At 55.5% G+C, this 461,373-nt stretch carries 413 protein-coding genes, 2 tRNA genes, 3 rRNA genes, 1 other RNA gene, 21 pseudogenes and 1 riboswitch (2 of these 441 only partly in view); of the genes and pseudogenes, 247 read left to right on the plus strand and 193 right to left on the minus strand.

Translation table 11 applies throughout. The features are described from left to right. From pyrH to GTU79_RS05185, 16 genes and pseudogenes are all read left to right on the plus strand, one after another. Window positions 1–398, plus strand: the 3' portion of a protein-coding gene (gene pyrH / locus GTU79_RS05110; protein ID WP_132923230.1) for a UMP kinase. The gene continues 328 nt to the left of window position 1, outside the view; only the last 398 of its 726 coding nucleotides appear in the window; its start codon lies off the left edge, out of view; its stop codon occupies window positions 396–398. Between the two features lie 250 nt (window positions 399–648). Next, a complete protein-coding gene (gene frr / locus GTU79_RS05115) occupies window positions 649–1,206 on the plus strand; it encodes a ribosome recycling factor (protein ID WP_132923229.1) in 558 nt (185 codons plus the stop codon). Between the two features lie 153 nt (window positions 1,207–1,359). Beyond that, window positions 1,360–2,556, plus strand: coding sequence for a 1-deoxy-D-xylulose-5-phosphate reductoisomerase (ispC, locus tag GTU79_RS05120; protein ID WP_203522668.1), 1,197 nt, complete (start codon window positions 1,360–1,362; stop codon window positions 2,554–2,556). Between the two features lie 263 nt (window positions 2,557–2,819). Then, on the plus strand, window positions 2,820–3,581 hold the full coding sequence (gene ispU / locus GTU79_RS05125) for a (2E,6E)-farnesyl-diphosphate-specific ditrans,polycis-undecaprenyl-diphosphate synthase (RefSeq protein ID WP_203522667.1): 762 nt from the start codon (window positions 2,820–2,822) through the stop codon (window positions 3,579–3,581). A gap of 9 nt (window positions 3,582–3,590) precedes the next feature. Further along, complete coding sequence (gene cdsA / locus GTU79_RS05130; protein ID WP_132923226.1) at window positions 3,591–4,448, plus strand: phosphatidate cytidylyltransferase; 858 nt, start codon at window positions 3,591–3,593, stop codon at window positions 4,446–4,448. Between the two features lie 20 nt (window positions 4,449–4,468). Continuing rightward, window positions 4,469–5,824, plus strand: a complete 1,356-nt coding sequence (gene rseP, locus GTU79_RS05135; RefSeq protein ID WP_203522666.1) for a sigma E protease regulator RseP — start codon at window positions 4,469–4,471, stop codon at window positions 5,822–5,824. A 36-nt stretch (window positions 5,825–5,860) separates the two neighbouring features. Continuing rightward, a complete protein-coding gene (gene bamA / locus GTU79_RS05140; protein WP_203522665.1) occupies window positions 5,861–8,287 on the plus strand; it encodes an outer membrane protein assembly factor BamA in 2,427 nt (808 codons plus the stop codon). Between the two features lie 55 nt (window positions 8,288–8,342). Then, window positions 8,343–8,840 (plus strand): molecular chaperone Skp, encoded by a 498-nt coding sequence (gene skp / locus GTU79_RS05145; protein WP_132923223.1) that lies wholly within the window; start codon window positions 8,343–8,345, stop codon window positions 8,838–8,840. 3 nt (window positions 8,841–8,843) lie between these two features. Further along, entirely contained in the window at window positions 8,844–9,866 is a 1,023-nt protein-coding gene (gene lpxD / locus GTU79_RS05150) for a UDP-3-O-(3-hydroxymyristoyl)glucosamine N-acyltransferase (RefSeq protein WP_132923222.1), read from the plus strand. 148 nt (window positions 9,867–10,014) lie between these two features. Next, window positions 10,015–10,470: a 3-hydroxyacyl-ACP dehydratase FabZ gene (fabZ, locus tag GTU79_RS05155; protein WP_132923221.1), complete on the plus strand. Its 456-nt coding sequence runs from the start codon at window positions 10,015–10,017 to the stop codon at window positions 10,468–10,470. Between the two features lie 4 nt (window positions 10,471–10,474). Further along, a complete protein-coding gene (lpxA, locus tag GTU79_RS05160) occupies window positions 10,475–11,263 on the plus strand; it encodes an acyl-ACP--UDP-N-acetylglucosamine O-acyltransferase (RefSeq protein ID WP_203522664.1) in 789 nt (262 codons plus the stop codon). 2 nt (window positions 11,264–11,265) lie between these two features. Continuing rightward, on the plus strand, window positions 11,266–12,414 hold the full coding sequence (gene lpxB / locus GTU79_RS05165) for a lipid-A-disaccharide synthase (protein ID WP_203522663.1): 1,149 nt from the start codon (window positions 11,266–11,268) through the stop codon (window positions 12,412–12,414). Continuing rightward, window positions 12,411–13,005, plus strand: a pseudogene (rnhB, locus tag GTU79_RS05170) (ribonuclease HII). The gene lpxB and the pseudogene rnhB overlap by 4 nt, the downstream one beginning before the upstream one ends. A 131-nt stretch (window positions 13,006–13,136) precedes the next feature. Continuing rightward, window positions 13,137–16,619 (plus strand): DNA polymerase III subunit alpha, encoded by a 3,483-nt coding sequence (gene dnaE / locus GTU79_RS05175; RefSeq protein WP_203522662.1) that lies wholly within the window; start codon window positions 13,137–13,139, stop codon window positions 16,617–16,619. A 12-nt stretch (window positions 16,620–16,631) separates the two neighbouring features. Further along, complete coding sequence (gene accA / locus GTU79_RS05180; protein WP_203522661.1) at window positions 16,632–17,591, plus strand: acetyl-CoA carboxylase carboxyl transferase subunit alpha; 960 nt, start codon at window positions 16,632–16,634, stop codon at window positions 17,589–17,591. A 357-nt stretch (window positions 17,592–17,948) separates the two neighbouring features. After that, a complete protein-coding gene (locus tag GTU79_RS05185; protein WP_214513737.1) occupies window positions 17,949–20,111 on the plus strand; it encodes a lysine decarboxylase LdcC in 2,163 nt (720 codons plus the stop codon). Here the strand turns inward: GTU79_RS05185 and GTU79_RS05190 are convergent. Together GTU79_RS05190 and GTU79_RS05195 are read right to left on the minus strand one after the other, a co-directional pair. After that, window positions 20,108–20,446: a type III secretion system chaperone family protein gene (locus tag GTU79_RS05190; RefSeq protein WP_165934163.1), complete on the minus strand. Its 339-nt coding sequence runs from the start codon at window positions 20,444–20,446 to the stop codon at window positions 20,108–20,110. The two genes, GTU79_RS05185 and GTU79_RS05190, sit on opposite strands and share 4 nt — an antisense overlap. 9 nt (window positions 20,447–20,455) lie before the next feature. Continuing rightward, the gene (locus GTU79_RS05195) at window positions 20,456–22,027 is read right to left on the minus strand and encodes an inositol phosphate phosphatase SopB (RefSeq protein ID WP_214513738.1); all 1,572 of its coding nucleotides are present in this window, start codon (window positions 22,025–22,027) and stop codon (window positions 20,456–20,458) included. Window positions 22,028–22,342: 315 nt separating this feature from the next. On the opposite strand from GTU79_RS05195, the gene GTU79_RS05200 reads away from it, so the two are divergent. Both GTU79_RS05200 and tilS read left to right on the plus strand, forming a co-directional pair. Beyond that, on the plus strand, window positions 22,343–22,732 hold the full coding sequence (locus GTU79_RS05200) for a VOC family protein (RefSeq protein ID WP_132927865.1): 390 nt from the start codon (window positions 22,343–22,345) through the stop codon (window positions 22,730–22,732). Next, a complete protein-coding gene (gene tilS / locus GTU79_RS05205; RefSeq protein ID WP_203522658.1) occupies window positions 22,722–24,227 on the plus strand; it encodes a tRNA lysidine(34) synthetase TilS in 1,506 nt (501 codons plus the stop codon). Before GTU79_RS05200 ends, tilS begins: the two co-directional genes overlap by 11 nt. A gap of 43 nt (window positions 24,228–24,270) precedes the next feature. Here tilS and rof read toward each other — a convergent pair whose 3' ends face one another. After that, window positions 24,271–24,528: a Rho-binding antiterminator gene (gene rof, locus GTU79_RS05210; protein ID WP_203522657.1), complete on the minus strand. Its 258-nt coding sequence runs from the start codon at window positions 24,526–24,528 to the stop codon at window positions 24,271–24,273. Between the two features lie 248 nt (window positions 24,529–24,776). Between rof and GTU79_RS05215 the strand changes: the two genes are divergently transcribed. The 7 genes from GTU79_RS05215 to GTU79_RS05245 all read left to right on the plus strand — a co-directional run bounded on the left by GTU79_RS05215 (window position 24,777) and on the right by GTU79_RS05245 (window position 31,183). After that, complete coding sequence (locus GTU79_RS05215; RefSeq protein ID WP_203522656.1) at window positions 24,777–25,325, plus strand: YaeQ family protein; 549 nt, start codon at window positions 24,777–24,779, stop codon at window positions 25,323–25,325. 296 nt (window positions 25,326–25,621) lie between these two features. Further along, the gene (locus GTU79_RS05220; protein WP_214513739.1) at window positions 25,622–27,100 is read left to right on the plus strand and encodes a hypothetical protein; all 1,479 of its coding nucleotides are present in this window, start codon (window positions 25,622–25,624) and stop codon (window positions 27,098–27,100) included. A gap of 50 nt (window positions 27,101–27,150) precedes the next feature. Next, entirely contained in the window at window positions 27,151–27,963 is an 813-nt protein-coding gene (locus GTU79_RS05225; RefSeq protein WP_214513740.1) for a hypothetical protein, read from the plus strand. 38 nt (window positions 27,964–28,001) lie between these two features. Continuing rightward, a complete protein-coding gene (locus GTU79_RS05230) occupies window positions 28,002–28,922 on the plus strand; it encodes a hypothetical protein (RefSeq protein WP_214513741.1) in 921 nt (306 codons plus the stop codon). A gap of 32 nt (window positions 28,923–28,954) precedes the next feature. Next, window positions 28,955–29,449, plus strand: coding sequence for a hypothetical protein (locus tag GTU79_RS05235; RefSeq protein WP_214513742.1), 495 nt, complete (start codon window positions 28,955–28,957; stop codon window positions 29,447–29,449). Between the two features lie 206 nt (window positions 29,450–29,655). After that, on the plus strand, window positions 29,656–30,489 hold the full coding sequence (locus GTU79_RS05240) for a hypothetical protein (protein WP_214513743.1): 834 nt from the start codon (window positions 29,656–29,658) through the stop codon (window positions 30,487–30,489). A 358-nt stretch (window positions 30,490–30,847) separates the two neighbouring features. Next, a complete protein-coding gene (locus GTU79_RS05245) occupies window positions 30,848–31,183 on the plus strand; it encodes a hypothetical protein (protein WP_214513744.1) in 336 nt (111 codons plus the stop codon). Between the two features lie 199 nt (window positions 31,184–31,382). Here GTU79_RS05245 and proS read toward each other — a convergent pair whose 3' ends face one another. The 6 genes from proS to metN form a co-directional block, all read right to left on the minus strand. Continuing rightward, window positions 31,383–33,110 carry a proline--tRNA ligase gene (gene proS / locus GTU79_RS05250; protein ID WP_132923209.1) on the minus strand — a complete coding sequence of 576 codons (1,728 nt, stop codon included), beginning with the start codon at window positions 33,108–33,110 and terminating at the stop codon, window positions 31,383–31,385. Window positions 33,111–33,310: 200 nt separating this feature from the next. Next, window positions 33,311–34,051: a tRNA (N6-threonylcarbamoyladenosine(37)-N6)-methyltransferase TrmO gene (tsaA, locus tag GTU79_RS05255; RefSeq protein WP_203522652.1), complete on the minus strand. Its 741-nt coding sequence runs from the start codon at window positions 34,049–34,051 to the stop codon at window positions 33,311–33,313. Further along, the gene (rcsF, locus tag GTU79_RS05260; protein WP_132923207.1) at window positions 34,048–34,458 is read right to left on the minus strand and encodes an Rcs stress response system protein RcsF; all 411 of its coding nucleotides are present in this window, start codon (window positions 34,456–34,458) and stop codon (window positions 34,048–34,050) included. The genes tsaA and rcsF overlap by 4 nt, the downstream gene beginning before the upstream one ends. 119 nt (window positions 34,459–34,577) lie before the next feature. Further along, window positions 34,578–35,393, minus strand: a complete 816-nt coding sequence (locus GTU79_RS05265; RefSeq protein ID WP_203522651.1) for a MetQ/NlpA family lipoprotein — start codon at window positions 35,391–35,393, stop codon at window positions 34,578–34,580. A gap of 77 nt (window positions 35,394–35,470) precedes the next feature. Further along, entirely contained in the window at window positions 35,471–36,124 is a 654-nt protein-coding gene (locus GTU79_RS05270; RefSeq protein WP_132923205.1) for a methionine ABC transporter permease MetI, read from the minus strand. Further along, window positions 36,117–37,148: a methionine ABC transporter ATP-binding protein MetN gene (gene metN / locus GTU79_RS05275; RefSeq protein ID WP_132923204.1), complete on the minus strand. Its 1,032-nt coding sequence runs from the start codon at window positions 37,146–37,148 to the stop codon at window positions 36,117–36,119. Before metN ends, GTU79_RS05270 begins: the two co-directional genes overlap by 8 nt. Window positions 37,149–37,330: 182 nt before the next feature. Here metN and gmhB point away from each other — a divergent pair, with 182 nt between their 5' ends. From gmhB to rrf, 5 genes are all read left to right on the plus strand, one after another. Beyond that, complete coding sequence (gene gmhB, locus GTU79_RS05280) at window positions 37,331–37,903, plus strand: D-glycero-beta-D-manno-heptose 1,7-bisphosphate 7-phosphatase (protein ID WP_132923203.1); 573 nt, start codon at window positions 37,331–37,333, stop codon at window positions 37,901–37,903. 344 nt (window positions 37,904–38,247) lie between these two features. Continuing rightward, window positions 38,248–39,790, plus strand: a 16S ribosomal RNA gene (locus GTU79_RS05285). Between the two features lie 305 nt (window positions 39,791–40,095). Further along, window positions 40,096–40,171: transfer RNA gene (locus tag GTU79_RS05290), tRNA-Glu, on the plus strand. A 321-nt stretch (window positions 40,172–40,492) separates the two neighbouring features. Beyond that, window positions 40,493–43,400, plus strand: a 23S ribosomal RNA gene (locus GTU79_RS05295). A gap of 125 nt (window positions 43,401–43,525) precedes the next feature. Beyond that, window positions 43,526–43,641: ribosomal RNA gene (rrf, locus tag GTU79_RS05300) — 5S ribosomal RNA — on the plus strand. Together the 16S, 23S and 5S rRNA genes with 1 tRNA gene alongside form the textbook arrangement of a ribosomal RNA operon. Before the next feature lie 96 nt (window positions 43,642–43,737). On the opposite strand, the gene GTU79_RS05305 is transcribed toward rrf, so the two are convergent. Further along, window positions 43,738–44,655 (minus strand): AraC family transcriptional regulator, encoded by a 918-nt coding sequence (locus GTU79_RS05305; protein ID WP_203522650.1) that lies wholly within the window; start codon window positions 44,653–44,655, stop codon window positions 43,738–43,740. Window positions 44,656–44,844: 189 nt separating this feature from the next. On the opposite strand from GTU79_RS05305, the gene GTU79_RS05310 reads away from it, so the two are divergent. Continuing rightward, a complete protein-coding gene (locus tag GTU79_RS05310; RefSeq protein WP_203522649.1) occupies window positions 44,845–45,600 on the plus strand; it encodes an SDR family NAD(P)-dependent oxidoreductase in 756 nt (251 codons plus the stop codon). Window positions 45,601–45,703: 103 nt separating this feature from the next. Here the strand turns inward: GTU79_RS05310 and GTU79_RS05315 are convergent, their stop codons facing one another. The 6 genes and pseudogenes from GTU79_RS05315 to trxC form a co-directional block, all read right to left on the minus strand. Next, window positions 45,704–46,507 carry an SDR family oxidoreductase gene (locus GTU79_RS05315; protein ID WP_132923200.1) on the minus strand — a complete coding sequence of 268 codons (804 nt, stop codon included), beginning with the start codon at window positions 46,505–46,507 and terminating at the stop codon, window positions 45,704–45,706. A gap of 216 nt (window positions 46,508–46,723) precedes the next feature. Next, the gene (locus tag GTU79_RS05320; RefSeq protein ID WP_420854166.1) at window positions 46,724–46,993 is read right to left on the minus strand and encodes a YfiM family lipoprotein; all 270 of its coding nucleotides are present in this window, start codon (window positions 46,991–46,993) and stop codon (window positions 46,724–46,726) included. A 168-nt stretch (window positions 46,994–47,161) separates the two neighbouring features. Next, a pseudogene (gene pssA, locus GTU79_RS05325) lies at window positions 47,162–48,516 on the minus strand (CDP-diacylglycerol--serine O-phosphatidyltransferase). 88 nt (window positions 48,517–48,604) lie between these two features. Further along, window positions 48,605–51,331 (minus strand): bifunctional acetate--CoA ligase family protein/GNAT family N-acetyltransferase, encoded by a 2,727-nt coding sequence (locus GTU79_RS05330; RefSeq protein ID WP_203522646.1) that lies wholly within the window; start codon window positions 51,329–51,331, stop codon window positions 48,605–48,607. A 40-nt stretch (window positions 51,332–51,371) separates the two neighbouring features. Continuing rightward, window positions 51,372–52,079 carry a tRNA-uridine aminocarboxypropyltransferase gene (locus tag GTU79_RS05335; protein WP_203522645.1) on the minus strand — a complete coding sequence of 236 codons (708 nt, stop codon included), beginning with the start codon at window positions 52,077–52,079 and terminating at the stop codon, window positions 51,372–51,374. Between the two features lie 125 nt (window positions 52,080–52,204). Beyond that, window positions 52,205–52,642 (minus strand): thioredoxin TrxC, encoded by a 438-nt coding sequence (gene trxC, locus GTU79_RS05340; RefSeq protein WP_203522644.1) that lies wholly within the window; start codon window positions 52,640–52,642, stop codon window positions 52,205–52,207. Window positions 52,643–52,833: 191 nt separating this feature from the next. Between trxC and GTU79_RS05345 the strand changes: the two genes are divergently transcribed. Next, window positions 52,834–53,889 carry a tRNA/rRNA methyltransferase gene (locus tag GTU79_RS05345; protein WP_203522643.1) on the plus strand — a complete coding sequence of 352 codons (1,056 nt, stop codon included), beginning with the start codon at window positions 52,834–52,836 and terminating at the stop codon, window positions 53,887–53,889. A 16-nt stretch (window positions 53,890–53,905) separates the two neighbouring features. On the opposite strand, the gene mprA is transcribed toward GTU79_RS05345, so the two are convergent. The 10 genes and pseudogenes from mprA to nrdH all read right to left on the minus strand — a co-directional run bounded on the left by mprA (window position 53,906) and on the right by nrdH (window position 63,583). Further along, entirely contained in the window at window positions 53,906–54,424 is a 519-nt protein-coding gene (gene mprA, locus GTU79_RS05350; RefSeq protein WP_132923193.1) for a transcriptional repressor MprA, read from the minus strand. A gap of 102 nt (window positions 54,425–54,526) precedes the next feature. Next, window positions 54,527–54,865, minus strand: coding sequence for an L-valine transporter subunit YgaH (gene ygaH / locus GTU79_RS05355; protein ID WP_132923192.1), 339 nt, complete (start codon window positions 54,863–54,865; stop codon window positions 54,527–54,529). After that, window positions 54,862–55,599 carry an AzlC family ABC transporter permease gene (locus tag GTU79_RS05360; protein ID WP_203522642.1) on the minus strand — a complete coding sequence of 246 codons (738 nt, stop codon included), beginning with the start codon at window positions 55,597–55,599 and terminating at the stop codon, window positions 54,862–54,864. The genes ygaH and GTU79_RS05360 overlap by 4 nt, the downstream gene beginning before the upstream one ends. Before the next feature lie 205 nt (window positions 55,600–55,804). Then, window positions 55,805–56,799 (minus strand): annotated as a pseudogene (gene proX, locus GTU79_RS05365) (glycine betaine/L-proline ABC transporter substrate-binding protein ProX). A 157-nt stretch (window positions 56,800–56,956) separates the two neighbouring features. After that, window positions 56,957–58,162, minus strand: a complete 1,206-nt coding sequence (gene proW, locus GTU79_RS05370) for a glycine betaine/L-proline ABC transporter permease ProW (RefSeq protein WP_203522640.1) — start codon at window positions 58,160–58,162, stop codon at window positions 56,957–56,959. After that, complete coding sequence (proV, locus tag GTU79_RS05375) at window positions 58,155–59,357, minus strand: glycine betaine/L-proline ABC transporter ATP-binding protein ProV (protein WP_203522639.1); 1,203 nt, start codon at window positions 59,355–59,357, stop codon at window positions 58,155–58,157. Before proV ends, proW begins: the two co-directional genes overlap by 8 nt. 456 nt (window positions 59,358–59,813) lie before the next feature. After that, a complete protein-coding gene (nrdF, locus tag GTU79_RS05380) occupies window positions 59,814–60,785 on the minus strand; it encodes a class 1b ribonucleoside-diphosphate reductase subunit beta (protein ID WP_203522638.1) in 972 nt (323 codons plus the stop codon). Window positions 60,786–60,803: 18 nt separating this feature from the next. Next, a complete protein-coding gene (gene nrdE / locus GTU79_RS05385; RefSeq protein ID WP_203522637.1) occupies window positions 60,804–62,954 on the minus strand; it encodes a class 1b ribonucleoside-diphosphate reductase subunit alpha in 2,151 nt (716 codons plus the stop codon). Continuing rightward, the gene (gene nrdI / locus GTU79_RS05390) at window positions 62,936–63,337 is read right to left on the minus strand and encodes a class Ib ribonucleoside-diphosphate reductase assembly flavoprotein NrdI (protein WP_203522636.1); all 402 of its coding nucleotides are present in this window, start codon (window positions 63,335–63,337) and stop codon (window positions 62,936–62,938) included. Before nrdI ends, nrdE begins: the two co-directional genes overlap by 19 nt. Window positions 63,338–63,343: 6 nt before the next feature. Continuing rightward, on the minus strand, window positions 63,344–63,583 hold the full coding sequence (nrdH, locus tag GTU79_RS05395; protein ID WP_132923183.1) for a glutaredoxin-like protein NrdH: 240 nt from the start codon (window positions 63,581–63,583) through the stop codon (window positions 63,344–63,346). Here nrdH and GTU79_RS31285 point away from each other — a divergent pair. Beyond that, window positions 63,582–63,707 carry a cyclic lactone autoinducer peptide gene (locus tag GTU79_RS31285; RefSeq protein ID WP_165934161.1) on the plus strand — a complete coding sequence of 42 codons (126 nt, stop codon included), beginning with the start codon at window positions 63,582–63,584 and terminating at the stop codon, window positions 63,705–63,707. The genes nrdH and GTU79_RS31285 overlap by 2 nt on opposite strands. 293 nt (window positions 63,708–64,000) lie before the next feature. Here the strand turns inward: GTU79_RS31285 and GTU79_RS05405 are convergent, their stop codons facing one another. Beyond that, window positions 64,001–64,315, minus strand: a complete 315-nt coding sequence (locus GTU79_RS05405; protein ID WP_132923181.1) for an ElaB/YgaM/YqjD family protein — start codon at window positions 64,313–64,315, stop codon at window positions 64,001–64,003. A 304-nt stretch (window positions 64,316–64,619) separates the two neighbouring features. On the opposite strand from GTU79_RS05405, the gene GTU79_RS05410 reads away from it, so the two are divergent. After that, a complete protein-coding gene (locus tag GTU79_RS05410; protein ID WP_132923180.1) occupies window positions 64,620–64,955 on the plus strand; it encodes a DUF2002 family protein in 336 nt (111 codons plus the stop codon). On the opposite strand, the gene GTU79_RS05415 is transcribed toward GTU79_RS05410, so the two are convergent. Continuing rightward, window positions 64,948–66,114, minus strand: a complete 1,167-nt coding sequence (locus tag GTU79_RS05415) for a C48 family peptidase (protein ID WP_203522635.1) — start codon at window positions 66,112–66,114, stop codon at window positions 64,948–64,950. The genes GTU79_RS05410 and GTU79_RS05415 overlap by 8 nt on opposite strands. Before the next feature lie 376 nt (window positions 66,115–66,490). On the opposite strand from GTU79_RS05415, the gene GTU79_RS05420 reads away from it, so the two are divergent. The 11 genes from GTU79_RS05420 to GTU79_RS05470 all read left to right on the plus strand — a co-directional run bounded on the left by GTU79_RS05420 (window position 66,491) and on the right by GTU79_RS05470 (window position 78,017). Continuing rightward, window positions 66,491–67,384, plus strand: a complete 894-nt coding sequence (locus GTU79_RS05420; protein WP_243701463.1) for an ABC transporter substrate-binding protein — start codon at window positions 66,491–66,493, stop codon at window positions 67,382–67,384. A gap of 19 nt (window positions 67,385–67,403) precedes the next feature. After that, window positions 67,404–69,086 (plus strand): FAD-dependent oxidoreductase, encoded by a 1,683-nt coding sequence (locus GTU79_RS05425; RefSeq protein WP_203522634.1) that lies wholly within the window; start codon window positions 67,404–67,406, stop codon window positions 69,084–69,086. Between the two features lie 5 nt (window positions 69,087–69,091). Continuing rightward, entirely contained in the window at window positions 69,092–69,862 is a 771-nt protein-coding gene (locus GTU79_RS05430) for an SDR family NAD(P)-dependent oxidoreductase (protein WP_253073490.1), read from the plus strand. A gap of 42 nt (window positions 69,863–69,904) precedes the next feature. Then, window positions 69,905–70,684 (plus strand): amino acid ABC transporter ATP-binding protein, encoded by a 780-nt coding sequence (locus tag GTU79_RS05435; protein WP_132923177.1) that lies wholly within the window; start codon window positions 69,905–69,907, stop codon window positions 70,682–70,684. Window positions 70,685–70,855: 171 nt separating this feature from the next. After that, the gene (locus GTU79_RS05440; protein WP_420854152.1) at window positions 70,856–71,812 is read left to right on the plus strand and encodes an amino acid ABC transporter permease; all 957 of its coding nucleotides are present in this window, start codon (window positions 70,856–70,858) and stop codon (window positions 71,810–71,812) included. Then, entirely contained in the window at window positions 71,793–72,851 is a 1,059-nt protein-coding gene (locus tag GTU79_RS05445; RefSeq protein ID WP_203522633.1) for an LLM class flavin-dependent oxidoreductase, read from the plus strand. Before GTU79_RS05440 ends, GTU79_RS05445 begins: the two co-directional genes overlap by 20 nt. A gap of 56 nt (window positions 72,852–72,907) precedes the next feature. After that, window positions 72,908–74,071, plus strand: coding sequence for an aromatic ring-hydroxylating oxygenase subunit alpha (locus tag GTU79_RS05450; RefSeq protein ID WP_203522632.1), 1,164 nt, complete (start codon window positions 72,908–72,910; stop codon window positions 74,069–74,071). A gap of 40 nt (window positions 74,072–74,111) precedes the next feature. Beyond that, the gene (locus GTU79_RS05455; RefSeq protein ID WP_203522631.1) at window positions 74,112–75,098 is read left to right on the plus strand and encodes an aldo/keto reductase; all 987 of its coding nucleotides are present in this window, start codon (window positions 74,112–74,114) and stop codon (window positions 75,096–75,098) included. Window positions 75,099–75,134: 36 nt separating this feature from the next. Then, entirely contained in the window at window positions 75,135–76,493 is a 1,359-nt protein-coding gene (gene glnT, locus GTU79_RS05460) for a type III glutamate--ammonia ligase (protein WP_203522630.1), read from the plus strand. Then, the gene (locus GTU79_RS05465; protein ID WP_203522629.1) at window positions 76,493–77,569 is read left to right on the plus strand and encodes a PDR/VanB family oxidoreductase; all 1,077 of its coding nucleotides are present in this window, start codon (window positions 76,493–76,495) and stop codon (window positions 77,567–77,569) included. The genes glnT and GTU79_RS05465 overlap by 1 nt, the downstream gene beginning before the upstream one ends. A 22-nt stretch (window positions 77,570–77,591) precedes the next feature. Then, a complete protein-coding gene (locus GTU79_RS05470) occupies window positions 77,592–78,017 on the plus strand; it encodes a VOC family protein (protein ID WP_132923171.1) in 426 nt (141 codons plus the stop codon). Window positions 78,018–79,088: 1,071 nt separating this feature from the next. Here the strand turns inward: GTU79_RS05470 and GTU79_RS30085 are convergent. Both GTU79_RS30085 and GTU79_RS30090 read right to left on the minus strand, forming a co-directional pair. Further along, window positions 79,089–79,295 (minus strand): hypothetical protein, encoded by a 207-nt coding sequence (locus GTU79_RS30085; RefSeq protein ID WP_253073491.1) that lies wholly within the window; start codon window positions 79,293–79,295, stop codon window positions 79,089–79,091. 30 nt (window positions 79,296–79,325) lie between these two features. Then, entirely contained in the window at window positions 79,326–79,724 is a 399-nt protein-coding gene (locus GTU79_RS30090; protein ID WP_253073492.1) for a TetR/AcrR family transcriptional regulator, read from the minus strand. 153 nt (window positions 79,725–79,877) lie between these two features. Here GTU79_RS30090 and GTU79_RS05480 point away from each other — a divergent pair, with 153 nt between their 5' ends. After that, complete coding sequence (locus GTU79_RS05480; protein WP_203522628.1) at window positions 79,878–80,891, plus strand: alpha/beta fold hydrolase; 1,014 nt, start codon at window positions 79,878–79,880, stop codon at window positions 80,889–80,891. A 36-nt stretch (window positions 80,892–80,927) separates the two neighbouring features. Here GTU79_RS05480 and GTU79_RS05485 read toward each other — a convergent pair whose 3' ends face one another. The 3 genes from GTU79_RS05485 to GTU79_RS05495 all read right to left on the minus strand — a co-directional run bounded on the left by GTU79_RS05485 (window position 80,928) and on the right by GTU79_RS05495 (window position 83,067). Beyond that, a complete protein-coding gene (locus tag GTU79_RS05485) occupies window positions 80,928–81,353 on the minus strand; it encodes a hypothetical protein (protein ID WP_132923168.1) in 426 nt (141 codons plus the stop codon). A gap of 42 nt (window positions 81,354–81,395) precedes the next feature. Next, window positions 81,396–81,872, minus strand: coding sequence for a cucumopine synthase-related protein (locus GTU79_RS05490; protein ID WP_132923167.1), 477 nt, complete (start codon window positions 81,870–81,872; stop codon window positions 81,396–81,398). Window positions 81,873–82,254: 382 nt separating this feature from the next. Further along, entirely contained in the window at window positions 82,255–83,067 is an 813-nt protein-coding gene (locus tag GTU79_RS05495) for a shikimate 5-dehydrogenase (protein WP_203522627.1), read from the minus strand. A 554-nt stretch (window positions 83,068–83,621) separates the two neighbouring features. Here GTU79_RS05495 and glgX point away from each other — a divergent pair. After that, a complete protein-coding gene (gene glgX / locus GTU79_RS05500; protein WP_420854167.1) occupies window positions 83,622–85,763 on the plus strand; it encodes a glycogen debranching protein GlgX in 2,142 nt (713 codons plus the stop codon). Between the two features lie 186 nt (window positions 85,764–85,949). Here glgX and speG read toward each other — a convergent pair whose 3' ends face one another. Both speG and GTU79_RS05510 read right to left on the minus strand, forming a co-directional pair. Further along, window positions 85,950–86,504 carry a spermidine N1-acetyltransferase gene (speG, locus tag GTU79_RS05505; RefSeq protein ID WP_203522626.1) on the minus strand — a complete coding sequence of 185 codons (555 nt, stop codon included), beginning with the start codon at window positions 86,502–86,504 and terminating at the stop codon, window positions 85,950–85,952. A 57-nt stretch (window positions 86,505–86,561) separates the two neighbouring features. Further along, entirely contained in the window at window positions 86,562–86,891 is a 330-nt protein-coding gene (locus GTU79_RS05510; RefSeq protein ID WP_132923163.1) for a DMT family transporter, read from the minus strand. A gap of 431 nt (window positions 86,892–87,322) precedes the next feature. Here GTU79_RS05510 and GTU79_RS05515 point away from each other — a divergent pair, with 431 nt between their 5' ends. Further along, window positions 87,323–88,879 (plus strand): methyl-accepting chemotaxis protein, encoded by a 1,557-nt coding sequence (locus GTU79_RS05515; RefSeq protein WP_203522625.1) that lies wholly within the window; start codon window positions 87,323–87,325, stop codon window positions 88,877–88,879. A 42-nt stretch (window positions 88,880–88,921) separates the two neighbouring features. Beyond that, window positions 88,922–89,581, plus strand: a complete 660-nt coding sequence (locus GTU79_RS05520; protein ID WP_203522624.1) for a C39 family peptidase — start codon at window positions 88,922–88,924, stop codon at window positions 89,579–89,581. A gap of 96 nt (window positions 89,582–89,677) precedes the next feature. Here GTU79_RS05520 and GTU79_RS05525 read toward each other — a convergent pair whose 3' ends face one another. Both GTU79_RS05525 and yedA read right to left on the minus strand, forming a co-directional pair. Then, window positions 89,678–91,084: an MFS transporter gene (locus GTU79_RS05525; RefSeq protein ID WP_243701587.1), complete on the minus strand. Its 1,407-nt coding sequence runs from the start codon at window positions 91,082–91,084 to the stop codon at window positions 89,678–89,680. Between the two features lie 309 nt (window positions 91,085–91,393). Then, on the minus strand, window positions 91,394–92,344 hold the full coding sequence (yedA, locus tag GTU79_RS05530; protein WP_203522623.1) for a drug/metabolite exporter YedA: 951 nt from the start codon (window positions 92,342–92,344) through the stop codon (window positions 91,394–91,396). Between the two features lie 151 nt (window positions 92,345–92,495). Between yedA and GTU79_RS05535 the strand changes: the two genes are divergently transcribed. Continuing rightward, window positions 92,496–92,933: an Lrp/AsnC family transcriptional regulator gene (locus GTU79_RS05535; protein WP_132923158.1), complete on the plus strand. Its 438-nt coding sequence runs from the start codon at window positions 92,496–92,498 to the stop codon at window positions 92,931–92,933. 231 nt (window positions 92,934–93,164) lie between these two features. Here GTU79_RS05535 and cho read toward each other — a convergent pair whose 3' ends face one another. The 8 genes and pseudogenes from cho to GTU79_RS05575 all read right to left on the minus strand — a co-directional run bounded on the left by cho (window position 93,165) and on the right by GTU79_RS05575 (window position 101,648). Then, complete coding sequence (gene cho, locus GTU79_RS05540; protein WP_132923157.1) at window positions 93,165–94,028, minus strand: excinuclease Cho; 864 nt, start codon at window positions 94,026–94,028, stop codon at window positions 93,165–93,167. A gap of 188 nt (window positions 94,029–94,216) precedes the next feature. Then, window positions 94,217–94,690, minus strand: coding sequence for a nickel-responsive transcriptional regulator NikR (gene nikR, locus GTU79_RS05545; RefSeq protein ID WP_203522622.1), 474 nt, complete (start codon window positions 94,688–94,690; stop codon window positions 94,217–94,219). A gap of 70 nt (window positions 94,691–94,760) precedes the next feature. Next, a complete protein-coding gene (gene urtE / locus GTU79_RS05550) occupies window positions 94,761–95,459 on the minus strand; it encodes an urea ABC transporter ATP-binding subunit UrtE (RefSeq protein ID WP_132923155.1) in 699 nt (232 codons plus the stop codon). A gap of 57 nt (window positions 95,460–95,516) precedes the next feature. Then, window positions 95,517–96,308, minus strand: a complete 792-nt coding sequence (gene urtD / locus GTU79_RS05555) for an urea ABC transporter ATP-binding protein UrtD (RefSeq protein WP_132923154.1) — start codon at window positions 96,306–96,308, stop codon at window positions 95,517–95,519. Continuing rightward, window positions 96,305–97,381, minus strand: a complete 1,077-nt coding sequence (urtC, locus tag GTU79_RS05560; RefSeq protein ID WP_203522621.1) for an urea ABC transporter permease subunit UrtC — start codon at window positions 97,379–97,381, stop codon at window positions 96,305–96,307. The genes urtD and urtC overlap by 4 nt, the downstream gene beginning before the upstream one ends. Next, a complete protein-coding gene (urtB, locus tag GTU79_RS05565; RefSeq protein WP_420854168.1) occupies window positions 97,381–98,850 on the minus strand; it encodes an urea ABC transporter permease subunit UrtB in 1,470 nt (489 codons plus the stop codon). The genes urtC and urtB overlap by 1 nt, the downstream gene beginning before the upstream one ends. Before the next feature lie 193 nt (window positions 98,851–99,043). Beyond that, entirely contained in the window at window positions 99,044–100,312 is a 1,269-nt protein-coding gene (gene urtA / locus GTU79_RS05570) for an urea ABC transporter substrate-binding protein (RefSeq protein WP_132923151.1), read from the minus strand. A gap of 848 nt (window positions 100,313–101,160) precedes the next feature. Then, window positions 101,161–101,648: pseudogene (locus GTU79_RS05575) on the minus strand (YciE/YciF ferroxidase family protein). Between the two features lie 614 nt (window positions 101,649–102,262). On the opposite strand from GTU79_RS05575, the gene GTU79_RS05580 reads away from it, so the two are divergent. Then, a complete protein-coding gene (locus tag GTU79_RS05580) occupies window positions 102,263–102,583 on the plus strand; it encodes a PTS transporter subunit EIIB (RefSeq protein ID WP_132923149.1) in 321 nt (106 codons plus the stop codon). Between the two features lie 36 nt (window positions 102,584–102,619). Here the strand turns inward: GTU79_RS05580 and GTU79_RS31290 are convergent, their stop codons facing one another. The 3 genes from GTU79_RS31290 to GTU79_RS05595 form a co-directional block, all read right to left on the minus strand. Further along, complete coding sequence (locus GTU79_RS31290; protein ID WP_203522618.1) at window positions 102,620–102,913, minus strand: hypothetical protein; 294 nt, start codon at window positions 102,911–102,913, stop codon at window positions 102,620–102,622. Window positions 102,914–103,094: 181 nt separating this feature from the next. Continuing rightward, on the minus strand, window positions 103,095–103,349 hold the full coding sequence (locus tag GTU79_RS05590) for a hypothetical protein (protein ID WP_214513746.1): 255 nt from the start codon (window positions 103,347–103,349) through the stop codon (window positions 103,095–103,097). Between the two features lie 595 nt (window positions 103,350–103,944). Beyond that, the gene (locus GTU79_RS05595) at window positions 103,945–105,012 is read right to left on the minus strand and encodes a LacI family DNA-binding transcriptional regulator (protein ID WP_132923147.1); all 1,068 of its coding nucleotides are present in this window, start codon (window positions 105,010–105,012) and stop codon (window positions 103,945–103,947) included. A gap of 372 nt (window positions 105,013–105,384) precedes the next feature. Here GTU79_RS05595 and GTU79_RS05600 point away from each other — a divergent pair, with 372 nt between their 5' ends. From GTU79_RS05600 to GTU79_RS05610, 3 genes are all read left to right on the plus strand, one after another. Further along, on the plus strand, window positions 105,385–105,570 hold the full coding sequence (locus tag GTU79_RS05600; RefSeq protein ID WP_203522616.1) for a hypothetical protein: 186 nt from the start codon (window positions 105,385–105,387) through the stop codon (window positions 105,568–105,570). An 813-nt stretch (window positions 105,571–106,383) separates the two neighbouring features. Beyond that, window positions 106,384–108,072 carry an alpha,alpha-trehalase TreA gene (gene treA / locus GTU79_RS05605; protein ID WP_132923144.1) on the plus strand — a complete coding sequence of 563 codons (1,689 nt, stop codon included), beginning with the start codon at window positions 106,384–106,386 and terminating at the stop codon, window positions 108,070–108,072. Between the two features lie 272 nt (window positions 108,073–108,344). Then, the gene (locus GTU79_RS05610) at window positions 108,345–110,501 is read left to right on the plus strand and encodes a putative bifunctional diguanylate cyclase/phosphodiesterase (protein WP_203522615.1); all 2,157 of its coding nucleotides are present in this window, start codon (window positions 108,345–108,347) and stop codon (window positions 110,499–110,501) included. A 50-nt stretch (window positions 110,502–110,551) separates the two neighbouring features. On the opposite strand, the gene GTU79_RS05615 is transcribed toward GTU79_RS05610, so the two are convergent. Further along, complete coding sequence (locus GTU79_RS05615) at window positions 110,552–111,361, minus strand: hypothetical protein (protein WP_203522614.1); 810 nt, start codon at window positions 111,359–111,361, stop codon at window positions 110,552–110,554. Between the two features lie 425 nt (window positions 111,362–111,786). Between GTU79_RS05615 and gatZ the strand changes: the two are divergent. The 12 genes and pseudogenes from gatZ to GTU79_RS05675 all read left to right on the plus strand — a co-directional run bounded on the left by gatZ (window position 111,787) and on the right by GTU79_RS05675 (window position 122,710). Continuing rightward, a pseudogene (gene gatZ, locus GTU79_RS05620) lies at window positions 111,787–113,069 on the plus strand (tagatose-bisphosphate aldolase subunit GatZ). Window positions 113,070–113,129: 60 nt separating this feature from the next. Then, a complete protein-coding gene (locus tag GTU79_RS05625) occupies window positions 113,130–114,179 on the plus strand; it encodes a zinc-binding dehydrogenase (RefSeq protein WP_253073494.1) in 1,050 nt (349 codons plus the stop codon). Then, entirely contained in the window at window positions 114,176–115,033 is an 858-nt protein-coding gene (gatY, locus tag GTU79_RS05630; protein WP_203522611.1) for a tagatose-bisphosphate aldolase subunit GatY, read from the plus strand. Before GTU79_RS05625 ends, gatY begins: the two co-directional genes overlap by 4 nt. Window positions 115,034–115,081: 48 nt before the next feature. Next, window positions 115,082–115,510 carry an L-fucose mutarotase gene (fucU, locus tag GTU79_RS05635; protein WP_203522610.1) on the plus strand — a complete coding sequence of 143 codons (429 nt, stop codon included), beginning with the start codon at window positions 115,082–115,084 and terminating at the stop codon, window positions 115,508–115,510. Window positions 115,511–115,542: 32 nt separating this feature from the next. Further along, entirely contained in the window at window positions 115,543–116,352 is an 810-nt protein-coding gene (locus GTU79_RS05640) for an ATP-binding cassette domain-containing protein (RefSeq protein WP_214513748.1), read from the plus strand. Beyond that, window positions 116,315–116,797 carry an ATP-binding cassette domain-containing protein gene (locus GTU79_RS05645; RefSeq protein ID WP_214513749.1) on the plus strand — a complete coding sequence of 161 codons (483 nt, stop codon included), beginning with the start codon at window positions 116,315–116,317 and terminating at the stop codon, window positions 116,795–116,797. Before GTU79_RS05640 ends, GTU79_RS05645 begins: the two co-directional genes overlap by 38 nt. After that, on the plus strand, window positions 116,794–116,952 hold the full coding sequence (locus GTU79_RS05650) for a hypothetical protein (protein ID WP_214513750.1): 159 nt from the start codon (window positions 116,794–116,796) through the stop codon (window positions 116,950–116,952). The genes GTU79_RS05645 and GTU79_RS05650 overlap by 4 nt, the downstream gene beginning before the upstream one ends. Before the next feature lie 111 nt (window positions 116,953–117,063). Further along, a pseudogene (locus GTU79_RS31295) lies at window positions 117,064–118,038 on the plus strand (ABC transporter permease); the annotation flags it as partial. An 84-nt stretch (window positions 118,039–118,122) separates the two neighbouring features. Further along, window positions 118,123–119,049 (plus strand): ABC transporter substrate-binding protein, encoded by a 927-nt coding sequence (locus GTU79_RS31300; RefSeq protein WP_420854169.1) that lies wholly within the window; start codon window positions 118,123–118,125, stop codon window positions 119,047–119,049. A 178-nt stretch (window positions 119,050–119,227) separates the two neighbouring features. Beyond that, window positions 119,228–120,157 carry an aldo/keto reductase family protein gene (locus GTU79_RS05665; RefSeq protein ID WP_214513751.1) on the plus strand — a complete coding sequence of 310 codons (930 nt, stop codon included), beginning with the start codon at window positions 119,228–119,230 and terminating at the stop codon, window positions 120,155–120,157. Between the two features lie 136 nt (window positions 120,158–120,293). Then, a complete protein-coding gene (xylB, locus tag GTU79_RS05670; RefSeq protein WP_203522607.1) occupies window positions 120,294–121,793 on the plus strand; it encodes a xylulokinase in 1,500 nt (499 codons plus the stop codon). Between the two features lie 113 nt (window positions 121,794–121,906). Beyond that, window positions 121,907–122,710, plus strand: a complete 804-nt coding sequence (locus GTU79_RS05675) for a DeoR/GlpR family DNA-binding transcription regulator (RefSeq protein WP_203522606.1) — start codon at window positions 121,907–121,909, stop codon at window positions 122,708–122,710. Window positions 122,711–122,739: 29 nt separating this feature from the next. On the opposite strand, the gene GTU79_RS05680 is transcribed toward GTU79_RS05675, so the two are convergent. Beyond that, window positions 122,740–123,507 carry a glutamine amidotransferase gene (locus tag GTU79_RS05680; RefSeq protein ID WP_203522605.1) on the minus strand — a complete coding sequence of 256 codons (768 nt, stop codon included), beginning with the start codon at window positions 123,505–123,507 and terminating at the stop codon, window positions 122,740–122,742. Window positions 123,508–123,804: 297 nt separating this feature from the next. Between GTU79_RS05680 and GTU79_RS05685 the strand changes: the two genes are divergently transcribed. From GTU79_RS05685 to GTU79_RS05695, 3 genes are read left to right on the plus strand one after another with little or no spacing between them, the layout of a single operon-like run. Then, window positions 123,805–124,593 carry an ABC transporter ATP-binding protein gene (locus GTU79_RS05685; protein WP_203522604.1) on the plus strand — a complete coding sequence of 263 codons (789 nt, stop codon included), beginning with the start codon at window positions 123,805–123,807 and terminating at the stop codon, window positions 124,591–124,593. After that, window positions 124,577–125,386 (plus strand): ABC transporter permease, encoded by an 810-nt coding sequence (locus GTU79_RS05690; protein ID WP_243701459.1) that lies wholly within the window; start codon window positions 124,577–124,579, stop codon window positions 125,384–125,386. The genes GTU79_RS05685 and GTU79_RS05690 overlap by 17 nt, the downstream gene beginning before the upstream one ends. Before the next feature lie 21 nt (window positions 125,387–125,407). Next, complete coding sequence (locus tag GTU79_RS05695; protein ID WP_203522603.1) at window positions 125,408–126,490, plus strand: LacI family DNA-binding transcriptional regulator; 1,083 nt, start codon at window positions 125,408–125,410, stop codon at window positions 126,488–126,490. 20 nt (window positions 126,491–126,510) lie between these two features. Here the strand turns inward: GTU79_RS05695 and GTU79_RS05700 are convergent, their stop codons facing one another. Then, complete coding sequence (locus GTU79_RS05700; RefSeq protein ID WP_214513752.1) at window positions 126,511–128,865, minus strand: phosphoketolase family protein; 2,355 nt, start codon at window positions 128,863–128,865, stop codon at window positions 126,511–126,513. A 159-nt stretch (window positions 128,866–129,024) separates the two neighbouring features. Beyond that, a complete protein-coding gene (locus tag GTU79_RS05705) occupies window positions 129,025–129,969 on the minus strand; it encodes a LacI family DNA-binding transcriptional regulator (protein WP_214513753.1) in 945 nt (314 codons plus the stop codon). 854 nt (window positions 129,970–130,823) lie between these two features. On the opposite strand from GTU79_RS05705, the gene GTU79_RS05710 reads away from it, so the two are divergent. The 15 genes and pseudogenes from GTU79_RS05710 (at window position 130,824) to GTU79_RS05780 (ending at window position 143,030) form a co-directional block, all read left to right on the plus strand. Further along, window positions 130,824–131,195: a phosphoheptose isomerase family protein gene (locus GTU79_RS05710; RefSeq protein WP_214513754.1), complete on the plus strand. Its 372-nt coding sequence runs from the start codon at window positions 130,824–130,826 to the stop codon at window positions 131,193–131,195. Further along, the gene (locus GTU79_RS05715) at window positions 131,147–131,395 is read left to right on the plus strand and encodes a phosphoheptose isomerase family protein (protein ID WP_214513755.1); all 249 of its coding nucleotides are present in this window, start codon (window positions 131,147–131,149) and stop codon (window positions 131,393–131,395) included. Before GTU79_RS05710 ends, GTU79_RS05715 begins: the two co-directional genes overlap by 49 nt. Window positions 131,396–131,426: 31 nt before the next feature. Next, on the plus strand, window positions 131,427–131,900 hold the full coding sequence (locus GTU79_RS05720) for a VOC family protein (protein WP_132923126.1): 474 nt from the start codon (window positions 131,427–131,429) through the stop codon (window positions 131,898–131,900). 67 nt (window positions 131,901–131,967) lie between these two features. Beyond that, the gene (locus tag GTU79_RS05725) at window positions 131,968–132,183 is read left to right on the plus strand and encodes a hypothetical protein (protein WP_214513756.1); all 216 of its coding nucleotides are present in this window, start codon (window positions 131,968–131,970) and stop codon (window positions 132,181–132,183) included. A gap of 1 nt (window position 132,184) precedes the next feature. Beyond that, window positions 132,185–132,958, plus strand: a pseudogene (locus GTU79_RS05730) (substrate-binding domain-containing protein); the annotation flags it as partial. A 61-nt stretch (window positions 132,959–133,019) separates the two neighbouring features. Further along, window positions 133,020–134,501 (plus strand): sugar ABC transporter ATP-binding protein, encoded by a 1,482-nt coding sequence (locus GTU79_RS05735; RefSeq protein ID WP_203522596.1) that lies wholly within the window; start codon window positions 133,020–133,022, stop codon window positions 134,499–134,501. A 38-nt stretch (window positions 134,502–134,539) separates the two neighbouring features. Further along, a complete protein-coding gene (locus GTU79_RS05740) occupies window positions 134,540–135,559 on the plus strand; it encodes an ABC transporter permease (protein ID WP_203522594.1) in 1,020 nt (339 codons plus the stop codon). Then, the gene (locus GTU79_RS05745; RefSeq protein ID WP_203522593.1) at window positions 135,556–136,590 is read left to right on the plus strand and encodes an ABC transporter permease; all 1,035 of its coding nucleotides are present in this window, start codon (window positions 135,556–135,558) and stop codon (window positions 136,588–136,590) included. Before GTU79_RS05740 ends, GTU79_RS05745 begins: the two co-directional genes overlap by 4 nt. An 83-nt stretch (window positions 136,591–136,673) precedes the next feature. Next, on the plus strand, window positions 136,674–137,585 hold the full coding sequence (gene mak / locus GTU79_RS05750; RefSeq protein ID WP_203522591.1) for a fructokinase: 912 nt from the start codon (window positions 136,674–136,676) through the stop codon (window positions 137,583–137,585). Between the two features lie 107 nt (window positions 137,586–137,692). Continuing rightward, window positions 137,693–137,905 carry a hypothetical protein gene (locus GTU79_RS05755; RefSeq protein ID WP_203523184.1) on the plus strand — a complete coding sequence of 71 codons (213 nt, stop codon included), beginning with the start codon at window positions 137,693–137,695 and terminating at the stop codon, window positions 137,903–137,905. 387 nt (window positions 137,906–138,292) lie between these two features. Continuing rightward, the gene (locus tag GTU79_RS05760; protein ID WP_203522590.1) at window positions 138,293–139,453 is read left to right on the plus strand and encodes a mandelate racemase/muconate lactonizing enzyme family protein; all 1,161 of its coding nucleotides are present in this window, start codon (window positions 138,293–138,295) and stop codon (window positions 139,451–139,453) included. After that, window positions 139,447–140,748: an MFS transporter gene (locus GTU79_RS05765; protein WP_132923118.1), complete on the plus strand. Its 1,302-nt coding sequence runs from the start codon at window positions 139,447–139,449 to the stop codon at window positions 140,746–140,748. Before GTU79_RS05760 ends, GTU79_RS05765 begins: the two co-directional genes overlap by 7 nt. Before the next feature lie 335 nt (window positions 140,749–141,083). Further along, window positions 141,084–141,319 (plus strand): annotated as a pseudogene (locus GTU79_RS05770) (TA system antitoxin ParD family protein). Beyond that, window positions 141,273–141,617, plus strand: a complete 345-nt coding sequence (locus GTU79_RS05775) for a type II toxin-antitoxin system RelE/ParE family toxin (RefSeq protein WP_338091489.1) — start codon at window positions 141,273–141,275, stop codon at window positions 141,615–141,617. Before GTU79_RS05770 ends, GTU79_RS05775 begins: the two are co-directional and overlap by 47 nt. Window positions 141,618–141,749: 132 nt before the next feature. Further along, on the plus strand, window positions 141,750–143,030 hold the full coding sequence (locus GTU79_RS05780) for a type II restriction endonuclease (protein ID WP_203522586.1): 1,281 nt from the start codon (window positions 141,750–141,752) through the stop codon (window positions 143,028–143,030). 120 nt (window positions 143,031–143,150) lie between these two features. Here the strand turns inward: GTU79_RS05780 and GTU79_RS05785 are convergent, their stop codons facing one another. From GTU79_RS05785 to GTU79_RS05795, 3 genes are all read right to left on the minus strand, one after another. Next, on the minus strand, window positions 143,151–144,407 hold the full coding sequence (locus tag GTU79_RS05785; protein ID WP_214513757.1) for a nickel pincer cofactor-dependent isomerase, group 22: 1,257 nt from the start codon (window positions 144,405–144,407) through the stop codon (window positions 143,151–143,153). Window positions 144,408–144,463: 56 nt separating this feature from the next. After that, the gene (locus tag GTU79_RS05790; protein ID WP_214513758.1) at window positions 144,464–145,783 is read right to left on the minus strand and encodes an MFS transporter; all 1,320 of its coding nucleotides are present in this window, start codon (window positions 145,781–145,783) and stop codon (window positions 144,464–144,466) included. Window positions 145,784–146,123: 340 nt separating this feature from the next. Beyond that, window positions 146,124–146,294 (minus strand): hypothetical protein, encoded by a 171-nt coding sequence (locus tag GTU79_RS05795; RefSeq protein WP_214513759.1) that lies wholly within the window; start codon window positions 146,292–146,294, stop codon window positions 146,124–146,126. Between the two features lie 143 nt (window positions 146,295–146,437). On the opposite strand from GTU79_RS05795, the gene larB reads away from it, so the two are divergent. The 3 genes from larB to larE are packed head-to-tail and all read left to right on the plus strand — an operon-like array spanning window position 146,438 to window position 148,902. Next, entirely contained in the window at window positions 146,438–146,851 is a 414-nt protein-coding gene (gene larB / locus GTU79_RS05800) for a nickel pincer cofactor biosynthesis protein LarB (protein ID WP_214513760.1), read from the plus strand. After that, the gene (larC, locus tag GTU79_RS05805; RefSeq protein ID WP_203522578.1) at window positions 146,832–148,094 is read left to right on the plus strand and encodes a nickel pincer cofactor biosynthesis protein LarC; all 1,263 of its coding nucleotides are present in this window, start codon (window positions 146,832–146,834) and stop codon (window positions 148,092–148,094) included. Before larB ends, larC begins: the two co-directional genes overlap by 20 nt. Further along, window positions 148,075–148,902, plus strand: coding sequence for an ATP-dependent sacrificial sulfur transferase LarE (gene larE / locus GTU79_RS05810; RefSeq protein ID WP_203522576.1), 828 nt, complete (start codon window positions 148,075–148,077; stop codon window positions 148,900–148,902). The genes larC and larE overlap by 20 nt, the downstream gene beginning before the upstream one ends. 145 nt (window positions 148,903–149,047) lie before the next feature. Here the strand turns inward: larE and GTU79_RS05815 are convergent, their stop codons facing one another. Both GTU79_RS05815 and GTU79_RS05820 read right to left on the minus strand, forming a co-directional pair. Further along, complete coding sequence (locus GTU79_RS05815; protein ID WP_203522574.1) at window positions 149,048–150,361, minus strand: Fic family protein; 1,314 nt, start codon at window positions 150,359–150,361, stop codon at window positions 149,048–149,050. Between the two features lie 196 nt (window positions 150,362–150,557). Beyond that, the gene (locus GTU79_RS05820; protein WP_203522572.1) at window positions 150,558–151,298 is read right to left on the minus strand and encodes a FadR/GntR family transcriptional regulator; all 741 of its coding nucleotides are present in this window, start codon (window positions 151,296–151,298) and stop codon (window positions 150,558–150,560) included. A gap of 430 nt (window positions 151,299–151,728) precedes the next feature. On the opposite strand from GTU79_RS05820, the gene GTU79_RS05825 reads away from it, so the two are divergent. The 5 genes from GTU79_RS05825 (at window position 151,729) to GTU79_RS05845 (ending at window position 156,085) form a co-directional block, all read left to right on the plus strand. Beyond that, on the plus strand, window positions 151,729–152,415 hold the full coding sequence (locus GTU79_RS05825) for an RraA family protein (RefSeq protein WP_203522570.1): 687 nt from the start codon (window positions 151,729–151,731) through the stop codon (window positions 152,413–152,415). Between the two features lie 82 nt (window positions 152,416–152,497). Beyond that, entirely contained in the window at window positions 152,498–153,790 is a 1,293-nt protein-coding gene (locus GTU79_RS05830) for an MFS transporter (protein WP_132923107.1), read from the plus strand. Further along, window positions 153,777–154,541 carry an SDR family NAD(P)-dependent oxidoreductase gene (locus tag GTU79_RS05835; protein ID WP_203522569.1) on the plus strand — a complete coding sequence of 255 codons (765 nt, stop codon included), beginning with the start codon at window positions 153,777–153,779 and terminating at the stop codon, window positions 154,539–154,541. The genes GTU79_RS05830 and GTU79_RS05835 overlap by 14 nt, the downstream gene beginning before the upstream one ends. 42 nt (window positions 154,542–154,583) lie before the next feature. Then, entirely contained in the window at window positions 154,584–154,898 is a 315-nt protein-coding gene (locus tag GTU79_RS05840) for a UxaA family hydrolase (RefSeq protein WP_132923105.1), read from the plus strand. Beyond that, window positions 154,898–156,085, plus strand: a complete 1,188-nt coding sequence (locus GTU79_RS05845) for a UxaA family hydrolase (protein WP_203522567.1) — start codon at window positions 154,898–154,900, stop codon at window positions 156,083–156,085. The genes GTU79_RS05840 and GTU79_RS05845 overlap by 1 nt, the downstream gene beginning before the upstream one ends. A gap of 279 nt (window positions 156,086–156,364) precedes the next feature. Here the strand turns inward: GTU79_RS05845 and focA are convergent, their stop codons facing one another. Continuing rightward, the gene (focA, locus tag GTU79_RS05850; protein WP_214513761.1) at window positions 156,365–157,222 is read right to left on the minus strand and encodes a formate transporter FocA; all 858 of its coding nucleotides are present in this window, start codon (window positions 157,220–157,222) and stop codon (window positions 156,365–156,367) included. 404 nt (window positions 157,223–157,626) lie between these two features. Here focA and GTU79_RS05855 point away from each other — a divergent pair, with 404 nt between their 5' ends. After that, the gene (locus GTU79_RS05855) at window positions 157,627–159,633 is read left to right on the plus strand and encodes a sigma 54-interacting transcriptional regulator (protein WP_203522564.1); all 2,007 of its coding nucleotides are present in this window, start codon (window positions 157,627–157,629) and stop codon (window positions 159,631–159,633) included. A gap of 135 nt (window positions 159,634–159,768) precedes the next feature. On the opposite strand, the gene fdhF is transcribed toward GTU79_RS05855, so the two are convergent. The 13 genes from fdhF to GTU79_RS05920 form a co-directional block, all read right to left on the minus strand. Beyond that, window positions 159,769–161,940 (minus strand): formate dehydrogenase subunit alpha, encoded by a 2,172-nt coding sequence (gene fdhF / locus GTU79_RS05860; RefSeq protein WP_203522562.1) that lies wholly within the window; start codon window positions 161,938–161,940, stop codon window positions 159,769–159,771. Between the two features lie 61 nt (window positions 161,941–162,001). Beyond that, window positions 162,002–162,541 (minus strand): 4Fe-4S dicluster domain-containing protein, encoded by a 540-nt coding sequence (locus GTU79_RS05865; protein ID WP_132923100.1) that lies wholly within the window; start codon window positions 162,539–162,541, stop codon window positions 162,002–162,004. A 315-nt stretch (window positions 162,542–162,856) separates the two neighbouring features. After that, window positions 162,857–163,360, minus strand: coding sequence for a hydrogenase maturation peptidase HycI (hycI, locus tag GTU79_RS05870; protein WP_214513762.1), 504 nt, complete (start codon window positions 163,358–163,360; stop codon window positions 162,857–162,859). Window positions 163,361–163,710: 350 nt separating this feature from the next. Further along, complete coding sequence (locus GTU79_RS05875) at window positions 163,711–164,109, minus strand: formate hydrogenlyase maturation HycH family protein (RefSeq protein ID WP_203522558.1); 399 nt, start codon at window positions 164,107–164,109, stop codon at window positions 163,711–163,713. After that, window positions 164,102–164,881, minus strand: a complete 780-nt coding sequence (locus tag GTU79_RS05880; RefSeq protein ID WP_203522556.1) for an NADH-quinone oxidoreductase subunit B family protein — start codon at window positions 164,879–164,881, stop codon at window positions 164,102–164,104. The genes GTU79_RS05875 and GTU79_RS05880 overlap by 8 nt, the downstream gene beginning before the upstream one ends. Further along, entirely contained in the window at window positions 164,878–165,429 is a 552-nt protein-coding gene (gene hyfH / locus GTU79_RS05885; RefSeq protein WP_203522555.1) for a hydrogenase 4 subunit H, read from the minus strand. The genes GTU79_RS05880 and hyfH overlap by 4 nt, the downstream gene beginning before the upstream one ends. A gap of 11 nt (window positions 165,430–165,440) precedes the next feature. Continuing rightward, window positions 165,441–167,126: a hydrogenase large subunit gene (locus GTU79_RS05890; RefSeq protein WP_253073626.1), complete on the minus strand. Its 1,686-nt coding sequence runs from the start codon at window positions 167,124–167,126 to the stop codon at window positions 165,441–165,443. A 65-nt stretch (window positions 167,127–167,191) separates the two neighbouring features. Next, window positions 167,192–168,766, minus strand: coding sequence for a hydrogenase 4 subunit F (locus GTU79_RS05895; RefSeq protein ID WP_203522552.1), 1,575 nt, complete (start codon window positions 168,764–168,766; stop codon window positions 167,192–167,194). Between the two features lie 4 nt (window positions 168,767–168,770). Next, window positions 168,771–169,421, minus strand: a complete 651-nt coding sequence (gene hyfE / locus GTU79_RS05900) for a hydrogenase 4 membrane subunit (protein ID WP_132923094.1) — start codon at window positions 169,419–169,421, stop codon at window positions 168,771–168,773. 11 nt (window positions 169,422–169,432) lie between these two features. Next, window positions 169,433–170,872 carry a hydrogenase 4 subunit D gene (locus tag GTU79_RS05905; RefSeq protein ID WP_203522550.1) on the minus strand — a complete coding sequence of 480 codons (1,440 nt, stop codon included), beginning with the start codon at window positions 170,870–170,872 and terminating at the stop codon, window positions 169,433–169,435. Between the two features lie 18 nt (window positions 170,873–170,890). Beyond that, window positions 170,891–171,841, minus strand: coding sequence for a respiratory chain complex I subunit 1 family protein (locus tag GTU79_RS05910; RefSeq protein ID WP_132923092.1), 951 nt, complete (start codon window positions 171,839–171,841; stop codon window positions 170,891–170,893). 11 nt (window positions 171,842–171,852) lie between these two features. Next, on the minus strand, window positions 171,853–173,868 hold the full coding sequence (gene hyfB, locus GTU79_RS05915) for a hydrogenase 4 subunit B (RefSeq protein WP_203522548.1): 2,016 nt from the start codon (window positions 173,866–173,868) through the stop codon (window positions 171,853–171,855). Between the two features lie 2 nt (window positions 173,869–173,870). Then, window positions 173,871–174,491 (minus strand): 4Fe-4S dicluster domain-containing protein, encoded by a 621-nt coding sequence (locus tag GTU79_RS05920; protein WP_203522547.1) that lies wholly within the window; start codon window positions 174,489–174,491, stop codon window positions 173,871–173,873. A 397-nt stretch (window positions 174,492–174,888) separates the two neighbouring features. Here GTU79_RS05920 and hypA point away from each other — a divergent pair, with 397 nt between their 5' ends. The 9 genes from hypA (at window position 174,889) to GTU79_RS05965 (ending at window position 183,627) form a co-directional block, all read left to right on the plus strand. Further along, on the plus strand, window positions 174,889–175,233 hold the full coding sequence (gene hypA / locus GTU79_RS05925; protein ID WP_132923089.1) for a hydrogenase maturation nickel metallochaperone HypA: 345 nt from the start codon (window positions 174,889–174,891) through the stop codon (window positions 175,231–175,233). A gap of 62 nt (window positions 175,234–175,295) precedes the next feature. Continuing rightward, on the plus strand, window positions 175,296–176,486 hold the full coding sequence (gene hypB / locus GTU79_RS05930) for a hydrogenase nickel incorporation protein HypB (protein WP_203522545.1): 1,191 nt from the start codon (window positions 175,296–175,298) through the stop codon (window positions 176,484–176,486). Window positions 176,487–176,531: 45 nt separating this feature from the next. Continuing rightward, window positions 176,532–176,825, plus strand: coding sequence for a HypC/HybG/HupF family hydrogenase formation chaperone (gene hypC / locus GTU79_RS05935; protein WP_132923087.1), 294 nt, complete (start codon window positions 176,532–176,534; stop codon window positions 176,823–176,825). Between the two features lie 72 nt (window positions 176,826–176,897). Next, the gene (gene hypD / locus GTU79_RS05940; RefSeq protein ID WP_132923086.1) at window positions 176,898–178,013 is read left to right on the plus strand and encodes a hydrogenase formation protein HypD; all 1,116 of its coding nucleotides are present in this window, start codon (window positions 176,898–176,900) and stop codon (window positions 178,011–178,013) included. Continuing rightward, window positions 178,010–179,023, plus strand: a complete 1,014-nt coding sequence (gene hypE / locus GTU79_RS05945; RefSeq protein ID WP_132923085.1) for a hydrogenase expression/formation protein HypE — start codon at window positions 178,010–178,012, stop codon at window positions 179,021–179,023. Before hypD ends, hypE begins: the two co-directional genes overlap by 4 nt. A 122-nt stretch (window positions 179,024–179,145) precedes the next feature. Then, on the plus strand, window positions 179,146–181,566 hold the full coding sequence (locus tag GTU79_RS05950) for a carbamoyltransferase HypF (RefSeq protein WP_203522543.1): 2,421 nt from the start codon (window positions 179,146–179,148) through the stop codon (window positions 181,564–181,566). A gap of 592 nt (window positions 181,567–182,158) precedes the next feature. Next, complete coding sequence (locus tag GTU79_RS05955; protein ID WP_214513763.1) at window positions 182,159–182,494, plus strand: hypothetical protein; 336 nt, start codon at window positions 182,159–182,161, stop codon at window positions 182,492–182,494. 168 nt (window positions 182,495–182,662) lie between these two features. Then, window positions 182,663–182,977 carry a radical SAM protein gene (locus tag GTU79_RS05960; RefSeq protein ID WP_214513764.1) on the plus strand — a complete coding sequence of 105 codons (315 nt, stop codon included), beginning with the start codon at window positions 182,663–182,665 and terminating at the stop codon, window positions 182,975–182,977. Further along, on the plus strand, window positions 182,977–183,627 hold the full coding sequence (locus GTU79_RS05965) for an SPASM domain-containing protein (protein WP_214513765.1): 651 nt from the start codon (window positions 182,977–182,979) through the stop codon (window positions 183,625–183,627). The genes GTU79_RS05960 and GTU79_RS05965 overlap by 1 nt, the downstream gene beginning before the upstream one ends. Window positions 183,628–183,860: 233 nt before the next feature. On the opposite strand, the gene GTU79_RS05970 is transcribed toward GTU79_RS05965, so the two are convergent. Further along, window positions 183,861–184,784 carry a LysR family transcriptional regulator gene (locus GTU79_RS05970; RefSeq protein WP_203522541.1) on the minus strand — a complete coding sequence of 308 codons (924 nt, stop codon included), beginning with the start codon at window positions 184,782–184,784 and terminating at the stop codon, window positions 183,861–183,863. A 395-nt stretch (window positions 184,785–185,179) separates the two neighbouring features. Between GTU79_RS05970 and GTU79_RS05975 the strand changes: the two genes are divergently transcribed. After that, window positions 185,180–186,409, plus strand: coding sequence for an MFS transporter (locus GTU79_RS05975; RefSeq protein WP_203522540.1), 1,230 nt, complete (start codon window positions 185,180–185,182; stop codon window positions 186,407–186,409). A gap of 7 nt (window positions 186,410–186,416) precedes the next feature. Here GTU79_RS05975 and GTU79_RS05980 read toward each other — a convergent pair whose 3' ends face one another. The 4 genes from GTU79_RS05980 to hlyD are packed head-to-tail and all read right to left on the minus strand — an operon-like array spanning window position 186,417 to window position 191,401. Beyond that, window positions 186,417–187,523, minus strand: a complete 1,107-nt coding sequence (locus GTU79_RS05980; RefSeq protein ID WP_203522538.1) for an ABC transporter permease — start codon at window positions 187,521–187,523, stop codon at window positions 186,417–186,419. 9 nt (window positions 187,524–187,532) lie between these two features. Further along, a complete protein-coding gene (locus tag GTU79_RS05985) occupies window positions 187,533–188,675 on the minus strand; it encodes an ABC transporter permease (RefSeq protein WP_203522536.1) in 1,143 nt (380 codons plus the stop codon). Further along, on the minus strand, window positions 188,662–190,404 hold the full coding sequence (locus tag GTU79_RS05990) for an ATP-binding cassette domain-containing protein (protein ID WP_203522534.1): 1,743 nt from the start codon (window positions 190,402–190,404) through the stop codon (window positions 188,662–188,664). Before GTU79_RS05990 ends, GTU79_RS05985 begins: the two co-directional genes overlap by 14 nt. After that, the gene (gene hlyD, locus GTU79_RS05995; RefSeq protein ID WP_203522532.1) at window positions 190,394–191,401 is read right to left on the minus strand and encodes a secretion protein HlyD; all 1,008 of its coding nucleotides are present in this window, start codon (window positions 191,399–191,401) and stop codon (window positions 190,394–190,396) included. The genes GTU79_RS05990 and hlyD overlap by 11 nt, the downstream gene beginning before the upstream one ends. Window positions 191,402–191,695: 294 nt before the next feature. On the opposite strand from hlyD, the gene bhsA reads away from it, so the two are divergent. Beyond that, window positions 191,696–191,953, plus strand: coding sequence for a multiple stress resistance protein BhsA (bhsA, locus tag GTU79_RS06000; protein WP_214513766.1), 258 nt, complete (start codon window positions 191,696–191,698; stop codon window positions 191,951–191,953). Window positions 191,954–192,072: 119 nt separating this feature from the next. On the opposite strand, the gene GTU79_RS06005 is transcribed toward bhsA, so the two are convergent. The 5 genes from GTU79_RS06005 to GTU79_RS06025 all read right to left on the minus strand — a co-directional run bounded on the left by GTU79_RS06005 (window position 192,073) and on the right by GTU79_RS06025 (window position 197,325). Next, window positions 192,073–193,152: a porin gene (locus GTU79_RS06005; protein ID WP_275956921.1), complete on the minus strand. Its 1,080-nt coding sequence runs from the start codon at window positions 193,150–193,152 to the stop codon at window positions 192,073–192,075. A 745-nt stretch (window positions 193,153–193,897) separates the two neighbouring features. Then, a complete protein-coding gene (locus tag GTU79_RS06010) occupies window positions 193,898–194,254 on the minus strand; it encodes a hypothetical protein (protein ID WP_203522530.1) in 357 nt (118 codons plus the stop codon). A gap of 307 nt (window positions 194,255–194,561) precedes the next feature. Then, window positions 194,562–195,401 carry an ABC transporter permease gene (locus GTU79_RS06015; protein WP_203522528.1) on the minus strand — a complete coding sequence of 280 codons (840 nt, stop codon included), beginning with the start codon at window positions 195,399–195,401 and terminating at the stop codon, window positions 194,562–194,564. Further along, window positions 195,385–196,278, minus strand: a complete 894-nt coding sequence (locus GTU79_RS06020) for an ATP-binding cassette domain-containing protein (RefSeq protein WP_203522526.1) — start codon at window positions 196,276–196,278, stop codon at window positions 195,385–195,387. The genes GTU79_RS06015 and GTU79_RS06020 overlap by 17 nt, the downstream gene beginning before the upstream one ends. 99 nt (window positions 196,279–196,377) lie before the next feature. Then, window positions 196,378–197,325, minus strand: a complete 948-nt coding sequence (locus tag GTU79_RS06025) for a choline sulfate utilization transcriptional regulator (protein WP_203522524.1) — start codon at window positions 197,323–197,325, stop codon at window positions 196,378–196,380. A 107-nt stretch (window positions 197,326–197,432) separates the two neighbouring features. Between GTU79_RS06025 and betC the strand changes: the two genes are divergently transcribed. From betC to GTU79_RS06045, 4 genes are all read left to right on the plus strand, one after another. Continuing rightward, complete coding sequence (gene betC / locus GTU79_RS06030; protein WP_203522522.1) at window positions 197,433–198,977, plus strand: choline-sulfatase; 1,545 nt, start codon at window positions 197,433–197,435, stop codon at window positions 198,975–198,977. A 20-nt stretch (window positions 198,978–198,997) separates the two neighbouring features. Continuing rightward, on the plus strand, window positions 198,998–199,942 hold the full coding sequence (gene choX / locus GTU79_RS06035; RefSeq protein ID WP_203522520.1) for a choline ABC transporter substrate-binding protein: 945 nt from the start codon (window positions 198,998–199,000) through the stop codon (window positions 199,940–199,942). A gap of 894 nt (window positions 199,943–200,836) precedes the next feature. Further along, the gene (locus GTU79_RS06040; RefSeq protein WP_203522518.1) at window positions 200,837–201,196 is read left to right on the plus strand and encodes a type II toxin-antitoxin system RelE/ParE family toxin; all 360 of its coding nucleotides are present in this window, start codon (window positions 200,837–200,839) and stop codon (window positions 201,194–201,196) included. 2 nt (window positions 201,197–201,198) lie between these two features. Beyond that, the gene (locus GTU79_RS06045; RefSeq protein ID WP_132923068.1) at window positions 201,199–201,519 is read left to right on the plus strand and encodes a helix-turn-helix domain-containing protein; all 321 of its coding nucleotides are present in this window, start codon (window positions 201,199–201,201) and stop codon (window positions 201,517–201,519) included. A gap of 209 nt (window positions 201,520–201,728) precedes the next feature. Here GTU79_RS06045 and GTU79_RS06050 read toward each other — a convergent pair whose 3' ends face one another. The 10 genes from GTU79_RS06050 to GTU79_RS06095 form a co-directional block, all read right to left on the minus strand. After that, window positions 201,729–201,929 carry a hypothetical protein gene (locus GTU79_RS06050; RefSeq protein ID WP_132923067.1) on the minus strand — a complete coding sequence of 67 codons (201 nt, stop codon included), beginning with the start codon at window positions 201,927–201,929 and terminating at the stop codon, window positions 201,729–201,731. Next, on the minus strand, window positions 201,929–202,585 hold the full coding sequence (locus GTU79_RS06055; protein WP_214513767.1) for a putative sulfate exporter family transporter: 657 nt from the start codon (window positions 202,583–202,585) through the stop codon (window positions 201,929–201,931). The genes GTU79_RS06050 and GTU79_RS06055 overlap by 1 nt, the downstream gene beginning before the upstream one ends. Further along, on the minus strand, window positions 202,582–203,337 hold the full coding sequence (locus tag GTU79_RS06060) for a putative sulfate exporter family transporter (protein WP_214513768.1): 756 nt from the start codon (window positions 203,335–203,337) through the stop codon (window positions 202,582–202,584). Before GTU79_RS06060 ends, GTU79_RS06055 begins: the two co-directional genes overlap by 4 nt. A gap of 220 nt (window positions 203,338–203,557) precedes the next feature. Then, complete coding sequence (locus tag GTU79_RS06065; protein ID WP_203522516.1) at window positions 203,558–203,782, minus strand: hypothetical protein; 225 nt, start codon at window positions 203,780–203,782, stop codon at window positions 203,558–203,560. Further along, window positions 203,772–204,884 (minus strand): alkylhydroperoxidase domain protein, encoded by a 1,113-nt coding sequence (locus tag GTU79_RS06070; protein ID WP_203522515.1) that lies wholly within the window; start codon window positions 204,882–204,884, stop codon window positions 203,772–203,774. Before GTU79_RS06070 ends, GTU79_RS06065 begins: the two co-directional genes overlap by 11 nt. Then, complete coding sequence (locus GTU79_RS06075; protein WP_203522513.1) at window positions 204,881–205,939, minus strand: putative FMN-dependent luciferase-like monooxygenase; 1,059 nt, start codon at window positions 205,937–205,939, stop codon at window positions 204,881–204,883. The genes GTU79_RS06070 and GTU79_RS06075 overlap by 4 nt, the downstream gene beginning before the upstream one ends. After that, window positions 205,936–207,612: a dipeptide ABC transporter ATP-binding protein gene (locus GTU79_RS06080; protein ID WP_203522511.1), complete on the minus strand. Its 1,677-nt coding sequence runs from the start codon at window positions 207,610–207,612 to the stop codon at window positions 205,936–205,938. The genes GTU79_RS06075 and GTU79_RS06080 overlap by 4 nt, the downstream gene beginning before the upstream one ends. Beyond that, window positions 207,609–208,502, minus strand: coding sequence for an ABC transporter permease (locus GTU79_RS06085; RefSeq protein WP_203522510.1), 894 nt, complete (start codon window positions 208,500–208,502; stop codon window positions 207,609–207,611). The genes GTU79_RS06080 and GTU79_RS06085 overlap by 4 nt, the downstream gene beginning before the upstream one ends. Next, the gene (locus tag GTU79_RS06090; RefSeq protein ID WP_203522508.1) at window positions 208,499–209,443 is read right to left on the minus strand and encodes an ABC transporter permease; all 945 of its coding nucleotides are present in this window, start codon (window positions 209,441–209,443) and stop codon (window positions 208,499–208,501) included. The genes GTU79_RS06085 and GTU79_RS06090 overlap by 4 nt, the downstream gene beginning before the upstream one ends. Window positions 209,444–209,455: 12 nt before the next feature. Further along, window positions 209,456–211,027 (minus strand): TIGR04028 family ABC transporter substrate-binding protein, encoded by a 1,572-nt coding sequence (locus GTU79_RS06095; RefSeq protein ID WP_420854170.1) that lies wholly within the window; start codon window positions 211,025–211,027, stop codon window positions 209,456–209,458. 366 nt (window positions 211,028–211,393) lie between these two features. Here GTU79_RS06095 and GTU79_RS06100 point away from each other — a divergent pair, with 366 nt between their 5' ends. From GTU79_RS06100 to GTU79_RS06110, 3 genes are read left to right on the plus strand one after another with little or no spacing between them, the layout of a single operon-like run. After that, the gene (locus tag GTU79_RS06100; protein ID WP_132923059.1) at window positions 211,394–212,419 is read left to right on the plus strand and encodes a methionine ABC transporter ATP-binding protein; all 1,026 of its coding nucleotides are present in this window, start codon (window positions 211,394–211,396) and stop codon (window positions 212,417–212,419) included. Then, the gene (locus GTU79_RS06105; protein ID WP_203522505.1) at window positions 212,412–213,080 is read left to right on the plus strand and encodes a methionine ABC transporter permease; all 669 of its coding nucleotides are present in this window, start codon (window positions 212,412–212,414) and stop codon (window positions 213,078–213,080) included. The genes GTU79_RS06100 and GTU79_RS06105 overlap by 8 nt, the downstream gene beginning before the upstream one ends. Window positions 213,081–213,097: 17 nt before the next feature. Beyond that, a complete protein-coding gene (locus GTU79_RS06110; RefSeq protein WP_132923057.1) occupies window positions 213,098–213,916 on the plus strand; it encodes a MetQ/NlpA family ABC transporter substrate-binding protein in 819 nt (272 codons plus the stop codon). A 353-nt stretch (window positions 213,917–214,269) separates the two neighbouring features. Here the strand turns inward: GTU79_RS06110 and metQ are convergent, their stop codons facing one another. Then, window positions 214,270–215,085: a methionine ABC transporter substrate-binding lipoprotein MetQ gene (gene metQ / locus GTU79_RS06115; protein WP_203522503.1), complete on the minus strand. Its 816-nt coding sequence runs from the start codon at window positions 215,083–215,085 to the stop codon at window positions 214,270–214,272. A gap of 414 nt (window positions 215,086–215,499) precedes the next feature. Here metQ and GTU79_RS06120 point away from each other — a divergent pair, with 414 nt between their 5' ends. Next, complete coding sequence (locus GTU79_RS06120; protein WP_132923055.1) at window positions 215,500–216,474, plus strand: AMP-binding protein; 975 nt, start codon at window positions 215,500–215,502, stop codon at window positions 216,472–216,474. 27 nt (window positions 216,475–216,501) lie between these two features. Here the strand turns inward: GTU79_RS06120 and GTU79_RS06125 are convergent, their stop codons facing one another. The 5 genes and pseudogenes from GTU79_RS06125 to GTU79_RS06145 all read right to left on the minus strand — a co-directional run bounded on the left by GTU79_RS06125 (window position 216,502) and on the right by GTU79_RS06145 (window position 221,157). Beyond that, entirely contained in the window at window positions 216,502–217,233 is a 732-nt protein-coding gene (locus GTU79_RS06125) for an SDR family oxidoreductase (RefSeq protein ID WP_203522501.1), read from the minus strand. Between the two features lie 12 nt (window positions 217,234–217,245). Next, window positions 217,246–218,043, minus strand: coding sequence for an AEC family transporter (locus GTU79_RS06130; RefSeq protein ID WP_253073497.1), 798 nt, complete (start codon window positions 218,041–218,043; stop codon window positions 217,246–217,248). 59 nt (window positions 218,044–218,102) lie between these two features. Next, window positions 218,103–219,310, minus strand: a pseudogene (locus GTU79_RS06135) (IS256 family transposase). 288 nt (window positions 219,311–219,598) lie between these two features. Beyond that, window positions 219,599–220,282, minus strand: coding sequence for an NAD(P)H-binding protein (locus tag GTU79_RS06140; RefSeq protein ID WP_132923052.1), 684 nt, complete (start codon window positions 220,280–220,282; stop codon window positions 219,599–219,601). Window positions 220,283–220,407: 125 nt separating this feature from the next. Further along, entirely contained in the window at window positions 220,408–221,157 is a 750-nt protein-coding gene (locus tag GTU79_RS06145; protein ID WP_203522498.1) for an SDR family NAD(P)-dependent oxidoreductase, read from the minus strand. A 113-nt stretch (window positions 221,158–221,270) separates the two neighbouring features. On the opposite strand from GTU79_RS06145, the gene GTU79_RS06150 reads away from it, so the two are divergent. From GTU79_RS06150 to GTU79_RS06170, 5 genes are all read left to right on the plus strand, one after another. Next, window positions 221,271–221,678 (plus strand): ArsR/SmtB family transcription factor, encoded by a 408-nt coding sequence (locus GTU79_RS06150; protein ID WP_214513769.1) that lies wholly within the window; start codon window positions 221,271–221,273, stop codon window positions 221,676–221,678. Between the two features lie 199 nt (window positions 221,679–221,877). After that, window positions 221,878–222,483, plus strand: coding sequence for a hypothetical protein (locus GTU79_RS06155; protein WP_214513770.1), 606 nt, complete (start codon window positions 221,878–221,880; stop codon window positions 222,481–222,483). Between the two features lie 449 nt (window positions 222,484–222,932). After that, window positions 222,933–223,475 (plus strand): DUF1003 domain-containing protein, encoded by a 543-nt coding sequence (locus GTU79_RS06160; RefSeq protein ID WP_203522494.1) that lies wholly within the window; start codon window positions 222,933–222,935, stop codon window positions 223,473–223,475. A gap of 270 nt (window positions 223,476–223,745) precedes the next feature. Next, a complete protein-coding gene (locus tag GTU79_RS06165; RefSeq protein ID WP_214513771.1) occupies window positions 223,746–225,281 on the plus strand; it encodes a pentapeptide repeat-containing protein in 1,536 nt (511 codons plus the stop codon). Window positions 225,282–225,346: 65 nt separating this feature from the next. Next, window positions 225,347–225,805, plus strand: coding sequence for a hypothetical protein (locus GTU79_RS06170; protein WP_253073498.1), 459 nt, complete (start codon window positions 225,347–225,349; stop codon window positions 225,803–225,805). A 114-nt stretch (window positions 225,806–225,919) separates the two neighbouring features. Here the strand turns inward: GTU79_RS06170 and GTU79_RS06175 are convergent, their stop codons facing one another. The 4 genes from GTU79_RS06175 to aldA form a co-directional block, all read right to left on the minus strand. Further along, window positions 225,920–226,480 carry an LUD domain-containing protein gene (locus GTU79_RS06175; RefSeq protein WP_214513773.1) on the minus strand — a complete coding sequence of 187 codons (561 nt, stop codon included), beginning with the start codon at window positions 226,478–226,480 and terminating at the stop codon, window positions 225,920–225,922. Further along, complete coding sequence (locus GTU79_RS06180; protein WP_132923045.1) at window positions 226,477–227,871, minus strand: lactate utilization protein B; 1,395 nt, start codon at window positions 227,869–227,871, stop codon at window positions 226,477–226,479. The genes GTU79_RS06175 and GTU79_RS06180 overlap by 4 nt, the downstream gene beginning before the upstream one ends. A 20-nt stretch (window positions 227,872–227,891) precedes the next feature. Beyond that, window positions 227,892–228,635, minus strand: a complete 744-nt coding sequence (locus tag GTU79_RS06185; protein WP_132923044.1) for a (Fe-S)-binding protein — start codon at window positions 228,633–228,635, stop codon at window positions 227,892–227,894. A 113-nt stretch (window positions 228,636–228,748) separates the two neighbouring features. Continuing rightward, window positions 228,749–230,191 carry an aldehyde dehydrogenase gene (gene aldA, locus GTU79_RS06190; RefSeq protein ID WP_132923043.1) on the minus strand — a complete coding sequence of 481 codons (1,443 nt, stop codon included), beginning with the start codon at window positions 230,189–230,191 and terminating at the stop codon, window positions 228,749–228,751. A gap of 665 nt (window positions 230,192–230,856) precedes the next feature. Here aldA and GTU79_RS06195 point away from each other — a divergent pair. After that, the gene (locus GTU79_RS06195) at window positions 230,857–232,395 is read left to right on the plus strand and encodes a sensor domain-containing diguanylate cyclase (protein ID WP_253073627.1); all 1,539 of its coding nucleotides are present in this window, start codon (window positions 230,857–230,859) and stop codon (window positions 232,393–232,395) included. A gap of 87 nt (window positions 232,396–232,482) precedes the next feature. Here the strand turns inward: GTU79_RS06195 and GTU79_RS06200 are convergent, their stop codons facing one another. After that, window positions 232,483–232,689, minus strand: a complete 207-nt coding sequence (locus tag GTU79_RS06200) for a YciI family protein (protein ID WP_420854153.1) — start codon at window positions 232,687–232,689, stop codon at window positions 232,483–232,485. 360 nt (window positions 232,690–233,049) lie between these two features. Here GTU79_RS06200 and GTU79_RS06205 point away from each other — a divergent pair, with 360 nt between their 5' ends. After that, entirely contained in the window at window positions 233,050–234,444 is a 1,395-nt protein-coding gene (locus GTU79_RS06205) for a sensor domain-containing diguanylate cyclase (RefSeq protein WP_338091460.1), read from the plus strand. A 256-nt stretch (window positions 234,445–234,700) separates the two neighbouring features. Here GTU79_RS06205 and GTU79_RS06210 read toward each other — a convergent pair whose 3' ends face one another. Then, window positions 234,701–235,819: a hypothetical protein gene (locus GTU79_RS06210; RefSeq protein WP_203522485.1), complete on the minus strand. Its 1,119-nt coding sequence runs from the start codon at window positions 235,817–235,819 to the stop codon at window positions 234,701–234,703. Window positions 235,820–236,017: 198 nt separating this feature from the next. Beyond that, window positions 236,018–237,048: pseudogene (locus tag GTU79_RS06215) on the minus strand (IS630 family transposase). Between the two features lie 83 nt (window positions 237,049–237,131). Between GTU79_RS06215 and GTU79_RS06220 the strand changes: the two are divergent. Both GTU79_RS06220 and GTU79_RS06225 read left to right on the plus strand, forming a co-directional pair. Continuing rightward, entirely contained in the window at window positions 237,132–237,692 is a 561-nt protein-coding gene (locus GTU79_RS06220; RefSeq protein WP_203523141.1) for an isochorismatase family protein, read from the plus strand. Window positions 237,693–237,760: 68 nt separating this feature from the next. Continuing rightward, complete coding sequence (locus tag GTU79_RS06225; RefSeq protein ID WP_203522484.1) at window positions 237,761–239,077, plus strand: MFS transporter; 1,317 nt, start codon at window positions 237,761–237,763, stop codon at window positions 239,075–239,077. A 15-nt stretch (window positions 239,078–239,092) separates the two neighbouring features. Here GTU79_RS06225 and GTU79_RS06230 read toward each other — a convergent pair whose 3' ends face one another. The 16 genes from GTU79_RS06230 to GTU79_RS06300 all read right to left on the minus strand — a co-directional run bounded on the left by GTU79_RS06230 (window position 239,093) and on the right by GTU79_RS06300 (window position 259,118). Further along, window positions 239,093–239,314: a hypothetical protein gene (locus GTU79_RS06230; protein WP_132923037.1), complete on the minus strand. Its 222-nt coding sequence runs from the start codon at window positions 239,312–239,314 to the stop codon at window positions 239,093–239,095. A 1,232-nt stretch (window positions 239,315–240,546) separates the two neighbouring features. Next, window positions 240,547–240,843: a hypothetical protein gene (locus GTU79_RS30105; protein ID WP_253073499.1), complete on the minus strand. Its 297-nt coding sequence runs from the start codon at window positions 240,841–240,843 to the stop codon at window positions 240,547–240,549. A gap of 26 nt (window positions 240,844–240,869) precedes the next feature. After that, entirely contained in the window at window positions 240,870–241,226 is a 357-nt protein-coding gene (locus GTU79_RS30110) for a TetR/AcrR family transcriptional regulator (protein WP_253073500.1), read from the minus strand. 1,424 nt (window positions 241,227–242,650) lie between these two features. Next, complete coding sequence (locus GTU79_RS06240) at window positions 242,651–243,118, minus strand: MaoC/PaaZ C-terminal domain-containing protein (protein ID WP_203522482.1); 468 nt, start codon at window positions 243,116–243,118, stop codon at window positions 242,651–242,653. After that, window positions 243,115–244,500 carry a glycoside hydrolase family protein gene (locus GTU79_RS06245; protein WP_132923035.1) on the minus strand — a complete coding sequence of 462 codons (1,386 nt, stop codon included), beginning with the start codon at window positions 244,498–244,500 and terminating at the stop codon, window positions 243,115–243,117. The genes GTU79_RS06240 and GTU79_RS06245 overlap by 4 nt, the downstream gene beginning before the upstream one ends. Window positions 244,501–244,564: 64 nt before the next feature. Continuing rightward, window positions 244,565–245,377: a shikimate dehydrogenase family protein gene (locus GTU79_RS06250; RefSeq protein WP_132923034.1), complete on the minus strand. Its 813-nt coding sequence runs from the start codon at window positions 245,375–245,377 to the stop codon at window positions 244,565–244,567. After that, window positions 245,377–246,981, minus strand: a complete 1,605-nt coding sequence (locus GTU79_RS06255; RefSeq protein ID WP_203522480.1) for an acyl CoA:acetate/3-ketoacid CoA transferase — start codon at window positions 246,979–246,981, stop codon at window positions 245,377–245,379. The genes GTU79_RS06250 and GTU79_RS06255 overlap by 1 nt, the downstream gene beginning before the upstream one ends. Before the next feature lie 51 nt (window positions 246,982–247,032). Further along, the gene (locus tag GTU79_RS06260; protein ID WP_203522478.1) at window positions 247,033–248,352 is read right to left on the minus strand and encodes an MFS transporter; all 1,320 of its coding nucleotides are present in this window, start codon (window positions 248,350–248,352) and stop codon (window positions 247,033–247,035) included. A gap of 347 nt (window positions 248,353–248,699) precedes the next feature. Continuing rightward, window positions 248,700–249,470: an enoyl-CoA hydratase/isomerase family protein gene (locus GTU79_RS06265; RefSeq protein ID WP_203522476.1), complete on the minus strand. Its 771-nt coding sequence runs from the start codon at window positions 249,468–249,470 to the stop codon at window positions 248,700–248,702. Between the two features lie 572 nt (window positions 249,471–250,042). Continuing rightward, window positions 250,043–251,686: a S10 family peptidase gene (locus GTU79_RS06270; protein WP_203522474.1), complete on the minus strand. Its 1,644-nt coding sequence runs from the start codon at window positions 251,684–251,686 to the stop codon at window positions 250,043–250,045. 22 nt (window positions 251,687–251,708) lie between these two features. Continuing rightward, window positions 251,709–253,301 carry a S53 family peptidase gene (locus GTU79_RS06275; protein WP_203522472.1) on the minus strand — a complete coding sequence of 531 codons (1,593 nt, stop codon included), beginning with the start codon at window positions 253,299–253,301 and terminating at the stop codon, window positions 251,709–251,711. A gap of 861 nt (window positions 253,302–254,162) precedes the next feature. After that, on the minus strand, window positions 254,163–254,408 hold the full coding sequence (locus GTU79_RS06280) for a helix-turn-helix transcriptional regulator (protein ID WP_214513774.1): 246 nt from the start codon (window positions 254,406–254,408) through the stop codon (window positions 254,163–254,165). Window positions 254,409–254,817: 409 nt separating this feature from the next. Next, the gene (locus GTU79_RS06285; RefSeq protein WP_203522468.1) at window positions 254,818–255,924 is read right to left on the minus strand and encodes a phosphoserine transaminase; all 1,107 of its coding nucleotides are present in this window, start codon (window positions 255,922–255,924) and stop codon (window positions 254,818–254,820) included. A gap of 19 nt (window positions 255,925–255,943) precedes the next feature. Beyond that, a complete protein-coding gene (locus tag GTU79_RS06290; RefSeq protein WP_253073501.1) occupies window positions 255,944–257,116 on the minus strand; it encodes an ATP-grasp domain-containing protein in 1,173 nt (390 codons plus the stop codon). Window positions 257,117–257,548: 432 nt separating this feature from the next. Then, entirely contained in the window at window positions 257,549–257,824 is a 276-nt protein-coding gene (locus GTU79_RS06295) for a hypothetical protein (RefSeq protein WP_420854154.1), read from the minus strand. A 94-nt stretch (window positions 257,825–257,918) separates the two neighbouring features. Beyond that, complete coding sequence (locus GTU79_RS06300; protein ID WP_132923026.1) at window positions 257,919–259,118, minus strand: MFS transporter; 1,200 nt, start codon at window positions 259,116–259,118, stop codon at window positions 257,919–257,921. Window positions 259,119–259,470: 352 nt separating this feature from the next. On the opposite strand from GTU79_RS06300, the gene GTU79_RS06305 reads away from it, so the two are divergent. Continuing rightward, complete coding sequence (locus GTU79_RS06305) at window positions 259,471–260,046, plus strand: RBBP9/YdeN family alpha/beta hydrolase (RefSeq protein ID WP_203522466.1); 576 nt, start codon at window positions 259,471–259,473, stop codon at window positions 260,044–260,046. Here the strand turns inward: GTU79_RS06305 and GTU79_RS06310 are convergent. Together GTU79_RS06310 and GTU79_RS06315 are read right to left on the minus strand one after the other, a co-directional pair. Next, entirely contained in the window at window positions 260,025–260,279 is a 255-nt protein-coding gene (locus tag GTU79_RS06310; protein ID WP_203522464.1) for an ANR family transcriptional regulator, read from the minus strand. The genes GTU79_RS06305 and GTU79_RS06310 overlap by 22 nt on opposite strands. Window positions 260,280–260,461: 182 nt before the next feature. Continuing rightward, window positions 260,462–261,085 (minus strand): LexA family protein, encoded by a 624-nt coding sequence (locus tag GTU79_RS06315; protein WP_214513775.1) that lies wholly within the window; start codon window positions 261,083–261,085, stop codon window positions 260,462–260,464. A gap of 154 nt (window positions 261,086–261,239) precedes the next feature. Between GTU79_RS06315 and GTU79_RS06320 the strand changes: the two genes are divergently transcribed. The 26 genes from GTU79_RS06320 (at window position 261,240) to GTU79_RS06440 (ending at window position 279,839) form a co-directional block, all read left to right on the plus strand. Next, entirely contained in the window at window positions 261,240–261,671 is a 432-nt protein-coding gene (locus GTU79_RS06320; protein WP_132923022.1) for an antiterminator Q family protein, read from the plus strand. A gap of 384 nt (window positions 261,672–262,055) precedes the next feature. Further along, the gene (locus GTU79_RS06325; protein ID WP_203522462.1) at window positions 262,056–262,382 is read left to right on the plus strand and encodes a hypothetical protein; all 327 of its coding nucleotides are present in this window, start codon (window positions 262,056–262,058) and stop codon (window positions 262,380–262,382) included. 1 nt (window position 262,383) lies between these two features. Continuing rightward, window positions 262,384–262,878 (plus strand): lysozyme, encoded by a 495-nt coding sequence (locus tag GTU79_RS06330; RefSeq protein ID WP_275956922.1) that lies wholly within the window; start codon window positions 262,384–262,386, stop codon window positions 262,876–262,878. An 83-nt stretch (window positions 262,879–262,961) separates the two neighbouring features. Continuing rightward, window positions 262,962–263,381, plus strand: coding sequence for a hypothetical protein (locus GTU79_RS06335; RefSeq protein ID WP_203522460.1), 420 nt, complete (start codon window positions 262,962–262,964; stop codon window positions 263,379–263,381). Then, window positions 263,326–263,496: an Rz1-like lysis system protein LysC gene (gene lysC / locus GTU79_RS31305; protein ID WP_420854155.1), complete on the plus strand. Its 171-nt coding sequence runs from the start codon at window positions 263,326–263,328 to the stop codon at window positions 263,494–263,496. The genes GTU79_RS06335 and lysC overlap by 56 nt, the downstream gene beginning before the upstream one ends. Window positions 263,497–263,541: 45 nt before the next feature. Beyond that, complete coding sequence (locus GTU79_RS06340) at window positions 263,542–264,090, plus strand: phage neck terminator protein (RefSeq protein WP_203522459.1); 549 nt, start codon at window positions 263,542–263,544, stop codon at window positions 264,088–264,090. 3 nt (window positions 264,091–264,093) lie between these two features. Then, a complete protein-coding gene (locus GTU79_RS06345) occupies window positions 264,094–265,239 on the plus strand; it encodes a DUF3383 family protein (protein ID WP_203522457.1) in 1,146 nt (381 codons plus the stop codon). Window positions 265,240–265,249: 10 nt separating this feature from the next. Next, window positions 265,250–265,690, plus strand: coding sequence for a phage structural protein (locus GTU79_RS06350; protein ID WP_203522455.1), 441 nt, complete (start codon window positions 265,250–265,252; stop codon window positions 265,688–265,690). A gap of 3 nt (window positions 265,691–265,693) precedes the next feature. Then, on the plus strand, window positions 265,694–266,098 hold the full coding sequence (locus tag GTU79_RS06355; RefSeq protein WP_203522453.1) for a phage tail assembly chaperone: 405 nt from the start codon (window positions 265,694–265,696) through the stop codon (window positions 266,096–266,098). Window positions 266,099–266,163: 65 nt separating this feature from the next. Next, window positions 266,164–266,286 (plus strand): DUF6889 family protein, encoded by a 123-nt coding sequence (locus tag GTU79_RS06360; protein ID WP_338091461.1) that lies wholly within the window; start codon window positions 266,164–266,166, stop codon window positions 266,284–266,286. Continuing rightward, window positions 266,276–267,841 (plus strand): hypothetical protein, encoded by a 1,566-nt coding sequence (locus GTU79_RS06365; protein ID WP_203522451.1) that lies wholly within the window; start codon window positions 266,276–266,278, stop codon window positions 267,839–267,841. The genes GTU79_RS06360 and GTU79_RS06365 overlap by 11 nt, the downstream gene beginning before the upstream one ends. Continuing rightward, window positions 267,842–268,441 carry a phage baseplate protein gene (locus GTU79_RS06370; RefSeq protein ID WP_203522449.1) on the plus strand — a complete coding sequence of 200 codons (600 nt, stop codon included), beginning with the start codon at window positions 267,842–267,844 and terminating at the stop codon, window positions 268,439–268,441. Between the two features lie 42 nt (window positions 268,442–268,483). Beyond that, complete coding sequence (locus GTU79_RS06375; protein WP_203522447.1) at window positions 268,484–268,798, plus strand: phage baseplate plug family protein; 315 nt, start codon at window positions 268,484–268,486, stop codon at window positions 268,796–268,798. Between the two features lie 147 nt (window positions 268,799–268,945). After that, on the plus strand, window positions 268,946–269,851 hold the full coding sequence (locus GTU79_RS06380; RefSeq protein WP_203522446.1) for a hypothetical protein: 906 nt from the start codon (window positions 268,946–268,948) through the stop codon (window positions 269,849–269,851). Beyond that, entirely contained in the window at window positions 269,851–270,507 is a 657-nt protein-coding gene (locus tag GTU79_RS06385; protein WP_203522445.1) for a Gp138 family membrane-puncturing spike protein, read from the plus strand. The genes GTU79_RS06380 and GTU79_RS06385 overlap by 1 nt, the downstream gene beginning before the upstream one ends. Next, complete coding sequence (locus GTU79_RS06390) at window positions 270,504–270,857, plus strand: contractile injection system sheath initiator (RefSeq protein ID WP_203522444.1); 354 nt, start codon at window positions 270,504–270,506, stop codon at window positions 270,855–270,857. The genes GTU79_RS06385 and GTU79_RS06390 overlap by 4 nt, the downstream gene beginning before the upstream one ends. After that, window positions 270,857–272,056, plus strand: coding sequence for a baseplate J/gp47 family protein (locus tag GTU79_RS06395; protein WP_203522443.1), 1,200 nt, complete (start codon window positions 270,857–270,859; stop codon window positions 272,054–272,056). Before GTU79_RS06390 ends, GTU79_RS06395 begins: the two co-directional genes overlap by 1 nt. Beyond that, window positions 272,053–272,718: a baseplate wedge 1 family protein gene (locus tag GTU79_RS06400; protein WP_203522442.1), complete on the plus strand. Its 666-nt coding sequence runs from the start codon at window positions 272,053–272,055 to the stop codon at window positions 272,716–272,718. The genes GTU79_RS06395 and GTU79_RS06400 overlap by 4 nt, the downstream gene beginning before the upstream one ends. After that, entirely contained in the window at window positions 272,718–273,581 is an 864-nt protein-coding gene (locus tag GTU79_RS06405; RefSeq protein ID WP_203522441.1) for a tail fiber protein, read from the plus strand. The genes GTU79_RS06400 and GTU79_RS06405 overlap by 1 nt, the downstream gene beginning before the upstream one ends. Next, window positions 273,578–274,183 (plus strand): tail fiber assembly protein, encoded by a 606-nt coding sequence (locus GTU79_RS06410; protein ID WP_338091462.1) that lies wholly within the window; start codon window positions 273,578–273,580, stop codon window positions 274,181–274,183. Before GTU79_RS06405 ends, GTU79_RS06410 begins: the two co-directional genes overlap by 4 nt. A 105-nt stretch (window positions 274,184–274,288) precedes the next feature. Further along, a complete protein-coding gene (locus tag GTU79_RS06415; RefSeq protein WP_214513776.1) occupies window positions 274,289–275,239 on the plus strand; it encodes a hypothetical protein in 951 nt (316 codons plus the stop codon). 72 nt (window positions 275,240–275,311) lie between these two features. Next, window positions 275,312–275,497 carry a hypothetical protein gene (locus GTU79_RS06420; protein WP_214513777.1) on the plus strand — a complete coding sequence of 62 codons (186 nt, stop codon included), beginning with the start codon at window positions 275,312–275,314 and terminating at the stop codon, window positions 275,495–275,497. Between the two features lie 1,214 nt (window positions 275,498–276,711). Beyond that, window positions 276,712–276,928, plus strand: a riboswitch (cobalamin riboswitch). A 266-nt stretch (window positions 276,929–277,194) separates the two neighbouring features. After that, window positions 277,195–277,860: an energy-coupling factor ABC transporter permease gene (locus GTU79_RS06425; RefSeq protein ID WP_132923003.1), complete on the plus strand. Its 666-nt coding sequence runs from the start codon at window positions 277,195–277,197 to the stop codon at window positions 277,858–277,860. A gap of 1 nt (window position 277,861) precedes the next feature. Beyond that, complete coding sequence (locus GTU79_RS06430) at window positions 277,862–278,215, plus strand: hypothetical protein (protein ID WP_203522438.1); 354 nt, start codon at window positions 277,862–277,864, stop codon at window positions 278,213–278,215. Then, window positions 278,212–278,988: a cobalt ECF transporter T component CbiQ gene (gene cbiQ, locus GTU79_RS06435; RefSeq protein WP_132923001.1), complete on the plus strand. Its 777-nt coding sequence runs from the start codon at window positions 278,212–278,214 to the stop codon at window positions 278,986–278,988. The genes GTU79_RS06430 and cbiQ overlap by 4 nt, the downstream gene beginning before the upstream one ends. Before the next feature lie 11 nt (window positions 278,989–278,999). Beyond that, window positions 279,000–279,839, plus strand: a complete 840-nt coding sequence (locus tag GTU79_RS06440; RefSeq protein WP_203522437.1) for an energy-coupling factor ABC transporter ATP-binding protein — start codon at window positions 279,000–279,002, stop codon at window positions 279,837–279,839. 255 nt (window positions 279,840–280,094) lie between these two features. Here the strand turns inward: GTU79_RS06440 and rlmF are convergent, their stop codons facing one another. Next, the gene (rlmF, locus tag GTU79_RS06445) at window positions 280,095–281,069 is read right to left on the minus strand and encodes a 23S rRNA (adenine(1618)-N(6))-methyltransferase RlmF (RefSeq protein ID WP_203522436.1); all 975 of its coding nucleotides are present in this window, start codon (window positions 281,067–281,069) and stop codon (window positions 280,095–280,097) included. Window positions 281,070–281,284: 215 nt separating this feature from the next. On the opposite strand from rlmF, the gene GTU79_RS06450 reads away from it, so the two are divergent. Further along, the gene (locus tag GTU79_RS06450; RefSeq protein WP_203522435.1) at window positions 281,285–282,139 is read left to right on the plus strand and encodes a hypothetical protein; all 855 of its coding nucleotides are present in this window, start codon (window positions 281,285–281,287) and stop codon (window positions 282,137–282,139) included. 43 nt (window positions 282,140–282,182) lie between these two features. Here the strand turns inward: GTU79_RS06450 and GTU79_RS06455 are convergent, their stop codons facing one another. From GTU79_RS06455 to pdxR, 4 genes are all read right to left on the minus strand, one after another. Next, on the minus strand, window positions 282,183–282,977 hold the full coding sequence (locus tag GTU79_RS06455) for an SDR family NAD(P)-dependent oxidoreductase (protein ID WP_203522434.1): 795 nt from the start codon (window positions 282,975–282,977) through the stop codon (window positions 282,183–282,185). A gap of 174 nt (window positions 282,978–283,151) precedes the next feature. Next, window positions 283,152–283,724: a hypothetical protein gene (locus GTU79_RS06460; protein ID WP_214513778.1), complete on the minus strand. Its 573-nt coding sequence runs from the start codon at window positions 283,722–283,724 to the stop codon at window positions 283,152–283,154. Window positions 283,725–283,747: 23 nt separating this feature from the next. Next, window positions 283,748–284,575 (minus strand): P-loop NTPase family protein, encoded by an 828-nt coding sequence (locus GTU79_RS06465; protein ID WP_203522432.1) that lies wholly within the window; start codon window positions 284,573–284,575, stop codon window positions 283,748–283,750. 594 nt (window positions 284,576–285,169) lie between these two features. Next, the gene (pdxR, locus tag GTU79_RS06470) at window positions 285,170–286,594 is read right to left on the minus strand and encodes a MocR-like pyridoxine biosynthesis transcription factor PdxR (RefSeq protein WP_203522431.1); all 1,425 of its coding nucleotides are present in this window, start codon (window positions 286,592–286,594) and stop codon (window positions 285,170–285,172) included. Window positions 286,595–286,750: 156 nt separating this feature from the next. On the opposite strand from pdxR, the pseudogene GTU79_RS06475 reads away from it, so the two are divergent. After that, window positions 286,751–287,183 (plus strand): annotated as a pseudogene (locus tag GTU79_RS06475) (carboxymuconolactone decarboxylase family protein). Window positions 287,184–287,416: 233 nt separating this feature from the next. Here GTU79_RS06475 and GTU79_RS06480 read toward each other — a convergent pair. Beyond that, complete coding sequence (locus tag GTU79_RS06480) at window positions 287,417–288,430, minus strand: oxidoreductase (protein WP_203522430.1); 1,014 nt, start codon at window positions 288,428–288,430, stop codon at window positions 287,417–287,419. Window positions 288,431–288,541: 111 nt separating this feature from the next. Between GTU79_RS06480 and GTU79_RS06485 the strand changes: the two genes are divergently transcribed. From GTU79_RS06485 to fusA, 3 genes are all read left to right on the plus strand, one after another. Continuing rightward, window positions 288,542–289,561, plus strand: a complete 1,020-nt coding sequence (locus GTU79_RS06485; protein WP_253073502.1) for an AraC family transcriptional regulator — start codon at window positions 288,542–288,544, stop codon at window positions 289,559–289,561. Between the two features lie 55 nt (window positions 289,562–289,616). Next, window positions 289,617–290,315 (plus strand): extensin-like domain-containing protein, encoded by a 699-nt coding sequence (locus GTU79_RS06490; protein WP_214513779.1) that lies wholly within the window; start codon window positions 289,617–289,619, stop codon window positions 290,313–290,315. A gap of 225 nt (window positions 290,316–290,540) precedes the next feature. Then, window positions 290,541–292,640, plus strand: a complete 2,100-nt coding sequence (gene fusA, locus GTU79_RS06495) for an elongation factor G (RefSeq protein ID WP_203522428.1) — start codon at window positions 290,541–290,543, stop codon at window positions 292,638–292,640. A 378-nt stretch (window positions 292,641–293,018) separates the two neighbouring features. Here the strand turns inward: fusA and GTU79_RS06500 are convergent, their stop codons facing one another. The 4 genes and pseudogenes from GTU79_RS06500 to GTU79_RS30115 form a co-directional block, all read right to left on the minus strand. After that, window positions 293,019–293,993 (minus strand): autotransporter outer membrane beta-barrel domain-containing protein, encoded by a 975-nt coding sequence (locus GTU79_RS06500; RefSeq protein ID WP_214513780.1) that lies wholly within the window; start codon window positions 293,991–293,993, stop codon window positions 293,019–293,021. After that, on the minus strand, window positions 293,890–294,648 hold the full coding sequence (locus tag GTU79_RS06505; RefSeq protein ID WP_214513781.1) for an autotransporter outer membrane beta-barrel domain-containing protein: 759 nt from the start codon (window positions 294,646–294,648) through the stop codon (window positions 293,890–293,892). Before GTU79_RS06505 ends, GTU79_RS06500 begins: the two co-directional genes overlap by 104 nt. Continuing rightward, a complete protein-coding gene (locus tag GTU79_RS06510; RefSeq protein ID WP_214513782.1) occupies window positions 294,618–295,472 on the minus strand; it encodes a hypothetical protein in 855 nt (284 codons plus the stop codon). The genes GTU79_RS06505 and GTU79_RS06510 overlap by 31 nt, the downstream gene beginning before the upstream one ends. A gap of 551 nt (window positions 295,473–296,023) precedes the next feature. Next, window positions 296,024–297,652, minus strand: a pseudogene (locus tag GTU79_RS30115) (autotransporter outer membrane beta-barrel domain-containing protein); the annotation flags it as partial. Between the two features lie 547 nt (window positions 297,653–298,199). Between GTU79_RS30115 and GTU79_RS30125 the strand changes: the two are divergent. Then, window positions 298,200–298,679, plus strand: a complete 480-nt coding sequence (locus GTU79_RS30125; protein WP_253073503.1) for a hypothetical protein — start codon at window positions 298,200–298,202, stop codon at window positions 298,677–298,679. 59 nt (window positions 298,680–298,738) lie between these two features. Here the strand turns inward: GTU79_RS30125 and GTU79_RS06520 are convergent, their stop codons facing one another. The 3 genes from GTU79_RS06520 to GTU79_RS06530 all read right to left on the minus strand — a co-directional run bounded on the left by GTU79_RS06520 (window position 298,739) and on the right by GTU79_RS06530 (window position 302,754). After that, complete coding sequence (locus GTU79_RS06520) at window positions 298,739–300,496, minus strand: autotransporter outer membrane beta-barrel domain-containing protein (RefSeq protein ID WP_253073504.1); 1,758 nt, start codon at window positions 300,494–300,496, stop codon at window positions 298,739–298,741. Window positions 300,497–300,499: 3 nt separating this feature from the next. Continuing rightward, entirely contained in the window at window positions 300,500–301,288 is a 789-nt protein-coding gene (locus GTU79_RS06525; RefSeq protein WP_214513784.1) for a hypothetical protein, read from the minus strand. 581 nt (window positions 301,289–301,869) lie between these two features. Next, window positions 301,870–302,754 (minus strand): DUF2076 domain-containing protein, encoded by an 885-nt coding sequence (locus GTU79_RS06530; protein ID WP_214513785.1) that lies wholly within the window; start codon window positions 302,752–302,754, stop codon window positions 301,870–301,872. Window positions 302,755–303,044: 290 nt separating this feature from the next. Here GTU79_RS06530 and ydfZ point away from each other — a divergent pair, with 290 nt between their 5' ends. The 8 genes and pseudogenes from ydfZ to ppnP all read left to right on the plus strand — a co-directional run bounded on the left by ydfZ (window position 303,045) and on the right by ppnP (window position 310,236). Continuing rightward, on the plus strand, window positions 303,045–303,245 hold the full coding sequence (gene ydfZ / locus GTU79_RS06535; RefSeq protein WP_132922984.1) for a putative selenium delivery protein YdfZ: 201 nt from the start codon (window positions 303,045–303,047) through the stop codon (window positions 303,243–303,245). 287 nt (window positions 303,246–303,532) lie between these two features. After that, window positions 303,533–304,189, plus strand: a complete 657-nt coding sequence (locus GTU79_RS06540) for an epoxyqueuosine reductase QueH (protein ID WP_203522423.1) — start codon at window positions 303,533–303,535, stop codon at window positions 304,187–304,189. Between the two features lie 398 nt (window positions 304,190–304,587). Next, window positions 304,588–305,796 (plus strand): L-lactate MFS transporter, encoded by a 1,209-nt coding sequence (locus tag GTU79_RS06545; protein WP_203522422.1) that lies wholly within the window; start codon window positions 304,588–304,590, stop codon window positions 305,794–305,796. Between the two features lie 209 nt (window positions 305,797–306,005). Next, the gene (locus GTU79_RS06550) at window positions 306,006–307,547 is read left to right on the plus strand and encodes an FAD-dependent oxidoreductase (RefSeq protein ID WP_203522421.1); all 1,542 of its coding nucleotides are present in this window, start codon (window positions 306,006–306,008) and stop codon (window positions 307,545–307,547) included. A gap of 258 nt (window positions 307,548–307,805) precedes the next feature. Then, window positions 307,806–308,336 carry a shikimate kinase AroL gene (gene aroL, locus GTU79_RS06555; RefSeq protein WP_214514124.1) on the plus strand — a complete coding sequence of 177 codons (531 nt, stop codon included), beginning with the start codon at window positions 307,806–307,808 and terminating at the stop codon, window positions 308,334–308,336. Between the two features lie 120 nt (window positions 308,337–308,456). Beyond that, a pseudogene (locus GTU79_RS06560) lies at window positions 308,457–308,594 on the plus strand (YaiA family protein); the annotation flags it as partial. Between the two features lie 474 nt (window positions 308,595–309,068). Further along, window positions 309,069–309,839 (plus strand): IclR family transcriptional regulator, encoded by a 771-nt coding sequence (locus tag GTU79_RS06565; protein WP_203522420.1) that lies wholly within the window; start codon window positions 309,069–309,071, stop codon window positions 309,837–309,839. A gap of 106 nt (window positions 309,840–309,945) precedes the next feature. Continuing rightward, on the plus strand, window positions 309,946–310,236 hold the full coding sequence (ppnP, locus tag GTU79_RS06570) for a pyrimidine/purine nucleoside phosphorylase (RefSeq protein ID WP_132922978.1): 291 nt from the start codon (window positions 309,946–309,948) through the stop codon (window positions 310,234–310,236). A gap of 56 nt (window positions 310,237–310,292) precedes the next feature. Here ppnP and rdgC read toward each other — a convergent pair whose 3' ends face one another. Further along, window positions 310,293–311,204: a recombination-associated protein RdgC gene (rdgC, locus tag GTU79_RS06575; protein WP_132922977.1), complete on the minus strand. Its 912-nt coding sequence runs from the start codon at window positions 311,202–311,204 to the stop codon at window positions 310,293–310,295. Window positions 311,205–311,522: 318 nt separating this feature from the next. Between rdgC and GTU79_RS06580 the strand changes: the two genes are divergently transcribed. Together GTU79_RS06580 and GTU79_RS06585 are read left to right on the plus strand one after the other, a co-directional pair. Further along, window positions 311,523–311,780 carry a hypothetical protein gene (locus GTU79_RS06580; protein ID WP_214513787.1) on the plus strand — a complete coding sequence of 86 codons (258 nt, stop codon included), beginning with the start codon at window positions 311,523–311,525 and terminating at the stop codon, window positions 311,778–311,780. 27 nt (window positions 311,781–311,807) lie between these two features. Then, the gene (locus GTU79_RS06585) at window positions 311,808–312,554 is read left to right on the plus strand and encodes a hypothetical protein (RefSeq protein ID WP_214513788.1); all 747 of its coding nucleotides are present in this window, start codon (window positions 311,808–311,810) and stop codon (window positions 312,552–312,554) included. Between the two features lie 13 nt (window positions 312,555–312,567). On the opposite strand, the gene GTU79_RS06590 is transcribed toward GTU79_RS06585, so the two are convergent. Both GTU79_RS06590 and sbcD read right to left on the minus strand, forming a co-directional pair. Continuing rightward, on the minus strand, window positions 312,568–316,248 hold the full coding sequence (locus tag GTU79_RS06590) for an AAA family ATPase (RefSeq protein ID WP_203522418.1): 3,681 nt from the start codon (window positions 316,246–316,248) through the stop codon (window positions 312,568–312,570). Beyond that, on the minus strand, window positions 316,245–317,477 hold the full coding sequence (gene sbcD / locus GTU79_RS06595) for an exonuclease subunit SbcD (protein ID WP_203522417.1): 1,233 nt from the start codon (window positions 317,475–317,477) through the stop codon (window positions 316,245–316,247). Before sbcD ends, GTU79_RS06590 begins: the two co-directional genes overlap by 4 nt. Window positions 317,478–317,746: 269 nt before the next feature. On the opposite strand from sbcD, the gene phoB reads away from it, so the two are divergent. The 5 genes from phoB to proY all read left to right on the plus strand — a co-directional run bounded on the left by phoB (window position 317,747) and on the right by proY (window position 323,807). Then, window positions 317,747–318,436, plus strand: coding sequence for a phosphate response regulator transcription factor PhoB (phoB, locus tag GTU79_RS06600; protein ID WP_132922973.1), 690 nt, complete (start codon window positions 317,747–317,749; stop codon window positions 318,434–318,436). 24 nt (window positions 318,437–318,460) lie between these two features. Continuing rightward, entirely contained in the window at window positions 318,461–319,795 is a 1,335-nt protein-coding gene (gene phoR / locus GTU79_RS06605) for a phosphate regulon sensor histidine kinase PhoR (RefSeq protein WP_203522416.1), read from the plus strand. Further along, on the plus strand, window positions 319,792–320,730 hold the full coding sequence (locus GTU79_RS06610) for a PstS family phosphate ABC transporter substrate-binding protein (protein WP_420854156.1): 939 nt from the start codon (window positions 319,792–319,794) through the stop codon (window positions 320,728–320,730). Before phoR ends, GTU79_RS06610 begins: the two co-directional genes overlap by 4 nt. 258 nt (window positions 320,731–320,988) lie before the next feature. After that, on the plus strand, window positions 320,989–322,308 hold the full coding sequence (gene brnQ, locus GTU79_RS06615) for a branched-chain amino acid transport system II carrier protein (RefSeq protein WP_132922970.1): 1,320 nt from the start codon (window positions 320,989–320,991) through the stop codon (window positions 322,306–322,308). A gap of 74 nt (window positions 322,309–322,382) precedes the next feature. Then, a complete protein-coding gene (proY, locus tag GTU79_RS06620; protein ID WP_214513789.1) occupies window positions 322,383–323,807 on the plus strand; it encodes a proline-specific permease ProY in 1,425 nt (474 codons plus the stop codon). Window positions 323,808–323,818: 11 nt separating this feature from the next. Here the strand turns inward: proY and GTU79_RS06625 are convergent. Together GTU79_RS06625 and GTU79_RS06630 are read right to left on the minus strand one after the other, a co-directional pair. Continuing rightward, window positions 323,819–324,420: pseudogene (locus tag GTU79_RS06625) on the minus strand (peroxiredoxin C). A 233-nt stretch (window positions 324,421–324,653) separates the two neighbouring features. Next, on the minus strand, window positions 324,654–325,241 hold the full coding sequence (locus GTU79_RS06630; RefSeq protein ID WP_203522413.1) for an acyl carrier protein phosphodiesterase: 588 nt from the start codon (window positions 325,239–325,241) through the stop codon (window positions 324,654–324,656). 105 nt (window positions 325,242–325,346) lie between these two features. Here GTU79_RS06630 and queA point away from each other — a divergent pair, with 105 nt between their 5' ends. From queA to secF, 5 genes are all read left to right on the plus strand, one after another. Then, window positions 325,347–326,420: a tRNA preQ1(34) S-adenosylmethionine ribosyltransferase-isomerase QueA gene (queA, locus tag GTU79_RS06635; protein WP_203522412.1), complete on the plus strand. Its 1,074-nt coding sequence runs from the start codon at window positions 325,347–325,349 to the stop codon at window positions 326,418–326,420. A gap of 102 nt (window positions 326,421–326,522) precedes the next feature. Then, window positions 326,523–327,671, plus strand: coding sequence for a tRNA guanosine(34) transglycosylase Tgt (tgt, locus tag GTU79_RS06640; protein WP_132922966.1), 1,149 nt, complete (start codon window positions 326,523–326,525; stop codon window positions 327,669–327,671). Next, window positions 327,672–328,004: a preprotein translocase subunit YajC gene (yajC, locus tag GTU79_RS06645; RefSeq protein WP_132922965.1), complete on the plus strand. Its 333-nt coding sequence runs from the start codon at window positions 327,672–327,674 to the stop codon at window positions 328,002–328,004. A gap of 27 nt (window positions 328,005–328,031) precedes the next feature. Further along, entirely contained in the window at window positions 328,032–329,879 is a 1,848-nt protein-coding gene (gene secD / locus GTU79_RS06650) for a protein translocase subunit SecD (RefSeq protein WP_214513790.1), read from the plus strand. 9 nt (window positions 329,880–329,888) lie between these two features. Next, window positions 329,889–330,857, plus strand: coding sequence for a protein translocase subunit SecF (gene secF / locus GTU79_RS06655; protein ID WP_214513791.1), 969 nt, complete (start codon window positions 329,889–329,891; stop codon window positions 330,855–330,857). Between the two features lie 237 nt (window positions 330,858–331,094). Here the strand turns inward: secF and GTU79_RS06660 are convergent, their stop codons facing one another. Beyond that, entirely contained in the window at window positions 331,095–331,685 is a 591-nt protein-coding gene (locus tag GTU79_RS06660; protein WP_214513792.1) for a SadB/YajI family lipoprotein, read from the minus strand. A gap of 176 nt (window positions 331,686–331,861) precedes the next feature. Here GTU79_RS06660 and nrdR point away from each other — a divergent pair, with 176 nt between their 5' ends. From nrdR to pgpA, 6 genes are all read left to right on the plus strand, one after another. Continuing rightward, window positions 331,862–332,311 (plus strand): transcriptional regulator NrdR, encoded by a 450-nt coding sequence (gene nrdR, locus GTU79_RS06665; protein WP_132922961.1) that lies wholly within the window; start codon window positions 331,862–331,864, stop codon window positions 332,309–332,311. Between the two features lie 9 nt (window positions 332,312–332,320). Beyond that, window positions 332,321–333,445, plus strand: coding sequence for a bifunctional diaminohydroxyphosphoribosylaminopyrimidine deaminase/5-amino-6-(5-phosphoribosylamino)uracil reductase RibD (gene ribD, locus GTU79_RS06670; protein WP_214513793.1), 1,125 nt, complete (start codon window positions 332,321–332,323; stop codon window positions 333,443–333,445). 85 nt (window positions 333,446–333,530) lie between these two features. Further along, complete coding sequence (gene ribH / locus GTU79_RS06675; protein ID WP_132922959.1) at window positions 333,531–334,001, plus strand: 6,7-dimethyl-8-ribityllumazine synthase; 471 nt, start codon at window positions 333,531–333,533, stop codon at window positions 333,999–334,001. A gap of 15 nt (window positions 334,002–334,016) precedes the next feature. Further along, window positions 334,017–334,436 (plus strand): transcription antitermination factor NusB, encoded by a 420-nt coding sequence (nusB, locus tag GTU79_RS06680; protein ID WP_132922958.1) that lies wholly within the window; start codon window positions 334,017–334,019, stop codon window positions 334,434–334,436. A 67-nt stretch (window positions 334,437–334,503) separates the two neighbouring features. Next, window positions 334,504–335,481 (plus strand): thiamine-phosphate kinase, encoded by a 978-nt coding sequence (gene thiL / locus GTU79_RS06685; protein ID WP_132922957.1) that lies wholly within the window; start codon window positions 334,504–334,506, stop codon window positions 335,479–335,481. Between the two features lie 4 nt (window positions 335,482–335,485). Next, the gene (gene pgpA / locus GTU79_RS06690) at window positions 335,486–335,986 is read left to right on the plus strand and encodes a phosphatidylglycerophosphatase A (RefSeq protein WP_132922956.1); all 501 of its coding nucleotides are present in this window, start codon (window positions 335,486–335,488) and stop codon (window positions 335,984–335,986) included. Window positions 335,987–336,181: 195 nt separating this feature from the next. Here the strand turns inward: pgpA and GTU79_RS06695 are convergent, their stop codons facing one another. Then, entirely contained in the window at window positions 336,182–337,156 is a 975-nt protein-coding gene (locus tag GTU79_RS06695) for an aldo/keto reductase (RefSeq protein ID WP_203522408.1), read from the minus strand. A gap of 235 nt (window positions 337,157–337,391) precedes the next feature. Between GTU79_RS06695 and GTU79_RS06700 the strand changes: the two genes are divergently transcribed. Beyond that, a complete protein-coding gene (locus GTU79_RS06700; RefSeq protein WP_132922954.1) occupies window positions 337,392–338,648 on the plus strand; it encodes a dicarboxylate/amino acid:cation symporter in 1,257 nt (418 codons plus the stop codon). A 97-nt stretch (window positions 338,649–338,745) separates the two neighbouring features. On the opposite strand, the gene GTU79_RS06705 is transcribed toward GTU79_RS06700, so the two are convergent. After that, window positions 338,746–339,696, minus strand: a complete 951-nt coding sequence (locus GTU79_RS06705) for an AraC family transcriptional regulator (protein ID WP_243701450.1) — start codon at window positions 339,694–339,696, stop codon at window positions 338,746–338,748. 161 nt (window positions 339,697–339,857) lie between these two features. Between GTU79_RS06705 and GTU79_RS06710 the strand changes: the two genes are divergently transcribed. Both GTU79_RS06710 and GTU79_RS06715 read left to right on the plus strand, forming a co-directional pair. Then, the gene (locus GTU79_RS06710; protein WP_132922953.1) at window positions 339,858–340,748 is read left to right on the plus strand and encodes an oxidoreductase; all 891 of its coding nucleotides are present in this window, start codon (window positions 339,858–339,860) and stop codon (window positions 340,746–340,748) included. A gap of 639 nt (window positions 340,749–341,387) precedes the next feature. Continuing rightward, window positions 341,388–342,242, plus strand: coding sequence for an inverse autotransporter beta domain-containing protein (locus GTU79_RS06715; RefSeq protein WP_203522407.1), 855 nt, complete (start codon window positions 341,388–341,390; stop codon window positions 342,240–342,242). A 46-nt stretch (window positions 342,243–342,288) separates the two neighbouring features. Here the strand turns inward: GTU79_RS06715 and dxs are convergent, their stop codons facing one another. Genes dxs through xseB form a run of 3 tightly spaced genes read right to left on the minus strand, consistent with a single transcriptional unit; the run spans window position 342,289 to window position 345,335 of the window. After that, window positions 342,289–344,151 carry a 1-deoxy-D-xylulose-5-phosphate synthase gene (dxs, locus tag GTU79_RS06720; protein WP_203522406.1) on the minus strand — a complete coding sequence of 621 codons (1,863 nt, stop codon included), beginning with the start codon at window positions 344,149–344,151 and terminating at the stop codon, window positions 342,289–342,291. 37 nt (window positions 344,152–344,188) lie between these two features. Next, the gene (ispA, locus tag GTU79_RS06725) at window positions 344,189–345,088 is read right to left on the minus strand and encodes a (2E,6E)-farnesyl diphosphate synthase (RefSeq protein ID WP_420854157.1); all 900 of its coding nucleotides are present in this window, start codon (window positions 345,086–345,088) and stop codon (window positions 344,189–344,191) included. A 4-nt stretch (window positions 345,089–345,092) separates the two neighbouring features. Next, window positions 345,093–345,335, minus strand: a complete 243-nt coding sequence (xseB, locus tag GTU79_RS06730; protein WP_132922949.1) for an exodeoxyribonuclease VII small subunit — start codon at window positions 345,333–345,335, stop codon at window positions 345,093–345,095. A 226-nt stretch (window positions 345,336–345,561) separates the two neighbouring features. On the opposite strand from xseB, the pseudogene thiI reads away from it, so the two are divergent. Beyond that, window positions 345,562–347,009, plus strand: a pseudogene (thiI, locus tag GTU79_RS06735) (tRNA uracil 4-sulfurtransferase ThiI). A gap of 77 nt (window positions 347,010–347,086) precedes the next feature. Here the strand turns inward: thiI and yajL are convergent. Together yajL and panE are read right to left on the minus strand one after the other, a co-directional pair. Continuing rightward, the gene (gene yajL / locus GTU79_RS06740; RefSeq protein ID WP_203522403.1) at window positions 347,087–347,677 is read right to left on the minus strand and encodes a protein deglycase YajL; all 591 of its coding nucleotides are present in this window, start codon (window positions 347,675–347,677) and stop codon (window positions 347,087–347,089) included. Then, the gene (gene panE, locus GTU79_RS06745; RefSeq protein WP_132922946.1) at window positions 347,637–348,554 is read right to left on the minus strand and encodes a 2-dehydropantoate 2-reductase; all 918 of its coding nucleotides are present in this window, start codon (window positions 348,552–348,554) and stop codon (window positions 347,637–347,639) included. Before panE ends, yajL begins: the two co-directional genes overlap by 41 nt. Window positions 348,555–348,747: 193 nt before the next feature. Between panE and GTU79_RS06750 the strand changes: the two genes are divergently transcribed. Continuing rightward, window positions 348,748–349,239 (plus strand): YajQ family cyclic di-GMP-binding protein, encoded by a 492-nt coding sequence (locus GTU79_RS06750; protein WP_132922945.1) that lies wholly within the window; start codon window positions 348,748–348,750, stop codon window positions 349,237–349,239. Between the two features lie 1,349 nt (window positions 349,240–350,588). On the opposite strand, the gene GTU79_RS06755 is transcribed toward GTU79_RS06750, so the two are convergent. Further along, on the minus strand, window positions 350,589–350,831 hold the full coding sequence (locus GTU79_RS06755; protein WP_214513794.1) for a hypothetical protein: 243 nt from the start codon (window positions 350,829–350,831) through the stop codon (window positions 350,589–350,591). 779 nt (window positions 350,832–351,610) lie between these two features. Here GTU79_RS06755 and GTU79_RS06760 point away from each other — a divergent pair. Further along, the gene (locus tag GTU79_RS06760) at window positions 351,611–353,278 is read left to right on the plus strand and encodes a hypothetical protein (RefSeq protein WP_214513795.1); all 1,668 of its coding nucleotides are present in this window, start codon (window positions 351,611–351,613) and stop codon (window positions 353,276–353,278) included. A 76-nt stretch (window positions 353,279–353,354) separates the two neighbouring features. Here GTU79_RS06760 and GTU79_RS06765 read toward each other — a convergent pair whose 3' ends face one another. The 8 genes from GTU79_RS06765 to GTU79_RS06800 all read right to left on the minus strand — a co-directional run bounded on the left by GTU79_RS06765 (window position 353,355) and on the right by GTU79_RS06800 (window position 362,307). Next, complete coding sequence (locus GTU79_RS06765) at window positions 353,355–354,719, minus strand: MFS transporter (RefSeq protein ID WP_203522401.1); 1,365 nt, start codon at window positions 354,717–354,719, stop codon at window positions 353,355–353,357. A gap of 202 nt (window positions 354,720–354,921) precedes the next feature. Continuing rightward, window positions 354,922–355,812, minus strand: a complete 891-nt coding sequence (gene cyoE, locus GTU79_RS06770) for a heme o synthase (protein WP_132922942.1) — start codon at window positions 355,810–355,812, stop codon at window positions 354,922–354,924. 15 nt (window positions 355,813–355,827) lie between these two features. Beyond that, entirely contained in the window at window positions 355,828–356,160 is a 333-nt protein-coding gene (locus GTU79_RS06775; RefSeq protein ID WP_132922941.1) for a cytochrome o ubiquinol oxidase subunit IV, read from the minus strand. Beyond that, entirely contained in the window at window positions 356,157–356,774 is a 618-nt protein-coding gene (locus GTU79_RS06780; protein ID WP_132922940.1) for a cytochrome o ubiquinol oxidase subunit III, read from the minus strand. The genes GTU79_RS06775 and GTU79_RS06780 overlap by 4 nt, the downstream gene beginning before the upstream one ends. After that, window positions 356,764–358,758, minus strand: coding sequence for a cytochrome o ubiquinol oxidase subunit I (gene cyoB / locus GTU79_RS06785; protein WP_203522400.1), 1,995 nt, complete (start codon window positions 358,756–358,758; stop codon window positions 356,764–356,766). The genes GTU79_RS06780 and cyoB overlap by 11 nt, the downstream gene beginning before the upstream one ends. 4 nt (window positions 358,759–358,762) lie before the next feature. Continuing rightward, complete coding sequence (gene cyoA / locus GTU79_RS06790; RefSeq protein WP_132922938.1) at window positions 358,763–359,695, minus strand: cytochrome o ubiquinol oxidase subunit II; 933 nt, start codon at window positions 359,693–359,695, stop codon at window positions 358,763–358,765. A gap of 454 nt (window positions 359,696–360,149) precedes the next feature. Then, window positions 360,150–361,637: a muropeptide MFS transporter AmpG gene (ampG, locus tag GTU79_RS06795; protein ID WP_132922937.1), complete on the minus strand. Its 1,488-nt coding sequence runs from the start codon at window positions 361,635–361,637 to the stop codon at window positions 360,150–360,152. Window positions 361,638–361,728: 91 nt separating this feature from the next. Continuing rightward, complete coding sequence (locus GTU79_RS06800; protein WP_132922936.1) at window positions 361,729–362,307, minus strand: lipoprotein; 579 nt, start codon at window positions 362,305–362,307, stop codon at window positions 361,729–361,731. A gap of 302 nt (window positions 362,308–362,609) precedes the next feature. On the opposite strand from GTU79_RS06800, the gene bolA reads away from it, so the two are divergent. The 9 genes from bolA (at window position 362,610) to GTU79_RS06845 (ending at window position 373,541) form a co-directional block, all read left to right on the plus strand. Beyond that, the gene (gene bolA, locus GTU79_RS06805) at window positions 362,610–362,927 is read left to right on the plus strand and encodes a transcriptional regulator BolA (RefSeq protein WP_203523136.1); all 318 of its coding nucleotides are present in this window, start codon (window positions 362,610–362,612) and stop codon (window positions 362,925–362,927) included. Window positions 362,928–363,262: 335 nt separating this feature from the next. Next, window positions 363,263–364,567, plus strand: coding sequence for a trigger factor (gene tig / locus GTU79_RS06810; protein ID WP_132922934.1), 1,305 nt, complete (start codon window positions 363,263–363,265; stop codon window positions 364,565–364,567). A gap of 428 nt (window positions 364,568–364,995) precedes the next feature. Beyond that, entirely contained in the window at window positions 364,996–365,619 is a 624-nt protein-coding gene (gene clpP / locus GTU79_RS06815) for an ATP-dependent Clp endopeptidase proteolytic subunit ClpP (protein ID WP_132922933.1), read from the plus strand. Window positions 365,620–365,765: 146 nt separating this feature from the next. Beyond that, on the plus strand, window positions 365,766–367,040 hold the full coding sequence (clpX, locus tag GTU79_RS06820; protein ID WP_132922932.1) for an ATP-dependent protease ATP-binding subunit ClpX: 1,275 nt from the start codon (window positions 365,766–365,768) through the stop codon (window positions 367,038–367,040). Window positions 367,041–367,238: 198 nt separating this feature from the next. Further along, window positions 367,239–369,599: an endopeptidase La gene (lon, locus tag GTU79_RS06825; RefSeq protein WP_165934156.1), complete on the plus strand. Its 2,361-nt coding sequence runs from the start codon at window positions 367,239–367,241 to the stop codon at window positions 369,597–369,599. Window positions 369,600–369,811: 212 nt separating this feature from the next. Continuing rightward, complete coding sequence (hupB, locus tag GTU79_RS06830; RefSeq protein WP_132922930.1) at window positions 369,812–370,084, plus strand: nucleoid-associated protein HU-beta; 273 nt, start codon at window positions 369,812–369,814, stop codon at window positions 370,082–370,084. Between the two features lie 297 nt (window positions 370,085–370,381). After that, window positions 370,382–372,262, plus strand: a complete 1,881-nt coding sequence (ppiD, locus tag GTU79_RS06835; protein WP_203522399.1) for a peptidylprolyl isomerase — start codon at window positions 370,382–370,384, stop codon at window positions 372,260–372,262. A gap of 139 nt (window positions 372,263–372,401) precedes the next feature. Next, complete coding sequence (locus GTU79_RS06840) at window positions 372,402–373,040, plus strand: ComEA family DNA-binding protein (RefSeq protein ID WP_203522398.1); 639 nt, start codon at window positions 372,402–372,404, stop codon at window positions 373,038–373,040. Window positions 373,041–373,295: 255 nt separating this feature from the next. After that, entirely contained in the window at window positions 373,296–373,541 is a 246-nt protein-coding gene (locus GTU79_RS06845) for an Arc family DNA-binding protein (protein WP_253073505.1), read from the plus strand. 169 nt (window positions 373,542–373,710) lie between these two features. On the opposite strand, the gene queC is transcribed toward GTU79_RS06845, so the two are convergent. Both queC and GTU79_RS06855 read right to left on the minus strand, forming a co-directional pair. After that, the gene (gene queC, locus GTU79_RS06850) at window positions 373,711–374,412 is read right to left on the minus strand and encodes a 7-cyano-7-deazaguanine synthase QueC (protein WP_203522396.1); all 702 of its coding nucleotides are present in this window, start codon (window positions 374,410–374,412) and stop codon (window positions 373,711–373,713) included. A gap of 96 nt (window positions 374,413–374,508) precedes the next feature. Continuing rightward, entirely contained in the window at window positions 374,509–375,549 is a 1,041-nt protein-coding gene (locus GTU79_RS06855; RefSeq protein WP_203522395.1) for a PLP-dependent cysteine synthase family protein, read from the minus strand. Between the two features lie 113 nt (window positions 375,550–375,662). On the opposite strand from GTU79_RS06855, the pseudogene GTU79_RS06860 reads away from it, so the two are divergent. The 5 genes and pseudogenes from GTU79_RS06860 (at window position 375,663) to amtB (ending at window position 381,739) form a co-directional block, all read left to right on the plus strand. Continuing rightward, window positions 375,663–376,117: pseudogene (locus GTU79_RS06860) on the plus strand (Lrp/AsnC family transcriptional regulator). Window positions 376,118–376,186: 69 nt separating this feature from the next. After that, window positions 376,187–377,956 (plus strand): SmdA family multidrug ABC transporter permease/ATP-binding protein, encoded by a 1,770-nt coding sequence (locus GTU79_RS06865; RefSeq protein ID WP_132922924.1) that lies wholly within the window; start codon window positions 376,187–376,189, stop codon window positions 377,954–377,956. Beyond that, a complete protein-coding gene (locus GTU79_RS06870) occupies window positions 377,949–379,736 on the plus strand; it encodes a SmdB family multidrug efflux ABC transporter permease/ATP-binding protein (RefSeq protein WP_203522393.1) in 1,788 nt (595 codons plus the stop codon). Before GTU79_RS06865 ends, GTU79_RS06870 begins: the two co-directional genes overlap by 8 nt. A 340-nt stretch (window positions 379,737–380,076) precedes the next feature. Next, window positions 380,077–380,415, plus strand: a complete 339-nt coding sequence (glnK, locus tag GTU79_RS06875; RefSeq protein ID WP_009639071.1) for a P-II family nitrogen regulator — start codon at window positions 380,077–380,079, stop codon at window positions 380,413–380,415. A gap of 37 nt (window positions 380,416–380,452) precedes the next feature. After that, window positions 380,453–381,739, plus strand: a complete 1,287-nt coding sequence (amtB, locus tag GTU79_RS06880) for an ammonium transporter AmtB (protein ID WP_165934155.1) — start codon at window positions 380,453–380,455, stop codon at window positions 381,737–381,739. A 393-nt stretch (window positions 381,740–382,132) separates the two neighbouring features. Here amtB and tesB read toward each other — a convergent pair whose 3' ends face one another. Next, a complete protein-coding gene (gene tesB, locus GTU79_RS06885) occupies window positions 382,133–383,002 on the minus strand; it encodes an acyl-CoA thioesterase II (protein ID WP_203522392.1) in 870 nt (289 codons plus the stop codon). 250 nt (window positions 383,003–383,252) lie between these two features. On the opposite strand from tesB, the gene GTU79_RS06890 reads away from it, so the two are divergent. Beyond that, window positions 383,253–383,819 carry a YbaY family lipoprotein gene (locus GTU79_RS06890; RefSeq protein ID WP_132922920.1) on the plus strand — a complete coding sequence of 189 codons (567 nt, stop codon included), beginning with the start codon at window positions 383,253–383,255 and terminating at the stop codon, window positions 383,817–383,819. A 64-nt stretch (window positions 383,820–383,883) separates the two neighbouring features. Here the strand turns inward: GTU79_RS06890 and GTU79_RS06895 are convergent, their stop codons facing one another. Next, entirely contained in the window at window positions 383,884–384,198 is a 315-nt protein-coding gene (locus GTU79_RS06895; protein ID WP_203522391.1) for an MGMT family protein, read from the minus strand. 198 nt (window positions 384,199–384,396) lie between these two features. Here GTU79_RS06895 and ffs point away from each other — a divergent pair. Beyond that, window positions 384,397–384,493: signal recognition particle sRNA small type (gene ffs, locus GTU79_RS06900), an RNA gene on the plus strand. Window positions 384,494–385,066: 573 nt separating this feature from the next. Here the strand turns inward: ffs and hha are convergent. The 6 genes from hha to GTU79_RS06930 all read right to left on the minus strand — a co-directional run bounded on the left by hha (window position 385,067) and on the right by GTU79_RS06930 (window position 391,471). After that, entirely contained in the window at window positions 385,067–385,249 is a 183-nt protein-coding gene (gene hha / locus GTU79_RS06905; RefSeq protein ID WP_214513796.1) for a hemolysin expression modulator Hha, read from the minus strand. 66 nt (window positions 385,250–385,315) lie between these two features. Continuing rightward, the gene (tomB, locus tag GTU79_RS06910; protein ID WP_132922917.1) at window positions 385,316–385,675 is read right to left on the minus strand and encodes an Hha toxicity modulator TomB; all 360 of its coding nucleotides are present in this window, start codon (window positions 385,673–385,675) and stop codon (window positions 385,316–385,318) included. 642 nt (window positions 385,676–386,317) lie between these two features. Continuing rightward, the gene (gene ykgO / locus GTU79_RS06915; protein ID WP_132922916.1) at window positions 386,318–386,458 is read right to left on the minus strand and encodes a type B 50S ribosomal protein L36; all 141 of its coding nucleotides are present in this window, start codon (window positions 386,456–386,458) and stop codon (window positions 386,318–386,320) included. After that, on the minus strand, window positions 386,446–386,733 hold the full coding sequence (locus GTU79_RS06920; RefSeq protein WP_214513797.1) for a type B 50S ribosomal protein L31: 288 nt from the start codon (window positions 386,731–386,733) through the stop codon (window positions 386,446–386,448). The genes ykgO and GTU79_RS06920 overlap by 13 nt, the downstream gene beginning before the upstream one ends. A 382-nt stretch (window positions 386,734–387,115) precedes the next feature. Next, window positions 387,116–390,256: an efflux RND transporter permease subunit gene (locus GTU79_RS06925; protein ID WP_203522389.1), complete on the minus strand. Its 3,141-nt coding sequence runs from the start codon at window positions 390,254–390,256 to the stop codon at window positions 387,116–387,118. Window positions 390,257–390,274: 18 nt separating this feature from the next. After that, window positions 390,275–391,471: an efflux RND transporter periplasmic adaptor subunit gene (locus GTU79_RS06930; RefSeq protein WP_132922913.1), complete on the minus strand. Its 1,197-nt coding sequence runs from the start codon at window positions 391,469–391,471 to the stop codon at window positions 390,275–390,277. A gap of 150 nt (window positions 391,472–391,621) precedes the next feature. Between GTU79_RS06930 and acrR the strand changes: the two genes are divergently transcribed. Beyond that, on the plus strand, window positions 391,622–392,269 hold the full coding sequence (acrR, locus tag GTU79_RS06935) for a multidrug efflux transporter transcriptional repressor AcrR (RefSeq protein ID WP_203522388.1): 648 nt from the start codon (window positions 391,622–391,624) through the stop codon (window positions 392,267–392,269). On the opposite strand, the gene rsmS is transcribed toward acrR, so the two are convergent. After that, the gene (rsmS, locus tag GTU79_RS06940) at window positions 392,261–392,425 is read right to left on the minus strand and encodes a pleiotropic regulatory protein RsmS (RefSeq protein WP_132922911.1); all 165 of its coding nucleotides are present in this window, start codon (window positions 392,423–392,425) and stop codon (window positions 392,261–392,263) included. The two genes, acrR and rsmS, sit on opposite strands and share 9 nt — an antisense overlap. Before the next feature lie 122 nt (window positions 392,426–392,547). Next, the gene (priC, locus tag GTU79_RS06945) at window positions 392,548–393,090 is read right to left on the minus strand and encodes a primosomal replication protein PriC (RefSeq protein WP_203522387.1); all 543 of its coding nucleotides are present in this window, start codon (window positions 393,088–393,090) and stop codon (window positions 392,548–392,550) included. A gap of 359 nt (window positions 393,091–393,449) precedes the next feature. On the opposite strand from priC, the pseudogene apt reads away from it, so the two are divergent. The 7 genes and pseudogenes from apt to hemH all read left to right on the plus strand — a co-directional run bounded on the left by apt (window position 393,450) and on the right by hemH (window position 401,483). Then, a pseudogene (gene apt, locus GTU79_RS06950) lies at window positions 393,450–394,000 on the plus strand (adenine phosphoribosyltransferase). Between the two features lie 131 nt (window positions 394,001–394,131). Beyond that, the gene (gene dnaX, locus GTU79_RS06955) at window positions 394,132–396,351 is read left to right on the plus strand and encodes a DNA polymerase III subunit gamma/tau (protein WP_203522385.1); all 2,220 of its coding nucleotides are present in this window, start codon (window positions 394,132–394,134) and stop codon (window positions 396,349–396,351) included. 57 nt (window positions 396,352–396,408) lie between these two features. Next, window positions 396,409–396,738 (plus strand): YbaB/EbfC family nucleoid-associated protein, encoded by a 330-nt coding sequence (locus tag GTU79_RS06960; protein WP_132922907.1) that lies wholly within the window; start codon window positions 396,409–396,411, stop codon window positions 396,736–396,738. Then, on the plus strand, window positions 396,738–397,343 hold the full coding sequence (gene recR / locus GTU79_RS06965) for a recombination mediator RecR (RefSeq protein ID WP_132922906.1): 606 nt from the start codon (window positions 396,738–396,740) through the stop codon (window positions 397,341–397,343). Before GTU79_RS06960 ends, recR begins: the two co-directional genes overlap by 1 nt. Before the next feature lie 168 nt (window positions 397,344–397,511). Beyond that, entirely contained in the window at window positions 397,512–399,434 is a 1,923-nt protein-coding gene (htpG, locus tag GTU79_RS06970) for a molecular chaperone HtpG (RefSeq protein WP_203522384.1), read from the plus strand. Window positions 399,435–399,684: 250 nt separating this feature from the next. After that, window positions 399,685–400,329, plus strand: a complete 645-nt coding sequence (gene adk, locus GTU79_RS06975) for an adenylate kinase (RefSeq protein ID WP_214513799.1) — start codon at window positions 399,685–399,687, stop codon at window positions 400,327–400,329. Window positions 400,330–400,514: 185 nt separating this feature from the next. After that, on the plus strand, window positions 400,515–401,483 hold the full coding sequence (hemH, locus tag GTU79_RS06980; protein ID WP_203522382.1) for a ferrochelatase: 969 nt from the start codon (window positions 400,515–400,517) through the stop codon (window positions 401,481–401,483). Window positions 401,484–401,505: 22 nt separating this feature from the next. On the opposite strand, the gene ybaL is transcribed toward hemH, so the two are convergent. The 5 genes and pseudogenes from ybaL to copA all read right to left on the minus strand — a co-directional run bounded on the left by ybaL (window position 401,506) and on the right by copA (window position 408,946). Next, complete coding sequence (gene ybaL / locus GTU79_RS06985) at window positions 401,506–403,215, minus strand: YbaL family putative K(+) efflux transporter (RefSeq protein ID WP_203522381.1); 1,710 nt, start codon at window positions 403,213–403,215, stop codon at window positions 401,506–401,508. A 223-nt stretch (window positions 403,216–403,438) separates the two neighbouring features. After that, window positions 403,439–404,644, minus strand: a complete 1,206-nt coding sequence (locus GTU79_RS06990) for an MFS transporter (RefSeq protein WP_203522380.1) — start codon at window positions 404,642–404,644, stop codon at window positions 403,439–403,441. Beyond that, window positions 404,641–405,147: a Cys-tRNA(Pro)/Cys-tRNA(Cys) deacylase YbaK gene (gene ybaK, locus GTU79_RS06995; protein WP_132922900.1), complete on the minus strand. Its 507-nt coding sequence runs from the start codon at window positions 405,145–405,147 to the stop codon at window positions 404,641–404,643. The genes GTU79_RS06990 and ybaK overlap by 4 nt, the downstream gene beginning before the upstream one ends. A gap of 89 nt (window positions 405,148–405,236) precedes the next feature. Continuing rightward, window positions 405,237–406,035: pseudogene (locus tag GTU79_RS07000) on the minus strand (TraB/GumN family protein). A 115-nt stretch (window positions 406,036–406,150) separates the two neighbouring features. Further along, complete coding sequence (gene copA, locus GTU79_RS07005; protein WP_203522378.1) at window positions 406,151–408,946, minus strand: copper-exporting P-type ATPase CopA; 2,796 nt, start codon at window positions 408,944–408,946, stop codon at window positions 406,151–406,153. Window positions 408,947–409,057: 111 nt separating this feature from the next. On the opposite strand from copA, the gene cueR reads away from it, so the two are divergent. After that, window positions 409,058–409,459, plus strand: a complete 402-nt coding sequence (cueR, locus tag GTU79_RS07010; RefSeq protein ID WP_132922897.1) for a Cu(I)-responsive transcriptional regulator — start codon at window positions 409,058–409,060, stop codon at window positions 409,457–409,459. Here cueR and GTU79_RS07015 read toward each other — a convergent pair. The 5 genes from GTU79_RS07015 to tesA all read right to left on the minus strand — a co-directional run bounded on the left by GTU79_RS07015 (window position 409,422) and on the right by tesA (window position 413,463). Further along, a complete protein-coding gene (locus GTU79_RS07015; protein WP_203522377.1) occupies window positions 409,422–409,901 on the minus strand; it encodes an NfeD family protein in 480 nt (159 codons plus the stop codon). The two genes, cueR and GTU79_RS07015, sit on opposite strands and share 38 nt — an antisense overlap. A gap of 2 nt (window positions 409,902–409,903) precedes the next feature. Further along, window positions 409,904–410,818: an SPFH domain-containing protein gene (locus GTU79_RS07020; protein ID WP_132922895.1), complete on the minus strand. Its 915-nt coding sequence runs from the start codon at window positions 410,816–410,818 to the stop codon at window positions 409,904–409,906. A gap of 295 nt (window positions 410,819–411,113) precedes the next feature. Beyond that, on the minus strand, window positions 411,114–411,971 hold the full coding sequence (locus tag GTU79_RS07025; RefSeq protein ID WP_203522376.1) for a thioredoxin family protein: 858 nt from the start codon (window positions 411,969–411,971) through the stop codon (window positions 411,114–411,116). Between the two features lie 51 nt (window positions 411,972–412,022). After that, window positions 412,023–412,799, minus strand: a complete 777-nt coding sequence (locus GTU79_RS07030; protein WP_132927847.1) for an SDR family oxidoreductase — start codon at window positions 412,797–412,799, stop codon at window positions 412,023–412,025. Between the two features lie 4 nt (window positions 412,800–412,803). After that, entirely contained in the window at window positions 412,804–413,463 is a 660-nt protein-coding gene (gene tesA / locus GTU79_RS07035) for a multifunctional acyl-CoA thioesterase I/protease I/lysophospholipase L1 (RefSeq protein ID WP_203523135.1), read from the minus strand. Here tesA and ybbA point away from each other — a divergent pair. The 9 genes and pseudogenes from ybbA (at window position 413,434) to GTU79_RS07080 (ending at window position 422,498) form a co-directional block, all read left to right on the plus strand. Continuing rightward, entirely contained in the window at window positions 413,434–414,120 is a 687-nt protein-coding gene (ybbA, locus tag GTU79_RS07040) for a putative ABC transporter ATP-binding protein YbbA (protein WP_132922892.1), read from the plus strand. The genes tesA and ybbA overlap by 30 nt on opposite strands. Beyond that, window positions 414,117–416,549, plus strand: coding sequence for a putative ABC transporter permease subunit YbbP (ybbP, locus tag GTU79_RS07045; RefSeq protein ID WP_203522375.1), 2,433 nt, complete (start codon window positions 414,117–414,119; stop codon window positions 416,547–416,549). The genes ybbA and ybbP overlap by 4 nt, the downstream gene beginning before the upstream one ends. 134 nt (window positions 416,550–416,683) lie before the next feature. Next, entirely contained in the window at window positions 416,684–418,915 is a 2,232-nt protein-coding gene (locus GTU79_RS07050) for an NADP-dependent isocitrate dehydrogenase (RefSeq protein ID WP_203522374.1), read from the plus strand. 738 nt (window positions 418,916–419,653) lie between these two features. Beyond that, window positions 419,654–420,226, plus strand: a complete 573-nt coding sequence (locus tag GTU79_RS07055) for a hypothetical protein (protein WP_214513800.1) — start codon at window positions 419,654–419,656, stop codon at window positions 420,224–420,226. A gap of 37 nt (window positions 420,227–420,263) precedes the next feature. After that, window positions 420,264–420,509, plus strand: a complete 246-nt coding sequence (locus GTU79_RS07060) for a hypothetical protein (RefSeq protein WP_214513801.1) — start codon at window positions 420,264–420,266, stop codon at window positions 420,507–420,509. Between the two features lie 523 nt (window positions 420,510–421,032). Continuing rightward, the gene (locus GTU79_RS31310; protein ID WP_214513802.1) at window positions 421,033–421,296 is read left to right on the plus strand and encodes an ankyrin repeat domain-containing protein; all 264 of its coding nucleotides are present in this window, start codon (window positions 421,033–421,035) and stop codon (window positions 421,294–421,296) included. Next, window positions 421,206–421,406: pseudogene (locus GTU79_RS31315) on the plus strand (ankyrin repeat domain-containing protein); the annotation flags it as partial. The gene GTU79_RS31310 and the pseudogene GTU79_RS31315, both read left to right, overlap by 91 nt. A gap of 64 nt (window positions 421,407–421,470) precedes the next feature. Then, window positions 421,471–421,674 (plus strand): ankyrin repeat domain-containing protein, encoded by a 204-nt coding sequence (locus GTU79_RS31320; protein WP_214513803.1) that lies wholly within the window; start codon window positions 421,471–421,473, stop codon window positions 421,672–421,674. Beyond that, a complete protein-coding gene (locus GTU79_RS07080) occupies window positions 421,671–422,498 on the plus strand; it encodes an ankyrin repeat domain-containing protein (protein ID WP_338091490.1) in 828 nt (275 codons plus the stop codon). The genes GTU79_RS31320 and GTU79_RS07080 overlap by 4 nt, the downstream gene beginning before the upstream one ends. 222 nt (window positions 422,499–422,720) lie before the next feature. Here GTU79_RS07080 and purK read toward each other — a convergent pair whose 3' ends face one another. From purK to ppiB, 4 genes are all read right to left on the minus strand, one after another. Beyond that, complete coding sequence (gene purK, locus GTU79_RS07085) at window positions 422,721–423,797, minus strand: 5-(carboxyamino)imidazole ribonucleotide synthase (protein WP_203522370.1); 1,077 nt, start codon at window positions 423,795–423,797, stop codon at window positions 422,721–422,723. Then, a complete protein-coding gene (gene purE / locus GTU79_RS07090) occupies window positions 423,794–424,303 on the minus strand; it encodes a 5-(carboxyamino)imidazole ribonucleotide mutase (protein WP_203522369.1) in 510 nt (169 codons plus the stop codon). Before purE ends, purK begins: the two co-directional genes overlap by 4 nt. 239 nt (window positions 424,304–424,542) lie before the next feature. Further along, window positions 424,543–425,271: a UDP-2,3-diacylglucosamine diphosphatase gene (locus tag GTU79_RS07095; RefSeq protein WP_203522368.1), complete on the minus strand. Its 729-nt coding sequence runs from the start codon at window positions 425,269–425,271 to the stop codon at window positions 424,543–424,545. An 11-nt stretch (window positions 425,272–425,282) separates the two neighbouring features. Beyond that, window positions 425,283–425,777: a peptidylprolyl isomerase B gene (gene ppiB, locus GTU79_RS07100; protein WP_132922886.1), complete on the minus strand. Its 495-nt coding sequence runs from the start codon at window positions 425,775–425,777 to the stop codon at window positions 425,283–425,285. A 358-nt stretch (window positions 425,778–426,135) separates the two neighbouring features. Here ppiB and cysS point away from each other — a divergent pair. After that, a pseudogene (cysS, locus tag GTU79_RS07105) lies at window positions 426,136–427,529 on the plus strand (cysteine--tRNA ligase). Window positions 427,530–427,797: 268 nt separating this feature from the next. On the opposite strand, the gene ybcJ reads toward cysS, so the two are convergent. Both ybcJ and folD read right to left on the minus strand, forming a co-directional pair. Then, entirely contained in the window at window positions 427,798–428,010 is a 213-nt protein-coding gene (gene ybcJ / locus GTU79_RS07110; protein ID WP_203522366.1) for a ribosome-associated protein YbcJ, read from the minus strand. Window positions 428,011–428,022: 12 nt separating this feature from the next. After that, on the minus strand, window positions 428,023–428,886 hold the full coding sequence (gene folD / locus GTU79_RS07115; RefSeq protein WP_203522365.1) for a bifunctional methylenetetrahydrofolate dehydrogenase/methenyltetrahydrofolate cyclohydrolase FolD: 864 nt from the start codon (window positions 428,884–428,886) through the stop codon (window positions 428,023–428,025). A 183-nt stretch (window positions 428,887–429,069) separates the two neighbouring features. On the opposite strand from folD, the gene GTU79_RS07120 reads away from it, so the two are divergent. Further along, window positions 429,070–429,146, plus strand: a tRNA-Arg gene (locus tag GTU79_RS07120). A 1,120-nt stretch (window positions 429,147–430,266) separates the two neighbouring features. Continuing rightward, a complete protein-coding gene (locus GTU79_RS07125) occupies window positions 430,267–430,653 on the plus strand; it encodes a hypothetical protein (RefSeq protein WP_214513805.1) in 387 nt (128 codons plus the stop codon). A gap of 136 nt (window positions 430,654–430,789) precedes the next feature. On the opposite strand, the gene GTU79_RS07130 is transcribed toward GTU79_RS07125, so the two are convergent. Next, entirely contained in the window at window positions 430,790–431,128 is a 339-nt protein-coding gene (locus GTU79_RS07130; protein ID WP_214513806.1) for a hypothetical protein, read from the minus strand. Between the two features lie 47 nt (window positions 431,129–431,175). Between GTU79_RS07130 and GTU79_RS07135 the strand changes: the two genes are divergently transcribed. Genes GTU79_RS07135 through GTU79_RS07210 form a run of 16 tightly spaced genes read left to right on the plus strand, consistent with a single transcriptional unit; the run spans window position 431,176 to window position 444,730 of the window. After that, a complete protein-coding gene (locus GTU79_RS07135) occupies window positions 431,176–431,904 on the plus strand; it encodes a beta-ketoacyl synthase chain length factor (RefSeq protein WP_203522362.1) in 729 nt (242 codons plus the stop codon). Then, window positions 431,894–432,694: a lysophospholipid acyltransferase family protein gene (locus GTU79_RS07140; RefSeq protein ID WP_203522361.1), complete on the plus strand. Its 801-nt coding sequence runs from the start codon at window positions 431,894–431,896 to the stop codon at window positions 432,692–432,694. The genes GTU79_RS07135 and GTU79_RS07140 overlap by 11 nt, the downstream gene beginning before the upstream one ends. A gap of 19 nt (window positions 432,695–432,713) precedes the next feature. After that, window positions 432,714–432,980 carry a phosphopantetheine-binding protein gene (locus tag GTU79_RS07145; RefSeq protein ID WP_132922875.1) on the plus strand — a complete coding sequence of 89 codons (267 nt, stop codon included), beginning with the start codon at window positions 432,714–432,716 and terminating at the stop codon, window positions 432,978–432,980. Window positions 432,981–433,000: 20 nt separating this feature from the next. Further along, on the plus strand, window positions 433,001–433,249 hold the full coding sequence (locus GTU79_RS07150) for an acyl carrier protein (RefSeq protein ID WP_203522360.1): 249 nt from the start codon (window positions 433,001–433,003) through the stop codon (window positions 433,247–433,249). Beyond that, entirely contained in the window at window positions 433,250–433,843 is a 594-nt protein-coding gene (locus tag GTU79_RS07155; RefSeq protein WP_203522359.1) for a COG4648 family protein, read from the plus strand. Then, window positions 433,840–435,225 carry a class I adenylate-forming enzyme family protein gene (locus GTU79_RS07160; protein ID WP_203522358.1) on the plus strand — a complete coding sequence of 462 codons (1,386 nt, stop codon included), beginning with the start codon at window positions 433,840–433,842 and terminating at the stop codon, window positions 435,223–435,225. Before GTU79_RS07155 ends, GTU79_RS07160 begins: the two co-directional genes overlap by 4 nt. Next, window positions 435,212–435,562, plus strand: coding sequence for a 3-hydroxyacyl-ACP dehydratase FabZ family protein (locus tag GTU79_RS07165; RefSeq protein WP_203522357.1), 351 nt, complete (start codon window positions 435,212–435,214; stop codon window positions 435,560–435,562). Before GTU79_RS07160 ends, GTU79_RS07165 begins: the two co-directional genes overlap by 14 nt. Next, a complete protein-coding gene (locus tag GTU79_RS07170) occupies window positions 435,553–437,256 on the plus strand; it encodes a glycosyltransferase family 2 protein (protein ID WP_203522356.1) in 1,704 nt (567 codons plus the stop codon). The genes GTU79_RS07165 and GTU79_RS07170 overlap by 10 nt, the downstream gene beginning before the upstream one ends. Window positions 437,257–437,258: 2 nt before the next feature. Then, a complete protein-coding gene (locus tag GTU79_RS07175; protein ID WP_132922869.1) occupies window positions 437,259–437,684 on the plus strand; it encodes an acyl-CoA thioesterase in 426 nt (141 codons plus the stop codon). Between the two features lie 2 nt (window positions 437,685–437,686). Further along, window positions 437,687–438,283, plus strand: coding sequence for a LolA family protein (locus tag GTU79_RS07180; protein ID WP_413726897.1), 597 nt, complete (start codon window positions 437,687–437,689; stop codon window positions 438,281–438,283). Continuing rightward, window positions 438,255–440,567: an MMPL family transporter gene (locus GTU79_RS07185; RefSeq protein WP_203522354.1), complete on the plus strand. Its 2,313-nt coding sequence runs from the start codon at window positions 438,255–438,257 to the stop codon at window positions 440,565–440,567. Before GTU79_RS07180 ends, GTU79_RS07185 begins: the two co-directional genes overlap by 29 nt. A gap of 5 nt (window positions 440,568–440,572) precedes the next feature. Further along, window positions 440,573–441,145 carry a DUF3261 domain-containing protein gene (locus GTU79_RS07190; protein WP_203522353.1) on the plus strand — a complete coding sequence of 191 codons (573 nt, stop codon included), beginning with the start codon at window positions 440,573–440,575 and terminating at the stop codon, window positions 441,143–441,145. A 1-nt stretch (window position 441,146) separates the two neighbouring features. Next, entirely contained in the window at window positions 441,147–442,304 is a 1,158-nt protein-coding gene (locus GTU79_RS07195) for a beta-ketoacyl-[acyl-carrier-protein] synthase family protein (protein WP_203522352.1), read from the plus strand. Beyond that, window positions 442,297–442,770: a hotdog family protein gene (locus GTU79_RS07200; protein ID WP_203522351.1), complete on the plus strand. Its 474-nt coding sequence runs from the start codon at window positions 442,297–442,299 to the stop codon at window positions 442,768–442,770. The genes GTU79_RS07195 and GTU79_RS07200 overlap by 8 nt, the downstream gene beginning before the upstream one ends. Next, window positions 442,770–443,501: a 3-ketoacyl-ACP reductase FabG2 gene (locus GTU79_RS07205; protein WP_203522350.1), complete on the plus strand. Its 732-nt coding sequence runs from the start codon at window positions 442,770–442,772 to the stop codon at window positions 443,499–443,501. The genes GTU79_RS07200 and GTU79_RS07205 overlap by 1 nt, the downstream gene beginning before the upstream one ends. Next, window positions 443,498–444,730, plus strand: coding sequence for a beta-ketoacyl-ACP synthase (locus tag GTU79_RS07210; protein ID WP_203522349.1), 1,233 nt, complete (start codon window positions 443,498–443,500; stop codon window positions 444,728–444,730). Before GTU79_RS07205 ends, GTU79_RS07210 begins: the two co-directional genes overlap by 4 nt. 127 nt (window positions 444,731–444,857) lie before the next feature. Here GTU79_RS07210 and GTU79_RS07215 read toward each other — a convergent pair whose 3' ends face one another. The 5 genes from GTU79_RS07215 to GTU79_RS07235 form a co-directional block, all read right to left on the minus strand. Next, entirely contained in the window at window positions 444,858–445,049 is a 192-nt protein-coding gene (locus GTU79_RS07215; protein WP_338091463.1) for a GhoT/OrtT family toxin, read from the minus strand. A 457-nt stretch (window positions 445,050–445,506) separates the two neighbouring features. Then, window positions 445,507–448,599, minus strand: a complete 3,093-nt coding sequence (locus GTU79_RS07220) for an efflux RND transporter permease subunit (protein WP_203522348.1) — start codon at window positions 448,597–448,599, stop codon at window positions 445,507–445,509. Window positions 448,600–448,610: 11 nt separating this feature from the next. Then, window positions 448,611–449,774, minus strand: a complete 1,164-nt coding sequence (locus GTU79_RS07225) for an efflux RND transporter periplasmic adaptor subunit (protein WP_203522347.1) — start codon at window positions 449,772–449,774, stop codon at window positions 448,611–448,613. An 8-nt stretch (window positions 449,775–449,782) separates the two neighbouring features. Next, window positions 449,783–451,237 carry an alpha/beta hydrolase gene (locus GTU79_RS07230; protein WP_203522346.1) on the minus strand — a complete coding sequence of 485 codons (1,455 nt, stop codon included), beginning with the start codon at window positions 451,235–451,237 and terminating at the stop codon, window positions 449,783–449,785. Between the two features lie 14 nt (window positions 451,238–451,251). Further along, on the minus strand, window positions 451,252–451,719 hold the full coding sequence (locus GTU79_RS07235; protein ID WP_214513807.1) for an outer membrane lipoprotein: 468 nt from the start codon (window positions 451,717–451,719) through the stop codon (window positions 451,252–451,254). A 458-nt stretch (window positions 451,720–452,177) separates the two neighbouring features. Between GTU79_RS07235 and GTU79_RS07240 the strand changes: the two genes are divergently transcribed. Then, window positions 452,178–452,795 (plus strand): TetR/AcrR family transcriptional regulator, encoded by a 618-nt coding sequence (locus GTU79_RS07240; RefSeq protein ID WP_203522345.1) that lies wholly within the window; start codon window positions 452,178–452,180, stop codon window positions 452,793–452,795. Window positions 452,796–452,810: 15 nt separating this feature from the next. Here the strand turns inward: GTU79_RS07240 and GTU79_RS07245 are convergent, their stop codons facing one another. After that, a complete protein-coding gene (locus tag GTU79_RS07245) occupies window positions 452,811–453,560 on the minus strand; it encodes an SDR family oxidoreductase (RefSeq protein ID WP_203522344.1) in 750 nt (249 codons plus the stop codon). 345 nt (window positions 453,561–453,905) lie between these two features. Then, on the minus strand, window positions 453,906–454,490 hold the full coding sequence (locus GTU79_RS07250; protein ID WP_203522343.1) for a trypsin-like peptidase domain-containing protein: 585 nt from the start codon (window positions 454,488–454,490) through the stop codon (window positions 453,906–453,908). 581 nt (window positions 454,491–455,071) lie between these two features. Here GTU79_RS07250 and GTU79_RS07255 point away from each other — a divergent pair. From GTU79_RS07255 to GTU79_RS07285, 7 genes and pseudogenes are all read left to right on the plus strand, one after another. Next, entirely contained in the window at window positions 455,072–455,899 is an 828-nt protein-coding gene (locus GTU79_RS07255; protein ID WP_203522342.1) for an N-acetylmuramoyl-L-alanine amidase, read from the plus strand. Between the two features lie 262 nt (window positions 455,900–456,161). Next, entirely contained in the window at window positions 456,162–456,461 is a 300-nt protein-coding gene (locus GTU79_RS07260; RefSeq protein ID WP_132922853.1) for a hypothetical protein, read from the plus strand. Between the two features lie 481 nt (window positions 456,462–456,942). Continuing rightward, window positions 456,943–457,155 carry a transcription antiterminator/RNA stability regulator CspE gene (gene cspE / locus GTU79_RS07265; RefSeq protein WP_132922852.1) on the plus strand — a complete coding sequence of 71 codons (213 nt, stop codon included), beginning with the start codon at window positions 456,943–456,945 and terminating at the stop codon, window positions 457,153–457,155. A 271-nt stretch (window positions 457,156–457,426) separates the two neighbouring features. After that, window positions 457,427–457,810 (plus strand): annotated as a pseudogene (gene yedD / locus GTU79_RS07270) (lipoprotein YedD); the annotation flags it as partial. Window positions 457,811–458,131: 321 nt separating this feature from the next. Further along, window positions 458,132–459,286 carry an FAD-dependent urate hydroxylase HpxO gene (gene hpxO / locus GTU79_RS07275; protein ID WP_203522340.1) on the plus strand — a complete coding sequence of 385 codons (1,155 nt, stop codon included), beginning with the start codon at window positions 458,132–458,134 and terminating at the stop codon, window positions 459,284–459,286. A 274-nt stretch (window positions 459,287–459,560) separates the two neighbouring features. Further along, window positions 459,561–460,484 carry a kdo(2)-lipid IV(A) palmitoleoyltransferase gene (gene lpxP, locus GTU79_RS07280; protein WP_214513808.1) on the plus strand — a complete coding sequence of 308 codons (924 nt, stop codon included), beginning with the start codon at window positions 459,561–459,563 and terminating at the stop codon, window positions 460,482–460,484. Window positions 460,485–461,280: 796 nt separating this feature from the next. Further along, a protein-coding gene (locus GTU79_RS07285; RefSeq protein ID WP_132922848.1) for a DUF481 domain-containing protein crosses the window boundary here: on the plus strand, window positions 461,281–461,373 show its 5' portion. Its footprint extends 672 nt past the window's final position; 93 of the gene's 765 nt are visible here — the first part of the coding sequence; the start codon lies at window positions 461,281–461,283; its stop codon lies off the right edge, out of view.

The following is a 461,373-nucleotide window of genomic DNA, read 5'->3' on the forward strand; positions in this document are numbered from 1 at the left end:
TGAACGGCGTTTGCGATAACTACAGCTGGGCTGAAGCCATCAGCCTGCTGCGAAACAATCGGGTAGTGATTTTCGCCGCCGGTACCGGCAATCCTTTTTTTACCACGGATTCAGCCGCCTGCCTGCGCGGTATCGAAATCGAAGCCGATGTCGTGCTGAAAGCCACCAAGGTGGATGGCGTTTTTTCCGCCGATCCGGTGAAAAATCCCGATGCTACACTGTATGAACAGCTCAGCTACCAGGATGTTCTGGAGCAGGAGCTCAAGGTGATGGATTTGGCGGCCTTTACCCTGGCCCGTGATCATAATATCCCTATCAGGGTATTTAATATGAACAAGCCGGGTGCGCTTCGGCGTGTCGTGATGGGCGAAAAGGAAGGTACGCTCATCTGCAAATAGCGGCATGTACTCCATAGATTTGCACATCGAAAGATGAAAGCTGTAGCGGTAAAAAAACAGTATTATGCTGTATACCTTAAATACGTCGAGCTGCTGGAAAGCCAACGCGCCTGCAACTTGAAGTATGACGGGTATAGATAGGAGAGGGCGAAATGCCTAATGTCAGAACCTGCCGCCGCGGGTGTTGACTATCATGGGCTTGGCATACGCTTAAGCCCGCCCGGATAACTCGTTTCCAAGGGTTCGCAACGTGATTAATGAAATTCGCAAAGATGCCGAAATGCGTATGGAAAAATGCGTCGAGGCATTCAAAAACCACATTAGCAAAATCCGTACCGGCCGCGCCTCCCCGGGCCTGCTTGATGGCATTCACGTTGAGTATTACGGTACGGCGACACCGTTGCGCCAGTTGGCTAACGTGGTAGCCGAAGACTCCCGCACGCTGGCCATAACGGTATTCGACCGCTCGCTGGCCCCCGCGGTGGAAAAAGCGATCATGGCGTCCGATCTGGGATTGAATCCTTCGTCCGCCGGTACCGTGATCCGTGTTCCGCTGCCGGCTCTGACCGAGGAACGCCGCCGCGACCTGATCAAGGTTGTCCGGTCCGAAGCAGAGCAGGGCAGGGTCTCGGTGCGCAACGTGCGCCGCGACGCCAATGAAAAAGTGAAGGCTATGCTGAAGGATAAAGTCATCAGCGAAGACGAGGATCGGCGTTCGCAGGACGATATCCAGAAGCTTACCGATGCGTTTATCAAAAAAGTCGACAGCGCGCTGGCCGAGAAAGAAGCCGAATTAATGGAAATTTAACCTACCGGCGCTAAGCTCGGCCGTAGCGGCAGATCCCGCGGGATCTGCCGCTACGGTTTTTTTTTGTCGGTAACGTCATAGACAAATGTTGCGCAACGTTTCAGACTACTGTGCTTCCATCATTCCTTTGACTTGCGGTTTTCAGAGTACCTCATGAGGCATTTGACGATTCTTGGTTCTACCGGTTCCGTTGGCACCAATACGCTGGCCGTAATTAAACAAAATCCCGATAAATTTACCGTCCGCGCGCTGGTGGCCGGCAAAAATGTCGACATAATGACCGAACAATGCCTGGCCTTTCGTCCCGCCTATGCCTGCATGGCCGACGAGGCGTCGGCGCGGGAGTTAAAACGGCGCCTGCACGACGCCGGGGCAACCACGGAAGTGATGGCGGGCGCCGATGCCGCCTGCGAACTGGCGAAGCTGGACGGGGTGGATCAGGTGATGGCGGCCATCGTCGGCGCCGCCGGTTTAATGCCGACCCTGGCGGCGCTGCGCGCCGGGAAGAGCGTATTGTTGGCAAACAAAGAGGCGCTGGTGACCTGCGGTCGGCTATTCATGAACGAAGCGCGCCGCAGCAATGCGCAGCTTTTGCCGGTGGACAGCGAACATAACGCGATTTTTCAGAGTTTACCTGAACCAATCCAGCGCCAGTTAGGTTACTCTTCACTGGAAGATCATGGCGTCTCCCGCATCATCCTTACCGGTTCCGGCGGTCCTTTCAGAGAAACCCCGCTGGCGGATTTGGCGGCCAAAACGCCGGATCAGGCCTGTGCTCATCCTAACTGGTCAATGGGACGCAAAATCTCGGTGGACTCGGCGACGATGATGAACAAAGGACTGGAATATATTGAAGCACGCTGGTTGTTCAACGCCTCGGCGGAGCAAATGGAAGTGATAGTGCATCCGCAATCGGTAATTCATTCCATGGTTCGTTATCGCGACGGCAGCGTGCTGGCACAGCTGGGCTCGCCGGATATGCGTACGCCCATAGCCCATGCCATGGCTTATCCCCAGCGGGTGGTCGCCGGGGTGGAAGCCCTTGATTTCCACCGCATCGGCCAATTGACATTCGACCGCCCGGACTACGCGCGCTACCCTTGTTTGCAGCTGGCAATCCTTGCGTCCGATCTCGGCCAGGCGGCCACCACGGCGCTGAATGCCGCCAATGAAGTGGCGGTCGCGGCTTTTTTGCAGGGCGGCATCGGATTTACCGATATCGCGGCATTAAACCGTAACGTGCTGGAAGGCACGGCTCTGACCGAGCCCCACAGCATCGAAGACGTATTGGCCATCGATCTGGAGGCGCGCAGCAACGCGGAGCGTGAAATCAGGATGTTAATGCATTGACGTGTTTTCCCCGGAGCGCTTGCCTGATTTGTTCCGCCGCTGTCGAAATGTTATAGTCAGCGCCACCTCTCTCCTGGGATGACGGCTGGCTGGCTAAAGGTCAGGAGCGATCCGTGTAAGCGCACGGTTTTTTTGCATATTCGGGGCCTTTTGTTCCGGAAAGACGGGTGAATACCCAAAAGAATTCGAATTGCGGAAAGGTCAACGCACCGGCAATTTGAAGTATGGCGGGTATATTCTTATTGAGGAAATACGTAAGCGTTATGTCGTCCGAAAATCAGCAAGAGGCTACTGTTCCGCTACCATCCGTTCCACGGCACGTGGCCATCATTATGGATGGCAATGGTCGCTGGGCGAAAAAGCGCGGAAAATTACGTGTCTTCGGCCATAAAGCGGGACTGAAATCGGTCCGGCGCGCAGTCAGCTTCGCTGTCAGCCATCATTTCAATGCGCTGACGCTCTATGCGTTCAGCAGCGAGAATTGGAATCGGCCGATGCAGGAAGTCTCCGCTCTGATGGAATTGTTTGTCAGGGCGTTGGACAGCGAAGTGAAAAGCCTGCATAAGCATAACGTACGCTTACGTATTATCGGCGATACCAGCCGTTTCGGCCTTCGTCTGCAGGAGCGGATTCGTCGCTCCGAGGCGCTAACGCGCAATAACGATGGGCTGACGTTAAATATTGCCGCGAATTATGGCGGCCGTTGGGATATCATTCAGAGCGTGAAAAAGCTGGCTGAAAAAGTGCAGGAAGGAATTTTGCGTCCGGACCAGATTGATGAGGATGCGCTGTGCCAGTACGTCTGCTTAAACGAACTGTCGCCGGTGGATCTGGTGATCCGTACCGGCGGCGAACACCGCATCAGTAATTTTCTGTTATGGCAGATAGCCTATGCCGAACTCTATTTTACCGATGTGCTGTGGCCGGATTTTGATGAAAACGTTTTTGAAGGTGCGCTGAATGAATTTGCTCAACGCGAGCGGCGTTTCGGGAGAACAACACCTAATGATGCCGACGCGTCCTAGGGGGGATTTTTGCTGAAGTCTCGCTTGATTACCGCCTTTATTTTGATTCCGATTGTTATTGCCGCGCTCTTTTTGCTGCCTCCGGTGGGATTTGCGCTGGTTACCCTGGCGGTATGCATGCTGGCCGCTTGGGAGTGGGGGCAGTTCGCGGGTTTGGCGACCCGCAGCCAGCGGATCTGGCTGGCAATCTTGTGCGGCTTGCTGCTGGCGCTGATGATGCTGACCATTCCCGATTACCATCCCTTTACTTCGGCCTGGCAGGTGGAATACGCGTTGAGCGCCTCGCTGGTCTGGTGGCTGGCCGCCCTGGTGCTGGTATTGTGCTATCCGCAATCCGCGGCTTTGTGGCGCCGCTCAAGCACCCTGCGGCTGTTATTCGGTATTCTGACCATCGTGCCTTTTTTCTGGGGCATGCTGGCGCTGCGCCAGCATCAGTATACGCTTAATCATTTTATCGGCGCCTGGTGGCTGCTCTATGTCATGCTGCTGGTTTGGGGCGCTGATTCCGGCGCCTACCTGTTCGGCCGGGCGTTGGGCAAGCATAAGCTGGCGCCCAGGGTTTCCCCCGGCAAAACCTGGGAGGGTCTGGCGGGCGGCCTGCTGACCTCGGCGGTGCTGTCCTGGCTGTTCGGCAAGTACGCGCCGCTGGAAGCCGCTCCGCTGAGCCTGCTGCTGTGCTCGGTCATCGCCGTGCTGGCCTCGGTGCTGGGGGATTTGACGGAAAGCATGTTCAAACGTGAAGCAGGCATCAAGGACAGCGGCCAATTGATTCCGGGGCACGGCGGCATTTTGGATCGCATCGATAGCCTGACCGCCGCGGTGCCGGTTTTCGCCTGTTTGATGCTGCTGATTTTCAGAGCTATTTAATCGAGGGGCCAGGAGTTATCATGTTGCATTTTCTCTGGAGTCTCGCTGCATTTATCATTGCACTGGGCATATTGATTACGGTGCATGAGTTCGGCCATTTCTGGGTGGCGCGCCGGTGCGGCGTCACGGTGGAGCGCTTCTCCATCGGTTTTGGCCGCGCCCTGTGGCGATGGACGGATCGCCGTGGCACCGAGTATGTTATTGCGGCCATCCCCCTGGGGGGATATGTAAAAATGCTCGACGAACGGGTGGATACCGTGCCCCCGGAACGCCGCCATGAGGCCTTCAACCATAAAAAGGTGTGGCAGCGCGCCGCCATTATCAGCGCGGGACCCATCGCCAATTTTATTTTTGCGGTGTTTGCCTATTGGCTGGTGTTTATTATCGGTGTGCCGAGTTTTCGTCCGGTTATCGGCGAAGTCACCCCTGATTCCATCGTCGCGCAGGCGGAAATTTCACCGGGCATGGAACTAAAGTCGGTTGACGGCATCGAAACGCCTGACTGGGATTCGGTTCGTTTAGAATTGATTGGTAAAATAGGCGATAGCCAGGCCACGGTGGGCGTTGCCCCGTTCGGTTCCTCCCAGGTGGAGAGAAAAACGCTCGATTTGCGTGACTGGAAATTCGAGCCGGATAAGCAGGATCCGATTATCGCGCTGGGGATTATTCCCCGCGGTCCGCGCATAGAACCGGTGCTGGCGGAAGTCCAAAAAGCGTCCGCGGCGGAAAAAGCCGGTTTGCAAGCAGGCGACAGGATCGTTAAAGTCGATAGTCGTCCGCTGGTGCGCTGGCAGGATTTTGTCATGCAGGTGCGCGACAAACCCGGCCAGCCGCTGCTGCTGGAAGTAGAAAGGCGGGGAGAAACGTTGCCGATTACCCTGATTCCCGATGAAAAAACGGTGGGTAGAGGCGAGGTGGAAGGTTTTGCGGGCGTGGTGCCACAGGTGATACCGCTGCCCGAGGAGTATAAAACGATACGCCAGTACGGCCTGATTCCCGCGGTTTATCAGGCTGGCGACAAAACCTGGCAACTGATGAAGTTGACCGTCGGAATGCTGGGTAAACTGGTGACGGGGGATGTGAAGCTGAATAACCTGAGCGGGCCGATTTCCATAGCCCAGGGCGCGGGGATGTCGGCGGAATATGGTTTGGTGTACTACCTGATGTTCCTGGCGCTGATAAGCGTCAACCTGGGTATCATTAATCTTTTCCCGTTACCGGTGTTAGATGGTGGTCACTTGCTCTTCCTGGCGATTGAAAAGCTTAAGGGTGGGCCGGTTTCCGAGCGAGTGCAGGATTTCAGTTACCGCATCGGTTCGATTTTGCTGGTGTTGTTAATGGGACTTGCCCTTTTCAATGATTTCTCCCGGCTCTAGCGCCGGGGATTATGTTAGGAAGAACGCATAACCACGATGGCGATGAAAAAGTTGCTCATAGCGTCGCTGCTTCTTAGCAGCGCCACCGTATACGGTGCAGACGGGTTCGTAGTGAAGGACATTCATTTCGAAGGACTGCAACGAGTCGCCGTCGGTGCGGCGTTACTCAGTATGCCGGTACGTGTCGGAGACACGGCCAGTGATGAAGATATCGGCAATACTATCCGCGCCTTATTCGCCACCGGAAACTTTGAGGATGTCCGGGTGCTGCGTGATGGAGATACGCTGGTTGTTCAGGTCAAGGAGCGCCCCTCCATTGCCAGTATCACCTTTTCCGGCAATAAAGCGGTGAAAGAAGAACAGCTCAAGCAGAATCTTGACGCCCAAGGGGTCCGCGTCGGCGAAGCGCTGGATCGCACCACCATCTCCAATATCGAGAAGGGGCTTGAGGATTTCTATTACAGCGTCGGTAAGTACAGCGCGACGGTGAAAGCCGTGGTGACGCCGTTGCCTCGAAACCGGGTGGACTTGAAGTTTGTCTTTACCGAAGGCCTGTCGGCCAAAATCCAGCAGATCAATATTGTCGGCAACCATGCCTTCACTACCGATGAGCTGGTATCCCGGTTCCAACTGCGGGACGAAGTGCCGTGGTGGAACGTGGTGGGGGATCGCAAATACGAGAAGCAAAAGCTGGCGGGCGACCTTGAAACCCTGCGCAGTTTCTACCTGGATCGCGGCTATGCGCGCTTTAGTATCGATTCCACCCAGGTCAGCCTGACGCCGGACAAAAAAGGTATCTACATCACCCTGAACATTACCGAAGGCGCGCAGTATACGCTGGCCGGTACGGTGGTGAACGGCAATCTGGCCGGCCATTCCGCTGAAATCGACGCCATTGCCACGGTTAAACCCGGCGATTTATACAGCGGCGCCAAAGTCACCAAAATGGAAAGCGACATCAAGCAGCTGCTGGGTCGCTACGGCTATGCCTATCCCCGCGTGGTGACGCAGCCCGAGATAGACGACGCCGCCAAGACCGTGAAGCTCCATATCAACGTCGACGCGGGTAACCGCTACTACGTCCGGCGCATACGGTTCGAAGGCAACGACATCACCAAGGACGAAGTCTTGCGCCGTCAGATGCGCCAGATGGAAGGCGCCTGGCTGGGCAGCAACCTGGTGGATCAGGGCAAGGAGCGTTTGAACCGGCTCGGCTATTTTGAAACCGTCGATGTGGACACCCAGCGGGTGCCGGGCACCGATGACCAGGTTGACGTGGTTTACAAAGTCAAAGAGCGTAACACCGGCAGCATCAACTTCGGTATCGGTTTCGGCACCGAGAGCGGCGTCAGCTTCCAGTTCGGCATACAGCAGGACAACTGGCTGGGTACCGGTAATTCGGTGGGCATCAGCGGTACCAAGAACGACTATCAGACCTATGCCGAGCTTTCCCTTACCGATCCGTTCTTCACCGTCGACGGCGTGAGCCTGGGCGGTCGTATTTTCTATAACGACTTTAAGGCGGATGACGCCGATCTGTCGGATTATACCAATAAGAGCTACGGTATCGGCTCTACGCTGGGCTTCCCCATCAGCGACACCAATTCACTGAACGTGGGCGTCAATTATGTCCACAATGACCTGTCGAACATGGAACCCCAGATAGCCATGTGGCGTTATCTGAATTCCAACGGCATTCACCCTCCAATCGTAGTGGGGGAAAATGAAACCAGCGACTCCGATTTCAGCACCGACGACTTCTTCTTCAACACCGGGTGGAGCTTCAACAACCTCGACCGGGGATACTTCCCGACGTCCGGTACCACCGCCAGCCTGAACGGCAAAATTACCGTTCCGGGTTCCGACAACAAATATTATAAAGTGACCTTCGACACCACCAGCTACCTGCCGCTCACCGATTCCGGCAGCTGGGTGCTGATGGGCCGGGGCCGCGCCGGTTATGCCGATGGCCTGGGCGGCATGGAAGTGCCGTTCTACGATAACTTCTTCGCCGGCGGTTCCACCACGGTGCGTGGTTTCCGGTCCAATACCATCGGGCCGAAAGCCATTTATTATAATTGCGCCGCCGGGGCCACCTCCTACAGCACCTGCCCGTTGGATAAATCCAGCGACGCGGTGGGTGGCAACGCCATGGCGCTGTTAAGCGCGGAACTGATCGTGCCGACGCCGTTCGTCAGCGCGAAATACGCCAACTCCATCCGTACCTCGTTCTTCGTGGACAGCGGCACGGTATGGGATACCGCCTGGCAGAATACCGCGCAGACCCGCGCCGCCGGCGTGCCGGACTACAGCGATCCGGGCAATATCCGCGTATCCAGCGGTTTTGCCCTGCAGTGGATGTCCCCGCTGGGGCCGCTGGTATTCTCCTATGCCCAGCCGGTTAAAAAGCAAGAAGGCGACAAAGCCGAGCAGTTCCAGTTTAATATTGGTAAAACGTGGTAGTATTGCGTCGATTTGAAATGATTTTAAACATACATGTAGGGTTAAGGAGTTTATAGTGAAAAAGTGGTTGTATGCCGCGGGCCTCGGATTAGCATTGGCTGCCTCAGCCAGCGTGCAAGCTGCTGATAAAATTGCTGTCGTCAATATTGCGAGTATTTTTCAGCAATTGCCTCAGCGCGCTACTGTAGCTGCGCAGCTTGAAAATGAGTTCAAGGGCCGCGCTGCGGATCTGCAAGCTCAGGAAAAGGACCTGCAAAGTAAAATGCAACGTCTGCAACGTGACGGTTCTACCATGAAGGCCAGCGATCGCAGCCGGATGGAAAAAGACGTCATGGCGCAGCGTGAAGATTTCTCCGCCAAAGCCCAGGCTTTTGAGCAGGATAACCGCCGCCGTCAGGCAGAAGAACGCAATAAAATCCTGAGCCGTATTCAGGATGCGGTGAAAACCGTTGCCAGCAAACAAGGCTATGATATCGTTATCGATACCAACGCCGTGGCGTATGCCGGCGCTTCGCAAGACATTACTGCCGACGTGTTGAAACAGGTCAAATAAGTCATGCCTTCAATTCGACTTGCTGATTTAGCGCAGCAGTTGGATGCACAATTGCACGGTGATGGCGATATCGTCATCACCGGCATTGCTTCCATGGATTCCGCCACCGCCGGCCAAATCACTTTTCTGGCCGACAGCCGCTTTCGCGAAAAACTTTCCACCTCCCAGGCCTCGGCCGTAGTGCTTTCCGCCGACGATCTGCCGTATTGCCAATGCGCCGCGCTGGTAGTGAAAAATCCCTACCTGACCTATGCCCGCATGGCGCAACTGATGGATACCACGCCGGCTCCGGCACAAGATATCGCCGCCAGCGCGGTCATATCCCCCGACGCGCGATTGGGCAAACAGGTAGCCGTCGGCGCTAATGCGGTTATTGAATCCGGCGTCATCCTTGGGGATAACGTGGTTATCGGCCCGGGCTGCTTTATTGGTAAAAATAGCAAAATCGGGACAGGCACAAGGTTATGGGCCAATGTCACCGTATATCATGAAGTCCGTATCGGCGAACGCTGCCTGATACAGTCCGGGACGGTTATCGGCGCCGATGGTTTCGGTTATGCCAACGATCGCGGTACCTGGATCAAAATTCCCCAGTTGGGTACGGTTGTCGTGGGCGACAGGGTTGAAATCGGTGCCTGTACCACCATCGATCGCGGCGCCCTGGATGATACCGTTATAGGTAATGGCGTCATCATCGATAATCAGTGCCAGATCGCACATAACGTTGTTATCGGCGACAATACGGCGGTAGCCGGCGGTGTTATCATGGCCGGCAGCCTGACAATCGGTCGTTATTGCATGATTGGCGGCGCCAGCGTCATTAACGGCCATATGGAAATTTGTGACAAGGTGACCATCACCGGTATGGGAATGGTGATGAGACCTATCACCGAACCCGGCGTATACTCTTCGGGGATTCCATTGCAGCCTAATAAAGTTTGGCGAAAGACCGCAGCGCTGGTCATGAATATCAGCGAGATGAGCAAGCGATTAAAAGCTATCGAGCGAAAATCAGCAAAAGACTAACCGCCTTCGCCAACTGAGCTGATAATGTGCGTTCAGGCCTTAGGCCTGACGAAAACATTTTTTATTTGCGGCCTGCTAACGTACCCTTAATCGGGTTATTGCAGGCCGTGTTGTTACTGCCATCGTTTTTTCAGACAGGAAGAGTATTTTGACTACTGACACACATACTCTTGAAATAGAAGAGATATTGGAATTATTGCCCCACCGCTTTCCATTTCTGCTCGTGGATCGCGTTCTGGATTTTGAAAAAGGGAAATTTTTGCGCGCGGTAAAAAATGTCTCATACAATGAGCCGTTTTTTCAGGGGCATTTCCCCGGTAAGCCTATTTTCCCCGGCGTGCTGATTCTCGAGGCGATGGCTCAGGCTACGGGAATACTGGCATTCAAGAGCGTCGGTAAATTGGAGCCCGGTGAACTATACTATTTTGCAGCAGTGGATAACGCTCGTTTCAAACGTCCGGTTCAGCCCGGCGATCAGATGATCCTCGAGGTTGAATTTATCAAAGAGCGCCGCGGAGTTGCTCGTTTTCAGGGAGTTGCCAAAGTAGACGGCGAAATTGCCTGCGAAGCGTCAATGATGTGCGCCCGACGTCGGGAGTCCTGATAACGTGATTGATCAATCCGCCTTTATCCATCCCAGCTCCATCGTTGAAGACGGTGCCACAATTCATGCCGGCGTTCACATAGGTCCCTTCTGTGTTGTCGGTCCGCAAGTGGAAATCGGTGCCGGTACGGTGCTGAAATCCCATGTGGTCATCAACGGCATCACCCGGATCGGTGAAGAAAACCAGATCTATCAGTTCGCCACCCTCGGAGAGGTGAATCAGGACCTGAAATACGCCGGTGAACCCACCCGGGTGGAAATCGGCAACCGCAATCGGATCCGCGAAAGCGTGACTATCCATCGCGGTACCGTGCAAGGCGGTGAAGTGACTCGGGTCGGCGATGATAATCTGCTGATGGTCAATACCCACATCGCCCATGACTGCCGCGTGGCCAATCACTGTATTCTGGCGAACAACGCCACCCTCGGGGGCCATGTCTCCATTGATGATTACGCCATTATCGGCGGCATGACCGCGGTGCATCAGTTCTGCTCCATCGGCGCCCATGTGATGGTGGGGGGATGTTCCGGCGTCGCCCAGGACGTCCCGCCCTATTTGATAGCCCAGGGCAACCATGCCACGCCGTTCGGCCTTAATATCGAAGGGCTCAAGCGACGCGGTTTCGACAAAGAAGCGCTGCAAGCCATTCGGGCCGCCTACAAACTGATATACCGCAGCGGCAAGACCTTGGAAGAAATCAAGCCGGAACTCGAGGCGATGGCGGCAGAGCATCCGTCGGTAGGCGCATTTACCGAATTCCTTGCCCGTTCACAGCGGGGCATCATCCGCTGATTATGCCCGCGCCTTCCGTGGTTATCGGCCTGGTGGCCGGAGAGGCGTCAGGGGATACCCTCGGCGCGGGATTGATTCGTGCCCTCCGGCGGCACTTGCCCGACGCCCGTTTTGTCGGCGTGGCCGGGCCGCGCATGCTGGCCGAGGGGTGCGAGGCCTGGTATGAAATGGAAGAGCTGGCGGTGATGGGTGTGGTGGAAGTGGTGGAACGCTTGCCGCGTTTGCTGAAGATCCGCCGTGACCTGACCCGGCGTTTCAGCGCGTTGATGCCGGATGTGTTTGTCGGCATTGACGCCCCCGATTTTAATATCACCCTGGAAGGCCGCTTGAAGCGGCGCGGCATTCATACCATTCATTACGTCAGCCCCTCGGTGTGGGCCTGGCGCCAGAAGCGGGTATTCAAAATCGGCCGCGCTACCGACAATGTGCTGGCGTTTTTGCCTTTTGAGAAAGCTTTCTACGATCGTTTCAACGTCCCCTGCCAGTTTATCGGCCACACCCTGGCGGACGCCATGCCCCTGGTGCCCGACAAAGCCGCGGCGCGGCAGAGCCTGGATATTCCCGTTGCGGCCCGCTGTCTGGCGCTGCTGCCGGGCAGCCGCAGCGCCGAGGTGGAGATGCTCAGCGCCGACTTCCTGCATACCGCCCAATTGCTCAGCCGCCATTTCCCCGATCTTGAAATTCTGGTGCCGCTGGTAAACGCCCGCCGACGCGAACAGTTCGAAAAAATCAAAGCGCGGGTCGCCCCGGATCTTAGGGTACATTTACTGGACGGCCTGGCGCGGGAAGCTATGATAGCCGCCGACGCCGCGTTACTGGCTTCGGGCACCGCCGCCCTGGAGTGCATGTTGGCCAAATGCCCGATGGTGGTGGGTTATCGCATGAAACCGCTGACCTTCTGGCTGGCCCGCCGGCTGGTGAAAACGCCCTACGTTTCCCTGCCCAATCTGTTGGCCGGCCGGGAATTGGTGACAGAACTGCTCCAGGAAGAGTGCGTGCCGGACAAGCTGGCGGCGGCGCTGCTGCCGCTGTTGAACAACGACGCCCGCAGCCGGGAGCTGAAAGAAACCTTTTTGGCGCTGCATCAGAGTATTCGCTGCAATGCCGACGAACAGGCCGCCCAGGCGGTGATGAAATTCATAAAACGATGACCGAATTGTTTATATACCCCATAGCCAGCTGCATCGCCGGGCGTCGATGAAGTGGGACGCGGCCCGCTGGTGGGGGCGGTGGTGACCGCCGCGGTGATCCTTGATCCCGCCCGTCCTATTCGCGGACTGGCGGATTCAAAAAAACTCAGTGAGAAACGCCGCCTGGCGCTTTACGATGAAATCAGCGACAAGGCCCTGGCCTGGAGCCTGGGCCGCGCCGAAGCGGTGGAAATCGATCGGCTGAACATCTTTCACGCTACGCTGCTGGCCATGCAGCGGGCGATACAGGGGTTGCCGCTGACGCCGGATTATGTCCTGATCGACGGCAATCGTTGTCCGCTGTTGCCCATGCCGTCCCTGGCGGTGGTGAAAGGGGATAACCTGGTGGCGGAAATCAGCGCCGCATCGATTATGGCCAAAGTGTCGCGAGACCGTGAAATGGCGGAATTGGATCTGGAGTTTCCCGAATACGGTTTTGCTCAACATAAAGGCTACCCTACCGCGTATCATCTGGAAAAACTGGCGCTGCTGGGAGCGACGGCGCATCATCGGCGAAGTTTCGGCCCGGTGAAGCGGGTGCTGGGACTGTGATGAAATTTCACTATGCCGTGCGGTTTGTAGGCCCATAAATTAAAATACCCCCAATAATTCAAGGTGCAGGAAAGCCAACGCACCTGCAACCTGAAGTATGACGGGTATAATCAACCTTTGGTGGCAGGATAATGACCGAACCCCGTTTCATTCACCTGCGGGTGCACAGCGATTACTCCATGATAGACGGGTTGGCGAAAGTCGGCCCGTTGGTTAAAAAAGCCGCGGCCCTCAACATGCCCGCGCTGGCCATCACCGATTTCACCAACCTGTGCGGGCTGGTGAAATTTTATGGCAGCGCCCACGGTGCGGGTATCAAACCCATCGTCGGCGCGGATGTTCTGGTGCAAAGCGACATGCTGGGGGAAGAGCTGGCGGAACTGACCATTCTGGCCACCGACAACGCCGGCTATCAAAACCTGACGCTGCTGGTTTCCGAAGCCTATCAGCGGGGCTATGGGCCCGCCGGTCCGGTTATCGACCGGGATTGGCTGATGAACCGGAACGAGGGGCTGCTATTGCTCTCAGGAGCCCGCAAAGGCGACGTGGGCAAGTTCCTGCTGCGCGGCAACAAACCGCAGGTGGAGCAGTGCCTGGAATTCTATCAGCAGTATTTTCCCAATCGATACTATCTTGAACTGATACGTACCGGCCGCCCTGATGAAGAGACCTATCTGCACGCCGCGGTGGCCGTCGCCATTGAACATAAATTGCCGGTGGTGGCCACCAATGACGTGCGTTTCATCGCCGAGGAGGATTTCGATGCTCATGAAATCCGCGTGGCGATCCATGACGGCTTTACTTTGGACGACCCCAAACGGCCGCGTCATTACAGCGCCCAGCAGTTTATGCGCAGCGAAGAGCAAATGTGCGAGCTGTTCGCCGACCTGCCGGAAGCGCTGGAAAACAGCGTTGAAATCGCCAAGCGCTGTAACGTCACTATCCGTCTGGGGGAATATTTTCTGCCGCAGTTCCCCACCGGCGATATGTCCACCGAAGACTTTCTGGTGGCCCGCGCTCACGAAGGGCTTGAAGAGCGGCTGGCGTTTCTGTTCCCCGATCCGCAGGAGCGCCTGGAAAAACGGACGCCTTATGACGAGCGGCTGGAGCGGGAACTGCAGGTTATCAACCAGATGGGGTTCCCCGGCTACTTCCTGATTGTGATGGAGTTTATCCAGTGGTCCAAGGATAACGGCGTGCCGGTCGGTCCGGGACGCGGCTCGGGCGCCGGATCGGTGGTGGCCTATTCGCTGAAAATCACCGATCTGGATCCCCTGGCGTTCGATTTGCTGTTTGAACGGTTCCTGAATCCCGAACGTGTCTCCATGCCTGACTTCGATGTGGATTTTTGCATGGAGAAGCGGGATCTGGTGATAGATCACGTGGCGGAAACCTACGGGCGGGACGCGGTTTCCCAGATTATCACCTTCGGCACCATGGCGGCCAAGGCGGTTATCCGCGACGTCGGCCGGGTGCTGGGCCATCCTTACGGTTTTGTGGACCGCATCTCTAAACTGGTGCCTCCCGATCCGGGCATGACGCTGGAAAAGGCTTTTGTCGCCGAGCCGCAGCTGCAGGCCATTTATGACGCCGACGAAGAGGTCAAGGCGCTCATCGATATGGCGCGCAAGCTGGAGGGGGTCACCCGCAACGCCGGTAAACATGCCGGCGGCGTGGTGATCTCCCCCACCAAGATTACCGATTTCGCGCCGCTTTATTGCGATGCCGAGGGCAATCATCCGGTCACCCAGTTTGATAAAAACGATGTGGAATATACCGGGCTGGTGAAGTTTGACTTCCTGGGCCTGCGTACCCTGACCATCATCAACTGGGCGTTAGAGATGATCAACGCCCGGCGCGGCAAGCAGGGCATGCCGCCGGTGGATATCGCCGCCATTCCGCTGGATGATAAAAAAAGCTTCGACATGCTGCAGCGTTCGGAAACCACCGCGGTATTCCAACTGGAATCCCGCGGCATGAAGGATCTTATCAAGCGCCTGCAGCCTGACTGCTTTGAAGACATGATAGCCCTGGTGGCGTTGTTCCGTCCCGGACCGCTGCAGTCCGGCATGGTGGATAACTTTATCGACCGTAAGCACGGCCGCGAAGCGCTCTCCTATCCGGATATAGAATGGCAGCACGAATCCCTGCGCCCGGTACTGGAGCCCACCTACGGCATTATCCTGTACCAGGAACAGGTGATGCAGATCGCCCAAGTGCTGGCGGGATATACCCTTGGGGGAGCGGATATGCTGCGCCGGGCCATGGGTAAAAAGAAACCGGAGGAGATGGCCAAGCAGCGATCGGTGTTCAAGGCCGGGGCGGAAAGTATCGGCGTCGACGGCGAACTGGCGATGCATATCTTCGATCTGGTGGAAAAGTTCGCCGGTTATGGTTTTAACAAATCCCACTCCGCCGCCTATGCGCTGGTTTCCTACCAGACGCTATGGCTAAAGGCGCACTATCCGGCCGAGTTCATGGCGGCGGTCATGACCGCCGATATGGACAATACGGAAAAGGTGGTGGGACTGGTGGACGAATGCTGGCGCATGGGACTCAAGGTATTGCCGCCGGACATCAACAGCGGGCTGTACCATTTCCACGTCAACGACGAAGGGGAAATCGTCTATGGCATCGGCGCCATCAAAGGGGTGGGGGAAGGGCCGATCGAGGCCATTATCGACGCCCGCAACCAGGACGGCCATTTCAAAGAGCTGTTTGATCTGTGCGCCCGCACCGACATTAAAAAGCTTAACCGCCGGATGTTGGAGAAACTCATCATGTCCGGCGCCTTCGACCGGCTTGGTCCCCATCGCGCGGCATTGATGAATTCCCTGGGGGATGCCCTGAAAGCAGCCGAGCAGCACTCCAAAGCCGAAGCCATCGGGCAGGGGGATATGTTCGGCGTATTGGCTGAGGCGCCGGAAGCGGTGGAAGCGTCCTACAGTACAGTACCGCCCTGGCCGGAACATGTGGTGCTGGACGGTGAACGGGAGACCCTGGGGCTTTACCTCACCGGCCATCCCATCACACGCTATCTGAAGGAAATCGAGCGCTATGGCGGCGGCCTGCGCCTGAAGGATATGCATCCCACCGACCGTGGTAAAATGGTCACTGCGGTGGGACTGGTGCTGTCGGCCCGTGTCATGGTGACCAAACGGGGCAACCGCATCGGCGTTTGTACCCTGGACGACCGTTCCGGGCGTTTGGATGTCATGCTGTTCACCGATGCCTTGGAAAAATATCAGCATTTGCTGGAAAAAGACCGTATCCTGATAGCTCAGGGACAGGTCAGCTTTGACGACTTTAACGGCGGCCTTAAAATGACTGCCCGCGAACTGATGGATATCAGCGAAGCGCGTGAAAAATATGCCCGCGGGCTTGCTATATCGCTGACCGACAGGCAAATTGATGACCAGCTTTTAAACCGTCTCCGCCTATCGTTGGAACCGCATCGATCGGGGACGATTCCAGTGCATCTTTATTACCAACGTGAAGATGCTCGTGCCAGGTTAAGGTTTGGCGCGACATGGCGTGTCACGCCGACCGACCGATTGCTGAATGATTTGCGTACTCTGGTGGGCAACGAGCAGGTGGAACTGGAATTTGACTAATATAGGAATAATATGAGTCTGAATTTTCTTGATTTTGAACAGCCGATTGCAGAGCTGGAAGCGAAAATTGACTCGCTGACCGCAGTCAGCCGTCAAGACGAAAAATTAGATATTAATCTGGATGAGGAAGTCCAGAGACTGCGTGAGAAAAGCGTAGAGCTGACCCGCAAGATCTTTTCCGATCTGGGCGCCTGGCAAATTGCCCAGTTGGCCCGTCACCCCCGCCGGCCGTATACGCTGGATTACATCCAGCACGTCTTCAGCGATTTTGATGAACTCGCAGGGGATCGCGCTTATGCCGACGATAAGGCCATTGTCGGCGGTACGGCTCGTCTCGACGGGCGGCCGGTGATGATTATCGGTCACCAGAAGGGGCGTGAAACCAAAGAGAAAATTCGCCGCAATTTCGGCATGCCGGCGCCGGAAGGCTACCGCAAGGCCCTGCGCCTGATGGAAATGGCGGACCGGTTCAAGATGCCGCTGCTTACCTTTATCGATACCCCCGGTGCGTATCCGGGGGTCGGTGCGGAAGAGCGCGGACAGTCGGAAGCCATTGCCCATAACCTGCGTGAAATGTCGGGTTTGCGAATTCCGGTTATTTGCACCGTTATCGGTGAGGGGGGGTCCGGCGGCGCGTTGGCTATCGGCGTGGGGGATAAGGTCAACATGCTGCAATACAGCACCTATTCGGTGATTTCGCCGGAAGGCTGCGCCTCCATATTATGGAAGAGTGCGGATAAGGCGCCCGTTGCCGCCGAGGCTATGGGCATCATTGCTTCGCGTCTGAAGGAGCTGGAGCTGATTGACAGTATTGTCCCGGAGCCTCTGGGCGGCGCCCATCGGGATGTGCCGGCTATTGCCGCGTCGCTGAAAGCGCAGCTGCTGTCGGATCTGGGGGAACTGGATACCTTTAGTGAAGAAGAGTTATTGAATCGCCGTTACCAGCGGTTGATGAATTACGGTTATTGCTGATCGGTCTCCCTTCAACGCGCTCGTTGCACGATCGGTGATAGCGGGCCTAGCGCGTCATGGGGCGCTCCGGCGGGCGGTAAGGCCACGCCCGCTTCGACCCCATCAGCACGCTCTCCCTTTAACAGGGTCGTTGCACGATCGATGATAGCGGGCCTAGCGCGTCATGGGGCGCTCGGTCGGGCGGCAGAACCACGCCCGATTCGACCCCATCAGCACGGTCTCCCTTTAACACGATCGTTGCACGCTCGGTGATCGCGTGTCTGCCACGCCAAACGTGGTGTATTCTTACCTATCATTAATTTTAATATTTTCTGAAAGATTTTCAGCGAAGCAGCCCGAAATATAAGGATTGGCTGAATGAATATCATTGCAATTTTGAGTCCGGAACAGGTGTTTTATAAACATGAACCGATCCGGGAATTGGATGAAGCGCTGAAAGCACAGGGGTTTCAGCTAGTCTATCCTAACGGCAGCGAGGATTTGCTAAAGCTTATTGAGCAAAATCCTCGGATATGCGGCGTGGTTTTCGACTGGGATCAGCACAGTATGGATCTCTGCACCGAAATCAACGAGTTGAACGAGTATCTGCCGCTTTACGCTTTTATCAATACGCAGTCCTCTCTGGATGTGAGCCTGAACGAGATGCGGATGGTGCTGTATTTTTTTGAATACGGACTCGGCGCGGCGGACGATATCAGCACCCGGATACGGCAATATACCGACGAATATATCGACACCATTATTCCGCCTTTCACTAAAGCCCTGTTCAATTACGTTAAAGAGGGTAAATACACGTTTTGCACTCCCGGACATATGGCGGGTACGGCGTATCAGAAAAGCCCGGTGGGCAGCCTGTTTTATGATTTTTTTGGTGCCAATACCCTGAAATCCGATGTCTCCATCTCGGTAACGGAACTAGGATCCTTACTTGATCATTCCGGGCCGCATCTGGAGGCGGAGGAGTTTATCACCCGGGTATTTGGCGCCGAGCAGAGTTATATGGTGACCAACGGCACCTCCACCGCCAATAAAATGGTGGGTATGTATGCCGCGCCGGCGGGAGGGACGGTGCTGATCGATCGTAATTGCCATAAGTCCCTGACCCATTTGCTGATGATGAGCGACGTGGTACCCATCTACCTGTGTCCGATTCGCAACGCCTACGGTATTCTGGGGGGCATCCCGAAAAGCCAGTTCCAGCGGGAGAGCATCGCCGCGAAGGTAGCGGATACCCCCCGTGCCAGCTGGCCGGTGTATGCGGCTATCACCAACTCCACCTATGACGGCTTGCTTTATAACACCCGCTATATCAAAGAAACCCTGGATGTGCCGGCGATCCACTTCGATTCCGCCTGGGTGCCCTATACCCATTTTCACCCTATCTACCAGGGCAAAAGCGGTATGAGCGGCGAACGCACTCCTGGCAAAGTCATCTTCGAAACACAGTCCACCCATAAGCTCCTGGCGGCGTTCTCTCAAGCATCACTGATTCATATTAAAGGTGATTATGACGAACGTACCTTCAACGAAGCCTATATGATGCACACAACTACCTCACCCAATTACGGGATTGTGGCGTCCATCGAGACGGCGGCGGCGATGGTACGCGGCAAATCGGGACGGCGGCTTATTTTGCGATCCATCGAGAGGGCGCTGCATTTTCGCAAAGAGGTACAGCGGCTGCGGGAGGAATCCGAAGGGTGGTTCTTCGATATCTGGCAGCCGGAAATTATCGATGAGGCGGTATGCTGGCCCATTGAACCCGGCGCCCCTTGGCATGGTTTCAAGGGTGCCGATGCAGATCATATGTATCTTGATCCCATTAAGGTCACGATACTGACGCCCGGCATGGATGAATCCGGCGCCATGGCCGATGAGGGCATACCGGCGGCGCTGGTGGCCAAGTTCCTGGACGAGCGCGGCGTGGTGGTGGAAAAAACCGGACCCTATAATTTATTGTTCCTGTTCAGCATCGGCATCGATAAAACCAAAGCCATGAGCCTGCTGCGGGGATTGACCGAATTCAAACGCTCCTTTGATCTCAATTTACGCATCAAAAATATGCTGCCGGACCTCTACGCGGAAGATCCGGATTTCTACCGCAACATGCGTATACAGGATTTGGCCCGCGGCATACACAGCCTTATCCGCCGGCATCGTCTGCCGCAGCTGATGCTTACCGCCTTCGATGTTTTGCCCGAAATGAAAATGACGCCTCATGACGCATTCCAGCAACAGGTACGCGGCAACGTTGAAACCGTGGAACTGCCGGCGTTAATCGGCCGGATTTCCGCCAATATGCTGCTGCCTTATCCGCCGGGAGTGCCGGTGGTGATGCCCGGCGAGATGATCACCGAGCAAAGCCGCGGAGTATTGGATTTTCTGATCATGCTTTGCAGCATCGGCATTCAGTACCCGGGATTTGAAACCGATATCCACGGTGCGCAGCTGACGGAGGACGGCCGATACCTGGTGCGGGTATTGAAAACCGATCCCGCCGGCGGCGAAAGCCCGATTTAGCCCGGGACGAAAAATTTTTTGGCGGAAAAAATATCACCGATGAATGCGTTAAAATGCTGCGCCATATCGACGGCGGATGCTTCGGTGTCCACCACCCGTCGGGCCACCACGATACCCTCCTCCGCGCCGTAGATGGTGTCGCCCTGGCAGTTGAGCGCCAGCAACGCCATTAGCGAATGCTGCTCGTGAGGCACGGGAAAACAGGGGCAAAGCAGGGTGATGACGTCGCTCTGTTCGCCAAGATAGATAAACGTGTCTTCATCGACATTGAAGACGTTGTCTTCATCGGGAAGCAGCTCGAAATGGTCATAAACCGATTGAATAAACCTCTCCAATTGAACCACCTATACATAGCCGGATAAGCCTTTAGCTCTATCCGCGATATCATTATTTCCAAGACGCTCTCGCAGCATTAAGCCGCCGACAAACGCATTGACCAGTTTATTGTTTTTAAGGGTTTTATTTCCCTCGGCCCCGGTATTATATTTTTGTATTTCCTGATTGCCGCTATTAAGCATGACTGTTTGCATCAGGCGCTGTCCCTCTTTATCCAACATCCCGATTGCGCCGCCGGCCAGACCCAGATGGACCGCCGCCGCCTCACGCTTCATTTCCACGTCCAGCATACCGGTGCGATCCTTGCCGCTCTTACAGTTCCAGCAAGGTACAATGCCGATTTCATGAGACAGCAATCCGATACGCATCGCGGCCTTATAGGGCTCGCCGCCGTCGTGATGATGGGCTTTGTCTGCAATAATGGTTTTTAATTGCTTCGCCAGCATGGACACCCGCTCGGCATTTTTCGGATTGTTGGCGAGGTATTGCCCTACCCATCCGCCGGGAGCGGCATCCGGTGAGAGATTCTTGCCCAGCAATTTACGCAATGCGTCCTGATTAATGTTATCAGATATGCCGTGCCCCAATTTCAATGAGCCCAATGCCAGTTCATTAACGCCGAAGTTAAATGCGGCCACATCAACCGTGATCTTGACCGGCACTAACTCACCGCGGGAATTTCTGATCTTCAAATACAATGGCTTGGCGCTTATGGCGGCCCATGCCGCTACCTGATCGTTTAATTGGGACTTTTCCGTCAAAGGACCGATGTCAACGGGGGTCAATAAGCTGGTGGAGGTTAACGCCAGCTCAACTTCGTTGACCTCCAGGGCCCGCTTCATTTTTTCCGGTTGCTGGTAGAGGGCGGCGACAACGACTTCCCGGGCCCTGGCCAGCGCCCCCCGGCTGCGTTCTTCGCTATCAGCCTTGAGGTCGTAGGGACTGAGCACCCCATGGCGTATGCCTTCAAACAGGGTGTGCCGGGAATCCCCCTGCGCTACGGAAAACGTCGAGGACCACAGGTTTACCGCATGGACGGTTTCGTCACTGGACTTACTGCAGATCCCTTTATTGTTATAGCCGGCGGCATGAATATCATCGGCGCCCAATTTCATTTGTCCGGCGGGAACCAAGGTGCTGAAAAATATTTTATCCTTATAGTTGAACTGGTTTTCAACGGTCTTCCAACAGGCATCATTCAGCAGCTCTTTAATACTTTGCTCAAACTGATTTTTAGCCTCTCGTTTTGCTTCATTGCCGTTACAACCGTTTTTATTCTTCACAAAGGCGGCCAAGTTGGCAATTTGGTCTTTTTTAAACGCCAGCATGGCTGAAACGTCTTTTTTCCCGACCGGGGCCATATCGTATTCAACATTATCCTCATTATCAACCGCTGCCTCACTCTGTTCCCCTTGTGCCGTACCTCTCCCCTGGCGTAGCGCGCGCAAGCCCGCTTGACGATACAATTTCTGCAATGAATGTATCTGGCCGCGTACGACGGCGGGCTGTCCCTTTACCGGGGAAATTTTCACCGGGGCAGAGGGTAGGGCCTGATTGATCCGTTGTACAATGCCACGCATAATTTGTGCCATGCGCTGACCCGTGGCCTCCCCGGTTTTTTGCTCCGAGGCTAATCGTAAGTGTCTGTACAGAGGATGAAGAGGAATCTGCATAATTATCCCAGGGTTGAAATATTAAAATAGATACTGTCATTACCCCGGATAATAAGGCATGTTTGTTTTATTGACTATTTAACATATAGAATATAAGCGTTTTATGTATCTTCCAGATAGCGGAAACGCTGATAATGAGATATGAAGAGGGAATTGGCGATCTTGGTTAACTACGGGTTGAATAAGCTATTTTATTTGAAATAATCAGGAAGTGAAATGCCGATGCTTAAACTTAACAATGTTCATCATATCGCCATTATCGCGGCGGATTATGAGGTGAGTAAGCGTTTTTATTGCGATGTTTTGGGCTTCCAACTGCAAAGCGAGACGTACCGCGCCGAGCGTGCTTCTTGGAAAGGCGATCTGGCGCTGAACGGCGTTTATCTCATCGAGCTGTTCTCTTTTCCAGACGCGCCCGACCGCCTCAGCCGCCCCGAAGCCCTGGGATTGCGTCATTTGGCGTTCAGCGTCGACAATCTGGCGGATGCCGTGACGTCGCTGACAAACGCGGGCGTGGAGGTGGAGCCCATCCGCCGGGATGCCCTGACGGAAAAACAGTTTACCTTTTTCAGCGATCCCGATGGATTGCCGCTGGAACTCTATGAAGCCTGAGCACTCGACCCGGTTCGCCGCCGTTCATGGTTCCGTTGCGGCCGATGATGGACTCGTACCGGCCGATGATGGACTCGTACCGGCCGATAATGGACTCGTACCGGCCGATGATGACTCCGCTCCGGCCGATGATGAACGCTCCAGCGGCCCTTCGGTTTGTGACCCCGCCGTGACGCTTTTCGGGCATCTTGCCGAAACGCTGGGGTCTCGCAGAAAGCTGCTGGTGGCCTTTAGCGGAGGTTTGGACTCCACCGTATTATTGGATGCCCTGGTCTTTCTGCGGCAGCGGCAATGGCCTGATTTAACGATTCGCGCAGTCTATATTCATCACGGCCTGAGCGTTCACGCCGATGACTGGGCCGCCCATTGCCTTGCCCAGTGCCATAGCCGCGACGTGGGGTTTCAATCCATACCGGTGCTGGTCAACCCCGCATCGGCCGGCCTGGAAGGGGCGGCGCGCGAAGCGCGCTATCTGGCGCTGCAGCAGGCGCTGCTACCTGGAGAGACACTGGTTACCGCCCAGCATCTGGATGACCAAAGCGAGACCTTCCTGTTGGCGTTAAAACGGGGCAGCGGTCCGACGGGACTGTCGGCTATGGCGGCTTCCACGCCCTTTCACGGCCATGAGCTTTTGCGGCCCCTGCTGGACTGGAGCCGGGGACAGTTGCAGGAATACGCTTTACAGCGTGAGCTGCGCTGGATTGAAGACGACAGCAACCGAGACGAGCGCTTCGACAGGAATTTTCTTCGCCGGCAAATCCTGCCCCTGCTGACCCGGCGCTGGCCGCATTTCACTCAGGCGGTGGCGCGCAGCGCCCGCCTTTGCGCCGAACAGGAAGCTTTGCTGGATGAATTGCTGCAGGAAACCCTGGGCCTGTTGACGTCCCCCGACGGTTCGCTTGACCTGGCGCCCATGATGGCCATGAGTGCTTCCCGGCGGGGGGCGCTATTGCGCCGCTGGCTGGCCGGCGCCGGGGCGCGGATGCCTGCCAAGGACCAGTTGGAGCGCCTTTGGACCGAGGTGGCGCTAAGCCGGTCGGACGCGGAGCCCCGCTTCCAGCTGGCGGATCGGCAGGTGCGGCGCTTTCGCCAGCGGCTCTATATTTTGCCGTTATGGCCTTCCCTTAAAGAGCTTATCATCCCCTGGACGGAAACCAGCCGCCCCTTGACGCTGCCCAATGGCCTGGGCTGTTTGCAGCGGGCCCCGTCGGGCGCGGCAGTACGGGCCGCCGGCGAAGATGAAAAGATTACGGTGAGATTTGCCGCCGCCGGCACGCTGCATATTGTCGGTCGCCGGCATGGACGGCAAATCAAAAAGCTGTGGCAGGAACTGGGCATTGCCCCCTGGCTGCGGGAGCGAACGCCCATGCTGTTTTATAATGAGGTGTTAATTGCCGCGCCGGGCATATTCACTACCCGCGAAGGGCAGGCACAGGATGACAAAAGGGTATGGCATATAGAATGGCTGGGCGATAAAAACGGCAACGGGCAGTAAATCACTGCCCGTCATAGTACGTATTACGTATGGCGCAAGGCTGTTAAACGCTTACCACCACCGTGCCGAGTTCCGGATGAGTGAAGCTGGCTATGTGATCCAATCGCAGTTCGTTACTGGTACCCGCATTATCAATAACCAGATACTCCACATGCTTTCTTGAGATCATATCACGCGCTACGCCGGTCACGGCATCTCCATTCCGAAGCGTCAGGCTAAGGACCCAATGGCGCTGACAGGCGAGCTCAAGATTATCGTAATCATCGCAATTAATGGGTTGATATTCTTCATTCGTTGACATAATAGCTCACCTACATGTTACGGCGGCCTAGTACCGCCTATTCCCTGAGGGCGGAACAAGGGCTCTGCTAAAGAGGTCCCGATCCCGCCACCATCGTTCAACAGTAATTTCCTTATGAGACTATAGCACAGAGCATCCATTTCTCTGTGATTAAAGGGGCGGCTGAATGCCCCTTTTTGTTGCTTTCCTGGCGATGCCCGGGCATTGTCGGTTACACTGCCGGCCCGGACTCACCCCATGAGGATATAATGGCATTAAAAGCAACCATTCATAAAGCGGCGGTTAATATTGCCGATATGGATCGAAATTATTTCTCGGATGTTAACCTTGTTTTAGCACAACATCCTTCAGAAACGCCGCAACGCATGATGTTGCGCTTGTTGGCCTGGGTCTATCATGCCGATGACCGCCTGGAGTTTACCAAAGGACTCAGCGCGGAAGATGAACCGGCGTTATGGCTGCGTAGCGATAGCGGCGAACTGGAATTATGGATTGAATTAGGACTGCCTGATGAAAAAAGGCTGCGCAAAGCCAGCCATCTGGCGCGCCAGGTAGTGTTGTATGCCTATAACGAACGGGCGGCACGGGTTTGGTGGCAGCAGGCGGAACCCAACCTGTCCCAGCACGGCAATCTCTGCGTACGGTTTGTCGACGACGGGCAGATGGCACAGCTGGCGGCGCTGGCGGCACGCAATATGTCCCTCCAGGCAACGCTGCAAGACGGGCTGCTGTGGCTCTCAGACCAGCAGACCAATCTGGAAATCCAATTGCAGACCTGGAAAAGCGCGGCGGAATAATGGCAGGTCATCGCGCCGAAGTCCCGATCGTCAGCAAGACCGGGGCCGGTGCGTCAAGCACATATCATGGCCGGATTAATGACGCAATGACGGTCTAAGCATATGCCGCATGCCTGAGTGCTTATATGATTAAATATTGATTAACTTAAGGTGGCGTTGACGCACGGCAATGGCAAAAGTTACTGTTCGCTAGCAGATACAATTAAACGGCATTCTCTTTTAAAGGGTAATACCTGGGGTATTTACTCCTCAGAAAACGTTTATTAAAAACCATACTGGATAAGGATGCCATATTTATGCTTACCGCGGATAAGACTCAATCACCTGCATTAATTTCTGTAAGTAATGATAGTAAAGAAATTAATGCTAGGTTGCCATTTTTAGAAAAAATAAATTCTATAAAAAATATATCAAATAGCAAAATAATTGCTAATGACACTGCCGTCGACCTCCCCTTTGACAATGAAGCAACAGCCGGAACCGGTGAAAATACTGCTTCATTCGATAACTCTCCTTCCGCGGGGAGCGCTGGTTCTGGTGGAACACGAGGGTTCTCATGGGGAGTAAAAATATTCTCTTTATTGACGGCTATTTTCGGCGGGGGGAAGTTTATCCATTATATGCGCAGTGGCGATGGGAAGCCGCACGGTAAAAAATGGTTTTCCGAATTGCCCCCTGAAGAGTATATGAAGGCGAAAAAAATTAATGCTATTGTTAGAAATAATTCAATAGGTTTGCCGATTTATTCCACGCCGCGTAATATGAATATTTCCGAAGCGTTATTAAGGACCCTTATCTCTATCAGGTTTTCGCCGGATATTTACGGCCAAGCGTCGATATTTCCCACGGGGATGGGTCATGCCGGACAGGCTATGGGACTTGAAAAAAATAATGATGGCTATGCCTTTGAAGATCCCCGCCTTGATGCACATGCGCTTCGCAAGCAGCCCCTGGGTCCGGAGGCCGCGATTGAGGGTGGATATTGGATAATGATCAAAAGGACGACAGCAATCAAACCGCTATTGCGTCATTCCAAGCGGAACAAAAGAGAGGTTATGCAAAATTTTTCGAAATTCAATCTTCCTGCTTGCGTCATTGACAACCATTTCCGAGAATATTGGGTCGATTTATTGACCAATATTGAAAAATATTATGGTCTTAACCAAATGCTCACCAAAACAGCCGGAAATCGGGAGCGTTTACAACCCTCTAATCTATTACCCGATGGTGAGATATCTACCGATACATCATTGGATGGATATCAAAAAAGTGAAAGGAGCCGATGGCTGCATACTTTCGGTATATCCAATGAGTACTTGTCTGCAAATGCTAATCTGACTATTAATTTTATAGATATAATGTTAAGCGATATTATACAGAGAGATTACGGCCTCTCCCTAACTTCACATGATCTTGATAAACTATTAACTATGGATATTATCTATACTAAAAAAGTTGGGGAATTAGAACCCCATAAATATATTGCTCATGGTGAGTATTCGCTCAGGAAAATCCTTTTACGAGAACCATTTAAAGTTTTATTAAAGCCAAATGAATCAGAATATACGCACCTTACTATACTCAGAACTAATATCAAAGAATCTGATAAGAAAGATTTCATATCTTATCTGGAATTTATAGTAAATGGCGAACCCTCCAACATAACTGCTGAAATCGAAAGGTTGTTAACTTTTTTTCCTCGGCGGCACTCAAAAATTTTATCGCCGGTCACCTTTCGCTACAGCATAAGGCCTGGCTGGAATCCGTCATCCTGACACCGAAAATAGATATGAAGGCATGTGCTATAAAACCTCCGCTCCTCTTGATGGACGCAAAAGATCTTTGGGCCGATTTAAAAGCTCTTGAGATTGAAAAGCTGGAGGAACATCTGAGCTATCATCACCTCTTTAGTACTGGTCCCGAAAAATCTGTTCCTGCGGAGCAGGCGTCACAGCGTTTGCTGGCCTCCGGCAACGCTTTATCGCTGCTGGCCTTTTTTTTTACCGGCGGGACATCCGCAGGTTGTGCCGCCATGATGTTAAGCAACGTCGTGACGGGAACCGGTAGCGCATTATATCTCTACCAAGCGGTTAACGCGCAGGACCTGCAAAAACGCAAGGAGGCATGGAAATCGGCAATGCTAGGCATCATGATCATCGGCTTGTCCGGTACGACCGATATCTATAGTTTAATAAAAGCCTCAGGCTACAACGGATACAAGCTAATGCATGAGGCGGCGACCCAGTTGCGAGATGTACTAACGTTATCTGATTCCAACAGTGTCGCTAAGGCTTTTGTCAAAGGGGGGGCTCGCGAGCGGGCAATCATGTTGGTGGAAGCCCTGATTAAGGAAAACGTCGGTCAGCTGGAAATATTGGGTCAAAACAGCGTCGGGGTAATGTCGAAGGTTTTGCAGATTTGTGGCCGTATAGATGCCCACCAATCCCGGCTATTGAGTGAAAAATCTTTTATTGCCGAAATTTTCAGTCAAATAAGAAGTATACATGATAAGGCTTCATTGGCCTCTATCCCAGCCGGCTATGAGCTGATTATGCTTGATAACGAAACTAATAAATCAAGCTTGATGCTGCTTTCTCTTGGCAATGACAGATTTGCGGGATTTGATATAAAAGCCTGACTCAACCAGCAATATTTTCTTCTCATAAAGGGTGGCAAGTGGTCAGTAGTGATGATTTTATTTTTGACAAAAACAGCGTTATGTTAAACGACGGCAGCACTGCAACTCTATATGCTGAAGATTTGCATGGTGCGTCATTGGCAACTCTCGGTGATGATATGACTCGTCATGAAAGTGAACTGGCCACAAAATTACGGCGTTATTGTAATAGATTCAAATTTGACGGAAATACAATAAACATGTTTAGCGGGGTCGAACGCTTTGCTTATAACAATGGATTTTATAATATACGCTATCGCGCCTTATTTATTTTCGATCCTGTTATGGAAAGTCAGACAGACCGACATTATGTTCTGGTAGCTACGCATGCGGAGGTAACGTACATCATAGAACCCAATGCTGAAAAAATTCGTTATATCAATATTCCCGATATTGAGGATGTAATGATTTTAACAGAAGATAGATGGAGAAAGTGTTTTGAAAAATCAAGATCTAGAGCCTTGATTACTTATAAGGATTTCCTCACGGAACAAAGTGCCAGAGATTATTATCACAACTTTAATATTAAGGAGGGCTCTGAAAATATATTGCTGTCACCGGCAGGTTTTGTTGAGTTGGAAGAATCGTCTGCCCCTGTCACGTTTCCATTGTTTTTATCATATTATGAAGGCATGGGGCAACAATTATTGCTGCAGAAGAAAATTCGTAACAGTATTATCAAAGATAGGAAATCAAGAAGCAGTTACGAATTCATAATGTCGCTATTAAAAGCAACCGGCACGGTTTCGGCCGGCCGTAAAGACGATTTAGTAAACTTCTACCATGAGCATCCGCAGGAAGCGTTGCTCGAGGTTATAGACAGTCCCAAACAAATAAGAACATTTCGCGATATGCTATGTGTGGAACCGGGCAAACTGGTTCGCTTTACCAATTTGAATGACAGTTCAGTTTTCATTTGATGATAAGCCTTGGTAACGGCAGGTTTGCCGGTATGAACAATGATTTACTGGATTCGACCTTGAGTAGCGAAAAGCGCATTCTTATCGCAGAACAGCTAGGATTATTCCGGGATGATGTTTTATGTTCATTTGATAAACGTAATTCTTTCATCATTGAAAAGGGTGATTTGCCGCGTTCATCACCACCACGGAAATGTTTGATGGATATCGCCACAGAAACTATTCATGAGACCATTAGTGAGAAAAGCAGTACTCATTTTGCTCTGGAATTTTTAGTCGCCGCCCAACAATTGGTTCCTCAGCAGGCTGATGCATTGGAACGATTGGTTATGTTGATAACCGGAAAATTAGATGGTGAGAAGATATCAATAATAAAATTGAATAAATTTTTAATTATCGATAAATTTATAGATAACAATGCTGAGTTGGAAAATATTGCTGAATGTAAACTCGTGGTTTTTATACGGAAGATAAACATTTTCATACGATGGTCAGCCTTGGTGACAATCAATTTTAGGAATAAATAACCATATAATTAATAATGAAATTAATAGAAATCAAAAGATAATTTCCTCTCAAGAAATAGGGAAATTATCGCCGGCAAGAGATTCAACAATCAAAATGTCTTCAAGGTCATAGTGGGTGATGTTAATTTAGAAAAACAAGAATCTCAGCTTTGTTAGGTCCGGATGGGCGCATCGAGTATGTTCGTCATGGGTTAAATGATCTGCAAATGGAAATCAAGGCACATGGTGCTTTGGCCAGCATCAATCACTATGACGCGATAGAACTTGCGGATATTATTGCTGGCATACACCGTTCAATGTACCCGGAGCAATCCCTCAAGCGTCTCGAACTTATATCATGCTTCGGAGCGTTGGGAGGCAGGCGATCGTCCGCTCAAATCATTTCCGATCGCCTGGGCGCCAACGTTTTAAGCTATAAAGGCATTGTTACTGACAGTAAATCCCGCAATCGAGGATCGGGGGTTATGTTTGAGCCGCATGTGGGTTTCGGCATTGAAAGATTGCGGGAAGATGAACGTTGGCATCGGAGAATTCATAATTTTATTGAAAATGTGTTAGGTCTGTTCGGCCATCTGCCGTTTAGGCGCCACGGCAGGGCGATCGGTGAAAATATTCCCTTCGCCATGGTGGTCATTGATGTCCTGCATTTCCTGCGCAAGGAGATTAGCGCCGAAACGCTTATGCGCCTATATCCCGGCCTGATGTCTGAGAAGTCACTGAGCGAGGCCGGTTTGCTGGCTAACCCCGTTAGTCAGGAAGAAGCGCTGATAGCCGCCTTGTTGACCATTTTTTATGGTAACAGCAATATCACCAATGCCATGGATGCCTATATTTTGGCCGGCGAATATCAAAATCAGTCTTCAGGGTCGGTGGTGAGGTACGGTGAAAATTTACTTCAACCGCTATATTGGGAAGATATCGTACCCGCGCTGGCGACATTCCGGCAATTACCGGCCGTGATTGTTGAAAATGATTTGTTAGGCGGAAGCAATATTTATATTTCCATGAAAATGATGATGATAATCTGCAGGAATATATGATCCGCGTCGGTAGCAAATGCAATAATAGAAAACTATGGCCACTTTTACTCGCGAATTTTTTCAGTGAACAGCCGGGTTCTTTCCCGGTTATGGCCGGCCTGAAGGAGCAGGATATCTTGAGCATGGGATTCGATTTTACCCATTTTCATTTTACCTGAATTCGTGGTTCAGGAATGATTTCAGCCTGCAGATAGATATGCCCCCTGAGATAAGCCCCGAATCCTGCCGGCCGGCCGACTATGTCCATTTCAGCGGAAGGGGACGAAAGACAGATACCCGGGAAGATATCGGGTTGGGCCATTCTTTGCTTTTGGAGCAGGATGGGAGGCTGGCATTGCAGCTGAAGGATACATTGTCCGTGGAACGTCCGGCCGGCCTCGGTGATAGCGGCCAACCGCCGGCTAATGCCTCCCCATTGCTGTCCATGCCGAGGGTGGTGGTGACCTTGGTGGAAAATGACGAAAGATTGATCATGCTGCAGAGAAATATTCCCACGGAAATTTTATCAAATAACGGGGCAATCGCTTTTTTTATTGCCGGGGAAATTAATAAATATACCCGAAGCATTAAAGTAGGCGTCAAAAATAGTGAGAATATCCTACCCACAAAATCAAACGTAGCAAACTCTGTCTATAGCGATCCCGTGGCTCTGCAAAAAAGCTGGATATTGGTCAATTTGATTCATAACGATTAGCTTATACCCGTCATACTTTAAGTGGCAGGTGTGTTGGCAATATTCGGCTCATCCATGGGCCTCGCCCCTTCGGGGCCGCTGCAAGCAGCGCTCCCGCAACTCGAATGATTTAGGGTAAATAGTGATTGCTCACTCGACCAGGCTGCAAAAAAATACCCGGCCGCGACGGGCCGGGTAGTCGGGATCAATGCGAAGGGGATTAACGCTGTGCCTTGCTGATTTCACCTGCCAGATAGTCGACGATATCGCTGATTTTTATCATTTGTTTCTCACCGGCGCCGCGGTGTTTATATTCAACCTCTTCGCTGTCGAGGTTGCGATCGCCGATGACAACAGTATGCGGAATTCCAATCAGCTCCATATCGGCGAACATGACACCCGGCCGTTCCTTGCGGTCGTCCAGCAGCACCTCGATGCCTTTGGCGCGCAGCTTCTCGTACAGCCCCTCGGCCGCATCCTTGACCCGGAAGGATTTATGCATGTTCATCGGCAGGATGGCGACATGAAACGGCGCAATGGCTTCAGGCCATAAAATACCGCGCTCATCATGGTTTTGCTCAATGGCGGCGGCCACCACGCGGGTCACCCCGATACCGTAACAACCCATGGTTAGCGTTTGGTTGCGTCCGTCTTCTCCCTGTACCGTGGCTTTCATCGCGTCGGAATACTTGGTGCCGAGCTGGAAAATATGCCCAACTTCAATACCGCGTTTAATGAGCAGCGTGCCCTTGCCGTCCGGGCTGGCATCTCCCTCCGCCACTTTCCGCAAATCGGCAACCTGGGGCAGCGGAAGATCCCGCTGCCAGTTGATGCCGAAATAGTGCTTGCCGTCGATGTTGGCGCCGGCGCCGAAATCACTCATGGCCGCTACGCTGCGATCGATGACCAGCGGCAACGGCAAATTCACCGGCCCCAGGGAACCGGGACCGGCGCCAATGGCGGCGCGGATCTCTTCTTCAGTGGCGAATTCCAGCGGACTGGCCACCAGGGGATGTTTCTCAGCCTTGATTTCATTGAGCTGATGATCGCCCCGCACCAGCAGCGCAACCAGTGGATAACCGGAATCTTCCCGGCCATGGACAATCAGGGTCTTGACGGTTTTTTCCACGGGTAAAGCGAACTGCTCCACCAGCTGCGCGATGGTTTTGGCGTCGGGCGTGTCAACCAGGCGCAATTCCTCGGCGGCTTCGCCACGAGGGGTAGCCGGCGCCACGGCTTCCGCCAGTTCGATATTGGCGGCGTAGTCAGAACCGCTGGAAAAGACGATATCGTCCTCGCCGCTGTCCGCCAGCACCTGAAACTCATGGGAGGCGCTGCCGCCAATGGAACCGGTATCTGCCTGTACCGCGCGGAAGTTCAGGCCCATGCGGGTGAATATCGCGCTGTAGGCTTGATACATCGCATCATAGGTGGCCTGCAGGGATTCCTGCGTGGTATGGAACGAATAGGCATCCTTCATCACAAATTCCCGTGAGCGCATCACGCCGAAACGCGGGCGGACTTCGTCGCGGAATTTGGTCTGGATCTGATAAAAGTTCAGCGGCAGCTGTTTATAGGAGCTGATTTCATTGCGGACCAGATCGGTGATAACCTCTTCATGGGTCGGGCCGAGCACGAACGGCCGCTCGCCGCGATCGTTGAAGCGCAGCAGCTCGGGGCCGTACTGCATCCAGCGACCGCTTTCCTGCCAGAGGTCCGCCGGCTGGACCACCGGCATGGATATCTCAATGGCCCCGGCTCTGTCCATCTCCTCGCGCACAATGTTTTCAACCTTGCGCAAAACCCGCAGCCCGGTGGGTAACCAGGTATAAAGGCCCGAGGCCAGCTTGCGGATCATGCCGGCGCGCAGCATCAATTGATGGCTAATGACTTCAGCGTCGGCGGGAGTCTCCTTAAGGGTGGAGAGTAGATATTGGCTAGTACGCATAATAATCAGGTTCCAAAAGGACGGCTAAACGCCATGGCTGCATCACGGCAGCGAAATATAAAAGTGGCTTAGTTTACCAGTGCCGGCGGGCGGTCAAAAGAGACAGGACAAAAAATTAACCAAAAGCGTCTATTTTTTATTGAAGTTGTTTTGCTTTGAGGTATCGGCCAAGGAGCGTGACGCCGTACGTAAGTGACCCTTCAGCCGACCGCGGGCGGAGGGGAATTCATGGCGGCGGCATCTTCAATGGCAATGACCTCGGCGATGTTGCCGGTGACGCGCCAGCGGATATTGAATTCCATAAGCCGTACCGCATAGGTCTGCTCGCCGCCGTGAGTTTTACGATAGGCCGGGCGGGGATCCTGCGCCAGTACATCGCTGATGAAACGCCGCAAATGCGGATAACGGGGGGCAAGAGCCTCTATCCGTGCGGCCGCGCCGAGGGAAAAGTCCACCCCCATGTCAGCGGCGGGAATCTGTTGGGCAAAGCCCGCCCGAGCCGACGGGATGCTCTCCGCGTAGGGTAAATAGGGTTTGATGTCCACTACCGGGGTACCGTCCACCAGGTCCAGGCTGCCCAGTTCAAGCACCACTTCGGCTTTGAAAATGCGCACGGCGTTTAAGGCCACCAGGGACATGCCGATGGCATTGGGCCGGAAGGTGGAACGGGTCGCGAAGACGCCGATCCGGCTGTTGCCGCCCAGGCGCGGCGGGCGCACAGTGGGATGCCAGCCTTGCCCCATGGTTTGGTTAAAGATAAACAGCAACCAGATATGGCTGAACGCATCCAGGCCGCGTACCGCTTCCGGCTGATTATAAGGCGCCAGTAAATGCAGCTCGCCGGTGCCGTCCGGCACCAGACCCGGCTGCCGGGGTACCGCGAATTTTTCTTTATAAGGCGAGCGAATTACGCCGATTTGGCTAAGGCCGAACTCGCTCATTGCGTCACTTTAAGCGCCGTACCCTGGCAGACCGCTTGCGCGTAGCATCCGGCCACCGACCTGACCATTTCGCATTGGTGCAACAGCACGGCGTTGCCCTTCATACGGGCTGCCCGGACCTGCATGTCCTTGCGAGCCGCGGCGATACTCGGCGGCGGATCCTGCAGATTGACCTGGCAGGTGGAACCATAGACTTCCCCTAAATCACGGAAGGGCTTGCCCACCAATTCTTCCGCGGATTTATATAATTTTGCCGGCAGCGGGCGCACTGCGGGTTTATGGCTCGTCAAGGGACTACTAAACGGCGTGATGGCGGTATGTTGATTTGCGGTTGATGACGCGGGCGAATGTATCCATGAACATCCTGTCAGCGAGAGCACCAAGATACATCCTGGTAAGGCACGCATACGTTTTCCTCGGATTGGAGTTGTTATTTAACTGGCGCTATTGAATCAATGTACGGCCAAAATAACAAGGCGGGCCGAAGCCCGTCTTGATAAAAGCGCACTAAAGTGACAAAAAAATTTTACCAGCCTTTCACCGCACCGCCATTAAAGATTTTATTGGCCGCGTCGTTAACTTCATCGGACTCATAGGCCTGAACGAATTTTTTGACGTTTTCCGCGTTTTTATTATCTTCCCGGGCCACGATCAGATTGACATAGGGAGACTCTTTATCTTCCACAAACAGCCCGTCCTTGGCGGGGGTCAGGCCGATCTGGCTGGCATAAGTAGTATTAATGATGGCCAGGGCGATCTGCTGGTCGTCAAGGGAACGAGGCAACTGCGGCGCTTCCAATTCCACCAGCTTCAGGTTTTTCGGATTTCCCACGACATCCAATACGGTGGGTTGCAGGCCGGTGCCGTCTTTCAATGTAATAAGCCCGACTTTTTGCAGCAGCAGCAAGGAACGGCCCAGGTTGGTGGGATCGTTAGGCAGCGCTACCTGTGAGCCGTCCTTCAATTCACTAAGGGATTTTATCTGTTTTGAATAGCCGGCGATGGGGTAGACAAAGGTATTACCTACCGGAACCAGCTTATAGCCGCGATCCTTGATTTGCTGATCGAGATAAGGTTTATGCTGGAAAGCATTGGCATCGATATCCCCTTTGCTCAGCGCCTCGTTGGGCAACACGTAATCATTGAAGGTCACCAGTTCCACGTCGAGGCCGTATTTCTCTTTAGCGACTTTCTGCGCGACTTCCGCCACCTGCTGTTCCGCGCCGACGATGACCCCGACCTTGATATGGTTCGGATCTTTCTTGTCCTGCCCGCAAGCAGTCAACGCCAATGCGCCTACCAAAGCGCCAACGGTTGCCAGGGTCCTGAAATTAAAAGACATATCCCTTTCCTCTTATGGGTTGATTATTATTTCATTGAAGCGCCGGCATGGCGGCTTCATTTTTTTAAGACTATCAGTTACTTATGAGTAACCGCTTTAACGATTTTATCGCCGCTGATTTGTATCAAAAACACCAGGACAACCAGTAAAATCAGTACGGTATTCATCACCGTGGCGTTATAACCGATATAGCCGTATTGGATACCGATTTGCCCAAGTCCGCCTGCGCCCACGGCGCCGCCCATGGCAGAATAGCCCACCAGGGTAATCAGCGTAATGGTGGCGGCGTTAACCAGCCCGGGCAGGGCCTCGGGTAATAAAACCTTGCGGATGATTTGCATCGGCGTCGCGCCCATGGCGCGGGAGGCTTCAATAAGCCCGGTGGGTATTTCCAGCAGCGCATTTTCCACCATACGGGCAATAAAAGGCGCGGCGCCGACGGTTAACGGCACGATGGCCGCCTGCAGTCCGATGGACGTGCCGACGATCATGCGGGTAAAGGGGATCATCCAGACCAGTAAAATAATAAACGGAATAGACCGGAAGATATTCACTATCGCGGAAGTGGTTCGATAAAGCCTGGGATTTTCGATGATCTGCCCGGGGCGGCTGGTATAAAGTAAAACGCCGATGGGCAATCCCACCACAAAACCAAAGAAACCGGAAACAAAGGTCATCGCCAGCGTCTCCCAGATCCCTTTGGCAAACAGCCCTAACATGGCTTCAGACATACCCTAATACCTCCACCTTAACGTGCTGTTCCTGCAAAAAAGCGATGGCGGCACGGGAGTTTTCCGCATCACCCGCCATCTCCGCCAGCATAATGCCGAATTTAACCCCGCCGGCGTAATCCATCTGGGCGCTGATGATATTGTTATTGACATTGAAGCGCCTGGCGGCTTCGGACAACAGCGGCGCATCCACCGACTGGCCGGTAAACTCCAACTGCAGGATGGGAATTTTCCCCTCGGCGGGCTGGGGCGACATCCGCTGCAAATAGTCCTCCGGAATATCGAGGTGCAGGGTAGAGCGGATAAACTGCTGCGCCAGCGGCGTTTTCGGATGGGAAAACATTTCGCTCACCGTATCTTGTTCTATAAGTTCTCCCTGGCTGATGACCGCGACCTGATCACAGATGCGTTTCACCACGTCCATCTCGTGAGTAATTAATAAAATGGTCAATCCCAGCCGGCGATTAATATCCTTTAATAATGCCAAAATCGAACGGGTGGTAGCCGGATCCAATGCGCTGGTGGCTTCGTCGCATAGCAGGACTTTGGGATTACTGGCCAGGGCGCGGGCGATGGCTACCCGCTGCTTCTGGCCGCCGGACAGATTAGCGGGATAGGCATCGGCTTTATCTTCCAGTCCCACCAAGGCCAACAGCTCCGCAACACGTTTTTTGATGTCGTTTTTCGGCAGGTTGTCCAACTCCAGCGGCAGGGCGATATTGCCCGAAACCGTACGGGAAGAAAGCAGATTGAAATGTTGAAAAATCATGCCCATTTGCCGGCGGGCAATGATGAGCTGCCGCTCCGACAGGGTGGTCAGATCCTGTCCGTCCACCAATACCGAACCGCTGGTGGGACGTTCCAACAGGTTTACGCAGCGGATCAAGGTACTTTTGCCGGCGCCGGATGCGCCGATAACCCCGTATATCTGGCCGGCGGTCACGTGCAGGCTGACATCAGACAATGCGGCTATGGTCTGCGTTCCCTGGATAAAGTGCTTAGTAATATGAGAGAGTTTAATCATATTTTTTATTGTAAACAGTTACCTGTGGCAAGGATGAAATTATGTTATTAACGCCAACGGGTGCTAATGGGGTGGATGTTAGGGCGTCTAGACGTCTAAGTCAACCAGGATTCATTTTCTAGGTTTTCCACTGTCTAAAACGTGCGATACTACCCGCTGTTTATATCCTCAGGAGCCAATCAGTGGCACAGCTTGTTCCCGCAATATTTTTAGACCGCGACGGTACCATTAATGTCGATCACGGTTACGTATTTGAGATTGATGATTTTCAGTTTATTGATGGCGCTATCGAAGCCATGCAGGAACTGAAAAAAATGGGTTTTGCCCTGGTGGTGGTGACTAACCAGGCCGGCATCGCCCGCGGCAAATTCACCGAAGACCAATTTATGCGCTTGACCGAATGGATGGATTGGTCGCTGGCGGATCGCGAAGTGGAATTGGACGGTATCTATTTTTGCCCGCACCATCCGGACGTTGGTGAAGGCGAATATCGTCAGGATTGCGACTGCCGCAAACCCAAACCCGGGATGTTGCTGGATGCGCAAAAATTTCTGCACATCGACATGGCTGCTTCTTATATGGTGGGCGACTCAGCCAAGGATATGCTGGCTGGCCGGGCGGCGGGCGTCGGCACCACTGTCTTGGTGCGTACCGGCAAGCCGCTTGATGAAGAGGGCCAAAAGCTGGCGGATTGGGTCATTGACAGCCTGGCGCAACTACCGGACGCGATAAAACGGCAGTCGGCAAGGGCATAACGGGCAAATTTTGACCGATCAAAAAAAATTTGACGATATTCGCTTGCCATTTCACAGCACCCCCCTATAATGCGCCTCCATCGACCGGGACTGTGAGCAGCTTCACAAGGACCGAAAACGAGTCAGAAGCAAGCCTGACGGGCTTGACACTGATAGGGGAAAGCGTAATATACGCCACCTCGCGCCAGACTGAATCATAGCGGCGCATGCTCTTTAACAATTTATCAGACAATCTGTGTGGGCACTCACAAGACCGTATCGAAACACAACAATACAAGTCTTGAAGAGTGACAAACAGTTAATTCAAAAGATTAACCAGATGAAATCTTTGAGCATCAAGCTTTTAATTGAAGAGTTTGATCATGGCTCAGATTGAACGCTGGCGGCAGGCCTAACACATGCAAGTCGAGCGGCAGCGGGAAGTAGCTTGCTACTTTGCCGGCGAGCGGCGGACGGGTGAGTAATGTCTGGGGATCTGCCCGATGGAGGGGGATAACTACTGGAAACGGTAGCTAATACCGCATAACGTCGCAAGACCAAAGTGGGGGACCTTAGGGCCTCACACCATCGGATGAACCCAGATGGGATTAGCTAGTAGGTGGGGTAACGGCTCACCTAGGCGACGATCCCTAGCTGGTCTGAGAGGATGACCAGCCACACTGGAACTGAGACACGGTCCAGACTCCTACGGGAGGCAGCAGTGGGGAATATTGCACAATGGGCGCAAGCCTGATGCAGCCATGCCGCGTGTGTGAAGAAGGCCTTCGGGTTGTAAAGCACTTTCAGCGGGGAGGAAGGGGTTGGGTTGAATAGATTCAATCATTGACGTTACCCGCAGAAGAAGCACCGGCTAACTCCGTGCCAGCAGCCGCGGTAATACGGAGGGTGCGAGCGTTAATCGGAATTACTGGGCGTAAAGCGTACGCAGGCGGTTTGTTAAGTCAGATGTGAAATCCCCGAGCTTAACTCGGGAACTGCATTTGAAACTGGCAGGCTAGAGTCTCGTAGAGGGGGGTAGAATTCCAGGTGTAGCGGTGAAATGCGTAGAGATCTGGAGGAATACCGGTGGCGAAGGCGGCCCCCTGGACGAAGACTGACGCTCAGGTACGAAAGCGTGGGGAGCAAACAGGATTAGATACCCTGGTAGTCCACGCTGTAAACGATGTCGATTTGAAGGTTGTGGCCTTGAGCCGTGGCTTTCGGAGCTAACGCGTTAAATCGACCGCCTGGGGAGTACGGCCGCAAGGTTAAAACTCAAATGAATTGACGGGGGCCCGCACAAGCGGTGGAGCATGTGGTTTAATTCGATGCAACGCGAAGAACCTTACCTACTCTTGACATCCAGAGAAGACTTCAGAGATGGAGTTGTGCCTTCGGGAACTCTGAGACAGGTGCTGCATGGCTGTCGTCAGCTCGTGTTGTGAAATGTTGGGTTAAGTCCCGCAACGAGCGCAACCCTTATCCTTTGTTGCCAGCACGTAATGGTGGGAACTCAAAGGAGACTGCCGGTGACAAACCGGAGGAAGGTGGGGATGACGTCAAGTCATCATGGCCCTTACGAGTAGGGCTACACACGTGCTACAATGGCGCATACAAAGAGAAGCGAACTCGCGAGAGTAAGCGGACCTCACAAAGTGCGTCGTAGTCCGGATTGGAGTCTGCAACTCGACTCCATGAAGTCGGAATCGCTAGTAATCGTGGATCAGAATGCCACGGTGAATACGTTCCCGGGCCTTGTACACACCGCCCGTCACACCATGGGAGTGGGTTGCAAAAGAAGTAGGTAGCTTAACCTTCGGGAGGGCGCTTACCACTTTGTGATTCATGACTGGGGTGAAGTCGTAACAAGGTAACCGTAGGGGAACCTGCGGTTGGATCACCTCCTTACCGAAAGATGCGCGTCGAGTGACGTGTCCACACAGATTGTCTGATAGAAGTGATGAGCAAACAGCTCGTATGGTTTACACGTGAAGCCCGGCTTCGCACGTGCAAGGCATCGTCCGAAGATAGGAGAGCAACGCGATGCGTTGTTCGACTAGAAAGAGGTCGCTTACTTTCATTAATGAAAGTTTCGCCTTACACGGAAAAGCAACGGGGTAGGTTGCAAGCGTATGGTAGAGGTCGCTCACTTTCATTAATGAAAGTTTCGCCTTACAAAAATACGCGAAGCAGCGCTTCGCAAGCGTATTTTTGTCCCCTTCGTCTAGTGGCCTAGGACACTGCCCTTTCACGGCGGTAACAGGGGTTCGAACCCCCTAGGGGACGCCAAACAGCCTACGTGTCTGATAAATTTCAGAGCGCATTTGAAAGAGTGCGCTGCGAAATACTGCTCTTTAACAATCCGGAACAAGCTGAAAATTTGAAAAAAACATGCTGAGCAAAATCAGTATGCGAGTCTCTCAAAGCAAGCAAACCTAAACAGGTCATCGCGTCAATGATGCCCCTGTTGAGGGATGAGCGAGAAAGCCCCGGCCAAGGCGCCCGGCGCGCAGCCAGCGGAGTGGACTAGATGTCCATGAGCATGGCGAGCACCGCGCAACACCGGCAGGGGCCTTTCGCAGCCATTCCGCAGACACTTTAGGGTTGTGAGGTTAAGTGACTAAGCGTACACGGTGGATGCCTAGGCAGTCAGAGGCGATGAAGGACGTGCTAATCTGCGAAAAGCGTCGGTAAGCTGATATGAAGCGTTATTAGCCGGCGATGTCCGAATGGGGAAACCCAGTGCAATTCGTTGCACTATCATTGCGTGAATCCATAGCGCAATGAGGCGAACCGGGGGAACTGAAACATCTCAGTACCCCGAGGAAAAGAAATCAACCGAGATTCCCCCAGTAGCGGCGAGCGAACGGGGAACAGCCCAGAACCACCATCAGCTTTTGCATCAGGAGAACGGTCTGGAAAGTCCGGCGACAGAGGGTGATAGCCCCGTATCCGAAGGTGCAGGAGTTGTGGGTTCGATGAGTAGGGCGGGACACGTGATATCCTGTCTGAAGATGGGGGGACCATCCTCCAAGGCTAAATACTCCTGACTGACCGATAGTGAACCAGTACCGTGAGGGAAAGGCGAAAAGAACCCCGGCGAGGGGAGTGAAACAGAACCTGAAACCGTGTACGTACAAGCAGTGGGAGCCTTGAGAAATCGGGGTGACTGCGTACCTTTTGTATAATGGGTCAGCGACTTATATTCTGTAGCAAGGTTAACCGCATAGGGAGCCGTAGGGAAACCGAGTCTTAACTGGGCGTGTAGTTGCAGGGTATAGACCCGAAACCCGGTGATCAGCCATGGGCAGGTTGAAGGTTGGGTAACACTAACTGGAGGACCGAACCGACTAATGTTGAAAAATTAGCGGATGACTTGTGGCTGGGGTGAAAGGCCAATCAAACCGGGAGATAGCTGGTTCTCCCCGAAAGCTATTTAGGTAGCGCCTCGTGAATTCATCTTCGGGGTAGAGCACTGTTTCGGCTAGGGTCCACCCCGGATTACCAACCCGATGCAAACTGCGAATACCGAAGAATGTTATCACGGGAGACACACGGCGGGTGCTAACGTCCGTCGTGAAGAGGGAAACAACCCAGACCGCCGGCTAAGGTCCCAAAGTCATGGTTAAGTGGGAAACGATGTGGGAAGGCATAGACAGCCAGGATGTTGGCTTAGAAGCAGCCATCATTTAAAGAAAGCGTAATAGCTCACTGGTCGAGTCGGCCTGCGCGGAAGATGTAACGGGGCTAAACCATGCACCGAAGCCGCGGCAGCGATACCTTCGGGTATTGTTGGGTAGGGGAGCGTTCTGTAAGCCTGAGAAGGTGGCCTGTGAGGGTTGCTGGAGGTATCAGAAGTGCGAATGCTGACATAAGTAACGATAAAGCGGGTGAAAAGCCCGCTCGCCGGAAGACCAAGGGTTCCTGTTCAACGTTAATCGGAGCAGGGTGAGTCGACCCCTAAGGCGAGGCCGAAAGGCGTAGTCGATGGGAAACAGGTTAATATTCCTGTACTGGGTGTGACTGCGAAGGGGGGACGGAGAAAGCTAGACCGGCCGGGCGACGGTTGTCCCGGTTCAAGCGTGCAGGTGGAGAGGACAGGAAAATCCGTTCTCTTATCAACACTGAGGCGTGATGACGAGCCACTACGGTGGTGAAGGGGTTGATGCTACGCTTCCAGGAAAAGCCTCTAAGCACCAGGTCACATCGAATCGTACCCCAAACCGACACAGGTGGTCAGGTAGAGAATACCGAGGCGCTTGAGAGAACTCGGGTGAAGGAACTAGGCAAAATGGTGCCGTAACTTCGGGAGAAGGCACGCTGGCATTAGGTGGAGGGACTTGCTCCCCGAGCTGAAGCCAGTCGCAGATACCAGCTGGCTGCAACTGTTTATTAAAAACACAGCACTGTGCAAACACGAAAGTGGACGTATACGGTGTGACGCCTGCCCGGTGCCGGAAGGTTAATTGATGGGGTTATCCGTAAGGAGAAGCTCTTGATCGAAGCCCCGGTAAACGGCGGCCGTAACTATAACGGTCCTAAGGTAGCGAAATTCCTTGTCGGGTAAGTTCCGACCTGCACGAATGGCGTAATGATGGCCAGGCTGTCTCCACCCGAGACTCAGTGAAATTGAACTCGCTGTGAAGATGCAGTGTACCCGCGGCAAGACGGAAAGACCCCGTGAACCTTTACTATAGCTTGACACTGAACATTGAGCCTTGATGTGTAGGATAGGTGGGAGGCTTTGAAGTAGGGACGCCAGTCCTTATGGAGCCAACCTTGAAATACCACCCTTTAATGTTTGATGTTCTAACTCCGGCCCCTAATCGGGGTCGAGGACAGTGTCTGGTGGGTAGTTTGACTGGGGCGGTCTCCTCCTAAAGAGTAACGGAGGAGCACGAAGGTTAGCTAATCACGGTCGGACATCGTGAGGTTAGTGCAAAGGCATAAGCTAGCTTGACTGCGAGAGTGACGGCTCGAGCAGGTGCGAAAGCAGGTCTTAGTGATCCGGTGGTTCTGAATGGAAGGGCCATCGCTCAACGGATAAAAGGTACTCCGGGGATAACAGGCTGATACCGCCCAAGAGTTCATATCGACGGCGGTGTTTGGCACCTCGATGTCGGCTCATCACATCCTGGGGCTGAAGTAGGTCCCAAGGGTATGGCTGTTCGCCATTTAAAGTGGTACGCGAGCTGGGTTTAGAACGTCGTGAGACAGTTCGGTCCCTATCTGCCGTGGGCGTTGGAAGATTGAGAGGGGCTGCTCCTAGTACGAGAGGACCGGAGTGGACGCACCACTGGTGTTCGGGTTGTCATGCCAATGGCATTGCCCGGTAGCTACGTGCGGAAGAGATAACCGCTGAAAGCATCTAAGCGGGAAACTTGCCTCGAGATGAGTCTTCCCTGTGGCTTTAAGCCACCTGAAGGGACGTTAAAGACGATGACGTTGATAGGTCGGGTGTGTAAGCGCAGCGATGCGTTGAGCTAACCGATACTAATGACCCGTGAGACTTAACCTTACAACACCTAAGGTGTTTGAGCTGTGAGAGCGTTGTCCGCAAGGGCGATGAGAGAATTTTCAGCGACTGTTCCGGATAAAGGCCGACGGTCATCAGTAAAAGATGACGGTTGGATAACGAATTTGCCTGGCGGCACTAGCGCGGTGGTCCCACCTGACCCCATGCCGAACTCAGCAGTGAAACGCCGTAGCGCCGATGGTAGTGTGGGGTCTCCCCATGCGAGAGTAGGGAACTGCCAGGCATCCAATTGAACGAAGCCCTCTGTGAAAACAGAGGGCTTTTTCATATGCGTCAAACTGGCAGTTCACTACTCAAGGGCTTTTTAATGTCTATCATATCAATCAATACGGTGTTGGGCTGGGGCTGACATTATCGTCAGCCGGTCTCGAACCTGTCTGATGTCTCTTACCGGGGGGGCACCGAACATGCGGCTATACTCCCGTGTGAATTGCGGCACGCTTTCATAACCCACTTCATAAGCCACATGGCTAGGAAGTTTTCCGTCGGCCAGCATGATCCTGCGCGCCTCGATCAGCCGCAGCTGCTTTTGGAACTGGAGGGGAGACAAGGAGGTTACGGTTCGAAAATGTTGATGAAAACTGGAAATGCTCATACCGGCCGCTTGCGCCAGGCGTTCTACCCGAAGGGGGTGTGAGAACTCCTCACGAATGATAGCCACGGCTTTGCTTATCCGTTGAGCATGGCTTTGCGCGACGCCAAGCGCCCGTATAGATGCCCCGTGATGTCCCACTAACAGCCAATAATGCATTTCACGTATTAACTGCGACTGAAGGAGAGGCAGGGCCTCAGGGCGTTCAAGTAATCGCATCAGACGCAGCGCCGCATCGGCGACTTCATTTTCTGTCGCGGCGACTCTGACCGGAAAGTTCTTACTGTCGCGGGCAGCGTTCATCTCCATGGCCAGCGTCTCAATCACCGCCGGATCAAATTCAAGTACCAGTGAATAGTAAGGCACACCAAGGCTCGCCTTGGTGATCTGGCTTATCGTGGGTACATGGGCGGCGATGACTAATGAATCCCCTTCACCGAAACTGAATGATCGGCTTCCCGTTGTGACACGTTTTCCGCCTTGCAGCACCAGTGCCGCCAATGGGCGGGAGATTGCGTATTGCAGTTCGCTGGGCATAGTTGCGCGTATAACGCTCAGGCCCGGAATCGGCGTACGGGCCACGCCGCTTGAATCTGCATGGGTATCCGCATATCGCCCTACAGCGCTCAGCAAAGAATGGTTCATGCTTTCCACAAGACTAAACCAAAAGGAGGAATCATCCCAACATACCCAGAATGAAGCCGCTTGCAAACTATTTGGAGAATCAGGCAAGTATAAACACGATTCTGGCAACCACGCGCAACCAATCCGGGCCAACATGTTCTCTGTTGTCAGCGCAACCTTCCCATTAAGCGTTTAAACGAGGAAATAACGATGAGTAAAATCACAATCGTAACCGGCGCCAGCCGCGGGATTGGCCGTAATACAGCCCTTGGCATCGCCCGGAACGGCGGCGACGTTGTGCTCACTTACCGGAGCCGCCGGGCAGAGGCCATGGCTGTGGTGGCTGAAATCCGGGCCTTGGGCCGCCAGGCCGTTGCTTTACAGCTTGATGTCGGCAATGTATCCACCTTCCCGGCATTCGTTGAGCAACTGCGCGCGGTACTCAGCGAAACCTGGCGGCGCGAAAGTTTCGACCATCTGGTCAACAACGCCGGACATGGTGATATGGCCCTGATTGCCGAGATGGACGAAGATTCATTCGACAAACTGGTGAATGTCCACTTTAAAGGTGTGTTTTTCCTTACCCAGAAACTCCTGCCGCTTATCGGCGACGGCGGCCGCATCGTGAATATTTCTTCCGGACTGACTCGCGTGTCCGCCGAAGGCTGGTCGGCATATGCCGCCGTCAAGGGAGCCATTGAAGTTCTTACCGTCTATATGGCGAAGGAACTGGGCAGTCGCCGCATCGCAGTCAATACCGTGGCGCCGGGAGCGATTGAGACGGATTTTTTGGGCGGCGCCGTCCGGGATACGCCGGAGTACAACCGGTTCTTTGCCGGCATGACCGCGCTTGGCCGCGTTGGGGTGGCGGACGATATCGGCCCGATGATCGCCGGGCTGCTGGGTGAGGATAATCGCTGGATCAATGCTCAACGCATTGAAGTATCCGGTGGCCAGGGTATTTGAAGCGCAAGGGATAGGGGAGGTAATATCAAGGAAGGAATCGGAACATGCCATCCCTGGCTTGAGACAGTGAACCAAAAAGCGTCCAAAGACGTTTCAACGTTGTTCAAATTTGGTTGTCCCAGGCGGCGAGCTGATGCGCTTTAAGCATATCCTCCACCGCCTGGGGCACGACGTTGCGAAACTTGCCCGTATCGGCGGGGACGATTTCAATCATGCGATCAATCATCTCCTGGGCGTCGAAGTGGCCGAAGGGCGACGCCAGCTCTTCATCGAACTGCGTGCGCAGATCGGCGCGTTTGGTGATATTTTTCCCGTCGTCGAGCCAGCGGAATGCCGTGTCGGCCATGGTCTCGTTAAAGCCGGTATAAAAAGCGCCGGGATTGATGGTTTGAACCTTGATGCCATGACCGGCCAATTCCTGCTGCATGGCTTCGGCAACCGATTCCAGCGCATGCTTGGTGGCGGCGTACACGCCCCATTTGGCCGGGGAAAACAGCCCGCTCATCGATGAGGTAAAGACCACCTTTCCCTGTTTATTCTGCTCGATCCACTTTTTGACGAAAGCCTGCGTCAGGGTGAGCGGAAGAAAAACGTTGATTTCGAAGTTCCGGCGAACGAGATCGAGCGGGATCTCGAAAACCGGTCCGCCTTCTCCCATGCCGGCATTGTTCCAAAGCACGTCGATATCCCAGCGCTGGGCAAAAGCCATGTCATATGGATCGCACAGATCAAGCTTCTCGACCCGCAGGTTCGGAAGCCCGAGGGCCTTGGCCTTCTCCCGCAGCGGTGTGACCTGCGGCGAAAGCTGCGCAGTGGCGATGACATTATGCCCGTTGCGGGCCAGGCCGATGGCGGCCGCTTCGCCGAAACCCGAGCCGGCGCCGGTGATAAGGATGGTCTTGATCATGCTAGTACTCCCTAAAGATATGGATGAGATCATGGGCGGGGCCATAACGTTGATCGGCTAGAATGCCATATCCAACATTTGTTTGTTTAAAAGCTAACATATGTTGGATTTTGATGCAAGAGCCTTTAAACGAAAATTTTTTCGCAACAATGACCATATCGGGAGACGCATAAGGTGGGGAAAGCCGTCGGTAAACCAGGAATGGGGGACGGGAAATTAATCGCTAAGATAATAAAGCGTATAGCCGGTAGCTGCGCCGGCCACATCCCAGGCAAAATCTTTCCAGCTCCATCCGGTGCCGGCGGCGCGGCTGTCGAAGCCCTCTTTGGCGGCGCCAAGAGAGATGGAAAAAGCAAAACCGATATTACGGCTACGGGCCGGTGAAGCGTTTTGATGTTCCGCTACGGCGCTGCCCGCCATGGCGAGCGCGGCGGAGGCGGCAAAATGCACCGTTTTATCCTGCCCGGTCCAAGTATCCTGCGCCATATGGGCGCAGGCGGTGCACCCTATCAACGGCAACAACACCGAGAATTTCCACGCATTGCCGATACGCGTTTGCAGCATTATTTCCTCATAAGCTATCGGCATCAGCCGGCTGAACAGCGAGATCCCGACGGCCGCGTTAAGGGGTGTCCACTTTTGGGAGATGGCATGTCACAGGATTCGGCTGATGAGACGATCGATACGGATGCGGCGTAAACGACGAATCAGCTTACGCACTTTTATCGGGTAATCGCCGATTCTATCCAGTTCGGTAAAATGCTTTATGACCTGGGTATGGGTACGGATCAGATGGAGTTCATGCTCCCGTTGCTCCCGCAATGATTGCAGGGGATCATGGATCAGCAGCGCATTCTCCAAATCCAGCCGCCAGGCGCGGGGATTGAGGTTATTGCCGGTGAGCAATTGCCATTCATCATCGACCCACATCCCTTTCAGATGATAGCTGTTGTCACCGTCTTTCCATAAGCGCACCACTAACTGGCCATTATCCACATAGCGCTGCAGGCGTCCAAGGAAGCGGCGCAAATTGATTTCGTACAGATAAGGCAACGCGCCGATAATCTTGAAGGGCTGATCTTCCGGGATATAAAAATCATTGGCGGTTTTATCGCCGACAATGATTTCCACCTGTTTGTTCTGGCGCAGCAGAGAGATAATGTTCCTGACCAATAAGGCGGGCATATTGAAATAGGGCGTACACATTATGAGCTTGCTGTCGGTACAAGACATCAAATGGTGGATGGTCTTGTTCAGCGGGCTTCTCTTGCCGAGCCCTACCAGCGGGGTCACGGCCAGCTGCCGGTCAGAGGCCGTGCCGGGATAGGAGTAGGCCGCATCCCGCAGGGATTGACGAAACAGCCGGGTATCGTTGCGAATTTCTATGCTTTTGGGCCGATCGGGATTATCCAGCCGATTTACTGCGGGGCGGTTAACAGCCGCTGCTTGAGATAATCCAGCATGCTATCGGCCAGAACCGGGTTGTTGATAATCTGATAGCGATCGTAGCGGTACTTGTCCAACTGGTGCAGGTAAACGTCATTAAGGCTGGCGCCGCTGTAGATAACGGTATCGTCGATGATAAAGCCTTTTAAATGCAGCACGCCCAGGGCTTCACGGGTATTCACCGGTACGCCGAATATCGGTACCGAAATATCGGGGTGTTCTTTCGCCAGGCGGCAGTACCAATCGGCATTGGTATTCGCCGCCGCGACGCCGATGCGCCCGCGCTGTGCCCGATGCCAATCCACCAGTACGCAGACCTCCAACTCCGGATATTGCTGCCTGGCCCGGTACAGGGCCGAGAGAACGGCATCGCCGCCTTCATCTTGTTCAAGGTAGAGCGCCACCAGATAAATACGCCGCCGGGCTCCCTTAATGGCATTCAACAGGGCGATACGGAATTCTTCTGGACTGGATAACGTTTTTACATCTTCAACCGTCTGGGGAATTTTTGGCAGTTGTGCAAGGTGTTGTTGGTGTTTGGTACGTCTAAAGTTTGACAACATCACAGTGCGCTTCTTCTCTTGTCATCGTATGGTGGAATGACCATATGCAAAACATAATTATGCGGAATCGGCCATAATAACATTACTTTCAGCCGTTGTGGCCTTGTTTCGCCTCAGGTTGATTAGCCCTTGAGGTAATTTTGTCCGTCGCGGCAGGAGATTCGGCTGTTAGCCTCAGCGATAAAGCGACGATGCCGTCCTCTAACTGCAGCTTGACGGTAAACCCCAGCTTTTTCGCCAGCGCTATCATGCCCTGGTTGCTGGGCATGGTAATGGCGGTTAAACGATCAAGTCCGTGTTCCCGGGCATAGCCGATCATTTTTTCCAGCAGCAAGCGCCCCAGACCCAGTTTTTTCAGATCGGATCTCACCAGCACCGCGAATTCAGCGTCGATATTGTCAGGATCGGCAATGACCCGGGTAACGCCGACGATGGTTGATTCGAGACCGTGACGTCTTACCGCGACAAAAGCCATTTCACGATCGTAGTCGATTTGGGTCATGTAAGCCAAATCTTCATGGGTAAATTCAGTGATCTCGCTGAAATAGCGATAGTAGAGATCTTCCGGCGTGACCTGGCCGATGAACTGTTTGAGCATGGGTTCGTCTTCCGGCAGGATGGGCCTGAGCAGGCAGCGTTCGCCGTTTTTCAGCAAAATCTCGGATTCAAGCTTTTGCGGATAGGGGCGGATGGCCAGGCGCGCTTCCGGATCGCCGCGGCATTCCGCCAACGTCAGGCTGACATCCAGCAGGGTCATATCGTCGCCGCAGGCCAGCAGGGGATGGATATCGAGATGGACTATCTCGGGACAGTCCAGCAGGAGCGTGGATATCTTCACCAGCAGCTGGCTTAATGCGGCGACGTCCAGCGGGTAAAGCGGGCGCCGGTCGCGGATTGCGCCCTTTTTCAGCCCCTGCAATACCATATTATGCGCCAAGGCCATGTTCAGGGGCGGCAGCCCAACAGCCATCTGATCCGCCTGGCGCCACTCGCTTTCGCTTTCCCCCATCAGGATCAGCGGGCCGAACACCGGATCCTCCTCCACCAGGATCCGGAGTTCCAGCGTGCCGGCGCGGTTGGCCATGCTTTGTACCAGCATACCGTCGATTCGCGCCTGGGGATAGGCCTGCGCGACCCGTTCAATCATGGCGTTGGCCGCCTGTTCTACCTCCCGGGCGTTGCGCAGGGAGAGCATGACGCCCTGTACGTCGGACTTGTGTGGGATATCCGGCGATCGCAGTTTAAGCGCCACCGGATAACCTATCTTATCGGCGATGGCAACCGCCTCGGCGCTGTCGCCGGCAATCCAGGTGGGCAGGGTAGCGATGCCGTAGGCCTCGACGATCGGCCTGATTTCATGGGTGGCCAGCTGAAAAACCCCTTCATCCAGCGCCTGGCGGATGAGCTCATGGGCCTGTGCGGTATCCGCCGCCAGGCTGACCGGCAATGCCGGCGTCTCCATAAGCTGCTTTTGGTTGCGGCGGTATTCCGCCATATGCATAAATGCGGTAACCGAACCTTCCGGCGTACGGTACGTGGGGAGCCCCGCCTCGGTAAAATGGCGCCTGGCGTCGCGGGAGGAGAATTCGCCGCTCCAGTTGGTCAGCACGGTAACCTGTTTGCCGCGGGGGTGCTGCTTGAACAGCTCGATAACCTGCAGCGCGGTTTCACTGCTGGGGGAGACGGCGCTGGGGGCGTGGAGGATCAGTACCGCGTCATAATCCCGGCTGTCCAGCAGGCACGATAGCGCCGCCCGGTAGCGGGCCGGATCGGCGTCGTCCCCTAAATCCAGCGGATTGGCGGTCGCGATTTGCGCCGGCAATACGCTTTGCAGCGCCTGGCGGCTGGCGGGACTCAATGTGGCCAGCTTGCCGTGCCGGCTGAGGAGCTCATCAAGCGCCAACGCCGCCGGCGCGATGCCGTTGCTGACTATCATCAGACGCTCGCCGCGCAGCGGACGCATGTGACTCAAGGTTTCCACCGCCGAGAACAGCTCATGGGTGTCCCGTACCCGCAGCATTCCGGCGCGCTGGATGGCGGCGTCATAGGCGGCGTCCCGGCCCTGGGGGTAATTCAGCAGCCGCTGCGCCTGCGGCGTACGGCCGCTCTTGATCACCAGAATGGGTTTATTGCGCGCCGCGCCGCGGGCGGCTGATAAGAAGCGCCGCGCGTCGCTCAGATGTTCAAGATGCAGCAATATCGCGCTGGTTTTGCCGTCCCGGGCCAGAAAGTCAAGCACATCGTCCACGTCGATATCGATGCTGTCCCCCAGGGCGATAAAATAGGAAAAGCCGATTTCCCGCTGCTGAGCCCAATCCATGATGGTGTTGGCCACTGCGGCGGATTGGGAAATAAAGGCCAGCTTGCCTTTGTGGATATGGATGGGCACCGGAGAGAAGCTGGCGTTAAGCCCTTGCCAGGGCGAAACCAGGCCCAGGCTGTTGGGACCGAGCAGGCGCATGCCGTAACGCTGGGCACAGGCTTTTAATTCGGCGAATTGTGCCAAAGGCGAGGAAAGGATAATCACGGTTTTGCAGCCGTGCCGCCCCAGCTCATCCAGCAGTCCTGGGTTACGGCGGGCGTGGGTGCAAATCACCGCCAGGTCCGGTATTAGCGGCAGGCTGGCGACGTCGGGGTAGCTCAATACACCGCAGACCGCCGAATATCGCGGCGTAACCGGCAGCACCGGGCCGCCGAATCCGCCGGCCAGTAAATTACGCATCATCAGGTAGCCGGCGCGTCCCGGCGTATCCGACGCGCCCAGAACGGCAATGGATTTAGGCCTGAGCAGCGCGTCCAATCCTCGTTGACTCATTCGTTTCCCCTCCTGGCGCACTGGCTAAGTGTATGCGTTTTTAGGGAACAGGTGTTGTGATGGCGCGAGGAATTTGCAGTGTATTGTGGTGTGATTTACCCGCCAGGTATCGGTTGCGAAACAGGGCGAAGTGATCTGCCAGGCCCTTCGCCGCCGCGTTATCGCCGGCCTGGTACAGCAGGGTGGCGGCCACTTCGGCGGTGCAGTGATGCCCGTCGCCGTGGGATTCCCGCAGCCGGTAGGAGGATAGAGTGTGCAAATCCAGGGATAACACCGGAAAATCAGCCAGATAAGGACTCTTGCGGAACATCTTTCCCGCTTCCGGCCAGGTGCCGTCCAGCAAAATGAACAGCGGCGGCAACGCCTGCGGTCTGATTTCATTGAGCACCCGCCGGCCGGCCGGGACATTCTGTGCCGGGAATACCACGTAGGGCTGCCGTCCGCTGTCGTTCACCGCTGCCAGCAGCGCCGGCGCCGGTTCGGTGCGGGACCAGAGAAACGCCTGGGTGTCCGGCAGGATATCCGCAATCAGCCGCCCGGTATTGCTGGGTTTCAACGGTTCCGAATCAAACATGATCAGACAAAACCGGCTCAGGGCCTGGCGGGGCGTGATATGATCGCACAGGCAAACGGGAAGCGGCAGCAGGCAGCCTTCACAGCGTTTGACCCGGCAACCGCGGGCGCGAAAAGGCCTGGTGGCGAGTGCAAGGCGGTATTGACGCAAGGCCAGCACGGCATTTTGTGTCATAGGTTGCTCGAGTAAAAGAGAGAGTTTACCGGACCTATGGCAAGAAAAGGTAATTTTTTTCAGTGGGCGAGGCTTTGCAGCCGTGGCGGGAGTCTCTCCCCGGCACGGCTGCGGATAGCGACGACTCAGGAGGCTTTTTGGATGGAGAGCCCTTCGTCAAGCCACTCTTCAAACGGCCCCTTGGGCATGGCGCCGTGCAGTGAATCCACCATTTGGCCCTGTTTAAAGACCATGATGGTGGGAATGCTGCGGATCTTGAAGCGGGCGGCCAGCTGCGGTTCGGCCTCGGTGTTGACCTTGAGGAACCGCACCTTGCCGCGGCGTTCGCCGGCCACGGCTTCATAAACCGGTGCAAAACCGACGCAGGGACCGCACCAGGGCGCCCAGAAGTCGATTACCACCGGCAGGTCGTCCTGCAGCAGCTTGTCCAGGGTCTGGGCAGTGGCGTGGGTGACTTTACCGTCCAACAGCGCCTCGCCGCAGCGGCCGCACTTGGCGCCGTCGCTGACTCTTCCGTCCGGCAGGCGGTTGGTGGCCTGGCATGATGGGCATACCGTATTCATATAATAACCTCGCGGAGCGGCGAGCGGCCGCTCTTTATCTGAGCAATGATCTCAAGTATGGTGAAAGACCGGGCGGGTGACAAAATGATTTACCCGATGGCTTTGATAGTTGCCGGCTTTAACGCCGGTGCGGTAGCTAAAAAGAGCAAGATCGGGTAATCTTCGCGCCCAGCACTCGGGTGGAGAAACAAATGAGCGATTCGCTGAAGGGTAAAAACAATAAAGTCCGCGTCATGTACGTGCGTAAAGATGAAGAGGAAGCGCCCCGTCGTCCCGCGCGTTCTGCGCCGCAAGGCCGCGACAGCGCCAATAAGCGCGGGGAAGCGCCGCGCCGCGGCGAGGGGCGTCCCCGCCGTGACCGACCGGACGACGGGGCCGGCCGCCGGGATAAACCCGCCGCCATGCCGGATTCGCCGTGGAAAACCCATTATCAGAGCGAGGATGAACCGCTGGCGGCCGATCACGGCGGCATCAGCGGCAAAAGTTTTATCGACCCCGAGCAGCTGCGCCGTCAGCGTGCGGAAGAGACCCGCGTCTACGGTGAGAATGCCTGTCAGGCATTATATAAAAGCCGCCCCGACTCTATTGTCCGCGCCTGGTTCGTGCAATCCGTCACGCCCCGTTTCCGCGATGCGCTGCGCTGGATGGCCGCCAATCGTAAAGCCTATCATGTGGTTGATGATGAAGAGCTGGCCAAGGCTTCCGGCACCGAACATCATGGCGGCGTCTGTTTTTTGATTAAAAAACGTACCGGCCTGGACGCTGAATCCTACCTGCAACAGACGGTGGCGGTGGAAAAGGACTGCGTTATGGCGCTGGAAGACGTGTCCAATCCCCATAACCTCGGCGCCATATTGCGCAGTTGCGCGCATTTCGGCGTCAAAGGGGTGATGGTGGATGATAGCGCGGCGCTGGAATCCGGCGCCGCCATACGCACCGCCGAAGGCGGCGCTGAGCATATCAGCGCGATCCAGACCGATAATTTGCCGGAGGATCTTGAACGCTTCCGCCAGGCGGGATATACGGTGGTGATTAATTCCGGCCGGCAGGGCAAGCCGCTGGCCTCGGTGACGATGCCGGCAAAGATGGTGCTGGTGCTGGGCCAGGAAGGCAATGGACAATCGGATGTGATGGCCGGAACCGGGGATCTGTCGGTGTCTATCGGCGGTACCGGCCGGGTCGCCGGCCTGAACGTATCGGTGGCGGCCGGGATTTTGCTGGCGGAGTGGTGGCGGCAGCATCTTTAAATTGTCAACCCGCCTATCAGGCGGGGTTATTTTCAACCAGCAATTCATCCAGCTTATCCAGCAGCTTGCGGGTCACCGCTTCAAGCTGCTGTTTCTCTTCAGACGTCAACGTCGACCATAACGCCATTAGACTTTTATGCTGCGGCGGCAGCAGGCTGTTCAGGAATGCTTCCCCGGCGTCGGTGAGATGCAGATGCAGGCAGCGGCGATCGCTTTCGCTCTCCTTGCGCTCAATCCAACCGCGTTTTTCCAGCTCGTCGGCGATACGGGTGGCATTGGTACGGGAGGATCCCAGCGCAGAGCTGAGTTCCGAAGGTTGTATGCTGAAATTGTCCTGGGACTCCAGAGTGAGCAGCGCCATAAACAGCGTTTCGTTTATTCCCTGGGCTTTCAGCATGCGATTGCGGTTTTCCAGCAGTTTTCCCTGCATATGCATGCACAGGCGGGTCAGCAAGATTTCCTGGAAAGGAAAACCGGCCCGCCGCTGGGCGCGCTGGGTCAACATATGCTCTATGGGCGTAAAGGAACTTTCCATAATGATTATCACCTCATTAGTTACTGGAGGTATAGTAACTAATGTAATCACTGGTGTATATATTTTCTACATAAAAAAATAAGCAGCCTATGTATAGCGCCATCAGAACGGCAGAAATTTAAATACCAGTCCGTAACACAGCGCTCCGGCCAGGGTGGCGATTATGATGCTGCGGGTTCGATAAAACAGCGCTATCAGCACCGTGAATCCGGCCAGGGTGGGCACCAGCTTATGCGTGTCGCGCAGGACGTCCGGTACGCTTGAAACCACCAGCAGGGCGCAAATGGAGGCGATGCCGATACCGTCCAATATCCGGCCTATCCAGCGGCCTGGATAATGTTCGCCTTTGCCGGCGCCCGACCCCAGACGCAGGGGAAGATAGCGGAACAGATAATTGGCCAGGCCGACCACCAAACCGATAATGATGACGGTGTGACTCATCCGCGCTCCTTGGCGGCTGTTTTACCCGGAACGGCCAGGGCGGCCAGGCAGCCGCCGCCGATGCCCGCCAGTATCGCCATGGGGATCGACAGCAGCAGCAGGCCCGCCAGCGCTCCCGTCAAGGCGGCCGCCAGTACCGGCGCCTGGCGGCGCTGGAACGCCGCCAGCAGGAAACCGAGGAATAACGCCGGCAGCATAAAGGTCAATGCCGCTTCCAGCGCCGGGTAGGCATTCAGCGGACCGTTGCCGCACAGCGCGCCGGCGGCGGTGCCCAGCACCCAGGACCCCCACGAGCATGCCGCGACGCTTAGCATCCAGTTTTCCGACCAGCGCCGGTTGTCCTTGATTAATTTGGCGATGGCCGCGGCGAATACCTCGTCGGTCAGGCCAAAGGCCCATACGGCGGTTTTACGCGGCGACAGGCCGCCCCGTATATGATGGCGCAGCGCCGGGCCATACAGCAGATGCCGCACATCCATGGCCATTACCGTTAACGCCGCGACCCAGATGGATATGCCGGCGCTCAGCAGGGTGGTGATCACGAACTGGCTGGCGCCGGCGTAGATAATGCAGGAGAGGAAAATGCCTTCCAGCGGGGTGAAACCCAGTTTGACGGCGTTCATTCCAAAAGCGAACGCCACCGGCACATAACCGATAACGATGGGCAGGCTGTCAAAAACGCCCTCGCCGAATGTCGCCTTCGGCAGCGGCAGGGTGTCATGGGGATATTCCATATACGCGGTCCTCTCCGTGCTTTATCCGCATCCCGGCGTGAGATTCACGGGAAAATCCGGATAGAAAATGGAAAAGATTATTCCCGATCCGCGGCGAAAATACGAGGGGCGAACGTGCTGCCTGTCCGCCGGCCCACCCGCTATGGCATCGTCCATGCGCGCCTTCCAGCTCCTTGCCGTCGCTCAGGCTCTTAACCGGGTTTCGCTATTTTGCCGCGGCGGCGGTGCTTATCCAGCTGTCAAACAGTTCTTGATGAGCAGCAATCCAGCCATTGGCGTGCCGTTCGATATCTGCCGACGAAGCCTGTCCTTCGTGCATGCGAAGATTCTGTGCATTCACATCGGCGATGGGCAGCTTCATGATAGCAAACAGTTTCGCCGCGGCCGGATTGGCCTGCGCCCACTGCTTGTTGGCGACGATGCGCATACTGTTGACCGGAAAGCCGTAATCGGCGCCATTGGGAAGTTTGGTGCTGAGGGTTTTCTGCGGACCGGGCAGCGAAGAGAACGGCACCTGTAACCAGACCACGTCCCGGCCGGGCACCAACACATCGCTCACCCAGTATGGCGTCCAGGTATAATAAAGAATCGGTTTTCCTTCTTTGAATCGGGCAATGGTGTCGGCGATGATCGCCGCATAATTTCCCTGGTTATGTTCGACCGTATCGCCCAGTCCATAGGCTTTGATTTGATGGTTAATCACCGTCTCACAGCCCCAGCCCGGCGTGCAGCCGGCCAAATCGGCCTTGCCGTCGCCATTGGCATCAAACAGCGCGGCCAGTTTGGGATCTTTTAACTGGTCGATGGAGACAATGTGGTATTTGTCAGCGGTTTTTTTATCGATTAAATAGCCTTGGGCGGCGCCTTGCACATACTGGCCCTGGCGATAAAATTTATCCCCGCCCCCGGCGGCCTGGTATTGATGGGCAGGGGGCGGATCCCAGTCCACCGCCATAAAGGTGGCGTCGCCGGCGGCAATAGACGTGTAAGCCACGTTATAATCCACCTCGCGTATGGGCTTGATATCGTAGCCCAGTTTTTCCAGGGCTTTATCCACCAGCAGGGTCTGAAACGTCTCTTCGGTCAGGGTACTTTGCAGCGGTTGCACCGCGATGCCTTTACCGGGCTGGCCGGCGGCAAAGAAGTCTGTGCGGCCATGGCCGCGGTGAACGTCAGTGCCCAAATCGTTTTATTTCCCATGGGTAGTCCTTATCAAATAGTCAATAGGTGCAGCGAAATGCGCGGCATTCCGGCCCGGCATCGAAGCGGGAACGGGTCCGGAAGATCATCGCGATTTTATAACCTGCCCGGTGAGGGCAGGCCGTTAACAGAACGAGGCTATGCCATCCGCCGGTGCTTAAAGCGTCGGTTTTTTGATGAAGGGCCGGGTGAGCAGACCTAACGGGCCGCCGGCATACCAACGGCCATGCACGCGGTTTCGGCTATCCCGCCCCATGGATTGCGTCAGCCGATCGAGGATAATGGCCAGGATCACGATGCCGGCGCCGCCGATGGTCGCCAGGCCCATGTCCAGCCGGCCGATGCCGCGCAGTACCATCTGGCCCAGTCCCCCTACCGCAATCATGGAGGCGATGACCACCATGGAGAGCGCCAGCATCAGCGTCTGGTTGATGCCGGCCATAATCGTGGGCAGCGCCAGCGGCAGCTGTACCTTGAACAGCAGCTGGCCTGGGCTGGCGCCGAAAGATCCGGCGGCCTCCAGTAAATCCGCCGGCACCTGTTTGATACCCAGTATCGTCATGCGCACCACCGGCGGCAGCGCGAAGATAATGGTTACCACCACCCCCGGCACATTGCCGATGCCGAACAACATGACTATGGGTACCAGATAGACAAACGCCGGCGTGGTCTGCATAGCATCCAGCAAGGGCCGGATATAGCGGGCGGCCCTTTGGCTGCGGGCCAGCCAGATGCCCAAAGGCAGGCCTAAAACGATACAGAACAGCAGCGAGGTCAGCACCAGCGCCAGGGTGACCATGGCCTGTCCCCAGGCGCCGATGGCACCGATAATCGTCAGCGACGCCAGGGTGGCGACGCCCATGGCCGGGGTCGCTATCTGCCAGGCCAGCAGGGCGAACAGCACGATGGCGATAGGCGCCGGCAGCGCCAGCAAAACATGCTGGAAGCCGCTCAGAATGAAATCCACCGGTACACGGATGCCCTGGAAGAACGGGCGAAAATGCAGCACCAGCCAGTTAATACCAAAGGTTACCCAGCTATCCAAAGGGATGAGCGTATGGTGAAACGGATCCAGCAGCGTGAAATGCTCCGGCGCCGCGGCCGGTCCGCTGTTCAGCCAGTCGGCGCCCGGTTGGGCCAGAGGGTGGCCGGCCGCGGCGGAGTGGCCGGAGGCGGCGTTGTTCCATGCATCGGCGGGGGCATTCGCCCCGCCGGCCTGGGCGCTTTGCGCCGCCGTGTCCCCTTGGGGCAACGGCGCGCTGTTCCACGGATCGGCGGCAGGGGAAGGGGATGCGGCGCTCTGGACGCCGGTGGCGTTGGCCGATGAGGCGCCGGCCTCTGATGGGCTTGGTAATTTATTCATTGGTCGCTCCTTCCCGATCTAATGCTTGCAGCAACATGCCTTTGGAGATCACGCCGATATAGCGGTTTTCCTCACCTACCACCGGTACGGCACAGGGCGCCTGAGCCACGGTGGAGATCATCTCGTTTAACGGCGTATCGGCGGGTACCGGGATCGGACTGTCGAGCAAGGCCTGTTCCAGCGGCAGATTAGCGGCCAGGGCGGCCTTCAGTGAATCCACCGACACCACGCCGATGAACTTTTGCCCGCGTTCCAACAGATAACCGAAGTCGCGATCCTCATCCTGCAAAAGCTTCAAGGCGGAGCGCGGGCCGAAGCCAGGGGTTTTGCGGATCAAGGTGACCGGGCGCCGCAAGGCGATATCCCGGGCATTAAAAACATGGCTGACATCCACGCCGCGAAAGAAGGTGCGGACATAGTCATTGGCCGGGTTCTTCAGAATGTCCTCCGGCGTGCCCACCTGTACCACTTCGCCGCCCTGCATAATGGCAATGCGATCGCCGATGCGCATGGCTTCGTCGAGATCGTGGGAGATAAATACGATGGTGCGCTGGTGGCGGGCCTGCAGATTGATGAGCTCATCTTGCATCTCGGCCCGGATCAAGGGGTCAAGGGCCGAAAAGGCTTCGTCCATCAGCAGGATATCGGGGTTATTGGCCAGCGCCCGCGCCAGACCCACACGCTGGCGCATGCCGCCGGAGAGCTGGTCCGGCCAGGAAAACGCCTGCATCTCCAATCCCACCTGGGCCAATGCCTCTACGGCCTTGGTCCGGCGTTCGCCTGCGGATATGCCGGCCAGCATCATGCCGAAGGCGGTATTGTCCACCACGTTGAGGTGGGGCATCAGGGCGAAGGATTGGAATACCATGCTGATTTTCTTGCGCCGCACCTCGCGCATGGCTTTATCCGAGATCTTGGCGATATCGACGCCGTCAATCAGGACTTCGCCCCGGGTCGGTTCTATCAGACGATTGAGAAGGCGTACCAACGTGGATTTGCCGGAACCGGATAATCCCATGATGACGAATATCTCGCCTTCTTCAATGGCCAGAGAGGCATTTTTCACGCCCACCGTCAGACCGGTTTTTTCGAATATTTTATCTTTGTCGAGTCCCGTTTTCAGAAGCTTAAGCGCCCGTTCGGGATGGTCGCCGAATATTTTATACAGATTCTTAACTTCAAGTTTAACAGCCATGCAATTATTATTTCCCTGTGTTGCTTATACTATTTTGATTAGCTCTGGTGCATATAAAAAGGTTGTATACCCTAACATACTGAGCTCATTAGACAACCCCTAATCGACCCTTGCATGCCATATTCTACCGGCGGGGAAAACGCATTTCCTGCGATTTATCCAGCTATGACAGGCGTTTGATGGACTATTTCCGCCCTTGGATTCATTGCTGCCGTTTATGGCGCAAGAGGGCTTATTTTGTCCTGGATGTTGAAAATAGCCCGTATGGTCAAGCTGATTTCTGCTTCAGGAAGAATGTTCAATGCGATTATTTTTTATAAAATTTTTAATGAAAAATAGGTATTTTAAGAAGAGGGTATATTGTTTTAGATCTATCGGAATTCACTATTTATTAAATGACCGTAGAAAAGGGATATTACCACCGTTACCAGGGTAATATCCCGCAGGGTATATATATTAAAATGCCCAGTCCTCGTCTTCGGTATTCACCGCCCGGCCCATGACATACGAGGAGCCGGAGCCGGAGAAAAAGTCATGATTTTCATCTGCATTGGGCGACAGGGCGGATAAAATCGCCGGATTGACTGCGGTCATGGCCGCCGGGAACAGCGCCTCATAACCCAGATTCATCAGCGCCTTATTGGCGTTGTAATGAAGAAAAGCCTTTACATCCTCGGTCCAGCCGACGCCGTCATATAATTCCGCGCTGTAGATCAGTTCATTCTCATACAAATCCTGCAACAGGTCATAGGCGAAACTCTTGACGGATTCCCGCCGCGCCGCCGTGCAGTGTTCCAGCCCGCGCTGGAACTTATAGCCGATATAGTAGCCATGCACCGCTTCATCACGAATAATCAGACGGATAAGGTCGGCGGTATTGGTGAGTTTCGCCCGGCTGGAATAATACATGGGCAGGTAGAAGCCGGAATAAAACAGGAAAGATTCCAAAAAGACGCTGGCGATTTTTTTCGTCAGCGGATCTTCCTCGCGGTAATATTTTTCGATAATGGCCGCTTTATTTTGCAGCGCGCCGTTCTGCTCGCTCCAGCGGTATGCGGCATCTACGTCCGCCATCGAACACAGCGTGGAAAATATCGAACTGTAGGACCGCGCATGCACCGCTTCCATAAAGCTGATATTAGAAAAAACCGCTTCTTCATGAGGCGTGGCCGCATCCGCCATCAGGGCCGGCGCGCCGACGGTATTTTGCACCGTGTCCAACAACGTCAGGCCGGTAAATACCCTGATGGTCAGCTGTTGTTCCCGGTGGGAAAGTGTCCCCCAGGAGGTCACATCATTGGACAGGGGTATTTTTTCCGGCAGCCAGAAATTGGCGGTGAGGCGATTCCAGACCTCCAGATCCTTATCGTCTTCCAGGCGATTCCAGTTGACCGCCTTGATGGTACGCAGCGTGCGAGCTGTTGTCATGGCCGTGGGTTCCTTGGTTTACAGTGCGCAGGAGACGCAGCCGGCGACTTCCGTCCCCTCCAGCGCCAACTGACGGATGCGGATGTAATACAGCGTCTTGATGCCTTTTTTCCAGGCATAGATCTGCGCCTTGTTGATATCCCGAGTGGTGGCGGTATCACGGAAAAACAGCGTCAGCGACAGGCCCTGATCCACATGCCGCGTGGCGGCGGCGTAGGTGTCGATAATTTTTTCCGGCCCGATCTCATAGGCGTCCTGGAAATACTGCAGATTGTCGTTATCCATATAGGGGGCCGGATAATAGACCCGTCCGGTCTTGCCCTCCTTGCGGATCTCGATGGGAGACACGATGGGATGGATGCTGGAGGTGGAATGATTAATGTAAGAGATAGAGCCGGTGGGAGGCACCGCCTGCAAGTTTTGGTTATACAACCCGTGCGCCATCACCGAGTCACGCAGGGCCAGCCACTCCTCGCGGCCCGGCAGGGCGATGCCGGCGCCGGCGAATAAACTTCTCACCCGTTCCGTTTGCGGTTGCCAAACCTGCTCCAGGTAAGGACGAAAGTACTCGCCGGAAGCATAACGGGAATCGCCGAAGCCGCTGAACGCCTTCCCCCGTTCAATGGCCAGCCGGTTGGAGGCCCGCAGGGCATGATAGGTCACGGTATAAAAATAGATATTGGTAAAATCCACCCCTTCTTCGGAACCGTAGTAAATATGTTCCCGCGCCAGGTAGCCGTGCAGATTCATTTGCCCCAAACCGATGGCATGGGATTCGTCATTGCCTTTGACAATGGAGGGAACGGAAGCGATCCGGCTCATGTCCGACACTGCGGTTAAGCCGCGCACGGCGGTTTCCACCGTATTGCTGAAATCCGGCGAATCCATGGTGCGGGCGATATTCAGCGAACCGAGGTTACAGGAAATATCCTTGCCCACCTCGCGGTAGCTTAAATCCTCATTGTAAAGCGTGGCGCTGTTCACCTGCAGGATCTCCGAACAGAGGTTGCTCATATTGATCCGGCCGGCGATGGGGTTGGCGCGGTTAACCGTATCCTCGAAAACCATATAAGGATAACCGGATTCGAACTGGATCTCCGCCAGGGTCTGGAAAAACTGCCGGGCGTTGACGGCGGTTTTGCGGATGCGGCTGTCCGCCGCCATCTCATGGTATTTCTCGCTGATATTGAGCTGGGAAAATGGCGCGCCATAGACCCGTTCCACGTCATAGGGAGAAAACAGATACATCGGGCGGTTGTCACGCGCCAGTTCAAATGTGATATCGGGGATGACCACGCCCAGGGACAGGGTTTTGATGCGGATTTTTTCATCGGCGTTTTCCCGCTTGGTATCGAGAAAGCGCATGATATCGGGGTGGTGGGCATGGAGATAGACCGCGCCGGCGCCCTGGCGCGCCCCCAGCTGATTGGCATAGGAAAAGGCGTCTTCCAGCATTTTCATCACCGGGATCACTCCGGAAGACTGGTTTTCAATGCGTTTGATGGGCGCCCCCGCTTCCCGCAGGTTGGTGAGCATAAACGCCACGCCGCCGCCGCGTTTCGACAGCTGCAGCGCCGCATTGACCGAGCGGCCGATGGATTCCATATTGTCTTCGATGCGCAGCAGGAAACAGGAGACATATTCCCCGCGCTGCTGTTTGCCGCAGTTGAGAAAGGTCGGCGTGGCGGGCTGGAAGCGGCCGGTCATCATCTCTTCCATCAAGCGGACGGCCAGGGCGCCGTCGCCGGCGGCCAGGGTCAGCGCCACCATGCAGACCCGGTCTTCATAACGTTCGAGATAGTGCCGGCCGTCAAAGGTTTTCAGGGCATAACCGGTGTAGAACTTCAGGGCTCCCATAAAGGTCTGGAAACGGAAATGGTGCGCATCCGCCCGTTGGTACAGCTCGGCGATAAATCCAGCGGAGTAGGGCGCCAGTACTCCCGCTTCGTAATAACCTTCCGCCACCAGGGCGTCCAACCTGGCCGCGGGCGACGGAAACCGCCGGCTGTTGGGGATGACATGCTGCTGTAGGTAGCAGTCTATGGCCTGGCGATCTTTATGGAATTGTATCTTGCCTTCCGAGTCATACAGATTCAGCATGGCGTTTAAAGCATGATAATCCGCCAGTTCCGGACCGGGGCGGGTGATGTTCAGTTCTGTCGTTGCCAAAATTCGGTCACTCCCTCACGTACCTGCCGCACGTCTTCCGCTGTTCCCAGTAATTCGAAACGATAAAGAAAGGGAACCTGGCACTTTTTGGCGATGATGTCGCCCGCCAGACAGAACGCCGCGCCAAAATTCCGGTTACCGGCGCCGATGACGCCGCGCAGCCAGGAACGATTCGTTGCATCATTGAGAAAACGGATCACTTGGGGCGGTACCGCCCCGTGCCGGCTGCCGCCGCCATAGCTGGGAGTAATTAGGATATAGGGGCTATCCATCTGCAGCCGCTGCGACGTCGCCAGGGGAATCCGCACGCTGGGCAGGGAGACCTTGCCGACAAAGCGGTGCGTATTCTCCGAGCTGCTGGAAAAATAAACCAGGGTGGCCATAGCGGTTTACGACGCCATGGCCGCGGCGGCCAGACCGCTTATCTTGTCCGGCCTGAAGCCGCTCCAGCTGTCGCCGGCGGTTTCCACCACCGGCACCTGCTGGTAGCCCAGGGAACGGACATAATCCAGCGCCTGCCTATCCTGCAGAATATCTACTTTCCGATATAGAAGGCCTTTGCTGTCCAAGGCGCGACAGGTGGCGTGACATTGAACGCAATCCGGTTTAGTGTAAATAGTAATGCTCATGATTCGTATTTACCTCTTAAGTAACAATCCCAAGTGGAGTTGTGCGGCACGGGTAGTGGTGGAATCTGTCGTTAATACTATATGTAGATATTATTTTTATCAACCACGCAATATATGGTGTTAATGCAGGGGGAGGCAAAGCGGCGACATAAAAAAACCGCTCTTTGGCAAGAGCGGTGAGCTTATTGACAAAGTGCCCGGTCGGAACAGGCTGCCAGATCGTAAACACGCCGTGAATACATCCTTGTAGGCTCGATCCGCGCCATCCATGGCGCGGACGGTTTACTCTTCTGGCAGCCTGTCCCGCCTTATTGACTCCGAGTGCGTTTGTCAGCAGTCTGACCGCTCTTTGGCAAGAGCGGTCAATATTGCCTGGTCAGGAGGGGCAGCGGCCGGACACCCGGCCGGGCAGTAATTTTAACGGCGGGATAATAGCACGCCGAGGACTATGCCTACCGCGGTGGTGATGCCCAGGCTCTGCCAGGGTTTTTCAACAACATAATTTTTGGTCTGAATAGCGGTATCGCGCGCATACTGGCCCAGACGGCTGGTGCCGTTCACGCGGGCACGGGCATCTTTCAATACGCCTTTGGCTTTGCTGCGCAACGCGTCCAGCTGTTCTTGCGTTGTTTTTTCGGAAGTGTTGAGCAATTCATCCAAAGTGTCGGCTAACAGAGAAACATCGTCTTTGATATCCCGTTGGATCCCGTCTTTTTCAGTATTCGTAAACATGTGTTTCTCCCTTTCGGTTATTGAGTGATTTAACTTTAGTTCATTCAGGGGCTTCTTGCTGGCATGCCGGCGGTTTCGGGCTGGATTACACGATATAAAAACAAAATTCCAGCAGGGGACACGCAGGGGCCGGGATAGGCGAAACGGGCGGCCGGTCAAGCCTTTACAGGCGAAGCGGGGGAAAGGGAAAGGAAAAGTTTTCCGATTTTTGGAATATTCCGAAAAAGCGCCGGCCGACTACAGGCGAGCCCCTTTACTGATTACATTACTGTGAAACTTCACCCGGACTAAAAGAGGACGAACCATGTATTTAAGACCCGATGAAGTCGCTCGCGTACTGGAAAACGCCGGTTTTGAAAGAGATTATATCACTCAACAATGCTACGGTTACCGCAAAGGTCATCATTATGTCTACGTTAACCGGGAAGCCAAAATGGGACGGACCGCCCTGGTGGTGCATCCTTCCCTGCGGGATAAAAGCAGCCTGTTTGCCGCACCGACCTCGCCGGTACGCTCCAGCGACAGCTACCGCGCTTTCCCCGCCGACCCTCAAGGGACGCCGGACAGCCATTACGGAATACCCCACGGCTTCAGTTCCCGCGCGTCGCTGCACCATTATTTGAAAAAGATGTTCAATTGAGCGACTCATTAAGGGACCGCGCCATTATGGCATACAGCTCGGCGCGCCCATGGCGATTGAACAGGCGCTGCTCTTCAACGCTGTCGAGGTGGGTTGCGGAGAATTGTCCGGCAAAGCTTCTGAGCGTTTCCTTGGGGTAGGCTTTCCCAACCCGCGAAAGTGAATCTCCGGCAAGACTTTCCATAGCTTTAGCAACAAAAAGACCACAGGCGTTGGGTGCGTTTTCTTGTAAATTATCGTCGATAAATGTCACCTCTTGCTGCTGTCCGACCCCGCAGCGATGGGCAAGATCAACCAGGTAATTTTTCTCGTCGTTATTCAAATAATGCGAGCTGTCCAGGACGATCGCTTCTTTTTGCTCATCTGCGTTGATAAACCAGCCGAACAGAATCCAGTGGTCACGGAAAAGCAACGGAATAAAGCCGGCCGCGGGTTCCGAGGCGGATATGCCGTCGGAAGCATTATAGGCTCCGCCAAACGACATGCGCCGGGAGTCGGCATCAGGGGATTCCAGCGATAAGAGCACCCGTCTGTGGTTCCCATCAGTAACCTCACTCTGGGAAACGTTGGCGGCGGGATAGAATGTGAGGGTGCTATCGACCTCAAGCGCGTTGGCAAAAACGTCTATTTCGGCTGAGGAAATGAATCGATTGGTTGCCAAAGCCGATTCAGCGGTATTCTCTTCCAATTCACTGACATAGTGTAAGAATATTGATGTATTCTGTAATTTACCAAAGAGTTCAGCCTGCTGTTCCGACCCGCTTTGGGCTTCGAAAGCGGCCATAAGCAACAATGAGGCAGGCAATTCCCATATGTCGGTGCTTTCACGCCGCGTGTTTTGGTTTCTTTGCTGAACCAGGGTAAAAAGCCGCAGGCTGTCTTTGCCTATCTGCTCTCTTAGCCGGGTATCGTCGGGTCCCTTGCCGCGATATAAATCGAAAAGACAATCTTCAGCCTCGGCCCCCCTCTCACTGGCTTCGCAGGCCAGGGTGAAGAGGTATTCAATACTTGCGGTATCGTTTCGTGTGGCCCGCTCCTTAAGTTCGTCAAGCAAACGGCGGTCTTCCGTGGGCCACCGATCGCAAAAGGAATTTTTTTCCGGATAATCAGACGGTATGCCCTTAGTATTTACCGGCGATGGTTGAATATCGAAGGCCATTTTTTTCCCTTTAATAAGCAAGTTAGTTCAATTCTATAATTTGTATTTCCTCTTGGCTTTCATATATCGCCATTAGCGATTCGCTGCTTGGCTTTGCTGTGTAGCAGCGGAAACGCCTGCACTTTTTTGATGAAAAAATGCAACATTTGCACTCTTAACGCTCATTTATTATACGCCCAGGGACGCTGGCGCCGGCAGCAAACCTAATGATTACATAATTAATCAGTTAATTAATTGATTAGTTAATTGATGGCACGCTAGTTGCTAATTTAAAGGGTAACGCCAGGTCACGGCCACGGGCGTTAGGACACATTTTTGGCTGATCCGCCCTGATTATCGGGTTAACCGGGTAAAGACGTTTCAGGAGTTCCGAGGAATGAGAAAACTATTTATGCTGCCCCATACGCTGTTGCTGTGCGCAGGTTTGGCTCTGGGAAGTATGGTTTACGCAGCGGACGGCACGCCTATCGCCATGGATAAAACCTTGCACGATATGCTGCCGGAAAACATCAAGAACCACGGCTATATCAATCTGGTTACCGATGCCCACTATCCTCCCTGCGAAGTCTTCGCCGAGGATAACAAAACCATGCTGGGGTTCGAACCCGATTTGTGGGATGCCCTGGGCAAGGTGCTAGGGGTGGCGGTAAAGCCGGTATCCATTGATTTCGACGGTTTGATTCCCGGCGTGAAAAGCGGCCGTTACGATATGGCCATGGAGTGCATCTCCGACAGCCTGGAGCGGGAAAAACAGGTTACGTTCGTGAATTACGCCTATGCCACCAATGAAGTCTATACCCTGGCGGGCAACAAAAGCATCGTCAGCGATCCGTTGTCCCTCTGCGGCCTGAAGGTGGGCGTACAGTCCGGCACTGATTTCCAGCATGCCGTGACGGAAATTTTCAGCCCCAACTGCGTTAAGAACGGTAAGCCGGCGATTAACGTCACCACGCTGCCTTCGGCGGATGCCGTACTGCTGGCCCTCTATTCCGGGCGTATCGATTTTGTCCTGAATGACGCCGCCGCGGCGGCAGCCATTAAAAAAGCGGCGCCACGTCCGATACGCACCGTCACCATGCCCCTGATGCCGAGGTATTATCTGGGCATCGTGGTGAAGCCGGATAACCAGCAGCTGGCCCAGGCCTTGCTGGGGGCGTTAAAGGTGCTGTGGGACAACGGCGAGTATGACCGCATCATGAAAAAGTGGGATTTGGATCCGGTGAAGCTGGAGCAGCCGGGCATCAATCTCTTCACCACCCGTCCCATGTAATCCGGCGGTGGCGGGCAATATGCAATCGGTAAGTCCGGCGCGGGGAGCAGGCCCGCTTGTCGCCGACGTCACCATGGCGTGCGACGTGCTGGTGGTGGGGTCGGGAAGCGCGGCCCTCAGCGCGGCACTCGCCGCGTCCGTGGCGGGGCTGTCGGTATTGGTGATGGAAAAGGCCGAAAGCCTGGGAGGGACCTCTGCCATGTCCGGCGGCGCGGTGTGGGTGCCGGCCAATCATCACGCCCTGGCGCAGGGGGTGGCGGACAGCCCGGAAGAAGCGTTGACCTATTTACGCGCCACCGCCCCGGACGGATGGCGGGAGACGGAGGACCCTCTTTGGCAGCAGTTTTGCCGCTGCGCGCCGGAGATGCTGGCCTTTTTGGAAAAACACACCCCGCTGCGCTTTGAGCTGACGCCGGAATCCGATCCCCTCATGGCCTTTGACGGGGCCAAAGCCTTCGGCAGGATGGTAACCCCCGCGCCTTTGCGGGCGGCGGTGCTGGGCTCCCGCCCCTGGCCCATCAGGACGTCGCCGCTGCCGCAGGTGTACACCTATCAGGAAGTGATCCGCGAAGACATTTATCATCATCCGTTCCGGGTGGCGGCCAAACTGGCGCCGCGCCTGGTCTGGCGGCGGCTTACTTCTACCCGGACCAAAGGCGCGGCGCTGATTACCGGGCTGCTGGCGGGGTGTCTGGCCAACGGCTGCCGGGTGAAGACGGCGGCGCGGGTGCTGGAACTGATTACCGATGGGGAACAGGGGGTCACCGGGGCATGGGTCGCCCGGCACGGCCGCCTGATCAAGGTGACGGCGGCCCGGGGCGTAGTGTTGGCCAGCGGGGGATTCGAATGGGACGCCCGGCGCCGGGCCGTCCATTTTCCCGGTCCTTTCGATGCCATTTCCAGCCCGCGGACCAACGAAGGCGACGGGCATCGCATGGCGGAGGCGGCGGGCGCGCAGCTGGCCCATATGGATCAGGCCAACATCAGCGGATCCCTGCCCACCCGCTATGAAGGCCGGCCTTACGGTTTGTCGGTGTTTTTTCAATATGAACCGAACATCATTCTGGTGAACCGCCACGGCCGGCGGTTTACCAACGAATTCCAGTTCAATCTCGGCGAGGCGCTGGACGAGCGCTGTGAACAAAGCGGCCTGCCGCTGCATCTTCCCGCGTGGCTTATCGCCGACAGCCGGCTGCTGTGGCGGGCGCCGCTATTGTCGGTCTGTGCCCTGCGCAACAAAGGCTGGCTGCGCCGCGAGGCGACCTTGGGCGGGCTGGCGGCCCTGCTGGGGCTGCCGCCTGGCGCGCTGGAGGAGACGGTGGCGCGCTTCAACGCCTGTTGCGAACGGGGCGTGGACGAGGATTTTCAGCGCCATCTGGCCACCGGCCATGGGGCGGGAGATCGCCGTTTTCACGGCGGGTTAATGAAAATAGCGCGCGGTCCGTTTATCGCGATACCGTTCAACCGAAGCTTCCTGGCCACTAAAGGCGGCCCGCGTACGGATGAATTCGGCCGGGTGATACACCGCGACGGCACGGTTATCCGCGGCCTGTATTGCGCCGGCGTCGCCATGGCCAATCCCATTGGCACCCGCGGCGTGGGCGCCGGCACCACCCTGGGACCGAATCTGACCTGGGGTTATATCTGCGGACGCGCCCTGGCGCATGGCGGCGATTCCGCTTCCTCTTCACCGGAGAAATAAAAGTAATGGAAAATACGCTGATGGCGGGGAAAACCGCGCTTATCACCGGCGGATCAAAAGGCATCGGCCGGGCTATTGCCCTGCGGCTGGCACAGGCTGGCGCCAATATTGCATTACTCCTCAGGCAGGATCGGGCCGCCGGAGAGAGCCTGATGGCGGAAATCCGCGCCCTGGGCGGCCGGGGAGCGGCCTATTATGGCGATATTACCGAGCGGGAGCAGGTAAGGGAGCACATTGCGGCCATCACCGCCGGCTTCGGCGGTATCCATATGCTGGTGAACAACGCCGGCGCCGTCGCCCAATGCGCCTTATTGACCCTGGATGACCAGCAATGGCGGCAGGTGATTGCCACCAACCTCACCGGCTGTTTTGTGGTGGCCACCGAGGCGGCGAAACAGATGCGCGCCCAGGGCGGCGGCGGCATCGTCAATATCGCCGGCGCCTCGGCGCACCGTTGCTATCCCGGCGCCGGCGCTTTCGGCGCCAGTAAAGCGGCGGTAGTCAACCTGACCCGGCAAATGGCCGTTGAATGGGCGGATTACGGCATCCGGGTTAATGGAGTCAGCCCGGGGCCCATCCGGGACGCCGACGATGACTGGCAGCCACGGGAGCCGCAGCTGGCGGCGGAAGTGGCCCGCTTGCCGCTGCGCCGCGCAGGTTTGCCGGAGGAAGTGGCGTCGGCGGTGTTCTATCTGCTCAGCGACGCCGCCTATACCACCGGCCATATGCTGGCGGTGGACGGCGGTGGCCTTTGCACCTGGTATATGACCCGATGAATAGCCAGGCTTTTCATTCTTATTCATAAAGAGGAACCCAACATGCCCGACACCACGACGCCGGCGGTTGCCGCATACCAAGTGGTAAAACAATTCCACGGCAATGAGATCCTCAAAGGCGTGGACATCCGGATCCGGCGGGGGGAGGTTGCGTGCCTCATCGGCCCTTCCGGCTCCGGTAAGTCCACCTTTTTACGCTGCATTAACCATCTGGAGAAAATCGACGGCGGGGCGCTGTATGTGGAAGGTGAGCTGATGGGCTACCGTCAGGTGGGGGATAAGCTTTATGAGCTCAAGGAAGCGGAGATCGCCCGAAAACGCGCCGGAATCGGCATGGTCTTTCAGCGCTTCAATCTTTTCGGCCATATGACCGCCCTGGAGAATGTCATCGAGGCGCCGCAGCGGGTACGCAAAATACCGCGAGCCGAGGCGCTGGAGCAGGGCAAGGCGCTGCTGGCTCGGGTGGGATTGTCCCATAGGTTTGACGCCTACCCTTCGCAGCTTTCCGGCGGCCAGCAGCAGCGGGTGGCCATTGCCCGCGCGCTGGCGATGAAGCCTACCCTGATGCTGTTTGACGAGCCCACCAGCGCGCTGGATCCGGAATTGGTGGGAGAAGTGCTGGACGTGATGCGGGATTTGGCAAAAGAGGGAATGACCATGGTGGTGGTAACCCATGAAATGGCGTTTGCCCGGGAAGTGGGGGACAGCGTCGCGTTTATGGATAACGGCGCGATCATTGAGAAGAGCTCGCCGGAGGAACTGTTCCAGCGGCCGCAGCACCCGCGAACCCGCTCGTTTTTGGCTAAATATCTTTCACAGTGATGGAATATGTTTAATATGTTGTTTTTAAAGTATTTATTGTTAATTGAAAAATTAAATTCAGCGCTGGATTTTCATTGACAGTAAGAGAATGCAAGTGCATATTATTAATTAACTGATTAATTAAATGTGTGGCTGCCATTGCGCTATCCTTCTGCGGTTAAGAGAGATGAGATGACAGACAATCAGCAATACCGTGCCATGCGGCAGCGACAAATAGACGCCGCGCACGAAAAAGCGTTTCCCCATGATGCCCTGGTGGTCATACCCACCCGTTACCCCGGGCGCTGGATTTCAGTGGCGGTGTGCGTTTTGCTGCTGATCCTGCTTATCCGGTCCATGGTGATGAATGAGAATTTCGGCTGGTCCATTGTGGGGCACTACCTGTTTTCTCCCATTATCCTGTCGGGATTATGGGTAACGGTATGGCTGACGGCGGTGATTATGGCCTTGGCGATCGTGCTCAGTGTTTTTATCGCCACGCTGCGGTTATCCGCCAACCCGCTGTTGTCGCGTTTCAGTTCCGGCTATATCTGGTTCTTTCGCGGTACGCCGGTGCTGGTGCAGTTGATTTTCTGGTATAACCTGGCCGCGCTTTATCCAGAGGTCTATATCGGCATACCCCACGTGTTTACGCTGTACCAGGGCAGTATGAACGATCTGATTACCCCCTATACCGCCGCCATATTGGGATTGGGATTGAACGAGGCGGCCTACATGGCGGAGATCATCCGGGCGGGCATGTCATCGGTGGATACCGGTCAGCAGGAGGCGGCTCGCGCGCTGGGCATGAATAAAGGATTGTGGTTGCGACGCATTATTTTGCCGCAGGCGATACCCTTTATTATCCCTCCCACCGGGAACCAGGTGATAGGGATGTTGAAAACCACCTCGTTGGTCAGCGTGATTTCGTTATCGGATTTGTTGTATTCGGCACAATCTATTTATTCTCGGACGTTTGAAAATATTCCGTTACTGATTGTTGCCTGTATTTGGTATTTATTTGCCACCACGATATTGAGCTGGATACAGGGCGGATTGAAAACATATTCCGTAAAGGTCAAACCGCCGATAGATTCGCTCGGAATTAAAGGTTGGACGGGAGCAGGCAATGAAATTGGGATTGTTTAATTTAATGTCATACCAGGATAATCCGCATGGAATCCAGGGCGTCATTAATGATATGCGCAGCATGGTCGGCCTGGCGGAAGAAATAGGGTTTGAAACCGCCTGGTTTGCCGAACACCATTTCAGCAATTATTCCATCAGCGTATCGCCGCTGTTAATGGCCGCGCATATGGCGGGATACTGCCGGCGGATCAAACTCGGTACCGCGGTTATTGTTTTGCCGCTGTATGAACCCATGCGCCTGGCGCAGGAAATCGCCCTCGTGGACCGGTTGACCGACGGCCGCCTGGTGTTGGGCATCGGCAGCGGCTACCAGGCCTACGAATTTGACCGCTATGGCATGGACGTGGCGCGGCGCAACGATATCCTGCTGGATAAGTGGGCATTTATCGAGTCGGCGCTGGTGGACGGACAGACCGAGACGCTGTCATGGCAAGGGCAGCACATTAAAACGGACTTTTTGCTCAGGCCGCTGCAGCAGCCCCTGCCGCCGGTGTTTATCACCACCGCCCAGCCGGCGCTGTTGCAGCGATTCAGCCGTTGGCGGCCCACCGCCTTCATGACCGCCGGCTGGCGCGGTTCGCCGCGGCTGAAAACCATGGTGGACGACGCCCGGCGGGAATGGCATGAGGCCGGCCTGCCGGCGGATACGCCGGTGGCGGTACAGCAGTATATCCATGTCACCGACAGCAAAAAAGCCGCCCTGGAAGCCGCCGAGCGGGCGCTGTTCGTGGCCCGGATGATTGCGGCGCTGCACGGCAAGGAGATGAGTACCGAAGGCGCTTTTATCCACGCCCCCAAATTCCCTGATGAACCGGATGCCTCGGTGATTCGGGATAATCTGATTATCGGCGATGCCCAGCATGTGGCCGAACGTATTATCCAGGAAGTCAAGGATTTGAATCCGTCCCATTACAACTGTTTTTTCCAATTTGGCGATATGCCCATTGCCGCCGCCAGGCAATCATTGGAAAAATTCGGCCTGGAGGTGATTCCATTATTGGAACGGGCCTTGGGTAAAGTCACGGTGGATATTCGTTAAGTCTTATTACGTTAAATGTATTACCCAATATGCTTTGTTATTAAAGGGGAGAGTCCATGCCTGAATATTCACAGCGAATACCTGTTGCCGGTGACGATTGCGGGATGATAATCGAAAAGATTAAACGGCAGCAGTCCGATAATTCCGCCCTGGCCGAGACGTTACCGCCGGAAGCCTATAATAGCGATGCATTTTTTTCTCATGAAATGGAAAAAATATTTCGCGGCGATTGGGTATTCGTCGGCCATATATCGCAAATTCCGGCGCTGGGGGATTATTTCACGCTGGATATCGTTAATGAGCCGCTGGTGGTGGTGCGCAACGCCGAGGGCGTCAGCGTCATGTCCGCCGTTTGCCTGCACCGCTGGGCTCCGGTGGTTAGCGGCCAGGGCAACTGCAAGGCGTTTGTCTGCCCGTTCCATAACTGGACCTACGATATTACGGGCAACCTCATCGGCACGCCCTATATGAATCAGGCGGCGGATTTCGACCGCAAGCAGTGCCGTCTGCCGGTCATTCGCAGTGAAATCGTTCACGGCATGATTTTCATTACCTTTTCAGAGCAGGTGGAATCCATTGCCCAGCGGTTAAAGCCCCTCAACGCCCTGTTGGATAAATACCAGGTGGCTGAACTGGACACCGCCTATACCCTGGACTACGACTGCCCGTTCAACTGGAAAATGGCGGTGGAGACCTTTATGGAGTGCTATCACCACTCCGCGGTGCACCGTACCACCCTGGAAGACAGTTTTCCCGGCCGGCTGAGTTATATCGGCGAAGACGGCCCCGGCTGGACCCTGTGCCATCAGCCGCTGCGCAAAAACGGCGAACTGTCCGAAGTGCTGACGGAAGGGCTGATTCCTTTAACCGGCTTTAGCGAAGAGGATATGCGGCAAATCCATCTGATGCTGATTTATCCCGGCTGCCTGATAGGCCTCAATCCGGATCGGCTCAGTATCAGTACCCTGCTGCCCATCAATAAGCACATGACCGTCTGGCATCGTCTGGTGCTGGTGTCCAAGGCCTCCAGCGCGCAGCCCTCTTTTGCACAGACCGCCGCCGATATGAAAGCATCCAGCCTCTCCATCATCGATGAGGATCTGATGATTAATTCGGCCCAGCAACGGGGCAGCGCATCGCAGCTGGCCGGGCCGGGACGCCTGGGACATTTGGAAACCACGGTCTGGCATTTGGCGAACTATATACGTACTCGCATCTGACGCGCGGGCTCACGCCGGCAGGATAAAAAAGGTAATCGGCATGAAAATGAAAAAACTCGGACGGTCCGGGCTGGACGTCTCCGCGCTGTGTTTAGGCTGCATGACCTATGGCGCGCCGGACAAAAGCGGCTATAGCTGGACCCTGGATGAACGGCAAAGCCGCACGTTTATTCAAAAAGCGCTGGAGCTGGGCATCAATTTTTTTGATACCGCCAACGCCTATTCCAAGGGGCACAGCGAAGAAATCCTCGGCCGCGCACTGCGGGATTTCGCCCGTCGCGACGAGGTGGTGATCACCAGCAAAGTGTTTAATCCCATGCATCCGGGGCCGAACGGCAAGGGTCTGTCCCGCAAGGCCATTATGACGGAAATAGATGCCAGCCTGACGCGGCTGAACACCGATTACATAGATTTATACCAGATTCATCGCTGGGACTACGAGACGCCCCTTGAAGAGACGCTGGAAGCGCTGCACGACCTGGTGAAGATGGGCAAGGTGCGTTATCTCGGCGCGTCGTCCATGTATGCCTGGCAGTTCTGCAAGGCGCTTCATGTGGCGCGGGAAAACGGCTGGACGCCGTTTATCGCCATGCAAAACCATCTCAATCTGCTGTATCGGGAAGAGGAGCGGGAAATGATGGGGCTGTGCCGGGCCGAGGGCATCGGCGTCACCCCGTGGAGTCCGCTGGCGCGGGGACGGCTCAGCCGGCCGTGGCAGCAGAGCGCCGCCACCGATCGCGGCGCCGACGATGCCTACGCACGCTTTCTTTATACCGCCACCGAACAGGCGGACCGGGAAGTCATCCAGGCGGTAACGGATGTCGCCGCCCGGCGCGGGGTGTGCCAAGCCCAGGTGGCGCTGGCCTGGCTGTTCACCAAGCCGTCGGTGACGGCGCCCATTATCGGCGCCACCGCGTTCAGCCACCTCACCGATGCCGTCGCGGCGACGGAGCTGGTGCTGACGGAGCAAGAAATAGCCGCCCTTGAGGCGCCCTACATTCCCCATCAGGTGGTTGAACATACCTGAGCCGGTGTTTTTTATCTTTCTTATACAGAGCCTATTATGAAAAAAAGTCATCAGCAGATAGCGGACATCGCGGAACAGTTGAAGCAAAAAGGGGTGGAGTATTGCATGGGCGCCTATGTGGATATCCACGGCGTACCCAAGGGCAAAGTGGTCCCCCTCAGCCATTTCAGCCAGATGGCGGCCGGTTCGGAGCGCTATACCGGCTATGCCCTGGACGGTCTGGGCCAGCTTCCCAATGAGGACGAACTCACCTCGGTGCCGGACCTGGATCATATTATCCAGCTGCCCTGGGAACCGAAAATCGCCTGGATGCCGGCGGATAATGCCTTTAAAGGCGAGCCCTATGCGTTAAACACCCGGGTGGCGCTGAAAAACGTCTTGGCGCAGGCCAACAAGATGGGCTTTGGGTTCAATCTCGGCATCGAATGTGAAATCTATCTGTTGAAACGGGATGAAAACGGTGGGTTATCAGTACCGGACGCGGATAATAAATTAAACAAGCCATGCTATGACCTGCAGGGATTTGTCGATCAGTTCGACTGGCTGGATACCATGTCCCGCACCATTAACGATCTGGGCTGGGATCTCTATTCGCTGGATCATGAAGACGGCAATTCCCAGTTTGAGTTCGATTTTAACTATGCCGATGCGTTGACCAGCTGCGACCGTTTTATTTTCTTCCGTTTCATGGCGAAACATTACGCCAAGGAACGGGGATTGGTGGCCACCATGATGCCGAAGCCCTTCGCCAATAAAACCGGTACCGGCGCGCATTTCAATATGTCTTTATATGATATCGCCAGCGGCGAGAATATCTTTGCTTCCCGGGATGACCCGCGCGGCCTGGGCCTGTCCGACACCGGCTACTATTTTATCGGCGGCTTGCTCAAGCACGGCCGGGCGCTGTGCGCGGCATTCGCGCCCACCGTCAACAGCTACAAACGTCTGGTGCGCCAGGGGGCCATGAGCTACTTCTCCTGGGCGCCGGTATTCAATTCCTACGGCTCCAATAACCGCACCAACTCGGTTCGGGTCCCGGCCGGGGGCGGCCGCTGCGAATCCCGCAATGCCGACGGCGCGGTGAATCCCTACCTGGCCGCCACCCTGGCATTGGCCGCCGGGCTGGAAGGCATTCGCGAGAAAATCGATCCGCGGGAGCCCAACGAAGACAATCTCTATTCCATCAGCGAACAGGAACGGCGGGCGCGGGGCATTGATTTCCTGCCGCAGAACCTGCTGGAAGCGGTGGAAGCCTTTGCCGCCGACCCCTTTGTCGAAGCCACCCTCGGCACCGCGCTGCGGGATGAATTCGTTAAGTACAAGACCCAGGAATGGAACAATTACCATCTCCATGTCAGCCAATGGGAAATCGACCAGTACAGTACAATATTCTGATGAGCGGACAACCTGAATTGTTTGAGGTGGTGGTGGCGGAGAGGAAGGATCGGGGCACCGGCGTCATCATTATCACCCTGGCCCGTCCCGACGGCGGGCCGCTGCCGCCCTTTGCCGCCGGCGCGCATATCCCGGTGCAACTGCCGGGGGGATTGCTGCGCTACTATTCGCTGTGCGGCGATCCGGCGCAGCGTACCCGTTATAAGCTGGCGGTTCTGGTGACCCGGCACTCGCAGGGCGGCGGCCAGGTCATCCGCGAAAAACTGCTGCCGGGGGTGGCCTTGGCTGTCGGCGAGCCGCGCAATCACTTTCCGCTGGAACCGCATCCCGGCCCGACGCTGTTGCTGGCGGGGGGCATCGGCATTACGCCGTTGTTATTGATGGCGTTGGCCCTTAAGCGCCAGGGCCGGGAGTATCTGCTGCACTATTTCGGCCGTGCCGACACCTTGGCGGCCCTGGCGGAGGAGCCGGACTATAGGGAGATAGCGGGTGATATCCTGGTGGATACGCAAACCCGGCCGCCCCGGCAGGCAGCGGTCCAGGTGGATGCGGCCTTGGGGCCGCTGTCGGATCCGCTGCCTGAAGATGCGGCGGCCATGGCGTCCGCCGGGGATGCCGCTATGTCAGGCCGAGACGGATCGCTGGACGGGATATTGCATGACTGGCAGCAGCGTTACCGGCGGTTTGAGCTCTATTACTGTGGCTCGACGGAATTTATGCAAACCATCCGCGATCGCTGTGTTGCTCTGGGCATACCGTCGGAGGATTGCCATTGTGAATCTTTCTCTCCGCCCAAGGTGGCCGGCGAAAAAGCCTTTGCGGTAAAAATCCACGGCACCGGCGAAATTATCCCGGTTAGCGCCGAGCAGACCATTGCCGACGCGCTGAATGATGCCGGTGTCGGGGTGGAGATTTCCTGTGGCCAGGGGTTGTGCGGTACCTGCCTGGCACAGGTGAAAGAGGGAGTACCGGATCATCGGGATGAGTATTTAAGTGCGGAGGAGAAGGCGGCCAACACGAAGATTTTGCTTTGTTGTTCCCGTTCGCTTTCATCAACCCTGGTTATTGACGTTTAATTGTTAGCAGAGGAATCACACTATGTCCGTAGCGCCTTTTCATCTTGCGATACCGGTTTACGACCTGGCCGCCGCCCGCCATTTTTATGGCGATATCTTCGGGTGCGAGGAGGGGCGCAGCAGCGAGCAGTGGGTGGATTTTGACTTTTTCGGTCATCAGCTGGTTATCCATGAGCATCCGAAAACCGCCAGTCAGGATCATGCCCATACCAATCCGGTGGACGGCCATGATGTGCCGGTGCCGCATTTCGGCGTGGTGCTGGCCTGGGATGATTGGGAGGCGCTGGCGAAACGGCTGACGGAGCGAAATACCGCCTTTGTGATTGAGCCGTATATTCGATTTAAAGGGCAGGTGGGGGAGCAGGCGACGATGTTTTTGCTCGATCCGTGCCAGAATGCGTTGGAATTCAAGGCGTTTAAGGATATAGGCCAGCTGTTTGCCAAGTGAGGGGCGGCCAGCGGCGCGGGCGACCTTTAACACGTTCGTTGCACGTTCGGTGATGGCGCGCTCTCCCTTTAACACGCTCGTTGCACGTTCGGTGATGGCGGGCCTAGCGTGCCATGGGGCGCTTCGGCGGGCGGTAAAACCACGCCCGCGTCGGCCCCATTGGCGCGCTCTCCCTTTAACATGCTCGTTGCACGTTCGGTGATGGCGGGCCTAGCGTGCCATGGGGCGCTTCGGCGGGCGGTAAAACCACGCCCGCGTCGGCCCCATTGGCGCGCTCTCCCTTTAACATGCTCGTTGCACGTTCGGTGATGGCGGGCCTAGCGTGCCATGGGGCGCTTCGGCGGGCGGTAAAACCACGCCCGCGTCGGCCCCATTGGCGCGCTCTCCCTTTAACATGCTCGTTGCGCGTTCGGTGATGGCGGGCCTAGCGTGCCATGGGGCGCTTCGGCGGGCGGTAAAACCACGCCCGCGTCGACCCCATTGGCGCGCTCTCCCTTTAACATGCTCTTTGCACGTTCGGTGATGGCGGGCCTAGCGTGCCATGGGGCGCTTCGGCGGGCGGTAAAACCACGCCCGCGTCGGCCCCATTGGCGCGCTCTCCCTTTAACACGCTCGTTGCGCGTTCGGTGATGGCGGGCCTAGCGTGCCATGGGGCGCTTCGGCGGGCGGTAAAACCACGCCCGCGTCGACCCCATTGGCGCGCTCTCCCTTTAACACGCTCGTTGCGCGTTCGGTGATGGCGGGCCTAGCGTGCCATGGGGCGCTTCGGCGGGCGGTAAAACCACGCCCGCGTCGGCCCCATTGGCGCGCTCTCCCTTTAACATGCTCTTTGCGCGTTCGGCGATCGCGGGCCTAGCGTGCCATGGGGCGCTTCGGCGGGCGGTAAAACCACGCCCGCGTCGGCCCCATAGGCGCGCTCTCCCTTTAACATGCTCGTTGCGCGTTCGGTGATGGCGGGCCTAGCGTGCCATGGGGCGCTTCGGCGGGCGGTAAAACCACGCCCGCGTCGGCCCCATTGGCGCGCTCTCCCTTTAACACGCTCGTTGCGCGTTCGGTGATGGCGGGCCTGGTTTATGGGGCCGGTTTGATTTCCAGGTGTTCAAACACAAATTCACGCATGCAGCTGATGGCGTGTTTATATTTGAATTTGGGGAACATTACGGTGCGGAATAATACGCCGTCGAGAAAAGTTGAAATAAACATCGCCATATCCACCGGATTGACATCCCGGAATACGCCGGCGGTTATGCCGTCTTTGAGAGTATTTTTCAGTATCACGGACTCTTTTCATAGAATTTCCGAATAGCTTTATCTATTTCGGGGTGCGTCCGTTGGTGCCGGCGTAATCAAGACTGATTTTGGCCAGTTTTGCAGTAGGTAAAATTGTAAAATATGAATCTGGATCCAAAGAAACAGTACGTCTTTAGGGTTTGAGGCGTTCATCTTGATGGAGTCAAATTTCTCAAAGGCCTTTTCTACCGTGGATTCAATGACTTTTAGAAACAGATTTTCTTTGGAGCCAAAATAGTAATAGATGAGCGCGGAATTAAGGCCGGTGGCCTCGGCAATGTCTTTTATACGTACCGATGAGTAATTTTGCTTGGCAAATAATTCCAGCGCCGAGTCCTGTAAGATATTGGCTACATCGTTTTGAGCATGCTTACCATTTTTGATTGTGGATTTTTCGTTGGTTTCACTGTTTTTCATAGAAGATGCCGCGGCCGGTGCCTGCTGTTCCCGTCACGCAACATGACGAGGTGGACTCAATGGCTAAATTCTACCATAGCCAAGAAATCATCAACAAGTTAACTATTTGATTAATTAACACCTACCTTAGCTTTGCGTTGATAAGGAAAAACCATGGCAGATTATGAACGTTATGCGCTGGGCAACTTCCGGCTTCAATCCGGAGAGGTGCTTGATGACGCCGTTTTGGCTTACGAAACCCACGGGACCTTGAATAGCCGGGGGGACAATGCCGTGCTGTTGCCGTCGTGGTATACCGGTACCCACCGCTCATGGCGTTCAATCATCGGTGCGGGCCGGGCGCTGGATCCGGCCCGTTATTTCATCATTGCGGTGAATATGTTTGGAAACGGTATTTCCAGTTCGCCAAGCAATTCACCACGCCAGGGCGGGGCGGGTTTTCCCGCCGTCAGCGTGGGGGATAATGTCCGCGCGCAATATCAACTGCTGACGGAACATCTGCGGGTTAGGGAACTGGCCCTGGTGGCGGGCTGGTCAATGGGGGCGATGCAGGCGTGGCACTGGGCGGCGGTATACCCGCAACAGGTAAAAGCGTTTCTGTCCATTTGCGGCAGCGCACGCTGCTGGCCGCTGAACTTTGTCTTTCTCGAGGGCGTGAAAGCCGCATTGCTGGCGGACGCGGCCTTTGATCACGGCAACTATCGCCAACCGCCGCGGGCCGGCTTGGCCGCCTTTGGCCGCTGTTATGCCGGTTGGGCCTATTCAGCGGCGTTTTATCGCGATGAATTATACCGGAACCTTAATTTTGCCACCGTGGAGGACCTGCTGCGGGAGTGGGAGCGGGATCACTGTCAATGGGATGCCAACGATCTGTTGTGCATGCTGGCGACCTGGCAGCAGGCGGATATCAGCCGGGATCCGGCGTTTGGCGGCCGGTTCGAGGAGGCGATAAGGGGGATTAGGGCCAGGGCGATTATCATGCCCTGCGATACGGATAGCTATTTTACCGAGGAGGAGGCGTTTAAAGAATACCGGCTGTTAAGCCGCGCCGTATGGCGTCCTATCCGGTCGCCATACGGTCATTGTGCCGGCGCTCCCGGCCGTTTTGCTGCTGAAACCGCGCTGATAGAGCAGGGAATGGCTGAGTTATTGCCGCAAAAAGACTGACGCCTCAATAAACGGGTAAATGCTTTGCGGCCGGCGCTATTCGATAATTTCCAGCTCCACCACCCGTCCCTGGTCAAACCAGGTTTCCAGGCCGGTGACGCGCAAGGGCAATTCACCTTCGATAACTTCGCCGATATAGGAGATAGGCAGCGGTTCTTCGGCGGTATCATCGCCGTACACCACGCAAAACTGCTGGCGGGGGCTGTAAAAGCAAACCGAGCCGGTGCACTTGCCGTATTTTTCACGGCGCATTTTCCCCACTTCTTCTGTTCTGAATTTATTTTCCCAGGGCGCCACGATAGGCATGGTAAAAAAGACCATATCGCCGATGAGCTTACCGTGCTGCAATACGCTTTTCATCGGCAGTTTTTTTCGCAGTTCCTTGACCAGATTAGGGACTTTATCTTCCCATACCTCGATAATGCAAATCGGCTGGTCGGCAACGTTCATTCTGAGTTTCATTCTGTTTCCTGTTATTTGAGGAGAAAAGGGATAAGAAGCAGATCAGGCCGGTTTTACCCGACGGAATCCATCGCCAAGGCCCCAGGGCAGAATAAAATCGACCCACATATGCAAACGGTTGGCATAGGACAATGCTGCATGGGACAAACGGCACAGTTCGTCCAGCGTGGTGCATTTGCAGGCGGTGTCCACATATAAATGAATCAGGCTGGCGGCGTGGGGCAGGCTGACGAAATCAAAAAAATCCGCTTTATAACCGATGATTTCTTTGATGATGGCTTGCAAGGTCGGCAGATCCGCTTGGGTATCTTCCGCCACCCTGATAAGCCCCCACAGCATTTCATCCGCCATGGTTCTCGCTTCGCCTTCGGCGAAAATGATGGTGCTGAGGTATTGTCCGCGCGATCCGGTATTCCGGGGGACGATGCCATTGCCCAGGTCTCGCACTTCAGCGGGCTGTTCAAACCAGATTTTCTCACGTTCCTCTTCGAAACGTTTTATCACTTCATCAACGGACATGTTGGTCTCCATTATCATGAAAAAGGCGTGTTAATTAATTAACTAATTAATAAGCAAGGAGTATGCCAACGCTCATGCGTGATTAATATCTATTAGAATCAGAATGTTGTGGTCGGCCCTGGAAAGGAGGATACGCGCCGGTTCGGGGATGTTTTACCATGGTGCATGGGTTGCACCCGGTTCGGGCGCATCGGTTCCGGTTGGCATGGCTTGGCTCTGGGAGGATGATCGCGCCCTTCGGGGAGGGGTTCACGGCCTGATTTACCCTATTGCTACGATCTGGCAGCCTGTCCCGACCGGGCGCGTTGTCAACAAGCCCAGGCCATCATCTTTTGAGATGACGGCCTGCCGTTATGGCCCCGCCGGGGGGAACCGCGATGGGTCAGCTACGGGCGTGGGCGGCCGCGCGCTGTACCAGCTCATGGTCCGGGCGAACGCCGGTATACAGAACGAATTGTTCCAGCGCCTGGATCGCGATGACTTCGGCACCGGTAATCACCGGTTTGTTTTGCGCCTGCGCGGCTTGAATCAGCGGAGTCCGCGCCGGCAACGCCACGACGTCAAACACGATTTCGGCCTGCGCTATGCGCTGCTCGCTAAAGGAGAGGACGTCTGCGCCGGCGCCGCCCGCCATACCCACCGGGGTAACATTGATCAGCAAGGCGGCGGGGGTTGTGCTGTCGTCCTCCTGCCAGGCATAACCATACAAATCCGCCAGCCGCCGGCCGGTTTCCTCGTTGCGCGCGACAATGGTGCCGTTGTGGAATCCGGCGTCATGGAACGCGGCGGCCACCGCTTTTGCCATGCCGCCGCTGCCGCGCAGGACAAAGGACGTCTGCGGATTGATACCATGCTGTTTTATCAACTGCGCAATGGCGATATAGTCGGTGTTATAGGCTTTGAGATAGCCATCGGTATTCACGATGGTATTGACGGAATCGATGGCTTTTGCCGAAGGATCAAGTTCGTCCAGATAGGGAATGCACGCTTCTTTAAAGGGCATCGACACCGCGCAGCCGCGGATTCCAAGTGCGCGGATCCCGCCGATGGCGGCCGGCAGATCCTGTGTGGTGAAGGCTTTATAGATGTAATTCAGATTGAGCTGTTCATAGAGATAATTATGGAAACGGGTGCCGAAATTACCCGGCCGCGCGGCCAGAGACATGCAAAGCAAAGTATCTTTATTGATATTCATGGCGGTTATCCTGTGTCTCTTTTTTTCAAGAATTGTCTGTTATGCCGGCATGTCGCTTAGATACAGCGGTGCCAAGTTGCTGCCCGGCCTGGTTTTATCCTTAACCGGCAGCATATCACATCGCTAATCCTTCAGGCACCGGCCGGCGAGCGATGTAGATTCGCCGTGCGGACTTCTGGCAGAACCGCAAAGCGGTACTACACTTCGAACATGGTCTGTTACTTCCACCCCGGACTCATACGAAAAGCAACGCCCAATACCTGTTTTAAATTTATGTGCCATCAGCCATTGATCCCAAAGGCGGGTTAATTATTGCCCGCGCCGGGAGCGATGCCTACATCGGCACGGGTTAAGGCAGCGGAAGTCGGAATTCGTCTAAATGCGCGCAGGAGAAGAATTGGATGGCCAAGGGATCCTCAAAGAAAAATGAAGTGGTTTTTCCTACCACCACAACCACCATGGCAAGCAAAGTCGATAACCAGGTGGAAATTACTATTGATGACAAAGGGGTGCGTATCGTCCACCCCAATTCAGATAACGATATTGTCCAGCGGCTGGACGCCGATCGCAAAACCCGCGTCAGGGAAGGCAAGCCGGTGCCCCTTGGCGCGACCTGGGACGGCCTTGGGGTGAATTTTGCCCTCTTCTCCGCCCATGCCACCAAGGTGGAACTCTGTCTGTTCGACGAGGAAGGCGTTGAATATGACCGCATCGAACTGCCGGAATATACCGATGAAGTCTGGCACGTCTATTTGCCGGATGCCCGGCCGGGTCTGCTGTATGGTTATCGCGTGCATGGCCCCCATTCCCCGGAGGAGGGGCATCGCTTCAACCCGGCTAAGCTGCTGCTCGACCCTTATGCCAAGCAGATCCGTGGAGAATTGAAATGGGATGATGCGCTGTTCGGTTATGATTTTAACGCCGACGATAAAGACCTGAGCATTGATGAACGGGACAGCGCGCCTTTCATGCCTAAGTGCCGGGTTATCGATCCGGCGTTTTCCTGGCCGGCGAACGGCAAGAGTTTTATCCCCTGGGAAAAAACCCTGATCTACGAAACCCACGTGCGCGGCTATACCATGCGCCATCCGGCGGTGCCCGAACATCTGCGCGGCACCTTTTCGGCCCTGAGCGTACCCCAGATCGTGGATTACATTAAGTCTCTCGGCGTTACCGCTATTGAGCTGATGCCGATCCATGCTTTCACCGACGATCGCCATTTACAGGAAAAAGGGCTGCACAATTTCTGGGGCTACAATACCCTGTGCTTTTTCGCCCCGCATCCGCAATACATGGCCACGTCGTCGGTATATGAATTCAAGCAGATGATAGCCACCCTTCATGCCGCCGGCATCGAAGTGATTCTGGACGTGGTGTATAACCATACCGCCGAAGGGAATGAACTGGGGCCGACCCTCTCTTTGAAAGGCATCGACAATGCCAGTTATTACCGGCTGTTTCCCGAAGAAAAGCGTTATTACATCAACGATACCGGTACCGGCAATACGCTGAATTTAAGCCATCCGCGGGTGCTGCAAATGGTCACCGACTCCCTGCGTTACTGGGCAACGGAGATGCAGGTGGATGGCTTTCGCTTCGATCTGGCCACCATCCTCGGGCGGGAGATTTACGGCTTTGACGAAGGCTGCGGGTTTCTGGATACCTGCCGCCAGGATCCGGTGCTCAGCCAATGTAAACTGATTGCCGAACCTTGGGATTGCGGCCCCGGCGGGTATCAGGTGGGCGGTTTTCCTCCCGGCTGGTCGGAGTGGAACGATCGGTATCGCGATTCGGTGCGCAAATTCTGGCGCGGCGATGAGGGCCAATTGGCGGAATTCACCACCCGGCTGGCCGGCTCGGCGGATATTTTCAACCACCGCGGACGAAAGCCCCATGCGTCGGTGAATTTTATCACTGCCCATGACGGTTTTACCCTCAACGATCTGGTTTCCTATGAGAACAAGCATAACGAAGCCAATGGAGAGGATAACCGCGACGGCCATAGCGATAATAATTCCGCCAACTATGGTGTCGAGGGGCCCACCGAAGACCCGGCCATCAATGCTTTGCGGCTGAGGCAGATGCGCAATATGCTGGCGAGCCTGATGTTTTCCCAAGGCACGCCGATGCTGCTGGCGGGGGATGAATTCGCCCGTACCCAGCAGGGCAATAATAACGGTTATTGCCAGGACGATGATATCTCCTGGGTGGATTGGAATATCACCGATAAAGGTGAATCGCTGATTCTCTTTACCTATCGGCTTATCGCGTTGCGGGATCGGTTCCCGATTTTGCATCGGGGACGTTTCCTCACCGGGCAGCGCAATGAAAAACTGGACATCAAGGATGTGACCTGGTTCCAGCCCAATGGCGAGGAGATGACCGAGGAGTCATGGGGTGATGCCCAGCTGAAAAGTATCGGTATGCTGCTGGACGGTCGTTCACAGCCCACCGGCCTGCTGCGGGTCGGCTCCCTCAGTACCGTTTTGCTGCTGTTCAGCGCTTCCCATGAGGATGTGGTGTATACCTTGCCGGAAGTGGCCCACGGTTACGGTTGGCGGCATATCTTTGATACGTTCCAGCCGGACGATATCAATGAGCACAGCTTCGGCTTCGGCCATAAATATACTTGTCCCTCCAGGACCGTGGCGCTGTTTGAGCTGGTGAATACCAAGACCACCATGGTGCGGGGATGAGGGCCGGTAGGACGGCGTGCTCCTTTACACGTCGGCTGCACGTCTGGCGATAGCGGGCATACCGTGCCATGTGGCGCTCGGTCGGGCGGGAAAACCACGCCCGATTCCACCACATCGGCACGCTCACCCTTTAACAGGTCCGTTGCACGCTCGGCGATCGCGGGTCTGGTTCGCCATGGGCCGACGCTACTCACAGGCAGACTGGCGAAGGGCCAGATATTCATCTTGAAAGATACACATCCGGATGGTGTTGCGGTATTCGCCGTTAACGAAAAATTCCTTGATCAATACCCCCTCCACTTTGAATCCCAGCTTGCTGTAGATGTGGATGGCCTTTTCATTCTCCTGGTCAACAATGAGGTAGAGTTTATGCAGGTTTAGCACCAGGAACCCATATTCCATGGCCAGCCGGGCGGCGATGCCGGCATAGCCATGCCCCTGATGCGTCGGATCGATCAAAATCTGGAATTCGGCGCGGCGATGGATATGGTTGATTTCCACCAGTTCCACCAGACCGATTTTGATGCCTTCCTTGTCGATGATAAAACGCCGCTCGCTTTGATCGTGAATATGCTTGTCGTAGAGGTCGTTCAGTTCCACAAATGCTTCATAGGGTTCCTCGAACCAGTAACGCATTACGCTTTCATTATTATCCAGCTGATGGACGAAATAAAGATCCTCGCGTTCCAACGGGCGTAATTTTATATTGTAGGTGTTAGAGAGTTTATTTTCTACGATCATAATTTATATATTAATAATAAAATAATAATGATTTTAATCGGGCCGGGGCGCTGCGTTTTAATGCTCCGCCGCGGTGGATGTCAGGTTAATAACTAATACTCCGGTGATAATAAGCGCCATGCCGAGTATAGCGTAAAGATCCAGCTTTTGATCGAAGAACAGATAGCCGGCAATGGCCACGAAAACGATGCCTAAGCCTGCCCAGAGCGCGTAGGCTATGCCCACCGGGATGGATTTGAGTACTAATGATAATAATAAAAAGGAAGTAATATAGCCGGCAATCACCAGAATGGAGGGATAGAGTTTCGTAAAACCCGCCGAGGCTTTAAGTGAAGTGGTAGCAATAACTTCGGATAAAATAGCGATCAGGAGATATAAATACGTCATAGGCATTAATCATTTTCTCTAACAAAGGCTGCCAATATTACCACGTTAATATGGAATGTGAAATTGACAATTTACCGCTGTTTTTAATATTCGGCAGGATGATTATTATTCTATAAAGAATTTGACGATTTATACCGCCGGCCTATTGATTCAGCCATATCGGCGTTTCCGGCCGGACCCCGCTGTGTTGGGGGGGCCGGCAGTGCGCACGGCGGCAGGGTTCCTCCGGGGGCAGGAGATTCCTTAAAATGGGAAGAAAACGGAGCTTGATGGAAATCATTTGCATCGTGCCGTGGCCGCCCGGGGAAAATGTGTAACAAGGTTCAAAAGCTTGGGACGGCTCACGGATCGACAATAAAACCGTCCCGGGGCTCATCCTCCGTTCATTTATGCCGATAAACCTTTACCCCTCTTCAAGGACGGTTTTGGTTATGAAAAAATTAGTACATTTACCTTTTTTGGTTCAAATGATAAGTGGTTTTGCAGTCGTTATTTTTATGATGCTTTGTTTGGGCGGAGTATCGTTGTACCACCTTAGCAATACCAATGCCCATATAGACGACTATCGCAACAACTGGCTGCCCGGCGTGCGCTACACCCTGGAGATGCGCGAAAATCTGGCGGAGCTGCGGTTGCAGCAGATACAGTATATCTCCTCGGCGACGGAGAGCGACCGCGAGGGGCATCGGGTAGAGCTCATGCAGGCGGTGGCCAACTATCGTCGTGCTCAGGATCATTATATTGCGTTGCACAGTCCGTTAAGCTCCACCCCGTTATTCAGCCAGATCATCGCCAATTTTGATCAGTTCAGCCAGGCGAATGATGAGGTGGTGAAAGCCATGAGCGCCGGCGATGTGACGTCGGCCATCCAAATCAGCGGTGATAATTCCCGCAAATACCGCACTCAGCTGATGATTGATCTGGCCACCATGGTGGATCGGGAAATCAGCGGCAGCAACAAGGCCGCCGACGAATCAAGCCAGGGGTATTTTATCGCCAAAACTTCTCTGCTGGGCCTGGGGCTGTTCGCCCTGGTGATTTCCGGCCTGCTGGCGACGGTCATCGCCCGAAATCTGTGGCGGCAGCTGGGCGGCGAGCCGGCTTATGCCACGGCCATTATGCGTAAAATCGCCGAGGGCGACCTGACCACGGGCATCCAGGTGAGGGCGAAGGACAGCGGCAGTTTGCTGGCGGCGCTGAATACCATGAGCCAGCAGTTGCGCGATACCATTAACGGTATCATCCGCGGCAGCGAATCCATTTCGGTGGCCTCGGGCCAGATTGCGCAGGGAAATACCGATCTTTCCCAGCGTACCGAAGAACAGGCGTCTTCGTTGATCCAGACGTCGGCCAATATGCAGCAGCTGACGCAAACCGTGCATCAGAACGCCGATAATGCCAAAGAGGCCAGCGAGCTTGCCACGGTAACGTCGCGTACCGCTTCCCAAGGCGGTAAGATCGTTGCCGAAATGCTGACCCAGATGCGCGATATTTCGCAAAGCTCGAAAAAAATCGTTAATATCATTTCTGTCATTGAAGGTATCGCCTTCCAAACCAACCTGCTGGCGCTTAACGCGGCGGTGGAAGCGGCCAGGGCCGGTACCCAGGGCAAGGGTTTCGCGGTGGTGGCCAGCGAAGTCAGGACCCTGGCGCAAAAGAGCGCCGACGCGGCCAAAGAGATTAAATCCTTGATTGAAGGCACGGTGGAGAAAATCACCGCCGGCTCCGACCGCGCCGATCATGCCAGTAAAGCGATGACGGAAGTGGTGGATTCGGTGGATAAAGTGGCCGCCATTATCCGTGAGATCGCCAATGCCAGCAGCGAGCAGCATTTGGGCATCCAGGAAGTGGGGCAGGCGGTTGCGCAGATGGATCAGGTGACCCAGCAAAATGCGGCGCTGGTTGAAGAGGCCGCCGCCGCAGCCCGGTCGCTTACCGAACAAGGAGAGGAATTGCGTAAAACCGTCAGCTTTTTCCAGACCGCCTGATTGGCGGTCCGGCCAAGCAGAGGTAATCATAAGGACAGCGGTATGCCGGTAGAGCATTATCCCTATGTATCACAGTGGTCCGCGCCGGGACTGAATCAGCGAATACTGGCCGGCGCCGATCCCTGCGGGGATCCGGATTGGCGGGAACAGTCCGGCTTTAGCGATGCCCAGGAGTACCGCTTCTGGTCCTGGCGAATCTGCGGTATCGCCTGTTTTCAATCGCTATTGCTATACCGGCGCCGGCACGGGGCGACGCCGAACCCGTCCCTCTGCTCGCGTTATGCCATCTGGCGCCATGCCATGGCGGCAAAAGCCTATATTCCGCAGCCGGACGGCTCGGTTAAGGGGTTGATTTATGCCCCTTTTGTGGCGATGATCGTACGCCTGTACGGCATTTCGGCCCGGGTGGATACCGCCATCAGCCGGGAGAGCCTGGCGGACTGCCTGTCAAGGGGGATGCCGGTAATGGCGTCGGTTTCGCCTAAGATCCGCCATGCCGACGGATACAATAGCGATCCCGGCGCAAACGGCGGCCATTTGGTGTTGTGCTACGGGCTGGAGGGGGATCGGGTGTGGTTCAATAATCCCTCGGCCACCGAGACGGCCCCTTACCACTCTTCACTGCCGCTGGACGCGTTTTTTTCCTGGTGCGCCGGCCGGGGCGTGGTGTTTGACGCGGCGTCCTGCCCCGCTTCGACCTAAGGTTAATCCTCTCGCGCCGTCAGGTATTGGTACCGGCGGCGGCAACCACGGGGATAGCCGTGCCGGCGCCTCCGGCAACGTCTCATTCATCAAGCCCTAACGGCCGGAAGCCGGTTTTCGTTTTACCGGCTGCGGTTTGCGCGAGACCGATTCCCCCGCGTTGGCGGGCAATCGCAGCAGATCCACCAGGCCGATAAGCGACATCAGGGTAATCAGCACAAACGCCAGCCGATAGCTGATGCCAGGCAAATCCCCCATACCCAAGAGCGGCGCCGCTTTCTCTCCGATCCGCACGCCGATGGCGCCGATGGTGATGCCCATGCCGATGGAGAGCTGCACCGCCGTACTGAACAGGGTATTGGCATAACTCATGTCGCTCTGCGGGATATCGGCGAAGGCCAGGGTGCTGATGCCGGTAAATTGCATCGATCGGCAGAGGCCGCCGTAAAACAGTACGCTAAGAATGACCCAGCTCGGCGTCGTCGGCGTCAGAAAGGCGCAGGCCAGCAGCGACAGCGCCCCAAGGGTGCCGTTTACCAGCAGGACCTTGCGGAAACCGAAGTGCCGGATAAGCGGCGTGGTGGCGGGTTTCATCGCCAGGTTGCCGGCAAACACCGCCAGCACCAGGGAACCGGCATGGAACGCGTCCATGCCGAATCCCACCTGGAACATGATGGGCAGTAAAAACGGCACCGCGCCGATGGCCATGCGAAATAACGAACCGCCGCCGAGAGTCACCCTGAAGGTCAATACCTTAATGGAATTCAACCGGATCATCGGGTTTTCGGCCCGCTGCAAATGGCGCAGGGTCAAAAACAGGGCCAGCAGGCCCACCAGCAGATACAGCAGCATGTAAGGCCAGGGGGCATCTTGCCGGCCGGTCAGTTCCAGTCCGTAGACCAGGCTGAGCATCGCGATGCCGCTGGTGACAAAACCAATCAGGTCAAACGGCGGCCGTACCGTGCGGGGCGGGTTGGGAATAAGCTTCCAGGCGGCAAAGATGGCCACTATTCCCAGGGGCAGGTTGATAAAAAAGATCCAGCGCCAGCTTGAGTAGTCGGTAATAAACCCCCCCAGGGGCGGCCCCAGGATCGGCGCCACCAGCGCCGGCCAGGTTAACGTGGCGATAGCTTTGATCAACTGCGGTTTAGGCGTGCTTCTGAGCACCGCCAGGCGCCCCACCGGCACCATTAATGCGCCGCCGGCCCCTTGCAGGATGCGCATCAGGACAAATTGCGGCACGTTTTGCGTCAGGCCGCACAGCACCGACGACAGGGTAAAAATGGCCAGCGCGACGGTAAAGACCTGCCGGGAGCCGAAGCGATCGGCGATCCAGCCGCTGGCGGGGATCAATACCGCCAGCGTCAGCAGATAGGCGCTCATGCCGATATTCAGATCCACCGCGGAAACGCCGAAGGTCACGCCCATTTGCGGTAATGCGGTAGCGATGACCGTGCCGTCGATATACTCCATAAAAAACGCGCCGGCTACCAGCAGCGCCATGCCCGATATCCCGCCGGAAGACACCTGTTCAGGCGGGTTATCCGCTGTGTCGGCGTCCCTAATCTCCGTCAACGCGGAAGTCGGTTGTTTCTCATTCGCCATTGCCTGCTCAAATCCTTAAAACACGTTTTTACCTACCCGTCGGTATCAGAATACCGGCAAACCTGACCCGCTTCGCGCGGGGTATGGATATTACTTTACCTCCGGGGAATAATTTGTCATACAAAAAAATGAGTGATTATACCAGTGAGCATAAAGAGGTAGGACCGGCAACAACCGTGCCGGTGTTTTCGGGCGAAAGGAGAAAGGTTAACCCGCCGGTTTGCCGGAATCGCGGCGGGTCTTGACCACCGGCTCCAGATTGCCGGCGGAGTGCCTGCCGGCGGTGATGGATTTGCCCACCATGACTATCATGACCGCGAGGATAATAATACCCAGCGCCGTCCATTCCGTCCCCGTGAGACGTTCACCGGCGAAACCCATGCCCAGCAGTACCGCCACCACCGGATTGACATAGGCATAGCTGGTGGCCAGCGCCGGACGGGCGTGTTTGAGGAGGAACATATAGGCGCTGATGGCAATGATTGAACCGAACAGGATCAAATAGCCCACCGCCAGAATACCGGGCATATCCGGCATCCGCACCAGCCGTTCGCCGCTGATGCGGCTGGCGCAAAGCAGTACCGTCCCGGCCACCAGCATCTCCATTGCTCCGGCCATCAAACCTTGCGGCAGCTGGAGTTTGCTTCCCCATATGGAGCCGAACGCCCAGCTGATGGAGCCGACGATCAACAGCATAGCTCCCAGCGGATGTTCAGTGAGATTGCCGGACGTATTCAACAAGATAATCCCCGCCAGTCCGGTGGCAATGCCCAGCCATTCAAGCCCGGTGGCGCGGATGCCCCACAGGCTGCCAAAAGCCACGGTGAACAGCGGCACGGTGGCGACCACCACGGCGGCAATGCCGGACGGCACCTGCATATGCTCCGCCACGGTGACCAGCCCGTTGCCGATGGCCAGCAGCAATATGCCTATCGCGCCGGCGTTCACCGTCTGGCGCAGGGTGGGAAGACGGTCGCCTTTAAGCAGCAGCACCGTCAGCAACAGGGCGCCGGCCAGGAAAAACCGGACTCCGGCCATCATCAGCGGCGGCCAGGCGCCGACGCCGACGCGGATAAAATAATAGGTGGAACCCCAAATGACATAGAGCGTAAACAGGGCCAGGGCGAGTTTGAAACCGGGCGAATCCTTTAAGCGCATTTTTTTTCCTGTAAATGTCTGGCAATTGAATCCTAACTTAACCTATTTTATTAGCACTCAATGAGGTATTTATGCACCGTTTACCCGATGAAAGCACGGGAAAACCACCAATATACCTTCGATTCAACGTTCAACGGCCGGCGGACAAAATATGGATAAATTCGACGAATTGATATTGCACGCGCTGATGGAAAACGGGCGATTGAGCTATGCCGAGCTGGCGCGCCGGGTGAACCTTTCACCGCCGGCGGTGGCCGAACGCGTGGCCAAGCTGGAAGCAAAAAAAGTCATCACCGGCTACCATGCCCATATCAATCTGGAAAAAATGGGGCTGGATATCTCTTTTATTGTTGAACTGCGTCTTAATCATAACCACTGGCAGAATATCCTGCAGGCATTGACCCAGATGCCGCAGATTTTGCAGTGCTACCGGGTCACCGGCGAAGCCTGCGTGATGATAAGGGGCGCGGTGCGCAATATGGCGGCTTTGGAAGCTTTTATCGAAGAAGTCAGCCGTTTTGGGGCCACCAAAACGTCCATCATCCTGTCGGCACCGGTAGAACGTATCGCGCCGCTGTCGCTGAGCTAATTGCCGAAGGTAAAAACGCTTTCCGGAAAAACGTGATATGCATCACATAAATTTGACAGGCCATTCCCTTTTGCTTAGTATGAAAAATGTGATTTACATCACAAATTAATAGCTAATTCGAGGAATCTTCCATGAAAGTGCTGCGCAAAATGAAAGCGTTTTTGAAGAAGCAAGGCGATATACATGCACAGGCCGCCAGGCTCGCCATGTTTTAACCAGGCGCATTCACGCCTATTCCAGTTCGATGATCTCATGACGCCCGCTTAAGATCGGCCCGCTGAGGATTTTGTAGCCGTCGCGGTCGAAATTTTTCGCCACTTTATTCAGGGCCGCGGCGTCGGACAGGTTGTTTACAGACCCCAGATAATACCAATTGTTCACCACGTGGATTTGGCGAAAACCCGCCCCCTGCTCCACCAGGCCTATTGCCCCCGCATAGGGCCAGCTGAATATGCGCATCTGCTGCAGCGCGTCCATCAGGCGAAGATGATGCTCCTGCGGCGTCTCCTTACCGCAGCAGGCCCCGGCGCAGCGTCCGAGATGAAAGCGGAAACAGGGGCGGCCGTGACTGATCCTTTCCAACCCCAGCAGGCTGTAACATAAAAATTCGCTGTCGCCGATATCCAGCAGCCTTTGCTGCGCGGAATGGCGGTTGGAGAATAGCCCGTATAAATCCGCTGCGCGGGCGAAGTCTATCTCCTTGGCCGAGACAATAACCGGCATACCGTTCACCAATTGGATGGAGCAGAGCTGGCGGCTGCGCCGCAGCCTCTTGTTATGCAGCGGCTGATATTGCTTGATCATCTGCGCCTCCAGCAACAGCGCGCCGATTTCTCCGGCGGTGGGATAATAGCTGACGCGCCGGGCCTGGCGCAGCATGCGCGCTTCCTCGGCGGTACGAAAATGGGACATCACCCGGCTGCGGATATTGATGCTTTTACCGATATACAGCGGCATGACGTCGCTGTCGCCATGGAAAACGTACACGCCGGGGGCGGCGGGGAGACTGTCGATAAATGAACGCAGATGTTCCGGATACTGATAAATCTCGGCGGGATCGAATTCCCGCCGGACGGTGGTGAGACGCTTGCGCACTGAATAAAACCCGCTCTACTGTTGTTTTGTACAGCATAGCAGGTTATATTTTAACATAACAGCCTAAAATATCGCCGGCAGGGTAGAAAATGAGCATATCCTGCCGGAAAATCCACGCTGACGCTATTGCCGGCTAGGGCAAGCCATCTGCCGCCCGGTTCCGCCTGGGGAAGGCAGCGCGGACGCCATCAGTGCTTATGCCCGTGATCGTGGCCACCGCGGAGCGTTGGGGACGGGTTGGCGTCAACCGCCAGTTCCGCCGCCTCCAGCGGAATCAGGTTGATGCTGCCGTGGCGCACGCCGGTCTGGGCAATCACCGACTGGGCAAACTCAGTCAGTTGCCGCAGCGGTCCGCGCAAAATAGCGGTTTCCACGCATTCGTCATGGCTCAGATGGGCATGCATGGTGGAAATGGTCAGTTCATGATGATCATGCTGAAGTTCGGTAAGACGGGCGGACAGCTGGCGTTCGTGGTGGTCGTAGACATAGCTGAGTATGGCAATAAAGGGCGTATTCACGTCGCTGGCGGCCACCTGGCGTCCCAGCTCGCGCCGCAGCATATCGCGGAAGGCTTCGGAGCGGCTGGCGTAGCCGTTGCGCCGCATTAATTCGTCGAAAGCGAGCGCCAGCTCATCGTCCAGGGAAAGGGTCAAACGTTGCATGTCTTTGTTCCGGGTTAAAGGCTATAAGCCAGTGTGAAACATTTTTATCCCCAATCATAGACGCAGTATGTTAAATGGTGACCAATCCCCGCACTCCTTCCGCCTCCATATCCGCTCCGCGCCCGCGCTGCACGATCTGGCCGCGGGACATGACCAGATAACTGTCCGCCAGGGCGGCGGCAAAATCATAAAACTGTTCCACCAGTAAAATGGCCATATCTCCCCGGGCCGCCAGGGTTTTGATGACGAGGCCGATCTCCTTGATAACCGAGGGCTGTATGCCTTCAGTGGGTTCATCGAGGATCAATAATTGCGGCCGGCAGGCCAGGGCGCGGGCGATGGCCAGTTGCTGCTGCTGGCCGCCGGAGAGATCGCCGCCGCGCCTTTGTTTCATTTCAGCCAGTATGGGAAACAGCGAATAGACTTCCGCCGGCGGCTGTTTAGCCTGGGCGCCCGGAAAGCGCGATAAGCCCAGCAGGATGTTCTCCTCCACCGTCATGCGCGGAAAGATTTCCCGTCCCTGCGGCACATAGGCGATACCCGCCTGGACGCGCTGGTGGGTTTTGCGCCCGTTTATCAGCTCGCCCTGCCAGCGGATGCGGCCGGTTTTAACCGGCAGCAGTCCCATCAGGCATTTGAGCAGGGTGGTTTTACCCACGCCATTGCGTCCCAGCAGGCAGGTGACCTGGCCGACGCGCGCCTCAAACGACAGGCCGCGCAGGATATGGCTGCCGCCGTAAAACTGATTCAACTCTTCCACCTGCAGCATCCGGTTTCTCCCCAGGTAAAAATTTGGTTTCCCCGCTATCGCCCCAACGGAATGCGATTATCGCCCCAGATAGACTTCAATCACCTGCTCATTGGCCTGGACTTCCCGGAGCGATCCCTCCGCCAATACCTGGCCCTGGTGCAACACCGTGACATGGTCGGCGATGGTTTCCACAAATCCCATATCGTGCTCCACCACCATAAGCGAGTGCTTACCCGCCAGCGAGCGGAACAGCTCGGCGGTATAGGCGGTTTCGGCATCGGTCATGCCGGCGGCGGGCTCATCCAGCAACAGCAGATGCGGTTCCTGCACCAGCAGCATACCTATTTCAAGGAATTGTTTTTGTCCGTGGGACAGCATGCCGGCCGCGCGATGCCGCTCATGGCTCAGGCGCAGCGTCGATAGCATGGCGTCAATGCGGTCCCGCTGTTCGCTGGTGAGTTTATTGCGCAAACAGGCCCAGACCGATTTATCGGTTTTCAGCGCCAGTTCCAGGTTTTCAAATACCGTCAAGGCTTCAAATACCGTCGGCTTCTGAAATTTACGGCCGATGCCGGCCCGGGCTATTTGGGTCGGGCTGAGCCGGGTCAGATCGGTCTGCTGATCGTAAATGGCCCGGCCGCTCTGGGGACGGGTTTTACCGGTGATGACATCCATCAGCGTAGTCTTGCCGGCGCCGTTGGGTCCGATAACGCAGCGCAGTTCGCCGACGCCTATCTGAAAGGAGAGGGAGGTTAGGGCGCGAAAACCGTCGAAGCTGACGTTGATGTTTTCCAGCGACAGCACCGGGTCGCGCCGGTCCCGCCTGGCGTCCGCCGGATAGGTTTGCGTCAGTAGGCCTTCATTCATAAGCCCCTCCTTTTACGCAGCAGGCCGATGACGCCCTGGGGCAACAGCAGGGTGACCACGATAAACATCAGGCCGAGAAACAGCTGCCAATATTCCGGCATCGCCACCGTGAACCAGCTTTTGGCGCCATTGACGATGCCGGCCCCCAGCAAAGGGCCGATCAGGGTGCCCCGCCCGCCCAGCGCCACCCAGATCGCCGCTTCAATGGAGTTGGTGGGGGACATTTCCCCCGGATTGATGATCCCCACCTGCGGCACATACAGCGCGCCCGCCAGACCGCACAGTACCGCCGACAGGGTCCAGATGAACAGCTTGAAGCCCTTGGGATCGTAACCGCAGAACACCAGGCGGTTTTCCGCGTCCCGTATCGCCGTCAGCACCCGGCCGAACTTGCTTTGCGCCAGGGCGAAACCCAGCAATAAACTGGCGGCCAACAGCAGTACCGTTACCATGAACAGTGCGATCCGGGTGGACGTGGCGGTCACCGAATAGCCCAGTAGGGTGGTAAAACCGGTAAAACCGTTATTACCGCCAAAACCGGTCTCATTGCGGAAAAACAGCAGCATGGCGGCATAGGTCAGCGCCTGGGTCATGATGGAAAAATAGACCCCTTTGATTCTCGAACGAAACGAAAAATAACCGAAAACCAGCGCCAGCAGGCCGGGGGCCAGGATAATCAGACAGAGCGCCCAGGCGAAATGCTCGGTGCCGGTCCAGTACCACGGCAGTTGTGTCCAGGATAAAAAGGACATAAACGGCGGCAAACCGTCCCCAGCCGCCTGGCGCATAAGGTACATGCCCATGCCGTAGCCCCCCAGCGCGAAAAACAGCCCGTGTCCCAGGGACAGCAGCCCGGCGTAGCCCCACACCAGATCCAGGGCGATGGCCACCACGGCATAGCAGAGGATTTTACCCACCAGTGTCAGGGTATAGGTGGAGATGGCCAGCGGATGCCCCTCGGGCAGCAGGGCCAGCAGCGGGAAAATCACCAGCGCGATAAAGCCCAGTCCGGTGAGCGTGATGGCGATGCGCGGCGCTTTTTGCACCGCGGTTATGGTTAAGGGCTGGCTCATCAGTCAATCACCCGGCCTTTCACGGCGAACAGACCCTGCGGCCGCTTTTGGATAAACAGTACAATCAATGCCAGGATAAGGATTTTACCCAGCACGGCGCCGATCTCCGGCTCAAGGATTTTGTTGACGATACCCAGCCCGAACGCGGCCGCCACGGTACCCGCCAACTGGCCCACGCCCCCCAGCACCACCACCAGGAACGAATCGATAATATAACCCTGGCCCAGTTCGGGTCCGACATTGCCCAATTGGGACAACGCGACGCCCCCCAGGCCGGCGATGCCGGAACCCAGGCCGAAGGCCAGCATATCCACCCGGCCGGTGGGAACGCCGCAGCAGGCGGCCATGGCCCGGTTTTGGGTTACCGCACGGATATTCATACCCAGCCGGGTTTTATTCAGCAGCAGCCAGCACAGCGCCAGTACGGCGAGCACAAACAAAATTACCGCTATGCGGTTCCAGGGCAAGACCAGATTCGGCAGCAGTTGAATACCGCCGGACAGCCAGTCAGGATTGGCCACCTCCACGTTTTGGGCGCCGAACAGCATGCGGACTCCCTGGATAAGCACCAGGCTGATACCCCAGGTAGCCAGTAGGGTTTCCAGCGGGCGGCCGTAAAGGTGGCGTATCACCGTGCGCTCCAGCAGCATGCCGATGCCGCCGGTGACGGCAAAGGCCACCGGCAGGGCCGCCAGCGGATAAAAAGCCAGTAATTGCGGGGTAAACTGCTGCATCAGCATCTGTACCAGATAGGTAGAATAGGCGCCGAGCATTAGCATTTCGCCATGGGCCATATTGATTACCCCCAGCAGGCCGTAGGTAATGGCCAGTCCCAGCGCCGCCAGCAATAATATCGAACCCAGCGAGAGTCCGGTAAAGGCCTGGCCCAGCAGGTCTCCCAACAGCAGCCGATGCCTTACCTGTTTTAAACTGTTGATAGCGGCGGCACGGACCTGGGCATCGGGTTCGGTGTTAACGTTGGTGAGGGATACCAGACGCGCCTGGGTATCCGGATCGCCGGATTGGCCCAATAGCGTCACCGCCTGGAGCCGCACCTGGGGATTGGCATCGTTTAATTGCAGATTGGCCAGGGCGGCCAGCAACGCACCGTGCACCGACGGATCCTGCTCCGCTTTTAAACGGGCGGTCAGCAACGGCAACTGGTCCGCCTGGGCTTCCCGTTGCAATACCTTGGCGGCCTGTAGCCGCACGCGGGGATCGTTGCTGACCAGCTGATGAGCGGACAGCGCATTGGCGATAAGATTGCGCAGCCGGTTATTCAGCCAGACTTTTTTAACCGCGCCCTGCGGTTTGCCATCGCCTTCCATGGGCAACAGCTGCGTATCCCTTTGGATAAAAGGCCGGCCCGCCTCGTCGATAACCACCTCTTCCCGCCGCAATGACTCCAGCAACGGTAAACGCGAGGCATCCGGCGCCACGGACCAGTTTTCCAGCATCTTGGCCTGCATGCTGCGGTTTGCAGCGACAAAATCGGCGGCGGGACCGGCTAAGGCCCCCAGCGGCTGGCATAAGCACAATGCCAGGGCTACCCACCGTAATAAACGAATTAAACCGCTCATGATATTCACCCGTTCTGGCGCCGGAATAATCAGGCGCCGGCCACGCTCCGGCACCCATACCCTCTCGCTGGCTTTACTCAGATCACATGGCGCTTTTCACCGGATGATCCGGTTTTTTCTCATCGCCGGGAATATAGGGGCTCCAAGGCTGGGCGCGAATCGGTTTATCCGTCTGCCAGACCACGTTGAACTGGCCGTTATCCTCGATCTCGCCAATCATGACCGGCTTATGGAGGTGGTGATTGGTCTTATCCATGGTCAGCGTGAAGCCTGACGGCGCCGCGTAGGTCTGTCCCGCCATGGCCGCCCGGACCTTATCCACGTCCGTTGACTTGGCTTTTTCCACCGCCTGGGCCCACATATGAATGCCCACGTAGGTGGCTTCCATGGGGTCGTTGGTCACCACCGTAGCGGCATTGGGCAGATTATGGGCTTTGGCATAGGCCCGGTAATCGGCGACAAATTTCTTGTTGGTGGGATTATCCACCGACTCGAAATAGTTCCAGGCCGCCAGATTGCCCACCAGCGGTTTGGTATCGATACCCCGCAGTTCTTCCTCGCCTACCGAGAAGGCGATAACCGGAACGTCGGTGGCCTTGATGCCCTGGTTGGCCAGCTCTTTATAGAACGGCACGTTGGAATCGCCGTTAATAGTGGAAATGACCGCGGTTTTACCGCCGGCGGAGAATTTCTTGATATTGGCGACGATGGTCTGATAATCGCTGTAGCCGAAGGGGGTATAGACTTCTTCGATATCTTTATCCGCCACGCCTTTGGAATGCAGGAACGAGCGCAGGATCTTGTTGGTGGTGCGGGGATAGACATAATCGGTACCGAGCAGGAAGAAGCGTTTGGCGCCGCCGCCATCTTCGCTCATGAGATATTCCACCGCCGGGATAGCCTGCTGGTTAGGGGCCGCGCCGGTATAAAATACGTTCGGCGACATCTCTTCCCCTTCATATTGCACCGGATAGAACAACAGGCCGTTCAGCTCTTCAAACACCGGCAGCACTGATTTTCGCGATACCGAGGTCCAGCAGCCGAACACCACCGCCACTTTGTCCTGGGTTAACAGCTGACGGGCTTTCTCGGCAAACAGAGGCCAATTCGACGCGGGATCCACCACCACCGGCTCCAGCTGTTTACCTAAAACCCCGCCGTGGGCATTGATATCATCAATGGTCATCAGGGCCACATCTTTCAGCGGCGTTTCAGAAATCGCCATGGTGCCGGACAGTGAATGCATTATGCCGACTTTGATGGTATCCGCGGCCAGGGCGCCCCAACTGATGCCCATGCCGATAACGGTAGCGGAGAGGGCAAAGGCTTTAAGCAAACTACGTCGTTGCATACAATTCACTCCAAAATGAGTTGTGGATAAACATAAACGGCCCGTTGTAAAGGGTGACAATGTCTTTTGATGCCGCGATAGTGATTGCCGGTTCGGCCTGCCTGGCGTCCGGCGGTTACGCTTTGCCCCTGCGGTGGCCGGGGATGCATTGAGCAAAGCAAACGCCGTGCCAGATACCTCTGGTCTAGCCCACCGGCTTTTCTCCTCTTTACCATGGGCATAAAAAACCAGGCGTGCACCAGCGGCGGGCATCGATGCGGCATGGCGGGGCGGGAAGGCTATTTATCATCCAATCCGGGGGGAAAGAAGGGCTAACGGAGTGCAGAGGACCGATAAGATGTTATATAAACCGTGCAGAGCGGATAGGGCCTCGCGGTGTCGATCCCCTTATCTTAAGAGGTGCCGCTGGGGAAATTAGTAAGAGAAGCTAAACTTTCAATTGTCCCAAAAGGCACTTTTGTTCAGTGCTGATTTCTTCTTTGAAGGGTGCATGATGGCCGATTGACATGCTGATTGCCTGGGCTGGTGACGTGACGCCCCGCCATGGAACAGCGGGCGCAGGCGATTGGCGATTTGGCAGGGCAGTGAATTTTGAACAGATAATAATGCTATCAAAAACGCCCATAGCGACGAGAGAGAATTATTGCCGAGTTCAGGCTTTTAGACCATTGTGGTTTGCGTCAAACGTTGAGGGGTTTTTATTGCGGCCTAAGCCATATATAAAAAATTGAATAATCATATCAACCCCATAAAAAACATGATCCAATAAATCACAGCTCGGGCAATTTTTCATATCGTCCGAGCCGTGGCGTTACGCAAAAGAAATAAGGCATAACCTGGGGAATATATTAGCCGGCTATATTGACTTTCATCGTCGCCAATTTAGACAGTTTGATATCGGTGTCTTTTTCTTCCTTTAAGGTTTCAGCCAGCAGCGCCTTCCCTTCGCTATATTTCAACAGTTCAGCCAAAGCGCAAAGAGTGCCGTAGGTGGCAATTTCGTAGTGCTCCACCTTCTGCGCCGCGGCAATAAGTCCGGCATCGCGAACCGGGCCTTTTTCCACTTCGTCGATAATTTCTTGTCCCTCTTCAACCAATCCTTCCATTGCCAAGCACTTCATCCGCTTGATCTTTACATTAGGGGTCGCTTCCACCAATTTATCAATACGTTCTATCTGACCGTGCGTTTGCTCAAGATGCGCTTTGAATGCCGTGACCAACTCGGGATCTGTTGCGGCGCGGGCCATTTTCGGTAATGCGCGGGTAGTTTGCTTTTCAGCACTGTACACATCCGATAGGGCATGGATAAAAGGTCTTCCAGAGTTTTGATATTCATTTATGTCTCCGCGGCAGGTTTTAAAACATTAAATAAGAAAGGCCCTTTTCAATGAAAATCCCTTTATGATATAAGTTTAGTCAGAGAGTGATAATAAAACAAACAGTGGCGTTAATATGAGAGAGTGAAATGATAATTGCTATCATGAATAATAATAAATTCATGGAGTTGGCGCTGAGTTTTTATCAGATTTTCCCATTGCTAGAATAATAAATCAAGAGGTAGAAGATATTTAGAATAATGCAACCTAAAATATAAGCCGGTAACGGCCTATTTGTCGTTTGGACCATAGCCTCATGAGATACGAAAAAAACTTTTGTGACTTTTAGTTTTATCACCCTGGCGGGGCTTTTGGCTTTGCCGGCTTATGTAGCGCAGATGCAGCAGCGACGCCGTCGGCTGGATCACATTTTTTACTCGTGAATGAACGTCACAACCTTCAAGACGTTTAATCCTCCTTTCAGGTCTGCCGCCATCGCGGTAGGATAATTGAAGTAAGGCATAACATAAGCAGTGGCACTTTCAGTAACGTGCCGGGGAGAAGGGCGCGGATCGCGCTTTTATAGCCGCCGGCGAGCGTAACAGGCCCCGATAATTTAAATAAGGATGCAAGAATGGTTAATTTCAAAGAATTTATGCGTTTTTTCCGCGAGAAGATAAAGCACCCGCATAACGCCACGGTGCCGCACGATCCGGATATCACTTCATTGATATCCGCGCTGGGTGAGCAGGAAAATATCGTTGATGTGGATGCCTGTATCACGCGTTTGCGGGTGAAGGTCAAGGATTTGAGCAAGGTGGATACGGGGGAAATCCAGCATTTGGGCGCCGTGGGGGTGGTTGTGATAGGCCAGGAAATCCAGGCCATTTTCGGACGGCAATCGGATAATCTACGCCGCGAGCTGGCGGAACGTTTCGGCCTGGAGGACAAGTAGGCGCGAATCGCCTTCGATCCTGTTTGCGCTCCCCCTTTAATACGCCCGGTCCTTCGCCAGCGCCGGGCCGGTCAAATCGACCCATGGCTTCTTTCCGGCAAGAGGACATAATCGATAACGTCTTTGGCCTGTTCGGGCGGTTTGGTGCATTTCATCATCGGCAGTGGCGCGATAACCGTACCGCCGGCGGGAAAGATGGCCTTTCGTGGGTAACTCGCCCCGGACGGACGTGGCGGAACGGGGACAAAAAAATAAGGCGCAGAGCACGGCATCCGGTGATGGCTTAATACCGGAGCCTGGCCGCTGCGCCAAGGACAGGCGGGCGTACATATTGTTATTCTTTTTTGGACTTAATTGAAGCTGAAGTATAAAGAACCTATATGACGTTTTTATTGCCATGCCGCGTTGACGCTGTCCGATGACGGAATCATGAATCAAATTTGATAATTTTAAAAAGTGGTCATTTCAATGCACGATCCGCGATGGCGCAGGCGTCACCACTTTAGCCGCATTATATCGGCTCAATCTCCGCGGGCGATCCCGGCAGCGGCACATAGCGCTGCCATTGCCTGTCGATGAATCTAAAAATGAGCTGTTCAATGAAACGATCCTGTCCCGACTCGGAAAGTAAATGGACATGCAGTTCCCTTTCGCTTTCCTCCAGCAATAAGCCGACATAGATCGTTCTTAATGCAATATCGGCCCCTCGGGGCAAGGGGTGGCAACTTTGTTCCCACTGACTGACGATCGACGCGCCCACGCCCATTTTTCTCCCAGTTCCCTTGTTAATAGATTCATTTCGCTGCGTATAAAATACATCTCCCGTCCGGTCAGAGATCCCCGGCGATTAATTAATGCCTTGGCGATTAATCGATGTAAACCGGATTTATCTTCAATGCAGTAGGCGAGGTCCTTATTCATTTTCTCTTGCGCATAACCGTTGATGAGCCAAACAATTGATAATCCGCAATCTTTATAATGAAACATAATTTTCCTTATTAATAATGCATCCTGGTTAATTTGATGTGTAATCAATACTGGCGTGCCGGATAATGATCGCTAAAATAGCATGATTGAGCTCATTTAATAGCACGTGGATCATATAAGAAAAATTTTATAATTACAGTGAGCTGCCAGGAGGTAATAACACTCTTTCCCTCTTCTTGAAGAATTGGCTCAACAGGGAAGGGTATTTATTACAAACAGAGTAATTTGGGAACTATGTTTTTATAATTATATATTTTCTATAGATGGGTATTGTCTGCTTTCTGTCCAGGATACGCTCGGCGCGGGCGTTGAATTCGTCGCCGATGCCAATGATACCGCGCCCTATAGGCTTTGCCGCCGGCCGGCGTCCGCCGTTACTCTGTGGACGTCCATGGGTTGGCTAATAAGGCGGTACTGTCGCGATCCACCAGGGTGAAACCCACATCCATCATTACCGGCGGGGACGTTGTGTTACCCTTCAGCCGCTCCAGCAAAGCCGCGGCCGCCCGGCGGCCGATACCGGCACCGTCGATTCTTACCGTGGACAGCGACGGGAAGGTAAACGCGGCGAAATTCATATCGCCAAAACCCATGACGGCAAATTCACCGGGAACGTTTATTCCCTGGCAAGCGGCCTCGGTCAGCACGCCATGGGCCAGCGTATCCGATGAACAGACGATCATCAGCGGCCGCTGCCGCAATGGCAGCAGCGTCAGAAGGGCTGCCCGTCCCTGGGACAGCGCCGGCAATCCATGAAAGGTTTGGCGATGGCGGGGAGCTATACCGTGCAGCGCGAGCTCCCTTATGAAGCTTTCGCTGCGCCGATGGCCGCGCGGATCGTCCACTTCCACAATAGCAAAATCCCGATAGCCTTTCGCCAGCAGATGCTGCGCTTCCCGCCGTCCTATCTCCTCATGGGAAAAACCGATGAGCATATCAATGGGTTCTTCGGTCATATCCCAGGTTTCAACCACCGGGATGCCGGTGGATTGCAGTCGCCTACGGCTCAGTTCGGTGTGAATGGTACCGGTCAGGATAATGCCGTCGGGGCGGCGGCTGAGGACAACGTCAATCAATTCCTCTTCCTGCTCGGCATGGTAGCCGGAAATGCCGAGCAAGACCTGGTAGTCGGCTTTGGCCAGCCAGGTCGCTATGGCCTGGTAGGTATCGGAAAAAATCGGATTGGTGAGTACCGGCACGATGACCGCCACCAGCCTGGTGCGGTTGGATGCCAGCGAACCGGCGATTTGATTGCGCACGTAGCCGGTTTCTTCAATCACCTGCCGTACCCTCAGCAGCGTGGCTTCTTTAACCTTGCCGGGCTCGTTCAGTACGCGTGAAACGGTAATGGGCGCCACGCCCGCCAGACGGGCCACTTCAAATACGGTAACGCCCTGGGTTGACCGGGCACTGACATTGCGGGGTTTTTGCGGCTTGGGCATGGGGTTGCTCGGAAAGAAGACCGGTGCCAATGCTACAACGCCGGGGATATCCGGGCAACCCAAACCGCCTGGGGCCGGCCGCCTTTCGGGCGTCCATTATTGACAACCTTTTTACCCATATGAATATTCTATGTTCAGATTTACATTTTATCGGTCGTCGCTGCAGGGTATTTAATATCTTTCATTTCAGGGCATTGAAACCGCACGGCGGTGAAAGGCCGGTTCTGGGGCGCGTTGAGGCGGCAGAGATACAAAAAAAAGCTTTCCCGCGGGAACGGTTTGCGTTTATAACGGTATTACCGTCATCTTCGGGCGGTACGCTGCCAATTCACCCGACCAACAGGCCTTGCTCTTCAGGCCAGGAGCATCGAGATGATTATTGAACATTTAAAGCGTCTGTTTCTTGTCTTACCTGAAGAACCCAGCGCCGACCGGGCTTCCTGTTCCGAAACCGATGCATTGTTCAGCGCCATGGGCTGCGATCATATGCCGGTTTACATGCCCGCCGAAGTCTGGCAGCGGGTCAGCGATATGGAATACGACCAGCACCGGGTATGAAGATGAACTGCCGGGCGCGGTTTCAAGCGATGCGCAGCCGCGCCCAGTCGATACATGATTAAACTTATTGAATATCCGTGCATTCGTGCTCGCGGTAACATCTTAACCCCTCAATTTGTAAGGTAATAGGCCGCGCTTTTCCTCCGGTTTCCGCCCCGATAATCCTATTTTCCCTCCTGGCGTTATCGCAATAATTATTAACCCTCTATAACCACCGCGAATTTATAAATTTCATTTATAGATGTTTTCGTTTTGTTATTGTTGTTTAATAATAGTATCTCACAACGTTACTATTTTGAACTCCATAAAGGCAGGCGGTGAGTCAAGCGTTCGGAAAGCGCCGCAACGGGCAATCCGGCCCTTACGATAAATCCGAATCTCTTCGCCCGGACGAGGCCGGATGCGCTTTTTAACGCTGGTCTCACCTGGACATATCCATCGGTCTGAAGGAACGGATTGACGGCGAACCGCCGGCGCCCATGAAACCGCCGAGGAGGCGTAACCAGAATATTTCGTCCGCTGGCGCGCTGCTACGCATTGTTTTTAAACATAAAAATATTATGCGGTGTCTTCTTTCCCTATGGCGGACGGCAGGGGTAATCGGCATGTCCATGGGACAGTTACCCTCACGCCGCGCCGCGTCCGATGGCGGCCATAGCCAGGCCAGGGCGCTTGCCCAGGTGAGCATAACCAATGCGGGCTTGTTGTGGATGTCCATAAATAGTCCATCAGTGGCTATAGTTATAAGTCTGCTACGAATTTCTCGGCTGCGGCCAGATTAGCCGGATGGCGTATAAAAAAGGAGAAAAACCTATGATTACACGCTCTTTCAGGTGGACCTGGAAAAGATTTCTGACATTGGGCATGGCGCTGGGAGCAGCTTCAGGCCTGGCCCTCTCTACGAGTACAACTAAAAATAAAACAAATATTCCTTCCTTGCTGGGGCCGGACATATTATTGGGCCAGCTCTATATCGACGTGCAAACGGCGAAATTATTCCCCGACCAGAAAACTTTTGCGGATGCAGTACCGCGCCGGACTCCGTCGGCGATTGTGGCCGATTATCAAGTAAAAAAACGGCGTAAAAAATTCAATCTGCGAACCTTTGTCGACAAGAATTTTATCTTTCCCCCGGATCGGGTGAAATATGTGCCGCCCACCGGCCAGACGTTACGTGAACATATCAATACGCTATGGCCGGTATTGACCCGGAATACCGCCACCGTACGGCCTTACGATTCGTTGCTGCCTCTGCCCAACGATTATGTGGTGCCGGGGGGCCGGTTCCGGGAAGTCTATTATTGGGATAGCTACTTCACCATGCTGGGCCTGGCGGAAAGCGACAAATGGGAACTGGTCAGGGATATGACCAATAACTTCGCCCATGAAATCGAAAAATACGGCCATATTCCCAACGGGAACCGCAGCTATTACCTGAGCCGTTCCCAGCCGCCCTTTTTCGCCTTGATGATCGATTTGCTGGCGACCCACGATGGCGAGGGGGTTTACCTCAAGTATCTGCCGCAGTTGAAAAAAGAGTACGAGTACTGGATGGCAGGCAGCGAGAACCTGGAAAATGGCGAAGCGAACAAACGGGTGGTGCGTTTGCCGGACGGTTCGTTACTGAACCGGTATTGGGATGATCTGGATACCCCGCGCACGGAATCCTATATGGAGGACGTGCTGACCGCCAGCGAGGCTAAAGACCGGCCGGCGGCGGAAGTTTATCGTGATTTGCGGGCCGGCGCCGCCTCTGGCTGGGATTATAGTTCGCGCTGGTTCTACAACCCGCTGGAACTCTCGTCCATCCGCACCACCTCATTCCTGCCGGTGGACCTGAACGCCTTGCTGTATCATCTTGAGCATACCCTGGCCAACGCCAGTTTGCTGGCCAAGGATCAGAAAGCGGCCAATGATTACAGCCAGCGGGCCGAACGCCGGAAGCAGGCTATCAACCAGCACCTGTGGAACGATCAGGAGGGCTATTACGCCGACTACAACTGGCAGCAGGGCAAGCTGAGCGAACAGCTTACCGCCGCCACCGTGTTTCCGCTCTACGCAAAAATCGCGCCGATGGATCGCGCCAATCGCACCGCGCAAACCATACGGTCGCAGCTGCTTAAGCAAGGCGGCTTGACCACCACTACCCATACCACCGGCCAGCAATGGGATGCCCCCAATGGCTGGGCGCCGCTGCAATGGGTTGCGGTTGAAGGGTTGCGTAATTACGGCAATGATGCCCTGGCGGAAGATATCGCCACCCGGTTTTTAGGCAACGTGCAGCGGCTTTATAATAATCAGCACAAGCTGGTGGAAAAATATGTTGTTGAAGGCAGCGGCCTCGGCGGCGGCGGCGGCGGTGAATATCCGCTGCAGGATGGCTTCGGCTGGACTAATGGCGTCACCCTGAAATTACTGGATATGTATTGCGATAAAACGCCGGGCTGCGAGGACAAACAAAGCTCGGACGAGAGTGCAAAAGAGGCCTCGGCGGCCCATTAGCATAGGATGGCGCCATGGCCGCCCTATGAGTCTATCGCCCCGTTGACCCGTCAGCGGCACATAAACGGGGCCCTGGGCATAGGGCCGGCACCGTCTTTTAGAATCTGATGAATTTTATCCGGCGCCGGTCATTATTCATTCTTATCGATCCCGCACATAAAACCAGCCCGTTGATTATCGCCGCTTCTTCGCGCCTGTGACTATACTTAATAGGCATAACCCTTCTAAAGCATTGTCAATTATTATGTTTATAATTATTTGAAGAGGCAAATATGACGTATCCGCCGTTGGGTCAGGATGAAGAAAAGCGTTTGGCAATTCTTGAGGAATTCGGAATTCATTCGCCAATAGCGGATATGGCTTTTAACCGTTTAATCCAATTAACGGCCAATATATTCAATGTTCCCATCGTATTGATTTCCCTTATTGAAGCGGAGCGGCAGCTGTTTGTCGCCAGCACCGGCATCGCTACCTGTGAAACGCCGCGGGACATTTCCTTTTGTACCCATACCATCCAAACTCGAAATATCCTGGTGATACCGGATACCCTGGCGGATCCTTTATTCCGGGATAATCCACTAGTGACCGGGGAGCCCTTTATCCGTTTTTACGCCGGAATACCACTGTTTACGCGAACGGGCTACGCCATCGGCTCATTGTGCATTATCGATCGGGTACCGCGACCGGATCTTAACGGCGGCGACAGGCAGAATATGCAGGATTTGGCGGCGCTGGTGATGGATAAGCTGGAAATGCGCCGGCTGGAACGGGCGCGCGGCGCCAGCCAGGGCCGTTTTGAAAATATCGCGCATACCTCGCCGGATGCGATTATCTGCGCCGACGAAATCGGTACCATTACATTTTGGAACGCCGCCGCCCGCAAATTATTGGGTTATGACAGCAAGGATATTATCGGACAAAATATTAATATATTGATACCGGGCGGTCCGGTGGCCCGATTGCGCCGTCTGGTGGCGGATAAAGAAGCCTTGCAGCATGGCGGCACGCTGGAACTGAAGGTTCGGGCCGCAGACGGCGCCTGGATTCCGGTAGAGCTGTCCGCCTCGATGTGGGTCGATGATCAGCATGTCAGCTTTGGCGCCATCCTGCGGGATATTACCGAACGCCGCCGCAATGAGGAGCGCCTATTCCAACTGGCGCATATGGATCATCTTACCGGACTGGCCAATCGGACCCTGCTGACGTCGAGTCTCGAACAGGTATTGAGGAATGAAGACGCCGCCATCATCATGCTGGTGGATCTGGACGGCTTCAAGGACGTTAACGATAATCTGGGACATGCCGGCGGCGATGCGGTTCTGGTGGAAGTGGGCTATAAACTGCAGCACTGCGTGCGATCCGGCGATGTGGTGGCCCGCATGGGTGGCGATGAGTTCGCCATGCTGATGCCGGGCCTGTCGGATCCGCAGCGGGCGGCGGAAATCGCCGACCAGATCATTGATGAAATATCAAAAATTTTGGCCGTCGACGGACAGCCGGTGAATATCGGCGCCAGCGTCGGTATCGTGATTTATCCCATCCACGGCCTGACTATCCAGGAACTGCTTACCAGCGCGGATCTGGCGCTCTATCAGGCGAAAGCCGAGGGACGCCACTGCCGCCGTTTCTTTACCCGCGAACTGCGTGAGCTATCGCAGGCGAAACGCTCCTACCAAACCGAACTCGGCCGCGCCTTCGAGCAGAATGAATTTGAATTGTTTTATCAGCCTCAGGTACGTTTGTCCGACGAGGCGATTGTCGGGGCGGAAGCCCTGCTGCGCTGGCAACATCCGGTAAAAGGATTGCTTGGTCCGGCCGCTTTTTTACCGGCGTTGGAATCCGGTCCGTGGGCGGAACGGGTCGGGGAGTGGGTGATAAAGACCGCTTGCCGCCAGACGGCGGCCTGGCGCAAGGCCGGCGTTGAAAATTTCCGTACCGGCGTCAATCTCTTTAGCGCTCAGTTCAGAACCGGAAACCTGGCGCGGCAGGTTCGCGCCATTCTGGCCGAAACCGGGTTACCGCCCCAGGCGCTGGAATTGGAAATCACCGAGAATATTATCCTGCGCCATGATGAAACGATGCTGCTTCCGCTGTGCGAATTATGCCAAGATGGCGTGGGGATCGCTTTTGATGACTATGGAACGGGATATGCTTCCCTCAGCATGCTCAAGCATTACCCGGTCACCCGGCTGAAGGTGGATCAAACCTTTGTCCGCGCCATGTGCGAATCCCCGCCGGATGCGGCGATCGTCAGGGCAATACTCTATTTGGGCAGCAGCTTCAAACTGGAGGTTATCGCCGAAGGCGTTGAAACCGTGGAACAGTGCGAACGCTTGCGTAAAAAAGGCTGTCTGGAAGCCCAGGGCTATCTGTTCGGCAAACCCATGCCGGCGGCGGAGTTTGCCCTGCGGTTGGGACTGGGACGCTGAAGACGATGGCGATGCCCATGAGTTCTTTTGACGCGGTCGGGACAATCGTCTTACCAAGGCCGCCAGAACCGCCCCATCTGGGCCATGTGTCCGTTTGCCGCCTGCTGTTGCAAAACCGGCAGGGGACGGGAACCCGCCCTTCCGTTGTTTGTGCCACTTTTGCCTTGAGCGCTACGGTGAGTTTCAGCCGCTTTCTCCGCCGGGCCATTATTGCCCTGCCGTGCGGCGAGTAGGGAAGAGTTGACTTCTAAAATCCTTTTATGGAGCAATTCTGCCGAAAGGCCGCCATCGTCAAGATTTCCTGTCCATGCCGGACATTCTTTCAACCATTTCATGAGTCTCGTACGGGGAACACCGTATTTCTTTACCACAGAATATATGCTCAGGTATTTATTCGTTACCTCATCCAGGCATGCTTTTTTGATGTTCTGATAATAGATCTCTTTTTCCCATTTTTTCCGCGCTGTAATAGCGGCGTAGCTGGACCGATACGGCATTTGTCTGTACTGATTGGAAGCCTTGGCGTTAAGCGAATCGCCAATTGTATGCACAGAGCAATGAGCATGGAGATTGCAGTTCTTCTGCCCGCCCATGATTGATTGAGGTAAACCGGCAGTAATTTCAGAGCCGCCGGTCCATGATCCGCCATGTATTGAAGGTGGGAGCTGAGCACTATCGCGTGACGCCGCAGGGATTTTTTTAAATTTCACACTGCTGTTGGAAACGCTTATTCTTGGCGGCATTCGTGATGTATTGGCAGAAAAGGGTTCATGCGTATTAGCTCCGGCTCCAAGTCCATCCATTGAGGCATATCCGCTAAAAGTCACCGTCCCGTTATTAGCCGACAGCGTATTATTCATGCAAAGCTCCAAAATGTTTCATCGTTTTTTTCAGTATCATAATGAAATTGTGCATCTGCTCAACAAATATTTTGGCTATTTTGAATAGCAGATAAAACAATTTTTTTTTCATTAAACCAAACTTGGCCGAAACAGTGGATGTTCCGCCGAACCCTCCTTAAAGCCGCGATTTTCAACCTATCGTCATTTAAATATCTCTGCCCATCTACCCTCTGTCAAACCGGCGTTACGCCTACCCTCGGGGAGTTCCACAGCCAGTATGCCTACGGTTTACTCCTGAAAGTCAATGTTTCGATATCTTTCGTTTAAGTTCAAACGAAGGTTTATTATGATCAGGATCACAAACGTAAATAGAAGATAAATACAATAAATAAAAATAAATAGATACTAAAAGCAATCAATGAAGCTGCTCAGAAGAGATATCAATGAAAGCTATTATCGAAGCGCACAAAAAGACGGTAAAACAGGCATTTGTTCCGTTTGTTCGGCCCATCCATTAGTAATCGAAGCCGCGTTAAGATTGGATTTGACAACAAATCGAAAGGTATTGATAGAAGCGACATCTAACCAGGTGAATCAATACGGTGGTTATACCGGGATGAAACCCGCGGATTTCCGTGATTTTGTTTATGCCATCGCGCAGTCCATCGACTTCCCGCAGGAAAGATTGATTTTAGGCGGCGATCATTTGGGGCCGAACTGCTGGCAGGACGAACGGGCCGAGGAAGCCTTGGTCAAAGCGGAGGTGTTGATAGCCGAGTATGTTAAAGCCGGTTTTAGCAAAATCCATATCGATACCTCCATGTCATGCGCCGGCGATCCGGTTCCTTTGGCACCGGTAACGGTAGCCCGGCGCGCCGCGCGTTTATGCCGGGTGGCGGAAGAGAGCGCCACCGAATCGCAAAAAAACCGGCTGACTTACGTAGTGGGCACCGAGGTGCCGGTACCGGGAGGGGAAAAGCAGGCTAATTACCTGATGCATATTACGACATCTTCCGCCGCCGCCGAAACCATTCGTAGCCATTACGAAGAATTTGGCGCGCTGGGTTTAAAGGATGCCATCGGGCGTATTATCGCCATTGTCGTGCAGCCGGGGGTCGAATTCGATCATTCGTCGGTTATCCATTACGATCCTGCCCTGTCAATGGATTTATCAAGATTTATTACCCAAACCAGGCTGGTGTACGAAGCGCACTCCACGGACTATCAAACCGCCAAAGCCTACCGGCAGCTGGTGCGGGACCATTTTGCCATTCTTAAGGTGGGGCCGGCATTGACTTTTGCCCTGCGTGAAGCCTTGTTTGCCCTGGCCATGATGGAAAAAGCATTGGTGAGTCCCGAAGCCCAAAGCCATCTGATATCGGTCATTGATCAGGTTATGCAGGACGAACCGGAATATTGGAAAAAATATTACAGTCCCATTCATTCCAAGGCGGTCATTGATATTCATTTCAGTTTGTCCGATCGCCTGCGTTACTACTGGCCGCACGATCGTATTGCGCTGGCGGTAAATAAACTTTTTGACAATTTGAACAATGTTGCCTTGCCATTAGGAGTGTTAAGTCAATATTTTCCCGATCAATTTCAACGCATCCTGAATAAAGAATTGACCGGTACACCGAAAGAGCTCGTCCTCAGCAAAATTCAGGATGTGTTGCGCGCTTATGCCTACGGATGCGATCAGGATGACACCCGACTTGAAATATGAAGGGTGCAGATGACACGGGAATTGTGCAAATTATTCAAGGCAGCAAAAATGAATAAAACCATGAAGCAAGTCATAGTGAAAGAAAATAATCTATTGGAAATAATCGAAACATCGATTCCGGCCTGTGGGCCGGGGGATGTATTGGTGAAAGTTCATTATTCCGGACTTTGCGGCTCAGATATTCCCCGTATTTTTCATGATGGCGCGCATTATTATCCGGTAACATTAGGCCATGAATTCGCGGGAGAAATCATGGCCGTCGGGTTTTTAGTGACGAAAGTCCGGCCAGGACAAATGATCTGCTGTATTCCACTGGTGCCTGATTTTTCCATGCCGGAATGCGAACGGGGCTTTTATTCTCTCGGCAAGGGCTACACTTTTGTCGGTTCCCGACTTCCGGGCGGAAATGCGGAATATGTCGTGATGCCGGAAAGCAGCTGTTATCTCCTTCCGGCAGGAGTCAACGCTAAGCAGGGCGCATTTTTCGAGCCGGTCACCGTCGGTATACATCCCATATTATTGGCCGGCGGCTGCGAAAATAAAAATGTCGTTATTATCGGCGCCGGCACCATTGGCCTGCTGGCATTGCAAAGCGCCAAGGCGATGGGGGCGAAAACCGTCACCGCCATTGATATCAATGAAGAAAAATTGGCCTTGGCGATGACGCTGGGCGCGGATTATGTTGCCAATGCATCTGATGAAGACTTTATTTCACGTTTTCCCCATCACCAAGAAATTCGTTTTGATCAATTAATCCTGGAGACGGCCGGCGCGCCGCAGACGGTAAAGATAGCCTTGGCGTTCGCCGGCCCACGGGCCCAGCTGGCGCTGGTGGGGACATTGCATCGCGATCTGCTGCTCGGTTTTCAGGAATATGAGCAAATACTGCGTAAAGAATTGGTGCTTTACGGCAGCTGGATGAACTATTCCGCGCCGTTCCCCGGCAAAGAGTGGTCGATTACCGCCGATCTGTTTATCAACAACCAAATGAATATCGAGGCCATTATCAGCAGTGATACCGGGGTGGAGGAATATGTCCGACAGGTAATGGCGCTGGCGGGAGGGCCGGCAAACGGAAAAATTTTGCTGCATTGGGGAGAGGGGAAATGAACCATATTATCAACAGCATCTATTTGCTTCGTCAGGCGCAAAAATCCGGTTATGCCATACCTGCGTTTAATGTGCACAATCTCGAGACCGTTCAGGTGGTGCTCGATATCGCCAAGGAAATGGCTTCGCCGGTTATTCTCGCCGGCACACCCGGCACATTCAGCTATGCCGGTATCAAAGAAATGATCTTTTTGGTAGAGGCCGCCGCCGCCAAACGTGAACAGCAGGTGGTTCTGCATTTGGATCATCATCACGATTTGGAAGATATTAAATATAAAGTCTTTGCAGGAATACGATCGGCAATGATAGATGGTAGTGCATTACCCTTGGAACAGAATATTGCGCTTACTCATGCCGCCGTAACAATATGCCACTATTACGGATGCAGCGTCGAAGCCGAGATTGGACAATTAGTCGGCAAGGAGGATGATTTGGTGGTTGAGGATACGGTCGACCCTTATACCATACCCGAAGATGCCGCTCGTCTGGTCAGTGTCACTCAAATTGATTCCCTGGCCGTGGCTATAGGTTCCGCCCATGGCTTATACAAATCCGCTCCAAAACTGGATTTTTCCCGCCTGCAAAAAATTGCGCGGTTAGTGGATATTCCCTTGGTTTTGCATGGCGCCTCGGGGATTCCGGGTAAAGACGTCAAAGCCTGTATTGAATTGGGTATATGTAAAGTCAATGTTGCCACCGAGCTGAAAATAGCCTATTCGGATGCACTGAAACGCTATTTTGAAGCCTGCCCGCAGGCTAACGATCCCCGTGAATATAATGAATCCGCCAAAAAAGCCATGGCTGACGTGGTGCGGGATAAAATCATAATTTGCGGCAGCGGCGGACGGCTTTAATCCGATAATTAAACGCGGAACTTACCACCCCTGTACCGGGAGTTTTTTATGTTAAAGAATATCAATGCTTGTATTTCACCGGAATTATTGCATCAGCTCTATTGCATGGGGCACGGTGATGAAATTGTCATCAGTGATGCCCATTTTCCGGCCTATTCGGTCAATAAGCGGGTTATCAGGGCTGACGGAAATGAAGTCTCCGGCCTGCTGCGGGCGATAATGCCGCTATTCGCGCTGGATGGCTATGTTGATGATCCGGTGGTGATGATGGCCGCCGGCTCGGGCGACACGTTGCCGGACGGTTTGGTCTCGTTATATCAGCAGCACCTGCCGCGAGGGCAGAATATCACTTTTATAGATCGTTTTGCATTTTACGACCGGGCCAAAAATGCCAGCTGCATTGTGGTGACATCCACTACGAAGAAATATGGCAATATTCTGTTAAAAAAAGGCGTTACACCGGTTGAAATAGATTAGAAATTCAATGTATTGAAGCATTGGAGCATAAAATGACTCAACCTTTATTACAGATGACTGATATTTCCAAATCCTTTTCCGGTGTGCCAGCCTTGAAAAAGGTGAATTTTAAATTACGAAAAGGAGAAGTCCATGCGCTGATGGGCGAAAACGGCGCCGGAAAATCCACCTTGATGAAAGTCCTGATCGGTGTATATGAAGCGGATGAAGGGACCCTCTTTTACAAAGGACGCGAAGTTCATTACGATTCGGTACTGGAGGCGCAGCAAGACGGTATTAGCATGATTTTCCAGGAGCTGAACCTGGTGCCGCATCTTACCGTTGCCGAGAATATATTTCTTGCCCGTGAGCCGTTGAAAAATGGGTTAATCAATTATAAAAAAATGGAGAGCGACGCTCAGGATTTGCTGAATATCTTCGACATAGATGTTTCGCCAAGAGAGACCGTGCTGAACCTGTCTGTCGCCCGCCAGCAGATGGTGGAAATCGCCAAGGCGCTCTCATTTGACGTTGAAGTCCTGATTATGGATGAACCGACTTCGGCACTGACCAAGCGAGAAATAGATAAGCTTTTCCAGCTGATTGATAAATTAAAGAAAAAAGATGTCTGTATTGTCTATATTTCACATCGTATGGACGAATTGAAGAAAATTTGCGATCACATTACTATTTTCCGCGATGGAGAGTACGTATCCGATCATCCTTTCTCATCGATTACAATGAATGACATTATTGCAAAGATGGTCGGAAGACCCTTGGATAACCATTTCCCGGTAAAAAGCGAAAATAACCGATGCGTTGATTTTGTCCATTCAGGACGCGTCGCGATATGGCGTATTTGAGCATATCAATTTTGACCTGCGACAGGGAGAGATTCTGGGCATTACCGGATTAGTGGGAGCAAAAAGAACCGAATTGGCCAGGGCAATATTCGGTGCGGAAACGCTGGATGAAGGACAAATCGTTACCCTTGATAAAGCCATCAAAATCACCTGTCCGAACGATGCCATCAAGTCAGGTATCGCCTATTTATCGGAAGACAGGAAACTTAATGGATTGGCGGTAAGCATGTCCATCAAGAATAATGTCATTATGGCGGCGATGGAAAAAGTGTGTAACCGATATGGGATTATTTCCCGCGTGAAAGAGAAACTGGCCAGTGACAAATATATCAAAAAGATGCAAATTAAAACGCCGCATATTGATCAGATTGTCAGCAACCTGAGCGGCGGTAATCAGCAAAAGTGGTTATCGCAAAATGGCTTTTCCGCGATGCCAGAATCATGATCTTTGATGAGCCGACCCGCGGGATTGACGTTGGGGCGAAATATGCCATTTATGAACTATTGGACGAACTGGCGGGGCAGGGTATCGGCATTATCATGATCTCCTCGGAGTTGCCGGAAATATTAGGGATGTCCGGTCGGGGGGTTATTTTGTAAGAAGGAGTGATGTGCGCGGGGCTTGGGAAGGCTAAAACCAGCCAGGAAGAAATAATGCAATATGCTACCGGCATCAAAGATATGTACACCGCAGAAAGAGAGGTTGCGTAAATGAGCGATAACCAAAAGCAATTGCTGTTGAAATTAACGGCATTGGGCGGATTGTTGTTACTGATTATTATTTTTTCGGTGACCAGCGGCAGTTTCCTGACCATGAATAATATCATGACGGTGGGATTGCAAACCTCCACTATTGCCTTTATAGGCATGGGCGCCACCTGCGTTATCCTCACCGGCGGCATTGATTTAAGCATCGGATCCGTTGTCGCCCTGTCGGGCGTGGCGGCGGGGCTATCGATCAAGGCCGGTTTGCCGGTGGAGCTCGGCATGCTGGTGGGTATCGCCGCCGGTGCGCTGAGCGGCGCCGTTAACGGCCTGCTGGTCACTAATTTCCGGCTGCCGCCGTTTATCGCCACCCTGGGTACCATGATGATCGCTCGCGGGCTGGCGCTTTATGTCACCAATGCCGCTCCGGTATCCGGGTTGCCGGATTCGTTCGGCGCGTTGGGTAACGGTTCCCTGTGGCGTATGACCTCTATCGGCGAAAACGGGCTGCCGTCGGTTATCTTCCCCGGCATTCCCTATCCGGTGGTCATCATGGTGGCGTTGGCGCTGGTATTTACCTTCGTCTTGGTGAAGATGCGCTTTGGCCGCTATCTCTACGCCATCGGATCCAATGAGGAGGCCGCGCGCCTGTCAGGCATAAAGACCGATCGCGTTAAGCTGTACGCCTACACCCTCTGCGGCGCGATGTCCGGACTGTGCGGCATCATTATCGCTTCCCGGCTGGTGACGGCGCAGCCCAACGGCGGCGTGATGTACGAGCTTGATGCCATCGCCAGCGCGGTGGTGGGGGGGACATCCCTAATGGGCGGCGTGGGGTCTATTCCCGGCACGCTTATCGGCGCCTTTATTATCGGCGTGCTGCGCAACGGACTCAATATGAACGGTATCTCCTTCTTCGTGCAGCAAATCATCATTGGCGGCGTTATTTTACTCGCCGTCGCTTATGACCAGGTTCGTCAACATAAAAAAACCAAGAAACCTCTGAAAAAAACCAAACCCTCACTTAAGGAAAATAATGTGATGAATAAAATCGCCATGGTTGCCATGATTGGCTTAACCACCGTATTTGCGGTTCCCCATGCGTTTGCGAAACAGTCTGAAATTGCAGTTATTGTAAAAACAGCGAATTCTAATTATTGGCAAAATGTTAGTAAAGGCGCCAGCGATGCCGAAAAGTCCCTAAAGGGTAAATATAAAATCACTTTCCAGGGACCTGATTCGGAAACCGCCGTAGCGGACCAGGTTAATATGGTTGATAACGCCATCAATCGGGGCGTTGCGGGAATCGTCCTCGCGCCGTCGGATCCGGATGCGTTAATCCCGGAAATCAAAAAAGCGTGGGAGAACGGTATCCCGGTGGTCTTGATTGATTCCGCGCTCAATAAAAAAGGCGAACAGTATTACCAGTCTTTCCTTTCCACGGACAACCGCAAAGCCGGCGCCATTGCCGCTGATAAATTAATCGCGAAAAACGGTAAAGAAGGCAAGGTCAGCGTAATGTCATTCACCCCCGGCGCCGGCAGCGCCATCGAACGGGTCGGCGGATTTACCGATGAAATAGCCAAAAACTCCCATGTGAAAATTGTCGGACCCTATTATTCACAATCCGATATGGCCACTGCCCTAAACCAGACCATTGATGCCATGGCCTCCAATAAGGATATTACCGCCCTGTTCGGCGCCAATGAACCCACCGCCACCGGTATGGCCCGCGCCATCAAGCAGCTGGGTTATGCCGGTAAAGTCGTGGCCATCGGTTTTGACGGCAATACCTTATTACAAGACTTTGTCCGCGACGGTACGCTGGACGGCATTCTGGTGCAGTCGTCCTATCAGATGGGCTTTAAAGGCGTCACTACCGTGGACGCCATAATCAATAAACAAAAGGTTGAAAAATTCATCGATACCGGGGTGATTTATGTCACCAAAGCCAATATTGACTCCCCGGAAGCCAAGGCCGTTTTGTATTAAGGCATCCTGTCGCGGCTGGGTACGTATAAGTAATTTAACGTCTCCCCCGTTTCCCGGAGGGACTGAATGTCATAAGGATGGAATATATGAGCACGATTAACGCTGAACAACCCGGTATTGACCCTCCGCAATACCCTGCAAGGTGCTGTCCAACGGACAGAAAATACCGGCCATTGGCATGGGCACTTTCGGTTCCGATCGGTTTTCGGCGGAACAGGTCTCCAACGCGGTGCTGGAAGCCGCCGCCGCGGGTTTTCGTTTTTTTGACTGTGCATCGGTTTATGGCAATGAAAAACTCATCGGGGAGGTTTTCAAAAAAATTATCGGCGGCGGCATTCCACGGCAAGCGCTTTATATCGATTCCAAGGTCTGGAACGATCGCCACCAGGATGTGCTGGGTTCATGCCGGCAGACGCTGGAAGATTTACAGCTGGATTATCTGGATCTCTATCTGGTCCATTGGCCTTTCTCCAATTATCACCCGCCGGGATGCAGCGTCGATTCACGAAGCCCCGATGCCAGACCCTATTCCCATGAACGCTTTATGTCTACCTGGCGCCAAATGGAACAATTGGTCAAATCGGGTCTGGTCAAAAGTATCGGCACTTCCAATATGACCATACCCAAGATGGAACTGCTGCTGGCGGATGCGGAAATTGCGCCGGTGGTAAACGAAATGGAATGTCATCCCCATTTCCAGCAGCCGGAACTGTATCGGTATCTGGTTGAAAACGGCATTCAACCCATTGGATTTTGCCCCATCGGTTCGCCGACCCGTCCCGATCGTGATAAGACCGCCGATGATACCTGCGATATTGAGGATCCGGTTATTGTCGATATCGCCAGGCGACTGGGGGTCCATCCGGCGGTGGTCTGTATTAAATGGGCGGTGCAGCGCGGACAGATTCCCATTCCTTTCTCGGTAAAAAGCGCCGAGATCCGCAGCAATCTGCTGGCCGTTACCCGCGATCCCCTTACCGACGACGAGATGCGCGCAATCGCCGCTATCGATCGTCATTGCCGATTGATCAAAGGGCAGGTCTTTTTGTGGGAGCACGCCGCCGGCTGGGAAGATTTGTGGGATCTGGACGGAAGCATCGCCGGTTGAACCGCGCTTTTGCGTTTGATGTTCCCTACCGGCGCCCCGCTGGCCGCGCGGTGCGCCGGGTTGGCTGATGGCGGCCGGAAAAGCCGTCCCCGTCGCGGGTCGGCTTTTATTCGGCATTTTTTTCGGAAAACACATTATGTATCTCGGTATCGATTGCGGTACGCAGGGCACCAAGGTGCTGGTATGGGACGCCGAACGCCGTAGCGTGGCGGGCGCCGGTTATGCCGGCTATCCCCTGTACAGCGATGAACATGGCAAAAAGGAACAGCACCCCGCCGATTGGATTGACGCCATGATCAATGCGACCCGTCAGGCGTTGGCACAGGCGGCTATCTCACCGTCGCTGATTCGGGGTATCGGCGTTTCGGGCCAACAGCATGGATTGGTGCTGCTGGATGAATGCGACCGGGTTATCCGCCCGGCCAAGCTTTGGTGCGATACCGGCCCGGCGGAGCTGCTGGCGGAATTTGAACGGAGCCGGTTCACCGCGCCCTCGGCGCCGCTGTCGGACATCATCGGCATTCACGTCCCGGTAGCCTTTACCCTGGCCAAGCTTCTGTGGGTAAAAGCGCTGGAGCCGGAGAATTATCGGAAGATCCGCAAAATCATGCTGCCCCATGAATATCTGAATTTCTACTTAACCGGCGAATACCGCGCGGAATGCAGCGACGCCTCCGGCACCGGCTATTTCGATACCCGCCGGCGCTGCTGGAGTGAAGAGGTGCTGGACCGGGTGGATCCCCTGCGGCCATTCAGCCTGCCTAAGCTTATTCGCTCCGCTGAACCGCATGGCGAGCTGCGCCCCGCGGCCGCGGCCGAAATGGGACTTGACGCCGGTATCGTGGTGGCCAGCGGCGGCGGCGATAATATGATGTCCGCCATCGGCACCGGCAATATCAGCGAGGGACTGCTGACCATGAGCCTGGGCACCTCGGGAACTCTTTTCACCTTTACCGAGCGGCAAATCGACAGCCGCCTCCAGCCGGACATCAACGCTTTTTGCTCGGCCAACGACGGTTGGCTGCCCCTGGTCAGCACCATGAATATGACCAACGCCACCACGGCGTTCAGGCAACTGTTGAATAAATCGCTGGCGGAGTTTGAAACGGCCCTATCCGCCAGTTCTCCCGGCGCCGGCGGGATATCCTGCCTGCCTTATCTCAACGGCGCCCGATTGCCGAACCTGCCGGCGGCCAGCGCCAGCCTGACGGGCATTACCGGCCATAATCTTAATGCGGATAACCTGTTGCGTGCGGTGGTGGAAGGCGTCAGCTTCAATTTATGCAGGGGCATAGACATTTTATCCCGTTGCGACTTGCGCTTTACCCGTTTGGTGGTCATTGGCGGCGGTTCCAACAGCGAGGGGTGGCGGCAGATTATCGCCAATGTCAGCGGCCTGAGCGTGGTCAAGAGCCTGGTAACCGACGCCGGCGCCTTGGGAGGGGCATTGCAGGCGCACTGGTGCCATCTGAACCAGACGGTTTCCGGCGCCCGCCTTGGGGATATCTGTTCTTTGTCGATGCTGGTGGATGACTCAAGCATCGTTGAACCCCGGCCGGAAATGTATTCCCGCTATCGGGAACTGTACTTGGCTTATCATCAGCAAGTGGATAACTATAAAAGCCAATGGTCGTAAGTAAGATAATTTATTTTGAATGTAATACTCCGTAATAAAACGAAGGTAAAAAATTTTCTTTTCACCAGGGCTCGGGTAACATAGTTAAAATTATTGTTAAGGAATCATGCAAAATGCACCTGGTTGAAAGACGGAATGAAATTCTGCACTGCCTTAATAGCGCCGGAAGCGTGCAGGTGGCCGAACTTGCGCAAACCCTGGCAACGTCGGAAGTGACCATCCGCAATGATCTGAAGTATCTGGAACAGAAAGGGGCGCTGATCAGATTCCACGGCGGCGCCACGCTGCCGGAAAACGCCTTATCCTCGCGTTTGCCTCCTGCCCAGGCCGCGCCGACGACGGCCCAAACGGAACTGGTATTGGAAGACCGGGTGTCCATCGCCCGAGACCCGAAACGACGAATTGCCGTTCGCGCCGCCGGTCTGGTGAAACCGGGGGATTCCATTATTCTGGACAGCGGCAGCACCACGTTAAACGTGGCGGAAGAGCTGGCCAAGCGGGGCAGCATGACCGTACTGACCAACAATCTGCCCGCTGCGCTGGCATTGTCAGGCAATCAGGAGATCACGCTGGTGCTCTGCGGGGGCACCTTCCGCCATAAAACCCGTTCATTTCACGGTGCCCATACCGAAGCGGTGCTGCAAGGCGTCACCGCCAATATCTTGTTTATCGGCGCGGACGGTATTGATGCCCGTATCGGTATTTCAACTTTTAACGAGGGTTTCGCCATCAGCGGCGTGATGGCGAACGCGGCTAAAAAAGTGGTTGCGGTGCTGGATTCCAGCAAGTTCGGCCGTAACGGATTCAATCTGGTGCTGCCTATCGATAAAATTCACACCTTGATCACTGATGACGGAATCAATGACAAGGATCGAACCGACCTGGAACAGCAGGGCATTGAGGTCATCATCGTCTGATGATTTGCCCGGCCGGCCGCATCGGTCAGCTATTGCGTCATCCAGGACAGCATATTGATCAATAACTGCTTGTAGCCGGGCCAGTCCATAAAGCTTTGCGGCAGCCAGTGCGGGCTGATATCCGATGTCCACACCAGCGTACGCCCTTGCTGATAGCGGCCGGTCACCAGCAGCGGATGGCCGCCGGCGGCTTTTGGCAAGCGCGCCAGCACTTCGCTGCCGGGTTTGACGATCACTTCGTTTATCCCCAGCAATACCGGCCATTCGCCGGTAATATCACTGAACATGGCATGGCCTTGATACGCCGGCTCTATTTCCGGGCGGAATCCTTCGGGTATTTCGATCCGATCGTCATAGGGCAGACATTCCACCGGCAAGGCCTGTTCCACCGGGGTCCGATGCCAGCGCGCCTTGCCGTCGATGCCCTGGAAACTCAGATAGCCGCCGAACATGGCCAGGGCGCCTCCTTGGGCGGTCCAATCCCTTAACAGCGCCAGGCGATTGGCCACGGTTTTGCCGTTCAGCCAGACATCGGGGTGCAACAGCAGCGAATTGGCGCCGATATCCGACAGCAGGACGGCATCGTAAGCGCTGAGCCCCTCTGCGGTAAAAGGGAAATCTTCCACCGCCTGATGCGCAGGCAGATGGGTGATCTCAAACTCCGTGTCGGCCAGTGCGGCCATCAGACCTTTGGCCCCCGAGTGGAAGGTCACGCTGCCGAACTGATCGAAACCCTTGAAATGCGTTGCAGAGGTAACCCATGTTTCACCTACCAGCAGTACTTTTTTTCGACTCATTGTGAGGCCCTCCCCGAGCCGTAATAAAAAATTGGGTGTTATAGTGCTGTATTGATATGTCAGTCATCACTGTTATTGAACCGGTTCAATAAACAAAATTGTCATCTTAATGCTTTTTAATCAAGCAAAAAAAAAGATATTATCGAGATACAATGGTAAATTATTGAACCGTTTCAATTTCCATTTTATCCGCCAGGTTGCGGTGGTTCGGCGGCGGCGGTTGTGGAATACTGATAACCGAAGGGAAGCCATTGATTGTAGCGTACCGGGATATCCGGATTGAAAAGAGGCCACCGCATGACATCTGCCAAGTTATCGATCCGACAGGTCAGCCGGCGCTTTGGGGCGATGACGGCGCTGGCGCCCACCAGTCTTGACATCGCGCCGGGGGAGTTCGTCTGCGTGGTGGGGCCGTCCGGCTGCGGCAAAAGCACCTTGTTCAATCTTATTTCCGGGATTTTGCCCCCGGACAGCGGCGCGATTGTTCTTGACGGCAGGGATGTTACCGGCCGCACCGGCCATGTGGGATATATGCTGCAAAAGGATCTGCTGCTGCCCTGGATGACGGTTATCGACAATATCGTGCTCGGCGCCATCCTTAACGGCGGCGCCGGCCGGGCGCAGCGGGCGGCCGGGGTAGCGCTGGCGGAACGCTACGGCCTCGGGGAGTTTATCAATCACTATCCGGCGGCACTGTCCGGCGGAATGCGGCAGCGGGTGGCGCTGATGCGCACCCTGGCCATGGAGCATGACGTCATGCTGCTGGACGAACCCTTCGGCGCGCTGGATTCGCAAACCCGTTTGTCCATGCAGCAGTGGCTGTTGACCGTCTGGACCGAGCAGCACCGGACGGTGATTTTCGTCACCCATGATATCGACGAAGCGGTTTACCTGGCGGACCGGGTGGTGGTAATGACGCCCCGTCCCGGCCGTATCCAGGAAATCTTTACCGTGAATATTCCCCGGCCGCGGCCTTTGTCCTGTCTGACCGGGGAGGAATTCATCCGGTTGAAGCGCCGGATATTGAGCCTGATTTACAGCGAGACTCCCCAACAGGACGTTCATGCCGATGAAACACCTTCGTAAATTGTTGTTACCCCTGCTGGGGCCCCTGGCGGCGTTACTGCTGGTGCTGCTGGCATGGGACCTGGCGGTGCGTTATTACCATATTCCCCCCTATGTCCTGCCTTCGCCGGAAATGACCTGGCGCCATGTGCTGTCGGACTGGGCGGTATTATGGATTGGTTTTCAAAGTACGTTTACCACCTTCTTGCTGGGTTTTGTTCTCGGCGCCGGCGCCGGGTTCCTGTTTGCGGTGGCCATGGATTCCACCCGCTGGATTCGCAGCGTGCTCTATCCGATTCTCATTGCCAGCCAGGCGGTGCCGGTGATCGCCATCTCCGCCGCGCTGACCATCTGGCTGGGGTTCGGCCTGGCGCCCAAGCTGGTTATCGTGGCGCTGGTGGTGTTTTTCCCGGTGGTGGTGAACGTGCTGGACGGCCTGAACTCCGTTGATGGCGATATGCTGAACCTGGTGAGGTCCATGGGCGGCTCCCGCTGGAGCATCTTCCGCTATGTCAAACTGCCGGCCACCTATACGCCGCTGTTTTCCGCCCTGAAACTGTCCGCCACGTTCAGCGTGACCGGCGCGGTGATCGGCGAATGGACCGCCTCCACCAGCGGCGGCCTTGGCGCTTATCTGCTGCAGGCCAACTCGCGGTTGAACACCGCCGGGACCTTTTCCGCCATCGGTTTCCTGGCCTTATTGGGCGTGCTCAGTTTCCTGCTGGTGATTGTGCTGGAGTATCTGGTCACTCCATGGCGCACTTCGTCCAAGGCCCGCCGCTGGTCGCGGCGCTACTGGCGCCGTTCCCCCTAACCCGCACAGGCTTGATCAAGCATGGAAAACAGCATCAAATCCGCCCGGCCGGTTCGGCCCACCATTCGTGATGTGGCGCGGCTGGCCGGGGTTTCAATCGGCACCGTCAGCGCCGTGATCAACAATAGCGCCCGGCCGGTGGCGGAGGATACCCGCCGCCACGTCCTGCGCTGCATCGCCGAACTGAACTTCGAACCGAACAGCGCCGCCAGGAGCCTTAAGCATCAACGCATCTCATCCATCGGTTTTGTCGTGCCGGATTTGGGCAATGCGTTTTTCGTCGATGTCGCCCAGGGCATCCAGAGCGTGCTGGATACCGTCGATTGCCTGCTGGTGTTGTGTCTGACCTGGTCGGATACCCGGCGGGAGGAGTATTACGCCCAGGTGTTGCGCACCCAGCGGCTGAACGGAGTGATTTATCTCTCCGGCACCGGCTTGCCCAGTCCGTCGCTTACCGCCTTGGCGACAAAGGGGTCGGTGGTGTTTGTGGATGAATATCTGCCCGGCATGGTGTCCGGCATAGCCCCCGGGATAGAAGTGCCGTTTATCAGTTCGCAAAATCTTATCGGCGCCCGTACCCTGGGACAATATGTCCTGGCCAGGCACCACCGTCGCCTGGCGCTGGTAAGCGGTCCGCGAGGGTTATGGACCAGTGAGCAGCGCCAGGCGGGATTTCGCGAGGCCCTTGCCGGTGCCGGCATCCCGCCGGACAGCGTGCCGGTGATACGCGGCGATTACACCGAGCAGGCAGGCCGCCGGGCGGCGGACGAGATCCTGGCCCTGTCGGCGCGCCCCACGGCGGTGCTGTGCGCCAACGATCTGATGGCCATTGGTTTTATTCGCCGCTGCCTGGAGCTGCACGTACGGGTGCCGGAGGATATCAGCGTTACCGGTTTCGACGATATTCCCGAAGCGCGGCTGCTTCACCCCGAACTGACCACCGTGCGCCAGCCGGGGCGGGACATGGGCCGCGCCGCGGCGACCCTGCTGCTGCAGCGCATGGGCGCCGTCACCGACGGTCCGGCGCAAAAAGATTTTCCCACCGAGCTTTGTATCCGCCGTTCGGTGGGTTTATCGCCACCTGACGATGTTGTGCCGGGGTAAATCCCCTAGGCACTGTGGGTTCACACCGGCCGGTGGATTTCTTGCCACTGCCAATCCCGCACTTCCGGCAGGTCGTCGCCGTGTTCCCGCACATAATGATAATGCTCATCCAGCTTGGCACGGAACAGGGCCAGGGCGGCGGCGGCCGGTTGTTGCGCTTTCAGCCCCGGCACCCGCTCAATGGCGGAGATGGCCAGGTGAAATCTGTCCAGCTGATTAAGCACTGCCATATCAAACGGCGTAGTGGTGGTGCCTTCTTCCATGAAACCATGTACGTGGATATTGTCATGGTTTTTGCGTTGATAGGTCAGGCGATGGATCAGGACCGGATAACCGTGAAAAGCGAATATCACCGGCCGGTCGGGGGTAAACAGCGCATCGAAGACGTTATCGGGGCGGCCGTGGGGATGGCTTTCCGGTGATTGCAGCGCCAGCAGGTCCACCACGTTGACCACCCGGATGCGCAGGGCCGGCACATGGCGGCGCAGCAGTTCCACCGCCGCCAGCGTTTCCATGGTGGGGACATCCCCGGCGCAGGCCATCACCACATCCGGCGGCGTGCGGCCGCCTTCGTTGCCCGCCCAGCGCCAGATGCCCATGCCCGACTCGCAGTGCTTGACCGCTTCATCCAGAGGCAGCCACTGCGGTTCCGGCTGTTTGCCCGCCACAATGACATTGATGCGATCGTAGGTGTTCAGACAGTGATCGCCCACCCACAGCAGGGTATTGGCGTCCGGCGGAAGATAAATGCGCACGATATCGGCTTTCTTGTTGGCCACCAGATCCATAAATCCCGGATCCTGGTGGCTGTACCCGTTGTGATCCTGCCGCCAGACATGGGACGACAAGAGATAATTCAGGGACGATATGGGCCGGCGCCATGGCAAAGCACGGGATACCTTCAGCCACTTGGCATGCTGGTTGAACATGGAGTCGACGATATGGATAAAGGCTTCATAACAGGTAAACACGCCGTGGCGACCGGTAAGCAGATAGCCCTCCAGCCAGCCCTGGCAAAGATGCTCGCTCAGGACTTCCATCACGCGGCCGTCCGTTGCCAACTGCTCGTCGTAAGGTTTTACCTCCTCCATCCAAACCCGATCGGTGGCTTCAAAAACCGCGCTCAGCCGGTTTGACGCCGTCTCGTCCGGGCCGAACAGGCGAAAATTGGCGTTATCCGCATTCAGCCTGAAAATATCCCGCAAATATTCACTGAAAATTTTGGTGGATTCCGCCTGGCTTCCACCCCGCCGGCTTACCGCCACCTGATAGTCGCCGATGGCCGGCGTGCGCAGGGCCTTGCGCAGCAGTCCCCCGTTGGCATGAGGATTAGCCCCCATGCGCCGGACGCCGGCGGGGGCCAACTGACGCAGGTCGTCCTTCAGCCTGCCCTCGGCGTCGAACAGTTCTTCAGGGTGATAACTGCGCAGCCAGCCCTCCAGTATTTTCCGGTGGGCGTCGTTCTCGCGGCAGCCCGCCACCGGAACCTGGTGGGCGCGCCAGAAGCCTTCTACTTTTTTGCCGTCCACTTCTTTCGGGCCGGTCCAGCCTTTCGGGCTGCGAAATACGATCAGCGGCCAATGGGGCACCTCATGCTTCGGCGCACCGCCGGCGGCGGCATCCCGTTGTATTTCGTGGATAGCGTCGAAGGCCAGATCAAAAGCGGCAATCATTTTACGGTGCATATCCAGGGGTTCATCCCCTTCGACAAAAATCGTCTGATAGCCATAACCCCCGAACAGTTGTCGCAGGTCGCCATCGCTGCAACGCGCCAGCAGGGTGGGGTTGGCTATTTTGTAGCCGTTGAGGTGCAGAATGGGCAGCACGGCGCCGTCGCGGGCCGGATTAATGAATTTGTTGGCGTGCCAGCTGGCGGCCAACGGGCCGGTTTCCGCTTCACCGTCGCCGATAACACAGGCGGCGATTAGGCTTGGGTTATCGAACACCGCGCCGTAGGCGTGCACCAGAGAGTAGCCCAGTTCTCCGCCTTCATTGATGGAACCGGGCGTTTCCGCCGCCGCGTGGCTCGGGATGCCGCCCGGGAACGAAAATTGCCGGAACAGTTTGCGCATCCCCTCGGCGTCTGCACCGACGGCCGGATAAATTTCGCTATAGGTGCCCTCAAGCCAGGTATTGGCTACCATCCCGGGCCCGCCGTGCCCCGGACCACAAATAAAGATAATTTCCGCATCGCGATTGCGGATAATGCGATTGAGATGGGTATAGATAAAATTGAGTCCGGGCGTAGTACCCCAGTGGCCGAGCAGGCGAGGCTTGATATGTTCGCGCAGCAGCGGCCGGCGGAGCAGGGGATTGTCCATCAGATAGATTTCTCCCCCAAACAGATAATGGGCCGACCGCCAATAGCGATCCATAAGCGCCAGTTCTCGGGCATCGGGGTGGAGGAACGGTTTCTGCGGCGGTGGTATGCATCGGAGCCTCCTCGGCAGACTTGATAAGACATAGCTCAAGTCTAGACCGGTATCTTCCGCTATGCCTGGGGGAGGGCGCGCGGGCGGGCAGTCAGTGATGAATCAGGGAAGCGTTCCGCAGGAAGAACGGATAATCAGTTCGCCGCGGAGCTGCAAATGGCGGGGGGCCGTCTGAGGAAACTGTAGACGGTTAAGCATCAGGAAAATGGCGTTTTCCGCGATATCGCCGAAGGGTTGTTTATAGGTGGTCAGGGGGATGCCGAGCAAAGCCGAATATTCATTATCATCAAAGCCGACAACGTTCACTTTGCGGTTGATTTGAGTGCAGACTGATAACAGCTTCATGGCGGTGAAATCGTTGGCGCAAACAATATCGGTGGCGCCGGAATCGAGTATACGGTTAATAAACTTTTTATCCCCCACGGCGCCCTCATGCACCCACTCCGCTACGGCGGGCAGTGAGGCTTCCAGCAATGCCAGCCTATATCCCATAATGCGCATGGAAACCGTATGAGCCGAGTAGTTTTCACAAAGAAAATCAACGCGCCGCGTTTTATTTTGCAGCAAATGGCGCGTCACTTCATAACCGGCGGCAATATTGTCGATACCCACCAGGTCGTAGGCGCTTTTATCCGGATAAGCGGCAAAATCGCTGTCCACCAGGACCACCTTGATATTGTATTGCGATAATTTATGCAGAATCAGGTTGTTGATCTCATCCGCAAAGGGGTGAAATTCTATGGGAATAAAAAATATTCCGTGCACGTTATTTTTGATATAGCGATCGATGATTTTTTCAATGATCTCGATGATTTTTTGTTTACTGGCCTCCGATCCCATGGTGACCACACCGTTCCAGACCAGGGAAAAATTGAATTGCTGCGATAATGACGCCATGGACTTGAAAATTTGCTCGAAGAGAAAGCCGCTTTCATTGGCCTCAAGGCGAGGAGATAATATACCAAGGATCAGTTCTTGCGGCGCAAGGGGAGATTCCTTACGCTGAACACAGACATAATGGCCTGAGCCTTGAGTACTGCTGATCAATCCCAGTTCTCTTAATTTAGCCAAGGCTTTGGATATTGTGGGCCGGGAGACGGAAAACTCATCACATAAAATTTTTCCGATGGTAAACGTTGATCTTCTTCGTAGATCCCATCAAGGATACGCTGTTTTATCGTCAAGAATACCGCGTCAAGTTTACCTCTTTTGCCATGATGATTTTTTCGCCCATTCTAAAAGTAATTAAGCAATTCAAAATTATCCGTGGGCCGGGAAATAACACCGACACGAAATAACCAGCACCCGACAATATTTTAAAACACCATAAATGATAAAAGTTGTAAAATCAAGCGCGTTATTTGGTCAAGATTTATACCGTCCGAGGCCGCTGCCGCCATTGGGATTATCGTGCAGGAGATAAAATAAACCCCTACCGAGCACACTAAATAAAGATTTTTTCTTTATCACGAGTGGCGTCACAATCTTAATCCCTCGCCCTTACGGTATTTACTTCAATGAATTGATCCCAGCGGCGATTCTGCCCCATCAGACAACCTTTGGCAAGTCGCTGCCAAGCGGCAACGCGTCCCGGAGTCCTCTTCCCGATGGGGGAGTTTAGACGGTTTTTTTTTTAACCCTGCGGCGTTACAACAGCGCTGCTGTGGAGATACTGGAGGGGCCGTGATTCTTTCGGATAATTAATGTGAGTGCGATCACTTTAATGACAAAATGGTGCTTTTTTTTAACAAATTTGCAAAAAAAATGTGATCGGTATCGATAGTTACGCTACAAATTTATCGTATGTTGTATGCACATATCAACTAAATTAATTTACAAATTTTTTGATATGTAAAAGTAAATCATCAATGCCGATTAAACTAAAACTGAGGATTTTTTTGATGTACACCTACAAGAACCTCGTTGAACAGGTAATAGCTGAAAACAAAACGACGCTGCTGGCGGTTGATGAAAATGAAATTAGCCAGTTGATGGATGAAATATGTAAAGCAAAAACGATTCAGTTGTATGCTATGGGTAGAATGCAACTTTCCGTTCGCGCTTTTGCCATGCGGCTGAAGCATATGGGATTCGACAGTTATGTGGTTTATGACACCACCACCCCCTGCATCGGGGAGGGGACCTGCTTATCGTCCACTGCGGGGTCACCAATGTCGAACTCAATATCATCAAACTGGCTAAGGAAGCCGGCGCCCGCATCGCTTTGCTCACCGCGCATCCGGAAAACGAACATGGCGGTTATGCCGATTTAACGGTGCGGGTACCGGGCCAGATTTTTGGCGGCGCTGAGGAAGTGGCATCCATTCAGCCCATGTCGTCCCTGCTGGAACAATCGCTCTTTTTGTTTGTTGATATTATTACCATGCTGTTGATTGAAAAAACCGGTATTTCCCTCGACGAGATGAAAAAGCGCCATACCAATCTTGAAGGGTTGCCGCATAAATTTGCCTAACGTTGATTTTATTTAGCCAAAAGGCCCGATTATGAAAGATGGTGACATAATACAAATCGCACATCTGGTATCCAATCTGGATGATGCAATTGAGCATTATTATCATGTATGTAATATCGGTCCATGGGATATATATACCTATGGACCCCACAACATTAAAAATTCACTTTATCGCGGTAAGCCGGCGGAGCATGTTTATAAAATCGCCGTATGCTGGGTGAACGGTGTTCAAATGGAATTAATGCAGCCTGTAAGCGGATATAGCATCTATGATGAGTATATCGAAAAGCATGGTTACGGTTTGCATCATTTGAAGCTTTATTTTAAAGATTGCCGGCAGGCGATAGCCGATTATGAAAAACGCGGCTACCAGGTGGTGCAAAGCGGCAATATCGGTGACGATGTTTTTTATTATCTTGATACCGAAGAGCGGTTCCAGGGCGCGGTGATCGAATTAGGCAACGCCGGTGCCATACCTGAACCGGAAAGCCGGTATCCCGCCTGATATACCCGTCGCTTGAAACTCGTAGTATTGAGGATAAAGAGCATATTGTCAGTCATGAGGAATAAACATGAAAAAACTCAACGCAGTTGCGCTGTGCCTGCTGCTTGGCGCCGCCATCAATACCTATCCTATGATCGCCAACGCCGCGGGCGAGCAGCAATTAACGATGGTCGGTATTCCGAAATTACGTTCCGCCTGGTTCAACGACTATGAAAAAGGGTTAAAAAGCCGGCAAGGATTTCGGCGTCAATGTTTACCAGCAGGCGCCCGCGTCCCCGGATGAAGCGCAACAGGTCCGTATTATTGAAGACTCCATCAGCCAGGGGGTTAACGCGGTGCTGGTGGTGCCGAATAACGCCAGCTCCTGTGAGCCGGTTTTCGCCCGCGCCCATGATAAAGGCATCGTGGTCATTACCCATGAGTCGGTGAACCAGCCTAACGCCGATTTTGACGTGGAAATGATCGAAAACGAAAAATTCGGCAAATACATGCTGGATCAGTTCGCCCAGCATGTGAACGGCAGCGGGGAATACGCCATTTATGTCGGTTCGTTAACGGTGCCCGCCCACAATATCTGGGCGGATGCGGCGATAAAAGAAGCGAAGGCGAAATACCCCAATCTGAAGCTGGTGGCCGAGCGTTTCCCCGTCAGTGAGGATCGCAACGCCTCGCGTCAGAAGACCCTGGAACTGCTCTCCACCTATCCTGATCTGAAAGGCGTAATTTCATTCGGCAGCCAAGGTGGGCCGGGGGCGGCGCAGGCGCTGCGGGAGAAGGGCCTGGTGGGTAAATTGACCGTCATGGGCACCACCTCGCCGAAAGAAGGTGCGTCATTCCTGAAAGACGGTTCGCTGACCGAGCTGATTCTGTGGAGCCCGGGCGATGCCGCGTATTCCATGACCTATATCGCCAAAATGATCGCTGAAGGCAAACGCGATCAGATTAAAAACGGACTGGAAATCCCCGGCATCGGCAAACCGGATATCAACGGCAAAAACATTATTTTTGATAAACCGCTCACCGTGACCAAAGACAACTACAGCAAATACGATTTTTAATCGGACGCCTGGACAGGGGCGGACTGCGCCGTGCCCCTGTCTGCCGCCGGAGGACCCTACAATGCAATTTCTTGCCGCTGAACATATTACCAAGACCTTTGACGGGGTAACCGCCCTGAATGATGTCAGTTTCGACATCAATGTCGGGGAAATTCATGGATTGGTGGGTGAAAACGGCTGCGGCAAATCCACCTTGATGAAAATCATCGCCGGCGTGCTGGATTTCCATCGCGGCACCCTGCGGATCAACGGCCGCCAAATGGATAAATATTCCGCCATTGAAGCGGTAAAGCAAGGTATCGGCATCATCTATCAGGATCTGTCGCTGTTTCCCAATCTGACGGTATTGGAAAATATTTATATCAGTCAAATGGTGAATGACAATAAATCACTCGTGTTTTCATCGGCCTATAAAGACAAGGTCGGGACGATTATCCAGCAATTGGGCATCAGCCTCGATCTGGAGGCGGATGTGGATGATTTGCCCATCGCCAAGCAGCAGCTGGTGGCCATTGCCCGCGCGCTGATTAATGACTCACGGCTGATTATTCTGGATGAGCCCACCACGGCGTTGACCCGTACCGAAATCAAGCATCTCTTCACCATCCTCAACCGTCTGCGCACGCAGGGCATATCGTTTATTTTTATCAGCCACAAGCTTAATGAACTACTGGAAATCTGCGATCGCATTACCGTGATGCGCGACGGCAAATTAATCGACACGGTGGCCGGCGGCGAAGCCACCACCGCCAAAATCGAAGCCTTGATGCTGGGTTATGAACTGACCTATCCCCCGCGGCAAACCCATGCTACGGACGAGGTACTGCTCAGGGTGCGCGGCCTGTGTAAAAAAAACAGCTTTCAGGATATCAGCTTTGATTTGCATAAAGGCGAAGTGCTGGGCATCGCCGGATTATTGGGCGCCGGCCGTACCGAACTTGCCCTGGCGCTGTTTGGCATCGAACCGGCGCAAAGCGGCGAAATCTTTATTGAAAACCGTCCGGTGACCATCGGGAGCGTCGGCACCGCCGTGGCCAACGGCATCGCTTACGTGCCGGAGGACAGATTACTGCAGGGGCTGGTGATGCAGCAAAGCATCGCCGCCAACGCCGCGCTCTGCTCATTGAAATCCTATCTTAACCCGTTGGGACTGCTGGACGGCGGCAAGATGCGCCGTGCGGTGAGCGGCCTGCTCAAAGGCATGCAAGTGAAGTATGACAATATGGATAAAGAGATCAGAATGCTTTCCGGCGGTAACCAGCAGAAGGTGGTGCTGGCGAAATGGCTCGCCACCCATCCGCGGATTTTCATCCTGGACAGCCCGACGGTGGGTATAGACGTGGGGGCAAAAAGCTATATCTACCAAACGGTGAAAGAGAAGGCCGCCGAGGGCATGGGGATTGTGTTTATTTCCGACGAACTGCCCGAGCTATTGGCCAATTGCGACCGGATTATCATGATGAACCGGGGCCGTTTCGGTAAGGAATATGCCACCGATGCCATTGATAATGAAACATTGCAGCACGAAATGGAAAACGTCTGATGTCGTCGGTGTAAAAAAGCGGGTGAGGTTATTTTATTATGGATATGACCAAAATGTTCAAATCGCGGGAGTGGCTGCTGCTCTTGCTGATTATAGTATTCTCCATTGCCATTACCTATATCAATCCGGCATTTATGTCGCTGGATAATATTGCAGATTTACTCAAGGCAAACACGGTATTGGGCATTTTCGCCCTGGGTGTTCTGCTGGTGTTGATTTCCGGCGGATTCGACGTTTCTTTCACCGCCATCGCCCAGGTGGTGCAATACGCCGTAGTCTATTATTTCCTACAGGCCAATCTGGATAACATCTATCTGGCGATATTGTGCAGCATCATAATCGGTGGGGTGATGGGGTCGCTGAACGGCGTGATCATTTATTATTTCAAGATTACCGCGATCATTGTCACCATCGCCACCAACAGCCTGTTCTACGGCCTGTTATACGTCGTGACCCAGGGTGACCTGATTTATGATATTCCGCCGTCGTTCCTGGGGTTGGCTGAGCTGAAAATTTTTCCGATGCATGCCGCCAACGGCGCATTGTACGGGATCAGTTTTGTCACCTGCCTGTGGTTCCTGCTGGCGCTGGGCATGCATTTATTCCTGCGCCATACCGTGCTGGGGCGCAGCGTGTATGCCATCGGCGGCAATCCCGTTTCGGCGGAACGAGTGGGGTTCAACCTTAAAAAAACCACGCTGTTTATCTATACCCTGGTGGGCGCCATTTCCGGCTTTGCCAGTATTGTCCAGGTGTCGATCGTGCAAACCGTCATTCCCAATTCCATCGTCGGTTCGGAACTGCAGGTGATTGCCGCCGTGGTCCTGGGCGGGGCTTCGGTTACCGGCGGCCGCGGCAGCGTAGCGGGGACCCTGCTGGGAGTGCTGTTGTTCTCCATTCTCAGCAATAGCCTGACCCTCATGAAAATATCCCCCTATTACTACAACGTGTTCACCGGCCTGGTGATTTTATTCAGCGTCGCCGTTAATGCTTTGCAGGTTATCAGGCAACGGCGTTCCCGCGTGCGGGTGCTGGTGGATATCAAGGAGCCCTCATGAAAGCGATAGCAGTCGATAAAAAGCAACCGGGCAGAGCGCCGTTGCCGCCGATTATCCGCGAAAACGCCTCGCTATATCTGGTGTTGGCGGCGGTATTCCTGTTGATGTATAGCCTTAACGGCGCCAAGTTTTTAAGCGTGCAGAATTTCAGCTCCATGGCGTATCAGCTGCCCATCGTCGGTTTTTTGTCCCTGGGGATGATGATATCCATGCTGTCGGGGGGGATTAACCTGTCGATTATCGCCACCACCAATCTGAACGGCATTGTGATCGCGCTGTTTTTGCAATCGTTCGCTCCCCAAGGCATGAAGCTGGCGTCGGGGGAAATGATTGCCCTGGCGATTGCGCTGGGGCTGGCGGCCTGCGTGCTGGTGGGGGTGATAAACGGTTTACTGATTGCCTTGCTGAAGATCCCGGATATTTTGGTGACCCTTGGCACCATGACCCTGATTTCCGGCTTGAACGTGGTTTTCACCAAAGGCTACACCATTACCGGCTTTCCGGCGTCGCTTTCGAATATCGGCAACGGCCAGAGTTTCGGCGTGCCCAATTCCCTGTTCCTGTTTGTGGCCGCCACCATTGTCGCGTCGGTCATCCTGAACAAAACCCGCTTTGGTTTTAACCTTTATATGATGGGTTCCAATCCGATGGCGGCCCGTTTTTCCAATATCAGCATCGTCAAGGTTACGGTTATTCAGTATGTGCTGTCGTCCTGTTTCGCCGCCCTTACCGCGCTGGTGATGATCGGCCAGCTGAACTCGGTCAAGGCCAGCTATGCCGATTCCTACCTGCTGGTGGCGGTATTGGCGGCGTTTCTCGGCAAGGTCAGCCCGTTTGGCGGTTTCGGCCGGGTGTCGGGGGTTGTGCTGGCGGTCATCATTTTGCAATTGATTTCCAGCGGCCTGAATCTGATGCGCCTGGATCCGTTCATGATCACGGCAACCTGGGGCGGTATCATTATTATTATCGTGCTGTGCCGCGGGCTTTTTTCCGCTATCAACCGGCAAATGAAACAGCGTCGCCGGGTTTAGCGCCGGCATGGGGCCGATTGTCGCTATCCCGGCGCATCGTAAACATTTGCTGCATACGGCATTTAAAAATAAAGGTTTATCCTATGTATATCGGTATTGATTTGGGCGGCACTAAAACGGAAGTCATCGCTCTTGACGCGGATGGGCGGGAATTGTACCGGCACCGGGTGCCGACGCCGCGTAATGATTATGATCAAACGCTTATCGCCATTCGCGATCTCATTTTACTGGCGGAGCGGGAGACGGGACAGCAGGGCACCATCGGCATCGGTATTCCCGGTACGGTTTCGCAGTTAACCGGAAAAATCAAAAACGCCAATTCGGTTTGGCTGAACGGCCGCTTTTTCGAGCAGGATTTAGCCGCGCTGCTGCAACGCCCGTTCAAGGTCGCCAATGACGCCAACTGCCTGGCGATTTCAGAAGCCACCGATGGCGCCGGGGCCGGGGTGGAAATCGTATTTGCGGTGATTATCGGCACCGGCTGCGGCGGGGGCTTGGCCATCAATACCCGCGTTTATCAGGGAAGCAGCGGTATTGCCGGCGAATGGGGACATAATCCTTTACCCTGGCCCGACGAGACGGAGCAGGTGTATCAGCGTGAGGTGCCCTGCTACTGCGGCAAGGTGGGGTGCAACGAAACCTTTATCTCCGGTACCGGTTTTGCCACCGCCTATCGGCGCATCAGCGGCAAATCCCTGCCGGGAGATGAGATAGCCCGTCTGGCCGAGGCCGGCGACGCAGCCGCCGGGCAAGCGTTGCAGCAGTATGAAATGCGGCTGGCCAAGGCGCTGGCCGGGGTCGTGAATATCATCGACCCGGGAGTCATCGTGCTGGGAGGCGGTATGAGCAATGTGGATCGATTATATTCCACCCTGCCGACCCTGATGCCGCAGTGGATTTTCGGCGGGGAATTCTCCACCCCCATCCGTAAAGCGAAACACGGCGACTCAAGCGGGGTGCGGGGAGCGGCCTGGCTGCCTAAATTAATGGGCTGATGGCGCGGTCTCGCTTGTGCGATAAGGGCGATAATACTAATGCCATTAGCATAATTAGGGCTATGCTTACCTCATCATTATAAGTTAAGTATAGGGAGCAGCGTTTTATGACAACCCCAAATAATCCCGCGCCAGCGGACCAAAAACCGGACCAAAAACCGGACCAAAAACCCGAAGATGTGACCGTAAGCGAAGGACTGGCCAAAATACTTGAAGCGGACGCGCTGCTGACGCCGGAACAGGAGAATGCCATGGCGGATAAAGCCAGGGCGGCCGCCAAAGAGAGCCAGGATGCCCATAATAATCACCGGGATGAGTAATCACGGGAAACCGAAAACGCCTTTGCGTCTCGTGTAACGTTGAATCCGGGCCGATTCGTCGCCCGGTTCCAGGCATTGATGCCGGGTCCCTACGGCCCGGTTTTCCCCAAACAGCCCGTCATTGTTTTTAGCCGATAGCCATTTTTTCCCTGCCGGAACCCCTCCGCTATTTTCGTGATTTAGCTCTCTTCATCTCATACATTTGCACAAAGAAATTGCCAGCGCCCGCTTTAATGCTGTGCCCTTGACCGGTGTCGCCGGAACATCCGCCCTCTATAATCACTCATGTGACAATGCTTTAACATTATTGATATAAAACCCTGTTGAAGACCTTTGCAAACCAGCGATGCATGACTGCCCGAAGGTTCTCTACATGAGGCACCCGTGATGAAAATTACTGACATTGAAGTGATGCGCCTGGCGATGCCTTTTACTTCCGGTAGAAGCAGCGACCGGCAAAAGGGTTCGGCGGAGGATGCCTATAACGCCGCCTCGCCGGAGCTGACCCGTATGGAAACTCTGCTGGTGCGGCTGACGGCGGACAATGGTTTGCAAGGATGGGGCGAGGGTTTCGGCCATCTTTCCAACCCGGTGACCTTTGCCGCGCTGGAGGGGCCGGTGGGGCGGTTTTTCCTTGGACAAACCTTTGCGGACACGCCGGAGGGCGTAGGGCAGCTGATGGATCGGGCGCAACGCGCTTTCCACGCCTTCGGGCGCAGCGGACCGGTGCAATTTGCCCTGTCGGCCCTGGATATCGCGCTGTGGGATCTTTGCGCCCAGGCGGCGGGGGTGCCGCTCTGGCAATTGCTTGGGGCGCCGCGCCGGGAGATTGGCGTCTATGCCAGTCTGGTGAGCTACGGCAACGATCCCGCGCAGGTGGCTGCCCATGCCATGCGCGCTTACGGCCAAGGCTTTCGGTCCATCAAACTCCATGAAACCGAGTACCGGGCCATTGCGGCGGCCCGTGATGCGCTGCCGGCCGATGCGCGGTTAATGGTGGACGTTAATTGCCCGTGGACGGTCGAGGAAGCGTGCCGGCAAGCCCGGTCGCTCAACGAACTGGGACTGGCCTGGCTGGAAGAGCCGGTATGGCCGCCGGATGATTTGGCCGGGCTGGCGGCGGTAAAGGCCTGCGGGACTCCGGTGGCCGCCGGGGAAAATGCTCAGGGGGTGGAGGGTTTCAGGCAGCTGTTTGAAGCCGGCGCCGTAAGCGTAGCCCAGCCCAGCGTGGCGAAAATAGGCGGCATCAGCGCCGCGCTGGAAGTTTATCGTCTGGCGCAGCAGTATCGGGTAAAAGTGGTGCCGCACTGTTTTTATTACGGTGCGGCCCTGATGGCCACCGCGCATCTGGTGGCTACCCTGCCGGAAGACGTTGCGCTGGAAGTGCCTTATCTGCAATGGCCCGAACCGCTGTATGCCGAACTGGATTTCCAGCCGCGCCTGCGTCTGGCCGATACGCCGGGTCTGGGTTTCCGGCCCGCTGAAGATATTCTGCGCCGTTATCGCATTGCCCATCGAACCCTCTCGTCGGAGATGACCTCATGCTAAAACATAAATATCGCTTGGTGGTGGCGCTGTTGCTGTTTTTCGCCGGTATGCTGAATTATCTGGACCGGTCGGCGCTGTCGGTGATGGCGCCGTTGATAAAAAAGGATTTGCACATCGATGATGCGCAAATGGGCATTCTGTTCAGCTTCTTTTTTGTGGGCTACTGCCTGTTCTGTTTTGTCGGCGGATGGGGCGCGGATAAATTCGGCCCGCGGCGGGTTTATGCCTGGGCGGCCGGCGTCTGGTCATTTTTCTGCGGCGCCACGGCGCTTGCCACCGGTTTTGGCTATCTGATGTTCGTGCGGATTCTGTTCGGCATCGGCGAAGGCCCCATGGGCACCACCACCAATAAATCCATTTCAAATTGGTTTCCCCGTAAGGAAGTAGGGCGGGCGGTGGGTTTTACCAATGCCGGCCAGCCGCTGGGCGCGGCTATCTCGGCGCCCATCGTCGGCCTGGTGGGGCTTAACTTCGGTTGGCGCATCTCATTTCTGGTTATTGCCCTGCTGGGGTTTATCTGGCTGGGCTGCTGGCTGATTTTTTTTCGCGATCGGCCTGAACTGCATCGCCGGGTTTCCGCCGAGGAAGTGGCGCTTATTACCGCCGACCGCCCGGCGAATCCGGCCGCGCCGGTGCTGCCTGCCGACCTGTCGCGGCAGAAAAAGCACGGTATTTTGTTTTATGTGTTATCGATGCCGGTGCTGGGCGTGGCGGCGGCATTTTTCTGTTTCAATTATATCCAGTTCTTTTTCCTTTCGTGGCTGCCCAGCTACCTGACGGATTATCAGCATCTGGATATCAAAAGCATGAGCATCATCGGCGTATTGCCCTGGCTGGGGGCGACGCTCGGTTTTGTCGGCGGCGGCGTGGTGTGTGACGGCATATTCAAAAAAACCGGTAATTTCCTGTTGTCGCGCAAGCTGGTGATTATCTTCGGTCTGGCCATTGCCGCGGTGTGCGTGCTGATGACCGCCTATGCGGCGACGCTTGGGTCGGCGGTGGCGCTGATTACCGTGGCCAGCCTTTTTGCCTACATGACGCCTCAGGCTTGCTGGTCGCTGCTGCAGGATATTGTGCCGGCCTCCCGTATCGGCTCCGCCGGCGGCTTTGTGCATTTGCTGGCTAACCTGGCGGGAATTCTGTCGCCGAGCATTACGGGATTTCTGATCCAGTACGGCGGAGGCTACCGGTCGGCGTTTATTCTGTCCAGTATACTGGCGGTGGCGGGTATTGTGGTGATGCTGCTGTTCGTTCGTCAGCGCAAGGTGGATAGCATCAGATTGCAGGCGGCCTGAGCTGTTGTTCTCCCTTTAACAGGTTCGCTTTGAGCTTCGGTGATAGCGGGCTTACCGTGGCATGGGGCGCTCCGCGGCCGACAATGGCCGCTTCGACCCCATTGCCGCGGTCTCCCTTTAACACTCCGGTTCAAACTTCAGTTAAGTCGGTTGGCGGTCGGCGTATGGTCTGTATGACAAGGCTGTAATGGCTAAAATGCCACATTAAGTTGCATAACGCGACCTAATATGGCATTTTAGCGTTATGAGACATTGCGACGCGGATCGAACTCTATCATCTGAAGTTTGCGTTCCCCGGATGCAGTCAATAATCTATTTAGAAAGAGGTTCCCGACATGTCAATCAGTGTACGTTTAGACGATGAATTTGTAAGCGACATCAAGGTTCATGCTGAAGCGGCAAGCCGAAGCATACCCAAGCAAATTGAGCATTGGGCCAAAATAGGGCGTATTGCCGAAGAAAACCCCGATCTGCCCTATGGTTTTATTCTTGAGACGCTGTTAGCGCAGAGTGAAGTTAAAACAATAAGGTATCCCGCTATGCCAGAAGGACAAGCCGGTCGAAGGATTGATGTATACGAAACGCGCCGTTTCTCGAAGGCCCTGGCAAAGCTGCCCAGGGATGTGCTCGCAGCCGTTGAGGACGAGATTGACGCCATCATCGCCGATCCTTCCCTCGGCGAACAGAAAAAAGGGGATTTGCGCTTCCTGCAGGTACATAAGTTTTCATTGAACAACCAATTGATGCTAATCGGGTATAGCTGGATTGAGAACCGGCTGGAGCTCTACCTGCTGAGTTTTGGCACTCATGAAAATTTTTACCTGGAGCAAAAAATTCATCGTAAAGCCGATCTTAAACTTATTGAATAACGCCGGCCTTGGGGTTGCAGAGTATGGCGTATCGTATAAAACAGCAGGTATTTAACCCTATTATTACTAAGGACAACCTGGCCCGTTTGGCGGTAAACTTGCCTATCTTTTGCCAGGGAGCACGTTCGGAAAATGCAAGTAGATGAAGCGGCGATGGGGCAGCTGATAGAACGCTGGCGCGGCGATCCGGCCGGTACCTATCAGAGCTGGTTTTTATGGCCGGAGCGCATCAAGAATTTCCGTTCCATCCACCGCGGGATTGCCCTGGTGGTGTCGGAAATCGAAGCCGGTACCTTCGGCAATCTGTATCGCGGTTCTTCGCTTGAGACCATCGTGCATTCCATTGCTGAACAGCGCCAGATCTTCAAAGGCGCCGATCACGCGTTTTTATGGAAGCCGAAGCTGCGCATTCCCGATATTTATGAAAACCCCGGCAATCAACGGGCGTTTGGGCATCTGCTGTTTTCCTGCGCCGGCTGTACCCACGCCGAGCAGATTATCCACGCTATCCATGATATCGACAGGCTAGGGATCAAAGGGCTGGGACCGGCGGTGGCTAATCTGCTGTATTTCCTGCACCCTACGCTTATGCCGCCGTTTAATACCGCTATCGTCAAAGGCTACAACGCGCTGACCGGCGCCAATGTGAAACTTGGCAAATGGACGGAATATCTTGCCATGCGGCAGGGCATCATGGCCCTTAACCATCGCTACGGCCCTTTGTTATCCAACGATCTCGGCGCCATGGCCGGGCTACTGTTCGATTTGGGCAATGAGCGATATCCCGCACCGCCCAGGGCCGATGATCTGGGGGCTCGGGAGCGGTGGGCGGCGGATTTGGCACAGGTGCGGGCGGAGGGCGCCGCCATGGCAAAAGCGCGGCAACAGGCCGGTGACAATGACCGTACCCATACCGAAATCCAGGGCTGGCTGCGTGATTTGGGGCTGGCCTTGGGCTACAGCGTCTGGATTACCGCCAACGATCGCCGTCGCGCCTACGACGGCGGTGTGCTGGGGCAAGGATGCCTGGAACAGCTGCCGCCGGATATTATCGCTTCCCCGGCCGCCGATGCTATCCGCCTCATCGACGTACTCTGGCTTGACGCAGGGCGGCAGCGGGTGATGGCGGCTTTTGAAGTGGAGCATACCACCTCGATCTATTCCGGGATCGTGCGCATGCTGGATTTGGCCCTGAGCGGCGATACCCAGGCCAGCGAAGGCCTTTTCCTGGTGGCGCCCGACAATCGCGAGGCGGAAGTGCTGGCGCAGCTGCGCCGTCCGGCGTTCAGCCGGGTGGCGGATCTGCGGGTGCGCTACCTGACCTATGGCGAATTGGCGGAGAATCGCCAGGCGCTGGCGCGTTTCGGGCAAGGGATCAAAGGCATGTACGCCATTTCCAAATGCTTGCTATAACATCCTGTTCTCTAATGATTATCTTGCAATCGATTCCGCCAATGCCTATCGGTGCGGCAAGTAAAGACAGTAGCCGCAAAATCAAATTCTCTTACGGGGGACAACAATCCTCCGTAGCTATTAGCCAAAATCAAACCGCGTATTCACCTCATCCCGGTCGTTGAAGCTTATTTCCACCGTTTCACCGGTTATCTCCACGTCATCGCGCTTTTTCAGTTCGTCAAGGCAGGATGCGGAAACATAGATATATTCCAGATGGAGGGTGTCTTTGATCCACACCACCTTGGCCCGGTCAAATTCAATGCGATTACAGGTCTTAATGGCTACCGCCAGCGCGATGCGATCGTTGGGCAGGATTAGCGGCAGCTTGCCGGCGTTGAGATTGGAGGAGGTAATGACATTGGTGTAAAACGCCGAGAAGTCGATTTTATTGAAAAACTTACTGGTGATGATATCGGCATTGTTGATACAGGCGGCATTGCCATGGGACTCGTCCGTCAGGTCGCGCACCCAGATTTTCTGGATGGGGGGCGCGACAAATCCCTCTTTCACATTGGTTGAATTCCGGCCGGTGACATTGGGATCCATACCGGCGCCGCTGACCTCTTTGCCGAACCGCTCCACTACCAGCACGTCTATACTCTTTAGCAGCAGTTTCGGCAATCGGGTCTTGGCCCGGGCCAGGATCGCCGGTTCTTCCGCCGCGATATCCTCCACCGGCAGCGCGACGATATCGCAGGTTTGGTCATAGGCGTTTTCCACCAGGCCGATGCCGATGGCTATCGGGGCCTTTTCCATCACCAGTTTCGCGGCAATGGGCATCAACTGGCCGAACGAGGGTATTTCATGGCGGTGTATGGAGCTGGCGCCTATGTGCTTGCCCAGGCCGATAACCATCATTTTCTGGATGCCGCTTTCCACCGGACCCCTTAAGTCGGTATGGGGGTTGACGCGCCCGATGGCGATTACCGCATCGCTTTCATAGGCATTTTTATCAAACCAGATGCGCAGGCCGTTTTCCAATTGTCCCAATTCCACCGTGTCCATGGAGGAGACAACGGGACAGCCGACGTTACTTTCAGTAATGCCGAAGCCGGCGATGACCTGGCGCTGGCCTTCGGCGGTGGCGCCGCCGTGGCTGCCCATGGCGGGGACCACAAAGGGACTCCCGCCCCGTTGTTTTACTTCGTGCACCACGGCGGTAATAATTTCCCGCAAATTGGCGATGCCCCGGCTACCCGCGGTAAGTGCCACCCGCATCCCCGGCCGGATTTTGGCGCTCACGGCGGGTTTGGCAAATTCCGCCGCCACTTTGGCTGGAATGTCCTCCACCCGCGGGGGTCGAATTTCTGTTTTACCCGATGCAGTCTCGGCCACGCCATATCAAAGCCGTCCTGCAGTTTTATGTCGGTATTCTCAAACATGGCCTGACCTTATGCTCCGGTTTCACGGCTGGTATTTGTCGCTTTAGGCAACCCGGCGGCGGCTTCAGGTGACTTTGGGTGGGTAAGGGGCCCCGGCAGGGTCAATGTGGTGAGAAATCCCACCAGCAATATACCCGCCAGGCAATAAATGCCGGTGGAAAGGCTGTATTGAGAAGTCATCCAGCCAATCATGAACGGGCCGACAAATCCCCCCAGATTGCCCAGGGCGTTAATCACCCCGCGCGCGCCGCCGGCCAGATGATGGGGAAACAGCACCGGCGGTATGGTCCAAAATACGCTGGAAGCAGATTCATAAAACAGCCCGCACAGCACCAGAAAGGTAAATGATACCCAGATATAATGGCTGAATTGCGCCGAACAGATTAAAAACAGCGCAAATCCGAATAGGGATAGCGCGATGAAAAATTTCCGGTTGTTTCTTTTATCCGACAGCGACGAAATAGCATAGGTGCCGATGAGCATGGCGACATAAGGTAATGTGGATAAGAATCCCACCGCGCCGATGCCCATGGTGGTGAGGTTTTTAATCATCGTCGGCAGCCAGAAGCTGAAGCCATATATACCGGTCTGATAGCAAAAATAGATGACTACCAGTTTCCACAGGCTGTTTTGTTTTAAAATTTCCATCAGCGAGCCGGTATGAATACTTGCTTCCTGCTCCTCTCTGATTTTGTTGTTGATATAACTACGCTCTTCTTCGCTTATCCAATCGGCGTCATCCGGCCGGTTGCTGATAATCGGGAACCAGATAAACAGCAATAACAGCGACATCACCCCTTCGATAATAAACAGTTCCCGCCAGCTCCAGCGACTGATAATCCAGCCGGCAATGGGACCGTTGATAAAGTTGGCGATAAAGACAATACCGCCGATAAATATCGCGTTGGCCCGGGCGCGTTCGGCGTTGGGAAACCAGTTGGAGATAATGATCAGCAGCGCCGGAAAGACACCGCCTTCCGCCACCCCTAAAATGAAGCGCAGCGTCAGCACCTGCCAGTCTTTTTCCACAAAGCCCATCAGAAGAGAGGTGGCGCCCCAGCCAACAATGGTATAGGCGATGAATTTTTTAGCGCTGCCCCCGGCGGCAATCAGCCCGCCGGGTATTTGCAGCAGCAGATAGCCGATAAAGAAAATGCCCGCCACCAGTCCGGCAAAGGTGGTAGATAAACCCAGATCTTTATCCATGCCGCCGGCGATGGCGAAACCAATATTCACCCGATCCATCAGGGCAACGATATAAACCAGAAGTATCGGCGGCAGGATCCTTACCCATCTTTTATTGGGAATCACGTGCGGATCATTGAGCATAGCATTGCCTCTCATTGTGTTTGGTTCCCAGCTGAAGTTGTTATATTGACTCGCCATACTCCAAGGGACTGACTGTCTGTTTTTCAGTGCATCCACTTCGCTAACATCATTATGTGTATGGTTTTCATTGGAACTGTTTGGCTTTATTAAGCCCGCTTCAAACCGCCGCGGTTGTGATTGATTAACCACCAATAACCCGCTGTGGTTTTTGTGAACTGCCTCTCATTGATAATCGTTTTTTAATGAAAGATGTCTTGTCTGTTAACGAGATTATGAATAACCTGTAATCCTGTCAAACAGGTTATGGTGTTAGCGTCCGCTGATTTCTTGAATTGCGAAACTAATCACAAAAAGCACCGGGTGAGCCGACATGAATACGTTTGAAGACTTGGGTTATTGCAAAGTGGATGTCCAGCGCGAGAGCCGGACCGGTTTCCCCGAGGTGATTTTTGGCCAGGGCAAAACCGTTGCGCAGATAGCCGGTATCTTTGATCGCTTGCTGAGCCATCATGGTAAGGCCATGGTGACACGGCTTGGATCAGGCAAGGCGGCGCAGGTAATGGCGGCCTTTCCCGCGGCCCGCTACGACGCCGGGGCGCGCATTCTGTGCCAGGGGGGCGCCAAAGCCCGCTTTGCCGGAGAAGTGATGGTGCTGTGCGCCGGAACCTCGGGGATCTGCCGGTGGCGGAAGAGGCGGCGCTCACCGCCGAATGGATGGGGTGCCGGGTCCGCCGCCGCTACGATGTGGGCGTCGCGGGCATCGACCGGCTATTGGCCTACCGCGATGAAATCGCCCGGGCCAGCGTGTTGATTGTGGTGGCCGGCATGGAAGGGGCGTTGCCAAGCGTAGTGGGCGGCTTGACCGGCAGCCCGGTGATAGCCGTGCCCACTTCGGTGGGTTATGGCGCGCATTTCCAGGGGGTGACGCCGTTGCTGACCATGCTGACGTCGTGCGCCGCCGGCGTCAGCGTGGTGAATATCGATAACGGTTTCGGCGCCGCTTACCAGGCGGCGCAGATCTTGAAGCTGGTGAATGAAGGGGCCCCGCATGCCGCTGCTCTATCTTGACTGCCAGTACGGTATTGCCGGGGATATGATGCTCTGCGCCCTTGTCGGCGCCGGGGCGGATCTCGACTATGTCATCAGGCACTTGAACGGACTGCCGGTGGATCCCTTTGTGCTGGGAGTCTCGCCGGTTAACCAGCACGGCATCGAGGCGAAAACCCTGCAGCTTTTCTTCCCGCTGGCCGATGCCGGACCGGCGCCTTTGGCCGCGCCCGCGCGGCATCTCCATCACCGTCGGGCCGCCGCCATATTGTCGATGATTGAAAGCAGTTCGCTGCCGCCGCGGGTAAAACAGCGGGCCACGGCGGTTTTCAGCGTACTGGCCCGGGCCGAAGGGAAAATCCACGGTATCCCGCCGGGTGAGGTGCATTTCCACGAAGTGGGGGCGATGGACTCCATTATCGATATCATCGGCGTTTGCCTGGCGTTGGAAAGCCTGGATATTGACCGTATCATCGCCTCTCCGGTGGCGGTGGGCGGCGGTAAAAAGCAGATGGCCCATGGCTGTTATCCTATCCCGGCCCCGGCCACCGCCGAGCTGCTGCTGGGTATTCCCCTGGCGGATTTTCCGGTGGAAGGGGAACTGACCACTCCCACCGGGGCGGCGTTTCTCAATGCCCTGGCGGCCGAGTTCCGGGGCCTGCCGGCGGTCACCGTCAGGGCTATCGGCTATGGCGCCGGTAAAAAGCGGTTCAGCCATCCCAACATTCTGCGGGTAATGGTTTGCGAGAGTGCAGATAGCCGGCCGGAACGTGAAACGGTGGTGACGCTGCAGTGCGAAGTGGACGATATCAGCGGCGAGAATCTCGGTTACGTCATGGAACGGCTGTTTGAACAGCAGGCTTTGGATGTCTATTACACGCCGGTCTATATGAAAAAAAACCGCCCCGGCACCCTGGTGACGGTGCTGTGCCGGCCAGAGGACAGCGCCGCGCTGGAAGAGATATTGCTGCTGGAAACCTCCACCTTCGGCGTGCGCCAAACCCGTCACAGCCGGCTTATTTTACAACGGCGTATGGAACAGGTTGCCACACCCTATGGCGATATCGCGGTGAAGATCGGCTTTCGCGGCCGGCGGGTTTATCACATTGCCCCGGAATATGAACAGGTGCGGCAGGCGGCCAAAAACCACCGGGTGCCGTTTGACCAGGTATGGGACGCGGTCCGGCAATCGGCCAATGCCGACTGGGCGGACGCTTGCCTGAAGACCAACCAAGGAGTCCAAGATGCTGGAACAAAAATATGACGTGTTAAAGCAATCCCTGCAGGCGCTGGGAGACGTGGTGATTGCCTTTTCCGGCGGCGTGGACAGCACCCTGCTGCTGAAAGTGGCGCTGGATACACTGGGGCGGGACAGGGTGCTGGCGGTCACTGCCGACAGCGAAACCTACCCAAGGGAAGAGCTATGGGCGGCGCAACGGCTGGCCGCCGAGCTGGACGCCCGTCATGAAGTCATCGCCACCTCCGAGCTGGCCATCGCCGGTTATGCGGAAAATACCCCCAATCGCTGTTATTTCTGTAAAAAGAATCTCTTTGTGAACATACTGCCGCTGATGGAGCGGCAAGGTTACCATCATCTCGCCTTCGGCCTGATTGCCGATGATATGGGAGAACACCGTCCCGGCGTCAAGGCGGCGCAGGAGTACCGGGTGCGGGCGCCGCTGCAGGAAGCGGATTTGTATAAAGCGGAGATTCGCGAACTGGCCCTGCACCTGGGGCTGTCCAACTGGGATAAACCCTCCTATGCCTGCCTGTCGTCGCGGGTGGTTTACGGCGAGGAGATAACCCTGGTCAAGCTGCGGCGTATCGAGGAATCGGAGCGTTACATCCGGTCGCTGGGTATCCGCCAGGTCAGGGTGAGGGTCCACGGTGAAATGGCCCGTGTGGAGGTGGAGCCGGACGCCATGCCGTTGTTACTGATTCAACACGACGCCGTATCCCGGCGGCTGCGGGAACTGGGCTTCAAATGGGTGGCGATGGATCTGGGGGGTTACCAGAGCGGCAGCATGAACCGGATACTGGTGACGGCGGTGGGAGACGGTGCGGCAAAATAGAGGGTTCTGGGGCTAGGAACCGAGTTGTAAAACGCCAAATAGCGGTTGGGACTCATTTAGGTACAGTCCGGCGTGCTTTGGGTCTAAGATTGCTAATCAAGCCCCGATAAGGCTTTTTGCTGGTATCCCAAACTGTTTGTATTGGTTACCAGCCGCTGGATTTGGGGGCGGGTTTACCTTTCCGTTGAGTAATATCTGACAGATTTTTCGGCGCGACATAGACCGTTTCTTTACCGTCCTTATGGGTCTGTAGCAGATCCAGGTTTTTGAGCTTATTCAGATCCGTTCTGGCGGTATTGTCCGATACGCCCAGCCGGTCGCGAACTTCGGCCACGGTAAAAATATTTCCCGGTCTGGCGAAAGCGATGTTTAACAGCATACGTTGCCTGGCATTCAATTCGGCGGCTGTGCCCGACTCATAAAGAAAGACCTCCATATCATTGCGTGTTTTAACCATATGTTTGATGTAATCGATATATTCCACCACCGCACGGCTGACAATCTGGCATTGATAATCGACAAAATAGGTGAGATCCAGCCGATCCGTTTCGGTATAACAATAGGCTTTGGCATAGGCGGTTGCCGCCTTTTTAAGCAATTTGCTAATAGATATATGCGCAAATGCGCTATAGCCGCAACGTAACATATACCAATAGAATAATCCCCGTGCGGTTCTGCCATTGCCATCATTAAATGGGTGAATAAAACCAATCATAAAATGCAGGATATGGGCTTTTATCAAAGGATGTAAATATTCCGTCCCGGTTTCCCTTTCATGGCGTTTATTGGCCCATAGGCAGAGTTCCCGGATGCGGTTTTCGATTTCATCGTGGAAGGGAGGCTGGTGAATGACCTCATTATCAACGCCGGCCACGACGACATCATCGGTGGAGCGGAAATGAGCCGGCCGGTATTTTTCATCCTGAATACCCCCCACGGCAATTGCATGCAGATTCTTGATAAATTCCGGCGTAAGCGCATCGGTGCTATGGGCAGCGATGTATTCCATCATCATATAGTTACCCATGATCATCCGTTCGCCTTCGTCCCTGGGCTGACGCTGAACCTTGATCATTTCCAGCGCAACCCGGCTGGTGGTGGCGGCGCCTTCCAATTGACTTGATGAAATAGATTCCTCGGCCCGCAATTCATCGAACAGGAATTGGGCAGCCGCCAAAGATTCCATTAATTCCGCCTCGCCTGCCGACGATGTTAACCGATCGATGGCAGAGCAGGTCTGTTTGATCAACGGCGTAGTAAATAGTGTGGCTGATTGATCGAGGGCATAGCCTGCCAACGGTATGGTTTGGGCACTTTTATCACGCAAAAAACGCACGAGGGACCAGTAAGCAACCGGGTCAGCATCAGCGGGGAGCCGATGGCGCAGCATGTCCCAGGGCAAATAACGTCCTTCACCATCAACGGCCTGTGCTGTGTTTATGGCGGCGAGCAATTGCACAGGCGCCAAATCCGTAATGCGTAGGGGTTTGGGGGGAAGTTTGATTTTCACCGTTCATCTCAAAATTATGAAAATTTGAGATCAATAGTGGCTATTACGGGTTTTAAAAGCAAGCCTCGTCAACGAAAAGGCATTATCCCGGCGTCCCTTATTTCGGCACAGACCGACCAGACAGGATGGGTAAATCGCTCCGTATTCACACCGATGTAATGCTTTTGCCATTCATTTCGCTGCCCTGCTCAATCAGTGAGTTCACTGCGGTATCGAAGTGCTCCATCATGGCTTTTTTGGCGTTCTCGGCGTCCCGGGCGCAGACGAAGTCGCAAATCTTCTGATGCAGCTCAACGATGCGCTGTTCATATTGCAAATGCTCTTTTTGCGCCTCCAGGCCGGCATAGACGGACTGTTTCAGCTGGGCGTGCAGAGCCTGCAGCAAAATCATGAACAGCGGGTTTTTCGAGGCCTGGGAAAGCACCAGGTGGAAGTGGATGTCATGCTCCACAAAGCTTTCGGTATTGTGGAAATTCTCGCGAATCAGCCGCATTTCCTGCTGCAGTAAGGCGAAATCCTGCTCGGTGCCGTTAACCGCCGCCATTTCGGCGCAGCCGATCTCCAGCCAGCGGCGTACCGACAGGATTTGCGACGCCGTCACCTGCTCCGTGGCGGAAGCGAAGCCGAAGATAAGCTGCAATACGCTGGCATCGAAGTGTTTGATGCGCGGCACTTTGCCGCTTTTGATCTCCAGTACCCCCAGGGCCGACAGGGATCGGTATGATTCCCGCACCACACCGCGGCTGACGCCGAGATCCTGAATGATCTGCATCTCGCTGGGCACCGCCATGCCGGCGGTGAGATTTTCCCGAGGGATCAGTTCCAGAATGTAGTTTTGCACCTGGCTCGATAGCGTATTATGTTCCAGCAGCATTTTAGTGGTCATGGCGATTCAATTCCCTCTTGATGAACGGTATGCGTCATACCGTTCAGTCCGGTGATAAATACCGCAACCAGTGCAGATATCAGACTGCTGACAACCATGCACGGACCTCAAGCAGCCTGTTCCGACCGGGCCCTTTGTTGTCAAACCCAGATATCATCGTTTTCTTCCCGCCCGCCGTCAATGCGCCCTATTGTCCGGTAAATTCCCGCCAAAAACCAGCCACCCGAGGCGGACGGTAATTAACCTTATGCAAAGGGACCGGCCCTGCGGCTAACGTTAATAGAAAGTGTGATCATATTATCAAATATGTTAACGATCCTGTAAACCTGTTTGACAGGTTTCAAGGCAAAATATACCCTTCCTCTAAGCTCTATATTCCCTGTCTCTTCTCCAAGATGACCGTTACCGACAACCTCACAGGATGATTGTTATGTGGAAAAACGATAAAGAGCTGTTTCAACTGATGCGCAGCAGGCTTTTTACCGCCGTGGTGGGGGACATCCTCGACACCCTGGGCTATTTGCATCAGTTCGTTTCTCCGGCCATCAAACCCCTGCACCCGGATATGGTGGTGGCCGGGCGGGCCATGCCGGTATTGGAAGCCGATGTGTATGAACAGCGCTCCACCTCCGGCCGCACCGCCATCGGTGAAAAGCCGTTCGGCATCATGTTCGAGGCGCTGGACTCTTTGCAGGAAGATGAAGTGTATATCACCACCGGAAGTTCACTGCGCTATGCGCTGTGGGGCGGCCTGATGTCCACGCGCGCCATGCATTTGCATGCCGCCGGGGCGGTGCTGGACGGTTTTGTCCGCGATTCGGCGGAGATTCTCGAACTCGGTCTGCCGACCTTTTCCCACGGCACCTATGCGCAGGATCAGGGGCCGCGCGGCAAGGTCATCGACTTTCGGGTGCCTATTGAATTTCACGGCGTTGCCGTGAAACCGGGGGATATCGTGTATGGCGACCGCGACGGCCTGTTGATTATTCCGCGGGAAATCGAGGGGGAAGCCATTTCCCGGGCGCTGGAAAAGGTCAATACCGAAAGCGATGTCCGCCGCGCCATTAAGGACGGTATGAGCACCGTGGAAGCATTTGAAAAATTCGGCGTGATGTAGCGCCATTGCCGGCGCGCTCAATCCGCTTGGGGTTCACCGCATACCGGGGACAGTGCATTCCCGGTATTAAGGAGATAAAGGCATGTTCAAAAAACACTATTCGAAGATCCTATTTTTGTTATTTATCGCCGGCATCGTGAATTATCTGGACCGGGCGGCATTCTCGGTTGCCATGCCCTATATCAAGGATCACCTTCATCTTTCTCCCACCGAAGTGGGGGTGATGCTCAGCAGCTTTTTCTTCGGTTATGCCCTGTTTAATTTTGTCGGCGGCCATCTGTCGGATATATACGGTCCGAGAAAAGTGTTTGCCATCGCCATGGTGTCATGGTCGCTGTTTTGCGGCCTGACCGGCCTGGCGTTCGGATATGGTATGCTGTTTGTCGTTCGCCTGCTGTTCGGCATGAGCGAGGGGCCCATCAGCACCACCATTAACAAATGCATCAGCAATTGGGTGCCGCTGAGCCAGCGATCGCGGGCCGTGGGGATCGCCAATGCCGGCAACCCGTTGGGCGGGGCTATCGCCGGGCCTATCGTTGGGATTATCGCCGTGATGTGGAACTGGCGTATTTCATTTATCATCCTGATGGTGCTGGGTTTTGTCTGGACGTTCTTCTGGCTGCGATCCTTTACCGACCGGCCCCATTCCAATCCCCATACTTCCGCTCAGGAAGTGTCGGAATACGATGAAGAACAGCAAACCCTCCTTGCCGGGCAAGGGGACAGGCATAAGCTGCCTCTGCGTTTCTACCTCGCCCAGCCCATTGTGCTGTTTACCGGGCTGGCGTTTTTTTCCATCAATTACATCCTGTATTTCTTTTTGACCTGGTTCCCCAGCTATCTGTCGATGGAAAGGGGCCTGAATATCAAGGAAATCAGCATCGCCTCCGCCATCCCGTGGCTTATCGGCAGCGTCGGTATCGCCATTGGCGGCGCCACCTCCGACTGGATATTCCGTAAAACCCATAACCTGTTGTTTTCGAGAAAAATCATGCTGGTGGGGGGACTGATCCTGTCGGCGATCTGCTTAAGTTTCGCCGGCAGCGTGACGTCGGTGAACAGCGCGGTCAGCCTGATGGCCCTGGGGATCTTTTTCATGTACTTCTCCGCCGCGGCGCCCTGGTCCATCATTTCCGAGCATATTTCACCGGACAAGGTCGGCGGCGTGGGCGGGTTTGTCCACCTGATGGCCAACACCTCGGGCATGATCGCGCCGATCCTGACCGGCGTGATCGTGCAATACACCGGCAGCTTTATCGCGGCATTTATCCTGGCGGGGGCGGTGGGCGTGGTGGGGGCGTTAGGAGTGGCGCTGTTCGTCAAGCCGATACCCGGCGGGATCGTTAACGGGAGCCTTATCCATGACAATCGCTAATGCCTTCTCACTGGCCGGCAAAACCGCCCTTATCACCGGCGGGGCCAGCGGCCTCGGTTATGCCATGGCGGAATGCATGACCGCCGCCGGCGCAAAGGTGATCGTCGCCGGACGCAACGGCGAGGCCGCGCGCCAGGCGGCACAAAACCTCGGTCCCGAGGCCGCCTGGGCGTCGTTTGATATCGGTGAAACCGGCAAGACCCAGGGATGGGTAGACAATCTGCTCACCACCTACGGGCAGATCGATATTCTGGTGAACAATGCCGGCAACCACTGCAAAAAGCCCATTGAAGAGATGACGGTGGCGGAATTCGAATCGGTGCTGGATGTGCATGTGGTCGGGGCCTTTGCCCTCACCAAGGCCCTGGTGCCGCATATGAAGCAGCACGGCAGCGGCAGCGTGCTGTTCATCGCTTCCATGACATCGTTCCTGGGGCAGCCCTATGTCAGCGGCTACGCGGCGGCGAAATCCGCCTATCTCGGGCTGATACACAGCCTGGCCACCGAGCTGTCCGGCGCCGGGATCCGGGTAAACGGCATCGCCCCCGGCTGGATCGATACGCCGATGCTGCGCAAGGCTATCGCCGGGGATGATGAGCGGAAAAATAAAATTCTCGGCCGCACGCCGATGAAAAAATTCGGCAAACCGCAGGATATCGGCTGGGCCGCCACTTACCTGTCCTCCGACGCCGCGGCGTTTGTCAGCGGTCACGTCCTGGTGGTGGACGGCGGGGCGCTGATCGGCTTTTGATTTATCCGGACGGGCTACGCTTCCCGCCCCGTGGAGTATCCCATGAGCAAAAGAGCACTGTTGTTAAACCCGAAAGATAATTGCGTGGTGGCGCTGGAGGACATCGCCAAGGGGGATGAGGTGAATTATGAGGGCGGTGAATTTACCGCCCTTCATGATGTGACCCTGGGACATAAGTTGGCCATTGTGGATATGGAGAGCGGCGCGCAGGTTTACAAATACGGCGCGATTATCGGGTCGGCGACCCAGACTATCGGCCGGGGCAGCCATATTCACTCTCATAACCTGAAGAGTAATTATATCGAAGGCTATCACCATGACGACGCCGGCTATTCGGCCTCGGGGGAGCAGGCATAATGCAAGGCTATATCAGACCGGACGGAAGTGTCGGCATCCGCAACTCGGTACAAGTCATTTTTATGGTGGAGTGCGCCAGCCATGTGGCGAAGAATATCGCCGAATCTTTTCAGCGGCCGGACGTGCAATTTTTCGGTTTCTCCGGCTGCTACCCCAGCGACTACGGCTACCGGCTGGTGAAGAATCTGGCGACCCACAGCAACGTCGGCGCGGTCCTGATAGTTTCCCTGGGGTGCGAAAACTTCGATCGCGATGGGCTGGCCCGGGAGGTAAAAGCCAGCGGGCGTCCCTGCCATCTGCTGGTGATCCAGGAGAACGGCGGCACGCTTGAGACCATCAAACGCGGGAAAGCCCTGGTGGCGGATATGCTGGAAGAGATTGCCCGGGTTCCCCGGCGTGAAATCGACTTCAGTGATTTGATTATCGGTACTATTTGCGGCGGTTCCGACGGCACCAGCGGCATCACCGGCAATCCTGCGGTGGGCCGGGCCTTCGATTACCTGCTGACCCAGGGCGCCAGATGCATGTTTGAAGAGAGCGGGGAGCTCATCGGCTGCGAGGATCATATGATGGCGCGGGCGGCCAGCGAAACGGCCCGCGATCAAATCGACCTGGCGATGCGCAAGGCTAAACGCTACTACTCCATCATGGGGCTGGGCAGCTTTTCCAACGGCAATGCCGTGGGCGGCTTGACCACGCAGGAGGAGAAATCCCTCGGCGCTTACACCAAATCAGGCGACAGTCCCATCAACGGCGTGATCTTGCCGACGGAAGTGCCTCCGCGGCCGGGTTTGTATCTTATGGATGTGGTGCCCGACGGCGAGCCACGTTTTGGTTACCCCAATATTAACGATACCTCGGAAATCATCGAGCTCATCGCCACCGGTTGCCATGTGATACTGTTCACTACCGGCCGGGGATCGGTGGTGGGTTCGGTCATCTCGCCGGTTATCAAGATTTGCAATAACCCGCAGACTTACCGCAACCTCAGCGACGATATGGATGTCAACGCCGGGCGCATTATCAGTGAAGGGGCTTCTTTGGATGATGTGGCGCAAGACATTCTGCACTGCATCCGCGCTGTTGCCGGCCAGGAGCTCAGTTGTTCCGAACGGCTGGGACACAGCGAATTTGTCCTGACCTATAAAGCCTTTGATTATGAGAAGAGCGGCTGCCGTATTGCCTGAGATAAGCACGGCAGCCGGCCTGGCGTTTGGGGGCTCCCCAAACGCCGTCCCATACCTTATTTGCCGCATGGCCCGCCCCCAGCGGAGTTTTTCCAAACGACGCCCGCAGCGCAGCATCACCGCTGCGTTGACATCTGCTATTCAGCATTGATCACCGTAAAAATGCCTCATGCTTTAAAATATATTTCCATTTTTTGCCATGATATTAATTTATTCAAAACAAAGTTTGTTCTTTATGAATTTATGTTCGTCAAAAATGTCGTGGCGACAGTATCGACATTAATGCCGTTCATCGCCGGGGCGCAAATAAATAACCCAGTAGGTCAACCCCACTAACAGGCCCCCGCCGAAAATATTCCCGATGGTTCCCGAAATAAGTTTGCCGGTAAAAAATTGCCCCCCCGCCAGGGCAGGAAATTGACCCGGCGGGGCGTAAATTCCTTCCAAAAAGGCCGGCGACGAATAATCGCGGATAATAATAGCCAATGGAATGAGAAACATATTGGCGATACTGTGCTCGAATCCGCTGGCGACAAACATTCCAATGGGCAGCAGCATGGCGAACATTTTATCGCTCAGGGTGTGTCCGGAATAACTCAACCATACCGCCAGGCAAACCATTGAATTGGCCAGAATACCAAGGAATACCGCCTCCACAAAGGTATGGTGCATCTTATGATCGGCGGTCTGCAATACGTTTAATCCCCAACCGCCGTTGGATGACATGCTCTGCCCGGCAAACCAGATCAAGGCGACAAAAAACAGCGCCCCCACCAGATTGCCGAAATAGACATTAATCCAATTCAATGCCAGCTGTTTCCAGGTGATGCGGCCGCTGGCCTTGGCCACTACCGTTAATACCGTGGAGGTAAAAAGATCGGCGCCGCATACCACCACCAGAATCAGGCCGAGGGAAAAACAAAGGCCGCCCACCAGTTTTACCAGACCGCTGGCCGGGGCCGGTCCGGCGGTCACGGTAATATAAAATGCAAAAGCAATGGAGATAAACATACCGACGGTCATTGCCAGGAAAAAGGTGATTTCCGGTTTTTTCATGGTCTTATAAACGCCGGCCTGCTCGGCCACTTTTGCCATTTCCGCCGGCAGGCGCAGATCAAAGGAATTTTCGATGTTCATAATGACTCCCGATTATTAATTATCTATGGCATGGTAATAACGGTTATTGCTCAATAAAGTAGGGACTTGGAAAATAATGGTTCTTAAATTAAATGCATTTCTCATACCATAAAGATGGAAAAGATATGTTCCTGATTGCTTTTCGTGGTAAACCGGAAGACTGACAGCAAATATATTGCGTAATAAGAATTATTTACATTTACCGTTTACGATTGGGAGGAATGAAAACCGCTATGTATTTAATTATACAACGAATTGCTTTTACGACGCTAATGTCTCCGCGTCGGCAGAGATAGGCCATAAAACACCGTATCAGATCAAATTAATGAACCGGCCGAATATTCTTTCCACCCGTACTCCTTTAAACTGAAAAAAATGTTTAGGATGGCCACGAAGCAACGCTGATGCTGAAAACGTCGAATGATAGTGAAATAAACGACCAATGGCAGGAAGCGATAATCCGGATCTCGCAAACCCTCTTTTTTCAGCGGGACGACGCATCGATATTATCCGCTCTGATGCCTTTGCCGATACCCTGCCGGTTCATCGATCTGGTGCTGTTCCTGCCGCGCCGCCATTTCAGCTGCGACCGGGACGGGCCCCGAGCCGGCCCCGAGCCGGATCTCGAGCAAGATCTGCCGGAAAATCACAGCCGCTGCGTGCTGCCGGTAGCATCTCCCCGCCGCCGGTTCGGCGACGTTTATTTTACCCGGACCGACGGATATCATTACAGCCAGGATGAGCGTGCGTTTTTACGCCGTCTGGCGCAGCTGCTGGCGGTGGCGCTGGAAAATCTCGCTGTGCAGGATACCCTGCGTCTGGAAAACGAGGTATTGCGCCATGAGCGGGATCACCACCGGATTTTGGTGGATGTAACCAATTCCGTGCTCTCCTGCCTGGATATGGACGCGCTGGCGTCAGAAGTGTCGAAGGAGATCCATCGGTTTTTCGGCATTGACTATATCAGTCTGGCGCTATGCGAGAACGCCGGGGAAAACGTTCGTCTTAATCGGTATGTCACTCACTATCAAGCCGGCAAGCCCATGCGGCGCGAGCAAACACGTGTCCCCCTGGCCGGTAATGCCCTGGCGCAAAGGGCACTGGCGCAAACTGAACCCCTGGTTATCAATTTGCAGGATGAGCCGCAGTGGGCGGAGGATGATCCGCACCTGGCCGCAATGCTGCGGGAAGGGGTACACACATTGTGCCTATTGCCGATGCTGTTCGGCCATAAGCCGCTGGGGATTCTGAAACTGGCGCAATACCAGCAGGGTATCTTCAGCGAGTCCAACCTGCGGTTGCTGAGCCAGATTACCGCCCGCATCGCCATCGCGGTGGATAACGCCCGCGCCTACGACGAAATAACCCGGCTGAAAGACAATCTGGAACACGAAAATATCTGGCTTAACGAACAGATGTATAACAGCGGCAGCTTCGGCGAGATTATCTGGAAAAGCGCGGCGATGGGGGCGCTGCTTGAGCAGGTGCAAATGGTGGCGGACAGCGACAGTACGGTACTGATCCTCGGTGAGACCGGCACCGGCAAGGAGCTCATTGCCCGCGCGATCCACGAGCTCAGCGCGCGCAACGGCAAACCCATGGTGAAGATGAATTGCGCCGCGGTCCCGTCCGGCCTGCTGGAAAGCGATCTGTTCGGCCATGAAAAGGGAGCGTTTACCGGCGCCACCACCACCCGTCACGGCCGCTTTGAACTGGCGGAGGGGGGAACGCTGTTTCTCGACGAGGTGGGGGATTTGCCGCTGGAGCTGCAGCCCAAGCTGTTGCGGGTGCTGCAGGAGCGGGAAATCGAACGGCTGGGGGGCAGCAAAGTGATACCGGTGAATGTCCGGCTTATCGCCGCCACCAACCGCGATCTCAAGGACATGGTGGCTGAGCGACAGTACCGCAGCGATCTCTACTACCGGCTGAATGTCTTCCCGATTCTCATTCCCCCCCTGCGGGAGCGGCCGGAAGATATTCCGCTGCTGGCAAAGTTCTTCACCCAGAAGATTGCCCGCCGCATGAACCGCACTATCGACAGCATCCCCGGCGAAACCCTGCGCCGGCTCAGCCAGCTCTCCTGGCCCGGTAACGTCCGCGAGCTTGAGAACGTCATCGAGCGGGCGGTGATACTGACCCGGGGTACCCAGCTTAATCTGCGGCTGGATGAACTGCAGCCCGCCGTATCGCCGCCCGTCGCCCGCCCCCCCGCACCGGAGCCCGCCATGCACCGCCCGGCGCCCGTCCCGCTGGAAAACGACGAGACTGAGCGCCAGCGCATCATACAGGCGCTGCGGGAAGCGAACGGCATCGTAGCGGGTCCGCGCGGCGCCGCCATGAAGCTGGGGGTTAAACGTACGACGCTGTTGTCCAGGATGCAACGGCTGGGCATCTCCCCGCAGGCATGGTAGGCCCGCGATCACCGAGCGTGCCACGAACCTGTTGAAGGGAGTCCGTGCCGAAGGGGGCGAAGCGGGCGTGGTTTTCCCGCCCGCCGGAGCGCCCCTTGGCATGGTAGGCCCGATGCCACGGGCCCGACGGATGTTCTAAGCAGTAGTGATGGCAGGAGTGATAGCGTCATCCACCGCATTACGCAGCCGCGCCTTCAAATGGCTGTATTCGGTTTGCACATAGTTTTCCGCCCAGCGCTGATCGTCAATCATTTCCAATTTCACCGCGCAATACTTATATTCCGGCGTCTTGGAAATAGGATCCAGATGATCAATGGTCAGCTCATTACAGGCGCCAATCCACCATTGGTAGGTCATATAGACCGCCCCAAGGTTAATGCGCTCGCTCACCGCCGCACGGGTAATGACCTTACCGCGGCGGGAAGAGACCCACACCAATTGCTGATCGCGAATGCCCAGCTTCTCGGCGTCCTTAGGATTAATCTGCACATAACCCGGCTCATCCGCCAGGGTGGCCAGCGCCGTACAGTTACCGGTCATAGAACGGCAAGAGTAATGGCCCACCTCCCGAACGGTGCAGAGCACCAGCGGGAACGCATCATCCACCTGATCCAGCGGCGGCCGCCATTCGGCGGCGAACAGCAGGCCTTTACCGCCAGGACGGTCGAATTTATTGCCTTCATACAGCCACGGCGTGCCCGGACTGCTTTCTTCCGTACAGGGCCAGGGAACATAACCGAATCCGGCCAGTTTCTCATAGGTGGCGCCGACGTATAACGGGCACAGCCCCCGCAGTTCGTCCCAGATCTCCTTGGTATTATTGTAAAACATCGGATAACCCAGGGCGGTGGCCATCAGGCTGATGATCTGCCAGTCGGTCTTGACGTTGAACTTCGGTTCCACCGCTTTTTCGAAGTGTTGGAAGCCGCGGTCGGCGGCGGTATAGACCCCTTCGTGCTCGCCCCAGGAGGTGGACGGCAATATCACATCCGCCACCGACGCGGTTTTGGTCATAAAGATGTCCTGCACAATCAGCAGTTCCAGCTCGCTGAACGCCTGGCGCATCACCGACAAATCCGGTTCGGTCTGCAACGGATCTTCACCCATGACATAGTTGGCTTTGATTTCGCCGCTAAGGATTTTGTGCGGTACATCGGTCAGGGTAAACCCGGGCTCGGCGGGCAGGGATTCAACACCCCAGGCGCGGGCGAATTTTTCCCGGGCCGCCGGGTCGGTCACCGGCTGATAGCCGGGGAACATATTCGGCAGCGCGCCCATATCGCAGGCGCCCTGCACGTTATTCTGGCCGCGTACCGGGCCGACGCCCACATTGGGTTTACCCAGGTTGCCGGTCATCAGCGCCAGTCCGGACAGTCCCTTCACCACATCCACCGCCTGGCCCCACTGGGTGACGCCCATGCCCCACAGAATGGTGGCGGTGGGCGCGGCGGCATACATGCGGATGGCTTCGCGGATCTGCTGCGCCGGCAGGCCGGTAATCTCTTCCACATATTCGGGGGTGTACTTGGCGACGATGGATTTGTATTCGTCAAAGCCTTCGGTATTGCGCGCCACGTAATCCGCATCGTACAGATTTTCATTAATCAGCACGTTGGCAAAGGCATTCACCAGCGCCATATTGGAACCATTTTTCAGCGGCAGCCACAGGTCGGCCAGGCGGGCGGTTTCAATGCGCCGCGGGTCGCAGACAATGATTTTAGCGCCTTTCTGTTTGGCCTTGAGGATGCGCCGCGCCACGATGGGATGCGAATCGGCGGCATTGTAGCCGAACACCAGCAGGCATTTGGTATCTTCGATTTCACAAATCGAATTGCTCATGGCGCCGTTGCCAAGCGTCACCTGTAAACCGGACACCGACGGGCCGTGGCAGACACGGGCGCAGCAGTCGACATTGTTGTTGCCTATGACGGCACGGGCGAACTTCTGCATGACATAATTGGTTTCATTACCGGTGCCGCGGGACGAACCGGTTTGCATAATGGCCTTGGGGCCATATTTCTCTTTAATATGGCGCAGCCGAGAGCTGGCGAATTCGATGGCCTCGTCCCAGGATACCTCTTCCAGATTACCGCCTTTTTCCCGGCGGATCATCGGGCTGCGCAGCCGTGGCGTCAGCAGGCGGGTATCATTGAGAAAATCCCAGCCGTAATATCCCTTCAGGCAAAGCTGGCCCTGATTGGTGACGCCATTGGCCGCCTCGGCGCCGACGACGTTCCCGTTTTCAACCAACAAATTGATTTTGCAGCCGGAGCCGCAGTACGGACATACGGTAAGTGCTTTATGCATTATGCCATACCCCTTGTGGAGGATTTTTTACTCATAAATCCCGTGATGAATTAATAAGCGGTCAGGACAGGATGGCGCCGAAGCCTTCCAACGCGGCCCGCTGCCGTTTTTTCAGTTTCATGTTTTCCACCGCTTCATTGGTCATCAGGACCAATGCGTCGGTGGGGCAGGCGCTGACGCAAGCCTGGCCTTCTGGGCGGCCTTCGCATAAATCGCATTTCTGCGCTTCAGCCTTGATACTGTGCCCCGCCAACGGATTGCGTTCGTCGTAAACGTGCCGGGTAACGATATCCATGGCGCCATAGGGACATGCCACGGCGCAGGTTTTGCAGCCGATGCATTTTTCCTGCAAGACCTGGATATGGTCTTTGGCGTGAATAATCGCGCCGTTCGGACAGGCATTGGCGCAGGGCGCGTCTTCACATTGCCGGCACAGCACCGGCGTACTGATGTTCCACTCCTTGATGACTTTCAGCCGGGGCAAAAAGTTCTCGGGAGTCAGCGCGCCGGGGCGATTGCCGTTGTGCGCGACCACGCAAGCGACTTCACAGGTAAAGCAGCCAATGCATTTTTGGGGATCGGCTATAACAAACCGGTTCATGTATTTCTCCTCGCGTTGCCGATGGTAAAAATGCCCCGGCCCGCCTCGGGCGATTAATAGCCTTATATAAAGCAGGGTTTATGCCAGTTTGCAAGTGAAACGGAATTATTTTAACCCACTGATATTTAATTATTTTTTAACATAGCTTAACGAATATATCTTGAAAATCATGCCCTTTATCGTCATATCGACAAAATTGACGATGCCGGCCCTGCTTCGACACAGCGGCCTGTCACCGCTGTATTATCCCTACTGCCGCTGGTTTGGCTGTTGAACCCGTCGCTATTGAAATTGACACGGACGGCATCCGGCCGTTCACTCATTGCCAGGGGGGGCATTGTCAGGGACCACCGGGGGGCCCCCCCCGCCCCCCCGCCACTGCTCCAGCCGCTGGTAAAGCGCGTTCACCGCCCGGGTGACCGGTTCGGTCATGGGAAAATAAAACGCCACCACGTCCGGCTGAATGCCGACAAACCAGACCTCGGCAATATCTTCTTTCAACTGTTCGATAACAAAGCTGAGGGGCAAGTTATGGGTGCTCATGATAAACATCCCGGCGATATCCGCCGGATCGATAAGCCGGATGTCTCCGGGTATGAGCGTCATGTCGGCGGCATCCACCACTACCACCCGCCGCGGCCGCAGGGCCCTTACGCGGTGGACGACATTTTCCGGCGTGGCGCCACCGTCCACCACCGTCCAGCCGGCGACCGGCTTGAGGGTCATCAGCTCCGCCAGCAGCGGACCGGCGCCGTCGTCCCCCATCATGCTGTTGCCGACGGTTAGCACGACGCTGAGATCGCTAGTATTGGCATTCATTTCCAGCTTCCTATGATAAGAAGACACAATGACATCAAGCCGGCCGATCCAGTGAGTATCGGGCCTAGCCTGCCGTGGGGCGCCCGGTCGGCTTGCGCCGATTCGCCCCCGCTTGGCATGCTCTCCCGATGTTCAGGCTCTCGGCAAACAGGCTCATATGCTTACGCATAGCAGACTACGGACAAACATACTCGGAGTCGATAAGGCGGGACAGGCTGCTAGAAGAGTAAACCGTCCGCGCCAGGGACGGCGCGGATCGAGCCTCCAGGGACGGATTTACGGCGTGTTTACGATCTAGCAGCCTGTCCCGACCTAGCATTTTTGGCATACTCAGATGCTTACGCACGGTTTTATACCCTCCTGACGATAAGATAGATGGCCGGCTCGCGGGAGATTTCCCCCAGCAGGGCTATGAGCCGGGCGCTCCATTCGTTAAAGGGCGCCGGCGCCTGGGATTGCAACGGGGCCAGCGCGTTGGCCAGCAGGTCGGTATGGCTGCTGTCGATGATGATTTCGCCGAAGGTCAGCAGACCGTGCATTTTGCGCCGCGCCTCGCCCTCGGGCAGCAGTTCCACCCATTCCCGATACTGCTCGAGGGGGCAGATAAGCTCTTTGTTGAGGCAGTCGATCACCCCCACGTGGTGGCCGATGGCCAGGGAGTAATACATTACCTGCTGCGCCTGGGCCGGCATATCGTCGTCGCTGTCGAGGAACTTCTGGCGCAATGACCAGATATAGACATCAGCCATGATGAATTTCACCCTGTAATGTGTGCAGCAGCTGCTGGACGATCTCCCGCAGGCGGGGGTCGTCTTCGCGGCGCAGCCACTCCTCGACGCGCTGCGCCAGGACCGGGACGGTGGCGCCCGCCAGCAGGCCCAGCAGGCGGTCGCTGATTTTTCGGCCTTCCCGGTAGCCCGCCAGTTGCCGGGCTTCGCGCTCGACAATCACCCGGGCATGCAACGGCACGTCCGGCAGCAGCAGCGAGGCTTTCTCCCCCGGCTGTTCGATGTGCGTCTCGCCTTTGAGCTTTTGCTCCAGCAGGCCGAGGGCCACGGCGAAACCATAAATGGTGGCCGCCGGCGTGGGCGGGCAGCCGGGAATCCAGACATCAATGGGCACGATGCTTTCGCTGCCGCTCCATACGCAGTAGAGATCGTGGAAAATACCGCCGCCGCAGCCGCAGGCGCCGTAAGAAATGCAGATTTTCGGATCCGGCGCCGCATCATAGGCGCGCAGGGCCGGGGTGCGCATGGCGCGGGTGACCGCGCCGGTAAACAGCAGGATATCGGCGTGGCGCGGCGACGCCACCACCTTGATGCCGAAACGCTCGGCGTCGAACAGCGGCGTAATGGCGGCGAAAATTTCGATTTCACAGCCGTTGCAGCCGCCGCAGTCAACGCGGTAGACGTAGGCCGAACGCTTGATATCCTTCAACAGGGTCTTTTTCAGCGCCAGCGTATGTTCATCGGGAGTTACGGGAACGCTGACATGTTGATTCAACGGAATGTCCAGGCTCATTGGTTCTCTCTCCCCGTGTTATGCCGCAACCGAAGGTTACGGTTGGCATGGAGGTTTTGATGGCGTTTGCAGTCCGGACAGGTTTCGAACTGCGGACGCAGCGCCTCTACCGCCCCGTCGTCCAGACCCGAATGGACCAGCAGCGCCATGGCGTACTCGACGGATTTTTTCGCGATAAACGGCTGATGGCAAACCCGGCACTCTTGCAGGGCGAAGGTGGCGGTCACGTACAAATCCGCTTTTTGCGTGACCGCCATTTCGAACTCTTCCGACAGCACGATGGCGCGGGTGGGGCAGACCTCTTCGCAGCGGCCGCAGAAAATGCAGCGCCCGAGGAACAGCTGCCAGCGCCGCTCGCCGCTGGCGATATCGGTTTCCATGGTCAATGCGTTGGCCGGACAAACGCTGGTACAGGCGGCGCAGGCAATGCACTGTGCGGGGTCGTACTTCGGTTTACCGCGAAAGCCGGGGCAGACATCCAGCGGCTTGAACGGATATTTGACCGTGGCCTCACCGGCTTTCAGGATGGTTTTAAACAGTTTAAACATTGTCCAGCCCTCTACTTAAGCGGCGAATGGGTACGCTCAATGCCATAGCGTTCCAATTCCTGGTAGGGCACGGTTTTCGCCCGGCGTTTGTTCACATCCACCAGCGTCACGCGGTCGGTACAGGAGTAGCAGGGATCGAGGCTGCCGATAATCAGCGGCGCGTCGGAAACGGTGTTGCCGCGCAGCATATAGCGCAGCACCGGCCAGTTGGCGTAGGTGGCGGCGCGGCAGCGCCAGCGGAACAGCTTCTGGTTATCCCCCAGCATGCTCCAGTGCACGTCCTCGCCCCGGGGCGCTTCAACGAATCCCAGCGCGAATTTATGCGGCTGATAGGTAAAGCCTTCGGTGAGCAGCGGTCCGCCGGGCAGATTATCCAGTCCGTATTCAATCATGGCCATGGAGTCCAGTACCTCTTTCACCCGCACCATCAGCCTGGAATAGACATCGCCGTTATCCTGGGTAAACAGGGTTTTCGGCAGATTGGCGTAGTTGGCGTAGGGGTGATCGAAACGCAGGTCGCGGTTAAAGCCGCTGGCGCGGATCATCGGTCCCACCGGGCTGTAATCCCTGGCGGTCTTCCGGTCCAATATGCCGATACCCTGGGTGCGCTGCGCCATGTTCGGCGTGCTGAGCAGCATATCCACCAGTTGAACGAACTCTTTGCGCATTTCCGCCACCAGCAGCTGGGTTTTCAGGCGCTGATCCTTAAGGATATCCCGCCGCACGCCGCCGATGAGGTTCATGCCGTAGGTTTTACGGGCGCCGGTGAGCAGTTCCGCCATGGTCATGGATTTTTCCCGCACGCGGAAAAACTGCATAAAACCGGTATCGAAGCCGACGAAGTGGCTGGAGAGGCCGATATTCAGCAAATGGCTGTGCAGGCGTTCCACCTCCAGCAGGATGCTGCGGATGGCATGGGCGCGCGGCGGAACCACGATGCCCAGGGCATTTTCCACCGAGCTGGTATAGGCCACGCTGTGGGCGAACCCACAGATACCGCAGACCCGGTCGGAAAGGAAGGTCACCTCGTTGTAACCCATCCGGGTTTCCGCCAGCTTTTCCATGCCGCGGTGGACATAGAACAACCGGTAGTCGGCGTCGACGATCTGTTCGCCGTCCACGAACAGCCGGAAGTGGCCCGGTTCGTCGGAGGTGATATGCAGCGGGCCGATGGGCACTACACGGGTCTCGCCGGGGGCGGCGTTTTCAAAGGGGTAGGTTTCGCCGTCGCTGGTGGGCGCCGGCCGCTGGCGATAGTCCATGCTGTCTTTTCGCAGCGGGTAGAGATCTTCCGGCCAATCGTCCGGCAGCACCAGACGGCGCTCGTCCGGCAGTCCCACCGGGATCAGGCCGTACATATCGCGGATTTCACGCTCGCCCCATACCGCCGCCGGTACCCGCGGCGTGACGGACGGAAACTCCAGGGTAAGGGCGCTTACCAGCGCTTTCACCGTGATCCAGCACTTTTCCCCCTGTTCCATGGACAGCACGTAATAGACGGCATAGTCGCCGCACAGGGTCCGCTCGTCGTTGCCGAACAGCACCGGCAGCCAGCCCCCCAGGTTGTAATAAAGGAACTCCACCACCTCCGGCAGGGCGTTGACCTTAACCGTGATGGTGAGCTGATTGGCGGTTTGCCACTCCTCAGCCAGGATTGCCGCCGGGAATTTTTCATGTACCTGCGCCAGGTAACCCAGGCCGCCTTTCTTTTCGCTGAACGCACCGGAAGGAGCATCGGTAAGGTTATTGGAAATGTTATCAGTCACTTTACTTCTCCAGACGGGGTATGGGGGGTAACGGCGGCGGTATCCGGCGCGGCCCAGGGCCAGTGAAACGTGGTGGCGTCGCGCTGCAGGACGATGGCGGCGGCGTTTTCCAGCAGGTGGACTACCGGCCGCGGGATATAGGTGCCCATGACCAGCATCAGCACCAGCAGCACGGCCATGGGCACCGTGGTGAGCCAGCCCAGCTCCCCTTTGCTGACCGCCTCTGGCTGGCTGCCGAAAACCGTCAGGGCAACCATGCGCACCAGGCCGCCCAGCACCACGGTAAGCAGCAGCAACAACACCAGGGTCAGCAGGATATGGCCGGATGCCAAACCGGCGGTGACCGTCATGAATTCGCTGAGAAAAATATTGAACGGCGGCATGCCGCCCAGGGCCAGCGCGCCGCCGGCCATAAGCACGGCGGTAAAGGGCACCACTCGCAGCATGCCTTTTACCGCGCCCATATCACGGGTGCCGTACTTCAGCAGCACGTTGCCGGAGCCGCAGAACAGCAGGGTTTTTGCCAGGCTGTGGTTGAGGGTATGGAGCAGCGCCGCCAATACCCCCAGCGGTCCGCCGATGCCGACGGCCACCGCGATAAGCCCCATGTTTTCGACGCTGGAGTAGGCCAGCAGCCGCTTGATGTCATGCTGCACCAGAATAAAAAAGGCCGCCACCGCCACCGACAGCAACCCGAACACCAGCAGCAGGCGGCCGGGAAACAGCGGACCGATGGCGCCGCTCACCAGGATGTAGTAGCGCAGGATAACCAGCAGGGCGCAGTTCAGCAGCACCGCCGACAGCAGGGCGCTGGTGGGACTGGGGGCTTCGCTGTGGGCGTCCGGCAGCCAGGCGTGCATGGGGAACAGGCCGGTCTTGGTGCCGAACCCGATCAGCACGAACACGAACGACAGATGCATCAGGGTGGGATCGAGCCGGGCCGTGTTTTTCAGCACTTCGGTCCAGAAAATCGCCTGGCCGGCATCGGGCATGATATTGGCGGCATTGGCGTACATCAGAATGGTGCCGTACAGGCCGAAAGCGACGCCGACGGTACAGATGATGATATATTTCCAGGCCGCTTCCAGCGATGAACGCTGGCCGTACAGCCCCACCAGAAACGCCGAACTCAGGGTAGTGGCTTCCACCGCCGCCCACATCAGGATCAGGTTATTGCTGCTCACCACCAGCAGCATGGTAAACAGGAACAAGTGGAAAAAACCGTAGTAATGGCACAGGGTGGTCACCGAAATCTCGCCGGTATCCACTTCATGGCGCATATATCCCATGGAATAAAGCCCGGTGATAAAGCCGATGATGCCGAGTATGGAAAGAAACAGCGCGCTCAGGCTGTCCAGATAGAGCCACTGGTGCGCCGCCAGCACGCTTCCCTGTGCGGCCACCCTGGCGACTACCCAGGCCACTTCCGCCAGCAGGACGATTATGCCCAGGCTATGCAACGCGGTTACCGCGCCCCGCGCGCCGCTGCCTAGCCACCGGCAGGCAAAGGCCAGCAGGGAGAAAATCAGCGGTGTTGCCAGCAGTATGAACATCATAGCGGTATTACTCATCTCATTACCCCTTCAGCGCCGTCAGTTGGGACACATCGAGCGTATGGAGCGTCCGGTAGATTTTGCGCGCCATTACCGCCATGACGATCACCGCGAAGATGGCGTCGGTGGCAATACCGATTTCAACCAGCTCCGGCGCACGGTTGGCCAGCAGCGCCAGAGTCAGGTGCGAGCCGTTTTCCATCAGGCAATAACCGAACACCTGTTTGAGAATGTTGCGCTGGCTGACGATACAGAGCAGACCGAGCAGGAAGTGGCCCAGAGATACCGCCAGGGCCGGTTTCAGCGTGGCGGCTATCGGCAGTTCCACCGGCGCCACCACAAACCAGCACAGCACCACGATTACCGCCGCCGCCAGCATCAGCATAGGCGGCGAGATAAACCCGCCGTCCGCGCCGGGATCCGCCAGCTTGCTGAACGCCCGCGCCATGATCAGTGGCACCAGTATCACCTTGGTGATCAGCGCGCTGAGGGACCAGAGCAGTAGCTGATGCGCCTGCAGGGTTTCCGCCAGGGTGAAGAAAATAGCCACCAGCACCAGGGACTGCAGGGCATACCAGCAGCAGGAGACCACGGGGCGTTTGGCGCCGATCACCAGCAGCGAGGTGATCATCATCAGCCCCGCCAGGTTATTGACAATAAGCGATCCGGTCATATTCATTTTCCTTATCCAAGCCAGGCGACGGCAATAAAGCTGGAGCACAGCGACATCACGATCAGAACCACCAGCACGACACTCATGGCCAGCGGAACCGGGGCGGCCTGCGCCACCTCCTCGCTGGGCTTGCCGGGCACCACCCGACCGAACCAGTAAATAAGCCAGACGAAGCTGGCGACGGATTCAATCAGCACCAGGATCATCATCGGCGTCAGCACCCAATACTGGCTCGACAGGGCGAAGCCGGCGGCAAAAATCGGGAACTTGCTGAAAAAGCCGTTAAACGGCGGTACGCCGGTAATGGCCAGCGCCGCGACGCAAAAGCCGATGCCCGCCAGGGGCATTTTCCCCAGCACCCCGCGCAGGCGCGGCAGCAACCGGGTGCCGCAGCTATAGCTAAGGGTACCGGCCACCAGGAAGAACAGGCTCTTGGCGAAAGCGTGGTTGAAGATGTAGGCGATGCCGCCGAGGAAAGCCTCTTTGGAGCCGAAAATCGCCAGGGACAAGGCAAAAAAGATATAGGCCAGCTGGGTGATGGTGGACCAGGCCAGCAGCCGCTTCATATCCTTTTGCGGCAGGTACATCAGAAAGCCGTAGACCATGGTGATAAGCGACATGACCATGCCGACCCAGCCGATGATATGCGGCACATCGCCGGCGGACAGGATGGCGCGGGCGAAGATATACACACCTACTTTCACCATTGACGCCGCATGGAGATAGGCGCTCACCGGGGTCGGCGCCTCCATGGCGTCCGGCAGCCAGGCCTGCAACGGCAGCTGTGCGGATTTGCCCCAGGCGGCGAACAGAATGCCGCCGAACACCACCAGCGCCGCCGGACCTTGTATTTGACCCAGGGCGCTGAGGGCGAAGGTGCCGGTATGCAGGAACAGGGTGGCCGCCGCCAGGTAGAGGCCGATGGACGCCACGTGGGTGATAAGCAGGGCCTTCAGGGCCGAACGCTGGGCTTTCGGCGTTTGGTAATAACCGATCAGCGCCCAGGAGCAGCCGCCGGTGATTTCGAAAAACAGCAGTTGGCCCAGCAGGGTGGATGAGAGCACCAGTCCCGCCATGGCGCCGATAAACACCAGCAGGAAGGCGTAGTAGCGGTTGGTGCCCTCATGGGGATGTTCCCGGTTGCCGGTGGTGAGATAGCCGGTGGAGTAGAGGCTCACCAGCAGTCCCAGGAACACCACGGCAAAAACAATCAGGGTACTGACGCGATCGACGGTAATCCCCATCAGGGCGGCATTGCCATACTGCAGCAGGGTGTAGGTGGCATCGGCTTTACCGCCGGAATGGAACGCCCAGGCCAGCGAGAGCGTGCCCAGGGTGGCCAGCAGGGCGAACAGGGTACAGACCCATTTCGCCATGCGCCGGGGCAGGCAGGCGGTCAGCAGCGCGCCGACGAACGGGACCAGAACGGTCGCAAGGGCTATATTTTCCATAATGAATTTCCTGGCTCCTTAAAGACCGGTGAGGTAAAAGACGAAAGAGAGCGCCGCAACGCCGAACCCGAGCCAGGTCACCCTGGGAATCAACAAGAAGCGCCCGCGCGCCAGGCTGTTTTCCATCACGGAGGCGAGAACAAACACCAGGGTAAGCTTGATGAACGCGGTCGCCAGCCCCCACAGCAGCGACGGAGCGGTAAGCATCTGCGCCTTGCCGAAGGGGATGAACACCGCCAGAAAGAGTTCCGCCATCACCACCTGTTTCAGGCCCATACCCCACTTCACCAGCGCCAGGCCGGATCCGCTGTATTCGGTCAGCGGTCCTTCCTGCAGCTCCTGTTCCGCTTCCGCCACATCGAACGGGATTTTGCCCATTTCGATAAAGGTGGCGAAGCCGCAGGCCAGCAGGGCCAAAAAGGTGGCGGTGGGGGAGATCCAGCCGGCGGTAAGAGAGGCGCTGATGGCGCCGATATTGGTGGATCCGGTAATCAGCGCCACCACCAGCAGCGCCAGGATAAGGGTCGGCTCCACCAGGATGCCCAGGGTCAGCTCGCGGCTGGCGCCGATGCCGGCAAAGGTGCTGCCGGTATCCAGCCCCGCCAGTGAAAAGACGAACCGGAACAGGGCGAACAGATACAGCAGGGTAATCAGATCCCCCGCCGCGCCGAACGGCGAAAAGCGGGTGAATACCGGCAGGGTCATGGCCACCAGCAGCATGGTGCCCAGCAGCACATATGGCATTAGCCGGAACACGGGTCCGGCCTGGGCCGGCGCCACTTCCTGCCGTTTAAGCAGCTTGGCGATATCCCGGTAATCCTGCCAGATGCCCGGTCCGCGCCGGGAGTGCATCAGGGCGCGGATTTGGCGCGAGATGCCGGTCATCAGCGGGGTCAGCGCCAGCAGCAGCAGGGCCTGTATCAGGGCGAACAGCCCCAGGGTCAGCGTCGGCGCGGGTTGCATGAACATGGACTCTCTCCTCAGACGGCGGTGACAAGCAGCAGAATAACCAGGGCGGCGACCACGTACAGGCAGTAGATGCGAAAATCCCCGCCCTGTAATACCTGGACCTGACCGCCCGCCCGCTGGGTGATACGTACCAATGGATTGATAATTCTGTCGTCCCAGAACGGCTCGACGCGTCCGGCCCCTTCGGTTGTGCGATCCAGTAAACGTTTGAGGCCGGGTGAGGGGTCGAGCTGGCGGCGCAGCCGGTAAAGGACTGCGAACATGACGCGCAGCGGCTGGGTAAAACTGCCCGCCGACATGGACATGGCCGCTTCCCAGCCGTAGCCGCAGGCCCAGGGATCGCCGCGGCGGCGATAATCCGGCTGGCTGCCTTTGCGCAGTTGGTAAATTCCCAGCGGAATCAGCGGCAGCACCAGCAGCAGGATAAAAATCAGCAACGGCGACAGCATGGCCTGCCGGGCTTGATCCGGCACCAGCAGCAGCCCCTGCGCCACGGTAATATCATGACTGTGGGCGAGCCCGGCGGCCACCGCCGCCAGCACCGGCGCGATGACAGGCGCGGCGATACCCAGCAGCACGCACAGCAGGGCCAGCAGCAGCATGGCAACGGTCATCTGCCAGGGCACCTCGCGGGCCAAAGCGGCTTTTTCGCTGCGTGGCGCGCCGCAGAAACTGATGCCGTACACTTTGACAAAGCACATCGCCGCCAGCGCGCCGGTGATGGCCAGCAACACAATGGCCACCGGACCGCTCAGGCGCAGGAGGAACCCGCCGTCGCGGCTCATGGCGAACAGGGATTGATAGGTGTACCACTCGCTGACGAAGCCATTCAGGGGCGGCAGGGCGGAAATGGCCATACAGCCGACGATAAAGGCCAGGGCGGTTAAGGGCATCAGGCGGCCCAATCCCCCCATTTTCTCCATATCACGGGTGTGCACCCGCCAGATAATGGCGCCGGCGCCGAGAAACAGCAGGCCCTTGAAGACCGCGTGGTTCAGCAGGTGATAAAGGGCGCCCAGCAGGCCCAGCGCGGCGATGACCGGATGATGGGCGGCGATACCGGCCATGCCGACCCCTACCCCCATCAGGATAATGCCGATGTTTTCCACCGTGTGCCAGGCCAGCAGACGTTTGATGTCGTGCTCCGCCAGGGCATACAGCACGCCCAGCACCGAGGAGACCGCGCCGAACGCCAGCACCAGGATACCCCACCACAGTTCGCTGGCCCCCAGCAGATCGATACCTACCTTGATGATGCCGAAGATGCCGATTTTCACCATCACCCCGGACATCAGCGCCGATGCATGGGACGGCGCGGCGGGATGGGCGCGCGGCAGCCAGCTGTGCAGCGGCAGCATGCCGGCCTTGGCGCCGAAGCCGAAAAACGCCAGCAGGAATACCACCGAGGCGCCGGCGGGACTTAACGACAGGGTGCGGAACGATGCGAACTCCAGACTGCCGCTCTGGCGGTACATCAGGAAGAAGGCAATCATGATCAGCACCGACCCGGCGTGGGCGATAAAGAAATACAGCAAACCGGCATTGATGGACTCTTCATCCTGGTCGGCGATGACCAGGAACCAGGAGGCCAGCGACATCATCTCGAAGAAAATGATGAACCAGAAGGCATTGTCCATCACCACCAGGGTGGCCATGGAGGCGATAAACAGGTTCATAAAGAACCCCATCGCCGCCGCCCCTTTTCCCAGATACTCCCGCACATAGGCCAGGGAGTAGAGGGCGCACACCGTCACCAGCAGCGAAATCACCAACAGCATAAAAGCCGCCAGGCTATCGAGCCGGACGCTGAAGGCAGCAAACGGGAAGGGCCCGACGGCGCTGTAGGTCAGGGTCTCGCCGCTGTACAGCACGCTGGCGGCCGCCAGCAGGCCAAGGATGCCGCCGGCCATGGCCGTCAGCCCGGCGGCCTGGATAGCCAGCGTTTCCCGCCGCGCCAGCAGCAATGACAGGATGGCGCCCACCGCATAGCAACCGAGGGAGCCGCCAAGTAACCGAAATGCGTCCATGTTTACTCCTGCTCCGGTTGAGAGGGGGAAAGCGAGTCCAGACCAGAGGAGAGCCAGCGCGCGGCATACTGGCGGCGCGACATACTGACCTGTTCCACCGCGCCGTCGCTTACCAGCACCAGCGCGTCGGTAGGACAGACCCGCACACACTGCGGTCCGTCGGGATGAAAGCCGCAGAGATCGCACTTCACCGCGACGCTGCGTATCCCGGCGTTCCAGGCCAGAAAGGGGTTCATATTCGCCGGGCTCTCCGGCACATCCGCCATTTGCTGCGACGGAATGAAATTCTCAAACATCGTCGGTATATTCACCGGTTTGCTGCCGGAGGGCGTAATGGCGCCGAACGGACAGGCCAATCCGCATAACTTACAGCCGATGCACAGGCTTTCATTGAGCACGATGGCGTCGGGGCCGTGGGTAATGGCATTCACCGGGCAGACCCGGGCGCAAGGCGCATCTTCACATTGGCGGCAGAGCATGGGGGCGCTTTCTTCATCGGTCCTCGTAACGGACAGTCTGGGATGCGCCTGCAATCCGGCGGCCTTATGGACCTGGGAACAGGCGGCCATACAGGTATTACATCCAATACAAAGCTGTGGCTCCGCGATAACAAAGCGGTTCATAACCCTCTCCTCCGGGAGAAACGGATGACAGTCAGGCTGCTTGGTTTATTCATACCGGCACCTAAGCATTTTCCATGCCATGAGTAGGGTTATTGCCCGGGGAGGCCATAGGCCGGGGGTTAACGCGACCATCAATGGTAAAAACAGGCTGCAGAGAAGGGGATATCGTCATAAGTGTCGACAGGCCGGGCCTCTGGGCCGTCGTCACTTATGACGACGGGATTGCGCGCTCTGTCCGAAGGCGCCGCGAATGGAAATTATTTGGTAATTGATTGATTTAAATTATTAAAACCGAGTCTTCGCCGGCGCTCAGCCTGCGGCGGATGTCCGTTTTCCCGCTGGCACCCGTCTTGCATAGCTTTATATGAGAGACATCGGTGGTACCGCGGAGAGACCCATGCACGAATTGACGCTGGCGCAAAATACGCTGGAGATCCTGGAACAGCAGGGGCGGGCGAACGGCGCGCGGCGTATTACCGCCGTCTGGTTGTCCCTCGGGGCCTTTTCCTGTGTGGAAGCGGAGTCTTTGAATTTCTGTTTCGATATGGTGTGCCGCGGGACCCTGGCCGAAGGATGTGTATTGCATCTTGAGCAGCAGCCGGCAGAGGCCTGGTGCGGCCATTGCCGGCGGCAGGTTACCCTGCCGGGCGTCCCGATCCTGGTCTGCCCTTTGTGCGGCGGACATCAATTACACACCGACGCCCACGACCATATCCAGATCAAACGATTGGAAGTGGCTTGAGGATATACTCCCCAGGGTGGGGTTAGCGGCCACGCCACTTTCATAATGACAGGAGACATGCCATGTGCAGTACCTGCGGCTGTGCCGAGGGTGAACGTCATATCGAAGGCGATGAAAATCAACCGGGTGACGGCCTTCACGGCCATCAGCATGGAGAGCATCAACATACTCACCATGGTCATGACCACGACGAGCATCAACATAGCCACGATGGCCGGGACCATGGCGATCGTTACCATTGCCACGATGGCCACGACCATGGCGATCATTACCATAGCCACGATGGTCCGGCGTATGGCGGCCATCAGCACACACACTATGATCCCGAGCGCGAAGTCCGGCCCTCCGCGGCGCTGGCGCCAAGGCATGTGGTGTTTCCCGCCGCGCCGGCGCAGGTCATTCACCACCATCACTATCATGGGGAAGTCCACAATCATTATTACCAGCTCGCCCCCGGCCAAACACTGCCGTTAACCGCCGCCGGTGAACCCGGCCCGGTTCCGGCGGCGGGTCCGGCCGGGTTTACCCCCCTGGCCGATGCGCGGGGGGACCTGGATTATGGCCGGGGGGAGGCGGGCACTCATGCGCCAGGCCTCAGCCAGCGGCGGATGGTGGAAATCGAAATTGATGTCCTGGATAAAAACAACCGGCTGGCGCACCATAACCGGCACTATTTCCAGCAGCGCGCCATCCTGGCGCTGAACCTCGTCTCCAGCCCCGGCTCGGGCAAGACCAGCCTGTTAACGGAAACGCTGCTGCGGCTGAAGGACAGCATCCCCTGTGCCGTCATCGAGGGCGATCAGCAAACCACCAATGATGCCGAACGTATCCGCGCCACCGGGGCGCCGGCGATCCAGGTCAATACCGGTAAAGGCTGTCATCTGGATGCGCAGATGGTGCATGACGCCGCCTTGCGTCTGGATCCCGTGGAAAACAGCCTGCTGTTCATCGAAAATGTCGGCAATCTGGTTTGTCCCTCCGGTTTTGATCTCGGCGAACATTGTAAAGTCGTGGTGCTGTCGGTAACCGAAGGGGAGGACAAGCCGTTAAAGTACCCCCATATGTTTGCCGCCGCCGGGTTGATGATCCTCAATAAAATTGATTTATTGCCCTGGGTGCGTTTCGATGTCGATACCTGTATCGCCAATGCCCGCCGGGTCAATCCTTCCATTGCGGTACTGATGGTGTCCGCCACCGGCGGCGAGGGCATGGATGCCTGGCTGAGCTGGCTGGAAGAGCAGCGGCGCCTGTAATCGTCGCCGATCAATATGCCCGCGGGAGCGGGCTGGAGAAAAAACATGTGTATAGGCATCCCCGGTCAGGTGGTGGAGCTCGATAACGACGGTTACGGCAACGCCTGGGTGGACGTCTGCGGCGTAAAACGGCGGGTCAATGTCCGTCTGGTTTGCGCCGATGATGCCGACATGGCGGCGCTGCCGGGAAAATGGGTCCTGGTGCACGTAGGGTTTGCCATGAGCCTGCTGGATGAGTCCGAGGCGCGGGACACGCTGGAAGCCTTGCAGGCAATGGGGGAGGTGGAAGCGGACGTAGGCTATTTCCTGCGGGGAGGCGAGACTGATGCGATTCGTTGATGGCTGTTTTTTGCACAAAGGCGAAACCGATGCGATTTGTTGATGGCTGTTTTTTGCACAATGGTGAAACCGATGCGATTCGTTGATGAATATCGCCAGCCGGAGCTGGTGAGGGGGCTGGTGGCGCGCATCGGCGAACGTATGTCCCATACGGTTTATACCGCCGAGCAGCCTTTACAGGTAATGGAAGTCTGCGGCGGCCATACCCATGCCATTTTCAAGTTCGGCCTGGATAAGCTGCTGCCGCCGTCGCTGGAGTTTATCCATGGTCCGGGATGTCCGGTCTGCGTCCTGCCGGCCGGCCGCATCGATGCCTGTGTGCAAATCGCCATGCGGCCCGAGGTCATTTTCTGTACCTTCGGCGACGCCATGCGGGTGCCCGGCCGGAACGGATCCCTGCTGACCGCGCGCCAGCAGGGGGCGGATGTGCGCATGGTCTGGTCGCCGCTGGATGCCCTGGCCATTGCCAAAAACAATCCGGATCGGCAGGTGGTGTTTTTCGGTATTGGCTTTGAAACCACCATGCCCGCCAGCGCCATGACCCTGCAGCAGGCGCGGGCCGACGGCGTGGAGAACTTCTTCCTTTTCTGCCAGCATATTACCCTGATGCCCACCTTGAAAAGCCTGTTGGCTCAGCCGGATGTGCGCATCGACGGCTTTATCGCCCCGGGCCATGTCAGCATGGTTATCGGCCAGCGGCCTTATGCCTATATCAGCGATATCTGCCATAAACCGGTGGTGGTGACCGGCTTTGAACCCGGCGATATCCTGCAGGGATTGCTGATGCTGTGCGAGCAATATGTGGACGGACGCTGTACAGTGGAAAACCAATACCGGCGCGTGGTGCCGGACGAAGGCAACAGACTGGCGCAGGAGGCGATGGACCGGGTTTTTATCACCGAAGGCGCCAGCGAGTGGCGCGGCCTGGGGGTAATCGACGATTCCCGCGTCAGCCTGCGTCCGGAGTGGTCGGCCTATGATGCCGAAGGGCGTTTCAATCCCGATCCGCAGCCGGTGGCGGACGATCCCCGCGCCCGCTGCGGCGCGGTGCTGACCGGCCGCTGCAAACCGGCGGATTGCCCGTTGTTTGGCGGAGTATGCACGCCGGAAAACGCCTTCGGGGCGTTGATGGTTTCCTCGGAAGGGGCGTGCGCCGCCTGGTATCAATATCGTCGGAGTGAGGCATGAGTAAACAGATTACGCTGGCGCACGGCAACGGCGGCGGCGCCATGCAGGCGTTGATTTCAGGCGTGTTTGTCAGCGCCTTTGACAATCCGCTGCTGGCCACCGGGGAAGATCAGGCCCGGCTGGCGTTAAGCGAACTGAATGCCCTGGGCGACCGGCTGGCCTTTACCACCGACAGCTACGTTGTCGATCCGCTGTTTTTTCCCGGCGGCGATATCGGCAAGCTGGCGGTATGCGGCACCGCCAACGATTTGGCGGTAAGCGGCGCGACGCCGCGCTGGCTCTCCTGCGGTTTTATCCTGGAAGAGGGGCTGGCGCTGGAAACTCTGGAGGCCGTGGTGCGCTCCATGGCCGATACCGCCCGCGGCGCCGGCATACAGATTATCACCGGCGACACCAAGGTGGTGCCCCGCGGCGCGGTGGACAAACTGTTTATCAATACCGCCGGCCTGGGGGTGATCCCCGCGACGGTGGAATGGGGCGTGACCGCTATTCGCCCCGGCGACAGTATTCTGGTGAGCGGCACCCTGGGAGATCACGGCGCCACCATTCTGAATCTGCGGGAGAACCTCGGCATGGAGGCGGATTTGTCCAGCGATTGCGCGGTGCTGGCTCCGTTGATTGCGCCGCTGCGGGACATCGCCGGCATCCGCACCCTGCGGGATGCCACCCGGGGCGGCGTGACCGCCATTCTGCATGAGTTCGCCCGCGGCAGCGGCTGCGGCATGACCGTGGACGAAGCGGCGCTGCCGGTGAAAACCACGGTACGGGGGATATGCGAACTGCTGGGATTGGATGCGCTGAATTTCGCCAATGAGGGAAAATTGCTGCTGGTGGTAGAGGCGGCGGCGGAGCAGCAGGTTCTCCAGGCGCTGCGCCGGCACCCATTGGGACGCGACGCGGCGGTAATAGGCCGGGTGACCGATGACAAACAGGTGAGATTGCGGGGACTCTATGGCGTCAGCCGTATTCTGGATCTGCCCCATGACGAGCCGCTGCCCCGTATTTGCTAGTTAGGCAGACGAGGCCACGTTATTCTAGTAAGGTCCGCTCTGGTGCGTGCCGGCGGCGAATGCCAGTGGAATACAAGTTAGGATGTCGCCGGGGCCCAGGTTCCGTTCAGCGGAGGAAAAATATGTCCCACAACGGTATCCTGCTGCGCATCAAGGGTAAGGTGCAGGGCGTGGGGTTTCGGCCGGTGGTCTGGCAGCTGGCTCATGAGCTGGGATTAACCGGCGATGTCAGCAACAATGGCGCCGGCGTCGAGGTGCGCCTGCGGTGTGACGACGCCGGGATATTTATCCGGCGGCTGCGGCAGGCGTGCCCGCCGCTGGCGGAAATCCACAGCATTGAAACCCTGCCCTGGCGCTGGGACGAGGCGCCGGCGGGCTTTACCATTCTCCCCAGCGGGGGCGGCGGTATGTCCACCCAGGTAGTGCCGGATGCGGCAACCTGCGATGCCTGCCTGGCGGAACTGAACGATCCGGCCGACCGGCGCTTTCATTATCCCTTTATCAATTGCACCCACTGCGGCCCGCGTTTCACGCTCATACGCCGCATGCCCTACGATCGGCCCAATACCGCCATGGACGCTTTTCCCTTGTGTCCCCGCTGTTTGGCCGAGTACCAAAATCCCGCCGATCGGCGTTTCCACGCCCAGCCCAATGCCTGCCCCGACTGCGGTCCGCGGGTCTGGCTGTCGGACCGGGACGGCAAGGAACTGTCCGGTGGCGATGACGCCGTAAACAGCGCGGCGGAGCGGCTTCTGGCCGGGGAGATCGTTGCTATCAAGGGGCTGGGAGGATTCCATCTGGCCTGCGATGCCGCCAACCCGGCGGCGGTGGCGAAACTGCGGCGGCGCAAACGCCGACCGTCCAAGCCGCTGGCGGTCATGATGCCGGATATCCACTGGCTGCGCCGCTGCGCCGATCCGGTATCGGACGCCTTGATTGCCCTGCTGCGATCTCCAGCCGCGCCCATTGTGCTTATTCCGCAGCCGGGGATGGCGACGGTTTCCGCCTCGGGACCGGTCGTCCTTGGCGAACCCGTTAAGCCGGGATCCGTTGCAGGGTATCCCGACGGAAAGCAAGAACAGGCGTTATGTTCCCTGATAGCCCCCGGCCTGCATGAGATCGGCGTGATGCTGCCCTCCAACCCGTTGCAGCATTTGCTGTTGCAACGGGTAGGGCGTCCGCTGGTCATGACCTCGGGCAATCTCAACGGCCGTCCGCCGGCTCTGGATAATGCGCGGGCGCTGGCGGATCTTTCGGCTATCGCGGACAGCTGGCTGTTGCATGACCGGGATATCCTGCAGCGCGCCGATGACTCACTGGTGCGGCTGGCGGGTGATAAGGTGGAAATGCTGCGCCGTTCCAGGGGGTATGTGCCGGATGCCCTCCCGCTGCCCCCCGGTTTTGAACAGTGCCCGCCGGTATTGGCCATGGGATCGGATTTGAAAAATACCTTCTGCCTGCTGCGGGACGGGCAGGCGATACTTAGCCAGCATCTTGGCGATCTGGCGGATGAGGGGATCCGCCAACAGCAGCAGCGGGCGCTGTCGCTGTTCAGCGCCATTTGGAATTTTATCCCGGACCGGATTGCGGTGGATGCCCATCCCGGTTACCTCAGCCGTCGCTGGGGCGCCACCCTGGCAGAGGAATTGGGTCTGCCCTGCGTTACCGTTTTACACCACCATGCGCATATTATCGCCTGCCTGGCGGAACACGGCTGGGGCCGCAACGCCGGACCGGTTATCGGCTTGGCCCTGGATGGCCTGGGCTTTGGCCGGGAACTATCCGGCGATCCGGCTGATCTGAGTTCAAATCTACCGGGCGACGATCCCGGCGCGCTGTGGGGGGGCGAGTGTCTGAAGGTGGATTATCTCGGCTGCGAATGGCTGGGGGGATTACCGGCCGTTCCCCTGCCGGGGGGAGATATGGCGGCGCGCCAGCCGTGGCGTAATCTATTGGCGCAATGGCTGCGCTTCGTGCCCGGCTGGCGGGACCTGCCGGAAGCGGAGGCCATTCCGCCGGCCCTGGGAGAGCCTCTGGCGCGGGCGGTGGCGCGGGGCATTAACGCGCCGGAAGCCTCGTCGACGGGAAGACTGTTCGACGCGGTTGCCGCGGCGCTCGGGCTGTGTCCGCGGGAAATCAGTTGGGAAGGCGAGGCCGCCTGCCGGCTGGAGGCTCTGGCCTGGGAAGCGGTATCCGTCCGAATGGCGGATATTCCGGTTACCGTGCCTCTGCTGGACAACCGGCTGGATCTGGCGGTGTTCTGGCGTCAGTGGCTGGCCTGGCGGGCCGAACCGCCCCTGCGTGCCTATGGCTTTCATTTGGCCCTGGCCCGGGGCTTTGCCGCGCTGGCGCGCCAAGCGGCACGCCGGGAAGGTATCGACACCATCGTCCTGTCGGGCGGGGTGCTGCATAATCGTCTTTTTAAGGAGCTGTTGCTGCAGGAACTGGGGGGGCTGCGGGTGCTGGCGCCGGCCCGTCTGCCGGCGGGAGACGGCGGCTTGGCCCTGGGTCAGGCATTGATCGCCGCCGCGGTCTCCCTTTAACATGGCCGCTGCGCGATCGGTGATCGCGGGCCTACCGAGCCGGGAGGCGCTCCGGCGGGCGGGAGAACCATGCCCGCTTCGACCCCTCGGCACGGTCTCCCTTTAACATGGCCGCTGCGCGATCGGTGATCGCGGGCCTACCGAGCCGGGGGGCGCTCCGGCGGGCGGGAGAACCACGCCCGCTTCGACCCCTTCGGCACGGTCTCCCTTTAACACGTCCGCTGCGCGATCGGTGATCGCGGGCCTACCGAGCCGGGAGGCGCTCCGGCGGGCGGGAGAACCATGCCCGCTTCGACCCCTCGGCACGGTCTCCCTTTAACATGGCCGCTGCGCGATCGGTGATCGCGGGCCTACCGAGCCGGGAGGCGCTCCGGCGGGCGGGAGAACCATGCCCGCTTCGACCCCTCGGCACGGTCTCCCTTTAACACGGCCGCTGCGCGATCGGTGATAGCGATTTCCATCGCTATCAGCGCTAAAATGTGTGCTGCATTATTTACCCGCGACGGTGCGGGGCTTATTATCACAAGAATTGACTCACCGGGTTTCCGAAAAAATTGACATATATCAATTCAAACGTGATTGAAACGGATCTATGATTTGTCATACAAAACGTTTAGAAAAAGATAGTTTTCCAACAAAAATAAATATTGGCAAGGTAGAGGTAATTAAGATGGAAAGTTTAAGTATAAAGCTAAATCATTTCATCGTTAGTTCCATGTCTCCGGTATTATCCGCACTGATCAATAATACCGATGAGAACAACTTTGAAAAGATATTTAGCCTCGGGGCGAAATTCGCCAAAGACAGTAAAGAGGATTTGCTTAAATTGGCCCGGCTGGCTCATGATAGGGATCCCATGTTATCCGGCTGGATTCGGGCACTGCGTGGGCTGAATAAAACCGCCCGAGAAAAATTAGTAAAAATTTAATATTTAATCACCTTATCTATGGTGAAAATATCAGGGGAATAAAAGGCAAGGAGTTTGCCACCCATATCCCTTTTTGGTGCTGATTTCTCCTACTTATGCCTGTAACCTGCGCTGTAAGGGTGTTATTCGGCATTATACGGCGATCGCTATCATTTCGAAGAAGACGAAATGATGAATATCGTGCAGCAGTTCTATGACCTCGGAGTACGCTTTTTACCTTTACCGGCGGGGAGCCTTTGTCTATCCCGCCATTATGCGCATTTTGAAAAATTCAGTGATTGCTATTTCATGGTGTACACCAACGGCACGCTGCTGACGGAATCTCGGGTGAAGCGCCTGGCTAAATTGGGTAACGTGGCCATTACCATCTCCATTGAAGGTTGGGAAGACATGACCGACTGGCGGCGGGGAGGGGTATTTCAAAGATTGTCACCGCCTATCACCGATTACGCGAGGCGGGCATTCTTTGCGGCGCGTCCCTGATGGCCACCCGTAAAAATCACGATCAGTTGATGAATGATGACTATTTGCAATTTATACAGGATCTCGGCGTGGAATATATCTGGGTATTCCAATATATGCCCATAGGCCGCGATGCTACCTTTGATCTGGTTCCCACACCCGAGCAGCGCTATGCGCGGTTTCATAAAATCGAGCAGCTTCGTCTTTCAGGGCGGTTCGCGTTTATCGCCGATTTTTGGAATCATGGCTTTTTGGTCAACGGCTGTATGTCCGGCGGGGCCAATTATTTGCATATTAATGCCAAAGGCGGCGTTGAACCTTGCGTATTCCAGCAATATGCGGTGGATAACATCCGGGATAAAAGCGTTATCGAGGTGCTTAAATCACCGTTCTTTGAGGGATTCAAACAGCAGATTCCCTTTAATAAAAATTTGATGCAACCTTGTCCTATAATAGATAACCCGGCCAAGTTCAGAGAACATATTCTGAAATACAAAGCCACTCCCCAGCATGAAGGCAGCGATAGCTATTTTAAATTCAGCCATGAATTGGATAACCTGGCGGAAGAATGGAAGAAATATGCGATAAAAATCTGGGACGACGAGGGTTACGGAGATCATTATAAGGCTGAAATGGATCTTTATCAGCAGCCGGCCGTTAAAGAGAGCTGATATCCTGGCCGGGCAGTGTATTAAGCCTGCCCGGTAATTGAGGTCGCTTACCCTCCATATATTTTCAATATGCCGCAAATATCTGTCTCAGTGGCTGAGCGTGCTGTGCTTTGTCGCTGCGTTGTCGCGTGTGGCCATTTTCATCCCTCTTTAAGCATCTACGCAGTCGCTTTCTCCAAAAAAACGTACTACATTTTAAGCATTCTCATGGGAACGTTTATAATAAATTCAGGTTATGTTGCCGCCCGGCACAAATAGGCCTGCTGCAGCTCCAGGCAGGCCGTTTTGACGCGGTCGTAAAGCTGCTGCACCGCCGGTGACAATTGGCGCCGGTGAGGACAAACCAGGCTCAGGGGCAGCGATTCCCCTTGATATTCCGGCAACAGCAGTTCGAGATTGCCCTTCAGTACATCCTGAGCCACATCCAGCCATGATTTGTAGGCGATGCCCTCGCCGGCAATCGCCAGCCGGCGTATCACTTCGGCATCATCGCTAATCACCGTTCCGCTCACCGGCACCTCCTGTTTTTCTCCTTCACGGAACAGCAGCCATTTATCATAGACCCGTCCGCGCAGCACGAAGGTCAGGCAGTTGTGCCGGGCCAGTTGGGCTAAATCGCCGGGCCTCCCGTGCCGGCGCAGGTAGTCGGGGGATGCCACCAGCACCCGGTGATTACCCGGGGCCAGCGGCAGGGCAATGTAACTGGCGTCGTCGAAAATGCCGTAACGAAAAGCCACGTCCACCGGATCCTTGAAGACGTCCGCTATCTGATCGGAAAAATAGAGCCGTAGATTCAGCCGCGGATGGTCGCGGTGAAAAGCGTTAATCCACGGCAAAAGCACGTTGCGGCCTAAATCGGAAGGGGCGGCGATTTGCAGCATGCCGTACAGACCGGCGGGATCCTGGCGCAGTGATTCCTGGCCTTCCCGCAGGGTTTGCAGCACGCCGGCGGCATAGGGCAGATATTGCTCTCCTTCGGAAGTCAGGCGCAGGCTGCGCGTGGAACGGGCAAACAAACGTATATCAAGTTCCCGTTCCAACCGCTTAATCGCCGCGCTGACCTGGGCGGGGAGTAAATCCACCTCACGGGCCGCATTGGAAAAACTGCCCAAGGCGGCGGAACGGACAAATAACGCCAGGTCATCAAACCTGATCATGAAAAGTTTCCACCCATAGCTGATGCATTCTATCGCGGCTCTTTGGGACGGACCGCGCTCCGGCTTAATCGTAACGCGTCCAGGCAGATAGGCAAAGCGCCGCAGGTTGTTACCAATATTTACACTTAGTTATGGAGGGTAACAAATCCCTCTAAATTGCATGGTTATAACGTGCTATAAACAAATAGTTAACATTTATCCTTTATCTTTCCAGTGACAGCTTTGTTGACAGCGCAAGCGCTGTAACTCGAAATCTATTGGGTAGGTATAAAAGAATTGTTTTTGCAGAACGACACCTTTCGGGTGACAGGGAAATATCCCCGGCAGTTTACCTGACCATAGCTTATTTTTTCTGCGCCGCGTTCCTCGGCCACCTTAAAGATAGGACAATCACTATGTTCAATTGGACCTCAGTACAGCGCAATGTGGCGACGGCTTGCTTTGCCTGTTGGATGCTGGATGCCTTCGATTTCTTTATCCTGGTGTTTGTATTAAGCGACCTCGCCAGCTGGTTTCATACCGATATCGCCAGCGTGTCCATCTCTATTATGCTGACTCTGGCGGTGCGTCCCCTGGGGGCGCTGCTTTTCGGCCGACTGGCGGAGAAATTCGGCCGGCGTCCCATACTGATGGTAAATGTCTTTATGTTCTCGCTGTTTGAATTGCTCTCCGCCTGGTCGCCGACGCTGGCGGCGTTTATTACCTTCCGGCTGCTGTATGGCGTGGCGATGGGCGGTATCTGGGGTGTGGCGTCGTCCCTGGCGATGGAAACCATTCCCGACCGCTCCCGCGGGCTGATGTCGGGAATCTTCCAGGCCGGTTATCCCGCCGGGTATTTGCTGGCGGCGATCGTCTTTGGCCTGTTTGTCACAAGCGTAGGCTGGCGCGGCCTGTTCCTGATCGGCGCACTGCCGATTCTGCTGCTGCCGTATATCTATTTCAAAGTCCCCGAATCGCCGGTGTGGCTGGCGGCCCGTCAGCGGAAAGAGAGCGTGGCGCTGCTGCCTATTATCCGCACCCATTGGCGGCTATGTATTTATATGGTGATACTGATGGCTTGTTTCAACTTTTTCAGCCACGGTACCCAGGACTTATATCCCACCTTCCTGAAGGTGCAGCATGGCTTTGCCCCGCATACCGTCAGTATCATTGCTATCTGCTATAACATCGCCGCGATGCTCGGCGGGATCGTTTTCGGTACCTTCTCGGAAAAAATCGGCCGTAAAAAGGCGATGATTATCGCCTCGCTGCTGACGCTGCCGGTGTTACCGCTGTGGGCGTTTTCCACCGGTTCGGTCATGATCGGCGTCGGCGCGTTTTTGATGCAGTTCATGGTGCAGGGCGCCTGGGGCGTGGTGCCCACCTATCTGACGGAGCTGGTTCCAGCCAATTCACGGGCGGTACTGCCGGGGTTTGTTTATCAGCTGGGCAATTTGATTGCGTCGGTAAACGCTATCCTGCAGGCCCGTATCGCCGAAGCGCACGGCAATAATTACGGCCTGGCGATGGCCCTGGTGGCCGGCACCGTGGCGATACTGATCTGCGTGCTGGTCTCCTTTGGCCGTGAAACGCAGGGCATTAAAATTTCCGGGGCGGTGTCCGCGTCTCCCGAGGGCAACAAATAACGCGGGCTCAGGCGATATTGCGGCGGAATATCCCATACGCGGCGCTGCCGGTGGTGGCGGTGATCACCAGCAGCGGCCACAGGCTGTGCCAGATAATGCTGAAACCGGCATTTTTCAGGTAGATCTGCTTAATAATATCGGTGAAATGGCGCACCGGGTTTATCCAGGTCAGGGTTTGCAGCCACTGCGGCATATTTTCCACCGGCGCCACATAGCCCGATAACAGTATCGCCGGCATGATAAAGACGAAAACGCCGATAAACGCCTGCTGCTGGGTGGCGCACAGCGAGGAGATAAGCAGGCCGAACCCCACCAGCGACAGGCCGTAAATCAGCATGGCGGCGTAAAACAGCCACAGCGAGCCGGCAAAGGGGATTTGATAACCGAATATGCCTATCAACAGAATGAGGGTGGCCTGAAAGCCCGCCACCACCAGTGCCGGCACCGCTTTGCCGATAAAAATCTGCCCGGTGGTGAGCGGCGACACCAGCAATTGTTCCAACGTGCCCTGTTCCCGTTCCCGGGCCACCGACAGCGAGGTGACTATCAACACGCCGATGGTGGTGATCAGGGCAATCAGCGAGGGCACCACAAACCAGGTGTAATCCAGGTTCGGATTGTACCAGTTGCGGATGATCAACTGGCTGTTATCGACAGTTCCCTGCTGCCCGTTCAGCTCCAGCTGGTAGGCGGCGACGATCTGCTGGATATAATTGGCGGCGATTTGCGCGCTGTTGGAATTGCGCCCGTCGAGGATCAATTGCAGCGGCGCCGGAACGCCGCCGGCCAAATCCCGGGAGAACTCCGCCGGAAAGCGGATCAATAGCAGCGCCCGCTGGTTATCGAGGGTAGTTTGGATCTCCCGCGGGCTGCGCAACCATAAAATCCTGGAAAACGCCTGGGCTTTGGCAAAGCGCTGAGTCAGTTCAACCGCCGCCTGGCCGTTATCTTCGCTGTAAATAGCAATGGTGGCGTGCTTGACTTCAAGGGTAGCGGCAAAGGGAAACAGCACCGCTTGAAAAATCACCGGCATAATCAGCAGCGCCCGGGTCTGCGGGTCGCGCAGCAGGGCCTGAAGTTCCTTGATGATAAGCGTCCATAACCGGTGCAGCATAACGACTCCTTAATCCAGCCTGCGCCGGGTTTTCCAGGCGGTCAGGCCGATAAATCCCGCGGCGGAGGCCATGAGGAACAGGGTGTTTATCACCAGTATCCCGCCGATATTGCCCGCCAGAAACAGGCTTTGCAGGGTGCTGACAAAGTAGCGGGCCGGAATGATATAGGTGATGGCACGGACCACGGCGGGCATGCTGTCGATTTGAAAGATGAACCCGGACAGCATCACGGCGGGCAGAAAGGCCGCGTTCAGCGCCACCATGGCGGCATTGAACTGATTGCGGGTGAGGGTGGATATCAGCAGTCCCATGCCCAGCGTACTGGCGAGAAACAGACTGCTGATACCGAATAAAAGCCACAGTGAGCCGCGAAACGGCACGTCCATCACAAACACCGACACCGCCATGCACAGCGCCATGGCCGCCATGCCGAGCACATAATAGGGCAAGAGCTTGGATAACAGCAGTTCGCCGCGGGTGACCTGGGTGGACAGCAGCGCTTCCATGGTGCCGCGCTCCCACTCGCGGGCTATCACCAGCGAGGTCAGGATGGCGCCGATCACCGTCATGATAATGGTGATAGCGCCGGGAATAATAAAATTCCGGCTGACTGCCGCCGGATTGAACCAGTAGCGCATTCTGATATCTATTGATTGCCCCAGGGGCTGGCCATGATCTTCGGCGCGCTGCTGTCGCCAAAGCTGCCAGATTCCCTGAGCGTATCCCTGGACAAAATTGGCGGTATTGGGCTCGCTGCCGTCGGTGATCACCTGGATGGGCGCGCTGTTGCCGGCGCGCTCCATATTAATGTCAAAGTCCGCCGGAATAACAATCAGGCCGCGGATGTCGCCGGACTGCATCCGGGCAATGAGCTGCCGCCGATTGGTGCCGATGGTGGGAGAGATATAAGGCGAGCCGGCAAAGGCGTAGGCCAGTTCGCGGGCCGGCGCGCTTTGCTGCTCCATTAGTATGCCGATATGCAGGCGGCTGGAATCCAGATTGATGCCGTAGCCGAAAATGAACAGCAGCATAATGGGAATGACAAAGGCTATCAGTCCGCTGCTGGGATCGCGCAGGATCTGGCGGGTTTCCTTGAGGCATAAGGCGCGCAGCCGGCGCCAGGAAAGCCCGCCGCCGTCATGCCGCTTCATCGCCGCTCTCCTTATCGTATTGCCCGATGAGCGCGATAAACGCCTGTTCCATGGTGGGGGACGCCGTCTGCGCATCCGCCGCCCGCCGCTTCAAGTCGTCGGGGGTGCCGCTGGCAATCAATTTGCCGTGGTACACCAGCCCGATGCGATCGCAGTACTCCGCTTCCTCCATGAAATGGGTGGTGACCATGACCGTCACGCCTTTTTCCACCATGCCGTTGATATGCAGCCAAAATTCTCGACGGGTAATGGGATCGACGCCGGAAGTGGGTTCATCGAGAAAGAGGATAGCCGGCTCATGCATCAGCGAGCAGGCCAGCGCCAGACGCTGTTTGAATCCCAGCGGCAGGGTATCCGGCGTTTTTTTAAAAATAGGTTTGAAATCAAAAGCATCGCTCATGGCGGCAATTTTTTCCCGCTGACGTTTACCCCATAGGCCATACACACCGGAAAAAAATCGCAGGTTTTGTTCCACGGTCAGATTCCCGTACAGGGAAAATTTTTGCGCCATATATCCCAGGCGCTGGCGCGCTTTGCCGGAGCTGGTCTTTAAATCCATTCCCAGTACCAGCGCTTTACCGCCGGTGGGCGCCATCAAACCGCACATCATTTTAAAGGTGGTGGATTTTCCAGCGCCGTTGGGACCCAGCAAGCCGAAGATTTCTCCGCGGCGCACCCGGAAGCTCACCCGGTCGGTAGCGGCGAAATCACCGAATTTTTTTGTCAGATCCCGCGCTTCGATGACAACTTCCCCCCGATCCCCCGCCACCGAAGGCATAATGTCCGCCAGGGCGGTTTTGATGGAGGGACCGCCGCCGAGCAAATCGATAAAGGCATCCTCAAATCGCGGGTCGGTTTCGGTGATATTTTCCGGCGGCAGCATGAGCGCGCCGGCAAGGGTCGCGGGATCGGCATCTTTAGCCAGGATCAGACGCACCGATCGGCCCTGTATTACCGCGTCGCTGATATGCGGCAGACGCAGCGCCTGCTGCAGCAATTGACGATGGGTACCGGACCGCGTACCGGCCAGAAGGGTGCGGCCGGCCATCCGGCCGGTGAGATCTTTCGGCGCGCCCTGGTATAACAAACGTCCTTCGTTAAGCAGCATAATGTCGCGGCACTGTTCCGCTTCATCCAGATAAGAAGTGCTCCAGAGGATCAGCATACCGTCGTCCGCCAGTTCATGCACCATGCGCCAGAGTTCGCGCCGGGAAATGGGATCCACCCCCACCCCCGGTTCGTCCAGCAGCAGGACCCTGGGCTGGCCGATGAGGGTACAGGCCAGGCCGAGTTTTTGCTTCATGCCGCCGGACAGCTTGCCGGCCAGGCGGCCGGTAAAATGGGTCAGATCGGTAAACTGCAATAATTTTGCGAAGGTGTCATGGCGCTGTTGGCCGGTAACGCCGCGCAAATCCGCATACAGCGCTAGATTTTCCTGTACCGTCAAATCTTCATACAGGCCGAATTTTTGCGGCATGTAACCGAGAACGGCGCGCAGCCGGCGTTCATCCTTGATGGGGTCCAACCCCATGACGCGCACCGTGCCGCCGGTGGGGGTCAATAAACCGGCCAGCATGCGCAACAGGGTGGTTTTACCCGCGCCGTCAGGCCCCACCAATCCGGTTACCGCACCGCTTTGTATTACCATATCCAGACTTGCCACCGCCGGTTTATCAAGCCCCGGGAAGGTTTTCTCCAACGCGCTGAGCACAATAGGGTTAGCGGGCATCGGCGACGCCTGCGATGGAAGGAAAGCGCAACGTCACCGGCATACCTTGCCGCAGCCGGTCATCGGCGTCGGTAACGATGATTCGCAGGCGATACACCAGGTCCGTGCGCAATTCCGGCGTTTCGACGCTTTTGGGCGTGAACTCGGCGGTGGGCGAAACAAAACCGATTTTGCCGTGATAGACCTTGCCGGGAAGTCCGTCGGCGCTGATGTCCACCGCGCTGCCGGGCACCGCCTGGGCAAGATAACGTTCATCTATATAGGCCCGGATCCACACCGGCCGGGTCAGCGACAGGGTAAAGACGGTGCCGCCGGCATTCAGCATACTGCCGGACTCCTGGGCGCGGGTCAGTATAGTGCCGGCGGAGGGGGACAACAGCACGGTATCGGCCACATCCAGCGCCGCCTGAGCCAGAGCCGCCTGTGCCTGGGCGGCATCCGCCTGCGCGGAGGCGATCTCCTGCGGCCGGTTACCGGTCTGGTATTGCTGCAATTTATCCTTGGCCGCCTGTAAATTCGCTTTGGCCTGGTTGCGGGCGGTCAAGGCGTCGTCCATCTGGTCGGCGGAAATAGCCCGCTTTGCCCATGCCCCCTGCTGGCGCTGGAAGAAACTTTCGGCATAATTATAGGCCGCCTGCTGCTGTGCCAACTGCGAGCGCACCTGGGCGATTTCTTCGCTGCGATAGCCGGCCAACTGCAAATCCAGTTTGGCCTGCGCGCTGGCAACATTGGCCTGCGCCTGCTGCAGGGCGTTGCGATAAGGCCCGTCATCCAATGTAGCCAGCACCTGGCCCGGCCGGATGCTGTCCCCCTCGTCCACCGCCAGCTGCGCCAGGCGGCCTTCCACCCGGAAAGCGAGATTGACGGTACGGATATCCACGTTACCGTATAAGGTCAACGCCTGGTTTTGCCGGCCACGGTACGCCATCACGCCATAGACGGCTGCGGCAATCAGCGCCAGGATAACCACCGCCAAGGCTATTTTTTTTATATTCATGATATTTCGCCTGTTATCGGGCATTTGCAGCCCGCAATCCTTCGAGCAGCCAGTGGCTATGTTGTACCAAAACGGCATTGATAAGTGTGATTTGCGCCGGACTGAGCGCTTGCAGGCCGGTTTGCAAGGGCAGGTAAATTTTCTTCAGGGCAAAAAATAAGGGTTTACATATTTAATTAACGGTTATTATAAAAATACTTGATCGTTGGCGGGATCGCGTCTATTATTTACTTATCGAACGTTAAGATATTAACGTCCCGTTTATAACTGATTAACGAGAAGAGATTAGACATTATGAAAAACCTGAAATTAGCTATCGCAGCCATTGCCCTGAGTACGTTATCTTTTGCCAGCTTAGCCGCTCAGGAAGTCCCTCCACGCCCCGCCAATGAACAGCCCGTGGGTATGGTTTCCGCCAGTACCACAGGTTCGCTGACTGACCTGCAATCCCAGCTGGCCGCCAAGGCGCAGGCAGCTGATGCTTCGTCTTACCGCATCGTTGCGGCCGGCGGCAACAATACGCTGCGCGGCAGTGCTGAACTGTATAAATAAGCATAAATAACAGCAGTAAATAAAAGGCGGCCCCGGAGGGTCGCCTTTTTATATCGGCCATCATCAAGTCAACTGCGGGGCAAGGGTTGAAATATCCGCAGCCGGTGGTGATAACGTTATTAGAACTGGTAGTTCAAACCAACACCCACCTGATTGTGGTAAGCGATACCCAGCTGGTTATCGCTGTCGATGCGGTTGATTTTGTAATCCACATAGGCGTTCATGTTCTTGTTGAAGTAATAGGTGGTGGAAACGATATAGTATTTCACCAGATCCGCATCACCCACGCCTTCAACATCTTTGGCTTTCGACTGGAAGTAACCAACCAACGGTTTCAAGCCGAAATCGAACAGATAAGACGCGACAACTTCATAGTCCTGGGTTTTATTGGCGAACCCATTAGAGGAAATCGGCGTCATATTCTGGGTCTCGCCATACAAACCGGCAAGATAAACGCCCTGATGGTCATATTTCACACCGGCCGCCCACATTTCGGCCCGGTCGCCGTTGCCGTATTTCAGGCTGGTGACCTGCTGATTGTTGGTACGATCAGAGTTGGTATAGGTACCCAAGACCGATATATCGATAGGCGTGGTATAAGATACCGAGAAACCGTAACCGTCGCCGTTGGACTGTTTTTCGCCGCGGGCATTGGCGGTGCTTTCGTCATTGGCGCCCTGATACTGCATGCCGATATTCAAGCCGTCAACCAGGCCGAAGAAGCCGTTATTACGATACGTTGCCACGCCGGTGGCACGGCCGTTCATATAGTTGTCGGCGAAGCTGTAGGTCAGGTCATCGAAGATGGGCGCGATATCGGTGATGGACGCTACGTCGTACGCGATACCCCAGTTACGGCCGTAATCGAACGAACCGAATTTATTGAATTTCAAACCAGCAAAACCAAGACGGGTTTTATTACCAGTCTGGCTATCCGAGCCGCCTTCGGTATTGTTGTTCTGGAAGTTATATTCCCATTGGCCGTAACCGGTAAGGTCATCATTGATCTTGGTTTGGCCCTTGAAGCCCAAACGCAAGAAGCTGTTGTCACCATCAATGGAGGTGGTTTTACTAAAGTAATGTCGTGCGCGCAAGCTGCCGTATAAGTCCAGCTTATTGCCGTCGGCGTCGTATATCACCGCGGCATGAACAGCTGGTGCTAACAATGTAGCTAAAACGGCTAATGCTATCTTCTTCATCACTATTTCCTTACCAAATACTTTCGTGTTTAAGTAAAGGACTCACCCTTTGATGGCTGATGTCCGGGGCTAACCAAAATGTTATTTGTTTGATAAAAGCTCAAATGTCATGGGATCGTCCCTAGAGAAATTATCCTGTCGCCTAATTTCGGAGGATAGTATCAGCTAAAGGGCCATGTTGATTGTGAACTTTTCATTAAATTAGCAGTCTGCGATTTTGTGCTACGGTCTCCTTCCTCGGCAAAACCCGATTATTTACCTTAAATGCGTTTTCACGACACCCGGAACTCAATATCGGGCCATTTACCAGATCACAATAATTTAAAGTCAATTAACATCTGGTTAAGTTTTTATGATCTCTTTGCGCCTCATTGCATGCCGTTTTTACTAAACGAAAACCAGGCGTCTAATACGGCAATCCGAGACAACGCACGTTATGCACCCGGCGTGCTGCAGGAAAAACATCCAGCGCGTCATTTAACCGCTACATCGACGCCGTGAAGTCCTGCGGAAATCATCGGGTGCTACGATAACTTGTCATACAGATTTAAAAGTTGAGAGCCATCACAAAACCCTATTTTATTACAGGATATTCAATCTATGTCCAGTAGTATCATTTTGAGGCGCTTTTCCGCTTCTTAATGATATTTTGTGTTGATAACTTTGCGTAAATGTTAAACTTGTTAAACATTGAACGATATATCTCATACCAAAACCGTCTAAAATTGAATTGGTATAACATATTTCAACATTTAGGAAACATTCCGTTGGCGTTCAATCTTTTGACGACACATCTATCCACTGAATTTTCTCCCATATTGCCTGTCCAATTTCCCCATACAGCATTTTCTGCGTTTCGACGGCTGCGGGTGATTGCATGAAATGTGATGCGGTTCAAATTTTTCATGCACCATGGTTTCTCGCAATCAAATATGTATGACATCTGCCCGCAAACAAACCCAGGCATTGCGCTCTTTGACGAAGCTCGCGCATCAATACCGATGCCGTACATCCCCTCTGCAGATGAGAAAATCAGCACAATAATAAAGCGGTTCGTATTTTGAACAAAATAAAATGCCCATAACATCGGGAAAAATGTCATGTCTTCTTTTATCCGTCTCTCTGCGGCAGTTATTATCGGGGCGAGTTTAGGCGTCCGTGGGACTTTGCCTCATTGATTGGGTAAGTACAAATACTTTTTTTTGCTATGAATTGTCACATCGATATAGGCTAACGGCTTTTGTCTCATAAGGCTTCGGCGAAGCGTCCACTCTTATTAGGACATTTGCCCATTTTCAGGCGAAATTATATACACACTATTTCGAATTTTTTAATGAAATTAATTACTTTAGTTCGCAATAAAATTCATGGTTTTCTCCGGCCGACCTCTTTGGATTCCGGACGACGGATTAAGTCCTGGCATGGTTCGGACGGCTAATCAGACTGGCGGAAAGCCGATCGAGCATCATCGCCAATAGCACCACCACAATGCCGCTTTGCAATCCCTGGCCGATATCCAACTGCTGTATGCTGGTCAAAACATCATTGCCCAGCCCGCCGGCCCCCACCATGGAAGCGATAATAACCATCGACATGGCCATCATGATGGTTTGATTAACGCCGGCCATAATAGAAGGCAGGGCGTTCGGCAATTGCACTTTCCATAATAATTGCCGTCGGGTGCAGCCAAAAGCCAGGCCGGCCTCGATCAGGCTCTTTTCCACCTGACGGATACCCAAATCGGTTAACCGCACCACCGGCGGCATGGCAAACAGCACGGTGGCGAAAATACCCGGCGGCCGGCCGAGACCGAATAAAATGACGGCGGGAATCAGATAGACAAATGCGGGCATGGTTTGCATAAAATCCAGCATGGGCCTGACGATGGTCCCGGCCCGTTGGCGGCGGGCGATCGTGATACCCAGGGGGATGCCCGCCAGCAGGCTGAAAAGGGTGGAGGAGAGGGTGAGGGCCAGCGTTACCGTGGCATGTTCGCCATAACCGCTGTAGATAATATACAGGGTCGCGGCAGTAGTGAATAACGCAAAACCCACGCCGATGCGCCACAGGCTCACCCCCACCGCGATAGCCATCAGACCCCAGGGCGACAGCCAGCCCAGTCCCTGTTCCAATCCGCCGGCTACGCCATCGATGATCCGGGAGACGGCATCAAAAAACGGACCGCCGTGGGAGAGCAGGTAACGGATGCCGCTGTCGATTTCGGCGCTGAAATCAAAGGGTGTGGTCATGGGCGCCCTCAGTGGCCGGATGGCCGAACGCACCGGCGAAATTTTCCGCCAGCACATAACGGGAGGTATCGATGCCCGAGAAGAAGCGTCGGACGTAAGCATTGGCCGGCGCGTTGATAATCTCTTCGGCGGTGCCTATCTGGATGACTTTTCCCTGTTCCATAATGGCGATGCGGCTGCCGATGCGCAGCGCTTCTTCGATATCATGGGTGACGAAGATCAGCGTCCGCTGCCGCTGCGCCTGGAGATCCAGCAAGAGATCCTGCATTTCCCGGCGGTTGATGGGATCCAGGGCGGAAAAGGCCTCATCCATTAATAACAGCGTCGGATTAACCGCCAGGGCGCGCGCCAGTCCCACCCGTTGCTGCATGCCGCCGGATAATTGATAGGGCAGTTGCCGCGCTACCTGCGCCAGTCCCACCTGTTCCAGCACCGCCATGGCCTGCCGGTGCCGCTGCCGGACATCGACGCCGGCCAGCTCCAGCCCAAAGGCGGCGTTGTCCAGTACGGTTCGGGTCGGCAGCAGGGCGAAGGATTGAAATACCATGCTCATGTCATGGCGGCGCAGGGCGATGAGCTCAGCGTCGGATAATGCCGACATGGCGGCGCCGTTAAAATAGATCTCTCCGTCGCTTGGGGCAATAAGCCGGTTGACCGTCCGCAGCAGGGTAGACTTTCCCGATCCCGACAGGCCCACCAGCACAAAAATTTCGCCGCGGTTTACCGTCAGGGAAATATCATTCAGGGCCACCGACCAATTATGCCGCGCAAATAACTGTGCCGGGTCCGCCCCCTGTCGCAAATGCGCCAGGGCATTCTGCGCGCCGGGGCCGAATATTTTAAAAAGCCTGTTTATGCTGACCAGAGTTTCACTCATAAAGAATTTTTAATAGCATGACTATTGCCATCGGCACAGGCTATAAGAAAACACGTATCGTCCTATACATTATTATCATATGAGTTATAGCTAAAAAGTTTAAACAAAATTCACGGCGGCCGGGGTATTTTCTTCCCGCGGATAAAAGCTTAGCGCCTCCCTTAAAAGCCATTCTTTGACTTTCAGGTTCAAGGGACTGTCACTTTCCGGTATCGGTTGAATCAAATAATAACCCCGCTCGGTGCGGCACTCCGGCCCGCAGGTCACCAGCTCGCCGCTGGATAAAAACTGATCCACCAGGGGCCGCCAGCCCAATGCCACGCCTTGGCCCTTTATGGCCGCCTGGATAACCAGGGTATAGGCGTTAAACGTCAGCGAGGTGACACCCTCGCCGGGGTCCAAACGCTGCCGGCGAAACCATTCCGTCCAATTGAGCCAGCGGGAGGGGCGGGGATCGGGCAGATTCAGCAGCGGCAGGCACAGCAGGCTTTCCGCGCTCTCCGGCCGGCCGTGGGCCAGGAAAAATTGCGGGCTGCAGACCGGCACCACCCGTTCGGGAAACAGCTTATCGCTCCGGCAGCCGGGCACCTGCCCGTCGCCAAAAGAGATGGCCAGATGGGCGCTGCTGTCGCGCAGCGAAAATTCATTGGGTGAGGTGGAAATCTGCACATCCACATTGGGAATCAAGCGTTGCAACGGGTCCAGCCGCGGCAGGAGCCAGTAGCCGGCAAAACCCATATCGGTGTCGATACGCAATACATCCCTTTGTATTTTCGACTGAATTTTCTCAATCTGCCGACTGATGCCCTGCAGGCTGGCACGGACGATTTGATAGAGCTGTTCGCCGGTTTCCGTCAGTACCACGCCGCGGTGACGACGCTCGAACAGGGGCGTGCCCAGTTGATTTTCCAGCGCATTGATGCGCTGGCTGACCGCCGGCTGCGAGGAACCTAATTCCAGCGAGGCGGCGGTGAAATTCAAATGCCGCGCCGCCGCTTCAAATACAGCCAATGCCTGTAACGGCGGGAGCCGAGATTTGCCAGACATAACGTCTCCTTATTGACCGATAAGAAAATACCCGGTTCACAGAAAAAAATGTTTGTGCGATAAAAGTACCACTGCCAAGGTGGGTTATTTAAAGCGAATTATTAACTATGCTTAGAAAGAAACCGAATATCGTAATATTAATGGCCGATCAATTGAGCGCCGGAGCGTTGTCCGCTTATGGAAATACCGTCAGCCTGACACCGCATATTGATTCTCTCGCGCGGGAGGGCGTAATATTCAATTCGGCTTATTGCAATAGTCCATTATGTGCCCCTTCCCGATCGTCATTAATGACCGGACAATTTATTTCCCATAACGGCGTCTATGATAATGCCGCGGAATTTCGCGCCGAGAATCCCACCTTTTGCCATTATTTACGCCGTGAGGGTTATAAGACCTATCTGTCCGGCAAAATGCATTTTTGCGGCCCCGATCAGTTGCATGGTTTTGATGAACGCCTGACCACCGATATCTATCCGGCGGACTTCGGCTGGACGCCGGACTGGCGCAACCCCCAGCGGCGATTGGATTGGTATCATAACATGAGCTCGGTGCTGGATGCCGGAGAGTGCATCCGTACCAATCAGCTGGATTTTGATGACGAGGCGCTGTTTTTCGCCCGGCAAAAATTGTTCGATATCGCCCGCCAGGGTAATGAACAGCCGTTTCTGTTGGTGATGTCCCTGACCCATCCCCACGATCCCTTCGCCATACCGCGTCGTTACCTGGAGAGATACCGGGAACAGGACATCGATCTGCCGCGGGTATCGGCCGCGGATGTGGCGGACGATCCTCACTCCCGGCGGCTGCGCAGTATGTATCAGCTGACCGACGGCCTGTTGAGCCAACAGCAGATACGCCGGGCACGGCATGCCTATTATGGCGCGCTGGCCTATGTTGACGATCAGTTCGGCCAGATCAAAGAGACCCTGGCGGCTACCGGCCTGGCTGAGGACACCATCACCATCGTGCTCTCCGATCATGGAGAAATGCTGGGGGAGCGGGGCCTTTGGTACAAAATGAATTTTTATGAAGGCGCGGCGCGTGTTCCCCTTATCGTGCACGCTCCCGGCCGTTTTGCCCCTCGACATATTTCGCAGAACGTGTCGCTGGTGGATGTGCTGCCGACGTTGGTTGAGCTGGCGGCGGGCAGTGCGCCGACGCCGGAACAGAGCGCCGCTCCCCTGGACGGGCGCAGCCTGGTGCCCTATCTAACAGGAGAAACAGGCGGCGATGGCGGCGATAACGTCGCCTACGGCGAATATTTGGCGGAAGGCGCGCTGGCGCCGATTGTCATGATTCGCCGCGGACCGTGGAAATATATCGCCTCCCCCGGCGAACCGGCGCAGTTATTCGATATCAGCCGGGACCCGCTGGAGCTGCATAATCTGGCGGCGTCCCCCGAATACGGAAATGACATTGCCGGCTTTGAACGGGAGGCGGCGCTGCGCTGGAATCTGGACGCCCTTAACCGGCAGGTGCTGGCCAGCCAGCACAAGCGCTTATTTCTGAATGACGCCCTGGGGGAAGCGGCGGCATGGGATTACCAGCCGCGCCAGGACGCAGGCCAACGATACATCCGTAATAACCAGACCCTGGATGAGCAGGAGGCGCGGGCGCGCTATCCTCGCCCGTCCTCAACCCGCTCATGATGATTATAACGAGGTATAAAATGCGTGTGTTTTCTGCTGTATTTACTCTGGGGATGTCTCTGGCAGTCGGTCTGCCTATGGCCTATGCCGCCGACAATGCCGACTGCGGCGTAGTGAAGATGTCCGATCCGGGCTGGACCGATATCGGCGCCACCAATGGCGTGGCCGGCGTGCTGCTGGAGGGATTGGGCTATAAACAGCAGGTACAGAATCTCTCCGTGGCCCTGGCCTATCAAGGGCTTAAAACCGGTCAGCTGGATGTGTTTCTCGGTAACTGGATGCCGGCCCAGCAGCCGGTGATATCGAAATTCACCGGCGATGGCTCGGTGCAGGTGCTGGGGGCCAATCTCAACAGCGCCAAGTTCACCCTGGCGGTGCCGGACTACGTAGCCCGGGGCGGCGTGAAGGACTTTGCCGACCTGGCCGGATACGGCGATAAGTTCGATCGCAAAATCTATGGTATCGCCCCCGGCGCGCCGGCCAACCAGAATATCAAGACCATGCTGGATAAGCATGATTTTAACCTGACCGGCTGGACGCTGGTGGAATCCAGCGAAAGCGGCATGCTGGCGCAGGTGGATCGGGCGGTGGCGAAACAGCAGTGGATTGTGTTTCTCGGCTGGGAGCCCCATGCGATGAATACCCATCATAAGCTGGTCTATCTCAGCGGCGGGGATAAATACTTCGGCCCCAATTACGGCAGCGCCACGGTGAATACCGTGACCCGCAAAGACTATAGCGCGTTATGCCCTAACGCCGGCCGGCTGTTCAGCCAGCTGACGTTTACCGTGGATTTGGAAAATGTGCTCATCAAGCGCGCACTGGATGATAAACAAACCCCCCGCGATGCCGCGCGCGAGGAGCTGAAGCAGCATCCGGAGCTGTTGTCCCGCTGGCTGGACGGCGTCACCACCCTCCAGGGGCAGCCGGGCCTGGCGGCGGTACGGCAGTCGCTGGCGCTGTAGATCTTTTACATGAACCCCGACAGGGCTCGGTATAACATTGGTGTGTATCCCACCCTAGCCAAGCGCTTGATTATATCTGGCGCTTGGTATGTTTATTATTATATGATTCGATAGGATAAATTTTTTAACTTGAGGCGATCAAATTATATTATTGGACTTTAAAGCCAGACAGCGACAGTCCGACAAGATCAAAAATATGATTAATATTATTGCTTTTCAAAATTTTTTAAACAAAATGATCCCGCCATTTGAAACCGCCGCTGCGCTGGCCCAATCGGGGATTTATTCAGCCCGCCCGCGGCGGCTAAGCTAACTCACTCTTTTCCGGTAAACGCCGAATAGCGCCGCTGGGCTAGGATACCTGGCCGAAGCAGTCATGCCAGAACCGGTTGGAAATAAACAGAAATTATCCGTTATTTATCGAGCCGTTCATTAGTTTGAAAACCAAGCCAAAAAGACAGGAACATTCAATTCAAACATGACCATTTTCGTCAAACATAATTACCTTAGAGATATTATTCCCATTATTAAAAATTTAAATTTAGAAATAATTATATGCTCAAAATTTAAATCAATCATTTTTATGATAATTTAATATGGTGTAATAATTAAAATTTTCATCATTAAAAATTAATTTTAAGCTAAATTTTGCTTTATGATATAAGAAATTCCTAGTGTTTAAGGGCATAAGTGGATCATTTTAAAACAAATTAATATATTGAAAATATTACCTATTGATCAATTTTCGCTAACGCTATTAATTCAATGGTAGGATATTTTTTTGATAATGATAATTCACTGCATCAAAAGAATAACTTGTCTTATTAGCTCTGCTCCCACGATGGCTCCCCCTGATTTCTTTACTTGCCTTCTATATCTGAACAGGTATAATTTATGACTCATAAACGTAAAATCCTCTATTGGGAGAGCTCTTCGAAAAGAGATTTCAAAACCTTCCCGGTTTCCGTTCAAAAGGACATGGGCATCGGATTGTTTGTGGTGCAGTTGGGCCAAACTCCCGAGTCGGTAAGATCTTGGAAAGGGCTCGGTCCGGGAGTCTACGAGCTAGTAGGTGACCACCGAGGCGATACATTTCGGGCTGTTTACACATTACGGATCAAAGAGGCAATACATGTTTTGCACGCATTTCAAAAGAAATCAAAGTCCGGCATCGCCACGCCGCGGCCGGATGTGGAACTGATCGAAAAAAGGTTTAAGGCAGTACTCACTCGCTATGCGGAGGACAGGAGATAGTGATGACCAACAAAAGCCATGCTCAAGGTTCTGATAATGTATTGTTTGATCTTGGATTTGACGACGCGGAAGAACTATCGGCAAAAGCGGCGCTGGCGATTAAACTCAACGAATTAATCAAAAAGAGAGGCCTAAGTCAGGTGGAAGCTGCCGAAATAACCGGTATGACTCAGCCTAAGATATCTCAGGTTCGCCGTTATAAGCTGCAAAACATTTCTCTGGAAAGGCTCATGCAGGCTCTGGTGTCGTTTGACCAGCATGTGGAGATCAGCGTCCAGCCCGCGCGCCAGGCTTATGCCGCCGGTATTACGGTTGCGGCATGACGGAAACGGACCTTACGCATCGCATCTAACCGTGGTGTAGATATATCCATCTTGAAGGCTCGGATTGACGAATCAAGTGAATTTATTTATATCCTTTATCATCTTGCTGCCGCACAAACCCCCGGCGAAGTGACCGTGTTTAGAATGGTGAAACGACCGGTGGACTATCAGCAGCGATATCAGCCCGCACGCGGCGGGCTAAGCTAAGCTCACTCTTTTCCGGCAAATGCCGGGCAGCTATCGTTCGGCGACACCAGCCGATCGTGCCGGCGGCATAACCGCGAATCGCCGATGCTGGCGCCGAAGGCCGATCCCAGCATGGCGAGGCCGGGTATCAGCTGCTCGGTTCCGCCGCGATCCCGCAGGCAAAAGCGGCAGTGTTCACAGCGACGTTCGGCGGGGGTGTTCATCAGGAATTACCCAGTTGATTCCAGAAATCCGCGAAGACATGCACCGACAGGAAATAACCCAGCAGCACGTTGATTACCACGCCGACGGTAAACGCCCAGAACGGACGCAGTCCGGTGCTGGTCAGGCTGGCAAAGCGGGTGCTCAGGCCGATGCTCAGGAAGCAGAAAATAAACGCCCAGGTGCGCAGCGCGGTAATCGGCGCGATAAAGGCCGGGGTGACGGTGGTGCGGTATTCAGCCAGGGAGTAATGGCTGCTCAGCCAGGTGACGAACACCGAAGCCACGACGAACCCGATCACGAATTTCGGGAAGCGCCGCCAGATTTCCCCGGAACCGGCTCTGGCGCTGACGGTGCCATCTTCACCGCGCCACCAGGTGGTGGCCACGATGGCCAGGGCGAAGGCCCAGATGCCGATCCAGATATCCCGGCCGATAACCTTCATCAGGGTAAAAGCCTGCACGGCGGCATCGGGATTGCCGGCAATGGCGCCCCCAGAGTGGGCGGCAAAATCACTGTAGGTTTGCGCGGCGGCGATGCCGGCGGCATCGGCGAACTCCGAGGTGCCTATCCAGGCGCCGGCCACGCCGGTGGACAGTCCCAGCGCCCGGGAGATAAACGGCAGCGCCAGCAGCGATACGATGGCCCAGATGATCACCAGGAGATAGCGACGGAAGCCTGTTCCCGTTTGGCTCGCACGGCACCCGCCACGGCAATGGCCGCGGATACGCCGCACACCGCGCCGCCGACGCCCAGTACGGCGGCGAAGCGGTTTTCCAGACCGAGCAAGCGGCCGGTGATAAAAATGGCGAAAAAGGTCACCAGGGAGACAATGGCCGCCTGGCCTATGGCCACCGGTCCGGCCCATTGAATCAGCGTCAGCGGCAGCGTCGCCCCCAACAGCACGATACCGATTTTGATGTAATATTCCACCCGTAGACTGCGCGCCAGCCAGTCCGGAATTTGCCAGATATTGGATACCACCAGCCCTAATACCAGCGCCAGCAACGGCGGTTCGAGGTTATAACGAGACGCACTGGCCCAGGCGCCGAGCTGGAAAATAAAGACCGAAACAATAAACAGGACAGTGAAGCCGCCGAGGAATTTTCGGCTGTCATGTCCGATAATGGCGCTGCTGATGGTTAATAATACCGCCCATACCAGATAGAGGCCGCCTAATGCCGGCAAGCGGCGCAATAAATCGGCGCCGGCTTCACCCAGCGTGGTCCATTTGGTCGGCCCGGTGGCCAGCCATTTCAGGCTGCCGCCCTGGGAAAAAAGAATATACGCGGCGCTGATTAATATCAGCGCCAGGAAAATCGACCACCAATCCTCCTGCTGCCACCAGCGGGAAGAGGACCGCCCGTCAGGTGATTTTATTACCACGTCGCTGCTTTCACTTGTGCTCATGATTTTGCCTCTATTTTGCCTTGCCGAATGGAGAAAATATTTTTAACTTTTATGCTTTGAAGAGAAAATAGCGAAATTGATACCCCGAGGATATTATCTTTCTGTTATGGGTAATAACCATTTAATCTATAATATGCAGCCGGTAAGCAGCTCTTATTTATGCAGGCAAATAACCAGCATGTTTTAATACGTAAATTGCATTACGTTAGATAAAATACAGCTATGATTGGCCTTCTCGTGCGTCAAGCATGTTGCCATTGCCATTGCCATTGCCATTGCCATTGCCATTGCCATTGCCATTGCCATTGCCATTGCCATTGCCATTGCCATTGCCATTGCCATTGCCATTGCCATTGCCATTGCCATTGCCATTGCCATTGCCTATGGCAGATTGGCTGTAATAAAACGCCGGAATATTTTTATATTGCCGATACTTATTTCTCAAAGGGTTCTCCCAGTGTCAGCATTAAACGATTGGCCCAGGCGAAAAAGGCGGTGGCTTGTACCAGATCCAGCAATTCCAGATCGCCTAACCCCAACTCCCGCAGCCGGGCGATATGCTCCGGCGCGGCCACGGCGGGGGTGGCGGACAACGCCGCGGCAAAATCGATTTCCGCCTGCCAGCGGGGGGATTGGCCGGCGCTCAATTTGCCCCCTGGCGGCGTGTCCAGCAGGCGCTGGATGTCATCCGGCTGTTTGGATAATTGGGCGGCTTTGCGGGCATGCACCGAGGCGCAGTATATGCAGCCGTTGACTTTGCTGGCCACCGCCGCCGCCAGTTCCCGTTCCAGGCGCGCCAGGCCGCCGGCGGTATAGAAGATGCCTTTATCGGTGAGGGTGCGTTGCTCCAGGACCGGCAGATTGCGGCCGAGCAGGCGGAAATAATCGGAATCGGCATGGCCATTGTGTTCAAGGGTCGCCTGTTGCTGCAAGGTGAATTCCTTCAGCGGCTTGGCGGCCAGCCACGGCTCCCAGCCCAGCTCCCGTTGGGTAAATGCATGGGGCGCGGGACGGCCGCCGTGGGTGGCGCCGACGGTACGCCAGGCGGCGGCGCCCACCGGCAGAGGCAGGGGGTTGTCCACGGGCTGTCCGGCTATCAAACGATAACCCCTCAGCAGTCGGCTCTGGAAGCTGACATAGGCCACCAACTGGGACAAGGTGACAATGGCATCCGGCCCCCAGCCCGCCCGGCGCAGCTCTTCCAGATGCGCCGGCGTGGCGGCGGAGGGATGGCGGCTGAGCCGTTCGGCGTGATGTAACGCGCTTTGCAGCCGGGAGCCGCCGGTACCCGGATCGGGATTGGACAGACGACCGGCATAATGTGCGGTCAAACGGCTGTCTTCATGCCACTCAGCTACCTGGCGCGCTACCGCCAGCCGATCCGGCAAGCTAAAATCTATGCCGTCGTCGGCGAACAGTGCCAGATAGCTGCCCTGAATATGTTGGGTCGCCGCATCGCGGGTAATGCGCGCCGCCGCCAGCGGCGAGTCCGGCGCAATGTTTGCCAGCCGATCGAGCAGATCCGCCGCCGTTAGGGTATGTGTCATCTGATGTCCTCAGGTAAAGGGTCGGTGCGGGGCGGCGTCAACTCCGTCGCGGGGCGTTGTCGTATCCATCCCAATGCGGGCGCCACCTGCCGGGCAATCAGTTCAATGGATCGCAGGATATAAGAATGGGGCGGATCGATGGAGTGCACCTGGAACGCCAGGTCTGTGACCCGCGCCAAGGCGCTGTCCCGTTGCAGGGAGGCCAGTACCTGTTCGGCGCTGCCGAGATGGACGTCAAACGCGGCGATAAAATCATCAAGCCGGTCGCCGGCAAGGGGTTGTCCGTTGGCGCGGGCATTTTCCGCCTGGCGGCGCAGTCCCGCTTCCGCCAGCTGCCGGGCCTGTTGGGGATTGTCGGTGACAAAGGCGGTGCGTGACCCGAGAATGCGCGGCGTCGCCCCGGCAGGCAGGGCATCAAGGTAGGCATCGATAATGGGATTCTGGATTTCGTCCAGGGGTAAATCGAGGCTATCGGCGGGACGCGGCTGGGTGCGGGATAACATCAGCCCGTCGCCGGCGGTTCCGGCGCGGGCGGCGCCGTCAACGGAGAAAGTGGCCTGCCATACCCGGCGGGCCAACTGCGGGGCCGGAGGATAGAGGCGGTTGCTGCCGTCGCTCAAGGTCTCGTTGCGCCAGGCCGATCGCAGGATGGCAAGATTGTCGGCATAGGCGGCGGCGCGTTCGTCGCTGAGCAGGCCGAACGGCGGGAAAGAGGACGGCGTGCCGCCGGACCCGAGTCCGACTTCCAGGCGTCCCTCCGCCAGCAGGTCAAGTACCGAGGTATCTTCCGCTACCCGCAGCGCCAGCTCCATCGGCAGGGTAATGACGCCGGTACCCAGGCGGATATGCCGGGTCCGCGCCGCCACATGGGCCAGAAACACCAGCGGCGCCGGCAGGCCGCCTTCGTCTTCATGGAAGTGATGCTGGGCCACCCAGGCGGTATCAAAACCCTGCGCCTCGGCATGGATAATCTGCTCCGCCGCCAGCAGGTAGCGCTGCCGCGGAGCGGCTTTATCCAGCAGGCGGGTGAAAAAACCTAAACGTTTAGCCGTCATGCATCGGTCCTCGATTGCCGCGGCGCGGGAAGGAGGGTTCCGCCCCGGCCGGGAATGGCGTTGATTAACTCCCGGGTATAGTCCGCCCCGGGATGGTCGAATATGTCGGCTACCGGACCGCAATCCACCTGCCGGCCCTTGAACAGGACCGAAACGCTGTGTGAGATTTGCCGTACCGTGGCCAGGTCATGGGAGATAAAGACGTACGTGAGCCCCAGCTCGGTTTGCAGATGCTGCAACAGCGCCAATATCTGCCCCTGTACGGTGACGTCCAGCGCCGATGTCGCTTCATCCAGCACCAGGATCTGCGGCTGCAGCACCAGGGCCCGGGCAATGGCCACCCGCTGCCGCTGTCCGCCGGATAATTCCCGTGGCCGGCGTGCCAGCAGCGCCAAAGGAAGCGCGACGCGGTCGGCCGTCTCTTCCACCCGGCGCCGCCGTTCCGTCGGGGAGAGGGGGGCGAAGTTGCGCAAGGGCTCCTCGATTATCCTAAACAGGGTATAGGACGGATCGAGCGAGCCGAACGGGTTCTGGTAGACCAACTGGATTTTTTGACGAAACTGCCGCAGGGACTCGCCCTTAAGGCGGGTAATGTCAATGCCGTCAATCAGCACTCTACCTGCATCCGGCCGTTGAAAGCCGAGCAGAATGCGTGCCAAAGTGGTCTTGCCCGAACCGGACTCCCCCACCAGCGCATGGGTAGTGCCGCGTTCCACCACAAAGGATACCCGGTCCACCGCTCGCACTTCACCGCCCCCGCCGAGGCGGAAATTTTTAGCCGCTTCCTCCACCCGGATGATGGGCGCCGCGGCGTGCAGCCGATGCGGCTGGATGCGCGTTACGGCGGCAAGGGCCGGCGCATCGGCGAACAGTTGCCGGGTATAGGCGCTGGCCGGTGCCCGCAGCACGTCGGCGGTGTTGCCCTGTTCCTGTACCCGCCCGTGACGCAATACCAGCAGTCGGTCGGCCCGTTCGGCCGCCACCGCCAGATCGTGGGTCACCAATAATACCGCGGTGCCATACTCCCGGCGCAGTTCGTCAATAAGGTCAAGGATCCGTTTTTGCACCGTGACATCCAGGGCGCTGGTGGGTTCGTCGGCAATGATCAGCGCCGGCTGCAGCGCGACGGCAATGGCAATCAGTACCCGCTGCTTCATGCCGCCGGAAAGCTCATGGGGATACTGGCCGGCCCGTTGCGCCGGATGGGATAAGCCGACCCGGGTCAGCAGTTCGATCACTTTGGCATCCCTCTCCCGGCGGGGCAGGCGGCGGTGGATATCGAGAATTTCCGCCACCTGGCTGCCGATGGTCTTCACCGGATTAAGGGAGCTGGAAGGATCCTGCGGTATCAGGCTGATGCCCACGCCGCGCAGCGCATCGAGCCGGCGTTGCGGCCAGCGGCTGATATCGGCTCCGTTCAGACGGATAGTTCCCCGCTCCCGCCGGCCGTTTTCCGCCAACAGGCCGATAATGGCCTGGGCGGTGGTGGTTTTGCCGGACCCGGACTCTCCCACCAGCGCCAGCACCTCACCGGGATAAAGGCGAAAGGAGACGTCATGCACCACGCGCCGCTGTTCGCCGCCGCTGCGGTAGGCAATACAAAGATCCTGTAGCTCCAGCACCGGTTCACGTTGGGGAATCAACGTGTCGGATCGCGCTAATATCAGGCTCATCGATGGCTCCTGGCGAATGAATGGCTGATTCGATTGGCGGCAAGCACCACCAGCACCACCACCAGGCCGGGGAAAGTGGTCAGCCACCAGGCGGTGGAAATGTAATTCCGGCCTTCGGCAATCAATAAACCCCATTCCGGCGTCGGCGGCGGGGTGCCGTAGCCCAGGAAACTCAGGGTGGAAATGGCCAGGATGGCATTGCCGAACTGCAGGGCGGAAAACGCCGTTACCGAGGTCAGGGAGTTGGGCAGGATATGGCGCCACAGCACGGCGGCAAAGGTGCCGCCGCTGCCGTAGGCGGCTTCCACATAGTCGCTGTGCCGCACCCGCACCACTTCCGCCCGGGCGAGGCGGGCGAAGTTGGCGATGGAGGTGATGCCTACGGCGATAGCCGCATGGACGGTACCGAAGCCCAGCAGGATAATAATGCTTAGGGAGAGCAGCAGGCCGGGTATGGACAGCAGAACATCAATAAAACGCATAATCAGGCTGTCGGTGCCCCGTCCAGCCGCGCCGGCAATGACCCCAAGGGCGGTGCCGGCCGTCAGCCCGAGCGCCACCGCCACCAGCGCGCCGGAGAGAGACCAGGCCGCGCCGTAAACGATGCGGGCGTACAGATCGCGCCCCAACTGATCGGTGCCGAGCCAGTGACCGGCCGCCGGCGCCAGCCGCTGTGCGCCGGCAATGCCGTCGGTGCCGCTGTAAGGGGTGAAAAGTCCGGGGGCAAGGGCCCACAGAATCACCACTGCCATCACCAGCCAGGACAGCGCCAGGCCGGGCTGCCAGCGGAATAACCGGGGGCGGCGACGGGGTGGGGTTACAGCCTCGGGCGGCGGAGAGGCCGAAGGCGATGGCGGTGGCGTTTGGGTGTTCAGCGGCAGACTGCTCATAGGGCGGCTCCGGCGGGCATTTTCAGTCGGGGATCAAGGAGGGGATACAGCAGATCCACCAGCAGATTGATGACCACAAACGCCGTGGCGGAAATCACCACAATGGCCTGCAGCACCGCCACGTCCTGGTTGTTCACCGCCTGTTGGGTCAACTGGCCCAGGCCGCTCAGGCCGAACACCGTTTCGGTTATCAAGGCGCCGGCGATCAGCTCGCCGAACAGCAAGCCGGCGATGGTGAGCGCCGGCAGCACCGCATTGCGCGCCACATGCCGCCAGAGCACGCCGGCCCGGCTGGCGCCCTTGGCCCGAGCCACCGCGACGAACGGCAGGGTTTGGACCTCATCGATACTGCGAATCAGGATTTGCGCCAGGGGCGCGCAAATCGGCACCGCCAGGGTCAGAATGGGCAATATCAGCCCTGCCCATTCGCCGGGGTTGATAACCGGCACCCATTTGAGCCGAAATGAGAACACCTGAATCAGCACAATGCCCAGCCAGAAGGTGGGAACCGAAATAAACATGGAGGGCAGGGCATGCCATATTCCCCTCAGCCAGCGGACGGAAGTCAGTCCGGCCAGCAATGCCATGCCGCCCGCCAATATCGCCGCCAGCAGAAAACCGCACACCGCCAACCGTAGGGTAGGGGGGAGATTGGTGGTCAGTAATTGCGCCACCGGCACCCCGGTCTGTACGGAGTAACCGAAATCACCGCGGATAAAATCCACCAAGGTGTGCAGATATTGCCGCCATAGCGGCGCATCGGCGCCATAGACGGCGCGCATATCGGCGATCTGTGCCGGACTGAGGCCCATGTCCGGATTCTGGAACTTGATCAGAATAGCGTCGCCGGGCAGGACCTGCAGCAGGAAAAAAGAGAGGGTGAACGCCGCCCAGAGCACCAGCAGGGCCTGTCCCAGGCGACCGTACAGATAACGATGCATACTCTGCGCTCCTTAATGCTTATCCAGCCAGGCGCCGTAAAATGCCGGCCGGCCGACGGCCTCGAAGCTGACACCCTTAAGATAGGGTGCGCCGGCGAAGACCTGCGGCTCTTCAAATATCGGGATCACATAGGCCTGATCCAGCAAATATTTTTGCGCCTCTCCCGCCAGCGCCAGTCTTTTTTGCCCATCCACTTCGGCTGAAATCGCCACCAGCAGAGAATTAAGCTTATCGTCGCTGAAGTTTTGCACCTTGCTGCTCAGGCCGCCTTTTTGCAGCAGCGCGTCGCGATTGGTGGGATAAAACTGGCTTTTAATCACATCCGGATCGGCCCGTCCCACTTCCACCACGTTTGCCGGCGTTTTAAGCGGGTCCAGGCTGTCGGCGGTTTTGCTGCCGGCATCGCCGGCCAGGATGTTCAGTCGCGCTCCCACTTTGCTCCACTGCTGGGAAACCAGCTGCAGCACCTCTTTATTCTGCGGCTGCGGCGGCGATTCATACACCGACAGCACCAGCGAATGACCCTCTTTTTGGCGTATACCGTCCGTACCCGGCTTCCAGCCCGCCTGATCCAGCAACTGCGCGGCCAGTTGCGGATCGTAGGTCAATTTATCCGCCAGATTGATATACCCCGCCGCCGGCGCGGCGATCACCGAGGTCGCCCGCGGATAGTGCGGCGAAAACAGCGTATTGACGATTTGACCGGCATCGGTGGCGTGCAGCAGCGCCTGGCGCACCCGCACATCCGCTACCAGCGGATTTTCCGGCCTGAATGAGATGCCGTCGTTGACGCCGCGGGTCGGCGCGGCATAGATGATAAAATGTTGCCCCTCGGCCTGTTTTTCATCATAGGCCTGCACCTGGCGGATAAAGTCGGCCTGGCCCGCCAGCAGCGCCCCTATGCGCACACTGTCTTCCGGCGTGATAATGAACTTGATGCCGTCAAGGTTCGCCCGGCCCTGCTGCGCCAGCGTTTTCGGCCCCCAGCGATAATCGTCCCGAACCCGCAAATCTACCTCCCGGCCCAGGGTTTCATTGCTCACCACAAAGGGGCCTGAGCCGATGATATGCCGGGCATCACCCAGCGCATCGAAATTCTGCGCCAGGGTGGCCGGCGAGACTAAGCCTGAGCCGATGGTAGAGGTACCTTGCAAAAATCCCGGCGATGATTTCTTAAAATAGAATTTAACGGTCAGCGGGTCGATCACTTCGCTGTGATCGTAATTATTGATGACTTCGGATACCGGCAGATGCAGCTGTTTATTCCCCAGGCCGAAGGTATCGAAATTCTTCGCCACGGCGGCGGCGTCCAGGGGTTTCCCGTCGGAGAACGTCACGCCGGGGCGGATTTTGAACGTGTATTGGGTTTTATCGTCGTTGCTGGTCCAGGATTCGGCAATCCAGGGCTCGATGGCCAGGGTCTTGGGGTTTTGATAGGTCAATTTATCGGTAATCTGGTTGAGAATGCCGCCGTTTGGGTAAAATCCCCCCGCCGGCGGATAGAGATTGGTATGCGCCTGCTGCTCAAGATAAATCAGGGTGCCGCCTTTACCGGCGCGTTTTCCACGGCCAGGGCGTTTAATGAGCTCATCCCCAGGGCTAACGCCATCCCCGTGCCAGGCCGCGACCGACAGCGCTCAAACGGAATATACTCTGCATAATGACTTCCTTTAAGTAGTGACGGTCAAATGTAGTGCCTGCTTAAATATGATCAAAGTCAATATCCGGCAAATAAAGGTCCGGCAAAAGAATTTATTTCAATATTCAAAATTGAAAACGCATAAGAAGAATTAACTATAACTAATACGATATCGTTTCTTCAGCCCGCTTACGGCTTATCCTATTATCCCGAGGATTATTAGCCCGCTAAATAGTGAATAAGAAATAATCAAAATAATTAATCGGCATAATGTGGTTTATTCAGCGGCGGAAAAAAGGATCGACGGGTTATGATCGTTCTGACGAACGTTTCTAAGGTATTCAAAGATAATAATGAGCCCATCGTCGCCGTCGATAATGTCAGCCTGCGGGTAGAGCGAGGCCAGATCTACGGCATTATCGGCTATAGCGGGGCGGGGAAAAGCACCCTCATCCGTTTGCTGAACGGTCTGGAAAAGCCCAGCGCTGGGTCGGTCTTGGTGGCCGGGCAGGATATCGCCCGGGCCAGCGGCGAAAGCCTGCGGCAGGCGCGGTTGAAAATCAGCATGATTTTCCAGCATTTTAATTTGCTGTGGTCACGGAACGTCAGCGAAAACATCGCTTTTTCCATGCAGATAGCCGGCACGCCCAAGGCCGCCATCCGGCAGCGGGTGGCGGAACTTATCGCGCTGGTGGGCTTGCAGGGACGGGAACACGCCTACCCTTCGCAGCTCAGCGGCGGGCAAAAACAGCGTGTGGGTATCGCCCGTGCGCTGGCGAACAGCCCGGCGGTACTGTTATGCGACGAGGCCACCTCGGCGCTGGATCCGCAAACCACCGATTCCATACTCGACCTGCTGCTGGATATCAACCGCCGGCTGAATCTCACCATTGTGCTTATCACGCATGAAATGCATGTGGTGCGCAAGATTTGCGAACGGGTGGCGGTGATGGATAACGGACGCGTAGTGGAAGAAGGCGACGTCTTGAATGTCTTCACCCATCCGCAGCAGCCCATTACCCGGCAATTTGTGAAGCAGGTCAGCCAGTACCGGGAACCGCTGCCGGATTTAGCCCCGGAACTGCTGCAAAACCTGCCCGGCGTGGTATTGAAGCTGACGTTTCTCGGCCTGAGCGTCCGCCGGCCGGTGGTGGGAGAGCTGACGCTGCGCTATAACCTGCCGTTTAACATCCTGCACGGTAATGTCACGCAGACCGCCAACGGCATCTTTGGCGAATTATGGCTGCATGCTGAAATCGATCCCGGCCGGCTCGACAATATTCTGGCGGATCTGCGTCAACACAACATTACCGCGGAGGTGGTGGAACATGCTTGAGCATTTCTTTCCACACGTCCAGCTCGATCAAGTATGGGCGGCCACCGCGGAAACCCTCTATATGACCGCGCTGTCGGGCATTGCCACCTTTGCGCTGGGCATCGCGCTGGGACTGGCGCTGTTTCTCACCGCCCGCGGCGGACTGTTTCAGCGTCCCGCCGCCTACCGGGTGATTTCGGCGCTGGTGAATGTGTTCCGGTCCATCCCCTTCATTATTTTAATCGTGCTGCTGATCCCTTTTACCAAGGTTCTAATCGGCACCATTTTGGGCGCCAACGCGGCCCTGCCGGCGCTGATTGTCGGCGCCGCGCCTTTTTACGCCCGCCTGGTGGAGATCGGCCTGCGGGAAGTGGATAAAGGCGTCATCGAGGCATCACGCGCCATGGGCGCCCGCGTCGGTACGCTTATATTTCGGGTTTTACTGCCGGAGTCGTCGCCCGCCCTGGTTTCCGGCATCACCGTCACCCTGATTGCGCTGGTGAGCTACAGCGCCATGGCCGGTGTTATCGGCGCCGGCGGATTGGGAAATCTGGCCTATCTGGAAGGATTCCAGCGTAACCACAACGACGTCACCCTGGTGGCGACCCTGATGATCTTGATCATCGTGTTCGTCATTCAGTTATTGGGCGACGTCATCACCTCACTGCTTGATAAACGTTAAACAGACCGGGATAAACCATGAATAAAACCTTCACAATACTGGCCGCCGCCACCCTTGCCGCCCTCAGCCTCTCCGCCTCGGCCTGGGCCGATACGCTCAGGGTGGGCGCATCCAATGTACCCCATGCTGAAATCCTTGAGCAGGCAAAACCCATACTGGCGAAACAAGGCATCGACCTGGAGATTAAACCGTTCCAGGACTACATCCTGCCCAATACCGCCCTTGCGGACCATGACATCGATGCCAACTATTTTCAGCATGTGCCATATCTTAACAGCGTGCTCAAGGATCATGCCGGGGATAAAAACTATGACTTCGTCAGCGCCGGCGCGATTCATATCGAACCCATCGGCATCTATTCAAAACGCTATAAAAGCCTGAAGGACCTGCCGCAGAACGGCAAGGTCATCATGCGCGATTCGGTGGCGGAAGAGGGGCGAATCCTGTCGATCTTCGAACGGGAAGGGGTAATTAAACTGAAACCGGGCGTCAGCAAGGTGGATGCGCGGATAACCGATATCACCGATAACCCGAAACATCTTCAGTTCTTGCCGAATATAGAAGGCTCGCTGCTGCCGCAGATGTATAACAATGATGAAGGGGACGCGGTGGTCATCAACGCCAACTATGCCATTGATGCCGGACTCAATCCGGTAAAAGATCCCATCGCGGTTGAAAGCGGCGAAAATAACCCTTACGCCAATATCATTACCGTTCATCGCGGAGACGAGAACAAACCGGATATCAAGGCGCTGGTGAAGGTGCTCCACTCCAAAACCATCCAGGATTTTATCCGCCAGAAATACAAAGGCGCGGTCATTCCGGTCAACGGTTAAATCAAGCGCCCCACAGCGCGGTAGGCCCGCGATCGTCGAACGTGCAGCGAAGGTGTTAAAGGGAGACCGTGCTGATGGGGTCGAAGCGGGCGTGGTTTTCCCGCCCGCCGGAGCGCCCCACAGCGCGGTAGGCCCGCGATCGTCGAACGCGCAGCGAACGTGTTGAAGGGAGAGCGTGTTTGCCGAGGCCGGGTCGAAGCGAGCATGGTTTTCCCGCCCCGCCGGAGCGCCCCACAGCTCGGTAGGCCCGCGATCACCGAACGTACAGCGAACGTGTTGAAGGGAGAGCGTGTTTGCCGAGGCCGGGTCGAAGTGGGCGTGGTTTTCCCGCCCCGCCGGGCGCCTGTAAAAATTTACCAGCCCTTTACCGCATCGCCGTGATAAATTTTATCCGCCGCAGCGGCCACTTCATCGGTCTGATAGGCCTTCACCAAATTCTTCACCTTATCGCTGTCTTTATTATCCTCTCGCGCCACGATCAAATTAACGTAAGGCGACTCTTTATCCTCGATAAACAGACCGTCTTTATGAGGAGATAAACCAATCTGCGTCGAATAGTTGGTATTGATGACCGCCAGATCCACTTTGCCGTCATCCAGCGTACGCGGCAGCTGGGCCGCTTCAATTTCGACAATTTTAAGATGCTTCGGATTATCGACGATATCCAGCGAAGTAGGCTGCAGGCCGGTGCCGTTTTTCAGCGAGATCAGACCGGTTTTCTGCAATAATAATAATGAACGCCCCAGATTGGTGGGATCGTTGGGAATAGCCACTTGAGCGCCATCCGGTAACTCGGCAACGGATTTATATTTGCGTGAATAACCGGCAATGGGATAGACAAATGTCTTGCCCACCGCCGCGAGTTTATAACCATGTTCTTTAATCTGCTGCGCCAGATAAGGGCCGTGCTGAAAAGAATTGGCATCCGTATCGCCGGAATTCAGCGCCTCGTTAGGCAACACATAGTCGGTGAAGGTGACAGTTTCCACGTCCAGGTTATACTTCTCTTTAGCCACTTTTTTTACCGCATCCCATAACGGCTGATCGATACCCGCGCTAATACCGACTTTAATATGGTTAGCGTCTTTATCGGCTTTATCACAGGCGGCTAACGTCAAAGACGAAGCAATAATGCCCGCCAGGGCCAGGCACTTTAATATTGATGACATAATAAGAAAACTCCGGAATAATTAATTTATTTTGCCCAGGAAGGTATTTATCCTTACCGACAAGAGTACCGCAAAACCCGGCATGACTTTATTGCCGATTGTGCATTAGTTAATATCAAATTGTTCTGTGATATTCCATTGATGAATACCACCAAGGGACGCAAACGATTGCCTGCACCGGTGTCAAGCTTATGAATCCTCCTTAGGGCCTGCTTGGAAAGAAATAACGGGGGTTATTATGATTTCGCACAACTTGTATAAAAATAAAAAATGTGTTGCTTATGTTACGTCTATAGCGACTAACTTCACATATATATAATTTTACATCAATTAATACAATTGTAATGTTATTTCGACCATACTGTTTAACCAGCAGTCCATTTTAACCCGTAGCCTATTTCCCAGGTGATCAGCATGGTACAACTTTCCGCGTATGCTCGCAGCAGGAGCATCAGTGACCCGACCCTTTCAGCCTATCCCGCCGAATTGGCGTTGAGCGAGCTGTTCTTGCAACAGGCCGCCCTTAACAAGACCCGGCCCGCCATTATCACCCCCCAGCGGATTTTGCACTATGGGGAATTGGCGCGGGATGCCGTCTCACTGGCGGCTTATCTGCGCCATCAGGGGGTGGATTCGGCCACCACGGTCGGGATCATGCTGCCTCCCGGCATTGAGCATATTACCTGCCAGGTGGCGATTATGCTGGCCGGTGGCTGCTGTTTACCGCTTGACCCGTTCTTAGCGGACGATCGGCTCAATGGGATATTGCGGGACTCGCGGGTTTTATTAACCCTCTCTGATGCCTTAACGCTTCGACGCTCCCTGGCGACGCGCTATATCGTTTTCGAACAGGTGGCGGTGGGGGACGGAAACGATCAGGATTTCATTCCCTTGCGTCACGGCATCTCACAGCCCTCACACCGGTTTTACCGGTCGGATATTCAGAAAACCATCCCGGTTTATCCTCTTGATATCTTTCGCCAGGCCCTGGACTCGCGGCATGTTCGTTTTAATCATGAAGACCGGGTAGCGGCCATCGCGCCCATGACCGCTGTGGCGTCGCTGTTTGAAATCTGGGGCGCGCTGCTTAACGGCGCGGCAACGGTGGTCATGCCCGACAGCTGGGTTAACGATCCCCGCCGGTTCGAAACGGCTCTGCGGGAATTTGCCATCAGCATTCTGCGCGCCTCTCCCGCCATGTTCAATCTGCTGGCAAGTATCCGCCCCGACTGTTTCGGTCAGCTCAATTATCTGCTGGTGGGAGGGGAATCGGTAAATGCGCACAGTATGCGGCGGGTGTTGCAATATGGGCCGCCCCGGCATCTGCTCTATGGCGACGGCAGCGATGCGGGCACCCGGCTGATGCTTGCCGAAAGCACGGAACATTGAGCGTCCGGCAGTTGATTCAAAACGATGTCAAGCCTGCCGTTGCCAGAGTTGCAGCATCTGGGTTTCCATCAGGGCGGGATCCCGCCGGAGACTCGCCCACACATCCTTGGCGCGCTGGTCCGCCAGCACATGATTTTGTCCCTGGCGGATGCCTTCCAGCGTCTGTTCGGCCACCTGTTCGGGGGAGACCTTGGCGCTGTCGATGTGGGTTGTCATATCGGTATCGATAAACCCGGCGTAAACGCCGACGACCTGTGTCCCTTGATCATGCAATTGAATGCGCGCCCCGTCGGTCACAGCCAGCGCGGCATGCTTGGACGCGCCGTAGATGGCGTTCAGCGGTGAGGTAAACCAGCTTACCACTGACAGCATATTGACGATGGCGCCGCCGCCGTTGGCGGCCAACAGCGGCGCAAATGCCGTGATCATCCGCTGCACGCCGTAAACGTTCACTTCCATCTCCTGCCGCATGGCCTCTTCGGCGCCTTCCGCCAGTATCGGACTTTGCAACAGAATGCCGGCATTATTGATAAGCAGAGTGACATCCGGGCACTGCCGCGCCGCGGCCGTGACGTCCTGCCGGGAAGTCACATCCAGTTTTACCGCTATCAGCCGCGGGTCGGTAATGGCAACGCCGGCGGGATCCCGCGCCGCCGCATAGACTTTGGCCGCGCCCGCCGCCAGCAGAGCCTGGGCATAGGCTTGGCCAAGGCCCCGATTCGCCCCGGTAACCAGGGCAATGCTCCCTTCAATGTTCATGACATTGTCCTCTTATCCCACATGCATCAGCGTCAGTAAGGTGGTGATAATAATAATACTGATGAAAACCGAAATGGAACCGGTAAAGCTGGAAACGGAACCGAACTTGCTCGCTCTGGCGGTAAATACCGGCGCCAGTGAGGAGACCGGCGCAAATACCGTTACCGCCAGCACCTGGCGGATTTCCAGCGGCAGCGGCGTGCAAAAATAAAACAGCGCCGAGAAGAGCGCGCCGGCGGCGTAACGCAGCACCAGCACTTTATAGACGCTTCTCAGCTGCGAACGGTCGATATTGATTTCCAGCATCATGCCGATGATAAGCATCGCGATAAAGGGATTGGCATTGCCCACCATGGTGGTGAGGATAGTCACCTGGCTGGGCAGGTGATAGCCGAACAGGGCGGCCAGCAGCAGCAGGACGTACACATCGAAGGGAATGGAGGAGAACAGTCGTTGGAACGTGCTTTTTAATCCGGTACTGGTGCCGATGGCATTTGATGCGGCCACGTAGCTGCCACCGGTACAGATAATGGAATTGCCGGCATCGAACAGACAGGTGGCGACAATCCCCACCGGCCCCAAAAAGCTCTGCACATACGGCAGGGTAAAACAGCCGATGTTATAGCCGGGGGAATTGATCATATAAAAGACTTTTGTATCGTTGTCCCGTTTACGGCTCAACATAAACCCGGCGAACAATAGCAGAATATTACAGACAAAACCGATAACCACCAGGATCAGCAGGCTGTGATCCACATTAAAACTGGAGAATCCGTTGATAACCGCCGCCGGCAGAGTGAGATTCATCATTATTTTCGACAAGGCGATACTGTCGACCCTGTAAATAATTCTGTGTAATTGCCACCTTATTAAATGTGACCGTTCAGCCGGTCACCGAACTCAATAATAAAACGACTCATCGCCAGCCGCCAGTTTTGAATCGGCATGCTCCATTTTTTCGACGCCGACTGTATCGCGAGGTATATCACTTTGCGTACCGAGTCATCCGTCGGGAACACTTTGCGTTTCTTGATAGCCTGTCGGATCACGCTATTGAGTGATTCTATCGCATTAGTTGTGTAGATTGCCTTGCGGATATCGGGCGGATAACCAAAGAAGGTATTGAGATTTTCCCAGTGGGCCCGCCAGCTTTTGCTGATCTGGGGATATTTACCGTCCCAGACGTTTGCGAACGCATCCAGCGCCATCAGGGCGGCTTCTTCCGTCGGCGATTGATAGACGGCTTTCAGCCCGGCAGTAACGCCCTTATAGTCTTTCCACGAGACGAATTTCAGGCTGTTGCGTACCATGTGGATAATGCAAAGCTGGATATGTGTTTGCGGGTAGACGCTGTTTATCGCCTCCGGGAAGCCGTTCAAGCCATCCACACAGGCGATAAGGATGTCCTGAAGCCCACGATTTTTCAGCTCGGTCAGTACGTTAAGCCAGAACTTCGCGCCCTCATTTTCTGCCAACCACATGCCGAGCAACTCTTTTTTGCCCTCGGTATTGATACCCAAGGCAAGGAAAACGGCCTTATTTATCACCGAACCATTGTGCCGGACTTTACCACAATACAGTCAAGATAAACAATGGGATACAGTGAGTCCAGCGGACGATTTTGCCATTCGGTTACCTGTTCTTTAACGGCATCCGTCACTTTGGATATCAAGGTGGCCGACACGTCAGCGTCATACATTTCCTTGAACGTCGCGACGATTTCACGCGTGGTCATGCCTTTGGCATAAAGAGACAAAATCTGGCTATCCATCTGGGTGATACGGGTCTGGTTCTTCTTGATAAGCTGCGGCTCGAAGGTACTTTCACGGTCACGTGGCGTGTTTAGCGTGATCTCGCCGTCATCGATAAGCAATGTTTTTGAGGAGTACCCGTTACGGGTGTTGGTGCCGGTTTTAGGCGTGTTTTTCTCATGCCCAAGGTGGTCAGTGAGTTCGGCGTTCAGCGCCGTTTCCACGGTGAGCTTAGTCAACATACGTGAAAACTGATTGAGATCAGCTTCAGTCTTGATGCCTTTGGCCAGTTCTGTAGCAAGTGCCTGAAGTTTCTTCTCGTCCATAATTTGCCTGTCTCCGCTGTTCGGATAACGATATCAAAAACAGGCAATTACACAATTTAATTTACAGGCTCATACTGTCGGATCGCTGCAGCACTCCGTACTTTTTTAACAGATATCCTACAACAATGATCAGAAAGAATGAGAACGCTTTTATAAGAACATCAATCATGTGCATCGTCCGGAGAATATCCGACATGTTTACCTGTCGGTTCCTTCCCGCTGGTAAGGATAAATCGTCATGATATTTATCATACCATTACAGGATGTAAACGTTGCACAATTTTCAGTCTAGGATAACGGGAGCTTTTCCCGGGCAAGGTCGTTGATTTGCCTGGAATTCAGCAGAGTTTCCGGAAATCCCCGGCGGGCCAGATTAAGCATCGCCAACCCCATTACTTCAGTGGTTAGAATAGCACCGGGCCACAGGGGGCGAATCAATGACAGCAGCGGGCCCAGGAAACTGTAAAAAAAGCGGTAAAAGGGAGTTTTGGACACCGCGCCGTGCCGGGGCAGTATGATGCCGGGCCGAAGTATATAGACACTCTTAAACGCCAGCGTCCGTAAGGCATTTTCCGTGCCGCCCCGCACCCGCGCCCACATGGTGCGGCTTTTGCCGCTGCTGTCGGCGCCGGAGCCGGACAAATAAACAAATGTCATCAACGGATTCTGCGCTGCCAGCGCCGTGGCGGCGGCCAAGGTCATATCATGGGTAATCCGGGTATATTCCTGCTCGCTTTTGCCCACGGAGCTGACGCCGAGGCAAAAAAAGCAGGCGTCAAGTCCGGTAAGCGTTGAGGTGATGGCGCCATAATGGAGCATATCTTCCTGAATGACGGTTTGCAGCTTGAAGTGCTGAACGGTGGGGGCCTTTCGGCCCACCGCGATAACAGAAGTCACATCTTCAGCCCGGAGGCATTCCCGCAATACGCCTTGACCCACCATGCCGGTGGCTCCCCAGATAATTACTTTCATACCTTGTTCTCCGCCGGCCTTAAGCCGATGGCATAACGGGCGGACACCGGTTGCGCCATCTATAAATGAGTAATCACTCAATTATATGCGGGGTAAAGTATAAAGCAAGTGATTCAGCCGCAGGCTCAGCGCCAGCCGCCGGATGCGGCGATCCGTTCGCCGGTCAGCCAGGCCGCGTCGTCGGAGGCCAGGAATACCGCCACTTTAGCAATATCCGTCGGCTGCCCGAAGCGGCCCAGCGGCGTCTGCGCCACCAGGGTCTTTTCAAAATCGCTGCCCACCACGCCGACCGTCGTCGCGCCTTCCGTCTCCACGCCCCCCGGCGCAATGGCATTAACCCGGATATGTCTGGGACCCAATTCCCGCGACAGCTCTACGGTGAGAGTATCGACAGCGCCTTTGGTGGCGGAATAGATGGCGGAACCCGCTGTGGGGTTGGTGCTGACCACTGAGCTGATATTGATAATGCTGCCCCCTTGCGGACCGAAATATTTCAGCGCTTCCTGGACGGCTAAAAAAATCCCCAGCACGTTGATATTGAATTGCCGATGGAATTCCGCTTCGGTGGCTTCTTCGATAGAGTCGAACTTAAAGACCCCGGCATTGTTCACCAGGATGTCCGGTGCGCCGAATACGTCTTTAGTGGTAAGAAACAGCTGGCGCACGTCGGCTGCTTTGGCCACGTCACCCTGCACCGCAACGGCTTTGCCGCCGTTGGCGACGATTTCCGCCACCACCCGATCGGCCCCTTCACGGCTGGAGGCATAATTCACCACCACTGATGCGCCGGCGGCGGCATAGGCCTTGGCGATGGCGGCGCCGATGCCTTTGGAGGCGCCGGTGACGATAGCGATTTTATCTGTAAGTTGGCTCATGTGGGGCTCCGAAGATTAAGGTTAAGTACATTAGTTCGGTTTTATTGAACTAGTATAGTTCGTAAAATATGAACTAATGGACTCTTTGTCAATACTCTGTTATAAATATTTTCATGAGACCGATAATTCACCCCGCAGCCAGTGATTTTACCGTCGAGGGTATCCTGCATGCCTTGGCGGATCCTGTGCGCGCCCGGATTTTTGTAGAAATCGCCCGGGGCGATTGCGCGCAAACCTGTTCGGCATTTCTGGAAGTCAGCGACCGTTGCGTACCTAAATCCACGTTGTCCCAGCACTTCAAGGTGCTGAGGGAAGCCGGGCTTATACGCAGCGTCCGCAAGGGCGTGGAAATGTACAATATGCCGCGCCATGACGATCTGCATGAGCGTTTCGGCGGGCTGATCAGCGCCATTATCGAGGCTTATACCGCTCAATACCAACGGGCGAGATTGGCGGATCGCGAGGCCGGCCAGGGAGCCGATAGTGATAGTCTGCCGGAAAGCCGTCCTGCCGAGGGATAACGCCCCGGTGGTCATGTCGCCCCTTTATATGTTTGCTTGCCGGGACATTACTTTTTAATCCTATATTGAATTCAAAAGATATATTCCTTCTCTCATCCTGATTAAGCTGGAACCATCCCTATCGCGGCTGTCGCGATATATACCTCACTTTTCACAATTGATGACCTGTATATGCCGGCCGCCGGCGAGGATTTTTGACATGGATAATGTTTCTAAAACGAATAACGGCCTAAAGCAAAAATTTACCGTCACACCCTGTATTGCTGGATTAACCGAGACTCCGGGCATGGCGACAAACGCTAAACTGGCAGGCGGGTTGGTCAAGGTCACTAATGACAGCCTTGCCGCCGCAAACGTAAAAAGCGATGCGCAGCGCAAACCTAGGCCTGTCGCCCTGATGTATGGATTCATGGGGGTGCGGGATCTTGAACGGGCGGACGGCGTCGATAAAATCACCGTCGACCTGCTTAACAGAGCGCTCATGCTTGCCCATGGTAACTTATCTTCAAATAAAATACTTGAAATTCAAAAAGGTATAAAGGTCAGAGGTAGCGCGGTCAGGCAGTTTGCCCAGACGACGCAAATCGATGATGAAACCGCCAGGTATTTACTGCGCTCCTGGTCCGCTTACCTTCAACGGGAATATGACTTCATTTCACTGCAGTCGGCATTGAGAAAAGAGTCGCAAAACACACGCTATCCAATCGCGAAAATTTTAAATGCCTGGTTAAAAAATCATGCCGTAGGCCCGAAACTGAATTCAAATGAACTAAAAGATATAAGGTTTTATTTGATAAGTTTATGATATTGGGTGATACGGAGGGTTTTATTGCCTTGCAGAACTATAAATCACCCAATAAAGAGCGAATTGCAGGTATTTTCAGCAGCATGTTTTTAGAAGGTCATCCAAATTAGGACTTAAATGGAGCAAGGAAAATAATATTTCGGTTATTTTCGATATGGATTTTACCCTAGACAGGCATTTAAAAAACCGCAATTCCTATCAGCCCATTACTTTTCCGAGTATAAATTCTATAAAAAATCATTTTGAAAATGTTACTGAACGACCATTACTTAGTCAAGAATTGCCGTTTTATCTTCAGTGTTTGGGAGGAGGTATACCCTGGGAATATCCTGTACGCTATGGGTAAACAAATGGTCATAATTGGTTGTTAGTCAGTGACGCCTTCTGTCGGCTATCATATGCGGCATTTAACGTTTTCATTCAATCTTAATGGTTTTAGTGGGGATAATATGGAAAAGCCAACCGGCCCGGCGCTGTCTAACAATAAACCGCAGCTCGTTGATCATTTGCGCTTCCACCGGCGGAATCATCACCTTGCCGCGCCGTTCGGCAACGGCTGGTTCGCCCGCAAAGCGGAAGCGTTTGCGCGTTTTTTTGGTACGCCGGTGTTTCTCGGCGCGCAAACCTTCATCGTTGTCGCCTGGATAGTGGTGAATGTCTCGGGATTCGCCAAGTTCGACCTTTATCCGTTTATCTTGCTGAATCTGGCCTTCAGCTTGCAGTCTGCCTACGCCGCGCCGTTGATATTGCTGGCGCAAACGCGCCAGGCGGAACGGGATAAGGCCAATGCCGATGCCGATGCCCAGCACCGGGAGGCACTGGCGGTCGCCAACGCGGAGCGTCAGGAACTGTCGGCGCAAACCTCCGCGCAGATGATGGCCCTGCTGGAACAAAATACCGAGCTGACGGCGTTGACCAAACAGCTGAGCGAACGTATTGAAGTGCTGGCTGCCGAACTGCACGACAAGCTGTTGCAAAAAGCGTCGTCCTGACGCAAAACCGTCAGACTGTTTAAGCGCCGCCGCATTCTTCGTGGCGATACCTAAATAGCTAAAAAACGTTCTTACCCTTAAATCACAGGGTACCGAATAACGTTTTCGCTAAAGAGATAAAAAAGCTGTCTTATTCCACTGAAATTCTCATCTTCGCCATCTCTATCAAGAGAGTATTTTCTGCAAGTCTCCCAATTGTTACCGTGCTAACTTTGGCCAAAGAGTTTTGGATCATGCGTTGGGGCGACTTTGACGCACGGGGAGCGGTAGATGCCTTTAATCAATATCAATACAGCACGAATGACCAGCATGGCGCAAGCCGTTGCAGGCATCGGCACTGAAACGGCGAGATCCGACGCGAATTCCCTCCGGGGGATTCTGGAACATATTGTGAATTTTTTTACCGCCGGCTATCTGTGCAAGCAGCGCGCGGCGCAATATGATGCGTTTACGCAAGCCTTGGCCACTGCTCTTGATAACGCCTTGCCATCAAAAGATTCTTATATCCTTCCGCAAACGCTTATCATTGATTATGCTGGCTATACCGTCACCTTCATGCTGCCGGGAGAAAACCATGATGAAGCCGGCCCCGTCGCCATTCGGGTGAGCAAGGACGGCAAAAGTGTCGACTCGCAGGTGGATAAAATTGCCTTCTGCCGTATATGTACCGTTTTGCTGATACGTCAGCGGTATAAACTCGACTGCTACGCCACCACGTTAACGGACCAGGGAAATATAGACCTGCGCGACGCTAACTTGAGAAGAGCCGACCTGCGCGAGCTCGATCTGCGCGGAGCCGATTTGAGCGGCGCCGACCTGCGCGAGTCCAACCTTAGCAAATCTGACCTGGGCGAAGCCTCTCTCAAAAATGCCATTTTGCGGGAAACCGATCTTACTGGCGTTAAACTGGCCGGGGCTAACCTGTGCAATGCCGATATGAACGGAGCTAAACTCAATGGGGCCAACCTGAGCAACCTCTCACGGCAAGGTCCGTTGCTTTACTTCCCCCTCTGGGATGCAGACAATATAAAAATCTTTCTTGATCATAGGGCTAGCGGCAGGAACGGCAGCCTGCTGACCATGATGGACAGCATTGATGAACGGTATGCTGACGTTAAAGTACAGATGGCCCGCGAATTGATGCATTCATTGCAAGGCGTTGATGTATCGAGCGTGGCGCTTCTTTTGAGGGATGTCTTGTCTAAAGCTCCCTATAGCGGTGATGCCGGCATCACAGCCTGGCTGGATGGGGTTTGCGATCGCTACCTCGGTCAATATGATACGAAAGCCTTGCCGGTGTTGAGTGACGACGGGCTTGAACAGGTTGCGGGCCTGTTCTCACATCAGCCGGAACCGATGTTTACTCATAACAGCGCATTTATCCAGTGGGTTGCCCAAGGGATGAAGACGGGGAACGACGCTATCAAGGCAAGCATCATCCGGCTTTATGATAGGTACCTGAATCATGAAAGGGTGCGACCGTATGCCGCTGTGGATGAGTTTGGCGATTATGGCGCCCAGCGGCCTGACTGGAGGGATGAGCACGCCGCGAATTATATACTCTTCCCCTTTCGACCTGACGGGCCGGTTATGCTGCTCTCTGCGCATACCCTTCAAGGCATGCTGCATCCTGACCCTCTCAAGCCCGTATGGGATGGTTTTTATCTGTATAACCGGCGGGGGGAAAATCTGCTGCCAAGCGATCACCCTCCTAAAACGCTGTTTGACCAGGATTTCAAATTATTTTGGCGCCTTATCGCTTTGCGGAACAGCTCGCCAGCTTTGCAAAATTGCTTGAAATATTAGGGCTTGGGGAACGGCAGGAATTATTTATCTCCGCAACGCGTTCCAAAACGTCAAAGGTAAAGCTGGTGAGTCCGGATTGCCAGGAAGAATTGCGCAAAGTCTTCAGCCCGAAACTGACCTATTCAACGGATTCCGGCGACTATAGCCTTACCAGCGGGCATTACGACGAGATTATTATGGCCTATGGCCTCTCATCGGCCGGTAATAACGTTCAGGCCAAAACGCTGCTGAGCCTGGCGGCGGTATTCACGAAATATTCCTCCAGCGCGATTTTCGGCACTGAACATGAATCCCCGGAAATGCTCAGACGCTATGCCTGTGCATTGATGGAAAAAGCCAATGCCCTTGATAAGAAGGTGTTTATGAATGGGAAGGGAAATGCCTTTACCAATTGGAAAAACCGCCTGCTGGGCTTGGAAGGCGCCCAAAGTTGCAGCGCCATGGTATCACTTTTAATGGTTGGCCATATCCGCGAAAATTTCCCGGACGTTTTGGCGGGTATCCTGCCGCCGGCATGGTGTTGATAACGTCGGGCTCGATACTTTTATCTCACGCTTCCAGTTGCGGGGGCAAGAAAACAAACATTCATCCAGGCAGGCCGATGACCCGCAGGCTGCGAACGCCCTGGGCGCCGCGAATCAATACGCCTTCGATATCGGCGGTGGCGGAGGGCCGGACATCAGTACCGAATAGCGTGCGGTGGAAAACTCTGCGCGCCGGTAGGCCGCGTGCAGGTTGGGCAAGATATCCTTCACCGACAGCAGCACCACCAGATGCTGTGCCAGATAACCCAGCGCATTGACCGGGCATTCCGCTTCGCTCAGCCAGATGGAGCCGGTTTCCGCCACGCCGAACTTGGCCCGGACGATGCCCACCTCCACATGATCCACCGCGCCGGCGGGGGTATCCGGCCCTATGGCCAAATCGCCGTCGATGCCCCGCACCGCCGAGCAGAACACGCCGCCGGCAGGAAACAGCCCGCGGATATAGCCGGACAGCGCGGCATAATCCGCCGGGCCTCCATTCGACGGCGCATTGATAAGACTTTCATCCCATATGCCGCCCATGATAGCCAACGAGACGCCAAAGGCTTCCGGCGTTGCCGGGTACCGATCGGCAAAATCAGGCAGCTCTGGCCGGGGCACCGGCGTCATGGCGTGGTTGCGCACGGCGCGCAGTATCTCATCACGATCGCTCATGGCTTTTTATCCTTGTCGATGGGGCGTCGGTGCTCCAGGTACCAGCGGTGAAAGCTCTGGCGCGGCGATGTCGGTATTTCCCGGGCCTCGCCCCAGGCGTTCAGGGGATGATAAAGCAGAATACGCGGCAGTTTAGGCACTACGGCGTTGGCGGTGTCCACTACTGCCCGGTACAGGGCGGGACTGGCGAGTATCTTGCCGGCGGCTTTCATGGCGCTTTTTTTGGCAAAGGGTAGCTCGTTATTGCGGGCGACTATCTCGCGCCATTTGAAAATCTGCTCGTGAATATTGATTTTCACCGGGCAGACCTGGGTACAGCTGCCGTTAAGCGTCGAGGCGAACGGCAGGGTACTGTATTTTTTCAGATCCATGGTGGGGTTGATGATGGCGCCGATGGGGCCGGAATAGACGGCACCATAGCTGATGCCGCCGCTGCGCCGGTAGACCGGGCAGGTATTCATGCAGGCGCTGCAGCGGATGCATTTCAGCGAATACCAGAAATCCTCCATGGCCAGCCGCGCGCTGCGGCCGTTATCCACCAGGATGTAATGCATCTCGCCTCCACGGCGCGGTGCGCGGAAATGGGAGGTGTATTGGGTAATGGGCGAACCGAGGGCGCTACGGGACAGTAAGCGGATAAACACCCCCAGATCCGCCGTGGCGGGCACCATTTTTTCAATGCCGATGGACACCAGGTGCAGGTTCGGCACGTTAGCGCTCAAATCCGCATTGCCTTCATTGGTGCAGACGGTGACGGCGCCGGTTTCGGCGACGGCAAAGTTGCAGCCGGTCATGCCCGCCTCGGCCCGCAGAATGTACGGGCGGGTTTTATCCCGCTGCTGCCCGGCGAGATAGTGCGGATCGGCATTGTCCGGATCGGTGCCCAGGGTATCGGCGAACACCCGGGCCACGTCGATGGAGAGCTTATGCACCGCCGGCACCACGATATGGCTGGGCATCTCATTATCCAACTGCTGGATGCGCTCCCCCAAATCGGTTTCGATGACATCAATGCCTCGCGCCGCCAGGTAAGGGCGCATATCGCACTCCTCCGTCAGCATCGATTTGCTTTTCACCAGGGTTTTTACCCCGTGGGTCCGGAGGATTTCATGGACGATACGGTTATGCGCCGCCGCATCCTTGGCCCAGTGGACGTTAACGCCGTTGGCCAGGGCATTGCGTTCGAACATCTCCAGATAGAAATCGAGGTGGGTGAGGGTATGTTCCTTGATTTGCGAGGCGAGATCGCGCAGTTGCTGCCATTCCGGATGGGCCTTCATCTGGGCGTCGCGCAGCTGGCGCAGGGTCCAGAGCCGTTGATCGAGGAAGGTCTGGTGCTTTTCGCTGGCCAGGAATTCCCGCGAGCCTTTAACGTGGTCAATCGCTTTCATATCGGTCTCCGGTACGGGGCTCAGGCATGGGCGCCATTGAGGATTTGGGCGATATGCATAAATTTAACCTCCGCCCCCATACGCTGCGCGCAGCCCTTCTGGTGCATCAGGCAGGACATATCCGCCGAAACGATGTATTCGGCGCCGGCGTCTTTATGATCGTTGACTTTGTCATACCCCATCTTGGCCGATACCGGCGCTTCGGTTACGCTGAAGGTACCGCCGAAACCGCAGCATTCGTCCGGGCGGCGGGGGTGGGCGAACTGAATATCCTTTACCGCGCTCAAGAGGGCCAGGGGCTTTGAAAACGGCGGTTCGTCAACTTCCGATACCGAAGCGTGGCCCAGGGAGCGCAGGGCGGTACAGCTATTGTGCAGGCCGACCTTATGGGGAAACGCCGCCCAGGGGAATGCCTTGACCTGCAGGACATCATGCAGAAAATCCACCAGCTCATAGGTGTTGCGGCGCACCCGCCGCACGTCGTCGGTTTGTTCGATGGCGTCCAGATGTTCGCGCACATGATGGACACAGCTGGCGGAGGGGGCCACGATATGATCGTAGCCGCTGAAGTTACGCACGAACAGGGCCTCGCAGCCCGCGGCGTCACGCTGGCAGCCGCTGTTGGACATGGGCTGGCCGCAGCAGGTTTGGGTCAGGGGATAATCCACCTCACAGTCCAGGCGTTCCAGCAGCTCCAGCGTGGCGATGCCCACCTCGGGAAAATAGGCATCGATAAAGCAAGGAATAAACAAGGCGATTTTCATAAGGCGGCACATCTCCCTGGAATATCGGTATTCTTCCCATAAGCGGATCGGGGGCGATGGGGGGTATCGCGTATGATGCGATTATTCTCCCCCGTCCGCTTTATTTGTGTGATTTAAGCCTGATATTGCAGGTAAACCACATGGGTTTGCAGATACTCCTCCAGGCCGTGCCGGCCATCGGCGCCGCCGATACCTGATTTGCGCCATCCGGCATGGAAACCTTGCATCGCCTCGAAATTCTCGCGGTTAATGTAGGTTTCGCCGAATTTCAGTTTTTTCATGGCCACCATGGCGTTGTTCAGATCGGTGGTATAAATGGACGAGGTCAGGCCGAACTCGCAGTCATTGGCCATGGCAATGGCTTCGGACAGGGTGCGGAAGGTGGTGACCGGCAATACCGGACCGAAGGTTTCCTCATGCATAATATCCATCTCCTGCTGTACATCCACCAACAGCGTCGGCTGGAAAAAATACCCCTTGCCTTCGGCGCGTTTCCCGCCCAGCACCACCTTTGCCCCCTGGGAAACCGCTTTATCCACCTTTTCCTGCACGCTTTGCAGCGCGGCGGCTTCAATCAGCGGTCCCATATCCAGCTGTTTTTCTTTCGCCGGATCGCCATACTTAACCTGTTTAAAGGCCGCGGTCAGCCGGGAAATAAATGCGTCTTTTATCTCTTCCTGCACATAGACCCGTTCCGCGCAGTTACAGACCTGGCCGGTGTTAATGATGCGGGAGTCGACAATGCTTTTCACCGCCAGGTCCAAATCCGCATCGGCCATCACGATGGCGGGTGCTTTGCCTCCCAGCTCCAGCGACACTTTGGTGATATTTTTGGCGGCGGCCGCCATGGTTTGTTCCCCGGCCGCCACGCTGCCGGTCAGGCTGACCATGCCGACTTTGGGATTGGCCGCCAGCTCCTGGCCCACGACAGATCCACGGCCGGTCACCAGATTGAAGACCCCCTTAGGCAACCCCACCCCATGGACGATCTCGGCAAAGGCGATGGCGTTGTTGGGCGTCAGCTGGCTGGGTTTGACGACAATGGTATTCCCGGTGACCAGCGCCGGCGCCGCCTTACGGGCTATGAGGAAGAAAGGGAAGTTCCAGGGCAGGATGCCGGTGGTGACGCCGATGGCTTTTTTGAACACCAGGATATGTTCATTGCGCCGGTCGCTTTGCACGATTTCCCCTTCGTAGCGCCGCGCCCACTCTGCCATGTAATCAAGGTAATCGGCGGTGAACAGCACTTCGGTATTGGCCAGCCCCTGGGTTTTACCGCCCTCGGCGACGATAATGGCGGTCAGCTCCTCTTCCCTTTGGCGGATGCCGGCGGCGATTTTATGCAGCCACTGGCCTCGTTCCTGGGCCGGCAACTCTTCCCAGTCATTCTGCGCCGCCTCGGCGGCGTCAATAGCTTTACGGACTTCCTCGATGCCGGCATCGGGGACCTGCGAAATAACTTCCTCGGTGGAAGGATTGATCACATCAATCCATTTGTTACCGGGGTTGGAAATGAATTCACCGTTTATATAAATTTGTTGCTGTTTTATGGTCATTGCTGCAACTCCATTAATGATATGTAGGTTAATTGTTGCATACAAAAAGCAGTATTACCCCGCCGCCGAGGTATTGCAATGACGGAAATTACAGGAATAGAAAGATACTGTTTATTGGCGCAGCGGTAAAAAAACACCGGCCAATGGGTTGTACAATCAAATGCAATTCATTGAAGATTCTATGGATTGTAAACAGAATATTTCCTGGAGGAGGCCCGAATCAGCTCAACCGGTTTTGAAGGGTTGAGCGGTGATGTCAATGTAAAACCTATTATTATAGTCTACCCATACAAAGCGGCCTTGATAATATTGCCATCACCGGGTCAAGAATGACCATCAGGGGAAGACTGCAGTGATGGGGGTCACATAAATACACTTTATCGTCGTTAAAACCGGCAAAAAACGAAAGACCTAATTCCGATCATCCCGGATGAAAAAAAATATTTTTTTAATGAAATTTTGAGCGAGTTCAAATTTTTCCGCTAAGTATCGGATGGCATTAATATAATCGATTGATAAACGGAATGGCCGTTTACCGCAGGAGACAAAAATATTCCGTGAATGCTTTAGCGCCCTTTTACAGTCAGTAAAGTCAAGTCTACTATAGCGCATCCGTTTTGCCGTGGGTTCAGCTCGTGGATAGACAAACAAACTCGTTCCTGCATATGGATTTGCGGCGACTGATACTGATTCTGGCCGTAATGAGCGCGCTGGTCACCTTGGCCAATGGTTTTTTCGCCACTTACCAGGTACAGCGGCAACTGCTGATTGACGATACCCTGGAAGCCAATCGAAACTACGCCGCCAAGCTGGCGGATACGACCAATCTGTTTTTTGTCAGCCTTTACCGTCAATTGGCCTATAGCTCCGCCACGATTTCAGCAGATTTTGGCAACTCCGCCCTGCTGCAATCGGAGGCCCAGCGCCTGCTGCTGCAAACCAACAGTTTTAACTCCGTCGCCGTAGTGAACGCCGAGGGGGTGGTGTTGGCCACCTCCCCCGAATCCATACAAATCAAAGGCCGGAAGCTGACGACTCCCGGCGCTTTAGAGGCGCTGCGGATTCGCGTGCCGAACATCAGCGAACCTTATGTTTCCGTCACGGGCAATTTGCTGATCTTTATTTCTTCGCCCGTTTTCGCCGAGGACGGGACCTACCTGGGATATGTGGGCGGCACCATCTACCTGAAGCAAAAAAGTATTTTGAACGAAATGCTGGGGCAAAATTTTCACGGCGCGGGTTCTTATACTTACGTGGTTGATAACGAACGTAAAATCATTTATCACGATGATGCCGCCCGTATCGGACAGCCGATGGCGCACGGGGAACTCAGTACGGCGGTGCAGCGTCAGGGTCGCGGCAGCCTGCAGGAGGCCAGCCAGTCGGGAGTCAATATCCTGGCGGGTTTTGCCGCGGAGCCGTTGTCGCACTGGACCATCATCACCATCCGGACCACGGACAATACCTTATTGTCCCTGCAGGGCCTGATGCTAAGCGTATTGCACCGAACACTGCCGCTGACCCTGCTGACCCTGGTGGCGGCCTGGCTGTTCGCCCGCCTGATTTCCCAGCCGCTATGGCTGCTGGCCCGCAGTGCAAACGACATGGATCGGACCGGTGTTTTTGATGATATCACCCGCATTCCGTCCTGGTATTTTGAGGTGGCGCAGCTTAAACGCGCCATGCTGGTGGGCATCAGCCTGCTGCAAAAAAAGATCGGTACCCTGAAGACCGAGGTACAAACGGATCCGTTGACCGGGCTGCATAACCGGCGCGGTTTATCGCTAGCGCTGTCTGCCTATTCGTCCGCGAATCAGGGCTTTGCCGTCATTGCTTTTGATATCGACAAGTTTAAAAAAGTGAATGATACCTATGGCCACGATGTCGGGGATCAGGTGCTCAAATATATGGCGCAGCTGCTGCGGGCCTGCTCCCGCAGTGAAGATGTTTTGTGCCGGATCGGCGGAGAAGAGTTTTTGATGCTGCTGCCCGCGACCCCGATGGGTATCGCAACCGATATCGCCGAGCGTCTGCGGGCCAATGTCGCGGCGGCGGATTTCCCCAGCGTAGGGCGCGTTTACATTTCCGCGGGGGTGGCTTTATGGTCGCCTGAGACGGGAAATCCGGAGCAAGCGCTTAAACAGGCCGACGATGCGCTGTACCGGGCAAAAGCGCAAGGCCGCAACCAGGTGGTGGTAGCCTGATGCCCGGTTAAATCGTTTTCAGCTCTTCCAGCGACGGAATGGTCATGGAGGGCAGAAATTCGGTGACCTTGTAATTCCGCCACGGCATTAAAGGGGATCGGACGAAAGAAGGTTATGACCTCGAAACGGTCCATACTTTTGGGTGAAAATGATCCCGCCGTTGCGAGGGACTTTCCGGCCGGATGCAATAAACACGCCGGCGGCATAAAACTCTTTCAACCAGGCTATATGACCTTCCAGAAGCTCTTCAACCTTTTCAATCGGTTCCTCATAGGTCAACTCGACGATGAACATCTGCAACTCCTTTAGGTAATGGCTATGCGATAAAATAAATGTTTATACCTGTCATACTTCAAATTGCAGGTACGTTGGCAATACTCGGCTCATCCATGAGGTTAACCCTGCGCCTGCAACTCGGATTATTTAGGGTATTTGTCATTCTGTGAAGCAGGCAATTCTTATATTATCCCGTCCCCCCGCCTGTGATGGCCGGAATACAGCAGGATAGTTTCACTAGTATCCGTTATGCTTAGCCATGCGCATTGGCCGTTTTTGTCAAAGACACGACACTTCAGGGAAATGGATGAACAGCCCTTATCGGTTAACTAAAACACGGGCCATTATTTTATTCACCCTGATGCTGCTGGGCGCCTTTTGCTCATCAGTTGGAGCAGCTATGAGGTGGCGCGGCAGTCGCTGAACAACGAAATCGAAGAGAATACCCTGCCCCTGACCAGTGATAATGTCTATTCAGAGATTCAGCAAGACCTGTTGCGGCCCATCTTTGTCTCATCGCTGATGGCTCATGACACCTTCGTTCGCGACTGGGTGCTGGATCATGAAAAGGATCCTAACGCCATGATCCGCTATCTCAGCGAGATAGATCGCCGCTTCGATACCATCTTTTCATTTTTCGTTTCCGATAAAACCGATCGTTATTATGATCCTAAACGGGTGCTCGAAACGGTGTCTGAAAAGGCGCGCCGGGATCAATGGTATTTCCAGGCCAAAAGCCTGCCCGCCGATAAATCCTATTTTATCGATGTCCGCCTGGAACCGGAAGATCACGCCCGTTTGGATATCTTCGTCAACTATAAGGTCCAGGATTACCAGGGAAACTTTATCGGCCTTACCGGTATCGGCATTTCGGTGGAAAAGATCAAGGTCTTGATTGAAAAATATGAACAGCGCTATAACCGCGTCATTTATTTTGTGGATAAAAGCGGTCAAGTGGTCTTGCACGGACAGTCCTTTAACCGGGCGATGAATATCCGCCAACAGCCCGGAATAGGCCCGTTAACCACCTCGATTCTCACCGTGCCCGGCGGCAGTTACCAATACCGGGACCAGGGCCGGCAGGTGCTGCTCAATACCCGTTTACTGCCGGAGTTCGATTGGTATTTAATGGTGGAACAACGGGATCATCCCTTGCAACGGGTGCTGTATATGACGTTGCTAAAGAATCTGGGCATCGGCGCAGCGGTGAGCGTGGTCTTTTTATTATTATTATGGCTGACCATCGGCGGCTACCAGCGCCGGCTGGAACACATGGCCACTACGGATAAACTCACCGGCGTCATGAACCGCCAGGCGTTTGAATTACGTTTTCTTCTTTTCCAGCGCAGGCGCGGGTCTTTACTGACCGGGACGCCGGTTGCGCTGGCAATCATCGATATTGATCATTTTAAACCCATCAATGATTATCACGGCCATGGCATTGGCGACCGGGTCATTCAGCACATTGCCGGAATCATTCAAACTTCCTTGCGCCGCACCGATAGCCTGTGCCGCTGGGGCGGGGACGAATTTCTGGTATTGATGCCGGACTGCGACAGCGTCCAGGCCCTGGCGCGGATGACAACGCTGTCCGCGTTAATTGAACAATCGCCGCTGATTTTCGATAACAAGACCATACCGGTCACCGTAAGCTGCGGCGTGGCGGAACACCAGGGTAAAGAGGGGGTGGACGCATTGATGAACCGCGCGGATATCGCGTTATATCAAGCCAAGCAGCGCGGACGTAATCGCGCCGAAAAGTGGGAGGATTAGTTCTGTAAAGTTCCGTTAATTGATTATAGAAGCACGTACTATTTATGATGAAGATGGCATGAAAATATCGGAATGGAGTACAAATCTAAAAAGCGTATTGGATTTTTATAATAGTCTCAAGACAGATTGCTTATCTGAATAATGAACCAAAAATAATTGTATATTTTGTTACCAAGGATGATTGTCCGTGGTTTATTCCCGAAGGGGGGAGGGCGCCGGCGTACAAAGTATCTGCTTCAAGGGGCCCCCTCCCGAATCAGTTATCGCCGAACAGCGCCGGGCGGGCTGCCTCTGAGGAGAACACACAGCCGACATCATGGGCGCAGTCCGGCACCAGGGTGACGGTCCGTTTTTTATCGGGGGCCAGCAGGGCGCGATCGTAGGCGGCATAGGCCAGTCCACGTTGCATCCGGTAGGGACCTTGGGCGGCCGCGGCGCAGGACTTGTCCAGAATCGGATAAAAGGCGCCTTTGGCGGCGCTGCTGTCCAGAGCGCCTTCAAGATAATGTATGTCGGCTTTGGCATAGTGACGACGCGCTCGGGGGGCGTTGCCGGCGAGATGTCCCGGCAGGTTTTCCATACCGTACTTCCATTGATTAACCGAAGGGCAATCCTTGGCCGGCGCCGTCATCCGAAAACGGCATGCGCCGCTATCGGCGGCGGTGCATAGGGACCAGTCCGCCGGCTGTCCGGAAGCGACGGGCTGCGGGCGCAGGGGATGAAAATAGAGCCAGGTGCCGGGGTCCGCCACCACGTAACGCATCGATACCCCGGCCGGATCGGCGGCAAAACCGATATAGTGCTGCACCATCTGTCCTCCGGCGGAAAATCCCGCTACCGTGATAGTCTTGAGGCTGGGCCATTGACGCTTTAGCGTCGCCGCCAGGGCGTCGAGGGCATCGAATGAGCCGATAGCGTCATTGGACGCCACGCCGCCGTCCAGCCAGCTTTCACAAGTCCAAAGCAAGTCGCCGGCGCGGGCGGCGGGTACCCCCGCCGTATGGCATTTCCCCGCGTCGGCATCGGCAACCTGGAATAGCGGCGCCACCACCAGGGTATCCTCCATCCGTCCGGCACGGCGGGTCGCCAGCAATGCGGCGTCGAAGGTTTTATCGGCATCGCGGGGATGGCCGTGTACGGCAATCAATGCTCGGGTGGGCGCCGCATCGGCCCTGCTATTACCCGCGGGCCGGGAGGCGTAGTAGTGCATGATCCCTTTGGCGCCGGCCGGTTTAAACTGAAGGTAGCAGGCCGGCGAGGCGGCCGCTGTGCAGGACGGCGCCGCAGCCGCGACCGGGACGGCACTGCACGCCAATATCGGCAAGGTAATCATGCAACCCGCTATGGCGCGGCGAAAACGGGGAGTTGAAGGCATCAGTTGCTCTCTTATTGCTGGATTAAAACGAATGGCCGGTACCCAAGCCGGTTTCAGCATAAAACACCCTTGGCACATTTTGAAATCAATATAAGAAGTTTACCTTTGTAGATTGCCTTGCTAACTGTTAACCTAATGCTTATTCCTTTACCGGAGAGGCAATACCATGGCATTAACCACTCTAAATAACTGCGCCTATTACCGCTCCACTTTTGTTAGTCCAGGTTTGTTGCCTGGGAAAGGTGATGCGGTTTTCATAAATTGTCTGACATTTTTAGTAACTCCCACATTGTTTTACAGTGATGATTGCGGGTCACCGTTTCGTGTAATGCTAACCATAAGAGCTCTATTTTGTTCACCCATGGCGAGTAAATCGGCTGATAAATAAGAATAAATTTTGGATTCTTCTTCAACCACTTCAATGTCTTTTACTTTTGTGAATGATGTAATTATCGACAATAAGGGTGATCGTTTTGGCGCTGCGATACGTGCTTCTCAGCTGGCATAGCATATCGATGAACAAGCCTGAGTTTTACGTGTTCCACTCACGTAATCCACTCTGCCCGTTCCAGCATGCAGCGCACCTGCAAGGTAATGTTTTCATTTTACCCGGCGTAGGGATGCGTTTCTGCTGACCTTTTTCTGCCAGTCCGCGCCGATTTTGGGTTGAGATCGATATCAACTTCATCCTCGTAAAACACGGGATGTTCAGCACTGTTCTTTGCCAATGCCTCATCAATTGCAGCCAGCTTTTCTTCCCTGTGAGGATCCCGAATATGCAAGGTCGGAGCCGCTCTGCGCCAGACAATGCCGGCTCCTGGCAACCAACGGCGAAGTGAGCCAGGATGCAACGTAGAGTTAAATAACTTATTAATTTCAATCGTTAACATCTCGGTACTCCAGCGTGAGCGCAGATAGCCAAAATCTTGCGGGGAGCGCTGAACAAGCAAATTGAGCATTCGCAGCATGTCGTCGACAGGCCATTTTTTTTGACGGCCCGGTGGTAGACTTTTCAGGCCTTCAATACCAAATAACGTGAACCAATTAATCCAGCGTCCGACGGAAGAACGGGCGGCACATAGGGTTTTAGCAACGCAAGTCAGCGATTCACCCCGGTGCAACATCAACATGGCGATAAGGCGTCTGGCATGATTCTTATCTGCCGTTTTCTGGACAATTTTTTGCATCTGGCGTCGTTCATTTCTGGGTATGGGTGCTATGATCGGCATAACTCAGTCCGGTTGGTGATTTGTGATGTTTGGCGATTGATCAGATCGCTCAAACCGGATTGAGTTCCCTTCGGTGATCTACTATTAGGCGCAGTTATTTAGATCCCAACACCGCGCTCATTCTTATCGATTTGCAAAAGGGCATATTGTCCTACCCCACCGTACATCCGGTGGCGGACGTATTACGACATGCCCGGGAATTGGCTGACGCTTTTCGCCGGCACGGCTTGCCGGTAGTGCTGGTGAACGTGGACGCCGGCGCGCCGGGCCGGACGGAGCAGAGCCGTAACCGGTCATTTTCCGCTGATTGGGCCGAGCTGGCGACGGAGCTTAATGCGCAGCCTTCCGATCACCGGGTCACCAAGCGGACCTGGGGCGCCTTTAGCCATACCGATCTTAACGGCTATCTGCAACAGGCGGGCGTCACGCAGGTGGTGATTGCCGGCATCTCCACCAGCGCCGGCGTTGAATCCACCGCGCGCCATGCGCATGAAAACGGTTATAACGTTACCCTTGCCGTTGATGCCATGACCGATACCAATGCCGATGCCCATATCAACAGCATCAGCCGGATTTTTCCGCGGCTGGGTGAAACCGGCGCCAGCGGGGAGATTATCTCGCTTCTTGACGGCTCCCGCTCTTGAGCATTTTACAGGCGACGGCGGTGGCCCCCGTTTTGCACCCCACGACGCCGGCGCGCTGAGGAATAGCGATGAATGGCATGTTCCGTTCCCTGGCGATTTATAATTACCGGCTGTGGGCCGGCGGTGCGATCGTCTCCAATATCGGTACCTGGATGCAGCGTACCGCCCAGGACTGGCTGGTGCTGACCCAGTTGACCCGCCATAACGCCACCGCTCTGGGGGTGGTGATCGCGCTGCAGTTCGCGCCCCAGATGCTCCTGCTGCCGTTAACCGGCTTTGCCGCCGATCACTTCGACCGGCGAAAACTGCTGATGGTGACGCAGGCGGCCTTGGGGATTCTGGCCTTGGGATTAGGCGTCCTTACCGTCACCGGCTGGGTACAGCTGTGGCACGTTTACGTTTTCGCCTTTTTGCTCGGCGCCGCCGCGGCGTTTGATACGCCCGCGCGCCAGACCTTTGTGTCGGATTTGGTGGGAGAGGCCGATCTGTCCAATGCGGTGGCGCTTAATTCCACCTCTTTTAACGCCGCGCGCATGATAGGACCAGCGGTGGCCGGGGGATTGATTGCCATTATCGGCACCGGGTGGGTATTTCTGCTGAACGCGGCGTCGTTTATCGCCGTGCTCGGCGCGCTGCTGCTCTTGCGCACCGGCGAACTGCATGCAAGCCTGCGGGCTCCCCGCAGCCGCGGCGGCCTTGCCGAAGGGTTTCGTTATATCTGGCAGCGGCCGGATTTGCGCATGGGGATGCTGATGTTTTTTTTAATCGGCACCTTCGGCCTGAATTTTCCGATCTTTATTTCCACCATGTCAGTAACCATTTTTCACGCCGGCGCCAATCAGTACGGATTCTTGACCTCCACCATGGCCATCGGCTCAATCGCCGGCGCACTGCTGGCGGCCCGACGGGAAAAACCCAATATCGCCTTGCTATGCGTGGGTGCCGCCATTTTCGGCAGCGGCCTGGCGTTGGCCGCCGTGATGCCCGATTACCTGCTGTTCAGCGTCATGCTGGTGATTATCGGCATGTCCGCCCAGACATTCACCACCACCGCCAGCAGCCTGGTGCAATTATCCACCGAGCCGGCCATGCGCGGTCGGGTAATGGCCATTCTGCTCGCCATCGCGCTGGGGGGCACTCCCATCGGTTCACCGGTGGTGGGGTGGGTGGCGGACAGGTTCGGACCCCGTTGGGCCTTGGGCATCGGCGCCCTCGCGGGTGTGGGCGCGGCCATAATCGGCGTCTATTTTCTTGCCCGCTATCGTCATCTGCGGATAGGCAGAGTGGACGGGCGGATTCGCTGTAGCTTTGATGACAGTGAATTCACGGTGGTGCAGAGGGTACGCCCCAACCCCGATGCCGATTTGCCGTCCGGACGGGGTTAAAACCGGCAGACGAGGTTAGCGCGCGGCGTCCTGGGACTCGGCGCGGGCGGCGCGGTTCTGTTTTTCCGTGAGAGAAATGATATCCAGGGAGTTTTTTCGCAAAGACTCAAGATGATCCATCCCGCGGTCGATATGGATGGCGAGATTATGGAAATTAACGATAACCGCAATCCAGGCTGCAAATAACAAACCCAATAGAGTCACAAGGAAACGTCCAAGCATTTTCGCCTCAAACATCAGCCACTATTTCCACCAGAACCTCTTCGCCAGAAGTATGCTTTTTTCTTGGACTGCCTGAAACCGGTTTTGGTTCCGCCTTAGATGGTTTTCAGCTATAGGAAATCAGGGGAGTCAGTCGCTCCTGTATGAAGGGTGTTCGATTTATAAGAGAAACAGCGCAGATAAAATCCGCTTCAGGCATTATCAGCCCAGGCGGCGGGCAGACTTCGGCCGGCGGATAGCCGGCGCAATCCACCCGCGCCGGCTATCCGCCGGAAACCATGGCGGCCGGTCAGGATCCGAACGCCAGGGCAACCAATACCACTAATGAAAATACCCCGAGCAGGACCATATGAAGATCGACTTTTTGACGCATATCTTTACCCCCCGGCTGGCTGAACTGAGGTAATTATGGCGTATTTTTGTACGGTCCGCTGTGACTGATTCGCCACTTTTGCCAAGGCATTAAAAATTCCGGACAGGAGAGAAGGCGGGATGGTTTCAAGGCCGCCGCGCGTCAGGCGAACCCTGAACCGCCGTTATGGATTACATTGATTGGTAAAGGGATTATGTCCGTGCGGGCATACATCGGTATCCGTGGGGATAATTCTGAATAACGATCCCAAAGCGCTGCCGCAACCGGTTAATAACAGCAGGCTTAAGCAAAGAACCAGGCATTTCATCGCCATTGCCCGGTGTTTGTCGGTGGATTTTTCATTAGCCTTCCTAACCAATTTCTTAGCCTGTTTTGATCATAGCAGACCGCTCAGGCAACGGGGCCGATTTGGGTTGATTCTGTTAGCTAGTGCAAAAAAGCAGAGAGGACGAGGGGCATCCACCGCGTCGCCCAGACCGTGCGGGATAGTTAACAGCGGATTTAACCGAAAGAGCACGGATGCGCAACGGGGGTATTCACCCCGTACGGCAGTGAAGTCAGGGGAAATTACAGGACCACTGTCGAAATTATGGCCTTATTGCCATACATGAATCCAGCAGATAGCGCCGGCTAAAATCATAAAAGCGATAAAGCACAGGGAAGTCACCTGAGAATATGTTAATTCACATGTCATATGCCGTCCTCTCTGGTAAAAGTTGACTCTTCATTAACAGCGCCCGTTAACGCGGCGTCGGCGCGCAAGCAATACTGCAGAAACAATACCCGTAATCCATTGAAAAGGCATTAACCCGCGGCGCAAAATCCGAAATATCCTAGAGTCGCCCGCTGATGTGTTTTCGCCTTGTTGCATGGCTCAAGGCTCCATAACTGCCTTGTGGGAGGGTTCCGTTGCCGGTTCCACGGTATAAACGGACAGCACAACGTGGGAAAACGCATTGAAAAATTGCTCCAGCCGCTCGAAGTTACCCGCGTCCTGGGCAAAAACCGACGAACTGTCCACCAAATTAATGAGTAAAAACGCCAAGTCCTCCAAAGGGGTATCCGCTTTGAGCTGCCCATTATCCCGCGCCCTTTCCACCGCCAGGACAATGGCTTCAGTAATGGATTGGGTAAAAGATCTTAAAGAGGCGTTGGTTTCATCGCTCAGCACGTCGCTCTCCAACCGCATTCGTCCTATCAGGCTCCAGGGGTTTTTGGAATTTTTACCGCGATTGAATTTTTGTAGAGCTTATAGTTGTATTTCACCACATTCTGCACTTTTTCCGCCAGAGAGGTGGTTTCGTCCAGCCAGATGGCTTGGTGCTGCACAGAGGCATTGGCCACGTAATCCTTTACCACCTCTTCCACCAGCTTGCTTTTACTGCCGAAATGGTAATGAATATTAGTCGTGGTGATATCCAGGGATTCCGCGATGGCGCCGAATGTTGTTCCATGGTAGCCGTAAGCGATAAGTCGATTTTTGGCCACTTCCTTAATGTTGTCATACATGGATGTTTTTTTGGCTACCGCGGTAACCTGTGCTTTTTTCGCCATAGTGTCCTCAAAACTGCGTTTTATTCATCTTCAATTCAACGTCGTTATAAGCTTTTTCCCTTCGGTGTGAAAGCCGGCATTGCCATGAAAAATCGCTTTGCTATTAACGAACCGCTCCGATCGCAGGGGGAAGAAAGTTCCTTGCCGATAAGTAAGTTTGTATGACAATCAATCTCATTGCAATGGAGTAATGCTATCAGCGGCCAATTGATGACGCAGGTCAAACAGCGGCGCAAAGGCATAAGCTAAGCAGGCCCGCTATCGCCGGGCGAGCAAAGATCGAGTAAAAGGGAGAGCGTGCTGATGGGGTCGACGTGGACGTGGTTTTACCGCCCGCCGAAGCGCTCCACAGAGCGGTAAGCCCGCTATCACTGAACGTACAGCGAGCCTGTTAAAGGGAAACCGTGCTGATGGGGTCGAATCGGGCGTGGTTTTCCCGCCCGCCCGAGCGCCCCACAGCGCGGTAAGCCCGCTATCACTGAACGTGCAGCAAGCCTGTTAAAGGGAAACCGTGCTGATGGGGTCGACGCGGGCGTGGTTTTCCCGCCCGCCGAAGCGCCCCACAGCGCGGTAAGCCCGCTATCACTGAACGTGCAGCAAGCCTGTTAAAGGGAAACCGTGCTGATGGGGTCGACGCGGGCGTGGTTTTCCCGCCCGCCGAAGCGCCCCACAGCGCGGTAAGCCCGCTATCACTGAACGTGCAGCGAGCCTGTTAAAGGGAAACCGTGCTGATGGGGTCGACGCGGGCGTGGTTTTCCCGCCCGCCGAAGCGCCCCACAGCGCGGTAAGCCCGCTATCACTGAACATGCAGCGAGCCCGTTAAAGGGAAACCGTGCTGATGGGGTCGACGCGGGCGTGGTTTTACCGCCCGCCGAAGCGCTCCACAGAGCGGTAAGCCCGCTATCACTGAACGTGCAGCAAGCCTGTTAAAGGGAAACCGTGCTGATGGGGTCGACGCGGGCGTGGTTTTCCCGCCCGCCGAAGCGCCCCACAGCGCGGTAAGCCCGCTATCACTGAACATGCAGCGAGCCTGTTAAAGGGAGAGCGTGCTGATGGGGTCGACGCGGGCGTGGTTTTACCGCCCGCCGAAGCGCTCCACAGAGCGGTAAGCCCGCTATCACTGAACGTGCAGCGAGCCTGTTAAAGGGAAACCGTGCTGATGGGGTCGACGCGGGCGTGGTTTTCCCGCCCGCCCGAGCGCCCCACAGCGCGGTAAGCCCGCTATCACTGAACGTGCAGCAAGCCTGTTAAAGGGAAACCGTGCTGATGGGGTCGACGCGGGCGTGGTTTTCCCGCCCGCCGAAGCGCCCCACAGCGCGGTAAGCCCGCTATCACTGAACATGCAGCGAGCCTGTTAAAGGGAAACCGTGCTGGTGGAGATGACGCTGCCATCCCTCAAGCGCCCATCCCTGGGCGCAACCCCGCTAAACCTGCATCAATAGCTGCGTTTCTCCTTCCTGCACGGTAACCGCTTTATCATTGATGACTTTGATCCCCAAGGTCACGATACCGCGATCGTCCCGCTTGGTGGCGCGTTTGGCGGCGATGGCGATCTCCACGTGAATGCGATCGCCTATCATCAGCGGAGCGCGAAACGACCAGTTCCAGCTCAGTGTCGCAACGCCGCGCAGCCGTACGGCGCAGCGGGTCTTCAGCCCGTCCGCCAGGGATAATCCCAGCAGGCCGTGGGCGATTCGCCCCGGAAAGCCCTGTTCTCGGGCAAACTGATCGTCCATATGCACATCGAAGAGATCGCCGGACAGGCCGGCGAAACCCACCACATGGGCTTCGGTCACCGTAATGCCGGACGTTTTATAGCTATCGCCGATATTCACATCGCCATAGCCGTACTCGCCGGAGGCTAAAATGCGCGGGGCAGGAGTGTCGTTCATCGGGTTTCTCCGCTGATGTTAAAAAAAGTCAGGTACGGGCCCTGCTGCGCCAGCCGCTGCACATACAGCGCCAGTTCCCGCATGTGATAGTCCCCCCACATTGTGGCCTCGCCAAACGGAATAAGATGCCCGGCGGGCACATGATCCCACCCGTTGGGCCGGTGATACTGGCTGTGCAGGACCAGCCCCTGGTGATGCTCATCGCCGCTAAGGTAAACATCCCCCAGCAGGGTTTCCAATACCGTCAAACCCGCCCTGGTGTAGCGTTCGCCCGCCCCATCGCCGATGGATTGCCGCCAGGCGCCATAGCGCAGCAGGCCCTGGGCCGCGATGGCGGCGGCGGAACTGTCCACCGGCTCGATATCATTGGCCGGATCGGAAACCACGCCATAGGGATCCGCCATCCGCGCCAATCCCGGCGCGCCGGTATCCCAGTAGGGAATGCCGTCAAGGGTGGTATGATCGATATAAAAATCGCATACCGCCGCCGCCGCCTGGTCCATCATGTCCAGCACCTTCGCTTTATCGTTCCCGGGGCCGAACGCGGACGGGCTCAGCTGCGCCATATATTCCAGCAGCTCGGCAAAACCGCAGATGGCCCAGCTTAGACCGCGGGTCCAGGTGGAGAAACCGGAATAGCCCTGTTGCGTGCCGATACAGCGGAAATCGCCGTTCTTGATATTAAAAATGGCTTCATGGGCGGTCCGGCCGCGCACATCATAAATATCGCGCCCCTCGCCGTAGAATACGCAATAGCGGGCGGTGGTTCGGGCATGGGCGACGGCCCGGTCCAGCAGAGAGACCACCCGATCTCCCTCGTCTTTCATGACATGCCCCAGACTGTGGGCCACCAGGAGGATGCGCAGGGTGCGCAGGGTATCGATAAACAGCGAATGCGGGCCGTTAAAGGAGTGGATATATCCCTGTCCTTCGCCAATGGCGGTCCAGCGATGGGCCTGTACCGCCCCCGAGCACCTTAACGCCAGTTGGTAGTAATCAAGGGTTCCCCGGTCGGCGGGTAAACGGCCCTCCCGGATAAGGCGCAACAGATTGCCATAGGTGCTGATCTGGTTGAAACCGTGGTCGTGTACGCCGAAATGGGTAATGTGCGTCGGCATCTCATGGCGGATGCGCTGAAGGGCCATATCAAGGAAATGTTCATCGCCGGTGGCATCGAATTGCAGTACGGCGCTGCCGAACTCGAACCCCTGCGTCCAGTCCGTCCAGCCCTTGGCCTGGTAGCGGCCCGCCACGGTATGTACCGGCGCCCCCTGGCTTCGATCCATGGCGGCATCTATGGAGCGTATTTTGACTGCCGAAAGCTCCCACATGCGCCGGATAGCCGGCAGCAGATCGGCGGCGTTAACAGATTTTATTTTCATGGATGTTGCCTTTCCTTCTAGTCTTGAAACGGGACGGGGCTGACAGTCGCGATGGCCCGGCCGATCAGGGTTGCCGGATAGCGAAGAAGTTGCAGAACGACTCCAGCTGTCCTTCGATCATCGGCTTTCCGTTCATGGCCCGGCAGCCGCACCGGCGTGCATGGGCCAGGAGGGGGGTCTCTTCCGGATGCATGATGATATCCACCACCCCAAGGGATGGGTCGAACTCACCGAACGGCGCCGGCATGCCGTCGCCGGGTCGCATACCCACCGGCGAGCAGTTCACCAGCAAATCGTAGCCTTCCGTTCCTGCGCTGTCGGCGGTCACGCCGGCGGGACGGCGGGGATAAAAACGATTAATGCGGGACGCCAGTCCTTGCGCCAGCGACTGCCGCGGATCGCAAAGCGTGATGGTATCCGCCCCGGCCGCCGCCAAGGCAACGGCCACGGCGGAACCGCCGCCGCCGGCCCCCAATTGTTTGATGCGTTTGCCCTCGATGCTAAAGCCCTGTTTTTGCATGCCCCGCACCAGGCCCTCTCCGTCAAACATATCGCCGTACCAGGTACCGTCCGGCAAACGGCGCATCACGTTGATGGCGCCTACCTGATCGGCCCGGGGGGAGAGGCTGTCCACCAGGCCGCATGCCCGGACCTTGTGGGGTACGGTGATCACCAGCCCGTCAAGATTGCGCAGGCTCATCAGCCCCCGCATGGCGGCCTCAAAACCCTCCTGCGCCACCTGAAAGGGCAATAGCAGGGCATTGATGCCCTGCGCCCTGAAGATAGCGGTCATTAATTGCGGTGTTTTTACCTGTGTTACCGGATCGCCGACAATGCCGAACAGGCGGGTCGATCCGTCAACGATAGCGTTTTCCATCACCGCTCCCCCTTGCCAAGCAGGGAGAGACGGGGATGACTCGGCCAGGATTGGCCGTCCAGCGCTTCCTGCAGATTCATCGGCTCCTTCCGGAACAGCCGGGCATCCATGGTCTTGAGGTCCGGCGAAATCTGCGGGCGAAACGCCATATGGGCCAGCACGTCCCGTTCCAAATCAATGCCGGGAGCGATTTCCATCAGCTCCAGCGCGCCGTGCAGGGCGCGAAAGACGGCCCGTTCGGTGACAAACAGGGTGGTTTGACCGCGTTCATTGGCAAACGGCCCGCTGTAGGAGGTTTGCTGCAGCGACGAAACGAACTTACGGTGGCCGCCTTCCTGGAGAATGCGCAGCTCTCCGTCTTCGCAGCGCACTTTGAGGCCGCCGGCGGTGAAGGTGCCGCCGAACACCATTTTCTTGGCGTTTTGACTGATATTGATAAAGCCGCCGACTCCCACGATTTTGTCGGCGAAACGGCTGATATTCACATTGCCTTCAGCGTCGATTTCCACGGCGGAAAGAAAGGCGATATCCAGCCCGCCGCCGTCATAAAAGTCGAACTGATAGGGCTGATCGACGATGGCCGAATAGTTGCGGGCGGCGCCGGCATCCAGACCCGCGGCGGGAGCGCCGCCGATAAGCCCCTGTTCATTGGTCAGCACGATGCTGTGCAGAATGTTCTCCTCCGCCGCCACCAGTCCGATGCCGGTGCAAATCCCCGAACCCACATTGCAGATGGCGCCGGTGCGAAGCTCCATGGCACAGCGGCGGGCGATGATTTTACGCTCGGTCAGGGCCAGGGTGGGGAAGGCATCCAGCGGAATGCGCAGTTCGCCGGTATAGGCGAAGTCGTGCTGGGTTTGGTAGGTCACGGGCTGGTGGGGTTCCACCACCACCAGATCCACCAGCATGCCGGGGATTTTCACGCTTTTGGCCGGCAGCGTGCCCCGTTTCGCGATCCGTTTAACCTGCGCCACCACCAGGCCGCCACAGCGGCGGGTCGCCTGCGCCATTGACAGCATGTCGCCGAAAATGGCTTCCTGTTCCATGGAAATATTGCCGTCCTCATCGGCGGTGGTGCCCCGCAAAAAGACCATATCGATGTTGAAGGGCTTATAGAACAGCCAGGATTTTCCTTCTATTTCGATAAGCTTGACCAAATCCTCCTTGCTGCGGGGACTTTGTCGTCCGCCTCCCAGCCGGGGGTCCACAAAGGTATGCAGACCCACATGGGTGACAAGACCCGGGCGTCCGGCGGCAATCTCGCGCATCAGTTGCGATAAAGCCCCCTGCGGCAAGGTATAGGCCTCGATTTCGTCGTTAAGCGCCAATTGTGCCAGAGGAGGCGAATCCACCAGCGTGCCGCATACCACCCTCTTCAATAATCCTTTATGGGCCAGACGAGACGCGCCGCGAAAGGTGCGATCCCCCAGTCCCACCGGGTGCACGGCGGTGATGCGTTCAGGGGTCCCGTCCGCCAGAAAACGTGTTTCCACCGCCTCAATGAGAGCCTCAGGCACCGCATGCCCCGCGCCGGATCCGCCGATCAGCAGCGTATCACCATCTTGCAGCAGGCCAGCGACCTCAGCTGCCGTTACGATTCGCATTGTTTTACTCCCCTCTATTTTTCAGTTCTTGTCCGTGGCCCTGCACATCATTCAGGTATGTGATGAGAGCTTTCTGCCGAACCAGACGGCCACAAAGGTAAAAATACAGAACGCCATGAGATACCACATGACGTAGGTGGGCTGACCCCCGCCATAGGCCACCAGGGCCGTGGCGATAAACGGGGTGGGGCCGCCCACGATGGCTCCCGAGAGTTCCCGGCACATGGCGATACCGGAGAAGCGGTAGCGGGTAGGGAACAGATTGGCCAGGAACGCACCCTGCGCGCCGCCGGTGCAGCCCCAGCTGACGGCATAAATGGTGCTCACGCCGATGGTGGCGAGCACGACGTTCTTGGTATCCACCAGTAAAAACAGCGGATAAACCATCAGGGCGGCAAACAAGGCGCCCAGCATGAAAATTTTGGCGCTGCCGAAGCGATCCGAGAGATATCCGCCGATGGGGCCGGTAAACAGCGTACAAAACAGGGCGATAATCAACACCAGCAGGCCGTCGGTTTTGGACATGCCCAGGGTATTGATCATATAGCTCAGCGCAAAGGTATTGAGAATATAGGTCAGCGCCTGATGCCCCCCCATGGCGAAAAACCCGCACAGCACTTCCTTCGGACTATTTTTAAATAATTCCGTAATGGGGATTTTTTTATCCTTTTGCTCCAGGCGCGCTTTTTCCATAGCGGCTTCATATTCAGGGGTTTCGTTCAATTTAAAACGGATATAGACCGCCACCGCGAATAATAATACCGAAATAAGAAAAGGAACGCGCCAAACCCATGACAGGAGAATATCTTCCGGCACGGAGGAAAATCCCAGGAACGTCAGGGTAGCCACCAAAACGCCGAAATTGGTGGCGGTATTGGGAATGGAGGTATAAAAGGCCCGCCGGTTCAGCGGCGTATATTCCGCCACCAGCGTCATGGCGCCCGCGAGTTCGGCGCCGGCGCCGAAACCCTGCAACAGACGCATCAGGATCAGCAGCGCCGGGGCCAGCAGCCCGGCCTGCTCATAGGTGGGCAACAGCCCCACCCCCACGGTGGCGACGCCCATGATGGAAACACAAACAATCATTGCGGGTTTGCGGCCGAACCGATCGCCGATATGGGAGATAACGATTCCCCCCAGCGGACGAATGACAAAACCGATGGCGAAGGTGGCGAACGCCGCCAGAATGCCGCCCAGGTGCGAGAGCTGCGGAAAAAATAATCTATTGATTATCAGCCCCGATGCCGCGGCATACAGGCCGTAATCATACCATTCGATGATGGTTCCTATGGTGGATGCAACAACAGCTTTTCGGATATTGGAATTATTATTAACTGTTAATTCTGTATCTAGGGTCTGGGCACTTTGCATGGAATGTACTCCTGCCGATGTTTATTGACACTTCCTTCCTTACATCTTAATAAGAAGATTGATTTTGGTAATGGAACTCTGTCCATCTTTACTTGCTGTATGGCAAAATTAAATCGGCAGCTTATTCTATCCACAATAAACCGCACTCTGGATAATTTTCGATCCAAAGGAGACTTTAAATTTGCAACCGGGCACGGTGATTGAGTTGAAATGAGGCTCCCTTATTATGGGTGATGCCAAGATAATTTCATTTATTATCTTAGCGGGCGATGTTCAAATTTCTGCATTTGTCCCTCGGTGAATAGGATATTTCCCGTGGGGCTTCTTTATAGTAAATATTTTTATCTTCAATCTTTGGCATATTTTGTCGAGCGCTTTTCGCCGAACGCGCTGGATCCTTCCTGATAGTTTCCCGCCGCGAAGCACAGACAGGTCAATTCATTTTCATATTTCATCCCGGCTTCCAGCGGCATCGACAGCGCACCGCGCACCGCCGCCTTCACGGATTGCACTGCGAGGGGGCTGTAACTTGCCAATTTCCGGCACAGCGCCCGCGCGGTTTCGTACACGTCATCATCCGCCACCAGATACTCCACCAGCCCGAGGGAAAACGCCTCTTTGGCATCGATGTGGTCGCCGGTCAACAACAGACGCATGGCCTGTCCGTAACCCACCAGGCGCGGCAAAAACTGTGAGGCGCCGCCGCCGCCCACCCAGCCGCGGGTAACTTCCGGCGCGCCGAACCTGGCGCCCGTTCCGGCCACGCGCAGATCGGCGCCGAGCATGATTTCCAGTCCGCCTCCCAGCACCCAGCCGGTCAAGGCCGCCACCACCGGCTTGCGCAGGCTGCGTATCGTGGTTCCATACTCTACCCGGATGCGAAATGCCCAGGCGCTGTCATAGCTGTCCAGGGATTTCAGATCGCTGCCGGCGCAAAAGGCGCGTTCTCCGGCGCCCCGCAGCAACACTACCCGTACCCCGTCATCTTTGTCGATTTCGGCGCAAATCCGGGCAAGCTCCACGCTCATTTCCGGCGTGATGGCATTCATTTTTTCCGGTCGATTAATAATGATTTCAGCAATGGAATCATGCTGGTTCATGATAATAAGATCCGTCATGCTGCTCACCTCTTCATGTACGGGGGCGATGTACAGCGGGCAATTTACGGTTGACCGGCTGTGATTAACCGCTGCCCCGGTAATGCCGCCTTGGTGTTCCAGTTATAAATTATTCCCTATCCAATACAAGAAAAACTTACTTTCATGTAAGTAAATAGTGATCGGGTTATCATTTCCGGTCCGTGGATAAACTTACTGACTAGTAAATATGAATATTGGAAGGCTGGCTGGTTTGGAGCGGGATTGGCAAGGGCCCTGAAAAGGACATTGACGGCGGAATCGATAATAGGGCGACTGGAGGACGGGTAAAAATGGGCGGGGCTCTGCATGCCCGGCCGATGGCTATGCGGGGCGAACCGCCCGGGAAGCGTCCGGGCGGCGGGATGGAATGAAATTATGACTCTCTCACCTTTATCGCAACGAAAGTCATCACCACAGCATAGATAATAAAAACCATGACGGTAGCCATTTTCATCCTCCTTAAGATAATCCTTAGATAGATTACTGCTCAAAGAGAATGCTTTTTAAACAAAAAAAGGCATGCCCGATGGTCCAAAACCGGGCGCCGATTTTTATGTTCCCGGCGCCGATTTTCGCTGTTGCAGCAGGCGGATGCGGCTCATGGCCGCGTGATCGCCGGTGGCCTGGCGATACATGGCGGCAAGATCGGCTTTTAACAGGGTGCGGGCATCGCCGTTAAGATAGATCATATGGCCGGACGGATAGTATTTGATCGTCAGGTTTTGGCGAATCGAGGCGGACAGCAAGGGCATGTCAAGCAGATCGGATTCGGTCTGGTGGAACGGCGTCACGAAGTCGTAGTAGCCATTGGCCGACAGTACTTTCAGGTCGACGTTCAGACTCATGGTGGCGGCAAGGTCGCCCGCCGTATAGAGAATCGGGTTTCCCTTGCTGTCGACGCCTTTTTCCGCGCCGGTGGGGTCGGTGTGATGGAAATCCCAGTATTGAAACGCCTGGTCGTTGAGATCGGTGAAAGCGGAGGTGGAGGTGTATTTAAGCTGATCGTTCAGGTAGCTGTTCCACATGGCGGTGTAGGCGCCGTTCACCGCCGTCATGGTGGGATCGTTGCCGCCGGAATTAGGATCGATATCGGCCGCGATGCCGGTATTGACCGCTGTAACCCGGCCGTCATAGGAGCCCAGCGCCAGACCCCGGCTCTGGAGCAGTGTCACCAGAAACAGCGAATTGCCCCGGCTGTTGTAGGCGCCCACATCGAGGCTCCAGCCGATAAGGGTTTTGCCGTCAATACCGGTCAGGTCGCTGAGCTTTGCCAGGACGGCATCGTCCACTTTGGGAAAAGCCGCCAGCGCGGCGGCGTAGTCCCCGTCGGCAAACGCCGCCGCCTGCTGCGCGGCGGCGGCCGGATCGGCCGGCCTGGGTTTGACGTTCTGCCTCTTGTGATACCAGGCATCGCAGGCGCAGGTGGGCAGCAGCCCCACGGGCCGTCCGGCCTTGGCATAATCCAGGATGGAGGATTGCAGCGTGACGCCGTTCAGATCGACCCCATCTTCGTGCAGCAAATAGGAAAGCACCGCGCTGCGCGCGGTGCCATAGGATTCGCCGAATAAAAACTTGGGTGAATTCCAGCGATCGTTGGCGGTCAGATAGCGCTTGATAAACTGTGCCAGCGAACGGGCGTCCTGGTCGACGCCCCAGAAATCACGGTTGCGGCGCGGGGAGATGGCCGCCGAATAACCCGTGCCCACCGGATTGATAAACACCAGATCGCTGAGATCCAGCAGGCTGTCGCTGTTATCCTCGAGGCTATAGGGGGCGGGCGGGGTAAAATCAGGCATGGCCGTTTTGATGCGCTTTGGCGCAAAAGACCCTAATAAGACATACACAGAAGACGAGCCCGGGCCGCCGTTATAATAAAAGGTCACCGGACGTTGCTCCGGCGTTTGGCCGTCCAGGGTAAATGCCACATAGAATATTTTTGCTTCCGGTTTGGAGCTGCTCGGGTCCACCGCCACCAAGTGACCGGCGGTCGCGGTATAGGCCAGGGTTTTCCCCCCCAGCTCCAGGGTGTGATGCGTAACGGCGGCATTTTCGCTGCTGTCGGCCACGCCGTCGTCCGGACCGTTGCCATAGGCCACCGTATCAAAAAACGGCCGATCGCTTTGTACAGGCGTTGTCCCCTTGCCGCCGGCATCGCCCTGGTGGTTACCGTTACTCTCTTTTTTATGACCCGCCATATTCCCTCCTCAACGCTATTGCTTAATCCAAAAGCGCCGCGATTTTTTTACCGTCGGGCGACCCCAATCCGGTGCAGGCGTCCCAACCGGACGCGGCGGCGAAATCTCCGTTATTGCCCTGCGTAACGTCGCGACATGCTCCGGCCGGATAGAGCAGGGGCTGCATATAGCCCAGCGTCTTGCCGGCGGCGCCATTAACGCGGGCGATAAGTCCGGCCCACAAAGGCGCCACCGCGCTGGTGCCGCCCACCACCGTCCACTGGCCGTGTACCAGTACCTTATAGCCGGTTTCCGGATCGGCGTTACCCGCCACATCGGGCACGCCGCGATGGGCCAGAGTGGCCTGTTTACCTCCGGTGCGTACCGCCTTTAACGATTTTTGCCAGCCCGGCAGGGGAAAATGCGTGCTGATTCCGCCGCCGCCGGCTCCTCCCTGTTCGCCGTCGTTCCACACGGTTTCAGTCTTGATGGCGCCTTTACCGGCATTCAGCCGGGTGCCGCCGCAGGCCAGGGCATAAGGGCTGGAGGCAGGGAAATCCACGTGATCGGCGCCGTCATTCACGCCGTCGCTCGATCCGCTGTCGCCGGATGCCACGCATACCGTTACGCCGAGCGCCGCCGCCGATTGCAGCACATCGTCGAAGGCGTCCAGGGATTGCGCCGTCCAGCTGGATTCCGGACCGCCCCAACTGATGGAAATCACCGAGGGCCGATTGGCGGTATCATGAATCGCGTTATTGACCGCATTGATAAAACCCTGATCGCTGTTACCGGCAAAATACACCGCCAGTTTAGCCTGGGGCGCCAAGGCTCCCACCACTTCGATGTCCAGCATCACCTCCCCGTCCGCGCTGTCGGCGCCGCCGGACGGACTGTTCTTTCCGCCGTCCACCGATACCGAGTTCACCGCAGGGGAGGGCAGGCCCAGTGATGAAAAATAGTTCTGCAAATCGGTTTCATCGTAACCCCCGCCGAGTTCAATGATGCCCACGCACTGCTTCGCGCCGTCTCCGGGGGCGAAATCGTAAAGGGCCGCCAGTTCCAACGGCGTATAGGAGCCTGAGGTGGGATCCTTCGCCGCCGGCCGGATGGGCGGCCGGAAGCGGAAATGGGCGCGGGCCTGTGGCCGGTTGTCCAGACCCAGCACCGCGGTAACGATACCCGCCAGGTCCGCCGGCAAATGAATCGCCCCGGTACGGCCGCGAAAATTTCCGCTCGCATGTTGATAATGTTGCAGGCGGACGCCGAAAGCCTCCATGAATTGCCGCGCCGTGCCGGACAAAATCACGGTTCGGGTTACCCGGTTTTCGCTCACCACCCGCAGTTGATGCCGATGGGCAAATTCCCGTACTTTACTCACATCCTCCAAAGAGGCGCAGAAGCGCCGGGCGTATTCCTCCCGGCTCATAAGGGCGGGTGACGAAGGCGTGACTTTGGCGTCGGGATTCCGCGATTGGCATAGGCTGCTTATATGCTGCTGAAACCCGGCGGCATCAGGGCGCCGCACGATCAGGCTTACGTCGAACCGTTCATTATCTTCCAGCGGCCCGGTGCAGCTGGAGCCAGGCAGCTCTTTCCTGTCGCTGCCGGGTAAAGCGTGTTTGTTATCCGTCATAGAATACTCCGCAAGCACGGTCTAAAACGCCGTGCAGATCAGGTGTCTTGATCCTCACGTTAGAACCGTCGTTGCCTGAACGCCAGGACGATTAATCTTAAATTGCGACCCGTTTTCGGTGGCGGCCGGCTCCTCATCGCGCCGCCAGACCCGACAGAATGGTTTTTCTTTGATTTAAAGCTGTCCGGGTCGTGAAAAAGCGGATGAAAACCCTTCAGTTTTTGATGGAAAAGACCCGCCATTAATATAACTGGCGGGCAAACATTACCAGGAACGGTCAGAAAGTGAGACTGACCATTCTCACATTATAAATTTGATCAAAATTAAACAGGATGCTGGATCACAAAAAGCCCGCACGATGGCGGGTAATCAGGTAGTGTACCGGCGGATTTATATCTGCCTGCCTCGCATAATAGTTACCTCATAAAAAATGCAGGGTAAATATCACGAATGTCAATTTAAGCAATTCAGGTGTGTCAATTTATAGCATTGGGTTTTGATGGTTTTTAATAAGACTTTTAAGGGGAAATATAAAACGCTCTGAATATTCAGGGCGTCTTATAGACAATTATATCGTCAATTGTCGTAATGTATAGGTAGTAAGACAATCGACACTATTTATGAATGCCTATCGGCCGTTATAGCATTGTTAAACTTCATGGGCCACCTGCATAATTTATTACATGACCACTAATAACGTTCAATTAGTTTCAGTATTGTCGACATTTTTCATGGGTAATGAAAGCTAATTATACTTGGTTATCATGATGATTTTTAATGGTATTTTTATATAAGTTCACCGTTTTTAATAATTCCTTTCGTGAGCATGGCATGCTTGGTATAAGAAAGTTTGGCATAACTTTACCACATGTCTTCTCCTGCTTTCGTGCCGGCATCATCTTCTATTATTATCTTTAATCCCAGCATGGCGCATATTGAAATCATCCGGGATAGCTTAATATTCCCGGCGTTATTTTCGAAAATAGATATGTCTTTCTGATGCATTTGTACCTTAAGGCCAAGTTCGGCTTGTGTCAATCCTTTCTGAATTCTAACATCCCTGATAGTGCTGCCGAGACTTTGAGCGTTAATAATTAAAAGTTTCACGTGGTTGTTCTCCTACATGGCTTGATTATACATATAGAGTATATTTAGAATAAGAAAAGTCGGAATTAAGTTAATATATACAAATGGTGTATAATTTTCGGTTTATAGCTCGTATATAATTTACACTATTTTAGTGTATTAAGAATAATATACATACTCGGTATAAATCCTAACCCTTGGAATGTAGGGGAGAAGATGGGATGGCAATATGAAAAAGGGTTGCAAAAAAAATGGATGTAGGCGTGTTTATGCCGTCGGCGTCAGGAGCGCTTGGTGGCGAGTACCAGCAATGCATCGCCGGCGGCGGAAGGGCCGCATCGCGTGAGCAAGGACTGCACGGCCGGCGGCGGGAGAAAATGCCGCCGCCGGCCTGTTCAGGAAGAAAGGGGAAATAACGCCGTGGCAGGGTTTAACGCCCGCTGCGATGCCGGAAGTCCTGCATAAAATCCGCCAATGCTTCCACCGCGCCTAGGGACAGCGCATTGTAAATCGATGCTCGTACCCCGCCAATGGCCCGATGTCCCTCCAGCCCGGAAAATCCTGCGGCTTTGGCTTCGGTTAAAAATGCCCTTTCAAGGTCCGCGTTCGGCAGGTTGAAGGAGACATTCATGGCCGAGCGGTCCCGTGCTTCACCCCAGCCACGATAGAAGTCATCGCTGCCGTCAAGGATGCTATAGAGCAGATCTGCCTTGCCGCGGTTTATGCGCGCCATATTCTCCACGCCGCCGATGTCATTGAGCAACCAACGCGTTACCAGCAGTACCACATAAATGGCAAAGACCGGCGGGGTGTTGAAGTTGGAGTGGGCGTCGACGTGGCGGCGATAATCCAGGAACGCCGGCAGATTTTGCCCAGCGGATTGCACGACGCTGTCCCGCACCAACACGATGGTGACGCCCGCCGGGCCGATGTTTTTCTGGGCATGGGCATAAATCAGGGAAAATTTATCCGCCTCGCAGGGTTTGGATAAAAAGTCCGAAGACATATCGCAGACCCGGGGAACATCGTCCCGGCCCAGAATACGATGAAACTGTAAACCTTCCACCGTTTCATTGGATACATAATGGATGTAGGGCGCATCGGCTGAAAAGGAGAGTTCGTCTTCTCTCGGGAGATGGCGATACCCGCAGTTTTCGCCGCTCCAGACCACACGGACCGGGCCTTCACGCATGGCCTCGGTGATGACTTTGCGGCTCCAATAACCGGTGTCAAGATACTCCGCCGCGTGGCGCTTACCGCGGAGCATGTTCATGGGCACCATTGAGAACTGCTGCGTCGCGCCGCCCTGCAGGAAGAGGATATGGTAGTTTTCCGGCAGGCCCAGCAGGGTCCGGATATTGTTTTCCGTTTCCCGGACGATGGATTCGAACCAGGCGGAGCGATGGCTGATGCCCAGTATGGATAGGCCCGTTTCCGGTACTTCAATAATAGACGCTTGAACCTGGGCCAGGACGCTTTCCGGCAGCGCCCCGGGCCCGCCTGAAAAGTTCAGGGCATTATGCGAATTTGTCGGCATGATAACGTTTTTTCCCGCGTCAAAGTAATTTGCTGATTGGATTTTCAGCGGCCCTGATGAGAAGCAACTCACGCAATGCATCTTTAACCTTTTGCATGTGATATTGCTTGTGTGGAAAGATGTCTTCCTGATCCATGGCATGCACCACCATGGCGGGATCGATCTCAAATACCAACAGATCTCCGTCTTGGGTTTCGGCGCAGTCGATGCCGAGGTAATCCAGCCGGGTGCGCTGATAAATCGCCGCCAGGGCGCTACGGTGCCGCTGCGCGAAAGCGTCAAAGTGAGTGAAAAACGCCGCTTCTTCGGCCCGTTTTTTCTCATCCTCGTACATGCCCGCGTTCACGTAGTGGATCATCCAGTGCGACGATATCGCCATATGGCAGGCATAGGGTACGCCAGCGATAAGGACAATGCGGAATTTACGGAACAGCCCGTCCGGCCCGCTGTAGTCAACAAACCGGGAGAGAAAATAGTGCTCCGCGGGAACGTCCGCCAGATAGGCAGCGACCGCCGGTAACGAATCAATCCTGGCCAGCCCCCGTCCGCCGTGGGAACCCACAGGACGCAGGATAACGGGGAAGTGATAGCCTTCCATCGCCCCGGAAAGCGGTATCTCTTTGTCGGCGACCCGCTGCAACGTCGTACGGCCGATATGCAGCGCCGGGCATATGGCCAGCCCCGGCACGTTTTGCAGCAGCATGCTGGCCGCATACCGTTCCGAGGCGGGAATAAACTGCGGCGCGTTGATTACCGGCTTCGGCCAGCGGGCCAATGCCTGTTCCAATTGCGCCAGCGGCTCACGGCTCTCGTCGGCGGCGCTGATGGCCACCAGGACGGCATCGTGTTCCGGCACCGGCCAGGCCAGCGGCGTATCGGGGGTAATATAGTAATAAAGCAGATCGATATCGCTGTTTTCCAACAGGCAATCCAGCGGCATATTGGCTGAAAGATCCCCTGGTATCATCAGCATCAGCAGGCGCAGCTTCGCCGGCTGCCGGGCGGCCGGCAGCCGGAATACCCGTTGCATCGCCAACGCCTGCTCCTGGATAGCCAAACCTGCTTTTAGCTGTTTGAGGCACATCATGACGGTGGAAAGATTCATCCACAGCTCGGCGTCGTCCGGATAATATTCCGCCTTGACCAACATCTCTTCCGCCAGGGAAGTGAAATCGGTTCCGGCAATACTCATACGCAGAAAAGGTGCCAGCCCGAGAAACAAAGTTGCAGGTTGATACGCCGCATCAGGCACAAACGGCGTATTTAATGTCGCTGGATTTTGCAATCGTCATATCCCTTTTGGGTGTGGGGCGCTAACGGGCATCGGGCTAAGAAAATATTCAGCCTAAAGTCGTTTTAAATTAATGGAGGCTAGTATGAGTGGCGGCTTGGTCGTGGTCAAGCCGCGCGGGGCCTGGATCCAGCGCTATAGAGAGATATATTCGTCAAAAAATATTTCATACTCAATAGCCTGAGAAGCTGATATTAAGAGTATTTTTGATCTTATTTTTGGCATTAAAATCGAAGAATATCTATTTTATTACGGCTTAGACTCGTGGCGTGGGTTATATAAGGTAAAAATTTTAATTAAGTCAAAATTTAATTCTATTATTTTCATTGCTGCTTAAGCCAAATAAAAGAACATGCCGTGACCGGACATGTTTACCGGCGTGAGCGCCGGTAACGTGGCGCCGTTATCCTTTGGCCTGATCTTTTTTATCCTTGGCCGCCATATGATGGCCGACGATACAACCCCCCACGCACCCAATACCGCATGGTTTTTGAGATGTCCGACAGCCGCGCCGACGGCGGCGCCCTTGAGACAGCCTGCGGCATAGGAGAGCGGGGCGGCGCCTGTTAACAGGATAAAAACCACGGCATAACAAAAATGTTTATTCACGATCATCTCAAACAAAAGGGTAAAACAGTTCGGAAACATTGCCATTATTGCCCGGCGGCTGTCACCTTGACTTATGTAACAAAGGTTGACGGGGTCAGGCCTCTTTTACATGGCCCAATGTTTTGACGGCGGCAAACGAAACCAGCGCCAATACGGAAACAACACAGCCGGCGGCGGCCACCCCGGGCCAGTCCTCGCGGGAAAACAGCGCCCCCGCCAGCAGCGCGCCGCCGGAGCCGCACAAAAACACGCTGGTCATAAACAGGCCGTTCAGCCTCCCGCGGGCTTCCGCCGGCAGGGTATAAATCGCCCGCAGGCTCAGTACCTGGTGGGTCTGCACGCCGGCATCCAGCACGATGGCCGCCACGACGAAAAGAGTGATGCTGTGCAGCGACCAGGCGGCGAACGTGGAAGCAAACGCCAGCGCCACCATAAGCATTGCCACTCCCGTCGTAGGTTGCGACAATCCTTTATCCGCCAGCCGGCCGGCTATAGGGGCGGCCAGCGCACCGGCGGCGCCGGCCAATAAAAACAGCGCGATGCCGTGCGGCGAAAGATTAAAACGCGGGCCGCTGAGCACCATGGGCGTCGCCGTCCAGAACATGTTGAAGGCGGCAAACAGCAACCCCTGCCACAGGGCGCGGCGGCGTAATAGCGGCGTGGAACGAAACAGGTGCCACAACGAACCTAGAATGGCCAGGTAGTGGCTGTCATGGCGCGGCTGGCGGGTCGGTAGCTGAAAGCGCAGCATCAGGGCCAGTGCGGCCATCAGCAGGGCGGACAGCCAGAAGACCGCCTGCCAGCCGAACCAGCCGGCAAGCAGGCTGGACAACGGACGCGACAGCATGATGCCCAGCAGCAGCCCCCCCATGACATTACCCACCACCCTGCCGCGCCGCGCTTCCGGCACCATGTGCGCCGCGAAGGGCACCAGGACCTGAGCCGACGCGGAGAAAAAGCCGACGGCAAAAACGGCCAGGAAAAACAGCGAGACAGCCGGTGCAAACGCCATGGCCACCAGCGCCAGCGCATCCCCCAGCAGGGCGGCGATAACCAGCCGGCGGTTTTCCATCAGGTCTGCCAGCGAAACCAGCAGAATCAACCCGGCGGCATAGCCTATTTGGGTCACGGTGACCACCAGACCCGACAGGGTGCCCGGCATCGCCAGCGCACGCCCGATGGTTTGCGCCAGCGGCTGCGCATAATAGATATTGGCGACGGTAATGCCGCATGCGATGGCGAAAACAGTGACGTGAGTCCGGGAAAGCGACCCGCGATCAGCCTCTTGATTCATGATGTACCTCGATTCACGCCGGTGGGGCGACAGCAGGCCCGGCTCGCGGGAAACCTTTTCCGGCCGCTATACTAGGGGGATTTGTCATACCATAACGGCTTAACCTAAGGAGCTAACGACAGGATGTCAAGCCGTGGCAAGCAAGTCGGGCAATGTTAATCTGGTTGAAATATATCCGCCCTATCCTGAAGGCCAGTTCATGCAGTTAATGGAAGCTTACCCTAAATAATCAAAGTTGCAGGAAGGCGGCAACGTAGCGAATCCCCGGGAGCTTACTCAGGTAAGTGACTGGGGTGAGTGAGGAAAGCCAACGCATCTGCAACTTGGAGTATGACGGGTATAGGGGAAGTAAATGAATATGCCTGACAAGATAGTGATCATCCATGGATTTCTGTCCACGCCGCGCTATCACTGGTTCCGCTGGCTAAAAGAGCAGCTGGAAAAACAGGGAACCCAGGTCATTCTGCCCAGCATGCCCTCGCCTCGGGCTCCCTGTCCGGATCGCTGGCTGTCGCATCTGAAAGCCTGTGTACCCGCACCCTCCCGCCGCACCTGGTTTATTGCCCATAGTCTGGGGTGCATTACCCTGATGCGGTATCTCGCCTCGCTGGGGGAGGGGGTTTCCGTCGGCGGCGCCATGCTGGTGGCGGGATTTGCCGAACCGGTAGCGGGATTTCCCGAACTGGATCGCTTTACCCTGGAGCAAATCGATTATGGCCGGCTGAAGAAAAGCGTCGGACGGTTGGTTGCCTTGCGGTCGCTGAATGATGAGGTTGTCCCGCCGGATCTCACTCAAACCCTGAGCCGATCGCTTAGCGCCGAACTCTACAGCTTTCCCGCCGCGGGACATTTCAGGGAACAGGATGGCTTTATCCAGTTCCCGGCGTTGTTGGACATGCTTAACGATTACAGGTATGTGACGGAATAAACAGTGGCGTTTTTAACGCTTTGTTCGCTCCTTTTGAGCCTTTCGCGCTCGATTTGCATCACACAAAAATCCGCGCGATGTTCGCTCCAGGTTTGATTGAGCGGATTGCGCGAATACCGTGCGGCTTTGCTCCAGGTCTGCGCCGCATGCCGATAATCCCCTGTACGCTCTATCCGCGCTGCGGCGATGGCCGCCCGAAAGTAGAGCGGGCTGTCGAGGTTTTTAAATGCCATATCTTTAGATCCCTTCAAAATGAAAAGTAGTAAGCGGAAATAAAAATACCCCTTTAATTGTTATATGTAAACAATAAAAGGGGTATTCGTTTCGAAGGGAAACCAGTTATTTGTTTTTCACGGCAGCTGATTTGTATGTTAAATCCAATGACCATCCCTGAAGCAGGACCCCGGGTCCTGGTTTAGCGTTTGCGGCGGAAAATCCGATGCTCAATCATCACGCCGATAATCTGCAAATCGATGTCGGCGCTGCGCAAAACCGGGTAATCGGGATTCAACGGCACCAGTTCGAATGAGCAAATACCGATGCCCAGAGGCCGAAATTTTTTAAACGTAGCGTCATAACCGTTATTTTTCGCCACCACGAATTCCCCCGGGGCGGGAGTCAGTTCCGGATCGATAATCACAATGTCTCCCGGCTGGAATTCCGGCATCATGCTATCGCCGTCAATACGCAGTGCGAAGGCGTTTTCGGTGATGTCCGCGTCAGCCAAAACATACTCGTAGTTGCCTTCGATAGTGGTAATTTCGGACACCTCCGTTAGCGCTCCTGCCTGAACGTAACTCAATATAGGGATACGGCGCGTGCTGATTTCAGCCAGCGGCATGACGTTTTTGCCGTTCAGGAGCCAATCAGGACTGCAGTTCAGCGCCTTGGCCAGATCCAGCAGGTTTCGCGGGCGTTTGGTCCTGCCGCTTTCGATGGATTCAATGGCTTGCTGGCTCACTCCGGCAGCAGCGGCCACTCCTACCTGTGTCAAATTCAAGTCAATACGTCTGGCTTTAAAACGTGCAGCTAAAGACATTCTGTCTCTCCATGAAATGAACTGAAAATCAGCTATAGCATTAAATACAATTTTAGTTGTGGTTGACAAACAATAATGTGGGTAGTTTAATACAATTAATATTGTAAATCCACGAATCTCTTTAGCAGTATTGTAAAATTCACCGGGGTCAAAAATGAGAGATATTCAGCAGGTTCTGGAACGGTGGGGCGGCTGGGCCGCAAGCGATAACAGCGGCCTTGATTGGTCCCCCATCGCCGCCGGTTTTAAAGGACTGATGCCGTATCGCACGTCGCAACGTTTAAAATGCTGCGATAGCGACGGTTTGACCATCGATGCCTGCGTGCTGCATTTGCAGGCGATGCGTCAGCGCAAAGAGCTGGATCTGATCATGTTGTATTACGTCTACCGTATGTCCAAACGGGAAATCGCGCGCCATTGGCGCATTGATGAAAAGATTATCCGTATCCAATTGCAGGTGGCCGAAGGGTTTGTGGCGGGCTGTCTGGCAATGCTGGACGTGCAACTGGATATGGATGCGCAAGTCAAAACCTATGAGAAAGAAAAGGTTAACGCGGTCCGCAAAACCCATGCTAGCATGTTCTAAGTGGTTTTTACGACCGGCAAAAGACCCCGCCTTGGCGGGGTCTTTGCTTATTGACAAAGTGTCCCGCCTTATTGAATCCGAGCATGTTTGTCAGTAATCTGAGACCTCGCCTTGACGGGGTCTTGGCAATAATTTTTTCTGAAAAAAAAAGCTTGTGCGGTCCGCAAAACCCGTGATAGAGTGCAATCACTGGTTATTTAGACATTATTAAACGTGATTTACAAAACGTACTAGCCAAACATATTTGAACGGCAAAAGACCTCGCTTCGGCGGGGTCTTTTCGTTTCTGTCTCTGTTATCAAGCCTGTCGGAGGTGTTCCTCCGGCGGGCTTTTTTATTCTCTTTTTTCACCCGGCACCGACCTTGAACTTCAGGCAGTGGGACATGCAACTCATGGAACAAAAATCAGATATCGCGACGCACGGCGGGGCATTGGTCACGCTGTTATCAAGCCTGATGGGACTCTCCACCTTGGAACTCGTTTACCTCGTTATTGCCGTTATCGGCGCGGTTATCTCGCTGCTCGGCTACCTGGATAAACGAAAAACCGAACGGCTCAATCGCCAGCTGGCCCGTGAGCGGCTGACGTTCGATTGGGAAAGAACCAAAGCCATCGTTGAATTTTTGCAGGGATCGCCTTCTCACGATATCAGCCAGGCCGGCGAGGTGGTTCAGAAAGTAAACAACGTGCTTAAAGAGACGGAGCATTAGCATGGCGATGTCTCCCGCGTTACGCAAAAGCATCATCGCCGCCCTCAGCGGCGGGGCGATGACCATCGCGGTGGCGCTGCTGGGCGGTCCCAACGGCCTTGAGGGGCGGCAATACCTGCCCTACCAGGATGTGGCCGGTATCTGGACCGTCTGCGACGGCCATACCGGACCGGATATTATCAAGGGCCGGCGCTATACCGATGCCGAATGCGACGCACTGCTGGCAAAAGACCTGGCGCCGGTGAAAAAAGCCGTTGATACGGCGGTAAAAGTTCCGATAAAAGACAGCACCCGCGCCGCGCTTTATTCCTTTACCTATAACGTAGGGACCACGGCGTTTCGTCACTCCTCTTTGCTGCGCAAGCTTAACGCCGGCGACATCCTCGGGGCATGCCAGGCGCTGCGCCAGTGGATCTATGCCGGTAACAGGGTTTGGAAGGGGCTGATGCAACGGCGCGAAATTGAAACTGACGTCTGTACCTGGGGAGGCGTATGAACCTGTTGATTACCGAGGCCCCCCGGCGGGTTTTCGCCGGCGGGTAAGGATCGCTGAAAGCCGACGGCGGGAGCACGGCGCCTATGAGCAATAAAATCGCCGTTATCCTGGCCGCCGTGGTCGTGCTGCTGCTCGGCGCCACGATGTACCTGTCATTGCATTATTACGGCAAGTACCAGGCTCAAGTGACCGCCAATTCCGCACTGGCGCAGGAAAACAAGGCGGCTGACGCAGCCATGCAAAGCCAAAACCATCTTATCACAATCTTTAATACTCTCGCCGGGACCACCCTCAATGCGCAAGCCAACAATACCGCTGCCGGCCAGGACCGGGAAGTGGTTATCCAAACGGTCATCAAGACCGAGCCCTGCGCTGGGACTGTCGTTCCTGCTGCTGCTGGCAACGTCCTGCTCGACCACTACCACCAGCTACGTGAAAGTACCGACGGTGCCCCTGCCGGCCAGCCTGACGGCCCCATGTCCGCCGTCGCCGCCGCCAAATGACCCTTTGACCTACGGCGCCGCGTTGGCCTGGGACGAACTGTTGCTCACCGACCTGCAAAATTGCAATGAGCAATTATCCGCCATTCGGCAAATCGAAATCGAGAGACAGAAATAGGGCCCCTCAAACCGGCTTTGGCCGACCTAAACAGGAGGTGAAACATTGGGCAACAACAGCAGTACCGAAAGCGGCTGGCTGGTGCCGCTGGGCAACGGCCCCGATTATGACGCAACCCTTGAAAACCAGTTAAGCAGCTGGGTGACGGGGCTCACCGGGCTGACGGACGGGTATGTGGTTTCCCGCTGGCAGCCCAATCAGGCGCCGGCGTTCGCGGCGGATATCAACTGGTGCGCTTTCGGCATTTCGGAAATCAGCCAGGACGACAGTCAGGCGTTCGTAGATCAGACCGACAGCAGCACTCAGCTATGGCGGCATGAAGTGATAAGTCTCCAGACGTCGTTTTACGGACCGGGCGGCCAGCAGCTGATCAGCCAGTTCCGCGACGGTATGGCGGTGAATCAGAACAACGACGAACTCAATGCACAAGGCCTGTCATTAACCGATTACAGCGCCATCAAATCCAACCCCGAACTTATCGATACACAGTGGACGCGCCGTTATGACATGACGGTGCGCCTGCGTCGCAAGGTCGTACGAGAATACGGCGTTAATTCGCTGGTGGACACACCAGTATCATTCTTTGGAGAATAACTTATGGCACAGGGATTACCTGTATCCAACGTGGTCAACGTTGATATCATCATGTCGCCCACAGCGGCATCCGGCCGCAACTTCGGCGCGTTGCTTATCCTCGGCACCTCGACCGTTATACCGACAACCGAGCGTCTGCGTCTGTATGCCGGTATTGATGATATCGGCACGGATTTCGGCGTCAGCAGCCCGGAATATGAAGCGGCGTCGATTTTCTTTTCCCAATCGCCGAATCCCACCCAGGTCTATATCGGCCGCTGGGCCAAAACCCTGGCCACCGGGGAAACCGGCACGGCCGAAACCTTGGCCGCGGCGGTGAATGCTTGCCTGGAATACACCAACTGGTATGGCCTGGCGGTAGCGGACGATGCGGATCTCGTCGATGGGGATGTTATCAGCGTCGCCGCCGCCATCGAGGCTTCCTCCCTCAGCCATATTTTCGCCGTCACCACCGGCGACGCTATGACATTGAGCGCCACTTCCAGTGCCGATCTGGCCGCCAAGCTCAAGGCCGCGTCTTACAGCCGCACCTTCGTGCAATACTCCACCTCGAGCAAATATGCCGCGCTGTCGGCGTTTGGCCGGGCGTTCACCGTGGATTTCACCGGCAGCAACACCACCATTACGCTGAAATTCAAAACCGAACCGGGCGTCACCTACGAAACCCTCACCCTGTCACAGGCGGCGGCGGTGGACGGCAAGAACGCCAACGTCTATGTCTACTACGCCAATGATACGGCGATTTTGCAACAGGGGGTCATGGCCAACGGCGACTTCTTCGATGAACGCCAGGGACTGGACTGGCTGCAAAACTACGTCCAGACCAATCTCTACAATCTGCTTTACACCACCACCACCAAAATCCCGCAAACCGATGCCGGGGTCACGCGTCTGCTCACCAACGTCGAGGCGTCCATGGATCAGTCGGTCACCAACGGCCTGGTGGCGCCGGGGGTATGGAATGGCGGCGATATCGGTCAGCTGGCGGCGGGGGACACTCTCACCAAAGGTTACTACGTCTATGCGGCGCCTATCGCCGACCAGGCGCAGTCCGATCGCGAGGCACGCAAGGCGCCGCTTATCCAGGTGGCCTGCAAGCTGGCGGGTGCGGTGCATTATGCCGATGTTCAAATCAATGTGGTTCGTTAAGGAGTAATTCATGGCAACTTATAGTTTTTCCGATGTCAGCGCCTCTTTGTCCGGCCTGACCGGCGTTATCGATCTGGGCTACGGCTCCGCCAACGCATCAGAAGGCATCACCGTGACGATGCCCGCCGCCGTGAATACCGTCACCGTCGGCGCCGACGGTGAAGTCATGCACAGCCTGAGTCCGAATAAATCAGGCACCATCCAGGTAACGTTGCTGAAAACCTCGCCGGTGAATAAAAAACTGTCCCTGGCCTACAACGCCCAGACCTTATCCTCGGCGGCCTGGGGCAATAACGTTATCGTCCTGCGCAACCATGCTTCCGGCGACATCACCACCGCCCGTTCCGTGGCGTTCAACGCGGTACCCAACAATACCAACGCGACGGACGGCGGTACTATGACCTGGACATTCGCCTGCGGCAAAATCGATCAGGTGCTCGGGGAGTTCTAAGCAATGGAATTTGAACTGAAAGGCAATCAGTACCGCACGTCCGCCTTGGACGTGTTCCACCAGCTCAAGGTATCCCGCAAATTATTGCCGGTGATAGCGGATATGCTGGGAGAACTGAAAAACGGTGAAACCAGTCTGCTGGACGCCCTGCCGAAAATCGCTCAAACCATTGCCGCCCTGAAAGACGAAGACTGCGACGCCATTCTGTTTCCCTGCCTGGCGGTTGCCAGGCGTAAACAGGGCAGCCATTGGGCTCCGGTGTTCGACCCATCGTCGGACACCCTGATGTTTGATGATCTGGAACTGATGGATGTGTTGCATATCGTCGCTAACGTGGTGGGGGAATCGCTGGGAAATTTTTTTCACGATCTCCCCGGCAGCGTGACGGCGGCCCCGTCGCCGCTATAACGCTGGACAGCCTGCCGGGCGGAGAAGAGTTTATTCTCCGCCCTGTCAAGGCGGGACTGACCACCATGGGTGAGATCAAAAGCGGCGCCATTGATCTGTGCGATATCGCCATGTTGAACGATTATCTCGATCTGGTGGAAGACAATAATGCGCGGATAGCGCGCTGGAGGCAGGCAAATGAACGCTGAAATCATCAAGGATTTTTTGGCCGGTCTGGGGTTTCAACCGAATGCCGATGAGAGTCTGGATACCCTTGGGTTCATGATAACCCGTAATATCGCCAGCCTTGGCCGGGCTGCCGACGCAACGGTGCTCTCGATGGGACGTTTTATCGGGCGCCTGGCCAATGGATTGGACAGTTTTTCCATACCCCCCCTCGGGGGGGCTTTTAGCGCCAATGCCGCGACGCCGGCAACGGGTGCGGCCACGTCTTTGACCGGCTTGGCCGGCCTGACCGGCAGTCTGGCGGGATTGAATCGGGCTTTACAGGGGCCGTCGGTCCAGGCGGCAACCATGCTGGCGCCGACACTGTCTTTTGCCCAGGATACCGGGCAATCCGGTACGGTAAAGCAGAGCGGCCTGGGCAGTTGGGAGGTGGTTATTACCAACGCAGGGACATCGTTATCGCGCCTGTTGAGCGTGACGGGGGCAAGTTTGCCGCAACCAGATACGGGGAGTGGGACGACGGATGGTCTGCAGGCCGGGAAAAGCCGTACTGGCCGCCCTTTGGCCGGATATTCCCGCTATCAGGTTTTGAACAGTGGCCGCAGCAAGGCTCCCAATGCCGGCAATGATAATGGAATGGGGAGTGGCGTTCCGGCGGCGCGGAACGGCATATCGTCGCCCCCGGGGGCCGAAGCTTCCGGAGTCAACGGGACTTCTGTCGCCCCGAATAATGCCTCGGATATCGCCGGGCATAGCGCTGCCTCCAGCGATAAGCCTGCTGTCGTCGCTCATCATCAGCTGACTTCCGCTGGCGATACTGTGCGAGCCGTTGCCGGATTGTCCGCGATGGGTAGTTACCTTATCAATATCGTCAAGGGATTGGTTGGAACCATGGGGCGGCCTTTGCCGTTTGGGCATAACGGCAACCAAAACCGCGGCGGCTCAACCAAACCCGCCTCGGGGTCCGGCGATAATATATCGAACGCGAATATCAACCCGGTATCCGCCGTTACATCAGCGGATGTCCGGCAAGCCACCGCCCATAAGGCCTTTAGCTCTGCACGGCAAACCGGCAATCAGCCTGACCTCGTCCCACAGCCTGCGGCGAGCGGACAGGGCGGCGGGGCTTTTTTACAGGCGCTGCTTGAGGGCTCCGGGGCCAAGGTCCGTCAGTTGGCAAACCAGAACAAAGCCGGCGGCGCCGAAACGCTCCTGAACAGCGACATGTCCGACGACGGCGGGCAAACGGCCTTGTACAGCTCCGGAACCGGTGGTGCCCTGGGCAGCCTCGCCAAACGATTCAGCGTCAATCCGACGGCATTGCTGAATATCGCCGCTCCCCGGCTCTCGGCATCCCTCATGGGGGGAGCTGGCCAATGGGAACCGGGCCGGAGCCCCTATGCCAATGCACCGATGGGAAGCGCCGGCGCGGCGGCGGGGGCCGCTACCCTGAACCAGACCACCAATATCACGGTCAACGGCGCAGTGTCGCCCAGCGAGACGGCCAAAACCATCGCGGATCGGCAAATCAGCGTCAACGCGACCCTGACCCAACTACTTTCCCCAAAGGCGCGATAAATGGATATTCTTTCAGCCCTGTTCCAGCAAAACTCGCGGCATTTCGGCCAGGGAACGACGCTGCTTATTCCAAGCGTAGTGGTGTCGGAAGTCCATAAGGATAGCCTGACCGTTACGGCGTATCCGGTGGAGAGTGGCGCCACCATCAGCGACCACGCCTATATGCCGCCGGCGACGGTAACCATGATCCTGGGTTTTGCCGGCGGCGGCGCGTTGCTTGACCAGTCCATCACCAGTGCGATAACAAAAACCATCGGCCAAACCACGCCCCTTGAACTCAGTCCGCAGGACACTTATAAGCAAATATTGGGCTTGCTTACCTCTCGAACCCTTATCGAGGTCACCACCGGCAAGCGGCAATACAGCAATATGCTGATTACGTCCATCGAGGTGGATACCAGTGTCGCGACGGAATACGTTTTGTCCTGCACGTTGACGATGACCCAGGTCGTTATCACCACGACTGATACGACCAAGGCCGCTTTGAAAGTCAATATGGCCAACACCTTAAGCACCTCGGCAGTGGCGAATACCGGAAAGAAAACACCGACAACACCCGCTAATCCCACGGTGGCGGCGGGTAATATTGCCGCCAATTGATTTTCAAACCTCGATATTCTTTATTTTATTCGGCGGTACATCATGGCTATCCAAGAAATACCCCTTACAGCGGATAATCAGACCTTCTATATCAAGCTGGCAGGGACCTTATACAAAATGACCTTATTGTGGCGGGACAGCGCCGGCTGGATATTGGATATCGCCGATTCCGCGAGTAATGCCTTGATTCAAGGCATTCCCCTGGTGATTAACGTCGATTTATTGGCGCAATACGCCTACCTGGGCTTTAACGGTCAACTGATGGTTATGCTGGATGACGATGATACCAGTCTGCCGACCATAACCGGCCTGGGAAGCACCAGTCATGTCTATTTTATTACCGCGTCATCGTCATGATTTTTATTTCCGGTTCTAGCCACGAAATATCTGAATGAACCTCGCCCCGGCGGGTTTTTTTATGGGTGAAATATGAGTTATAACTGGCTAAGAAGTTGCACGCTCTTGATTACGGCTCCTGGCGGCCGCACGCTGGATTTAGCTAAGTTGAGATGTGTTTTCACGCTGCAAGGGTGGACCACCTCACAATGGGGCTCCGCCGTTTTCAAGATTTATAATTTATCCGACGACACCGCCAATGCCATTCAGGCCGGCGAATTTTCCAGTATTCAACTCATTGCCGGCTACCAGAATAATTCTGGCATCCTGTTTGACGGCAAAATCCGCTATTCCAGCAGAAGCCTGGAGAACAAAACCGACCAGGTGGTCACCATTCAAGCGGTGGATTCTCACGATGCCAAGGTCTATGCCACTATCAACCAGACCCTGGGTAAAGGCTATGACGCCGCGCGGGTGGATGCGGCTTTAATGCAGACCTTTGAGCCCTACGGCGTGACCAGGGGCAGGACGGCGAAAATGCCCGGCACCAAATATCCCCGATCAAAGGCTATGTTCGGGCGCTCCACAGTCTATCAAGACCTGCTTGCAAAACAGTGCCAATTCCTTTGGCAATTCATCAACGGCCAATATGTATCGATATTTGAAGATGCCAGCCTTGATGATGTGATTGTATTAAACGGTCGTACGGGGTTGCTCGGCGTGCCTACACAGACCATTGGGGGCGGGGCGGTGATACGCTGTCTGATCAATCCGACTATCCAGTGGGGAAGCCTGGTTCAGGTAGAACTGCAATCGGCCAGAGAGGCGAATTTCAATGCCGTCGACTTCGGCGACCTCAAAAAAACGCCCCCTGCCGCCGGAGGCAAAGATCAAACCGGCGCCACGGCTAAACCCACTGACTATACCTCGGCAACGGCCACTACCGGCTATTTTATCGTCAACTCCATAAACTGCCAGGGCGATACCATGGGCGACGATTGGTATATGGATTTGAACTGTACCGCCCACAATGACCTGGTGGATAAACCTCCCCAAGATTCGAGTAAAAACTGATGACGATTCCCGTTAATGAACAAACCGGCGAGATTGACCAGTTACTGGAAGCCCATGGCGATAATCTCTCCACCAACCTGCGGGTAGCCATGCCCGGCATTATCAAGTCCTTCGATCCGGATACGGTCACCTGCTCGGTACAGCCGGCCATCAAAGGCGCCATCACCGATATCACCGGCAAGGTGAATTCCGTCAACCTGCCGCTGCTGGCGGATGTACCGGTGCTGTTTCCCCGGGGCGGCGGCGTCACCCTGACGTTCCCGGTGAGAGAAGGAGATGAATGCCTGGTGGTGTTTGCCGATCGCTGCATCGATTTCTGGTGGCAGAACGGCGACCTGCAGGAACCGGTGGACCCTCGCCAGCATGATTTATCCGACGCCTTCGCCTTGATTGGACCGCAGTCGCAAAAATATAAAATCAGCGGCATCAGCACCACCGCCACCCAGCTGCGCACTGACAGCGGCGCGTCGTTTATTGAAATCGACCGCAGCGGCAATGTCACCATCGACACGCCGCTGCTGACGGTGAACGGCAAAGTACAAATCAACGGCGCCGTCACCTCCACCGGCGATCAGGTGGCGGCGGGCATCAGCCAGACCGGCCACGTCCACGGCGGAGTACAAAGCGGCGGCAGCAATACAGGAGCGGCAAAATGAGATACAGACGTGAAGGAGCGGATGGCGATTACACCTTCGGCCAGGGGGACAACACCTTTTTGGTCAATTCTCCCGAATGCGTGGCCCAGGCCGTGGCCACCCGTTTTAAGCTGTGGCAGGGACAATGGTTCCTGGATACCACCGAGGGCACGCCCTATCTGCAGTCCATCCTGGGCAAGCAGCGCTCGGATATCTACAGCCTCGCGGTGCGCAACCGGATCCTGGGCACTGCGGGTGTCAATTCCATCCAATCCTTCGACACCAATAACGACGGCAATACGCGCCGTGTCACCTTTACCGCCGCCATCGACACCCTCTACGGGGCGACCACGGTAATAAGCGAGGCATAATGGCTCTTAATCTCGACACTCTTGGACTGGCGGCCACCGTCACAGCCACGGGCATCACCGCCCCCGACTACCAGACCATCCTCAACACCGTCACCGGCTATTTCCAGCAGATCTACGGCAGCGACGCCTATCTGGCCCCCGACAGCAAAGACGGCCAGATGGTGGCGCTGGTGGCGTTGGCGATTCATGATGCCAATAACAGCGCCATCGCGGTGTATAACTCTTTTTCACCGGCCACCGCCGTCAGCAACGGACTGGCCAGCAATGTGAAGATTAACGGTATCCAACGGGCCGCCGCGGTGAATTCCACGGTGGACGTGCTGATAGCCGGCACCGCCGGCACCACCATTACCAACGGATCGGTTAAAGACGGCAACAGCGTTATCTGGAATTTACCGGCCCAGGTGGTGATTGACGTCGCCGGCTCGGTTATTGTTACCGCCACCTGCGCCACCACCGGCGCTATCACCGCGCTGCCCGGCACGGTAAACCAGATCAATACGCCGACCCTGGGATGGTCATCCGCCACCAATCCTTCCGCCGCCGCGGTGGGCAGCGCCGACGAGACCGATGCCGCCTTAAGGGCCAGGCAGGCCATCAGCGTGGCGCTGCCGTCGCTGACGCCCTTTGAAGCCATAGACGGGGCCATCGCCAATATCGGCGGCGTCACGCGCCATGTCCTGTTCGAGAACGACACCGGCAGCACGGACGGTAACGGCCTGCCGGCGCACTCCATCTCGGCGGTGATTGAAGGCGGCGACGCCACCTCCATCGCCGATACCCTGCGCAGCAAGAAAGGGCAGGGGGTCAGCACCTACGGCACTACCAGCATCACCGTGCCGGACGAGTACGGCAACCCTCAGGTCATCAGCTTTTCCAGGCCCATTGCGGTGCCCGTGTTCATCTCCCTGACCCTGACGGTATTTACCGGCTATACCTCGGTCATCGGCGACCAGATTAAAGCCGCCATCGCCGACTATATCAACTCACTGTCCATCGGCAGCGATGTATTGCTGAGCCGGGTGTATTCACCCGCCAATCTCGGCGCGGTGAGCGGCGGCGCCAGCAAATATTACGACATTATCGATCTGTCCATCGGCACATCCGCCGCCGCCGTCGCGGCCGGCAATATTAATATCGCCTGGGACGAATCGGCCTCCTGCAGCGTGGATGACATCCTTATCCAGGTGGCGTCATGAGTAAATACACCGATCTCATCACCAACTACCACCGTGGCAAACCGAATTTTGTCGACCATATCGATTTATCCACCCGCCCGCTGGTGGATATCGATGGCGCCATGATCGGGTTTATCAATGATTTTGATATTGATACCGCCGTGGGCAATCAGCTGGACATTCTCGGCGAATGGATAGGCCGCAGCCGCACCGTGGCACAGCCTATTTCCGGCGTTTACTTTTCCTGGGATACCGACGGACTGGGCTATGAACAGGGCGTCTGGCAAGGCCACTACGATCCCGACGCCGGTTTTACCAACCTGAGCGACGATGTTTACCGGGTGGTGCTGAAAGCCAAAATCGCCATTAATCACTGGGACGGCACCAACGGCTCGCTGCCGGATATTCTGAATACCGCCCTGGCCGGCTCCGGGTTATTTATGCAGATAGTGGATAACCAGAATATGACCATTGCTCTGTGGGTATTTGCCGAAACCAGCATGGATTACGTTTCCCGTGAACTGCTGGCCGCCATTCGCCAGGGCTATTTAACGGTAAAAGCCGCCGGGGTTTATGCCGGGGAAATATTAACCCCGTCGGCCAACAATCAGTTTTTCGGCTTCGACATGGACAACCAATATATCGCCGGTTTTGATATCGGCTCATGGGGAGTGAATTTATAATGGCAACAAACAACTTCAAACCCTTTGCCGTCGGTGCCGGCGCCAACGTCACCGCCCAGGCGGATTATGAAGCCCTGGCGGCCCTTGTTTCGGGATTCACCGCCGGCAAGGCTTCATCGGCCCAGGTCAACAAGGCACTACGCCAATCAACAGTGCTCGCCAGCGTGTTGGCACAGTTTATTGCCAATACCACGGGTAAAGATGTGCTGGATAATGGTGATACGACAACGCTGCTCAATAACCTTATCGCGGCATTAAAAACGAATGGCGCGTTAAGCTTTTTGCAGACGGCCAACAACTTCTCGGAAATCAAATCCGCTGGTGCAACCGCGGTCAGTGCCGCTTTAGCAAATCTCAATTTGGGCGACGGCTCAGCATTGCCGGTGGGCGTGCCCATACCTTACCCGGTAGCAACACCGCCGGCGGGGTGGCTGAAATGCAATGGCGCAGTATTTTCTGCGACACTATACCCCAAATTAGCGGGCGTATTTCCTGCGTTAACGCTGCCGGATTTAAGAGGACAATTTATTCGCGGTTGGGATGATGGGCGGGGGGTCGATATTAATCGCACTATATTAACAATGCAGACAGCGACATCGATTCGTACTGCGGCACTGGATTACTCAGGTTCTGACGCCGCATACAGTACTTCCCTCGTCGGCACGGCATACTCCCAGCCTGACTCAGTGACAAAAACTCAGCCAACAGGTGCTAATGCCCCGAATAATTCAGTTTTAGGTGGTGTACTAGCTGATAATGCAATGCAGGCAACACAAATGAATACAGCTATTAGTGATTACTCGGTATGGATATCAGTACGTCCGTGCAACATATCGTTTAATTATATCGTGAGGGCAGCATGATGGCTGACAAAATAAAGGGGGTTCTGGATAAAAATAATCAGGCCATTTCCAGTGGATGGACTACGGTCTACAATATAGATAACCTTACTAATGAATTTATTGGTAGCTCTGATGAATATTTAATGGTTGGCGTTGGATTACCTGCCTTATCTACTATTGATGAACCGCCTGCTCATCAAGATGGTTTCGCGATTTGCCGCAATTCAACCGGTGATGGATGGGAGCAAATTGAAGATCACCGAGGAGAAACGGTATACAACACAGCTACGCTGCAATCCGTGGTGGTTCAGGATATTGGCGCAATTGATGCGTCCTTGACTCTGCTTGCCCCGGCTACCCCTTATGATGCATGGAATGGCTCTGAATGGGTGACAGACTCCGCAGCACTTGAAACCGCACAAATAGATGCCGCCGTCGCTCAAAAATCGGCATTAATATCCGCGGCTAATTTAAAAACCCAACTGTGGCAAACTCAATTAATGCTGGGAATTATCTCTGATAGCGATAAATCAACCCTAACAACATGGATGAAATATGTTCAAGCGGTGCAGGCCGTAGATACTACAGCAGCGGAAATTACCTGGCCCTCTGTTCCAGATTGAATAATTTATTTGGCCCTATAGATTATTGCATAATAAATTTCCGCTTAGATATGAACGGCCGATATTTTGCCGGAACTCATATCGTAACAGGAGAGTAAATCAATAATGGCAACAAACAACTTCAGACCCTTTGCCGCCGGTGCCGGTGCCAACGTCACCGCCCAGGCAGATTATGAAGCCCTGACGGCCCTTGTTTCGGGATTCACCGCCGGCAAAGCTTCGTCGGCTCAGGTCAACAAGGCACTACGTCAATCCACAGCCATCGCCAGCGTGTTGGCGCAGTTTATTGCCAATACCACGGGCGATGATGTACTGGATAATGGTGATACGGCAACGGTGCTTAACAATCTTAGTGCGGCATTAAAAACGAATGGCGCGTTAAGTTTTTTGCAGACGGCCAATAACTTTTCGGAAATTAAATCCGCCGGCGCGACTGCGGTGAGCACGGCTCTCGCAAACATTGGTTCAAGCGACGGGACGCTAAAGGGGCGTTTACTGAATATTCAGCTATTCACCTCATCCGGCACTTATAGTAAAACACCTGGCACTAATAAAGCGCTCGTTATCGTCCAGGGCGCAGGCGCTGCGGGGGGATACGCTATTGCTTGTGCTGTGGGATATATGTCCGGTGCTGCTGGTGGAGGCGCTGGAGGCTATGCCGAAAGTTGGATGACTGCCGTTCCTGATTCTGCGCCGGTAATTATAGGTGCTGGCGGCTTAGCAACTGCATCATCCGTCGGTACAGGCGGGGCTTCATCCTTTAATGCAGCGATTATTGCGAATGGAGGTGCCGTTGGCGCTTTGAATACATCGCAAATGCTTTCCGGAAGCATTGTCCAGCAAATCGGAGGGGCTGGAGGGACTGCAACCGGTGGGAACTTGTTTAATATAAAGGTGATCAGGGGGTGGTTGCTTCTTACGGCACTCGGTAATTGTCAGGGTGGCCGAGGTGGGCGAAGTAATAAATTTGCAGGCGGGAGCTCAATCGGTGGATCCGCAGGTATTGGTCTACCAGGTTTTAGCGGATCCGGGGTTCAGGGCGCTGGGAGGTTCTAACACAGCCGCTTCTCCTGCTTATGCCGGAGGTAATGGTGGGAATGGTTATGTTGAAATTTGGGAATATGCATAATGGCTAATTACGCAGTGCTTAAAGATAATGTTGTTGTGAATATTATTGTCTGGGATGGTGATAAAAATCTTGGAAACCTGAGTCCGAATTTACTACTGCGGAAATTAAAGAATCGGATTTTGCGGACTTGGAGTATATTTATGATGCAACAAGCGATTCCTTTATTTCCCGAAGATAACAGATGAGTAACTGGTAGATTTTTTGTGTTCACGTTTAATTAAACATATATCCCGTTTCTAAAGTATTCCGATCATATTTTTGTGAATTACAATCTTGAGTATAGACTTCTTCCGTGCTGACCGGAGTATGCGAATAAAGTGTTTTTAATGCCATAGATTCGTATTAATAGTCGTCTATATTCTATATTAGATTAAATATCAATTTACTTATCAGAGTAAAATTACAAAGCTTTTTCACCAATTTCTATAGTTTTATTTAAATAAGCCAAGCCAGGCCGGGCCTTTAAGTCCGGCTATTTATGATCGCCTAAGGATATACATAATTCGCGATGCAATTCCTTTATTAAGTCATCAGCATATATCTAAGAGGAATTAGATTTCATGTTAAATTAACTTAATTAACATTTATTGAAAAAAATCAAGAGACATTATTAGATCACCAGCAAAAAATGTGTGCGATACCAGTATCTCAATGGAGGTTTCTTTTTCCATGTGAGGAGCGTGCTGGATGGAATGGAGCCTGCGTTTATCGTGGAACGTACTTTGCGGGGTAGGCGGTTCGCGCAGAGGGGAGAATCGGCGGCAAACGCCGGATTATGACCGAACAAGCGATTGACCGGGCGCGCCGGATGTTTGCCAAGGTGCAACTTTACAACTGGTGGCGCTGATATTGAAGGTATCTCCCAACACGATTTATCACTATATCCCGGCGCGGGAGCGGTAGACAGGTTTTACTTAATGAACATCTCTTAATGTTAAATTCAAGGGCCTTATTGGCCCTTGTAAAGAATCCTGTTGGACTCCCCTGTGGATCTAGACGCTCAAGGCCTGTAGTTATCCACGATAAATCTTAAGAAGTTCATTCAATGTTATATAGCGATCCGCTTTTGTAACGATAATTGATTCAGATCATTTTTATTTTTTCGTTTCATGAATTAGTAATTGATGTAAATCATATCCATCCGCAATAACCATTCCCGCTTAATAGCCTTTTATCAAACATGTACAGGAACTTGAACCACCTTTATTCCTAATGAGTGCCAAGGCAGGACTCAACTATTCCCTGTTAATTTAAGCACTACCCCCACCTCCGTAACAAAAATATGATATCCACCTGCAAATTTTTCACATACAAAATTTCTCCTTATCATGATCTACCGCAACAAAATCCCGACATAAGGTTTATTTATCCCTTGACGTTAATTGAAAAAAAACTCAGGATAAATTTCCGAGATTTGGGTGCCTTAGCTTCGCGATCGCGAGGCGGGTGAAACGGAAAGCCGGTCAGATCCCTTTTTGGATAATCAATATTCCGGCGCAGCCCCCGCTACTGTAAGCCTGACGAATTTACCTTCAGCCACTGTGTTTTATGACATGGGAAGGCGGTAAAGAAGAATGACGGCAAGCCAGGAGACCGGCCCATCTCATACAGGAAGTACCAATCCCCGGGGTGATGGGAAGGGTTCGGTTATAACTTCGCGGCGAGAGTGGTTAACATTCCCCGTGTCTGAACTTATTTTCCTTCCTTCACTGCCGCATGTTGGTTTTTTAATTTGTGTTATATACCCAATGGCTTTCAAGCGGCGGCAAGCGAAAAATCCCGATGAGGCTTACTCAGGCAGGTTATTCGAGTGAAAGAGTCTATCCAGCACAGCTGCAACGAGAGAGATGATGGGTATAGTTGACACTCGTGAGGATCAGGCATGCATATCGAAGATGGAATTTTACCGCTGACGGCATGCGCCGTTTATTATGCCGTGACGGCGGTTTTTGTTGTGCCGGGCATCTATGAAATAAAAAGAAAAATCAAAACTAATCTCGCTTATAAACCTTTCCTCGCCATGATCGGCGTCGCGGTGTTTGTTATCTCGGCGATGCATTTGCCGGTGCCGGTCACCGGCTCCAGCTCTCATCCGTGCGGCACGCCATTGGCGGCGATTATTATCGGTCCGTTCGCCACCGCGGTGGTGTCGATGATTGTGCTGTTTTTCCAGGCGGTCTTCCTGGGCCATGGCGGCATTACCACCATCGGCGCCAATACGGTCTCCATGGGCATTGCCGGGGCTTTTTCCGGTTACGCCGTGTGGAAATTCTTCAGGGCGTTTCGTTTTCCGTTATGGCTCGCCGCGGGCATGGCCGGCCTGGTGGGGGATTTGGTGACCTATCTCACCAGCGCGTTTGAGCTGGCGTTAAGCCTGCACGGCAACGTTCCGCTGGTGAAGCAGTGGATGATTTTTTTCATGGGCTACGGTCCGACGCAGCTGCCGCTGGCGGTGGCCGAGGCGGTTTTTACCGCCGCGGTGCTGCAGGCCATGGTCAGCCGGCGACCTGACCTGTTGCCGGGAATCTTGACGAGAACGGGAGCATAACATGTCATTGCAGATTGAGACTCCGACCGAAGAGGCGAAAAAAACCCAATTTTTTGATGGTTTCACCAAAACCATGCTGACGGTCATGTGCGTTATCCTGCTGTTTATCTTTGCTTCGGGAACTTATATGAGCACCCACAACATGGACGGCAGCGGTACGGATAACCACGTCAATGATTTGGCCACCGGCGTGGCGCACAAACCTCATCATCCCTTTGTGGAATTGCCGGGGGATGCCGAGGTGGGGGCCTTTTCCGTGGCCAACTTTTTCGCCGGCCTGATTGTGGGATATCATTGGCTGAAGCTGTTTGGCGGCAAGGGCAACGCCGTCGGGAGCAAAGAAGAAGCATCATGAGCCTGGCGCGTTTCGCCGATGAATCCTCCAGTCCCCTGCGCCGGCTGGACAGCCGGGTAAAAACCGTTGTTTTGCTGTCGGCGGTGGCGGTGGCTTCCGTCTTGAGCCAATGGTATCTGGCGCTGGCATTATGGCTGGCCGCCATCAGTCTGTTTTGCGTTATGCCCTTTGACCGCAGGGCATTGTTAAAACGCTTGATCATGCCGATGGGTATTGCCTGGCTGGTATTTTTAAGCGTGCTGTTCACCCATGGCAGCCGGCTGCTGTTCACTATTCCGCTTCACTACTTTTCCCTTGATGCCTATCAGGAGGGATTGGTCTTCGGTATTGTCCTTTTCTTACGCATCATGGCGGCGGTGACCCTGGTTGCCGCGCTGTCATTCAGCACGCCGATGATAGATATCCTGGAAACGCTGCGCCTTTGCAAAGTGCCGCATACCGTTATTGATATTGCGGATATGATGTATCGTTATGTTTTTATTATGCAGGATACCGCCTTTACCATGCGGCAGGCGCAAATCAGCCGCTTGGGAGAGACTGTTTCCTGGCTGCGCAGAGTCAGGGATACGGGTAAGGTCGCCGGCGGTATCCTCATCCGATCCCTGGACCGAAGCACGCGGATTTATCAGGCCATGCTGGCTCGCGGTTATGATGAAGACAGTCACGACCTGTGCTTTTTTACCACCAAGGTGCCAAGGCGGGATAAATTGATTGGCCTGGCCGCCGGCTTATTGCTGATATTGGTCGTCACGCTGAATGTGTTAAGCCGCTAACCGAGAAAACCATGGACATTATCAAGCTTTCCGACGTCAGCTTCTCTTATGACGGTAAACACAATGCACTGAATCATCTGGATCTGACCGTTGGCCAGGGCGAGCGCGTCGCTGTTTTGGGCCCCAATGGCGCGGGGAAGTCGACGCTGTTTCAGCTCTTTAACGGACTGTTGCTACCTCAGGGCGGACGGGTGGTGGTGGATAGCCTGCCGGTGGTGAGGGAGAACTTCATTGAACTGCGGCGCCGGGTGGGCATGGTTTTCCAGGACTCGGACGACCAGCTGTTTAACGCCACGGTTTATCGGGAAGTCGCCTACGGTCTGGTTAACATGAAAATTGCCGGCGAGGAATTGGATAACACCGTACGCTGGGCGCTGAATATCGTCGGCATGGAGTCCTATATTCACCGCAATCCTTTTAATCTCAGCGGCGGCGAGAAGAAGCGCATTGCCCTGGCCAGCGTTATTGCGATGAAACCGAAGGTCCTGGTGCTGGATGAACCCTTTAATGCCCTCGACCCCCGGTCGGCCAGTCATTTGGTGCATATGCTGAACGATATCAATAAGACCCTGGGCATCACCCTGATTTTTACCCTCCATGATATGGATATCGTTCCGCTGCTGGCGGACAAGGTCTATTTGATGGATAAAGGGGAAGTGGTCCTGGGGGGGAATCTCTCTGAGTTTTTCAATCAAAAAGACATTCTGCGGCGTTTCGAACTGAGATTGCCCCGGGTGGCTCATCTGGCGGAGCTGTTGATGCGCGACGGCCGGCTCGATGAAAAGGGGCTGCCGCTAACCATCGGTCAGGCCAAAGAGATGATAGAGGCGGCGCTGGCGGCCAAATCGTGATGATTCCATCCGGACGTGCCGATTTGCAAGGCCGATTAGCGCCGAGGGTTATCTTGCTGACCCTTGTCGCCATGGCACGCCGGCGCCCGCCGAAGGTAATCACGTAGACCCTTGTCGTCATGACAAGCCGTCGATCGCCGAGGGTAACGTTGATTCTTGCTGTCGTCAGCCGCTAACGTTAACGGCTTGTCCTCGGCGGCTGTTTATAGGCTACTCGCCGTCGGGAGCCGCCGGGAGCCGCCGGGAGCCGCCGGGTTATTCCGGTTTCTGCCAGCGCTCGGCGGCCCATTGCGCCTGTTGTTCGGCATTCTGGAAGGTCCAGGCGATAAAGCGGCTGATTTTCTGGCCTTGGGCCATATCAATGGTGCGCACATCGAACGCCTCGGCCAGCTTCAGGGCCTCATACAGCGGCGGCAGGGTGGTGTGCTTGGAAATCAGCGAGGTGAACCACAGGCAGTTTTTGCCTTTGCCGACGCTTTCTTCGACCATCTTGCCGACGAAGGCCAATTCACCCCCTTCACACCAGAGTTCGTTATTTTTACCGCCGAAATTTTGCACCGGCGTGTCCGCCACTTCGCCTTTGCCGAGTTTATGCAGCTTCAGCCGGGTGCTGGCGCGCGCCTCCTCCGCCGAACCATGGAAAGGCGGGTTGCATATAGTAGCGTCAAAGCGTTCTGCGATGCCGATGATATTGTCAAAAATAGCGTCGCTTTGCTTTTGGTGGCGCAACCGCACGCTGTTTCTCAGCGTGGGATTCATCTCCACCAGCATTTTGGCCGAGTTTAGCGAGATTTTGTCATTTTCCGAGCCGGTGAAACGCCAGCCGTACTCATGCTGGCCGATAATGGGATAAATACAGCTGGCTCCCACGCCCACATCCAGGATGGCGATATTTTTGCCGCGGGGTATTTCTTGACCATTACCGTCCGCCAGCAAATCGGCGAGATAATGTATATAGTCCGCTCGGCCGGGAATTGGCGGACAGAGGTAATTCGCGGGAATATCCCAGTGCTCGATGCCGTAATAATGTAGTAATAAGGCTTTATTCAGCATTTTCACCGCCGCGGGATCGGCAAAATCCACCGAAATGTCTCCCCAGGCATTGGGTTTAACGAACGGCGCCAGCGCCGGGCAACGGCCGATCAGCGCATCAAAATCATAGCGTGAACGATGGCGGTTCCGCGGATGCAGGTGGTTTTTTTGCTGCGGGAAGGTTTTCTTGTGTTCCATCGTTCAGATTCTCAGGCGGGTTGTTCCGGCGGCTAAGATAACACAATGTCCGGCGTAGGGGGGAGTGGACGGCAAAAAGCCGGAAAATCGATGCCGGAAAAAATCGGCCTTATCTTATGGCGTTTGGCGGCGATATTACGCTCAGACATCGTCACCGCAGTTTGGACAATGGATGGAGAGGGGCAATTGCTATAGAATGAGTGTTCCTCTCGCAAATGGATATGCTGCAAAACGCCATGATCACACTTTTCCAGAAATGGGCGGCGGTGTTTTTATTGGGAAGCCTGTTGTCCACCTCCGCCGTTGCCGCGGTTAGCTGCGCTGACAAACATCGCAGGGTGAACGACAATAACAATCTCATCATGTTGGACGGCAATGCGAGGGGGAATATCAAGATGATGGTCTCCGGCATGGTAGGGAAGGATGTGAATGAACAGGCCTCCGGCAACATTCGCTTTGATCGGTGCGGTGTCTTGTCCGATGCGCTTTTTGATTATCGTAAATCCGAAGGCAGCGTGATCCTGCGGATGATCAACCATACCGTCAAAGCGCCGGGCGGCTGGGAATCCGACTATGAAATTACCGTCATCCTGGATAAAGAGGGGACCCAGACATTGGCGACCCACAAGCTGGGAAAAATCAATTTTTCCACCGATAAAACCGGTTTGATCGCCGCGTCTACGGATGCTTTTACCATTAACGATCAAAAAGGCTTTACTACCACGGTGTATAGCTATGACAAGCGGCGCCGGCTGGTGAAAAGCGTCTCGCGCGGTTCGGATGCGCTGGCGAACGATCAGTACGTTTATAACTACGACAAAAAAGGCCTGTTAGCCACCACCGCGTCTTCGAAAGGCTCCACGACCTACCGTTACGATGACGCGGGAAAGGAACTGGGCTCCAATTCGGTTTCAACCACATCCATCAGCCAGATTTCCAAGATTGAAGAGTGCCAGCGCTTCGACGCGGTGGGGAATTGTGTTTTAAGCTACGGCCGGGAAACGGAAATCTTCCCTCTTTATGTCATAAAGCGCCACAGAAGCACGGCGATGCAATATCAATATTGGTAACGCATCCCACGTCCCCGGTCCCGGCGTGAAGCGACATTTTCAATCAAACGATGCTGTTCACCACGCCGCCGTCTACCCGCAATGCGGCGCCGGTGGTGGCGGAAGCTTGCGTTGAGCAGGTGTAGATCACCAGATTGGCCACTTCTTCCGGGGTTGCCAGCCGTTGCAGGATAGAAGTGGAGCGCTGGGTGCGTACGAAATCGGCTCCGGCCTCTTCGATGCTGATGCCTGCTTCCTCCGCGCTTCCCTTCAGCATGGCCCGGACCCCGTCGGACAGTGTCGGTCCGGGCAATACGGAATTCACCGTTACGCCGCTGCCGGCGGCAAGCTTGGCCAACCCGCCCGCAACCGCGAGCTGCGCCGTTTTCGTCACGCCGTAATGGATCATTTCAGCGGGAATATTCAGCGCCGATTCCGATGAGATAAAGACGATGCGGCCCCAATTGCGATCCAGCATGCCCGGCAGATAGAAGCGCGACAAGCGTACGCCGGACATCACGTTGGTTTGGAAATAGTGTTCCCATTCGTCGTCGTCTATTCTGAAAAAAGGTTTCGGGCCGTAGATGCCGGCATTATTCACCAGAATATCCGCTTTTGGTACCGCGTCCGTTAAACGCGCCACACCCGCGGCATCGGATAGATCGGCCGCGATCCCGCTCAGGACGGCGCCGGGAACATCAGCAGCGATGGCGGCCAGCGCTTTGTCCACGGTATCCTGGCTGCGGCCGTTGATGACCACGGCGGCGCCGGCCCGTGCCAGGCCGTTGGCGATGGCGAAGCCGATACCGCTGGTTGAGGCGGTGACCAGGGCGGTTTTACCTGATAAATCAATGTGCATAATTGTCTCCTTTGCGTTGCGAAATAAAATGGCTCGGCAGGACATGAGTTATTTATTATGGGGGATCTGGCGGGAATACCTATAGCGCAGGCCGGTTTTTTCTCCTTTTGATTTTGGCGTTGCGCCACAGGGGGGGCCGGATCATTAAGTCGCTGTCGGCCGTGGAGGGACCGCTCAATCCGACAGCCGGTCATTTTTTCCGTGAAGAGACCCCTGCGCCAGCGTGGTGGGTAGCTGGACTTGCGCCAGCGTGGTACGCAGCTGGACTTGCGCCAGCGTGGTACGCAGCTGGACTTGTGCCAGCGTAGTACGCAGTTGGATAAATGCGGCGACTTCTTCTTTCAGTCTTGCCAGCTCGGCTTTTTGTTTTTCCCTGGCGGAACTCATAGCGGTACCGGGTATCAATACCGACAAATCTTTGATCAGCGCCGGTAATTTTTTGGTTTGCCCTTGCTCGGCAAATCGGCATAACGTGTCAAAGGTCAGTGTGACCTGTGCCGACTCGTCCCGGACGATCAGCAACGGATGTTCGCCATATAATTTAAGCAGCGCGATTTTGGTATCGGCGATAATTTCATTTTCTCTGATGAACCGGGCCTTTGACGGGCTTTCTTCCTCCATGGGCCATAAAACCACCTCGTATGGCGGGAGCGGCGGCGCCAAACCCGGGGAAACCGTCCGGGCACGCCCCGAACGGGCAAACAGGCTGTAAGCCCAAGCCAGCATCGGCAGGATAAAACACCACATACCCAATCCTTATCCCGTAAGGGTTAACGTTGACGAAGCTCATTGATGCGAAAACGCAATGTATCCCCCAGACGCTGTAAATCCCGTTGCCATAAAGAAAAAGTCTGACTCAGCTCGGCTTCTTTTATGGCGATTCTTTTTTTGCGGATTTTGATGGCCCCGGTAACCCAGGCATCCAGCGTATCAAGCAACGCTTTGCTGCTTGCGGTTCGCATCCCGGGCAGGCCACCCTCATAACTGCCGATCAGTAACAAAAGCTGTTGCCGCAGCGCCTGGATACGGCTGGGCTCCAATAGCAGCACCGGGACCCCGCTCTTTGCCGGAGCGGGATAGCTTTCATCGGGAATCCCGCCGCTGCAGGATAAAAACAGCATTGCCAGATTGCGGTGAATCGCACTCAGGCGCTCCAGCATTTGGCAAGGCACCTTATCTGCCTGGGCGAGGACCACAATCATTCGTTGGCAAAGGTCGGGAAACCGAGCCTTGAGCGATTGGAGAAAAGCCATTTCGCCGGCCGCCAGCGCGCCTTGTCGCATATCATGTATCAAGACGATGATATCGGCGCCAATGGCTTTTTCCCAGGCCTGCGCGCTCTGTTGACCGGACAGGTCGAAACCCGGCGTATCAACATACCGGGGGACGATCGCAGCAGGGGACCCGTCTGTGGCTGATAACGTGCGGGATAGCGACAGGACTTTGAACAGGTCGCTCTTGCCGACGTTGGCCAAACCGCATATCACGATGTGGCAATCGGCGGCGGGTCGGGTGGAAAAGGCCTGAAGCTGCTTGTAATAAAGTGAAGATTCCGGCGTTTCATCGAACAATTGTTGCAAGCAATCTTGAGTAGACATAGCCATCCTTTAACAATATCGCATGCCGCGCCTGAATCAGCCCTGAAGCCCCAAGCCGTCCTGTAGTAGGTTATCGGCAGATTGCAGGCAGGGTTTAGCGGCGAGCGCGATACCCTGAAAATATGACGGGTATAAAAGCCAGGGTGTCGGCGGTAGCCATGGGAAACCGGATGGAACGGCAATCTTGGCGTGATATCGGCGCACAGGAGGAAAAAAAATATATCAGGGGGGAGTAGAACAAGGAAATCGGAGGATGCCCCGAACCTAGGTCCGAGGCGTAAAGTCTAGCTCATTGCTACATGAAACCGACGCAAGTATGAACCTAAATACCGGGGGCGTAAACACGAAAACAACGTTTTTTTTCAGCGCCGACGGGAGAGCCGGCCAATGGAAAGCGTTGTTTAACCAACACCATTTTTCCATGGACAAAAAAAAGCCCGCTCTAGGACGGGCAAGGACTTCACAGCAAAGTCGAAACACGCATTGATCTGGGAGGATGATGGGTGCCGGACCGCTTATCGAACCCGATTAAATATGAACTCCCTTAAGTAAACATCGGGGCAACCGATTTGGAAATTAACTGAAATTTTAGGGTTAAGCCAATGGCCGGTTAAGGGATAACATTAATGTCCGGCATATGTCCCGGGCCTGTTCGGGGCTGGCGACGTTGGTGAATCCCATCAGCAGTCCCGGTTCGATTTTGGCCGCCAGACACCAGCGCGACAATGCCTGCACCGCCACGCCGGATGCCAAGGCATCATCCGCCAGCGCCCCATCGTCGGTGCCGGCCTTCAGCCGGGCCAGCAGCTGTATGCCGCCGGCCTGAGGCTCTATTTTCAGATGCTGCCCGCAAATCTCCTGTAGCGCCCCTTCCAGATAACTCCGGCGCAGGGTGTAGAGGTTCCGCATTTTTTTCAAATGGCGGGTGAAATGCCCCTGTTCAATGAAATCGCTGACGGTGCCCTGCAATAATTCGGGGCAGTTATTGGCCATTCGTTCGGAAACCCCGGCAAACCGGGGAATAAGCCCGGCCGGCACCACGAGATAGGCCAGCCGCAGACCCGGATACAATACCTTGCTGAAGGTCCCGGCATAAAGTACCCGCCCCCCGTCGTCGAGGCTCTTCAGCGCCGGCAGCGGGCGGCCATGATAGCGGTATTCGCTGTCATAGTCGTCTTCAACGATCCAGCTTTGCCGCCGATTGGCCCATTCAAGCAAAGCCAGGCGGCGGGGCAGGGAGAGGGCGACCCCCAGCGGACTTTGATGAGACGGCGTCACCACGGCAAAACGGGCATCGTCCGCCAGCGTCTGACCGGCGTGCACCCGCAGGCCTGATTCATCCACCGGCACCGGGACAAGCTTTGCGCCGGCGCCGATGAGCACATCGCGGGCGAAGGGATAACCGGGATCCTCGAACCAGCAGGCGTCCCCTGGCTTCATCAGGCAACGGCATATCAGCTCAAGGGCTGCGGGGTAACCGGCGCAGATAAAGACCTGATCCGGCCCGCAGACAATGCCGCGGGAGATGCCCACGTAAGCGGCGATAGCTGAACGCAGGGGCGCATAACCGCGGGGATCGGGATAAATAAGGTTCTCCACCCCCGGCCGGCGCAGGCGGCTGCCGGCCAGACGGGCCCAAAGTTTGCGCGGAAAGGCATCCAGCGCCGGTAAGCCAAGCTGCAGCGGCAGCGGAACGGGGCGCTGCGGGCGAATTGTCGACTCACGGATAACCACCGGAAGCGTCGGCTTTTCCTTAATGCTGCGGGTCGGCAACTGGGGTGAAACCACCGTGCCCGCCGGACCGCGCGTTAACAGATACCCTTCGCTTATCAATAATTGATAAGCCGTTTCCACCGTGCCGCGGGCCAGATCCAATTCGCTGGCCAGGCTGCGCACCGACGGGATGCGATCGCCGGGATGCAGCCGGCCGTTGGTGATGGCCTCGCGAAACCGCCGGTAAATCTGCAGATAGATAGGTATTGAATGGTCGCCATCAAGTTGTATGTGCTGATAAGGCATGGCATGTCCTAATCATTCAGCCGGTTCTTGGCCCTGTAGATTATGACATTCATTGCCTATAGTGAACCCGCATTTAATGAAGACGCTTATGATGCGGCTTTCACCTTCATTTTACAAAGATGACCGGCCCGCCGGCATCAGCAGAGAGAAATACCTATGAGCCAATTACGTTTGCCTTACGCCAAATTATCCCCGGAAGCCTATCAGGGATTTCTGATGGTCAATAAAGCATTGGGAAACAGCACGTTGGGACAGCAATTGATAGAGTTGGTTAATTTGCGTGTGTCGCAAATCAACGGCTGTGCGTTTTGTCTGGAAATGCACGCCGCCGCGCTGCGGGCCGGCGGTTTGGCGGAAGTTAAAATTCGATAGCCTGGCCGGATGGCGGGTGAGCTCGCATTTTAGCGAGCGGGAGCGCGCAGCGCTTGCCTGGGCGGAATCCCTGACCCATATTGCCGCCACCGGAGCGCCGGATGAGGTATTCGAGCCGTTAAAAAGCCAGTTTACCGATGGGGAAATTGCCGATCTGACCTTCGCCGTCGCCCTGATTAACGGTTTTAACCGCCTGGCTATCGGCATGCGGCAATAACCGCCATCGCCGGAGGCAAGACCGAAGCCGAGGTAAGCGCGGCTTCAGGCTGCTGACAAACGTACTCGGAGTTAATCAGGAGGGACAGGCTGCTAGAAGGGTAAACCGTCCGCGCCATGGATGGCGCGGATCGAGCCTCCAAGGATGGATTCACGGCGTGTTTACGATCTAGCAGCCTGTCCCGACCGGACATGAAGTCAACGAAGTCAGGCCGCGGTAATCGCGGCCTCGACTCAATCAGCTTTGAAGGTAAAACCCAGCAGCCGTTCGCTCAGATGCCACAGGCGTTCGGCGGATGCCGGATCTACAGCGTAGGGCAGGACGCCATTGAGGGTGAGCCTGGTGGCATCGCCGGTATTCCAGCCGCCGGCGCGACCTTCCGAGGCCAGCGGTGCGATATCGCTGTTCTCGCAATAAAGACCTCCCATACCGTTGAGCTGCGGACTGGCGGCGCACCAGACAATGGTGGCCGCGCCCTGTTCCACGGTTTTAAGGTTTTTGGCGGGATCCAGGATGGGCTTTCCGGCATCGTCAATGACTCCCGCTTCCCTCAGTTCTCCTTGTGACAGATGTTTGCCGAGGCCGGTGTCCAGAATCCCGCCGGGATGCAGTGAAAAGGCGCGCACGCCGTGGGCTTCACCGTACCCGTCCAGCGTCAGGGCAAACAGGATATTGGCGGTTTTCGACTGGCCGTAACCTTGCCAGCGATCGTATTCGCGATGTTCGAAGTTAGGATCGTCAAATACCACCGGGGAAAAGCGGTGTCCCCAGGAGGATACCGAAACCACCCGTGCTCCGCCGGCCCGCCGGAGCGCCGGCCAGAGCCTCGCCGTCAGCTGGAAATGGCCGAGGTGGTTGGTGGAGAACTGGGATTCATAACCCCGTTCATCCCGCTCAAGAGGGCAGGCCATGATCCCGGCGCAGTTCACCAGAATGTGCAGCGGCCGTCGGCCGTCGATGAATTTCGCGGCAAAAGCATCGATGGAAGCGGGACGGGCCAGATCCATAACCTCAAGCTCGACGCCGTCCAGCCCCCGCAGCGCGGCGGCGGCTTTATCCCGATCCCGCGCCGGCACAATGACCGTGGCGCCGGCCGATCGTAACGTTCGCACGGTTTCCAGGCCGAGGCCGGAATAGCCGCCGGTGACAATGGCGATCTTGCCGGTCAGATCGATGCCTTTAATCACTTCGCCGCTGGTGGAAGCGGCGCTGAAACCGGAATGGAGGGGTTTTTGCAATGCGGACATGATAGGGAACTCCTGCGAAGGATAACTGTGGTTGCCTGGGATCCAGTGTAGACGCCGCCGGCTGAACGATGAATGCTTGAAAATCCGTATTTATTGCGCGATAGTTCAATAATGAACGATCTTTTTTCCGATATTCTGCAGTTCACCCAGGCCCAATCCGTGGTCTCCGGCGGATTTACGGCCGGCGGCGCTTGGGCGCTCCGCTTTCCGGCTCCTGATAAAATCAAATTTTTCGCGCTTGTGAAGGGCAACTGCTGGTTTCGTTTTAACGATGAGGATGAGCCGCTGCGCCTGGAGGAGGGCGATGTGTTTCTGCTGGCGGCGCAGCGTTCGTTTGTGCTGGCGGGGGATTTGACCCAAGCGCCCCTGGATGCGGTCCGGGTTTTTGCCGCCAGCGACAATAAGAACGCCAAGCTCGGCGAGGGCGAGGATTGCATACAGATCGGCGGTCATATCAAACTGGATCCCGCCAGCGGAGGATTGCTGTCGGATGTCCTGCCGCCGTTCATTCATGTCCGGGCCGCTTCGCCCCAGGCCTCGGTACTGAGATGGCTGCTGGATCAGCTGGTGCGGGAAAGAACGGCGCAGCTGCCGGGGGTCGGCATCGCCTCGTCCCAGCTAGCCCAGCTGATGTTCGTGCAAATACTGCGCGTGCATTTCTCCACCGCCGGCACGCTGGCGGCCGGCTGGCTGAGGGCGCTGGCGGACCCACGCATCGCGCCGGTCTTGCGGCTGATGCATGGGGATCCGGGCCACCCTTGGCAACTGGCGGAGCTGGCCAGGGCCGCCGCCATGTCCCGCACCTCCTTTGCCTTGCATTTCAAGGCGGTGGCGGGCGTTGCGCCTCTCTCCTATCTGACCGATTGGCGCATGCGCCTGGCGGAACGGGCGCTGCGGGAAAGCGACGTGCCGGTGGCGGTGCTCGCCCGTTCGCTGGGGTATACTTCGGAGAGCGCCTTCAGCAGCGCCTTCAAACGTGTTAACGGCCATGCCCCGAAGCCCTACCGCATCGCGGCCCGGCGCGCGTTGGAAACCACAGAAGCCTCTTCATCGCCCAGCCAGGGGGCAACTGTCGTTAATCTGGCAACCGGGATCCCGGCTACGCTGGAAACCGCCGCAAAAATCCCTTAAACCGGATCAACTGCTAGAATCTTACCATCCGACCTCGTGCAGGGAATAAAACCGGGTGCGATTCCCATTGGGTTTATTGATTGCGGTAGCGCTGGCGGTAGTCTTCGCCCCACGGCTTCAGCGCTACCTGCCGCCGGGTTACGATCCCTTTGCGCCCGTTTCAGTTACCGACCCGCCGACGTTGATTACCCGGTTCAAGCTGCGGTCCCTGGCCCGGGACCCCTCCGCCTGTCTGGCGATACTGGCGCAGGCGCGCGCCGCCGGTCGTATCGATTTTACCGCCGAGAGAACCACTACCGGCGCCTGCCCGCTGGTTTCGCCGGTGCGGGTGCGCAGCTTCGGGCCGGTGGCGCTGAGCTCGAGTTTTCTGGCCAGCTGCCCCCTGGCGCTCAGCAGCGCCATGTTCGTGGCGCAATCCGCCTTGCCACGGGCCGAGACGGACCTCGGTTCGCCGCTGGCGCGCATTGACCACCTCGGCAGCTATGCCTGTCGCAATATCTACAGCCGTCCCGACGCCCGGCTCAGCGAACACGCCGGTGCCGATGCGCTGGATGTGGCGGGTTTTCGCCTGGCGAACGGCAAAGAAATTACCGTGCTGCGGCAGTGGCGGCGGGACGATGCCGAAGGCGGTTATCTACATAGCGTCTTCAGCCAGAGCTGCGGTTTTTTCGGCAATTCCCTCGGCCCCGACTACAATAGCGCCCATGCCGGCCATTTCCACTTCGGCATGCGCGGTTTCGGCATATGCCGGTAATGTTGTGCGCCGCTATGTGACCCTGAGCGACAAAGGCACTGGCGGACATTGAAGAGCGGTTACAAAAGGCGCATTCTGAGCAAGCGCGCCGGCGCTGTTTTTTTCCGCCGGACTGCCCGGAAATGCGCAGCAAACTCAATTTATTACTCAGTCCTCGCCGCCGTAGGCCGCCGGGAAAATGTTTCACAGTAGGTTTTGTCCATTAGGGGCATCTAAGGTAATTGTATGGTCCGTAAAACTCCCATAGAACGATATCGCAACATCGGCATCAGTGCTCATATTGATGCCGGCAAGACTACTACCACTGAGCGTATTCTGTTTTATACCGGGGTCAGCCATAAAATCGGTGAAGTGCATGACGGCGCTGCAACGATGGATTGGATGGAGCAAGAGCAAGAACGCGGAATCACCATTACCTCAGCTGCCACCACGACTTTCTGGAAAGGGATGGCCGGTAATTATCCGGAACATCATATCAATATTATCGATACCCCGGGGCACGTGGATTTCACCATCGAAGTGGAACGATCCATGCGGGTATTGGACGGCGCGGTGATGGTGTATGACTCCGTGGGCGGGGTTCAGCCGCAGTCGGAAACCGTTTGGCGTCAGGCAAACAAATACAAAGTGCCGCGTATCGCGTTCGTGAACAAGATGGACCGCACCGGCGCGGATTTTTTCAAGGTGCAGACCCAGATCGCCAAACGCCTCAAAGGGGTGGCGGTGCCGATTCAGATTCCGGTGGGCGCCGAAGAGCATTTCGAGGGCGTGGTGGATTTGATCAAGATGAAATCCATTGTCTGGGATGATTCCACCCAGGGAGTGAAATTCACCTACGAAGATGTCCCGGCGGCCTTGATGGCGTCGGCGCTGGAGTGGCGCAACCATATGGTGGAAGCGGCGGCCGAAGCCAGCGAAGACTTGATGAATAAATATCTGAACGGCGAGGAACTCACCGAGGAAGAGATCAAGAGCGCATTGCGCAAGCGCACCATCGACAATGAAATCGTGCCGATGCTGTGCGGCAGCGCCTTTAAGAATAAAGGCGTGCAGGCATTGCTGGACGCGGTGGTGGACTACCTGCCGTCGCCCATCGACGTGCCGGCCATTGTCGGCCATGACGAGAACGATAAGGAAGTGGAACGTCACTCCAGCGATACCGAGCCGTTCTCCGCCCTGGCGTTCAAGATCATGACCGACCCCTTTGTCGGCCAGCTGATCTTTTTCCGGGTCTATTCCGGCACCATATCCACCGGGGATTCGGTGTTTAACCCGGTGAAGGGTAAAAAAGAGCGTTTGGGCCGTTTGCTGCAAATGCATGCCAATGAACGTAAAGATATCAAGGAAGTCCATGCCGGCGATATCGCCGCCACGGTGGGCATGAAGGATGTGACCACCGGCGACTCCCTGTGCGATCCGGATCATCCGATTATTCTGGAACGCATGATTTTCCCCGATCCGGTCATTTCCCAGGCCATTGAGCCGAAGACCAAGGTGGACCAGGAAAAAATGGGTATTGCCCTGGGACGGTTAATGCAGGAGGATCCGTCGTTCCGCGTCAAGACCGATGATGAGTCCGGCCAGACCATTATCTCCGGCATGGGCGAGCTGCATCTGGAAATCCTGATGGAGCGGATGCGCCGCGAGTTCGGCGTGGCGGTAACGGTGGGTAAACCGCAGGTGGCCTATCGGGAAACCATTAAAAAGACCGTGGAAGAGGTGGAAGGCAAGTACGTTAAGCAGACCGGCGGCCGTGGACAGTATGGGCACGTGGTGCTGAAAATCGAACCGCAGCCGGCGGGCAAAGGCTATGAGTTCGTGGATGCCATCAAGGGCGGCGTGGTGCCGCGGGAGTATATCTCCTCTATCGACAAGGGTATTCAGGATACGCTGACCTCCGGCGTATTGGGGGGCTATCCGGTGGTGGACGTGAAAGCGACGCTGTTCTTCGGTTCTTATCATGAGGTGGATTCCAACGAAAATGCGTTTCGTATGGCGGCCGCGATGGCGTTCAAGGACGGGATGCGTCAGGCGCAGCCGATTCTGCTGGAGCCGATGATGGCGGTGGAAGTGGAAACGCCGGAAGATTTCATGGGCAACGTGATGGGGGATCTCTCGTCACGGCGCGGCATGGTGCAGGGGATGGAGGATATTCTCGGCAGTAAGCTTATCCGCGCCGAGGTGCCGCTGGCGGAAATGTTCGGCTATTCCACTACGCTGCGTTCCATGTCGCAGGGGCGCGCCACCTATACCATGGAGTTCAAGCACTATTCTGAAGCGCCGAAAGCGGTGGCGGAGCAGGTTATCAAGAGCCGCGGCAAGTAGTTTGCCTGAGGCCGGCTCGTTGCACGTTCGGTGCAAGCGGGCTTACCGTGCCATGGGGCGCTCGGGCGGGCAGGAAAACCATGCCCGCTTCGACCCCATCGGCGCGGTTTCCCTTTAACAGGCTCGTTGCACGTTCGGTGCAAGCGGGCTTACCGTGCCATGGGGCGCTCGGGCGGGCAGGAAAACCATGCCCGCTTCGACCCCATCGGCGCGGTTTCCCTTTAACAGGCTCGTTGCACGTTCGGTGCAAGCGGGCTTACCGTGCCATGGGGCGCTCGGGCGGGCAGGAAAACCATGCCCGCTTCGACCCCATCGGCACGGTTTCCCTTTAACACGCGACTCCTCAAACATCTTCGCTGTGCCAATCGGTTATAGCGTTTAAAACAGATATTTCATCCCCAGCATGCCGGCGGTATCGCTGTAGCCCTTATTACCTACCTGCTGGCCGACGCTGCCCGAGATATTGAAATTTTTGTTGAGCCGCCCGTTAACTCCAAGCTTGAGTTCGCCGATATTGGCGGCACCGGACGCATTGATGGTGATATCGTCCAGGGAGGAGCCGAAATTCTTGCTGTTATGGACCCAGTTGGCTTCGATAAACGGCTGGAACAGGCGATCTTTGCCTTTGTCCCGTTCGCTGTAGGCGTTCATGAAAGCCTTTATCCCCAACCGGGTCTGGATATTGCCGTTGCCATTGCCCGTGATTTGGGTGCCGCCGGTTTCGGTATGGTTGTTTGCCCGTACATTCATCCAGATGGCCTGGGCCATGGGCTGGATATGGTAAGTGGCGTTTTTCGCCGGATCTTCACCGACGTTGAAAGCATAACCGCTTTCCAGGGAGGCGGTGAACCCCTTGGATGTGTAGTTCTCACTCGCCAGGTCCTGGCCTGCCACGGTATTGTCAAACCAGCCGTACTGGGTCCAGCCGTCGATGTATAAGCCGGAGCGGCCGGCGGCATCGGCATGCCAAGTGCCGTACAGGCCGACGCTGTAGCCGTTCACCGACCCTTTGGCGCCGTAGCCGGAGACCCGCGACGCGGTGTTGGAGCGGGCACGACCGTAGCCTCCCATTACGCCGAGCCGGAAGCTGTCAATGCTGTTGCTGCTCCAGCGGCCGATGTCCCCGCCCATCTGCAGGACATAACGGTTGCCCTGGGTTTTGAGCTGTCCGCTGCCGTCGGTGAAGCGGTTATGGCCGCCTGTATTAATCATCCACAGGCTGGTGGTGCGTTGTTCGCCGGTGATCGGATCAATATAGGCGGTTGTGCCCGGGCGGGCGTCCCGGCCGGCGGAAAACAGGGGATTGGCGGCGGCCCGGGTTGGCGGCGTAGGCGCCGTCTTCGGGGCGCTCAACCATCTCTTCCGGTTCTAATTGCGCTTCACCGGTTCCCGGCCCGTCATTGTCCTGGTTGCCGGCTCCCGGCATTTCCGTTCCCGGTCCTCCGGGTACCGGTCTTGGCGCAGCCGTCGATCGGGTGAGATACCAGTTGGCGGCGTCGGCGCCGGCGCCGCGCTTGAGGGTATAGTCGTAGGCGCCGGCCACGATTCGGCCCGCCTGCTTAAAGTCGCCGTCAGAGGCGCCGCCCACGGAGATTAGCTCGAGGACGTTCGCGATGGCGCGCCCGCGCCCGCCGATATTGTTGACGACGACCTCTGTGGTGCCAGATGTGTCGCCGCCGATGATCAACCGGTCGGTATAGGCGGCGTCGCCTGTGAGCTTGGCGTTGAAAATCAATCGGCCGTTGTCGCCGACATAATCGCCCGTAATGTTGAGTTCGGTGCCGTTGGAACCGTTGAATTCAATGGCTCCGGCATTGGTGACATGTGAAATGCTTTGGTCAAAGCCCATCAGGTCCATGGTGCGGGGGGGGGCGACGCTATAGGCGGAACGGGGGCTAAAGGCATTAACGGCCCCGGCCGCAAATGTCCCGCCGCTGATACCGGTGTTGCCGGAATTGGTATTTTTGCCGGTTAATGTCAGCCTGCCGTCATTAATGCCCAGCGCCATGGGGCACCCGACGCGAATGTATCGATATCGATCGGTATGCTCCATTCCCCCGCGCCGTTTTTGGTCAGCGTCTGGAAACCTCTGATATGCCCTGTCCCGAATCCCAGGGTTTGTGACGATCCCGCCATTCCATCGAGGATAAGAGAATTATTCCCGCCGCTCCCGAAGATTGAGCCGTTGATAGACGAGCCTGCTTCAAGCGTAACGCTGTCATCCCCGCGACCCAATATAATAGCGCCTAAAATTTCTCCACCGGCGCGGTTGATTATCGCAATGGAAGTGTGGCTGTACTCGCTGTCCATAACGATTTTAAAAGGCATTGACATGGAAATCGTTCCGTAATTATCCACGATATTAATACCCGTATTGGATTCAAAGCGAATTGCCGGGCCGGCCGCGCTGTGAATCAAACCGTGGTTGATAATGGTATTCCCGGAGCCATGGACATGAACGGCATTATTTTCAAAAGCCAGTTCCCGGCCAAGGGCCAACACCTGCGCTCCTTTATTCACCGTAAGAAGGGTATTGTCGTTGAACTCGATAATATTTCCTCCTTTGCCCCAGAGGCCGGAGCCGGAGCCGGCGGTGGTTGTGTTTTGCACTGCGGCGCCGTTACCTAGGGTAATGTCGGCATTGGAGTCAAGACTGATGGCTGCCAATTCGCCGGTATCAATCCGGGCGGAGGGTAGAACGTTGACATTGACGTTATTTAGCCCGGGCCCGGTTCCAACGGTGGTGGTTTGCACCGAAGAGGCATCGCATATGATGCTCACGCCATCGGCGGCGGTGAAGCACGCCGCCCGCGCTTTTTCCGGAATGGCCAAAACGCTCAGTGCGAGAGCGGCAGTGATAATATTAAATTTATTTTTTGCATTAGATTGAAATGGTATAACCTGGTCAATCAATATTGTAGCGGCATCCAAATGAGCAGTTGCCAATGAGTTCACTTTATTCGTCATAATCAACCTTATTATTTATAGGGTATAAGCCAGCCTAAATCGATCTCCGGTTAAAATGTATATAGATTCGCCGTTGGTTATAACCGGAAGGTTAATATATGTTGTCGGCTGATATTAATCAATAGAGGATATTTTATTCATGTTATTAAGGAAAATAAGATAGCAGAGATATTAAGTGGTAATATATACATTCGGGGAACCCTATATTTGAAATGGCGCATTAATTAATATAATAATAAATACATCAACTAAATAAGCCTGCAATGATTGGTTTGAAAACAAGCCAAGTGTCTTGGGTACCGATGGCGGCAAAATGATCGTTTCGGTCCCACTGGGGTGGCCTGTTGGTAGAACCGTTGGATCATGGAACGTTTTGGCAGCCGCGAGGCGGCGGTTTCGTTGCCTGCATGGCCGCTTTAGAACAAATACTTCAATCCCAGCATGCCGGTGGTGTCGCTGTAGCCTTTATTGCCCACCTGCTGGCCGACGCTGCCCCACAGGTTGAAGTTTTTATTCAGTTGTCCGTTCACCCCCAGTTTCAGCTCGCCGATATTGGCCGCGCCGTCCTGACTGACGGTGACGCCGTTCAGCGTGGCGCCGAAATCCTTGCTGTTATGGATCCAGTTGGCTTCGATAAAGGGCTGGAACAGGCGGTCCTTGTTTTTATCCCGTTCGCTATAGGCGTTCATATAGGCCTTGACCCCCAGGCGGGTCTGGATATTGCCGTCGCCGTCGCCGCTGACCCGGGTGCCGTTGTCCTCGGTGAGGTCGTCGGCTTTGACATCCATCCAGATGGCCTGGGCCTGGGGCTCGATATAATAAGTGGCGTTGTTGGCCGGGTTGGCGCCGATAGTAAAGGCGTAGCCGGTTTCCAGCGAGGCGGTGAAGCCCTTGGATTTATAGTCTTGCTCGTTGAGGTCTTGCCCGTTTACCTCGTTGTCGAACCAGCCGTACTGGGTCCAGCCGTCGACATAGAGCCCGTCGTGGCCGGCGGCATCGGCGTACCAGGTGCCGTAGAGACCGACGCTGTAGCCGTCCACCGAGCCTTTGGAACGGTAGCCGGAGACCTGCGAGTCGGTATTGCTGCGGGCATGGCCGTAGCCGGCCATCACCCCCAGGCGAAAGCTGTCGGCGCCGTCGCTGCTCCACTGTCCCACATCGCCCCCCAGCTGCAGGACATAACGATTGCTTTGGGTGCGCAGCTGTCCGCTGTCATCGCGTGAGCGGTTGTGGCCGCCCACATTGGTCATCCACAGGCTGGTGGTCTGCTGTTGGCCGGTGATGGGGTCGATATAGGCGGTCAGGACCGAGCGGGTATCCCGGCCGGCGGCGAACAGGGTATTGGCGGCGGCCAGATTGGCGCCGTAGCTGGAATCTTCAGGACGCTCCACCATGTCGCCTGGGTCGGGATGGGGGTCGGGAATGGGTTGCAGCGGCGGTTCAATTCCAGGTGGTTCAATTCCAGGTGGTTCAATTCCAGGTGGTTCAATTCCAGGTGGTTCCGTTCCAGGTGGCTCCGGAACCGGCGTCGCCGTGGAGCTGACAAGGTACCAGTTAGGGGCGGCGGCCCCGGTGCCGCGCGCCAGGGTGTAATCATAAGCGCCGGCGACGATGCGGCCGGACTGGATAAATTCGCCGTCGGAGGCGCCGGCGACCGAAATCAGCTCGATGCCGTCAATGGTCTGGGCGCCGCTGCCGCCGGCGTTGTTGACTGTGACCTGGGTATCGCCGGAGGTATTGCCCACGACAATCAGGCGTTCGGACTGTGAGGCGTCGTCGGAGAGCCTGGCGTTGAAATTCAATCGGCCGTTATTGCCGACATAGTTGCCGGTGACGGTGAGCTCGGTGCCGGCGTCGGCGCCGTTAAGGTTGATGACGCCGGCATTGCTGACGCTGGCGATGGTTTGGCTAAAGCCGTTTAAATCCATGGCGCCGGGTGCGGCGATGATATAGGCCGAATTGGGGCTGAAGGCACCGGCGGCTTGGGCGGCCAAGGTGCCGCCGTTGAGGGTAGTATTGCCCGTGTAGACATTATTTCCCGCAAGGGTCAGGGTGCCGTCATTGACGATGATATTTATGGAGTTTGAGAGCGGGCTAGAGATCGTCCACTCGCTATCACCGTTTTTGATTAACGAAAAAAAGTTGATAATATTAGCGGATAAAACATTTCCTGTTGGCGGAGATGATGCGGCCGCTCCTACGAGGTATAAATAATTTACCCCTCCTACACCGTTGACTATGGCGCTATCAAGCGTTGAGCCTGATTCAAGCGTCAAATTGCTTGAACCTGAGCTAAGATAAATCGAGCCGATAATGACACCGCCAGTGTGGTTGATTATATTTACGGCTGCAGCATCGCTTATGATCGCTACATTTGAGCTGTTGGTAGCTGTAATTGTGCCATAATTGTCAACGGTATCCCTTAGCGCTAAAGCACTAGCGCTAAACCAGATGGGATAGGCAGACTGGCTTTCAATCAAGCCATAGTTAATAATCGTATTCCCGCCGCCATAACCTGCTATTGTATTATTCGAGTTTGACCCCAGTCCCAGGGCTTCAGCCCCAGGGCTTAACGTTAAAACAGAATTCGAATTGAATTCAATGGTGTTTTGGCCTGTATTCCAAAAACCCGAAGGCGGTAGAGCATGTGAATTATTTTGTACTACAGAGCTGTCTTGTAGGGTAATGGTAGCATTGGAATCCAGGCTAATAGCGCTTGATTCACCGGTATTGATTTGGGCTGTAGGAAGAACATTAACGATGACATTATCCAAACCCGGTCCGGTACCGACAGGAGTAGCCTGTATTGATGTGGTATTACAAGTAATGGTTACACCACTCGCAGCGGCTGGATTACATGCCGCTAATACTTTATCTGGTGTTATGTATAAACTTAGTATTATAGCCGAAGCTATTATATTAAAGTTATTTCTAGGTTTAATTTTGGATAGTGTTGTTACTTTAATGGGTAGTAAAGATGGGATTAAATGCACCAATTCCACCTGGTTTCTTTTACGCATAATTATCATTCCTTATCTTCCTTTCAACACAATGGTCTGTTTGCGCGATTAGACGTTAAGAGGGTTAAGTTGTGCACGATGTTATTAATAACGTCTTTCAGAACAGGTATTTCAACCCCAGCATGCCGGCGGTGTCGCTGTAACCTTTATTGCCCACCTGCTGGCCGACGCTGCCCCAGAGGTTGAAGTTTTGTTAAGCTGCCCGTTCACGCCAATCTTCAGCTCGCCGATATTGGCCGCGCCGTCCTGACTGACGGTGACGCCGTTCAGCGTGGCGCCGAAATCCTTGCTGTTATGGATCCAGTTGGCTTCGATAAACGGCTGGAACAGGCGGTCCTTGTTTTTATCCCGTTCGCTGTAGGCGTTCATATAGGCCTTGACCCCCAGGCGGGTCTGGATATTGCCGTCGCCGTTACCGCTGACCCGGGTGCCGTTGTCCTCGGTGAGGTCGTCGGCTTTGACGTCCATCCAGATGGCCTGCGCTTGCGGCTCGATATAATAAGTGGCGTTTCTGGCCGGATTGTTGCCGATATTAAAGGCGTAGCCGGTTTCAAGCGAAGCGGTGAAGCCTTTGGATTTATAGTCTTGCTCATTGAGGTCTTGCCCGTTCACCTCGTTGTCGAACCAGCCGTATTGGGTCCAGCCGTCGACATAGAGCCCGTCGTGGCCGGCGGCGTCGGCGTACCAGGTGCCGTAGAGACCGACGCTGTAGCCGTCCACCGAGCCTCTGGAGCGGTAGCCGGAGACCTGGGAGTCGGTCGTGCTGCGGGCGTGGCCGTAGCCGGCCATCAGGCCGAGGCGAAAGCTGTCGGCGCCGTCGCTGCTCCACTGGCCGACATCGCCCCCCAGCTGCAGGACATAACGATTGCTTTGGGTCCTGAGCTGTCCGCTGTCATCGCGGGAACGGTTGTGGCCGCCTTGATTGGTCATCCACAGACTGGTGGTCTGCTGTTGGCCGGTGATGGGGTCGATATAGGTGGTCAAGACCGAGCGGGTATCCCGTCCGGCGGCGAACAGGGTATTGGCGGCGGCCAGGTTGACGCCGTAGCTGGCATCTTCAGGACGCTCCACCATGTCGCCCGGCTGCGGGTCGGGGTCGGGAATGGGTTCCGGCGATGGCTCAGGCTCTGCTCCGGGGGGTTCCGGCGTCGGCGCCGCCGTTGAGCTGTTCAGATACCAGTTGGCGGCATTGGCGTCGGTGCCGCGCGCCAGGGTGTAATCATACGCGCCGGCGACGATACGGCCGGACTGGGTAAACTCGCCATCGGAGGCGCCGGCGACCGAAATCAGCTCGATGCCGTCAAGGGTCTGGGCGCCGCTGCCGCCGGCGTTGTTGACGGTGACAGTGGTCTCGCCGGAGGTGTCGCCGCCGATGATAAGGCGTTCGGAGTCGGAAGCGTCATCGGAGAGTTTGGCGTTGAAATTGAGCCGGCCGTTATTGCCGGCATAGTTGCCGGTGACGGTGAGCTCGGTGCCGGCGTCGGCGCCGTTAAGGTTGATGACGCCGGCATTGCTGACGCTGGCGATGGTTTGGCTAAAGCCGTTTAAATCCATGGCGCCGGGGGCGGCGATGATATAGGCCGAATTGGGGCTGAAGGCACCGGCGGCCAGGGCGGCCAGGGTGCCGCCGTTGATATGGGTATCGCCGCTGAAGCTGTTAGAGCCGGCCAGGGTCAGGGTGCCGTCATTAACGGTCACGTTGGAGACAGTGGCGGCGAGCTGGCCCGTCAACAGCCATTCTCCCGCGCCGGTTTTGGTCAGCGATTGAAATTCGTAAATATGGGCGGGAAAAATATCGGTCGCTGGGGAAGAACAAGAGGACCCTTCAAGGGCCAGCAATTTGGTGCCAACGCCACCAGCGAGATTCACCCCCTAATAAACCGAGCCATGTTCGAGCGTAATATTATAATTTCCAGTGCCAAAAAGAATTCCGCCAAAAATTCGACCGCCGGTACGATTGATGATGGAAACAACTCCATTAGTATACTCGCTGTCGATAACGATCTTATTAGCATCACTCATGGCGATAGTTCCATAGTTGTCTAAAGTATTACCGCCAACGTTAGTTTCAAACCGAATTGCCGGACCGCCGGTACTAAAAATCAAACCATGGTTGGTAATGGTATTGCCCGCACCAATGATATGAACAGCACCATTAGCGAAAGGATATGCGGTACCGAGTGCCTGTACCTGCGCCCCGCGTTCCACCGTCAAGGTGGTATCGTTATTAAATTCAATCGCATTTTCACCGTTGCCCCAAAAGCCTGAATCGGCTGGGGCATGAGATGCATTTTGCACCACGGCATTTTCCTGCAGGGTGATAGCGGAACCCGAGTCAAGGCTGATGGCGCTGATTTCGCCGGTATCAATTTGAGCGGAAGGCAGAACGTCAATGGCCACGTTATCAAGACCCGGCCCCGTGCCGAGGGTGGTGGTTTGCACCGACGAGGTATCGCATGTCGTGGTCACGCCATTCGCCGGCGCAGGGGCGCAAGCCGCCGACGCTTTTTCAGGAATGGCATATATACATAACGACATTGCAATGGTCGCGGTGATAATATTAAATTTATTTATATTTTTAATCTGATAAAATATTTTTTTGTTAATGTTGAAAGGAAATAAATGTAATAACGAAGGCGCCACTGAGTTTTTTTTACGCATAATTATCAGCCCTTATAACAGATATGTTATTAAATTAGCTTGATTTAGTGATTCTTAAAAGTTTATATCCTCTGCTAATGATGCGTAAGCCCGATGCTGCAAGCTGTCATGTAATAACATGATTTTTATCAGGCCTGCTATCAGGGATGTCCTGCTAAAACTAACGTATGGTGAGTTTTATTTATTATTTTGGTAAAAGATCCTTCGCTAAAATACAAAGACTGTCGGTGAAATACGAGTTTTTTACTTTAACTGTATTTATGAATTTTAAGAAAAAAAAGGTTCATGAAATTATTGTAATTTAATATGTTTTTATTTTCTAGCGAAATTTAGAAGTAAAGAGAGTATTCGTGAGGTGAAGTGAAATTATCCTTCAAATCGTCATGGAGCGATGGGTACAAGCTTGGGAGACATTAGAATGGTTCGCAAAAATAACGCGGGGCTCGATATAATTAAACCCCGGCCATATGAACCGCGCTGCTAGCGGGCTGGGTAGTATTGCTTTGGCGGCGCGGTTCAAAAGCAGGGATTTGTTTTCGCCAGCAGCGCTACGCCGGCGATTTTTTTAAGCAGACAGGCTATCAGACAAAATTATCATCGTCGCTGAAGTCATCGTCTGAGCCGAAGCCGTCATCCGTGCCAAAGCCGTTATCGGAGCCGAAGCCATTATCTGAACCAAAACCATTATCCGAGCCAAAACCGTTATCGGCACCAAAACCGTTGTTGTAATCGGTATCGCCGCCGGCATTATCGCTACCCAGATAGTTATTGTTCCCATCCAGGAAATGGCTGTCGGAGACATCATTAAAGGTGTCGAGGTTACCGCTTTGGAAATCCTGATTGGTCAGGGGATCCGTGGCGGCGGTATCCATGGGCTGGTCGATAACATTCACGATCTCTTCCGGCCGGCTGTTATGGAACATGCCGGTGAGCATATTGCCCAATACCACGCCGCCGGCAACCCCGGCCGCGGTTGGCAGCGCGCCGGCCATAAAGCCGCCGCCCCGCGGAGGCACCGGCTGTTGTCCATAACCGGGAGGCGGCGTTTGGGCGTAGCCGTTATAGCCGGGGGGAGGGGTTTGCCCATAGCCGTTATAGCCGGGAGGGGGTGTTTGCTGCCCTTGGCTGCCCCAGGCGTTGGCGGGCTGTTGGGCCTGCGTCTGAGGCTGAGCCGCGCGTGAACCGCCGCCGAACAGATTGCTGAGAAAACCGCCGCTGTGGGCGGGAGGAGTGTTTTTCAGCTCGGTCAGTTCGTTTTCAAGCTGCGTGACCCGCTGATGCAGGCGTTTGAGCGCAGCTTCCTGAATCAAAATAGACTGCGCCATATAATAAGGCGCCGCGGGCTGCTGACGGATAAATTCCTGGATTTGCCGATCCGCCGCGGTATCACGGGCGCCGGATTGCTGTTCCGCCAGTTTCAGGCGCTGAAACAGCCCTTCAATAAGACGTTGCTCTTCAGATTGCATGGCTTTGACCTTTTGACATGTTCAGGTTCGCAGAAGGCTGCATTACGTTTAAATCTAGTCTGTTTACGGCTAATCATAAAGGCGCCGAGCGTAAAGGTTTGCAGATATATGTTACCAGTTAACATACTTTGTCCAATGGGGCGCCTAGAGCAGGTTTCATGCGGGGTTGGCTTCTGCGGCTGAAAAGGCGCCGGCGATGAACCGTTGTTTTGCTTGATTTAACTCAAATTATGCCCCTTGCGGCGGGCCTATGCTTGCTATCGGTTTCGTGATGGAAATTGGAGGAGTGTATGATTCACGTTTATGACAGGAATCGGAATGCAATCATCCCTGGTCAGAAAGTCATGATTGCCGCTACCGGTGAGACATCCATTGCCAAGGCCGTACATGCCGAAGGGCTATCGCCCGTCGAGGCCGAACGGGCAAAGTGTGTGGAACTGCAGAATACCGCCGAGCGCTATATTCCCTTTGAGCTGATTCGTCTGGCCTGAGCAGGGCCGCCATCTGGTCTACCATGCCATGGGGCGCTGGGTCGGGCGAAAAACTCCTGCCCGAACCGGCCTCATTGGCATGGCCGCCCGTTAACGCGCTCGGTACATGGCGCGGTGATAGCGGGCCTATTATGCCTGTCGGTATCTGCGGTAAGGGGGATTGGGTGTATTTGCTTGCCCCGGTTGCCTGAACCTTGCTTAAACGCCGACCCCGGCGGCACCGCGTTTCGCCTGCGTTATGCTATATTTTCCTCGACCCGTTATCCGTTGCCAGAGAGACAGCGCCCATGGCCGAATCTACCCGTCCGATGCTTCAACTTCCCCACCAGGCCCATAAGCTGCTGCTGCATTCCTGCTGCGCGCCCTGTTCCGGTGAGGTGATGGAAGCGCTCGGCGCCTCGGGAATTGACTATACCATTTTCTTTTATAACCCGAATATTCATCCGCAGCGGGAGTATCAAATCCGCAAAGAGGAGAATATCCGTTTTGCGCAAAAGCACCGGGTGCCATTTGTGGATGCCGATTACGACAGCGATAACTGGTTTGCCCGGGCCAGAGGCATGGAGCAAGAACCGGAGCGGGGGATACGCTGCACGGTGTGTTTCGATATGCGTTTCGAACGCACCGCGTTATACGCCTTCGAGCAAGGTTTCAGCATTATCTCCAGTTCGCTGGGCATTTCCCGCTGGAAAAACATGCAGCAAATAAATGACTGCGGCAAACGCGCCGCCGCTAGATATCCCGGCATCACCTATTGGGATTATAACTGGCGCAAGCAGGGTGGTTCATCGCGCATGATTGAAATCAGTAAACGCGAGCATTTTTATCAGCAGGAATACTGCGGTTGCATTTACTCTCTCCGCGACAGTAACCGGCACCGCAAATCACAGGGGCGGGATATTATTCGTATCGGGATGACATACTATGGCGATGCTGATGAATAAACATCAATTTATGTTAATAATGTTAATTCAATGATCATTCTTGACAGCATTCGTGAATAATCGTCTAATCCTGTTTACCACGCTTTATCCTTATTTTTTTCCGTCACCCCGTCGTATCAATCGTTAAGCCGTTCATACCTGCCAACAGGCTTTTCATCCCGGGGGGAGGCCATCTCATTCCCATTTCGAGCCGCTCCCGCCGGCATTGCCTTATAGTGGCGCCATTAAGCCCGGATGAGGGCATCGAAATACCCTTCATCTTTCAAGTTGCAGCGGTGTTGGCTGCGCTCGTTTATCCCAGTCACTTGGTTATCTAAGCTCCTGGGGCTCACGAGCTTGCCGTCTTGCTGCAACTGGAAATCTCTTGGGTATAGATAGTGATTACTACGAGGCAGAACATGATGACTCAACAATCCAATCATATCCGGTGGCTGACCCTATGCGGCACTATCGTGACCCAGTTTGCCCTGGGATCGGTGTATACCTGGAGCCTGTTTAACGGTCCGCTGGCGGATAAGCTCCACCAGCCCGTCAGCCAGGTGGCCTTTTCTTTCGGCCTTCTGAGTCTGGCGCTGGCGGTGGCCTCGTCGGTGGCGGGTAAATTTCAAGACCGTTTCGGCGTGCGTAAGGTGACCATCGGCGCCGGCGTGTTGCTGGCGGCGGGGTTTTGGCTGACCGCCTACGCAACCAACCTGGCGATGCTGTGGTTATGCGCCGGCATCCTGGTGGGATTGGCTGACGGCATCGGTTATTTGATGACGTTATCCAATTGCGTCAAATGGTTCCCTGAACGTAAAGGCGTGATCTCCGCCTGCGCTATCGGCGCCTATGGCTTGGGAAGCCTGGGGTTCAAATACATCAACAGCCAGCTGCTCGCCCGTTACAGCCTGGAAGTGACGTTTGAACTGTGGGGACTGATAGCCATGCTGATGGTTATCGCCGGCGGTCTGGTGATGAAAGACGCACCGCGGCAGGAAACTCAAAAAGTGCAGGCTGCCCACGATTTTACGCTGGGACAATCTATCAAAGTGCCGCAATATTGGCTGCTGGCCCTGATGTTTTTGACCGCCTGCATGAGCGGTCTCTATGTTATCGGGGTGGCAAAGGACATTGGCGAAAGCCTGGTTCACTTATCGCCGGTATCGGCCGCCAATGCGGTAACCATTATCGCCATAGCCAATCTCGGCGGACGCCTGGTCTTGGGCGTGCTTTCCGACAAAATGCCGCGGATACGGGTTATCACGCTGGCGCAGGTGGTATCGTTGGCAGGGATGGCGGCGCTCACCTTCGCTCCTCTCGCCGAGGCATCGTTTTTTCTCTCCCTGGCCTGCGTTGCCTTTAGCTTTGGCGGCACCATCACCGTTTATCCTTCACTGGTAAGTGATTACTTCGGTCTCAACAACCTGACTAAAAACTACGGGGTGATTTATCTCGGTTTCGGCGTCGGCAGCATTATCGGTTCTATTGTCGCCTCGTTGTTGGGTGGGTTTATGGTGACCTTTCATTTGATTATGGTGTTATCGATAATCTCCCTGGTGGTCTCCTTGACGCTGCGTCGCCCCGGCGAAAAAGGCCGTTTGGCGCTGCGTCAGGCAATGAGTAAATAACCGCCTGCGTAAAATTTTTTATCAGCCCGCATCCCCGCGGGCTGGTGCGCCGCCAGGTTTATCCTACGCTTCGCACCGTTAATGCATCCTGTCGCGTTCTGAGTCCCCCACGCTTTCCACCCTTAAATTAGCTGCTAGGCTTAACGATAGTCCTCTAAAGAGTACGGTTTTATAAAAACGATGATTTTAGATACCTGAAGGAGCATATCGTGGCCTATCAAAAAGTGATGTCGTTATCCGCTTTGCCGGAGCTGGGACCCAAAAAAGTCAGCATGGACGAAACAGATATTCTGCTCATCAGGAAAGGCGATGAGGTTTTTGCCCTTGAGGCGACCTGTCCTCATTCCGGCGCCCCGCTGGAAAAAGGTGCCCTTTGTGAAGGGAAGCTGATATGTCCCTGGCATAAATCCGTATTTACCATCGAAGAGGGAGCTTTGTGCGAACCACCCTCTCTGCGTGCCCTGAAACGTTATCCGGTGAAGGTGGAGGAGGGGGCAATCTGGCTCGATCCCAAGGCCCTGCCGGGCGCCGCTGCCCTGGACAAGGTGGACGATACGCAGGCGATAGTGGTCCTGGGTTCAGGCGCAGGCGGCAGCGCCGCGCTGAAGGCGCTGCGCGAAAAGGGCTATAGCGGCCGGTTGATCGTTGTTGAGCGCGAAAAACAGGCACCCTATGACCGTACTGTGCTGTCTAAATTCGTGCCTCAGGGGGATATGTCCATTGATGAGGTTCCGTCGTTGCTCGACGATGATTTTTACAAAAAGCAAAAGGTCGAGCGCATTACCGGCAACGTGGAAGAGCTCGACGTAAAAAAACACCAGCTGCGGCTGGAAGACGGCACAGTCGTACCCTACCGGAAATTATTGCTGGCCACCGGCGGTATCCCGCAGCGGCCGGATCTGCCGGGCAAGGCGCTGCTGGGCATTGAGGTTCTACGCAGTTGGGAGCAGGCGGCCGCCATTATGGCCGTGGTTGAGCAAAAGCAGCGGCTGGTGATAATCGGCAATAATTTTATCGGTATGGAGGTGGCGGCGGCTTTCCGTAAACAGGATATCGATATTACGGTTATCGCCAAGCATGACCTGCCGTTTGAAAAACAGTTCGGCAAGGATCTGGCGAGCTTTTTCCGCCGGCGCCATGAGCAAAAGGGCGTAAAATTCATTGAAGGCGAACCGGCATCTTTCGACGGCGATCGCCATGTGTCGGCGGTGGTATTGAAAGACGGCCGCCGCATTGATGCCGATGTGGTGTTGCTGGCCACCGGAGTCATGCCCGCTACGGACTTTATCCATGAATTGCCGCTCAATAAAGACGGCAGTTTGACTGTGGATGAATCCATGTCGGCCGGGCACGATATTTTCGCCATCGGCGACATTGCCACCTTCCCGCTTAACGGACATCCCACGCGAATTGAGCACTGGCGCGTGGCGCAGCAGCATGGCCGCGTAGCCGCAGGCGTTATGGCGGGTCTGGATGAAAAATACGATTCGGTGCCTTTTTTCTGGACGCAGCATTACGGGGTGCGCTACGAATACCTGGGGCATGCGGAGAAATGGGATGATATCGACATCATCGGCTCGCCGGATAAAGACGATTTTGTGGCGCTGTTCGGCCTGAAAGACAAACTGATGGCCGTGGTGGGCACCGGCCGCATGCGTACTACCGGTACCTTGCTCATCAAGATGGGCGAGCCGCTGACCATGGCCGATGCCCGCCGCATCGTTAAAGAGGTTAAGGAACCCAAAAGCTGATATTTGCCCGGGCCGTTACGCGCCCGGTACGCCATGACCATGCCAAACGCTGCGGATAAACCTGCTGCGTTTGGCGTTTTTTTTTTGCGCCATAGAGGACAACCCCACAAAAAGTATGTTATTTAATGCTTCTTACCGGCCGCATAATGCTCCGCTGGACTTCATCGGCGGTTGCTGCCAGTATTGCCGTCGGTTTTTTGCGGGTCGAACGGAACAAAGGTTCGATTATAGCTATTTGTGAAAAAGGATATGCAGTTGATTATACAGCCCATTTTTATGGTTGGTGCTAGGGGATGCGGCAAAACCACCGTTGGCCGGGCATTGGCGCAGGCGCTGGGATTTCAGTTCACCGATACCGACCTGATATTGCTGCAGTCCACCGGTCTGAGCGTGGCACAGATAGTGGAGCAGGAGGGCTGGGCGGGATTCAGGACCCGCGAAAGCGATATATTGCATGGGGTGGCAAGCGCCGACGGCCGTCAGGTGGTAGCCACCGGCGGGGGAATCATTTTATCAGAGGCCAACCGGCGGTTCATGCGCGCCACCGGCACCGTGTTTTTTTTGCACGCCCCGGCGGACGTGCTGGCCCGGCGCCTGGAAGCCGTGCCTGAAGAGGATCAGCGTCCCAGTCTTACCGGCAGGCCCATCGCCGAAGAGATAGCGGAAATATTGCTGGCCCGCGAGGCGCTGTATCAGGATGCTGCCCATCATGTGCTGGATGCCGGCCAGCCGCCGCAGGATGTGGTCTCGGCTGTTTTGCAGCGGCTTTGTCCCTGCGCCGCCGGCTGATGGGGCGGCCGTCACGGTGCCATCCACGCAGCCGTTCCCGCGCACCTTCACCCGCCAGCAGAGTTTTCAAGAGTAGCCTATACTTATTTACCCGACCAAATCATAAATAAGGGAGTGATTATGGCGAGTAAACCACCGTATCCGCGTGAAGCGCATATAGTAAAGAAAGAAAAGGGATTGCCTGGTAAATCCAAAGAAGTCTATGAATTGCGGGCGGATCATCCAAGGCCCGATACGCTTATCAGCGAACATGATACCTAGCAGGAGGCCCTTGACGCTAAGGATCGGTATCAGGATGAAGATAAGTCCTGATATACCCGCCTTTCTGCAGCCCGAATTATTTTCGGTATAAGCAGCAGGGCGGTGGGATTGTACGCTATCACTTACCGGGGTTCAGGCTCTAGCGGCTGAACCGCCGGTTAATCATTTTACGTTATTTTCAATAGGCTTGTATTTGTATTACTTTTATTGAATTCAGGCCCGCAACTATCAGTAAATTGAATAATAATCTTATCTTTATCAGCACGGAGCAATTCACTGAATTACCGTTAGCCTTACGGCTATAACCGTAGATTGTCAAGAATAAGCTCGTTATTATCGCGCTTAAGGGATTAAACACGCTATTTTTAACTGAAGGTTTATTTTGTGGGAAAATATTATCTTGACGGAGAGCGGCTGACAATTTAAAGATTATTCAACCTGCTTTTAATAAAATGAAAATGAAAAATACTCATGTCTACCTTGGAAAATGCATCAGCGGTATTAAAACTGTTTGCCCATGAAAGTTCGTCTTTACCACAACAGGGATTATCTTTCAGCGATGTGGCCAGCCGGCTGCCGTTGCCGAAAAGTACCTTGTCCAGATTATTGGTGGCCATGGAAGATCAGGGGTTATTGGTCCGTAATCCCGCCAACCGGCTTTATTCCGTGGGTGAATTGCTGCTGGCTGTGGGTGGCCGGCAGCGTGCAAAGCCATTAACGGATGTGGTTGCTCCCGCCCTGACTGCCCTGAGCGACGAACAGGGCTGCGCCGGCATGATTTGTCTGCTCGAAAAAGATTATGTCCGCATCGTATCGGTATTTAACGGTTGCCCCCACCGGCCGGCATCCTATAGCGCCGGGCACCGGTTACCGGCGGCGAACACCGCCGTCGGACGGGCTCTGCTGGCCGGTTATTCCGAGCGTGACGTTATCGATCGCCTGGTCCCGGGCGCGGCGGCGCATGCGTCTTTTTCGCAACACGGGTTAACCGGTTTATTACAGCGCCTTACCGTGGTGCGCCGGCAGGGTTGGTCTTATGCCCGTAATGAAACCCGGCCCGACCAGAGCGCGCTGGCGACGTCTCTGACGCATCCTCTGCGAAACGAACGCGTCGGGCTTTGCCTGACCTTTCCAAGCCTGAGCGACGGCAATGCGTTCCCGCAACATCTGTTAACGCGCCTTATATCCGTGACCCGGATGCTGGCGGAAAAAATTGGCGACCCAGGCTGGCGGCCTCGTTAATTTTTCTGCCTGGTTACCGGCATTTTTCAGCATTAGGACGTGACAAATCGATATTTCACCTTTTACTATGAATGACTTAAATTATGATCGATACAGGAAATGATCCATGCTGAATGTAAATGAGTATTTTGCCGGGAAAGTGAAGTCCATTGGTTTTGACTCCGCCAGCATTGGTCGCGCCAGCGTCGGCGTTATGGAAGCCGGAGAGTATACTTTCACCACTGCACAGCCGGAAGAGATGACCGTGATCAACGGTGCGTTGAAAGTACTGATTCCCGGCGCGCACGATTGGCAGGTGTTTATGCCCGGCGAGATGTTTTTTGTACCGGCGAAGAGCGAGTTTTTCCTGCAGGTGGCCGAAGCCAGCGCCTATCTGTGCAAATACCTGAGTAAATAGTCAGAATATAGGCAAACCGAAACGGAGGGCCCCACAACCGGCCCTCTTCGTTTATCCTAACGCTGGGTTTCGCCGCCCAGCGCCGCTGTCAGCTGGCTGATGAGCTCGGATAGCTCGCCGGTCATCAGAATGAAATCCGCATCAAAGCGCTGCGCCACGTCCTCTCTGTCGATATCGTCGTTTTGCTCACGCAGCTGCTCGGAGAATTTAAGCCTTTTCAAGGTGGCGTCGTCCGCCAGTACGAACTGAACCCGCTCCAGCCAGTCCAGCGCCAGTTTTGTCACGACTTTTCCCGCCTCGATATGCGCGGCGATTTCGTCGCTGGCGAGGTCCTGTTTTTTACAGCGGATGATGCCGCCGTCTTCCAGCAGGGCTTTAAGTTCGGCCTCATCCTGAATGGCGAAACCCGCCGGGGGTTCCGTGCCGCGGACCCACTGCGTCAGGGTCAGCTCGATGGGATTCTCCAGGGTAAGGGGCGCCACCGGCAGCGAACCGAGGGATTTGCGCAGCAATGCCAGGGTGTCTTCGGCTTTTTTGGCGCTGGCGGCATCGACAATCACCAGGCCTTTTCCCGTATCGATCCAAAGAAATGTCTGGCTGTAACGGCTGAAGGCGCGAGGCATCAAATTGAACAGCACTTCCTCTTTCAGGGCGTCTTTTTCCGCTTTACGCAGCTTGCGGCTCTGGTCTGCCTCCAGCTTTTCCACCTTGCCCTGCAACTCCTGTTTCACCACCGAAGAAGGCAGGATTTTTTCCTCTTTGCGCACGCAAAGCAGAATATGCCCGTTAACCCCATGGGTTAGCGCGGTGCTTTTGTCGCCCAGCGGTGAAACCCAGCCGGATTTCGCCATATCCTGGCTGCCGCAGGGAGAAAACACCGAGCCCGCCAACTGTTTTTCCATGTCTTCCGCCGATAGCGCAAGATCGCGGGTCAAGCGGTAAATCATCAGATTCTTAAACCAAAACATATTTTTTATATCCCTGGCCTGGCGCGCCCGTCAGCGCGCGGGTTGTTCAAACGCAGGGCGCATGATAGCGCATAAGGACGTTAAAATCGGTAAAGATTTTTCCGGTTTTCGCCTACGAGCGCCGGCAGTGGCGAAGAAAAAAAAAGACATAACCGTCGTTAAGTTAAAAGAGCGCCAGACTGGATTAGTTTCAAATAATAATTGAATTATCTAATTAATAATATCTCCCAGAATTGTGCATTCTTGAATTCACGCCAACATAAACTAACTTGATTGCGTAGCCTATTGCTACAAGGGAGAATATCGAGGAGAAAGTTTATGGAGTCGCATACTGTCATCGCCACAGCAAGAGTTACCTCCTGGGGTGCTATTATCGGTGGAGTTATTACCGTATTGGCAATATCCGTTCTGCTTTCTGTATTGGAAACGGCATTAGGGTTGAGCAGGGTGGAGCCCTATACCGAGCAGCCAGCGCAGGGGGTCGGTAGCGCGGTAACGGTCTGGTCATTTATTTCAATACTCATTAGCCTGGCATGCGGCGGTTATGTCGCCGGTCGACTGGCCGGCGCGGCGTGAATAAGCCATGGCTTTCTGGTATGGGCCATGTCATTAATAATCGCAATTATCATTAGTAGCATTATTATAGGCGGGGCGCTACGGGCCGCCGGCAGTATTATCGGTTCCCTTGCCTCGGTCACCGGCGGCGCGTCGTCAGGCATGGTTTCGTCTTTATCAGACAATAAAGGCCATTTGCAAGGCCTGTTAGAGAATACCCTAAAGCCCATGGGGATGAATGCCGGACTCCCGGCGGACCCGATGCCGAAAAAGGCAGTGAATGCTTTGCAAAACAGCAGTATAGAGTCGTTAAAGCCGGACTACCTGCCAAGACAGTTGTCGGCAGCCCGTGATGATATGCAAAGCGCCATGAACGCCATTTTAAAAAGCCCGGCCAGTTTCGACAGCGAGATGCATCAATTGTCCGTCAAACTCAAGCAGCGCGGGGACGGTATCACGGATGATATCAAGCGGGACGACATCCGCCAGGCGCTGGCGCGCGATACCTCGATGTCCCCCGATGAAGTTAACCAGGCCACCGACACGGTGATCCGCTACCAGCGGCAGGCGATCGCCGAGGTCAAGGCGCGTTTGGAGGATCTCCAGCAGAATATTGATGATGCCATGGCGGAAATGCAGCAGTGGAAAGAGCAGGCCAGGGAGCAAGCCGATGCCGCCGCGAAAGCCATTGCCAAATCCGCGGTATGGTTGTTTATCGCGCTACTGATCGGCGCGGCGGTGGGCGCCTATTGCGGCCTCTGGGGCGCCAGAACCGCCCATCGCTACGCCTTTTGAAGGGAGAAGCCGGCTAGCGGACCGCAAAACGGGCTTCCAGCCGGCTGACGCCCATGCCGTTGATTTTATTAACCTTGATCTGCACCGGAATCCGATCTTTCATGGCCTCCACGTGGCTGATAACGCCAATCATTTTACCGGTGGCGTTTAACGTATCCAGGGCATCAAGGGCGATATCCAGCGTCTCGGCGTCCAACGTGCCGAAACCCTCATCGAGAAACAGGGAATCAATGCGGATTTTGTGGCTCACCAAATCCGATAACGCCAGGGCCAGGGCCAGGCTGACCAGGAAACTCTCCCCGCCGGACAGCGTGCGGGTATCCCGTATCGCTTCCGCCTGCCAGGTATCCACGACTTCCAGTTCCAACTCGGCGGCGGATTTACGCCGCAGCTGGTAACGATCCTGCAGGCGCGCCAGCTGCCGGTTCGCCAGATGAATCAAATGTTCAAGGGTGAGACCCTGGGCAAACTTGCGGAATTTGTCCCCCTCTTTGGAGCCTATCAGCTCGTTGAGGTAGCTCCAGTCCGCATAGGCCGCCTCGCTGTCGGCAATAGCCTGCAGCAGGTTGTGCTGATCGAGCCGGCGGCGTTCATGGCTGGACAATTGCTGCTGGATTTCACCCTGCCGCCGGGCTTTTTCCGCCAGCAGGGTTTTGACGGCGGCCAGCCGCTGCTCCACGGCGGCGGGCTGTTGCTCCTCTCCCAGGTCGGCAGGACGTTCCGCCAGACTGTTTTTCAGCGCCTGTTCCGCCTGTTCATACCAGGCCGCGGCGTGCTGGCGCCGCTCCTTGAGCTTCTCTTCCATGTCCCGCAATTGATCCCTTTCCTGCGGGGGCAGCAGAGCCGATAGCAATTCGGCGACGGTGGCGAACGGGCTGCTGTCGAGAGCGCCTTGCAGCGCGGCCCCGGCCTGCTGCGTCTGCATGTCGAATTCCTGTAATTGACGCTGTTGCGCTTCGATACTGCCCGTTAATTGCAGCAGTTGTTCCCTGGCATGCTGCAGCCGTTGCTCCGCCTGCTGGCGCGCCTGTTCCGCCGTTTCTCCCAGACGGCGCAGTTCGTCGCTTAACTGCGACACGGTGGCATCCCCCACCCATAACCGCCGCTCATCCCGCGCCTGTTGCAAAGCGGTTCGGGTGTGTTCGGTCCGCTGTTCAAGCTCGGCCGATTGGCGCGCGAGTTCCTCCAGGCTGTCTTGGTGGTTGCGAATTTCATTAGCCTGCGCCGCCAGGGACACCTTAAGCTCCTGCTCCTGCTGCAAATGTCCGCACCACAGCTGCCACTCTTGCTGGCGCGCCGCCAGCCACTCCTCGACATTATTCTCTTCCGGCACGGTAAGCCCGAGGGGGGACAACGACGCGGCGATTTCCGTCGCCAACCGCCGGACCAGGGTTTGCTGCTCGGTCAGGCGCAGCGTGGCCTGCTGTAACGTCTGCGCGGTGGTGTGCTGTAACTGGTCGTTCAGCGCCAGCCGGGCCTCGGCCGATGCCACTTTCCCGTTGGCTTCGTTCATGGCGTCTCGCGCGGCCTGTAATTGACCCTCGGCCTGCCGCCGCGTCTCGAGCCGTTCCGCTAACGCCTGCTCCCGCGCATCCTGTTGCGCCAGCCATTCCGCCACGTTCCCGTCGTCGGCGGGTGAGAGTTCCCTGCCCAGCGCGGCGGCGGCCAACGCCCACTGCTCATCAATGGCCGTCAGTTCCCTTTGCAGTTGCGCCTCGTCATCCGCCGCTTGATGCCGTTGGTTCAGCAGCATGCCGCTGCGGGTATCCGTCGCCACCCGGTCGGCGGTTATCGCCGATACTTCCTGTTGCAGCGCCTGCAGCCTGAGCTCGGTTTGCGCCGGCTCCGGCAGCCGGTAATGATCGACAAAGGGGTGTTCAACGGCGCCGCACAGCGGGCAGGGCAGCCCGGATTGCAAATGTGCTCTTTGGCCTTCCAGCGCGACAATGCGCTGCTCAAGCTGATAGCGGGCGCTGACTTCATTCAATAACCGGGACTTTTCCTCCCACTGCTGTTGCCTGGTCCGGCTGCTTTGCGCCAGCGCATCGAGTTCCTGCTGCAATGCCGTCTGTCGCACGGCGGCGGCGGCGAGATCCCGCGTGAGCCGCCGGCGCTGGGGCAATAACGATACGAGCACGGTGCGGGCAGGGCTATGCCGGCGGCTTAGCTCCCATTCATCTTGCAGCGCGCCAAAGGGAGTGAGGGCTTCCCACTGCTCCCGTTGGCGCTGCAGTTCGTTAAAGCGTTCGGTGAGGACAGCCACCTGCCGGCGGCAGCTCTTGGCCTCGGCAAGGACCGCTTGCCGTTCGGCCAGCAGCTCTTGCTGCTGTTGCAGGCAGCCATCGAGCTGCCGGCCCAACTGGTCCGCCTGCAGGCGTTCCCGCTGCCGGCGGGCGAAGAGTTCGCGCCACAGCGGCAACCCTTCTCCCCACTGGCGATAGTCCGGATGCTGCGTTAAATAGCTCTCGGCCTGCCGGAGCTGCTGTTCGGCCCGGGAAAGGGCGGTCTGTTGTTCCGCCAGCGCCGATTGTCTTTTTTGCCGCTGGGCGCTGAGCTCCCGGGCAGACTGGCGCAGTTGCGCCGCCTGTTGTTCCAGTCCTGCGATATGCTGATCCAGGGGAATAATGCGCTCGTCCATAAGCTGCTGAAGCTGCCGCCGGTGCCGGAGATAATCCTGCCAGCCCTGGCGGGCGCGCTCGAAAGCCTCCTGCAAAGGCAGTAAAGCCTGCTGCGTACGTTGCTGTTCGGCGCGCTGCGCGGCGATGGACTCGTCCAGGTGTTGCTGCCTAAGTCGGCTGCGTTGCTGCTCTTCCAGCAGCGGACGCAGGGACTCCGCGGGTTCCCCCCGGGTCAGCCGGGACAGCTGCGGCTGCGCTTCGTCATAAGCCCGCGCCGAGGCCTGTTGCCTTTCACGGGCGGCGGACAAGGCCGCCGTAAGCTGCCCGTGCCTTGCCAGCCAGTCCAAATGACGCTGCAGCGCCTGCTGTTGGTGGTTTAGCCTTAGCTCCTCTTCCTTTAATCGCGCCAGCTCATCGTTTAGTGCCTGCAGTTGCGGTTCGGTGAGCAGCTCAATGGCGGCGGCGCGGGCCTGCAAATTGTCCAGCTCTCCTTTGACCGCTTTATGGCGTTCGAATATGCCGGCGGAAATGCGGCCGTAGATGTCGGTGCCGGTGAGCTCTTCCAAGAGTTCGGCGCGCTTTTTGGCGTCGGCATTGAGAAAGGCGGCGAAGTCCCCCTGCGCCAACAGCATGGATTTGGTGAAACGCCCGAAGTCCAGCCCGGTGATGTCGGTGACCAGCCGCAGCTTGTCGTTGATTTTATCCGCCAGGATACGGCCGTCGGCGATGAGCGCCAGTTCGGTTCTCGGCGGCTGCAGGTTGCCCTGCGGGCTGTTTTTCGCCCGCCGCTGGCTCCAGAAGGCGCGGTAGCCGATACCTTTCACTTCGAACTCTACCTCCGCCAGCGCTTCGGCGGTGTGGCGGGTCATCAGCTCCTGGCCGGGATTGCCGCCCAGACGGGGAGTCTGGTGATAAAGCGCCAGACAAATGGCGTCCAGCAGGGTGGTTTTACCGGCGCCTGTGGGACCGGTAATGGCAAACAGGCTGGCGCCGTCGAAAGGTGCGGCGGTAAAATCGATTTTCCATTCCCCTTGCAGCGCATTGAGATTTTTCAGCCGCAGCGTCAGGATTTTCATCGGCTGGGCTCCTGTGCCGGACTTTCGTGCCGGATATCCGTCACCACCCGGTCATACAGCAGGCGGATGCGGCTGAGTTCCTCTTCATCCCGCACCAGCGCCTGCGCCAGGCGGCGTTCGAACACCTCTTCCACGCTGAGTTCTGTCAGCGTTTCATGAGGCTCTTTTTCCAGCGCCTGGCGCCGCTGCTCGCGGTTGCGGCGCAACAGCAAAATGTCCACCGGCAGATCGGCGGCAATCTGCTGTATTTGCCGCTGGATATCATTAAGCCAGGCATCGGTCAGCACTTCGATATCCAGCCATACCCTCGTCTCGCCCCGGTAATCGCGAAAGGTGAGCAACTGCGCTTCAATTTCCGCCAGGGTGCCGCGAATCAGGCGCAGGGGCTGGACCTCCGGCACCGTCAACGGCGTCACCACCGCCGTCAGGTCCGGCTGGAAATCCACCATATTGACCTGTTTGGGCTGGCCGGCCTCGTCAAAGCTCAGGGGGATGGGGGAGCCGCAATACAGAATATTCGGCCGGCCGCCGACGCTTTGCGGCCGGTGAATATGACCGAGGGCGATGTAATCGGCGGGGGGAAATAACTGGACGGGAAAAGCATCCAGGCTGCCGATATAGATATCCCGTACCGAATCGCTGGTGCCGGCGCCCACGGCGGTCAAATGACCGGTGGCGACGATGGGCACCGGCGCGGTCAGGGTATCGCGCAACGCCATGGCCTGTTGATATAAATCCCGGTAATGTCCGGCGATGGCATCCATCAGGGAGCGCTGTTTGTCATCCCCCGACTCGCCGGCGCGGCTTACCAGCATATCCCTGGCCCGTAAAAAAGGGATGGCGCACAAAATCGCTCCCGGTTTTCCGCTACGCTCATCAAGCACGAAAACCTGCTGTTCGGCGTCGCCGCCGGCAATGACGCGGGTATTGAGGCAGGCCAGCAGTCCGCGTGATTCGTTGAGGGTGGCGACGGCGTCATGATTCCCCGCCAGCACAATCAGCCCGCAGCCGGTGGGCTGTAGCTCCACCACAAAACGGTTGAAGAGTTCCCGTGCATAGCTGGGGGGCGTGCCGGTATCGAATATATCGCCGGCCACCACCACCGCGTCCGCCTGATGCAGTTCAACCTGCGTCACCAGCCAGCGCAGGAAGGCCTGATGTTCATGGGCGCGATTCTTGGTGAAAAACGACTGACCCAAATGCCAGTCAGAGGTATGAATGATCCGCATGAGGCTCCGGAGAAAATCCCTGAATCAGGGCGAGAGTATATACCCAATAGCGTTCAGGTTGCAGCCAACGCAGCCGCAACCTGAACGCTATCGGGTATAACCCTTGCTTTGGCGGATGCCGAAATAAAGGTGCGATTATATAATTTGCGGCGGAAAAACGGCGATCTCCTATCCTTGAAGCAGGCGGCGCCTATTTTAATAAATCTGTCATAAAAGTGACGCATAATGCCCGGGCACGATAACCGCAGAGAATAAACGGCAGGAAAATAATGGCAAAACGCATATTAGTCGTGGAAGATGAAGCACCCATCCGTGAAATGGTCTGCTTTGTTCTTGAACAAAATGGCTTCCAGCCTATTGAGGCGGAAGATTACGGCAGTGCGGTGAGTCGTATGGCGGAGCCTTATCCGGATCTGGTCCTGCTCGACTGGATGTTGCCCGGCGGTTCGGGTATACAGTTTATCAAACTGATGAAGCGCGAAGTATTGACGCGCGATATTCCTGTCATGATGCTGACGGCGCGCGGCGAGGAGGAAGACCGGGTGCGGGGACTGGAAGTGGGGGCGGATGATTATATTACCAAGCCCTTCTCTCCCAAGGAACTGCTGGCGCGGATCAAAGCGGTAATGCGGCGTATCTCGCCGATGGCGGTGGAAGATAAAATCGAAGTGCAGGGCTTGAGCCTGGACCCCTCTTCGCACCGGGTAACATCCAATGAGCTGGCGTTGGATATGGGGCCTACCGAATTTAAACTGCTGCACTTTTTCATGACCCATCCCGAACGGGTCTACAGTCGCGAACAGTTGCTCAACCATGTATGGGGTACCAATGTTTACGTGGAAGATCGTACGGTGGACGTGCACATTCGTCGTTTACGCAAGGCGCTGGAAACAGGCGGGCACGATCGGATGGTACAGACGGTACGGGGAACCGGCTATCGTTTCTCGGCCCGCTATTGAATCTGTCTCAAGGGAGAACGGCCGGTGCTAGAACGTTTATCCTGGAGCAAACTGCTGCTTGAACTGGGGTTTTTTTGCCTGCCCGCCCTGCTGTTGTCGTTACTTATCGGGCATTTGCCCTGGCTGCTGGCGGCGGCGCTGTTGGCGGCGCTGCTGCGTAACTATTATTATCAGCTCCGGCTGTCCTGGTGGCTGTGGGTAGACCTGAGCCGGACCCCGCCGGTGGGCCGCGGCAGTTGGGAACCGCTGTTCTACGGCCTGCATCAGATGCAGCTGCGCCATCGCCGCCGCCGCCGCGATTTGGCAACGCTGTTCAAGCGATTTCGCAGCGGTGCGGAAACCCTGCCGGATGCGCTGGTGATGCTGACCGGCGACGGCCATATATTTTGGTGCAATGGCTTGGCGCAGCAGCTGCTGGGCTTTCGCTGGCCGGAAGACAACGGCCAGCATATCCTCAATTTGCTGCGTTACCCCGAGTTTAATGAATACCTGCAAAATCAATCCTTTCAGCGGCCCCTTACGCTACACATCAACAACCAGCGCTATGTGGAATTCCGGGTGATGCCTTACACCGACGATCAGCTGTTAATGGTGGCGCGGGACATTACCCAGATGCGACAACTGGAAGGGGCGCGGCGCAACTTTTTCGCCAATGCCAGCCATGAGCTGCGTACGCCGCTGACGGTCCTGCAGGGTTATCTGGAGATGATGAACGATCAGGAGATGGACCCGGCGATTCGCGCCAAGGCAATCCATACCATGCAGGATCAAACGCAGCGCATGGAGCGCCTGGTTAAACAACTGCTGGTGCTTTCCCGCATCGAAGCCGCTCCCCACAACGAAGTCAACGAGAATATCGACGTTCCTTCCATCCTCAAGCGGCTGCAGCAAAGCGCGGAGGGGCTGAGCCAGGAGCGCCACGACATTGTGTTTCGCGTTAATGAGCATCTGCGGGTGCGCGGTAACGAAGAGCAGCTGCGCAGCGCCATGTCGAATCTGATTTACAACGCGGTGATCCACACGCCGCCGGGCACCCGTATCGAGGTCTGCTGGCAGCGTACCTCCGCCGGCGCGGAATTCCAGGTGAGCGACAATGGCCCGGGTATCGCGCCGGAGCATATCCCCCGCCTGACCGAGCGTTTTTACCGGGTGGATAAAGCCCGGTCACGGCAAACCGGCGGCAGCGGCCTCGGGCTTGCCATTGTGAAACACGCCCTCAGCAATCATGACGCGCGCCTGGATATCATCAGCGAACCGGGCGCCGGTACCCGATTTTATTTCACCTTGCCGAACCGGTTGATAGTTGCCCCGTCCCTGAAGGAAAATAACCTCACCTTTAAGCCGCCCGTCGAGCTTTGATGAAAATCGTCAGTCCCATCGTCTGCTGTCTGCTCGTATTACTGGCCTGGCCGGCCTCCTCCCGGGCGGTAACGGTATTGTCGGGCAGCCTGACCAGTACCGGTTCCGATACCCTGGCCAATTTGCTGACCGGCTGGGGGATGGATTTTAATCGCCGTTTTCCCGAGGTGGGGGTGCAGATCCAGGCCTCGGGCTCGGCAACGGCGGCGGCGGCGCTGGCCGCCGGCACCACTCAGCTGGGGCCGATGAGCCGCCCCATGACCGTGCCGGAAGTTGACGCATTTCGCCGGCATTACGGTTACCCTCCGTCGGCGGTTCCGGTGGCGCTGGATGCGGTGGTGATTCTGGTGAATGAGGATAATCCCCTGCAATCCCTGCCGTTGAGCCAATTGGACGGCATCTTTTCCATTACCCATAGCTGCGGTCCCTCGCCGGCCTTGAAACGCTGGGGGGACCTGGGGCTGAAAGGGCATTTGGCCGGGCAGACCCTGCTGCGCTACGGTCGCAATTCGGCGTCCGGCACCTACGGCTATTTCCGTCAGCGCGTACTGTGCGGCGGCGATCTGCTGACGTCGGTGAACGAACTGCCCGGCTCGGTATCCGTGGCCCAGGCGGTGGCGGGTTCAGTCAACGCCATCGGTTACGCCGGTATGGGTTTTCACGCCAGCGGCGTCAAAATCCTGGCGTTGACCGACGGGCAGGGGAAAACGGTTCAGCCGGATGATGCCACCCTGCTCAACGGTGAATATCCCCTGGTGCGGTATCTTTATATCTACGTGAATAAAGCGCCGGATCGGCCGCTGGAGCCCATCACAGCGGCGTTTTTTGATCAAATCCTTTCCCCCGGCGGACAGCTGCGCGCTCGCCAGAACGGCTACCGATCGCTGCCGGAGGCCGTCAGGCTGCAGGCACGCCGCAATATCGGACTCGAATAGGCCGGCAGGCTTCGCCGCAGCCATTGACGTCTGTGTATCATTTTATCTTATTGTTATATGTGATCTTATTCAGCAAGTATATATGGAGTTTTTAAGGTTTTAAGAAATTATTCACTGCATTAACGGTGTTTATTCGGCTAATTGTTCCGCATTAATCTTACACTCTTGTTTTGCGCCCCTTTATCAGTTTAAAGTGCGCCGGTTCCAATCCATAGGTTTTTCTTATTTATTACCTAAAAACAGGCACGACAAGATTTCATGAGTCAGCGTTTAACTTATAGAGACATTCTGGCACTCGGCTTTATGACCTTTGCGTTATTCGTCGGCGCCGGCAATATCATTTTTCCCCCCATGGTGGGATTGCAATCCGGCCCTCATGTCTGGTGGGCGGCAGCGGGCTTTTTGATTACCGCGGTGGGACTGCCGGTGTTGACCGTTATCGCGCTGGCCAGGGTGGGGGGCGGCATCGACGCCCTCAGTTCTCCCCTCGGCCGCAAAGCCGGCTTGGTGCTGGCGGTGGTCTGCTATCTGGCGGTGGGTCCGCTGTTCGCCATTCCCCGCACCGCCACGGTCTCCTTTGAAGTGGGCATGGCGCCTTTTACCGGCCAGGGCGGCGGGCCGCTGTTGTGCTATAGCCTGATCTATTTTGTCCTGGTCATCGGCATTTCCCTTTATCCGGGCCGCCTGCTGGATACGGTGGGCCACGTCCTGGCGCCGCTGAAAATAGTGGCTTTAGGCATCCTGGGCGCCGCCGCGCTGCTCTGGCCTGCAGGGAGTCCGATCCCGGCCAGCGAAATCTATAACCAGATGCCGTTCTCAACCGGCTTTGTGAATGGCTATCTCACCATGGATACCTTGGGCGCCATGGTGTTCGGCATTGTCATCGTCAACGCGGCGCGGTCCCGCGGCGTGGATAATCCGCGCCTGCTGACCCGTTATACCGTTTATGCCGGTCTGATTGCCGGCATCGGTTTAACGGCGGTCTATATCACCCTGTTCAAGCTGGGATCGGGCAGCGGCGTGCTGGTGCCCTCGGCGCAAAACGGCGCCGAGATCCTGCATGCGTATGTGCAATACCGGTTCGGCAACGGCGGCAGCGGCTTCCTGGCCGTCTTGATTTTTATTGCCTGCATGGTCACCGCGGTTGGGCTGACCTGCGCCTGCGCCGAGTTTTTCAGCGGGCATTTGCCCCTGTCCTACCGGACGCTGGTGGTGGTGCTGGGGCTGTTTTCCATGTTGGTTTCCAATCTTGGGCTCAGCCATCTGATTCAATTCTCCATACCGGTGCTGACCGCCATTTATCCGCCGTGCATCGTACTGGTTTTACTGAGTTTTACCCTGCGCTGGTGGCGCAGCAGCACGCTTATCATCGCCCCGGCGATGCTGGTCAGCCTGATGTTCGGCTGTGTCGATGCCCTCAAGATGTCGTCGTTCCATGATGCGCTTCCCGCCTGGACAGGCCATTTGCCGCTGTCGGCTCAGGGTCTGGCCTGGCTTTTGCCGACCCTGGCGGTGGGTATCATGGTGGCTGTCTATGATAAGTTCCGTCTACGGCATGAAGTAACCGCTCACTTATAAAATTCAAACAACGCTGTTGGCCACGGAGAATGCTTCGTGGTTTTTGTCATTTGCCAAAACAGAGTATCAGGGATATGCAACAACCACCCGTAACGTTAAAACGCGGTCTCACCACCCGTCATATTCGCTTTATGGCCTTGGGTTCCGCTATCGGCACCGGGCTGTTCTACGGCTCCGCCGACGCGATACAAATGGCCGGTCCCAGCGTCTTGCTGGCCTACCTGATCGGCGGCATCGTGGCGTATATCATCATGCGCGCCCTGGGAGAGATGTCGGTCCACAACCCCAGCGCCGGATCGTTTTCCCGTTATGCCCAGGATAATCTCGGTCCGCTGGCGGGTTATATCACCGGCTGGACCTACTGCTTCGAGATCTTGATTGTCGCCATCGCCGACGTCACCGCCTTCGGTATCTATATGAGCGTGTGGTTTCCGACGGTGCCGCATTGGGTCTGGGTGCTTGGCGTGGTCTTGTTTATCGGCGCCATCAATCTGCTGAACGTCAAGGCTTTTGGCGAGATGGAATTCTGGTTCTCCTTTTTCAAGGTGGCCACCATCATCGCCATGATCCTGGCCGGCGTGGGCATTATCGTCTGGGGTTTCGGCAATGGCGGTCAGCCCACCGGCATTCATAACCTCTGGACTCACGGCGGGTTTTTCAGCCATGGCTTCCTGGGCATGATTTTATCGCTGCAGATGGTGATGTTCGCCTACGGCGGTATCGAGATCATCGGTATCACCGCCGGCGAAGCCAGCGAGCCGGAAAAGTCCATTCCCAAGGCGATTAATTCCGTGCCCTGGCGGATCCTGGTGTTCTATGTGGGTACCCTGCTGGTAATCATGTCGATTTTTCCCTGGAACGAGGTAGGCACCGCGGGCAGCCCGTTTGTGCTGACCTTCCAGAAGCTGGGCATCCCCACCGCCGCCGGCATACTGAATTTTGTTGTGATCACCGCCTCGCTGTCGGCGATCAACAGCGATGTCTTCGGGGTGGGCCGGATGCTGCACGGCATGGCCGGCCAGGGTTATGCGCCGAAAATGTTCGCCCGGGTGTCCCGCCAGGGTATCCCCTGGATAACGGTGCTGGTGATGATGTTCGCCCTGCTTATTGCCGTTTATCTTAACTACATCATGCCGGAAAACATCTTTCTGGTGATTGCATCCCTGGCCACCTTCGCCACGGTGTGGGTGTGGATTATGATCCTGTGCTCGCAGATGGCCTTTCGCCGCCGGCTGGGACCGCAGCAGGTCAAAGCGCTGGCGTTTCCCATGCCCGGCGGAGTGCTGACTTCGGCGGCGGGAGTGGCCTTCCTGCTGTTTATCATCGGGCTTATCGGTTATTTTCCCACCACGCGTATTTCTCTCTACGCCGGCGGTATTTGGGTGGTATTGCTGCTGTTGGGCTACGGTTTTACCGCCGGCGGCCGGGCGACGCCGCCAGCATTAGCTGAAGAAAACCCGCCGGTAGCGGCGGGTTTATTCAAATATACTACTCAATAAGTGTCCGTTTATTACAGCTTATCGATGTTCTCAGACAGGTATTTGGCCACGCCCAGGGTGAAGCGTCCATGCCTTCCTGACCCTTTTCCCACTGTGCCGGGCACACTTCGCCGTGCTCTTCATGGAACTGCAGCGCGTCAACCATACGAATCATTTCATCGATGTTGCGGCCCAGCGGCAGGTCGTTAACCACCTGATGGCGGACAACGCCTGCTTTGTCGATCAGGAACGAACCGCGCAGCGCCACGCCGGCTTCCGGATGTTCAATACCGTAAGCCTTGATGATTTCATGTTTGATGTCGGCAACCAGCGGATATTTAACCTGGCCGATGCCGCCTTTATCCACCGGCGTGTTGCGCCAGGCGTTATGTACAAACTCTGAATCAAAGGATACGCCGACGATTTCAACGCCGCGATTTTGGAATTCAGCGAAACGTTTATCAAAGGCAATCAGTTCTGACGGACACACGAAGGTGAAGTCCATCGGCCAAAAGAAGATAACGGCGGGTTTACCCTTGATAAAACTATGCAGATTGAAGTTATCAACGATTTCTCCGTTGCCCAAAACCGCTGCAGCGGTAAAGTCGGGTGCTTGACGAGTGACCAGGACCATGTGTACTCCTGTAAAATACGGTTAGGTTGGTTGACAGGGAAGATGTAAAACGAGAGTCAGTATAGGTTGTCGCAGCTAATGGATAAAGCCATTGACGCCGATTGATGAGATAGTTTTTACCTATTAATTTGATTAGTATTTTATTTTTATATTACAAAATAACCCTTTGCGATACAAGGGAAAAACGTTAAAGATTTTATTTCATTCCAGTAACAATTAGTGCTGCTTGTTGTTTACAAGGTGAATGCGCCCTGATGCGCCAGCTGCAACATATCCGGGTAAAGTTGCCAAAAACAGGCCTCCAGCGCCGGATAATGTTGTTCAATTTCCGGGTAAATTTCCCCCAGCGCGGCCAGTCTGGGCCGCCGGCTCGCCATGCCCGTCAACACCTGCGCTAAAAAAGGCCGCTGGGCATAACGTTCGAGCCAACGTTCACGCCAAAGATAGGTATTAAGCGAGCGGAACGCTTCCGGCGTTTGCGGCAGCGCCGGCGTAATCACCGCTTCGGCCTGCAGCACGAACCGGCGTAACGGTACGTCCGGCACGACCCGGCTCCAGTGGAGCGCCAGAAAATGATCCCACACCACGTCCAGCGCAATGGGCGCCACCCGCCGGTAATCGGCGCTGAACAGGGTTTTGGCGGATTTCACCACCGTATGGCTATCGGTAAGGGTATCAATGCGCCGGTGCATGCGGATACCGGCCACTACTTCGGCGGAATAAAGTCCGTCGGGGTTGCCGCGGACAAAATCCGCCATCAGATTGCCTAATAGCGAGCTGCGCGCCACGGAGGCGAGATGGAGATGAGCAAGAAAATTCATTGCAAGAGTATAAGGTAAAACACCGGCAAAGCCGCTTATTTCTTGCAGGCCGCGCTGCATAGCCCTAGACTAAGCCGCCTGTTTTTTTGTCTTAAGTGAACTGGAATGCGTGTCGCCGAATTCTCATATGAACTTCCTGAGGCCCTGATTGCCGACTATCCCCTGCCGGAACGCAGCGCCTGCCGCCTGCTGGCGCTGGACGGACCCTCCGGCGAGATGACGCACGGCGTATTTACCGATCTGCTGGATCGGTTGGCGCCCGGCGATCTGCTGGTATTCAATAATACCCGGGTGATACCGGCCCGGCTGTTCGGCCGTAAGCTCAGCGGCGGCAAAATCGAAGTGCTGGTGGAGCGGGTACTGGACGATCATCGGGTATTGGCCCATGTGCGCGCGTCCAAGTCGCCTAAACCCGGCGCCGCGCTATTGCTCGGGGACGATGAAAGCATTGCCGCCACCATGGTGGCGCGCCGTGATGCGCTGTTTGAGCTGCGCTTCGATGACGACCGGGATGTGCTGACGCTGCTGAATGCCGCCGGTCATATTCCGCTGCCGCTCTATATCCATCGACACGACGAGGAAACCGACCGGGAGAGCTACCAGACGGTTTACAGCGAACGTCCCGGCGCGGTGGCCGCCCCTACCGCCGGCCTGCATTTTGACCAGCCCATGCTGGATGCCCTGCGGGACAAGGGCATTGAAATGGCGTTTGTCACCCTGCACATCGGGGCGGGCACCTTTCAGCCGGTGCGGGTTGAAAACCTTGAAGAGCATGTGATGCATTCGGAGTATGCCGAAGTCCCGCAGGAAGTGGTGGATGCGGTGCTGGCATGCAAGAAGCGCGGCAACCGGGTCGTCGCGGTGGGCACCACCTCGGTGCGTTCCCTTGAAAGCGCCGCGCAGGCGGCCCGGGGGGCGGTTATCGCGCCGTTTTTCGGCGATACCGATATATTTATTTTTCCCGGCTATCGGTTTCGCATTATCGATGCGTTAATAACAAATTTCCATTTGCCGGAATCGACCCTGATTATGCTGGTATCGGCGTTTGCCGGCTATAAACATACCATGGCGGCTTATCATGAGGCCGTGGCGCTGGAATACCGTTTTTACAGTTACGGCGATGCCATGTTCATCACCCGTAACGATTTGGCCGCCCTGGACGCCATTGGCGAACGGTAGGCCGCAATCCCGCCGGGGGCGAAATGCCGCCCGGCTTTGCTGCCGCTGTGAACGCAGCCGGCATAAACTGCATCGGACTGTTTCTCCGGTGTCGGAGGCTGAGTGAAGTACGAATTAATCAAAACTGACGGCCGGGCGCGCCGCGGACGCCTGGTATTCGAGCGCGGCGTGGTGGAAACCCCGGCGTTTATGCCGGTGGGCACCTACGGCACGGTAAAGGGCATGACTCCGGAAGAGGTGGCTGAAACCGGCGCGCAAATCATCCTGGGCAATACCTTTCATCTCTGGCTGCGTCCGGGGCAGGAGATCATGAAACTGCACGGCGATCTGCATGATTTTATGCAGTGGCACGGTCCGATTCTCACCGATTCCGGCGGCTTCCAGGTGTTCAGCCTGGGGGATATTCGCAAGATAACCGAAGAGGGCGTGCATTTTCGCAATCCCATCAATGGCGATGCGATATTCCTCAGTCCGGAAAAGTCGATGGAAATCCAGCATGACCTGGGTTCGGATATCGTGATGATATTCGACGAATGCACGCCATTTCCCGCCGAACATGACTATGCCCGCAAATCCATGGAGATGTCGCTGCGTTGGGCGGAGCGAAGCCGCCGCCGTTTTGACGAGCTGGGAAACAAAAATGCGCTGTTCGGCATCATCCAGGGCAGCGTTTACGAAGATTTACGAGATGTTTCGGTAAAAAGACTGGTAGAGATCGGCTTTGATGGTTACGCTGTGGGCGGCCTGGCGGTGGGTGAGCCGAAAGCGGATATGCACCGCATTCTCGAGCACGTCCTGCCGCAGATTCCGGCTGACAAACCGCGTTATCTGATGGGCGTGGGTAAACCGGAAGATTTGGTGGAGGGCGTGCGTCGCGGTATCGATATGTTCGACTGCGTAATGCCGACGCGTAATGCGCGCAACGGTCATTTATTTGTCACCGACGGAGTGGTGAAAATCCGCAACGCCAGTAACAAAAGCGACACATCGCCGCTGGATGAACATTGTGATTGCTACACCTGTCGCAATTATAGTCGCGCTTACTTGCATCATCTCGACCGTTGCAACGAAATACTCGGTGCGCGTCTGAATACCATCCATAATCTGCGGTATTATCAGCGTCTGATGGCGGGTTTACGCCACGCTATCGATGAAGGTAAATTAGAGCAGTTTGTTGACGAATTTTATGGCCGGGTTGGAAAACCCGTTCCGCCTTTAGTCGTTGAGTTAAATTACAATGAGGGAATTTAAATGAGCTTTTTCATTTCTGACGCCGCTGCCGCAGCAGGCGGGCCGTCCCAGGGAAGTCCTTACTCTCTGGTGATTATGTTAGTGGTATTTGGCCTGATATTTTATTTTATGATCCTCCGTCCGCAGCAAAAACGCACCAAGGATCATAAAAAGCTGATGGACTCCATCGGCAAAGGCGATGAAGTACTGACCACAGGCGGTCTTGTGGGTCGCGTGACCAAGGTCGCGGATACCGGCTATATTGCGATAGCGTTGAACGATACCAATGAAGTGGTTATCAAACGTGATTTCGTGGCCGCTGTCTTGCCGAAAGGTACGATGAAAGCGCTGTAATTGTCGATTTTCCCGAAGGGAACTGCCGTGTTAAACCGTTATCCTTTATGGAAGTACATCATGCTTATCCTGGCACTTCTCGTCGGGCTGCTGTATGCGCTTCCGAACCTCTATGGTGAGGATCCGGCCGTACAAATCACTGGTGCGCGGGGTGCCGCCGCCAGTGAGACGACGCTGGTTCAGATCCAAAATGTCCTAAAAGAACAGAATATCGCCAGCAAGTCGATCGCCCTGGAAAACGGCGCCATCCTGGCCCGTTTCTCCAATCCGGACGTGCAGCTGCGCGCTCGGGAGGCGTTATTGAGCGCTCTTGGCGAAAATTATGTGGTGGCATTGAACCTGGCCCCGGCCACGCCCCCCTGGTTGGCCATGATGGGGGCCGAACCCATGAAACTGGGTCTTGATCTGCGCGGCGGCGTGCACTTCCTGATGGAAGTGGATATGGATACCGCCCTGGGCAAGCTCCAGGAACAGACCATGGACGCCTTGCGCTCGGATCTGCGTGAAAAAGGCATCCCTTATGCCACGGTGCGCAAAATCGAAAATTACGGCACCGAGGTGAATTTCCGCGACGGGAATTCCCGCGATCAGGCGGTCAGCTACCTGGTCCCGCGCCACCGCGATCTGGTGATCAACAGCACCGGCGATACCGGGCTGCGCGCGGTCATGGCGGACACCCGCCTGCGGGAAGCCCGTGAATATGCGGTGCAGCAGAACATTACCATCCTGCGCAACCGCGTTAATCAGCTGGGTGTGGCCGAGCCGCTGGTACAGCGCCAGGGCGCGGACCGGATAGTGGTTGAGCTGCCGGGTATCCAGGATACCGCGCGCGCAAAGGAAATCCTCGGCGCCACCGCGACGTTGGAATTCCGCCTGGTGAATACCACGGTTGATCGCAGCGCGGCCGCCAGCGGCCGGGTGCCGGGTGATTCCGAAGTGAAATATACCCGCGACGGCCAGCCGGTGGTGCTCTATAAACGGGTCATCCTCACCGGCGACCATATTACCGATTCCACCTCCAGCGCCGACGAATACAACCGCCCGCAGGTCAATATCTCCCTCGACAGCACCGGCGGCACCAATATGTCCAATTTTACCAAGGACAATATCGGCAAGCCGATGGCAACCCTGTTTGTGGAATACAAGGACAGCGGCAAGAAAGACGCCAACGGCCGGGCTATCCTGGCCAAACAGGAGGAGGTTATCAATGTGGCGACCATCCAGTCCCGCCTGGGTAACAGTTTCCGTATCACCGGCATCGATAATCCGAACGAAGCCCGCCAACTGTCGCTATTGCTGCGCGCCGGGGCGCTGATTGCGCCGATTCAGATTGTCGAGGAACGGACTATCGGCCCGACGCTGGGCATGCAGAACATCACGCAGGGTCTGGAAGCCTGTCTGTGGGGGCTGGTGGCATCCATCATCTTTATGGTGGTGTGGTATCGCAAGTTCGGCCTTATCGCCACTACCGCGCTTATCGCGAACCTGGTGATGATCGTGGGCATCATGTCTTTACTGCCCGGGGCGACGCTTACCATGCCCGGGATCGCCGGGATTGTGCTGACGCTGGCGGTGGCGGTGGATGCCAACGTGCTGATTAACGAGCGTATCAAAGAAGAGCTCAAGAACGGGCGTACCGTTCAGCAGGCTATTCATGAAGGTTATAAAGGCGCCTTCTCCAGTATCGTCGATGCCAACGTGACTACGCTTATCACCGCGATTATCCTGTACGCGGTGGGCACCGGTTCCATCAAGGGTTTTGCCATAACCACCGCTATCGGGGTCGCCACCTCGATGTTTACGGCGATTGTCGGCACGCGCGCCATCGTGAACCTGCTTTACGGCGGTAAACGTATCAGCAAAATGTCTATCTAGGAGTGCGGTGTGGCTCAGCAACATAGAGTTGAAGATTTAAACTACGGCCGTAAAGTCTATGACTTTTTGCGCTGGGGTTACGTAGCATTCAGCATTTCCATTACGCTGTTAATCATTTCCGTCGCGCTGATAGCCACCCGTGGATTTAACTGGGGGCTGGATTTTACCGGCGGTACGGTTATCGAGCTGAACCTGAGCAAGGCCGCCGATCTGGATGCCATGCGCGGCGCGTTGGAGCATGCCGGTTTCAAGGATCCGCTGATCCAGAACTTCGGCAGCAGCCGGGATGTGATGGTCCGCATGCCGCCGGTGCAGGACGGCGCCGGCCAGGAGTTGGGCAACAAAGTGCTGGGAGTGGTTAACCAGACCTTTGATTCGCAGGCCACCGTGAAACGTATCGAGTTCGTCGGACCCAGCGTCGGCAGCGATCTGGCGCAGGCCGGCGGCATGGCGCTGCTGGTGGCGCTAATCTGTATCCTGATTTACGTCGGCTTCCGGTTCGAATGGCGGCTGGCCCTGGGGGCAGTGCTGGCCTTGGCTCATGACGTGGTGATTACCATGGGTGTCCTGTCGCTGTTTCATATTGAAATCGATTTGACCATCATCGCCTCGCTGATGTCTGTGATCGGCTATTCACTGAACGACAGTATCGTGGTTTCCGACCGTATTCGTGAAAACTTCCGCAAAATACGGCGCGGCAGCTCTTATGAAATCATCAACGTGTCGCTGACCCAGACCCTGAGCCGCACCTTGATGACCTCGGCCACCACGCTGATGGTGGTGCTGATGCTGTTTATCTTTGGCGGCCCGATCCTGGCCGGTTTCTCCTTGACCATGCTGATAGGCGTCACCATCGGTACGGCTTCATCCATCTATGTCGCCTCGGCGCTGGCGCTGAAGCTGGGGATGAAACGCGAACACATGATCCAGCAGAAAGTCGAGAAAGAGGGCGCGGATCAGCCTTCGTTGCTGCCATAATTTAGCGGATTGCCAGCAGGACAAACCCGCTTCGGCGGGGTCAGATTGCTGACAAACGTACCCCGAGTCAAAAAGGCGGGGCAGGCTGCCAGAAGAGTAAACCGTCCGCGCCAAGGATGGCGCGGATCGAGCCTACAAGGAGGTATTTCCGGCGTGTTTACGATCTGGCAGTTTGCCCCGACCGAGCACTTTGCCAACAAGCTCCCCCCGCTTCGGCGGGGTTTATTATATCCGCCGCTATTGCTGGGACAGTGGCTTGACGGCGTCGGGGGGCGGTGGGGAATCCGGGGATATTTTGATAATATCGTGCAGCCGGACAAAACCCACCTGTTCCGGCGCCAGTCCGCTCAGGCGCAGCTCGATGGCGGCGTCGGATTTCGGCAGCAGCGAGGCGGGCACCACAATGGACTGGCTCAGGGCATCGGCGGTCAGGGGTTTGCCGGTTGCGGGATCCACCTGGCCCCAATCCACCGTGGCGGAGAAAGGCGTCAACGGCTGATTGTCGGTGGTGCGGATACGCATTAGCGTCCTTGAACCATTTGCTTCCGTTTCGATCGGGCTCAGCGATACCTGAAGCTTGCCGACCTGGCTTTCCACCTCGGCGGCGGTTTGGGCGGCGGGATAAATATACACGCCGCTGGTGGACTGCGCGTTAAGGGCATTCTGCTGCATCAATGCCGACACCTGGTTGTTGAGGTAATCCAGCCGCTGGTTCAACTGGCCCATTTCGTTCTTCAGGGCGGGGGCGTGAGCGTTCGGTTGTCTGGCGCATCCGGCAAGCAACAGCAGGGCGACAACAACACAGGCCGGGCGGTAAGCGATTGTCATAGCAACAGTTTCCTTATTCTGCCGATAAATTACAGCTTAGCCCGGAACACCGCAAAAGTCATGAACTGAAAGGCAGGAGAATTCCGAGTCCTTTGCTTGCGGCCGGGGAAGGGCCTTTGTTGTCGCCACAGTTCGCGCTAAACTAGCATACCCCTATCAGCCGCACAGGAAGCTTTATGCATTGTCCTTTTTGTTCCGCAGTCGATACCAAAGTCATTGATTCCCGTCTGGTGGGGGATGGTTCCCAAGTCCGGCGCCGCCGGCAATGCCTGGTTTGCAACGAGCGTTTCACCACCTTCGAGGTGGCGGAGCTGGTATTGCCCCGGGTAATCAAAAGCAATGATATCCGGGAGCCATTCAATGAAGATAAATTACGCGGCGGCTTTTTGAAGGCGCTGGAAAAAAGGCCGGTCAATTCCGACGATGTGGAAATGGCCATCAACCACATCAAATCGCAGCTGCGCGCCACCGGCGAACGGGAAGTTCCGAGCAAAATGATCGGGAACCTGGTGATGGACGCGCTGAAAAAGCTGGATAAGGTGGCCTATATCCGTTTCGCGTCGGTGTATCGCAGCTTCGAGGATGTACGGGAGTTTGGCGAAGAGATTGCCCGTCTTCAGGATTAAGGTGGTGTTATGCAGCAGGATGAATATTACCTGGCGCGAGCGTTTGAACTGGCCCGCCGCGGACGTTTTACCACCACGCCGAATCCGAATGTCGGCTGTGTCATCGTGCGGGACGGCAAGATTGTCGGCGAAGGCTTTCACTACCGCGCCGGCGAGCCGCATGCCGAAGTGCATGCCCTGCGCATGGCCGGTGAGGCGGCTCGGGGCGCCACAGTCTACGTCACGCTGGAACCCTGCAGCCATCAAGGCCGGACGCCTCCCTGCGCCGATGCGCTGATTGCGGCGGGCGTGGCGCGGGTAGTAGTGGCCATGCAGGATCCGAATCCCCAGGTCTCGGGGCGGGGCATGCACCTGCTGCGGCAGGCGGGTATCGATGTCCGTCACGGATTGATGATGGCCGAGGCGGAAGAGGTGAACCTGGGTTTTCTAAAGCGCATGCGCACCGGTTTCCCTTATGTCCGGCTGAAACTGGCCGCATCGCTGGATGGACGCACCGCCATGGCTTCCGGCGAAAGCCGGTGGATAACCTCTACCCATGCGCGGGAAGATGTGCAATCTTTCCGTGCCCAAAGCTCCTCAATCCTGTCCACCAGCGCCACGGTGCTGGCGGACGATCCCGCCCTGACCGTTCGCTGGCACTCGTTGCCGGAACAGGTCCGCTTATGTTATCCCCAGTCCGAATTGCGCCAGCCGGTGCGGGTGATTATCGACAGCCGTAACCGCGTAACCCCGGCCCACCGGCTGATAGCCGAGGAGGGGCAAACCTGGCTGGCCCGCCTGGCGGCGGATAACCAGCCCTGGCCGTCATCCGTTGAACAAATCGCCATGCCCGCGGGAGATACCGATAACCCCCGCATCGATCTGGTGATCCTGATGATGCAATTGGCCCGGCGCCAGATAAACAGCGTCTGGGTCGAGGCCGGCGCCGCCCTGGCCGGCGCGCTGCTGCAGGCGGGGCTGGTGGGTGAGCTTATCCTTTACCTGGCTCCCCGGCTGCTGGGGGACGGGGGCAGGGGGCTGTGCGTCCTGCCGGGGCTTGAGCGCCTGGCGCAGTCGCCGTCGTTTACGGTGGCGGATTTATGCCAGGTCGGACCGGATATCCGGGTACGACTTAAACCTGGCTACGCGGATTAATTGGCCCGCGCAGCGGACAAAAGAATATGTTAGAATCCGCCCCCTCTTGGGGCAATTATCGCCATTTGCCAACTGAAGGAAAGCCATGAACGTTATTGAAGGTGTTATTGCCACTCCACAAGCCCGTATAGCGATCGCGATTGCGCGTTTCAATCATTTCATCAACGACAGCCTTCTTGAAGGCGCCATCGATGCCCTGAAACGTATCGGGCAGGTGAAAGACGACAATATCACCGTGGTCTGGGTCCCCGGGGCCTATGAATTGCCGTTGGCGGTCCGCGCGCTGGCGGACAGCAAGAAATTCGATGCCGTGGTGGCGCTGGGCACGGTTATTCGCGGCGGCACAGCGCATTTTGAATACGTTGCCGGCGGATGCAGCACCGGCTTATCCCGCGTGGCCCTGGACAGCGTATTGCCGGTGGCGTTCGGGGTATTGACTACGGAAAGCATCGAACAGGCGATTGAACGGGCCGGCACCAAGGCCGGCAACAAAGGTGCGGAAGCCGCATTGACCGCACTTGAAATGATTAACGTACTGAAAGCTATCAACGCGTAAGTAAAGGGGAATTTTGTGAAACCTGCTGCTCGTCGCCGTGCCCGTGAATGTGTCGTCCAGGCGCTTTACGCATGGCAAGTATCTCATAACGATATTGCCGAAATTGAAGTCCAGTTCCTGGCGGAACAGGATGTCACGGACGTTGATATCGCTTATTTTCGCGAGCTGTATTCAGGTACGGCGACGCATGCGGCGGAGCTGGATCAGCTGATGGCCCCTTATCTTTCACGCCAGCTTGACGAGTTAGGCCATGTGGAACGGGCTATTTTACGCCTGGCCTTGTACGAGTTAAGCAAACGCCAGGATGTGCCCTACAAAGTGGCGATCAACGAGGCCATTGAACTGGCCAAGACGTTCGGCGCGGAAGAGAGCCACAAATTCATCAACGGCGTACTGGACAAGGCGGCGCCCTACATCCGCCCCAACCGCAGGTAGCACGGCGGGTGAGAATGCCGGATCCGGCGCGCGCCGCGGTAGCGGGACAACTCTATTTGGATAGGTTATGGCCTGTGGCGAATTCGATCTGATTGCCCGTTATTTCGACCGGGTAAAAAGCGCACGCCGTGATGTCGTGATGGGCATCGGCGACGATTGCGCCCTGTTGTCGGTTGATGAAAAACGGCTGATTGCGGTCAGTACCGATACCCTGGTATCGGGCATCCATTTTTTGCCGACGATTTCGCCGGCGGATCTCGGCTATAAATCCCTGGCGGTTAATCTCAGCGATCTGGCCGCCATGGGGGCCGATCCCGCCTGGCTTTCGCTGGCGCTGACCCTGCCGGAGATGGATGAAAACTGGCTGGCCGCCTTTAGCGACAGCCTGTTTGAGCAATTGGACTACTACGGCATGCAGCTGGTGGGCGGTGATACCACCCGCGGCCCGCTGAGCCTGACCCTGACCATCCAGGGGCTGATTCCCGCCGGGCGCGCCATTCTCCGATCCGGCGCCCGCATCGGCGACTGGATCTATGTCACCGGCACCCTGGGTGACAGCGCCGCCGGCCTGGCTGTACTGCAAGACCGGCTTATGGTGGCGGCCGCCCCCGACCGGCAATACCTCCTTGAACGCCATTTACGGCCGCAGCCGCGCATTTTGCAAGGTCAGGCCCTGCGGGATCTGGCCAGCTCAGCCATTGATTTGTCGGACGGCCTCATATCGGACCTGCGGCATATTCTCGACCGCAGCGATTGCGGCGCGCGCATCCATCTGGAAGATCTGCCTTATTCCACCGCCCTGCGCCGCCAGGTCTCGCCGGATCAGGCGCTGCGCTGGGCGCTCAGCGGCGGGGAAGATTATGAACTCTGCTTTACCGTGCCCGAAATCAATCGCGGCGCGCTGGATGTGGCATTAGGACATGCGGGCGCGGATTTTACCTGCATCGGCCAAATCGGACCCCGCAGCGAAGGCCTGCAGCTACTGCGGGATAATCAACCGGTAGACCTTGATTGGCACGGTTATGACCATTTCAGCCGGGAGTGACGCCATGACCAGTGAAGTGACGCTCGGCATCAGCCGGATCAAACTGCGTAATCCCTGGCACCTGATGTCCACCGGTTTCGGCAGCGGACTGTTTCCCTGGATGCCTGGCACCGTCGGTTCGCTGGCGGCCATACCTATCTGGTGCCTGATGACTTTCCTGCCCTGGCAGCTTTACTCCCTGGTGGTGATGCTGGCCATCTGCCTGGGGATCTATGCCTGCCATAAAACCGCCAAAGATATGGGCGTGCACGATCACGGCTGCATCGTCTGGGATGAATTTGTCGGTATGTGGATTACCCTGATGGCCCTGCCGGTGAACGACTGGCGCTGGGTGCTGGCGGGATTTCTGCTGTTTCGCGTGCTGGATATCTGGAAGCCCTGGCCCATCCGGTGGTTCGATCGTGAAGTCCACGGCGGCGTGGGGATCATGATCGACGATATCATCGCCGGCATCGTCGGCGCCGGGCTGATCTATATGCTGGGCCACCATTGGCCTTTGTTTTAAGCCGATATCGCAGCCCTCCGCAACATCCTAAACACCGGACATGAATAGATCCTGTTAAAGGGAAACCGTGCTGATGGGGTCGAATCGGGCGTGGTTTTCCCGCCCGACCGAGCGCCCCACAGCGCGGTAAGCCCGCTATCACCGAACGTGCAGCGAGCCTGTTAAAGGAAAGGGAAACCGCGCCGATGTGACCCCCTAGGCAAATCCCACCGGATAATGCGGGACATAGGCGGTTTCCAGCTCGGCAATGTCCTGCTCGTCCAGCGCCACATCCAGAGCACCGACCAAATCAGCGAATTGATCCGGACGGGATGCGCCGATAATCGGGACGGTCACCGCCGGCTTGCTCAACACCCAAGCCAGCGCGACCTGCGCCCTGGAAACGCCGCGGGTATCGGCTATCACGCCCACGCGCTCGGCTATACGGGCATCCACCTCTTCAGTACGGGTATACATCGCCGTGAGCACCTCATCTGAAACCGATCGGGCGGTGGTCTCACCCCAGGGACGGGTCAGCTTGCCGCGGGCCAACGGGCTCCAGGGCAGAACAGCGATATTTTCAAACTGGCACAGCGGATGCATCTCCCGCTCTTCCTCGCGCTGGATCAGATTATATTGATCCTGCATGGTGACAAACCGGGTCCAGCCGTGCAAATCCGCCGTATATAGCGCGCGGGCAAATTGCCAGGCGTACATTGACGATGCGCCGATAAAACGCGCCTTGCCGGCCTTCACCACATCGTGCAGCGCCTCAAGGGTCTCTTCCAGCGGGGTATCGTAATCCCAACGATGGATTTGCAGCAGATCCACATAGTCGGTCCCTAAACGGGTCAGACTATCGTCAATGGACTGCATGATTTTTTTACGCGACAGCCCCTTGGGCAAATTGCTCATTTCGTTAAACACTTTGGTGGCCAGCACGATCTGATCCCGCTGGGCAAAATCCTTTAATGCCCGACCGACGATTTCTTCACTGCTGCCGTCGGAATAGCTATTGGCGGTATCGAAAAAGTTGATGCCCGCGTCCAGCGCCTGTTTGATCAGCGGCCGCGAGCTCTCTTCGGGCAGGGTCCACGCATGCTTTCCCCGGGCGGGATCGCCAAATGTCATACAGCCGAGGCATAAACGGGAAACACGAAGATTGGTCTGGCCGAGCGTGGTAAACTGCATGATTATCTCCTGGATAGGCGGCGGTGCCTTAATGAATTTATTATAGCGGCGTTTAACCATCGGAGGCGATGGTAAATGCGATGTGCAACCGGCAGTCAACCGGTTAATGATTTTATTTGTTTCGTTTTTTTGATGTGCTGCAGGGAAATTTATTCTTCATCAAGGATGATTATGCGACTAAATCTTATCTTCTCACCACTATATACGCTTCAGGGAACTGATCAGCGGGAAATATATGTCTAAATCTAACAAGTTAACCACTTTCATCCTGGCATTCATGGTGCTGGGCATCATCGTCGGCGCTCTGGTTCATCAGTTTGCGTCTGTGGACAGCGCTCGCGCCTATGCCGATAACGTCGCGCTGCTCACCGACGTTTTCCTCCGCTTAATAAAAATGGTTATCGCGCCTTTGGTCTTTACCACATTGACGGTGGGTATCATGAGCATGGGAGACACTTCCGCCATCGGAACTTTGGGCGGCAAGGCGTTTCTCTGGTTTATCTCCTCCTCGGTCGTCTCGATCCTGCTGGGCCTGGCGGTGGTGAGTATCATCCAGCCCGGGGCGGGCCTCAATCTGCAGGTGCCGGCGCAGGCGGTGAATACCGGACTGGCCACCGACGGCATGTCCCTGAAAACCTTTATCGCCCACACTTTCCCCACCAGCATAGTTGATGCCATGGGGCACAATGAAATATTGCAAATCGTGGTGTTCTCGCTGTTTTTCGGCATTGCCGGCGCGTCGCTGGGGGAGAAATTCAATAAGCCGCTGGCGGACGGTCTGAATGTGGTATCGCACATCATGCTCAAGGTCACCGGCTACGTCATGTATATGGCGCCCATTGCAATATTTGCCGCCGTGTCGTCGGTTATCGCCAACGAAGGGCTGGGCATCCTGAAAAGCTACGCGTCGTTCATCGGCGGCTATTACCTGGCGATCCTGCTGTGCTGCGTTATGATGGTGGGCTTTTGTTATATTGTTCTGAAGTCCGCCACCTTCCGACTGATAAGCCTGCTAAAGGAGCCGGTGATACTGGCTTTCACCACCAGCAGTTCGGAAGCCGCCTATCCAAAAACCCTCGAACAGCTGCGCCGCTTCGGCTGCCCGAACAATATCGCCTCGTTTGTCCTGCCGCTGGGCTACTCCTTCAACCTGGTGGGCTCGATGATCTATTGTTCGTTTGCCTCGATGTTTATCGCCCAGGCCTACAACATCCACCTCACCGGCGCGGAAGTCGCCATGTTGATGCTCACCCTGATGATGGCGTCAAAAGGCATCGCCGGCGTGCCGCGTTCGGCCCTGGTGGTGCTGGCGGCCACCATCCCGAGCTTTAATATTCCGGTGGCGGGTATCTTGCTGCTGATGGGCATCGACCATGTGCTTGATATGGGGCGTTCCGGTATCAATGTGCTGGGGAACGGTATCGCCACCGCCATGCTATCCCGCCCCGACGCACAGGAAGCGGTGGCGGGGGAGTGGCAGGAAAATCATTGATATACCGATAGATTAAAGTGGCAGCGGCCGGGAAAGGCGGAGCTCATGGATGAGCCGCGTAACGCCGCCGAACGCCTGCAGCTTGAATGATGACGGGTCAGTGCGACGAGATAAAGCCGGAAGCCGTATGCGGCGGGGGCAGGGCGAAATTCGCTTTCATGCGTTTGGCTTCCTCCTGCGGGCTTTGGCCGAATAACCGTTTAAACTCCCGGCTGAATTGCGACGCGCTTTCATAGCCTACATCCAGGCAGGCCGTCGCCGCGGTCATATTGTTGCGCACCATCAGCAGGCGCGCCTGATGCAAGCGGATGGATTTTAGGTATTGTATCGGCGTTGTGTTGGTGACCGACTTGAAATGGCTATGGAATGTGGGCACGCTCATACCCGCTTCGCCGGCCAGCCGCTCGACGTTGAGATCCTGGCTGAACGAGGCGTGTATGCGCGCAATCGCCTTGGCAATCTTGCCGAACCGGCCTTGCATCAGCAGCGCTGCGCGCATAGAACTGCCCTGTTCGCCGGTAAGCACATGGTAATACAGTTCCCGCACCAGGGACGGGCCGAGGATCTCCGCCTCCAATGGCCGGTTCATGGCTTCCAGGAAGCGCAGCACCGATTCGCTGAACCGCCGGTCCATGGGCGTGGAGATCATGCCCTGAGGCCTGGCCTGGACGCCGGTGTAGCGCTGGTCAATGCGGATCATCAAATCCGCCGCCACCTTGAAATCAAGATGCATATAGATAGCCAGCAGCGGTTGTTCCGGGCTGGCATCGGTTTCCATGGTAAAGGGCACCGGCACCGACACGGCGAGATAATGCTGACGGTCATACAGATAAACCCGGTCGCCGAAAAACCCCCGCTTCCTCCCCTGGCAGACGATCACGATGCCCGGATCATATAATACCGGCGTGCGGCTTAGCGGACGGTTGGAGCGCAAAAAGCGCACATCAGGCAGCGCCGTCAGGTTATAGCCCTCCTCCGGAGCCAATTTCCCCAGCAGTGAAACCATGCGGTCCTGCAACGAGGCGTCGTTGCCGTCGGTCTTTTCCATCCTGTTTTCCTTTTATCGGCGTCTGGGCGCATTATGCCATAGCTTGCCTAGAATATTTACTTGTTCATAGGATTAGGCAAGATAAACAGAACAACAGACAGCCGTTCTATTCTCGCTACGGGATATCATGCAACTCCTCTCTCACTACTTGGGTGTTGAAAATGAATGATTCCGTAAAAAACGATGCGTCTTTACATGAAAACGCGAAAACAACGGGCCCGACTGCCGCCAAAACGCTATTGATAACCGGCGTCAGCAGCGGGTTCGGGCTGGCCTTGGCCAAAGCAGCTCTTGCCGACGGGCATCGGGTAATAGGAACGGTACGAAGCCCGGCGGCAAAGGCCGACTTCGAAGCATTAAACCCGGCACAGGCATTTGGACGGATACTGGATGTTACCGATATTGAACTTATGGATAGCCTGATAGCTGATGCCGAGTCATTGCTGGGCCCCATCGACGTTCTGGTGAATAATGCCGGCTACGGTCATGAGGGGGTTTTTGAAGAATCGCCGCTGGCGGACATGCGGCGCCAGTTTGATGTCAACGTGTTCGGCGCTGTGGCGATGATCAAAGCGGTATTGCCCTATATGCGCAAGCGGCGCGCCGGCCATATTGTCAATATCACCTCCATGGGTGGATTCATTACCATGCCGGGTATTGCGTATTACTGCGGCAGCAAATTCGCCTTGGAAGGTATATCCGAGGCGCTGGGCAAGGAACTGAAGCCGTTTAACATCGCCGTTACCGCCGTGGCGCCCGGTTCTTTTCGCACCGACTGGGCCGGACGCTCCATGGTACGCTCGCCGCGCAATATCGCCGATTACAACGCGATATTCGATCCCATCCGCAAAGCGCGCGAGGAAAAAAGCGGCCATCAGCTCGGCGATCCCGCCAAAGCCGCGCAGGCCATCTTGAGGCTGATTGAAAGCCGGGAGCCCCCCGCCCATTTGTTGCTGGGCAGCGACGCCCTGGCGCTGGTACGGGACAAACTGACGCAATACGCGCTTGAGATTGACGCCTGGGAAAAGGTAACCCGATCCACCGACGGTTAGCCCAATGCGCCGAAGGCTTCGCCCGGGACGGACTGAACTCATCATTTAGACTTTTCCGGTTTCACTTCAGCCGCGGGCGGGAAGATAAAACCAACAGAGTCGGCGAATCATCTGGCGGCCCGCCCTGGCGCTATTGCCCAATGAATAGTCCTCGGCGGCGCCATTCATTTTAAATACGATTGTATTATAATTCCTCCCCATTCAAATTTGCTAAATAATTCGTTTGATATCTATATAATTTAGTTCCTGTCAATAAGGTTGCCAGGCCTTTATTCCCTATGGCTGCCGTTTATTTTAATAAGCCATGCTTCTATTAATTTAAAGTTAAATCAATAATAGATAAGTATTGTTGTGCAATACAAGTAATAAAAATAATATCCTGTTAATTGTGTTTTAATATGTATATTAAATATGGCATTAGATAAAAATATACTAAGTGTCGGGAACTCGGGATTCTTTATTTTGGGGGGCGTCAATATGTACAGGATGGCTTATGATTCAGCCGATCGTTCAATTAAAAATCCTCATCTTGGTTACGCTTTTTTACTCTATCCTTTACTTCATCGCGGCCTGTATGCATGGGTTATAATAGCTATAACGGTGCCTTTCTTTTTGGCGGCGTCCCCTAAGGCGGCCGTGGTGAATAACCCTGCCGGTCCTAACGATAGTTTAACGGCCGGCGGGGAGGCTTTCTTCGATGGCGACGACAAATCCGCCAACCTTGCCTCTTTTGCGCAATCGGCCAGGGAATCATCCAGTCAATTCGGCAGCGCCCGGTTTCAGTTTAATGCAGACGATGATTTTCATTTGAACGGCAGTTCTGTCGATCTGCTGGTGCCCTTTGATAACAGGCCAAATACGATGTTGTTCACTCAATTAAGCGGTCGTCACCGGGACAGCCGCAATACGCTGAATCTGGGCGCCGGCGCCCGCCTGTTTACCAATAACTGGATGTTCGGTTTAAACTCGTTCTTCGATAATGATTTTAGCGGCACAAATCGGCGTATGAGCCTGGGTGCCGAACTCTGGACCCACTATGTTAAATTATCTTCAAACCTTTATTACCGAATAAAAAACTGGAGCCACTCCCCTGATTTGGAGAATTTTGATGAGCGGCCGGCCTTCGGTTACGATATGCGGGGCGATGCCTATTTGCCGTTCTTTCCCCAATTGGGGGCTCGCATGGTATTTGAGAAGTATTATGGCGACGGGGTGGCGCTGTTTGATAAAAATAAACGGTTGGACAGTCCCCGGGCGCTGATTGTCGGTCTTGATTATACGCCGATTCCCCTGCTGACGCTGGCGGTTGAGCAGCGCGTCGGCAGCGGAGATCAAAGCGAGGATCGTATCACTTTGCAAATAAATTACCGGCTGGGCCTGTCCTGGCGGGAACAATTCAATCCGCGGGGAGTAGCCTCCCTTCGAACCCTGGACCTCAGCCGATATGATTCGGTGGAGCGCAATGGTGATATGGTGCTCGACTATCGGCGGTGAATATTGTCCGGTGCGGCAGGCGCTATTCTTGCCGCCGGTGAGGGCTTCACGCCAGCCAATGCTGTATCTGGCTCAGAATACCAACGCTGTCCAGGCCGATATCGGCGCGGATTTCCTGCTGGGAGCCCTGTGGAATAAACCGGTCGGGCAGGCCGATATTCAATACCGGCACCAGTAGCCGCTTGCGCATCAGAAATTCATTCACCGCGCTGCCGGCCCCGCCCATGACCGCATTCTCCTCCAGCGTCACCAGTACTTCATGGCCGGCGGCCAGTGACTCAATCAATTCCTCGTCCAAGGGCTTCACAAAGCGCATATCCACCAGGGTGGCGTTTAGATGCCGGGCCGCGATGTCGGCTTCCTGCAGCAGGGTGCCGAAATTGAGCAGGGCGATTTTCTCCCCTTGGCGCCGGATAATCCCTTTGCCGATGTCCAGCGGCGCCAGCGGTGAGAACGCCGCGCCGGTGCCGTTACCCCTGGGATAACGCACCGCGCTGGGGCCGGCTTCATAATGGTAGCCGGTATGCAGCATCAGGCGGCATTCGTTTTCGTCGCTCGGCACCATAATCACCAGATTGGGAATACAGCGTAAAAAAGACAAATCAAACGCGCCCTGATGCGTCGGCCCGTCTGCCCCGACGATACCGCCGCGATCGATGGCGAACAGCACCGGCAGACGCTGAATGGCCACGTCATGAATCACCTGATCATAGGCCCGCTGTAAAAAGGTCGAGTAGATTGCCACCACCGGCTTATAACCGCCGATGGCCAAACCGGCGGCAAAGGTGACCGCATGCTGTTCGGCTATGGCTACATCGAAATAGCGATCCGGATATTGCCGGGAAAACGGCACCATGCCGGATCCTTCCCGCATGGCCGGCGTTATCGCCATCAATTTAGGGTCGGCGGCGGCGGTTTCACACAGCCAGTTGCCGAAAATGGCCGAATAGGTGGGCAGGCCTTCGGCGCTCTTGGGCAGCGTGCCGATTTGCGGATCGAACTTCGGCACCGCATGCCAGCCAATGGGATCTTTTTCCGCCGGGGCGTAGCCTTTGCCTTTTTTGGTCATGATATGCAGGAACTGCGGGCCTTTCCTGCCGCGCATATTTTTCAGGGTATGCACCAGCCCCAGCACGTCATGGCCGTCAACCGGCCCGATATAATTAAAACCCAGCTCTTCAAACAGGGTGCCGGGCACTACCATGCCCTTGATGTGCTCTTCGGTACGCTTTACCAGTTCTTTAATGGGCGGGATGCCGGACAGCACTTTTTTGCCCCCTTCCCGCAGGGTGGAATACAGCTTGCCGGACAGGATTTGAGCCAGGTGATTGTTCAGCGCGCCGACGTTCTCCGAGATGGACATTTCGTTATCATTCAGGATAACCAGCAGATCCGGTTTGATGTCGCCGGCGTGATTCATCGCTTCAAAAGACATGCCGGCGGTAATGGCGCCGTCCCCTATCACGCAGACCGTACGGCGGCCTTTGCCTTCATGCTCCGCCGCCACGGCCATGCCCAGCCCGGCGCTGATGGACGTTGATGAGTGCCCCACGGACAAGACGTCATACTCGCTTTCGCCGCGCCAGGGAAACGGATGCAGGCCGCCCTTTTGACGGATGGTGGAAATTTTTTCCCGCCGTCCGGTAAGGATTTTATGGGGATAAGCCTGATGGCCCACATCCCAAATCAGATGATCAAAAGGCGTGTTATAGACATAATGCAGCGCCACGGTGAGTTCCACGGTACCGAGTCCCGAGGCGAAATGGCCGCTGGAGCGACTCACGCTGTCGAGCAAAAACTGCCTGAGTTCATCGCAGAGTTTCAGCAAACTCTCTTTGGGCATCAGACGCAGCTGCGCCGGAATTTCAGCTAATGCCAGGGTCGGGTACTTTGTTATATCAAGACTCATTGGATACTCATACCTGAGGTAATAAAACCGTCAAATGCTATTTGTCACGCTCGATAACAAAACGCGCCAATGCCGCCAGCGTGGATGTATCATAGCCCAGGGCGGCGACATGTTCTAAGGATGACAACGATTCCCGATGCAGATCCAGCGCCTTGGCCCGCGCTCCGTCCAGTCCAAGCAGCGCCGGGTAGGTATTTTTGCCCAGTTGCTGATCCGCTCCCTGCCGTTTGCCGATGGTGGCGGTATCGCCCACAACGTCCAGAATGTCGTCCTGCACCTGAAACGCCAGCCCGATGGCGGCGGCATAGCGATCCAGATGGGGCAAAAGCTGTTTGCCCGGTGCGCCGGCGGCCAGTGCGCCCAGCGCTACCGCCGCCCGGATCAAGGCACCCGTTTTGTGCCGGTGGATGGTTTCCAAGGCCGGCAATGTCACCGGATGACCTTCCGCCGCCAGATCCTGCGCCTGACCCAGACACATGCCGCGGGCGCCGCTGGCCTGCGCCAGGGCGGATATCATCAGCAGGCGATCCTGGGCCGGCACCCCCGGCATCGTCGCATCAGCCAGAATGGAAAACGCCAGCGTTTGCAAAGCATCTCCGGCCAGAATAGCGGTATCCTCGCCAAATTTCCGATGGCAGGTGGGCTGGCCGCGCCGCAAATCGTCATTATCCATGGCGGGCAAGTCGTCATGGATTAACGAATAGGCATGGATACACTCAATGGCCGCCGCCGGCGCGTCCAGTATGTCAGGCGACAGGCCGAACATCTGCCCGGTACGGTAAACCAAAAACGGCCGCAGGCGCTTACCGCCCAATAACGCACCGTGGCGCATGGCCTGCATCAGCGGTTCGCGATGGTCCAGCGGCGCAAAAAAGCGATCCAGCGCGCCGTTGACCCGCTCATGGCTGGCCTTGAGCTGCGAGGCAAAATCACTCATGGTCCTATTCCGCATCCGGGGTGAATGGCGTTAACGGCGCTTCCTTGTCCTCGCTCAACAAAATCTGCACCCGCTGCTCGGCCTGCCGCAGGGTTTGCTGGCCTTGGCGCGCCAGCTGCACGCCTTGCTCAAACGCATTCAGCGCATCCTCCAGCGGCAGTTCGCCGGATTCAAGATGGGTAACAATTTGCTCCAGCTCTTTCAGCGCTGTTTCAAAACTGGCGGGCTGTTCGGCTTTTTTCGGCATAATTTTTTTCAATATAGTGAGTGGCTGCGAGTATGAAAGCAGTCAACGTTAGCCCAGAGTGCGCTGATAAGCAAATTGAGCCTCAATCCGCTGACGGAAGGTGATATACTCCGCGCCTCGGATGCTATTGATAACGCCCGCGCCCAGGCGCCGGGGATTACCGATATCTCATTATATGACGTGTTCCGATGCGTTGTCTTTTTCTGATCACATAACGACTATCGCCATGAAGTTTATCATCAAACTGTTTCCGGAAATTACGATAAAGAGTCAATCCGTACGGCTGCGCTTTATCAAAATCCTCACCAGCAATATTCGCAACGTCTTGAAACATTACGACGAATCTCTGGCGGTAGTGCGCCACTGGGACCATGTTGAAGTCCGCGCCCAGAATGAAAGCCAGCGTACGCCGATTGTCGACGCGTTAACACGTATTCCCGGTATCCATCATATCCTGGCGGTGGAAGATCATCCCTATGAAGATATGCATGATATCTACCGGCAAACCCTGGCGCTGAATCACGATCGCCTGGTTGGCAAAACCTTCTGCGTGCGCGTGAAGCGCCGTGGCACCCACGACTTTACCTCGCAGGACGTGGAGCGCTACGTCGGGGGCGGACTGAACCAGAATGTGGCCGGAACACGCGTCAAGCTCAATCACCCCGAAGAAACGGTGCATCTTGAAATCGAAGATGACCGGCTGCTGCTTATCACCGGACGCTATGAAGGCATCGGCGGGTACCCCATCGGCACCCAGGAAGACGTGCTGTCCCTGATCTCGGCGGCTTCGATTCAGGCGTATCCAGCTATATGCTGATACGCCGGGGCTGTCGCGTGCACTACTGCTTCTTTAACCTCGGCGGCGCGGCCCATGAGATTGGCGTCCGGCAGGTGGCCCACCATATCTGGAACCGCTTCGGCAGCTCCCACCGGGTCCGTTTTATCGCCATTGATTTTGCGGCGGTAGTGGGCGAAATCCTGGAGAAGGTGGACGACGGGCAAATGGGCGTCGTGCTCAAGCGCATGATGGTGCGGGCGGCGTCGAAAATGGCCGAACGCTACGGCATCCAGGCGCTGGTGACCGGCGAGGCGCTCGGCCAGGTCTCCAGCCAAACGCTGACCAATCTGCGCCTGATTGATAATGTCTCCGACACTTTGATCCTGCGGCCGCTTATCTCCCATGATAAAGAACATATTATCAACCTGGCCCGCAGCATCGGCACCGAGGATTTTGCCAAAACCATGCCGGAATATTGCGGCGTCATTTCCAAAAGCCCGACGGTGAAAGCGGTAAAACAGCGTATTGAACAGGAAGAAGCGAATTTTGATTTTGCCATTCTCGATCGGGCGGTTGATGAAGCCCAAAGCATCGACATCAGGGAGATTATCGAACAAACCAACCAGGATGTGGTTGAGGTTGAAACCTCGGACCAGGTAGGCGATAACGATATCGTGCTGGATATTCGCCCGGTGGATGAACAGGAGAGCCAGCCGCTGGTATTGGACAATATTCCCGTCAAGGCGTTGCCGTTTTACAAACTGGGATCCCTGTTCAGTGAACTGGATCAGAGCAAATCCTATCTGTTGTACTGTGAACGGGGAGTCATGAGCCGTCTGCAGGCGCTCTATTTGCGCGAGCAGGGATTTGCCAACGTCAAGGTATACCGGCCGTAAACGGGAATAGGGCGGCGCAGAAAGTATAAAACCCCGGCTGCCGCCCGTTCCCCTTCGCCCCCGTTCGCGGGAAATTCTCAGCCAGCGTAATTATCCACACCCGAGGGCAACACCAATTGCTCCGCCACCTCGGCCGCCTTGGCCGTGCCCAGCAAAATATCGATGATTTTCAGGGAAAAATCCATTGCGGTCCCCGGACCCTGGCTGGTCAACAGGTTATTCTCCTTCACATACACCCAGCGCTTATCACGCCACTCTGTGGGCGGTATACGATCCTTCAATGCCGGGAAGCCGGTCATGGCGACGGAGGGGAACAGCTTATGGTGTTGTAATACCAGCGCCGGCGCCGCGCAGATTGCCGCTACCAGCTTGCCCTGACTTTTTATCCGACGGATGGTCGCCACCAACTGTGGATCGTCCCGGAAGCCTTCAGCGCCTTTGGCGCCGCCAGGCAATACAATGACATCAAACAATCGGTCGAGCACTGCCGACAAGGGCGTATCCGCCAGCAGACGCACTCCCCGCGAACAGCGGACTTCAAGCCCCTCGCCGTTATTCACGGCGGCGGTTGTTACCTCAATCCCGCCCCGCACCAGCAGATCGATAACGGTGACGGCTTCTGTCTCCTCACTCCCATTCGCCAGACATACCAGTGCCGAGACGGTCATAACGATTCTCCTTTTGCTTAACCAGTTCATACAAACGTTGATTGGCGGGGACATTGATGCCGTGCGCCCGCGCGCGCCGCAGTAGATAACCGTTGATATAATCAATTTCGGTATGGCGCTGGGCCCGTATATCCTGCAGCATGGAGGAGGTGTTGCCGGCGGTGTTTCTGATAATCTGCCCGACATAAAGCAGCAGGCTTTCATAGGAGGTGTGAAAACCTTCGCGATCCATTACCGCCGCCACTTCTCGGCATAACTCTTCGATTTCGCTGCTGAAACGCTCGATCTCGCCGTTTGTGCATTCATACACCGCGGTAAGCGGGTTGATAATGCAGTTCGACGCCAGCTTAATCCAGCAGGTAGCGGCGATATTGTCATGCCAGGCCACGTCCGGCAGCGCATCGTGCAAAACTTCCGCAATCGAACTGATGGATTGAGCATTGGCGGTCAGCGGCCCGATACGAGTGGTACCGCTGTAGACATGGATAATGCTGCCATCGCCGCCGCGGTAGGCCGCATGGGTGGTTATGCCTTGCAAAAGGGGCTGGGTCAGGGCCGGCAATTCTTCACGGGTGCCCAAGCCATTATGTAATAATAAGATGGCGCAGTCCGCTTTAAGCTGCGGCAGCAGGCTTCTGATCGCGTCGGAAACCTGCCAGGCTTTCAGGGTCACCAGCAATAAATCGCTCTCGGCCAGTAACGCGGTATTATTGGCCGGCAGCTGATGTTGAAAGGTTTCTCCCAGGGGTGAAACCACATCAACGGTGCAAAAGGGTTGCGGCACGCGCAGCCAGCCCTGGAGGGTATGTCCCTGCTGGAACAGTCCCGCCAGCCAGAGTTGGCCGATAGCCCCACAACCCAGAACGGTAATATTCATGTGCCTAACCCTTGTGTAGATTTAGCCTTCACCCGGCTTCATGTGCAGTGCGACGCCTTCATTATAGACATTTACGCTATATGGGACATATTGCCGCCGGCCGGGGAACAGGCAATGGGCGACCACTGGCTTTTGTATCCGGCAAACCAAGCAGGTATGATGCTTGCCATGGTGAGACTGAAAGAGAAACATTATGCCCTCATTTGATATCGTTTCAGAAATAGATATGCAAGAAGTTCGTAACGCGGTGGAAAATGCCAATCGGGAATTATCCACCCGCTGGGATTTTCGCAACGTGCCGGCAAGTTTTGAGCTGAATGAAAAAAACCAAAGCATAACCGCCACCAGCGAATCCGATTTCCAGGTGCAGCAATTGGTAGAGATACTGCGGGAGAAGCTGGCCAAGCGTGGTATCGAGGGCGGGGCTATCGAACTGCCCGACGAGATGGCGCGCAGCGGCAAAACCTACAGCATCGAGGCCAAGCTCAAGCAGGGTATAGAGTCCACTCTGGCCAAAAAGCTGGTGAAACTGATCAAAGACAGCAAGCTCAAGGTGCAGGTGCAGATCCAGGGCGAACAGGTGCGGGTCACCGGTAAATCACGGGATGATTTGCAGGGCGCCATGGCGTTGGTCAAAGGCGGCGAGCTGGGCCAGCCGTTCCAGTTCACCAATTTTCGCGATTGAGGGGCCCTACCGCTGCCCGGCCTGAACAAATATCGGCGTTCCGCTCTTTGGCTACACTGCCGGAGAGCGGATTTATGGTTATGGCGGGAGAATCCAAGCCGGGATCGAGACGTGGGTATGGTTTTTACAGCCGGGCGTCACGCGTAAGTTCTGTTTTGCAATAATTGATTAAACTACTATTTCTCTAGCAGCTTTATAGATTAAAAAGAAATTACACTCTGCATAGAACAAAACTCATTTCTTTAATGTGAAATAAAATTCTGGCGGCGCTTATTAAAAAAGTAGAGTCAAACTGAATTAAACTCACAAAGAGAATTGCTATGTATATTTCTGATTATAAAACATCTGATAATATTATAAATAGAGAATTATTATCCAATGAAGATAACCCACAAGAATATGAAGAAACATTGCGATTTTTGAGACGCTAAAAGCATAAGAAAGCCGGAAAATATAGCTTTGGCGCCGCCAAAAGTCCGTCACAAGGGAAAGTTAACAAACCTCGCCTTGCAAATACTCTACGCATCGGCTTTTCGCCGATGCAGCCTAGGTTGGGACACGTTAACGCGGCAGGGAATAATCCCTTCAACGCGGCGCCGGACCGCTGTCCGGCCAGTCTGTCTTGGGAATGCCGGTCGCATCGGCTGATAATAACGCTGACACTACCCTGTTTCCTGATGCGATTTTGGTTAAAATCGATAGCCATGATAGCATTTTTCCCAGGCATCACCTGAGACGCAGCGTCGGAAACAATGATGAGTCAGCTTCTCTTTATTTACCGTCTGGATCCTGGCCACAAAAATATTAAAAGTTTTTGATTAATAAAAATCTTATGAATGGCAAACAATCGTGGGGAAACGCGGATTTAATTAATGCTGTGGTGAAGTATATTAATACGAATAGCAATGGAATGGAAAAAGTCGCCAGACGTATGCTAAGACATTCCGGTCTGATGGGAGCTAAAAAATGAGAAAATGAGCGAATTTAATCAGCAAAAACGGTGACTGCCTGGATGCATTCATTGCTTTTGAGAAAGGTATTGAAGCATTTATTGTCAATGAATTTATCAAGGTCTACCGAAATGAATCCTTGGGTAACGTGACCTCACCACAGAATTTCGCCATTCATCTTCTTCAAAAAGTGCGACAAGGATTTACAAACGATACCAGCATGAGCGGGTCGGATGGTTTGCAGGGGGGCGCCTTAGAGTTCATTGCCGATAATATTTTCTTGCCGATTATGCCGACATTTTTTTGATGCTATTCTTGATCCATCAGTGCACTATTCTATCGGGTCTGTTGAATGGGGATATCTACATGCAGGCCTATGCTTTGCCATGGGCGCTGAAATCAATCTGCAATCAATTTCAGCCAGTGAGCTATTATCCTTCGGTATTGTATTGGACTCCATGTTAAAAGAAGGTCTTTCTGACCCTCCCTTTTAAATTGTTTATGTTGCCAGCTATGCTTTATCATGTCAAACATAGCATAGATACTGATGACGTTATTGATATCAATAATATCATTGAGCCTTCCGGCATAAAAAGTTATTCTTGAAGAGTATTTATTGGCCTGTGACAAATTCAATGCCATGAATGATCCGGTAACTTATTTCTCTGAAGCGTTAGCATCCTATCAAACCAGGTCACAGCTTGCTGAAAAGGTGATTGATACATATTGTAACGTAGGGAATAAAGACGAAATGCCCTACGTTTCATACTATAAATACTATAACAGCGGTTTAACCTGTGCTGATGTCGTCTCCGGGCTATCAACGCCGATAGGCAATTGCCGAGTCTAGACTCAATATACGAAAGGCAAAACGCCGATATTGCCGACGCATTCGCAAACGTTGATAAAAGGATTATTTACAAAGTGATATCCGCTATCGATGTTGGCGAACTTGAATTTCTGGCTTTTCGGAGATAAAACCAGAGTGAGCTTCGCACACCGCCTTAAACCACAAACAGCCTTGGGTTATTTGGCTTTTCTCAATATGTTAACTTGGCTATAAGGCAGGATGTCGATATATTCGCGGCGAGTAAAAATAATGAAGAAAGAGTCTATGCATTAATCAAGGAAAAGACGGCTATCGGATAAAACGAACTGATGATGATCTGAAAGCCTATTTTGAGTTATTGAAGAATTTTTCCCTGAATTAGAATTCGATAAAGATGTCAGACTTGTTTTGCATAAGGAAGATCGCGCTCTTTGCAGTCGCCCGATCAATCACTTAAGGTATTGGCAGCACAGCTAAGCCAGCTTCACCGTGACATTTTATACGTTAGTTTGAATAACGAAGGTTATGAAAAACGGCGGCGGAGAAGACCCGGACTTTTTTCTTATCTTTGATACCTTTCCATGATTGCTCAATGCACCTCCTGGCGGCGGAGGAAAAGGAAGCTGCCGTGGCCTGTAGCGCAGATATCGTGATGGTGGGTCCGTTTGCGGTCAAGGGATTAATGATGAGCACCCAGGCCGCGAAAACCTTCGGCTATGGTGCAAGGATAGCATTAGGTGAGGCGGTAAGTGGTTTTGCCGCCAGGCAATCCCTGCGAATGGCGATGAAAAAAGCGATGCCCGCTCTTTCCAGATTTGCTATCTTGCCCGCCTCCCGCGAGCTAAATCGTTTGGCACTGACCGACTTGGGCATCGAATTTCTTCGCCTGTTCGATCCAGGTCTGGAGATGGCCGGGCGATTAAGCGGCGCAATAGTCACACAGGTGACGAAAGGGGTCGGCATTGCAAGCAGATCTGCCCCGGCGCTAAAAAAACTTTTTGCAGCCCTGCAAAGGAAAAAAATCGGGCAATCCATCACTTCCCCGGCAAAACTTTATGATACGGGACGTTTGTCCGCCTCGGGACTGCAGGTGCCGGTGGTAAAGCTCCAGAAGAAAACGCCTGGCGGGCAAGAAATCTATGTCCGGGTAAACCCCGTAAACAATGATATCTTTGGCCGTAAATATACATTGTCCGCCGATAAAACCTTGGTGCCCATCCCCCTTGATTTGGCAAAAAGGCTGGATAATCTTCGAATCCAGGGTTTAGGCGGCCACGGCGCAAAAATACGGGGCAGGCAATGGATGAACGAGCAAAGACATCTGTCGGAACACGTTCATGAATCACTGCGTGAAGTCATACTTTCGCCAGCCAGTGGCCACGGCAATCGCCCCCCTATGCATCATTACCCGCAGGGGGGCGCGGCAGGCAGCGTCGAACGGTCCTGGCGGGCCGCCTATAGGGCGGAAAAGAATTTACCTAAGCAATTTTATATTAAAACCTTCGGCGATGGGGACAGCGAATCCGTGCTTTTTCCGGAAATCGGCATCTCATTGCATCAGAACAGCCTAGACGCCACTGAATATGAGCGCGCCTTTGCCCGATTATTGGGAAATGAAAAAACCGCGGTACGTACCTGGTCTTTGGTTGAAGATGACGTCAGAAGCTACAGTAATGGTTCGCCTAACCTCACCAGCTTGAACAAAAGGCCTATCAACGTCGAGATCAACCAAAAATTGCGGGACGGCTTACCCTTCGCTGCGGACGAAAAAGAGGTTTATGACGGTCTTATGGCTTTTTTGCGCGCGGATATACCAAGGCAGCGCGGAAGCTATCTGCGTATCGCGGAATACCGGCAGGGCCACCACATTCCTTGGCTTCATGATATTATCGTGGGGGACATTGTTACCAATTATCCGCAACTGATGAGCGTGTCGGGGGACGATGCGTTTGCGCGGCTTTTTGCTGAACAGGCCGCGGAAGACGGCCCAGAAATTGAAAAAGGTCTGGAAGCATTAGTTATCTATCGAATCGACAACGGTGGAAAATGCACCCCGCTTATACCTCTGGCCGCCAGCACGGTGCTTGATGAAGTGGAATATCTCTATCCGCCGAAAACTTATTTTCGCGTCAAGGGCATCAGTATTGCCAATGGGATATCACAATATATATTTCCAAGAAAACGCATCGGGGTCATTTTGGAGGAGATATCGGAAGTTCCTTTTAGCGCAAAAAATCTCTTTTCCGGGAATACCTATTGATACGAACCGCCTCCGCCGGCGTGTCACTGAGCCTCTCCTCGGCTGTCGTATAGCCGCCGGCAGCAAGGCAACTGATTTATAGCGCGTCCACCAGACGCTCCAGCTCAATTCGGTTGGTGCGTTTGGTATCGATTTTGACATAGGCGCTCTGCTCTTCCGGCACCACCACCACTTCGGTAACCCCGGGCTGTGATTTCAATCGCTGCTCCAGGCCGCCGTCTTTTACCGCCAGCGCGGACAGGGTCAGCCGCAGGCTGCTGACATAGGGAGGTTCACGCAGCCGGCTGCTCACCAGCCACCATATCAGAGAAATTCCCGCACCGGTCAAGAAGACCAGTCCGGCACCGGACAATTGAAACAGCCAGCCGCCCAGGCTGCCACCCACCGCGACGCCGAGAAACTGGCCGGTGGAGTAGATGCCCATGGCGGTGCCTTTGTAACCGGCCGGCGCTTCTTTGCTGATCAATGAGGGCAATATGGCTTCCATCACGTTAAACGCCAGAAAAAACAGCTGCACGCCGATGAAAATGGTCCACAAATGCAGCCCGGCGGACCATAAAACGATCTCAGCCAGCATCAAGACCGTAATGCAGCCCATAAACACCCGCTTCATCTGCCTTTTAACTTCGGCATAGATGATAAAGGGAACCACGGCGGCGAACGAAATCAGCATGGTCACCAGATAGACTTTCCAGTGATCGGCGGCCGGCAGTCCCGCGTTAACCATCATGGGGGGCAGGGCGACAAAACTGGACATCAATAACGCATGCAGGCAGAAGATGCCGAAATTCAGCTTTAATAACTGGGGATTGGCCAGTACCTTGGCAAAGCTGCCCTTAACGATGCCGGATTCGCGGTTGAGAATATGGGCATCGGCGTTAGGCACCACCAGCAGGGTCAATACGATACCCATCAACGCCAGAATGGCGATACCCCAGAACAGTGCGTGCAAACCGAGGGCATGGGTAATAATCGGACCCAGCACCATGGCAATGGCGAAGGTAACGCCAAAGCTGATGCCGATAAAGGCCATGGCTTTGGTGCGGTTCTGTTCCCGGGTCAAATCCGATAACAGCGCCATCACCGCCGCGGCGATAGCGCCGGAACCCTGCAGAGCACGTCCCAGTATGACGCCCCATATTGAGTCGGTCATGGCGGCTATCACGCTGCCGAGGGCAAACACCAATAGCCCGCCTACGATAAGCGGTTTGCGGCCGACGCGATCGGAAATCAGCCCGAAAGGCAGCTGGAATACCGCCTGCGCCAGTCCGTATATACCGATAGCCAGGCCGATCAGCGCCTCGCTTGCTCCCTGGAGCGCCATACCGTAGGTGGTAAGGACCGGCAGCACCATAAACATGCCCAGCATCCGTAATGAAAAAACCGTACCCAAACCCCAGGTGGCGCGTAGTTCGGTGCCGGTCATTTTATTGTCGTTCATTCTTACCTCATGATACCTAGGCGGGTTATTTTACAGCCATTCTGAAGCGGGGGAAATGGAATGTCTTTTAACAGATGTTACGGCAAAGCGCCATTGATTCGGGAAAGAGGCCGGTTGGGAGAGGGGGACGGCAAAGCAAGGCTTTGCCGTAAAAGACTACTTAGCAGACATTAATGACCATACATTAATGACCATACATTAATTACCATACATAGGATAACAAGCTGTTACTGGCCGGGACCATAAAATCCACCGACATCATGACGCTCAGCGAGGTAATGGCGACGATGGAAAATATAAACAGCTTGCGCGCCCAGACCTTATCATCATTGGCTGATTTGTAGCCCTGCAAGGCCATGCCCAGCCACCAGACGCTTACCGATGCCGCGACAATCAGGTACTTGTAACCGGCATACCCCCCAAGCGTCAGCATCAGCGTGGCCACCATAAAGCCGATGATATAAAGGGTGATATGGTGTTTGGTAACCGAAATCCCCCGTTTCACCGGCAGTACCGGTATGGACGCCGCTTGATAATCCTTGAAGCGGAAGATGGCGATGGCGTAAGAGTGAGGCATTTGCCACAAACTGAAGATCAGCAGCAGGATCAACGCCCCCATATCGAACCTGTCACTGACGGCGCAGTAGCCGATAACCGGCGGCGCGGCGCCCGACAGGCTGCCTATCAAGGTGCCGTAAACCGACTTGCGTTTCATGTACAGGCTATAGATGCCGACATAAACGATAAAGCCCATTACCGCCAGCCACATGGCCAGCGGATTGGCCGCCGTATAGAGCAAGACGAAGCCCACAATACCCAGCACGGTTGCATAAACCAGCGTGACTTTCGGCGAGATAAGTCCTTTCACCAGGACACGGTTTTTTGTCCTTTCCATTTTTTTATCGATATCCCGGTCGATAAAGTTGTTGAAAACACAACCCGACGCGACCACCAGCGAGACACCGATCAAGGTGGCGATAAACAGGGCGTGATCTATCTGGCCTTTTGAGGCCAGAAGAAAACCACCGATGACAGAAATTAAATTACCGAAAATAATCCCTGGTTTAGTGACTTGCAGGTATTTTTTAATCATTACCGTTGCGCTCTTTTAATGGCCCATCAAGTTGTAGTTCAGGTACCACATAATCCACAGGGAGCCCACAACAAGAATCGCGATTATTAATACTGCAAAGACAAAGGCCACCAGGTTCCACCGCTGTTCGGAAGAGGAATCCAAATGCAGGAAATAGATCAGGTGGACTAATATTTGTACTACCGCGCAGGCAACCAGAACCGCAATCAGGGTGGTTTTGGTGGCCGAGCCGTTCATCACCATGGCGAAGGGGATGACGGTTAAAATGATTGACAGTACAAAACCGGTTAAATAGGACTTCAGGCTGCCGTGACTGGCGCCGCCGTGTCCGGTTGCGGAATGACTCATCCTATGGCTCCCATCAGATACACCACGGTAAACACGCAAATCCACACCACGTCGAGGAAATGCCAGAACAGGCTCAGGCACATCAATCGGGTTTGATTGGTGGCGTTCAGGCCGCGCCGGGAAACCTGCACCATCATCACCAGGATCCAGATAAGACCCGAGGTGACATGCAGCCCATGCGTGCCCACCAGGGTGAAGAACCCGGACAGGAACCCGCTGCGGTCAGGACCGAAACCCTCTTCTATCAGGTGATGGAATTCATACAGCTCCATGCAGATAAACGCCAGGCCGAACAGGAAGGTCAGTCCGAGCCAGGTGATAACCCGGCTTTTATTGCCTTTGTGCATGGCGAGGATCGCGACGCCGTAGGTGATGCTGCTGAATAACAGGCAAAAGGTTTCAACCAGTACAAAGGGCAGTTCAAAAATATCCTTGCCCGACGGACCGCCGGCGACACTGTTCACCAGAACCGAATAGGTGGCGAACAGGGTGGCGAATAAAATACAGTCGCTCATCAGGTAGATCCAGAAGCCAAATACCTTTATGGCTCCCGCATCGTGGTGCCCATGCGCGGCATGGGCGGTATCATGATTTGACAGGGTCTCAGTTGACATTATTCACGCCCGCTTCACTAATTTGGTCAAAATGCCGGTTTTCGATACGCTCCACTTCCGCCGCGGGCACGTAGTAATCTACGTCTTCGTTGAAGCTGTGGATAATCCAGGTCACTATCATGCCGGCAAAGCCGACAATCGCCAGCCACCAGATATGCCAGATCATGGCGAAGCCGAAAAACAGGCTGAAGGCGGCGATAATGACGCCTGCGCCGGTATTCTTCGGCATATGGATCTGTTCGTAGGCCAGCGGTTTCTGATAAGCCGTTCCGTCTTCCTTCATCTGCCAGAAAGCGTCGCGATGATCGTTGACATCCGGCACCAGGGCAAAGTTATAGAACGGCGGCGGTGAGGAGGTGGACCATTCCAGGGTGCGTCCGCCCCACGGGTCGCCGGTGAGATCCCGGTTCTGATCCCGCTGGATGACGCTGAGAACGATTTGCACCACCTGGCACAAAATGCCCAGGGCGATAAGGACTACGCCGCCGGCCGCCACCATCAGCAGCGGATGGAATTGCGGGTCGATTTGCTGGCTTAAACGACGGGTCATGCCCATGAAACCCAACGCATACAGCGGCATGAACGCAACGTAGAAACCGATAATCCAGAACCAGAAGGCGCGTTTGCCCCATTTCTCGTTCAGGGTGTAACCGAAGGCTTTCGGCCACCAGTAGGTCATGCCGGCGAAACAGCCGAACACCACGCCGCCGATAATAACGTTATGGAAATGCGCTATCAGGAACAGACTGTTGTGCAGGACAAAGTCGGCGCCCGGCACCGCCAGCAGCACGCCGGTCATGCCGCCGATGGAGAAGGTGACGATAAAACCGACGGTCCACAGCATGGCCGAATTGAAAACAATGCGCCCCTGGTACATGGTAAACAGCCAGTTGAAGATTTTCACCCCGGTGGGTATGGCGATAATCATCGTCATGATGCCAAAGAACGCATTGACGTTGGCTCCGGAGCCCATGGTGAAGAAGTGATGCAGCCAGACGCAGAACGACAGAAGCGTGATGGCGATGGTGGCCCATACCAGCGACGTGTAGCCGAACAGCCTCTTTTTGGAGAAGGTGGCCACCACCTCGGAGTAAACGCCGAACACCGGCAGTACCAGGATATACACCTCCGGATGACCCCAGGCCCAGAACAGGTTGACATACATCATCATGTTGCCGCCCATGTCATTGGTAAAGAAATGGGTGCCCAGATAGCGATCCAGGGTCAACAGAACGATGGTGACGGTGAGAATGGGGAACGCGGCGATAATCAGGATATTGGTGCACAATGCCGTCCAGGTAAACACCGGCATTTTCATCAGCGGCATGTTGGGCGCGCGCATTTTCATAATGGTGGCGAAGAAATTCACCCCGGTAAGAGTGGTGCCGATACCGGCTATCTGGATACTCCATATCCAGTAATCCACCCCCACCCCCGGGCTATACTCCTTGCCGGCCAGCGGCGGATACGCCACCCACCCGGTCTGGGCGAATTCGCCCACGCCCAGCGAGATGTTGATGAGTATCACCCCCACCACAAAAAACCAGAAGCTGATGGAGTTCAGGAAGGGGAATGCCACGTCGCGGGCGCCGATTTGCAGCGGCACCGCCAGGTTCATCAGGCCGACCACGAATGGGGTCGCCATGAAGATAATCATGATGACGCCGTGGGCGGTGACCACCTGATCATAATGGTGGGGCGGCAGGAAACCGGCTTCGCCGGCGGAGGCCAGCGCCTGCTGCGAGCGCATCATGATGGCGTCCGCAAAGCCGCGCAGCAGCATTACGAAGGCCACAATCATGTACATTACGCCGATTTTTTTATGATCCACCGAGGTAAACCATTCATTCCACAGATATTGCCATTTTCCAAAATAGGTAATGGCCGCCACCAGGGCCAGCCCGATAACGACAATGGCGGCCACGGTGATAATAATGATCGGTTCATGATACGGAACCGAATCCAGCGTTAATAATCCGAACATCGTGTTATTCCTCGGTTCCCGCGTGAGAGTGCTCACTCATGCTCATGTCCATCCCGTTTTTCTGGGTCATGTCCATGCTCTTGCCCTTTCCCATGAATTTACCGATGACCGAATCGAACAGGTCGGGTTTCACACTGGAAAAATACTCCACCGGATGGAATTCGCTCGGCGCGGCCAATTGTTCATAGGCATCCATGGTATTTAGGGTTTCCGGCGACGATTTCACCTTTTGGACCCACTCATCAAAACCCTGCTGGTCCGGTGTGGCAATCGCGGTGAACTTCATGCCGGAGAATCCCCTGCCGCTGAAATTGGAAGAGATGCCGTTGTAAGCACCGGGTTCATTGGCAATCAGGTGCAGCGTGGCATTCATTCCCGCCATGGCGTAAATCTGTCCGCCGAGCCGGGGAATAAAGAAGGAGTTCATTACCGAGTTGGAAGTGATGTTGAACTTGACCGGCACATTCACCGGGAAGGCAATCTGATTAACGGTGGCGATACCTTGCTCCGGATAAATGAACAGCCATTTCCAGTCCATCGCCACCACTTCGATATTGATGGTCTTGGCATTGGATGCGATGGGTTTGCCGGGATCCAGCGCATGGGTTGATTTCCAGGTCAGTGTCGCCAGAAAAATGATAATCAGAATCGGCACGGTCCAGACCACCAGTTCCACTTTACCTGAGTGGGACCAGTTGGGACTGTACGTTGCCTTGGTGTTGGTAGCGCGATATTTTATGGCGAAGACCACCGCCATGACGATAGCAGGTATGACTACCAGCAACATCAGCCCGAGGGCAGTCAGTATAAGTGAACGTTGCTCCAGTCCGATCTGTCCTTTGGGATTCATTAACGCCATATCGCAACCGCTCAGTAAAGCGGCGGCGGAAATCAATGACAGAATCCCTATACTTTTATTGTATTTCCTGAGTCTCATCTAACGACCTCAATAAAAAAGGGCTCTAATGTCGTTTCTTGTGTGTGGGCATTTTACGGGAAGGTTGCAGTACTGTAAACATGCTTAAGGTTATGTCAGAAACATGTTTCCGCTCGATGTGAAAGATATCATTGGCTTGGAAAATTATGACAAAATATGAATACTCACAAAGGCTTAGAGAAAAATAAGCCACAGAGCAAATATTCTCGATTCATAAAGAATAACGCGGCGGTGTTCTTATCATAACATTAACATAAAAATAGCATTTAACGACAAATAAGCTACAAAAAGCAAATATGTACCTCCCGCAATAGTAAAGTTGTTAAACTATAACCTTCCTGCCCTATCGCGATAATAAAAATCAGATACAAAAAGCCCTTTTGTATAGCAATAAGATACGTTTTTACGGCAAAGAGATGAGGAGAAATTCTTATTTAGTCTATTTTCTGGCCTATCAGCCGGCATCCCGTGAACGCCGCATCGACGCAAAATCACAGCAGCATCCCGCCAGTATGGCCAGGGAGATCAGCGCGGCGCCGCTTTGCCAGCAATAGCCGGTCACCGGCGTGGCGTCCAGCCATCCGGCCGACTGCGCCAGCATAAGCACCAGGCCCGCCGCAAGCAGCGAGGCGCCGGCCAGCAGTAACCACAGCGCCCACCGGTAGGGGCCGGCATAACCGACGCGTCTGGGAAAGTCGCCGGTTTCCTGGGCGAAGCTCAGCGTATCCCGGCACACTATCAGCAACAGCAGGCCGGGGACGCCGGCAACGACGGAGAACAGATAGAACCAGGCCCAGCCATGGAGTTCCACGAACCAGCCGGCGATGGGGCCCACATAGACCCGGCCGACGGCGGACAGGGCGGAAAGCAGTGCGAACTGGGTGGCGGAAAAGGACTTATTGCAAAGACTCATCAGCAGGGCCACGAAAGCCGCGGTCCCCATGCCGCCGCAGAGGTTTTCCACAAAGATGGCCGCGCCCATGGAGGCCAGATGCTTATCGGTGACCGCCAACACCCAGTAGCCGGCATTGGATACCGTTTGCAGCACGCCGAACAGCAGCAGGGCGCGAAACAGCGTCAGTCGCTGCATTAATACGCCGCCAACCAGAGTACCCAGTATGGTGGCCAGCAAACCGAAGGTCTTGTTCACTACCCCCACTTCTCCGGCGGCGAAACCCACCCCTCGTATCAAAAATGTCGTACTGAGGGCGCCGGCGAAGGCATCGCCAAGTTTGTAACTCACTATCAGCAACAGGATAAGCCAGGCATTGTTGCGGCCGAAGAAATCCCGCAGCGGTTCCACAATAGCCTGCTCCAGCGTCCGGGGAGCCGGAATCGCGTTATCCGGCTCCGGCGCCATCGAGGCCGTCGCCACGCCAATCACCATTAAGCCGGCCATAAGATAATAGGTGTATTGCCATCCCAAAAAACCGTCCGCCAGCCAAAGCGCCAAACCTCCCGAAACCAGCATGGCGATGCGATAGCCTAATACCGAGACGGCGGCGCCGGTTCCGCGCTCTTCCGGCGGCAGCAGATCGGTTTTATAGGCATCGAACACGATATCCTGCGACGCCGAACAGAAAGCCACCCAGACCGCCACCACGGCCATAGCGCCCAGGTTGCGCTCCGGCGTGAGGCTCGCCATGGCGAGAAGGCCGCCTATCAGGGACAATTGGGTAATGATCAGCCAGCCCCGCCGCCGGCCGAACGACGGCGGGGTATAGCGGTCCATCACCGGCGACCACAGGAATTTAAAGACATACGCCTGGCCCACCAGGGAAAAGAAGCCGATGGTTTTCAAATCCACATTGGCCACGGTCATCCAGGCCTGGAGCGTGCCGGACGTTAACGCCAGCGGCAGGCCGGAGGCAAAGCCCAGGCACAGCAACATCAGCGATCGGGGTTGGGCCAGGGTTGCAAGGCTAAGATGGCGATTGGGCATAGGTCGTTCAGTTCGTTAACCGGTGGGTTAAAAGCCCACCCGCGCGGAGCGGGTGGGAACGTGGGAGGGTCGATAGGAATGATACCGCTTATTAATGAGAGTTTTCTTTAATAAATTGGCTGATGCTGGTGTCCTGCGCCATATCGCTGATGACATCGCTCAACACGCTGTTAACGGCTTTGGTGATATTTTCGTTGTTGGCGTTGAATGCGCCCTGCACGCTGTAGTTTGACTGATAATGCTTCATCTGCTTGTTGCCGTTTTTCGCCGTGGCGATAATCGAAATGTCGGCGTTGGTGGTGATGTTATATCGCACGTTGCCTTGGGAAACGTCGGCGAAGAGCTTATTGACCACGATTTGCAAGTCAACCGCACCGTTCGGCCCTATCATATAGCCACGCGCGGTCATTTGTTTTTCCAGGACTTCCTGCAGCAGGAAGCGCAGATCCCGCGAGGGCGTCAATACCACTATTTGGCCGTCGCGGTTCACCTTCGCCAGGGCCTGGTCGGGACGCTGGTCGGCACCGTTAATGCTGACCGTAACGCCCATCAGGGAAGGATCCTGCTGCGGCAGGTCGATTCTCGGGGTCACTTCAAGGGTATTGCTTTTGGCGGCGCAGCCGGCGAGCAGCAGCGCAGCCAATAAGGGGAAGAACATTTTTTTCAGCATAATCGCCTTCTCAATCATTAAGATGCATAGGGGGAGACAAATTGGCCACATAATAACATTGCCGCTCGCGGTGGGAAGATCAGAATCACGTTAAATTATGCTAACGTTGCTCTTCCGGCCCGCAATCTTCCTGGTTGGCAAAAAAACACATTACCGGCGCTTTAGCGTAGCGCAGGTCATCTGGGTTGAAGTTTCGGCTTTTTAAGACAAATATTTATGATATTAGTGCTATGAGTTAATAAAAAGTCGGCTAAAGTTCTAATTGACGATATTGAGCGCGCAGCCTAGGCAGTAAGGAGAAAATCATGTTCCGCGAGCAAATAGAAGCAAAAATAAGGGCAGCGTTTGATCCTATCCATCTGGAGGTCATCGACGAGAGCTATCGGCACAACGTGCCGGCGGGTTCGGAAAGCCATTTCAAGGTGATAATGGTGAGCGAGCGTTTTGCCGGCGAGCGGATCCTGAACCGGCATCGCGCGTTATACGCGGTTCTTTCCGAGGAACTGGCCGGACCGGTGCATGCCCTGGCCCTGCATACCTACACCCTAAAAGAGTGGGCCAGTCTGCAAAATGCCGTACCGGCGTCGCCGCCCTGTCGCGGCGCGGGGCTGTTGGCCTGAGGAGAGGTCTTCGTCTACTCCTTTTCCATATTGGAATTATTCATGCAATCAGAACGGCCGCCCGGCCGTTTTTTTTATTTTTGTGGGCGGCTGCTCGCGGTTTGTGTCAAATTTCGCGCTGTTCTCGACTCATAAACTCTATGCCGCTATAATGCCGCGTCTTATATTTCCGGAATGTATTCGGGATGCTTCTGACGACGACGGGGAACGGGTTTCTGTTCACTCAGACCTCCCGGTTCTAAGAGGCCATTTTCACGTCAGTGGACCTGGATGACCGCTTCTTTGAAAACGGCTTCTGGAGTTGACCGAGCACTGTGATTTTTTGAGGTAACAAGATGCAAGTTTCTGTTGAGACCACTGAAGGCCTGGGGCGCCGTGTAACCATTACCGTTGCCGCCGACAGCATTGAGCAAGCGGTAAAAAGCGAACTGGTGAACGTCGCCAAAAAAGTTCGCATTGATGGTTTCCGCAAAGGAAAAGTGCCGATGAATATCGTGGCACAGCGTTATGGCGCTTCGGTACTTCAGGATGTACTGGGCGACCTGATGCAGCGTAACTTTGTCGATGCCATTATCCAGGAAAAAATCAATCCGGTCGGCTCGCCCGACTATGTCCCCGGCGAATACAAGAAAGGGGAAGATTTTACGTACCATGTTGAATTTGAAGTTTATCCTGAAGTTGAGCTGAAAGATCTGGATACCATCGAAGTCGAAAAGCCCGTGGTTGAGGTTAACGACACCGATGTCGATCAGATGCTCGAAACCCTGCGCAAGCAGCAGGCGGACTGGAAAGAAACCGACCGTGACGTTATCGCTGAAGATCGCGTGACCCTTGATTTTACCGGCACCATTGACGGCGAAGAATTTGAAGGCGGCAAAGCCGCTGATTTCGTGCTCGCTCTGGGCCAGGGCCGGATGATCCCGGGCTTTGAGGAGGGCGTGATTGGCCATAAAGCCGGCGATAGTTTCGAGATCGACGTCAATTTCCCTGAAGATTATCATGCGGAAAATCTGAAAGGCAAAGCGGCCAAGTTTGCCATCGTATTGAAAAAAGTCGAAGAGCGTGAATTACCGGAACTGTCCGAAGACTTCATCAAACGTTTCGGCGTGCCTGACGGCTCCCTCGACGGCCTGCGCGCCGAAGTGCGTAAAAATATGGAACGCGAGCTGAAAAACGCCGTTCGCAACCGGGTTAAGAACCAGGTTATCGACGGACTGATCAGCGCCAATGACATCAATGTCCCGGCGCGGTTGGTGGACGGTGAAATCGACGTCCTGCGCCGCCAGGCCGCCCAGCGTTTCGGCGGCAACGAAAAGCAGGCATTGGAATTGCCGCGCGAACTGTTTGAAGAACAGGCTAAACGCCGCGTTAAAATTGGATTATTGCTGGGCGAAGTGATCCAGACCAACGAGCTGAAAGCCGATGAAAACCGGGTCAAGACCTTGATTGAGGAAATGGCCTCGGCCTACGAAGACCCGCGCGAAGTCATCGAGTTTTACGCAAAAAATCAGGAAATGATGAATAATATGCGTAACGTGGCTTTGGAAGAGCAAGCGGTTGAAGCTTTGTTGGCCAGCGCTAAGGTAGTGGAAAAAAACACCACGTTCAGCGAACTGATGAATCAACCCACCGCGGCATGATAAATCTGTCTGGCCGGGGGCTTGCTCCAGACCAGGCGCTGTGTTTATCATTAATGGCCCGTCATCCTATGGTGGCGGGTTTTTTTATTTGCGCAAGACTGTTCTATGCATCCGTTGCGTCTTCATTAGGGGCGGCGGTTTAGCGCAAATGGCCAAGCTTATTTGATACTTAGCGGCCACCGTTAGATATCGGCACGATGGTTTTCACGTTGCAACCAATGAAAGAACAGGCGCCGGCGCTTGAAAAGCGTGGTCGGACCCCCCAATTAAAGGTTACAGGGAATTATTACGCCCAAACGCATACGTCCCTGCTGATAACATCCGCTCGACCGAAAAGGCGATCCGTCTGCTTGAACGTGGTGATTGTTCCTCATCTCAAGTAGAATTGGTAAGAATGGCGCCGAAAGAAATTTATCTAGGAGATGGTAATGTCATACAGTGGCGAAAAAGATCAACACGCACCCCGCATGGCGTTGGTGCCGATGGTGGTTGAGCAGACTTCACGCGGAGAGCGTTCTTACGATATCTTTTCGCGCCTGCTGAAGGAACGTGTCATATTTATGACCGGCCAGGTCGAAGACTATATGGCGAACCTGATTGTGGCGCAGATGTTATTTCTTGAGGCCGAGAATCCCGAGAAAGACATCTATCTGTACATCAATTCGCCGGGCGGGGTTATCACCGCTGGCATGTCGATATACGATACCATGCAGTTTATCAAGCCGGATGTCAGCACTATTTGTATGGGGCAGGCTGCCTCCATGGGGGCATTCTTATTGACGGCGGGCGCCAAGGGTAAACGGTTCTGCCTGCCCAATTCCCGTGTGATGATTCACCAGCCTTTGGGCGGCTTCCAGGGTCAGGCGACGGATATTGAAATTCATGCGAAAGAGATTTTGAAGGTGAAATCCCGCATGAACGAACTGATGGCCAAACATACCGGCCGTCCGCTTGAAACAATTGAGAAAGACACGGAACGCGATCGTTTCTTATCCGCCGATGAGGCGGTAGACTACGGATTAGTGGATGGCATATTAAACCATCGCGATTGAGGCGAAATTCTGAATACCCATAGACTATAGTTAGAGTATAGGTGTTCGGGTAGACTCATATTCACTCATCGCGCCGGTTTTACGTTTAGCAGTCGCGTTGCCGCCGTGGTTGATTTGCGGGACAAGACTAGAGAAAGAGGTTACTGATGACAGATAAGCGCAAAGACGGTTCAGGAAAGCTGCTGTATTGCTCTTTCTGCGGTAAAAGCCAGCATGAGGTGCGGAAGCTGATCGCCGGGCCGTCAGTGTATATCTGCGATGAATGCGTCGATTTATGCAATGACATTATTCGCGAAGAGATCAAGGAAGTTGCCCCGCACAGGGAACGCAGCGCGTTGCCGACGCCCCATGAAATCCGCCACCATCTGGACGATTATGTGATCGGCCAGGAAAAAGCAAAAAAAGTCCTGGCGGTAGCGGTATATAACCATTACAAGCGATTGCGCAACGGCGATACCACCAATGGTATCGAACTGGGCAAGAGCAATATTCTTTTGATCGGTCCCACCGGCAGCGGCAAAACGCTGCTGGCGGAAACGCTGGCGCGTTTTCTGGATGTGCCTTTTACCATGGCGGATGCAACCACGCTGACTGAGGCGGGTTATGTCGGCGAGGATGTGGAAAACATCATTCAGAAACTGCTGCAAAAATGTGATTACGACGTGCAAAAAGCGCAGCGCGGCATCGTTTACATTGATGAAATCGACAAGATATCCCGCAAATCGGATAATCCGTCCATCACGCGTGATGTGTCCGGCGAGGGCGTCCAGCAGGCGCTGTTGAAACTCATCGAAGGCACCATTGCCGCCGTGCCGCCCCAGGGAGGCCGCAAGCATCCGCAGCAGGAGTTCCTGCAGGTGGACACCTCGAAGATCCTCTTTATTTGCGGCGGCGCCTTTGCCGGTCTGGACAAAGTCATTGAGCAGCGTATCGATACCGGTCGCGGCATAGGTTTTAGCGCCACGGTCAAAGGCAGCGCCGAAAAGGCGTCCGAAGGACAGCTGCTGACCAAGGTTGAGCCGGAGGATCTGATCAAATTCGGCCTCATACCTGAATTTATCGGTCGTCTGCCGGTGCTTGCCACCCTTAATGAATTGAGCGAGGACGCGCTGATTCAAATCCTGAAAGAGCCGAAAAATGCCCTTACCAAGCAGTACCAGGCATTATTCAATCTGGAAGGGGTGGAGCTGGAATTCCGCGACGAGGCGCTGACGGCCATTGCCAAAAAAGCCATGGCCCGTAAAACCGGGGCGCGTGGATTACGTTCCATCGTCGAGGGCGCACTGCTGGAAACCATGTATGAACTGCCTTCGCAGGATAGCGTGGAAAAAGTGGTCATCGACGAATCGGTTATTGACGGCCAGTCGGAGCCATTATTGATCTATGGTAAACATGAGGCACAGCAGGCTTCCGGTGAATAATAGGCCGGCAAGCCGCTGAAATAACGACAAAGTAATTAATGTGGGGGATTTTATCCCCCATTTGTTTTTCCATTACCTTGCCCGTTGAATGTAAAAAAATTGCCCCCATATACTCTGATACCTATTTGTTGAAACTGGCAAAAGCCGAGTTTTGCGAATCCCCTAAACCTGGCGGAAGCTAAACTAAGAGAGAGCTCTATGAATGCTGAGCGTTCCGAACGCATAGAAATCCCCGTATTGCCTCTGCGCGATGTGGTGGTCTATCCGCATATGGTCATCCCGCTGTTTGTCGGGCGGGAGAAATCGATTCGGTGCCTTGAAGCAGCCATGGACAGCGACAAAAAAATCATGCTGGTGGCGCAGAAAGAGGCCTCTACGGATGAACCGGGTATTAACGATCTTTTTTCAGTCGGGACCGTCTCTTCGATTCTCCAGATGCTGAAATTGCCCGACGGTACGGTAAAAGTACTGGTTGAGGGTTTACAGCGCGCCCGTATAACGACTTTGTCGGACAGCGGCGAACACTTTGCCGCCCAGGCTGAATATTTCGATACCCCCGAAATAGACGAGCGTGAACAGGAAGTCCTGGTACGCACGGCGATCAATCAATTTGAGGGATACATCAAACTCAATAAAAAGATTCCGCCCGAAGTACTGACGTCTTTGAACAGTATTGATGACGCTGCCCGTTTGGCCGATACCATAGCCGCGCATATGCCGTTGAAATTAAGCGACAAGCAATCGGTTCTGGAAATGGCCGATGTTACGGAGCGGCTGGAATATCTGATGGCGATGATGGAATCGGAAATCGACCTGCTGCAGGTGGAAAAACGGATCCGTAACCGCGTCAAAAAGCAGATGGAAAAAAGTCAGCGCGAATACTATTTGAATGAGCAAATGAAAGCCATTCAGAAAGAATTGGGTGAAATGGACGATGCACCCGATGAAAACGAAGCGCTGAAACGCAAAATCGAAGCGGCGAAAATGCCTAAAGAGGCGCGTGAAAAAACCGAAGCGGAATTGCAAAAGCTAAAGATGATGTCGCCGATGTCCGCCGAAGCCACAGTGGTGCGCGGTTATATCGATTGGATGCTTTCGGTGCCTTGGCACGCGCGCACCAAAGTGAAAAAGGATTTGGTGAAGGCGCAGGAAATACTGGATAAAGACCATTACGGCCTGGAACGGGTTAAGGAACGTATCCTTGAGTATCTGGCGGTGCAGAGCCGGGTCAGCAAGATAAAAGGGCCGATACTCTGTCTGGTGGGACCGCCGGGGGTGGGTAAGACCTCTCTGGGGCAATCCATCGCCAGGGCCACCGGGCGCGAATATGTGCGTATGGCGCTGGGCGGAGTGCGGGACGAGGCTGAAATACGCGGCCACCGCCGGACCTATATCGGTTCCATGCCGGGTAAACTTATCCAGAAGATGTCCAAGGTCGGGGTGAAAAATCCGCTGTTCCTGCTGGATGAGATCGATAAAATGTCCTCGGATATGCGCGGCGATCCCTCTTCCGCGCTGCTGGAAGTGCTGGATCCCGAACAGAACGTGGCGTTTAACGACCATTATCTGGAAGTGGATTATGACTTGTCCGACGTCATGTTCGTGGCAACGTCGAACTCTATGAATATCCCGGCGCCGCTGCTGGATCGTATGGAAGTGATTCGCCTGTCCGGCTACACGGAAGACGAAAAACTCAATATCGCCCGCGAGCATCTGCTGCAAAAACAGATTGAACGCAACGCGTTGAAATCGGGTGAGCTGACTATCGAAGACAGCGCCCTGATCGGTATTATCCGCTACTACACCCGTGAAGCCGGGGTGCGTAATCTGGAACGGGAAATTTCCAAATTATGCCGCAAGGCGGTGAAGACGCTGCTGATGGACAAGACCATCAAGCATATCCATATCGACGGCGATAACCTCAAAGACTATCTGGGCGTGCAGCGTTTCGACTATGGCCGCGCCGAAGGCGAAAATCGCGTAGGGCAGGTTACCGGCCTGGCCTGGACCGAAGTCGGCGGGGAACTGCTGACCATCGAAACGGCCTGTGTGCCGGGCAAGGGCAAACTCACCTATACCGGTTCGCTGGGCGAGGTGATGCAGGAGTCGATTCAGGCGGCATTGACCGTGGTGCGTTCCCGTGCGGATAAATTGGGCATCACCGCCGATTTCTACGAAAAGAGGGATATCCATGTGCATGTGCCGGAAGGCGCGACGCCCAAAGATGGTCCCAGCGCCGGTATCGCCATGTGCACCGCCCTGGTTTCTTGCCTGACGGGTAATCCGGTGCGGGCTAACGTCGCCATGACCGGTGAAATAACGTTGCGCGGTCAGGTGCTGCCCATCGGCGGTCTGAAGGAAAAATTGCTGGCGGCGCATCGCGGCGGGATTAAAACCGTATTGATCCCTTACGAGAATAAACGCGATTTGGAAGATATGCCGGCGAATGTGATTCGCGATCTGGATATCCACCCGGTTCAGCGTATCGACGAAGTGCTGACGCTGGCCCTGCAAAACTCGCCTTTTGGCATGGAGATAGTGACCGCGGCGGCAAAATAGTGGCTCAATGTAACATATAGCGTTAAAAATAAGGCTGACAGGCGAATTCCCGCTTGCCAGCCTTTTTTTGTACCGTTAAGTTAGGTAGCTGTCTGGCCTGGTCGGTAATTGCGTTACACTTGCCAGTACATAACAGGCTTGGTATAACAGCTGCGCTGTCGCGTTTAAGGAAAATTCCGCCGCGACAAGAGAATTTTAGAGGGGATGAACGAGTGAATAAGTCACAACTGATCGACAAAATTGCCGCAGGTGCTGATATTTCCAAAGCGGCTGCCGGACGTGCATTGGACGCAATTATTGGTTCCGTTACCGAAACCTTGCAACAGGGAGATGACGTTGCATTGGTCGGCTTCGGCACTTTTACGGTTCGCGAACGCTCTGCCCGTACCGGTCGTAATCCGCAAACTGGTAAAGAAATCAGTATTCCAGCGGCTAAAGTGCCCGGCTTCCGCGCCGGCAAGGGTTTGAAGGACGCTGTCAACTGATTGTTGCACCGTTGTTTTTTGCGTCAAACTATTACCTGACGCAAGTGAACGGGTAGGGTAGAATACAGGGCGCATCTTTTCGATGTGCCTTTTTTGTTTTCTCCTGACAGATGGCTAACGTTGTTGTCAGAGGAATAGCTTTAGCGCGCAGCCGCTCTCGGATGACGGCATGATATACCCTATATGATCCGAGTTGCAGGAAGGCCAACGCACCTGCGGCTTGAAATATGACGGGTATAGCGGGATATCACCGCCGCGCAGGGTTTCATTCATTTTACAGCGGAGTGTTGTCACACTATGATGGACAATTTACGCGCGGCCGCAAATCACGTCGTGCTCAAAATTATTCTGGCCATTGTCGCCATTTCATTCGTGCTGACCGGGGTAGGCAACTATCTGATAGGCGGCGGCGGAGATTATGCCGCCAAGGTCAACGGTCAGCAGATCAGCCGCGCCCAGTTGGAGCAGGCGGTGCAAAATGAGCGTAATCGCCAGCAGGAATCCTTGGGCGACAGCTTCTCGGCGCTGGCGGGCAACGAAGGTTATATGCTCCAGATGCGGCGGCAGGTCTTGTCCCAGCTGATAGACGAAACCTTGCTTGACCAATATGCGCAGACCCTGGGCCTGGCGGCCAGCGACGACCAGATCAGAGACGCGATCTTCGCCATCCCGGCGTTCAGGACCGACAACAAATTCGATAATGAAAAATACCGCTCCATCATCAACAGCATGGGATTGACGCCCGACCAATATGCGCAGCTGATGCGCAAACAGCTATTGACCCAACAGTTGATTCAGGGCATGGGGGGCACCGGTTTTATGCTGCCGGACGAAACCACCCGCCTGCTGTCGCTGGCTATTCAGGATCGTAAAGCGCGCTTGGCGACCCTGGACATCGATACTCTGGTGGCCGCACAGACCGCCACCGATCAGGAAATCCAGGACAATTACAATCAGAACAAAAACGCTTACGTCCTGCCCGAATCCTTTAAGGTCTCCTATATCCCCCTGGACGCCGCCTCGATGATGGATAAAACCACCGTCAGCGACGCCGAGGTACAGGCCTATTACGACCAGCACAAAGATCAGTTCACCCAGCAGGCACGGAAACATTACCGCATCATACAAAGCAAAACCGAGGCTGATGCGAAAGGCATCCTGGCGCAGCTGCAGCAGGGAGCTGATTTCGCCACCCTGGCAAAACAGAAATCCACCGATGTGATTTCCGCCAGAAACGGCGGCGATATCGGCTGGATGGAGGCTGACTCCACCGTCGAAGAACTTAAACAGGCCAATCTCAACGATAAAGGCCAGCTTTCCGGCGTGATCACCTCGTCGGTCGGGTATTTGATTGCCCGGCTGGATGATGTCCAGCCGGCGCAGGTAAAGCCCCTGGCCGAGGTGCATGACAGCGTCGCGGCGAAGGTGAAGCAGGAGAAAGCGGTGGATGCTTATTATGCTTTGCAGCAGAAAGTAAGTGATGCCGCCAGCAATGATAACGAATCGCTGGCTTCGGCGGAAGCCGCCGCCGGTACCAAGGCTATCGAAACCGACTGGTTCAGCCGCGACAGCGTTCCGGCCGTGCTGAATTTTGATCCGGTGAAACAGGTCATCTTCGACGGTTCCCTGCTGGGCGCCAACGGCGCCCCCGGCAATAATTCCGATGTTATTACCGTGGACGGCGACCGGGCCTTTATCGTGCGTATCGCCGAGCATAAACCGGAGTCCACCAAATCCCTGGATACGGTGCGCTCGCAGGTGGAGCAGCAGGTTAAACGCCAGAAAGCGGCGCAGCAGGCCCGGGTGGACGCCGAAAAGATCCTGATGGCTTTGAAACAGGGTAAAGGGGATGATGCTCTGAAGGCGGCGAACCTGGCGTTTGGCGAGGCGCAGACCTTCGATTCCACCCGGCAGAACGACCGGTTGAGCCAAGCGGTCTTTACCCTGCCGCAACCGCAGCCGAATAAATCCTCATATGGCCTCTCCGAGGATGGCAAGGGTAATATAGTTCTGCTGGCACTGGATGAGATCATTCCGCGCAAGCTTGACGATCGGCAGCGCAGCCTGTTTGTCGGCCAGTTGAATCAGGGCATGACCGGCGTGACTTTCGATGCGTTGCTTAATAACCTGCGCGGTGAAGCCAAAATCAAATTGGGCAATGCCGCACAAATGCAATAGCGGTCATAAAAATCCCGCATAGGATGTAACGGCAAAGGGTCCCGGATGGGGCCTTTTGCATCTTCGGTATTCCCTGGTTGTCCCTTTCTCCCGCCTCGGGCATTCTGCCACCCGTGCAAACAAACAAGGAGAAAGCACAATGTATACATCATGGAAACGCACCCTCGGTATCATTCTGTCCACCGGTTTATTTATCATGCCGCTTGGCGCCTATGCGACGGTGGGAGATGATCAGGATACGACGGCCATCGGCCACGCTGCCGAAGCTCATCACCATACCGGGCAGGATGAAGGCGGGACTAAAGCGACGCGCGGCGACTCATCAGCAGAATCAGCAGAGGTCGATGCTCTAACCCCGGACCACGAAGCCACATCAACGGCAAGCGGCCAGGATTTGCCTATTGCCCAAACGGGAGATAAGGTCGTCCAGGGAGCTGATTCACAAACGGCCGTGGCGCCGCAGGACGACGCCGAAGGCAACGCAAAGGATAAATCCACGCAAACCGACGTCTCGGCGGCGGAAGGAGAAGGCGTCGGCAAGTCTGATAAAGCCGATAGCACCGCCGATGATGGAGATGAATTCGAAAAGGTCAATATCAATACCGCCACCGCAGAGGAATTGGCGGAGGGTTTGAAAGGCATCGGCCCGTCCAAAGCCGGCGAAATTATCAAATACCGTGAAAAGCACGGTCCTTTCAAGAAAATAGATCATCTGAAAAAGGTCAAGGGAATAGGAACTGCAACCTACGAAAAGATCCAATCTCAACTAGAGCTCTGATTTAACATTAGATTTGCGGGTTCTCCCGGCTGCGTAAGCAGGTGAATCCGCTAATTTAAAGCGCTTAACAACTTAATATATTGATTTAAAAGGCTCTCTGGCCTATAAGTGAACAAGCGCTTTTTTAAAGTCGGCTAAAATGTATTCTCTCAATATGTCGCAAATTTTTGACAATAATATTAAATTTTATGACAGCCTAGACAACCGGAACTAACTTTCCTAAGTTAGTGGCTCTTCTATGAATAGGAAAGCACGATGAGTGAGACAGCTAACTTAACAATCAAACTTCCTCTGGAACTCAAGGAAAGAATTAAAGCCTTGGCAGAGAGCAATAGCGTTTCCATGAGTGCAGAAATAGGCGCAAGGCTGGAACGCAGCCTGAATGAGGACAGCGCTGCGCCAACGGAGCATGTCGCCGCCGACGTCGATAATCAACACACCCAAGAAATCACTGAACAACCCTTTACCAGTAGTGAAGTGAAAAACTGCGGGCGTTGCTGAATGCCACTTCCAAGAAAAATCCAAGAAAAATAAGCATTCTTCGTTCGAATAATGAGTCGTTTATTTAATGAAAGATTCAGGCTCGGAGGGAGGCGGTTGGTCCCTCTGACCCGATAAGCCGATTAACCAAGGTGGTTAACGATGAGGTGCGGTCAATGGAAACAGGCTGCTAATCCATAAGACCGGCTTTACGTTTCATTTCAGCGGCGACCCGTTCCGGATCCTGTTGATATTCCGCTAATCCCCTCGCCCGCAAATGGCAGGCGGCGCACTCGCCGCAACCATCGCCTTTGATACCGTTGTAACATGTCAGCGTATCGTGGCGGATCTTGTCCAACTGATGATAATAATCAGCCAACGCCCAGGTTTCCGCCTTGTTCAGCCACATAAGCGGCGTTTTGAACTCTATATCCCGCGCCATTCCCAGCTTCACCGCCTGGTTCATCGCCTGCACAAATTCGTCGCGGCAATCCGGATAACCGGAAAAGTCCGTTTCGCATACCCCGGTAATTACCGTTTGCGCACCCACCTGGTAAGCATAAATGGACGCCAGGGTGAGAAAAAGAATGTTGCGTCCCGGCACAAAGGTCGAGGGCAACGCGTCGCCGGCGGTATCGTCGTAGTGGGGCAGCGGGATGTTATCGCGGGTCAGGCTGCTTATCGCCAAATCATTGAGCAATCCCGCGTCGATAACCTTATGGACACGTGCACTCAGCTCCTGCGCCAAATGGCGGGCAATGTCAATTTCCGCCCGGTGGCGCTGGCCGTAATCAAAGGTAATGCAATGGACTTCATCATATAACGTGAGCGCTTGTATCAGGCACGTCGTGGAATCCTGCCCGCCACTAAAAACCACTACTGCTCGTTTCATCACTGGACTCGTTGCATGTGTTGCGCAAAAGGATATGTTACTGCCTTCTTGGCGCAGGGCAAAGCCCAGATTTATTCAGGAGGTATCCCGGTGCCGCTATAGATAACGTAACATCTCAACCCAGGGAGCCGTATCGCCGATATGTTCTCTTACCCACGCCGGGTTGTAGTAGGTATCCTGATAACGTTCCCCGCTATCGCACAACAGCGTCACGATAGCGCCCCGGCGGCCTTGTGCCCGCATCTCCCGGGCTAATTGCAGTACGCCCCACATATTGGTGCCGGTGGAGCCCCCGACCCGGCGGCCTAAAATCGGCTCCAGCCAATAAAGGGCGGCGATGCTTGCGGCATCGGGAACCTTGATCATCCGATGGATAACATCGGCAATAAAAGAAGGCTCAACCCGCGGCCGTCCTATTCCTTCGATGCGTCCAGCCTGGTCACCTGTGAGCAAGGGGTCGCGCTGATGATAATAATCATGGAATACCGAATGTTCAGGGTCGGTGACCACCAGGCGGGTATCGTGTCCCTGATAACGAATATAACGTCCCAGGGTAGCCGAGGTGCCGCCGGTACCGGCGCCCATCACAATATAGTCCGGTTCGGCGAAGGGTTCCCGGGCCATCTGCCGGAAAATACTTTCGGCAATATTGTTATTGCCCCGCCAATCGGTGGCCCGTTCGGCATAGGTGAACTGGTCCATATAGTGACCGTCCAATTCTTCGGCAAGCCTGGTGGCCTCTTCGTAAATCAGCCCGCTGTGGCCGACAAAATGGCAGCGTCCGCCATAAAAGGTGATTTGTTCTATTTTTCGCCTGGCAGTGCTCTCCGGCATGACCGCGATGAACGGCAGGCCCAGCAGCCGCGCAAAGTAGGCTTCCGATACCGCCGTGCTGCCTGAGGAAGCCTCGATAACGGGCCGGTTTTGTTTGATCCAGCCGTTGCATAGTCCGTATAAGAACAGTGAACGGGCTAAACGGTGTTTCAGGCTGCCTGAAGGATGGGTGCTTTCATCTTTCAAATAGAAAAAAATGCCGGGAAACGACGGTAGCTCGAAGCGTATCAAGTGCGTATCGGCCGAGCGCTGGAAGTCAGCCTGTATGTCGCTGATAGCCTGTTTAACCCATTGCTGGTTCATAATATCCCCCGAAGTGTCGATGACCACAGCATAGCGGGGAAGCGGGAAAAAAAAGTTGCCTTTTTCTCCCTGATACCGTGTTATGGGAGAACGTTTTTCTCCAGAAGCTCGCCATGTTAGATAAAACCGATCGCACGTTACTCTCATTACTGCAGCAGGATTGTACGACGTCATTACAATCCCTGGCGGAAGCAGTGAATTTAACCTCCACGCCCTGCTGGAAACGTCTTAAACGCCTGGAGGAAGGGGGGTTCATTCGCGCCAAAGTGGCCTTGCTGGATCATGATAAACTGGGATTGGCACTTACGGCCTTTGTACATATCAAAACACAACAGCACAATAGCGACTGGTATCACAGCTTTGTCGCCCTGGTAAAGAGATGCCGGAAGTCCTGGCGTTCTATCGTATGGCCGGCGAGTATGACTACCTGATGCGGGTGCTGGTTGCAGATATGAAAAGCTACGATAATTTTTATAAGCGCCTGGTTAACGGTGTGCCGGGGCTGATTGACGTTACCTCAAGTTTTGCGATGGAAGAGATCAAAAATACGACGATAGTGCCATTATAATGGGTTCCCCTGAGCCGCCCCGGTTATCGGTCCGGGGCAAACAGGTAAATGATGCTGGAATAATATTTCGTGAGATTATTTGCACAACTGGGTTGGTATTTCCGTCGCGAATGGCGGCGTTATCTGGGATCGGTAGTCCTGCTGATCGTCATCGCCATTTTACAGTTGATCCCCCCCAAGCTGGTGGGGGTGATTGTGGATGGCGTGACCGAACACCGGGCGTCAAACCATATGATCATGCTGTGGCTCGGCGCCATGGTCCTTACCGCGGTACTGGTCTACCTGCTGCGCTATGTCTGGCGCGTATTGTTATTCGGTGCGTCATATCAGCTGGCGGTGGAACTGCGCGCCCGTTTCTACCGATTGCTCAGCGGGCAGCTGCCCGGCTTCTATTTGCGCCACCGCACCGGCGATTTGATGGCCCGCGCCACCAATGATGTGGATCGGGTGGTGTTCGCCGCCGGGGAAGGGGTGCTGACCCTGGTGGATTCGCTGGTAATGGGCTGCTCGGTGCTGGTTGTGATGAGCGTACAGATCAGTTGGCAGCTCACGCTGCTGTCCCTGGTGCCGATGCCGATTATGGCGCTGATTGTCAAACACAATGGCGATGAACTGCATCGGCGTTTCAAATCGGCGCAGGCCGCCTTCTCCTCCTTGAATAATCAGACCCAGGAAAGCCTGACCGGTATCCGGATGATCAAGGCTTTCGGCCTGGAAGATTACCAATCGGACCGGTTCGTACAGGTGGCCGCCGATGCCGGCGCGAAGAATATGCGGGTGGCGCGTATCGACGCCCGTTTTGACCCGACCATTTATCTGACGGTTGGATTCTCTAATTTATTGGCCATCGGCGGCGGCAGCTGGATGGTGATGCGGGATTTACTGACCCTTGGCCAGCTCACCAGTTTCATTATGTATCTGGGGTTGATGATTTGGCCGATGCTGGCGTTGGCCTGGATGTTTAATATCGTCGAGCGGGGCAGCGCCGCCTACAGCCGGATACGGCAGACACTCGATGAAGCGCCGGAAATCGCGGACGGCGTCAGCGCGTTGCCTCCCGGGCGCGGAACGCTGCAGGTGGATATCGGCAGTTTTACCTATCCCCATACCCTGCAGCCGACCCTGACCCATATCCAGCTGATGCTGTCGCCGGGGAAAATGCTGGGTATCTGCGGTCCCACCGGCGCCGGTAAAAGCACGCTGCTGTCCCTTATCCAGCGTCATTTCGATGTTACCCGCGGGGAGATCCGGTTTCACGGCATTCCGCTGCCGTCCGTCAAGCTTGACGAGTGGCGCGGGCGCCTGGCGGTGGTCAGTCAAACGCCGTTCCTGTTTTCCGATACCGTGGCGCATAATATCGCCCTCGGCAGGCCGGACGCCACCCGACGGCAAATTGAACAGGCGGCTGAACTGGCCTGCGTGCATGATGACATTCTTAGGTTACCGCAGGGGTACGAAACCCAGGTGGGTGAACGGGGCGTTATGCTGTCCGGCGGCCAAAAGCAGCGTTTGTCCATCGCACGGGCCCTGCTGCTGGAAGCGGAAATCCTGTTGCTGGACGACGCGCTGTCCGCCGTCGACGGACGCACTGAACATACCATCCTGCGCAACCTACGCCAGTGGGGCGAGGATCGTACCCTTATCATCATTGCGCATCGGCTGTCAGCGCTCCATGCGGCGGATGATATCCTGGTGCTGGCCCATGGAACGGTCACCCAGCGGGGGCAACACCGGGGGCTGTTGCAACAGCCGGGCTGGTACCGGGATATGTTCCGCTATCAGCAGCTGGAAGAGGCCCTGACCGCCGATCCCGATGCGCCGGAGGCGGCCGATGCGTAAATGGCAAACCCAATGGCCCACCTTGAGGCGATTGCTGTCTTACAGCGCGCCCTATCGCAATCCCCTGATCCGGGCGGTGGTGATGCTCTGGCTGGCGGCGGCGGCGGAAGTGGCCGGGCCGGTGGTCATCAGTTATTTTATCGATCACGTGGTGCCTCTTAAGCGTTTCCCCGCGCTGCTGGTGACCGGACTGGCCCTGGCATATATCGCGCTGCAGCTTATCTCCGCGTCGCTGCGCTATTTTCAGGCCCTGCTGTTTAACCGTACGGCATTGGACATAGTGCAACAGCTGCGTACCGAAGTGATGGATGCTTCGTTGCGACAGCCCTTGAGTACCTTCGATACCCAGCCGGTGGGACAGCTTATTTCCCGGGTGACCAACGATACCGAGGTGGTGAAGGATCTGTATATAACCGTGTTGTCCACTTGGCTGCGCTGTATCGCGCTGGTGGTGGCCATGCTGGTGGCCATGTTCGCGCTGGACTGGCGCATGGCCTGCGTTGCGCTGGTCATCTTCCCGGTGGTGGCGCTGGTGATGTCTATATACCAATATTACAGCACACCCATCGTGCGTCGTCTGCGCGCATATCTGGCGGATATCAATGACGGTTTTAACGAAGCAATCAGCGGTATGACCGTTATACAGCAGTTCCGGCAGCAGCAGAGATTCGGAAAAAAACTGGCGCAAGCCAGCCACTCACACTATCTGGCCCGCATGCAGACGCTCAGGCTGGAGGGTTTCCTCCTGCGGCCGTTACTGAGCCTTCTCTCCGCCCTGGTGCTGTGCGGCCTGTTGATGCTGTTTGGCTTCAGCCCGGTAGGTTCGGTGGGGGTAGGGGTACTATATGCCTTTATCAACTACCTGGGACGGCTGAACGAGCCGCTGATTGAACTCACCACACAGCAATCCATGCTGCAGCAGGCGGTGGTGGCGGGGGAGCGTATCTTCGAGTTGATGGATGGCCACCGGCAGCAATACGGCGCGGATGATATGCCCCTGTGCAGCGGACGCATAGACATCCGTGATTTGACCTTTGGTTATCGGGACGGCGCGCCGGTGATAAAACACGTCTCGCTCACCGTTCCATCCCGCAGCTTTATCGCCCTGGTGGGACATACCGGCAGCGGTAAAAGTACGTTGGCCAATCTGATGATGGGGTACTACCGTATCGATGAGGGCCGCTTACTGCTCGATGGACGCTCCATCGACAGCCTGTCGCACCGGGTGCTCCGGCAAGGCGTGGCTATCGTCCAGCAGGATCCGGTGGTCATGGCGGATACGGTATTCACCAATATCACCCTGGGGCGGGATATCACCGAAGCCCAGGTCTGGCGGGTCCTTGAACAGGTGCAATTGGCCGAACTGGTGCGTGCGCTGCCCGACGGACTGTATGCCGAGCTCGGCGAACAGGGTAACACGCTGTCGGTGGGGCAAAAGCAGTTGCTGGCGCTGGCCAGGGTCATGGTATCGACGCCGGGAATCCTCATTTTGGACGAAGCGACGGCCAATATCGACTCCGGCACCGAGCAGGCAATCCAACGGGCGCTGGCCACCATCCGCCGGCAGACGACGCTGGTGGTTATCGCCCACCGGCTGTCCACGATAGTCGATGCCGATGAAATCCTGGTATTGCATCGCGGCGAAGCGGTAGAACGGGGTTCCCACGATTTCCTGCTGCGACAGCAGGGGCGTTATTACCAAATGTACCAGCTACAGCAGGCAGGCCGGGCCTTGAGTACCGCCGGGATATTGGCGACCCCCATAGCGCCGACGGTTTGACGGGGCTTTTTGCCAAGGCTCGGCATAGTTCATGATGCGCCTGCTTACCGGCGGGCGGGCTGAATGGTCCGCCCATTTACATCTACCCGCACCGCAATCGGGCATTAACAAGCATTCACCCGCGCCAATGCACCCTTATCAGGCGCGACGCCTCTTTTTGGTGCACCCATTCTCCCTCTCTTTGGACGCAGCTTCCGATAAAATCAAAGACAAACCTGCCCGCGCTCCATGGGCAGGCATCGAAGGGTAAATTTCTATTTCAAAACATTTATGGCACATGCTTTGCTTTACTCAGGCGTAGTGGTCGCGAGTTCGGATCCAAATTCTTGAGGGGGAGCATATGAAGCTGGTAACCGTGGTGATAAAACCATTTAAATTGGAAGACGTGCGAGAAGCACTTTCTGCTGTGGGTATTCAAGGGCTAACGGTCACCGAGGTAAAAGGGTTTGGACGGCAAAAAGGCCATGCTGAACTTTATCGCGGGGCTGAATACAGCGTTAATTTCCTGCCAAAAGTGAAAATTGATATTGCCATTGCCGATGATCAATTGGATGAAGTTATCGACGTCATCAGTAAAGCGGCTTACACCGGTAAAATCGGGGACGGCAAGATTTTTGTTGCTGAGTTACAACGGGTTATTCGCATTCGTACCGGCGAGACCGATGAAGCAGCACTTTAACGACACGCGCGAATTTTGTGGATAGGGATGAATGAAAATGAAGAAACTTGTCTCATTAACCGGTCTTGGGGCAGTGGCATTGTTGCCCACATGGGCCATGGCCGCGACACCTGTTGTTGATAAGGCCGATAATGCGTTTATGATGATTAGCACCGCTTTGGTGCTGTTTATGACGTTACCGGGCATCGCTTTATTTTACGGCGGCTTGATACGCGCCAAAAACGTCCTGTCAATGCTGACCCAGGTGGCGGTAACCTTTGCCATGGTTTGCGTGCTGTGGATGCTGTACGGTTACTCTTTGGCCTTCAGTGAAGGCAATCCCTTCTTCGGCGGCTTTACCTGGGCGATGCTGAAAAACATTGAAACCACGGCGTTGATGGGGACTTTCTATCAGTTGGTGCATGTGGCGTTCCAATGTTCTTTCGCCTGTATCACCGTGGGTCTGATCGTCGGCGCGCTGGCGGAACGCATCCGTTTCTCCGCCGTTCTGATTTTTGTGGTTATCTGGCTGACATTCTCTTATGTGCCGATGGCGCATATGGTGTGGGCGGGCGGTTATTTGGCGTCCATGGGCGCGCTGGACTTCGCCGGCGGTACGGTGGTACACATCAACGCCGCCAGTGCAGGTCTGATCGGCGCTTATATGCTGGGCAAACGCGCAGGCTTTGGTAAAGAATCATTTAAACCGCATAACCTGCCGATGGTATTCACCGGTACCGCCATTCTTTATGTCGGCTGGTTTGGCTTCAACGCCGGTTCCGCCAGCGCCGCCAATGAAATCGCCGGACTGGCGTTTATCAATACGGTCATGGCTACCGCCGGCGCCATTCTTTCCTGGGTGTTCGTCGAGTGGATGATTCGCGGCAAGCCTTCTTTGCTGGGCGCCTGTTCCGGTTGTATCGCCGGTTTGGTTGCCATTACTCCGGCGGCCGGCTTCGTCGGTGTCGGCGGTGCGCTGGTCATTGGCTTGGTGGGCGGTGTCGCCGGTCTGTGGGGTGTGGTTGCCCTGAAGAAATGGCTGCGTGTGGATGACGTTTGCGATGTGTTCGGTGTGCACGGCGTTTGCGGTATCTGCGGCTGTCTGCTGACCGGTGTCTTCACTTCCGCTTCACTGGGCGGCGTCGGTTATGCGCAGGGCGTGACCATGGGTCATCAACTGTGGGTACAGCTTTATAGCGTGATCGTTTGTTTGATATGGTCCGGCGTGGTTGCCTTTGTCGGCTTCAAGATTGCTGATATCGCGGTGGGTCTGCGGGTTTCCGAAGAACAGGAACGCGAAGGTCTGGATGTCAACAGCCATGGCGAAAGTGCTTACAACGAATAACTTATGCAGGATTGGCCGGTAAAAGTTTACCGGCACATCACTGAACCGGGGCGTCTAGATGACGCCCCGTTTTTTTTGCGGACAGATTCGCCTCCATTTTCGCGGTCTCCCTTAACACGTTCGCTGCGCGTTCGACGATCGCGGGCCTACCGCGCTGTGGGGCGCTCCGGCGGGCGGGAAAACCACGCCCGCTTCGACCCCATCAGCACGGTCTCCCTTTAACACCTTCGCTGCACGTTCGACGATCGCGGGCCTACCGCGCTGTGGGGCTCCGGCGGGCGGTTAAACCACGCCCGCTTCGACCCCATCAGCACGGTCTCCCTTTAACACGTTCGCTGCGCGTTCGACGATCGCGGACCTACCGCGCTGTGGGGTGCTTTTCCGCCGGTTGGATTAACCTGGTTCATTGGTGCGGCGCATGACGCCTTCCTGGGTTGCCGATGCGATAAGCCTCCCGTCGCGGCTGTAGAATTGCCCGCGCACGTAACCGCGCGCTCCCGAGGCGGAGGGACTTTGTATGGCATATAACAGCCAGTCCTCGAGATTGAACGGCCGATGAAACCATATGGAGTGATCAATGGTGGCGATGTTCATGCCCGGTTCGAGAAAGCCCACGCCGTGGGGTTGGAGGGCGGTAGGCAGGAAATTGAAATCGGATATATAACCCAGTAAATACTGGTGGCTATTGATATCTGCCGGCATGGCGCCGTTGGCGCGCAGCCAGATATAGCGCTCGGGTTTTTCCGGTCGGCCCTTGGCGGGGTTATGAAATAGAACCGGGCGGACTTCGAAGGGTTGCTCTCCGGATAATCTTTCCCGCAGCAGCGGCGGCAGATTCCCCCCCAGGCGGGCCATAATTTCCTGCTCCGATGTTAATCCTTCGGGAGACGCCACCTGCGGCATGGTGTCTTGATGCTCAAATCCCTCTTCGGGATATTGGAAAGATGCGGTCATGGAAAAGAGGGTTTGGCCCCGTTGTATGGCGTCTACCCGGCGGGCGCTGAAATTATTGCCGTCGCGCAGGTTGGTAACCTGGTACATGATAGGTTCATTGCTGTCTCCGGGACGCAGGAAATAACAATGGCAAGAATGCAGAATGCGTCCGTCCGGCGCTGTTTGCCGGGCGGCAAACAGCGCCTGGCCGACCACCTGGCCGCCAAAAACACGCTTTAGCCCTAAGTCTTCGCTTTGGCCGAGAAAGCGCCCTTCTTCAATTTTTTCCAACGTCATCAGCGCCAATAGCTGATCAAGTGTGTGGCTCATGGGCGAATACCGTTAAAATTCAAATGGATTAAGGATAATGCTCTGGACACCGACTCCACCATTCACCAGGCGTCCGCCGCATCCCCTGAGCGGGATTGACCCCAATGAGTTTACCCGCGAATGCGTCCGGCAGGAAAATATCAGGATCCTGTGCCATTATTAAAGCATTAGGTGGTATTAACCACTACGAATTCACCGCCGTTGACGAGTGGTGAAATGATGAACTGATAATAAGAAGGAGAGGTAAATCATGAAACTCTGGCAAACAATCGGCGGTGTCGTTTTATTGGCAGCGCTCGGCGGCTGTACTCACGGGAATAGAGAACATCAGGTGGCGACTCCCGCGTTTAAAACCCCCGGCACGGCGGAGGGGGCGGATGCCATAAGACAGCCAGCGGTGACAGGTACCGTATGGATTAGGCAACGTTTGGCATTGCCGCCTGATGCGGTGTTAACCGTGACCCTGTCAGATGCAAGTTTGTCCGATGTCCCTTCCACCGTCATATCGCAGCGTGTGATACGCACCGAAGGCAAACAGGCGCCGTTCAGCTTCGTGCTGCCCTATAATCCCACCGAAATCCAGCCCAACGCGCGCATTCTGCTGAGCGCGGCCATTACCGTCAACGGACGTGTGGCGCTGATGACCGAGCAGGTAAAACCTGTGATTAACAATGGCGGCACCAAGCAGGATTTGGTTCTCGTCCCCGCAACGTCAATACCTTTGGCAAGCCGGCCCATAGTCCCCTCGACAGTGCCCGCCACGTCGCCGACGCAGGTTACGCCTTCAAGCAGCATACCGGCGCCTAATCAACTTTAAACCGGTTTGTCCCGCAGGTCTGTGGGACACGACTGCCGGCTGATAAGGCCCGACGCCTGTCGACTTACCACTGCCAGCGGTAACGTTCAAGACTGACGGTACCCTGATTATTGATTTCTATTCCTTCGGCTTCCAGCGCCGCTTTTTGGCGGCGGAAGCCTTCTCCGGGCAGCGAAATACCGCCATGTCTATTGAGCACACGGTGCCAGGGCAGGGCTGTTCCTTCTGGCAGGCGGCTCAGGATACCGCCAACCTGCCTGGCGGCGCGTGGCGAGCCGGCCAGCAGGGCTACCTCGCCATAGGTGGTAATGCTGCCGGCCGGAATGGCGGCAATAATCTGGAAGACGCGCTGACGAAAGGAATCTGTTGGTTCATCCATATACGCTGCAGCCAAAGCTAAAATAGAGCGGTCCATGTTGGCACAAAAGGCGCCGGCGTGGAAGGCGCACTGGTCGGACGTCGGTATCCGGAGAATTCGGCGAAGAAAGCAGCGCTTAAATGCTATCGGCTTGCAATTGATGGGGGCATCATCGATAATGCCCCGCGCCTTAGAAATTAAGGCCGTCAATGGAGGCTCTGTTGGTGCTCCCGCAACATTAACTTGTGAACTCGGTCAGGTCCGGAAGGAAGCAGCCGTAGCAAGCGTCGTGTGTGCCGGGATGTCGCTGGCAGAGCCTCCACCCATTTGAATCCGCTTTGACTGATTATTCGCTGTGAAACAATATGGCGACTTATTCCTGTGATCATCTCGTAAAGAGGTCGACGCTAAACAAGAATGTAATCTGCATGTTTATAGCATCCTAATACATTTTATCCCGGAAAGTGCCTGGATGATTCCTGGTGTCTATTGATATTAATGAATTATCACAAAGTTCGAACGTGGCGACAAAGTCTTAGTCTGTACATTATCGCCCCATTCCTTATTACTCTCGGGCGAAATAGGATGTTTTGGATATATTGACTCTTGAATTTTTTTCGGCGGATATTCCTTCCGCCAAACGCGCATTAAAATTAACCACTGGCAAATCCCGTTTGTACCATGCTTGCTGCTGGGAAAGATTTGAACGATGTTACTTTTAGGCGAGCGTCCTTTGAACTAGGGATGTGAAACGGGTTTTCATATAGATTAGCAGCGATTCAAACCACAAAAACAACACTTTTATAAGGTTGATGATGTATGCACGATGACCATTTATATAGATGAGGATATATAATAATGTTAATACTTAGTAGCAAATGGTAGGCATTTATCGAACATACTTCCAGACAGATACCGGAACTTTATCATAGAGCTTATCCATCGTCAGCTCAGCCAGGCGATGGTCCGCTGCGGAGTTGAATATCTCAAGCTCATCGTCGGACAGTTCGTATTTGTTCTTTTCAATCACGCGTTCCAATGTCTCAAGGGTTCTGCATTTGCGTAGACGCATTAAATAGTCGATTTTTTCATGATGGCCTTAGATGTTGAGTAGAATGTTAAAATATCATTTACTATTTCAAGAAATACAAAGCTCAGTCTCTGAGAATGTTCCGAATAAGCGGGAGCGGCTGGTACGCCATCTCTGAACATCCAAGTTGTTGATACCGCTGCTGCTGAATAGCGTAAACGTATCGTCCAGGAAAGATTCAACATGATCGGTGAGATCGCTTTCATTATGGTATTTAAGCTTGAAGCTCACCATATAAGAAGCAATATGATCAATTAATTCATTCATCTGCAGATTTATGGCGGAAGCGGGATCATTAACCCACCCATGGTAACTATCACCGAGGCTTGCAATGCCTTCATCATAAAGAGTAGCACAAAGGAATTTTAGTTGCGCAATATCATGTCTTTTGGGTGAATACTCGTCCATATCAGCCCTCCTACCTTCGACAAATTACCGTCATCTTTAAAATCGACCGAGATTGAGCTGCTTCTTATCCGTGCCGATACTTGCGCTCTATTTAAAGATAGAAGATTTGAGCAGTATAGCACAATCAGCTTACATTAACTTACTGTTCCATGCCCGTGCAATTTATATCGCAGCCAGTACCACTGCCCATGCACAGACTGGATTATGAGCAAGATACCATCATCACAGTTAGAAAGTGAGTAGTAATACATATCGAAAACAAATTGAAGGATACCGGTGAAAGTCATTGCCGTTGCCGAGTGGCCGCCAGATAAAGACTCATTTCTAGTAGAGCATCCTACACGATATTTATTATTACCATTTCTTGCTGCATTACACACCCTTTATTGACGAAAAATTATGACAACACGTTGCAAATCGGTCTTAATCGCTTAATTTACATAACACTTTGACCGGATAGCGTCAAATACACATCACAAGGGCCGCTCCCGCCAACTGTGCCTGAGGCGAATATCATCGCGGCTGTCGGGGTGGTTGCCTAGACTCTATATAGGGATGGTGTCGGTGTATTTCAACAATAACCGGCAATAAAAAAGGGCCCCGAACGGATGGCCCTGATAAAGACGACGAACGTGCCCTGGACTATTTTTTCCTGCTGCCACCCTGGACGGCTTTAAAGCGAGGATTGGATTTACAGATAACATAGATACGGCCGCGACGGCGTACTACCTTGCAATCCTTGTGGCGGGTTTTCGCCGAACGTAACGAACTCAATACCTGCATGGCGAGGCTCTTCCCTTATGACGGATCTTTACTGAAAAACGACCAAAACGTTGGTTAAAGCGCGCCGTGCTGCCCTCTTTATCCACAATTCTCTGTTTGCCCGTGTAGTACGGATGCGATTCGGATGAGACCTCAACCGTCACGTAGGGATAGGTTTTCCCGTCCAGTTCAAGGGTGCGGTCGGTTTTTATGGTGGAGCCGATTTTGAAATAGGTATCAGCACTGGTGTCATGGAATACCACGGTGCGATAGTCCGGATGTATGGCAGGTTTCATAAATCACCTCATATGTTATGTTATATCATAACTATTATGCACGCTTTTCACCCCAAGTCAAACCGACAAAAAAAGGCCGCTTGCGCAGCCTTCGACTGCTGACAAACATGCTCAAATTCAATAAGGCGGGACAGGCTGCTAGAAGAGTAAACCGTCCGCGCCAGGGACTAAAACGCCAGGAGCGTTTTGGAACAACGCCCTGAGGCGTTGGCCCTTAGGGCGGCTGCCAGGGAGGGTAGCCGTAATCGCGCGGATCGAGCCCCCAGGGAAGGGTTCACGGCGTGTTTACGATCTAGCAGCCTGTGTCGACCGGGCAATTAGTCAACAAGTGTAAAGGCCGCTTGCGCGGCCTTGGTTAACACTTAATCATGGTAAGGATTGTCTACACCGGCCGATCAGGATGGTTTTCATTTTCGGACCGGTTGCCAAAGCGGCGGCGAACCACCACAAAGAACACCGGTACAAAGAAGATCGCCAGCAGGGTAGCGGTGATCATCCCGCCCATAACGCCGGTACCCACCGCGTTTTGCGCGCCCGAACCGGCACCGGTACTGATGGCCAGCGGCAATACGCCGAGGATAAAGGCCAGGGACGTCATCAGAATCGGGCGTAGCCGCATACGCACCGCCTCCAATGTCGCCTCCACCAATCCTTTGCCTTCTTTATCCATCAAATCCTTGGCGAATTCCACGATAAGGATAGCGTTCTTCGCCGACAGGCCGATGGTCGTCAGCAGGCCCACCTGGAAGTACACGTCGTTGGTCAGCCCGCGCAGGGAGGCGGCTATCAACGCGCCCACCACCCCAAGGGGAACCACCAGCATGACCGCGAACGGAATTGACCAGCTTTCATACAATGCCGCCAGGCAGAGGAATACCACAATCAATGAAATAGCGTACAGCGCCGGCGCCTGATTACCGGACAGGCGTTCCTGATAGGACATGCCGGTCCAGCTGTAGCTTATGCCGGCAGGCAGTTTTGCCGCTAATTGTTCCATCATCTCCATGGCTTCACCGGTACTTCTACCCGGTACCGCTTCCCCCTGTATTTCCATCGAGGGCAGGCCGTTGTAGCGTTCCAGACGCGGCGAACCGTATTGCCAATGACTGGTGGTCACCGCCGACAACGGCACCATCTGGCCATCGGAACCGCGTACGAACCAATTACCGATATCCGTCGGCAACATACGGAACGGAGCATCGCCCTGGACATAGACCTGTTTGACACGGCCGCGGTCAACGAAGTTGTTGACGTAGCTACTGCCTAGCGCCGCGCCGATGGTGGTATTCAGATCCGAGAGTGTTACTCCCAGCGCCTGCGCTTTTTCCTGATCCACGTCAAGCTTGAACTGCGGCGTATCTTCCAGTCCGTTGGGCCGGACCCCCGCCAGCAGATCCGGATGCTGGGCGACCATGCCCAACAACTGGTTGCGCGCTTCGGTCAGCTTCTCGTGGCCCAGACCGTTGTTATCGATCAATTCGAAATCGAAACCAGTGGCGTTACCCAGTTCGATGATCGCCGGCAGGTTGAACGAGAGCGCGATACCGTCCTTGATTTTGGCGAAAGCGGCATTGGCGCGGCCGAGTATGGCCGGAACCTTATTGTCGCTGCCGCCGCGCTCGCTCCAGTCCTTGAGGCTGGCAAACGCCAGGCCGTTGTTTTGTCCACGGCCGGAGAAACCAAAGCCGCTGACGGTAAATACCGAATTGACGTTGTTTTTCTCGTCGTGCATAAAGTGATAGGCAACCTGGTCGAGCACATTCTGCGTGCGCTCCTGGGTCGCCCCCACCGGCAACTGCACCATGGTCAGGAACACCCCCTGATCTTCCTCGGGCAGAAACGACGTGGGCAGACGGATAAACAGCAGGGCCATGCCCACCACTATCAACAGGTAGATAATCAGATAGCGGCCGGTACTGTTGAGGATATGGCCGATACTGTCGGTATAGTGATGGGTGCTTTGACTGAATCTTTTATTGAACCAGCCGAAGAAACCGGTATCGATGCCGTGATCGCCTTTTGCTATCGGCTTCAACAGCGTGGAGCACAGGGCCGGCGTCAGAATCATCGCCACCAGCACCGACAAGATCATGGCGGAAACGATAGTGATGGAGAACTGACGGTAGATGGCGCCGGTGGCGCCGCCGAAAAATGCCATGGGTACGAATACCGCCGACAGCACGAGTGCGATGCCCACCAGGGCGCCCTGGATTTGCGTCATGGACTTGCGGGTGGCGTCCTTGGGGCTCAGGCCCTCTTCAGCCATCACACGCTCGACGTTCTCCACCACCACGATGGCGTCGTCCACCAATAACCCGATGGCCAGCACCATCGCGAACATGGTCAGGGTATTGATGGAGTATCCGAAGGCATTCAAAATGGCAAAGGTCCCCAACAACACCACCGGCACCGCGATGGTGGGGATGAGGGTCGCGCGGAAGTTTTGCAGGAAAAGATACATCACCAGGAATACCAGGATGATCGCTTCCACCAGGGTCTTGACCACTTCCTGAATGGAGATTTTCACGAACGGCGTGGTATCGTAGGGATAGACCACCTTCAATCCGGCGGGGAAGTTCTTTTCAAGCTCTCCCAGTTCGGCTTTTACCGCCGCGGCGGTATCCAGGGCATTGGCGCCGGTGGCCAGCTGTATACCCAGACCGGAAGCCGGACGACCGTTGAATTTCGCGACAACGTTATAGTTTTGCCCGCCCAGCTCTATCTTCGCCACATCCCGCAAACGCACCTGGGAACCGTCGGGATTCACTTTCAGCAGGATGTTGCCGAATTCCTTGACGCTGGTGAGCTGGGTCTGCACGATGATGGAGGCGTTCAACTGCTGGCCCTGGATGGCCGGCATTCCACCCAACTGGCCGGCGGCGATCTGGCTATTCTGTACCGTCAGCGCATTGATGACATCCACCGGGGTCAGCTGGTAATTATTCAGTTTATTCGGGTCCATCCACACGCGCATGGCGTACAACGAACCGAACAACTGGAAATTCCCTACGCCTTGGGTTCGGCTGATGGGGTCCTGGATATGCGACCCCACATAATCCGAGATATCCTGCTGCGTCATGGTGGGGTCATCGCTGATAAACCCTGCCACCATCAAAAAGCTGGAGCTGGATTTCTGGATTCTCACCCCTTGCTGCTGTACTTCCTGCGGCAACAGCGGCATCGCCAGCTGCAGTTTGTTCTGCGTCTGCACCTGGGCGATATCCGGGTTGACGCCGGAATCGAACGTGAGGGTAATCTGCACCGTACCGGATGAGTCGCTGTTAGACGACATATACAGCAGATGGTCGATACCGTTCATGTTCTGTTCGATAACCTGGGTTACGGTATTTTGTGCCGTTGTGGCATCGGCGCCAGGATAGGTGGCGGTGATCTGGATTGCCGGCGGCGCAATGGCAGGATATTGCTCAATAGGCAGCTTTAAGATCGACAAAGCGCCCCCGAGCATAATGATAATGGCAATCACCCATGCGAAAATGGGGCGATCTATAAAAAACTTGGCCATGTGGTTTACCCGTTCCTATTAAGACTTGCTGGCATTTTCAGGCTGCGGTTGTCCCGGTTTTTGTTCGTCTGTCGTTGCCTCTTTTGCTGTCACCTGCGCGCCCGGTCTGACTTTTTGCAGCCCGGTGACGATGACGCGATCGCCTTCCTGCAAACCGGCGGTCACCAGCCATTTATCGCCAATCGCCTGCGGCGCGGTGATTTGACGTAAGGCGACTTTATTGTCCGGGCCGACTACCATGGCGGTGGCATTGCCGCGCGGGTCATGGGTAATGCCTTGTTGCGGCACCAATAGCGCGCTGTCGTTTACCCCTTCATCCAGGCGGGCGCGGACAAACATGCCGGGCAGCAGGGTGAGCTGCGGATTGGGGAATATGGCGCGCAGGGTAATGGACCCGGTGGTTTCATCCACGGTGACGTCTGAAAATTCCAGCGTACCGCTTTGTGCGTAAACGCTGCCGTCTTCCATCAGGAGACGCACGGTGGCCTTACCGTTTTGCTGCTTCAGCGTGCCGTTGGCCAGTTCCTGCTTCAACCGCGAATAGTCATTGCTCGACTGGGTGACATCCACATACATGGGATCCAACTGCTGCACGGTAGCCATGGCGGTGGTTTGGGCATTGGTGACCAACGCGCCTTCGGTATAGGCGGATTTACCGATACGGCCGCTGATGGGGGAGGTGACGCGGGTATAGGCCAGGTTGATGCGGGCGGACTCAAGGGTGGCTTTGGCCGCTACCACCGCGGCATCGTCCTGACGCATGGTGGCCACTGCCGTATCATAATCCTGCTTGCTGACAAAATTGGTGGGGAGCAGTTTTTGATACCGGTTGACGGTAACCTTGGCGATAGCCGCGTTTGCCTGCGCTTGCGCCAGGGCGCCGTTGGCGTTGTCATAGGCGGCCTGGTAAGTCGCCGGGTCGATTTGATAAAGCGATGCCCCGGCCTGCACGTCGCTGCCTTCGACAAAATTCCGCTTCAAGATGATACCGTTGACCTGAGGGCGGACTTCGGCAACACGGAAGGCGTTGGTACGGCCGGGTAGATCGGTTGTGACATTCAATGATTGTTTTTTTACCGTCACTACACTCACTTCCGGGGCCTGTTGCTGATTACCTGCCTGTTTAGCATCCTTATTGTCACATCCAACAAGAATAAAGCTGCCTGAAAGCATCAGAACGGCTGCCAGAGGCAAAATCCCTCTGTTTTTGATCATAGTAAACCTCAAGAGTCCGATTTTAAAAAATTTAAAGTTGATCAACTGATCACAAGCCTGCAAACCTATTGCTGCGTAACAATTAGCCTTATGCTATGTTACATACATTCGCGAATGTATGTAAATCTAAAGACCTCCAAAAAAAGCGCCATGGCACGAAAAACCAAACTACAGGCTCTGGAAACCCGGCAACACATTTTAGACGCCGCTGTCCATGAATTCTCCCGTCGCGGCGTCTCGGTTACGTCGTTAACCGATATCGCGACGGTGGCGGGGGTGACCCGTGGTGCTATTTATTGGCATTTCAAGAATAAAGTCGAGTTATTTAATGAGATTTGGCATAACGCCGAATCAAAGATTCATGCGTTGGAGCTTGAGTATCAGGCAAAATTTCCCGATGATCCACTCCATGTGCTCACAGAGACATTGATTTACATTCTGGAGTCCACCGTTTCCAATACAGAATGGCGCGCGCTGATGGAAATTGTATTTCATAAATGTGAATTTGTCGGCGAAATGGCCCTGTTCCAGGACGTGCGCAAAGGATTGTATGCCGAATGCTACGAACGGATCGAAGAAGTTCTCAAGCGGTGTATTGCCTGCGGACAATTGCCGGAGGGTTTACATTGTCGCCGCGCCGCGATTATGCTGCGGGCCTATATGACCGGCCTGATGGAGAACTGGCTGTTCGTGCCGGGAACCTTCGACCTGCAGGGGGGTTCACGGGTTCTGGTCGCCGTGTTGATCGATATGCTGCGGCTTAGCCCCAGCCTGCGCCACGCGGCGGCGTCAGCATAGAGGGTTCTCTTCCTGCCGCCGGTGCTTTAGCTGATAGTCTTTTTTGACTATTTCCAGCGCCGCCAGGACCAGCTCCGGTTCCACATCATTGCTTTCCAACAGCATGATCAAATCGACCGCTAATTTAACCTCTGGGGACTCATCTTCAAGCGCCACCGGTCTCTCCCGCAAGCTTTGCCAAGCTGGATAAAAAAGAGAGTATAGATGAGATTGATAGCATGCCAAATAGTAAGCGTATCATTAATGATGGCCATCCCGTCCGAGGCCCAGCCCCAGGCTCAACCGATACTTCCCCCGTTTTCACGGCGCTCAATCAGTTTTTCAATTCGCGTCAACGCCTGCCGGCAACGGGTGAGACGGCCTTCCAGGGCGGCGATTTCCTGTTGTAACTGATGTTGGCGGCCTCTATCGCCGCAGTTTTGCCGCAGGCTTTCCCGGTCACGGATAAGCGTCATCAACCGGCGCTCGTAATCCTGATGTTCCGCCAGCTTTACATAATCATCCACCGGTGCGGCAACCGGCGCCTGCCTGCGGCGTAAATCCAGGGTGGCCAGTTCCCGCGCCAGGGCGGTCATTTGATCCACCAGCCGTTGGGCCAGCCAGGCAACCTGCTCGGTTCGTCCCTGTTGCGCCGTCTCGGTCAGGTGCTGCAGCGTCAGCCTGCATTCGGCCAGGTAATCCGCCAGTCCTGTGCCGCGGCTTTGAAATAGCTTATGATCAAAGCGAGACTGGGCTGCGTCATTATGGCCGGTGACCTCGATGCGGGTGGCCAGTGCATTGAGCTTTTCGCTTAACGCATTGATAAATTTGAGTGACTGCACGCCGCTTACCTGTTATTGATTACCCATTTACCTTAAGACGCAATAATAACGCGCTCGCGCCGGTCATGCACGGTGTTAACAGCAATTCCCAGTAAGGGAAATGTTTTCAATGTAATGTAATTAAAGGCCAAGAGTGGCAGAATTACTGTGACCGCCGTGTTCCGTCCGGGTTGATGTGAAACAATAAAAGACCAGATGGCGGTGCAACGGTATTGCAATTTTTTGCCGGTTTGCATAAATTTGAGCGCTTTCGTGCGCGGTATTTCCCGCCAGTCCATGATAGCCTGAGTATTACTGTCGGCGGGCTGGTTTATATGTCCGCGCGGATTGTGATTTCAAAAGTTTCAGGCGCATATATTATGACCGCGATGGACCTACAGCTAGAACGTATAAAAAATAGTATCAAAACAATCCCCGATTACCCTAAACCAGGCATTTTTTTTCGGGATATCACCAGCCTTCTGGAGCAGCCCGAGGCTTATGCCGCCAGTATTCGGCTGCTGGCCGATCGCTACCGGGACAAAGGGCTGACCAAAGTCGTCGGCACGGAGGCCCGCGGGTTCCTGTTCGGCGCTCCGGTGGCGCTGGCGCTGGGGTTGGGTTTTGTACCGGTCCGCAAGCCCGGCAAGCTTCCCCGCGAGACGCTGAGCGAAAGCTATGAGCTTGAGTACGGCGTGGATATGCTGGAAATCCATCAGGACGCTATCAAGCCGGGGGATAAAGTGCTGGTGGTGGATGATTTGCTGGCCACCGGCGGCACCATCGAGGCGACGGTTAAACTCATCCGCCGGCTGGGCGGCGAGGTCCATGACGCGGCGTTTGTGATTAACCTGGCGGATCTCGGCGGCGAAGAGCGTCTTAAGCGCATGGCGGTAGAGAGTTACAGTCTGGTGGTTTCCCCGGCCACTGATTCATTTACCCATCATCTTTCACGTTACAGCCGACACAGCTGTAACGTGAAAGATGATGGGTATATCAGCCTCGCGCTTCGGTGTGGGGCTGTGTTAGCATGGCCTCCTGTTCACCGACTTTTCGCGACCCATGAGCTATCAGGTTCTTGCCCGTAAATGGCGTCCGCAGACGTTTTCAGATGTTGTAGGTCAGGAACATGTTCTGACGGCGCTCACCAACGGCCTTTCACTGGGCAGGATTCATCATGCGTATTTATTATCCGGCACCCGGGGGGTCGGCAAGACCACTATTGCCCGTTTGCTGGCGAAGGGGCTGAATTGCGAAACCGGGATTACTGCCACGCCGTGCGGCGTTTGCGATAACTGCCGAGAGATTGAACAGGGACGATTCGTCGATCTTATCGAGATTGACGCGGCCTCACGCACCAAGGTGGAAGATACCCGCGATCTGCTGGATAATGTGCAATATGCTCCCGCCCGCGGCCGCTTTAAAGTCTATCTTATAGACGAAGTCCACATGCTGTCGCGGCACAGCTTCAACGCGCTGCTGAAAACGCTGGAAGAACCGCCGTCCCACGTGAAGTTTCTTTTGGCCACCACCGACCCGCAAAAGCTGCCGGTGACCATATTATCCCGCTGCCTGCAGTTTCATCTAAAGGCGCTGGATATCGTACAGATTCGCGATCAGCTCGATCGTATCCTCCAGCGGGAGGGTATCGGCAGCGAGCCGCGGGCGCTCCAGCTTTTGGCCCGGGCCGCCGACGGCAGCATGCGCGATGCGCTGAGTTTGACCGATCAGGCCATCGCCATGGGCGGGGGGCAGGTGACCACCCGGACGGTCAGCGATATGCTGGGCACCCTGAATACCGAGCAGCCCCTGGCGCTGATAGAGGCGCTGGTGAAGGCGGACGGCAGCGCCATGATGGCGCAGCTGGCCCAGTGCGCCTCCCGCGGGGTTGACTGGGAAACGCTGCTGGTGGAAATGCTGACGCTGTTGCACCGCGTTGCCATGGGGCAGCTTTTGCCGGATGCCCTGTCGGATGAAGACGATGCCGTTATCCTGTCAAGATTGCGTGAGCTGGCGCGGCTGATCCCCCCCGCCGATTTGCAGCTTTATTACCAAACGCTGCTGGTGGGACGTAAAGAGCTGCCCTTCGCGCCCGATAGGCGGATGGGCGTTGAAATGACACTGCTGCGCGCACTGGCATTTCATCCCCGTCACCAGGCGTTTTCGCCGCCGGCGGAGCACTCTTCGGGCGATACATCGGCGAACCTGGATTATGGCGCTGACGAAACCGCTCCGGCAAACGCCGGACCAGAAGAACGCGCTCTTCCGAGCCCTATCCACCCTCGACCGGCGGAACGACAGGGCACGGTTCTCCCGCCGCGTTCGGGTAGGAACGAAACCAGCGCGCCGGCACAGTCGCATACAGGCGCACAGGACGCGCCGGCTTCCTCGTTGCCCCCTACGGATCCCAATGCTGTTTACCCGGCGCCAAGTTCTCGGGCCGAGGGTGATGCCGACTCGGCGGCCATGTTTGGGCCGGCGGAGCCGGACGCCGCCGCCGGGCCGGCTCCTGGGCCCGGAGCCGGCGATGAAGATCTTCCCGCGGCGGCTGATTTGCCGGAGAACACCGCCCAGCTACTGCAGGCCCGCACCGCGCTGATGCAACGCAGTGAGAGCCGCAAGCCAAAAAAAGCTGAACCGGCTTTGACGCCGGAGCGCCAGAAACCGGCGAACAGCGCATTGGAGCGTTTGGCGTCGGTCACTGAACAGGCCCAGCAGCGTCAGCTCGGCGGACAAAAGGGACCTAAAGCGGACAAAGACGCCAAGCCGGAGGCCTACCGCTGGCGGGCCAGCGTTCAATCCGAGCCGGACGAACCGGTCACTACGCCAAAGGCGTTGCGTAACGCCCTCGAACATGAAAAAACGCCGGAGCTGGCCGCCCGGCTGGCGGCGGAATCGATGGAGCGCGATCCGTGGGCGGCGTTGGTGGACCGGCTGGCTCTGCCCAAGCTGGTGCAGCAGCTGGCGTTAAACGCCTTCCGGGAAGATTTGGCGCCGGGCAAGGTGTGTTTGCATCTGCGGTCGGGCCAGCAGCATTTGAATTCCGACATGGCCCAGGGCGCCATTGCCGAGGCCTTGAGCACAGAACTGGGCGCACCGGTTGAATTAAGCGTGGTGACGGACGATAATCCGGCGGTGCGTACGCCTCTGGAATGGCGGCAAGCTATCTATGAAGAAAAATTGATGCAGGCGCGTCAGGCAATTATCGAAGATAATAACATCCAGACGCTTCGGCGTTTTTTTGACGCCGAATTGGATGAAGACAGCATCCGTCCTGTTTAACCGCCGCACCGTCGGCATGACTACCGCGCTGCGGTTAGCTACGAGAGAGAGAAGATTATGTTTGGTAAAGGCGGCATGGGCAACCTGATGAAGCAGGCCCAGCAAATGCAGGAAAGAATGCAGAAAATGCAGGAAGAGATCGCCCAGCTGGAAGTGACCGGTGAATCCGGCGCCGGTCTGGTTAAGGTGACCATCAACGGCGCCCATAACTGCCGCCGGGTGGAAGTGGATCCCAGCCTGCTGGAGGACGACAAGGATATGCTGGAGGACCTGATCGCGGCGGCGTTTAACGATGCGGCCCGGCGCATCGCCGAGACGCAGAAGGAAAAAATGGCCTCTGTCTCCAGCGGCATGCAGCTTCCTCCCGGTTTTAAAATGCCGTTCTGATGCAAACCAGCCCATTGCTTGAAGCGTTAATGGAAGCGTTGCGTTGCCTGCCGGGAGTGGGACCGAAATCGGCGCAGCGCATGGTTTTTCATTTATTGCAACGGGATCGCGGCGGCGGCATGCGGCTGGCGCAGTCCTTGACCCGCGCCATGTCGGAAATCGGCCAGTGCGCCGACTGCCGGACGTTTACCGAGCAGGATATCTGCACCATCTGCGCCAATCCTCGCCGTGCGCAGAGCCGGCAAATTTGCGTGGTGGAAAGTCCCGCGGATATTCACGCCATTGAACAGACCGGCCAATATGCCGGCCGCTATTTTGTGCTGATGGGGCATTTATCCCCGCTGGACGGTATCGGTCCGGAGGATATCGGCCTCGGCCGGCTGCAGGAGCGGCTGGCGGTTGAAAACATCGCTGAAGTGATACTTGCCACCAATCCCACGGTGGAGGGGGAGGCCACCGCCAACTATATCGCCGAGATGTGCGCCCATCACAACGTACTGGCTAGTCGTATCGCCCACGGCGTACCCATGGGCGGCGAGTTGGAAATGGTTGACGGTACAACCCTTTCACACTCCCTGGCGGGCCGCCAACCCATCAAATTTTAAGGCCGGGGCGGGGATTTTCCCCGCGCGTGCCGGCCTCTTCCTCGTTGAATCCGCCAACAATTTTCATTTTTTTGCCTTGAAATTCCTCTGAACCACCCCCATTTGTTCTTCATCGTTGTACGCAAACCCGCCTGACTGACAGCTATTTGGATTGAGGTAAGTATAAGTATGAAAGGACAAGAAACTCGCGGATTCCAATCTGAAGTAAAACAACTACTTCAGTTAATGATCCACTCACTTTATTCCAATAAAGAAATCTTTATACGCGAACTGATCTCTAACGCCTCGGATGCGGCGGATAAGCTTCGTTTTCGCGCATTGTCGCAGCCCGAGCTCTATGAAGGCGACGGCGAACTTCGAGTCCGCCTGTCGTGCGATAAAGAGAAACGTACGCTGACCCTGAGTGATAACGGCATCGGCATGCGTCGGGACGAGGTTATCGACAACCTGGGCACCATCGCTAAATCCGGCACCAAGGCCTTTCTTGAGTCCATGGGTTCGGATCAGGTGAAGGACAGCCAGTTAATCGGCCAGTTCGGCGTCGGCTTCTATTCCGCCTTTATCGTGGCGGATAAAGTGACCGTGCGCACCCGCGCCGCCGGTGCTCCCGCCGAGGAAGGCGTGTTCTGGGAATCCGCCGGTGAAGGGGATTACACCATTGCCGATATCACCAAACCTGAACGCGGCACTGAAATCACGCTGCATATGCGCGAGGGCGAGGATGAATTCCTGGATGACTGGCGTTTGCGCAGCATCATCAGCAAATATTCCGACCATATCGCCCTGCCGGTGGAAATAGAAACCCGCAGCAAGCCGGAGAAAGAAGGGGACGCGGAGGATCAAGACGCGCAAGCCGCCGATGACGCCGCCGAAACCATTAGCTGGGAGAAGATCAATAAAGCCCAGGCGCTGTGGACCCGCAGCAAGGGCGAGATAAGCGACGAAGAATACAAGGAATTCTACAAACACCTTTCCCATGATTACAGCGATCCGCTTATCTGGAGCCATAACCGGGTGGAGGGGAAGCAGGAATATACCAGCCTGCTGTATATTCCCGCCCAGGCCCCCTGGGATATGTGGAATCGCGATCACAAGCATGGCCTGAAGCTGTATGTGCAGCGGGTCTTTATCATGGACGATGCCGAGCAGTTCATGCCGAATTATCTGCGATTCGTGAAGGGCCTGATTGATTCCAACGATCTGCCGCTGAACATCTCCCGCGAAATCCTGCAAGATAACCGCGTAACGCAAAACCTGAAAAGCGCCCTCACCAAACGCGCGCTGCAAATGCTGGAAAAGCTGGCCAAGGACGATCCGGAAAACTATCAGAAATTCTGGGAACAGTTCGGCCTGGTGCTGAAAGAAGGTCCGGGGGAAGATACCGGCAATGGGGAAAGCATCGCCAAGCTGCTTCGTTTTGCCTCTACCCATACCGACAGCTCTGCGCAAACCGTCTCGCTGCAGGACTATCTGGGCCGGATGGTGGAAGGTCAGGAAAAAATCTATTACCTCACCGCCGACAGCTATGCCGCCGCCAAGAGCAGTCCGCACCTGGAACTGCTGCGTAAAAAAGGCATCGAGGTGCTGCTGCTGTCCGATCGTATTGATGAATGGATGATGAGCTACCTGACGGAATTCGAGGGCAAGCCGTTCCAATCCATCAGTAAAACCGATGCGACGCTGGATAAACTGGCGGATGAAGAGACGCCGGAAGAGCGCAAAGACGCCGATAAAGCGCTGGAACCTTTTGTCAGCCGGGTGAAGACCCTGCTGGGAGATCGGGTCAAGGTCGTGCGCCTGACCCACCGTCTCACCGATACCCCGGCCATCGTGACCACCGATGCCAACGACATGACCACCCAGATGGCGAAGCTGTTTGCCTCCGCCGGGCAGAAAGCCCCGGAAATCAAATATATATTTGAACTCAATCCGGAGCATGCGCTGGTCAAGCGTGCGGCTGATATCAATGATGAAAGCCATTTCGGTGAATGGATCGATCTGTTGCTGGATCAGGCGCTGCTGGCGGAGCGCGGCACGCTGGACGACCCGAACCAGTTTATCCGCCGCATGAATCAGCTGCTGGCCAAATAAGCCGTTGGGGGCTGGGTAAAAGCCTTGCCCCGACCGGACGTTTTGTCAACAAGCTCAGGCCGGGCTTGCCCGGCCTATAATATGGACATTCACGTCGTTTTTTCACCCCCCCCCGTACCGGGCAAGATTCCTAAAGCGGCATAAAACCGCTTCTCCCAGCCGCCATGCCTTGAGGAACGCTATACACTAGTGGTAAGGTTTAGCGTTTTCTCACTTTTTTACATTTAAGATTAGCAAGGGGATTTACGCAATGCGTATCATTCTGCTGGGCGCTCCAGGCGCCGGTAAAGGCACTCAGGCGCAATTTATTATGGAAAAGTACGGTATTCCGCAGATTTCAACCGGCGATATGCTGCGCGCCGCGGTGAAAGCGCAATCCGAACTGGGGAAAAAAGCCAAGGAAATCATGGATGCCGGCAAGCTGGTGACCGATGAATTAGTCATTGCGTTAGTGAAAGAACGGATTAAACAGGACGATTGCCGTAACGGATTCCTGCTGGACGGTTTCCCCCGCACCATTCCCCAGGCGGATGCCATGAAGGACGCCGGCATCAGCGTGGACTATGTGCTGGAATTCGCCGTACCGGACAGCCTGATTATCGAACGCATCGTCGGCCGCCGCGTGCACACCCCTCCCGGCCGTGTTTACCACGTCAAGTTCACCCCGCCGAAGGAAGAAGGCAAGGATGACGTCACCGGCGAGCCGCTCACCAGCCGTAAAGACGATCAGGAAGAAACCGTGCGCAAGCGTCTGGTGGAGTATCACCAGCAGACCGCGCCGCTGATTGATTACTACCGTCAGGAAGCCGATGCCGGCAATACCCGCTATTTCAAAATCGACGGTACCCGGAAAGTCGCTGAAATCAGCGGCGAACTGGCAAAGATCCTCGGTTAAAAACCCACGCTCAAGTCGGGCGGGCCATTGGCTCGGCCCGCCCCCTTTTGCAACAATTGATAATCTTAGCCCGGATCATAAACACCCGCGCCGGTTTTTCGGCTACACTGTTTTATCGAAACCGCCGGGCTATTCCCATTGTATTACAGGATGTTGGCGGCTAAACCTTAACTGGAGATAAGGTCATGGAGCAGGAAAAAAACGCCGTCCTGATGGTTAATCTGGGCACTCCCGAGGCACCCACGCCCCAGGCGGTAAAACGATATCTGGCCGAGTTCCTCAGCGATCGGCGGGTAGTGGATACCCCGCGTCTTCTTTGGTGGCCGCTGCTGCACGGCGTGATACTGCCCTTTCGTTCCCCCCGGGTGGCGAAGCTGTATAACAGCGTCTGGATGGAAGAAGGGTCGCCGCTCATGGTGTATTGCAAGCGTCAGCAGACGGCGCTGGCGGCCGCCTTGCCCGATACCAAGGTGGAATTGGCCATGAGCTATGGCCGGCCCACGCTGCCGTCCGCCATTGAGCGCCTGTTGGCCGCGGGGGTAACCAACCTGACAATTCTGCCGCTGTATCCGCAATATTCAAGTTCCACCAGCGCCGCCATCTGGGATGCCGTAGCCCGCATTTTAACCGGCTACCGCCGTTTGCCCGCGATCCGCTTTATTCGCGATTACGCCGAGCATCCCGCCTATATCGCGGCGCTGAAACAGAGCATTGAAGCTTCTTTCGCCCGGCTCGGACGCCCGGACCGGCTGGTTATCTCTTTCCACGGCATTCCCCAGCGCTATGCGCGTGAGGGGGATGACTATCCGCAGCGCTGCGAGGATACCCGCCGGGCTCTGGTGGCCGCGCTGGATTTTCCCCCGGAGCGGGTCATGATGACCTTCCAGTCCCGTTTCGGCCGCGATCCCTGGCTGATGCCGTTTACCGATCACAGTCTGCGGGATTTACCGGCACAGGGGGTGAAACATGTGCAGGTGATCTGTCCGGGCTTTTCGTCGGACTGTTTGGAAACCCTGGAAGAGATTAATGTCCAGAATCGGGAAATCTTCACTCATGCCGGCGGTGAAACGTTCCATTATATTCCGGCCCTGAATGATAACCCCTCGCAGATTGCGCTGTTTCGGCAATTGGTGAGTGAACCAACGGACAAATAAGCCGCCCTTCGGCATCACGCCGTTAAAACGGCAGCGAACGCTGCCCCGGTACGCTGTCATCCGTCTGGGGTACCAGGGAGGTCTCAAGCTGCAGCAGGGAAATCATGCTATTGGCAATCTCCCGCTCACCCATGACCACCTGCGTTGCGCCGCGTTCGGTAATATAGGTCACTTCCTCATCATAATGCGCGCGGGCGACAATGTGCAGATCCGGCCGCTTGGCTCGGGCCATGGCGACAATTTGTCCGGCTTCAAAGCCGTTGGGAATCGTCAATAGCAGCCAGTGGGCGCAATCCAGGCGCGCCAGCGAAAGAATCTCCGCCTTGGCGGCATTGCCCATGACCACATTAATCCCTTGCTCGCGCAGGGCGTCCACCCGGGGGCGGGCGTTCTCAACCACCACCATCGGCATGCCTGCCTGTGCCAGTTTGGCGCCGATAAGGCTACCCACCCGGCCATATCCCACCAGCAGCACGTGATGGCAGATTTCCATGGGGGACTGGGGCTCTTCCCCCGGCTTTTGTTCCGCATATTGTTCTTCATCGGTCACATCCCGGGCCAGATAGCGCTCCAGCACGGCAAACATCAGCGGATTAGTCATGATGGATAAAATCGCCCCCGCCAGCACCAGATTTTGTCCTTCCTGGGTCAGCATGCCCAGGGCGATGCCCAGTCCGGCGAGAATAAAGGCGAATTCGCCGATTTGCGCCAGGCTGACGGAAATCGTCAGCGCGGTGCGGGTGGATAGGCCGAACAGCTTCACCAGAGCGAAAGCAGCCGCCGATTTACCCAGCAGGATAATGGCCAGCGTCGCCAGCACCGCTCCCGGTTCGTTGATAACGATGAGCGGGTCGAACAGCATGCCCACCGACACAAAAAACAGCACTGCGAAGGCATCCCGCAGAGGCAGGGTATCTTGGGCGGCGCGGTGGCTCAGTTCTGATTCGCTAAGCACCACGCCGGCGAAAAATGCCCCCAGGGCAAACGAAACGTCAAACAGCTTCACCGCGCCGAAAGCGATACCCAGGGCCATGGCCAGCACCGAAAGGGTAAACAGCTCCCGCGAGCCGGTACTGGCGCTTTTGGCCAGGACCCAGGGCACTACCCGGCGGCCCACCACAATCATCAAGGTGATAAACGCCACCACCTTGCCGATGGTAATGGCCAGGTCTTGCCACGACAGCGCGCTGCTGCCTGCATCGCTGCCCAGCATATTGCCGTACGCCGGCAGTAATACCAGCGTCAGCACCATCACCAGATCTTCCACAATCAGCCAGCCGATGGCGATTTGTCCGCGCCGGCTATCGATGAGCTGCCGCTCCTCCAGCGCCCGCAGCAATACCACGGTGCTGGCGGTAGACAGGCACAGACCGAACACCAGGCCGTTGACCGGCGTCCAGTCCATCAAAGTGGAAAAAAGCATGCCCAGCAGGGTGGCTACGCCGATTTGGGCAATGGCGCCGGGGATGGCGATGGATTTTACCGCCATCAGATCCTTGAAGGAAAAATGCAGCCCCACCCCGAACATCAGCAATATCACCCCCAGTTCTGCCAGTTCCGTCGCCAGGGAGGTGTCGGCGACGAATCCCGGCGTATGGGGACCCACGAGAACCCCGGCGGCGAGATAGCCCACCAGGGGGGAGATGCGAAAACGATTGGCAAGGATGCCTAGCAGAAAAGCCAGGACCAGGCCTCCGACAATGGTATTGATGAGTGGTGTGGCATGATGCATCCCGACTCCTTGCCAAGAGGCGTTAGAAACAAAAACTTACATATTGAGTTTATGGCAAAGCCGGGGAGTTTGGGTAGGAATTTATGGCAAGACGGCAAAAAAAAGCTTTTACCGGGAAAAGGCTGTAAAGGTGTATTTCTTCCGATTTTATAATTTGCCACCAAGGACTTCGGGGTAAAAGCGTTCCCCGCCGAACAATCTTCAGCGGGAAAGGAGGAGATTGTCAGCGGGGATCGGGCAGAAAAGCGGTGAGAATGCCTAGCAAAGGCAAAAATGCGCAGATTTGATACACAAATTCAATGCTGGTCAAATCGGCAATATAACCCAGCACCGCCGCCCCAAGGCCCCCCATGCCGAACGCGAAGCCGAAAAACAGTCCGGATACCATGCCGATGCGGCCGGGCAACAGCTCCTGGGCGAAGACCAGGATGGCGGAAAAGGCCGAAGCGATAATCACGCCGATAAACAGTGTCAGCACGCTGGTCACCGCCAGGGACGCATGGGGCAGCCACAGCGTAAAAGGGGCGACGCCGAGTATGGAGCCCCATATAACATATTTCCGCCCGATACGATCGCCCAACGGGCCGCCGATAACGGTGCCTACCGCCACGGCGAACAAAAAGGCGAACAGGTGGAGCTGCGCCGCCTGCACTGACAAACCGAATTTATGGATCAGATAAAAAGTGTAATAACTGCTGATGCTGGTTAAATAAAAATACTTAGAGAAGATCAGCACCAGTAAAATAGCAATGGCCCCCGCCACCCGGCGGGCGGGCAAAACGGACGCTGCGGCGGGCCGGCCGCGGCGAGCCGCGGACGCCGTTATCGCGCCGCGGTACCATTTGCCAACCTGCAGCAGAATAACCGTAGCCAGCAGCGCCGCCAGAGAGAACCAGGCGATATGCCCCCGACCGTAGGGTGCGATGATTAACGCGGCCAACAGCGGCCCCAGCGAGGCGCCGAAATTGCCGCCCACCTGGAACAGCGATTGGGCCAGGCCATGGCGCCCGCCGGAGGCCATGCGCGCCACCCGTGAGGATTCCGGATGGAATACCGAGGAACCGGTGCCCACCAGCGCCGCCGCCGCCAGCACCCAGGGGAAACTGCCGGCGGTGGCCATCAGCAGCAGGCCGCACAAGGTAAACATCATGCCGATGGGCAGCGAGTAGGGCTGCGGATGTTTATCGGTATAACTGCCGATAAGGGGTTGCAGTAACGAGGCGGTGATCTGGTAGGTCAGGGTAATCATGCCCACCTGGGTAAAACTCAGGGAAAAAGAGGCTTGCAGCAGCGGGTAAATCGCCAGGATCAGCGACTGAATCATATCATTGAGCAGGTGGGCGACGCTGATGGCGGCCAGCACGGGAAAAACCGTGCGCCGGGCCAGGCTTGCACCGGATTTTGCCCCTGAGAGAATACGTTCGGTCATGCTTGGTCCGCCGCCTTGTCCTGGCCGTCCCGCTTGGCGATATCGGCGAAAACGGCCGATAATAACAGGCCTAAATCGCCGGGTTTCAATTCAATATCCAGTCCCCGCTTGCCGCCGGAAACGAAAATAGTGGCGAATTGCCGCGCCGGCCGGTCAATAACGGTGGGCAGGCGTTTTTTCTGTCCTAACGGACTGATACCGCCCACCAGGTAGCCGGTGGTTTTTTGCGCCAATTGGGGATCGGCCATTTCGGCTTTTTTGGCGCCCAGGGCTTTGGCGACTTTTTTCAAGTCCAGCTGCAACGCCACCGGGGTGACCGCCACCGCCAGATGCCTGGGGTCGCCATTCAATGCCACCAGCAAGGTCTTATACACCTGAGCGGCGTCCAGCCCCAGCTTTTCAACGGCCTCATCGCCGAAGTGGGTTTCATCGCTGTCGTGCTCATAGGGATGGAGGGTAAAATCGATATGGTTTTTTTCCAATAACTTAACCGCAGGGGTCATAGCGTCAACCTGAGCGTAAATCGCATTAGGGATAAATTAGGGTAACGTACCGGCGCCGGAGGGTAAATGCCCGGCGTTTAAAATACTATTCAAGACTGTAACAGCGAGGGCAGGTTTTGCTCGCCATATAAATGCAGCGCGCCTACCGCCACCACATACGCCCCGGCGGGAGGGCCTCAATGCTGATTTCCAGCGGCGGTTGCGTTCGGTCATCAGGTAATGGTAAAGCTCGCTGCTGAAGGTGGCGGGGAAGGCGTTGCGTACATCCGCGGGCCCGCGGTTCATCCACCAGCCGATCATGGTCTGCAGCAGGCGAGCATTGGTATGCCAATGGCTCAGGGTATCCTCCAGCAGGGCATTGCCCTGATCCGGCAATTGCAGCAGCAGCCCCAGCTGTTCATCGGGGCCTTCCAATTCAATTACCGGTTTATCCATGGCCTTCGCCGCCTGGATCAACTGGTAATCGATACCATAAGCCGCGCGCAGTCCAAGCCCCTCGGCCTGGCGCGCCTGCAGCATCAGTGCGATATGCCAGGCGGGAAGCTCTGCAAGCGTGCTCTCGTCCAAATGATACTCTTCACACAGGCGCCGAAGGATCCCCAGGTGGTCGGGTGAGAGCCGCTCGGCCAGGGGTACCGTTACAGGCGTGGCGCTGGTGAGCGGCGGGCTGACGGTAATATCCGCTTCCACGATCAGCGCGCTGGCTTTACGCAGCATCAGCAGCAGGCTGGCGGGCAGCGGCGCCATGTCCCGGGTACCCATATGGATACTGCCCACCAGATGCAGTTGCCGATCCGCCGGCAGACTGATATCCATTCCCGGCCAGGCATAAACCGGCCGGGACAGCAATCCCAGTACGGTCGCCATGCGCCGCCACCATTTTTTCATTACCTGCCGTCCCCGTTGTCTTATAGCATCCTAGGGTAACATGAAGCCGCCGGGACGTTATACCCGTCATACTTCAAGTCGCGGCTAACACAGCTGCGACTCGACGTATTCAAGTTTATGCTTTTGGTTTAAAACCTATCAATCGGTTGGCATTGCTCACCACGGTAATCGATGACAGCGCCATCGCCGCGCCGGCCACCACCGGGCTGAGCAGGGTGCCGGTAAAGGGATACAAAATACCGGCGGCGATAGGAATCCCCAATACATTATAAACGAAGGCCCCCAGCAGATTTTGCTTCATGTTGCGCAACGTGGCCTTGGAGATCGCCAGCGCGTCCGCCACCCCGTGCAGACTATGGCGCATCAGGGTAATGGCGGCGGTTTCAATAGCCACATCGCTGCCGCCCCCCATGGCGATACCCACTTCCGCCTGGGCCAGGGCCGGCGCGTCATTGATGCCGTCGCCAATCATGGCTACCCGGTGCCCCTGCTGCTGTAACGTCCTGATGGCCTCCGCCTTGCCGTCCGGCAATACGCCGGCAATCACCCGGTCGATACCGGCCTCTTTCGCCACGCTTTGGGCGGTGGCGGGATTGTCCCCGGTGAGCATGACCAGGGTATAACCCTGAGCATGCAGCCGGTTGAGCGCCGCCACGCTGTCCGACCGCAGCGGATCGCGAACGGCGAACAGCGCCGCCACCTCGCCGTCCACCGCCAGAATCACCGGCGTGGCGCCCTGTTCCGACCACTGTTTTACCCTGTCGGCAATGAGCCCGGCGTTGATATGGTGCTGCTTTAGCAACGCGCTGTTGCCCAATAAAATCCGGGCCCCGTCTACCTCGCCGCTGACCCCGAGACCGCGCAGGGTGTGAAATTCCCGCACCACATCCCGTACTACAGGCAGCGCCGTTTCACCGGCACGCTGGACGATGGCGTGGGCCAGGGGATGATTGGAACCCTGTTCCAGCGCCGCAGCCAGCGACAGCGCCCGTGATTCGTCAAAACCGGCCATGGGTTCCACCGCCACCACTCTCGGGCGGCCCTCGGTGAGGGTGCCGGTTTTATCGAAGACCAGGGTATCAAGGGAGGTGGCGTGCTGCAGCGCATCGGCATCCCGCACCAGTACGCCGAATTCCGCCGCCCGGCCTATGCCGGCAATAATGGACATGGGAGTAGCCAGGCCCAGGGCGCAGGGGCACGCGATAATCAATACCGTGGTGGCGACCACCAGCGTATAGACGATTTGAGGCGCCGGCCCCACCAGATACCAGATGGCGGCGCTGATTAAGGCGATGGCCACAACCGTCGGGACAAATACCGCCGAAATCCGGTCCGCCATCTGTCCGATGGCCGGTTTACTGCTTTGCGCCTGGCGCACCAACCTGATGATCCGCGCCAGGGTGGTTTGGTTGCCCACCGCATCGGCGCGGAACAACACGCTGCCGTCCTGCGCCACGGTTCCCGCATGGACTTTATCGCCGTTGGATTTTTGCCGCGGCGCCGGCTCCCCGGTGAGCATGGATTCATCCAGCCAGATTTCACCCTGGGTAATTTCACCGTCCACCGGTACCCGATCCCCTGCGGTCAGCCGCAGGATCATGCCCAGTTGAACCTCTGACAGGGGCAGGGTTTGCTCGCCGTTTTCGGTGACCACTCTGGCCGTGGGGGGCGTCAGGTCCAACAGGCGTTCCAAGGCCTGCGATGAGCGCTGGCGGGCGCGTTGTTCCAGGGCATGGCCGAGATTAATCAAGCCGATGATCATGGCGCTGGCTTCAAAATAGAGATGGCGCGCCATCATCGGGAACACGTCCGGCCAAAGCACGATACTGATGGAGTAAAGCCAGGCCGCGCCGGTGCCCAGCGCCACCAGCGTGTCCATGGTGGCGCTGCCGGTTTTCAGACTGCGCCAGGCGCTGCGGTAAAAATGTCCGCCGGCGAAAATCATCACCGCCAGGGTAATCAAGCCGATGAGCAGCCAGGGCAAGCGGGTTTGCGGGGTGAGGGTCATGCTGCCGCCGAACAGGCCCCAGGCCATCAACGGCAGGCCTAGGGTCAGCGCCAGCGCCGATTGCCAGCGGAAACGGCGCATTGCGCTTTGCGCGGTCTGTTGCTGCCGTTCCCGCCGCTGGGTTTCATCCGCAATCAGCTCCGCGCCGTAGCCGGCCTGTTCAATGGCGGTTATCAGCGCCCCACCGTCCGGGGTCCCCATCACCAGCGCGCTGCGCTCCGCCAGGTTCACCCGCGCCTGCTCCACGCCGGGAACCCGCTGTAGCGCATGTTCGACTTTACTGACGCAACTGGCGCAGCTCATGCCGCTAATCAACAGATGCAAACTGTCGTCGCTCCGCGGCGATGCGCTTTGAGGCAAGGCCGCGACGGGGGAAGGGGACGTCGTTGCCACCGCGTCCGGAGAATCGCTATTGATGTATGCCGGAAGAGATGTCGCCGCTGCCAGAAAGTCCGGCGCTGAGGTAAGCACTGTCAGCGGCTCAGTTTTTGGGTGCGGCTGACTCACCGCCGGAACGGCCTGGTAACCCGCCTGTTCCACCGCCTTGACCAGCGCCGCTGCATCCGTCTTACCGTACACGCTGGCGTGATCCAGCGTTACCGTGGCGCTGAAGACGCCGGGCACCGCTTCCAGCGCCTTGCGGGTGCTGGCCATGCAATGCCCGCAGTTCAGGCCGGAAAGGGCCAATTCGGTATCCCCCCGCTCCGCCGGCGCGGCGTCGTAACCGGCCTGTTCAATACTGGCAATCAGATCCGGCGCTCCGGCATCGCCGGTGACCTCCGCATAGTCCAGCGCCACCCGTGCGCTTTCAACATCGTCACGGGATTCGAGGGTCTCTTTGACCCGTTTAATACAGTGATCGCAAGACAAACCCTGCAATGCGAGTACGATAGTCTGTGACATACACGACTCCTTTGTGGTTAACGGGATTTCCCAAACAGGTTGACTTCGGTTGGGAAAATTCGATGTAATGAAGCTTAAACCTTGCCGCAAGGGGAAGGTCAAGGGGGGAAAATGAATATTAGCGACGTGGCGAAAAAAACCGGCCTGACCAGCAAGGCGATCCGGTTTTATGAAGAGAAGGGGCTGGTGACGCAGCCCACCCGCCGGGACAATGGTTATCGCAGCTATGACGCACGGCATCTGGAAGAGTTGACGCTGCTGCATCAGGCGCGGCTGGTGGGTTTCAACCTCGATGAATGCCGCGAACTGGTGGCGCTCTTTAATAATCCCCAGCGCCACAGCGCCGACGTCAAGACCCGCACCCTGCAGAAAGTGAAAGACATCGAAAATCACATCGAACAGCTGAAAGCCATGCGCGAGCACCTGTTGGCGCTGGCGGAAAGCTGTCCTGGGGATGAAGGCGCCGATTGCCCGATTATTGATAATCTGTCGGGATGCTGCTCGAGCCGCTGACCGGACGGACATGCAACGTAATGCCTTCCGCGGCCATCACTTCCACGGTGGCCCCCACGGGCAGATCTTCGTCGCAGATCGCCCGCCATGTGCCGTCGCCGACGCGTACCCGGCCGACGCCGTTCACCACCGGTTCCACCAGGATGGCATGGATGCCCACCAGCTGTTCGCCGCGTCGGTTGAGCAACGACGCGGGCAGGCTTTTGTTATGACCGCGCAGCCAATACCACCATAAAAAGCCTGAAACCAGGGTGAGCAGCGCGAACAGGAGGCCTTGCGCCGCCCAATCCATGGGCACCACCCATATCACCAACCCCACCGCCACCGCGGCGCAGCCGCTCCATAACAGGAACCCGCCGGCGCCCAGCATTTCGGCAGCCAGCAGCAGACCGCCGAGCGAAATCCAGAACCAATGAGGATTTACCACCAAAGCGGTCAGCATGGTTATTTACCCCGGACCTGTTTGCTTTCGCCGATCAGTTCGGCAATACCGCCGATGGCGCCCATCAGGCTGCTGGCATCCAGCGGCATCATGATAACCTTGCTGTTATTGGCGGAACCGATATGTTTCAGCGCATCCGTATATTTCTGGGCGACAAAATAGTTAATCGCCTGGATATTGCCCGCCGCGATGGCATCGGAGACCACCTGGGTGGCCTGCGCTTCGGCCTGCGCCGCCCGTTCACGGGCTTCCGCCTGCAGGAAAGCGGATTGACGCTCACCCTCCGCTTTCAGGATTTGCGACTGTTTTTCACCCTCGGCCCGCAGGATGGCGGCCTGGCGTATCCCTTCCGCCTCAAGGATATTCGCCCGCTTGGTACGTTCAGCCCGCATCTGCGCATTCATCGCGGCAATCATTTCCACCGGCGGCCGGACGTCGCGGATTTCGATACGCGTGACCTTGATGCCCCAGGGACTGGTGGCTTCATCCACGATATGCAGCAGGCGGGTATTGATGCCGTCCCGCTGGGACAACATTTCGTCCAGCTCCATGGAGCCCAGCACCGTACGGATATTGGTCATGGTCAGGTTAAGTATGGCCTGCTCCAGGTTACTGACTTCATAGGCGGCGCGCGACGGTTCCACTACCTGGATAAAGCAGACCGCGTCGATGGTGACATTGGCGTTGTCCTTCGAGATGATTTCCTGCGACGGAATATCCAGCACCTGTTCCATCATATTGATCTTGCGCCCGATCCGGTCCATGAACGGCACCACCAGATTGAGGCCGGGTCTGAGTGTGTGGGTATAACGGCCAAAACGCTCCACTGTCCAATGATATCCTTGCGGGACAATTTTTATCCCCGCCCAGACGATAATCAGGGCGACAATAACTATGATTGGTATAACCGTCAGCATAGGGGGAATCTCCATTTCTTTACGTGAAGGAACTAACGTGGCCGGCCCGACCCAAAAGGCATCGCCCGCGGCTGCCGGCCAGCATGACACAGCGTTTTCAACGCTGGCTTAATAGTACGCTTTTGCCGTCGCGGATTCGCGGGGGACAGAGCATATTCGGTGACGGGATCGGGATTTCACCGATCCGGCGGATTGAACGCGTTGCGCGGTTTAAGCGGCGAAGCACCGCAGGCCGAGGCTTTCCGGCTTACCGACGCCTGCGGAGCGGGGCAGCGGCCCCACCCGGCTTGAAGGCTTAATAGAGCAGGGAATACAGCTTGCGGCGATATTTTCCCGCCAGGGCGTCGCCGGTGCCCAGGGCCGACAGGATATCCATCATGGTTTTGCGAGCTTCACCCTCCGCGGCGGCGAGATCCTTGCGCAGATGGCCAAGAAGCAGTTCCAGCGCTTCCTCGTTCTGGCCGACCTGATGCAACTGCAGCGCCAACTGCACCGCCAGCGCCGCATCGTCCGGCGCATTTTGCACCTGGAGTTGTAATTGCTGCATTTCCGGCGTGTTCGCCGCCTGTTTCATCAGATCGATTTGCGCCAGCAGCCCCTGGTAGCGGGTATCTTTATCCTGTAGCGGGAAAACGTCCAGTACCGCCTGGGCATCGTCGATACGCTTGAGATGGATATAGGTTTCCGCCAGCAGCAGCCCCGATTCGCTGGACTGCTTGCTCATCTGCCAGGCCTCTTTCAACAGCGGCAGGGCTTCGCCGTAGGCGCCTTGGTCCATAAGGGCGCCGGCCTCGGTCATTTTGAGTTCGGCGGGATCCGGCAAGGCTCTCAGCAGCAGTTCGCGAATCACCTCCTCCGACTGCGGACCCTGCAGTCCGTCCAGCGGCTGGCCGTCTTTAAACAAATACAGCGTGGGGATGGCGCGCAGGCCGAATTGAGCGGCTACCTGCTGCTGGGCATCGCAATCCACCTTGGCCAGGATGAACTGGCCGGCGAATTCCTGCGCCAGCCGATCGATAACCGGCGTCAATTGCTGGCAATGCTGGCTGCGCTCCGACCAAAAATAGAACAGCACCGGCTGGGACAAAGATTGTTCGAGGGTTTGCTGCAGGTTTGTTTCATCAATTTCAACAAGGGTGGCTTGAGCTAGCATGAAATTTTCTCTCGTCCGTTTTAGCGATATATGGGGGCGTTTTCCCCCGCCTCAATGCCTGCCGCGTAAAATCATATCAAGGCTTCGGTCCGGTAAAATACGGCGTAACACTGACATAGTATGCGCCACCAGCGTGACCGGATAACGTAACCGGGGTCTCGGATGTTCCAACGCATGATGCAGTTTGGGCAGGATTGCCTCGGGAGGCAACGTAAATCGTTTGGCAATACCGGGATTGGTTACCGGTTTATCCGACCTGGACTGTCTGACGTTGCCGGTAAAAGCGGTGCTTATGGGGCCGGGCTCAATCAGACTGACATGCAGGCCGGTGCCGTGCAGCTCCATCCGCAGAGTATCCGACCAGGCTTCCAGGGCGAATTTACTGGCGGCATATGCCCCGCGTCCCGGCGTGGAAACCAGCCCCATCACCGAACTGGTCTGGATAATCCGCCCCTCGCCGTGGGGCAGCATGGCCGGCAGCAAGCGCTGGGTGAGCTGATGAGTGCCGAACAGATTGCTGGCGAACTGTTTTTCCAACAGCTGACGCGACAGGTCGGCCAGGGGGCCGTATTGCCCGTAGCCGGCATTATTGAACAGGGCATAGACCCGATTGCCGGTGAGCTCAATGATAGCGGCGGCGGCAATGTCAACGCTCTTTGCTTCATCCAGATCCATTTGCAGCGCCTCGAATCCGGCGGCCAGCAGCCCTGCGACATCCGCCGGGTTGCGGCAGGTCGCCACCACCCGATAACCGCGCTGGCGTAAATCCGTCGCCGCGACGGCGCCGATACCGCTGGAACAGCCGGTGATCACCACCGTTTTTTGCATAACTTTACCCATGGCTTGGTCCTGAGACGGATGAATCATGCTTAAGTAACGGGGTGAGCTGCGTCGACATCCAATCGGCGATAAAAGGCTGGGCCAAGGGATTGGGGTGAATGCCATCATCCTGCATCCACTGCGGTTTCAGATAGATTTGCTCCATAAAAAACGGCAGTAGCGGCACCCCGTATTTTTGCGCCAGCGCGGGATAAATCTCGCTAAACGATTGAGTGTAGCGCTGTCCGTAATTCGGCGGCAGGCGGATTTGCATCAGCAAGGGCTGCGCTCCCGACTGTTTTACCAGTTCGATGGTCCGGGACAGGTCCTGCTCGATGGCCGGCGGCGGGAAACCGCGCAGACCGTCGTTGCCTCCCAGTTCAATCATGACCCAGCGCGGATTGTAGAGTTTGAGCAAAGCCGGCAGGCGCGCCAGGCCTTGGGTGGCGGTATCGCCGCTGATGCTGCCGTTAATCACCCGGCTGCCGTCGGCCTGCTGCCGCCATTTATCATTAAGCAGCGACGGCCAGGCCTGCTCTGCCGCCATTCTATAGCCGGCGCTGAGACTATCGCCCAAAATCAATAAGGTATCAGCGGCAATTGCACGTACACTGAAGAGTCCTAACAGTAAAAGGAAGGGAAAATGCCAGCGGAAAACGTTCTTGAAGTTCATCATCTTGGTAAACACGTCGGTCAGGGGGAACACCAGCTTACCATCCTTACCGGAGTTGAGCTTGTTGTCAAACCGGCGCAGACAATTGCGCTGATTGGCGAATCGGGCTCCGGTAAATCCACCCTGCTGGGCATTTTGGCCGGACTGGACGACGGCAGCGAAGGAGAGGTCAGGCTGCTGGGCCACTCGCTGGCGGAGCTGGATGAAGAGGGACGGGCGGCGTTGCGGGCCCGGCACATCGGTTTCGTGTTCCAGTCTTTTATGCTGGTGCCTACGCTGACCGCCCTTGAGAACGTGCAGCTGCCCGCCTTGTTGCGGGGTGAAAGCGAAGGGCACAGTCGTGAACAGGCGCTACAATTGCTGGATCAGCTGGGTTTGTCCCGGCGCCTGGGCCATATGCCGGCCCAGCTGTCCGGCGGCGAACAGCAGCGCGTGGCGCTGGCCCGTGCCTTCAGCGGGCGGCCGCAAATTCTCTTTGCCGATGAGCCCACCGGCAATCTGGATCGCAAAACCGGCGATCGCATCGCCGATTCGCTGTTCTCCCTGAACCGGGACTCCGCCACCACCCTGATATTGGTGACCCATGATCTCCAGCTCGCTGCCCGCTGCGAGCGGCGCCTGCGCCTGCAGGACGGCCGATTGCAGGAGGTGGCATGATAGGACGATGGTTCTGGCGCGAATGGCGTTCTCCTTCGCTGCTGATAGTGTGGTTGGCGCTGACCCTGTCGGTGGCCTGCGTACTGGCTTTGGGAAACATCAGCGATCGTATGCAAAAAGGCATCGGGCAGCAAAGCCGCGAATTTCTTGCCGCCGACCGGGTACTGCGCACTGCGCGCCCGATAGATGAAAGCTGGCTGCGGCAGGCCGCCGCCGACGGCTTGACCTTGAGCCGCCAGGTAAGCTTTATGACGATGACCTTCGCCGGCGACAACGCCCAACTGGCCAATGTCAAAGCCGCTGACGAGCGCTATCCGCTGTACGGACAACTGGTCACTCGTCCGGCGGGCTTGCGGGCCCAGCCCGGCACCGTGCTGGCGGCGCCGCGTTTACTGGCGCTGCTAGCCCTGAACGTCGGCGATATGCTGGCGGTGGGGGACGCCACGTTACGCATCAGCGGCGAGATCGTGCAGGAACCGGACAGCGGATTCAACCCGTTCCAAACCGCGCCGGCCATCATCATCAACGGGGCGGACGTGGAGAAAACCGGCGCCGTCCAGCCCGGCGGCCGGGTGACCTGGCGCTATATGTTCGCCGGCACGCCGCAACAGCTTCAAACCTTTGAGGGCTATCTGCTGCCCAAGCTTGGCGCCGACCAGCGCTGGTATAGCATGGATGACTCCAACGGCGCGCTGAACGTCTCCATCCAGCGCTCTCATTCCTTCCTGGTGCTGTCGGCGCTGTTGACGCTGATGCTCGCCGTGGCGGCGGTGGCGGTGGCCATGGGGCATTATTGCCGCAGCCGCGGCGACGTGGTGGCGGTATTGAAAACCCTCGGCGCCGGACGCCGGGCGCTGATGAAACTCATCATCGGCCAGTGGCTATCGTTACTGATCTTTGCCGGGATATGCGGCAGCCTCATCGGTCTGGCCTTCGAATGGCTGTTAATGCGCATGCTGGCGCCGGTACTGCCGGCGGCGCTGCCCTCCGCCGGCGTCTGGCCCTGGCTGTGGTCGCTGGGATCGCTGGTGATTATTTCCCTGCTGGTGGGCCTGCGGCCGTACCGGCAACTGCTGGCCACGCGCCCGCTGCGGGTGCTGCGCCGGGAATCGGCCGCCGCTGTCTGGCCGCTGCGTTATTATGTGCCGGCTGTCCTTATCGTCGTCCTGGGATTGCTCATCGCCATCGTCGGCGTCGGCGGGCTATTCTGGACCCTGGCCGGCGGCATTGCGGTCCTGACGCTGATGCTGGCGGCGGTGGGATGGGGCGCCTTATGGCTGCTACGGCATGTGGTTGTCCGACGGCTTACCCTGCGGCTGGCCATTAACCGCCTGTTGCGGCAGCCATGGATAACCATGAGCCAGCTGGCGGCGTTCTCACTGAGTTTTATGCTGCTGGCGTTGCTGCTGGTGATGCGGGGGGATTTACTCCAGCGCTTCCAGGAACAGCTGCCCCCGGGCAGCCCGAACTATTTCCTGCTGAACCTCACCGCCGATCAGGTGCCGCAGGTCAGGGATTTTCTCCGGCAAAACCAGGTATCCCCCGGAGCATTTTATCCCATCGTCCGCGCGCGCCTGACGGAGATCAACGGGCAGATAGCAACCCAGATCGTTCATGAGAACGATCCCGGCGGCCGCACGGTCAATCGCGAGCTGAACCTGACCTGGATGGCGGACCGGCCCGAGGGTAATCAACTGGTGTCAGGCCATTGGCCTCCGGGGCCCGGGGAAGTCTCCATGGAGCAGCGGGTGGCCGATGATCTGCACCTGAAACTCGGCGATACCCTGGCCTTTACCGGCGATACCCAGACCTTCACCGCCAAAGTGACCAGCTTGCGAAAAGTGGATTGGGAAAGCCTGCGTCCCAATTTCTTTTTTATCTTTCCGCCGGGATCCCTGGATAATCAGCCCCAAACCTGGCTCACCAGTTTCCGCTATCAGGGTGACGAAAAGCTGATGTCCCGCTTGAACCGCCAATTTCCCACCCTGACCTTGCTGGATGTGGGAGCCATTCTGCGGCAAATCGGCCAGGTATTGCAGCAGGTCAGCCGCGCCCTGGAAATCATGGTGGCGCTGGTGCTTATCTGCGGCGGCCTGCTGCTGCTGGCGCAGGTGCAGGTGGGTATGCACCAGCGCCAGCGGGAACTGGTGGTCTATCGGACCTTGGGGGCCAGCGCCAAACTGCTGCGCTTGACCCTGTGGAGTGAATTTGCCTTGCTAGGACTGGTGGCCGGCGTGGCGGCGGCCATCGGCGCCGAAGCGGCGCTGGCGCTATTGCAGCAGAAAGTGTTCGATTTTCCCTGGCAACCGGATTATGTGCTGTGGTGGGCGCTGCCGCTGGGGGGGATGATATTATTGTCGCTGTTGGGCACCGTGTTGGGTATCCGGCTGGTCAAGGGCAACGGCGGCTTTCGACAGTATCTGGGGTGAGTTTTATCGCGTAACATTAATGCAACAAAAAATCCCCAGGCAAGTGACAACCAGGTTGACAGCCACCGCACGCCTACTGCACAGTAACGGCCAGGCGTCATACTAAAATACGGTTTGAGGAGTTAAAATAATAAATGTCCACAACGTCTAAAATAATCTATACGCTCACTGACGAGGCGCCGGCGCTGGCGACCTATTCTCTGCTGCCAATCGTTCAGGCGTTCACCCAATCTTTGGGCATCGCCGTGGAAACGCGCGATATCTCGTTGGCCGGCCGCATAATTGCCAACTTCCCCGAAAATCTGCAGGCTCATCAACGCATCTCCGATCATTTGGCGGAGCTGGGCCAATTGGCTGTCACGCCGCAGGCCAATATTATCAAGCTTCCCAATATCAGCGCTTCGCTGCCGCAGCTGAAGGCCGCCATTAAAGAGTTGCAGGAGCAGGGTTTCGCGGTTCCGGACTATGTGGATGAGCCGAAGACCGATGCGGAAAAAGATGCCAAAACACGTTATGACAAAATCAAGGGCAGCGCGGTGAATCCGGTTCTGCGCGAAGGCAACTCCGATCGGCGCGCGCCGCTGTCGGTGAAAAGTTACGCCCGCAAACATCCGCATCGCATGGGCCCTTGGTCCGCCGATTCCCAAACCCATGTGGCGCATATGACCGCCGGTGATTTTTACGGCAGCGAAAAAACGGCGCTTATCGACCATGACGGCAGCGTTAAAATCGAGCTGGTGGGCAAAGACGGCGCCGTCAAGGTCCTGAAGGCGAAGACGGCGGTAAAAGCCGCTGAGCTTATCGATGCGTCGGTGATGGGCAAAAAGGCCCTGAGCAGCTTTATCGATGAGCAGATTCAGGACGCCAAGCGCCGGGGAGTGCTGCTGTCGCTGCATTTGAAAGCCACCATGATGAAAGTCTCCGATCCCATCATGTTCGGCATCGCGGTGAGCGAATTCTTTAAAGATGTGCTGGACCGCTACGCTGACGACCTGAAATCCCTGGGCTTTTCCGCCAATAACGGTATCGGCGATTTGTATGCCAAAATCAACGCCCTGCCGGCGGAAAAACAGCAAGCCATCAAGCAGGATATCGACGCCCTCTATGCCCGACGCCCTCAGTTGGCGATGGTGAATTCCGATAAGGGCATCACCAATCTGCATGTGCCCAGCGATGTGATAGTGGATGCCTCCATGCCGGCGATGATCCGCGATTCCGGCAAAATGTGGGGACCCGACGGTCAATTGCACGACACCAAGGCAGTGATTCCCGATCGCTGCTACGCCGACATCTATCAGGTGGTCATCGACGATTGCAAACAGCACGGCGCCTTCGATCCCACTACCCTTGGCACGGTGCCCAACGTCGGCCTGATGGCCCAGCAGGCCGAAGAGTACGGCTCCCATGACAAGACCTTCCAGATTCCGGCGGACGGCGTGGTACGGGTGACCGACGAATCCGGCCGGGTCTTGCTTGAACACAATGTTGAAGCCGGTGATATCTGGCGTATGTGCCAGGCCAAAGACGCGCCGATCCGCGATTGGGTGAAGCTGGCGGTTACGCGGGCCCGCGAATCAAATACCCCGGCGGTGTTCTGGCTGGATCCGGCCCGCGCCCATGACGCCCGCATGATTGAAAAAGTGCAGCGCTATCTGAAGGATCACGACACCTCCGGCCTGGACATCCGCATCATGTCGCCGGTGGAAGCCACCCGCTTCTCTCTTGAACGTATCCGGGCCGGTAAAGACACCATCTCCGTCACCGGCAATGTGCTGCGGGACTATCTCACCGACCTGTTCCCCATCATGGAGCTGGGCACCAGCGCCAAGATGCTGTCCATCGTGCCGCTGATGGCCGGCGGCGGGTTGTTCGAGACCGGCGCGGGCGGCTCGGCGCCGAAGCACGTCCAGCAGTTCCTGCAGGAGAATCATCTGCGCTGGGACTCGCTGGGTGAATTCCTGGCGTTGGCGGCATCACTGGAGCACGTCGGCATCGCCGGCAATAACCCCAAGGCGAAAATCCTGGCGAAAACCCTGGATCAGGCCAACGGTAAATTCCTCGATACCAATAAATCGCCGTCACGCAAGACCGGCGAACTGGATAACCGGGGCAGCCACTTCTACCTGGCGCTGTACTGGGCCCAGGCGCTGGCGGAGCAAAACGAAGACCCGGCTCTGAAACAGCAATTTGCCGCCTTCGCCGCGACTCTTGCCGACAACGAACAGCAGATTGTCGCGGAACTGAACCAGGTGCAGGGCAAACCGGTGGATATCGGCGGTTATTATCATCCGGACCCGGCGCTGGCAAGTCAGGCCATGTGCCCGAGCGCCACCTTGAACAACGCGGTAAAGGCGGTAATGGCCTAACTATAGAACGGACGTCCTGTGAAGGGACGTCCTGACCTTGGGACGTCCCGGGTCCAGAGCGGTTTTCCATTGGTCCTGAATTTCGCAGGGCTTTTGCTACACGGTATATCCCTTCTAAAGACACCCCATTCACAGACGTTATTCCCAGCATTCGCGCGGCCAGGTATCGGCTTTTGCGCGTATCTCAGAATTCATCCATGTGATTTAACCAAAATAACATGATGGGAAAATAAGTGTGGATAGCCCTGCATGTTATTGTTAAATCGCGGAGCTTGTGATAACTATAAAATACTTTTAGCTTTACTGTGCTTATTTTGTATTTGCATTTATTAAATTTTATAAAGAGGCGAACGTGAAGTTAGATTATGTAAATAATAAATCATAAAAGTTATCACTTTTCATCAGGTATGAATGCTATGATCGGCAGCGCTTAGTTTTGGTGATTTGTTGAATTTGCCAATTGATCAAATTATTTTAATTGGATTGATTATTTTTGCTCTCTTTTGCACAACTATTTAATTAATTCTGGTTATTTTGAATATTAATCAATAAATAACGTTTTGAGGTTTATTATATGCCAAATAACAATATAAATGCTTCGTTTATTCATCATAGTCAACATGACATTACGCATGTTTCAGCACCTCATTCAAGTAGTGAGATTGAGAAACCCAGACTTTCCTTTCGAAAGGATAATGACGACATTAACTTATTTGAAACGACGTTTTTGATGATTACATGAAACAAACCCGAGATGATTTAATTTATATCGCCGGGAAGGCGGGTGTTGGAGATAAATTCTCATCGCAAATTAATCATTTTATGTCATTGATTGAAGAGCCTGATTTCATTGCCGATGAAAATAAAGAAATGGTTTATGGTCAACTGGGTCGGTTTCTTGAACTTTTAAGCAATATTGATAAAGAAAAATTCTCTTATATTTTTAAGGATATCATCGAAAACATGTTTGCCGGCTTGGATGTTTGCACAACGGGTGCCATAAGCAACATATCCAATGCATGCACAAGAGTTAAATATCATACCGGCGGAGGAACGTTGAATAAATGCAAAGATTTTCGGAATAATCTTATTATTTCACTTGTCGCAAATTTTGTCAGGCACCATCATGGCAGCAAGTCAGAAGAAATGGAAATACATTATGCCAATGCATATCAGCAACTCTTAGAAGATACGGAATGGAGTATAGGTGCACCCGTAACCGATATCTTCATCTCACAAGATCAGAAGAATTTGATTAAAATTAATTTTAACTATTTAAAAGAAGATCTTTTCAGGTTGTCTCGTATCTGAGAATGATATCAGATTATGGTCTTGAAGTTTATCAAACATGCCAAGATATCGCGGCAAAAAAGGAAATCATAAGGATAATGATTATACAATTCTGACGAATGAAGGCTATGTTGATATCATAAAATATATTAAATCAATATCTGATTTTCTAAAAGAGGAGGATATTGTTTCCTGCAACAATGATTATTGTATGTCATTAAAGCCTAATGCAGATGCCATTAACTGTGCCTTAGCTGAAACGTTATCATCGGAACAGAGTCCTTCTGGTTACGCAAAACCATGATGATTCGTGATGATAAGTTTGAAATAGTTAATGCCGGCGGTTTTATTTTTGAAGACAAAGAGCATAATATCCGTAAACCTATGTCTCTCGGCGTGTTGAGCGGGAAAAAATAGCTGGGTCAATCGAAGATGAATTGTTGCTTTTCACAATTAATAATACAGATTTAAACGAAATTAGCATTCATTTTCAACCTGAATGGGTTAGCCAAACATTGCCTGTCTTCACATCCTGTGACAGTGAAAAATCTATGCGGCACTGACGATTTTTTGAAAGATTCAGAAATTGATAATACTTTTCGTTCTAAAATGGCCACACCATACTTATGTTGTCAATTAATTATACAGATATGGATATGGCTAAAAAATATTGAAAAATCTAACGTTAATATCAATGATAAAGACAATAGAAACCGCAGCGCTTTGCATTTGGCTGTCGTAAAGCAAAGTTTCGAAATGTCTTCTTTGTTGTTAAATGAAAAAGCATTATCGCTGATTGTAAGGATGATCGTGGACAAACACCTTTAATGCTGGCTGCTATATACCAGAATTTTCAAATCGCCGAATTGCTACTGACCAGACAAGATGTTGATGTTAATCAAGTGGATTTTAATACAAACAGCGTTTTATTACACGCGGTTCATGGTAATCAAATTAATTTAGTTCAATCGCTGCTTAAAAGAGCAGAGATTGATTTCAACTACAAAATAAGGATGGGGCCACCGCTCTGTCTACCGCAATTAAGGAAAAACATGGTGAAATTATCAAATTATTACTTAACTGTGAGTTGATAAATATAAATCAAGTGGACAGTTCTGGAAATTCTTCTTTGATATTGGCTGCAGCGACTGGACAAACAAAAGTGGTAGAATGGATAATAAAAGGCCGGAGATTCAAATAAATCTTGAAAATGATGATGGAGTTACAGCTTTAAATAAAGCAATATTAAAAATCAAAATAAAATAGTGAAATTATTACTTGATCATGGATCAATCAATGTAGGCGCTGCTGATAAAACGGGCGATTCAGCATTGATCTACGCTGCTGCGTTGGGACAGCGTGAGACAACAGAGTGGTTACTGAATAGAAGTGATATAGATATCAACCATACGAATAAAGTGGGGTTATCTGCTTTAATTCTTGCTGCGTCTAGGGGCACAATGAAATAGTTGAAGAACTGCTTAATAGGGCGGGAATTAACATTAATCATGCCACTGAAAATGGATATTCCGCTTTAATAGGCGCGGCGGAGAAAGGATATAGTGAAATTGTAAAGTTGTTGCTTAAGATGAGGGATATCAAAATTAACCATATAAATGAATCTGGATATTCTGCTTTAATGCGCGCGGCCGACAAAGGGCACAGTGAAATCGTAAAATTAATGCTTGATAACACGGATATTGATACCAACCTTACTGATTATTTTGGCAATTCTGCTTTAACGCTCGCTGTGAGTAGGGGGTGCAACGAAACAGTAAAATTATTGCTTAATAGAATGGATATTGATATCAATTACCTGAAAAGAGGCGATTCTGCTTTAATGCTCGCTGTGCGTTCTGGGCGCAAAGACATGGTAAAATCACTTCTTAACAGAACGGAGATTGACATTAACTGTGTAAACAGGAATGGTTCGACCGCCCTGATTGTCGCAACGGAACATAAGCATATTGAGATTGTGAAATTATTGCTTGATTGTGCGACTGTTGATATCAATAAAGCAAACCTCAAGGGAGAGACTGCGCTAATGGTGGCTATAATAGGAGGTCATACAGAATTCATTGAATTATTTGTTAAGCGTAAAGACATCGATTCAAACGTGAAAGATCTCATTGGCAAAACTGCTTTTTTCATGGCTATTAATAAATCGGACTATAATACGGCAAAGCTTTTAATCATAGCGAAAATACTGAACTTGGCCATAAAAACAAAAAGAATAATGTCACCCGTGAATTTGATGAATAAAATAAGCTGGTTCAGATTGCCGTACTACTAAAAGTAGCCTGTATCGGCTATATATTTAAATCGAATCGGAGAGAGCATTTCTCTCACCGGCGGCACCTAAATAGCTTTTCATATTAGCGCTACACTTGCGGGAGATGACATCCCGCCAGCGCTGGCCCTGCACGATGAGAAGTGAAGCATTAATGCGCAAAGCTATTTAGTCAAATGCTTCAGGCCCGATAAAAAGGCCTTTATTGGTCAAGCGACGGCAAGATCACAGCAGCTCTGCCAGCCGTTGCTGCGCCCAATGCAGCCCGCGCTGATACTCCTCTGGCAACTGTGGCGCCAACCGCGTAAGGCTGCGATGCAAAACATCACGGTCGGGATGATTGAGGTTAAGGTGGCCCACCTTACGACCGGGACGCACCTCTTTCTCATACCAGTGCAAATGCACCAGGGCATCCTTAAGCCAGCTTTCGTCGACGCCTGTTCCGATTAGATTCACCATCACCGACGGCGCGTTGACAACCGGTTTTGGCAGCGGTAAATCCAGGATGGCGCGCAAATGCAGCTCGAACTGGCTGATGGAGGCGCCGTTTTGCGTCCAGTGGCCGCTGTTGTGCACCCGCGGCGCCAGCTCGTTAATCAATAAATCATTGCCGAGAATAAAACACTCCATCGCCATCACGCCGACGTAATTCAGTTCATGCATAATGGCCGACAGCATAAGCTCCGCCCGATGCTGCAACGCGGCGTCCGGCTGCGGTAGCGCGACGCTGGCGCGCAGGATGCCGTCCTGATGCAGGTTATGGGTCAGCGGATAAAAAACGCTGCCGCCGTCAAACCCGCGGGCGCCGATTAACGATACCTCGCCGGAGAAGGGGATGCCCTGTTCGACAATACAGCTTCCATAACACTCTTGAGGCAGGTCCGCTTCTTCGCCGGGAGTGAGTCGCCACTGACCGCGTCCGTCATAACCGCCCACGCGGCGTTTGACGATAGCCAAATCACCAAAGGAATTGAACACCTGCGGCCACTGCGCCGCCCCACTGAGCTCTTCCCATGGCGCGGTGGACAGCCCGAGCTGGTCCAGCAATTGTTTTTGCGTCAGGCGGTCAGCCAGACGCGGAAAAATATCCCGGTTAACAAACGCCTTATGGCGCGCCAGCTCCAGGGTCAGCGGCGTTTCGGGCCAGCGTTCGATTTCAGCGGTAATCACGCTTTGCTGGAACGGCACCGATTCAGGCTCCGCCTCCAGACCCACCGGGAATACCTGTATGCCCAGGGGTTCGCCTGCCTGACGCAGCATGCGCCCCAGCTGGCCGTTGCCTAAAACACAAACCGGCTTCATGCATCCTCCCGCGGGTCGGGATGGGCCAGAACCTCATCGGTTTGCGCCTGCCGCCAGGCCGCCAAACGGTCCGACAACGCCTGGTCATGCAAAGCAAGTATCTGTGCCGCCAGCAATGCGGCATTGGCGGCGCCGGCCTTGCCGATGGCCAGGGTGCCCACCGGTATGCCGCGAGGCATCTGCACGATGGAATAAAGGCTGTCCACGCCGCTCAGCGCCGCGCTCTGCACCGGCACCCCCAGCACCGGCAGCAGGGTTTTTGCCGCCAACATGCCCGGCAGGTGGGCCGCGCCCCCCGCCCCGGCGATGATCACCTGGATTCCCGCCGCCGCCGCTCCCTGGGCATATTCAAACAGCTTATCCGGCGTGCGGTGCGCAGAGACGATTTCCGCCTGAAAGGGGACCTGCAGGGAAGTGAGAATGTCCGCGGCGAACTGCATGGTTCCCCAGTCGCTTTTGGATCCCATAACGATGGCGATTTTTGCCAGGGCAGGATTGGCTTGCATGGACGGAATGCTCCTGTGGTTGCGCTAAAACGACCCCCGTCACGCCGGGATGCCGGTAAAAGAGGGCGTAGAGCATATCATGTGTCACGGGCGAGGAAAACGGTTGCGTATCCTGTTAAAGCAGAATTATAGATCACATATATCACCTAACGCGGACCAATGGAAAAGAGGCGCCGATAACATTCCCAGCACCTGTTTCAGACATAGCTGACGTATGGGAGGAAAGAATTTTGCGCCGGCTATCCCTCGAAAGGGAATTCAATCAGTTCGATACTCTCCCGGCTGACCTTGATCATGGAACCCTGATGGTGCCAGGCGCCCAGCACCGCCCGATGGAGCTGGCCCGAGGACAGTTGCTGGATGTGGATGGCCGGGCGGTGGGTATGGCCGTGAATCAGCCAGTCCACTCCATGGCGCTCGGCGACGGCGGCCACCGCCTGCGGGTTGACATCCATGATGTCCGGGGATTTTGCCTGGTTGGCCTGCCGGCTGCCGGCGCGCATCCGATCGGCGATTCGCAGGCGCCAGCGCAGCGGCAGCGCCAGAAATAATCGCTGCAGCCAATGCCGGTTGACGCGTCGCCGGTAACGCTGATAGCGCACATCATCGGTACACAGGGTATCTCCGTGCAAAACAAGGATTCGGCGATCGTATAATTCCAGTCGTTGCTCTTCGGGCAGTATGGTCATGCCGCAGGCATCGGCGAAACGCCGGCCCAGCAGGAAATCACGGTTGCCGTGGATAAAAAAGCACGGGATGCCCTTTTTATGCAGCGCGTGCAACGCCGCGGCGACTTCGCGATGCAGCGGCGCGGGATCGTCGTCCCCAATCCAGGCCTCGAACAGGTCGCCCAGGATATAGAGCGCGTCGGCGTGGATCGCTTGCCGCTGTAAAAAATGCAGAAAACCGGCGGTGATCGCCGGTTCTTTATGACTTAGATGAAGATCCGCAATAAATAAGGTTGCCATTGCAGCAGTGTTTATTCTTCCACCGTCACGCTGGTGATAATGACATCTTCTTTAGGCACATCCTGATGCATGCCGCTGCGGCCGGTGGGGACATTTTTGATTTTATCCACTACATCCAGGCCGTCGGAGACTTCGGCGAAAACGCAATAGCCCCAGCCGTCGGCATTTTCAGAGCGGAAATTCAAAAAGTCATTGTCCACCAGGTTAATGAAAAACTGCGCGGTGGCGGAATGGGGATCGTTGGTCCGCGCCATTGCAAGCGTGCCGCGGTTGTTTTTCAAACCGTTGTTGGCCTCGTTTTTGATGGTCGCCTTGGTGGCTTTTTGCGCCATGCCTGGCTCAAAACCGCCGCCTTGAATCATAAAACCGTTAATGACACGATGGAAAATGGTATTATCATAAAAGCCGCTACGGCAGTAATTCAGGAAATTCTCGACGGTTAACGGTGCCTTGTCGGCGAAAGTATTAATGACGATATCGCCGTGATTAGTGTGGAAAGTGACCATAAATAGTTGTCCTACGAGTCAGAAAAGGAGTTATACCCTATTGATTTCATGTTGCGCCAGGGCGGCAACGTGAAAGATGACGGGTATATTCACTGCCAGGGAAACAGACCGAATTTATAACATAAGTCCGGCGTGGAGTCAGCATACACAGCAGATAACACCGGTTTCTGTTAATATGCCCGGCCAAATCCCCCGCAAAACGGTTGCTTTTCGATCATGGCATAGTCCGTGGCATAGCCCTCCGGGCTCGCTTGGCGCCTGGTCTTGCATTCCCAACGTCTTCAGGGTTCAATACCCCGTTGCATGAACAATCTGTCTAAACCTGTCGGTATGCACACGTACCTGTTACTACCATGGAATGAATGTAGATGCTGAAGATTTTAATACCCTGACCAGACAAAAGAGGAATTCAAACCTATTCATGCCGGAAAAGTCGGTATGTACGTGTGCGGTATCACTGTTTATGACCTTTGTCATATCGGCCACGGCCGGACCTTCGTGGCTTTCGACGTCGTCACCCGCTACCTGCGCTTCAAAGGGTATGAAGTGGATTACGTGCGAAATATCACCGATATCGACGACAAGATTATTCACCGCGCGGCGCAAAATAAAGAAACCATCGATCAACTCACCTCCAGAATGATCGGCGAGATGTATCGGGATTTCGATAAGCTGAATATCGCGCGCCCCGACAGCGAACCCCGCGCCACGTTCCACATGGCGGATATCATCGAAATGGTGGAAACGCTCATCGGCAAGGAGCACGCCTATATCGCCGCCAATGGAGACGTGATGTTTGCCGTGGATACCGATCCGTCCTATGGCGAGCTGTCGCGCCAGGACCTGGAACAGCTTCAGGCCGGCGCGCGGGTGGAAGTGGCCGATGTCAAACGCAACCCCATGGACTTCGTGCTGTGGAAGATGTCCAAGGCCGGCGAACCCAGTTGGCCTTCACCCTGGGGGCAAGGCCGCCCGGGCTGGCATATCGAATGTTCGGCCATGAACTGCAAACAGCTCGGTAATCATTTTGATATTCACGGCGGCGGATCGGATTTGATGTTCCCCCACCATGAAAATGAAATCGCCCAGTCCACCTGTGCCCATGAGGGGCCCTATGTGAACTACTGGATGCATTCCGGCATGGTGATGGTGGACAGGGAAAAGATGTCCAAATCCCTGAATAATTTTTTCACCGTGCGTGATGTGCTGAAATATTATGACGCTGAAACGGTGCGTTATTTCCTGATGTCGGGACATTACCGCAGCCAATTGAACTACAGCGAGGAAAACCTCAAGCAGGCGCGATCCTCCCTCGAACGTCTTTATATCGCCCTGCGCGGAGCCGATCCCCAAACCCCGCCGGCGGGCGGCGAAGCTTTCCTGGCGCAGTTCGTTGCCGCCATGGACGATGATTTCAATACGCCGGAAGCCTACTCGGTACTGTTCGAAATGGCGCGGGAAGTCAATCGCCTCAAGGCGGAGAATCCCCGTGAAGCCGCGGGGCTGGCCGCCGCGTTGCGCCAGTTGGGCCATGTTCTCGGCCTGCTGTCCCAGGACCCGGAACAGTTTCTGCAGCACGGCGCCCAAACCGACGATGACGAAACCGCACAGATTGAAGCCCTGATTAAACAGCGTAATGATGCCCGCAAAGAGAAAAACTGGGCCCTGGCGGACCAGGCGCGAAAACAGCTCACCGACATGGGTATCGTACTGGAAGACAGTGCTCAGGGCACTATCTGGCGCCGCGGCTAGAAAGGCGAACGAAAACGCGCCAGAAGGCCCAAGCCGGCCGCGATCGGCCGCCATTGCGCAACGGCCTTCTAAGGCGTTGGTCAATGGTATGGACCCGTTGGGAGGTATTATTTCACTATTGCAGGAGGGGTAGGGGAATATGCCGAAGGATACGCGGTCCGGGGAGAGGGCAAGTGTCTGATCCCCGGATTGCCTGCCTGGCGTTGATTGAATCCAACCGGGCGGAAAGTAGCGCCGTCCTGCCGGCAGTTCTCGTTAATAAGCAGGTTTATTCAACGATCTTCACCACCTGGCCGAGAAATTCCACCTGCTGATTGATCACAACCTTACACCGCTTGCGGGTCTCCATTACCCCGTCTACTTTCACCTGTTGGCCGTTGATGGCGGTTTTCGCCGCCGCGCCGCTGTGGCACCATCCCTGGAATTTTAATAAATCGCACAAAGCAATGTGCGGGTGGCCTGCTAGAGAAAAGGTTTCCATCGTATTCCGCCGTTATGATGCTGTATCGTGAAATTCTTCACATGCCTGCAAGGTATTTTGAATCAAGGTGGCCACCGTCATCGGGCCGACGCCGCCGGGTACCGGCGTAATATAGGATGCCCGCTGCGCGGCGACGGCAAAATCCACATCCCCGACCAGCTTGCCGTTATCCAGCCGGTTAACGCCCACGTCCAGCACCACCGCCCCCGGTTTTATCCATTCTCCGGCAATCAGGCCGGGTTTACCCACCGCCACCACCAGGATATCGGCATACGCGAGATGCCGCTGCAAGTCCTTGGTGAAACGATGGGTCACCGTTACCGTACAGCCGGCCAGCAGTAGTTCCATGCTCATGGGACGGCCGACGATATTGGACGCGCCCACCACCACGGCGTTGACGCCGAAGGTTTCAATGTTGTAATGCTCCAGCAGGGTAATGATGCCCCGTGGCGTGCAGGGACGCAGCAGCGGCGCGCGCTGGCACAAACGTCCGACGTTATAGGGATGGAAACCGTCCACATCCTTATCCGGCCGGATGCGTTCCAATACATTGATATTATCCATGCCCGCCGGCAGCGGCAACTGCACCAGAATACCGTCGATCTGTCCGTCATCGTTCAGCCGGTCGATAAGCGACAGCAGTTCAGCTTCGCTGACGGTGGAAGGTAAATTGTAGGAGCGCGAGACAAAACCGACATCCTCACAGGCTTTGCGTTTATTGGCGACATAAATCTGAGATGCGGGGTTTTCCCCCACCAGCACCACCGCCAACCCTGGCGCGCGTTTACCCGTGACCAGCCGCTGCTTTACCCGTGCGGCAACGTCATTCCTGACCTGTTGAGCAATCGATTTGCCATCAATGAGTTTTGCTACCATCAGAATCGCTAGTCCATCTGTTTAACGTGCCGAGATGGGCTATTTTGGCAGAAGCGCGGCCCGCTGTCAGGCACTGAATGCGATCAGGCTGTTTATCATGCGAGCAGTCGGCAGAAAAGCCATTGACTCGACCTGCCCGCTACGTATAATCCAAACCGCATTATCCCGCATCTTCGCAGTCGGGCGCCCTTAGCTCAGTTGGATAGAGCAACGGCCTTCTAAGCCGTAGGTCACTGGTTCGAATCCAGTAGGGCGTACCATTTCCAATCAACGGACTATGCTGACTTTAGTCTCGCTTCTTTATCGCCTTGCGCCGTTGGTGCGTTGTTACCGCCTTATATTGCATCCGGTTTATAGGATATATATGTTGAATGGTTAAGTGCCAAGCTGGCACATGCGTTTTAACTCATAGCTATAATGAAATAATTATCTTAACTGATAAATCGTCTTGGTCTGGAGCGCGGGCAATCAGTCGTTCCGATTTAACGGTGGAGTTCATTTAAGGTTATCACTCAAAACGATCCGATGTCCCAGAATAGCAAATAAAAAATGCCCGCTACGTTTTAAGCGGGCAAAAGGCTGTCTTAAACAATGAAATTGGCTTCATGGGTGAAGCCAATGGCACGATACCAAAATAAAGATCAGGTTTTGTAGTGAAATCGTTCGGAGTTGCAACAAATAGCGGCGTGGAGGTCATTAAAATTGGCACGCTAAAAAAGCCCGCATACGCGGGCAACAAGTATACACACAACAAAAGGCAAGGAGATGAGGGTTGTTGATGTAATAAGTATGTCCGTTCTAATGTATGGTTATGTCATGGCTGAGTAAGTCTTTCTGAGAAGATGTAAAATGCGATGAGAGAAAAGAGCCCGCTTGTTAACGGGCGAACGACTCAAATAATCAATGGAAATTCCGTAGGAGGCGACTATATATTATTAGAATACTTAAGTAAATCTTATGTTTAGTTTCTGAAGCGATTCTATTTTTTACGCACTAATTCCCACTGTACTGAAATATTCGTCTGCATTAGCGCTAAGAAAAATGTGGTTAATGCTGCGCTGTACTACACCGCTGTTACCCATGGGATTGAATAAACGGCACCCCGTCTCTTTGCTTCAGGCGGATGGGAAATCGAGATGTGGGAAGCGAGAACGTCTTGAAAGCGGGAGGCCCCATCATTGAGCTAAACCGTGATAGGCCCTACGGGATAGGAGGCCGGACCAGGGCATGGACTCGCCATTTGAGCCTGGGTTTGATCCCACAGAGTGGACGATGCACCATCGTGTTACACTACGTTGTAATATAAAAAGATTATTGACCCGCCCGGCGGACATAACATATTATCCAGCTCTCAGGGATTGAAAAGTGTAAGTAAATATTATGGAAAAAAGTTCGCTGTATGCTGTTGTTTGTGTTTTTGCGTTAACCGGCTGTGCGCGTACCGTGCCGGTATTGAATGTTTCCGAGTCCATCACCGCCCATCTCAGTGCTGATGAGATAAAAAACGCTATCCTGCGGGCCGGCACCGAACGTAAATGGGCGATGACCCCCATTGCCCCCGGCGTGATTAACGGGCATCGCAGCCAGCGTGAACATACGGCGGATATTCGTATCACCTATTCCCTTACCGATTATGCCATCACTTATGTCAACAGCCAGAATGTGAAGGCGGGTAATGGGCAAATCCATCGCAACTACAATCGCTGGATCCAAAACCTTGACCACGATATCCAGTTAAAGCTCTCTTCCCAGCAGGTCAATGAATAGGACAGCGGGCCGGATGCCGCCCATTCGGCCCATCGCGGCGTGCCGGGGGCGTCTATCGCCGGACAGCAGGGTGGTTATGGCGGTGCTGACCGTTCCGCCAATGAATTTTTACTAAAGGTAATCAGTATCTTGCCCCTTACCCTTTCTGTCCTGTATCAATTATTTCAGCGGGGGCGGGCAAGTATTTCAAAACCCTTACAACGTTGGCGATGCGACCGGTAAATAGGCCAGGCGCTGCTATGATTACGAACGGGATGTCGGGGAATTTTTTTTCTCCCGTGATAAAGCGCTTGCCCGGCCTTACATGAATAGCACCGATGCAGACGAATCCGATCGTAAGCAAGGGTGCGCTGTGGCTATGCTGCCTGAAAGCGCCGGAGCGGGAGAAGTCAAAGGTGCCGAACGCATCTGACTGATAAGATGCTTGCCCCTTATAAAACGAAGGGTCCGCCGCGGGCAAGGCAATAAAACGCAATTATTGCTCTTATAGCCGTTAATTGTCGTTTGAAGAAGAACAATCCTATGAAATTAACCTTTTCACTTCTTGACTGGCAAGCCAGTGCGCCCGGGCTTGGCGAGGCTGATGAATGGCTGCGCTGGGCCGGCCTTCCGGCGTTTATCGACCCGAAAAGGCCTCTGGCTAAATGCAATCAGCTGCCGATGATGACGGCGCGACGCCTGAACAGCGGCAGCAGGGCGGCGGTGGATTGCGGGCTGGCGTTGCTGCGTCGGCAGAAGGTTGATGCCATAGTATTTACCAGCAGGCACGGCGAACTGGAGCGAAACCTGAGAATTCTGCGAGCTTTGGCGCAAGAAGAAGAAACCTCTCCAACGGATTTCGCCATGTCGGTGCATAATGCTGCTGCGGGCAGCCTGACTATCGCGGCCGCCATGCCGCTGGTTACTACCTCTCTGGCTGCGGGCATGGATACTTTTCAGCAAGGTCTGGTGGAGGCGGCTGCCTTGCAGTCTGCCGGTTACGAACGGATTTTGCTGGTGGATTTTGATGGTGTAATACCGGAATTTTACCAAGATGCGATCCCGGTCCAGATGCCCCGTTATCCCTATGCGGTCGCTTTATTATTAACTAAGGGAAAGACGATGAGTTGTGAGTCCGATATGGCAAGTGCGGGGGAAGAACCCTCTATGGCCCAGAGCCTGCAGTTTTTGCATGCCGCCCTGGCGGAACAGCCGCGATTTGTCATTTACGGCGAGCGTCTGGCTTGGCGCTGGACCCGGTATGGCGGCTAAGGTTCTGCGGCCGTGGGTCGCGACCACCATTTTCAGTCGCCTTTGGCGCCTGCTTATGGGCGGGTGCTGCATAGCGCTGTTTAGCCTGGGGGCATTGTTGATGTCCCTGGTGTGGTTCAATCTGTTGCTGATCATACAGCGGGATGCGTCGAAGCGCCGCAGGCTGGCGCGTCGGTGCATTTCCGCCAGTTTCAGGCTTTTTCTCGGGACTGCCCGTCTATTGGGTGTGCTGGATTACCGCATCGACGGCATAGCGGCATTGCAAAATGACCACGGTTGTCTGGTGGTGGCAAACCATCCGACCCTTATCGATTATGTGCTGCTGGCCTCCGTCATGCCGGATGTGGACTGCCTGGTTAAAGCCGATCTGCTCCACCACTTTTTCTTTCGCGGCGTGATTCGCGCGGCGGACTATTTGGTTAACAGCCAGGGAAAGACGCTGGTGGCGACCTGCCGGCAGCGGCTGCTTAACGGGGATACCATCATGATTTTTCCCGAGGGCACCCGAACCCGCCATGGTTCGGCGCCGGTGTTAAAGCGCGGCGCGGCCAATATCGCCGTGCGATGCGGCTGCGATCTGCGGGTTGTGCATATCCATTGCAGCGAGCAGGTCCTCAACAAAGAGAGCCGATGGTACCAAACCACGCCGGCTAAACCGTTTTTTACCGTCAGCGTTCGTGAACGCATCAGTATCAGTTCATTCATGACAAAGGAAAAAGATACGCAACCCATAGCGGTACGGCATCTGAATCGTTTTTTACAGCAGGCGTTAACGCCGGAGCTTTTATAATTTTTATGTGGAAACAGGTATGGAAGAATTATCCCTTGAGATAAAACAAATGATTATCGACACGCTTAATTTAGAAGAGATGAGTGTGGATGAAATCGAAACCGATGCGCCATTATTTGGGGATGGTCTCGGGTTAGACTCCATCGATGCCCTGGAACTGGGACTTGCGGTCAAAAACCGTTACGGCGTGATGCTGTCGGCGGAAAGCGAAGAGATGCGTCAGCACTTTTTCTCCGTAGCGACACTGGCCGTTTTCATCAATGCTCAGCGCCTCAAGAGTGCCTGATAATACATAACGAGTCGATTATGGACAAAAAACAAATTTATCAGGAAATAACCGGACTGCTGGTCACGCTATTTGAGATTGATGCAGCGCAAATCAAGCCGGAATCGCGTCTCTATGAAGATCTCGAACTGGACAGTATTGATGCCGTGGATATGGTGGTCCACCTGCAAAAGCGAATCGGCCATAAAATTGCGCCGGAAACCTTCAAATCCGTGCGCACCGTGCAGGATGTGGTTGATGCGGTAGAACGGTTGGTGAGCGCTGACTGAATGGCGCAGGCCACTGCTTCTGCCGGCAAAACGGTACAAACAATACTGCGCGGCCTGGGCTGGTTAATGTTGCCGGCATGGCCTCTGCTGGTATGGGTCAGCTTTACCCATCCGCATATCCGCTGGCTGCTGCCGCTTCTGGCGCTGATTTTTGTGCTGCGGATGCTGACGCTGTGGGGTCAAAAAGGCGTTATGGGACAAACGGCGATGGTTTTGGCCCTGGCCGGAGTGATGCTTTGCTCCGCCAGCCTGGCGTTGCGCGACCTGCATCTGCTGCTGTGGTATCCGGTGGCGGTCAATGCCGTTATGCTGGTATTGTTCGGCGGCTCGCTGTTAACGGCCATGCCCCTGGTGGAGCGCCTGGCGCGTTTACGGGAGCCGGATCTTCCCCAAATTGCCATAGTCTACGTGCGCCGCGTTACGCAAATCTGGTGTCTGTTTTTCATTATCAACGGCGGCATTGCGCTGGCGACCTGCCTGGCTGGGAGTTTGTATTGGTGGACGGTATGGAACGGCATGTTGAGCTACCTGTTGATGGGGTCGCTAATGGCCGGCGAGTGGTGGGTACGCAGGCGTTTGCGGGCTGCTTTATGAATACGCCGCGACCTCTGGCCTTGGCTGAGTGGCTCGCCGGTGAAAATGACCGGCGTATCGTGGCGGATAACGGCAAGGAGCAGTTCACCCTGGCGCAGATGCGCGGGCAGGTGCAGGCTCTCTGCCGGCGGCTTCTGGCGCTGTCCCAGCGGCGCTGGGCGCTCTGTTTCGAAGACAGCTATCTGTTTACCGTCGCTTTGCTGGCGTCGCTGCATGCCGGCAAAATTCCCGTTATCCCGGGTCACATTCGTCAATCCCTGCTCCAGGAGCAATCGGACGATTTTGATGGTGTCATCACCGATGCCGATTTGACTCTGTCATGTCCGGTGCTGGGGGTGGAAAGATACGGCGTCGATACCGGGTTACGCTATGACGGCCCAAGCGACGCCGGTTTAACCAACGGACTGCCCGGCATCGATCCTACGGCTTATCTCGTGCTGTTCACCTCAGGTTCCACCGGCAAGCCCCGCCAGGTGAATAAACCGGTGCAATGCCTCGATGAGGAGTCGCGCTGGCTGGCGCGGCTCTGGGGGACGCGTCTGTCGGGTTGCCACTTCGTTGCCTCGGTCAGCCATCAGCATTTATACGGGCTCACCTTCCGCGTCTGTCTGCCTATGGCCCTGGCGCTGAGTTTCGACAGCCGCCAGGTGCTTTATAGCGAACAGCTGGCCTGCCATACTCCCGACCGGCGATATGCCTTTATCAGCAGCCCGGCGTTTCTGCGTCGCCTGGATATGTCCCTGCAGTCGCCGGGATGCCGGCTGATCGTTTCCGCCGGCGGGCCTTTACCCTGGGTGAATGCCGATGCGGCGCGGCGGTGGTTCAGTCAGACAGTGGATGAAATCTACGGCAGTACTGAAACCGGCGTGCTGGCGTGGCGCAGTCGTCAGGAAGAGCATACGCCGTGGCGGCCTTTCCCCGGCGTCAGCCTGACCTGCGACGATGGGGAGTGCTGGCGGGCGCGCTCGCCATTAATCCCTATGGAGCAAGGACTTAAGCTGGATGACAAGCTGTCTTTTGATCCCGCCGGCGGTTTTCAGTTGTGCGGCCGTCATGACCGCATCGTCAAAATCGAGGATAAACGCATCTCCCTCAGTGAAGTTGAGCGGCGCTTGCTGGCGCTGCCGGAAGTCGCGGACGCGGTTGCCTTGCAGGTTGTCCGTCCGGGGCGCAGCGGTGTCGGCGTGGTGTTGGTGTTGCGCCCCCCGGCCCAGGCCGCCGATTTGCCGCAGCTAAAGCGGCGGTGGCGCCATGAGCTGCATCAGTGGCTGGAACCGGTAGCCATGCCGCGTTTCTGGCGCATCATCGATGTCATTCCCCACAACAGTCAAAGCAAACGCGCATGGGCGCAAATACAGGAGCTGTTTCATGCGGCCCGTTGAACTTTCCAGGCATGTCGATGGCCGGCAGGCTGAACTTTGCCTGCGGGTGGACGGGGACCTGTTCTGGTTTCAGGGGCATTTCCCCGGCTACCCTCTGCTGCCCGGTATGGCGCAGCTGGACTGGGTCTTGCTGTATGGCGATGAGCTATTGGCGCCGGGCTGGCTATTTTCCGCCGTCGAAAGCATCAAATTCCAGCACCCGATCCTGCCCGGCAGCATTCTTCGGCTCAAGATGGCCTGGCAGGAGGAAAAACATCTGCTCGCCTTCAGCTATGCGATTGTGCTGGAGGAAACGGAACAGATGGCCAGCAGCGGGAAAATCAGTTTATGTCGATAAACAGCGGCTTTTCCTTCTGCGTGATAATCCCCTGCTACAATCATGGCGCCACCATGCCGGATGTGCTGGCGCGTCTGGCGCCGTTCAACCTGCAGGTTATCATTGTGGATGACGGCAGCAGTGAGCCGACCCGGCAGATCCTCGGGCAACTGGCCCAGGGGAGCCGGGAAATCACTTTGGTGCGCCTGGCCCATAACAGCGGAAAAGGCGCTGCGGTAGTCCGCGGGTTAAAAACGGCGGCCGAGGCCGGTTACAGCCATGCCTTGCAGATAGATGCCGACGGACAGCACCGTATCGAAGACATCCCCCGCCTGCTGGCGGAAGCGCGCCTTCACCCCGAATGCCTGATCTCCGGACGTCCGCTTTACGATGCCTCGGTGCCGAAATCGCGCCTTTACGGCAGATATGTCACCCATGTCTGGGTGTGGATAGAAACCCTGTCGCTCTCCATCAAGGACAGCATGTGCGGCTTCAGGGTATATCCCATCGTGCCGACGCTGGCGCTTAGCGCAAAACACGCCGTCGGACAGCATATGGATTTCGATACGGAGATCATGGTACGTCTGTACTGGCGGGGTACGCCAAGCCGTTTTATCACTACCCGGGTCAGCTATCCGGCCAATGGGGTATCCCATTTCGACGCCTTGTGGGACAACCTGCGGATTTCCTGGATGCATACCCGGCTGTTTTTCGGCATGCTGCCCCGCATTCCCTCTCTGCTACGGCGCCGGCGGCACTGGTCGGGCATGAATGAGCGCAAGGGATTGCTGGGCATGCGGTTTATGCTCGCGATTTATCGGCTGCTGGGACGAGGCGTATTTAATTGGATGCTCAGACCGGTCATCGCCTTTTATTGGCTGACCGGCGGCGTACAGCGCCGTGCATCCCGGGAATGGCTGCTGCAGGTCGGCCGCTATGCGCGTTCGCAGGGAACGGTATTGCCGTCGCCGTTAAGCAGCTATCGGCATTTTTTGCGTTTTGGCGATGCCATGCTGGATAAAATCGCCAGCTGGCGCGGGGACCTGCGGTGGGGACGGGATATTGATTTTGCTCCCGGCGCCCGCGATGCCATCGAGGCCTCGATGCAGCGGGGGCAGCTTATCCTGGCCTCGCATCTGGGGGATCTCGAGGTGTGTCGGGCCATGGCCCAGCAGGTGAGCGGGGTGGTGATCAATGCGCTGGTGTTTACCGACCATGCCCGGCGTTTTAAACAGCTGCTGGAGGAAATCGCACCCCAGACCGGGGTGAATTTGCTGCCGGTGAACAATATCGGTCCGGAAACAGCCATGCTGTTGAAACAAAAACTGGACGCCGGCGAATGGGTGGCGATCGTTGGGGATCGCACCGCGGTAAATCCGCAGCGGGGCGGGGGACGCCGGGTTATCTGGAGCAGTTTTCTGGGCCGGATGGCGCCGTTTCCCCAGGGTCCCTTTGTGCTGGCGGCAGCGTTGCGCTGCCCGGTGCTGCTGATGTTCGCCATTCGTGAACAGGGCAAACTGCGGGTCTATTGCGAGCGTTTCGCCGACCCCATTGCGCTGCCCCGCGCCGGCCGGCAGGCGGCGCTGCAAGAAGCGGCGGATCGTTATGCCCTTCGCCTGGGGCATTTTGCCCTGAAAGCGCCGCTGGACTGGTTTAACTTTTTCGATTTCTGGCATCTGCCGGATGAGCAACGCACAACGGAACAGAAGGAGTGACGGTGGTAAGCGATCCTCGTTTAAGTCATGAAGTGGAGCTGGTTGTCTCCTTCCACGATTGCGATCCGATGGGCGTGGTCTGGCACGGCAACTATATGCGTTTTTTTGAAGTGGCCCGTGAAGCGCTGCTGGAAAAATTCAACTATGGCTACCGCGAGATGCAGGCGTCCGGCTACTGCTGGCCGGTGGTGGACCTGAGAGTCAAATATCGCGCCGCCATTACCTATGAGCAGCATATCCGGGTGCGCGCCGCCATTGAAGAGTATGAGAACCGGCTGCGTATCGCCTACCAGATTTTTGACGCCCGCAGCGGGCAGCGGACCACCACCGGCTACACCATCCAGGTGGCGGTGGCCGAAGGCAGCCGGGAACTGAGCTTTGTCTCGCCGCGGATCCTGTTCGATCGGCTGGGGGTCGCGCCGTGCTGAAGATGATTATCACCATCCTGGCGCTGTTCAGCTGCGCCGTGCAGGGCGTGACTCTGGACCAGTTGCAGCAGCGATTCAGTCTTCAACCGGTGGTGCGCGCCGATTTCACCCAATCCCGAGCTATAGCGGGCATGGCAAAACCACTGGTATCCAGCGGTCAATTGCTGATCGCCCGGGATAAAGGGCTGTGGTGGCACCAGGCGCGTCCCTTTGCCCTGACCCTGCTGCTGGATGATAAGCGTATGGTGCAGGTGATGAACAATCAGCCGCCCCAGATAGTCACCGCCGAAAGCAATCCGCAGATGTTTCAGTTCAATCATCTGCTGCGCGCCCTGTTCCAGGCGGACCGCCAGGTGCTGGAGCAGAATTTCACCACCGATTTCACCGATTTGGGCAAACAGGGGTGGCGTCTGGTGCTGACGCCGAAAACCTCACCGCTGGATAAGCTTTTCCATACCATCACCCTTAGCGGACGCGACTACCTGGAAGGTATCGAGCTCAACGATCGTCAGGGAGACCTGACCACTATTACCCTGAGCAATCAGCGCTTAACACCACGGACGTTAACCGATGACGAACAGCAGCGCTTCGTATTCTGACTGGCACCGCCGTGGGGCCGTCGCCTGGGGAATCATCTGTATCGCCCTGCTGGTCGCCGCCGCACTGCTGCTACCGCGGGCGCAGATCAACAGCAGCGTGCTGGCCCTGTTGCCCAAGCAGTCCATGGGGGATATTCCGCCGGCTTTGCAGCAAGGTTTCATGCGGCGGCTGGACCGGCAAATGGTCTGGCTGGTCAGCCCGGGGGCCAATGGCGATTCCGCCGTCGCCGCCTGGTGGCTGCACCGGCTGCGGGCTTTGCCGCTGCTGCAAAACCTGGCGGGTCCCGTCGACGAGGCGCAGCAGCAGTCATGGGGAAAATTCGCCTTTGAACACCGCAACGGCCTGGTGGACGGCGCCACGCGCGCGCGCCTGGCGCAGGGCGGCTCGGCCCAGGCTGATTGGGTTCTGGCGCAGCTTTATTCCGCTTTTGCCGGCGTCAGCGGCCGGGAACTGCACGGCGATCCACTGCTGCTGGTGCGCGGGGCGCAGCTGGCGATGCAGGGTAATGCCGGTGGATTGGGTTTGTCCCAAGGCTGGCTGACGGTCAGGGACGCCCAGGGCCGGGTATGGTATTTCCTCCATGGCGAACTTGGCGGCGATTCGTTTGATATGGCCCAGGGCCGGCAACTGGTGGCCGATCTGGACCAATTAAAAACCGAGCTCAAAACGCGGTTCCCCGGGGCGCAGGTATTAACGCGCGGCACCGTGCTGTTTAGCGATTATGCCAGCCAGCAGGCGCGGCATGACGTGTCCAGGCTCGGTCCGGCCACCCTCGGCGGCGTATTGTTGCTGGTGTTCGCCCTGTTCCGATCCCCCCGGCCGCTGTGGCTTTGCGGGCTGTCGGTCGGCATCGGCGCCCTCGCCGGCACGGTGGTGACGCTGTGGCTGTTCGGCGAACTGCATCTGATGACGCTGGTCATGAGCCTGAGCATCGTCGGGATCTCAGCGGACTACACCCTGTATTATCTGACCGAACGCATGGTGCACGGCGGTTCGGCGCCGCCGCTGGAAAGCCTGAGAAAAGTCCTGCCGGCCCTTTTGCCGGCACTGGCCACCGCGGCGGCCGCTTACCTGATCATGGCGCTGGCGCCTTTTCCGGGCCTGCAGCAGCTGGCGGTATTCGCGGCGGCGGGGTTGACCGCCTCGTGCCTGACCGTGGTGTGCTGGTATCCCTATCTGGTGCGGGGATTGCCGGTTCGGCCCCTGCCTGCAATGGTATTGATGGCACGCTGGCTGGCGGCCTGGCGCCGCAATCCCTGGGTGCGTTTCGGCCTGCCGCTGGCGGTTGCCGTCTTCTCGCTGGCGGGGGGGGCGCGCCTTAAGATTAACGACGATATTTCCCAGTTGCAGACCATGCCCGCCGGATTGTTGCAGCAAGAGCGCCAGATTACCGCGCTGACCGGACAAAGCGCCGATCAAACCTGGTTTGTGGTGTACGGCGACAGCCCTGAACAAACCTTGCAACGGCTGGAGGGCCTTGTTCCCCGCTTGGCGCAGGCCCGGCAGGAAGGCTGGCTGAAAAGCTGGCATTCGCTGCCGCTGTCATCACTGGCGCAGCAGCAGCGCGATGCGCAGCTGATCGCCGCCGCGGCCCCTGCGGTTATCCAAGGATTGCGGCAGGCCGGGGCGGATGTCGCCGACGCGGATGTCCGGCCGATGCCGGTGACGCCGGCGGTTTGGCTCGGCAGTCCGCTGAGTGAAGGCTGGCGCCTGTTATGGCTGTCGCTGCCCTCCGGTGAAAGCGGCGTGCTGGTGCCGGTGAGCGGCGCCGTTCAGGGCAAAGCGCTGTCCAGCCTGGCGGATAGCCTGCCTGGAGTCGCCTGGATCGATCGTAAAAGCGCGTTTGATGAGCTGTTCGGCTTTTACCGGGTGATGCTTGGCTGGCTGCTGGCGGCTGCCGTGGCGGTGATTGCCCTGAGTTATATCGCCCGGCTCGGCCCGCGCCGGGGGTTAATCAGCATCGTGCCCTCCCTGCTGTCCCTGGGGAGCGGACTGGCGGCGCTGGCATTGAGCGGGCACCCGCTGAATCTGTTTTCCCTGCTGGCGCTGCTGCTGGTGCTGGGTATCGGCATCAACTATACCCTGTTTTTCAGCAATCCCCGCGGCACGGCGATGACCTCTTTGCTGGCGGTGACCATGGCAATGTGTACTACGCTGTTAACGTTGGGCATGTTGGTTTTCAGCAGCACCCAGGCGATAAGCAGCTTTGGCATTGTGCTGTGCAGCGGTATTTTTACCGCATTTCTATTGGCGCCGCTGGTTGTGCCCGATTCAAAAGGATAAAGGAAATGACATCGTTCAGACGCCGGATAGTTCTGCTGTGCGCGCTGGTGCTGGCCGGCTGTGCAAGCCATCCCGATCAGGGCCGGCCGCAGGCGTGGCTTAAACCCGGCGTGCGCGTCACCCTGCCGGCGCCGGGCATCAGCCCCGCCGTCAGCGAGCAACAGCTGCTGACCGGCACCTTCAAAGGCAAACAGCAATCGCTGCTGGTGCTGCTGAACGCCGATGAGCGGCAACTGTCCCTGGCGGGGCTCTCTTCCATCGGGATCCGCCTGTTCCTGGTGACCTATGACGGGCAGGGCATACATACCCAGCAGTCTATCGTGCTGCCGGAGATGCCCCCCGCCAGCCAGGTGCTGCTGGATATCATGCTCAGCCATTGGCCGGTGGAGACGTGGCGGCGGCAATTGCCGGCCGGCTGGACGCTGCGGGATAGCGGCGACACGCGCCAGCTCCGCGACGACGGCGGCAGGCTGGTCACTGAAATTCGTTATATGACCCGTCATAATCAACGCGAGCCCATCAGCGTGCAGCAGTTCGCTTTTGGTTACCATATCGTCATCCAACACCTGGATAGTTAGTATGATCACTATATCCGCTGTGGGCATGCTGAACGCCCTGGGTAACAATCTGGACGACATCGCCGCCAATCTGGCCGCTGGGATTGCCCCAGGCATGAGGCCGGACCGTGGCTGGCTATTGCATGATAAACCCTGCTGGACCGGCAGGGTGGCGGGGGACCTCCCGGACATTCCTCCGGCTTTCGCCGAACATCGCAGCCGCAACAATCAGCTGCTGCTGGCCGTCCTGGCCCAGATCCGGCCGGAGGTGGATGAGGCTATCGCCCGCTTCGGCGCCCATCGCGTGGCGGTCATCCTGGGAAGCAGTACCTCCGGTCTGGATGAGGCGGATAAGTATGTTGCCAATCATTTGTCCAGCTACCGTTATGCCCAGCAAGAGCTGGGGGATCCCTCCCGCTTCCTGTCCGGTTTTTTGCAGTTGAGCGGGCCGGCCTATACCATTTCCACCGCCTGCACCTCCAGCGCTCGCGCGCTGATAAGCGGGCAGCGCGTGATTGAGTGCGGGCTGGCGGATGCGGCCATCGTCGGCGGCGCCGATACCTTGAGCCGCATGCCGCTGAACGGTTTTGACAGCCTGGAGTCCCTTTCCGCCGGGCGCTGCAGCCCGTTCAGCCGCCAACGCGACGGCATCACCATTGGCGAGGGCGCCGCGTTGATGCTCATTGGCCGCCATTCCGGCTGCGTCGCGCTGCTGGGGGTCGGCGAATCATCCGATGCCTATCATATGTCTGCTCCCCATCCGGAAGGCGTCGGGGCGTCTCAAGCGATCGCCATGGCGCTGAAGCAGGCGCGGCTGCGGCCCGGCGATGTGGGCTACATCAACCTGCACGGTACGGCGACGCGAATGAACGATCGGATAGAGGCCGGGGTCATCCATAACATTTTCGGCGACGCGGTGCCCGGCAGTTCCACCAAACATCTCACCGGCCATACCCTGGGCGCGGCGGGAATCAGCGAGGCGGCAATCTGCTGCCTGCTGCTGACGCGGGAATCAGCCCTGCCGCCGCAGGATTTTTCACAAAGCGACATCGATGATACCCTGCCGCCGTTCGGCTTGCTTACCGCGCCGGCGCGGCCCGCGCATCCCGTTATGTTGTCCAATTCATTTGCCTTTGGCGGCAATAATGCCTGCCTGATTCTGGGAAGGACCGATGGCTGAGTATTTATCCGTCGAGCATTATCTACCGCACCGTGCGCCCATGGTGCTGCTGGACGAAGTGCTGTTGATTGACGAGGATCGCGCCCATTGCCGCGTACGCGTCGGCCGCGATACGGTGCTGGGACCGTTCCTGAACGCCGGTGGGCAATTGCCCGCCTGGTTCGGCATAGAGATCCTTGCCCAAACCATCGGCGTCTGGTCCGGCTGGCATGGCCGCCGTCTGTTTAACGCCGCGCCAAGGCCGGGCATGCTGCTGGGCGGGCGGGGATATCAGTGCAAAACCGCCGGTTTTCCCGCCGGCGCCGTGCTGGACGTACAGGTTCAATTATTGATGCGCGATGAAAAAATCGGCAGCTTCGAGGGAGCCATATTCGTGGACGGCGAACGGTATGCCGGCGGCAGGCTGAATATTTATCAGCCCGACGACCATGAATTACAACAACTTCTACAACAGGGCAAAAGCTGATGTCATGTTCAGTGTTAGTGACCGGGGCCAGTAAGGGCATTGGGCAGGCGATTGCGCTGCGTCTCGCGGCCGACGGATTTCTGGTGGTGGCGCACTACCACCGCGACAGGCCGGGGGCCGAGGAGACGCTGGCCCGTATAGAAGCGGCCGGCGGCGCGGGGCGCATTCTGGGTTTTAATGTGGCCGACCGCCTGGCGTGCCGGGCGGCTATCGAGGCGGACATTGAACGCCACGGCGCTTATTACGGCGTTGTCAGCAATGCCGGCATCACCCGCGACGGCGCTTTCCCGGCCCTGGGCGACGAAGACTGGGACCAGGTCATCCATACCAATCTCGACAGTTTCTATAATGTGATCAAGCCTTGCGTCATGCCGATGATTGGTTTACGCAGCGGCGGGCGCATCATCACCTTGTCATCGGTATCCGGACTGATGGGCAATCGCGGCCAGGTGAACTACAGCGCGGCCAAGGCAGGCATCATCGGCGCCACCAGGGCGCTGGCGGTGGAGCTGGCCAAGCGTAAAATCACCGTCAATTGCATTGCTCCGGGCCTGATAGATACCGGTATGATCCAGATGGAGGCGGCGGCCCTTGAGGAAGCGATGCACATGATTCCGATGAAGCGGATGGGGCATCCGGATGAAGTCGCGGGATTGGCGAGCTATTTAATGTCCGATATAGCCGGCTATGTTACCCGGCAGGTGATATCCATCAACGGAGGTATGCTGTGATTCGGCGCGTCGTGGTAACGGGAATGGGCGGAGTGACCGCCTTCGGCGAGTCCTGGCAGAGCGTGTCCGAGGGTCTGCGCTCAGGTCTGAATGCTGTGCGCAAGATGCCGGAATGGGAAATTTACGACGGGCTGCACACCCTGCTTGGCGCGCCAATCGACAATTTTCGCCTGCCGGAGCACTACACCCGCAAGCGTATCCGCTCCATGGGCCGTGTTTCGCTGCTGGCCACCCGGGCCACCGAATTGGCCCTGGCGCAGGCGGGCCTGCTGGACTCACCGGTGCTTACCAATGGCGAAACCGGCATCGCCTATGGTTCGTCAACGGGCAGCACCGGGCCGGTTAGCGAGTTCGCCACCATGCTGACGGAGAAACACACCAATAATATTACCGGCACTACCTATGTGCAGATGATGTCCCATACCGCCGCGGTAAATACCAGCCTGTTCTTCGGCCTGCGCGGCCGCTTGATTCCCACCTCCAGCGCGTGTACTTCCGGCAGCCAGGCCATCGGCTACGCATGGGAAGCCATCCGGCACGGCTATCAAACCGTCATGGTGGCGGGCGGGGCGGAGGAGCTTTGCCCGTCTGAAGCGGCGGTATTCGATACGCTGTTTGCCACCAGCCAGCGTAACGACATGCCTAAAAGCACCCCTGCGCCTTTCGATGCCCGCCGGGACGGCCTGGTGATAGGAGAAGGAGCGGGCACGCTGATTCTGGAGGAGCTGGAACACGCACGGGCGCGCGGCGCCACCATATATGCCGAGCTGGTGGGGTTTTACACCAACTGCGATGCGGCGCATATTACCCAGCCGCAGCATGAAACGATGCAGGTCTGTATCGAAGGGGCGCTGCGTATCGCGGGTCTGCGGGCGGCGGATATCGGTTATATCAGCGCCCACGGCACCGCCACCGATCGCGGCGATGTGGCGGAAAGCACGGCTACGGCGGCGGTATTCGGCAATCACACCCCCATCTCTTCCCTGAAAAGTTTTTTCGGCCATACGCTGGGCGCCTGCGGCGCGCTGGAAGCCTGGATGAGCATAGAGATGATGCGTGAAGGATGGTTTGCGCCGACGCTGAATCTGACCTGTCCGGCGAAAGACTGCGGCGATTTGGATTACATCATGGGGGAGCCGCGCCTGCTTGAGACGCCTTTTATCCAGTCTAATAATTTTGCGTTCGGCGGCATTAACACTTCATTGATTTTCCGACGCTGGCTGGAATAAAGGAATAAAAAAGACCCACGCATTTTCCGGCAAAAAACCCGCCGTCCAAGACGGGTAAGCAGACTAGCTCTACGCTGGATTTATATCCAGCTCTATTTATTGTAGGCTATAGGTAAAAAAAGGAGCGTTAAAACAGCAGGAGCGCCAGGACAATGGGGAAACTCAGCGGCCAGGTGAGGGCTATCAATACCGAGCAGAGTAGACGAATTTTTATCGAAGGGTCGCAACTGGCCCTGAATGTTAAAAAACCAGCGGCAGCAGCCCCGAGGGAATAGATCAATTTGATATATTCCCACCCCGTGACCATTTCAATATCCATTTTAATAGGCCCTACAATCCCGCTATTTTATGTGTCCGGTATCTTCCGAACTATGGGCTTGGCCTTATCATCAATCTATCAAAATACAAAATATGCCGATAATGCCAAGGGCGATTGCCAAAGCGGATATGACATTGAAATCCTGATTATCCAGATACATAGTCACCTCCTACCGTTCTCAACTGCGATGAGCATGGGCCATTTCACGTGTGCTTGTTGTGACTGACTGTTCATATTTGTAAGCTCGCGTAAAGAATAGCGGTTTTTTTGATCGCATCACTCTATTTAAGGACCGGATCTCATCTGCCTTTTATACCGCTCTTGCTCTACCCTAGAACGTCTGTAGGTTGTGCTGGGGAGTAGCTGACAATAGGGTGTTGTTGGGGGTATTTGTCATACAAAATAGCTTATCACTTGTTAACGCCACGCCTTTGCATTACCGCCAAAGGCGCGGGCGCTATTTTTTTACCCATTCCCTGAGCCGCTGGATATGCAGATAAAGCGCGGGGATGACTAATATTCCCACGACGGTGGCCATCAACATGCCGCCGAACACCGTTATGCCGATAATTCTGCGGCTCATGGCGCCGGCGCCGCTGGCGAATACCAGCGGCATAACGCCAAATATAAAAGAGATAGCGGTCATCATAACGGCGCGAAAACGCTGAAAAGCGCCGTCCCGGGCCGCTTGCGCGATGGTTGCCCCCTCTTCGCGCCGGGCTTTCGAAAACTCGACAATCAATATGGCGTTTTTGGCCGCCAACCCTATCAGCAGCACCAGCCCTATCTGCGCATAAACGTCATTGGCGAAACCCATGGCCTTAAGACCGGCCACGGCGCCGGCTACGGCAAAGATGACCGACAGCATCACCACCAGCGGGATACTCCAGCTCTCATATTGCGCCACCAAAAACAGATAGGCGAAAACCAGCGCCGCTGCATAAATCACTACAGCTTGGCCGCCGGCTTGCTGCTCCTGCCATGACATACCGCTCCAGGCATAACCGTAACCCGGCGGGAGCTGATGCCGCATCAGCTCCTCCATGACGCCCATAGCCTGACCGGAAGTAACTCCTTCGGCGGCGGAACCGCTCACCGACACCGAAGGAAACTGATTGAAATTGCTGATAAAGGGCGCCCCAAGGGTGGGGGTAAGGTGCACCAGATTAGCCAGCCGGACCAGGACGCCGCTGTCGCTGCGCACGTTGATTTGTCCGATCTGCTCCTGCCGCTGCCGGTCATTCATATCATTTTGCAGCTGCACGTTAAATAAGCGGTTATTGCGGGTAAAGTCCCCGGCGTTCACCCCGCCCATGGAAGCTTGCAGCGTAGCGAAAATGCGGCTGACGGGCACTTGCATCAGAGCGGCTCGATCGCGATCAATGCTCAGGCCGATTTCCGGCACCGCGGCGCTGAAGGTGGTAAAGACCCGGTTTAACAATGGATTGCTGTTGGCCGCCAGGATGACTCCGCCGGCCGTCTGTGCCAAGGCCTGGGGAGACTGTCCTTCCAGCGCCTGTATCCGCAGATCAAAACCGGAAGCGCTGCCCAGGCCGCTGATGGCCGGCGGATTAAAGGCCATGATCATTGCCGCCGGAATGGCGGCCAGGCGCGGCTGGATATCCGCCAGTACCTTATCGACATGCTGACGCTGTCCCCAGGGTTTAAGCAGCACGAACATTAAGCCGGTATTAGTGGCATCCCCGCCGCTGAGCAGGCTGAAGCCGGTAATTCTGATTACATTCGCCACCGCCGGGTTCCCCGTCACCTGCCGGTAAACCCGATCCATAACCCGCTGTGTGCGATCCAGCGACGCCCCGTCCGGTAATTGTACATTAACAAAAAAATAGCCCTGATCTTCTTCAGGCAGAAAGGAGGCAGGCAGCCGGCTGTAAACCCACACGGTGGCGAAACCCGCCAGCAGCAAAATAACCACGGAAGTGGCCGCCCGTTTACTGATAGAGAGGGTAATGCCGACATACTTGTCCCGTACCCGGTCCAGGCCGCGATTAAAGCCGCCGAAAAAACCCCTGGTGGGCAATTCACGCCGTTTTATCAGCGAGACGCACAGCGCGGGAGTCAGAGTCAGGGCGTTAATACTGGACAGAATAACCGCCGACGAGAGGGTAACGGCGAATTGCCGGTACAGGGAACCGGTAATTCCCGGCAGTATGGCTATGGGCACGAACACCGCCATCAGCACCAGCGTAGTGGCGATTATCGGGCCGGCTATCTGTACCAGCGCCTTGCCGGTGGCCTGTGCCGGCGTCAGGGTTTCATCCTGGGACAGCAGCCGCTCGACGTTTTCCACCACGACGATGGCATCGTCCACCACCACGGTCAGCGCCAGGATAATGGCGAACAGGCTGAGGGTATTGGCGGAATAGCCGAATGCGAATAATACGGCGAAGGTGCCCAGCAGGGAAACCGGGATGGTCAGGGCCACAATAAAGGTGGCCCGCAGGCTTTGTAAAAACAGGTAGACCACGACCAAGACCACCACCAGGGTCAGTATCAGCGAGATGACAATCTCGTCAAGGGTGGCGGTAACCGCGGCAGTGGAGTCGTAATTAATGGAATAGGCCATGTCGTCCGGGAAGTCGCGGGCGAGACGGGCCATTTCCGTTCTTACCGCGCCGGCCACCGCCAGAGCGTTGGAACCCGGCGTAGGGTACACGCCTAAAAAGGTAGAATCAGTATCATTCAAAGTTGAATTCACCTGGTAATTCTGCGCCCCAAGATCCACTCGGGCCACGTCTCCCAGGCGTACGGTCCCCCCCTCGGCATTGGTACGGATAATCACCTGGCTGAATTGCCGGACATCCTGCAAACGGCCCTGTCCGCTGATGGTCAAGGTCTGCTGCTGGGCGGAAGGATTGGGGGGAGAGCCGATTTGGCCGGCCGCGGCCTGGATATTCTGCTGCTGCAAGGACTGGATAATATCCTGTACGCTGACGTTCAGGGATTCCATCCGGCGTGGGTCCAGCCAGACCCGCATGCTGTAATCCCGCGCGCCGAAAATTTGCACGTCGCCCACGCCGTCGATACGGGCCAGGGCATCCCGTAAACGCAGGCTGGAATAGTTGCTGAGAAACAGGGTGTCCAGCGTCTGTTTAGGGGAAAAGATGTTGACCCCCAGCAGGATATTGGAAGAACGTTTGCGTACCGAGACGCCGCTGTTATTCACCTCCGCCGGCAGCTGCGAGCTGATTTGGGAAATCCGGTTTTGCACTTCCACCGCCGCCATATCCGGATCGGTGCCGCTGGCGAACGTCACGTTCAGTTGGTACCCGCCGCTGCTGGCGCTGTTGGATTCCATATACAGCATGTGACTGACGCCGTTGACCTGGGCTTCGATGGGGGAAGCCACCGCCTCGGCGACGTCCCGGGCGCTGGCGCCGGGATACAGGGCGGAGACGGAAACCACCGGCGGCGCGATATCCGGAAACTGTTCCACCGGAATGGCCTTCAGGGCCGTCACGCCAATCAGCGTGATTACCACTGCGATGACCATGGCGAATTTGGGACGCGTAATAAAAAAAAGCAGCATCGGTACGTCTCCTAGTCACCATCCGCCGGATCAACCGGCGCCAGGCTTGCCGTCGCCGCCGTCGCCGCCGTCGTCGCATCCACCACCATACCGGGCCGGACCCGCTGCAGGCCTTCGACAATCACCCTATCGCCGGCCGCAAGTCCCTGTTTGATTTGGTACTCCTGTTCGAACTGATCGCCGATGACCACCGGCCGGACTTCCACCCGGTTTTCCTTGTCCACCAACAGGACAAAAAAGCCCTCGCGGTTTTGCTGTAATGCAGCGATGGGCGCCATCACCACCGGATCGGCGCGGCCGGCGGTGAGCGTCACGTTCACTACCCCGCCGGGCAGCAGCAGATGGCGTGGATTAGCGAAGCGCGCCCGCACGGTAACCGTGCCGGTCTGACTGTCGATGCGGTTATCCACCGATTCGAAGACCCCCGGTTCAGGATAATCCATTCCGTTAGCCAGCTGCAGATGAGGGGTGTAGCCGCTGTGGGAGAAATCATCGGCATCGGCGTCTTTCCGGTTTGCCGCGGCGATGTAATCCCGTTCATTGATGGCGATGGCGACCCGGATCGGATCGAGCTGGACCAAATGCGCCAGCGAACCGCTCGCCGGATTGATCAGGCTGCCGACGCTGAAATTACTGTGGCCTATGCGTCCGGCGATCGGCGCGGCTATCAGCGTAAAGCCCAGCTGGAGCCGCTGTATGCGCAGATTGGCCTGTGCCTGGGCCACCGCCGCGCCGGAAGTATCCCGCTGCGCCTGGGATGCGTCCACGTCCGCGCGACTGACGGATCGCTGTTCCCCAAGGCGCTGCTGGCGGCTCAGGTTGAGCTGGGCAAGGCGGGCGGTGGCCTTGGCGCTGTCGAGCTGCGCCTGCGCCTGAGCCACGGCGGCCTGGTGCAACGCCGAATCGATTTCAAACAGCGGGTCGCCGGCTTTCACCATCTGCCCTTCGCTAAAATCACGCCTGGCGATAAAGCCTTCCGTACGTGTGGTGATATCCACCGCCTGGATGGCCTCTATCCGCCCGAGATAATAAAGCGAGCGCAGCGGCGTCCGCTGCTCGATCACCGCAACGGTCACCGCCGGCAAAGGCGCGGCCCACAACGGGGAGGAGACATTTGCTAATGTCACTAAGAGTAAGGAACAGAGCAACAGGCCGGTACGGTTCTTGAATGTCATGATCCTGCCTATTCCTCAATCTTGTTATCGATGCGTTTGAGCATATAGGGAAAAAAAGGATTGGACGCAAGGCGCATCAGCGAATCCAGCCCCACCACCAATACCGAACGTTCGCCGCGGGCAGCGAAAGCCCCCAGGCTGATACCATACTGATTGCGCGGGTCCGGATAACGGCCGTACAGGGAATCGGACAGGGGGAAAGGCAAGGCAACATGGGATAGTGAAAAGATATCCGCCGGATACTCTATGCCCAGGAGCTCCACGGTTTCATCCGTCTGTCCGGCAAGCGTGGTTCGCGCCAGGGTGGAGAGGCTGTTGCGGGAAATATTGGTGACCACCGTTGTGGTATAGCGGCGCGGCGCCGGCGGCAATAAACGGCCTAGGGCGGTGTAGGACGAAGTTCTGAGCAAAGGACCGAAGTTTTCCGTCTGATTCAGGTCAAACAATACCAGTTCGCTGCCGTTGGCGGGTAATTGTTCATATAAGGCCGTGATAACCGCGCGGGTGCTGACGGTAGAGTCCATTACCGATTGAAAAGTCAATACCGGCGGCAATGCCGCCAGCTTATTGTCACGGGCGTCCCGGGCGATTTGCCGTTGCAGGACCTGAGTCAGCTCAAATGATTGCCGGCCGGCGTTCACCGGAAATGAATTGTATTTGAACGGATTGAATTCCGGCACGATCCCCAGCCAGGCGGCTTTGGCAAATGCCGGGAAAAAAGCCGGCCAACCGGCTATGCCGGCAAAGCGGGCAAAACGGGTCACGCCGATCATAGGTGAAATCAGAACGACCCGGGAGGGTTTTGCCAAAGCCGGGTCATCCAAGGCATCCAAGGTGTATTTCATCGCCAGCGCGCCGCCGTTGGAAAAACCGACGATATGCAAAGGCAGATCCCTGCCGCTCAGCTTTTTCGCTTCACGTACCGCCAGCCGGGTTGCTGCCGTCCAATCCTGCCATTTTACCTTGGTCAGGGCGCCCGGTACCGTGCCATGGGCCGGCAGACGGATGCCGACGGCCACAAAGCCCCGCTGGCGGTAATTTTCGGCGATATGGCGCAGGCTGTAGGGGGTATCCGTCAAACCGTGCAGCAATACCACCGCGCCCTTGGGAGCGCCGTCGGGCTTCATGATATATGACCGGTTCCAGTTGGTAACAAAACGATCGGGATAAATGGGACTGCCGGAATAATAGCGGTTAAGAGGAGTTTTGACATCCGGCGCCAGTTTATCGGTTACATTTTTGCGAACGCTCTGGAATAGCTCATCCTCCGCTTCTATATAGCTATCCCAGCTGGCTTTATCAATGGCTTTAGCCTGCATATCATCCGGTACAAAGGTATGCCAAAGCTGTAATTGCGGCCCGCTTTGCGTTTCATAAACGCGCAGACTAAACACCGCGACAGCAAAAATGACCAGTACCCAAAAAAAACGGATAGTCCATTGATAAATCACTCTGGCAACCATATATGTTCCCCTGATCAGCGCGGTGAAACTGTCGTCGTACTGCCGTTGGTGGCCACGGCGACGCGCTGGCCTACATGGAACTGACTGGTGCCCAGTGCCTGGACCACAATAATGGTGGATCCATCGTCCCGGCGGACTTCCCAGTTCCACCCCGCTACTGCGTTGGCCCGCGTTTGCATGGCCGGGCCCGCCGCGACGCCGCCAACCGCGCCCGCGGCGGTTGCCAGTCTGCGTCCGCTACCTCCGCCGATCTGATTGCCGAGCATGCCGCCGATGACGCCGCCGCCAACGGTTCCCAGGACATTCTCGCCGCTTCCTCCCTGGATAGTGACGGGACGGACCGAGATCAATGTGCCATAGGTAACGATGTGAAGCTGCCTGGCCTGCGCCGCGGTAAAGGTATCGCCGGAAGAGGTACGGTTATTGGCGCAGCCGCTTAATAACGCCATGCTAATGGCAATGACAACAAATGTTCTGGACATAGTTTTACCTGTTATTTAACGTGCATGACATGTGGAGCACTATTAATGCCCTGGATGGATTCTTAATAAGCAACTATCGGCTTTGTATTGAATGTCTTGCTCTCTTAGCTAAGCATAAAGAGAAAATAAATTAAATATTGATTTCTGTGAAGCTAATAATCGGTAATTAATTTTCACCAATGGATTAGGTATTAATAATTCTTACGTAATGAAAGAAGAACAATTAAATCCTGATTCTTATAATTTCAGATTTATTAATGTATAGTCATTCATATTTTATTATCCATCTCTTAAAAGAAGACGCCATAAAACCAATATTAACTGCATTTATTTTGTCGATATGAGAGAGCGATCATAACCAGCGACTAAGTTATTCCAATCCGGACGGCGACAGGGACGGCTACTGAGGCAAAAGGCGTGCTTGCCGCTGTGGACCGGATAATTTACAATCGATCGTTATGAAAACAAGTAAAACCCCTCTCACCAGACCCCGTGGCCGGCCGCGCTCGTTCGATCGCGATACCGTACTGGATCGCGCCATGCGGTTGTTCTGGCTGCGCGGTTATGAAACCACCTCCCTGACGGAATTGCTCAAGGTTATGGACGTTACCACGCCGAGCATTTACAGCGCCTTTGGCGATAAGGAACATTTGTTCCTGGAAACCATCAAGCGCTATATCGACGGGCCGGGCGGTTACCAGGCAGATGCCCTGGAGGAAAAAACCGCCAAAGGGGCGGTGACGCGCATTCTCAGCCAGGCGGTTGAGAGCATGGTCGACCCCCTGACGCCCCCCGGTTGCATGCTGACGCTCTCCGCCATCAACTGTTCCGCGGCGTCGGCCTCTGTGCAGCAGGCGGTGACCGAGGCCCGTCGGCAAACGGAGCTGGCGTTATGTCGGCGTATCGAGCGGGGCATAGCGGAAGGCGATGTGCCGGCGGGCACCGATGCGGCGGCGCTGGCCGGTTTTTACGCGACCTTTTTGTATGGGATGTCCATCAAGGCTTTGGAAGGCGTGACCCGGGCACAAGCCCGGGCTATGGCGGATGCGGCCCTTAGGGCATGGCCGACGGACTGAAACGGCGGGCCGGCTTCAGATCTGCGCCTGGCCGCCGTCGGCGAAAAGCTCCGCGCCGTTAATGAAACTTGCCGCGTCCGAGGCGAGGAATACCGCCGCTTTGCCGATTTCCGCCGGCTGTCCAACCCGTCCGAGGGGGACCAGGGAGGCCATGGTCTGCAGCAGGCCCTCCTCTTGATCCGGCTCCACCAGGCCCAGCAGGCCGGGGGTCTGGACGGGGCCGGGGCTCAGCACATTGATGCGGATATCCTGGCCGGCCAGATCCTGAATCCAGCTGCGGGCGAAATTGCGCACCGCGGCTTTGGTGGCGCTGTAAACGCTGAAATCCTTTCCGCCGATAGCAGAGGTGGTAGAGCCGGTCAAAATTACCGACGCGCCTTTTGCCAATAACGGCAGCGATTTTTGCACGGTAAACAACACGCCTTTGACATTGATAGCGAAGGTGCGATCAAAATGCTCCTCGGTGATAGCCCCCAGGGCAGCGAATTCACCGCCGCCGGCGTTGGCCACCACGATATCCAGATGTCCTTTTTGGGATTTGATCCGGTCAAAAAGCCGGTCCAGCGAGGCCAAATCCGCTACATCGGCCCGGATGCCCACCGCCTGATCTCCGAGCTGCGCCAATGCTTCATCCAACTGCTGTTGCCTGCGGGCGGTGATAAAAACGAATGCGCCCTGATGAACGAATTCCTGTGCGATACCCAAGCCGATACCGGTGCTGCCGCCGGTAACCAACGCTATTTTACCTTGAAGCGTCTGACTCATCCGATCCTCCTGGTCAATGGTTATTGTTCGATAGCTTTTTCATAGTAAACGCTACGAAAATAACCATGGGGGAAGATAGCGTCAAGCTATTTCGTAGCAATTGATACGAAATAAAACCGGCTGATATCGGCTTAAGCGGCCTGAGATGAAAGCATAGATCGCCAAAAAGAAATCAATACTTGATCAGACTGCTGACAAACGTACTCGGAGTCGATAAGGCGGGACAAGCTGCCAGAAGAGTAAACCGTCCGCGCCAGGGATGGCGCGGATCGAGCCCCCAGGGAGGGGTTCACGGCGTGTTTACGATCTGGCAGCCTGTCTGGGCCGGGCACTTTGTCAACAAGCTCAACTCTTGATTTCTTTATCTACCCAACCGGCGATTTCCTGATAGGGAACAAACATGGTTTGATTTCTTTTGGGATGGGTGGCGGTGAATACCCCCACTATGGCGCCATCCTGCGCGTAGACGGGACCGCCGCTCATGCCGGGCACGCCGCCGGCATCGCTCAGCCCGTAAAGACAGCTGGTGCCCGGCTTATCCCACCAGCCGAACTCCTTCAACACACCGGATGAGGAGGTGGGCATGGCCGTATAGGCGTTATAACCGTAAAGGCTGATCTTGTCTCCTTTATCCGCTTTTTCAAGCTTGGGTAATTTGCGGCCGGTATTGTCATGATAAATTATCGCCACGTCACACAGGGCATTATAGGCCTTTACCTTGACCATCATGACCTTAGCCACATGACCCGCGGTAAGACTGTATTTGGCGGTAAGTGGAAAACTGGAACCAATGGCGCCGGCCAGCACCGGGATCCCGACAAAATGAAAATCCGCTCTGCTTGCCGCCGTTTGATCAACTTTGTAGTGGCCTACCGCGGTACAGGCAGATAATAATAGAGGAAATAAAGTTACTAAAATATTAATTTTCATCTTTACTGTTTCGCTATTGCCGCCTTAATAAAATTGATCACCTGGTGATCAAGCCCGGCCAGTGCTGTGCGCCACTAGGGTTAACGGCCGGATTTGCATTTTCTTTAGCCAGGGGCAAGGATATATACAGACGTATTGACATAGCAGGGTTAGAAAAATGGTCTACTTAACTCAAATTATTTTTCGGATGATATTGATTCGTTGAAATATATTTAATTTGAATTCTTCATCCTTTTTCCATTGTGCCGGCTAAAATATTTTTTTATCGGTCAATCCAGTCTCCATGCCCCTCCGGGGGCTCTCGTCGACGCATCAGACGGGTCGTTGGCAATCATCGGGTGAGTTAAGTAAAATTTCGAGTTGAATAAGCGGCGGTAGGCAATAAAACACCCGATTTAATTTGTTCTCTCATTACTTATTAGGGATGTCATTTAATTATTTCATTTGAAACAAAATATTAATAAAAGTACAACATATGGCTGCCGTTAAAAACGAAATATTCCAATAGCCGTTTTTTGCCTCTTCTCGTTTCCGGCCCGTTTAAGTTGAAAACTTTATCCTTTTTTTCATGAGAGGTGCGAATGCGCAGATTATTTGTTTATTTCTGGATAATAATTTTAGTAGGATGCTGTGGGAAACCAGGGCAGATTGACCGGGGCGCCTACCTGGCGGATAGCGCCGTTTCCTCCAACAGCCAGGACGAGAGGATCCGTTTTCTGGTCATGCATTACACTGCCGCGGACGACCAGGAATCATTGCGTTTATTGACCCAGGGTCAGGTGAGCGCACATTATCTGGTGCACTCTTCGCCGGAAATCAACCGGGGCAAACCGGTGGCAAGGCAACTGGTCGCCGAAGAGAAACGCGCCTGGCATGCGGGGGAGAGCCATTGGCAAGGGCGCAACAATATTAACGACACCTCCGTTGGTATTGAAATTGTCAATCTGGGCTTTCGCGAGGAAGCGGGGGGAAAAACCTGGTATCCGTTCAATGAAGATCAAATTGAGCTGGTGGCGCTTTTGGCGCGGGATATCATACACCGCTATGGAATAAGCCCGGCAAATGTGGTGGCCCATAGCGATATCGCTCCCCTGAGAAAAAACGATCCCGGTCCCTGCTTTCCCTGGCGACAACTGGCACTACGGGGCATCGGCGCCTGGCCAGATCGCGAGAGCGTGGAGAGATATCTGGCGGGGAGGGCGCATGGTGAGCCGGCCCCGGTGGCTAAAATCCAGCAAGCGCTGGCCCGCTATGGCTACTCTATCCCTGAGAACGGGCTGGCGGATGATAAGACCCGGCGCGCCATCAGTGCCTTCCAGATGCATTTCAGACCAGAGGATATTTCCGGTACGCCGGACGCGCAAACCGAAGCGATTGCCATGGCGCTGGTTGAAAAATACCGCAGCTGAGTGAGCCCTTTGGCTGAGATGCGGGCAGGGTTTGTTTGCGCCGCCTACCGGAACCAGCGGACTTCTATCCCTTGCGGGGGTATAATAAGCAGGAGCGCTTGGCTATTATTTAAAGCGCCTATAACCGAGAATCTGCCTGGACGGGCATATTTTCGGTTAAATTTTGGGCATTACTTGCACAATTGCTCACACAAGCGGGATGCAATCAGGTAAAATACACAATCTTTCTGACAAATTTATGAAAATGCGGAGGTGTCCTGTCATGAATTCAAGTAATCAGCAACAAGCCGAAAATCACCATAGCCCCATAACCACCACTTTATCAGGCGTTATCACCAAATCTCCCAGCCGTATCAAAGGCAATACCGGGCGGCCCATGGTGAAAGCAACCATTCTGGCGGAAAGCGATAAGCGCAGCTCTTACCCGTTGACCGTGGTGGGCTTCGATATCATGGCGCTCGAATTGATGGCGCATCTTCGGGGCGAACGGCTAACCGTCACCGGGCGTATGGAGTGGAACGGAGGTTATTCCATTGTTGCCGACCAGATTGTCTCCGTTTAAGAATGTCACTTTTTCCATGACGGCTTGCGCATCCGGCATGACGTTTTGAAGGCCATCATACCTCCGGATACTCAATAGCCATTCTCGGCCCGTACCCCATAGACATGATGATTTGCAAATCGAAAGAGGTCGTCTTTCATCGTTAATCAACTCTATTTATCAAGGAGTTGTGCGGCTTTGTTTCGATTTGCATAGTGCGGTATCCTGCTTAATGCATAGCCCAACGGAATTGTTTTGGAAAGTTAAAAGGATGAAAAATAAAATGAAAAAACTTGCTATCACGATCTCCCTATGTGTAAATAGCGTTATCGGTTTGTAGAGCAGACCTATTTATGAATGTCATTTTAGTAAAGTTGTTCCGATTTAAACGGTATTGCAAATTATCGCTTCTCCGAGGAATTTCCTTCTTTAGTGCTCCCATAAGTAAATCTCGATAAGCAGACCACAATCGCCTTATGGCGGCTCTAAAAAGGAAACAAAAATGGCTAACAAAATGACCGGTTCAGTAAAATGGTTTGACGCAGGCAAAGGTTTTGGCTTTATCACCCCTGCTGACGGCAGCAAAGATGTATTCGTACATTTCTCTGCAATCCAAAGCAATGATTTCAAAACCCTTGATGAAGGCCAACAGGTCGAATTCAATATCGAACAAGGCCAGAAAGGCCCGTCAGCAACTAACGTTGTTGCGCTGTAATATACAGCCCCGGTGACTTAGGCTACCTGCGATAGCGATGATGGCGCAAGCCGGAGCAGTCAGGTACCTTACTTAAGCCGAAACATTCTAAACCCTGGTAATTCCGGGGTTTTTTATTATCTTTTTTTATCGAAATCCCTCGCCGTATTGCTGACAAATCTTAAAGTCTAATGGGAGAAAACGCAAAATTGCGCCATAAGACTCTTGTCGTTTTTAACAAACCCCTTCATTTAATGCTAAAATCCCGCTTCGACTGAACAAGGACACTGGTATGAAGAAAATTTTTGTCACCGGTCTGCTGGCGGCTGCTTTGACCGGATGCGCGGGAACCGCCGATTATGCCGAGGTGATTAAAGCGCCCGCGCCCCAGGAGCTGGCCGGCGTATGGACCACTACCGGGCCGCAAAGCTGGCTAGTCAGTCCGGAGGCCGTAGCAAGTTTAATCATCACCCGATCCGGCGATACGCTGGATTGCCGTCACTGGCAACGCACCATTGCCAAAAGAGGCAAGCTGGACTGGACCGGTGAGCAGTATTACAACGTTACCTTCAAGAGCGAAAACTATAAGATTGTCCTGGAGAACGGTGAAATGAAATATGACCATATGACCCTGCGCCGGGTTAAGGCCCCTACCGCGGAATGCGCTGCCTTTCTCACCAGCGTCAATGGCGATTATCAGATAATCGTACCAACCGCCCCGGTGCGCCATGTCCAGACGTCACATAAGAAATCCGGCGGCGCCCAAATGAGAAATACCAAAGGCTGACATAGCGCGGGCATGATCTAACGATGGCGGGCTGCGCCGTTTGCAAGACAGTGCGAAACAAAGATTTCACTGCCCGCCTACGGTGCAACGTTATGTTCCGGGTACGGCATGTTGAATTTATCTTGTAATAAATTGATTATTTTCAATGTACTATGAACATGGCACCGTAATTGCTTCTTCCCGGTACAACGTCCCGTGGAGGTCTAAGCGATGAAAGCAATCATTATTGGTGCGGGAATGGGGGGCGCCACCGCCGGCATAGCGCTGCAAAATATGGGCTGCCGGGTGGAAATCTACGAGTCGGTAAGAGAAATAAAACCGGTGGGCGCCGCCATTTCCATCTGGCCTAACGGTGTTAAGTGCCTGAATTTCATTGGACTTCAGCAACAGATTAAGACGCTCGGCGGGAATATGGCCGCCATGGCCTACCGGGATTACCGCACCGGAGAAACCCTGACCCAATTCAGCTTGCGGCCTCTGGTGGAGCGGGTAGGGGAATATCCTTATCCGGTGGCCCGGGCGGAGCTCCAGTCACTGTTATTGGACGCCTTGGGCCGGGAGCGCATATACCTTGGCAAACGTTTGGTGGAGCTGGAAGATGACGGCCGGCAGGTTACCGCCTGGTTCGAGGACGGCAGCTCGGCCAGCGGTGATCTGCTGATTGGCGCCGACGGGGCGCACTCTGTCGTCAGGGGATATGTGCTCGGTCATACCGTTGAACGCCGGTTTGCCGGGTATGTTAATTGGAATGGCCTGATTGCCGCCGAGAACGGCCTCGCGCCGGCGGATCAATGGACCACTTTTGTAGGGCAGGGTAAACGGGTTTCGTTGATGCCGGTGGCAGGCGGGCGTTTTTACTTCTTCTTCGATGTTCCTCTTCCTCAAGGGTTAAGACAGCGGTCCGATACCGCGAAAGAAGATTTGCGCGGTTATTTTGCCGGCTGGTGCGCTCCGGTGCAGCGGCTTATCGACAGGCTTGAACCCGCCGGCGTCAATCGGGTGGAAATACATGATATCGATCCCCTGGAGCAATTAGTGCGCGGACGCGTCGCCCTGCTGGGGGACGCGGGTCACAGCAGCACCCCGGATATCGGTCAGGGGGGCTGCGCCGCCATGGAGGATGCGATAGTACTGGCCAACCTTTTGCGTACCCATTCCCTGGGCATTGAGGATACGTTGCGTCGCTATCAGGAGAGCCGGCGGCAGCGCGTCGGGTCGCTGGTGCTTAAAGCGCGCAAACGCTGCGATGTGACGCACGGCAAGGATCCGGCGGCCACCGAAGACTGGTACCGCAGCCTGGCAAGGGAAACGGGAGAGCATATTATCGACGGCTTGGTCGATACCATCGAGGGCGGCCCGCTATAGCGGCAAACAGCTGCTATACGCCGGTACGGACGGTTAAGCTGTGCGGCAATCCTGCGCCGGCGTAGGGTTTAATAAATATTTTTCAAGATAATCCCAATGCGGATTATGGTAATCTAGCATCGCTCCCAACAAATTTTTCTTCGTTAGAAAATGTCCTGCTCGCTTCTGTTATTGTCAGTTTTTATCTTCAACGATAAAAAATGTCTTTTATGTAAGCAAATAATCCAGGGTGGTTTTTAAAAGGTACGCAATAAAATTATGAAGCTTAACTAAAATGATACACCCCCAGAAATTTACGTTTTCCTTACTGCATCCGCGCTATTGGCTTATATGGTTCGGTTTGGGCGTGCTTTTTTTATTAGTTCAGCTGCCTTACCCGACATTATATAAGTTGGGCGGCTGGCTGGGCCGGATGTCTATGCAGTTTTTGAAACGCCGGGCGGCAATAACCCGCAGGAACCTTGAACTCTGCTTTCCCGCCATGGATCGGGCCAAACTGGAGCGGATGGTGATCAATAACTTCCGTTCGGCGGGCATGGGACTGATTGAGACCGGAATGGCCTGGTTCTGGTCCGATGCCAGAGTGCGGCGCTGGTTTGATGTCTATGGGTTGCACAATCTGCAGCGGGCCAATGAACACAATCAGGGGGTGATGGTGATTGGCTTCCATTTCATGTCGCTGGAGCTTGGCGGGCGGGCGATGGGATTGTGTCAGCCGATGATGGCTATGTATCGGCCCCACAATAATAAGGTGATGGAGCTGGTGCAAACCTGGGGCCGGATGCGGTCCAACAAGGCAATGCTGGATCGCAAGGACCTGCGCGGCATGGTACAGGCAATGAAACAGGGCGAGACCGTGTGGTTCGCTCCCGATCAGGATTACGGCCCCCGCGGCAGTATTTTCGCCCCGTTTTTCGCCGTAAGCCACGCTGCCACTACCCGCGGCACCTTCACGTTGGCCCGGCTGGCTAAACCAAAGCTGGTGCCGGTGGTATTACTGCGCAAAAGGAATGGCAAAGGATACCGGCTATTGATTCAGCCTCAGCTGGACGATTATCCGCTGGATGACGAAATGGCCGCCACCTGCTACATGAATAAAATCGTCGAGCAGGAAATCATGCGGGCGCCGGATCAATATTTATGGATGCACCGGCGTTTTAAAACCCGCCCCACGGGTGAACTTTCTCTTTACCTGTGACCCTCTCTGACTGACCTGCGCATACCGCTCCCCTGAACCCAGGGGGACGGACGCTTACTTTTTCTCAAGGAGAGCAAGTCGAATTTTTTTGGTTTTAGCCATTTTTTGCCGCCGCCGCCCGGCTATTGACCCGTTATTGTCTCAATCCGCCGATATAGACCGTATTTTGGCGCTTTTTCCAACAATCACTTGTGGAGGGTAATTTCTATACTGGCAGCATGAATACAAAACCAATTGTCAGAGAATATCCCAAGATGGACATAACACATAACAAATCCTGGGTCATGGTGTTCCTCTTCAGTGCACTGTTCTGGGCGGTAGGCGGCAGCATTTTTTACTGGTTGATTTTTAAATAAACCTGGGGGGCTTGACGTTATTCACATTTGAACTACTTCATTAACGTTCCTGAAACTTTAACCCGATGATAGGCTTAAATGCGCGGTTAATTGATTTTTTGCGAGCGCTCGCGCAAATCTGGCGTATAGTAACCAGCAATTCTGAATACAAACTAAATTTCAGATTAATCCGAATCTTTCAGGCCCGGCTAATGTAAACATAGTGCAAACGTAAGTAAAGGCCCGTGCTGGTTGTTTTATATAAAAGCTGCTGAATAATAAGCTTTTTTAATTTCCATGGGTGCTATCATTATCAGGATTTAAACAAAAGCTGTAAAGTTTAAAATTTGTTACTAATATTACAAAAAATTACTGGTACACCTTTTGTTCTGATTCGCTACACTATCAACCTTTCTTTACATGTGCTGGTTTCATACCCCCCAATTATTTATAGGTAAATTATGTTACGCAATGGCCGCTCTCGGGCAGTATCGCTGTTAGCTATCCTGGGAATGTCCCTGGCTAGTTTTTCGACTTTTGCTGATACCGATATT

Source organism: Sodalis ligni (assembly GCF_016865525.2).
Taxonomy (GTDB): Bacteria; Pseudomonadota; Gammaproteobacteria; order Enterobacterales; family Enterobacteriaceae; genus Acerihabitans; species Acerihabitans ligni.

Excerpts from the sequence above, each read along its gene's own strand:
- ispC (WP_203522668.1), top strand. The coding sequence starts at position 1,360 with ATGAGGCATTTGACGATTCTTGGTTCTACCGGTTCCGTTGGCACCAAT.
- ispU (WP_203522667.1), top strand. The coding sequence starts at position 2,820 with ATGTCGTCCGAAAATCAGCAAGAGGCTACTGTTCCGCTACCATCCGTT.
- rseP (WP_203522666.1), top strand. The coding sequence starts at position 4,469 with ATGTTGCATTTTCTCTGGAGTCTCGCTGCATTTATCATTGCACTGGGC.
- bamA (WP_203522665.1), top strand. The coding sequence starts at position 5,861 with ATGGCGATGAAAAAGTTGCTCATAGCGTCGCTGCTTCTTAGCAGCGCC.
- lpxD (WP_132923222.1), top strand. The coding sequence starts at position 8,844 with ATGCCTTCAATTCGACTTGCTGATTTAGCGCAGCAGTTGGATGCACAA.
- lpxB (WP_203522663.1), top strand. The coding sequence starts at position 11,266 with ATGCCCGCGCCTTCCGTGGTTATCGGCCTGGTGGCCGGAGAGGCGTCA.
- dnaE (WP_203522662.1), top strand. The coding sequence starts at position 13,137 with ATGACCGAACCCCGTTTCATTCACCTGCGGGTGCACAGCGATTACTCC.
- accA (WP_203522661.1), top strand. The coding sequence starts at position 16,632 with ATGAGTCTGAATTTTCTTGATTTTGAACAGCCGATTGCAGAGCTGGAA.
- GTU79_RS05185 (WP_214513737.1), top strand. The coding sequence starts at position 17,949 with ATGAATATCATTGCAATTTTGAGTCCGGAACAGGTGTTTTATAAACAT.
- GTU79_RS05195 (WP_214513738.1), bottom strand. The coding sequence starts at position 22,027 with ATGCGTGGCATTGTACAACGGATCAATCAGGCCCTACCCTCTGCCCCG.
- GTU79_RS05200 (WP_132927865.1), top strand. The coding sequence starts at position 22,343 with ATGCTTAAACTTAACAATGTTCATCATATCGCCATTATCGCGGCGGAT.
- tilS (WP_203522658.1), top strand. The coding sequence starts at position 22,722 with ATGAAGCCTGAGCACTCGACCCGGTTCGCCGCCGTTCATGGTTCCGTT.
- rof (WP_203522657.1), bottom strand. The coding sequence starts at position 24,528 with ATGTCAACGAATGAAGAATATCAACCCATTAATTGCGATGATTACGAT.
- GTU79_RS05215 (WP_203522656.1), top strand. The coding sequence starts at position 24,777 with ATGGCATTAAAAGCAACCATTCATAAAGCGGCGGTTAATATTGCCGAT.
- GTU79_RS05220 (WP_214513739.1), top strand. The coding sequence starts at position 25,622 with ATGCTTACCGCGGATAAGACTCAATCACCTGCATTAATTTCTGTAAGT.
- GTU79_RS05225 (WP_214513740.1), top strand. The coding sequence starts at position 27,151 with ATGGACGCAAAAGATCTTTGGGCCGATTTAAAAGCTCTTGAGATTGAA.
- GTU79_RS05235 (WP_214513742.1), top strand. The coding sequence starts at position 28,955 with ATGAACAATGATTTACTGGATTCGACCTTGAGTAGCGAAAAGCGCATT.
- GTU79_RS05240 (WP_214513743.1), top strand. The coding sequence starts at position 29,656 with ATGGAAATCAAGGCACATGGTGCTTTGGCCAGCATCAATCACTATGAC.
- proS (WP_132923209.1), bottom strand. The coding sequence starts at position 33,110 with ATGCGTACTAGCCAATATCTACTCTCCACCCTTAAGGAGACTCCCGCC.
- tsaA (WP_203522652.1), bottom strand. The coding sequence starts at position 34,051 with ATGAGCGAGTTCGGCCTTAGCCAAATCGGCGTAATTCGCTCGCCTTAT.
- rcsF (WP_132923207.1), bottom strand. The coding sequence starts at position 34,458 with ATGCGTGCCTTACCAGGATGTATCTTGGTGCTCTCGCTGACAGGATGT.
- GTU79_RS05265 (WP_203522651.1), bottom strand. The coding sequence starts at position 35,393 with ATGTCTTTTAATTTCAGGACCCTGGCAACCGTTGGCGCTTTGGTAGGC.
- GTU79_RS05270 (WP_132923205.1), bottom strand. The coding sequence starts at position 36,124 with ATGTCTGAAGCCATGTTAGGGCTGTTTGCCAAAGGGATCTGGGAGACG.
- metN (WP_132923204.1), bottom strand. The coding sequence starts at position 37,148 with ATGATTAAACTCTCTCATATTACTAAGCACTTTATCCAGGGAACGCAG.
- GTU79_RS05305 (WP_203522650.1), bottom strand. The coding sequence starts at position 44,655 with ATGAACCATTCTTTGCTGAGCGCTGTAGGGCGATATGCGGATACCCAT.
- GTU79_RS05310 (WP_203522649.1), top strand. The coding sequence starts at position 44,845 with ATGAGTAAAATCACAATCGTAACCGGCGCCAGCCGCGGGATTGGCCGT.
- GTU79_RS05315 (WP_132923200.1), bottom strand. The coding sequence starts at position 46,507 with ATGATCAAGACCATCCTTATCACCGGCGCCGGCTCGGGTTTCGGCGAA.
- GTU79_RS05320 (WP_420854166.1), bottom strand. The coding sequence starts at position 46,993 with ATGGCGCAGGATACTTGGACCGGGCAGGATAAAACGGTGCATTTTGCC.
- GTU79_RS05330 (WP_203522646.1), bottom strand. The coding sequence starts at position 51,331 with ATGAGTCAACGAGGATTGGACGCGCTGCTCAGGCCTAAATCCATTGCC.
- GTU79_RS05335 (WP_203522645.1), bottom strand. The coding sequence starts at position 52,079 with ATGACACAAAATGCCGTGCTGGCCTTGCGTCAATACCGCCTTGCACTC.
- trxC (WP_203522644.1), bottom strand. The coding sequence starts at position 52,642 with ATGAATACGGTATGCCCATCATGCCAGGCCACCAACCGCCTGCCGGAC.
- GTU79_RS05345 (WP_203522643.1), top strand. The coding sequence starts at position 52,834 with ATGAGCGATTCGCTGAAGGGTAAAAACAATAAAGTCCGCGTCATGTAC.
- mprA (WP_132923193.1), bottom strand. The coding sequence starts at position 54,424 with ATGGAAAGTTCCTTTACGCCCATAGAGCATATGTTGACCCAGCGCGCC.
- ygaH (WP_132923192.1), bottom strand. The coding sequence starts at position 54,865 with ATGAGTCACACCGTCATCATTATCGGTTTGGTGGTCGGCCTGGCCAAT.
- GTU79_RS05360 (WP_203522642.1), bottom strand. The coding sequence starts at position 55,599 with ATGGAATATCCCCATGACACCCTGCCGCTGCCGAAGGCGACATTCGGC.
- proW (WP_203522640.1), bottom strand. The coding sequence starts at position 58,162 with ATGAATAAATTACCAAGCCCATCAGAGGCCGGCGCCTCATCGGCCAAC.
- proV (WP_203522639.1), bottom strand. The coding sequence starts at position 59,357 with ATGGCTGTTAAACTTGAAGTTAAGAATCTGTATAAAATATTCGGCGAC.
- nrdF (WP_203522638.1), bottom strand. The coding sequence starts at position 60,785 with ATGACAACAGCTCGCACGCTGCGTACCATCAAGGCGGTCAACTGGAAT.
- nrdI (WP_203522636.1), bottom strand. The coding sequence starts at position 63,337 with ATGGCCACCCTGGTTTATTTTTCCAGCAGCTCGGAGAATACGCACCGC.
- GTU79_RS31285 (WP_165934161.1), top strand. The coding sequence starts at position 63,582 with ATGATTCGTATTTACCTCTTAAGTAACAATCCCAAGTGGAGTTGTGCG.
- nrdH (WP_132923183.1), bottom strand. The coding sequence starts at position 63,583 with ATGAGCATTACTATTTACACTAAACCGGATTGCGTTCAATGTCACGCC.
- GTU79_RS05405 (WP_132923181.1), bottom strand. The coding sequence starts at position 64,315 with ATGTTTACGAATACTGAAAAAGACGGGATCCAACGGGATATCAAAGAC.
- GTU79_RS05410 (WP_132923180.1), top strand. The coding sequence starts at position 64,620 with ATGTATTTAAGACCCGATGAAGTCGCTCGCGTACTGGAAAACGCCGGT.
- GTU79_RS05415 (WP_203522635.1), bottom strand. The coding sequence starts at position 66,114 with ATGGCCTTCGATATTCAACCATCGCCGGTAAATACTAAGGGCATACCG.
- GTU79_RS05420 (WP_243701463.1), top strand. The coding sequence starts at position 66,491 with ATGAGAAAACTATTTATGCTGCCCCATACGCTGTTGCTGTGCGCAGGT.
- GTU79_RS05425 (WP_203522634.1), top strand. The coding sequence starts at position 67,404 with ATGCAATCGGTAAGTCCGGCGCGGGGAGCAGGCCCGCTTGTCGCCGAC.
- GTU79_RS05430 (WP_253073490.1), top strand. The coding sequence starts at position 69,092 with ATGGAAAATACGCTGATGGCGGGGAAAACCGCGCTTATCACCGGCGGA.
- GTU79_RS05435 (WP_132923177.1), top strand. The coding sequence starts at position 69,905 with ATGCCCGACACCACGACGCCGGCGGTTGCCGCATACCAAGTGGTAAAA.
- GTU79_RS05440 (WP_420854152.1), top strand. The coding sequence starts at position 70,856 with ATGACAGACAATCAGCAATACCGTGCCATGCGGCAGCGACAAATAGAC.
- GTU79_RS05445 (WP_203522633.1), top strand. The coding sequence starts at position 71,793 with ATGAAATTGGGATTGTTTAATTTAATGTCATACCAGGATAATCCGCAT.
- GTU79_RS05450 (WP_203522632.1), top strand. The coding sequence starts at position 72,908 with ATGCCTGAATATTCACAGCGAATACCTGTTGCCGGTGACGATTGCGGG.
- GTU79_RS05455 (WP_203522631.1), top strand. The coding sequence starts at position 74,112 with ATGAAAATGAAAAAACTCGGACGGTCCGGGCTGGACGTCTCCGCGCTG.
- glnT (WP_203522630.1), top strand. The coding sequence starts at position 75,135 with ATGAAAAAAAGTCATCAGCAGATAGCGGACATCGCGGAACAGTTGAAG.
- GTU79_RS05465 (WP_203522629.1), top strand. The coding sequence starts at position 76,493 with ATGAGCGGACAACCTGAATTGTTTGAGGTGGTGGTGGCGGAGAGGAAG.
- GTU79_RS05470 (WP_132923171.1), top strand. The coding sequence starts at position 77,592 with ATGTCCGTAGCGCCTTTTCATCTTGCGATACCGGTTTACGACCTGGCC.
- GTU79_RS30090 (WP_253073492.1), bottom strand. The coding sequence starts at position 79,724 with ATGAAAAACAGTGAAACCAACGAAAAATCCACAATCAAAAATGGTAAG.
- GTU79_RS05480 (WP_203522628.1), top strand. The coding sequence starts at position 79,878 with ATGGCAGATTATGAACGTTATGCGCTGGGCAACTTCCGGCTTCAATCC.
- GTU79_RS05485 (WP_132923168.1), bottom strand. The coding sequence starts at position 81,353 with ATGAAACTCAGAATGAACGTTGCCGACCAGCCGATTTGCATTATCGAG.
- GTU79_RS05490 (WP_132923167.1), bottom strand. The coding sequence starts at position 81,872 with ATGTCCGTTGATGAAGTGATAAAACGTTTCGAAGAGGAACGTGAGAAA.
- GTU79_RS05495 (WP_203522627.1), bottom strand. The coding sequence starts at position 83,067 with ATGAATATCAATAAAGATACTTTGCTTTGCATGTCTCTGGCCGCGCGG.
- speG (WP_203522626.1), bottom strand. The coding sequence starts at position 86,504 with ATGATCGTAGAAAATAAACTCTCTAACACCTACAATATAAAATTACGC.
- GTU79_RS05510 (WP_132923163.1), bottom strand. The coding sequence starts at position 86,891 with ATGACGTATTTATATCTCCTGATCGCTATTTTATCCGAAGTTATTGCT.
- GTU79_RS05515 (WP_203522625.1), top strand. The coding sequence starts at position 87,323 with ATGAAAAAATTAGTACATTTACCTTTTTTGGTTCAAATGATAAGTGGT.
- GTU79_RS05520 (WP_203522624.1), top strand. The coding sequence starts at position 88,922 with ATGCCGGTAGAGCATTATCCCTATGTATCACAGTGGTCCGCGCCGGGA.
- GTU79_RS05525 (WP_243701587.1), bottom strand. The coding sequence starts at position 91,084 with ATGGCGCTGCTGGTAGCCGGCGCGTTTTTTATGGAGTATATCGACGGC.
- yedA (WP_203522623.1), bottom strand. The coding sequence starts at position 92,344 with ATGCGCTTAAAGGATTCGCCCGGTTTCAAACTCGCCCTGGCCCTGTTT.
- GTU79_RS05535 (WP_132923158.1), top strand. The coding sequence starts at position 92,496 with ATGGATAAATTCGACGAATTGATATTGCACGCGCTGATGGAAAACGGG.
- nikR (WP_203522622.1), bottom strand. The coding sequence starts at position 94,690 with ATGCAACGTTTGACCCTTTCCCTGGACGATGAGCTGGCGCTCGCTTTC.
- urtE (WP_132923155.1), bottom strand. The coding sequence starts at position 95,459 with ATGCTGCAGGTGGAAGAGTTGAATCAGTTTTACGGCGGCAGCCATATC.
- urtD (WP_132923154.1), bottom strand. The coding sequence starts at position 96,308 with ATGAATGAAGGCCTACTGACGCAAACCTATCCGGCGGACGCCAGGCGG.
- urtC (WP_203522621.1), bottom strand. The coding sequence starts at position 97,381 with ATGAGCCAGCCCTTAACCATAACCGCGGTGCAAAAAGCGCCGCGCATC.
- urtB (WP_420854168.1), bottom strand. The coding sequence starts at position 98,850 with ATGCAGGCCAAGATGCTGGAAAACTGGTCCGTGGCGCCGGATGCCTCG.
- urtA (WP_132923151.1), bottom strand. The coding sequence starts at position 100,312 with ATGCAACGACGTAGTTTGCTTAAAGCCTTTGCCCTCTCCGCTACCGTT.
- GTU79_RS05580 (WP_132923149.1), top strand. The coding sequence starts at position 102,263 with ATGGTTAATTTCAAAGAATTTATGCGTTTTTTCCGCGAGAAGATAAAG.
- GTU79_RS31290 (WP_203522618.1), bottom strand. The coding sequence starts at position 102,913 with ATGTACGCCCGCCTGTCCTTGGCGCAGCGGCCAGGCTCCGGTATTAAG.
- GTU79_RS05590 (WP_214513746.1), bottom strand. The coding sequence starts at position 103,349 with ATGGGCGTGGGCGCGTCGATCGTCAGTCAGTGGGAACAAAGTTGCCAC.
- GTU79_RS05595 (WP_132923147.1), bottom strand. The coding sequence starts at position 105,012 with ATGCCCAAGCCGCAAAAACCCCGCAATGTCAGTGCCCGGTCAACCCAG.
- GTU79_RS05600 (WP_203522616.1), top strand. The coding sequence starts at position 105,385 with ATGATTATTGAACATTTAAAGCGTCTGTTTCTTGTCTTACCTGAAGAA.
- treA (WP_132923144.1), top strand. The coding sequence starts at position 106,384 with ATGATTACACGCTCTTTCAGGTGGACCTGGAAAAGATTTCTGACATTG.
- GTU79_RS05610 (WP_203522615.1), top strand. The coding sequence starts at position 108,345 with ATGACGTATCCGCCGTTGGGTCAGGATGAAGAAAAGCGTTTGGCAATT.
- GTU79_RS05615 (WP_203522614.1), bottom strand. The coding sequence starts at position 111,361 with ATGAATAATACGCTGTCGGCTAATAACGGGACGGTGACTTTTAGCGGA.
- GTU79_RS05625 (WP_253073494.1), top strand. The coding sequence starts at position 113,130 with ATGAAGCAAGTCATAGTGAAAGAAAATAATCTATTGGAAATAATCGAA.
- gatY (WP_203522611.1), top strand. The coding sequence starts at position 114,176 with ATGAACCATATTATCAACAGCATCTATTTGCTTCGTCAGGCGCAAAAA.
- fucU (WP_203522610.1), top strand. The coding sequence starts at position 115,082 with ATGTTAAAGAATATCAATGCTTGTATTTCACCGGAATTATTGCATCAG.
- GTU79_RS05640 (WP_214513748.1), top strand. The coding sequence starts at position 115,543 with ATGACTCAACCTTTATTACAGATGACTGATATTTCCAAATCCTTTTCC.
- GTU79_RS05650 (WP_214513750.1), top strand. The coding sequence starts at position 116,794 with ATGATCTTTGATGAGCCGACCCGCGGGATTGACGTTGGGGCGAAATAT.
- GTU79_RS31300 (WP_420854169.1), top strand. The coding sequence starts at position 118,123 with ATGATTGGCTTAACCACCGTATTTGCGGTTCCCCATGCGTTTGCGAAA.
- GTU79_RS05665 (WP_214513751.1), top strand. The coding sequence starts at position 119,228 with ATGGGCACTTTCGGTTCCGATCGGTTTTCGGCGGAACAGGTCTCCAAC.
- xylB (WP_203522607.1), top strand. The coding sequence starts at position 120,294 with ATGTATCTCGGTATCGATTGCGGTACGCAGGGCACCAAGGTGCTGGTA.
- GTU79_RS05675 (WP_203522606.1), top strand. The coding sequence starts at position 121,907 with ATGCACCTGGTTGAAAGACGGAATGAAATTCTGCACTGCCTTAATAGC.
- GTU79_RS05680 (WP_203522605.1), bottom strand. The coding sequence starts at position 123,507 with ATGAGTCGAAAAAAAGTACTGCTGGTAGGTGAAACATGGGTTACCTCT.
- GTU79_RS05685 (WP_203522604.1), top strand. The coding sequence starts at position 123,805 with ATGACATCTGCCAAGTTATCGATCCGACAGGTCAGCCGGCGCTTTGGG.
- GTU79_RS05690 (WP_243701459.1), top strand. The coding sequence starts at position 124,577 with ATGAAACACCTTCGTAAATTGTTGTTACCCCTGCTGGGGCCCCTGGCG.
- GTU79_RS05695 (WP_203522603.1), top strand. The coding sequence starts at position 125,408 with ATGGAAAACAGCATCAAATCCGCCCGGCCGGTTCGGCCCACCATTCGT.
- GTU79_RS05700 (WP_214513752.1), bottom strand. The coding sequence starts at position 128,865 with ATGGATCGCTATTGGCGGTCGGCCCATTATCTGTTTGGGGGAGAAATC.
- GTU79_RS05710 (WP_214513754.1), top strand. The coding sequence starts at position 130,824 with ATGTACACCTACAAGAACCTCGTTGAACAGGTAATAGCTGAAAACAAA.
- GTU79_RS05720 (WP_132923126.1), top strand. The coding sequence starts at position 131,427 with ATGAAAGATGGTGACATAATACAAATCGCACATCTGGTATCCAATCTG.
- GTU79_RS05725 (WP_214513756.1), top strand. The coding sequence starts at position 131,968 with ATGAAAAAACTCAACGCAGTTGCGCTGTGCCTGCTGCTTGGCGCCGCC.
- GTU79_RS05735 (WP_203522596.1), top strand. The coding sequence starts at position 133,020 with ATGCAATTTCTTGCCGCTGAACATATTACCAAGACCTTTGACGGGGTA.
- GTU79_RS05740 (WP_203522594.1), top strand. The coding sequence starts at position 134,540 with ATGGATATGACCAAAATGTTCAAATCGCGGGAGTGGCTGCTGCTCTTG.
- GTU79_RS05745 (WP_203522593.1), top strand. The coding sequence starts at position 135,556 with ATGAAAGCGATAGCAGTCGATAAAAAGCAACCGGGCAGAGCGCCGTTG.
- mak (WP_203522591.1), top strand. The coding sequence starts at position 136,674 with ATGTATATCGGTATTGATTTGGGCGGCACTAAAACGGAAGTCATCGCT.
- GTU79_RS05755 (WP_203523184.1), top strand. The coding sequence starts at position 137,693 with ATGACAACCCCAAATAATCCCGCGCCAGCGGACCAAAAACCGGACCAA.
- GTU79_RS05760 (WP_203522590.1), top strand. The coding sequence starts at position 138,293 with ATGAAAATTACTGACATTGAAGTGATGCGCCTGGCGATGCCTTTTACT.
- GTU79_RS05765 (WP_132923118.1), top strand. The coding sequence starts at position 139,447 with ATGCTAAAACATAAATATCGCTTGGTGGTGGCGCTGTTGCTGTTTTTC.
- GTU79_RS05780 (WP_203522586.1), top strand. The coding sequence starts at position 141,750 with ATGCAAGTAGATGAAGCGGCGATGGGGCAGCTGATAGAACGCTGGCGC.
- GTU79_RS05790 (WP_214513758.1), bottom strand. The coding sequence starts at position 145,783 with ATGCTCAATGATCCGCACGTGATTCCCAATAAAAGATGGGTAAGGATC.
- GTU79_RS05795 (WP_214513759.1), bottom strand. The coding sequence starts at position 146,294 with ATGATGGCTCAGCAAGCGATCAAAGATACCGGCTATCTGCGCAACGGT.
- larC (WP_203522578.1), top strand. The coding sequence starts at position 146,832 with ATGCCGCTGCTCTATCTTGACTGCCAGTACGGTATTGCCGGGGATATG.
- larE (WP_203522576.1), top strand. The coding sequence starts at position 148,075 with ATGCTGGAACAAAAATATGACGTGTTAAAGCAATCCCTGCAGGCGCTG.
- GTU79_RS05820 (WP_203522572.1), bottom strand. The coding sequence starts at position 151,298 with ATGACCACTAAAATGCTGCTGGAACATAATACGCTATCGAGCCAGGTG.
- GTU79_RS05825 (WP_203522570.1), top strand. The coding sequence starts at position 151,729 with ATGTGGAAAAACGATAAAGAGCTGTTTCAACTGATGCGCAGCAGGCTT.
- GTU79_RS05830 (WP_132923107.1), top strand. The coding sequence starts at position 152,498 with ATGTTCAAAAAACACTATTCGAAGATCCTATTTTTGTTATTTATCGCC.
- GTU79_RS05835 (WP_203522569.1), top strand. The coding sequence starts at position 153,777 with ATGACAATCGCTAATGCCTTCTCACTGGCCGGCAAAACCGCCCTTATC.
- GTU79_RS05840 (WP_132923105.1), top strand. The coding sequence starts at position 154,584 with ATGAGCAAAAGAGCACTGTTGTTAAACCCGAAAGATAATTGCGTGGTG.
- GTU79_RS05845 (WP_203522567.1), top strand. The coding sequence starts at position 154,898 with ATGCAAGGCTATATCAGACCGGACGGAAGTGTCGGCATCCGCAACTCG.
- focA (WP_214513761.1), bottom strand. The coding sequence starts at position 157,222 with ATGAACATCGAAAATTCCTTTGATCTGCGCCTGCCGGCGGAAATGGCA.
- GTU79_RS05855 (WP_203522564.1), top strand. The coding sequence starts at position 157,627 with ATGCTGAAAACGTCGAATGATAGTGAAATAAACGACCAATGGCAGGAA.
- fdhF (WP_203522562.1), bottom strand. The coding sequence starts at position 161,940 with ATGCATAAAGCACTTACCGTATGTCCGTACTGCGGCTCCGGCTGCAAA.
- GTU79_RS05865 (WP_132923100.1), bottom strand. The coding sequence starts at position 162,541 with ATGAACCGGTTTGTTATAGCCGATCCCCAAAAATGCATTGGCTGCTTT.
- hycI (WP_214513762.1), bottom strand. The coding sequence starts at position 163,360 with ATGAATGCCAATACTAGCGATCTCAGCGTCGTGCTAACCGTCGGCAAC.
- GTU79_RS05875 (WP_203522558.1), bottom strand. The coding sequence starts at position 164,109 with ATGGCTGATGTCTATATCTGGTCATTGCGCCAGAAGTTCCTCGACAGC.
- GTU79_RS05880 (WP_203522556.1), bottom strand. The coding sequence starts at position 164,881 with ATGAGCCTGGACATTCCGTTGAATCAACATGTCAGCGTTCCCGTAACT.
- hyfH (WP_203522555.1), bottom strand. The coding sequence starts at position 165,429 with ATGTTTAAACTGTTTAAAACCATCCTGAAAGCCGGTGAGGCCACGGTC.
- GTU79_RS05895 (WP_203522552.1), bottom strand. The coding sequence starts at position 168,766 with ATGAGTAATACCGCTATGATGTTCATACTGCTGGCAACACCGCTGATT.
- hyfE (WP_132923094.1), bottom strand. The coding sequence starts at position 169,421 with ATGACCGGATCGCTTATTGTCAATAACCTGGCGGGGCTGATGATGATC.
- GTU79_RS05905 (WP_203522550.1), bottom strand. The coding sequence starts at position 170,872 with ATGGAAAATATAGCCCTTGCGACCGTTCTGGTCCCGTTCGTCGGCGCG.
- GTU79_RS05910 (WP_132923092.1), bottom strand. The coding sequence starts at position 171,841 with ATGTTCATGCAACCCGCGCCGACGCTGACCCTGGGGCTGTTCGCCCTG.
- hyfB (WP_203522548.1), bottom strand. The coding sequence starts at position 173,868 with ATGGACGCATTTCGGTTACTTGGCGGCTCCCTCGGTTGCTATGCGGTG.
- GTU79_RS05920 (WP_203522547.1), bottom strand. The coding sequence starts at position 174,491 with ATGAACCGCTTTGTTATCGCGGAGCCACAGCTTTGTATTGGATGTAAT.
- hypA (WP_132923089.1), top strand. The coding sequence starts at position 174,889 with ATGCACGAATTGACGCTGGCGCAAAATACGCTGGAGATCCTGGAACAG.
- hypB (WP_203522545.1), top strand. The coding sequence starts at position 175,296 with ATGTGCAGTACCTGCGGCTGTGCCGAGGGTGAACGTCATATCGAAGGC.
- hypC (WP_132923087.1), top strand. The coding sequence starts at position 176,532 with ATGTGTATAGGCATCCCCGGTCAGGTGGTGGAGCTCGATAACGACGGT.
- hypD (WP_132923086.1), top strand. The coding sequence starts at position 176,898 with ATGCGATTCGTTGATGAATATCGCCAGCCGGAGCTGGTGAGGGGGCTG.
- hypE (WP_132923085.1), top strand. The coding sequence starts at position 178,010 with ATGAGTAAACAGATTACGCTGGCGCACGGCAACGGCGGCGGCGCCATG.
- GTU79_RS05950 (WP_203522543.1), top strand. The coding sequence starts at position 179,146 with ATGTCCCACAACGGTATCCTGCTGCGCATCAAGGGTAAGGTGCAGGGC.
- GTU79_RS05955 (WP_214513763.1), top strand. The coding sequence starts at position 182,159 with ATGATTTGTCATACAAAACGTTTAGAAAAAGATAGTTTTCCAACAAAA.
- GTU79_RS05960 (WP_214513764.1), top strand. The coding sequence starts at position 182,663 with ATGATGAATATCGTGCAGCAGTTCTATGACCTCGGAGTACGCTTTTTA.
- GTU79_RS05965 (WP_214513765.1), top strand. The coding sequence starts at position 182,977 with ATGGCCACCCGTAAAAATCACGATCAGTTGATGAATGATGACTATTTG.
- GTU79_RS05970 (WP_203522541.1), bottom strand. The coding sequence starts at position 184,784 with ATGATCAGGTTTGATGACCTGGCGTTATTTGTCCGTTCCGCCGCCTTG.
- GTU79_RS05975 (WP_203522540.1), top strand. The coding sequence starts at position 185,180 with ATGTTCAATTGGACCTCAGTACAGCGCAATGTGGCGACGGCTTGCTTT.
- GTU79_RS05980 (WP_203522538.1), bottom strand. The coding sequence starts at position 187,523 with ATGCTGCACCGGTTATGGACGCTTATCATCAAGGAACTTCAGGCCCTG.
- GTU79_RS05985 (WP_203522536.1), bottom strand. The coding sequence starts at position 188,675 with ATGAAGCGGCATGACGGCGGCGGGCTTTCCTGGCGCCGGCTGCGCGCC.
- GTU79_RS05990 (WP_203522534.1), bottom strand. The coding sequence starts at position 190,404 with ATGCCCGCTAACCCTATTGTGCTCAGCGCGTTGGAGAAAACCTTCCCG.
- hlyD (WP_203522532.1), bottom strand. The coding sequence starts at position 191,401 with ATGAATATAAAAAAAATAGCCTTGGCGGTGGTTATCCTGGCGCTGATT.
- bhsA (WP_214513766.1), top strand. The coding sequence starts at position 191,696 with ATGAAAAACCTGAAATTAGCTATCGCAGCCATTGCCCTGAGTACGTTA.
- GTU79_RS06005 (WP_275956921.1), bottom strand. The coding sequence starts at position 193,152 with ATGAAGAAGATAGCATTAGCCGTTTTAGCTACATTGTTAGCACCAGCT.
- GTU79_RS06010 (WP_203522530.1), bottom strand. The coding sequence starts at position 194,254 with ATGACATTTTTCCCGATGTTATGGGCATTTTATTTTGTTCAAAATACG.
- GTU79_RS06015 (WP_203522528.1), bottom strand. The coding sequence starts at position 195,401 with ATGACCACACCCTTTGATTTCAGCGCCGAAATCGACAGCGGCATCCGT.
- GTU79_RS06020 (WP_203522526.1), bottom strand. The coding sequence starts at position 196,278 with ATGAGTGAAACTCTGGTCAGCATAAACAGGCTTTTTAAAATATTCGGC.
- GTU79_RS06025 (WP_203522524.1), bottom strand. The coding sequence starts at position 197,325 with ATGTCTGGCAAATCTCGGCTCCCGCCGTTACAGGCATTGGCTGTATTT.
- betC (WP_203522522.1), top strand. The coding sequence starts at position 197,433 with ATGCTTAGAAAGAAACCGAATATCGTAATATTAATGGCCGATCAATTG.
- choX (WP_203522520.1), top strand. The coding sequence starts at position 198,998 with ATGCGTGTGTTTTCTGCTGTATTTACTCTGGGGATGTCTCTGGCAGTC.
- GTU79_RS06040 (WP_203522518.1), top strand. The coding sequence starts at position 200,837 with ATGACTCATAAACGTAAAATCCTCTATTGGGAGAGCTCTTCGAAAAGA.
- GTU79_RS06045 (WP_132923068.1), top strand. The coding sequence starts at position 201,199 with ATGACCAACAAAAGCCATGCTCAAGGTTCTGATAATGTATTGTTTGAT.
- GTU79_RS06050 (WP_132923067.1), bottom strand. The coding sequence starts at position 201,929 with ATGAACACCCCCGCCGAACGTCGCTGTGAACACTGCCGCTTTTGCCTG.
- GTU79_RS06060 (WP_214513768.1), bottom strand. The coding sequence starts at position 203,337 with ATGAGCACAAGTGAAAGCAGCGACGTGGTAATAAAATCACCTGACGGG.
- GTU79_RS06070 (WP_203522515.1), bottom strand. The coding sequence starts at position 204,884 with ATGACACATACCCTAACGGCGGCGGATCTGCTCGATCGGCTGGCAAAC.
- GTU79_RS06075 (WP_203522513.1), bottom strand. The coding sequence starts at position 205,939 with ATGACGGCTAAACGTTTAGGTTTTTTCACCCGCCTGCTGGATAAAGCC.
- GTU79_RS06080 (WP_203522511.1), bottom strand. The coding sequence starts at position 207,612 with ATGAGCCTGATATTAGCGCGATCCGACACGTTGATTCCCCAACGTGAA.
- GTU79_RS06085 (WP_203522510.1), bottom strand. The coding sequence starts at position 208,502 with ATGAGCAGTCTGCCGCTGAACACCCAAACGCCACCGCCATCGCCTTCG.
- GTU79_RS06090 (WP_203522508.1), bottom strand. The coding sequence starts at position 209,443 with ATGCATCGTTATCTGTACGGTCGCCTGGGACAGGCCCTGCTGGTGCTC.
- GTU79_RS06100 (WP_132923059.1), top strand. The coding sequence starts at position 211,394 with ATGATCGTTCTGACGAACGTTTCTAAGGTATTCAAAGATAATAATGAG.
- GTU79_RS06105 (WP_203522505.1), top strand. The coding sequence starts at position 212,412 with ATGCTTGAGCATTTCTTTCCACACGTCCAGCTCGATCAAGTATGGGCG.
- GTU79_RS06110 (WP_132923057.1), top strand. The coding sequence starts at position 213,098 with ATGAATAAAACCTTCACAATACTGGCCGCCGCCACCCTTGCCGCCCTC.
- metQ (WP_203522503.1), bottom strand. The coding sequence starts at position 215,085 with ATGTCATCAATATTAAAGTGCCTGGCCCTGGCGGGCATTATTGCTTCG.
- GTU79_RS06120 (WP_132923055.1), top strand. The coding sequence starts at position 215,500 with ATGGTACAACTTTCCGCGTATGCTCGCAGCAGGAGCATCAGTGACCCG.
- GTU79_RS06125 (WP_203522501.1), bottom strand. The coding sequence starts at position 217,233 with ATGAACATTGAAGGGAGCATTGCCCTGGTTACCGGGGCGAATCGGGGC.
- GTU79_RS06130 (WP_253073497.1), bottom strand. The coding sequence starts at position 218,043 with ATGATGAATCTCACTCTGCCGGCGGCGGTTATCAACGGATTCTCCAGT.
- GTU79_RS06140 (WP_132923052.1), bottom strand. The coding sequence starts at position 220,282 with ATGAAAGTAATTATCTGGGGAGCCACCGGCATGGTGGGTCAAGGCGTA.
- GTU79_RS06145 (WP_203522498.1), bottom strand. The coding sequence starts at position 221,157 with ATGAGCCAACTTACAGATAAAATCGCTATCGTCACCGGCGCCTCCAAA.
- GTU79_RS06150 (WP_214513769.1), top strand. The coding sequence starts at position 221,271 with ATGAGACCGATAATTCACCCCGCAGCCAGTGATTTTACCGTCGAGGGT.
- GTU79_RS06155 (WP_214513770.1), top strand. The coding sequence starts at position 221,878 with ATGGATAATGTTTCTAAAACGAATAACGGCCTAAAGCAAAAATTTACC.
- GTU79_RS06160 (WP_203522494.1), top strand. The coding sequence starts at position 222,933 with ATGGAAAAGCCAACCGGCCCGGCGCTGTCTAACAATAAACCGCAGCTC.
- GTU79_RS06165 (WP_214513771.1), top strand. The coding sequence starts at position 223,746 with ATGCCTTTAATCAATATCAATACAGCACGAATGACCAGCATGGCGCAA.
- GTU79_RS06175 (WP_214513773.1), bottom strand. The coding sequence starts at position 226,480 with ATGAGCGATCGTGATGAGATACTGCGCGCCGTGCGCAACCACGCCATG.
- GTU79_RS06180 (WP_132923045.1), bottom strand. The coding sequence starts at position 227,871 with ATGAAAGCGATTGACCACGTTAAAGGCTCGCGGGAATTCCTGGCCAGC.
- GTU79_RS06185 (WP_132923044.1), bottom strand. The coding sequence starts at position 228,635 with ATGAAAATCGCCTTGTTTATTCCTTGCTTTATCGATGCCTATTTTCCC.
- aldA (WP_132923043.1), bottom strand. The coding sequence starts at position 230,191 with ATGACCATAAAACAGCAACAAATTTATATAAACGGTGAATTCATTTCC.
- GTU79_RS06195 (WP_253073627.1), top strand. The coding sequence starts at position 230,857 with ATGGATTTGCGGCGACTGATACTGATTCTGGCCGTAATGAGCGCGCTG.
- GTU79_RS06200 (WP_420854153.1), bottom strand. The coding sequence starts at position 232,689 with ATGTTCATCGTCGAGTTGACCTATGAGGAACCGATTGAAAAGGTTGAA.
- GTU79_RS06210 (WP_203522485.1), bottom strand. The coding sequence starts at position 235,819 with ATGCCTTCAACTCCCCGTTTTCGCCGCGCCATAGCGGGTTGCATGATT.
- GTU79_RS06225 (WP_203522484.1), top strand. The coding sequence starts at position 237,761 with ATGAATGGCATGTTCCGTTCCCTGGCGATTTATAATTACCGGCTGTGG.
- GTU79_RS06230 (WP_132923037.1), bottom strand. The coding sequence starts at position 239,314 with ATGTTTGAGGCGAAAATGCTTGGACGTTTCCTTGTGACTCTATTGGGT.
- GTU79_RS30110 (WP_253073500.1), bottom strand. The coding sequence starts at position 241,226 with ATGGCGAAAAAAGCACAGGTTACCGCGGTAGCCAAAAAAACATCCATG.
- GTU79_RS06240 (WP_203522482.1), bottom strand. The coding sequence starts at position 243,118 with ATGAACGACACTCCTGCCCCGCGCATTTTAGCCTCCGGCGAGTACGGC.
- GTU79_RS06245 (WP_132923035.1), bottom strand. The coding sequence starts at position 244,500 with ATGAAAATAAAATCTGTTAACGCCGCCGATCTGCTGCCGGCTATCCGG.
- GTU79_RS06250 (WP_132923034.1), bottom strand. The coding sequence starts at position 245,377 with ATGGAAAACGCTATCGTTGACGGATCGACCCGCCTGTTCGGCATTGTC.
- GTU79_RS06255 (WP_203522480.1), bottom strand. The coding sequence starts at position 246,981 with ATGCGAATCGTAACGGCAGCTGAGGTCGCTGGCCTGCTGCAAGATGGT.
- GTU79_RS06260 (WP_203522478.1), bottom strand. The coding sequence starts at position 248,352 with ATGCAAAGTGCCCAGACCCTAGATACAGAATTAACAGTTAATAATAAT.
- GTU79_RS06265 (WP_203522476.1), bottom strand. The coding sequence starts at position 249,470 with ATGACGGATCTTATTATCATGAACCAGCATGATTCCATTGCTGAAATC.
- GTU79_RS06270 (WP_203522474.1), bottom strand. The coding sequence starts at position 251,686 with ATGGCGGGTCATAAAAAAGAGAGTAACGGTAACCACCAGGGCGATGCC.
- GTU79_RS06275 (WP_203522472.1), bottom strand. The coding sequence starts at position 253,301 with ATGACGGATAACAAACACGCTTTACCCGGCAGCGACAGGAAAGAGCTG.
- GTU79_RS06285 (WP_203522468.1), bottom strand. The coding sequence starts at position 255,924 with ATGCCGACAAATTCGCATAATGCCCTGAACTTTTCAGGCGGGCCCGGG.
- GTU79_RS06290 (WP_253073501.1), bottom strand. The coding sequence starts at position 257,116 with ATGAGTATTGCCGGAACCGATTTCACTTCCCTGGCGGAAGAGATGTTG.
- GTU79_RS06300 (WP_132923026.1), bottom strand. The coding sequence starts at position 259,118 with ATGAATCAAGAGGCTGATCGCGGGTCGCTTTCCCGGACTCACGTCACT.
- GTU79_RS06305 (WP_203522466.1), top strand. The coding sequence starts at position 259,471 with ATGAATATGCCTGACAAGATAGTGATCATCCATGGATTTCTGTCCACG.
- GTU79_RS06310 (WP_203522464.1), bottom strand. The coding sequence starts at position 260,279 with ATGGCATTTAAAAACCTCGACAGCCCGCTCTACTTTCGGGCGGCCATC.
- GTU79_RS06315 (WP_214513775.1), bottom strand. The coding sequence starts at position 261,085 with ATGTCTTTAGCTGCACGTTTTAAAGCCAGACGTATTGACTTGAATTTG.
- GTU79_RS06320 (WP_132923022.1), top strand. The coding sequence starts at position 261,240 with ATGAGAGATATTCAGCAGGTTCTGGAACGGTGGGGCGGCTGGGCCGCA.
- GTU79_RS06325 (WP_203522462.1), top strand. The coding sequence starts at position 262,056 with ATGCAACTCATGGAACAAAAATCAGATATCGCGACGCACGGCGGGGCA.
- GTU79_RS06330 (WP_275956922.1), top strand. The coding sequence starts at position 262,384 with ATGGCGATGTCTCCCGCGTTACGCAAAAGCATCATCGCCGCCCTCAGC.
- GTU79_RS06335 (WP_203522460.1), top strand. The coding sequence starts at position 262,962 with ATGAGCAATAAAATCGCCGTTATCCTGGCCGCCGTGGTCGTGCTGCTG.
- GTU79_RS06345 (WP_203522457.1), top strand. The coding sequence starts at position 264,094 with ATGGCACAGGGATTACCTGTATCCAACGTGGTCAACGTTGATATCATC.
- GTU79_RS06350 (WP_203522455.1), top strand. The coding sequence starts at position 265,250 with ATGGCAACTTATAGTTTTTCCGATGTCAGCGCCTCTTTGTCCGGCCTG.
- GTU79_RS06355 (WP_203522453.1), top strand. The coding sequence starts at position 265,694 with ATGGAATTTGAACTGAAAGGCAATCAGTACCGCACGTCCGCCTTGGAC.
- GTU79_RS06360 (WP_338091461.1), top strand. The coding sequence starts at position 266,164 with ATGGGTGAGATCAAAAGCGGCGCCATTGATCTGTGCGATATCGCCATG.
- GTU79_RS06365 (WP_203522451.1), top strand. The coding sequence starts at position 266,276 with ATGAACGCTGAAATCATCAAGGATTTTTTGGCCGGTCTGGGGTTTCAA.
- GTU79_RS06370 (WP_203522449.1), top strand. The coding sequence starts at position 267,842 with ATGGATATTCTTTCAGCCCTGTTCCAGCAAAACTCGCGGCATTTCGGC.
- GTU79_RS06375 (WP_203522447.1), top strand. The coding sequence starts at position 268,484 with ATGGCTATCCAAGAAATACCCCTTACAGCGGATAATCAGACCTTCTAT.
- GTU79_RS06385 (WP_203522445.1), top strand. The coding sequence starts at position 269,851 with ATGACGATTCCCGTTAATGAACAAACCGGCGAGATTGACCAGTTACTG.
- GTU79_RS06390 (WP_203522444.1), top strand. The coding sequence starts at position 270,504 with ATGAGATACAGACGTGAAGGAGCGGATGGCGATTACACCTTCGGCCAG.
- GTU79_RS06395 (WP_203522443.1), top strand. The coding sequence starts at position 270,857 with ATGGCTCTTAATCTCGACACTCTTGGACTGGCGGCCACCGTCACAGCC.
- GTU79_RS06400 (WP_203522442.1), top strand. The coding sequence starts at position 272,053 with ATGAGTAAATACACCGATCTCATCACCAACTACCACCGTGGCAAACCG.
- GTU79_RS06405 (WP_203522441.1), top strand. The coding sequence starts at position 272,718 with ATGGCAACAAACAACTTCAAACCCTTTGCCGTCGGTGCCGGCGCCAAC.
- GTU79_RS06410 (WP_338091462.1), top strand. The coding sequence starts at position 273,578 with ATGATGGCTGACAAAATAAAGGGGGTTCTGGATAAAAATAATCAGGCC.
- GTU79_RS06415 (WP_214513776.1), top strand. The coding sequence starts at position 274,289 with ATGGCAACAAACAACTTCAGACCCTTTGCCGCCGGTGCCGGTGCCAAC.
- GTU79_RS06420 (WP_214513777.1), top strand. The coding sequence starts at position 275,312 with ATGGCTAATTACGCAGTGCTTAAAGATAATGTTGTTGTGAATATTATT.
- GTU79_RS06425 (WP_132923003.1), top strand. The coding sequence starts at position 277,195 with ATGCATATCGAAGATGGAATTTTACCGCTGACGGCATGCGCCGTTTAT.
- GTU79_RS06430 (WP_203522438.1), top strand. The coding sequence starts at position 277,862 with ATGTCATTGCAGATTGAGACTCCGACCGAAGAGGCGAAAAAAACCCAA.
- cbiQ (WP_132923001.1), top strand. The coding sequence starts at position 278,212 with ATGAGCCTGGCGCGTTTCGCCGATGAATCCTCCAGTCCCCTGCGCCGG.
- GTU79_RS06440 (WP_203522437.1), top strand. The coding sequence starts at position 279,000 with ATGGACATTATCAAGCTTTCCGACGTCAGCTTCTCTTATGACGGTAAA.
- rlmF (WP_203522436.1), bottom strand. The coding sequence starts at position 281,069 with ATGGAACACAAGAAAACCTTCCCGCAGCAAAAAAACCACCTGCATCCG.
- GTU79_RS06450 (WP_203522435.1), top strand. The coding sequence starts at position 281,285 with ATGGATATGCTGCAAAACGCCATGATCACACTTTTCCAGAAATGGGCG.
- GTU79_RS06455 (WP_203522434.1), bottom strand. The coding sequence starts at position 282,977 with ATGCACATTGATTTATCAGGTAAAACCGCCCTGGTCACCGCCTCAACC.
- GTU79_RS06460 (WP_214513778.1), bottom strand. The coding sequence starts at position 283,724 with ATGTGGTGTTTTATCCTGCCGATGCTGGCTTGGGCTTACAGCCTGTTT.
- GTU79_RS06465 (WP_203522432.1), bottom strand. The coding sequence starts at position 284,575 with ATGTCTACTCAAGATTGCTTGCAACAATTGTTCGATGAAACGCCGGAA.
- pdxR (WP_203522431.1), bottom strand. The coding sequence starts at position 286,594 with ATGCCTTATCAGCACATACAACTTGATGGCGACCATTCAATACCTATC.
- GTU79_RS06480 (WP_203522430.1), bottom strand. The coding sequence starts at position 288,430 with ATGTCCGCATTGCAAAAACCCCTCCATTCCGGTTTCAGCGCCGCTTCC.
- GTU79_RS06485 (WP_253073502.1), top strand. The coding sequence starts at position 288,542 with ATGAACGATCTTTTTTCCGATATTCTGCAGTTCACCCAGGCCCAATCC.
- fusA (WP_203522428.1), top strand. The coding sequence starts at position 290,541 with ATGGTCCGTAAAACTCCCATAGAACGATATCGCAACATCGGCATCAGT.
- GTU79_RS06505 (WP_214513781.1), bottom strand. The coding sequence starts at position 294,648 with ATGGCGCTGGGCATTAATGACGGCAGGCTGACATTAACCGGCAAAAAT.
- GTU79_RS06525 (WP_214513784.1), bottom strand. The coding sequence starts at position 301,288 with ATGCGTAAAAAAAACTCAGTGGCGCCTTCGTTATTACATTTATTTCCT.
- GTU79_RS06530 (WP_214513785.1), bottom strand. The coding sequence starts at position 302,754 with ATGCAATCTGAAGAGCAACGTCTTATTGAAGGGCTGTTTCAGCGCCTG.
- ydfZ (WP_132922984.1), top strand. The coding sequence starts at position 303,045 with ATGATTCACGTTTATGACAGGAATCGGAATGCAATCATCCCTGGTCAG.
- GTU79_RS06540 (WP_203522423.1), top strand. The coding sequence starts at position 303,533 with ATGGCCGAATCTACCCGTCCGATGCTTCAACTTCCCCACCAGGCCCAT.
- GTU79_RS06545 (WP_203522422.1), top strand. The coding sequence starts at position 304,588 with ATGATGACTCAACAATCCAATCATATCCGGTGGCTGACCCTATGCGGC.
- GTU79_RS06565 (WP_203522420.1), top strand. The coding sequence starts at position 309,069 with ATGTCTACCTTGGAAAATGCATCAGCGGTATTAAAACTGTTTGCCCAT.
- ppnP (WP_132922978.1), top strand. The coding sequence starts at position 309,946 with ATGCTGAATGTAAATGAGTATTTTGCCGGGAAAGTGAAGTCCATTGGT.
- rdgC (WP_132922977.1), bottom strand. The coding sequence starts at position 311,204 with ATGTTTTGGTTTAAGAATCTGATGATTTACCGCTTGACCCGCGATCTT.
- GTU79_RS06580 (WP_214513787.1), top strand. The coding sequence starts at position 311,523 with ATGGAGTCGCATACTGTCATCGCCACAGCAAGAGTTACCTCCTGGGGT.
- GTU79_RS06585 (WP_214513788.1), top strand. The coding sequence starts at position 311,808 with ATGTCATTAATAATCGCAATTATCATTAGTAGCATTATTATAGGCGGG.
- GTU79_RS06590 (WP_203522418.1), bottom strand. The coding sequence starts at position 316,248 with ATGAAAATCCTGACGCTGCGGCTGAAAAATCTCAATGCGCTGCAAGGG.
- sbcD (WP_203522417.1), bottom strand. The coding sequence starts at position 317,477 with ATGCGGATCATTCATACCTCTGACTGGCATTTGGGTCAGTCGTTTTTC.
- phoB (WP_132922973.1), top strand. The coding sequence starts at position 317,747 with ATGGCAAAACGCATATTAGTCGTGGAAGATGAAGCACCCATCCGTGAA.
- brnQ (WP_132922970.1), top strand. The coding sequence starts at position 320,989 with ATGAGTCAGCGTTTAACTTATAGAGACATTCTGGCACTCGGCTTTATG.
- proY (WP_214513789.1), top strand. The coding sequence starts at position 322,383 with ATGCAACAACCACCCGTAACGTTAAAACGCGGTCTCACCACCCGTCAT.
- GTU79_RS06630 (WP_203522413.1), bottom strand. The coding sequence starts at position 325,241 with ATGAATTTTCTTGCTCATCTCCATCTCGCCTCCGTGGCGCGCAGCTCG.
- queA (WP_203522412.1), top strand. The coding sequence starts at position 325,347 with ATGCGTGTCGCCGAATTCTCATATGAACTTCCTGAGGCCCTGATTGCC.
- yajC (WP_132922965.1), top strand. The coding sequence starts at position 327,672 with ATGAGCTTTTTCATTTCTGACGCCGCTGCCGCAGCAGGCGGGCCGTCC.
- GTU79_RS06660 (WP_214513792.1), bottom strand. The coding sequence starts at position 331,685 with ATGACAATCGCTTACCGCCCGGCCTGTGTTGTTGTCGCCCTGCTGTTG.
- nrdR (WP_132922961.1), top strand. The coding sequence starts at position 331,862 with ATGCATTGTCCTTTTTGTTCCGCAGTCGATACCAAAGTCATTGATTCC.
- ribD (WP_214513793.1), top strand. The coding sequence starts at position 332,321 with ATGCAGCAGGATGAATATTACCTGGCGCGAGCGTTTGAACTGGCCCGC.
- ribH (WP_132922959.1), top strand. The coding sequence starts at position 333,531 with ATGAACGTTATTGAAGGTGTTATTGCCACTCCACAAGCCCGTATAGCG.
- thiL (WP_132922957.1), top strand. The coding sequence starts at position 334,504 with ATGGCCTGTGGCGAATTCGATCTGATTGCCCGTTATTTCGACCGGGTA.
- pgpA (WP_132922956.1), top strand. The coding sequence starts at position 335,486 with ATGACCAGTGAAGTGACGCTCGGCATCAGCCGGATCAAACTGCGTAAT.
- GTU79_RS06695 (WP_203522408.1), bottom strand. The coding sequence starts at position 337,156 with ATGCAGTTTACCACGCTCGGCCAGACCAATCTTCGTGTTTCCCGTTTA.
- GTU79_RS06700 (WP_132922954.1), top strand. The coding sequence starts at position 337,392 with ATGTCTAAATCTAACAAGTTAACCACTTTCATCCTGGCATTCATGGTG.
- GTU79_RS06705 (WP_243701450.1), bottom strand. The coding sequence starts at position 339,696 with ATGGAAAAGACCGACGGCAACGACGCCTCGTTGCAGGACCGCATGGTT.
- GTU79_RS06710 (WP_132922953.1), top strand. The coding sequence starts at position 339,858 with ATGAATGATTCCGTAAAAAACGATGCGTCTTTACATGAAAACGCGAAA.
- dxs (WP_203522406.1), bottom strand. The coding sequence starts at position 344,151 with ATGAGTCTTGATATAACAAAGTACCCGACCCTGGCATTAGCTGAAATT.
- ispA (WP_420854157.1), bottom strand. The coding sequence starts at position 345,088 with ATGAGTGATTTTGCCTCGCAGCTCAAGGCCAGCCATGAGCGGGTCAAC.
- xseB (WP_132922949.1), bottom strand. The coding sequence starts at position 345,335 with ATGCCGAAAAAAGCCGAACAGCCCGCCAGTTTTGAAACAGCGCTGAAA.
- yajL (WP_203522403.1), bottom strand. The coding sequence starts at position 347,677 with ATGACCGTCTCGGCACTGGTATGTCTGGCGAATGGGAGTGAGGAGACA.
- panE (WP_132922946.1), bottom strand. The coding sequence starts at position 348,554 with ATGAATATTACCGTTCTGGGTTGTGGGGCTATCGGCCAACTCTGGCTG.
- GTU79_RS06750 (WP_132922945.1), top strand. The coding sequence starts at position 348,748 with ATGCCCTCATTTGATATCGTTTCAGAAATAGATATGCAAGAAGTTCGT.
- GTU79_RS06755 (WP_214513794.1), bottom strand. The coding sequence starts at position 350,831 with ATGGCATTGAATTTGTCACAGGCCAATAAATACTCTTCAAGAATAACT.
- GTU79_RS06760 (WP_214513795.1), top strand. The coding sequence starts at position 351,611 with ATGCACCTCCTGGCGGCGGAGGAAAAGGAAGCTGCCGTGGCCTGTAGC.
- GTU79_RS06765 (WP_203522401.1), bottom strand. The coding sequence starts at position 354,719 with ATGAACGACAATAAAATGACCGGCACCGAACTACGCGCCACCTGGGGT.
- cyoE (WP_132922942.1), bottom strand. The coding sequence starts at position 355,812 with ATGATTAAAAAATACCTGCAAGTCACTAAACCAGGGATTATTTTCGGT.
- GTU79_RS06775 (WP_132922941.1), bottom strand. The coding sequence starts at position 356,160 with ATGAGTCATTCCGCAACCGGACACGGCGGCGCCAGTCACGGCAGCCTG.
- GTU79_RS06780 (WP_132922940.1), bottom strand. The coding sequence starts at position 356,774 with ATGTCAACTGAGACCCTGTCAAATCATGATACCGCCCATGCCGCGCAT.
- cyoB (WP_203522400.1), bottom strand. The coding sequence starts at position 358,758 with ATGTTCGGATTATTAACGCTGGATTCGGTTCCGTATCATGAACCGATC.
- cyoA (WP_132922938.1), bottom strand. The coding sequence starts at position 359,695 with ATGAGACTCAGGAAATACAATAAAAGTATAGGGATTCTGTCATTGATT.
- ampG (WP_132922937.1), bottom strand. The coding sequence starts at position 361,637 with ATGCCCAATCGCCATCTTAGCCTTGCAACCCTGGCCCAACCCCGATCG.
- GTU79_RS06800 (WP_132922936.1), bottom strand. The coding sequence starts at position 362,307 with ATGCTGAAAAAAATGTTCTTCCCCTTATTGGCTGCGCTGCTGCTCGCC.
- tig (WP_132922934.1), top strand. The coding sequence starts at position 363,263 with ATGCAAGTTTCTGTTGAGACCACTGAAGGCCTGGGGCGCCGTGTAACC.
- clpP (WP_132922933.1), top strand. The coding sequence starts at position 364,996 with ATGTCATACAGTGGCGAAAAAGATCAACACGCACCCCGCATGGCGTTG.
- clpX (WP_132922932.1), top strand. The coding sequence starts at position 365,766 with ATGACAGATAAGCGCAAAGACGGTTCAGGAAAGCTGCTGTATTGCTCT.
- lon (WP_165934156.1), top strand. The coding sequence starts at position 367,239 with ATGAATGCTGAGCGTTCCGAACGCATAGAAATCCCCGTATTGCCTCTG.
- ppiD (WP_203522399.1), top strand. The coding sequence starts at position 370,382 with ATGATGGACAATTTACGCGCGGCCGCAAATCACGTCGTGCTCAAAATT.
- GTU79_RS06840 (WP_203522398.1), top strand. The coding sequence starts at position 372,402 with ATGTATACATCATGGAAACGCACCCTCGGTATCATTCTGTCCACCGGT.
- GTU79_RS06845 (WP_253073505.1), top strand. The coding sequence starts at position 373,296 with ATGAGTGAGACAGCTAACTTAACAATCAAACTTCCTCTGGAACTCAAG.
- queC (WP_203522396.1), bottom strand. The coding sequence starts at position 374,412 with ATGAAACGAGCAGTAGTGGTTTTTAGTGGCGGGCAGGATTCCACGACG.
- GTU79_RS06855 (WP_203522395.1), bottom strand. The coding sequence starts at position 375,549 with ATGAACCAGCAATGGGTTAAACAGGCTATCAGCGACATACAGGCTGAC.
- GTU79_RS06870 (WP_203522393.1), top strand. The coding sequence starts at position 377,949 with ATGCGTAAATGGCAAACCCAATGGCCCACCTTGAGGCGATTGCTGTCT.
- glnK (WP_009639071.1), top strand. The coding sequence starts at position 380,077 with ATGAAGCTGGTAACCGTGGTGATAAAACCATTTAAATTGGAAGACGTG.
- amtB (WP_165934155.1), top strand. The coding sequence starts at position 380,453 with ATGAAGAAACTTGTCTCATTAACCGGTCTTGGGGCAGTGGCATTGTTG.
- tesB (WP_203522392.1), bottom strand. The coding sequence starts at position 383,002 with ATGAGCCACACACTTGATCAGCTATTGGCGCTGATGACGTTGGAAAAA.
- GTU79_RS06890 (WP_132922920.1), top strand. The coding sequence starts at position 383,253 with ATGAAACTCTGGCAAACAATCGGCGGTGTCGTTTTATTGGCAGCGCTC.
- GTU79_RS06895 (WP_203522391.1), bottom strand. The coding sequence starts at position 384,198 with ATGGATGAACCAACAGATTCCTTTCGTCAGCGCGTCTTCCAGATTATT.
- hha (WP_214513796.1), bottom strand. The coding sequence starts at position 385,249 with ATGCGTCTACGCAAATGCAGAACCCTTGAGACATTGGAACGCGTGATT.
- tomB (WP_132922917.1), bottom strand. The coding sequence starts at position 385,675 with ATGGACGAGTATTCACCCAAAAGACATGATATTGCGCAACTAAAATTC.
- ykgO (WP_132922916.1), bottom strand. The coding sequence starts at position 386,458 with ATGCAGGTATTGAGTTCGTTACGTTCGGCGAAAACCCGCCACAAGGAT.
- GTU79_RS06920 (WP_214513797.1), bottom strand. The coding sequence starts at position 386,733 with ATGAAACCTGCCATACATCCGGACTATCGCACCGTGGTATTCCATGAC.
- GTU79_RS06925 (WP_203522389.1), bottom strand. The coding sequence starts at position 390,256 with ATGGCCAAGTTTTTTATAGATCGCCCCATTTTCGCATGGGTGATTGCC.
- GTU79_RS06930 (WP_132922913.1), bottom strand. The coding sequence starts at position 391,471 with ATGATCAAAAACAGAGGGATTTTGCCTCTGGCAGCCGTTCTGATGCTT.
- acrR (WP_203522388.1), top strand. The coding sequence starts at position 391,622 with ATGGCACGAAAAACCAAACTACAGGCTCTGGAAACCCGGCAACACATT.
- dnaX (WP_203522385.1), top strand. The coding sequence starts at position 394,132 with ATGAGCTATCAGGTTCTTGCCCGTAAATGGCGTCCGCAGACGTTTTCA.
- GTU79_RS06960 (WP_132922907.1), top strand. The coding sequence starts at position 396,409 with ATGTTTGGTAAAGGCGGCATGGGCAACCTGATGAAGCAGGCCCAGCAA.
- recR (WP_132922906.1), top strand. The coding sequence starts at position 396,738 with ATGCAAACCAGCCCATTGCTTGAAGCGTTAATGGAAGCGTTGCGTTGC.
- htpG (WP_203522384.1), top strand. The coding sequence starts at position 397,512 with ATGAAAGGACAAGAAACTCGCGGATTCCAATCTGAAGTAAAACAACTA.
- adk (WP_214513799.1), top strand. The coding sequence starts at position 399,685 with ATGCGTATCATTCTGCTGGGCGCTCCAGGCGCCGGTAAAGGCACTCAG.
- hemH (WP_203522382.1), top strand. The coding sequence starts at position 400,515 with ATGGAGCAGGAAAAAAACGCCGTCCTGATGGTTAATCTGGGCACTCCC.
- ybaL (WP_203522381.1), bottom strand. The coding sequence starts at position 403,215 with ATGCATCATGCCACACCACTCATCAATACCATTGTCGGAGGCCTGGTC.
- GTU79_RS06990 (WP_203522380.1), bottom strand. The coding sequence starts at position 404,644 with ATGACCGAACGTATTCTCTCAGGGGCAAAATCCGGTGCAAGCCTGGCC.
- ybaK (WP_132922900.1), bottom strand. The coding sequence starts at position 405,147 with ATGACCCCTGCGGTTAAGTTATTGGAAAAAAACCATATCGATTTTACC.
- copA (WP_203522378.1), bottom strand. The coding sequence starts at position 408,946 with ATGTCACAGACTATCGTACTCGCATTGCAGGGTTTGTCTTGCGATCAC.
- cueR (WP_132922897.1), top strand. The coding sequence starts at position 409,058 with ATGAATATTAGCGACGTGGCGAAAAAAACCGGCCTGACCAGCAAGGCG.
- GTU79_RS07015 (WP_203522377.1), bottom strand. The coding sequence starts at position 409,901 with ATGCTGACCGCTTTGGTGGTAAATCCTCATTGGTTCTGGATTTCGCTC.
- GTU79_RS07020 (WP_132922895.1), bottom strand. The coding sequence starts at position 410,818 with ATGCTGACGGTTATACCAATCATAGTTATTGTCGCCCTGATTATCGTC.
- GTU79_RS07025 (WP_203522376.1), bottom strand. The coding sequence starts at position 411,971 with ATGCTAGCTCAAGCCACCCTTGTTGAAATTGATGAAACAAACCTGCAG.
- GTU79_RS07030 (WP_132927847.1), bottom strand. The coding sequence starts at position 412,799 with ATGCAAAAAACGGTGGTGATCACCGGCTGTTCCAGCGGTATCGGCGCC.
- ybbA (WP_132922892.1), top strand. The coding sequence starts at position 413,434 with ATGCCAGCGGAAAACGTTCTTGAAGTTCATCATCTTGGTAAACACGTC.
- tesA (WP_203523135.1), bottom strand. The coding sequence starts at position 413,463 with ATGAACTTCAAGAACGTTTTCCGCTGGCATTTTCCCTTCCTTTTACTG.
- ybbP (WP_203522375.1), top strand. The coding sequence starts at position 414,117 with ATGATAGGACGATGGTTCTGGCGCGAATGGCGTTCTCCTTCGCTGCTG.
- GTU79_RS07050 (WP_203522374.1), top strand. The coding sequence starts at position 416,684 with ATGTCCACAACGTCTAAAATAATCTATACGCTCACTGACGAGGCGCCG.
- GTU79_RS07055 (WP_214513800.1), top strand. The coding sequence starts at position 419,654 with ATGAAACAAACCCGAGATGATTTAATTTATATCGCCGGGAAGGCGGGT.
- GTU79_RS07060 (WP_214513801.1), top strand. The coding sequence starts at position 420,264 with ATGCCAAGATATCGCGGCAAAAAAGGAAATCATAAGGATAATGATTAT.
- GTU79_RS31310 (WP_214513802.1), top strand. The coding sequence starts at position 421,033 with ATGCTGGCTGCTATATACCAGAATTTTCAAATCGCCGAATTGCTACTG.
- purK (WP_203522370.1), bottom strand. The coding sequence starts at position 423,797 with ATGAAGCCGGTTTGTGTTTTAGGCAACGGCCAGCTGGGGCGCATGCTG.
- purE (WP_203522369.1), bottom strand. The coding sequence starts at position 424,303 with ATGCAAGCCAATCCTGCCCTGGCAAAAATCGCCATCGTTATGGGATCC.
- GTU79_RS07095 (WP_203522368.1), bottom strand. The coding sequence starts at position 425,271 with ATGGCAACCTTATTTATTGCGGATCTTCATCTAAGTCATAAAGAACCG.
- ppiB (WP_132922886.1), bottom strand. The coding sequence starts at position 425,777 with ATGGTCACTTTCCACACTAATCACGGCGATATCGTCATTAATACTTTC.
- ybcJ (WP_203522366.1), bottom strand. The coding sequence starts at position 428,010 with ATGGAAACCTTTTCTCTAGCAGGCCACCCGCACATTGCTTTGTGCGAT.
- folD (WP_203522365.1), bottom strand. The coding sequence starts at position 428,886 with ATGGTAGCAAAACTCATTGATGGCAAATCGATTGCTCAACAGGTCAGG.
- GTU79_RS07125 (WP_214513805.1), top strand. The coding sequence starts at position 430,267 with ATGGAAAAAAGTTCGCTGTATGCTGTTGTTTGTGTTTTTGCGTTAACC.
- GTU79_RS07135 (WP_203522362.1), top strand. The coding sequence starts at position 431,176 with ATGAAATTAACCTTTTCACTTCTTGACTGGCAAGCCAGTGCGCCCGGG.
- GTU79_RS07140 (WP_203522361.1), top strand. The coding sequence starts at position 431,894 with ATGGCGGCTAAGGTTCTGCGGCCGTGGGTCGCGACCACCATTTTCAGT.
- GTU79_RS07145 (WP_132922875.1), top strand. The coding sequence starts at position 432,714 with ATGGAAGAATTATCCCTTGAGATAAAACAAATGATTATCGACACGCTT.
- GTU79_RS07150 (WP_203522360.1), top strand. The coding sequence starts at position 433,001 with ATGGACAAAAAACAAATTTATCAGGAAATAACCGGACTGCTGGTCACG.
- GTU79_RS07155 (WP_203522359.1), top strand. The coding sequence starts at position 433,250 with ATGGCGCAGGCCACTGCTTCTGCCGGCAAAACGGTACAAACAATACTG.
- GTU79_RS07160 (WP_203522358.1), top strand. The coding sequence starts at position 433,840 with ATGAATACGCCGCGACCTCTGGCCTTGGCTGAGTGGCTCGCCGGTGAA.
- GTU79_RS07165 (WP_203522357.1), top strand. The coding sequence starts at position 435,212 with ATGCGGCCCGTTGAACTTTCCAGGCATGTCGATGGCCGGCAGGCTGAA.
- GTU79_RS07170 (WP_203522356.1), top strand. The coding sequence starts at position 435,553 with ATGTCGATAAACAGCGGCTTTTCCTTCTGCGTGATAATCCCCTGCTAC.
- GTU79_RS07180 (WP_413726897.1), top strand. The coding sequence starts at position 437,687 with ATGATTATCACCATCCTGGCGCTGTTCAGCTGCGCCGTGCAGGGCGTG.
- GTU79_RS07185 (WP_203522354.1), top strand. The coding sequence starts at position 438,255 with ATGACGAACAGCAGCGCTTCGTATTCTGACTGGCACCGCCGTGGGGCC.
- GTU79_RS07190 (WP_203522353.1), top strand. The coding sequence starts at position 440,573 with ATGACATCGTTCAGACGCCGGATAGTTCTGCTGTGCGCGCTGGTGCTG.
- GTU79_RS07195 (WP_203522352.1), top strand. The coding sequence starts at position 441,147 with ATGATCACTATATCCGCTGTGGGCATGCTGAACGCCCTGGGTAACAAT.
- GTU79_RS07200 (WP_203522351.1), top strand. The coding sequence starts at position 442,297 with ATGGCTGAGTATTTATCCGTCGAGCATTATCTACCGCACCGTGCGCCC.
- GTU79_RS07205 (WP_203522350.1), top strand. The coding sequence starts at position 442,770 with ATGTCATGTTCAGTGTTAGTGACCGGGGCCAGTAAGGGCATTGGGCAG.
- GTU79_RS07215 (WP_338091463.1), bottom strand. The coding sequence starts at position 445,049 with ATGGATATTGAAATGGTCACGGGGTGGGAATATATCAAATTGATCTAT.
- GTU79_RS07220 (WP_203522348.1), bottom strand. The coding sequence starts at position 448,599 with ATGCTGCTTTTTTTTATTACGCGTCCCAAATTCGCCATGGTCATCGCA.
- GTU79_RS07225 (WP_203522347.1), bottom strand. The coding sequence starts at position 449,774 with ATGACATTCAAGAACCGTACCGGCCTGTTGCTCTGTTCCTTACTCTTA.
- GTU79_RS07230 (WP_203522346.1), bottom strand. The coding sequence starts at position 451,237 with ATGGTTGCCAGAGTGATTTATCAATGGACTATCCGTTTTTTTTGGGTA.
- GTU79_RS07235 (WP_214513807.1), bottom strand. The coding sequence starts at position 451,719 with ATGTCCAGAACATTTGTTGTCATTGCCATTAGCATGGCGTTATTAAGC.
- GTU79_RS07240 (WP_203522345.1), top strand. The coding sequence starts at position 452,178 with ATGAAAACAAGTAAAACCCCTCTCACCAGACCCCGTGGCCGGCCGCGC.
- GTU79_RS07245 (WP_203522344.1), bottom strand. The coding sequence starts at position 453,560 with ATGAGTCAGACGCTTCAAGGTAAAATAGCGTTGGTTACCGGCGGCAGC.
- GTU79_RS07250 (WP_203522343.1), bottom strand. The coding sequence starts at position 454,490 with ATGAAAATTAATATTTTAGTAACTTTATTTCCTCTATTATTATCTGCC.
- GTU79_RS07255 (WP_203522342.1), top strand. The coding sequence starts at position 455,072 with ATGCGCAGATTATTTGTTTATTTCTGGATAATAATTTTAGTAGGATGC.
- GTU79_RS07260 (WP_132922853.1), top strand. The coding sequence starts at position 456,162 with ATGAATTCAAGTAATCAGCAACAAGCCGAAAATCACCATAGCCCCATA.
- cspE (WP_132922852.1), top strand. The coding sequence starts at position 456,943 with ATGGCTAACAAAATGACCGGTTCAGTAAAATGGTTTGACGCAGGCAAA.
- hpxO (WP_203522340.1), top strand. The coding sequence starts at position 458,132 with ATGAAAGCAATCATTATTGGTGCGGGAATGGGGGGCGCCACCGCCGGC.
- lpxP (WP_214513808.1), top strand. The coding sequence starts at position 459,561 with ATGATACACCCCCAGAAATTTACGTTTTCCTTACTGCATCCGCGCTAT.